Here is a 450,699-nt window from a genome sequence, read left to right as displayed (position 1 = left end):
CATCGACAAGCCCGCCACCGCCGACCCGACCAAGGAGGCCTACAACCCCTACCGCTTCAACGCCAAGCGCTGGGACGCCCAGTCCGGTACGTACGACATGGGCTTCCGTGACTACAACCCGGGTCTGAACCGCTTCACGAGCCGGGACATGTACACCGGCGCGCTGGCCGACATGGGCCTGGGGGTCGACCCGTACACCGGCAACCGGTACGCGTTCACCGGAGGCAACCCGACCACCTTCATCGAGTACGACGGGCACATGATTTGCGCAGAGCAGGGCGTGTGCGGAAGTGAGGCCTTCCTCGACAAGTACTACAGCCAGCAGGAACAGAGCGATACGCCGTCGACCCCTGCTCCCGACTCGACCCTGGTGACCATCGGCGCCGGTTGTCCGCCGGCCTGCATGACTCCCACCAAGGAGCTCACCATGGAGCACCTGCAGCTGATGGGGCTTTCCGACCACTACGGGTCGCAGAAGGACCTCGACGTGTGGAGCAACTGGGACGCGCTGGCGCAGAGCTGGAACTGGATCTTCGGCGGTGTCGAGGAGGACCGGGCCCAGTACAAGGATGACTTCGTCGCCGCGTATGCGGACACCATCAAGGCAGCCGCGGCCAAGTACGATATCCCGGCCACCTTGCTGGCCGGCGTGGCCCACAACGAGGTCTCCGGAGATCCGCCGATCTTCGACAACCTGGGTGAGGTCAAGAGCGGCGACAAGGCGTCCTACGGCAATGTCAGCATGCAGATCAGCCTCGCCGCGGAGTTGCTCGGTTACGATCCCAGCAATCTGAGCGGTTACCAGCGAAGCGAGATCAAGGGCTCGCTGGGGGACAACGTGCAGAACATCTTCCTGAGCGCTCGCTATCTGTCGAAGGGCAGAGACGCCATCGCACCCGGGAAGGGCGCGGCGGCCTTCACGACGGATGACCTCAGGAATGTCGGTGCCTGGTACAAGGGCGGTTCCGGCTACTGGGCCACTGACCCCGCCTCCCAGGCATACGGGGGGAGGATCGTGACCAACCAGTCAATGTTGTCGGGCCTGCTCGGATAGGTCCCGGCTGCATCGGGGTCTGCCGGGCGCCGGTTCCGGTGCCTGGCAGACCCGCACCAGGCAGTTCATCCAGAACGGAGTGAGAGTGATAGTCACAAACCAGAAGGCGGGCCTGTGGGTGCGGGGAATCCTCGCAGCCGGTCTGTACGTCGTTGCGGCCGCCATGCTGGCGTTGAGCCTTCCGGCGGTGGGCGTCGAGACGACGCCGACGAGTGACCCCGACACGGCGGCGGGGGCCTTCTTCTGCCTGGTTCTGTCCGCGTTGTTCCTCGCCGCCACTGCGGTGGTCTCCTTCAGGTGGAAGACGGCCCGCGCCCTGTGCCTGCTCCACCTGATTCTCATGGTGATCGTCTGGACTCAGGTGCCGACCCCGTTCTGACTGAGCCCTCTGGACACGTGATGGACGTGCGCATACTCGTGGACGTGACGGTGGTCGCGTCGGTCGTTCCGGCCCTCGCGATCACCCCGCGTGTCCTGGCCCGCCCGTCCGGCCTTCTGGCCAGGGCGGCGGGCCCCGCGGGCAACCCGACCAGCCGGGGCGACTGCGACGGCCACAGGATCTGTGCCGAGCAGGGTGTCTGCGGCAGCGACGCGTACCTCACCCAGTAGGAGGACTACGTTCCGAGGCCGCGGGCGGCCTCGCGGATCCGCTCGGCGGTGGTTTCAGAGACTCGACCGCGCCACTTGTCTCCGAGGACCGTCCGCTGCGGCTTTGACCGCAACGCCCTGGGCGGCGCCGCGTCCGCGTCGCGCTGCTCGAGCTGGTGGTCCGGCTCGGAGGCTCCTGCGCCGCTGCGCCCAGGCGGCCGGCGTCCTACCACTGGGAAGGCTGGAGCGACCAGCTGCTGTTCCAGATCAGCGCCGCCGTGACGCCCGGCGCCCGCGCCGTGCTGCGCCGCCTGGTCGACCCGGGCGGTACAGGAACCTACGACGAGTTCCGGGAGCACCTCATCGGCCGTCCCGAAAGGCCGATGCCGCAGGGGCAGATCGGTGGGAAGCTGACCAGCATCCGCGCGGTACGGCGCGGGATCGGCCCGAACAACAAGACCAACGTGCTCAGCTCGATGACCGCGTACGCGTCTACCGGATCGAGCTCGCCCTCCTGGACGGCCTGGAACGGGCCTTCGCCCTCGCCGACGCCCGCCCCGACCTCCGGCGGCAGCCAGCCCCTGAAGATGTCCGCGAGGCCGCCGACATCCCCCTGGATGCCCGTGCCCGGACCACGCCTAGCGCTGTGACCGCACAAGTTCAACGGCTTGGTGAGGTGTCAGCGGGGCGGGCTGGGTTCTCGGCATGAACGATGCTGAACTCGCCTCACCCTTGGCCGGATGCGCTCGCTTCCCCTATCCCGGGGTATGGCAGGACTCCCCGTTTGCGGAACGCGCGGTCGACGGTGCGCTGTATGCCTTGGTCGCCGTCGACCCAGGGCTGAGCGTGCTCGCCGTACGGCGTGACGACGGCTCGCTGTGGTGCCTGCCGGAAGACGGCGTTCCACGCTTGGTGAACTCCGGTGTCGAGGCGTTCGTCGCCTTCAAACCGCGCTTATGACGAGGCCGCCGCTGAGGCCGCTGCATACGAGGCGCCCGGGGACGGTCTGGGCGACGCCGAGGCCGTGGACCTGGCCGAGCAGGCCGCCGATGCGCTCACCGAAGCGTTGCTGGAACGATTCGGGACGCTTGATGCCGAGGCCGTTGCAGACGAGAACTCCTTCTGGCACATCGCAGCTGAGGAACTGGGCTATGGCATGAGCGTGTAACCACGCAGGACGATCGTCGTCGGCGAGATCCCTGACGACCTGCGGCAGCCGAGCACAGCCGGGCTGTATCCTCGCCCGCTCAAGCCGCAGCACAAGGTGGTCCAGGCGTCGCCCGAGCGGCCTCCCCAGGCGCTCATCCCGCCGACGAACACCGGGCTGCGGACCCGTGAGCGGGAGCACTGCGCGGACAACGTACAGCCGGTCTGGGTGAGAAAGGAGCACCATGCCCAAGATGACCAGCGGTCGGGGCCGGCCGTGGCGCCCGGGGATGACCACAACGCTCCCGCGTCGGCGGCGACCGGGCGGCGAAGTCGTCCTGCTCGTCTAGGGCCCTGTCGTTCGGATCATCCCGGCGGCGCGGGTGGCTGCACCGCGGAAGTCCCGCCGATGAGTTTCCGGCGGTTGCGCGGTCTACCCGTCGACGAAGGGAGCGCACCATGCGCAAGATCATTATTTGCACGTTCCTGACGCTGGACGGCGTCATGCAGGCGCCGGGCGGTCCGGACGAGGACGCTGAGAGCGGCTTCGAGCACGGCGGCTGGCAGAAACCGGTGGCCGACGACGAGGTCGGCACGGCCATCGCCGGTTGGTACGAGCACTCCGACGCGATGCTGCTCGGCCGCAAGACGTACGAGATCTTCGCGTCGTACTGGCCGACCGCCGATCCCGACAACCCGTTCACCAATCGGATGAACAGCATGCACAAGTACGTGGCGTCTCGGACCCTGACGTCCGTCGAGTGGCAGAACTCCACGCTGCTGGAGGGCGACATCGTCGATGCCGTAGGCAAGCTGAAGGCGTCCGACGGCGGCAACATCAACGTCGTCGGCAGCGGCGACCTCGCCCAGACCCTCATGCGGCACGGCCTCGTCGACGAATACCGGCTGACCATCCATCCGGTGATCATCGGCACCGGCAAGCGGCTGTTCGCCGACGGAGCGATCCCCACGGCGCTGGAGCCGGTCAGCGTCTCGACGACGAAGGGCGGCACCATCGTCGGCGTCTACCGGCCGAACGGCAAGCCCCGCTACGACAGCTACTAGGCGGTTTCGTTTGGGCCACCGAACAGACCAGAGACGGGATGCCCGCGACGTGGAGTCCGGCCAGGTAGATGGTCGCGGTCTTCTCGTAACGGGTGACGATGCCGCGCCATTGCTTCAGGCGGTTGATGCACCGCTCGACGGTGTTGCGCTGCTTGTAGGTCTCGCGGTCGAAAGCCGGTGGCCTGCCGCCCCGGCTTTCCCGCCGCAGTCGGTGACGTCGCTGGTCGGCCGGGACGGGGATCACCGTCCGGATACCGCGCTTGCGCAAGTGGCTGCGGATCGCGCGGGAGGAACCTGCCTTGTCGGCCACGACCATGTCCGGCCTGGTGCGGGGTCGTCCACGGCGGCGGGGAACGCGCAGGCGTGCCATCACTTCCATGAAGGCGGGCGCGTCGCTGCCCGTCCGGCAGTGAGATGGAAGACCAACGGCCGACAGCACTTGTCGGTGGCAAGGTGGATCTTCGTGGTCAGTCCGCCGCGGGACCGGCCGATGGCATGGTCGTCCGGCTCGCCGGCCGGGGCCCCCTTTTGCGGGCCCCAGTCCGTGCTGGTGAGCCCGCACGATCGTGGAATCCACCGAAACGGCCTAGCTGAGGTCCTCGTCCGAGTCGGCCTGGGCCACCAGGGCGGTGAACACCCGCTGCCAGGTGCCATCAACGGCCCACGTCCGCAGCCGGTTGTAGACACCTCGTCAGTTGCCGTACTTCTCCGGCACATGAACGCACCGGGTACCAGTCTGAAACCTGGAGGCGATGGCGTCGATCACCTCACGATGGTCCCTCCAGCGGCCACACCTCCACCACACACCGGGGGCCTTCCCACGATCAAGGCCGGCCCGCGTTGACAACGCTCGTGATCAATACACCTAGAGCCTGTCTCATGACACCCTGTCCGGGCGGGGTCCGGCGTTCTAGGACGCACCGTCGCCGGCGGTCTTGCCGCAGCGCGGCTCGATGCGGTCGACTACTTGCTCGCTCCATGCACGCATGACCGCCGCCTGCTCGGGAGTGAGTGAGCCGAGGAAGTGGCGGCGGATGTTGTCGGCATGCACGAGGATGGCCCTCTGGGCGGCGCGGTGGCCCTCGGCGGTCAGCCCGATCCCCGCGCGGCGGCCATCGGCCCCGTACTGGGTGCGCCTTACGAAGCCGCGATTTTCCATGCGCGTCAGCTGATGTGAGACGCGGCTCTTGTCCCAGTCGAGGGACTCGGAGAGTTCGCCGACGCGCATCTCGCGGCCGGAAGCCCGCCACAGCGTTACCAGCACGCTGAACTCGGCTTTCGAGATTCCGCTGTCACGCTGCAGACCACGCTCCAGCTCCCTGGTGAGCAGGCGCTGCGCGCGCATCCAGGTGTCCCAGAGTTCCCACTCCTCGGGTTCCAGCGTACGAGTCTCAGCCATGCCATGAAGGGTACCGGGCCAGGGGAGTTGTCACTTCAACTCGCCTCGATCTAGAGTTGACGTGACAACTCCTTCGAAAGGGGCAACCATGACACTGCGCGTCGGCATGATCCTCGGCAGCACACGACCCGGACGCAGGGGCGAGCAGATCGCCTCCTGGGCGCTCGAGGTGGCGCGCGCCCACGGCGGCGCCGAATACGAGCTGATCGACCTTGCCCAGCACCGTCTCGGCAACCTGGACGAGGGCGGCAATCCGAACCTCCAGCAGTACGAGCACCCGCACACCCGTGACTGGTCCGCGCTGATCGACGGCTTCGACGGCTTCGTGTTCCTCGTCCCGGAGTACAACCACTCCTTCCCCGGCGCACTCAAGAACGCACTGGACTACGTCTACCGGGAGTGGAACGACAAGGCCGCCGGCATCGTCAGCTACGGCGGCTGGGCCGCCGGGGTCCGCGCCGCCGAGGCACTCCGGCTGGTCCTCGCCGAACTCCAGGTGGCCACGGTCCGCGCCCAGCCCGCCGTCCCGCTGATCCCCACGTTCTCCACCGGCGCCTTCGTCCCCCAGGAGGGCCTCGACACCGCAGTCCGCGGCATGCTCGACCAAGTGATCGCCTGGTCCGCCGCGTTGCGCGGGGTGCGCGAGGCCAGGGCGCAGACGGCCGACGCTGCCTGAGGCCCTGCTGGTGGCCGATCCCGTGATGGGACGTGGCGAGCCGACGGACACCGCCTGGGAAACCTTAAGGCCCTTGCTGCCGACCGCAGACGGACCAGGCCGTCCGTGGCACGACCACCGGCAGGTGATCAACGGCGTGTTGTGCGGCTACGGATGGGTGCTCCCTGGCGCGACCTGCCGGAACGCTACTGGCTGTGGCAGACGGTTATGAGCGGTTCGCCCGCTGGGAGCGGGACCGGACCTGGCCTCGCCTCCTGGACCAGATTCAGGCGCTGGACGACTCCGTCGGAGCGGTGGAATGGACGGTGGCGGTGGGCTCCGCTGTCAACCGGTCCCACCAGCACGCGGCCGGGGCCCACAAGATGGTGCTCAAGGCGGTCGCCGAGTCTTCCGGGTAGCAGTTGCTGTGGGCCCTGAGTGGCCGCGACCTGCCGGTGAGGTGGCCGGCCGAGGTGCTGGATCCACATCCCTGGCCGCGACGTCGCAGCATCCTCCGCCTTGACTGTCACAGCTCCTTGGCGGGCCAGTCCAGCAGTCGGGCGCCGATGACCGCGGTCTGGAGCATGTAGCGGTGGGCCGGGTCGGCGGGGTTGGCGCCGGTGAGCTGGTGGATGCGTTCCAGGCGGTACGTCATGGCCCGCACGCTCAGGGTGAGGCGGCGGGCGGCCTCGGCGGCGACGCAGCCGGAGTCGAAATAGGCCGTAAGGGTGTCGAGGAGCGGCTGGGCTCCGCCCCGGGCGGTGGTGAGCGGGCCGAGGGTGTTCAGGACGAGGTCGGCCATGGCCTGGCGGTCGCGGGTGAGGACCGGGTAGACCAGCAGGTCGGCGGCGTACAGAACCGGGTCGTCAAGGGCCAGGCGCTCGGCCATCTCCAGGGCGTTCAAAGCTTCCTCGTACGACTGGACCACTCCGCCGGGTCCCGGGTGCGGGCGGCCGATGGCGACCCGGCCGCCGTCGGTGGCGGCATGGGCCTGCTTGGCGAAGTAGGGCAGGATCTCGTCCTCGTGGCCGGGGGCGACGCACAGCAGCCGGCCGTCCTTGGTGGTGAGCAGGACGCTGCGGTTGCCGAAGCGGGTGATGAGCGCGCGCTCCACCTGCCGGAGTACGGGGGCGCCCTCGTCGTAGGCGGCCGGGCCCTGGGCGACGGCAACCGCGTGGGCGTGGGACAGGCGCAGGCCGAAGCGTTCGGCTCGTTCGGCGAGGCGGCCGAGGTCGCTGCGGCCGTAGAGGAGGTCGTCGATGAACTCACGGCGGGCGGCCTCCTCCCGGCGTACGGCCAGGCGCTGGGCGCGTTCGTAGCCCTCGGCGAAGGCGTCGACTACCTGCTGTATGGCGGCCAGCGTGCTGTCGGCCGATCCGGGCGTGGCCGGCCAGGCGGTCCGGGCTGCGGCCAAGTGGGCGACGACCAGGGCACGCAGTCCGTGGCCGGCGTCCGCGGCCTGCTCCCCGAGTGCGCGGCGTGACTCGATCTCCTCGCGGGTCAGGCGCCGGCCGGTGGCCGAGACCTCGGCGAGGATTCCGGCGTAGCCGTCCAGGTACTGCTCTGGTATCTCCCGCTCCGTCACGCGTCCCCCGAATTTTGCCGTGCCGGTGGCGGCTTCTTAGCGGCTCACCGGCATGCAGACCCTAGTGAACACTGCCGGGAACCGGCAATGCGCGGCGCGGATGCGGCCGTGCACCATGGCCCGCGGGGAGCACTGCGGATGGTTCCGGTGCCGGGCACCGGCAGGTGCCCGGCACCGGAACCCGGACGGAGGCAGCGCGCCCTCAATATGCGCCGTACACGGGAGCGAGGGTCGGAAGTTGCGGATGTTCGTGGAGGCCGCCACCGGATTTCCCGTGCTCCTGTTCACCGCGGCTCTCGTCGTGGTCGTGTGCTTCTGGCTGCTGGTCGCCCTCGGCGTCACGGCCCTGGACAGCTTCGATGCGGACGTCGAGCTCGACGGCTGGGGGATGGGTGGGGTGCCGGTGGCGGTCGCGCTCTCCCTGCTGACGGTGCTCGCCTGGTTCCTCGGTGTCGGAGGGCGCGTGCTGCCGTTCGCGCTGGCGCCCTCCGGAGCCATGAGCTGGGTTCTGCGCCCGTTGGTGTCGGCCGCCGCGTTGCTCGCCGCCTGGCGGCTGACCTGTCTGTTCGTCCGGCCGCTGCACAAGGTCTGCCCCGACGAACCAGGTCCCGTCCACGCCACGGCGGACGACCGCACCGCTTGAGCTTCGGCTCGTCTCTGCCGGGGCCTGCCCCTGCCCTCCCCCAAGGGCCTGGCGACCCGCGGTGCCGGAGCTGCCGCACAGGGGACGGCAGCTCCGGCACCGCGCCGGAAGGAAGGAACGCCTTCGCCGAGCACCACCGGGACGTCGAACGGCTCGGCGACGCCGCCGAGTCGATCGGCAGCGACGCCGAGGCGGCACGCTGATGGAATACGTCGCCGACCGCCTCGGACCGATGCTCGTGAAGGTCAGCGGCCCGGCCCTCGGGCACACCGTCACCTGCCCCGACCCGGCCGAAGCCCCGAACGCCACGGCCCGCCAGGAGATCGTGCTGGCCACCTGCTCACCGCACGCGAGACGGTTCTCGCGGTCAACGCCGCCTACATCGCCTCCGCCGCGCAGTCCGACGCCACGCGCACCGAGCCGCCTTTCCGGCTCCAGGGCTCCTTCCGCACCATGAACAAGATCGCCCAGTGCATCCGGCCCGCTCATGAACGATGCCGAGCTCGCCGCCGTCATCGACGACCACTTCACCGCGGAGGCCCAAACCCTTACCAGCGGGGCGGAGGCCAACCTGCTGAAACCGGCCGAACTGCGCCGCACGCTGACCACTGAGCAAGCCACGCCCTGGGCTGAGTTGAAGGCCGCCTACGTCCGCACACAGGCTCTCGGAGGCCCTGCAGCCGCCTACGCGTGCCGTGCCCGCACTCGGCCTCCTCGCCGACCGGGTGGCCGCCGTCGGGTGCGCCATCGCTCGTGCCACCGACCCGCGCAACCCGCTCACGAACCCCCATGCCCCCCACGCGGCGCGGACGGAGGAGCAATAGGGGCTTGCGTCATGCACCTTGACTCGTTCCCGAAACGGCAGATAGTGGTTTCCGGCAGTGCGGCAGATGACGGCCATGCGCTCTCAGCCCGGCTGCCTCACACGAGGGGGTGACGGCTCGTGGCGAAGAGATATCGGAGACGTCGGCCAACGGCTGGGGCCCTGTGGCGGTGGCGGCGCAACCCGCTGCGCCGGACCAGTGACCTCGTCGAAGCCTGGGTACTGCTCGCCGCATGGGTGCTGACCGTCGTGGGCGGTGCCGCCGTGGGCGTGATGACAGCCGTGGTGGCGGAACGGAGCTTCGAGGGAGACCGATCCGAGCGCCGGGCGATCGCGGCGGAGCTGGTCACCGATGCCTCGAACGAGGTCTCCACGCATGCCGGCGACAGGAGGCGAGCGTGGGCGAAGGTCCAGTGGACGGCTCCGGACGGGAAGACCCGCCGCACCGGGCGGACCAAAGTTCCCACCGGTGCTCGTGCGGGAAGCCAGGTGCAGGTGTGGACGGATGCCAAGGGTGGCCTGACGTCGCGCCCTGCCGACCCTTCGGAGGCGCTGGTGGAGGCGACCGCGGTTGGTGTTCTCGCAACGGCGGCCACAGTCGGGGTCGTGTGGGTGAGCACGCGTGCCGTGCGGGCGGTGCTGGACCGCCGACGAATGGTGCAATGGGCCGTGGAGTGGGAGCTCATCCACACGCGGAGGGGTGGGAAGACCGGCTGATCGGTGGTCCCGGCACGGTTCCGTCGCCGAGGAGGGCGCTGGGTACCGCAGCCGACCGGATGTGGACGATCGAGGACGGTCGGCCTTGGCGGAGTGGCGGCCACTGCGCACCACGCCCGTCAAGGCAACCCGAGCCGACCTTCAAACGCCCCTTCATCATGGCCGTGGCCTTCCGGCCATGATGCTGGACCTTCTTCACAGCGGAAACTGCACTGTGCACCTCGTCCACGTGACGCTGCCTTGCCTCCGCCGGCGAGGCGCGACGACCGATTCGGTACGCGCCACGGCCGCCAACGTTGACGGATCCTTGACAACTCCTTGATGACTTACCGACGTAGCCTGGTCATCGGTGTGCCGGGAAGTCTGGTCGGCGAAGTCTCTTCCACTCCTCTCCGCAGGAAAGGTCTTCGCGTGACTCCTACCCGCCAGGCTGCCGTCACGTCGGCTGCTGCGTCCGCCCTGCGCGGCCGTACCCCGCGCCGGTCCGTCCTCTTCTTCGCCTTCGCCTTCGCGGTGATCGCCGACCCGGTGTCCTCCGTCGCCTACGCGATCGAGGCGGCGCTGCGCGCCCTGCACGGGGACCTGGCGCTGCTGCTGCCCACCATGAGCCTGGTGATCGGGCTCGTCGTCGTGGTCACCGCCAACTACTGGCAGCTCGTGCGCCGCTTCCCCCAAGGCGGGGGCGCGGCCGCGGCGGCGGCGCGGGCGTTCGGGCCACGCTGGACGTTCCTGCCGATCGGTGCCCTGGTCGTCGACTTCGTGCTCACCATCGGCATCTCGATCGCGGCCGCGTCCAGCGCGGTGATCGCGCTGTTCCCGGCGCTGGCGCCGGCCCGTGTCCCGCTGGCGCTGATCCTGCTGCTGGTGGTGGTCGGGCTGACCTGGTTCGGGCACGGCGGGCGGCTGCTGTTCGCCGTGATGACGGTCGCGTTCGTGGCCGTGTCCGTGACCGTGCTGGTGCTCGGTTTCGTAACGCCGCACACGACCGGACACGCAGCCGCCACGCACAACCCGGGTCACTCGGCCGTCCTGGCCGTCGTGCTGGCCTTCCCCGTGGCGATGGCGCTGGCCACCGGCGTCGAGGCGCCGTCGACCGCGATCGCCCAGCTCGGCCAGCTCGACGACACGCATCGCCGCCGCTTCGGCCGCGGCACCCTCGCCCTGCTCGTGGTGATCGTCGGCGGGCTGACCCTGGCCCTGACGGCGCTCGCCGTTCGCCTGCACATCGGCATCCCCGGGACCGACTCCACCCAGATCGCCGACATCGCGCACGCCGCAGCCGGGCCCGGCTGGCTGTACGGGGCGTTCCAGCTGACCAGCTCGCTGCTGCTGCTCGCCGCCGCGTCCTCCTCCTTCCAGGCGGGCCCGGGTCTGCTGAAGGCGCTGTCCGGCACGGCCGAGCGGCCGGGCGTGCTGCCGCCGGTGCTGGGGCGGACCAACCGTCACCACACCCCGTACTGGTCGGTCTTGGTGTACCTGGCGGCCGCCGCTCTCGTCATCGTCGCGGCGGCGGGTCAGGAGCAGGAGTTGGTGCTGTTCTATGCGGTCGCGGTGTTCGTCAGCTTCCTGGTGGGTCTGGTCGCCATGGCCCGCTTCGCCCGGCAGGAACGCAAGCCCGCGCTGGCCTGGGTCAACGGTCTTGCCGCGGCGGCCGTGGCGTTCACCCTCGTGGTGAACCTGTTGCGCGGTTGGCCGGTGCTGTCGATGGTGGCCACACTCCTCATCGCCGGCGGACTGTACGTCCGGTGGAACCGCGCCGGCCGGCCCACCGGCATCGAGGACATCGAGGCGCGTGCCGAAGCGGACTGAGACCGCTGGGGACTCGTTCAGCTGCGCTTGTTCCCGAGCCCACAGACGCGGCGCAGGGGGAATTGCGCCGATGCGACGATGGTCTTGCAGCTGCGGGGATGAGTCCGGTGCCGGGCTACGGCCATCCGGCGCCGAAACCCTCAACTCCCCGGGCTGTGGGCGAGGTCGCCGTACTCGCGGTGACGGGGCGGTGGTGTTGCAGTTGCGCTGGCTGGCTGCTGTGGCCGGTTGTGGTCGATGATCGCACGCCGCCAGGGATGGCCGGCCTTTCGGGAGTTTCGGCACGGCGACGAGCAGGTGGGGTACTTCCGCCGAGCGGCCGCCGCGAGTGGATGGCGTACGAAATCGCCGCCGACGGAGGAGCCGTGGTCCGCGCGGTGAGGCGGGAACCTGTGATCGGCCCTTCGCTCTGCTCGTGTTTGCGCCGCGGCTTGCCCGCTCTGCGCTGCGGGTCCGTGCTGAGTCCGGTATGGCCACCTACCAGCAGGCCGCGTCGACTCGCTGCGCGTCGTGGTCGTCGCGCCGCCGGGTGTTCCTGTCGCGTGACCGGCCGGGAATGCGACGCGGTAGAAAGGACGCATGCCGGAACGCAAGAACCCTCCAGGGGCCATGGACGACGTCGACGCGGTCACTCGGGCGGTACTGACCGCTTCTCGTCTGTTGGTGGCGATCTCTGCCCGCTCCCTCGCCGAGGTCGAGGAGCGGGTGACCGTCCCGCAGTTCCGGATGCTGGTGGTGCTGTCCACTCGAGGGGCCACCAAGCTGGTCGCGCTTGCCGACCTGCTCCAGGTGGCGCCGTCCACGGCGATGCGCATGGTCGACCGGCTCATCGCGGCGGGACTCGCCGACCGGCGGGCCAACCCCGACAACCGACGCGAGACGCTGCTGCAGCTCACAGAGGAGGGACGGCGCATCGTCGACGACGTCACCGCACGGCGCCGCGCCGAGATCGCGGCGATCGTCGAACGGCTCCGCCCGACCGAGCGGCTGGCGCTGGTCGAGGCCCTCAACGCCTTCAACGAGGCGGGCGGCGAGCCCCCGGCGCCCACGGCGGAAGACCCGGAGCCGCACCCGCTGGGCTGGGTGGTGGACGCCGCGATGGGGCGCGACGCGTGACTCCTTCTTAGTGACCGGTGTTGGTTTCGGGGCTGCTCTTCTCTGACCGCCGCTATTTTTTGCATAATGCAAGCGAAGCGGAACGTGGCTTCCCTGCCGGACTCCGGCGCGGCAGGCCACGCGTGACTCCGACCGGGATGGGGCGCCCCTCTCTCCGAGGCGGCAGTAAGCGAAGCCGCTGACGGATGGGCACAGCACTGGGGTGAGACGCGCGTGCGACGACGGCATGGACTCCCGTCCGCGGCGGAGCCGCACCTGATGGAGCATCTGCGCTCCGCGGTGTGGGGACCTGCGGAGTTCGTCGGCCTGCCGCCGTGGTGGCTGATCGGCGAGGGGCTTCTTGCCGGGTTCCTGGGGGCCGGGACGATCGTATGCACCACGCTGGTCGGCGCCTGGACCGGCCCGCCCTCGCTGGCCGACGGCGAGGCCGGCCTCGTCTGCGCGGCCGCGCTTGCCCTCTACCTGATCCTGATGCAAGCGGGACGCGCGCTGGTCGGGATCGTCGCCGTGCTGGGCGTATGCCTCGCCCTCCAGGCTCCGCAGGCCGCCGCGGACGTGGTGCTGGCCGAACGGGGCCGGGTGCAGTCCGCGGTGGTGACGTCGGTCGCTGACGGCGGCGTGACGGCGGACGGGCATGACCGCTACCTGTGTTCGGTGGAGGACCATGACGGCGTACCGCTCCAGGTCCGCATCTGGCGGGGCTGCCGGCAGACGACCCGGCCAGGAGACGCGCTGGCCGTCCTCTACGACCCGATGGGGCTGGTGCCCCCGCGCGGTGTGGAGGCGGGGGCGGGGGTCTCGGGGCCGCTGCGCGGCCTCGCCGCGTGGGCCACGGCTCTCGTGGCCGGGAGTGTGGTCGCGGTCGTGCGCTCCTATCGGATGTCCGAACCGTCCGATGTCTTGGCGTCTTCCGGGCGGGGTGGTGCCGACCGCCGCTGATCAGCCTGCCGGGGCGGAGGCGGCGGCGGTGTTCGTGGGTTCCCCCGTGGGTACCCCGTTCGTGGGCACCCCGGGAGGCGGGCTGAGCACGACGACGGGTTCCCCCGGCTGGGGCACGGGTGGAGTGACCTGGTTTGAGGGGAGCTTCGGCGGGACGGTCTCCTGGAAGTTGACCTGGTCCTGGTTTACCAGGCCGGTTTTCTCCATCTGGGTGATGTGATCCAGGACCACGTCGTTGGCCTGGTCGGCCAGTTGGCGCACGAGTGTGTTCTCGGTGGTGGCGCGGATCTTGGCGATGGTGGAGAAGATCGAGCCGTGGGTGACGCGCAGGATGTTGGCCAGGTCGGTGTCGAACTGCTTGCCGGTGTCCGATGTCAGCTTGTTCAGGAAGCCCTGTTGCTGTGGAGTGGGCTGGTTGGGCAGGGTGATGCCCAGCTCGGGGGCGATCTTGCGGCAGGCCGCGTCGAGCGCGGCGTGCCCGATGACCAGGTGCTGGCCGGCGGTGCGCACGGCCGGGGTCGTCCCCTTCTTGAGAGCCAGCTCTCCGGAGGGGTACTCCCACAGTCCGGCGGATCGCACAAAGACGACGAAGTTGCGGTCGGCCTCGGTCAGCGGGCCGTAGCGGGTGTTGGCGATCACGCGCGAGGCGTTGGTGGACACGTTCTGGACCCCGAGCATGCTCGGATACACGAGGGCGGCGAGGGTCAGGCTCAGCGCGCCGCCCACGACGACGGTTCCAATGGTGGTGCGCGAGATGGGCACGGTGCCTCCCGATGTGGACAGCATGGACGTCAGGAGGTACGCATCTACAGCAGGAGAGAACCTTTGCTCTAGGTAAAGATTGCATCCTGCTAAATGCCAAGCGGTCAATTCGTCACGAACTGCTCCTGTACGGGGTGGACTGATGGAGGCATGCCGTGTCCGCGGCTGCCGAAATTGCTTGCGAGGTGCGCGTCGTCGCGGAGGGAGGCCATACGTGCGACCGTCAAGGCGTGTTCGCCGTCAAAGCATGTTCGAGGCGATCAAGCCCAGCAGGCACGTCATGCCGCCCGCTACGGTGTTGCTCCATACGATCCCCGGGGATACTGCGTGGGCGGCCGTCACGAACGACGGCGACACGATGAGCCAGATCCCGATGGGCGCCAAAGTCCATGACAGTCGATGCCGCCGCTCCGGCGCGAGGGGCAGTCCAATGCCGATCGCGGCGGTGGTGAGCCCCACAGTCAGGTTGACAGGCGTGAGGTAGGGGTTGGTTCTGGAAAAGTGGACCACCCAGGGCGAAACCGCCGCGAAGATGCCCGTCAGCAGGATGAGTCCGTGGATGACGGCTGCCCGGCCGCGCGTCACAGCCCGCTTCGGATCAGTCCGCATCTGGGGCGGAGCAGAAGGATCGCCGAGTTCGGTCGAGCGCCAGGGATACGACATAACGGCCGCTTTCCTCTCGCAAGCGATTTTTCATTATGCAATAAATATCCCGTTTCATCCTCTTCTGCGCATGCCCCCAGCAGTCGAGGCATGCGAACGAGTGGGCGCGGGGTCGCCTTCGACGACCGTCAGGCGGCGGTGTGCACTGCACGGAGGGCGTTTTGGTGGCTCAGCCAACCAACCGGCTTGCCGTTGTCAGGGTCCAGGACGGGCACGCCGGTGCCTGCTGCTGAGAGAAGAGCGTGCAGGGCCAGTGCAAGGGGCTGGTCCGCTTGCACCGGCGTGGGCAGCTCGGCGAGCTGCCCGACGAGCGACGGCGCTGCGTCCGGCTGTTCGGCAAGGGCCTCAGCCACGGCCTGCGCCGTGACGACGCCCACGTACGCTCCGGAGCCGTCGATCACGGGCAGGGCACCGTGGCCGGACAGGCGTAGCAGATCGGCGGCGTCCGCAAGCGTGGTGGACGCGGGCAGGGGCGAGGGCAGGGGGTCCATGACGGCGCTGACGCGCTGGCCACCGATCCACGCACCGCGGGCCGGACCCTCGAGATCGATGCCGCGCCGGCGCAGCTTGAGCGTGTAGATGGTGTCGTGGGCCAGCAGACGGCTGGCGGCGGTGGCGAGCACGATCGCGAGCATCAGCGGCAGGATGATCGAGTATTCGCCGGTGAGCTCGAAGAGAATGACCACCGCGGTGATCGGGGCCCGGGCCGCGCCGGCGAACACGGCGCCCATGCCGATCAACGCGTAGGCGCCCACGGCGCCGGCAGACTGGGGCAGCAGATGGTGGACTCCCGTTCCGTAGGCGGACCCCAGCATCGCCCCGATGAACAGGCTGGGAGCGAACACCCCGCCCGATCCTCCGATGCCGATCGTCAGGCTGGTCGCCAGCATCTTGCCCACCAGCAACAGCAGCAGGAAGCCGACCGCGTACCCGCCCTGGGTCGCTTTCTGCAGGACCGGGTAGCCGACCCCGTACATCTCGGGCAGCGCGAGCAGCACCAGACCGAGCGCCAGGCCGCCAACCGCCGGGCGCAGCCACTCGGGGCCGCGCCAGACCCAGTCGCAGGCGTCCTCGATCAGGTACAGGAACCGCGAGAAGCCCACCCCGACCACGGCGGCGACGACGCCGAGCAGCGCGATCAGCCCGTACTGGGCGAGATGGTCGATGTGGAAGTCCGGCAGGTGCAGGAAGACCGCGTTGCCGAAGGCGGCACGGCCGATCACGCTCGCCGTCACACTGGCCAGCACCGTGGCTCCGAACGCTTCCGCGCTGAAGGTGCCCAAGATCAGTTCCATGGCGAAGAACACGCCGGCCAGCGGGGCGTTGAACGTCGCGGCGATGCCCCCTGCCGCACCGCAGGCGACCAGGAGCTTCAAGCGCCCCTCGGTCACCTTGGACATGCGGCCGAGGGTAGAGCCGAGCGCGGAGCCGATCTGCACGATCGGGCCTTCGCGGCCCACGGAGCCGCCCGAGCCGATGGTCAGAGCTGAGGCGAGCGTCTTGACGACGGCGACCTTCGGGCTGATGCGGCCGCCGCGCTGGGCCACGGCCAACATCACCTCAGGCACGCCGTGGCCGCGGGCTTCCTTGGCGAACCGATTCACCAGTGGCCCGTACATCAGGCCGCCGGCCACCGGGGCGAGGAGCACGAAGTACGGACCGAGCCACGGGACGTGCGGATTGCTCGTGCCCGGGGCGGCTGCGTAGTCGGCGTGTCCGGAGAAGAGGCGTGTGAAGGTCTGGATGCACCAGCGGAAGACGACCGAGCCGGCTCCGGATCCGGCGCCGACGACGACCGCGAGCACCATCAGGACCCAGGGTGTGGAGCGCAGCGCCGTGAGCTTCCGCGCCGACGGGAGCTCTCTCGTCGTGGCGCTTGTCGTCCGCTCCATGTCCCCGGCCGTCTCAATGGCACCCATCACTTCCCCTTCCTTACTTTTGCATTATGCAAAACGTATCAAGGATGCAGCAGCGCGGATCTGCCGAGGCGCCGGTGGCATTCGCGCGCGGCGTAGACGCTGTCCGGATCCGTCCAGCTACGGACAGCCGCCGTGGGGACGCGGCCACTGAGCTGAGCACCGCCCCGTTGCTGCAGGTCCTAAACGACTTCCGTGCACGGGTTCCGGCCCGCGCCCCGAGGAGGCCACCCGCCGCCTCCCTGGCCGATTCCGACGGGTGCCAACCACTTCGTCACCGACGCCGCCGCCGGAAGCCACCACCCTCGCGGTGGCCCTTCCCATGGCGCAGGTCGAGCTGCTGCAGGTGCTCGGTGAGCACTCTCCCGCACAGATCAGTGACCTTGCCGCCCTCCGCCGCCTGGCCCCGAGCACCGTCAGCGGACTGATCGGGCAGATGATCAGCGCCGGCCTCGTCGCGCGTGATGTCGACGCCGCCGACCGCCGCGAGCCTCCGCGTCACCCTCACCGACGGCGGCCGCGAGAAGCTCGCCGCCTGGACCACGGCCCACGAACGCCGGGTCGACGCCGCACTCGCCGCCTTGGACGACGGCGCCCGAGCGGCCATCACGAATGCGCTCCCGGCCCTGTTTCAGCCGGCCGAACACCTCGGCGAGTCGGCCGACGCGCGACGGAGCAGTGACCGGGAATCCGTCAGGTCATCCCGCCCCATGTCCACGTGAGCGACTCGGCGATGGAGTAGTCACATGAGAACGGATGAGGTGTTCCGCAAGCGCGAGGTCAGGACTTCCACCGCACCGGCAGCTGATGCGGGCCCCGGATGAGCATGCCGGGGCGCCAGGTCAGGGCGGCCGGGTGCGCGTCGAGTGCGAGGTCGGGGCAGCGCTCCAGCAGGGCACGGAGCGCTATCCGAGCCTCCATGCGGGCGAGCGGCGCGCCGAGGCAGTAGTGGATGCCGTGACCGAAGGCGACATGACCGCCTGCGGGCCGCCGGATGTCGAAGCGACCGGGGTCGGGGAAGCGTGCCGGGTCATGGTTCGCGTCGGCCAGGGCCACGAGGACCAGCTCACCACCGCCGGGGATCACCGTAGTGCCGATCTGGACCGGCTCGGTGGTGAACCTGAACGTCGGCGTCTCCACCGGTCCGTCGTAGCGCAGCATCTCCTCCACCGCGTTGTCGATGAGCGTCATGTCCTGGCGGAGTGCGGCGAGTTGGTCGGGATGGGTCAACAGAGCCAACACGCCGTTGGAGATCAGATTGACCGTGGTCTCATGCCCCGCGACCAGCAGCAGCCAGGCGGTCCCGCGCAGTTCGTCCGCGGACAGCCGGTCACCGTCCTCGTCAGTGGTGCGGATCAGGGCGCTCATGAGGTCCTGGCCTGGGGCCCGGCGCTTGCGCTCCAACAAGTCGGTGAGATATTTGGCGACCTCATTCGTCGCCGCGAGCCGCGCCTCCGGGTCGGGATCGGTGAGGATCGTGCCGGTCCAGGCACGGAACGCCGCCCGGTCGAGCATGGGCACACCGAGCAGCTCGCAGATGACCGAGATCGGAAGCGGGAACGAGAGTGCCTCGACGAGATCGGCCCGCCCTTCTGGCAGCACCACCATCGCGTCGAGCAACTTGTCGGTGATCTGCCGCACCCGCTGCGAGAGCTGCTCGATCCGGCGTGGAGTGAACTCACGGACGACCAGCTTGCGCAGCCGTTCATGGTCCGGTGGATCGGAGTTGAGCATGTGGGACCCGGCAGACGGACTGGGGATCGGAAAGGACGGCGAGGCGTTCTCCCACTGCTTGGACAACCGCGGATCCACCAGCGCGGCCCGCCCGGCCTCGTACCCGACGACAAGCCAGGCCTCCGCGCCCTCCGGAATCCGCACTTTGTGCACGGGGCCGCGCTCCCGCAGCGCTGCGTAAACCGGATACGGATCGCGGACGAAGTCCTCGCCCAGCGCCACCAGATCGATCACCTCGGCTGCCGCCACCGCCTGCCCCCGTCTCCCGGCTCGCTCCGACGCTAGCAATGGGCGGCGCTTCGGCGAAGTAGGCATTCAGCCGAACCGGACGGGGAAAGCGGCGCCCGTGGTCGGCGAAGGCGAGCGGAGCCGGTTGGTGGGGAGCGGGCGGTGTGGTCACCAGGTGGTGGCGACGGTCTGCACGACAGTCCAGGCGTCGTCATGTCGTGTGAAGTCCACGGCCAGACGCAGCCGCCACTTTGCGCGTGTGTCGTAGACCGTCGCGTCGGTCAGTGTGCGGCCGAGCAGTTGGGCCGTGCCGGCGCCGACGGTGTGCACATCGAGACCCTTCTCCTCGATGCTGTGGTACACGAACTGCCCCCGTGCATCTGCGACAGCCACTCTGTCTTGGGCTGCACGTAGCCGGTCATATGCGTCAGAGTGAGTGCGTCGTCGAGCAGGGCGTCGAGGGTTTGAGTGTCGCCCTCGGCATTGCCAGAAGGTGGGCGTGGTACGCCGAGACCGCCCCGGTGTGATCGGCGGCCGCAGCCGGTTCAATGTCCGGCTTGCGGGCGGTCACGGGCGTACCAGCACCTTCAGGGCTTCACGGTCGTTCATCGCCTGGTAGCCGTCGGCGATGTCGTCGAGGTCGACGGTTCGGTCGAAGACGCGGCCGGGTCGGATCGTGCCGTCGAGGATGTGGGGCATCAGTTCCTCGATGTAGGCGCGGGCGGGGGCGACGCCGCCGGTGAGGGTGATGTTGCGCATGAAGTCGGCGAACCCGAACGGTACGTCGGTGAACTGCGGTGCTCCGACCCGGCTGATGGTGCCGCCGTCGCGTACGACGCCGAGGCTTTGCACGAGTCCTCCAGCCCGACGCATTCGAGGACCTTGCGGGTGCCTTCGCCTCCGGTCAGTTCGCGGACCCTGGCGATGCCTTCGTCGCCGCGCTCGGCGATCACGTCGGTGGCGCCGAAGTCGCGGCCCAGGTCGGTGCGGGTGCGGTGGCGGCCCATGAGGATGATCTGCTCGACGCCCAGCAGCCGCGCGGAGATGACAGCGGACAGTCCGAAGGCGCCGTCGCCGATCACGGTGAGGGTGTCGCCGCGCTGGACGCCGGCGGTGCGGGCGGCGTGGTAGCCGGTGCACAGGACGTCGGAGAGGGTCAGCAGGTCCGGCAGCAGTTCGGAGTCCTCGCCGACGGGCAGCTTGACCAGGGTGCCGTCGGCCTGGGGACGCGGGCGGCCTGGCCCTGGCCGCCGTCGACCCCGTTGACGCCCCACTGCCCGCCGTGCGGGCAGGAGGTCTGCAGGCCCTCGCGGCAGTACGTGCAGGTGTTGTCCGCCCAGACGAAGGGGGCCACGACGACGTCGCCGGGCTTGACGCCGATCGCGCGGACCTTGCCGTCGGCCAGGAGCTTCTCCAGGGAGCGGTAGGCGGCGAGGGTCTTGTCGAACTCGGACGGCAGCGCCTGGTGCAGGATCAGCAGGTCGATCTGGTCGACGCCGAGCTTTGCGGCGCTCTTGGCGAAGCCGTGCAGGGTCGCGTCGTAGCCGTAGTCGCTGATCCAGATCTTGGTTTCGATGAAGATCTCGTCGCGGGGGACGCCGGAGTCGCGGATGGCCTGGCCGACCTCGCGTTCGTTGCCGTAGGCGGCGGCGGTGTCGATGTGCCGGTAGCCGAGGTCGAGCGCGGCCTTGACGGCGGCCCGGGTCTCGTCGGGCGGGGTCTGGAAGACTCCCAGTCCGAGGGCGGGCATCTCGACGCCGTTGTTGAGGGTCAGAGTCTGCATCGCAGGGACCTTTCGTTGCGGGTGGCCCGTGAGGGCACTATGAGGGTGAGGACAACGGCGACCGCCAGCGCGAGCAGGACGGCAGAGCCGGTCAAGGCCACGCCCGAGCGGGCCGCGATGTCTGCGGCCGCATGGCCGGTCGAGACCGAGGCGGCGACGGCGGTCAGGATGCTCAGGCTCAGCGCGCTGCCGATCTGGTGCACGGTGTTGACCATGCCCGAGCCGGCCCCCGCGTCCGCGGGGGCGACGCCGTCGACGCCGCTGGAGGTCAGCGGGGCCAGCGTCAGTCCCTGACCGGCACCGATGAGAACCATCGGCAGTGCCACGCCCGTCAGGTACGGGGTGTGCAGGTCGAGGCGGCTGAGCCATGCCATGCCCAGCGTGGTCAGGACGACCCCGGTCAGCAGCACCAGCGGCCTGGCGGCCCGTTCCAGCAGCCGCGGAACCTGGACGGCGAAGACGAAGTTGACGAGTGTCATCGGCAGGAACGCGAGGCCGGCCCGCAGCGGTGTCCAGCGGTAGACGCTCTGCACGAACTGCGAGGTGAAGAAGAAGAACCCCATCATCGCGCCCATGTACAGCATCCGGGCGAGGTAGGCGCCGGAGCGCTCCCGGCTGGTGAACAGCCGCAACGGCACGATCGGCTGTGCGGCTCGCCGCTCCATCCGGACGAACAGCCCGAGCATCACCCCGCCGGCCACCAGCGGCACCAGGGTCGAGGCGGCAGTCCAGCCGACGTCGGCGGCGTTCACGATGCCGAAGACCAGCGCGGTCGACCCCAGGGTCGCCAGCAGGTGCGGCGATCTGGTCGTTGACGCTGACGGGCGGTGCTCACTCGTTGCCGTCATGAGTGACGATGGGCCATGTCATTCTCACGCCGACCACCACGCCCGTGCCGCGCCCTATCGTGAACGCCTTCCGTCCGCGCACCAGCCGGCCGACCACGCCCCGACGGAGGACGCAGTGGTGGGCGCAATGGGACGACTGGCCAGTCGATGGTATGGGAGTATGGTTCCTTTACATGGCAGGTCCTCGGACCAATTCCCCGGCGGGTCCGCCCCCCGCGTTCGGTGCCGACCTGCATCTGGAGCTGCGCGGACCCGGGCTGCGCGCAGGGCTCATGGACGCCTTGAGGGAGGCCGTGCGCACGGGGCGTCTACCGCCCGGCAGTCGGCTGCCGGCCTCCCGCTCACTCGCCGCGGATCTCGGTGTTTCGCGTAACACCGTGGTCGAGGCCTACGCCGAGCTGGTCGCCGAGGGCTGGCTCACCGCCCAGCAGGGCTCCGGGACCCGGGTGGCCACCCGCGCTGAGCGGCACAGGGCAGCCCCCGACGCTCCCCGCACAAGGCCGGACGAACCCCGTCCCGGGTATGGCCTGTGGACCGGTGCACCGGACCTCGCGAACTTTCCGCGCTCGCAGTGGCTCACCGTGGCCCGCCGGGCTTTGACCGCCGCGCCGCACGACGCCTTCGGCTACGGCGGCGCCCGCGGCCGGATGGAACTGCGCACCGCACTCGCGGACTATCTGGCGCGGGCCCGCGGGGTGTACGCCGAGCCGGAGCGGATCGTCATCTGTTCCGGTTTCCACCACGGTCTGGCGCTGATGGCGCAAGCGCTCAGGGTGCGGCGGGTGCGAGGGGTGGCCGTCGAGGCCTACGGGCTCGACCTGTTTCGCGACCTGCTGGCGAACGCCGGTCTGCACACCCCGCCCCTCTACGTCGACGACCATGGCGCACGCATCGACGACCTCGCGGGACTGCGCGAAGTGGGGGCGGTGCTCATGACCCCGGCGCACCAGTACCCGACGGGCGTCGCGCTCCGCCCGGACCGGCGCACGGCGGCCGTCGAGTGGGCACGTGCCACTGGCGGCCTGATCCTGGAGGACGACTACGACGGGGAGTTCCGGTACGACCGTCAGCCGGTGGGGGCCCTGCAGGGCCTCGATCCGGAGCGGGTGGTGTACTTCGGTTCCGTGAGCAAGTCCCTGGCGCCGGGGGTGCGGCTCGGATGGATGGTGCTGCCGGAGGAACTCGTCCCGGAGATCGTGGCGGCCAAGGGGTACGGCGACTACATGACGAGTGCCCTGGAGCAGCTGACGCTGGCGGAATTCATCGCCTCGGGTGCGTACGACCGTCATGTGCGCTCGATGCGGCTGCGCTACCGGCGTCGCCGCGATCAGCTGGTCGAGGCTCTGCGCCAGAGGGCGCCCGGCATTCGTGTGACCGGGATGGCTGCAGGACTGCAGACGGTGCTCGAACTCCCGCGTGGAACCGAAAGCTCGGTGGTCCAGGCCGCGGCCCGGCAAGGTCTGGTGATCAGGGGGTTGACGCAGTTCCGCTATGAAGTGGCGGACTGCGGATGGCAGTTGCCTGAACGGGACGCACTGGTGGTCAACTACGCGGCGCCCTCGGACAGCGCGTGGGCAGGCTCACTGGACGCACTGTGCAGGGTGCTGCCCTAGAAGGGGTTCCGGGGGCGGAGCGGACGCTCCTCTGTCCGGTTCGGGAGCGCCCCTGCCGAGATTCGAGACGCTGGGGCTGTCGGCCTCAAGTGCCAGGCCGCCCGTGCCGGCGTCGGCGCGATCTCGCAGGCGGGAAGCCGTGCTGTCACTATCTACCCATCCGTTCCAACGTACTTCTCCACGGTGGCGAGTGCACCGGCGGCCGTGTCGGCGACGAAGACCAGCTCTCCAAGGGGCAATGGCAGCAACCCCAGCTCGTCCATTCGCCGGAGCTGGAGTATCAGCCCGTCGTGGAAGCCCGCCGTGTTCAGCAGCACCACGGGGTCGTCGTCTAGGCCGTACTTCCTCAACTCCAGGACCTCGATCTGCGTCGCACACGGCGAGCAACCGTGCCTCCCGTTCAGCGAGATCTCTGGCGAACGTCATTTTGTCGGTGTCCTTCCCGACCGACTTCCGGAGAAAATCGACCGAGATCCCCGTGAGCCGTTCTCCCGACGCCTGTAGTCCATCGGTGACGACCTTCATCAGCCCGGTATCGGATCCGCTCCACAGCAGTGTGTGGCCCACCGCGACGAACATCGGTGTCTTCCTTTCAGTCAGTGACCTCGACGAGCTCTACACCGCTGCCGCGGTCATGACCGGACCATGGACCATTTTCTGAGAAAAAGACCGGGTCACTTCGAGTCGAACGGCCAGGCAGGCCCCTGGTCCCCGCCTGTCGGACCGTTTACACCGCGAGCCGGAGCGCCACGTCGCATGCTCGGAGCGCCACGATCGGGAGCGGGTTACTGTCCCAGTTCCGTAAATCGCGATCTTGCTTTGTCCGCAGAATTGGTCTGGGAATTTCTCATAGAAATGGACCATACTCTGGTGCCACTGAGTGCGTAGCGTTGCACGCATGAGGAGGAACGAAGCACACGGAAGCCCGCAGCGCCTCCCCGAGCACACGCGCCGTCTGGAGGGGGCGAAGCTCGCCCAAGGTGATCGCTCTTTCTGGGGCCCTGTAGCGGGGGCTCGATCAGCCCACCCGCCAGTTCGGTCCTGCCGCATTCGTTGGGCAGACCACCGATCTGCGGATCTGACTGGTGGCTCCGATTCTGGGGGCGGCCGTCGGGGCCTGGCTGCACCACCTTCTCAGCACTCGCCGACTGACGCGTGAGGTGCGGGTGAGAGCAAGCGGGGAGTAGCCGGGCGGCCGTGTTGTTGCCGTCGGTGTCAGTCGACGGCCCTTTGGTTGCACCCAGGCCCCGACAGGGGTCCCGCCGGAGCACGTCTGACGGGCCGAGACCACCGCCGCAGCCACCGTCAGGGGGCAGTGTGAATGGGCTGTGGCCTGCCGTGCCTGGTAGCTCGATCACTCCTGCCCTGGACCTTTCCATCCACCAGGCAGCCGAGCAGTTGGGGGACCGTATCGCCGGGGGGACGTAGAAGGGAAGAGCAATGGGCAGTTCCGTAGAGACAACGCTCTCCGAGCCTCAGACGGCCATCGAGACAGTCTGCCCAGCGATAGCTCTCTTCGACGCGCAGGGGACGGTGGTCGGATGGTCGCAGGCCGCGCAGGGGCTGGTGGGCTACTCGGCCGAGGAGGTGGTGGGGCGGTCCGCCGATATCCTGTTGGTGGCCGCTGACGACCGAGCAAGGGCTTCACAAGCCGCACAAGAGAGCACCCTCCGGGGCTGCTGGTCCGACCTCGCGCAGGTGCGCCACCGCGACGGCCGCAGCATCGATGTGCGCCTGTGCGTGTCACCGCTGTCCGGGCATGACGGCGGGGACTGGTGGGTGGTCTGCGCGACCGACAAGGCCTTGCTTCTCGCCGGGCAGGCCGAGGCCACAGTGGCGGAGCCGCTCCTCGCTACGCTGCCGCGCTGCCTGCCGATCGGTGTCGTCGTACGGGACACGCACCTGCGCTGCATCCGGGTGAACGACACCCAGGGCTCCAAGGACGGAATCCCTCTCCCCAAGCGGCTGGGCCGCAGGCTGACGGAGGCAGCGCCCGGGACGGAGGCGGAAACGCTGGAAGCAGTGATGCATCAGGTGTTGGAGAGTGGCGACCCGGCGATCAACGTGGACTACCAGGCCTTCCTACCGGCGAATGTGCGAAGCAGCCGCCTATTGACAGCGTCCTACGTCCGCCTCGACGACGCGCAGGGGCGCGCGCTGGGCGTGTGCGTCGTGAGCGTGGACGTCACCGAGAGCCGTCGGGCGCGAGAGCGTCTGGCAATCCTCGGCGAGGCCAGCAGGCGCATCGGCACGACTTTGGACGTCATGCAGACCGCGCAGGAACTGGCCGCCCTCACCGTGCCGTTCCTAGCGGACTACGCCACCGTCGACCTGGCGGAGTCCGTCCAACACGGCGAGGAGCCCTTGGCCCATCTCGGCCCACAGGACGAGCACATCCCCGTCTTCCGCCGTGCAGGCCTGGCCTCGATCCACCCGGGAACGCCGGAGTCCCTGTTCGCTCGCGGAGAACCGGTCCTCATCCCGCCCACTTCGCCCTTCACCGGTGTCCTGCGCTCCGGGAAATCCCACTTCGAGCCGATGCTGGACACATCCCCGGGCACATGGCTCGACCACGACCCGGCGCGGGCGGAGACGATCCGTGAGCACGCCATGCACTCGTTGATGGTCGTCCCGATCCACGCACGGGGCGCGGTGCTGGGCATGGCGGTCTTCATACGGACGGAGGACCCCAGGCCGTTCGAGGAGGACGACCTGCTCTTGGCCGAGGAACTCGCCAGCTGGGCAGCGCTGGCCCTGGACAACGCCCGCCAATACGTGCGCGAACGCTCCGCGGTTCAGGCCCTGCAGCGCCTGCTGCACCCCCATCGCCCCACGGGCGGCTCCGCTGCGGATGTGGCCTGGCGCTACCTGCCGGCCGACAGCCACCACGGCATCGGGGGTGACTGGTTCGACGTGATCCCCCTCTCCGGCGCCCGCGTCGCCCTGGTCGTCGGCGACGTGGTGGGACACGGCATCAACGCGGCGGCGAAGATGGGCCAACTCCGCACCGCCATGAACACCCTCGCGGACATGGACATGCCTCCCGATGAAGTACTGTCCCGCCTCGACGAGCAGGTCATCCGCCTCACCGAGGCGGAAGACCCCCGGCACCCGGCCACCACCACGATGGCCGCCACGTGCCTGTATGCCGTCTACGACCCGGTCACCCGTACCTGCACCATGGCAAGGGCCGGCCACCCCCCGCCCGCGATCATCGACCCGTACGGCCACGTCACCTTCCCGGACCTGCCCGCCGGAGCACCGCTCGGCCTCGGACTGGTCCCCTTCGAGTCCGTAACGTTTGAACTCGCCGAAGGAAGTGTGCTCGCCCTCTACACCGACGGTCTGATCGAGGCCCGCGACCAGGACATCAGCGTCGGCATGAACCGTTTGCGCGCGGCCCTCGCACGGCCCGACCTCACATTGGACGATCTGTGCTCTTCGACGGTGGACACACTGCGGGCCGAGCCGCCGAGCGACGATGTCACTCTGCTTCTCGCACGGACTCGCTCGCTGAGCGCGGACCAGGTTGCCTCTTGGCAGTTCCCCAGGGACCCCGCCGTCGTCAGCCGTGCCCGAACTCTCGCTGCCCGGCAGCTGACCCAGTGGGGACTGGAAGACCTAGCCGAGTCCACAGAGCTGATCGCCAGCGAACTGGTCACCAACGCCATCATCAACGGCGACGGCGACGGCGACGGCAGCAGCGACCGCACGATCGGCCTACGCCTCATCCGGCACAAGATGCTGACCTGCGAAGTCTCCGACGCCAGCCACAGCCACCCGCTTGTGCGACACCCCCGCTCCACCGACGAACACGGCCGCGGCCTCTTCCTCGTCACTCAACTGTCCCGCCGATGGGGAATCCGCCACATCCCGGACGGCAAAATCATCTGGGCTGATCAGCGACTGCCGGCCAGTGTGTGAAATCACGTGCCCGGCAAGCCCAAGCGCTTGGAGGCAAGTTCCTGTGCCCGAGAGGACCGTCAACTCGTACGCATCATTTTTGTGTGGTTGGAGCGCGGACATACGCTGTCTCGCGCACCTTGCGCAGCGTGTCCGGGACGTGCGGGTCGGCGCGGTCCGCCCGTCGGCCCAGGCAGCCGCCGCCTTCGCTTCTGAGCGGCGCGTCATCGGCAGGACGATCATCCGGGTCGCCGATGGCCCCCTTGATCACAGAGCGGTGCAACTCCGTGATCACCAGGAAGGTGTTCGGGAGTGCGGACAGCCCTGGTGCACGCCATGTCCGACAGAGGGGACCGGGTCCGAGCTCCGACTCCGATCGGCCGCGCGGTGACGGCCGGGTCCGCCGAGTCAGGAAGCCCGGCAGGTCCCGTTGCCGAACGGGTACGGGCGAACCATGTCCGCGCCTCGTCGGCGGCAGGACGCAGGTCAGTTCGGCCGTACCCGGGAGCAGCGGGAAGAACCGGTCGGCGTTCCAACTGCGTTGATACATCGGCTCGTCCAGCACGAGCAGGCGGCATCCATCCACCACGGGGACATCGTCGGGCAGCGCCTCGTTCGTGCCGTATCGCGTCCTCCGTCAGCTCCTAGAACCGGGAAGGGGGTAGCGAGCTCGAGACCAGCGCCCGGCGACCAGTGAGGTGGGCTTCGCCCGGACCCCTTACTCGGCACCCGGCGCCTCCACCCGGTGCAGGTCCCGCAGAGCGCTGCCGTCCGCGAACGCCCTGTCCAGGGCGTCGGGATCGATGCCCGCCCCGGCGGCGTGACGCTCCACCGTGACTCGGTCGCACAGGTCCTCGCCCGGCGCCAAGTGGGCCGCGAAGAGCGCGTCGATGAACGCGTCCACGACGTCGGGGCGGTGCAGGCACGTCCATTCCACCGCCGCCAGGGCCATCCGCGTGTTCTGCGTGTCATGAATCCGCGCCTGCCTTCTTGACGGTGCAGTCCAGGCAGGCGTGAGGTGACGGCGTACCCGCAAAGAGATCAGTTCGGGTGCCCGGCTACTTGGGCGCGTCAGGAAAGGATCCGCACGAGTGCGGAGAGCGCTTGAGGCCACGCAGCGTCGGAGGGCACCCCGTATCCAACGACGAGGGCATCGGCCATGGCGTTCAGTGACCGTTCATGGCGGTATCGGGACAGGCCAGCCACTTTGAGGCCGTGCCGGGTTGCCGACTGAAGGACCTGCTGCTCGGTCCCGGGCGGCAAACCGAGCACGGTGTGCAGGCCAGCCGCTGTCCCGATGACGCGCACCTTTGGGGCGTGCTGGGCCAGGGCTGTGACGAGAGCGTCTCGTCGATCGCGGTAGCGCCGACGGGCAGCACGTATGTGACGGCTGTAGGCCCCGGAGGTGATGAATTCCGCCATCGTCAGCTGGCTGAATACCTCGCACGAGTCGATCTGCCCCTTGGCCGCCACGGCTTCCTCGGCGAGCGTGGGAGGCAGCGCCATCCAGGCCAGCCGCAGGCCAGGGGCAAGGGTCTGGCTGGCGGTACCCAGGTAGACCACGCAGTCCGGGTCGAGTCCTTGGAGCGCTCCGACAGACTGGCGATCGAACCGGAACTCACCGTCGTAGTCATCCTCCAGGACCAGCCCGCCGGTCCGTCTGGCCCAGTCCACGACGGCCGTCCGGCGATCGCGTTGCAGCGCCGTGCCCACAGGGAACTGGTGAGCCGGTGTGAGTAGCACCGCTTCGGTGCCGAGGGGCGGCACCGGGTCGGTCCCGTGGGTATCCAAGGGAAGCGGGAGGGTCTTCAGCCCAGCAGCCCCCAGCAGGCCGCAGTACCTGTCTGGGCCGTAGGACTCGACGGCTACGTTCCTCGCCCCTCGCCCGGCCAGGACGGCGCTCAGGATCTGCAGGCCGTGGGAGACGCCGGCACAGATCAGTATGTGCTCCGGACTCACGTACACGCCCCGGGCTCGAGCGAGATGGTCTGCGAGTGCGGCCCGTAGCTCCGGCCGACCGCGGGGGTCGCCGTAGCCGAACGCGTCGTCGGGGGCCGCGGCCAGGGCGCGGCGTGTGGCCTTCAGCCAAGCTGCACGAGGAAAGGCGGTGAGGTCGGGGTTACCTGGGATCAGGTCGTAGCAAGGGTTACCGGACAGCTGGGCGGCCGAGCGCGCCAAGATCGGCCGAGTGATCATCCTGTCTGCCACGAGTGTGCCCGAGCCTCTGCGGGCGGTAAGCCATCCCTCGGCGACGAGGTCGGCGTAGGCGTCAGCCACGGTGTTGCGGGCAAGTCCGAGGTCGGCGGCGAGCCGACGGGAGGAGGGCAGCCGGGTCCCCGGGGCCAGGCGGCCGGTGCGGACAGCATCGCGCACGGCTTCGGCCAGCGCACGGCGAACACCTCGTCCAGCTCGTATCAAATCATTCTCGAAGGCCTGCCATAGCTGCGCTGGACTGATCGTGGTGCGGGCGCCGAGGGGCTCGACAGTGGCCGCGTTGTTGATTGGAACATCGACCTGGCCGCCGGACAGAAGGTCGTCGATGGCCGTGGTGCGCTGGTTGTCCTTGGTCAGATCGGTGGTCACGATGCGAACCTCAACACTCGACGCACTTGCTCTGATGGTCTTGGCGGTTTCGTCGAGTTGGTCGGCGGAGCGGGCGAGAAGGACGACATCGAGTCCGGCCCGGGCAAGTCCCGTCGCGATCGCTGCGCCAATTCCGGGGCCAGAGCCGGTGATCAGTGCGGTCCTGCCAACAAGCCCGGCTGTCATGCATGAGGGTTCCTTTCAATGCGCTGTGTGGGATGGCCTCTCCCACGCCCCGTTGGACATCACGCGACTCCGACGAGCGAGAAGGTCTACCGGATTGCGTCTGCACCTATGGGATGAGCGTCGATCCTTCGCGTCGTCTTACCGAGATGTCGCTGTTGCACTTGTTCCTCGACGCCCTCGCGCCCCACCTCTATCGATCAGAGGCGCCGGATGAAGGCGATTGTGGTGACGGACCAGGCCGCGGAAACGGCCGGGACTACGCTGGTGGAGCGGCCCGAGCCGCAGGCAGCGCTGAACCCTCGAGGACGGACTTCGGGGCGGCACCCTGGCGGAGTATGTGGCGATCGAGGCGCGTAACCTCGCGCCGCTGCCGGCCGACGTCGACCATACGGTGGGCGCGGCCCTGCCGATGCCGGGCCTGACCGCGCGGCAGGAGCTGTTCGAGCACGGCCGCTTTCCGGCGGGGCAGAGCGTCCTCGTGCACGGCGCAGTCGAGTCGACGGTGACGCAGCTCGCACGAGAGGCCGGCGCCTACACCGAGCACGCCCACGCCGCTGCGAACAGCCTGCGCGAATCCATCTCGATCAACGAGCGACTTCAGTCGGTCTACGCCCGTACGTCATCCTGCCCCCATTCGCCTCGCCGACGCAGGTGTCGTGCTGAGCTGCGAGGTCCTCGCCGGCGCGGCGGGCCAGATACTGTTGTTGCAGGACGACGAGGTCATATCGCTCGACGATGGTCAGGGAGCGGCAAATGGACACCTCGGATGAACTTCTTCAGAAGGCTACACCGTCCGCTCTTTTGACCCTGGACGGTGTCATCCGCTCCCTCAACGACGCGATGGCCACCGCACTGGGCAGGCCGTGGGAACAGTGCGTAGGTCATAACTTTGTTGATCTACTCTCCGAGGAGCAGCGCATCTCGGCTGAGAGCCTGCTGACGCACGGGGCCACGCCGATGATGCTTGCGATGCGTGTGCTGGAATTCCCCGGCACGAGCACCGCATCTGTGGTCTGCCTCGTCGAGGCGCAACCGGTGACGGATCCCCTGAGCGGCGAGCGCCTTGTGTGGGTGCATTCGTTGGACGCGAAACATGACCTCGGCGGTCTGCTGATCCCATTCCAGCTCGCGGCTAAGGCCGCCGGCCTCGGCCTCTGGATGTGTTCCTCGGATGAGCACAAGATGGAGTGGCTGGGTGGCGCACCCGCCCTGGCCACGCTCTTCCCGCAGGGTTCGGTGCCCCTGTCCAAGATGATCAAGCGAGTGCACCCCGATGACCGGAAGGACGTGCAGCGGCTTGTGCGCTCGTCCGCCGCCCAGTCCCCGTGGATCAGGTCGCGGTTCCTCACCGAGGACGATGGCTGGCGTGTCCTCGCAGGCCAGACCCGCCGGATCCAGTTGGGATACGGCGGGCCCGAACGAATCTTCGCGGTGATCCGTGACGACACCCAGTCGGAGGCGCACCGCCAAGAGATGCTGGCCGAGGTGAGCGCGGAGCGAGAGCGTGCCGACGGGATCACCGCGTTCTCCTCCGCCCTGTTCACCGCCGCCACCGAGCAGGAACTGCAGCAGGTTGTGCTGGCCCGGCTCGCCGCGGCCGTCGGAGGTACCGGCGCCCTCTTCGCCGTCGTCGACGAGGGGCGCTTGCGGGTCTCCTCGGATGCCGGGATCCCCACGTGGGAGGCTGATGCTCTGCACGGCCTGTCGCTGGATGAGGACCGGCCGTTGCCCTGCGCGATCCGTACCGGTCAGGCGCAGTTCTTCCCCAACCACGAGGAGCTTGTTCGCCGTTGGCTGCATGATGACAGTCTGCCCTTGCCGCGCCCTGTCCCCGGCACCGCCTTGTCGATCACCCCCCTCAGCCCGGTGGGCGACCGGCCGCTCGGGGCCTGGGTGGTGACGTACGACAGTGACAAGCCCCCGTCCCCGGAGAAGCTCGCCTTCATGACGGCTCTGGCCGAATTGGCAGGCCAGGCACTGAGGCGCATCAGGTTGCAACAAGCCCACGTCGAGCTGTCCACGGCGCTCCAACAGAGCATGCTCCCGACGCTGCCGGAGCACCTCCCAGGCCTGGAGATCGCCGCCCGCTATCAGCCCAGCCGGGATGGGCTGGATATCGGCGGAGACTGGTATGACGCGTTCTTCCTACCCGACGGTGCGGTCGCACTCGAAATCGGCGACGCTCAAGGACACGACGTCGATGCCGCGGTTTTCATGGGCCAGGTGCGCTCGTCCATGCGCGCGATCGCCGCCCACGAGCCGGAGCCGGGAACGGTGCTGACGCGTACCAACGAGTTGCTTGTCGCGATGGACGCGCCACGCTTCGCAAGCTGCACCATGCTGCACCTCGATCCGAATGACGGACAGGTCATCGGCACCAGCGCAGGCCACGTGCCACTGCTCCACGCACGCGACGACGGCAGCCACACCATCCGCACACTTCCCGCCGGGCCGGTCCTCGGAATCGTGCCTGGCGCCGAGTACCCCGAGGAGACCTTCACTTTGGAAGAGGGCACCGCGCTGGTCATGGTCACCGATGGTGTGGTCGAAGGGCCGTGCCTGACCCTGGAAGCCGGACTGGAGCGAGCGGGAGCGCTGGCCGGTCGAGCCCTCCAGGATCGGCTCGGCGTCGAGGCGACTGCAGACCGGATACTCGACGCGGTGGCCGCGGTGGACCACCTCGACGACGTGGCCGTGCTGGTCATCCGACGCGCATGAGATTCGATGCGCGGCGAGACCCTGCCGGCGCTCGAGGCGACGCGCCGTCGAGGCTCCCGCGTCATCGGCCTTAAGGGACCTTGGGCAGCCGCCATTCCGGGCGGATGCGGTGGCAGGTGTACCCGTACGGATAGCGCTGCAGATAGTCCTGGTGCTCTGGCTCGGCCTCCCAGAAGGCGCCGGCGGGGGTCACCTCCGTGACGACCTTCCCCGGCCACAGGCCGGAGGCGTCGACCTCGGCGATCGTGGCGTCTGCGACGCGCCGCTGCTCATCATCGAGATGGAAGATGGCCGACCGGTAACTCAAGCCGTCGTCGTTGCCCTGCCGGTTCAGCGTGGTGGGGTCATGTACCTGGAAGAAGAACTCGAGGAGGGCCCGGTAGTCCGTCCGCGCCGGGTCGTAGGTGATCTCGATGGCCTCCGCATGGCTGCCGTGGTTGCGGTAGGTCGGGTTCGCCGTCTCGCCCCCCGTATAGCCGACACGCGTCGAGACCACGCCGTCCAGGGTCCGAAACAGCTCCTGCATGCCCCAGAAGCACCCGCCTGCCAGAATTGCCGTCTGGTGTGCCATGCCGTGTTGCCCTCCTGCTAATTCCGCCGTCCGGATGCAACGGGCCGGAACGCATGGACCCGCGCTCTATCGACCTGGCCGTGTCCCGCCGGCACCGTGCGCTGCGGCTCGGGGCGCCGCGACAGCGGCCGTGCAGCGCCCACAGTGGTTAGCTGCGCGGCCCGCGGACTCCTTACGCCCTTTGCGGCCCTGTCCGAAATCCGGCGGAGCAGGCTCGGACGGGAGGGCGTCGGAGGCGGGACGTCCTGTGCGCGGAGACGGCAGGCACCCTGCTGACATCCGTGTCGCGCCCATGGTCCCTCGGGAGCCCCGCCCGTGCTGCAGGCAGCGGCTTCTCCATCGCAGGGCACCTGGCCGCCTACGCCGGTCTAGGGCCTGTTGTGCAAGTGGATCTTGTTTGTGGATGATCACGCCTTGTGGGACCTGGTGATCTGACGAACGGCCCGTGGGACCGGCCGGAGCCGTTGCTGCCCCAGGGCATCAAGCCGTCCGCCGGTGTGTGAGAGGGCCCGTCCCGCACTGGCCCGACGCGGGGAGAGCACTCCCGCCGCAGCTCCTCGCTGCCGCCGATCCTGTGCCCCTGGCGGCGGAGGAGGGAGCGGGGACCATTCTGCCCTCATGGGTGGCGGCGCCGGAGGCATGGATTGTCTCTGATAGCAGCCGGCCCGGGGCCGAGCACACCGGTCGAGTGCGCGGCTCCAGCAGGCCGGCTCCGCTTCGGGAGGCCCGGGACGACGGCTCGGGATCGGGTGGGTCGAGCGCCGGAGGGCCGGGTATCAAAAAAGGACCTTGAGGTCCCTTCCGACTCCTGCTAGCGTACGCACTGGTAATTTGACCAATGTGGCGGAACATGCGCGCGACAAGAACAACTCCCGGCTGACTGAGCGCGGGCGGGCGACTCGAAAGCGCATTTTGAGGGCAGCCGCTGACATGATGTACGTCAAGGGCGTCTCCTCCACGACCCTCGACGAGATCAGGGCGGCCAGCGGAACGAGCAAATCCCAGCTCTACCGTCACTACCCCGACAAGGATGCGCTGGTGCAGGACGTTGTCGCGTTGCAGGCTGCGGAATTGCTCGAGCGTCAGCACCAGCAACTGGAGCGGCTCAACTCTCTCCGCGGGCTGGAGCGCTGGCGGGACGCACTGATCGAACGCAACGCGCTCCGAAACGGAGCGTACGGCTGCCCGCTCGGCTCCCTTGCAAGCGAACTGGCCGATCAGGACGAAGAGGCGCGTAAGGCGATCGCCCGGCACTTCGACACCTGGGAGGGTCTGCTCGAGGCCGGGCTCGAGCGGATGAAGGACTCCGGAGTCCTCCGTGCGGACGCGAACCCCGGAGAGCTCGCCACCAGCCTCATGGCCGCCCTTCAAGGCGGCTACCTCCTTGCCCAGACGGCCCAGGACGTCAAACCCATGAGGATCGCCCTGGACATGGCGATCGGCCACGTGAAGGCCTATGCCGTGCTCGCCGAGGACGGCGATCCGCCGGCCGGGGCACGGGAGGACGCTTAGAGGGCGTTTATGCAGGTCAAGCCGCTATCTGCGGCTCTCGCTCCTGCCCTGCTTTGAGTGCCTTCATTCCATAGGCGGCGGATGACGCTCTCCCGGGCGGATGGTCGGCCATCCGTCTCGTTCGCTTCCCTACGCGGAAGTCCGTCTGGTCTGAAGTTGCCGTGGAATCACCCGATGAACGGCAGAAATCGAGCCCTCCGCCTCATCCATGATCACGCTACGCCGTGAGCGAAGCGCAAGGCGTACCCCGGCGACCTGTCCGACACCGGATGGGCCCTGATCGAGCCGACCTCAAACGCCCTCTGAGTCGTCTGGGGCGAGGCGGCGCCAAGAAGCCCTGGTGTGGCGCCACAGGCGATTGCGTCCGCGGTCTCTGTACCGGACTGGACTTCACCGTCCTCCCGGCCGGCGGAGGCGGCCCGGCCGGGGATGTGACGGCCGGAAAATGCCTTCGCCCGAACGCTCTGTGTCCGCAAGTGGCCCCAGCCGCCGACCGAGAACGGCGGCGGCCCCCGGTACACGAGGCAGGTCTCCTCCATGCAAGACGGGACTATTTGGTCCTGAAAATTCGCTGATCTGCTGTACGTTTGGTGAGAGCGGTCCCTTGCGGACAGCCAAGCAGTCAAGTCTCACAAGGATCTCCAGGGCGGTAGGCACTATGCATGCAGGTGTCCAGTTCTCAGTGCTCGGCCCGGTCCGGCTCCACAGGCAGGGGAGCGAGGCCGGAGCTGGTCAGCCGAGGCAGTGCGCCGTGCTCGCTTCGCTGTTGCTCAGGGCCGGCAAGCCTGTAAGTCTCTCGAAACTGGTGGAGGACGTGTGGGGCGACGAGGCCCCACCGTCGGCCGTGGGCTCCGTGCGCACGTACGTTTACAGGCTCAGGCAGGCACTGGGGGAGCAGAGTGACAGCTCCGTGAGCCTGGTCGACGGGGGCTACCTGCTGCACATCCAACGGGACGCTCTGGACCTGAACAGATTCAAGGAGACGACGGCAAGGGCGAGGGAGGCGCGTACCGCCGGCGACCTGGAGTCTGCGGCGAGCCTGCTGACCGAGGGCCTCGAGATGTGGAAAGGAGTGGCCCTCGCTGGGGTCCCGGGGCCGTTCGCGGAACAGCAGCGCAGCGTCCTCGGCGAGATGCGCCTCGCCTGCGCGGAGGAGCAGCTCGCCTGCGAAGTGGAGAGAGGGCACTACGCCGAGGCCGCCGCGGAACTGTCCGCTCTGCTTGCCGAGCACCCGCTTCGAGAGCGCGTATGCGGCCTCCTCATGACTGCGCTCTACGGCGCTGGCCGGCAGTCCGAGGCGCTGACGATCTACCACACGACCAGTCACCTGCTGCGTCAGCGCCTCGGCGTCAGCCCGTCGCCGGAACTGCAGCAAGTGCACGAGCGCATCCTCTCCGGGCGATTCCAGCTCCCGCAAAGCGCCGACCGCCCGAAGGGTGGGCCAGCGACGCCCCCGCCGCACGTCCCGGCTCAGCTCCCGGCCGCCCTGCCGAGCCTCGTCGGCCGTGAGAGAGAGCAGGAGCAGGTCGAGCGCTTGGCCGCCGATGCAGCGGCGTCGTCCTCCGTGGCCATCTGCGCGGTCGGCGGACTGGCCGGCGTCGGCAAGACGGCTTTCGCCACCACCGTCGCGCACCGTCTGGCTGACCGCTTCCCGGACGGCCAGCTCTTTGCAGACCTGCAGGGAGCCGGACCGGAGGCCGAGCCGCGGGACCCCGCGCAGGTGCTCGAGGACTTCCTGCAGTCATTGGGGGTCCCCGTCGAGGACATGCCCGAGACCGCGCAGGCGCGCGGGCTCATGTTCCGCGGCTTGCTGGCCAACCGCCGAGTCCTCGTCCTGCTCGACAACGCATGGAACACGGACCAGATAAAGCATCTCCTCCCCGGAGGCCCCGGCTCCATGGTCCTTGTCACCAGCCGCATGCAACTGCATGCGCTCGTCGCTGCCTACCAGGCACTTCCCCTGACACTCATGCCCCTGAGCCAGACGGACGCACGCAGCCTCCTCGCGCGCCGACTCGGCGCAGCGAGGACAGCAGCTGAACCAGAGGCCGTCGACCGCATCATCCGGCTGGCCGGGCAGCTCCCCTTGGCCCTGGCCAACGTCGCCGCCCGCGCGGCGTATCGACCCCAGCTGCGTCTGGCGAGCCTGGCCGACGAGTACGAGGCACCGGAGCACAGCACTCTGGACGCCTTCGCGAGCGACGAGGACCAGACCCTCGACGTCCGCGAGTCCATCACCCGCTCGTACCGCCTGCTCGACACGGAAACAGCCGCGCTCTTCCGCGACCTGAGCGCCTGCCCAGACCCCATGTTCGCGGCATCGCAGGTTGCGGACCTGGCCGGACGGCCCGAGCGCCGGGTCCGCCAGGCCTTGTCGCGCCTCACCCGAGCGCACCTCGTCGCGGAGATCGGCCCGGGTCGGTACAGCTGGAACCGGCTTGTGGCCGCCTACGCAGTGGAGCAGGCGGGGGAGAGGTTCCTCGACCAGGGCAAGCCGACCCGTTCCTGGGGCGAGCAGGGGCCGGCATCCATGTCGTCGTCAAAGGCACCCTGCGGAGACGTTGCCACGGCCAGTAGCCGGGACCGAGCAGTTCCCGACGGGGGGCATGCCCTACCGGGCGGCACCGTTCTACGAGAAAGAACTGACCAGCGAGTATGAGCGCCGCGACCCCTTTGTGTGGTTCGACGGCGGGCGGACCGGGTCCAGCCTGTTCGCCGCGATGTACCGGGCACAGTCGGCCGGACAGTCTCCACTACGGCTGCCTTCACCGTCTACGACAGGATCGCGGAGGCCCTCCAGGGGTTCCGACGCCAGGAAGCATCTCGTCCGTGGGAGTGCAACCCTCCGCTCGGGCCTGTCGGCGGCCAAGGCAGAACGGTTGACGTCGGGCGCACGAGGGCCCTTACCCCCTGCACACTGCTGGGACGCCCTGTGCCCGGGGCCGTCCCACCTGCAGCCGGGAGTGTGCCGACGCTCAGGGGCCCGCTTTCGTGCCCCCACGCTGGCAGCAGCCCTCCTCGCGCTGGAGCTGACCGGAAGCTCGGCTCGCACATCTTCCAACCGGCCAACGTAGGTGCGCTCCTGTGGCAGCACCTGTTCTGGTTCCTCGGCCATCGCGAGGTGCACATCATCGCGCTGCCGTTCTTCGGTATCGTCTCCGAGATCCTGCCGGTCTTCAGCCGGAAGCCGCTCTTCGGCTACCTGGGCATCGTCGGGGCCACGATCAGCATCGCCGGGATCTCCGTGACCGTATGGGCGCATCACATGTTCCTCACAGGAGGCGTTCCACTGCCCTTCTTCGCCTTCATGTCGTTCCGAATCGCGGTGCCGACGGGTGTGAAGTTCTTGAACCGGATCGGCAGGATGTGGAAAGGGTCGCTCTCGTTCGAGACGCCCATGCTGTGGTCAATAGGGTTCCTCGTCACGTTCCTCTTCGAGGCCTCACCGGCGTGCTGCTGGCTTCGCCGCCGCTCGACTTCCCCGTGTCCGTCTCCTACTTCGTCGTAGGCCATTCCACACACCCTGTTCGGCACAATCGTCTTCGCCATGTTCGCGGGCTTCTACTTCTGGTGGCCGAGCGGCGGACAGAGTTGGCCGACCGTCCCGCGGGCAGCGTGCGGACAGCAGCGTCTCGCGCTCAGCGTGGCACGGCCTTGATGAAATTAGACCGTAGCGCGACTATCGCGCGGCTCCCGAACGGGCCGTTTTCTTCGCGCAGCAATGCGCAAAGGGCGGAAGCGGTAGGCAGGACAGATCCATTCAGTTTCCGCTAGTCGGATGACGGGGCCACTGCGATTGGCGCCGTAGAGGCTTTATAGAGCTGTTGTAGACACTGCTATGGCAGGGTCAGATGGAACACAGTCAAGAAGTGTTCACCGCTCAATAGAGAAGGATCGAGCCATGGACTTCGAAGGCAAGAAACTCGTCGTGATCGGCGGCGCCAGCGGCATGGGCTTCAAGGCCGCGGAAGACGTGATCGCGCGGGGAGGAAGCGCAGTGATCGTCGGCCGCCCGGGTCAGAAACTCGACGACGCCGTGGCAAGCCTGTCGCGCTCCGGCAACGCGTGGTCGATCGGCGCCGACCTGGCGAACCGGAACCAGGTCGTCGAGGCGCAGAAGCAGCTGGCGGAGGACCACCCCGACGCCACCCTCCTCGTCAACTCGGCGGGGTTCTTCATGCCGAAGCGCTTTCTCGACTACGAGGTCGCGGACTACGACGCCTATCACGACCTCAACAGGGCGACCTTCTTCCTGACTCAGACCATCGTCCGGGGCATGGTTGCCGGGGGCCAGGGCGGCGCCATCGTGAACGTGGGCAGCATGTGGGCGCACCAGGCCCTCGCCGTGACACCGTCGTCGGCCTACTCGATGGCCAAGGCGGGACTGCACGCCCTCACGCACAACCTCGCCATCGAGCTCGCTGGCGAGGGCATCCGTGTGAACGCCGTGGCTCCCGCCGTCACCAGGACGCCCCTCTTCGAGAAGGTCTTCCCCGCAGACCAGCTGGACGGCGCGATGGAGCAGCTGAGCGGGCTGCAGCCCCTCGGTCGGGTCGGCACCCCGCAGGACGTGGCCTCCGCGATCGTCTTCCTCCTTTCGCCGGCCTCGAGCTGGACGACGGGCGCCATCCTCAACGTCGACGGCGGGGTCATGGCAGGCCGCAACTAGACGCACCCCCACGCCCGCCCGGGACTACGACCTGTCACCTGCCCCGGGCGAGGCATCCAGAAGGCATCGATCAATATTGCCCGCGTAGAAGGAGCTCGAATGGCAGGCAATCTGAGAAGCGTGACGGACGAGACCTTCGCGGATGAGGTGCTCAAGAGCGGCAAGCCTGTACTTGTCGATTTCTGGGCCGAGTGGTGCGGGCCCTGCCGCCTTGTAGCACCGGTACTTGAGGCGCTCGCCGCCGAGCACAGTGACAAGATCACAATCGTCCAGCTGAACGTCGACGACAGCCCCCGCACCGCTGCAGAGTACGGTGTCAGATCCATCCCCACGCTCAACGTCTACCGGGACGGCAAGGTCGTCAAGACGGTCGTCGGGGCCAAACCCAGGCCGGCCCTGGAACAGGACCTGCACGAGTTCCTGAGGTGACCGGGCACTGAAGGGGCGTGCCCGCCCGCCGCCGTGCCTGCCGTGACGCGTTCCGGCAAGCGCGAGCGCGGGCGGGTCAGGTCGGCGGCGGGGCAGCTTCCAGCCTTCTCGGACGTACTGGCTGATGTGCGCGTCCGATAACGCTGGAGTAAGTCCTGGTGTTCAGGTTCCGCTGCCGAGAACGTGCCGGACGGAACAACCTCGATAACCAGAGTCCCTGGCCATAATCCAGACGCGTCGGAGTCCGCGATCAGCGCCCCCGCAATGCGGTTCCACCACCTCACCGCTGGTGTAGCCGACACGGGTGGCCACGACACCCGGAAACCTCCGGAACACTCCTGGATGACCCAGTGGCAACCACCCGCCAACACGGCATGCCCCTTTGCCGGTGCCATCTTGTGTTTCCCCTTCTGCGAGGCCGGAATCGACTGAGGCAGTCCGACACGAGACCGGCCTCGGCGGGCCAGGCCGGCGCCTTCGCCCAGTCGTGGCAGCCAGACAGGGGCCTCGACTCAGCGGCGTCGAACCGCCGGCTCGTCGACCGTCAGCTGTGTCGGTGGCGGACTCCTTACCCGGCGTCTGCAGATGCCAGACCGAGGACGCCCTGCAGGGGATTCCGAACCGGTCTTGGCTGCGGCGCAGTCCCGTGTCCCGGAGGGTGCCCCCGGGTAGCCGGACATAGTCCGAAGCCAGTTGCGCTCAGGCATACGCTGCTGCCTGGCGAGTCCCGAGTCAAAAGAATGCTTGTACCTGCTCAAAAGCGGCGTGGAGCCGTTCGACCGAGGAATGAGACAGCCATGACCAGTAGGCAACCGGGCCCAGCAGACGACAGTCACGTCGAGATCGGGGACAATCCCGACGGGCGTTTCTACGAATTGCGCTATGGCGACCAGGTGGTGGGCATGCTCGTCTACGAGACGGTCGGCTCGCGACGCGTACTGACTCATACGACTATCCGGGAGGAATACCGCGGCCGGGGCTGGTCCAAGCTCCTGATTCGTTTCGCCCTCGACGACCTCGCTGCCAAGGGAGCGACGATCACCAATTACTGCCCGGTGGTGGACCGGTTTATTGAGCAGAATCCCGGATACGACCAGCTGATCGATCTCGAACACCCCGGCAACTGGGGCCGGTCCGGGAGGTAGGAGCGCGGCGGGCAGCCCTGAGTCCCAGGGGGCTTTTTCACCACTTGGCTGGAGCGCGATAGCCGACCGCCCAGGTGACTATGCCGGATAGACGCCTCGTCGACATAGGGCCGCTTGAATTGTGTTCTCCCGCCGGGCCGTCACCGAGGCGCCGGCACCGACAGGCCGCGGCGATCCGATGGCATGGAGGCCGTAATGACTTCACCAGACAACGTCCCGCCCTACGAAGACCTGGCCGACTCCAACCCCCTGCGTTCGCAAGAGGAGTACGACGAAGACGAACTAGGAGAGGATGTCCTGGACCGGGGTTACTCACCCGCCGATACTCCCCTCGCCGTGAACGACTGGGGCGTCACTGCGAGGGAGGGCGCCTCCCACGAGGACCTCGCGCATCGGCTCAGGCGCGAGGTGCCGGAAGTAAGTGCATCGGACGAGGGCGACGGGCTGGGCGACACGATCGGCACGGACGGAGAGCTCATCGACGATCAGGTCGGCGACGAGCGCGCCGGACGCCTCCTCAGTTGGGACACGGACGTTCTCGCCGCAGGCTACGACGGCGACGACTACTGGGCGCGCGACGTGGGCATCGACAACGGTGCCGCTTCCGCCGAGGAGGCGGCTGTCCATGTGGTGCCTGACGCTCAAGAGGACTCCTGAGCGCGCCATCCTCCGGCCGGGCCAGGCGCACGGGCGAGTCCGAGCTGCCCGGACCGGAGGGGCGATGAGGCAGGGAAGACTTCCTGTCCCTCCGTAGCGGGTCCGGCAGGCTGTATGTCGGCCCGCCCAGGAACCAGGACAGGCGCATCCACGGAATACCCGCCGTCGCCGCGACGGTATCGCCCTTCCCCGCACTGTCGGCCAGGCAGCGGCTGCCAGGTCAGACGCGTCAAGCAGTCTCGGCAGGCGTTGAGGCCGGTCGGACCCACCCGCTGCACCCAGACCAGTCGCCAGGCCCGCTGCGGAGGAGCCGGGCCGGGTGCCAAGCCCTGGACTGTCCTAAGCGGGCTGACACCGCACGCCGGGCGCAGCCGGCGTGGTCTGGGCGCTGAGAGAGGAAGCGACCGTGAAAATGATGCATTTCCCACCGGAACCGGGCACCAGCAGCCAGCGGGAGAGCCCCGCCCAGCGCCGTGCGAGATTCGAAGAGGAAGCCCTCCCGCATCGTCGCGCCCTCTACGCCGCCGCCTGGCGTATGACCCGCCACGCAGCAGACGCTGAAGACCTGGTCCAGGAAGCGTACGCGCGCGCGTATGCATCGTTCGACCAGTTTCAACCAGGCACGAACTTCGCGGCCTGGATGAAGAAGATCATGATCAATCAGTACATATCTACCCGCCGTGGACAGCAGTGCAGACCGCAGTTGTGCCTCTCCTCCGAGGTCGAAGACGAGCAGCTGGCGCGTCTTGGCGCCCATGCTTCCGGAGCACCGAAGTCGGCCGAGGCAGAAGCGCTGGAGCGAATCGTGAATCCCGACCTCCAAGCAGCCTTCCGCCAGATCTCCCCGCCGCGCCGGCTCGCTGTGTACCTCGCAGACGTCGAGGGTCTCTCCTACCGCGAGATCGCGGAAACGATGGGGATCCCTGTGGGCACCGTAATGTCGCGCATCCACAGGGGGCGGCGACAGCTGCGTTGGCTGCTGCAGCAGCACACGCCCGGGCTGCACACAGCGTGACCGCCCGCCACCGGCGTGGAGGGTCGCGGGCCTGCGTGGACCGGCCTGCTCACCAGCCGACCGCGACAGTACGGGAATGCGCGCCCCACGACGCGCGCGAGTTACTCGTTGAAATACGCCGGAAACCCCCGTCCGTGAAATCTCGGGATGCGTGCACGGCGAAAGAAAAACAGCGACTTCGCGTAGACGGCCTATAGATGGGTCTTGTGTTTGGCTTGTCCGCACGAGATGACCTGAGGATTGAAGGCCATGCACTCTGTGGATGTCAGAAGAACGCGCCACTCAGCTCCGGACGGACGTGCCGGAAGCAGCGGCTGTGCCCCGGCAGCACGGCCCGCCGAGGGCCGAGGGCAACTCGACCCGGAATCCGCCGCCTGGGTGGACGCGCTCGAGGAGGGCCGTGGGCCGCAGTTCGAGCAGGCGTGCACGCGGCTGCATGAAATGCTGGTGCGGATTGCCATGGACGAAGTGTTTCGTCGGGGTCCTCGTTACCGGATTACCGGGCCCGAGCTGAACGATCTCGCCCACCAGGCGGCCGCCGACGCACTGATGAGGATCACACGCAAAATTCGGGAATTTCGAGGCGACGCCAGGTTCACCACATGGGCGTTCCGATTCGTCGTGCTTGAGGTGTCCAGCAAACTGGGCCGCCATTTCTGGCGTGTTTCAAATGCCCGGGTCGACTTGGACGAATGGGCGCAAGTGCCCGACCGTTCCGGTATCGACCCCGTCAGCCACTGGCAGGCGCGAGAGCTGGCCGAAGCTGTGCGTGACGCAATCCAGACACTGAGCGCCCGCCAGCGGCAGGTGTTCACCGCCGTCGTCAACGGAGTCCCCCTGGAAGCGCTGGCCAGTGAGCTGGAGACGAACCGCAACGCGCTCTACAAGACGATGTTCGACGCCCGTAAGAAACTGCGAGCTCAGCTGATAGCCGGCGGACATCTCAGCGCCGCGGGCTGATGCAGCGGCGACTACGTCGGCACGGGCAACGCTGACCAGGCGGTTCGCACCGCGGCCGCACACGCCCCGGGGGCCTGGCAGTCGTCCCCCGGGCGGCGCCCTCAGGTACTCATTTTCCCGAGGCGCCGGAGGTAAGGAATCGCTCCGCCCGGGCGCTCACCTTCGAAGGGGCCCACAGGGGCCACCCCGGACTAACAGGGACGGCGAGCATGGCGTTCATCTCGCGCGGCTTCCACGGTCGAAGGCCGTCGGCGGGCACGAAGCTGCCACCTGGACAGTACGAGACGACCGGGTTCCCGGTGCTGTCCGCCGGGCCTACCCCCCGCATCCGGCAGGACGACTGGAAGCTGTCCGTGACCACGGAAGCCGGGAGACGGCACGTGTGGGACTGGGCAGACCTGATGGCACTCCCGGCGGAGTCTCCGACGGTCGACCTGCACTGTGTGACGAAGTGGTCGAAGTTCGGCACCGAATGGCAAGGCGTGTCCCTGGACGTTCTACTGGCGGACGTGGAGACGGCCGCAGAGCACGTTCTCGTCACCTCGTACGGGGGCTACACCACGAACATCCCCCTCGCCGACCTGGTCGACGGCAAAGCGTGGATCGTCTATGGCTACGGGGGCAGCGACCTGGCACCCGAACACGGTGGCCCCGCTCGGCTGCTGGTCCCGCACCTGTACCTGTGGAAGTCCGCGAAGTGGGTGCGCGAGATCGAGCTGAGGCAGAGCGACGTGCCCGGCTTCTGGGAGAGCGCCGGCTACCACAACTACGGAGACCCATGGCGAGAACAGCGGTATCAGGGAGACTAGGCGACCGGCTCCGATGGCGGACCCGGACCGCCGACGTAACGAGTCGGCGCGTGGAGTCGGCGACGGCCGTCACCCTGATACTGGACCTGCCAGGCTGACCCGGGCACCTGGCCGGCCAGCATGTATACGTCAGGCTGACCGCAGAAGACGGTTACTGCACCCAGCGCAGCTACTCGATCGCCTCGGCCCCCAACGGCCGGGGCTTCGAGCTGACGGTCCAGCGCACGCCTGGCGGGAAAGTGTCGCCCCACCTCGTGGACGAGTTCGTGCCGGGGACCAGTTGGAGCTGAGCGGGCCTGTCGGCGGGTGGTTCGTCTGGAGCAGCAGACCGAGCCGGTTCTGCTGGCGGCGGGCGGATCGGGACTCGTGCCTCTGATGTGCATGGTCCGCGCACGGGAGGAGGCCGGCACCCGGGCACCGTTCCGGGTGCTGTACGCACTGCCGGTCCGGCTGGAGTACTAGTGCCCCAGCAGGCAACGTTCGCCCCGTCGCGACGCCCGGCACGCTCCCCCAAGCTCTTCGAGCAGGGGGTACCCCCGGAGAACGCACCGGACGCCGCTCCTTGACGGGCAAACGTTGCCTGCCGCGGCACTAGCGCCATTCGCGCGGCCCGACCAGGTGGAAACTCGCCCTGCCGACACGGAGCACGCCGTCTGACAGCGGCGTGCACCGTACGCCGCCCTTGCCGCGTAGCGCACGCTGCGCCCCGGGCCCGATGAGAGTGTCCATCCACGCACAGGGCCGTGCAGCGCGGTTGACGGCGAACGCAATGGGGCCGTCGCCGGTGTCGAGTTCTACGGTCCAACCGACGTAGGCGTCGATGTCGATGCCTCGGAGCAGGATGTTCCGTCGCGTCTGTCGGAGGTCGACAGCGGGATCAATGCTTGTGGGCAGGTTCTCCTCCGCCATGATGGTCACGGCCGCGTCCCGGTGAGCCGGCTGGGCGAAGTACCGGTCGCCGACGATTCCGAGATGACTGCGTACATGGATCTGCTGCACCAGCCCCCCGACAGGATCCGCTGACGGCCCCTGGGCGGGCCGTCCGGAGAACCGGTGCACCGGCGATACGAGGAGTTGCACGACCTGTACTTCGTGCTGAGGGACGTGTGGAAAATCCAAACCGGGTCAGATCCCTTCTTCCACGCGAATTGCACTGTCTCCGCGTGCTCAAGTCATTGACGCGGACGGCCTGCTCCGTCTCAGGCGTCAGGCCGGTAGCTGGACCGTTTCCGGGTGCTGAGGCGTTTTCTCCTGCGGGTCAGGACCAATTCTTCCTTGTCCACTCCACCCCAGATTCGGTACTGCTGTGCTTTGGTGACAGCCCAACTGGCGCACTGTCGGCGGACAGGGCACTGCTTGCGCACGGCGTTCGCTTCGTCGGCCTGACGCCGGCCGGGGCGCTCCGGGCTTACGGGGAGGAACAGTTCGGTGTCGAGATCCCGGGCAGGCTGCGCTTTCGAGCCATGTCGAGATGCTGCTGGCGACTCCGTGGACGCGGTTCACGCCGCTCTCCCGGGAGGAGGGAACACGGTGCGGGAGGTGCGGCAGCGCCCGGGAATCGGGGTGTTCCGGAGGGGCGTTTCTCATTGCCGCGTGTGCAGCCTGTGTGTGCCGGTTCGGAGCTGGGCCGCGGTTGCTGTGAGAAGGCCGTCCCAGGACTCCTGGAACTTTGCCACGCCCTCGTCCTCCAACTGCTGGACGACTTCCGTATAGGGGATACCCAGGCGCTCGATCGCTTCCAGGTCGGCCCGGGCCTCGTCGTATGTGCTGCGGACATCGCTGCCTGCGGCCAGCCCCTGTGCCTCGACGGCGAGCAGCGTTGCCTCGGGCATGGTGTTCACCGTGCCGGGGGCGATCAGACCGGCGACGTACTTGGTGGCCTCGTACGCGCTGTCCTTGACGCCCGTCGAAGCCCACAGCGGGCGCTGTTTGTTCGCCCTCGAACGGAGCAGGCGGTTCCAGCGCTCACCGGAGAAGACCTCCTCGAAGGCTTCGTAGGCCAGGCGGGCGTTGGCGACGGCGGCCCTGCCCCGGAGGGCTCTGGCCTCCGGCGTGCCGAGGGCGTCGAGGCGCCTGTCGACCTCCGTGTCCATGCGGGAGACGAAGAACGATGCGACCGAGGAAATCTGCGACAGGTCGCGCCCAGCGGCGTGGGCTTTCTCGAGGCCCGTCAAATAGGCGTCAGCAACCTGCCGGTAGCGTGCCAGCGAGAAGATCAGGGTCACGTTGACACTGATGCCCTGGGCGATGGTCTCGGCGATGGCGGGCAGGCCCGCCTTGGTCGCAGGGATCTTGATGTATGTGTTCGGGCGGTCTACGAGCCAGGCCAGGTGACGTGCCTCGGCGATCGTCGCCGTGGTGTCGTGAGCCATGTGGGGGTCGACCTCGATGGAGACGCGGCCGTCCTGGCCGGCGTAGGACGCGAGGAAAGCGGGGCGAAGGATGTCGGCGGCATCGCGTACATCCGACGCGGTGATGGTGCGGACTGCCTCCTCGGCTGACACTCCGCGAACCGCGAGGTCGGACATCCGGGCCCCGTATTCCGTTCCGTGCGATATTGCGTCCCTGAAGATCGTCGGGTTCGTGGTGACGCCCACCACGTGGCGGCTGCTGATCAGCTCCGCCAGGCTGCCCGAGATGATCCGCTCGCGCGACAGGGTGTCCAGCCACACGGACACACCAGCGTCCGAGAGGTCCTTCAACGCACTTGTCATGTTTCCCGCACCTTCCAGGGGGGTGAGGCGGGCCGTGAAGGCCGCCCGAGCGTGCCTACGCCTGCGCAGCGGCGGCCCTGGCGGCGTGCCCTGCGCCCACCAGACCATCCCTACGCCGACCTGGGCCGACCGGCGCAGGGGCCGGTTGACCGGGGAACGTGCCGTCGGCGGCTTGTGGTCCGGCCGCAGGCTGAAAGCACCTCGGCACAGCCCCGATCGTAGTGCGCCTTCCCTAGCAGGGGCAGGCGGTCGAGTTGCACGTCGACGAGCAGTAGAGGTGCGGTAGACGGCATGCTCGTCCGAAGAGGCGCCGGATACTGTCCGTGTGGCACCTCGCGTGAGACCGGTCCGGGCCTGGGCGCGCCGCTGTTCCGTTGCATCTCACGGCCGACGAGTCGCACTGGCGCAGCGACGGGGCGTGACGGTACGACTGCCCAGCACGTGCGCGGCGCCAGGAGCATCCGGTGTGTCTGTACGTGAGATCAGCCGTGGCTGTCTACGGTTACGAAGGGGCTGAAGGCAACGAACTTGGAGAAGTCTCGCCCGACGCGCTTCACTGCGCTGGCGAGAGGGGCGGGGTAGCTCCAACCCACATCGTCCACGACCTTCCCGTCGATGACAGCGTTGAAGTACTGGCTGCGTCCCTTCCAGGGACACGTGTAGGGAGTCTCACTCTCGCTCAGGAGTTCCTGCGCCACTGTGCCCGGAGGAAAGTAGACGTTCCCCTCGATCATGACGATCTCGTCGTCGGACGCCTCGGCCAGCACTCGGCCCTGGATGGTCGCTCTCATAACACTCTCTCTCCTCGTCGGGCACCGCCGCGGCGTCGGCGGCAGCGGGGCGCCGGGTTCTGTGAGGGAAGCCAGCCGTGCTGACACTGCTCCGAGACGGGTCAGCGACCGACTCGAGCGCGGGTCTTTAGCGCTGTGGGCGGTCGAGTTCTTACGCGGCTGGACCTTTTCTTCAGGGGACTACCGTCCCAGCGACGCGCTGCAGGGTTGTCCTGGTACGCCTGCGTACGCCTGATTGCAAACCGTGGGCATTCACGCCGGAGTGGGCACACCCAGCCGAGGTGCCGGCACCGCCCATGGCTGCGGACTGCCAGGGAGCAGCTGTGGCTGGCTGAGGGGGCCCTACGGTCTGTGCAAATGGAGGGCCCGCCTACGCCCAGGATGGACGCACGGGATGGGTTGGCACGGCCCGACGTGCTTCCGCCATCCAGGTCACCGGCAAGTGCCTGGTCGCTGACGGAGACCCTTGAGTTCAAAGGGTCCTTGGATGTCCGAGGCGTCACGGGCGGCAGGGGAGCAGTGACAGGCTATGGTCGTCGGTTTCTGCTCAGCGACTCCGCAGCGGTGATCAGGGAAGCACCCAGAAGCACCACGTCCTTGATCAGAAATTGGCCGGCCGGCGAGAGCTTCGGCTCTCGCCCCCGCTGGTGCCACGCCTCCGGAGTGCTGATCAGGAAACTGAGCGTGACGGTGAACATCCCGGCCGCGAGCAGGCTGCCGACTGCCGAGACTCTGGGCGCCCACCGCCCGGTGGAGATCATCCCGGCGATCGTGATCTCAGTGATCCCGATGGCTTTGGCCAGTCTCGTCTCTCCGAGCGCTCTCAGCGGCCGTCGCAGCAGTGGGCTCGAGACGACCACAGGACGGATGTTCTCCACCTCGTAATCCTCGAACTTGAGCCGTCCGATGCTGGCGAGGTTCAGCACGAGTCCGAATCGGCTCGCCGTTATCCCCCCGGAGTGCAACCTGGCGATAGCGGTGTGCGCGGCCATGGCATTCTCCTGTCTTCGCACAGGCGCTGCCCCGACGGCGGTCAGTGGTGGCGTCTGCGCTTCCCTGCGCAGCCGCAGGCCCGAGGCGGACCCTGCCCGAGTATCGTGTGTGCACCGGCCTCAACCCGTGCGCCTCAACTCGGCCGACGGGAGGGGCGTTTTCTTGGCACTTGTCCCATCATGTCAAGAGCCCGCGCCGCCGGCATCCCAGGGTCGGCCGACGCGGTTGCAGCGCATCACGGTTATTCGAGGGCAGGACGCCGGCCCCAGTGTCCCGGCGCCAGCTTCTCCCGGGCGCTGGTGGCGCCAACGTGCCTAAAACTGTGGTCTCCAAACACGACACACGGTGCGGCACCCGACTGCGTCAAAGGGCAGCTTCGTGACACGGTGGCCGGCCTCGGCTCCTGTCCGCGCGGCAATGGTGCGGTGACTGAGTGGAGTTGGCGGAAGCGCTCTAAGCGAGCGCTCGCCCACTCCCTCGCGCGAGGCAGGCAGGAGGCGCTGCGCCTGAGCGTCGACTTGTCGGTGTGCCGGCAGGGGTCTCAGAGGACCTGGAAGCGGGCTCCGCCGCTGGTTTCCGAGAGGCGGAGGCTGTGGACTCGCCGCTCCCGCGCCATGCAGGGGGTTGTTACGAGCCCCGCGGTCGGAGGGCCTGGAGGAGCAGAAGGGGTCGTGGTCGTCGGCGTCGACCGACCGGGTGTCCCTTGTCCCGAGCCCCTCCCGGTGTAGAGGGTGCTTCCGTCGGCGCTGCGCCCTCCGTGGCGCGGCTGCTGCGGACGAGGCTTCCTGCGCTGAGCGCGGCTGGTACCTGTTCGCCCTTCGCTGCCGCGGCGTTTGCAGCGGATAGGCCGCGACGACCCTCGGCCACATCGCCTCGCCCGCACTGGAAACCGGCCGCTCAACGCGGCCCTACACCGCATCGCGATCACTCAGGCCGACTACCATCCCGATGCCCGCGCCTACCTTCTGCGACGCAAGGAAGCGCGCAACACCAGCACCGAAGCCAGCCATACGCGCACCGCGACGGCGACTCTCCGACGTCGTCTACCGTGCCCTCCTCAACGACGCCCACATCGGCATTCACCACGACTCCCTTCGGCAAGCAGCCTGATTGACATAGGAGCAAGAGGACGCAACGCGGCCCCGACAGGACGCCGGGGCGAGAACGGTGGCCAAGATGCCCTGCAAGCCTGTGAACGCGACACTGAAAGGGTGAGTGCAGTAAGAACCCTCACACGCTAGGCGCAGTTCTCCGGCATACGTATTCGTCACTGGCCACCGCGGCGGAGTGTCGGCGGTGCGGGTGCCGGCCCGGCGGACGGAGGCTCTGGCATCCAGCATGCAGAAAGCCGGGCACGCTCAGCCTTCGCGGCTCCGGCCCCGCCGAGGTACCTGACGGCGCCCCGGCGGTACGCCGGACATAGCCAGCCCATGGCCCTTTGAGAGAGAAGCTGATGGAGGACGACACACTGGCTCAGAAGGCAGCCCGCCTGGGGTGCGCCACGCTCGTCGACGCCATGAACCGGGTCCACGGCCACCGAGCGCACATACCCGCCATGTCGAGCCCCGACCCTCTCCGGTATCTCTTCGGGCCGGCAGCCACCATCTCCTATCTCCCCTACCGCGAGGACCTGGCGGCAGAGGGCCCCCATGACTTCCGGTACTACTTCTACGGAGCACTCGGGAACCCGCCCAGGGCGGGCCAGGTGCTCGTGCTCTCCAGTGGAGGGCACGCCGACGTGTCCCATGGCGGGGGCACGAAGCTTGCCAGGGCAGACGGCACCGGGCTGGCCGGCGTCCTCGCCGACGGCCGGCTACGTGACTTCGGCCAGTTGCGTGGCTACAGCTTCGCTACCTGGTGCAGGGGGGAGGCGGTCCGATGGGGCGGCGACACGGTGATGCCGTACGCCTGCGCTGTGGCTGTTGAGATTTCCGGCGTGTGCGTGAGCCCCGGTGACTACATCTACATGGACAGCGCCGGTGGCGTCGTGATTCCCTCCGCCAGCCTGCGGCGGGTGCTTGCCATCGCCGAGGACATCTCAGCCGAGGAAGCGGAGGCCGCGAAGGGCATCAGAGGTGAACAGGCGCAGCCAGGCGAGTAGCGGCGCAGACCCGCGGGAAGTGGCGGGTGCTGGAGGCCCCCTTCCCGTCGTGCCCAACGCATACGAGATCAGCACCGTCCCGAGTTGGATGCCCCCTCCTGAACCCCTGCGTCCCGTTGGCGCTGCACGAGGTCCCACGCGGTGGCGACGACGGCGACGTCACTCGCGAAAGCCCAGACCGCCAGGTGGTCGGGACCCGGCGTCACGGTGCGCGCGACCGTCCAGTCGGCCGTCGCCGGACGCGACCGCCAGGACGATCCCTGCCGCCTGGAAGCACGCGTCCACATACGTGCCCGGCCTGTCGAGGGCGACCTGCAACGCAGCGTCGCCGCTACGGGTCGGGCACGAGCGATGGGGGCAGCTTGGGCAACCCGGTCCTCTTCCTCCCGTCCCGGTCGTGAGGGGAGGCAGCCGGGCTCGCGACGGGCGGCCGTTTCTGCCCACCACGTCAACGGTCCGCCCGTGCACCGCGCCCTGGGGAGGCCCTCACCCGCGGCCCTCGCACACCTGCGACACGGTAAGAGTCCGGGCATGCATGACGCGAATAGGTTAAAAGAGACACTCCAGCACCGTCTGGGAGGTAGGCATGCCGGAGTACAGCAAGAGCCCACAGCGCATCTCACAGCTCACCGACCAGCAGTACCGTGTGACCCAGCGAGACGAGACGGAGCCCCCGTTCTCCAACGCCTACTGGGACAACAAGGCACCCGGTATCTACGTGGACGTCGTGTCCGGGGAGCCCCTCTTCGCCTCGATCGACAAGTACGACAGCAGGACCGGCTGGCCCAGCTTTACGAGGCCTCTGGAGTCCGGCCACGTCGTCGAGAGGCCCGATACCAGCCACGGCATGGTCCGCGTCGAAGTACGGTCGGCTCAAGGGGACAGCCACCTCGGGCACCTGTTCCCGGACGGGCCCAGCGACCACGGAGGACTGCGGTACTGCATCAACTCCGCCTCGCTGCGCTTCGTCCCCCTGGAGGATCTGGAGCAGGAGGGCTACGGCCAGTACCGGAGCGTCTTCGAGACGACGGAAGAGGACGCCGCCGAGAGCCGATGACCGGCAACCAGGGCAGGGCCCCGGAGCTCGAAGGGCATGGCGGCTCGGCGCCCCGTCTTGCGGCTCGGGCCCAGCAGGGCCCCAGCCGATACCCGTGTACAGCAGTACGGAAAGCACTCATGTGCTGCGGCGCCCAAGGGGTCGAGTCCCCTCGACGGGCCGGAGGCGGCCAACTCCAATAGAGCAGACCCCCTCCAATGGGATCATCTTCGCCGCGCTGAGCCAGAAGACGCCCGCCGGACCTCACGAGCAACGGAACCGTCGGGCTCGGGAGAAGGAGCGCACTGTGACCAGGAACATCGACAACCTGCACCCGGAAGACGGCGCCATCGTGCCGCCTGAGCAGATCCCCACCGCTGTCACCGCAGGCCGCCTGGCCTACGGCGATGGCACGACCCAGACCTTCCAACCCGACGGGAGCACCTCCTACTTCGAGGCAGGGCACCAGACGGAGGGCACCTGGTCCGTCGACGAGAATGGGCGCTTCTGCTCCTTCTGGCCGCCCTCCTACCAAGCGTCCTACGATCTGCGCTGGGTGGTGGAAGGGGGAGCAGTCGTCGGCCTTCGGTTCTCCGACCTGAGGAGCGGTACCTCCTTCGACGGCCGTTTCCAGTAGCCCCGGGCTCCGCTTGAGGTGACAAACCCGAGCGGTGGCCCACCAGCTTCCGGCGGCCCCGCCTTCCGGTCATGGCGGGCACCACCGAACAGAAGAGATGGCCGTTCTTGCCGCCCCGACGGCGACGACGTGCCATCCGCAAGGGAGGCCATGGGTGGCTCAGTCGGCGCCGACGGGGATCGACAGTACTGTGATGCCGCTCGTGTCCAGCCAGACCGTCTCCGGTGCGCGCACCAGACGTAGCATTACTTGTCCACACTGCTGGCAGCGGGCTACCAGTCCCGGTGCCTGGCGGTATACGTGCAGGCGTGCGACGGGCCCTGTATTGCTGCAGTGCGCGCACTGGCTGGTCGCTGCTGTCAGGTCGACCGCGAAGAGTTCGGCCAGAGGGCCGGCCAGCGCGTTGCCGTCGATGTAGCCGCCCTCTGCGTCGGGTGGGATACCGGCGGTGTCTGCCGGTGTGCCTGCCGTCATCTCAGTCTTCTCCTCCGCCGAAGCGCTCTGTGCGGACTCGCTCGGGGTCGTGTCCGAGGAGCACCAGGTAGGCAGCTGCCTTCTCGACGAATGCCGTGGGTCCGCAGACGTAGCAGGTGGGCGCGAAGTCCGGTGGCCATCCGTGGCGTGCCAGGTCGTCGGGTGTGATGCGGCCCGGGGGTCGCGCGGACTGCTGCGGCGCTTCCCGGGTGTAGATGTGTGTGAGGTCGACCCCTGGTGTTCCTTGGCGGATTTCTGGCCCGTACAGCAGCTCGGCCGGCGATCGCAGGGAGTACAGCACCCGGAAGGGAACCCGGCTGCCGGCTGCACGCCGCGAGCGGATCATGCACATCAGCGGCACCAGCCCGGAGCCTCCGGCCACGAGCAGGACCGGTTCTTCCTGCTCCGGCTGCCAGACGAACCAGCCTCCGACCGGTCCCCGCAGTTCCAGCTGGTCGCCGGGCATGAGCTCGTCGACCAGGTAGGGAGAGACCTCGCCCTCAACGACGCGCTGCACTGTGAGTTCCAGGCGCGTTCCGTCCGGGGCCGAAGCGATGGAGTAACTGCGTTGTGTGCTGTAACCGTCTTCCGCGGTCAGCCGGATGTCCACATGCTGGCCTGCCAGATGGCCGGGCCATTCCGGCACCTCCAGCACCAGTGTGACGGCCGTCGCGGACTCAGCGCGACGTTCTGTCACCTCGGCGACCCTCCATCGGAGCCGGTCGCCTAGTCTCCTCGATACCGCTGTTCTTGCCACGGGTCTCCGTAATTGTGGTAGCCGGCGCTCTCCCAGAACCCCGGGATGTCCTTCTCCCGCAACTCCAGTCCGTGCACCCACTTCGCGGACTTCCAGAGGTAGAGGTGCGGGACGAGCAGTCGGGCCGGACCGCCATGCTCGGGGGCGAGCGGCCGGCCGTCGTAGCCGTACGCGATCCAGGCCTTGCCGTCCAGAAGATCCTCCAGCGGGAGGTTCGTGGTGTAGCCCCCGTAGGAGGAGACGAGGACGTACTCGGCAGCCGTCTCGACATCGGCGAGCAGGACGTCCAAAGACACCCCCTGCCACCGGGTGCCGAACTTCGACCACTTGGTCACGCAGTGGAGGTCTACTGTCGGGGTTTCCGACGGCAGCTTCGTGAGGGCGGCCCAGTCCCAGCTGTGCCGCCTCCCGGTCTCCGTGGTGACGGACAGCTCCCACTTGTCTGTGCTTATCCACGGCGTGGGCCCGGCCGAGAGGACCGGAAAGCCCGTGGTCTCGTACTGTCCGGGTGGCAGCTTCCTGCCCGCGGGCGGCCGTCGGCCGTGGAAACCGCGCGAGATGATCGCCATGCTGGCCGTCCAATCGGCTCGTCGTAGCAGGGCTGGCGCCCCTAAAAAATATCAGCGACGCGGAACACCCGCCTCTTGTCTCCCTTCTCTCCCACAGCCCTCAGCGGCACCTCCGGCCTTCGTCGCGACGTCGGTCCAGACATTGCGCAGTCAGTCGAAGTGCCCGGCGGCCGCCAATTGAGCGCGCAGCTTCCTGCGCGCGTCGAAGACGGTCTTGTACAGCGCGCTCGGACTGGTGTCGAGCTCACGGCCGGGGCGGCGGCGTTCACCCGGATACCCTCGCCCGCCAGCTCGATGGCGAGGTTGTGCGTCAGCGCGTGCCAGACGCTCCTTGGCCACGGAGCAGGCCGTGGACGGCGTGGCCCCGGTAGCCCGATGACCCTCCCCTTGAACCTCACCAGTTCTCAGGGGCGACGTACGGTGGCTTCCACGCGGTCACGTGGAGCATCACCGATCGGGTGAAGGCTGAGTGCATCCGGTCCAGCGCCTGGCCTGACACGCCGCGGCGAGCGAGGTAGTCGCGAGAGGTCGCGATCGCGTCGGCGGTGAAGCTGAGGTTGAAGCACTTCCAGCAGCTGCTTCCCCAAGCGCTCCCGTAGCAGCAACGTACCTTGCGCCACTTACTTTTTTCGGCACTTGAGAGTCCTTTTCCTTTATCAAGATACGGGCTGCGCCGGGCCGCGTGGCGGCCGCGGCCCTACGCGCCCGCCAAGACTGCACGTCAGACCGGCCGGATCGGCCGCGTTCGATGGGCAGCCGCCTGGCGCGACCGGCCGACCCGACGCCTCGCGGACACACGAGCGAACCCTTCACGTGGAGCGCCCCTGAGAGCGTCACTGCACCAGAGCCGCCCGTCACGGTCAGGGCGCTGTGGCCTTCGCCCGCCGCCGACGCGCCAGCTGTATTGATCACGAGCGTTGTCAACGCCGGTCAGGCTTGATCACGGCGAAGACCGGGTGGCGAGTCCACGACCCTGCCACCTGTCCCGACCGCCGCCGCACCACCGGCTAGGACTACACCACGCTCGGGTCAAGACACCTAGCGGGCCGACTCCCCATCTTCGAGGCTTCGGCCGCTGCGGTCCTCGGGAGCTGCCGCGAATGTCCTGACGTGGGCGATCGCCATGTCGAGTGCGACTCGCATCGGGTGTACGTCCCGAGCGGTCTGGGACAGGAGGTACCCGCCCTGAAGGGCGGCCATGATGCCCGTGGCGAGCGCCTGAGTGTCAGCCTCCGGCCGTAGCACCCCGGAGTCCCTCATCCTGACCAGCCCCGCCTCGATGAGGCCCTGCCAGACGGTGAAGTGCCGGTCGATCGCCTTGCGGGCCTCCTCGTCCCGGTCGGCCAGCTCGCTCGCCAGGGATCCAAGCGGGCAGCCGTAGGCCCCGTTGTGCAGGGCGTTCCGTTCGACGACTGCGTCCCTCCAGCGCTCCAGCCCACGGATGGAGTTGAGGCGCTGCAGGTGTCGTTGATGCCGTTCCAGCACTTCGGTGGCCTGCAGCGCGACGACGTCACGCATCAACGCTTCCTTGTCGGGGTAGTGGCGGTACAGCTGCGACTTACTCGTTCCGCTGGCCGCCCTGACGTCGTCGAGGGTGGTCATGGCGACTCCCCTGACGTGCATCATGTCGGCAGCGGCCCTCAGGATGCGCTCGCGGGTTGCCCGCCCTCGCTCAGTCAGCCGGGAGCCACTCTTCTCGCGCGCCTGTTCCGCCACGTCGGTCAGGTTACCTGTCCGGACGGTAGCAGGACCAAAGAAAGGACCTCAAGGTCCTTTTTTCTGGCTCCCTCGATCCGGCGCCCCGCCGCCGCGGGGCCGGGGCTGTCGAGGGTCAGATAGGCGACGTCCAGGATGCCCGCGTCGTCCGCGTCCCGGGCCAGTCGCGTGTGCAGCCCCTCCACGAGCGGGCTGCTGGGCACGGCTGTCCTGTCGCAGAGGTTGCGGATGCCGTCCGCCGCCGCTCTGCGCGCCACTGCCCAGGGCGGACAGGAACGTCTCGGACCAGGCCTCCTCTGCATCCCACCGGCTTGCCACAGCCAGGACCCCCCGGTACACGGTGGGCCCCTGGTCCGCCACAACGTGTTCGAATGTCGGCTCTCTCACGACGGGTAGACGCTCGGGACGCCTGGAATGCGGGGGTCACTGGGGCGCGCGGCCATGTCCCGCACCGCGAGCGGGCCCGCGCCGGTCAGCAGGCCTTGAAGGCGCCGGCGCCCTCTCGTCGTCGCCCCCCGGTCAAGTTCCCGGCGCGACATGAATGCACCGATAAAGTGGTGGTTGGGGCTGAGAAGATCCGGTCGCCTCGCCGGGGATGTTCCAGCGGCGGGCGGCGCGCGAACGGCTCGGACCGCCAGTACTTATCCTGCGACGCAGCGTCGCAGCAGTCATCTGGAGCCTCCATGCGCGTGTTCGTCACTGGCGCCAGCGGAAGCATCGGCTCAGTTGTCGTTCCTGAACTCATCGCCGCTGGTCACGAGGTCCTCGGTCTCGTCCGCTCCGATGCCGCGGCTACGGCCGTCGGCGCCGCTGGCGGGACGCCGCTCCGCGGCGACCTCACCGACCTTGACAGCCTCCGCGCCGGCGCCGCGCAGGCCGATGGTGTCATCAACCTGGCCTTCAGCAACGATTGGAGCAACTTGGCGCAGGGCATCTACGAGGAAGCGCGCGCCGTGCAGACCCTCGCGGCTGCACTCGCAGGCAGTGGCAAGCCGTTCGTGCATGCCGGCCTCACGCCGATGTTGTCAGGCCACGTCTCCACCGAGGAGGACCCCGAAACCACCAACGGTCCGGTCGGTGGCCGCGGCCGCAATTCCGAGGCGGTGCTGGCCCTGGCCGCCCAGGGCGTCCGGTCCTCTGTCGTGCGGCTGCCACGCTCCGTGCACCAGCGCGGGTCGGCATACGGCTTCGGCTCGGTGCTCATCGCCGCCGCGCAAAAAACGGGCGTGTCTGCGTACGTCGGCGACGGCACGCAGCGATGGCCAGCGGTCAACCGGCTTGACGTCGCCCCACTGTTCCGCATCGCGCTGGAGGATGCTGCGCCGGGCACAGTCCTGCACGCGGTAGCCGACGGGGGCGACACCATGAGGTCGCTGGCCGAGGCTATCGGCGGCGTTCTCGCGATGCCGGTCGAGTCGGCGCCGCCCGAGCGCTTCGGCCTCATCGGTCGCCTGTTCGCCCTTGACATGCCATCGTCGAGTGCGCTGACCCGGGAACGGTTCGGCTGGGAGCCCACCCACCCGAGCCTGATCGCCGACCTCGCTGCCGGCGGCTATCCCACCCTGGGCTGAAATCCTCGGGATGCCGGCGGGACCGGACGGGGTGAGTGACTACTGCCCTTCCACGTACACCGGGCTTACCTGGCCTCCGTCCGGACGGTGTGTTTCCGGGCAGAGATCCGTCGGCTTCACCGGGCCGAGCAGATGCCGGTGAGGGCGATCGCGAGGAAGCTGGGGATCTCGAGGAACACCGTCCGCAGGGCCATCGCGGACGACGCGCCGCCGAAGTACCAGCGGACGCCGAAAGGCTCGATCGGGGACGCGGTCGAACGGCAGATCCGCGAACTGCTCGAGCAGTGGCCCGAGATGCCGGCGACTCTGATGGCCGAGCGGATCGGCCGGGACCGGGGCCTGACCGTGCTCAAGGACCGCATTCGGGACTTGCGGCCGGCCTACCGGCCTGCGGATCCGGCCTTGCGGACGGTCTATGAGCCGGGCGAGATCGGCCAGTGCGACCTCTGGTTCCCGCCCGGCACATTCCGCTCGGCTTCGGCCAGGCAGGGCGGCCACCGGTGCTACCTGCGACGGCGTCGAGGTCGCCCGTGATGCCCGCAGCTGGGCCCGCCATCAGACCATCACCGACCCTGATCACTGCGGCAGCTGCCGCTGCGGCCCGCAAGGCGGCCGTGGGCAAGAAGGCGGCACCGACGGTGACCAGGGAAGTCGAAGAGCGGTCGCTGAATACCTATGACCGGGTCTTCGGTGTCATCGACGGCGGCCTCAGCACCGGCGAGGGAGTCGCGTGATGGCTGCCAAGCAGACGGCGAACAGCCGTGATGTCTCCTCCGAACTCGTCTACCTGGCCAAGGCGTTGAAGGCCCCGGCCTCGCGGGATGCGGCCACCCGACTCGCCGAGCAGGCCCGTGACGAGGTTGGAGCCGCGAGGAGTATCTGGTCGCCTGCCTGCAGCGGGAGGTCGCGGCTCGCGATTCGCATGGCGCCGAGGGACGCGCCCGGGCAGCCTGCTTCCCCTCCCGCAAGTCACTGCAGGACTTCGACTTCGAGCACCAGCGCATCCGGGCCCGCCAGGCCGGCCACCGGGTGGCCTTCGCCATCACCGCCCAGTGGGTGAACCGCCTGGCCGAAGCACATCAAGTGGGAGGGCTCAGCGATGAGTCGACCCGGTTGGGTCGCATCCTGCTGATCATCGTTGACGCGGTCGGCTACATCCCCTTTGAACCCGAGGTGGCGAACCTCTTCTTCCAGTACATCTCGGACCGCTATGAATGGGCCTCGGTGATCGTGAGCAGTAACAAACCCTTCGGCCGCTGGGGCGAGGTCTTCGGTGACGACATCGTCGCCGCCGCCATGATCGACCGCCTTGTCCACCACGCCGAAGCCATCTCGCTCAAGGGCGACAGCTACCGCATGCGCGGCCGCAACCTCGGACGGGTTCCCACGGCCGACACCGGGGAATGACCAACATCAACAGAGGTAGGGGGTCATTTTCGTCCGACCCCCGACCAAGATCCGCGCCCCCGTTGAGCAGGCCATGTTCACCCGGAAAGCTCGGCGGCTACTCCACAAACTCCGCTCATTCGCATTATTCGGAATCGCCAGGCTTCAGCCGCAGGGAGAGGCTGTTGATGCAGTATCGCTTGTCCGTCGGTGTCGCAAATCCCTCGCCCTCGAACAATTCTCCAAGATACGACCCGCAACGAGCGCACCGAACCACGGGATAAGGGGACTCGCTCTGCTGCACTTCGACCGAGTCCAGATCCTTGGGGTCGTAGAACGCAGGCCAGCCACAGCGAGAGTCAAATTTTTCCTCAGAGGTGAAAAGATCAGCGCCGCAGGCCCTGCAAGAGTAAACACCCTTCTCTTTTGCATCGGTGTACTCTCCCGTGAACGCCGCTTCGTCCTCAGCTCCGCGCAGCACCCTGTATTCCTCCGGGCTGAGTTCCGCGCGCCACTCGGCGTTTGACTTCTCGATATCGTAGGACATGACTTCATCCTTCAGGGATGGGAGCGCCGCTTCAGGAGGTGAGCAGCGCTGGGCGGATCGTTGCTTTTTGTTGTGCAGTTCGATAACTCAAGGGCAGAGAGACGTCAGCCGGGGTCCACCGACGATTCTCCGAGCCTGCGGACGAGTCGCAACCCGTTCGACTGCGAAAATGGCAGATGCGCCCTCGAGGTGAAGGCCCGGATGACCGACCTCCACGTAGTGGAAGGCATGCTCGCTTCCGTGTCTGGGAACCAAGAACTGTCTCGTGATCCGTGACCGCGCGGCGTCGGATGCCGGTGCATGACCAGGCGAAGGGGCGTCCGCACACTGGGTGCATGCGCATGTCGCGGCGACCCGGCGGTGGAGGCCCGCCTGCACGAGCGAAGCCGAGCAAGTGGAGGCATGGCCTGCGTCGCGCGCCCGCCGGAAAATACGGGACATATTTCGATGATATCGGATCCAAAGAATGCCTCCGAAGCGGACCGGAACACCTCTTCCTGAGCGTTCTTCGTGACACCAATTGACGGCAAAGCCGGGGCTGCGTCCAGGCGATCAGAGTGTGCAGGGTGCGGGGTGGCCGAACGGCAGATCGAGCAGATCGAGATGGGCAGGGAACGACAGTTCGGGCAGATCGGCCCGTCTGCGGTACGGGAGCTGACCGTGCACCATCTGGAGGCCGCCCGAGACTTCCCCGGACGACCGAACAAGCGGTCCAGCAAACGCCCGGACCAGGTGGGAGCCCGTACACCACTTCCCAGGACGCAACCCACTCGCGAGCTCGTCGTGAGCGTCAAGGCCTGTCTTGCGTGCTCGTAGCTGACGCAGAAATCCGCCCACTCCCGAAACCACTACAGGCTGTCGAAGCAGGTGATGCGCTCACTCCGATGGAACGCGAGGATGCGCTCGGCCTGCCACGCGATGACTGCCAGGACGAAGCTGCGTCGCCTGGCCCTTGTCTGTGAGCTTGCGAGGCATCCGAGCTCCCGTTGTGCGTTCCATGCTTCACACGATACCTCAAACTGGGCTTAACAGCCCAGAACCGAGTAGCGTTGACTGCAGAAGCAAGTGGGCTGGCAAGCCCAAAAGGTGGCGGTGTTCACGGCCGCGACGAGGACCGGGCCCTGAAGCAGTAAGAACCGACTTGGGCTCGACGCTGACCACTGACACACACACCGGAGGTTGATGCGCCATGTCACGACTGAACGTCCTCTCTCCTGACGACGTCCCCGACGGAACGAAGCGCATCCTCGACAACGTCGGCGCACAGCTCGGCTTCGTCCCGAACATGTTCGCGACTCTCGCGTCGAACCCGACCGTCCTCGAGGCCGTCACGACCCTGCAAAGCACCTTGGGCCGGGTTCTGGACGCGAAGACGCGGCACACCATCGCGCTCGCCGTGTCGCAGGCCAACGGTTGCGATTACTGCCTGGCGATACACACGTACGTATCGTCCGAACTCGGTGGCATGTCGAGCGATGACATCGACTTGGCCCGGGCCGGGAGCTCGATCGATCCCAAGCGCGCCGCGGTCGCTCGTTTCGCTCAGCAGGTGGTGGCGAGCCGCGGTCAGGTGAGCGACGCGGACCTCGCGGCTGTGCGAGGCGCCGGGTACACCGATCCGCAGATCCTGGCGATCGTCACGGTGGCGGTGCAGGTCCTGCTGACCAACTTCATCAACAACGTCAACCAGACCGACATCAACATACCCGCCGTCAACTCGGCCGGTACGCCCGGCTGATCGCCGGGACCCCGCCGAGGCCGCGCACACAGCCCGTACACCACTCACCGCCCCAAAACGATCACTCGGGAAAGGTTCGATATGCCGGCCACCGAACTCTATGAGGAGTTCATGGCACTGCACACCCGCGACGGTGGCTTCGTCATGCCGAACGCATGGGACGGCCTCTCGGCGCTGATGCTGGCCGATGCCGGCTTCGAGGCGATCGCGACATCATCGGCGGCACTCGCCGCCACACTCGGCCGGTCCGACGGGCGTCACGAAGTCACCTGTGGCGAGCACCTCGAGCATGCGCGGCTACTCGGCCGGCTCACCGGGCTGCCCGTCAACGGAGACTTCGAGGACGGCTACGGCGACACGCCTGAAGACGTCGCTGCGACCGTGGAAGCCGCCGTCGAGTCCGGACTGGCCGGTATCGGGATCGAAGACACCTCGGGTAATCCCGATCAACCGATCCGCGACTTCGACGAGGCGGTCAACCGCATACGCAGCGCCGTCGAGGCGGCCAAGGGGCGCATCGTCGTCACCGGCCGCACCGACAACTTCATCCAGGGGCGGCCCGATCTCGACGACACCGTCCGGCGTCTGACGGCCTTCGCCGAGGCCGGCGCGGATGTGCTCTACGCCCCTTACCCACCCGACCTCGACGCACTCGTCGCGATCGTCACCGCCGTCGCGCCGACACCGGTCAACGTCCTCATCTCGCCGGCGGACAAAGTGCTGACCGTCGCTGAACTGCAGAAGGCCGGGGTCAAGCGCATCAGTGTGGGTCCAGCGCTCTACACCCACGCAATGGAGGCAGTCGAACAGGCCACCAAGGCTCTCGTCGCGGGTGACCTCACCGCCGCGACGACAGGAATCAGCTTCGAGCGCATCAGCGACCTGCTTGCCCGCAGCACGAACTAGCTCAAACCCTGCGAAACACCGCTCCTCACCCACTCATCGCAAGAAGATGGCAGATTGACATGAACCTCGACAAGCTCATGAACAAGCACCTCACCAGGTACTTCGACCCCGGCAAGACCATTCCGCAGGAAACCCTTCAGCAGTTGCTGAGGTTCCTGCGCTCCACGCCGTCATCGGTGAACGTACAGCCCAACCACTTCTACGTCCTCGCCACACCCGAAGGCAAAGAGCGGCTCGCCAACAACCTGGGCGAACGATTCAAGGACAACGCCGAGAAGATCCTGAACGCGTCGCACACCATCATCCTCACCACCCGGGCAGATGTGCCTGACAGCCACCTCGAGGCGGTGTTCGCAAAGGAGAGGGCCGATGGCCGGTTCCCTGACCCGTCAAAGCAGGAGCTGTGGGAATCAATGACCCGAGACTTCCTCAGCCTGCGCAATTACAGCTACAAGGACCTGAACCACTGGATGGAGAAGCAAACCTACATGGCGGTGGGCCTGACCATGATGGCGGCCGCTGAGCTCGGCGTCGAGGCCACGCCGCTGGAGGGGTTCGACCCGACCAGTGTCGACAAGGCGTTCAAGATCCGCGAGACCGGACACAGCACGACGGTGCTGCTGGCCCTCGGCTACCCCGACCCGGAGAGGGTGTACACCACGCCGATCTCGCGATTCGACGCCGACCAGCTGTTCACCTTCATCTAAACACCCACCCGGGACCGGAACCGACAACACATGGAGCTCGTAACACGATCTCGTTGAGGTTGCCGGCGTGCGGGCACCACCGTTCGTGGCGGCCATGCGGGAGACGCCACCTTGGGCCTTGGCCGGGCGGTCAGGGCACTCGGATCGATGGAGGAGTTGATCACCTTGGACGGACAGGAACTGCAGAAGATCGCGGGCGACTGCACTGTGGGACTGCCCGGCGTCGACCTGGAGCATCGTTTCAGCCCCGACTGGAAGGTCTACAAGGTGCGCGGCAAGGTCTTCATGCTCATGACCGACATGCCGGGGCGCCCCGTCGTGATCCTGAAAGCTGATCCGGACGACGCCGCAGCGCTGCGTGAGCAGTACGCAGACATTACCCCCGGTTATCACATGAACAAGAAGCACTGGATCACGGCGGAAGGCGGGGGCACCATCGACGAGAAGCTGGTGAAGGAGCTCGTGACCGACTCCTACCGTCTCGTGGTCGGCGGGCTTCCCAAGTCCGAGCAGCCTCTGGATCCGCGCACCTACGGCCGCCGCGCCTGACCTTCGTCATACCCGTCAGCGGCGAGAAGCTCCAGGGCAGAAGCGCGCGGCACGGCACTGGCGATCGGCCCCCGACCGGCGCAAGTACCCGAACCGCCACGCACGCCAGACCGATGACCTGCTAATTCACGATGCACGCGGCCCATTGGCCTGCAGCCTCATCTCCTGGAGCCGGCTGGAGAAGTACCGCTCGTGATCGTGTTACGAGCTCATACGAGGAAGGGGACGATCTTAATGAAAGCCATTGTGGTAACCGACCAGGCAGCGGGAACGGCGGGGATGACGCTCACGGAGCGACCTGAGCCGTCCGCAGCGATCAATGACGTCATCGTTCAGGTTCATGCATCGGGCTTCGTCCCGACCGAGATGGAGTGGCCATCGACCTGGACCGATCGCGCCGGCCGTGACAAGACACCGTCGATCCCCGGCCACGAGCTGGCCGGAGTGGTCACGGCCCTCGGCTACGGCACGACGGGGCTGTCGGTCGGGCAGCGGGTGTTCGGCCTCGCCGACTGGCACCGCGACGGCACCCTTGCGGAGTACGTGGCGATCGAAGCACGCAACCTCGCACCGCTGCCCGGCGACGTCGACTTCACGGTAGGCGCGTCCCTGCCGATCTCAGGTCTGACCGCGTGGCAGGGGCTGTTCCAGCACGGCCGTCTTCAGGCTGGCCAGACCGTCCTCGCCCACGGCGCGGCCGGGGCAGTCGGGACGATGGTGACCCAGCTCGCACGTGAGGCCGGCGCTTACGTCATCGGCACCGGACGCGCCGCCGACCGTGAGAAGGCACTCGACTTCGGCGCGCATGAGTTCGTCGACCTTGAGAACGACGCGCTGAAGGACGTCGGGGGCGTCGATCTGGTCTTCGATGTCATCGGTGGCGACGTTCAGAGGCGGTCCGCTGCCCTGATCAAGGCCGGCGGAACGCTGGTGTCCGTCGTCGGCCCAGTCGAGGCGCGGCCCATGGACGGCTTGGCGGTGGACTTCGTTGTCGAGGCCGATCGCACCGAACTGGGTGAGATGGTGCAACGGGTGCGGGACGGACGGCTGCGGACAAACATCGGTGACGTCGCGAGCTTCGATGATGCCATCGGTGCCCTCAACCCGACCACGCGACGCCGCGGGAAGACAATCATCCGGGTACGCCCCTAGGGAGTGGATGGCCACAGTCCGACTGGCGGGTCATCCTCACGGTGCACGAGATGAAGCGGCTCGGCCGCGAAGCCCCCGAACTCACCGCGCCCGCCGCCAACTACTGTTCGCCCACGGCCTGGTGCTGGAGATGCTCGCCGGCCCCTCGCGGGAATGTACGACCCCAGCGGGCACGGCAAGCTGCTGTTCGCACGCTTCTCGATGCCGGCGGAGACCGAGCGGAATAACATCCGCGAGTCGGCCCTGACAGGGGCTCGACGCCGCCGCCCGCAAGGGCAAGCACGGCGGCTGGCCGTCATCACCGAGGACATGCTGTAGACGCTCCTGCCGCGCCGGGTGGGGCGAGTCCGTCGAGCAGATCCAGCCCGACCCGATCATCCCCACCGGCAAGCGCAGGGGACAGAACCCTCTGTCGCCAGTATCTACCGCGCGCTCGACGAACAGGCCAAACGCGAGGCGTTCGTTGCGACGGTCTGCGAGGACGGCTCTGCGAACCTCGACCTCTCACCGAAGGGGTCCGTGCGCGTCTACGACGACGATCACCTGGTATTCCCCCGAAGGGAACCGCCGCCCCAGTATGCGCCGCCGGACCTGCGGGCATTGTTCGCGTGAGTCAGCAGTTGCCAACTCAGGGATCTGGACGAGCAGTCGCGCGCGCACGGAGGAGAACTCCCGGTAGGCCGTGTCCTGTTCGGCCCCGGTGCGGAACGCGGCGCTGCGGTGGCAGTTCATGAAGGCGAGCGTGACGCCGAAGTGCCGCTGCAGGCTGCCAGGTCATCCACGGCACATTGTTGGGGATCGAAGTCGTCGTCAGGCGCAACCTTGAGGACGAGGGGAAAGGGTTCGCGCCGCGGCCGAAGCGCTGGGTGGTCGAACAGGTCAACGGCACGTTGAACCGGACCGGCATCTGGTCGGGCGAGTATCACCACCGACCCGAGAACGCAGTGTCCCGAGGCTACTGGGCGGCCACCGCGAACATGGCGCTCGGGCTCACCGCGCACCCTTCGGCCTGGCGCACTTTCTCGAGCCGGCCGTGTGAACGTCGCCGCCCGCCTTCGCCGCCCGCAGGCCGAACGCAGCGAAGCCGCTGAACACGTCGGCAAGGCCGTCGCCGCCGACGCGAGCAGCCGCGTGGTCGTCCTCGGCGACCTGAACGGCACCACGGACGACGGCGAGCTCGCCCCCTCACCTCGCGACTTCACTCGGCCCAGGCCGCCCCCGGCGCCTGCTTCGGTGACCTACCCGGCGTCTTTCCCGGTGGTCCGCATCGACCAGATCCTCCTCCGCGGCGTGGAGCCGCACCGCTCCTGGGTCCTCCCGGCAAACGGCAGCGACCACTTCCCGGCCGCGTCGGGTATCAGCTGGTGAGCTACCGGAGCCGGGATCTCTTCGGGCCTGACGGACGGTTCAGTGCAGGCGTCCTGCACGCGGTGCCCGGGGCGCGCGGCGGGGGGCCGAGCGGGGAGTGAGTTCGATCAGGCGGAGGACCCGGTAGCGGTGCGGGCGGAAGGGCTCGTAGAACGCCTCGATCTCGCTGTCGTCCAAGCGACGGCCGAGCAGGGCGGCACCCGTCATCCGGCCGAGGTGGTAGTCCCCGAGGGGGAGAGCGTCGGCGTCGCCGAGTGCGCGGTGGCCGACCTGGGCGGCGGTCCAAGGCCCGATACCCGTCAGCTTGGCCAGGAGCGCGTAGGCACGCCCGGGGTCGCCCGCGGACTGGTCGATGCGAGCGGCATGGTGGGCGGCCTGGATCACGGTGCGGGAGCGGTGCAGGTCGACGCCGGCCTGACGCCACCCCCAACTGGGGACCGACGACCACGCCTTTGGGGTCGGTGGCACGCGCATGCCCTGCGGGGCGGGGCCGGGCGGTTCGGTGCCGTGCGCCCGCACGAGGCGAGCGAAGGCGGCGTGGGCGTCCAGACCGACGACGCGCTGCTCGATGATCGCCGGGACCAGCGCTTCGAACAGCCGTCCGGTGCATGGCACACGCAGGCCGGGCATCCGGCGCAGCGCGCGCTGGAGAAAGGGGTGGTCAGGCCGGAACAGCTCGGGGTGATCCCCAGCGCCGAGTTCGGTCGGGATGGTGTCCACCAGCTCCCGGGCCCCGGGGCCCCAGGCGTCGATGGTCAGGTCATCGAGCCGCTGTTGCCGGATGCGATAGCTGACCGGCCCCGTGGAAGTGAGCGCGGTGCGCCAGAGGGCCCGGTCGGGCGTGACGCGGTGGGTGGGATCGTGGTGGCCGCGGCGCAGAGCGGCCAGCGTCCGTCGTGCGTCGACGGGGAAGCCGGGCTGCCAGTGGAGCGACTCGTCCGGTGGCTGGAGCATCTGGCTGCTTTCAGGAGGGACGAACTCTCTCGGGGGTCGTGCCCATCGGATCAAACGGGCACAGCCGCCATGCTGGGCTCACGCCGAAGGTCGCTTGCAGCATGCACGGTGGGAAGCAGGGCGCACCTGGGACGAGCCGGAGTTCTGGCGGCGTCGAGTCGTGTCGGCGCTGCCGGAGCGGACCCATGCAGACCGACATCACCCCAGTACGGACCTGGCCGGGCGACACCTCGAAGGTGCGCGTACGGGACGGCACGTCGGCAAATCCTCTGACGGTGAGGCTCGTCATGATCATTCGCCATGCCGGCTGTTCCCGGTCGGGTCTGTATGCGGGCTGCGTGCAGCGAGGACAGTGATCACGGTGGCAACGAGGGCGAGTGCCCCGTACCCGAGGGCGATCTGCGGTAGCGAGAAGGTGTTCGAGAGTTGCCCGGAGATGAAGCTGAGGAGGGCGGCGCCAACGTAGCAGAGGAGGTAGATTGCGCTGAAGATCGGTGCCCGGTCGGCGAGGGTGCTGCCGTACAGCAGGCCGCGGGTGGCGGCACTGATGGCGATGCCTTGACCGGCGCCTGCCACGATGGTTGCGGCGATGAACAACGCCAGTGTGCCTACGTCGATCGCTGTGATGATGCCGATCCATCCGACCAGGAAGATGATCATGCCGATGCGTTGGGCCGCCGCGGATGTGAATCGGCCGCCGAGGGGAGCGCCAAGAACGCTGGGGGCCATATAGGCGGCGAACACCAGCCCGAGCACGAGCGAGCTGCGGGTGTGGAGTTGATCTTCGACGAGCGCAGGCATGAAGGCCTGGTAGAAAGCCCCGGTCGTCCAGGTGGCCACGAACACCGCGGCCGCGACGGGAAGCAGATGACTGACCCGGGCCGGTACGCGGACCCGGGGTACCAGTGATCGCCAAGCGCCGGGCGTCGGCTTCGCGGTCTCCGGGCTGATGACGATGAGTGCGGCCGACAGGACGAGGAGACCGGCGGAAACCAGGTAGATGAGGTGGCGTGGCCAAGGGCCGAACTGGACCAGGGCGCCAGAGGCGATCGCGCCGAGGGAGAGGCCGAGCATTGGTCCTTGGCTGGACGCGACAGAGGCCAACCAGGTCGGCCTGCTGGGCGCGGCGTCGACGATGTAGGAGGTAAGGCTGCTGCTGGCCAACCCCGTACCGACGCCCATCAGTAGCCGAGCGGCCAGCAGAATGCCGATGTCGTGCACGTTCAGCAGCAGCAGACAGCCCAGCATGAGCAGGCCGAGGCTGCCGATCGCGGAGAGCCGTCGGCCCAGATGATTGGACAGTCGTCCCAGCACCAACAGTGCAGCGATAGTGCCCACGGAGTTGGCGACGACGGCCAGCGCGATATCGGCGTTGGTGAACCCATCCTCAGCCCGATAGGTATTGAACAGGGGAATCGGCGTGACCAACGCGGCGAACGAGGCCACCAGGGAGACCACCGCAGATGAGAAGGCCAGCCGGAGTGTTCTGCCCCCGCGAGCCGGGTTGATCACTGGTGCCACGTCTTGCATTGAGCCGTGCCTTTCCATGGTTGCGTCATCGTCCATCTCGTTTACGTCGATCGACGGCGCCGTCTTACGTCGATCCACGGCGCCGTCTTACCGGTTAATGTCGCGATCTCGCCCGCTCCTCCGCGGCCTCCCGGCGCAGCCGGCTGTGCCTGCTTGAGCCGCTGCTGCCTGAGGCCGCTCCCGCCTGCCCTACGGCGAAATCCACACCGACGAGGAGAAACAGACCGCCACCGGCTTCTGGTGCAGATCTGTTCCCAGTCGACCAACGCTCGATCTACGGGGGGTCTATGTCCGATGCAGACGCCGCGCCGTCGGCTGGTCGAGCGCCCCCCGACTCCCCCCGACGCGCCTGGAGGCGCTCACGGGCGAGAGGGCCGCTCTGCCTCGCCGGTCGGATGCGCGCACCGGTGCTGGTGGCGCTGACTCTCCTGCGGTCGGCCCGCCGTACCACGTACCTGTCGGGAGCAGGGCTCCCGTACCGGGCTCGGGCGGGCGTCCACCAGGGTGGGCGCATTTCGGGCACACAGTATGGGCCGTCTCCCGCGGGGCGCGACGTGGACCCGAGGCCTGACCAGGTCCTGCAACGACCGGGCTTCTGGGACCGGAGCGCCTATTCTGGGAATACAACGGATACAGCCTCTACGGAGATCTCTCGCAAGAAGAGCGCGAGGGTGGGCCGCATCCCGGGAATCAGGCGAACCCGGAGGTGTACCGTCCCTCGAACGCCCCCCGCAATTCACGGCTGGCGACATCGCCATCGGCACCTGTGATCCGCGAGACGTCGTAGGTGGCACGGTAGGTGGGCGGCCAGAAAGACCAAAACCGCCCTTGATCGTCTACTCCGCCCTCTCTGGACGATTGGCTCCCTTTCCGGACGTAGGTGGTGCGCCCGTCGTGAGTGAACACCTGTGTTGCCCCGTCGGTGTAGGTGAATGGTGCTCTCGTCGCCGCTTCCGCGATGCCGGCTGCATTGATGCGGTCGCCGTGGCTTACCGCAGGTCCCTCAGTCCTAGACATGACAGGCTCCAATCGGGGTGTGCGTCGCCCAGGCGCGGACAGGGGCAATGCCGACCACGTCAGACCCAGGGCGGGCTTCGTGCTGCTCGCACGGGCGAACCCTGCCGGCCGGCGCAGCAACACGGGATCATCCGCTGATGCTTGTCGAACGGTTCTCCGCCATCCTAAGGTGGACTCGATCGTCCAGTTCATTCGACCCCAGGCAGTGGCGCACCCATCGGGGCCACGGGGCGGAGCGCGCGGCAGCGAGCGGCGCTAGCGGGACGCGAGTGAGAAGCAAGAAACTCAAGCCTGCACAGGCCGTTCCCGTCGTGGACGGGGTGGGATCGGCGTCGCGCGTAGATGCATCGGGGCTGTGGCCGGGCAAGTCTCTAACGACGATCAAGCCCGCCGACCCGGCCTGCCGGGCCACATGGCTCCGTACTAGTGTGGACTTTAAGGTCCAGTTACGACCGGACCGTGCATGCCGCGCAGGCAAAGACTGGATGCAGGGAGGTGCCGAATGAAGGCGATTGTGGTGACGGACCAGGCCGCGGGAACGGCCGGGATGATGCTGGAAGAGCGCCCGGAGCCGGAGGCTGGCGGGAACGACGTTCTCGTTGAGGTGCACGCGTCGGGATTCACCCCCGGTGAGCTGACGTGGCCCGGGACATGGACCGATCGGCTCGGCCGTGACCGGACGCCGTCGATCCCTGGGCACGAGGTTGCAGGGGTGGTCAGCGCTCTTGGCTATGGCACGAGGGGCCTGTCGGTGGGACAGCGGGTGTTCGGGCTCGCGGAGTGGACTCGCGACGGCACCCTGGCGGAGTACGTGGCCGTCGAGGCGCGTAACCTCGCGCCGCTGCCGGGGGATGTCGACTTCACCGTGGGCGCGAGCCTGCCGATCTCGGGTCTGACCGCGTGGCAGGGGCTGTTCGTGCACGGCCGCTTCGAGGTGGGGCAGAGCGTCCTCGTACACGGCGCGGCCGGTGGCGTCGGCTCGATGGTGACGCAGCTCGCCCGTGAGGCCGGTGCCTACGTCATCGGCACCGGACGTGCTGCCGACCGGCAGACCGCACTCGACTTCGGCGCGAAGGAATTCGTCGATCTCGACAACGAGGCACTGGAAGACATCGGCGGAGTCGATCTGGTCTTCGACGTGATCGGCGGTGACATCGGCAAGCGGTCAGCAGGCCTGGTCCGAGCCGGAGGAATGCTGGTGACGATCGCCGGCCCGCCCGAGGCGCAGCCGAAGGAAGGCCTGGCGGTCGATTTCGTCGTCGAGGCCGATCGAACGCAGTTGGGTGAGGTCGTCCAGCGGGTCCGGGATGGTCGGTTGCGGACGAACATCGCCCAGGTCGCGGCCCTCGACGAGGCCGTTGCCGCCTTCAACCCCACCGAGCGGGTCAAGGGGAAGACGATCATCCGTGTTCGCCCGTAAGCACACGGCGTACCCCGGAACCGGCAAGCAACGAAGGAACACGCCCATGACCGAGCCAACCGAACGTACCCGCTATGCCATCGAGTACCCCGACGGGAAAGGCACCCTCGGTCAGGACCCGGGCGTCCTCCTCGGGGACGAGGTGATCGATCATCCCCACGTCCCCGGGTTCGACTTCTACGTCGTCAACGACGAGAAAACCGGCATCTACGAGGCCATCGTCGGCGACACCGCGATCGCCGGCCTGCCCTACAACGTCGCCGGCGACGACCGGCTCGTGCTCATGGCCACCTCAGTGCTCCCCGAGTACCGCAGACAGGGCGTCGCCACCGAGCTGATCCGACGGGTCCTCGACGACGTGCGCTCGCGAGGAATGACGGTCACCATCAGGTGTCCGACCGTGCGCACCTTCATCGAGCACAACCCCGAGTATGCGGACCTCATCGACCCTGAGCACCCGGGGCGACCACAGGGTCGCACCAGTCCTGAGCCAACCCGCTGGGCTCCGCCGACAGAAGGTGTTCGACAGTGACGACCAACATCGAGGCCGAGGCGGCCTTTCGTGAACAGAACAACGCGGCCCTCATCGCTGCTCTGGAGGAGACCGGTCTCCGTGAGGCCGAGTCCGCCTGGGAGCTCGATATCGCCAACGACTCGGAGCGCGGTCGCTGGACCGCGTCCCTCGGTCCCGAAGCGATCGCAGAACTCCAATATCGGTTCGTCGGCGGCCGCGTCGTACTGTTGACGACCTGGGTCGACCCCGCCTACCGCCACAAGCGAGTAGCCGCGGAGCTCATCGCTCGCGTGCTGAACGAGATCCGCGAGAGCGGAAAGAAGATCACCATCATCTGCCCGGTTGTGGGCGAGTTTATTGCCCGCCACCCGCAATACCTCGATCTCATCGACAAGGTTCATCCGGGCTCCGGCGCTCACCCACAGCACGAACCCGCGGACGGGCCGGACCACGAGCACGGTCCCGCGGGCGGGCCGGACGACGAGAGGCAGATCGCCGCGCTCGAGCACGACTGGATGTAACCGTCCGTCTTGCAAACGTGCTTCGAGTCCTCCAGCGAGTCCGGAGAAGGCCGGCGCGGACGAGCATCGTCAGCGCCCCGACCCCGCCGATGCCGTCGGCGCTTTCAACCCGACCGAACGGGATGAGGACAAAGACCGGCTGTTACGGAGGAAGGTATTCAGATGAAAGCGATCGTGGTGACCGACCGTGCCGCGGGAACGGCAGGGATGAAGCTAGTGGAGCGACCCGATCCGGACACGGCGGGGCTCGCTAGTCTTGAAGGCGCGAACTACGGCGATGTCGTTGTGGCAGTTCATGCGTCAGGATTCACCGGGGATGAGCTGGAGTGGCCCTCGACCTGGATCGATCGCCTCGGCCGTGACCGCACGCCGTCAATCCCGGGCCACGAGGTGGCCGGCGTAGTCACCGCCCTCAGCTATGGAACGGCGGGGCTGTCGGTCGGACAACGGGTGTTCGGCCTCACCGACTGGACCCGCGACGGCACCCTGGCAGAGTTTGTCGTCGTCGAGGCGCGCAACCTTGCACCGTTGCCTGGCGACGTCGACTTCACGGTAGGTGCGGGCGTCGCGATGACTGGCCTGACCGCGTGGCAGGGGCTGTTCGAGCACGGCCACCTCGGGGTGGGGCAGAGCGTCCTTGTGCACGGTGCGGCCGGCGCGGTCGGCTCGATGGCGACACAGCTCGCACGTGAGGCCGGCGCCTACGTCATCGGTACCGGACGCGCTGCCCATCGTCAGCTGGCGCTCGACTTCGGCGCACAGGAGTTCGTCGACCTTGAGAACGACGCGCTGGAAGATGTCGGCGGCGTCGATCTGGTATTCGATGTCTTCGGCGGTGCCATCGGGAAGCGGTCCGCGGGTCTGGTTCGAGCCGAAGGAATGCTGGTGACCGTCGCCGGGCCGCCCGAGGCGCGGCCGGCCAACGGTCGGGCGATCGACTTCGTTGTCGTGTCCGATCGCGCGCAACTGAGTGAGATCGCGCGGCGCGTGAAGGACGGACAGCTACGGACGAACATCGGCCAAGTCGCAACCCTCGACGATGCTGTGGCCGCCTTCAACCCTACCGAGCGGGTCAATGGGAAGACGATCATCCGCGTTCGTCGGTAAGGAGGGCCCAGAGGCAGCGACCGTCCTTCCTCAGGTATGGCGCTTCGGCGATCTCCCCTACGTGCCCGCTCGTAGGGGAGATCGCGCACGTACTCGCTTCGAGGCGTGGCGGAGGACTTGAGCGCGCGGCGGCGCCGCAGGGCCGATCACCTCGGCTACGAGGCCGACGATAGGTGTTGTCCCCGGCCCTGGTGTCGAAGATCACCGATGTGGTGGCCGATGAGATGGCTGGCTGGCAGAACCGGCCCGTTGGCGAGGTACTCCGACCGGAACCGACACGACGAGCGCTTCGTGTGCTCGGTACACAGCACCAAGGCCGGGATGAGCTTGGGCCCCTCGACGAGTTTCACGGCACCAGCCTAGGGGTGGGATCTCCGCGGCCGCATTGGTGTGCCGGCGTGGGGACCGAGAGGGAAGCCCTCATCGGTACCCGCTTTACACGTGGACGGGAGCTCTTGGTCGGCCCAGACGAGCTTGCCGCCCGTTGCGGAGCGGAAGCCCCACCTGCTGGACAACTGGGCGATCAGGAACAGCCCCCGGCCGTTTTCGTCGACGATGCGGGCATGGCGCAGGCGCGGGTAACACTTTCCGCTGTCAAAGACCTCGCAGGTCAGGACTTGGTGCTGGATGAGCCGCAGCCGGATCGGGTCGGCGCCGTGGTGGATAGCGTTGGTGACCAGTTCGCTGATGATCAGCTCCGTGGTGGGCACGAGCTGCTCCAGTCCCCATTCGCTGAGTTGATGGGCGGCCAGGTGCCGGGCGGCGCTGACGACGGCCGGCTCGGTTGGCAGGTCCCAGGAGGCGATGTGGGCGGGCTCGAGTGTGTGGATCCGGGCAAGGAGCAAGGCGACGTCGTCGGATGCTGCCTGTGTCGGCACGGTTTCCATCACTGAGGAGCACAAGTCTTCCAAGGACTGTTCGGGTTGTGCCAGGGCGGTGCCGAGGCGGCGCATGCCGACCTCGATGTCGTCGTCACGAGATTCGACCAGGCCGTCGGTGTAGAACGCGAGCAGGCTTCCTTCGGGCAGTTCCACTTCCACGGCGTCGAAGGGGACCAGCCCGAGGCCGAGGCCGAGTGGGGCTCCGGTGGGCAGGTCGGGGAAGGTGACCTGGCCCTGTGCGTCGACTATCGCGGGCGGGGGGTGCCCGGCCCGTGCCATCGTGCACTGCCGGGTGGCCGGGTCGTAGACGGCGTACACACAGGTCGCGCCCGTAATCGCGGGGATCTGATCGGGAGCGTCGTCATCTTCCCCGGTCAGCCGCCGGACGCTGTCATCGAGGTGGCTCAGCAGTTCGTCGGGGGGCAGGTCCAGGTCCGCGAGCGTGCGGACGGCGGTGCGGAGCCTGCCCATGGTCACCGCGGCGTTGATGCCGTGTCCGACCACATCACCGACGACGAGGGCCACCCGGGCACAAGGCAGCGGGATCACATCGAACCAGTCGCCTCCGACACCGGCGTCCGTGTCGGCCGGCAAGTAGCGCCCGGCCGCCTCGACGGCGACGCCGCCCCTCAAGCGGTGCGGGAGCAGGTTGCGCTGGAGGGCGAGGGCCGTGCTGCGTTCGCGCGTGTACTGGCGGGCGTTGTCCAAGGACAGCGCGGCCCGGGTGACCAGTTCCTCAGCCAGGAGTAGGTCATCCTGCTGGAATGGCATCGGGTCCTCGGTGCGTGCGAACAAGGCCACGCCCAACACGGAGTGCCGGGCACGGATGGGCACGATCATCAGGGAGTGCACCCCGTTCTCACGGATCTTTTGCGCCCGTGCCGGGTCGTGGTCGATCCATGTGCCAGGGGTGGTGTCCAGTACCGGTTCCAGGTGGGACTTTCCCGTGCGTAGTGCGCTGGCGAGCGGCGAGTTTGGGGGGACGGAAATTTCCTCCCCTCGCGCAAACGTCGACTCTGGTATCCCTGGGTGGATCGAGGCCAAACCGGCACGTCGGAACACGCGGGGGCGACCGCACGTTGTGTCGTTCTCGGCAGGAGGCTCTTTGCCGAATGGGACCGACTCTGCCAGGTCGACGGTGACGTAGTCGGCCAACAGGGGCACGGCCAGGCTGGCCAGTTCCTGTCCGGTCTGCATGACGTCCAGGGTGCTCCCGATGCGCGTGCTGGCCTGGCTGAGGACGGCAAGGCGCTCGCGCACCCGCTGGTTGCTGGTGACATCCACGGTCAAGGAGCAGACCCCCAGTGCCTGGCCGTCCGCGTCCTGGAGGCAGAAGAACGAGGCCGCGAATGCGTGCTCCCGGCGCGGATCTTCCGGCGGCCATGCCCGGTACTCGTGGACCGTGGAAGTGCCGCTCGCCAGCACCTGCCGCATCACGGCTTCAAGAGCCTCGGCCTCGAAGCCGGGCAGTGAATCCTTCAGGCGGCGTCCGAACCTCCGGTCACGGGAAATGCCGTCATGCTCCATCGTGTCGTTCATCCACGTACAACGTAGCTGTGGGTCACGAATGGCGATGCCGACCGGCGCGCGGGCAAGCAGCGACTCCCGTACCGATCCGTTGATCATCCCCGAGGAGAACGCGTCCATGTCGGTCAGGGATACCAGCCACCGGTGGCTTGCGTCCTGGCCCCACAGCAGCCAGAGGCGCAGGCACAGGTTGAGCGTGCGGCCGTCGCGGTGGCGGACCGCCACAGTGCCGGACCAGCCACCTCGGGCACGGCACTGCTCGGCGAATGCTGCTTCCCCCAGCGCCTCCCCGGATGACGGCAACACGAGTGTGGCGGACCGGTCCACCACTTCCTCAGCGCGGTACCCAACAAGGTGCTGAGCGGCTTGCGTCCACGCGACCACCGTCCCTTGCTCGTCGATCACCGCTATCGCTGCGTCGGATATCTCGCGGAGCCCCAGTGGCTGCAGGAGTGCGGTCTGGTCGGTGCTCATCATCATGGTTCCCATCAGGTGCGTCGCGACCCGACGGTATGCGCGCGTCTGCCCACACGTGCGGACCATTCTCCGAGCAAAAGACCGGACCATTTCGCACCGAACTGCCAGGCGGGCCGCTGGGCGCCGCCTGTCGGACCGGTTGCACCGCGAAGCGCCACGCCGCATGTTCGGGACGCCATGCTCGGGAGCGGGTCAGCCTCGATTCTCGGTGCGGAAAATTGGTTGAGGTCTGCTCTGCCCGGTTCAGCGTGGGGCGAAGTGGAAGAGCAGGGTTCGGTCGTTCCGCCAGGGGACGGGGATCTCCAGGTCGGGGAAGCCTGCTCGATCAGAGCGGGGTGGTGGCTGCGCAGGTTGAGAGCGCAGGTCACGGTGTGCTCGCTGAGGTGCAGGGTTCCGGTTGCGTCGAGGAAGTGTCGCCAGTTGTTGTCAGGCGTGGCGGTCTCGTAGCGGGGCAGTTTACGGGCGAGCATCCGGCAGAGGTTCCCGGCGACGACGGTCAGCGTGGTGTCCAGGTCGACGTTGAGTGGGACGCTAGGGCAGGTAGTTCGATCATGGTCGGCGTTCAGAAGGACCACTTGAACTTCGGCGGAGCGCAGCCGTGACATGCATGTTTATCGTCGAACCGCATCAAAGGCCCGGGAGACGCGCCGTACCCGCCTCCTGGGACGTCGCCACGGATGGGACCGCGACCTTGCTGAACGACAAGCCGCACAACCGCGGAGATCTGCACGTGCCACGACGGTCTCGCGCGCCCGCCTCATGAGTCGGAGGCTCGACTGCCGCACGGGCCCGCCGTCGCGGATACGACCCTTCTTTCTCACGTTCGATGGGCCGTCTCAGACCGTCGCCGGCTAGCGAACCTGCAGTGCGTCGACTTCGGGAGACCTTACGAAGGTCTGCACGTAGTCGATGGCTGCCTGCAACGCGTCCTTCAGCGGAGTGATGTCCCGAGCGACCTGAGCGAGGAGGCTGCCGCCTTGGAATGCGGAGAGAAGTAGATTGGCCAGCTGCGTCGGATCCGCGTCCGTGCTGATGCGGCCGAGTTGCTGCATGTGCTCGAGCCCGTCGCGGAAGATGTCCCGCCACCGATCGAACGCACTCGCGAGCTCATCGTGAACGTCAAGGTCAGTCTTGATGATCTCGCTGGCGAGGGAGCCGAGGCTGCAGCCTTCCTGGTAGGCGCGCTCGTAGCCGACGTAGAAATCCGCCCACTCCCGAAAAGCGTCGAGATCGTTGAAGGAGGCGAATCGCTCACTGCGATGGAATGCGAGGACGCGATCGGCCTGCCAGGCGATGACTGCCAGGACGAGACTCTCCTTGGTCGGGAAGTAGTGGTTGAGCTGTGACCCGCTGACGCCGGCTGCGCGACGGAGCTGCTCGTTGTTCGTCGCGTGGACACCCTTCGTGTAGATGAGCTCCGCGGCCTGCTCCAGGATCCGGGTACGCGTCGCCTGGCCCTTGTCCGTGAGCTTGCGAGGCACCCGAGCTCGTGTCGTGGCTTCCATGCGTCACATGATACCGCAAGGTGGGCTTGACAGCCCAGTCTTGGGCGGTGTTAGCTCTGAGAAGTGGGCCGCCAAGCCCAAAAATGCACAGGACTGACCTGGGCTCGGCGACTACTCGCACGCCTACCGGAGGTTGATTCGCTATGGCACGACTGAACGTTCCCTCTTCCACCGATGTCCCCGCGGGAGCGCAAGGCATCCTCGACAACATCGGCGCACAGCTCGGCTTCGTCCCGAACATGTTCAAGACCATCGCGTCGAACCCGACCGTTCTGGACGCCGTCGTGACGCTGCAGAGCACCATGAGTCGCGTTCTGGACGCGAAGACGCGGCACACCATCGCGCTGGCGGTCTCGGAGGCCAACGGTTGCGCCTACTGCCTGGCGATTCACACGTACCTGTCGTCCGAACTCAGCGGAATGTCGAGCGACGACATCGAACTGGCTCGCGCCGGGAGCTCGGTGGACCCCAAGCGCGCCGCAGCCGCTCGCTTCGCTCAACGGGTGGTCGAGAGCCGCGGGCGAGTCAGCGACGCAGACCTCGCGGCTGTGCGCGGCGCCGGTTACACCGACCCGCAGATCTTGGCGATCGTCACGGTCTCAGTGCAGGCCCTGCTGACCAATTTTCTCAACAACGTCAACCAGACCGACATCGAAATCCCCACCGCCGGCTCGGTCGGTACGCCCGGTTGAGCGTCGAAACCCCAGACTGAAGATATGGCGGCCGGCCTGTACCTACCGTCGGCCGGACCGAGGAAAGGGACAACCATGAAGGCAAGCGGAGTGTCCGGACCCGACGCGGACGTCGTCCTCCTGGAGGTGCCTGAGCCACCGGCTCCCGGTGCTGGTCAGCTTCTGCTGGAGGTGGAGGCGGCCGGTGTCGGTCCGTGGGATCGGTTGCTGAACGGTGCGGGCTGGGATGTGGGGCTGCGTCCGCCGGCGGCGCTGGGTGTGGAGGGCGTGGGCCGGGTTGTGGCTGTGGGTCCTGATGTCGAGGGGTTCGCTGTCGGTGACCGGGTGCTTGCGCATGAGGCCCCGTTGCCCGGTGGCAGCGGCTTCTGGGCTGAGCGGGTGCTGATCACTGCGGCGAGTGCCGCGATTTGTCCGGCGGGGCTGGATCCGGTGCAGGCGGGGGCGCTGCCGGTTGCCGGGCTCACGGCGTACCAGTCGCTGGAGGCACTGGGGCTGAGCCGGGGGGAGCGGCTTCTGATCACCAATGGTGGTGGGGCGACCGGTGTACTGGCGTTGCAGATTGCTGCTGCCCGGGGGATCGAGGTGACGGTGACGGCGTCCGCTTCGGCTGCTGAGCGCCTGCGTGGTCTGGGTGCGTTGGCGGTCGTCGACTACCACGACGCGGATTGGGCGGGTCGGGTCAGTGGTGGGTTCGATGGTGTGCTGATCGCTGCTGGTGGTACGGCGCGGGCCGCGCTGTCGCTGGTGCGGGACGGTGGGCGTCTGGTGTCGCTGACCTCGGACGCGCCGGCGGGGGAGCGTGGTATCACCAGTACGGACCTCTACGTCCGGCCTGATGCCGCTCAGCTTGCCCATCTGGCGGAGGCGGTCGCGGAGGGAAAGCTGAAGCAGAACGTGGAAGCGCTCCCTTTGAATGAGGGGCCGGCCGCTTTCGCCCGGGTGTCCGCCGGGCAGGCCGGTGGCAAGAAGATCGTGCTGACCTGAGCACGTCCACGGCGGGGTGTCGCCCGGTGCTGAGACCGACTCACGGCACCCGCCGGACACGGTACGGCCGCGTGCGCGGGCGTACCCACCAGGCGCGGCGCACATCAGGCGGTCGGGCCGGTGGCGTTCAACGCGATCAGGAAGCCCGCGCAACAGCGCGGAGCGAGCGCCGGGGCATCGGCGGACCAGGCCATCGGCCTGTTGTGGCACTCGAAAAAGGCTGCGTCGTGACGGCCCAGGTGGGCGGAGCACGCGGACGTGGCAGGAAAGGTTGACGAGCGATGGGAATAATCACCGAGGACATGCGGCAGATCGTCACCAGCGCCAAGCTGGCGTTCGTTGCGACGGTCTGCGAGGACGGCTCTCCGAACCTCTCCCCGAAGGGGTCCGTGCGCGTCTACGACGACGATCACCTCGTATTCATGAACATGGCCTCGCCCAATACGGTGGAGAACCTGCGGCACAATCCGCGGGTTGAGGTCAACGTGATCGACTTCCTGCTCCGGCGGGGGTACCGCTTCAAGGGAACAGCCGAGATCCGCGGGGAAGGTGACCCGGTGTACGACTGGTCCCGCCAGTGGGTGCTGAACACCCACGGCGATCCCATCTACCCGTGCCACGAGGCCGTACTGATCAGGGTCGACCGGGTGCTGCGGGTGGACTCTCCCGCGTATACGTTCGGGCACGCGAATGAGGATGACCTGAAGCGTGAGTGGGCCGCCAACTACGGTGTGGCATACCTTTGATGCGACATCGAACCACCTGTCCCGCAGGGCCGGCCGCCGAAGTACGGAGTTACGGGGGGCTGGTGCGGCGGCCTCCTTCAGACGGACGCGGCCTGCAGCCCCTGGTCGACCTCGTCGACAAGCACGGCACGATGCCGTCCCTCGAAGCGGTTTCCGGACTTGCCCCCGAGTCGCGGGCCGAGGTGACCGTGTCCACCGCGCACAAGGCCAAGGGACGCGAATGGCCGTGCGTGACGATCGCGGATGACTTCACCCCGCCGAAGAGCAGCGATCAAGAAGAGAACAACGGATGCGCCATGCCCGGACTCATCGATGACAGTGAGGCCCGCCTCGCCTACGTAGCCGTCACGCGTACCCGCCGGCGTCTGGACATGGGGGCTTGTCGTGGATTGACCATCACCCGGATGGAAACGCTGTCAGATGGCCGCCAATCCAGGAGGCCATCGCCACGTCGGCGCCGGACGTGGGCGCGGCCACGATTGAGACGCGCAGTCGTGTGCGAAGGTCACGCGGGGTGCTCGTGCTCCCATATGGCTCTGGTGACGGCGGCGGGGCGTGGCTGCAGGTGTCCGTCGAGATAGAGGTCTACGCGCTCGTTGTAGAAGGCGACCAGGCCGGCGATGGGTGTTACCTGCCGGGTCGGGAAGTCATATGCCCAGGCGAGGTCGGGGTAGGTGTCCGTGTCGGTGGTGACAGACCAGTAACCGCTGGTTTTGCCTTTGTAGGGGCAGCTGGTGACGGTGTCGGTGGGCTGCATGCGTGTCCAGTCGATGTGCACGCGGTCGAGGTAATAGCGCGTCGGGAGGCCTGTCTCCAGCACCATCATCGAGGACGGTGCGTCTGCGAGCACGGCTCCGTCGAGCATGACGCGGACACTGCGGCTCGACCGCAGTGCGTCGACGCGGGTGTAGGGGCTGCGGGGGTGGACGAAGACCTGCTCGTCCTCCTCGAACCATGCGTCGATGGCCTCCCAGCGGAAGCTGACAGTACCGGAGATACCGGCCGGGGTGTCGTCAGCCCATTCCCAGGCCGCGCCGGAGCGGGTGAGGTCGCCCAGTCGGAGGGTGTGGCGGTGTGCTGTGCCGATCCGCAGGGCCATGGTCCGGCCCTCATCGAGGAGAACTCCGTCGCGGATGTCTTCCCGGGGGATGCAGTACTGCGGGTAGCCCGGCCACAGCCACACGTATCGAGCCCGGACGGTGTCGAGGACAGGGAGGTTGGCCGCATAGCCGCGGATGCGGCGCGGTACGGGCTCGACATGGCCGACCGGGACAATCATTTCCGGGTAGTCCGGTGTGTAGGGCGTCATGACTCCTGTCCTTGTAGTGCTGCATGTCGATCCTGCGGTCCAGAGGCTGTGCCCAGCCCACCAGCACCAGGCAATCACGGGGGTGGCTGTCCAGCATCTTCTGCCTTGAGGTGGGCCGGAGATGGCTTGGGCGGGCACCGCTGCCCGGGCCCGACCGGGTTGCTTACGGAGCCCCACGCCGCGCCGAATTCCGTGATCCGGAGGCATGCTCATGCCCTTGTGTGCGAGCTGCCCTGACTGTGCAGGGCGTTGGCGGCTCCTCGTCAGGCGGGCGCCGGCAGCGGGTGTCCGCGGCGCGCTCGGCCGGCCAGAAGCGCAGGTTATGACGGCCATCGCCGGGTGGCCCAGCTGACGGGCAGGGCATGCGCTGGCGGAAGGTTGAGCGGTTACAAGCAGGCGTAGCCTGGTCACGGGGGCCAGGACGTCGTGACGAACAGACACGGGCCCAGGAGTTGTGCTGATGGTGACGATCCTGTTCTCCACAGTGTTCGCTCTGCTCGCGGCCGGCAGTAATGCACTCGGAACGGTGTTGCAGCGGCGCGCGGTGCTCACTGTTCCTGCGTCGCGGTCATTGAGAATCGGATTGATCCGCGACCTATTGCATACGCCGGTCTGGTTCGCAGGGATTCTTGGTGTCATCTTCTCTGCTGTTTTCCAGGCTCTCGCCTTGGCTACCGGATCACTGGCCGTAGTGCAGCCCATCTTCATTCTCGAACTCCCGCTGGCTCTTGTGATCGGAGGGGCGGTCTTCCATGTCGACGTGACGCGGAAAGCCTGGATCAGTGTGGCCTGTATCGTCGGTGGGCTGGCTTTGGCCCTGTTCTCCCTGGCACCCGCCGGAGGACGCGCACAGGTGCCGGGGATCTGGTGGATTCCGGCACTCGCGATCACGGGCGGGATCGGTGCTGCACTTGTTTTCGCCGGTCTGCGGCGCCCTGTCGGTCTGATGCGGGCCGCTGCCCTTGCGGCAGCTGCAGCCATCGGAAATGCCCTCACTGCCGCGCTGGTCAAGTCGGCCGTGAACATTCTTTCCAGTCAAGGTGCCGTTGCTTTTTTCCTCGCGTGGCAGACTTACAGTTTCGCAGCTGTCGGCGCTTTTTCTCTGGTTTTGCTCGGAGTTGCGATGCAAGGGGGTCCTCTCATCGGATCTCAACCTGCTTTGACACTCGGCGACGCCACGGTGAGTTTCTCCCTCGGTGTGACCATATACGAAGAGCACCCGCGTTCCGGATTCTGGCTCTTGCCCGCACTGCTGGGGCTGGGTGTGCTCCTCTACGGAATTCTTGCGCTATCCCGCACTCGGTGCCTCGCTCAGTGTCTTGACCCGGGTAGCGATGAACTGGAGGCCACAGGGCAGCCCGCTGTGACATCCCGGTGAAAGATGGCGAGAGGGAAAAGGCGTGGTACAGAAGCAGGGAAGGGCTGTTCAACCGCGCGAAGCCCGGCGTGTGGCCTGTGTCAGCCACTGCGTCTGCCGGTGGCTTCCGGGCTCGGTTGGCCATCCGCACTGTCAGATGACGAGGTGGGGAGGCCGGGACGGATGTGGCGACGGTGCCATCGGGTCTTCGCCAGGAGCGCCGAGCCGCAGATCACGATGGCGAGCCCGGTGAGCATGCCGTACAGAAGAGGCCCTGGACGGGTGATCCCGGAGGTGATGAGCAGGCCGGTGGCAGCGGCCGGGGGGTGGTGGGCGCACAGCAGGGTGAGGATGAACAATGTCGTGGCGACCGCAAGCGCTTGTGCCCCGATCTGCGGCAGGGTGTCGTGGTGCTGTTCCAGCCCCGAGGGCTGGTTCCACAGTCCGAAGGCGGCGAGACAAGCAAGTCCGCAGGCGGTCGCCGACGCGTGTCCCAGCACCGCGTCCCTCACCCGGGGGCCTGCTCTCTCGGGGTGCGCCAGTAGGAGGTATGCGGTCGGCCCCAGGGTTGTCGTCAGCAGGATCCAGCCGATCCCGTGACCGATGAAGCCGGTGGCTGCGAGCAGTGCCGTGGAAAGAAACAGCAGCCGCCCGCCCGCGGACAGCCGTGCGTTGAACGGTGGTGGGCGTCGGGAGGGCGGCCTGTTGTGCCGGGCGTTCGCGTAGGAGGGTCCACTTGCTTCCGGGTGGCGTCGGGAAGCATCACCGTTTTTGTCAGCCGGTGTGGTCATTGGGAGTCCTGGAGCAGGTGGCAGTCGCGGGGACACCCGGCGTCGTCGTTCCGGGGTCCTTGCGGCGCTATGGAGCCCGATCGCCATTTCTCCCCGTCAGCGGGAGTCGGCGGAGACCGGCACGGGTAGAAAACCAACGATGACAAAGTTGGGCCTTCCGGACAATCTGGAAGCATGTCTGTTCGATCTGGACGGTGTGCTGACCAAGACTGCGGTCGTTCATGCCGCCGCGTGGAAGGAAGTCTTCGACGACTTCTTGCGGCGGCGAGAGGGGGCCGCCTTCCGTCCCTTCGACGCGGTGGCTGACTACGCGCAGTACGTCGACGGACGCCCCCGCATCGACGGGATACGGCTTTTCCTCGCTTCACGCGGACTTGAGCTGCCGGAAGGAAGAGACGATGACCCACCGGAGCTGGACACCGTGCACGGGCTCGGCAACCGCCAGAACGCTCTCCTCCTGGAGAAGATCCACACGCAGGGGGTCGAGCCATATGCGGGCTGCGCCCGTTACATCGATGCCGCACGGGCGGCGGGGCTTGGCACGGCGGTCGTCTCCAGCGCCAATTGCCGCGAGATCCTGATCTCCGCAGGCTTGGACGACCGCTTCGACGTGCGGATCGACGGGGTGCTCGCCCCCGAGCGCGGGCTTCCCGGCAAGCCGCACCCGGACATCTTCCTCGAAGCCACGCACGACTTCGGGGCCGAACCCCAGGAAGCGGCCGTGTTCAAGGATGCCCTGGCCGGTATGGACGCAGGACGGGCCGGCGGCTTCGGGGCCGTCGTGGGCGTCGACCGCATCGGCCGGGCGGACGCGCTGCGCCGACACAGCGCCGACATCGTGGTGTCGGATCTCTCCGAGCTGTTGGAGGGCCCTACGTGATCAGCCACCCTGCGTATGCCGTCGAACCATGGTGTCTGCGCGAGACCGAGCTCAACCTGGACGTGCTGGCCCAGAGCGAATCCGTCTTCTCCCTGTCCAACGGGCATGTCGGCTGGCGCGGCAACCTCGACGAGGGAGAGCCGCACGCCCATCCCGGCAGCTACCTCAACGGTGTGCACGAGCAGCATCCGCTGCCGTACGCGGAGGCAGGCTACGGATACCCGGAATCCGGCCAGACGGTGATCAACGTGACCAACGGCAAACTCATCCGGTTGCTCGTCGACGACGAACCGTTCGACCTGCGCTACGGATGGGTGCGTTCCCATGAGCGCGTTCTCGACCTACGTGCCGGCCTGCTGCACCGCGTCTGCGAGTGGACGTCGCCGACCGGCACTACGGTACGGGTGCGCTCCACCAGACTGGTCTCCTTCCCCCAGCGGGCCATCGCCGCCATCGCCTACGAAGTCGAGCCGCTGGACGCCCGGACGAACCTCGTCATCCAGTCGGAACTCGTCGCCAACGAGCAGCTACCCATGCGGACCGGTGATCCCCGGGCCGCCGCTGCTCTCGAGTCCTGCCTTCAGCCCGAGGAGCACACCGCGATCGACACGCGGTTGCGCCTGGTGCACCGCACAACACGCAGTCATCAGCGTGTCGCAGCTGCAGCCGACCACGTGGTGCGCGGCCCTGAATCCACCAGGACCTCCAGTGAGAGTACGGATGATGTGGCCCGCGTCACGGTTACCGCTCTCCTCGAACCCGGCGAGACCCTACGTCTCGAAAAGCTGGTCTCCTACGGCTGGTCCGGCATGCGCTCGCTGCCTGCCGTGCGGGACCAGGTGGAAGCCGCGCTGGCCGCTGCGCGCAGCACCGGCTGGCAGGGACTGGTGGACCAGCAGCGGGAGTCCCTCGACGACTTCTGGCGGCATGCCGACATCGAGGTCGACGGCGATGCGGAAATCCAGCTAGCGATACGCTTCGCTCTCTTCCATGTCCTGCAGGCCGGCCGCCGGGCCGAGCAACGGGCGATCCCGGCCAAGGGTCTTACCGGCTCCGGATACGACGGGCACTCCTTCTGGGACACCGAGACGTTCGTTCTGCCGTTGCTGACGTACACCTCGCCGAACTGCGTCGCCGAGGCCTTGCGCTGGCGTCAGGACACCCTGCCGACAGCGCGTGCCCGTGCCCGCCAGCTGGGACTGCGGGGCGCAGCCTTCCCCTGGCGGACGATCACCGGAGCGGAATGCTCGGGGTACTGGCCGGCAGGGACTGCGGCCTTCCACATCAACGCCGACATCGCCGCCGCCGTCGTGCGCTACATCTGGGCTACAGGTGACGCCGACTTCGAACGCCGGACCGGTGTGGAGCTCCTGGTGGAGACGGCCCGGCTATGGCATTCCCTCGGTCATCATGACTCCAGTGGCCGCTTCCACATCAATGGCGTCACCGGCCCCGACGAGTACAGCGCACTGTCGAACGACAACGCATACACCAACCTCATGGCGCGGGTGAATCTGCAGGCCGCAGCCGACGCCGCCGAGCGCCACGCGGCACAGGCCGCGGCACTCGGCGTCGACGCGGAAGAGATCGCCGCATGGCGCGATGCGGCCAGGGCGATGGTCGTGCCCTGCAACCGCGCCCTGGGCGTCCACGAGCAGGCGGCGGGCTACACCGGCCTCGACGTGTGGGACTTCGCGGGCACGGAGCCCGAGCAGTACCCCCTGTTGCTGCATTTCCCGTATTTCGACCTGTACCGGAAGCAGGTCGTTAAACAAGCGGACCTGGTGCTGGCGATGTTCCTGTGCGGTGATGCCTTCGAAGAAGACCACAAGGCGCGGAACTTCGCCTACTACGAACCGCTGACCGTCCGGGACTCCTCGTTGTCGGCGTGCATCCAGTGCGTGATGGCCGCCGAAGTGGGCCACTTGGGCCTGGCCTACGACTACCTGGGGGAGGCCGCGTTGCTGGACCTGGCGGACCTGGAGAGGAATACCCGCGATGGCCTGCACATCGCCTCTCTCGCAGGCGCATGGATAGGACTGGTTGCCGGGTTCGGCGGCATGCGCGACTACGGAGACACCCTTTCCTTCGCTCCCAGACTGCCCGAAAGGCTCGGCCGGCTTGCTTTCTCGCTCTTGTTCCGGCGACGCTGCCTGCGGATCGACATCACCAGCTCACACGTCACCTACAGGTTGATGGAAGGCGAACCCCTCCAGATCAGCCACGGCGGCGAGCTCATAGCCCTGTCCAAAGAAGCGCCGCAGACCCGTCCCGTCGAGCCGCCCACCGCCCTACCCGAGCCTCCCCAACCACCAGGTCGACGACCCCAGCCACGCCGCTGACCCGCTAGTCCCACGTCGGCTCCTGCCGAACTGAGCGACGCGGGACTGCTGGCCGAGCGGATCGGATGCGCGGATGGCGGACAACTCGACACCGTCATGTGCGCCTTCCACCCCATCGGCCTTGATGGTGCAGCACGGCTCATGCAGCGCGTCGGGCTCAGCGAACCAAAGCTCGGGCAGCGTGGCGGTCCCCGCCCTTCGCTGGCAGGGGGCACAGAGTGGAGCCACACGAGTGCGGGAGGGCCCCCATGACGCGAGTCGTTGCTTTCGACGTGAACGAGACGTTGCTGGATCTGAGTGTGCTGGACAAGCCGTTCGAGAGTCTGTTCGGAGAGAGCGCCCTGCGTACCCAGTGGTTCGTCCTGATGCTGCAATTGTCCTTCGTGGGTGGTCTGACCGGCTCGTACGTGGATTTCGGCACAGCACAGCGTGCTGCCTTGCACATGCTCGGGCGACGGGAAGGCGTGAGGCTAACCGAGGAGCAGGTGCAGCAGACAGTGGATCTGATGACGTCGCTTCCGCCGTACCCAGAGGTGCCGGGAGCGTTGCGTCGATTGACCGAGACGGATCTGAAAGTGGTGGCGCTGACGAACTCCACCGAGTCGGTGGCCGAGGCGCAGTTGAGCCACGCCGGGATTCGTGACGCGTTCGACCGGGTCTTCTCCGCTGACAACGTCCGGCGGCTGAAGCCCGCGCCGGAGCCTTACCTCAGCGTTGCCCGATCGTTCGACGTCAGTCCAGGAGAGGTGCGGTTGGTTGCTGCTCATGCCTGGGATGTCTCCGGCGCGCTGCTCGCGGGATGCGAAGCAGCGTTCGTCAGTCGGCCAGGGATGGTCCCCAGTCCGTTGGGCCCCCAGCCCGACATTGTCGAGCGCGACGTGGCAGCTGTCGTGGAACGCATCATCAGGGCCACCGCCTGCTGATAGGGCCTTGCCGGCGCCGCACAGGGATGCCGCCCATCGCTGGATTGGCCGCCACCCCCGGGACGCCCGCGTCCAAACGAACTCCAGCCCGGTGCCTCCCAGCACCGCACCATCGGGCCTCAGCTGCACCCACAATGGTGCTGCCCGCCCTGCACGCATTGAGAGTCGGCCTGGCCCAGGACCTCGGCGACGCTCGGCCTGTGGCGGCACGACAGGGTGTTCGGCGTTGAGTGCTCGTGCGGAAGTGAGATCGGTGTCGAAGGGCTTCTCCACGATCACTTTCGCGTTCTCCGCCAGGCCGGTGTCGCCGAGCATTCCGATGACGGATCCGAACGCGGAGGGCGGAACGGCAAGTTGGAACAGTCGGCGTGGGTACCCGCCGAGGGAGTCCTCGGCTGTCCGCACGGCAGCGATCAGCGGGGCGGGATCCCGCAGGTCGGCTCCGCCGAAAGACAGCGAGTCCTCGAAGGCCTGCCACTCCAGCCCGGACGGCTCGGACCGCCCGAAGGCGGTCACCGCGTCGTGTGCGTGTACGCGGAACGCGGCGTCGCGGAGCGCCGATCGTGCCGGAGTCGAGCCGATGATGCGGTAGCTGTCGGGGAGAGGCTGCACGGGCGAGGTGGAACAGCCCAGGCAGGAGCTTGCGCTTGGCGAGGTCGCCGGTGGCGCCGAAGAGCACGATCACGTGGCCGTCCGGGCGTATCACGGTCGGCTCCTCTTCTCGGAGTGTCCGCCGAACTCACTGCGCATGGCGGACAGGACCCTGTCAGCGAACTCGCCAAGGCCCCGGGACTGGAAGCGGTCGGTGAGCGCCGTGGTGATCACGGCGGCGGGCACACCTTCGTCGACCGCCGCCAGTACCGTCCATCGGCCTTCCCCGGAGTCCGAGACACGCCCGGTGAATTCCTCCAGTTTCGGTGACCGGGCCAGTGCGTCAGCGGTGAGGTCGACGAGCCAGGAACCGACGACCGAGCCGCGGCGCCATACTTCGGCGACCTCGCCGACGTCGATCTCGTACTGATAGGCCTCCGGTTCGCGCAGCGGAGCTGTCTCGGCGTCGACGGTGCGCTTGCGAAGCCCGGCATCCGCGTGCTCGATGATGCTGAGTCCCTCGGCGATCGCGGCCATCATGCCGTACTCGACTCCGTTGTGGACCATCTTCACGAAGTGCCCGGCTCCGCTCGGACCGCAATGCAGATAACCCTCCGGTGCGGTTCCGTCGGTTCGTCTGCTCGGCGTCGGCTCGGCGGAGCCGGTGCCGGGCGCGATGGTCCGGAAGACGGGGCCGAGCCGTGCGACTGGCTCCGGGTCGCCGCCGATCATGAGGCAGTAACCGCGTTCAAGTCCCCACACACCGCCCGAGGTTCCGCAGTCCAGGTAATGAATGCGGCGAGGAGCAAGCTGCGCTGAACGCGCGATGTCATCGCGGTAGTAAGAGTTGCCGCCATCGATGACCGCGTCGTCCACGTCGAGGAGCTCGGCCAGCTGGTCGAGTGTGGGTTGTACGACGGCGGCAGGCAGCATGAGCCAGACGGCCCGTGGCCGCTCCAGCTTCGCCACCACTTCACGCAGCGAGCCGGCGGCCACGGCACCCTCGCCCTCCAACTCCCTTACGGCACTTTCGTTGAGGTCATAGACCACACAGTGGTGGCCGTCGCGCATGAGCCGGCGCACGAGGTTCGCGCCCATCCGGCCGAGCCCGATCATGCCGAGCTGCATGGGGGTGTCGGTAGTCATGGCTGCTCTCCTGGGGGACAGGGCCCTAGCGTTTCAGGGCGCGGTAACGACGGATGAGGGCCTTGGCCGACGAGTCGTGGGCGAGCTCCGGTTCGGCGCCGGAGGTGAGTTCCGGGGTGATCTGGGCCGCGAGTACCTTGCCGAGCTCCACCCCCACTGGTCGAAGGAGTCGATGTTTCAGATCACCCCCTGAGCGAACACGCTGTGCTCGTAGCGGTCGGGGTTCGTAGCGGATCGAATGACCGAGATTCCACCGCTTCCGGAAGACCGGCCTCATCCTGCCTTGTGCCCTGCCGTCTCCGGCATCTGCCATCCCAGCGATTTCCCGGGATCTCGGCCGGGCTTCACTGCGGCGCCTCGGACGCCCGTCTGCGGACAGCCTGTACGTCGGCGGCTTCGTTACGTATCGGCTCGGACGATGGTGGCGAGGACGTCGTTGAAGGCTTCGGTGGAAGTGGGGTGGTTGTAGACGGCGTCGCGGAGCTCGGCCGCCTTGATGCCGTGCCGCATGGCGAGCGCGACGGTGTTGATCAGTTCCTGCGCGTCGACGCTGAGCAGAGCGGCGCCCAGGATCTCGTCGGTCTCGGCGTCGATCACGAACTTCATCACCCCGCGGGTGTCCTCAACGATGTACGCACGCGGCATCGCAGTGATCTCGGCGACCGGCTGACTGGCGATCTTCACCCGGTGCCCGGCGGCCCGCGCCTGGGCCTCGGTGAGCCCGATCGTCGCCAGAGGCGGGGTGATGAAGACGGCGTGGGGGATGGCGACCCGGTCGGCGGTGGAGCGCTTTCCCTCGCCGAGGAGCTGGTCGAGGACGATACGGCTGTCATCGAGGGAGATGTAGGTGAACTGCGGTCCACCGTTGACATCCCCGAGGGCGAAGATATGAGGCTGGCTGGTGCGCAGTTGCTCATCCACCTCGACTGCTCCGCGCTCGGTGGTGCGCACGCCGGCAGTGTCCAGCGCAAGGCCGCCGGTGGCCGGGGCGCGGCCGGTGGCCGCCAGGATCGCGTCGGCTTCCAGGGTGTGCTGCCGGCCGTCTTTTTCGTAGACGACGATCGCGGAGCTCTCGCCGTCACGGACTTCGGTGACCTTCGCACCGACGACGATCTCGATTCCTTCGTCAACCAGGATGCCCTCGGCGACAGCCGCGACATCGTCGTCCACGAGGCCGAAAACCTTCGGAGCCGCCTCGAGCACGGTGACTTGGGATCCGAACTGCCCGTAGATCGAGGCGAATTCCAAGCCGAGATACCCGCCTCCGATGATCGTCAGCTGTCCCGGCAGGATGGTCGTGTCGATCAGTTCGGTGCTGGTCACGGTGTACTGGCTGGACCGCAGGCCGGGGATGTCCAGGACGATCGGCTCGGACCCGGTGTTGATCAGGATCGTCCCTGCGGTGACCGTCAGGCGGCCGTCGCCGGAGTCGATGCTCACGGTGTGCGGGTCGGTGAACGCGGCCGTACCGGTGATCACCGTAACGGTGTCCATATCGTTCAGCCCGTCGTAGTTCCCACCGCGGAACAGCTTGGTCAGCGCCTGCACCTCGCCTACGGAGCGCTCGTACCACTCCTGCGGCACATCCTCCGCCCGACGCTTGCGGGAATGGTGGACGAGGGCCTTGGTCGGTACACAGCCGACGTTCGGGCAGGTGCCGCCGTACATCCGCTCCGAGCGCTCGACCAACACCACGCGCTTACCGAGCCGACCCATCGTCCCGGCCACCGTCTTTCCGCCCTTGCCGAACCCGATCACGAGTACATCGGCATGAAGGCTTCGGTCAGTGGTATCCATGTTCGCTCCCGCGAAACAAATGAGGGACGAAATAGATGAAGGACAACAGGTAAGGATTTGTATCGAACGGGTGTGCGTCGAATCCGGGCTTGCCGCCTCCCTCAACAGCACCACCAACACCGTGCCTACGCAACTGGCGACCTTGTATGGGACAGCGGACGCGCCGGGCCGGCGCGGCGCTTCATGGGGACGAGGGACAACCCGGCGCGCACTCTGGAAGTGAGCAGGCGCAATCGTACGCACCCCGTTCAACGGTGCCCGGGCGATCGGTGTCGAACAGGAGGAGAACGAATCATGGCCGGACCGATAGCGGTTCTGTTCGATATCGACGAAACCCTGGTCCACACCGGAGACTCCGGAAGACGTAGTTGGTCCTGGGCCTTTGACCGGTTGCACGGGGTCGCAGCCGATATCGGAAAGCACACCTCGGCTGGGGAGACGGATCCACAGGTCGGGAGGGAAACGTTTAACGCCGTGCTCGGTCGTGAACCCAATTGCGACGAGATGGTCCGCCTGTACGCCGCGTACCTGCGGCACCTGTCGGAGGACATCTGGACATCGGAGGGATACCGCGTCCTGGACGGCGTCGAAGAAACCTTGCAACGGATCGCGGATGCCGGGGTCATCCTCGGGTTGCTGTCCGGCGCGATGGAAGGCGCGGCCAGGATCAAGTTGGAACCGGGCAAGCTCGGCCACTACTTCGTTTTCGGTGCCTATGGCTCGGACTCTCCGGATAGGGCGGAGATCACCCGCCTGGCGATGGCCAAGGCCGCTCGGCTGCACGGGCGCGATTTGACCCGCGCCGACGTCTACGTGGTCGGCGACACCCCCCGGGACATCGAGGCCGCGCACGCGGCCCATGCGACTGCGGTAGGGGTTGCCAGCGGCCGCTACACCGCCGAGGAGCTTCGCGCCGCCGAGGCGGACCATGTGCTCACGGCCCTGACCGAAGCCTTCCCGAACCTCTGACAACAAGCCGTGGCCGACGGACTTCGAGGTTCTGCGCCCGGGGCTCATCACGTCTCGCTTCGGCTGGTGTCCCGTCGGGTCTGTGACCAGGCGCGTGTCTGCTCAGGTGTACCGGGGCTGGTAGGGCATTGCCCGATGGTGACCACGTAGTGCTCCGCACGGTGCGGCCGGGCCTGGGCGGGGTCCAGGGTGGTGAACAGTTCGGTGGGGCGCAGGCTCTTGGCCATCGGGGCGACGAACAACATCCCGGCGGCTGTCATCGCGGCGACGTTGCCGTGAAAGATCAGATCAGTTTGCACTCGCCGACCAGCAGGAAGTGCCGCTCGGCGGCGATCTGCTTGCCTTTGTGCCGGCTGGTGCACGCGTGAGCACCGCTGGCGGGTGGCACCCTTTCAAGGGTGACGGCGGTCGTCACCGCGGGCGCGGGGAGATGCGGGACTGCATGGCCGGGATACGGCGTCCTCGGCTCGAGCGTGACGCCGGCGGTTGGGTGTGATGGCATGGGATCATGGAATTGCGGGAGCTGCGGGCGTTCGTCGCGGTGATGCAGGAAGGCGGGCTGTCCGCGGCGGCACGTCGGCTGCAGATCAGCCAGTCGGCGCTCTCCCAGACAGTCAGCGGACTCGAGCGGCAGCTCGGCGTGAAGCTGCTGGTGCGCAGCAGTACGGGCGTGCGCGCCACGGAAGCCGGTACGGCCCTGCTCGGCGAGGCCCGTGCCGTCCTGGCCCGGCATGACCAGGCGCTGCGGGCGATGGCCCCGTACACCGGTCCAGGAGGAGGGGCTCTGCGGATCGGGATCCCGCTGGAACTGCCCTCAGGGCTGCTCGATGCACCACTGGCGGAGCTGGCCGAGGCCCATCCGGACACCCGGGTGCAGGCCCGGCACCTTTCCACGGCCGAACAGCTGGCCGCCCTGCAGGCCGGTGAGCTCGACGTCGGCTTTCTGAGGGAGCGGCCGATGGGACCAGAGTTCGACGCACTGCTGGTCGTACGGGAACGGCTGGGCGTGCTGCTGGCCGCGGGCCTGGCCGCCGAACTCGTCGGACCGGAAGGCATCGCGCTCGACGCACTGGTCGGCCTGCAGTGGGTCGGGTTTCCCCGCTCCGGCAGCCCCGCCTGGTACGACGAACTGACCGCCATCCTGCGCGGCCACGGCCTCGATCTCGGCCCCGAGGCTCCGGAGGGACAGGCCTTGATCGCCGATGTGAAGCTGGCTGCCGTGGGTGCCGGACGCGCTTTCACCCTGGCCCCGCCCAACTGGCAGCAGCCGCTGCCAGGCCATGTGACGTGGTCGCCGTTGGTCGGGCATCCGCTCGTGCGGCGCACCTGGGCCGTGTGGCCGGCCGATTCGAGACGGCGCGACCTGGGTCGGTTCATCGCCGCACTCGACCGGTCGGTGGGCAGCTAGAGAGCCGGCCCGCCCCGCCTCACCGGCGGCGAGTGAGTGTTTGGCCGCCCTCGTCCCTGGTGGGTGGGTTCGAGGGCGGCTGACGGGACGACCGCCCGGCTGTTTCCGGATATCAGACGGCCGTACGGCCGCCGTCCACGGGCAGGACCGCTCCGTGGACGAAACTTGCCGTGTCACCGGCCAGGTAGGCGATCGCCTCGGCGATCTCCTTCGGTGCGGCCGGCCTGCCGGCGGGCGCCTGGGCGGCGAGGGCGTCGAGGCCGTCACCCATGCCGGCGGCGCCCTCCGTGCGGGTCGGACCGGGCTCGACGGCGTTGACCCGTACCCCGCGCGGGCCGAACTCGGCGGCCCAAGCCTTGGTCAGCAGGTTCAGCGCGGCCTTGCTCGACCCGTACAGGGCCATACCAGAGACGCCGTACTCGGCAACCATGGTGGTGACGTTGACGATCGCGCCGTGCCCGCGTTCGGCCATGGCCGGCGCGAGTTCCGCGACGAGGCGGAACGGGGCCTTAACGTTCAGGGCGTAGACGGCGTCCACGTCGCTGTCCCGAATCTGGTCCGTCGGGCCGAACGGGAAGATGCCCGCGTTGTTGACCAGGATGTCCACTCGGCCGCCTCCCAGGTCGGCGGCTTCCCGCGCCAGCTTCCGCACCGACTCCGCCTCGCCCAGATCGGCTGCGAGGAAGTCGGCCTTGCCGCCCCGGTCACGGATTGAGGCGACCACGGCCTCGCCGCGGGACCTGTCACGCCCGGCGACCAGCACGTGCGCGCCCCGCTCGGCGAGCAGCGCTGCAGTTGCGGCGCCGATACCGCTGGTCGCTCCGGTCACCAGGGCCACACGTCCAGCCAGATCAACAGAACTCATGAGGACGTCCTTCGTATGTATCGGATGAGAGGGCACCGGGTGCGGCCGTGCCGCTTCCGTTGTCCCGTCACCTCGTTCGTGAGGTGACGTGGGTCGAAATCGCATGTCCTTGCCGATGATTCCGTCCTGGTCATCGGCGATTTCGATAGCCGCCATAAGCGTGAGGGCGTCGTGCGAGTCTTGGCGGGGTGCGCCGCTCTACCAGAGCGCGGTTATGGTCTGCTGCGGCCCAATGCGGCACTTATGACGGCTCTTCGTGAGGCCTATGGGCCACGTGCGACGGCCGACGGGCACCGGACCGTTACATGATCCAGGCAGCGCACCGAGGCGCTCCCGGCTCCTGCGAGCGGCGGTAAATTCCGCCCGTCTCCCAGCGAGCTCTTGACACCGGAAATCCGCATCCGCGACCACAGCCACTGAAATCCGTCATGTCACAGTGTGCTCTGATCCGGCCTACCGAGGCGACCGGCGCCGCCGCCGAGGCGCTCAGCGAGGGTGCGCCGGGCACTGGGGTCCGTGCCCAACGTGGCCAAGGCCACGACCAACAGTCCGACCCTGGTAAAGGGCTGGCTTGCCCTGCCGGCGCTCTGAGCGGGGGCGTGATCCCGGTCCCGGTCCGGGAGCGGCTGGCGAGCGCCAACGCGGAGTACAACAATTGCACCTACTGCCCGTCCGCCACACTTACATAGGGGCGCGCGTCGCCAAGGTCGGCGCCGGGGACTGGAACGTGCCCGCCACGCGGAGTCCGCCGTCCCGCACGCCACCGCAGTGCTGGCCCTGTCCGAGACCATTGCCCGCGGCCGCGGGCACATCGGTGAGACGCAGCTCAGGGCTGCCGGGGCCGTGGGCGTCACCGACGCCGAGATCGCCGTGGTCGTGGGCAATCTGGCGTTGAACATCCTCACGTACTACTTCAACGTCCTCGCCGATACCGACATCGAATGGCCGGTCGTCACCCCGCACACCGACGCCTGACCGACGCGCTCCGGTTTGGTCGGGGAGCCCCCGCCCAGGCCTGACCGACCAGGTCCGACGGGCAGCATCACCACCGCCTCGACCGTCGTCAGGCACTCCCAGGAATGCGAGGAAGAACATGAGCGAATCGCACGAAACCCAGGAAGGAGTGCCTTACGACGTGGTCGTGCTGGGCGCAGGCCCGGCTGGTGCGAACGTCGCCGACCGCGCCCGTGTCGCTGGCCTCTCCGTAGCGGTCGTGGAACAGGAACTGGTCGGCGGTGACTGCGCGTACTGGGCCTGCGTGCCCAGTAAGGCGCTGCTGCGGCCGGTCATCGCGCTCGCCGACGCGCGGCGCGTGGACGGTGCCAGGCAGGCTGTAACCGGTCGGGTAGACGCCGATGGCGTCTTCACCCGTCGCAACCGCTCTGTCTCCGACTGGGACGACACCAGACAGGCTCTGTTCCTCAAGTCCATCGGAGCCGACCTCTTCCGTGGCCACGGCCGTCTCGACGGGCCCCGACGGGTCACCGTCACCCGTGACGACGGCGCCCGGCAGATCCTCACGGCCCGGCACGCAGTGGCCATCGCCACCGGCAGCCGACCGGCGTTGCCCGACATCCCGGGCATCGACGAGGCCCGTCCCTGGACGAGCCGGCAGGGCACCGAATCCAGCACCGTGCCCACTCGCCTCGCCATCATCGGCGGCGGCGGAGTCGGCATCGAGATGGCCACTCTCTGGCAGGGCCTCGGCTCCCAGGTCACGCTGCTCGCCCGGCGCCGTCTGATCCCCCGCATGGAACCCTTCGCCGGCGAACTGGTCGCTCAGGGATTGAGCGAGGCGGGCGTGGATGTGCGGATCGGCGTGCAGGTGACCGCCCTGCGCCGCCCGGACCCGGAGGGGCCGGTCACCCTCACCCTCGACGACGGCGGCGAGCTGGAGGCCGACGAGGTCTTGTGCGCCACCGGCCGCATCCCCGCCACCGACGACATCGGCCTGGACACGGTCGGCCTCGCCCCCGGCTCCTGGCTCGATGTGGACACCACCTGCCTGGTAAAGGGGGTCGACGGCGACTGGCTGTACGCCCTCGGCGACGTCAACCATCGAGCCTTGCTCACCCATCAGGGCAAATACCAAGCCCGGACCGCAGGCGACGCCATCGGCGCCCGTGCCGCCGGCCGCCCGCTGGACGACACGCCCTGGGGCGACCACGCCACCACCGCCGACCAGCATGCCGTACCCCAGGTCTTCTTCAGTGACCCCGAGGCGGCGGCGGTGGGCCTGAGCGCCGAGCAGGCGGAGCACGCCGGGTACCGCATCAAGACCGTCGACCTCGACTTCAATGCCGCCCAGGGCGCCAACCTCTACGCCGACGGCTACCAGGGCCACGCCCGGCTGGTCGTCGACCTCGACCGGGAAGTCCTCCTCGGAGTGACCTTCGTCGGCCCCGGCGTCAGCGAACTGCTGCACTCGGCAACCATCGCGGTCGCCGGCGAGATCCCGCTCAAACGGCTCAGGCACGCGATCGCCCCCTTCCCCACCGTCAGCGAGATCTGGCTCTTCCTCCTCGCTGCCTACCAGCACGATCAGGAGACGCCGTAGACCACCGCCATGTGACACCATTGCCTCCCCTGACCGGGCCATCGACGCGACCGCACACGCAGCACTGGCAGCCACCTGGACTGCAGAGATCCTGGCTCGCCGTCGGCGACGAACCGCGTCAGGGATTGCTCCAGCAGTTGTAGAAACTGCCGCAGGTCATCGGCTACGGCGTTGGCGGCGAGCTCCGCGATGACGTTTCGGCACGCTCCGTGACGTCCAGCGGAACGCCCCAGGGCCGCAGCTCTGCACGGTGCGAGACGTGTTGCGTCACGCTGAGCGGTTTCCGCGAGGGCCGTGAGGTGCGGTCGCGGCACGATATGGAGAGAGGGGGCGGATGGACATCGTCGAGGGGAGCGTGGCCGGTGCCGAGCACCGAGCCGGAAGCGTCGACGTGCGGTCGGCTCCGGCGGGGGACTGCTGCGGCTCTGTCCATGGCGTTCAGTGACTCGTCCAAGTCCGTGTGGCAAGATTCCCAGCCGCTCAACAGGCCAGCGCTCAGCTGGGCGTCGCAGATGTTGTAGCCGTCGGCCGCGTGGGCCCTGCTTGGCCTTGTCGTGGACGGTGACCGAGCAGCGGTTGTCGCCGACGTCAAGGTCGCGTCAGGTCTGCGGTTTCTGCCTCAGGCCACGGGCAGTCCCGTGATGGCGCTGATCATGTCTGCGGTGCGGGCGGCGGCGGCCCGGGGATCGCGGCGTCCAAGAAGGACCGATTCCAGCAAGGCATACAGTTGCGCGGAGACTCGCGCGTACGGTGGCGTGGAGGGGCGTACGACGGCCTGCTGCAGCATGGTGGCTGTGGTTCGCAGAAACGATGACTGCTGGGCGGCGCGTTGGAGTGCGGTGCGGCGTGGCGCCAACTGCCAGGTGTCCTTGGACATGCGTGTCAGTGCCTCGATGGAGGTGACGGCGCGCAATAGGCGCATGCTCAGCTTGGGGGAGGCCGCCTGCCGGAAGATGCCGTAAACCATGCCGCCGGCGAGCGTGGCGGAATGGCCGCGAGGGCCGGCAGGCATCGCGATGAACCCGAACTGGTCGAGCAGACTCTCGGTGGTGAGTGATGCCGCGGCTGCCAGGGCAGGGGCGTCGTAGCTGCCTCCTATGGCCATGCTGGCCTGGCCATGGGCGAGTTGGTGTATGGGCACATGGCGCTCGTAGCTCACCGACTCGGCAGAGATGACGCCTGCGTGGAGGAGTTCGCGAAGGAACGTCAGGGATTCCGTGACCGCGGCTGTGTCGAGGGTGACGGCGTCGTGGCCGAGGACTCCTGCGCCGTTGGAGGCGAGCAGCGAGAGCAGGCAGTAGGTGGCGGTTTCGCCAGCGAGGGAGCCGCCGGGCAGCGTCAGCGGTATGGCCGTGCCGCGCTGGGCCAGGGCGCGGCCGAGTGTGGCCAGTTCGGCCCAGGTTCTCGGTGGCTGGTGCCCGACGGCGGCGAGGTCGGAGCGCCGGTACCAGATGCCGGCGACGTCCGCCTCCGCCTGGACTGCGACCGGGTGGCCGTCGAATTTGTTCGCGGAGCGGAACGGCTCGACGAAGTCGCCCTCGTATTCATCGTGGACCCAGTCGGGGTCGAGTTCCTCCAGCGAGGCGAGGAAGCCGGAAGCCGCGAACTCGTGCACCCATACGGAGTCCATGATCGCCAGGTCGGGAGCCCGACCCTCCGCGACGGCGCGTACCAGCACCTGGCGCAGGTCGGACAACCCCACCTGAACAATGTCCAGGGACAACTCCGGCGGCGCTGCAGCGAGCACCGTGGCTTCCCAGGAGCCCTCGGGGACGACGACCTTCAAGGTGCTGGCGGCGGTGTTCGGGGGTATCCACCCAGGGTTGACGAAGGAACCGTGGCGGCGCTGGCGCACCACGATCCCTTCCTCGGCCATCTCCGTCAGGGCACGGTTCACCGGCGTCCGGCTGATCTGGTAGATGGTGCAGAGTTCCTGCTCCGTGGGCAGCCGGTCACCGGGGCCGTACCGGCCGTCCACGATCTCCTGGATCAGCAGATTCTTCAGCTGAACGTAGACCGGCAGCGGCTCTTTGGGGTCGATCACGGTCACCCGTTCCTCATTTTCATACACGCCACCCGTTGTGCCAGCCACCGGTTATACCAAAGTGGAGGATTCCGAACACAGCAGCGGGCCAGGCGAACCAATGGCGGGCCAACCACCGTCCGCTGTCGGCGTGGTAGGTCTCAGGAAGCAGCCCGTCGGCGCCCGCGACCAGGCCGATGCGTTCGAGCACCAGTCTGGCGCGGGTGGCGTCTGCCGTGGTCAGCGCGACGGCGAGTTCTTGTGCGTCGCCCAGTGTCCATGTCCCCGGCGTGTGCACCGATCCCAGCCCCCCGTACGGTCCGGCGACGTGTCCGGCGTTGTGCGGGGAGAACGCGAACCGCATGGTGGTGGCCCACTCTTTGTCATCGGACGAGCAGAAGCCCCAGGCGGGGGCGAAAGCCGTGGGGAGGTCGTTGGCGTCGTGGTAGAGCCGGTAGTGGCCGTTGCCGTCGGTCTCGTAAACCCACTGTGGGCCCAACGGTCCCTCGCAGGTGAAGGCCCGGACGATGGCGCCTGGCAGGTCCTGTGCGGTCCGTTCCAGTCGTAGCGCGTCGAGGTTCAACTCGGCGGAGAACGGGGCAAGTTGCGAGGCGGTGTGCCAGTACAGGATCTGCGTGGACAGGGTGAAGGGCAGTTCGCTGGGGTCGTCGGCGGGGTTCTCCGCACCGGCCAGCAGACCGTCGTGGCCCTCTCGGGGCAGGCCCTGCCAGACTTCGGTGATCAAGGCGCCCCACTGTTTCGACGCATCGGCGCCGCCGTCGCCGGGCGGGGCGGGCCACCGGCCCGTGACACGCCGGTAGTCGGCGAGCTCCAGGAGGGGGTAGAGCTGTTGATCGGCCTGGACTGCCAGGTCCTTGGGCCGGCCGTCGGACAAGTGGCTCCGCATCCAGGGTGCGCCGGGTGTGCGTCCCTTACCCCACAGCCACCGCAGATGGGCGGCCACCACATCAGTGATGCCCTGGTCGTCGGGCGCCGCGCACAGCAGGAGCAGCGCCTGGTAGTAGGCGTCGCGGGTCCAGCTCAGGGGGAGCAGTCGGTGGTCGGTGAGGATGGTGCGCTCTCCCTCACCGACGTCGAATGCGGTGCAGCCCAGTACGTAGCGCACGGCTCCGGCCGCGATGTGCTCCAGAGTCCCGGGCGGATCGGCCTGCGTGATGCGAGGTGCGGTGGCGGCGGCGCGGCGGCCGTCGCCCGGCCACGGGGGCGGTGCCAACGACACCGTGACGGTGATCTCGACAGGTTGGCCGTCGCCCGCGCTCATTGTCCACTGTATGGCGCCGCCGACCTCGGACGTCCAGCGACCGGCCGTTGCGTGCACCGTCACGCGCGCCGAGGTGGCCAGTACCGGTGCACTGACGGTGAGTTCGCTGGGCGACATCTCCACGTGGCTGTCCACCGAGAGAGCCGCAGGCGGGTTGACCTCGGTGATCTCTGCGAGCGCGCTGCGGTCCAGTCGGCCGCCGAACCGCAGCACCGCACGCAAACCGGGTATGGCCTCGATCACGTACCGCTGGACGAGCGCCGCTCGGTCCGGCAGGGCCCAAGCCGTCACCGAGCAGGTCCATCCACGTCCGGTGCGCCGCCAGACGGGCCGGCCTTCGCTGTCCACACCGGCCCGGCGCTCAGGCACCTGCTCGTCAGGCAGGTCGAGGCGCAGGAACGCGAACCGCTCCTGCGTCAGCTGCTCCCGATAGCGGCGCACGGCCGCCGGGTCGCCGCGCCGTTCCTCGTCGAAGGGCGGTGCGGCCAACAGCTCGACGAAGCCGTGAACCGGGTGCGGGGCGCCGAGGGACAGCCATGATCCGTCGCCGCCGAAGGATCCGGCGACAAGCCCGTTGCCGAGGTCGAGCGGCTTGGGCAGGCCGGCGCTCAACGCGCCCGCCGCCGCGGCCTGGATCTGCCCGCTCACCTCTCACCCGCCGTCATGACACCGAGCCGGTCCACGGCCTCCGGACGGTACAGATCGGCCTGCCGCATGCTCAGTGCCGGCTCCTGGTCGCGTTCCCGGGTAATCAGGTCGAGGTCGAGTCGGGCACGCAGAGCGGTCTCCTCCGCGCCCGCCGAGGCCAGCACCTTCCCCGCGGGGTCGACGATCAGGGAGTGGCCGGTGAAGCCGCTGCCGGTGAGGTTGCAGGCGACGGCGAACATCTGGTTGTCCTGGGCGCGCGCCCTGGTCCGCAGGGTCAGCAGGTATTCGTAGCCGATGGGCACGGCTGAGGGGATGACGAGCGTGTGCGTGCCGGCCAGCGCCAGGGTGGTGGCCAGTTCGGGGAAGGCGTGCTCGAAGCAGATGAGCGGTCCGATCCGGGCGGCCGGTGTGTCCACGGTGAGCAGGCCCTGCCCGGCGCTGAACCGGGTGAGCTCAGCGGGGTAGAGGTGGGTCTTGCGAAACGGGTACACCGACCCATCGGGCAGGATGATGGCAGCGGTGTCGTAGACAGCCTCGCCGTCGCGTTCCAGGATGCCCAGGACGATGGTTGTGCCGAGCTCTGCGGCCGCCTTCGCGACGGCGGACACGGTGGGACCGTCGAGGGGCTCGGCCAGTTCGGCGCCGCGCTCGTCGAACATGTCCAGGTCGTAACCGGTGGTGATCAGTTCGGGTGTCACCACCAGGTCGCTGCCTCGGCCGTGTGTGCGCACGGCGTCCAGGACGCGCTCCACGTTGCCCGCCACATTGCCTGGCTCGGCCGCCAGCTGCAGGGCGACGACATTCAGCACACTCATCCTTTGACTCCTCCGGCGAACAGCCCGCGTACGTAGAACCTGTTGAGGGCGATGAACAGCAGCAGCGGCGGCAGGACGACCATGATCGAACCGGCCGACACCAGGTTCTCCTGCGCCAGATGCGGCGACTGCAGATTGGCCAGGCCGACCGTGAGGGGCTGATGATCACGGTCGAGCAGTGTGAGGCCGAGCAGGAGGTCGTTCCACACGAAGACGAAATCGATGATCGCGAACGACACCAGTCCCGGCAGGGCCAACGGCAGTACCACATACCTGAGTTGGCCCAGGTGGGAGGCACCGTCGAGCCGGGCCGCCTCGAGCAGTTCCTCTGGCACGTCGGCGAAGAACGCGGACATCATGAAGACGGCCCAGCCTGCTCCGAAGGCGGTGTGGACCAGGATGATGCCGAGGTACTGCAGGTCGCCCTGCGCCAGTCCCAGCAGGCGCAGCCACGGAAGCAGCGGGATGAGGATTATCTGGACCGGCACGATCATGGTTGTCAGCAGCAGGAAGTACGCCAGTCGCTTGAAGCGGAACTCCAGGCGGGCGAAGGCATACGAGGCGAGCGCGCCGAGCAGGAGCGAGACCAGCACCGATCCGAGCGTGATGACGAAGCTCGGCGCGACGTACAGCGACAGCCCCTGACTCCACGCATCCCGGTAGTTGGCGAGCGTCAGTTGCGACAGACCGCCGTGCCACCAGCCGCTGCGGGTCTGGCCGATCGGTAGCACCGAGATCGCGAGCGCGGTGACCACTGGCACCATCCACACCAGGCTGGCGGCCGTCAGAGAGCCGTAGAGCGCGGTGACGGTGAGCCGTTTCCTCATCACCGTGACTCCTTCCTGGGGAGCATCGACTTCAGGTAGGGGAAGCCGAGCGCTATCAGCACGGCCGACATCAGCACCGCGACGGCGGCGCCCTGTCCCGCCTGCGGCGAGGTGAGGAAGGCGAACGCCTCTTGCCAGGGCAACAGCCCGAGAACCGTGGAGTCCGTGCCGGGTCCGCCCGAGGTCATCACGTAGACGATGTCGAACGTCCGCAGCGCGAAGATCACGCTGACCACGAAGACGATGCGCATGGGCTGCCGCAGGTGCGGCACGATGACATGGCGCACCACCTGCAGCGGCCTGCAGCCGTCGACCCGCGCGGAGTCGACGAGTTCCTGCGGCAGCGATGCCAGCCCCGCGCTGAAGGTGATGACGCCGTAACCGGCGAATGCCCAGGCTGCCGCGATGATCACGAAGACGTTGACCAGGCGGATGTCGTAGAAGCCCAGATTCAGTGTGCCGGGGTCGGCGAGCCATTGGCCCGTCGTCTTGAGGTGCAGCGGACCGACGTCGAGCGTCCCCTGGAGGTGCAGCGCCTTGAGGACCGCGTTGAGCACGCCGATGTGCGCGTCCGGGTTGTAGACGAAGGACCAGATGACGCCCGCCGCCGCCAGGGAGATCGTCATGGGCAGGACGAACACCGTGCGGAACACCACCGACCAGCGGCGGGCGTGCCAGATGGCCACCGCCACCACGAGGGAGATGCCCACCACCAGCAGCGGGAAGAGGACGAGCCAGAGCAGCGAGTTGGCGCCGGCGTGCCAGAAGTCCGGATCGCTCAGCGTGTGGCGGTAGTTGGCCAGGCCCGCGAACTGCCAGGTGGAGCGGTCGAACAGGTTCCACGGCCGCAGCAGGCCCCAGGTGAAGAAGCTGCTCATGACGCTCTGCAGAACAGGCCAGAGATAGAACAGGGCGAAGACCGCCATCAGCGGGGTCACAAACGCGTAGCCCGTGCGGCCGCCCGTCTTTCCTGCCGTACGCGTGCCGCCCGAGACAGTCCGTGCGCGGCCGCCGCCGCGGCGGTCACCGAAGGATCCGGGACCGCTCGCGCGCGGTGGCTTCTTGAGGGAAGTGGTCATCGCCGTCTCACTGGTGGGAGCGGGTGTCGATCTGCTTCATCTTCGAGATGAAGGCGTTGACGTCGGTGTCGCGGACGAACTGCGCGAGCGCCTGCTGGTACTTGACCTGGGTCTCCCCGCCGATCCAGTCGTCGAGGTCGTACCCTGCCTGCTGGGACGGGTTCTTGGGCCACAGAGCGGCCGCGTTGCGGTCGTTGACGTTCGGGTATGCCTTGGCGGGGACCTTGGCGTTCGGCGCGACGTACCCGCCGATCTTCGCCCAGATCTCCTGGGCCTGAGGCGAACCGAGGTAGTCCAGCAGTGCACGCGTGGCCGCCGGGTTCTTGGAAGCCTTCGCGCCCATGAACAGGTCACCGCTCACGAACTGCGGCGCGGGGGCGCTGCCGTAGGCGGGCATCTGGAAGAAGGACAGATCCTTGCCCGGCACCAGGTTCGTGCCGCACTCCTGGCGGTCGACCAAGTTGATGAAGGCGCCCTGGTTCTCGAAGAGGTACTTGCCCGCGACCCGCCCGCAGGTGGCGTCCGTGAAACTGCTCGACAACGATGTCGCCGGGAAATACGAGCGGATCATGCCCGCGAAGACCTGGAAGGACTTGACGATCCGCGGATCGTCCCAGCCGATCTTGCCGCGGGCCAGGTCATTGAACGTGCTCGCGCCCGCAACCCGCAGCAGGATCGAGTCCGTCCACTGTGTGAGCGGCCACTGATCCTTGCCACCCACCGCGAACGGCGTGACACCCTTGGCCTTGGCCGCATTCAGCACCGAGGTGAACTGCGCCCACGTGTGCGGCACCGACAGACCGAGCTTGGCCATCTGCTGGGGGTTGTACCAGATCAGAGCGTTGACGTTGCCCTTGAACAGGACGGCGTCGGTGTGCCCGTCGGAACCCTGGGCCATGTCCCGCACCGACGGGGTGTACTCGCCGGCGGCGACCCACTTGTCCCAGGACGAGTCGAGATTCACCAGCAACCCCTGCTGGGAGAATGCCCTGACCAGTCCGGGCAGGGCCACCGACACGTCCGGCGGCGATCCCTGGGCGAACTGCTGGGTCAGCAGGGCCTGGCCCTGCTCGAACGGAACCGTCTCGATCTGCACCTTGACCGACGGGTACTTGGCCTCGAATCCCTTGATGACCTGCTTGAAGGCATCACCTTCACTACCGGTCCAGTTGCTCAGGACCCGCAGATCGCCCCCGACCTGGCCGCCGCTGCTCGGCGCACTGCCACCCGATCCGGCGCATGCCGCGACCATGCTCAGGAGCAGCGCCGTCGCCGCCCCCGTCGCGACTCGTACTTGCCTGCGGGTCATGAGTCTCACGATCTTGCCTCCGAGTCCTGGTGATCAGCGGGTGCCACCGTGCAGTCATTTGTCATTGCGCAATGACTAATGTGCGCGGAGAGTCTGAGGTGGCGCCTTGACGCATGTCAAGGCCTGGATCCGGCCGATGGAATTGCGAAATGCGAGAATTAGTGCGATTTGACTGTTGTGCGGGGTCCCGTAGCGCGAGGGTCTGAGTCGGCAGGACGGTGGTCGGCATCACGATGGACCGAGCGATGCGGACCGCCAGGGCTCGCCGCAGGACGGCCCCGGCTCGAGGTCGAGGGGGACTGTCTTCGCCGCCTTATGTCCAGGCCACGGGCATGGTCGCCGCCACGCCGTCCGCATCACCCGACCACCTCGGAGAGATCACTCGTATCGACTCGGCAGCCGAAGCCAAGCTGCGCGGCCGCGCGGATGGCGTCTCGCCACTCCGGGAACGGTCGGACGGACCGAAGCGCCCTTACTCGTCTTTGTCGGCCATTCCGCTACTGAGCGCGGCCGCCTCGGCTGCCGCCGCCTCGGCCTCTTCATGGCGCCCGAGTGCGGCCAGATGGTGCGCCTGCTTGCGCAAGGCCTTGGAGAGGAGGGGAATGTAGACGGTGGGCTGGTCGGCGGCCAGGCGGCGCCGGATCATGACGGCCTCGGTGACGGCCGTCACAGCCTCCTCGTGGTTGCCCAAAGCGGAGAGCCGGGTCGAGAGGTTGCTCAGGCAGGTGGCGAGGTGGGGCTCGTGGACGGTGGGCCGGACGACGGTCAGGCGGCGCCGGATCGCCACCGCCTCGGTGATCGCTGCCAGGGCCTCTTCACGGCGGTCCACCTTCCCCCGGCGGACGGCCAGGTTGTTGAGGCTGAAGGCCAGGGCGGGGAGGGCGGCGTCCGGAACGCTGTCGGCGAGCCGGCGGCGGATCTCCACGGCCTCCTCCGAGGCGGCCAACGCTTCCTCGTGGCGGTCCGCGGCCACCAGGCGGGTCGACAGATTGGTCAGGTTGACGGAGAGGGCGAACCAGTGCCGCTCCGGCTGGATGGCGACCAACTCGCGGCGGATCGCGACCGCTTTGCGCACCGCGCTCAGCGCTTCCGCTGTCCGTTCAAGCTTCCCCAGCCGGAGCGAGAGGTTGTTGAGGCTCTTGGCGAGATCGTCGCGGTAGAGGTCGGGTCGTTCGAGGGCCAGTTTCGTGCGGATCTCCACGGCCTCCCGGATGGCGGTCAGCGCCTCCTCCTGCTTTCCCAGCGCGGCCAGGCGCACGCTCAGGCCGTTGACGCTCTCCGCGAGGTGCGCCCGGTCCTCGAGCGCGGGTGGCGACCGCCGTGCGCACAGCTCGCGCCAGATGGTCACAGCCTCCCGGCTGGCGTCCAGTCCCTCCTCGTACCGGCGTAGCGCCCCGAGCCGGTACGAGGCGCGGTCCAGGGCGCGCGCGTAGACGGCTGGACGGTCGGGGCCGTCGGCGTGGTCGCGGTGGTGTTTTACGAGCCGCAGCAGTAGCTGGGCGGCGACGTCGGCGAGGTTGTGGCTGTTCTGCGGCAGACGGTCGGCCAGGTCTTCCAGGAGGGCGCCGGGGGTGGCCGGGTCGTCGGTAACGCGGCGCAGGGCCTCGACCAGCGGCTGTGGGTTCTCGGTACGGGTGACGACTTCGACGGCCGGCGCGGCGAGCAGGCCGGGGTGCGCGGTGCACAACGCGGTCAGATCGGGGCCGAGCCGGTCGCGGAGGTCAGGCTGGGAAGCCGCCCGAGTGAGGACGGTAAGCAGCCGAGTAGCCTGGGCCGGGCCGGATCCGGGCAGCAGACTTTCTGGCAGGTGAGGGTGGCGGTGCAGGTGGCGGCCGAGGAAGCGCTCGGCGAGCCGGTCGGGTTGGAGGCCGTCCCACACGCGGTCGTCGTCCGGCGGGTACAGGGCGCGGATCCACGCGCGTACGGCGCCCCGGCGGTCGCGGGGCTGGTCGGCCAGGTTCGGCACCCTCGCCAGGAGCGCGTCCGCCTCGTCCCCGTCGTCGGCCCCGAACAGGAACGCGGCGGCCAGGGCGTCGACGAGGGTGTTCATGGTGAGTTGCGGGTGGAGATGGTGGGCGGTCGCGGCGGCCGTCCAGTAGCGTCGCTCGTGGCCCAGCAACCGGTCCTCGACGGTCTCGGTACCGACAGCGTGGGCGACCGGCGTGTCCCGGTAGTCGGCGGTGTACGTATCGTCGGGGCCCGTGCCGGTGGCCGCGTCGAGGAGGTCCGCCAGGACAGTCATGTGCAGGGTGAGGGCGCTTGCGAGGCCGGGCGCGCCGAGCGTCGGCACGGACAGGCTCGCGGCCAGCGCGGACCAGGGATGATCCTGCCAGCGCCGTACATGCCGTAACTCGGCGGCGAAGCCGTCTGCCGCCTCGCGGTAGGCCGCCTCCCGGTCGCCGGCTTCGGGTTCCAGCGGCTTCAGCGTGGTCACCGGGGCCTCGGCGAGCAGATCCTCGGCGTCGAAGGTGTCGCCGCGCAGGTCGTCCCACCAGTCCTCGGCGGTCCGGGCGAGCAGGACCAGCTTGATGCGGACCGCGCCGTCGTTCCTGGCCAACGCTCGTAACAGAGCGGATAATTGGCCGGGGCGTGTCTCGGCGTAGTCGACTACCACCAGTGTGGGGACCGCGGCCGACGCCAGTACGGCCAGGTCCCCGGCGGGCGCGTCGGCGCGCAGCCACAGCGTGGCCCACCGGGGCGCATTCCGTTCGAGTCCGGTGGCGAGTTGGTGGGCGAGGCGGGTCTTGCCCTGTCCGGCCGGACCGTGCACCAGCCAGACACCGAAGCCCGGCTCGTCGCACCAGGCACGCATCCGTCTCAGCAAGTCCTCCCGGCCCCGGAACGGCACCACTGCGCGCCGGGCCCGCAGCAGCACGGCGGGGGATGCCAGGAGGCCCGCCGTGGGGCGGGTGTCGTTGGTGTCGGCCAGATGCCGCCATTCCACCGGCTCCAGCGGTTCCCCGCCGTCCCGCGCCGCGCCGTGCTCGGCCAAGGTCGCCCGGAAGGCCGGGTCGTGGTGGAGGACGTAGGCGGGTACAACGCCGAGGGCGGTGTGTCCGAACCCGGCGAGGTCGGCGGCGATCACCCCAGTGAGCAGGCCGCCACTGAAGACCGCGGCCCCGGACAGGCCGCCCCAGGGCGACGTTCCGTCGGCCGTCGGTGCGGGGACCTCGCGCAGGGTGACGACGTGCCGGTTGTCAACCCGGCCGGTCAGGGGGTTGAGCGCGCCTGTCGCCTGCCATATCTCGCGGGGACGGTCAGGACGCTGGATGGCCTGCGGCATCCCTGCGAACTCGCAGGGCGTACCCGGCCGATCGGTCACCAGTCGTCCCCAGCCGGGCGCGGCGCCCTCCGGGGGCACCCAGGCCGGATCGGTGACGGACAGCAGGGCCGCGTCGTCCCGGCCGCCCGGGGTGCCGCGCCAGGCTACGGTGGCCCGGCACCTTGCCCCGTCGTCCGGCCTGAACACCTCGGTTTCCGCAGCGTCCGGGACGACGTGTGCCGAGGTCAGCACCAGTCCGGACGCGATCACGTACCCTGAGCCCCGCTCGCCCGAGCCCTCCACGGCCACCACTCGCTGACGGTGCATCGGTCCTCCTGGCGAACGCTTCGGGAAGTGGTGCGAGGCAGCCCGTAAGCCGGCCGGTGGGGCCCGGATCAGTCCGGGATGCGGTCTGCTGTATTCCCGGGCCCGGTGGGTCGGTCGGCGCCGCTGACGAGCAGGTCACCGCCGGTGGCCTTGCGCGGGGTGAGCGTGAACGACACGCGGTGGGTGCGGCTGCGGGAGACACCCGCCTCGGCTTCCGCGCCGACCGCCCAGAGTCGGAAGCCCGCCTTCGTCTTCGCGTCCGCCCGGATCTCCACCTCGAACTCCATCTCCACGGGCCCGACCGCGAAAACCAGGTCGGGGTGGTTGCTGCCCGCCCCCGCCGCCTCGATCAGTTCGTCGCGTACCGCAGCGACCGCCTTCACCAAGGGAATGTCCACTGAACCCCGCCCCTCTTGTTCCGCCCCGTACTTCGCCGACACCACCGTAGAGCGCTCGTGTCCCGCGCACGGACGGAACGGGCGGACGCGGTCGGTCACATTTCCCCACCCCGAACGTCACGTAATGGGTGGCGGCACGGCGGAGAGCCCAGCGGGCATCGGACACATCACTGCGGTACGGACGACGAGCACTCACACACCCTGCAACGATTGCCAACCCCGTCAGTCATAAAAACATCCCAGAACATCAGCTACCTAGATCAGATGCTCTCCAAGCGGCGAACGGATGCGGAGCGAGATCGGCACAGCGAAGCGCGGTCTGCGAGTGTTCGGTATGAGGATCATCAGCAGTGAGGCATGTACCGGACCGCCGATGTCAAGCGTTGCGAGGCGCTACCAGGCCGGATTCGTAGGCGAGGACCACGAGTTGGGCACGGTCACGGGCATGGAGCTTGGCCATGGCCCGGTTGATGTGGGTCTTCGCGGTCAGGGGGCTGATCACCAGACGGTCCGCGATCTCGTCGTTGGACAGGCCTTGCGCGACCAGCACGACGGCCTCGCGTTCGCGGCGGGTCAGCTCTTCCAGCCCCGTGCCGGTGCCGGTGGGGAGCGGCTGAGCGACGTACTGCTTGATGAGCTTGCGGGTGATCGACGGCGCGAGCAGGGCGTCGCCGCGCGCGGCGACGCGTACGGCGTGCAGAAAATCTTCCGGCACGACGTCCTTCACCAGGAATCCGGCGGCGCCGGCGCGCAGCGCGTCGAAGACGTATTCGTCCAAGCCGTAGTTGGTGAGGATGACGACGTGTACCCCGGCCAGGGCCGGGTCTGCGGCGATGCGCCGGGTCACGTCGATGCCGTCGATGACCGGCATCTGAATGTCGACGAGCGCGACGTCGGGCAGGTGCTCTTTGGCGAGCTCCAGGCCCTCGCTGCCGTCGGCAGCCTCGGCCACCACCTCGATGTCGTCTTCGAGATCGAGGAGCGCGCGGAATCCGCTGCGAATGAGGGGCTGGTCGTCGACCAGCAGGACACGGATCATGAGGTTCGGTCCAAGGGGAGTTCGGCCTGGATGGTGAAGCCGCCCTCGCCTCGCGGTTCCGCCCGCAGTCGGCCGCCGAGGGCGGTGACGCGTTCGCGCATGCCCAGCAGCCCGACGCCGGGCTTCGGCGCAGTGTCCGGCGTCGCCTTGCCGTCGTCATCGATGCGTATCGCGAGAACGTCCGTACGGCAGTCGATCCGGACCGACGCCGTACCGGCGTCCGCGTGCCGGGCGATGTTGGTCAGCGACTCCTGAACGATCCGGTAGACGGTCCGTCCCACCGCGGTCGGCACGTCCTGCCGCTGTCCCTCGATCGTCAGCGTCGCTTCCAGGCCGGTCCTACTTGCTCGTTCCACCAGCTCCGGGACGTGGTCAAGCCCGCGCGGCGGGGTTGTGTCGTCGTCGCGCAGCGCCTGAAGGGTGGCGCGCAGTTCCCGGGTCGCCTCACGTCCGGCCTCCTGGATCGCCAGCAGGGCCTCAGGCACTTGTTCGCCACGCTTGCGGGCCACGTGGACGGCGACTTCGGACTGCACCTTGATGACCGAGATCTGGTGGGTGAGGGAATCGTGCAGCTCCCGGGCGATGCGCAGGCGCTCCTCGTCGGCGCGGCGCCTCGCTGTCTCCTCCCTGGTGCGCTCGGCCTCGTCGGCCCGCCGCTCGGCCTGCCGCAGCGCTTCCCCCGCGGCGCCGGCCGCGATGAGCCAGGCGATCTCGAGGGCGCCTCGGGCTCGCGCGAACGCCTCGCCCGTGTCATGCAGGCCCGAGGCCAGGGCTGCGAGGGGGAGAGCGGCCAGCATGGTCACGCTCGCCGACACCGTGATGGTGCGGTGTCCCGCCCGTACGGCCGCGTACACCGCGAACAGGTAGGCGACAGCAGGCACATTGAAACCGGCCGCCTGGTAACCCACCGCGCACAGCCCGGCAACGGTCAGTACGGCAACCGGAGCCCGGCGGCGCGCGGCCAGCACCAGGCCGCCGGCCGTCAGCAGTGCGTAGCCGAGCAGGTCGAGGCTCGTGGCGGAGTGCTGCTCGGACAGCCCGGTGACCAACAGCGCCGTCGCCACGCCGACGGCGATGACCCAATCTCCGACACGGCCGCGGACACCGGCCTCATCCGCACTCATGCGCGCACCCTAACCGGCCGCCGTCGCGGGCGAGTCCCCCTCGTGGACGAGCGGCCGACTACCGCACACGCAGTACCATCGCGGCGCCTGCGGTGTCCGTGGTAGCGGGATGCGGCATCGGCGGCAGCGCGAAGTGCCTCCGTCCGCCGGACGACTGGGGGTGGGTCGGGCAGACATGCTCAGGCGACATCCAGTCGCAGGGAGAGAAGGAGTATCTTGATGTCTGTTCGTCGCCTGCTTGCCGCAGCCGCAGCCGCCCTGCTCGGAGGAATCGGGCTTGCCGCACCGGCGGCCGCTCACGTCTCGGCCCAGTCGTCCGAGGTCGGCGCATACACCCTGACCGCCGCCCGATTCTGGGCGACCGCGGCCGCGCTGCTGGCGCTGACCGGCGTGGTCATCGGCCGGCTGGCTCTGGCCCGCTCAGTCAGCCGTATCGGCAACGGTCGGACCAAGGGGGCGATCACGGCCCTGGTGGCGGGGCTGATCGCCGTGGTCGGTGGCGCGGTGAATCTGGCCGTCGCCGACGGTGGTCCCGGCACCGGGAACGGAGTGGTCGGAGGCGCCGCGGCCCTGTTCTTGGGGCTGATCGCCACGTTCCTCGGGTGGCTGGCTCTGGCCCGCTCCCGCCGCACCGGCTGACCGTAGCGCATACGGGCTCGCGTTCGGGTCTGCCTGAAGGCCAATCAGATACCCCCGCCCCACGGCGCTGCCGAAACCCGTGAGCTTTTCGCCTCGCCGACGGACGGACGCTGGTTGCCTTCCAAACCAGTGAAGACATCACTTGCTGGACGTACGAAGGTGCGGCTACTCGCAACCGTCCTGCCCTCGAGTGGGCCGCAGTAGGTTTACGGCTGCGGGGCTGGCAACCGACCAAGGGGCGGTCAGGTTTTTTTCGATATCGCTTGCCGATACGGCAGCTCCGGACGCACTGGAGCAGAACGGGGTAAGGCTCCGGGCCCGTTGCCCGTCCGGGGCTTGATGCTGCCGTGATGCGCGCCTGGGGAGAGCGCTGCCGACTCAGAACCCCGGTTCGGGGCTTGCCCTTTCGAAGACTCGTGCAAGCCCCCAACTCATCCATCCTTACCGCCACGCGCGGTAGATCTGCGCACGCCTGCGCAGATCAGCCCCCTGCTCAGGCCGCGGCACCCCCCTTCCGTCAGCAGGAGCCGCTCCGGGATCGAGGCAGGCCGGTTGCCTCGGTCATCGTGGTGGTCGGCCGACCAGGGCCGTCGTATGACGCAGGTCAGCTGCCGAAGCGTGCGATGTCGCCGGGGGAGAGGTCGGGGCGGGTGCGCTGCCAGCGTGCGGGATGGCGCCACCCGCCGACGCTGTCTCGGGCGGCGTCGACGTCGACCTCCACGACCAGGTCGGGCTGGACCAGGGTGACATTCAAGGTCTCTTTCGTTCCCCAGCTGGCTGAGAACGTCCAGCCCATCCACGGGTGTCCGGTGGTGGCCGGGCAGAGGAGACCGGCGAAGGCGGCGCTCGCTGTCTTGGAGAGGTTCTGAACCTCAACTGCCTGCAGCGTTGCTGAGAGCCGAGATCCAGTGGGGTCTGCGCGCCCACGCTCAGTCCGTACAGCACTCCGAGTGGACCGCTAACGCCATCAGAAATTACGTCAGTTACTGCTGGCGAGGCAGCAGTACTTCCCTGATGGATCCAAGCGACGCCGACTGCCCGAGGGCATCGGATGACTCGCGCCGGAGGGAGGCGGAAGCCGTGCAGCCAGGAGATGGCTCGCTTGACGACCCGGCGGAAGATGCTCAGGCCAGTTCCGTGAGGCTGTTCCCGCTCGGCGATCGCGGGACGGATCGTGTGCTGCCGTAGGAGGCGTTGGTACTTGTCGTGGTGGTAGCCACGGTCCACGAGCAGGGAGTCCGCACGCTTGGTCACTGTCTGTGATAGCTGCGCCGTTCCCGGACTGCGGGCCGCCTACTGATCGGGGATGGAGGCGGAGCCCCGTGCGCTTTTCGCCGTCGGACGCCTGACTTTCAGATGCTGGTTGTCGCAGAGTCGTTAGGGCTGAAGGTGCGGCGGTAGGCGGCGGGTGAGACACCGAAGGTCGCTCGCATGTGGGCGCGCAGAGAGTTCGCGGAGCCGAAGCCGGAGCGGTGGGCGACCAGGTCGATCGACAGGTCCGTGGTCTCCAGCAACTGCTTGGCCAGTTCCAGGCGTTGTGCGGTGAGCCATTGCACGGGGGTCATGCCGACCTCGTCGCGGAAGCGGCGGGTGAAGGAGCGCAGGCTCATCCGGGCGTGTTCGGCCAGGCGGTTCAGGGAGAGGGGTTCGCCGAGGTGTTCCAGGGCCCACGCGCGGGTGGCGGTGGTGGTGGCGACGGTGGGTTCGGGGACCGGGCGGTCGATGTACTGGGCTTGCCCGCCGTCCCGCCAGGGCGGTACGACGCACATGCGGGCGGCGCGGTTGGCGGCGGCGGCGCCGTGGTCACGGCGGATCATGTGCAGGCACAGGTCGACGCCGGCGGCAACGCCCGCGGAGGTCAGGACGTCGCCGTCGTCCACGAAGAGCACCTCCTCGTCGACCTTGACGTGGGGGTAGGCGCGGCGGAACTCGGGGGCCAGGTTCCAGTGGGTGGTGGCGGGCCGGCCGTCGAGGAGCCCGGCGGCGGCCAGCACGTAGGAGCCGGTGCAGATGGACACCAGGCGGGTGCCGGGCCGGATGCCGGCGATGGCCGTGGTGACCTCGGGCGGCAGCGGGCCGCCGCGGCCCAACTCGGGCATGGCGTGCGTGGGCGGGACGATCACGGTGTCCGCGGCGGCCAGGGCCTCGGGGCCGGCTGCGGGCTGCACGGTGAACCCGGCGTCGCTGAGGACCGGGGCGCCGTCGGCGGTGCAGACGGTGACCTCGTACAGCGGGCGTCCGTCGGTGTCCAGGACGCTGCCGAAGACGCGTGAGGGGATGCCAAGCTCGAAGGGTGGGACGCCGGGCAGGGCGAGGACGGCGATGCGGTGCGGTCCCGGTGCCGCGCCGGTCCGGACGGGGTCGGGGTTGGTGCACGGCCACTGCATGTCACTCATGGCCAGATCCTGTCACATAGTGGCCAAACGGCCAACACTCTGATGGGGGCGGGTGCCGCATCGTGGGTTGCGTCGCGCCGGGAACGGCCCGGGCGGCCACATCCGATCGAGGCGAAAGTGAGGCGGACAGCATGCGTGCGGTGGTCGTGGAGCAGTGGGGCGGACCGGAAATGCTCGTCGAGCGTGAGGTCGCCCGGCCCGAGCCCGGACTGAACGAGGTCCTGGTACGGGTCCACGCGGCCGGAGTCAACCCGGTGGACTTCAAGACCCGGGCCAGTGGGGCCCTGATCGAGTGGGGCGAGGTCCCGGCGGTCGGCTGGGACGTCTCCGGCACCGTCGAGGCCGTCGGACCGGGCGTGGGAATGTTCCGCCCCGGAGACGAGGTGTACGGCATGCCGATGTTCCCGCGGCAGGCCGGCGCCTACGCCGAGTACGTCGTCGCCCCGGCCCGCCACCTCGCGCCCAAGCCGGTGAACCTCACCCACGTGCAGGCGGCGGCGCTGCCGCTGGCAGCGCTGACCGCATGGCAGGCACTGGTGGACACCGCCGGCGTGCGCGCCGGTGAGCGGGTGCTGGTGCACGCGGCGGCCGGCGGGGTCGGTCACCTGGCCGTGCAGATCGCAAAGGCCCGTGGCGCGTACGTCATCGGCACGGCCAGCGCCGGCAAGCACGACCTGCTGCGGGAGCTGGGTGCGGACGAGGTGATCGACTATCGCACGGTCCGGTTCGAGGACGTCGTCGGGGACGTGGATGTGGTGCTGGACGGGCTCGGCGGCCAAAGCGCCGAGCGCTCTTTGAAGGTGCTGCGGGCGGGCGGCCGGTTGGTCACCCTGCCCGGCCCGGACGACGTCCCTGCAGACGTCCCCGACCACGTACGGGCGGTGTGGATGCTGGTCGAACCCGACCATCTGGGCCTGCGCGAGATCGCCGCCCTGGCGGAGCAGGGGGCACTCAAGCCCGTCGTGGAGACCGTCGTACCGCTGGCCCAGGCCGCGAAGGCGCACGAGATCGGTGAGCAGGGCCACACCACCGGCAAGATCGTTCTGAGCGTGGCCTGATCGCACCGCGGCCCGAAAGTGGACCCGCGGACAAACCCCGAGTTGGGGAGGTCGTGCTGGTGATAACGCCACGGTTGGTGCGAATCTGTCGTTGCGTCATGTCATCCGTCTGCGCCCTGAACTCCAGGAGCCGTTGCACGTACTTGTTGTCCGGGTCCACTTGTAGCGGCCGGCGGCCTGCTCGAACAAGCGGTATCAAGCCGCGGCAGCAGTTCCTCGGGCCCGTGCCGGTCGATCCGGCTCGGGCGGTCAGTGCTGGGGGTGCGGACAGGGTGGAAGGGGGGCGCCGCTGGGTGGCCGCTTGTCGGACTCTGCTCACCGCGCCCACCTGCTTCGCGGGAAATGAAGGTGCTTGGGGCCACGCCGGAGGCCTCCTTTGCACGCCGTCGGGAGCACGTCACGGCGCAGTCCGGCTGAGCGTGTCGATGGCCTCGCGCAGCCATTTCCGCTCCGCCGTCCCGGTGGCCCGGGCGACGCGCAACATGCCTTCCCGGAACAGGTCCCCGGCCTCCTCTGCGCGCACCGGCTCGCCCTCCCGGTAGAAGAAACTCGACGGAGTCTCCAGGAAGTCCAGGCGGCGGCGCAGCACCGCGGCCTGCTCGGCGGGGTCGCCCAGGTGCCGCAGGAAGGCCAGGACCGTGTTGAACCGGACATGGTCGGTGATCTCCGCCTGCTTGGGCTTGCGCAGGCGGGCCAGCAGCTCCGCGCGGCCTTCATCGGTCAGGGTCAGCACCCGGCGTGGGGCCGCGCTCGCGCCGTCTTCCGTGCGCTGGTCGAGCAGCCCGGCGGCGAGGAGCCGGTTGATGGCCGGGTACAGCGCGCCGTCACTGACCGGGCGGACGTGCCCGCTCAGCGCCTTGATGCGCTCCTTCAGCTCGTAACCGTGCAGCGGCGCCTCGGCGAGGAAGCCGAGGATCGACAACTCCAGCACGCCTTCTCCTCCTTGCGGTGACCTGGACACCATGATACCTCTTTTCGAGCTATCTCGATTCGAGGTAGCTCTTTGGGTGAGGTCGAGGAGGCCGGACGTGAACCCCCACCGCAGACAGCTCATATCGCTCGCCCACCCCGTCTACTTCTCGCTCCTCGCCTCGGTCGCATCCGGGATCGTCAACACCGTCTGGGTCTCCCGGCTCGGCGGTGCCGCCGTCGCCGCCGTGGCCGTCGCCACCAACACCGAGAACGTGCTGCTCGGTGTCGCCCTGGTCTTCGCCTCCGGTACGACCGTGCTCGTCGCGCACGCCAGGGGCGCCCGCGACCCGGCCGCCGTACGGGCCGCCTGTCGCTCTGGTGCTCTTCGGTGCCGGTTCCTTCCTCGGCGTAACCGTCGCCGGACGGCTGTCCGACCAGCGCCCTGCCCCAGTCCTCGCGGTCGGTGGTCCGCTGCTACTCATCGGCTGGCCGGCCCTGGCCATGCTGGCTGACGAGCCGGTCGCGCTGCTTGCCCTCGTGTTCGTTCAAGGAGCGTTGTCGTTCGCGCTGGGCAGCACGCTGATCACGCGGGTCCTCTACGAGGCGGCGGGAGCCCCCACCATGGCCGGGTCGTATGCGACCGCGGCACTCAACATGGGCGCCGCCATCGGACCAATCGTCGCCGCGACCACCCTCAGCGCGGCCGGGAACCTCGGGCCGCTGTGGGCAAGCGGGTTCCTGGTCGCTGTCGCGCTGCTCATCGCGTTCCCACTGCGCACCGTGATTGTGACTGGCCGACGCGCCGAGGTGCTCCAGTGACCATGCGAACGCCCCCTTGAACATCGAGGGACGCCGAAGGCTCGTGGAGCGCTGCCGCAGCCGCCCCGCCGCGCACGTGGCCGCCGAGGCCGGCGTCTCCCGCGCCTGCCTGTCCAAGTGGAAGAACCGGTACGACACCCACGGCGAGGCCGGACTGCGGGACCGCTCCAGCGTTCCGCACTCCTCACCGACCCAGACCCCGCCCGACGTCGTCGAACGGATCGAGCGACTGCGACGGGACAACAAGTGGTCCACTCGCCGGATCGCGCTCGACGTAGTGCCCTGACCGCATAGGTTCACCGGATTGCTGTTCGCTTGGGGGAGTGGGGCGGACCTTGGAGGTCCCGGAACATCCCAGTAGCGCCGCGAGGTTGTGATCGGATCTCGTTTGTCAGAAGGGAACCGGTTTTCGGTGATCTCACACCGGGGACAGGCCGATGAGGACCATGCTCAATCGAAGAAGTTGAGGTTCCGGCGCACGAAATCGGCAAAACCGAGAGCTGCACGGCCCGTGATGTCGGCGACCGTTGAAGTGACGGTTTCGGCACCGCCGTCCCGGTATGCGCGGGCAACTCCTATCAGGGCATCGACGTGGAACTCTGGCATCCCGCGACTCAGCATTGCAACGCGTGCTTCGTCGTCCGGCAGGCCCACATAGCGCACCGGCTTGCCGAGGACGTCGGAAAACTCCTCGGCGGCTTCGGCGTAGGTCAGCGCCTTCGGTCCGGTGAGGTCATAGACGCGGCTGTCGTGGCCATCAGTGGTGAGAACCCGCGCTGCAACACGGGCGATGTCGTCGACATCGACGAAGCTTATAGGGGCGGTGATCAAGGGGAGGCTGAACTCCCCAGCGTCACGGATGGACGGCTGGCGCAGGAAGTTCTGCAGGTAGAAGTTGGGTCGCAGAATCGTCCAAGGCAAACCGGACGTAACCAGCGACTGTTCGGCAGGCTGGTGCAGTCGGGCGATCGGTGTGAGTCCTTCGTCGGCCCGCCAGACCGACAGCTTGACCACCCGAACACCCAGCGCACGGGCGGCTGCCAGCATGTTGAGTTCGTGTGTCGTTTGGGCAGGGCTCGTCGCGCCGAGAAGGAATACGGCCTCGATGCCGTCGAGTGCAGGACCGATCGTGTCCGGCATGGTCAGATCGAGCGTCACCGCTTGGCCGCCCGACTCGATCACCTGAGCAGTGGTGTGCGGATCACGGTAGGCCGCCCGCGCGGCCACGCCGTCGGCATGAAGACGAGTGAGGAGAGCCGTTCCGACGTTGCCGCTCGCACCAGTTACCAGAATCATTGTCACATCATCCAGGCGAAAGCAGCGAGTATGCCAAGATTCGGAGCACATCATCCTGGGATGGACGCGAGGCAGGCCGGTAGTGATCTCCGGCGGCGGCGTTCGGCGGACGTCCGCCCCAGCGGGTGCCCTTCTCACTACCGGATACGGGCGCGCTCGCGCCGTTGGGCGGCCAGCACGTCGGGATGGCGGGCGTTCTTGTGCCGCCAGCGCAGGTAGGCGTGCAGGGGCGGGTCCGGACGGTGTGGTTGCGATGGTTGGGAGTTGGCGACGGTGAACTGCGGCAGCGGCCCGAAGTGGGCCTCGATCGGGTTGGCCCAGGACGCGAAGGTCGGTGTGAGGCACGGCTCGACCCGGTTCCTCTTCGCCCAGCGTCGGGTCTGTTCGCCCTTGTGGGCGGAGAGGTTGTCCAGGATGACGTAGGTCGGGGCGCCGTCCGGGCGGGCCGCGCGGATCGACCTGAGCGCGGCCAGGGTGTTCGCGGCATCCTTCTTGCGGCGGTTGATGCCCCAAAGGGTGTCGTCGCCGACGGAGTAGCAGCCGTGGAAGTAGGTGCGGCGTGCCTCCACTTCGGCATGGTCCAGCAGGAGGTGCTGGACGGTCGTGCCGAGGGTAAGGCGTTCGACCAGGTCGTGCCACTGTTCGGGGCAGGTGGCGAGGATGCGCCAGTCGGGGCCTTCGCCGCACTCAAGCGGCAGGCGATCTTGCTCCGGAATCGGTTGATCGATGAACGCCGGCACCCCCTGCCTGTCCCCTCCAGTAGGCGAGGTTGCGCCGGGTGGTGAGTGTGTAGGGGTGGTCCGGGCCCAGTACGCGCAGCACATGCTTCATCAGCTCGGCGTATGCCGCTACGGCTCCGGCCGCGTCGCCCGCCCGTCCCCGCCACTGGGCGAGATTGCCGTGTGTGGCGAGTGTGTGGGGGTCTGCCCGGGCAGCAGCGTGGACGCCTCATGTTGACGCATGGGGCTCTGCGCCCTGGTGAGAAGGACGCGCGCGACGTGGACGGGCCGCAGGGGCACGCCGGGGCGGCGGTGGGTGTCACATGAGTTGGCCGGGCGGTGTCTTCATGCCGAACAACCCCACAGGGACGCACACAAGGAGAGACAGCATGACACTGCGCCTTCCGAAGGCCGAGCTCCCCGCTGAGCTCAAGGAGAGCATGATCAAGCAGCTGGGCGCCGTGCCCGAGAACGTCGAGGTGCTGTGGCACAGCCCCCGGGTGACGCAGGACAACCTGGAGTTCGGTGCCAGGGTGGGGGCGTGGGACGCGGTCGACCCGGGCCTGAAGTCGTTCGCGCACATGGCCGTCGCGTCGCAGGTCGGCTGCAGTTGGTGCCTGGATGTCGGCTATTTCCAGGCGCAGAACGAGAACTTGGACCTGGCCAAGGCGAGCCAGGTGCCGCGCTGGCGGGAGACGACCGTGTTCACGCCGCTGGAGCGCGACGTCATGGGGTACGCCGAGGCGATGACTAACACGCCGCCGACCGTCACCGACGGGCAGTACGCCGCTCTTCTGCAGCGGCTCGGGACGCAGGCGATGGTGGAGCTCACCGCGTTCATTGCCTACGTCAACCTGGCGACCAGGGCTAATGTGGCGAACGGGGTCACCTCGCAGGGCTTCTCCGACGCCTGCGAGATCCCGCTGGCCAAGCGCCCGGCGACGTCCCGCGAAGGGTCTACGGCATGACGGAGGATCCGTTCGTCGCCCACCGCAGTCTGCTGTTCACCGTTGCCTACGAGATGCTCGGTTCCGCGGCCGACGCGGAGGACGTGCTGCAGGAGACCTGGCTGCGGTGGGCCGGCGTCGACCGGTCACAGGTCCACGATCCGCGGGCGTACCTCGTCCGGGCCGTCACCCGCCAGGCACTTAACCGCATGCGCACACTCTCACGCCGTCGCGAGGACTACGTGGGCGAGTGGCTGCCCGAACCTCTGTTGACCCATCCCGATGTGGCCGACGACGTCGAACTCGCGGAAAGCGTCTCCATCGCGATGCTGACCGTCCTGGAGACGCTCGGACCGGTGGAACGCGCTGTGTTCGTGCTCCGCGAGGTCTTCGACATGCCGTACGACGAGGTCGCCGAGGCCGTGGGCAAGACCCCTCCGCGGTTCGGCAGGTCGCCCGGCGGGCCAGGGGCCACGTCGCCGCTCGACGGCCACGCGTCAAGGTGAGCCGGTCGGAGCACAAGACCGTGGTGGACCGTTTCGTCGCCGCGCTGCACACCGGGCGCATCCAGGACCTCTTGGTGATCATGGCACCGGACGTGGTCCTCATCGCTGACGGCGGCGGGATTACGGCCGCCGCTTTGGCCCCCGTCCACGGTGCCGAACTCGTGGCGACGATGCTAGCCGGCACCGATCGGGCCGCCTTCGAGACCGCGGCGGTATGGCTCAACGGCGCCCGCGCGATCCGGATCGAATCCGACAGTGGAGGGGCCGCGGTCAGCTTCGTGATCGAGAACGGGCGTATCACCCGGATTTATGCGGTATCCAACCCGCAGAAGCTGACAGGACTCGATAAACCAGCCGATCTGGGCAAGTAGGCCGCGGCGCGGGTGTTCCGGGCATGCCATAGCCGGAACACCCGCGCCGCGGCGGCAGCTTCATCCCCCCCACCGGCCACCCCGTTCACTCCGTTGACGATGGACTGCACTGGGCTCCTCAAGTCCCTCCCGTGAAACGACACACGGGCCGACTTGGTGGCCACACGTGTCCTCAGCACCGACGTGAGGAGGTCGCGGCCGTCTGCATTTGGACGGAGACGCCGTCCGTCGCATCCGCGGCCCGCGCGGGCGGCTCACCCGCCGCCCAGTCCTGCGCGGAGGCCGACGTGGGATAGTCGACGGAGTCCTCCGCGTAGCGGTCCCCGTAACCGGCCCGTCCGGCATCGGCGGGCAAACGGTCGAAGGCCACCGTTTCGGCAACGTCCGGCTGCGAGGCCGGCTGTGAACGGCTGGGATCCGCCGACATGACGCCTGCTCCTGTTCGGGAGAGGGTTCAGCACAAGGGCAGGGCCGTCAGTCCTCCTTCTCCATGGTGCCCTCCTTCTTGGTGCCGGTGACGTTGTAGCTCTTGTCCAGGTGGACCTCGACCGACGTGCCGTCCGACTTCTTGACCTCCACCGCGAGCATGCCGGGCTTCTCCCTGTCCTCCTCGGACTTCACGACCGTGCCCGGGTACCTGGCCAGCGCCGCCGCCTCGGCCTTCTGCTTGACCTCACCGCTCAGCGGCGTCTCCTTCTCCTTGCCGACCTCGTCCTCGGCAGCGCCCGCCTGGGCGTCCCCGGCGTTCTGCGCCGATTGCTGAGTGCCCGCGGTGTTCGAGCTGCCAGAGTCGGAGTCGGATCCTCCACCGCAGGCGGTCAGAGCGAACATCAGCACGGCGGCGGGAGCGGCGAGCAGGGCACGGCGAGGCAAAGCACGCATCGGGAATCTCCAGAACGAAGTCGGGGTGCGGTGGTCCGTGTGGCCGGGCACCAGGGGATAGACATGACCCTAGAAACCCGACCTCCAGAGCAGGGCCAACACAGGACAGCAACAGACCAGCAAACCGCCAATGTTTCGCCCCGGCCGTAAAAACGGCAGGTCACAGCCGTCTACGGCATGGAGAGCGCATGGTGTTCTTCTTCGCGTCGCGTAGCACCAGAACACCATCAGGCCGCCAGGGAGTTACCTCGCGGTCGGGCGTAGAGGAACGACGCGGGGTGATGGCAGTTGTAGTTGCTGGCGTAGTTCTTCGTCCTCGCGGTGAGCTGGTTGAGCGCTTGCATGAGGGCTGGGACGTCCTCGCGCAGCCGGGCGAGTTCCTCGTGCTTGTTCGCGATGGTCTGCTTCAGCTTGACGATCTGCGCGCGCGGGAGTGCTTCCGTGTCGGTGATGCCGCTTCGTTCCCGGACGTGTGCCGAGAACTCGTTGCGCAGGTCGGGGTGACGCTGAGTGGGGGCGTTGCGGGGAACCTGGGCCTCGAGGCGAGGGCGACCACGGTCAGCGCGCCGTTGGAGTGTTCGGGACGTCCGATGAGGACGCGCTGCATGGCGGCGCGGACCCGGTCGCGTTCATCGGGTGCTGGGCTCACGTTCCAGGCTCCTGGCAGGTGATGCGGCTGCGGTCGTGGGTGTCGGCGAGGCCGCGCAGCCGGCCGTGGCAAGGAGGCAGTCGGCGATCGGCTGGGGCAGGTGGAGTGCCTGACGGGCGAGGCCGTCGGCCCGGTCGCGGAGCTGCTGGGTGTGGTGATCGATACGGACGGTGTTGGCGCAGCCAGTGACACAGCGGTCCGGAGTCGGCGTGGTACTGCTCAAAGGCCTGGCTTCGCCTCACATCAAGCGACAGCGTTTGTCGACGGGTTTCAACAGCAGTTGGTGATCAACCGACTCACGGATGTTCGTGGGAAATGACGTCAGTGTGGTGTCCCCAGGGCCTGCCTCCAGTGCTGTTGATCGCCGTGGAGGTCCTGCCTTAAGTTCGCGCTGCGGCTGCATCCGCGGTGCCTCAAGGCCCGGTTCCGGATGTTCCGACCCAGGTCCCGGGTCTGGTTCTGCGCGAGTTGACGCTCGAAGATGCAGACGCGTACTACGCAATGCTGGTGCGGCCGACGTACCGAAGGCGGCCGCGGTCGTCGAACCTGCCCAGCAGCAGGGTGCGCGGAGAGGCGAGGGAACCGGTGACGGCACCGATGACCGCCTCTGACGGTGCGCACCTTGCGCTTCCGCTTTCTCTGCACCGAGCAAGGCGACATGCTCGAGCGACTTCGAGTTTGTTTGTGGTGTGCAGCGACTACGTTTCCGGGGGAGCGCGACCGGCCAGGAGTCCGCATGGGAGACCGTGGCCGGTCGTGTGTGCTCAGCCGGTTACAGCTGCGGCTGCGGCATCCGTTGCCAGCTGAAGGGGCCATAGGTCGTGTCGGTGACGGCGTAGTTGGCGTTCGGGTCTGCGATCAGCTTCAGCCATTCAAACGGTGTGGTACTGCCGTGCACGACGATGCGGTGGAAGTTCGAGACGTTGTAGTAAGGGTGCTCGTTCCACGCGTTGTTACCCGGGTCGTGGGCGCACACGCTGGCGCCGGTGGCCGGGTCCGTCTCGCCGGTGCACGTCGCCGTCGGTGACAGCGGGTTGTCCGATCGGTACAGGTGCGAGTCACCGTTGAGCATCAGCACCGGGCGGCCGAACTCGGTCGTCTTCGCCGCGACTTCGCTGATGATCGGTTCGTAGTTCGTCAGGTGGTCCTTGGACTTGTCGTCGAGGTCCCACATGTCGGCCTGTGCCGTGATCACCACGGCCTTGGCGTGTTGGGCCCGCGACTCGGCGAAGGCGGCATCGAGCCAGCGGACGTCGGCCGCGGTCCGGTTGGTCCGCTCGTCGGTCTGCGCCTGAGTCGCGGTCGGCGCCTTGTACCAGGGGTCCGTGTCGTTGTTCGAGCCGCCCGGCACGTTGATGGTCACGAAGACGATGTCGTTCTGCGTCCACATCACGTTCTCGGCGTACTGTGCGTCGCCCGGGTGTCTCGGGTCGTAGGCGGTGGCCTGGGACACCACGTTCAACGTCCCGCTGCCGAGGGTGTGGCCCGGCTGCGCGAAGAAGTCCTGCCGGACTTCGGCGAGGTTGTCGAGCGGGTTACCACACTGGTAGCTGACGCAATCCGCAGTGTTGGTCGACAGGCCACTCGTGCCGATGTAGTTGATGCCACCGGAGGCCGAGTCGTAGAAGCCGCCGCCCTCACCAGGCGAGGTGAGACTCGATGCCTTGTGGCAATCGGCCCACTCGTTGTCGCCCGGCGTGTAGACGAGCGGCTTGGTGAAGGTCTGCCACACAGACGCGATCGAGGCGTCGTAGTCCTCGGTGCAGAACTCCTTGCCCGAGTGGATGTCGCCTACGTGGATGACGTCGCTGATCGTCGGGTCACTGTTGATGGTGCCGATGAAGGCCGGGGTCTTCAGGAACTGCGAGGTGTCGGCGGTCTGGCCCGCAGGTGCGTACGCCGACTTGCCGTATGGTGAGTCGCCGAACACGGCGAGCGTCAGTGGGCTGTCGGCCGCCGATGCCGTGGAGACCGACTGCACGGAAGAGGCAAGACCGACGGCGACGAGCGTGATAAGCCCGCGCTTCAGCGTGCGTCTCAACATGCGTCCCTCTTTCAGATCCGGTTGAGGGGGGCGCCCCAGTGAACTGGAACCTCAGGAAGCGCGACATGGCATCAATGGCAGCCTGGAGATGACGAGTAAGCGAACTTCCGGCCGTGCCCGCAGGCCGGGTCGCTCTTTGCGTGACTCAGTCGATGTGGCGTGTGCCGGCCGCCGCCAAGGAAATCTTGTCCTTGCGCAAGAAGTCAGAGAAGGTGTTGTTAACACGTCACGACCGCACCGGCCGGTAGGGCTCGTCCAGCCGCTTGAAGCACAGCCCCTCCAGCCCGGCCGCCGAGCACCCCAACCACTGTTCCGCCTGTTCCGGGGCAGTGGTCGACGGGCACAGCGTCAGCGGCGCCTTAAGACTGTGGTCCGCGAACAGCGCTTCCAGGGCGGCACGCCGCCGCTCGTACGGCCAGCCGGTCAGGTCCAGGCCCACGTGCACCGGATCGAAGGCCACGTAGTGCCCCGGCCACCGGCGGGCCGCCTCGGCTGCAGCTGCCCCACGCAGGGCGAGACGCTGCTGGAGCCGCTCGAACGCCAGCCGGTCGGACTCCCACACCACCAACTCGCCGTCCAGCCCGGTGTCCGCCGGCAACTGCGCGAGGACCGCGTCCCGGATCTCGGGGAACGAGTCGGTCATGCCAGTGCCCTGCCGGGAGCGCAGCAGCACGCGCCCGTCCGCCTACACGGCCCTCCAGTTCGCGTAATCGCCCATCTCTACGTCGTCGCACAGGGTCTCCCAGAACCCTTTGTAGGCGAGTGCGGTGTCATCAAGGGCGGTGACCAGCTCGCGCAGCTCGTCCGCCGCCGCCTGGAATCTCTCCTCCTCGCCTTCCTCGTAGAACGGGAAGTGGGCGATCGTGGCCGCGACGCACTCGTGGAAGATTCCAAGGTCCCTGTTCACGTGGTTGAAGGTTGCGGACTCGGGCATGGGGATGTGCACCACGCGACGCGATGCCACGTCGATGCCGAGCCGTCCGAACAGGCCGCTGGTCCCGAAGACGACCAACCCGCTCTCACCAATCCCGTCCAGGAGCGCCGCCTCGCTCAGCGGTTGGTACTCATAACCGATCAGCCCTGCCGGGATGCCCTTCTGCCGTAGATCGCCGGCGATCACGTCGGGCACGTCTGCTGAGCAGCCGATGCGCACGACGGCGTACTGGGGCAACGGCAATGGCGGCAGATCCCGAATCACGCGAACATCATCCTCGCGCTCCGGCCGCCCGGGAAGCCGTGAGCTGGGTCTGTCGCCGCCAACCGGCAAGCCCCGACTCACACATTCCAGTTCAGTAGCTGGCCTGTGAGCGTTTTGGTTGGGCACGCTGAGTCGCGTTGTTGGCCCCTGACAGCGCGGGGACCGGCGACTTTGGATGTCGGTGGTTCCACGTACGGTCTGAGCATGGTTGATCAGAGGCCCCCCGTGGCATCGATACTCGACTTCGCGACCTGGGAGCCCGTGCTGCGGCTCCTTCTGGCCGACCATCCGCAGAGTCATGCTGCCCGGTCTGTCCGTGTGGCGGGACGTATTGGCCGGCATGGCTGGAGTCTGGCCCTGAAGCGGCGGATGCCGCCGCCGGGCCGAGCCGCCCAGGTGGAGGACATGCAGGAGGAGTTCGACGCGGTGGAGCGGGTGCAGAGTGCGCTCGCGGACGCCGGAGTCGACGACATCTCGTTCACGGCGGAGATCCAACCGACCGGGAAGACCGCGCTCCGCCTGCTGGGCCCCAGCCCGGCCGTGGAACCCGGCATCGGCACCCCGCACCCGGGGGCGCTCATCCTGGTAGACGGCTCCCTTCCCGAGCCCTGGCGTCGTCTTCCTGATCCGGTGCCCGGGGCAGCTCCGGCCCCTTCGGCGGACCTGGAGTTGCTTGAGCGGACGCTACGCGAGCGGTTGCCGCACGCCATCGGCGCGACGGAGGAGGAGATCGCCGCCGCCGAAGCGCGCCTCGACGTCACGCTGCCCGACGAGCTCAAGGTGCTCTACCGGGTGACACGGGCACGGTGGGAGGACTTGGGCGACGACTACGAGGCAGCGGAACGTGAATGCACAGCGGTCGGCTGCGAGCTTTTCGACCTCGACGGCCTGTACGTCGCCGACGCGTCGTCCCGCCACTGTCGCTGGAAGTTCGCGGCGATGGAGGCGGTCGTCACCCCGCCGGACGCCATGGTGCAGGGTCTCGTCGGCTCACCCGGCTGGATCGCCTTCGGCGACAATGGCGGCGGAGACCGGCTGGCCGTCGATCTGACACCCGGCCCCCGCGGACACCTGGGACAGGTCATCATGCTCTCCCATGAGGAGTACGCCGGCGCCGCGCTCGTTGCCGACTCCCTCACCGATCTGGTGCTGGGCCGGCCCGGCGCAGAGCCCAGCAGTCCGCACGAGCAGCAGCCACCAGTCGTGGCCAGGGTCAACGTCGCAAGCCTGAAGAGCATCCAGGCCGCCGCGCACCCCGGCTTGGAAGTCCTGTCCATCGGCGTGTGGAACGGTGCGCCGTTCAGCCTTGCCCCCGTCACCGGGCTGCCCCGCCTGCGCACTCTTACCGCCTATCCCGGCACGCTGGCCGACCCCCTGGAGATCGCCAAGCTCACCGGGCTGGAGTTCCTGGAGCTCGGACCGGAAGAGTGGCGGGCCCTCCTTGACGCGGGAGCCGTACCGCGCAGCCTGTCGGCCGCCGCCATCGTGGTACACGGCAACCAGGACCCTCTGCCCATCGTGGATATCGCGAACGAAATCCTGGCCCTCTGGGACCGGCCCCAGATCATCCAGACCGTCCTGGAAGGAGACTTCGGCCCCCTGGCATAACCGGCGAGGCAAGCAACGGGTCGCACAGGACGTTGCCTGCCACGGCCGTTCGCCAGACAATCGCCGCCCGAGTTCAGCGCGTTCCAGCCCTGAACCAGGTCTGCTCGCTGAGCGCCGTAGTTGGCCAGACGGACCGGCCTACGGCGCTCAGTCACATATTCGCGGCCGCCGCACAGCGCTCTGGCGGCGGCCCGCTCCCGAATCCGCACAGGAATGGGAGGACTTGATGACTACGCCCTGGTCGCCCCGGCGCGAGGTCCGCCGCCCGCTCGCCTCACGCGTTGCCGCGCCCCGCGAGCCGGTCGACCACGCCCGCATCGGCCGGCGCGTCGTGCGCCGCCGCGCGGAGGGCATGGACGCCGTCGCCGTCGCACGTTGCCTTCGAGGAAGCCTGGTTCGATGCGCGCCTGGACTCCCGGCGCGAGCACCTGGCCGACGACACGCGCGGCCGCGCGGAGCTCGCGGAGTGGAGCGCATCGACCAGCTGCTCGCCGACGCGGCGCCGGGCACTGTCTACGACCCGGACACCGACGACGTCATCCGGGCCGAGCTCGCCGCCGAAGCCGCGGCCGCCGCCCAGGAGGCTGAGCTGCGCGAAGCCGCCCGGATCGCTGCCCGCGCCGATGAGCTCCAGGCGCTGCGCGAGCTCGGCACGCTGGAGCAGACCGGTCCCCGCGAGGGTGACGAAGCCGCCCGGGACGAACTCACCCGCCGCGCGGGCGGGTACGTTCAGGCCGACGTCGATGCCTGGCTCGCCTACGCCCTGGCCGCGCGCATTGGGCACTACGCGGATCCGGCAGCAGGACCGCCGCCGGTCTCCTGCCGCAGCCCGTCCTCGCCCTCGTCGCGCTGCTCGCCGAACTCGCCCGCCTGGTCCCGGCCGCTGCTGTCGACCAGATGGCGTTCGGGGCCCGGCTCGCCGCCGCCGACCCCGAGGCCACCGCCGGCCTCGCTGCGTTCCTCACCCGCGCCGCCGAGCCGGCCGACACCGCAGGGAGCCCGTCATGACCCACGCCCAGGAACCCGAGGTGGTCGCCGCCTGGCGCGAGTCCAGCCCCATCGGCCGCCGCTTCGAGGACCTGCTCGCCGACGGCACCCCTGCGCGTGGACCGAGCCGCCGCTCGGCGAGACGTACTACCCCGATGAGGACGACCCCGACTACAACTCGATCTGCCACTGCCCGCGCACGCCACGCGTCTTCTGCATGGAGTGCGCCGGCTACGCCGACTGCGAGCAGTGCCGCTGCCCCAGCCCGGCCTTCCTGTGATCTCACCCTCTGCAACCTGACCTCCCAGATCCCGGGCGAGACCTGTGAGGGATCTGGGAGCCTGAGGCAGGAAATGCCCGGTACGCCTGTGATGCCTGAGAGGTTGGGAGGCCGGTTTCCCAGGCAGACGCGTTTCTGGGAGATGACCTGTGACCCTGTGACATAGCTGGGAGGTGCAGCCCGTGACGATCACGGAAGGTGACTGTCACGCTGTCACGCCCAGGGGATGTCGAGCTACGGACGCAATGCGGCTCGTCAGGTGACGGAATGTCGCGGGTCAGCGGTCCGGGTGGCCAGGTCGTGTTGTGACGGTGCACGATAGTCGGCCCGTGGCACGGGTCCTCGCTCACCCACGGCAGAGATGCCGCAGGCGTCCGGATGGGTCAAAGTGTGGGCGAGGCTTCGGTGAGTGCCATCCACTCTCGGATCGTCTCCTGGTGCGATCCTTTCGCCGTACTCGCAGACACCGCCTCGGCGTCCTCAACGGAGCACGGCGTTCCTGCTCGGGTGAGCAGGACGAGCGGCCACGCAGGGCCCGCGCCAGCCGGCTCCCCGTCGAACGCGGCCCACTCCCAGGGCCCGTCGAACCGCCATGCCCGGCCGAAGGCATCGGCGACCTCGTCGCCCACCTGGAGGGATGCGTATGGGCGCATCAACAGTTCGAAGGTGAAGGGGATCTCGTCGCCAGGGTGGATGGTGTATCCCGAGCCATCAAGGTGGGTCTCGTCCGGGAACTCGCGATAGGACAGACCTCGGGGCAGCACCGTCACGGTCTGGGTGGGATGTGGCAGCCAGGCCGTCTGCAGCGGAGGGTCGTGGTGTTCGACGTCGGTCACGTGCACGACGGTGGGTGACACGCCGACCCGGCAGACGTCTCCCGCCTTCAATTGTTCGGGCGGGGGGTCCGTTCGAAAGAGCTCGGCCTCCACCTCAGGCGAGACGCTCCCGCTGCTGTTCACGCCGAGGGCGACGACCCCGTTCCAGTGCGCGAACTCATTCTCGGTGTCGATTTCCCACCACGGCCATCGCACCGACACGTGATCCCACGTGAGACCCTGCTCGACCCTGGTCACCGTGAAAGGGCAAGCAACCGACAGCACGTCACCGACCCGGAAGTCCCACTCGCCAATCATTCGGTCAGGGTAGACGGGTTCCTCTGGCGGCATACGCGGGCCTTCCAGCCAGGGCTCCCGCTCAGGCCTGCGGGCCCGCCATCGGACGGAGTTCACTCGGGAACCTTCACACCTCAGCACGGGAGATCCCCACCTCACGGACCACGTTTCCGCAGATCAACGAATTCCGTCGGTAGCCCATGTCACGCACCCCACCCGGCTGTCACGGCGGGGAGTCACGCGGCCGGTTCGGCCCGGAAACACGGGCCCGGGCCCCGATCTGGGTTTCTTGCCTGATCAGCGTGACACGGCTCGAGTCCGGTTACCGTCCCGTCCTGAACAATCCGGCCGACCTGTTGTCCCGTCGCAACGAAGTCTGACGGGTCTCATCGAACTTTGAGTGGCAAGCGCTCGTCTCATCGGAGTTTGACCACTCTGGGGCGCGGGCCGTTGTCGGAGGTGAGGGCTAGGGTGCCCTGTCGTGGACGCTGCTGATCTTGACTACCGGGTCCGGACGTTGTCCGGCTGCATTCCGCCGCTGCTGGTCTCGCGGCTTCTTGAGCTCGGCCATGCCGGGGAGGTGGAGTTCCAGGCCGGGCGGGGGGAGTGGTTCTGCGCACGGGAGTGGGCACGCCTGCTCGGCGAGAAGGGCCGACAGGCACAGGCGCTGGAGACGCTCGCTCCTTATGCCGCGACGGGCTGGTGGCCGGCCACCCGGGCCGAAGCGGAGCTGCTGGAGAGCTGGGGGCGGGTGGAGGAGGCGATCGAACGGGCCCGGCCGTACGCGCAGACGGGAAATCGACTGGCACTGGAGTTCTTCGCACGTCTGCTGGCCCGCCACGGCCGTGGCGACGAGGCGTTCACCCTGCTGAGAGCCGGGATCGACGACTGGTTCCTCGCCGACTGCCTAGTCGACATCGCCGAGAGCGCGGGCCTGGATGAGGAGGCGGCGGCGTTGCTGGAGGGCCGGGTCGAGGCGGTCCCCCCTTGTGGCGATCCCGACTGCGACAACCGGCGGACCGAGCCGTCCAACGCCATCGGACTGCTGGCCGCGATCCGGGAGCGCCAAGGCCGCATCGAAGACGCGATCGCCCTGCTGCACACCCGCAACACCACCTCCGTCAACGGCCGTGACCAGTTGGCCGACCTGCTGGCGAGACACGACCGGATCGAGGAACTGCGCGCGTACGCGGCGGTCGAGTACCACGGGCACGCCGCGCGGCGCCTTGCCGAGGTGCTGGAGGAGCGCGGTGACGTGGAAGGCGCGATCGACGTGTACCGGCAGCCGGGCGACTCTCCAGCCCGCCGGTATCACGGGGCCGTACTCCTGTCGGAGCTCTTGGCCCGGCACGGACGGGGCGACGAGGCGATCGAGGTGATGCGCACACTCGCGGAATCACCCGGCGGCGGGGAGGACTGGATAATCGGCACACTGTGCACTCTGTACGCCGACCACGGCCGCGCCCACGACGGCCTGGCCTACCTCGATGCCGTCAAGGCGCGCCGCGACGGTGAGGAGGAGTGGGACTTTTTCAGGATGAGGCTTCCGCTCATGGCCGATTGCGGCCTGCTCGACGAAGCAATCGAGCAGGCGCAGGCGCATCCCGAGGGCGCCACCTGGTACGCGGCCTGGAGCGTTTCCGACCTGCTGGCACAGGCCGGCCGCACGGAGGAAGCCGTCGCCATCCTCGAACAGCACCTGCCCTTCAACAGCTCCCTCCTCGCCCGGCGCCTCATCGACCTCGGCCGCATCAAGGACGCCGTACGAGTTCTTCAAGAGCCGAGGCCTGAACCGGCTGAACCCGTCTGGACTGGCACCTTCTCCACCGAACCCCCGTTCTGACACTGCTGACTCCGGCCACACCCGCCGGTGATAAACCACGGCAAACTGCGTTGAGACTGGTCAAACTTCGCCGCGACGGGTCATCGGTCGCCGCGCCGCCGGGCAGCCCCATAGCCCGGCGCGAAACCGGGTCCCTAATCCGTATCTAAGGGCGTCCCGATGGAGCAGAAGCTTCTCGGGATGTTCGAGCACTGGGCGGCGACGCCTCCGGCCGGCCGGGGCTCCTGAGACCTCCGCATAAAGCGGCGCGCGGTCCCAGTGCTCGGTGTGATGGCGGTTGCGTGGACGCCGGGCGGACGCCTACTGAGGTCCCCGGCCGTGATGCCTCGACCCAGAGCGAGCGCTGTTCGGCGTCTTCGTGGCCGCCACCACACCGCAGGGTCGTTGGCGCCCGCTGGTGCCGGACGGACATCTGAAGCCTGCACGGTTCGCGAGACCCAGGCTGAGACCTGGTGCCGCCCGGCGCCGCCGAGCGTCAACACCCGTCACTTGACCACTCGTTGGGGTTGGTGGTGCGAGCCCGCCGCACGGTGATCCCTTGATACGCCCGAGCCGTTCGAGCTCCCGCGCAGACCGGGGCCCGTGGGATGCGCTGGTGCCACGAACGGCTAGTGAGGTGTCGGCCCGACCCTGCTGCGGTCGAGGCCTGGGATTAGGTCGCTCGCGTGGCCCGCATGCGCTCGTGACCAGCGTAAACACCCAGTGCATAGGGGAGGGAACACTTTGATCTACTGCGGAATCGACTGGGCGGAACGTACCCACGACGTCGCCTTGGTCGACGACACCGGCACGTTGGTGGCCAAGCGGCACATCACCGACGACGCGGCCGGCTACAAGGTCCTGCTGGAGCTGCTTGCCGAGCACGGCGACACCGAGGAGAACCCGATACCGGTGGCGATCGAGACATCCCGCGGCCTGCTCGTTGCCGTCCTGCGGGCCGGGAAGCGGAAGGTGTTCGCGATCAACCCGATGGCAGCCGCCCGCTACCGCGACCGCCACTCGGTCTCGCGCAAGAAGTCCGACCCCGGCGACGCCCTCGTTCTGGCGAACATCCTGCGCACCGACATGCATGCCCATCGGCCCCTGCCGGGCGACTGCGACCTCGGTCGCGCCATCGCCGTCCTGGCCCGCGCCCAGCAGGACGCTCTGTGGAACCGGCAGCAGATCGCCAACCAGCTCCGCTCCCTGCTGCGCGAGTACTACCCGGCCGCCCTGGAAGCCTTCGCCGTCTGGGCCAACGGCCTGTGCCGCCCCGAGGCCCGTGAACTGCTCAAGGCCGCCCCGACCCCTTCACGAGCCGCACGGCTGAGCCGGACACAGCTCCAGGCCGCGCTCAAGCGGGCTGGCCGCAAGCGCGGTATCGAGGCGGAGGCCGACCGTCTCCGCGACGTCTTCCGCGCTGAGTGGGCCCACCAGCCCCCGCTGGTCGAGGACGCGCTCGGCAAGCAGATGCTCGCCCTCCTCCTCCAACTGGAAGCCGCTTGCACCGCCGCAGACCAGCTCGCGAAGGCGGTGGAAGAGGCGTTCCCTCAGCACCCGGACGCCGAGATCCTGCTGAGTTTCCCCGGACTCGGCATCCAGCTCGCCGCCCGGATCCTGGCCGAGATCGGGGACGACCGCACCCGCTTCGCCGACGCCCGCGGCCTGAAGGCATACGCCGGCGCCTCGCCCATCACCAGGGCCTCCGGCAAGAAATCGTCCATCACCCGGCGGTGGGTGAAAAACGACCGCCTCAACCACGCCGGCTACCTCTGAGCCTTCGCCTCCCTCCGCCACTCACCCGGAGCCGACGCCCACTACCGGCGCCGCCGCGAGATCGGCGACTGGCACGCCGCCGCTCAGCGCAACCTGTTCAACCGCATGATCGGCCAGCTCTACCATTGCCTCCAGCACGGCAAGCTGTTCGACGAACACACCGCGTTCCCCGCCGAACTGGCCGAAGCGGCCTGATGCGCTCAGAGATCCGCTTCACCCTGAATGTGTGGCGCCGGGGTTGTCATGCCGTGCCAGGAAGTCCAAGATGCGCGGCCCCACCACGTCCGCATGGGTGTGCTGAACCGTGTGCCAGGCGTTGTTGATGATCAACCACTCGGCGCTCGGCACATGACGCTTGAACGCGATCATCTGATCGGTGTTGGCGAAGGGATCCGCCTCGCCGGCCACGAACAGGGCGGGGACGGCGATGCGGGCCAGGTCGTCCTCGATGAAGGCTGGGGTGGTTGAGGCCATGGCGACGATCTGTCGCATCAGCTCCCGCCAGTATCCGGGCTCGTTGTGCGAGTCGTGCCGATCGGCCAGGCTGGATGCCCACTCGGGGAACTGCCGCTCGATCGCCTCGGGCTCGGCGTTGCGCAAAAATGTTCGAATCGCCTCGTCGACGCGGAAGCTGGTGCCGACACACACCATGCTGCGCAGGAGCTCGGGGTTTTCGAGGGCCAGGTGAAGGGCGGTGATGCCGCCGTCGCTCACGCCCGCGAAGTGGACGGGGCCGAGATCGAGCCGGGTAATGAAGGCCCGGAGATCCGCAGCGAGGAGGTCGTAACCGAGGCGCCCGGCCGGGTTCCGGGTCCGGCCGTGGCCGCGGTGTTCCAATGCCAGGACGCGGTACTGCTTCGCGAACTCCGGGATGAGGGCGGCCCAGCCGGCCTCGGCGTCGTCCAGGGAACCGGAACCGCCGTGCATGAGGACCAGCGGCTTCCCGTCCCAGGGGCCGGTCTCCTCGTAGTAGAGGTCGAGGTCGTCGATGCGTAGGAACGGCATGATCCATTGATGTCACGCCACGGCACGGAGCGCACCTTCTTTTTCACGCTCTCTGAGTGATGGGCGCTCTGCACTCGCCAGGCCGTGCCGATTTCAGCCAGCATCCGGCGGGCTGCCTCGCGGCCGTCAGGACACGGTGCCGACACCCTCGGGTCAGCCAGATAATCGAACGCGACGCCCGCCCCACTTGACGGCATACCAACGTGAGGTGTCTGGGTCCTGGGTCCAGCAGTGTCCCGGGGCCTGGTGCCGGGTTTCGTCCGTACCGTCCGGTCACTTCAGTCGCTTGGGCCGCTCTGGAGTCTCTTGCTCAGCGACTGAAGATCAGCGACTCAGTCGGTCTTCGGTCGCTAGGCAGTGGGGGTCAAAACCGCAGGCCAGCGGGCTGGTGCGGACGCATCAGCGGCTGAAGCGACTCAGACTTCGGTTATTTGAGACGTTCCTGTGTGCGCGTGTGCGTCATACATAGAGACCTTCAGTCGCTTCAGTCGCTGTTCCAGGATCCTGACCACCTGTGACCTGTTCTCTTCACTCTGAGGTGTGAGCAGCGACCGAGGCACTTTGAGTCGCTTCGGCGGTCGTTGGGTCGCTGGAGACGGTCGGCCAGTCGCATCATCGACACGGGTCGAGGTTCTTTCGCATGTGCACCATGACCTCATCGGCCGCGTTCGCTACCCTGTGTTCGTCGTTGAGTCGCTTCGGTCGCTGACAGGGGTGGAGATGCCTGCTGAGCTGCGCACTTCTCGCAGCGACTCACGGCAGCCTGGTCCCCAATCTTCAGTCGCTGAGCTGCCGCTGGCTACTGCACGCCGGGGCTGGCCTGTGCACCCTCTGGCTCCCGGCCGAAAGGCCCCAGCAGCGAACTGCCCCGACTGCCGGACGGCCTCTCACCCGCCTGCCGGGTGCCCCTGCCTGCCCGCAGGCCGCTGGTGCCAGGGCTTCCATGCTGCAACGTCGACCAGCGACGCATCGAAACATGGTGGAGCGCCACCCCAACTCAGGAGTCGGAATCGCCTGCGGCCCCGCAGGCCTCGTCGCCATCGACGCCAAGCCGGCCCAACCCCCGAGCCGGGACCGGATCCTGCCCGGCATCCCCATCGGCGACCACGTCGACCTCACAGGCATGGCCGCCGACTTCCACACTCTCGCCGTCCTGGCCGCACTCCGCGGCTAGCCCGCCCCGCCGAGGACGACACGACGTTGCGCGTGCGGACCGCGTTCGGCGGCCTGCACGTCTGGTACCGGGTGCCAGACGGCCGCCGCTGGCAGTGCTCGGCTGGCTCAAGCCAAGGACGAGACCTTGCTTGGCGGGTCGACGTACGCGCCCACGGCGGCTACATCGCCCCGGCACCCGCACCCGCCACGGCACCTACACCCCCCTCGACGAGGTCCGTGAGCCCACCGCACTCCCCGCCTGGCTCGCCCAAGAACTCGAACGCACCGGCCACTTCCCCGCATCCAGCGTTCCCACCCCCGGCCAGTACCGCCCCGCGCCCGGCAAGCCGTCCTAGCCGCTGGCGGCGGCCGTGACCGTACTAGGCGGTTTCCTCCAGATCAAGCCCGTTTGATATCTCTGGCCAACAAGATCTCGGATCTGTCGGGCGGGCGACATACGCTGAGCCCCGTCCGCACTATCTGGGAGAAGCATGACAAGCAGGTTCACCGAGTTGACCGTTGACTGCCATGATCCGGAGAGGCTCGCGGCCTTCTGGTGCGAGGTCCTGGACTTCAAGGTGATCGACCGGAGCGAGGGCAAGGTCGAGATCGGCTCTTGGGTGCCAACCGTCGAGGATGTCCGGGCCCACCAGATGCCGCCTACCCTGGTGTTCATCCGTGTGCCTGAGGGCAAGACCGTCAAGAACCGACTTCACCTCGACGTCAGCCCGATCGACGCCAGCACCGAGGACGAGGTGACCAGATTGCTCCGTCTCGGCGCCGTTAAGGCGGACGTGGGCCAGGGCCCAGACCGGAACTGGGTGGTCATGGCTGACCCCGAGGGCAACGAGTTCGACGTCCTGCGCACCTTGGCACCGCAGGACTAGCCTGCCTTCCTCCGAGCACCTTTCCGACCAGATGAAGATGGCGGCGATGTGGAGTCCGGCGAGGTAGATGGTGGCGGTCTAGTCGTATCGGGTGGCCAGACCGCGCCACTGCTTGATCTTGTTGATGCACCGTTCGACCGTGTTCCGCTGCTTGTAGGCGTCGCGGTCGAAGGCTGGCGGACGGCCGCCGCAACCGGCCGAGCCCTTGCGGTTCGCGGCCTGGTCGGCCGACTGTGGGATCACCGACCGGCTTCCGCGCCGTCGCAGGTGACTGCGGATCATCCGAGACGAATAGGCCTTGTCGACCAGGACCACGTCCGGTGTGGTCCTGGGCCGGCCGATCGGCCGGGGCACTCGTAACCGGGCCATGACCTCGGGAAATGCGGGTGCGTCACCTGCCTGCCCGGGCGTGACGACGAAAGCGAGCGGGCGGCAGCGGCTGTCGGCGGCGAGGGGAATCTTGGTGGTCGAGCCGCCGCGGGAACGTCCGAGGGCATGGCCGTCCGGCTCGCCGGCTGGGGCGGGCCCCTATTGACGAGCCCCGGCGGCGTGCTGGTGAGTGCGAACGACGGTGGAGTCGACCGCGACGACCCAGTCGAGGTCGCCTTCGGTGTGGGCCTGGGCGAGCAGAGCGGTGAAGACCTTCTCCCAGGTGCCGTCGGTGGCCCACTTCCGCAGCCGGTTGTGGGCACCCTTCCGCGACCCAAAGTGCTCGGGCAGGCCCATCCAGGCTGTCCCGGTGCGGTACTTGAAAGAGATCGCGTCGATCACCTGCCGGTGATCACGCCACCGTCCTCCGGCGCTTCGGTGTTCGGTCCGGCAGCAGCGGCTCGATCCGCGCCCACTGGGCATCAGTCAACGACACACATCAACCAACGGTCAGATGATCCAAAGGGAACGGCGTAGCCCGGCCCGGTAGACAAGCAAAACGAAGCTCCTGGTGGCGACGGTTGATCTCGGTCAGACAACCCACCTACCAGGAGCTTCGTCGCTCTGTCACCTCAACTCTAGTGCCTGGGGCTTGGCTGTAGGCCAGAGCGAGTAGCTCGATCCTGGTGCGGGGGGATGGGGAGCCCCCTGGGCCGGGTCGACCGAAAGCGTCCCTCTTCCGCGGAGGTGGTTGAGGGGCGCCAGGCCGGCAGCAGCCTCAGCCCTGGTGCATGAACGCCGGGGAGTTCTGGTAGGCCGCGAGCAGCCACTTGCCGTCCTGCCGGGTGAGCACCCAGCTCGCGACTACAAGGCGGCCTTCCAGCACCTCACTTTCGCCCGGGAAGAGGATGCCCGTCTCACTGACGACCACGGCGGCATCGTTGTTGAGGAAACGGATGCTCAGTACCTTATCGGTAGTGGTCGAGCCCTTCAGGAAGGTGCTGAAGCCGGCCTTCATGCTCTCGCGGATCTCTTCCCGGGACTTTCGGTAGGACCCGGGCAGGATCGCGCTGGCGTCGTCGGTGTACTCGGCCACGAACGCATCAGCATCGTTGGCAGTCCTGGCTTCGTATACGCCCTTGAGCACGTTGCGGATGGCGGTCTCGTCCGCTGCACGGGTCTGGTTCGCAGTCAAGGTCTTCCTCGCTTCATCGTACGGTACAGATCGCCGCGGCCTGCGGCTCACAGGGAGTCGTCTGCGCTCCGCAGATAGATACCGGCGGCCAGGCCTGAACTCATCGCGCCCGCGCAGATTCTTTGCGGGTGCCAGCCGATAGCGCCCTGAACAGTGGTGATGCGCCTGGATCTGGTCGGCTTGCCGCCCCGAGCCGACGAAGAGCGGGCCCGCCCGCGTCACGACATCGGCACGGGCCGGCGGCAAGCGGAGCAGCCTTCAGGATCCGCTTGTGGTGTCCAGGTCGAACGCTGCAAAGACCTCGACGTCCTGGAACACGGTGGTCCTGCTGATGCCGGCGTCGGTGATGGTGAACACCTGCAGGGTGTGCAACTCGAACGCGCCGCTGTCGCCGCGGCGATAAGCCGCGAAGCCCGGCTGGCCGTTCGCCGCAATCGGGTCGAGACTCCAGGTGCTGCCGGCCTTTGCGAAGACCCAGCCCATGAACCGGGCGTAATTGTCTCGGCCGACGAACCAGTTGAGCATCGGAGGCATCTCCATGAGGACATCGTCGGCGAGGAGCCGCTTGATTCCTTCGATGTCCGCCTTCTCGAATGCCTTCATGTAGCGCTCGACGCAAGCCCGTTGTTCCGCCTGTGAGGGCTCCGCGACGCTGTCCTCCCGGACGCCTGCTTCGTTCAGACGTGCACGCGCCCGCTGCAGCGAACTGTTGACCGAAGCGACCGACGTGCCGAGCACGTCCGCGGTCTCGGCCGCTGAGAAGGCGAGCACCTCACGCAGGATCAATGCGGCACGCTGGCGCGCCGAGAGATGCTGCAGCGCGGCGACGAACGCCAGGCGCAGGCTGCCCCTGTCGACGGCTGCGCCGGCCGGGTCCCCCAGGTGCAGCAACGCGTCGGGCATCGGCTGCAGCCAGGTGACCTCGCCGCCGTGGACGAACGGCTGGAGGGGATCGCTTTCCGCGACCATCCCTGACGGCAGCGGTCTGCGGCTGCGGCTCTCCAGGGCATTCAGGCAGGCGTTTGTCGCAATCTGGTACAGCCAGGTCCGCAGCGAGCCGCGGGTTCGGTCGTAACGTGCCCGCGCCCGCCAAGCCCGCAGATAGGTCTCCTGCACTAGGTCTTCGGCATCGTGAACCGAGCCGAGCATCCGGTAGCAGTGGGCGAGCAGCTCCGGTCGGTATGGCTCGAGTTGGCGGTCGAAGTCCGCCGTCGTGGTCGCCATCCCGACCCCTTCCGTTGCGTCCCTCGTCGGGGACACTATTGCATCTCCACCCCACCGGCCTGGGGGGCGGCTCCTCCAGGCCCTGTCCCACACCGGAGATCCCCTCCAGCACGGCGGCCGCTGCCTCGCGGATGATCACCAGCCGGACAGCTGCTGCCGCGGTCTCCAGCCGCACGTTCCGCTATGCGACCTCGGCCTGGGGCTCATAGACTCTCGACCGCGCCGCGGCCACCGGCGTCTCCGGCTCCTCGAGCAACGTCACCATGAGCGCCCCAACGCGGCTGAGTGTGAGGTTCCGCTACCTCGTCGCGAGGGGCAGCACTCAGAGGCGCGGGCACCCCGTGCGTTCCAACGCCTTGCGGGCGGCGAGATAGCCCGCGATCTTGAACGCCAGTTCATGAGAGCCGAACGTATCGGCGCGGGCGCGCCGCAGCACCACCCGAGTGGCGATCACGACTCCGTGCTCGGGCAAGCTCAGCTGCTCCTCGATCCCCACGGCGGCAGCCGCGAAGAAGCGTGACAGGGCCTCGGCGGGTTCGTAGTCCACCGTCAGCTCTTGAGCCACCTCGAAGGCGAAGCCCTCAGCTGCGGGCTCGAAATCCACCTCTTGCTCCCGAGCCTGGAAGAGGCGGCCGGCGTAGTGCGGGGCAGCGCGAGGGCGAGGTGGCGCAGCCGCGGGTCGTCGGTGCTGTCGGGGGCGGCGGTGTAGCTGAATCGGGCGCGGGTGTCGAGAACGATGCCGCAGGTGGTGGCTGCTGTCTGCTTGGCCTTGGCCCGGATCTGCGGCTGCCGGCGCTTCGTAACCTCACGTTCCAAGCGCGCCGCGAGGTCCTTGCGGGGTTTTCTGATCTGGTCCTTCACGTACCGCTCGACGGTTCGCTGGGAGATCTGCAGCAGTTGCGCGACTGCCCTGGTGCCCTTGAGCTGCTTGACCAGGTACCGCATCTGGGCCCGGCGGACTTGGGGATGGGGCGCGTGAACGCGCCCTGCACTGCTTTGTCGAGCCCGTCCCCGACGGTGACCATCGGCCTGCCTCTCTCCCTACTCTCCGGAGTCCTTGGCGCTGTCCTCGCCGATCTTGGTGTATCGGACAGGGCCGGCGACCTTGCCACACCCTCTCGCGCGAGGCCCAGACACCTGGCCTATCACCCGTCAGTCGACGTTGACCCTGTGACTTCGCCGATAGACGGCCAGCGGCGGACAGGGAAGCCCATGTCATCGCGTCGTGACGAGTCGTAGTTGGCCATTTCGCCGATCGATAGTCGGCCAGTCGGGATGTCGAAGGGCTGCTCCCGCCAGGCGTTTGCCTCCGGACCAGGCTCATGGGCTGACCGAAGCGGGATGGGCAGAGGAGGACGCGGAGGACCTGCGCAGGTCTGCTGTTGTGGCGCCCACTACGGCCACGGCACCGAGGCAGAGCAGGCCGCCGCTGACGAGGGCGGCTGCTCCTGAGGTGACATCTGCCACGAGGCCGCCGCGCATGTTGCCGATGTCGGGTCCGGCTTGTCCGACGATCTGTTCAGCGGCACTGACGCGGCCAAGGAACTCGTGAGGCGTGTGCATCTGGACGACAGTGCTCCGGGAGACGACGGTGACGGTGTCGGCGGCGCCGGCTATGACGAGGAAAGCCAAACCGATCCATGGGTTGGGCGACATGCCGAACAGCGTCAACGCTGCGCCCCAGGCGGCGGAACCGCCAAGCATGACCAGGCCGGGACGGGGGAAGCGGGTGAAGGTTCCCGAGAAGAAGGACGCTGTAACGCCGCCGACGGCGATGGCCGTGAGGAACAGTCCGAGGGTGCGTGGATTGCCGTTGAATCGTTCGGCGTTGATCAAGGGGAACAGGCTGATGGGCATCGACAGCACGGTGGTGGCCAGGTCTGTGAGCAGGGCTCCGCGAATGACGGGGGTGCGGCCCAAGAAGGCCAGGCCGTCCAGCACCCCCCGCAGGCCGGGCCGTGCGGGCTCGTCTCCGCGGTTCATATGGGGCAAGCCGAAGGCACCGTAGAGCGCGGCGACGAACGTCAAGGCGTCGATCAGGTAGCAGGTGCCGACTCCCGGCCCGCCTACGATCAATCCGGCGAGCGTGGGGCCGAGCAGCATGGCGCCCTGGAAGGCGATGCGTCTCAACGCCAGTCCCGCAGCCAGTTGGTGCTTGGGCAGAAGGTGCGGGACGAAGGTGCGCGAGGCCGGGCCGCCGCCTGCGCCGAAGCAGGACTGGAGCGCGACGATCCCCAGCACGCCGGCGGCAGGAACGTGCCCGAGGAACGCCTGGAGTGCGAGGAGGAGCGAACACACGGCTTGTCCGCTGGTGGTGAGCAGGTAGAACTTCCGGCGGTCCACTCGATCGACGAGCGATCCGGCGAACAGTCCGAGCGCGACGAGCGGAATCGCCTGGGCCAGCCCGACGGCACCCGTCCACGTGGGGCTCTTCGTCATCTGCCAGACCTGGAACATGACGGCGACGAGCGTCATCTGGCCGCCGAAACCGGACAGGGTCTGCCCGATCCACAACCGCCGGAACGGTGGTGACGACCGTAACGGAGTCACGTCGATCAGCGTGCGCTTCAGCCCCATGCGGGATCCTCCGCCAGCTTCTCGGCGATCCGGTCGTGGAAACTCTTGCGCTCAAGAGCCCGCTCGATATCGGCGACGACCTGGGAGAGCGGGTAGGGAATCTCCGCCTCCAGGTCAGCGACGGCGGCCTCGGTGGCCCGCCATTCCGCTGCCAGGCGATCCACGACACGACGGGCTTTGTCGGTGAGCGTCACCTTCCTGGTGCGCGCGTCGTCGCCCACGACCGTCTGAACCCAGCCGGCCGTGCGCATCGCGGCGACCTTCTGGCTGAGTGCCGAATGTGTGCGCTGAACCGACTCGGCCAGTTCCGCGATGGTCATGGGTCCGCAAGCGTGAAGCCGGAGCAACTCCATGACGAAGCTTGGTTTGAGCCCGTCGATCTGTTGCTCGGAGTAGATCCGGGCGATGTCGGCGTCCATGGACGCCTGCAGCAGACGCAGGGGCCGCCAGAGGCTTTGCTGCGTCGGGTCGAGCGCGTGGTTGTCAGCCATGCGCAACATCGTAACAGCACTTATATAAGCACTGTTGTTTTTGGACTCGGCTGTCGATGAGGACCTCAAACACGTGGCTTGTTGCTGTCGATCGCGCTGGCGAGTTGGTCGGCGTACTCCGTCAGGAGTGGCTTGAGCTGGGCGTAATGTGTGTTCGCTCCCGGCCTGGCGAGGCAGTTGGCGATCGATTCCCAGTGCCTGCGGTGTCGTAGCTGGGGTGGCAGAGCGGGTATGAGAGGGGCGAGTGCGCGTTCGCTGCCGGTGACGCGCGACCAGACGAATTCCGAAGCGGCCTGGTGCTTCCGTGGGCTGTCGTGGGGGAGGGGTGGTGCCGGGCCTTGGGGTGATCTGGCCTCAGATAGCGGCCGAGTCCCCTTGCGGGAGGGTCCGTCGGCGCAGAAGCTCCTCCTGCGAGACGTCTTCCACGTGGGTCAGAAATACCCATATGTGACCGGAAGGGTCCTTGACGATGACGGTGCGGTCACCGTGGAACATGTCCTTCGGCGGCTGGATGATCTCAGCGCCGGCGGCTTCCGCGCGCTCCGCCAGGCTGTCGACGTCCGGCACGAAGACGTGCAGCGTGACGGACGTACCTCCGCCGAGTGAGGTCGGCGCGGCGAAGGAGGCGGCCTCCGCCTCGCCCACGCTGGCGTCGCCCAACATCAGGGTCGACCGTCCTATGGTGATCTCGGCGTGCAGAATCCCGCCGCCCGGAGCGTCGATCCTGAAGTCCTCACGGGCGCCGAACGCCCGCTTGTAGAAATCGATCGCCGCGGCGGCGTCGTCGACCATGATGTGCGGGATCACGGCATAGCGGTAGCGGTTGGGGATCTCGATGTGGGGTGTGTGCTCGGTCACTACGAACCTCCCTGAAAAGGCACCGCTGGTCGGTTCCTGCGGCTGGAAGGAACCTAGAAGCTCAAGCTTGGTTGAGGTCAAGCGTGTGACCCTGCAAGTGCCTGTCTGACAGGCCACCTGGAGTCCCTGCCCTGCCATTCGGAAGGCACAGCTCGCCAGCTCGAGTGCTCATCCGCCAACAGACGTGAAAGCACATCAGGCATGAAGATCACGATCTACAGCTGGAGTACTAGGCTCACCTCCATGTCCGAGCCGGCCCCTGACCCTCGCATGCAGTCCTTGATCAACCACCTCCGGCCGGGAGTCGTGAGAACGGTGAAGGTCACCGGGTTCGACGGAGCGGACGTCCTAGTGCAGCTCCTGGATGCCGAAGGGGAGAAACCCGAAATCGGTCGGATCCCTCGACATGAGGCGTCGATGCGTCGGATGGAGCATCCGTCCGAGCTGTTTGAGGTCGGCCAGGAGATGCATGCCGAAGAGATCGGGCGTTGGCGCGAAGGTCAGCTTCACCTCTCCGCCAGGGCGTGCGAGATTCCGGCCTTGCGGTCCTTTCTCCTCGCGTTTGAGCGAGGGCAGGTCGTCGCTGGGACGGTCTCCGGGGTTCACAACTTCGGAGTCTTCGTTCATCTAGATGGCGAACCGGATGGCCTCTGCACCGGCTTCATCCGGGTGCCGGACCTGAGGTGGGGCTGGATCAACCACCCCTCCGAGGCAGTTGAAGTTGGCCAGCGGATCACCGCTGAGGTGATTATGGCCGAGACGCGCTCCGGACAGGTCACGCTCTCGATGAAGGCTCTGCAGGAAGATCCACTCATTCGGTTTGCGGATCAGGTCGGCCGGGTCCTCACTGGACCAGTCGCCAAGATCGTTCCTTTTGGTGTGTTCGTGGAGCTTGCTCCTGACGTTGTGGGGTTCATTCACCTGTCAGAGCTGACTGACGAGCTGGTCGCGACCCCGGATCAGCTTGTCGATGAAGGCGAGCTGATCACGGTGAAGGTCGCCGAGGTCGACCTCCAGCGTCACCGGGTGCGGCTGGGCGCCGCTGGCGGAGCGGACAGAACCTAGCGAGACGAGGAGTTAATTCCATCTGGCGAGGTGCGACCAGAACAATCCACCTGCCGTTCCGTCAGGAGCGCCTGCGGCCCTGCCCACGCTCACGCTTCTCATGGCGTGAAAGAAAGTGCCCACCACCACCGAGGACCTTGGATCTTCGGAAATGGTGCCAAGCAGACTGGCACATCACGGTTGTTGCAAGAAGCGTGACCGCTTGGTGCCAACCATGCGCCGGCGTCGCCGGTGGGCGCCGTCGCCGGCGCCGGGCGTTTGTGTGTCGAGCGGGTGCCGCCTGCGGTGTTGGTGCTTGCGTCGGGCACGTGGAGGTCGTGCCGTGTCCTTCCTGCTGGGCCGGGCGTCGGGGTAGCTGCGACGCAGGGAGCAGGCCGAGTGCGGCGAGTGCGGCCAGGACCAGCAGGGCAGGGCTCATCGTTGAAACTGCGGACCCGGTTGCGCCGGCCGCGACGGCGATGCCGAGGGTCGGACCGATGTTCATGGCGGTCTGCTTGAGCCCACCGACGACCCCGGCGTACCCGGGCGGCGCGTCGCCGACGACGGTCCCGGTGGCAGTGACCATCACTGTGGCGAACCCGGCACCGATGACGGCAAAGGCTGCGGTCATGGCCATCCACGGGCTGGTCGGACCGAGCCGGGACAGCCCCGCGATGCCGACCGCAACGAGGGCCGTACCGGCGATCGCGGTGTGGCGCGCACCGTACCGGCGCAGTGCGGCGCCCGCGGCCGGTGCGCCGAGGACCATGAGCGCGGTCAGCGGTAGGACGCGCAGACCGGTGGCGAGCGGGTCGAGGCGGAGTGTGTCCTGGAGGTAGAACGTGGCCCTGAACAGTGCGCCGAACAGGCCGGCGGTGGTGACCAACAGGATTGCCATCGACGCCGTCACCGGTGCGGACCGCGCCACGGCCGGCGGAACGATCGGGTGTGTGGTGCGGCGTTCGTGCCGGGCGAGGACCGCTGCGACGCCTGTGACGGTGAGGAGTTCGAGCAGCGTCGGCGAGGCGGTCCACCCCCGCGCGGGTACGTCGGCCAGGGCGTGAACCAGGACTGCGAGCGCGATCGCGAGCAGGCCCGCACCGGTGAGGTTGAGCCGCGAAGAGTTGGCACGTTCAGGTGTCGGCGTCCGCACGGCGAGGACGAGAGCGGCGATGACGAACGCGACAGGCACGTTGACCCAGAACACGGCGCGCCAGCCCAGCTGCGCCACGAGCACACCGCCGAGGATCGGACCGGACCCCGCCGCCACCGCGATCGCACTGGTGCGGATGGCGATGGGCGTGCCGAGCCGGTCCGCGGGATACGCCAGCCGCAGTAGCGCGAGCGTCGCAGGCTGCAGGAGCGCGCCGAAGCCGCCCTGCATCGCGCGCAGGACGATCACCCAGCCGACGGTTGGCGCGAGCGCGATCCCGGCGGAGGCGGCCCCTAAGCCCAGGACGCCGGCGAGCAGCAGGCGAGGATGCCCGTAACGATCCCCGAGGCGCCCGGCGATGACGAGCAACGCGGCCACCGCGACCAGGTAGCCGGTGCTCGTCCACTGGATCTGCACCATGCTCGCGCCGAGATCACGCTGCAGGCTGGGCTGTGCCACGAGCAGGATGGTGCCGTCCAGTGCGACGATCATTGCGCCGGCCACGCTGACCAGAAGTGCGAGCTGCCGCTGTACGGGTGCGGTCATGAGGTCATCGGGCCAAGATGGGCGTCCAGAACTGCCGTGATGAGCCGGTCGCGCTGGTCGTCGCCGGGGTCACCGCCCAGCGGTGGGGCCCCGAGGGCGAGTTGCAGGCTGCCCCAGGCCCACAGCTGGGCGATGCCGTGCAGGTTCGACCACAGGGCGGCGGCGGTCACGGCAGGCGGCGGTGCGGCCTCGTTCGGCCCGCCGGTGCGTTGCGTGGCAGCCCGTTCCGATCGGCATCGGGCGACGAGCTCGGTGATGTGTCCGAACAGCGGGAGGGTCGATTCGCGCAGCCTCGGTTGGTCCGATGGCTGCGGCGCGCTGTCGAGCAGGTCGTGCCGCCACATGAGCTCGAACATGCCGCGGCGTTCCAAAGCGTACCCGACGTACACCCGCGCGAGGGCATCCAGCTCGCCGCGTGATGTGGTCGTGCCGGAGACCGCGGCCTCGAACCGGGTTCCGAGGTCCTCGAAGCCGCGACGGGCGATAGCCGACAGTAGCGCGTGGTGCGTGGGGAAGTACCGACGCGGCGCCCCGTGCGACACCCCCGCTCGACGGGCTATCTCCCTCAGGCCCACGGACGCGGAGCCCTCGGTCAGCACGAGGTCGACCCCGACATCGATCAGCCGCTCCCGAAGGGAGCCCTCATCAGTCATAGACAGTGTCTACCAGGGGTCGTAGACACTGTCTACTATGTTTGGGGCGGCCGCGGGTGAAGCGGCGCAGGACCTGTTCGGCCTCCGTGGTGCCCAGGCGCAGGGCGGTGGCGTACTTGACCATCTGGTCGTACTGCTGCGCGACCAGGTCCCACTTGATGGCCCGGGTTGTCAGCGGGCCGCCGAGCGTGGGCCAGCCGGGCGGGGTGTCGTGCGGGCGGCGTAGGCGGATGTTGCCGATGTTCTTCAGCCTCGGCAGCAGTCGGAAGTTGAGCAGCTCGGTGAAGGCCCCTACTTGTCCCCTGGTGTCCGGGCTAGGACTCCGGGGCCAACGACTGGGCTTACATCGACCTCGCCAGCGGTGCTTCCGGCCACCGCCACCTGCTGATCCGCCGAAACCGAACCACCGGCGAACTCGCCTACGCTGGCGCAACGCCAACGCCCGGCACCGCTACGTCCTGGCCGCCGAGCGCCGAGAACGCGCCCGCATTCGCAGCGAGAAGGGCTTCCGCTGGGGCAGGCGCCCTTGTGTCTTTGCGGTCTGAGCGGTCACGTCGTACTGCTTGCCGATAAAGTTGGGCCCGGCCGCAACTGGCGAGGGTGGATCACCACCGGGGAGTGGCCATGTTCCGATGTGAGCGTCGACCGCCTGGGCGCCTCCATCAGCGATGTCCCGCTGAGGAGGCCAGAACGTGGAACTGCGCTACGGAACCAATCCGCACCAGGCAGCGGCGCCCGCCGCTCCGGTGATGCCCGACCGATGGCCAGTTCGGGTGCTGCACGGACAACCGTCCCTCATCAATTTGCTGGACGCGCTCAACGGGTGGCAGCTCGTGCGTGAGGCGAGCCAATCGCTTGGCAGGCCGGCAGCAGCTTCCTTCAAGCACGTCTCACCCGCCGGCGCGGCCGTGTCCGGCCCCGTCGACGAGGTCACCGCGGGGCTCTACGGCGTCGCAGGCGACAGCGTCGGCGCCCTGACCAGTGCTTACCTGCGCGCGCGTGATGCCGATCCGAAGTCCTCCTACGGCGACTTCGCCGCCGTCTCCCACCCGGTTGACGCCGAGCTCGCCGAGCTGCTGACCAGCGTGGTCTGCGACGGCATCATCGCCCCCGGCTACGCACCGGGCACAGTCGAGCGGCTCAGCAGGAAGAAGAACGGCCGCTTCCTGGTCTTGGAGGCAGACAAGACGTTCACACCTTCACAGTTCGAAGCGCGGGAAGTCTTCGGCCTGCGGCTGGCCCAGGAACGCGATCAGGTGCAGCTTTCCACCGCCCTGCTCGACGCCCCCGTGGTCGGTGCACTGCCCAAGACCGCAGTGGACGACCTGCTGCTGGGGCTGGCGGTCATGCGCTACACCCAGTCCAATTCGGTGTGCTACCTGCGGGACGGGATGACCTTGGGGATCGGTGCCGGCCAGCAGTCCCGTGTCGACTGCACCCGTCTGGCCGGGGGCAAAGTCGACACCTGGTGGCTGCGACGCCACCCGGCCGTGCGCGCCCTCGCCTTCCAACCGGGCGTCCGGCGCCAGGACCGGATCAACTGGCAGATCCGCTTCATCGAGGGCGACCTCACCCCGGACGAGAGCGGGCGCCTGGCACAGGTACTGTCCACACCGGCCGACGCGCTGACCCCGGATCAGCGTGAGCAGTGGCGGCAACGCCTCACCGGCGTCGCCTTCGTCTCCGATGGCGCACTGCCCTTCCGTGACAACGTCGACCACGCCCACCGCCACGGCGTTGAATACATCGCCGAGCCGGGCGGATCCATCAGGTCCGACGAGGTCGAGAACGCCTGCCGCGAGCACCAGATCACGCTCACACGCACGGGCCTCAGACTGTTCCACCACTGACGACACCGGGGTCGACTGCCGAGACCCCGAGTCTCTGTCCGCTGTTCCTGTCGCGATCAGCCGTTGTCAGCCGGAGCGGCGGAGCAAGCCGGTGAACCTACGCGGTCAGAGCACTAGATCGGATAGTCGATCTGAGCGATGTCCTCGGCAAGATCTTCAAGCCGCACTTCAGGTGCAAGGCCGAGACGACTTCCTGTGTGAGCGGTTTGAGATCACAGACGTGCTGGACGGCTTCCAGTGCCGGTGCCATCTCGTAGTACTCGTCGGAGAACTGCACGTAAGCCTCGGCAGTGCCTTCCAGCAAGAGAGGGAGGGGCCTTCCGATCGCGGTCGGTGTCGCGGTGCCAGCGGATGAAGGCGCGGGCGGCGGAGCGGGGTGCGTCGCAGGCCGGGAACCGACGCGGTCCGGCTGCGGGCGGCGCTGTATCCGTTTCCAAAGCCGCCGCCGGTCCGGCGCCGCTCACGGCAGTACCCAGGCGGCCGACCACACCCGTGGCGGTCCGCGCGCCCGCCCCGACGCCGCCGGGGATGAATCCGGGTGCGCGGTGCGCACCGCACTGGACGATGCGCCGCATCGTGCGAACCGAGGCGCACCACCATGCGCCGCATCCTGGGCACCGGTGCGCGCACGGGCCACCCACCGCATCAAGGAGTCTCGGGCCGGACTGGCTCATCGGTCTCCCCGCCACCCCGCAGGATGATCGTGCCTGAGTCCGGAATCTACGAATGCGACTGCGGTCAGTCGCACGAGTACAGCACGGACGTGAAAGGGCACCGGTTCCCCCCGCTCCAGGACGGCTGCACAGGCAGCGGATGGAAGCTGAAGACTGCCATGCACCCCAGCGCCTGACCTGGCCGACACGGACGGCTTCGTAGCCCTCCACCAGTGGGCGATCCCCGAACGGCACTTCCCGGAATGTGGTGCGGTGCCGGGTCGGCTGGGCTCCGGCTATGCCGCCGGTGTCAGGTGGCCCTTCGGTGTCCAGGTCTTCGGTTCTCTGGTCGGGCGGCGGTGGTGGGTCCGGCGCACACGAACTTCCTGTACCGCACCCAGCCCAGCCTGGCGAAGAGGACGTCGCGCGACTGCCTGGTCCGAGTTCAGTGCGGCCTATCCCGTGCGTGCCGAGTACGAGCAGGGCCGCCACTTCCGGACGGGGCCGACCGCCCAAGGACCGGTCAGCCTTTGATGAAGGGTGCCGGAGCAGAATCGACGGCGGTGGTTGCGGCAAGCTGTCCGAACTGCCGTACGGATACAGCTGTTCCGGAGTGGTACCACATCACCGCCCCGGTCCGCCCGGTCCGCCCGGTCCGCCGTGGGAGGCGCAGCGGTGGGGCTCAGGGGCTCAGCGGCTTCTCACGCTTCTCGGGCAGCAACGACCGCAGCGCCATGTCCGTCAACTCGGCCTCCACCCTGTCGCGGTCGGGAACGACCGCCGTGCGGAACGCGCGGCCCGCCAGGAGGGATACGAGCCACCAGGCTGCGGTGTGCGGCTCGACGTCGTCGCGGATGGTGCCGACGCTCTGGCCGCGCCGAAGCAGGTCGGCGAGCGTGTCGGCGAAGTGCCGGTGGACCTGGCGGAGGGCTTCGCCGAGCGCCGGGTCGTGAGCCAGGGCCGCAGCATCCGCGAAGAGGAATCCGTGTGAGCCGGGCTGGTGGAAGCGGTCCATGTGGGCCGGATCGAGGAAGGTCGCGAGCACCTCGGGGACCGGGCGACCGGAGTCGGCCGCCCGGTTCAGCAGTGCGGACACCGCCTCGGTGGCGTGGTCGAGAGCAGCCTGGTACAGCGCGGACTTGGAGCCGAAGTTCTGGAAGACCACCGGTTCGGTGACGCCGACGCGTCTGGCGATGTCGGAGACCTTGCCGCGCTGGTAGCCGGTCTCGGAGAAGACCTCCGTGGCCGCCGCGAGGATCGACGCGCGGCGTTCGGCGGCGGGCAGGCGCGTCCGCGTACGGGGGTGGGACTCGGTCACACCCGACATCGTATGCCGACCCTTGCCAGGCTTCTTAGTTCGGACTAAGTTAGCGGCCGTACTTAGTTGTGACTAAGTTATGGAGGAGGGCCATGTCCCTCGGACACCTGATGCACGGCAAACGCCACCCGGACACCCCCGGCGTGACGATCGGAACCCCTCACGCGTACGAAATCTTCGGCAGTCTGTGCTTCGTCGGCCTCCGCCGCCGAGCCTTCACCCGTCTCGCCGAACTCAGCGGTGCGCAAGCCGGGGACCGCGTCCTGGACGTGGGCTGCGGCACCGGCTACCTGACCCGGCACATGGCCGCCCAGGTGGGCCGCGACGGCGCGGTGACCGGCGTGGATCCCTCATCGCCGGTCCTCGCCTACGCCCGCCGCAGGAAGCTCCGGCCGGGAAGTGCGCCATGTACCTACAAGGAAGGCATCGCCGAGTCCCTCGACCTACCGGACGCCTCGTTCGACACCGTCGTCACCAGCCTGATGCTGCACCACCTGCCGGAGGAGCTCCGGGCTGCGGCGCTGGGAGAGATGTGCCGTGTGCTGCGCCCCGGCGGGCGGCTCCTCGTCGTCGAGTTCCGGCCGCCGAAGAGCGCCGTCGGCCGGCATCTGGTGCACGGCGGAGCGGGGCACGCCATGGCGCACAACCGCGTCGACCTGCTCGACGGCCTCATCCGCGACGCGGGCTTCGAGGTACGGGGTGGCGGCGACGTACGTCCCTGGCTCACGTACGTGCAAGCCGTACGTCCTGCGGTAGCCGGCGATTCCGTCTCGTAGGGGGACGCGCTTGTGCGGGCGGGCTCTTGGACATGGCCTCCGTGAACGCCCTCTGTCCTTCAGCTGGACTGCTGGTCAGGGACCTGGCTGCGACGAAGCCTTCGCACGGACTCCGTCAGTGTGACGATGCCGCGTGGACAGGTAAGTCGTCGCAGCGCAGCACGGCGAGTGCCGGGCCGGCGGTCGCGGGGCACCACGTGGTGTTCGACGTGTCGCCGTCCTGGGCCGCTCGAAGGCTCTTGGCCGGGCTCCTCTTGGGAGCTGCCCTAGCGGGTGCTGCTCAGCCAAGGCCCCCCGTACACCAGTTGGCCCTCGCGTTCGGGGTGCAGGCTGCTGGCTCTGCTGGCCGCTGGTCCGGTCATCTCATGCGGAGGTTCCAGCGTCCGGATCGGCCGGTGAGCTGAACGCAGGTCAGCGGAGGCACGTCGATGCGCCAGAAGGCTTGCGCCGGAGTCATGAGGGCGTGCACCACGGCGGCACGGGCCACCGACTGGTCCGCGACGGCGAGTAGCCTGCCGGTGTCGTCCGGAAGGCCGTCCAGCCAGTCGGCGACCCGCCGGCACAGATCGGTCACCGCTTCGCCGCCGTGTGGCGCGGCGGTGGGATCCGTGGTCCAGGCGGCGAGCGCTTCCGGCTCGGTCGCGGCCAGTTCGTCGAGGCTGCGGCCCTTCCAGCTGTCCAGCTCCAGATCGCGCAGCGCCGGCTCGGTCAGGGCCTCCAGCCCGAACGCTTCGGCGGTCTGCGTGCACCGTCGGGAGGGGGCGCACAGGTAGCGGTCGGCCGGCGGCAGAACCCCCCTGGCATCACGGGCCTGTTGCCGCGCACGTGCGTCCAGCGGAACGTCTCCGTCGATGGGCACCTGCGGGGCAACCGGTCCCAGGGCGGGGGTGACCAGGATCAGCCGGATCGTCATGGGCGTGAGGCTAGTCGAGGGACGTGGTGCGCGTGCCACGTGAGGCAGACCATCTTGGCCGCTGGGCCGCGGGTCGGTACCGTCTTGGACGTCAGGACGACGGTGTGTCTGGAAGCCCGGTGAAAATCCGGCACGGTCGCGCCACTGTGTGCCGACGCCCCTCTGCTCAGGAGGCGTGCTGTCGGCGAGTCAGACCCTCGCGCCGTCGTCGCTTGCTCCACCAACACGGGACGCGTGTTCCCGAAGGAGGCCCCGCCATGGCGCAGTCCGCCATCACCTCTGCTCCGCTCTCCCCGCCCACCGTTGCCAAGCTGCCGCTTCGCGCCATCCTGCCGTGGGCGGCGTTCTTCGGCCTGCTGATGCTGGTCCTGCTGTACTTCGTCGGTGCCGAGGAGGGCGCCACCTCGCTGCTGTCCGGCGCGGGCGTGCACGAGTGGGTGCACGACGGCCGGCACCTGCTCGGCTTCCCCTGCCACTGACCGGCACGAGGACAGCCGCATGAACTCCGCAATCGTGCGGACCCTGCTGGTCCGCGGCATGCTCGCGGGCCTGGCCGCCGGGATGCTCGCCTTCGGGCTCGCACGTGTGATCGGCGAGCCTGGCGTCAACGCGGGTATCGCATACGAGGACGCGCACAGTCACGAGCACGAGGTCGAGATCGTCAGCCGCGCCATGCAGTCGACGGCCGGCCTCGCCACGGCGGTGCTCGTCTTCGGCACCGCCGTGGGCGGTATCGCGGCGCTGGCGTTCTGCTTCGCCCTCGGGCGGATCGGCAGGTTCGGGGCACGGGCCACCGCCGCCCTGGTCGCCGGTGGCGCGTTCGTCACCGTCTACCTGGTGCCGTTCCTGAAGTACCCGGCCAACCCTCCGGGTGCCAACGACCCGGACACCATCGGCAAGCGCACCACGCTGTACTTCGGCATGATCGCCCTGGCCGTGCTCGTCGGCATCGCCGCCGTGATCCTCGGCCGGCGCCTCGCCGAGCGGTACGGCAACTGGAACGCGACCGTCGCCGCAGCGGCCGCCTTCATCACGGTCATCGCGGCGGCCATGGCGTTCCTGCCGACGGTCGACGAAGTGCCCAAGGACTTCCCGGCAAGCGTCCTGTGGCAGTTCCGCATGGCCTCCCTCGGCATCCAAGCCCTGCTGTGGGCGTCCTTCGGAGTGATCTTCGGGTTCCTGGCCGACCGGGCGCTGCGCCCGCAGGCCGCCGACGACTGCGAGGCCGCGGCTACGAGGGTGCCCACCGCCATCTGATCGGCGCGTCATGCAGGGGCCCGTGCCGGGGGCGCGACCGGCACGGGTCCCTGTCCATGTCTCGGCGCCCTTTCTTCTGCTTCTGTACGCCGTTCGGCCCGACGATCCTCGCCGCTGATGGAGCCGGCATGAAGTCACCCGGATGGGGGTACTCTTCATGTCGGCTTCCTCAGCGGCGGTTTGTCTGGCCACGCAGGCACCATCGACGACGACCTCGACGAGGAGTGGTCATGTCACGCCGTTCGCATGTGAAGCCGCTCGCCGGTACGGCGGCCGCGCTCCTTCTGGTGGCGGGCTCCGGCCTGCTCGTGGGCTGCGGCACCGAGGCGGGAGACGGCGCCGCCGGCAGCGATATGCAGGCAGCCGCGGCACGGACCGCCATGCAAGGTCAGGCCCAGCAGCCCCTCCAGACGACCGCTGCGGACTGGCAGTCGCTCGCCGCCGCCCTCGGCCGCACAGGCACCGTGATGAAGGGCACCGTCTACCGCGTCCCGCTGCCCCGCAAGGACCTCACCGTCACCACCCAGGGCATCACCATCAAGCCGGGCCTCGCGCTCGGCGGCTACGCGACCTTCGCCAAGTACCACGACGGAACCATGCTCATGGGCGACCTGGTCGTCACCGAGGACGAACTGCCCAAGGTCACCGACGCCCTGCAGGCCGCCGGGATCGGGCAGACCGCGCTGCACAAGCACCTGCTCCAGCAGTCCCCGGCCATCTGGTGGACCCACGTCCACGCCATGGGCAATCCGGTCGCCCTGGCCAAGGGCCTGAAGTCGGCGCTGGCCGCCACCGCCATCCCGCCGGCCTCGCCGCCCCCGGCCACACAGCCGTCCATCGACCTGGACACCGCAGGCATCGACAAGGCGATCGGCCGCAAGGGCACCGCCGACGGCGGGATCTACAAGTTCTCCATCCCCCGTAAGAACACCGTCACCGACGGCATGCACGTGCTGCCGTCCGCCCTCGGCATCACCACCGGCATCAACTTCCAGCCGCTGGGCGGCAACAGGGCCGCCATCAACGGCGACTTCGTCATGACCGCACCCGAGGTGCAGCAGGTCATCCGCGCGCTGCGCAAGGGAGGCACCGACATCGTCGAACTCCACAACCACTCCCTGAACGACCAACCGCGCCTCTTCTACATGCACTTCTGGGCCACCGGCGACGGCGTCACCCTGACCAAGGCACTGCGCCCGGCGCTGAACGCGACCGCGCTGGCTCCCGCGTCGTGATCGGTTGGGGTCAGATCGTCTATGGCGCCGTGCTGTCGGCCGTCGTCGCCGCCGTCCTCATCGCCGTCACCCGCGGCCGCAACCGTGCCGTCGTCGCGACCGGTGCCCTGTCTGCGGCCGTCGGGCCCCTGGCCTGGAACGCGATCCTGCGCGCCGCCCACGGGGACCAGTTCTTCACCGACGCACCCGTGATCGTCTTCCCCGTCAGCTGGCAGGACACCGGCTCCGGCGTCTTCACGTTCGCCGCAGCGGCCTCCGGGTACGGGCTCGGCACGCTTGCCACGCAGCCGGCCCGCACCAGCATCCGCTACGCGCTCCTGGCCGCTGTGGCGGCCCTGCTCGTCGATGTCTACCTGTACTGAAGGGCCTGGCTGTCCTGACGCCGTCGCCTGCTACCCAAGATCAGGGCGCCGGCCACTGCGGCGGCGAGGACAACCCATCTCGGCGCCAGCCAGCTGATCGAGGTCGACGTCCACGCCGGCCGTGTCGAAGGACCATCAACGGCCTGCCCGGCGTCCACGGCGTACTCGTCGTTCCGATAAGGACCGTATCGCGCGGATCGGCCCGGGGGCCGAAAAAGCTCTCCACCCGCGGGTGGAGAGCCCGTCTTTCAGGGGTGTCCGCCGTGGCTGTCCCCGGCGTGGTGGTCTTGAGGCATGTGGTCCTGGGCGGGCAGGGGTGCTTGTCGGCCGGGTGCGGGGCGCCACCACAGGGTGGCGCCCCGCCGGGAGTTAGCCGACGTGCAGGGTCAGGGCGGCGGTGTGGAGTGTGCCGCCGGTCTGGAACTGCAGGAACAGCCGCCAGTTGCCGCAGGTGGGCAGCTCGGCGTGGAAGGTCAGGTCCGGGCCGCCGTGGTCGCCGGTCACCTTGGTTGTCGGGTGGAGGTGGGCGAACGCGGCGTCGCCCTCGTGGAAGGCGGTCAGATGGGCGTAGGTGTCCAGGTAGGGCTGCAGATCGGTGACGGGCTTGCCGTCCTTGGCGATGGAGACGGTCAGCGGGTGCGCCATCCCCGCCATGGGCTCGCCCTTGACGGTGACGGTGTACCCGTCGACGTGCGTGCTGCCGACGGGGGCGGGCAGCGGGGTCTTCGTGGCGTTGCCGGGCACGGTGACGGTGCGCGAGAGCACGAAGTCCTTGTCCTTGCCGGCCCCGGCGGCGGGGGTGAAGGAGGCGAACATGCGCCAGGAGCCCGGGGCGAGGGAGGCCAGGCCGGCACTCCAGGTCCCATCAGCGGCCATGGTGGGGTGCAGGTGCTGGAAGCCGGTCAGGTCGGAGCGGACGGCGTAGAAGTGCATCCGCCTGGTCTGGTCGACGGCGAAGGCGGTGACCGCCTTGCCGTCCGGGCCCGTGACCGTGAACCGGTAGGCCGCCTGCCTGCCCGAGGGCAGGGTGGCGTCCTTGGAGGTGAGGCGGTAGCCGTCCTGGGTGTCGGACAGGCCGTTGCCGGTGGCCATGTGGTCCATCCCGGGCTTGTCACCCATTGCCTGTGATGCGCTGGGCGAGGAGGACGCGGAGGACTTGGCGCCGTGGTCCATGCCCGGCATGGACGACGAGGAGTCGCTGGAGGAGCCGCAGGCGGCCAGCGTCAGCGCGAGAGCGGCTGCGGTGCCGACTGCGGCGAGGCTGCGGCGGCGCGTGGTGAAGCGGGAAGAAGAAGACATCGACGTGGGTCTTTCCGGGTGGGCGCACCACACCGGTGGTGCGCGGAAACGAGCAGGACACGGTGCCGGTTCCGGCCTGGGCCTGGGTCCGGCGCGCGCCTGTCACGTCCGCGCGATGCACACCTGAAGCAGGAGATCTCGTCCGCCGCCCGGTGGACCGCGCCGCCCCGTCCTGCCGGCCGCCGCCCGCAGTCGGGCCGGCGTCCACAGGGCGAGCGCTGCCCCACCTGCCACGGCGAGCAGGCCGGGGGCGGGTAGCGGGGTGCGCTCGTGGGCGGGGGTGGAGACGCACAGCATCCCGGACATCCGGGATGTGTCGGCGGCCCGGACCGTGGGGCCGGGACCGTGCCCGGCCGGCGCGGCTGTATCCATCACGGCGGCGTCGTGGCCGGCGGCCACAGGCGAGGACGCAACCGCGGTCATGACACCGTGGCAGCCCTCCGCCGCGGTGGCCGGGGCGCCGTGCATCAGGAACAGGCCGAACAGCACCGCGCACACCGCCAGCAGCCGGGCAACGCCCCGCCTGCCTGCCTGTGCGCTCTCCACGGCCATGCCCCTCCTTCTCGCCCGGTCTCGCTCCGGAGACCATACCCCCTGAGGGTATCCCTGCTCGATCTGGTTGCGCCTCCCGCCCGTGTGCGCGCCCACGCGACTGACTGGCACCCACCGGACCAAGAGTGGGGCGGTAGTCGATGATCTCGTCCGAAGAGCCGAATCCCACAGGTTGAACCAGCCTGGCGGTGGTGGCGAAGCAAGTCGGGTGTTTCGCTGCTCAGGGCGTCAGCGAACGGCGTGGGCGCCGGCTGGAGGCGCGGTCAGTACGGGCTTCAGTGCGCCGGTGCTGAGCCGGGTGACGAGCGGGATGGCGATGCGGCCCAGGATGCGGGCGGCCAGGTAGGCGACCGGCATGGCCAGGAGTGCGGCGCCGAGAACGTCGTGGGGGTAGTGGTCACCGAGGTAGACGCGGGTGAAGCCCTCCAGGAGGGCGAAGACGGCGGCGATCGCCGCAAGGCGCCGGTCGAGGAGCCAGAGAGCGGCGACGGTCGCGGCGGCGACGGTGGTGTGTCCGCTGGGGAAGGCGTAGTCGGTTCGGGCGGGGCAGGCGCTGACGAAGTAATCGTGCGGCAGCGAGTGGCACGGGCGTACCTCCGCGACGATCTTCTTGACGACCTCGGCGACGGCGAAGGCGGCCATGACGGCGAAGGGCACGGCCAGGGCGAAGGTCATGGTGGTGGTGTCGCGGCGGCGGGCCTTCCACCAGCCAGCCAGCATCAGCACCGCGAACACGCCGAGCCCGGCATTGGTCCACAGGCTGAGCGGGGTGTTCAGCCACTTCGTGTCCCGGGCGAAATCCGTGACGGTGGTGAACAGTGAGCCGTCGATGCTGGAGCCGTCGAAGGCGAGCTGGACGACAGGGTGGGGCGTCATCAGGCGGTATCTCCCGGGGAGCAGAAGAAGGGACGGCAGACCAGGACCCGATGCCGGCGTCTATGCGTCTGTAGAAGTTGGCGTCGTACTGCAGGGTTCTGGCGGTGTGTCGAGTGGTTTGCCGCACCCGGATGGCATGGCAGACTCGACGGCGCGCTAACTTCTACGAAGCGGTAGAAGTTCTACGGAACTGTAGATGATGAACGGGAGGTAGCCAACTCATGAACAGCGGACCCGCTCCGGCGGACCGCAGACCGGGTGGCGCGCTGGAGGCCGAGGTCCTCGCCCTGCTGCAGTCCTCGCCTCAGCCGCTGACCCCCGGCGAGGTACTGGAGCGCCTGGACAACGGCCTGGCCTACAGCACGGTGGTGACGGTGCTCTCCCGGATGTTCGACAAGGGGCTGCTCACCCGGTCCAAGCAGGGCCGCGCCTACGCATATGCGCCGGTGACGGACACCCACGGTCTGACTGCCCGCCGGATGCGGCAGGTGCTGGAGTCCGACTCGGACCGCCAGGCGGTGCTGACCCGGTTCGTCGAGGAACTCCCAAGCAGCGACGAGCAGCTGTTGCGGCAGCTTCTCGGCGAGCTCGGCGAGGGGTGAGCGGCATGGTGTGGCACCTGCTGGTGTACCTGCCGCTGTTGTTTCCGGTTCCGGCTGCGTGGGCTGCCGGGCCGTTGGCCGAGCGGTTGGAGCCGCGGTTTGCGACGTGGCTGCTGACCGCGAGCGCGCTGGCCCTGGCGGCCTTGAGCTGTGCCGCGTTGGGTGTGTTGCTCGTGGCGGGTGTGGTGCGGCTGCCGTTGACCGCTCTGGCGGGTGACTGGTCGGTGAGCACCGTGCGCGCCGGCGATCCGGTTTCCACCGTGGAGGCGGTCGTGGCCGGCTTGGTGCTTGCCGTCGCACTGTCGGCGGGGATGCGGATGTTGTGGCGGCGGATGCGGGCGCTGGCGGGTGCCGTGTTCGAGGCCGCCTGCCTGCCGGGAGCAGACCGAGTCGTGGTCATGGCCGACGCCGCACCGGACGCCTACGCGATCCCCGGGCTTCCCGGCCGCATCGTGGTCTCCACCGGCATGCTCGAGGCTCTGGACGACGGGGACCGCGAGGCCATGCTCGCCCACGAGAGCGCCCATCTGGCGTGTCACCACTACGCGTTCGTCGCGGTCGCTCAGCTGGCCGCCACCTGCAACCCGCTGCTGAGGCCGGTGGCCTCCGCCGTCGCCTACACCATCGAGCGCTGGGCGGACGAGCGTGCGGCGACCGCGTGCGGGGACCGTCGTCAGGTCGCCCGCGCCATCGGCAAGGCCGCCCTGGCCACTACGCGCCGCCCAGCCCGCAAGGGCCTGTCCGGCGCGGTGCTCGGCCTGCTGGGCCGCCGCCGCAACCCACTCAAGGCCGCGGGGCCGGTTCCCCGCCGCGTTGCCGCACTGCTTGCCGAACCCCGGGTGTACTCGCTGCCGCTGAACCTTCCGCTCCTGCCGCTGGCCGGGGCGGCGGCCATAGTCGGCTCCAGTGCCGTGTGCGCCTTTGCCGCCGCCCACGACCTGCACCTGCTGCTCAAAGTCGCAGGAGCCGGCTGACCCGCCCGCCACGCCCTCGCCCAGGAGGCAACCGGTGCCGACCACTACCCCCGACTCCAGCCGCATTCCGGGCCGGGTCCGGCTGTGGCCCCTGTACGCCGCGGGGTTCACCACCGCATTCGGCGCCCACAGCGTCGCCGCCAACCTGGGCCGCTTCACCACCGGCCACCATGACTCCCTGCTCGTCCTCGGCGGCCTGCTCGCCCTCTACGACGGCGCGGAGGTCCTGCTGAAACCCGTCTTCGGCACCCTGGCCGACCGGGTCGGCGCCCGCCCCGTCCTCCTGGGCGGGCTGATCGCCTTCGCCGCGGCTTCCGCGTTGTTCGCCGTGGCCGATCACACCGCATGGCTGTGGGCGGCCCGCCTCGGCCAAGGAGCGGCCGCGTCCGCCTTCTCCCCGGCCGCCAGTGCGCTGGTCGCCCGCCTCAATCCGGCCGCCAAGCGCGGCCGGGCCTTTGGTTCCTACGGCTTCTTCAAGAGCATCGGCTACACCGCCGGCCCCCTCCTCGGCAGCCTCCTGGTCGCTGTCGGCGGCCTGCCGCTGCTGTTCACCGCCATGGCCGCCCTCGCCGCCGCAGTCGCCGTCTGGGCAGCCCTCGCCGTACCTTCCGCCCCGCCGCTGCCCAAGGAAAGGCAGACCGTCATCGACCTCGCCAGGCGGCTCGGCCAGGGCAGCTTCCTGTGGCCGACGGCTGCTCTGGCGGCGGCCACCGCGGCACTCGCTGCTGGTGTCGGCTTCCTGCCCGTCGCCGGCGCCGCTGCGCACCTTGGGCCCGTCGCCACGGGTGCGGTCGTGTCCCTGCTCGCGGCGAGCGCTGCCCTCATCCAGCCTCGCGCCGGGGCCGCCCTCGACCACGGGCGCATCACCACCACCGCGGGGATCCGCGCCGGACTCGCGATCACCGCGGCAGGCCTCGCCGTGGCGGCACTGCCCGGTCTGGTCGGCCTTCTGCTCGCCGCTGTACTGATCGGAGCGGGAACCGGATTGATCACCCCGCTCGGCTTCGCGGCTCTGGCGGAAGCCAGCCCGGCCGAGCGGCTCGGCCAGACGATGGGCGCCGCAGAACTCGGCCGTGAACTCGGCGACGCAGGCGGACCCGTCCTCGTCGCCGCGGTCGCCGCGGCCAGCACGCTCAGCGGCGGCCTCGCCGCCCTCGCCGTCCTGACCGCCGCTGCGCTCTTCACCCCCCGTCCTGCCGCGGGCAGCCCGACGATTGACCGAGAGCAGGGTGATCAGGCGCAATCCGCTGAACGATGACTCCGGCACCGCTGAAGGAATGGCAGGGCCCTCGGGCCCGGGTGGCGAAAGCCGACACGGGGCGCTCGCTGCGCTGTCTGGACCGGGCGGGTCAGCTCTCGACGGCTTGGCGGATGCGGCGGGAGGGAGTGAACGCGTACAGGTCGAGCACGCCTGGCGGGTCGGCGAGCCCGGGACCGCCGGAGCGCACCCAGGTGGCGATGTCGTCGGTGGCGTCGAGGTCGTTGACCAGGCCCAGCCATACCGGGCGTCCGCCGGCCACACGTCCGGCGGCGGAGGGCTGGACGACGATGACGTTGGCCTGCTCGCAGGCGTCCAGGCAGTCGGTCACCCGCACCTGAGCGGTGTCCTCCAGCGCGCGGCGTAGCCCGGCCAGTTGGGCAGCGTGGTCGACATTGGGGATCTTGGGGGTGCCGCAGCAGCAGCCGCGGCAGACGGTGACGGTGCATCGGTCTGCCCCTGCCGTGGTGGGGGCAGCCTTGCGGGCGCGGCGGCTCACCGGCCGGTCCCGGCGTGGGCGCGGCGCCAGGCGCTGTCGGCGAGCAGGCGCAGGCCGTTGAGGCCGACGATGACGGTGGACCCTTCGTGGCCTGCGACACCCATTGGCAGGGGCAGGGTGCCGGCCAGGTCCCAGATGGCCAGGCTGTTGATGAACGCCGCGGCGATGACCAGGTTTTGTACGACCAGGCGGCGCGCCTGGCGGGAGAGGCGGACGACGGCGGGGATGGTGGCCAGCTCGTCTCGCACCACGACCGCGTCGGCGGTCTCCAGGGCGAGGTCGGATCCGGCGCGGCCCATGGCGATGCCGGTGTGGGCGGAAGCCAGGGCGGGGGCGTCGTTGACGCCGTCACCGACCACCAGCACCTTCCGGCCCGCCTGCTCCATTTCCTGCACCACACTCACCTTGTCCTGCGGGAGGAGACCCGCTCGGACGTCGGTGATGCCCACCTCGCTGGCGAGCCGGGCCGCCGCACAAGGGTTGTCGCCCGTGACGAGCACCGGAGCGCTGCCCGCCAGCTCGCCCAGGGCCGCGACGGTCGTGGCGGCCTCCTCGCGGAGCCGGTCGGCGATGCCCAGCACCCCCACCGGCGTGCCGTCGAGGGTGACCAGCACGGCGGTGCGGCCTTCTTCTTCCAGGCCCGCGGCCATGGCGATGGAGGGGCGGCCGGTGGGGTTGTCCAGGAGGCGGGCGGGGCTGCCGACCGCGACGGTACGGCCCTCCACCCTCGCGCTGACCCCGGCGCCAGGGGTGGAGACGAAGTCTTCCACCAGCGGGATGCCGAGGCTGCGGAGGCGGGCGGCGTCCACGATGGCGCGGGCCAGTGGATGCTCGCTGGGATGCTCGGCCGCCGCGGCGAGCCGTAGCAGCTCGCCTTCGGACAGGCCGGAAGCGGCCAGCGGGCGGATGTCGGTCACGCGCGGGGTGCCCTCCGTCAGCGTGCCGGTCTTGTCCAGGGCGACCGCGTCCACCTGCCCGAGGCGTTCCATCACCACGGCGGACTTGACCAGCACGCCGTGGCGCCCGGCGTTGGCGATCGCCGACAGCAGCGGCGGCATCGTGGCCAGCACCACCGCACACGGCGAGGCAACGATCATGAAGGTCATGGCGCGCAGCAACGTGGACTGCAGATCGGCCCCGAAGACGAGCGGCAGGACGAACAAGGCGAGGGTGGCGGCGACCATGCCGAGGCTGTAGCGCTGCTCGACTTTCTCGATGAACAGCTGAGTGGGGGCCTTGGTCTCGGAGGCTTCCTCGACCATGGCCACGATCCGGGCGATCACCGAGTCCGACGGGTCGCGCTCGACCTTCACCCGCAAGGCGCCGGTGCCGTTCAGCGTGCCGGCGAAGACCTCGTCGCCCGCCTGCTTGGCCACGGGCAGCGGTTCGCCGGTGATGGTGGCCTGATCGACCTCACTGGCCCCGTCCAGCACACGGCCATCGGCGCCGATCCGCTCACCGGGCCGCACCAGGATGACGTCGCCCACGCCGAGCCGCTCGGTCGGCACCGTCTCCTCGGTGCCGTCATCCGCAAGCCGGGCCGCGGTCGCCGGGGCGAGGTCGAGCAGGCCGCGCACCGAGTCAGCGGTGCGGGCGGTGGCGACCGCCTCCAGAGCGCCGGAGGTGGCGAAGATGACGATCAGCAGCGCACCGTCCAGCACCTGCCCGATCGCCGCCGCCCCAAGCGCCGCGACCACCATCAGCAGGTCCACATCCAGGGTCTTCTCCCGCAGCGCCTGAAGCCCGGCCCAGCCCGGCTCCCACCCGCCGGTCGCATAGGTGAGAGCGAACAACGGACCCCACGCCCAGGCCGGCGCGCCGGCCAGATACAGCGGCAGCGCAACCAGGAACAGCACCAGCGCCGCGGCCGCCCAGCGGGCCTCGGGCAGCGCGAAGATCCGCGTTTTGCGCCTGGGCGCCACCGGCTCGCGAGCGGCCTCCGCCGGAGCCGGGCGGGTGAGAGTGGAAGACATCGAAACGGTCCCTTTAAACACAACGACGGCAGAAGGCGTCCAGCCCCACCACCGTAACAGGAACGAATGAACATCGATTCATGCGTTCATGGCGCGGCGTACCATGGGCCCATGGGTCACGGAGCCGCACCGACTTCCAGCAACGTCCCGCGCACACGCCTGGACGCGGCCAATGCCGCCAAGGTGGCCACCACCCTGCAGGCCCTGGCCACCCCTTCACGCCTGCTCATCCTCGCCCGCCTGCGTGAAGGCCCCCTGCCGGCGACCGAACTGGCCGCCGAGGTCGGCATGGAGCAGTCCGCCTGCTCCCACCAACTGCGGCTCCTGCGCAACCTCGGCCTGGTCACCGGCACCCGCAAGGGCCGCTCAGTCGTCTACGCCCTCTACGACAACCACGTCGCCGAACTCCTCGACCAGGCCCTCTACCACGTCGAGCACCTCCGCCTCGGCATGAGCGACACCGCGCTCCCCGCCCAGGAGCCCGAGCGTGAGACCGCCGCCGCCCCGAGCAACTAAGACCCCTACCGGCTCGCAGTGCACCTCGAAGCTTCGGCAGACCGCCGTGACGACCCCGAGTCCGTGCTCCCCCCGAATCGGGTCGGCGCCCCCGGACCACCGGCAGCTGTACTTGACACGCGTGCTGACGTAGCGCACGTCCGGGTCCCACCTCTCCAACAACGGGGCCGCGCACCACGGTTGTCGGGCTGAAAGCCGTAGTCGGCATCCTTCTGGACCCAACGCAACGCCGCCCTGCAGGACACCTCGATGGCGGGAGCTTCCCTCCGCTGAGGATCAGGACAGGCCGGAGGCCCTGAGGACCGCCTGGGCCGTCTCGCCGTCGATCTGCCGAACCAGGTGCTCCAGGACGTCCGTTCCTTGGCGGAGTGTCCCGCGCTCAAGAGAGCGGCGGACGCCGGTGTCGAGTTCGTGCCAGAGGAAGGGGTTGGCGGCCAGGACGCGGGGGTCGAGTTCCAGGCGGTGGCCGTAGGCGTCCCTCAGGACGAGGTGAGTGCTGACGTCGCCGTACTGCCGTACGGACGTCAGGGCGTCTGTCCGTACGGTCTGCCGACGCAGGGGGCCGCGTACGGCCAGCCAGCCGGAGCCCGCCGTGACGTGGTGCGGCAGCAGCATGACGAAGATCGCGGCGGACAGGGCGGTCCACAGCAGGGCGCGGGGGGCGGTCAGGGTGCCGGCGTCCCAGTCGATGAGCAGGGTCAGCGCGGCGAAGACGCAGGCACAGAGGGCCGCGAGCCGCGCGCTGCCGCTCCAGTGGCGGTCGCCGGCCGGTCCTGGCGGACTTCTCCTGCGCATAATGCCGACGGTAGGCGGGTGTGTGTGCGGGGGACGTGCCGCTGACGCTGTTCTAACGCCGCAGGCCCCGATCTTGACGGGATTCTGACGCCTGCGCCCGGCTAGCCCACATGGACCCTCGGGCGCAGCTTCCGGTCCGCTTCCGCGTCGCGCAGCACCTCGCGGGTGACCGGGGCCACCTCGCCCTGGCCGAAGAGGAAGAAACGGAGGAAGTTGGCGAACGGGCCGCCCTCGGTCCACTCGAAGTAGATGCGCGGGGTGCAGCCGGTCGTGTCGCGGACGCGGAGGTCCGCGGCCCCTCGGCGGCCGACCGCGAATCTCATCCCGGCAGTTGCCGGAACCAGCCTGTTCGTCAAGGAATCTGCGGCCCTCCTAAGGGCCTGGCGCGGGTGCCGTCAAGGTCCCGTCAAACCGACCTGAGAAGCCGTCAGGGAAACGTCAACGCCTCTCTCGCATGGCCGGATCCGGTCGCAGACTGATCGCCGACGGGGCGGGCGAGCGTCCATGGCGTGAGGTGGGGGAGGACCGTGACCATCACGGCCGGCACAGCGCAAGGGCCCCGTACGGAGGGCGGCGCACAGCCACGGCAGGCTGCGGTCGTCCCACCCGGAGCCAGCTCCGGACCACGGGGACGCGTGGGGCCGCGGGCGGGCGGGCCGCGGCAGCGCCTCCGTCGGCAGGCCGTGACCGCGCGTGCCGCTCTGCGCCGCCGCTTGTGGGCCACCGTGCCCAGGCGGCTGCGCCTTCTGCGCGCGGCCACCGTTCTGCTCACCGCCGCCTTGGCCGTGCTGCTGCTCGTCGCCGGGCTCACCTCGACGAGCACCTGGGACAGTGTGGCGGGACGTGACGCACCGCGCACGACCAGCGCGGCCGACCTCAACCTGGCCCTGAACGACATGGACGCGCAGGCCGCCAACATCCTGCTGTCCAGCGGCAACGCGGGGAAGGGGCGCCTGCGGACCCCGTACGACAAGGCGGTCGGCTTCTACGGCGACGCCCGCCGCGAGATCGGGCACGACCTGCGAACCCTCGCCGTCGCGGCGCAGGGCGACCCGGCCGACGAGAAGACCGTGGAGAACCTGACCGACGACTTCGCCCAGTACCAGGAACTCATCGGCCGCGCCCTGGAGAACGACGGGCGTGCCGACGGCAAGGCGTCCGCCCTGGTGGACTACCGCAGGGCGACCGACCTCCTGCAGCGCGGACTTCTGCCCGCGTCACGGGACCTGGTGTCCGCCAACGACCGGAACTTTGAGGCGGAGTACCGCTCGGCCGGCTCCACCCTGTCCGCGCAGCTCGCCGCCGTCATCGCCCTCGGCGTGCTGCTCCTCGCCGTGCTCACCGTCCTGCAGGTGTATCTGACCCGCCGGTTCCGGCGCGTCCTCAACCCGGGCGTGCTGGCCGCCACCGTCTGCACCCTGCTCGCCGTCGTCCTCGGCACACAGGTGCTGACCGCCGGCTCCGATCACCTGCGCGGCGCGCGCCGCGACGCCTTCGACTCCGTCGTCGCCCTCTCCCGGGCCCGCGCCATCGCCTACGACGCCAACGCCGACGAGAGCCGCTACCTGCTCGACCCCGAACGCCGCGACCAGTACGCGCAGTCGTTCCTCGCCAAGTCCCAGAAGCTGTACGGCCTGAAGGGCGCGACGCTCTCGACGTATGACGCCGAACTCGCCACCACCTGGCAGGCGTACGAGGCCGACCACGGCGACCTGCGTTTCACGGGGGAGTTCCGGCGCGAACTGGACAACATCACCTTTCCCGGGGAGCGGGCCGCCGCGGAGCGGACGGTGCATACGTACGCCGTCTATCAGCGCGACGACCGGAGGATCCGGGCGCTGCTGGCCGCGGGGAAGGAGCGTGAGGCGGTGGAGTTCTGCATGGACTGGAAGCCGGGAACTTCCAACGCGCACTTCGGGGCGTGGATGGCCGCCCTCGACCAGGTGACGGACATCAACCGCGAACACTTCGCGGCGTCCGTCCGGGCGGGCAGGTCGGCGGTGAGCGACCTGCTGCCCTGGGCGGGCGCTCTGCTGCTCGCGGCGATGCTGCTCACCGTGCTCGGACTGCGGCCGAGGCTGGCCGAGTTCCCCTGACCGTGGTCTCTTCAGGCGTCGGCCAGCCTGGCCTCCTCCAGGTCCAGGGACCGCTGGAGGCGGCGGCGTGTCGTGTCGCTGATGCGGTGGTCGTCGTACAGGCGCTGCAGTTCCGCCGTCTCCACCGCGATCAGGTCGCGGCGCAGCTGGCGGTAGACCAGGTCGTTGGATTCGGCTGGAACGCCGGTGCCGTTGCTCTCGGCGAGGCGGTCTCGGGCGTCGTCCAGCCGGGCCGTCAAGGCGCGGCGGAGCCGGTCGAGGACGATCTCCGGTACGGCATCCAGCTCCGCGAGTTCCTCCAGCCGGGCGAGTCCGGCATGGGCGAGGTGGGAGCGGGCCTCGACCTCTTCCCGTTCGGTGTGGGCGGGCTCCAGGGCGATGCCGGATCGGCGGACGACCGGGGCGAGGGTGAAGCCCTGCACGACGAGGGTGACGACCACGACCGAGGTCGTCAGGACGAGGACCAGCGGCCGGCCCGTGAGCGCGGTGCCGTTCTTCGCGACCTCCGGGATGGACAGGGCGGCGGCCAGCGGCATCACCCCTCGGGTGCCGGCCCAGGTCAGGACCATCGGCACCCGCCAGTTCATGCGGCTGACGCCGCCCTTGCGCTGGACGACCGCCGACAGGGGCGCGAGCCACAGCATGCGTACGGCGATGAGCGTGACGGCGACGGCGAGGGCGTACAGCGGCCAGGACCGGTCACCGTCGGACAACGCCCGCACCTGCGCGGGCAGGGCCAGCCCTATGAGGCTGAACACCACGCTCTCCAGCAGAAACACCACCGTGCCGTAGACGGCGTGCAGTTGGAGCCTGATGCGGGCGTTGGTGAGCCGGTCGCCCCGCCCGCCCAGGACCACCCCGGCCACCACGACCGACGTCACGCCCGAGGTGTGGGCGGCCTCCGCGAGCAGGTAGGCGGCGTACGGGGTGACCAGGGCGATCACCGTCTCCAGGACCGGGTCCTCGGTTCGCCGCCGGATCAGCGTCACCACTCCGGCCAGGGCCGCGCCGATCACCGTGCCGCCCCCCGCGAGCAGCAGGAACTCACCACCCGCCGCACCCCAATGGGCGGCCGCAGAGGCCACGGCGACGCCCGCCGCCACCCGGACCAGCACCAACGAGGTCGCGTCGTTGAACAGGCTCTCCGCCTGCACCAGGACCTGGACCTTCGGCGGCAGAGCCAGCCTGCGGCCGAGCGCGGTGACCGCCACCGGGTCGGTGCTGGCCAGGACCGCGCCCAGCACGAACGCCATCTGCCACGACAGCGGCGCCACCAGCGACGCCACTGCGGCCACCGCCGCGGCGGAGGCCAGGACCAGGCCGATCGCGAGGATCCCGACCGGCTGCCACACCGCGCGCAGCTCCCGCCAGGGCATGTCCTCGGCGCTCGCGTACAGCAGAGGGGGCAGCACGACCAGGCCGATGATGTCGGGACTGATTTCGATCTGCGGGGTGCCCGGCAGCAAAGCCGCGGCGAGACCGGCGACCACAAGCAGTGAGGGAGCGGGGATACGCCACCGGCGGGCGAAGGTGGCCACCACCGTGGCCAGCACCACGAGTCCGAGAACCGTCCCCACACTGCGCATGCCGCCCCCTGAAGCTCCGATCGGAGCCACTGCGGCTCCCCGCCGACCAGACTTCCCGGCACACCGCTGTCACCCTATCGGGCCTGTGGCACGTCAAGACAGTCCAACGGCCCGGTGACCAGCGGCCAAGAAAGCGCTGACAGCCGCCCTGACCGACCGCGGAAGTGCTTCCGTCAATAGAGTCCCCTTGTGCACAAGGGAGTTGATCCAGTGGGCGTGGTGCGTCGGCGGCGATGAACGGTGACGTACGGCGAGGACGGCTGAAGGTCTACCTCGGGGCGGCCCCGGAGGTCGGCAAGACCTGCCGGATGCTCAGCGATCCCGTGGCACGGGCCTGTCATTCCAGGCCGGAGGCTTCGAACACGGCGCGGGCGGTCTGACGGGCAACGCGTTGGGAGACGCGCTGCAGTGCGGTCGCCCCGCACAGCAGCAGGCCGTCTTCTGCCGCCTTCCGGGCGCCCTCGTCCAGCCGGTACCACAGCCAGGGGTTACGCACGAGGACGTCCGGGTCGATCTGCACTCGGCCGCCGAGCGCGTCCCGTAGCAGGAGCCGTGGGGACACGCCGTCCAGCCAGCGGACGGACACCAGCAACTCCGTACGGATCCCGCGCTCGCGCAGCAACCGGCGCGATGTCAGCCAGCCCTCGCCGGCAGAGACCTGAGCGGGGTACAGCACGAGGAGCAGGAGCAGCGCCAGGGCGAGCCACAGGGCGCCGCGCCAGAGCGCCAGTCGGCCAGAGCCCCAGTCGATGAGCAGGAGCAGGACGAGGAGCGCGGCGGCGCAGCGGACGGAGTTCTTCACGTCTCGGGCCCAGCGGAGGTCGTGCGCGGTGTCACCGGGTGTGTCTGGGCGAGCATCTTCCGGCGCCTTGCGCGCGTGGTCGCGACGTCCCATACCGGTGACCGTAGACGTACCGGCAGCCGGATCAACGCCTCTTGACGCCACTCTGACGAATCTGGGGCAGGGTTTGGCGCTGCCGTTGCGGAGCGTCCGCGAGCGATGGAAGCCCCATCTCTCGTCATGACCGCCCTGTGACGCCCCTCACGGAGACGCAGGACTACTCGCCGGTATGGATCAGCGCCCGTAAGAGTGCCGTCAAAGCTGTGGCGCCCGCCGTATGAGGGTCGTCAACGGACGACCGAATCCGGCTGGAGAAGCGGTTTCCTCTAACCGTTCTTGTTCCACCCGGACCTCAAACCAGGAGTTCACGATGGCCGATCTGGCCTTCGTCGTTGTCACACTGGCGGCCTTCGCGCTGGTGGCCCTCGCCGCAAAGGGGGTGACGAAGCTGTGACCGTCGAGAACATCGTCGGCCTGGTCGTGGCCGTCGCCCTGCTGGGTTATCTCGTCCTCGCCCTGATCTTCCCGGAGAGGTTCTGACGGTGACATCAGCTGCTACCGCAGCGGGCGACATGGGTCCCGTACTTGCCGGCGTGCTCCAGCTGCTCGCTCTGATCGGCGCGCTGGCGCTCGCCTACATCCCGCTCGGCGACTACATGGCCAAGGTCTTCTCCTCCGACAAGCACTGGCGCGTCGAGAAGTGGATCTACAAGGGCGTCGGCGCCAACCCGGACGCGGAAATGCGCTGGCCGGCATACCTGCGCGGTCTGCTCGCCTTCTCCGCGGTCAGTGTCCTGTTCCTGTACCTGCTGCAGCGGGTCCAGGGCGTGCTGCCCGGTTCGCTGGACTTCAAGTCGATCGACCCGGCGCAGGCGTTCAACACGGCCGCATCGTTCGTCACCAACACCAACTGGCAGTCGTACTCCGGCGAGCAGGCCATGGGCCACGTGGTGCAGACCGCCGGTCTGGCCGTGCAGAACTTCGTGTCGGCCGCGGTGGGTATCGCGGTGGCCGTGGCGCTGGTGCGCGGCTTCGCACGGTCGCGCACCGGTGAGCTGGGCAACTTCTGGACCGACCTGGTGCGCGGCACGATCCGCATCCTGGTGCCGGGCGCTGCCATCGCCGCGATCGTCCTCGTGGCGTGCGGCGTCATCCAGAACTTCTCCGGCATCCACGAGGTCGGTCAGTTCCTGGGCGGCTCGCAGCAGTGGAACGGCGGCGCGGTCGCCTCCCAGGAGGCCATCAAGGAGTTCGGCACGAACGGCGGCGGCTACTTCAACGCCAACTCCGCCCACCCGTTCGAGAACCCGACCCCGTTCACCAACCTCTTCGAGATCTTCCTGCTGCTGGTGATCCCGTTCTCGCTGACCCGCACGTTCGGGGTGATGGTCGGCTCGGTCAAGCAGGGCTACGCGATCCTCGCGACCATGGCCACCATCTGGATCGGCTTCGTCGCCCTCATGATGTGGGCGGAGTTCGCCCACCACGGCCCGGCCCCGCAGTTCGCGGGCGGTGCGATGGAGGGCAAGGAGGTCCGCTTCGGCGTCGGATCGTCGTCGATCTTCGCGGTGTCGACCACCCTGACCTCGACGGGAGCGGTGGACTCCTTCCACTCCTCCTTCACTGGTCTCGGCGGCGGAGTCGCCATGCTCGGCATGATGCTGGGCGAGATCGCGCCCGGTGGTACCGGCTCCGGCCTGTACGGCATGCTCGTCATGGCTGTGATCGCGGTGTTCATCGCCGGTCTGATGGTCGGCCGCACACCGGAGTACCTGGGCAAGAAGATCGGCTCCCGCGAGATCAAGCTGGCGGCCTGCTACATCCTCATCACGCCAGCCCTGGTCCTCGTCTTCACCGCGGCATCCATGGCCCTGCCCACACCTCCGCACTCGATGCTCAACTCCGGGGCCCACGGCTTCTCCGAGGTGCTGTACGCCTTCACGTCCGCGTCGAACAACAACGGTTCGGCCTTCGCCGGCCTGAACGCGAACACGGACTGGTACAACACCATGACCGGGCTCGCGATGATCCTCGGCCGCTTCCTGCCGATGGTGTTCGTCCTCGCCCTGGCCGGCTCGCTGTCCGAGCAGAAGCCGGTCCCGGTCACCGCGGGCACCTTGCGCACCGAGAAGCCGCTGTTCACCGGCCTGCTGGTGGGCGCGATCCTGATCATCACCGGCCTGACCTACTTCCCAGCCCTCGCGCTGGGTCCGCTGGCCGAGGGGCTGGCGTCATGACCACTGGCACACACGAGCAAGAGGACTCGATGTCCACAGCCACCCCGACCCAGGCGCCGCACAGCGACGTACCCACCGGGCACAAGCCTGCCGAGGGCCGTGTCGGCGCGGGCCTCTTCGACCCCAAGCAGCTCGTCAAGTCGCTGCCGGACGCCTTCCGCAAACTCGACCCGCGCGTGATGGTCAAGTCCCCCGTGATGTTCGTGGTGTGGATCGGCTCCGTGCTGACGACGCTGTTCTCATTCAAGGACCCGGGCGACTGGTTCGGCTGGGCGATCAGCGCCTGGCTGTGGCTGACCGTCGTCTTCGCCAACCTGGCGGAGGCGGTCGCCGAGGGCCGTGGCAAGGCACAGGCCGACACGTTGCGCAAGGCCAAGACCGACACCGTGGCCAGGCGGCTCGTGGGCGACACCGAGGAGCGGGTCCCTGGCACCGACCTGAAGATCGGTGACCTCGTCGTGTGCGAGGCAGGCGACATCATCCCCGGCGACGGTGACGTTGTCGAAGGCGTAGCCTCCGTCGACGAGTCGGCCATCACCGGCGAGTCGGCGCCGGTCATCCGCGAGTCCGGCGGCGACCGCAGCGCCGTCACCGGCGGTACGAAGGTCCTCTCCGACCGCATCGTCATCAAGATCACGACAAAGCCCGGTGAGACCTTCATCGACCGCATGATCAACCTGGTCGAAGGCGCGGCCCGGCAGAAGACGCCGAACGAGATCGCGTTGAACATCCTGCTGGCGTCGCTGACCATCGTCTTCCTGCTCGCGGTGGCGACGCTGCCGCCGTTCGCGACCTACGCGGGAACGCATCTGACGATGGTCGTCCTGGTGGCCCTGCTGGTCTGCCTCATCCCTACGACGATCGGCGCGCTGCTGTCCGCGATCGGCATCGCCGGCATGGACCGTCTCGTCCAGCGCAACGTCCTCGCCATGTCGGGCCGCGCGGTCGAGGCCGCCGGAGACGTCTCCACCCTGCTGCTCGACAAGACAGGCACCATCACCTTCGGCAACCGCCAGGCGTCCGAGTTCGTGCCGGTGCACGGCACCACGGAGGCCGAGGTCGCCGACGCCGCCCAGCTTTCGTCGCTGGCCGACGAGACCCCGGAGGGCCGCTCCATCGTCGTCCTGGCCAAGGAGAAGTACGGGCTGCGCCAGCGGCACCAGGGCGAACTGGTCGGCGCCGAGTGGATCGCATTCACCGCCCAGACCCGCATGTCGGGCGTGGACGTCGACGGCCGGAAGATCCGCAAGGGCGCGGCCGGTTCCGTCATCGCCTGGATCGAGGAGCACGACGGAACCGTCGCAGCGGACGCCGGCGAGATCACCAACCGGATATCCGAGGCGGGCGGCACCCCACTGCTCGTCGCCGTCCACGACGACAAGGGCGCCCGCGTACTGGGCGTGATCCATCTGAAGGACGTCGTCAAGGAGGGCATGCGCGAGCGGTTCGACGAGCTGCGCCGCATGGGCATCAGAACCGTCATGATCACCGGCGACAACCCGCTGACCGCCAAGGCGATCGCCGAGGAGGCGGGCGTGGACGACTTCCTCGCCGAGGCCACCCCCGAGGACAAGATGGCCCTCATCAAACGGGAGCAGGCCGGCGGCAAACTGGTCGCGATGACCGGCGACGGCACCAACGACGCCCCCGCCCTCGCACAGGCGGACGTCGGCGTGGCCATGAACACCGGGACGTCGGCCGCCAAGGAGGCCGGCAACATGGTCGACCTCGACTCCAACCCGACCAAGCTCATCGAGATCGTCGAGATCGGCAAGCAACTCCTCATCACCCGGGGCGCGCTCACGACGTTCTCCATCGCCAACGACGTCGCGAAGTACTTCGCGATCATCCCGGCGCTGTTCGCGGCGGTCTACCCGGGGCTGGACAAGCTGAACATCATGCACCTGGCCTCGCCGGACTCGGCGATCCTGTCCGCGGTCGTCTTCAACGCGCTGATCATCATCGCGTTGGTGCCGCTGTCCCTGAAGGGCGTGCAGTACCGGCCGATGAGCGCGGACAAGATGCTGCGCCGCAACCTCGCGATCTATGGCGTCGGCGGTCTCGTCGCGCCTTTCATCGGCATCAAGATCATCGACCTGCTCATCTCCCTCATCCCCGGAATCGGCTGATCGCCATGAACAACTCGGTAACCAACACCGCCAGGTTGCTCTGGGCCGGCCTGCGCGCCCTCCTCGTGCTGACCCTGGTGACGGGCGTCATCTATCCGCTGGTGATCACCGGCATCGCCCAGGGGCTGTTCAGCAGCAAGGCGAACGGCTCGGAGATCAAGGCGGACGGCAAGGTCGTCGGCTCCTCCCTGATCGGGCAGTCGTACAACCTGCCGCTCAAGCAGGGGCAGCAGACCCCGGACGCCGACCTGAAGTGGTTCCAGGGCCGTCCGGCGAACGGCCTCGGCGCGAACAGTGTGAACACGCGCTACAAGCTGCTCGTGTCCGGCGCCACCAACCTCTCCGCCGACAGCAAGGTGCTCATCAAGCAGGTCGAGGACGCCAAGGCCGCTGTCATCAAGGACAATTCGGTGCCCGGCTACACGGTCAGGTCGTCCGAGGTCCCCGCCGACGCGGTGACGTCCTCCGGCTCGGGTCTGGACCCGGACATCTCCCCGCAGTACGCGGAACTCCAGGTCCACCGGGTCGCGGAGAGGAACGGCCTGTCCGTCGCCGAGGTGGAGAAGCTGGTCGAGGATCACACGGAGGGCCGCACTCTCGGCTTCATGGGCGAGCCCCGCGTGAACGTCCTGGAACTCAACATCGCGCTCAAGGACCTCGTGGCGAAGCACTGATAGCCGTACGCGACACGTGCGGGAGCCGGCGGCCGACGAGCAGCCCGGATGCCGTCGACTCCGGCAAGCCGTGAAGTCGGATGCGTGGCTCCCGGCGCGCCTGGCCCGACGTACGACAGGAAGGGCACACACCCATGACCCGGGTGCTCGTGGTGGAGGACGACTCGCAGCTCGTTCGCGCCCTTGCGATCAACCTGCAGGCCCGCTGGTACGGCGTCCACGCGGCGCCCGACCGCGCCACCGCGCTCCGTCTGGCGGCCGCGCGCCAGCCGGACGTGGTGCTGCTCGACCTCGGGCTGCCCGACATGGACGGCACCGATGTGATCAGAGCGCTGCGTGACTGGACCCGAGTACCGATCCTCGTGCTGTCCGCCCGCCAGGCGTCCGACGAGAAGGTAGCCGCGCTCGACGCGGGGGCTGACGGCTACATCACCAAGCCGTTCAGCATGGACGAACTACTCGCCCGGCTGCGGGCCGCCGTCCGCCGCACGGAAGCAGCGCCGCTGGCCCCGGAGACGACGCTGGTGAAGACGGAAGGCTTCGCCATCGACCTGCTCGCCAAGAAGGTCCACCGGGACGGACGGGACGTCCGCCTGACACCCACCGAATGGCACCTGCTGCAGATCCTCGCCACCAACCCGGGCCGCCTGATCACACAGAAGGACCTGCTGCAGGAGGTCTGGGGAGTTTCCCAGAGCAACAAGACCAACTACCTGCGGGTCTACATGGCCCAGCTACGGCGCAAACTGGAAACCGACCCCGCCCACCCCTGCTATCTCATCACCGAACCCGGCATGGGTTACCGCTTCGAAGGATGACCATGGCACGCCGCAAGCTCCGGATCCACCTCGGCGCGGCTCCCGGCGTCGGCAAGACCTACGCGATGCTCTCCGAGGCGCACCGCCGGGTGGAGCGGGGCACCGACTGCGTGGTCGCCTTCGTCGAGCACCACCACCGCCTGCGCACCGAGGTGATGCTGCACGGCCTGGAGCAGACGCCGCGCAAGGAGCTCCAGTACCGGGGCAGCACGTTCACCGAGATGGACGACGACGCCGTCCTCGCGCGGCACCCCGAGGTGGCGCTCGTCGACCAACTCGCCCACACCAACGTCCCCGGCTCACGCAACGCCAAGCGCTGGCAGGACGTGGAAGAGCTGCTCGCAGCCGGCATCAACGTGATCTCCACCGTCAACATCCAGCACCTGGAGTCGCTGAGCGATGTCGGGGAGTCGATAACGGGGGTACGGCAGCGGGAGACGGTGCCGGACGAGGTCGTGCGCCGCGCCGACCAGATAGAACTGGTCGACATGTCTCGGTCAGCTGGTTGCTGTCCGTCAACGTCCACTGCTGGGTGGTCCCGGCCGAGCAGTCCCAGATCTGCAGCTAAGTGCCGTCGGTCTGGCTGGCATTGGGCACATCGAGACACCGGCCGCCACCACCGCCGCGCAAGGCGCCGCTTGGGGCGGCCTGAGCCGGGGTTGGCGACGAGCGTCGCCGCCAACGCGACCAGGGCCGCAACCGCAGCGGCGAGCACCGCGGTCAGATGTCTGCGGCTGCGCCTTCGCCTGTGCATGGGGACCTCGTAATCCTCCAGTGAGTGGTGCTGGTTGGCCGCGTCGGAGGCTGTGCAGACTGCCGATGCGGTGGCGGCGGCATGTTCGTTATGTCGAACGAAGGTCGAACTGTCGAGCAAGCTGGATCATAGAGAACCGGTGAGCGGCGTCAATACCTCTCGCATGATTCGCGGGCCGGAACGTTCGCGGGACTTGCGTCGTAGACGGGTCGACCTCCGGGTTCTCCGGTGAGCCGAGAGCCAGGACTGGCACAGACGGATGGTGACCGCCCCTGCGGCTGGGGTCCGTCGTATCCACCCTCCTGGAACGAACAGTTCGAGGTCTTGACGCCTCTCTGGAGTTCCCCGATAGTCATGCCTTGATCCGGACCGGCCGAGTGACAGCCGATTCGCCGATGAATTGTTAGCGCTAACAATTCATGGGCGGCCCGTCGGCAGATCCGCAGGCCCGGACGCGTCCGCCCGCCCTCAGGCCCCCCATCAGCCCACCCTTCGGCCCACCGCTGACCCCGTCGGGGCGCGGCTTGCCGTCCCGGTATCGATGCACAAGGGAGTTCATGGTGCCTGCGTTGCACATATTCCGACGACTGCGCCGGAGGCTCGTTGTCTCCTTGGCTGCGGCGGCGCTCGCCTTCGCCGGCCTTATCGCTTTCAGTGAAGCCTCGCACGCCGCTACACAAGGGCCCTGCGACATCTACGCCGCGGGCGGCACGCCGTGCGTCGCGGCGCACAGCACCACCCGCGCGCTGTTCGCCTCCTACAACGGCCCGCTTTACCAGGTGCAGCGCGCGTCGGACAGCTCGTTGCAGGACATCGGGGTACTGTCCGCCGGAGGTGTCGCCAACGCCGTGGCGCAGGACTCCTTCTGCGCGGGCACCACCTGCACCATCACCCGCGTCTACGACCAGACCGGCGGCGGCAACACCCTGGTGTATCAGGGACCCGGCGGGACCGGCGGCGCCGACACGGCGGCCACCGCGAACACCGAAGCGCTCAGCGTGGGCGGCCAGGAGGCTTACGCGCTCTACATCAACCCCGGCAACAGCTACTTTGCGTACAACTCCACCGGGGGCGTGCCGACCGGCAGCTCACCCGAGGGCGAGTACATGGTCACCAGCGGAACCCACGTCAACGGCGGCTGCTGCTTCGACTACGGCAACACGGAGACCGACCACAAGGCCGACGGCAACGGCGCCATGGACGCGATCAACTTCAGCACCGAATGCTGGTTCGGCGGCTGTAACGGAACTGGGCCGTGGGTGCAGGCGGACCTGGAGAACGGCTTGTTCTCCGGCGGCAGCAAGACGTGGAATCCCAACCAGGTGTCCGAGACCAGCCACTTCGTCACCGCGATGCTCAAGAACAACGGCACCACCCAAATGGCGCTCAAGGGCGCCAACGCGCAGTCCGGGAGTCTGACCCAGTTCTACAGCGGCGCACTGCCCACCGGGTACAACCCGATGCACAAGCAGGGCGCCATCATCCTCGGCAGCGGCGGTGACTGCTGCCAGACCAACCGCAACGCGAGCGCGGGCACCTTCTACGAGGGCGCGATGGTCAAGGGCTACCCCTCCGACGCCATCGACGCCGCGGTCCAGGCCAACATCGCCGCGGCCGGCTACAGCACCACCACCCCCTTCACCTCGGGCGCGAAGGTATCGCTGCAGGCCACCACCTCATGCTGCACCACCGACTACCTGCAGCACGACACCAGCGACGACAACGTCGTGATCGCGCCGGTGACCTCCAGCAGCTCCTCCACCGTCAAGGGCGACGCCACCTGGATCGTCCGCGCCGGCCTGGCCAACAGCAACTGCGTCTCCTTCGAGTCGGCGAACACACCCGGCAGTTACATCAGGCACTACGCGTTCCAGCTCCACCTGCAGCCCAATGACGGCACCAGCCAGTTCGCCGCCGACGCCACCTTCTGTTCCAAGCCAGGAAACAGTGGGACGGGCTATTCCCTGCAGTCCTTCAACTACCCGGCCAAGTACATCCGTCACTACAGCTTCACCGGCTACATCGCAAGCGACGGCGGTACCAACGCCTGGGACACCACCTCGCTGTGGGCCCAGGACACCAGCTGGCTCGTCGCCGCCCCCTGGAGCTGACGAGCAACCAGCGCCGGGTCCGGTGCCGAAGACCGCCGAAGCCGCACCGCACTCGGAGGCGTCTACGCAACCCGCGACGTCCGCACAGCCGGACACCGGGGTTCGTCGACGCACGCATCACACCCCACCCAGTGAAGGAGTCCTTCATGCTCAAGCCACCGTGGATACGCAGCGTCAGACGCGCGCTCCTCGCGGCGGGTGCCACCGCCGCGCTCGCCGCCGGCCTGCTCACCGCCACGGCCACCACCTCGCAGGCCGCCACCCAGGGGCCGTGCGACATCTACGCCGCAGGCGGCACCCCCTGCGTCGCGGCGCACAGCACCACCCGCGCCCTGTACGGGGCGTACAACGGCCCGCTGTACCAGATCAGGCGCGCCTCGGACAACAGCACCCTGAACATCGGCCTGCTGAGCACCGGCGGATACGCCAACGCCGCCGCGCAGGATTCGTTCTGCGCCAACACGAGCTGCGTCATCACCGTCATCTACGACCAGTCCGGCAAGGGCAACAATCTCACCCAGGCACCCGCGGGCGGAGCCGCCGGAGGGCCGGACAACCTCGCCAACGCCTTCGAGGCGCCGGTCACCGTCGGCGGGCACGAGGCCTACGGCGTCTACGTCGCCCCCGGCACCGGCTACCGCAACAACAACACCAACGGCATCGCCACCGGAGACCAACCCGAGGGCATGTACGCGATCTTCGACGGCACGCACTTCAACGGCGGCTGTTGCTTCGACTACGGCAACGCCGAGACCAGCAGCACCGACACCGGCAACGGCCACATGGAGGCCATCTACTTCGGCAACAGCAAGGCGTGGGGCTACGGCAGCGGCAACGGCCCCTGGGTCATGGCAGACCTGGAGAACGGCCTGTTCTCCGGGGTCAACCGCACATTCAACGCGGGCGACCCCACCGTCAACAACCGGTTCCTGACCGCCATGGTCAAGGGCGGCCCGAACCAGTGGGCCATCCGCGGCGGCGACGCCCAGTCGGGCAGCCTGTCCACCTACTACAGCGGCGTGCGCCCCAACGTCTCCGGCTACAACCCGATGCACAAGGAAGGCGCGATCATCCTCGGCATCGGCGGCGACAACAGCAAGGGCGCCCAAGGCACCTTCTACGAAGGCGTCATGACCTCGGGCTACCCCTCGGACGCCACCGAGAACGCCGTACAGGCCAACATCACCGCCGCCGGCTACAACAGCGGTTCAACCAGCACCGGCTCGCTGACGCCCGGCTCCCGGATCTCCCTGCAGGCCACTACTGCCCCCTGCTGCACCTCGGACTACCTCCGCCACGACGACGCCGACACCAAGGTCGTCATCTCCAACATCAACTCCTCCAGCTCGGCCACCGACAAGGCTGACGCGACGTGGATCGTCCGCGCCGGTCTGGCCAACAGCTCCTGCCTGTCCTTCGAGTCCGCCAACAACCCCGGCCAGTTCCTGCGCCACTACAACTACGAGCTCTACCTGAACACGGACAACGGCGCCAGCACGTTCGCGCAGGACGCCACCTTCTGCCCCACCACGGGCAACAGCGGAGTCGGCCACTCCTTCCAGTCCGTCAATTACCCGACGAAGTACATCCGCCACTACAACTTCACGGCCTACATAGCCAGCAATGGCGGCTCCAACGCCTGGGACTCCACGTCGTCATGGGCCCAGGACACCAGTTGGCTCACCGCATCTCCCTGGAGCTGACGAGCAACCGACCTCTCTGAGCGCCTCCAGCGCACGGTGACCCACCCGATGAGGGTGCCAGGCAGGTCGAGTGCGGCACGATAGGCAACCAACGAAGCTCCTGTGCCGGTGGGTTGAGATTTGGTACACGTCCCTCAACGGCACGGGAGCCTCGTGCGTTGCACACCCTGCCTACACCTACCTCAGGAGCGGACTCACCCTGAGCGAACTCAGCGTCATCCGAGGCTGGGGCTGGAGAACTGCGACGAACTCGTCCAGCAGTTCTTCCGCGGTCTTCACCCATCGGTGATCTCGGGTGGCCGCACTCGTCTTCGACCTACCCCGCATTTGCCTGTGGTTCCGGCATCGCCAACATTCTTCTGACCGTCCCGGTGGCGGAGCGGGGGCTTGTCGGTGTAGATGTCGCGGCCGCGGGTGACGCCACGGCCTCGGCCTTGTCGCGGTCACCCAACGCCCAGCGAGAGCGTTCCAAAACCGCCCCCGCCCGGGCGCATCACGGGCGTTCGTGGACGGCGACCTCTATCACGGTGGCAGGCCGGTGCTGTTCGCTTGTGGGCGCCCAGGACCCGAGATCATTCGCAAACCCGGTGTGGCTTCTAGAGGCGGAGGCCACCATTCTGGTGGAGACCTGCGAAGGAGAGTGCATCATGTCCTACCTGGAGTACCCGAAGCCCCGTTACCATGGCGCGAAGGGCGAAGTGAACTCTGTCTTCCGCCCGGCCGACACCCCGCCGGACATCTCCTCGCCCGGTGCCTCGACGCACTACCTCGCCACCAACGCGTCGACCGGCGGCGAATTCGGTCTGTACAAGGTGGAGTTGGGTGCACGGTCCCCTGGAGCCAAGACTCACTTCCACAAGGCGATGTCGGAGTCCTTCTACATCCTCTCCGGCGAACTGGAGCTCTACAACGGCGAGAAGTGGGTCACGGGCCGCGTGGGCGACTTCCTGTACGTGCCGGTCGGCGGCCTGCACGCCTTCAAGAACGTGACCGACGAGCCCACGTCCATGCTCATGCTCTTCTCTCCAGGCGCCCCACGCGAGGAATACTTCGAGCGGGTCGCGGAGATGGCGCAACGCAGCGCCGAGGAACTCAAACAGTTTCGCCTGCGGCACGATAGCTTCTTCGTGGAGGACTTCGATCCCAGGACGGAGTAGTCCGCGTCCGATGACCTCCAGCAGAGCTGGGGATCGGCGGACGGTATGTGAGTCAATATCTGTTTCGGATTGAGTGCGCTCAGGCTGAGCGACCGGCCGCGATGGCATGCTTGAGGGACGTGGCATTGGCAGCTGAGCTGGGGCTTCGGCCGTCCCGGGACTGTGTCGGAGCACTCACTCGGTCGAAGCTGCACCTTGCCTGATCGCGGCGATGGCGTCGCTGGCCCGGGATGGCCATGTCTACGCTGGCGGCGTGACATTGGTGTGGGTGACGGGCAATTCAGGGACTGGTAAGTCCACGGTCTGCGGAGCGTTGCGAGAACGTGGCTACTTCGCGCTCGACGCCGACGAGGACGGCTTCAGCCGCTGGATCGACCGAGCCAAGGGCGAGGTCGTGATGGATCCTCCGTATCCTGTTCCCGAGGGTTGGCTCGATCGATACGGATGGGCGATCGTCCGCGAGCGCGTTGAGAACCTCGTCGAGGAGTCTCGTTTCCGAATCGCGTTCTTGTGCGGGTCGGCGGAGAACGAGACAGACGTCCGCGATCTTTTCGACCTCATCGTGTGCCTGGTGATCAACGAGGACACCCTCCGCCACCGGCTCGCGACCCGCACTACGAACGCATTCGGTCAACACCCCGAAGAGCTCGCGGCGGCCCTGAAGTGGAATCCTCGGATGCGAGCGATCTACGAAAGCCGTGGTGCGACGATCATCGATGCTTCCAAGCCGGTGACCGAGGTGGTGGAGAGCGTGATCGATGCAGTCCAGCAGCTGAGAGGCGGTGCGTAAGATGATGTCCGCTTCGCGCGTTCGGGAGAGGAAAGCGGGCTGGTGTCGCCGGAAGGGTACGGCCTCTGCTGGGTGAACAAGCCCTGCTCGGTCTCGACCAGGATTCCGCGCTCGGAGCGGGACAAGCTGGAGCGGTCGCGGTTCCTCTCCCATGCGGTGAGCCACCACGGTGCCACGCTGGGTGGTCTCCCGGCTGGTGAACGGCAGCTGCCGGCGGCAGCGCCGACGCGGTCGCCGCGTGTCAAACGCAGTCTGCCGACTCCCGGTTGTCTCCGGCCGGACCGCCGGGGATCGCGCGCCGGCCCCGGGGAGGGCTCGGTCGTCGGTGGCTGGACGCGCGCGACGGCGTACGGTGGGGCGGCGCCCGGTCGCGTCGGTGTCCTCCGCGTCGGCGTGACGAAGACGGATGTCGTGTCACTGCCGGCCGCGGCGTGTCACGAGGTCGCGGAGGCGATCCCAAGGACCCCACACCTGCGCGGTGACCTTTGTCATCGGAGCCGACTCGGGTGCGCCCGGCCGGGGCCGAGTGGGTGTGGAAGCCTCCGTGTCGCGGGCCCTGGCGCCCAGCTCCTGCAGGACATCAGCGGGACACACTGCTTGGAGACGCGGGAAAATGAGCTGCTCCTCCTCGACCACGTGTTCCGTCACACGGGTGATCACGGACAGCAGGAGGTGCCCGAACTCCGCACTCTCCGCTTCCTGAGCTTCCAGGGAATTCAGAAGCCCCTCGATCTCGCGGTGCTCGGTTAGTTCGCGGTCCGCCCAGGTGTCGCCGTCCGTCACGTATCGGCGCATCGCGGGATAGAGGTACTCCTTCTCTGTCACGGAGTGGCGTACCAGGCTGCTGCTGACCTGCTCGACAAGAATCTTCCGTTCTTCGCTGCCGGGCGGCGAGGAACGGATGCGGCCGAAAAGACGCTGAATCTCTCGGTGGTCTGCCGTCAGTACCTCGATGATGCCGCTGCGACTGGGCACTTCGACTCCCTGGTGGCGTCCTGCTCCGTTCGGCGTCGTGTACCAGGCGGCAATCGGGGGTGGAGGCACCCGGTCGCCGTTGAAAAGCCGTGTGCTACGGCATGCCTGCGCACTGCGCCTCGGGATGACTACCAAGATTGAATCACGCGGCACTCGGTGCTCCCGGCGTGCCGCGCGGCCGACCGAGCTGCGCGGCACGCCGGTACGGGAGAGGACGTAAAGGAGCGTGGTGTTGCGTGCTGATGCGGCGGCACAAGGCGAGGCTGGAGGCGAAGGCCCGGCAGGCGGCGTTCCAGGCGTACGTGGTGATGGACCGGCGTGCGCCCGTCTCGGAGCTGGCCGGACAGCTGCTGCGCAAGGCTTTCCCCGACCACTGGTCGTTCCTGCTCGGTGAGATCGCACTCTACAGCTTCGTGCTTCTGGTTCTGACCGGCAGTTACCTGACGCTGTACTTCGATCCGAGCCTGGCCGAAGTGACTTACGCAGGTTCGTACAAGCCCTTGCAGGGCCTGCTGGTCACCAAGGCGTACGAGTCAACGCTACATATGAGCTTCGAGGTGCGCGGTGGTCTGCTGATTCGCCAGATGCACCATTGGGCCGCTCTCGTCTTCGTCGCGGCCATCGGTGTGCACATGCTGAGGATCTTCTTCACCGGCGCCTTCCGCCGCCCGCGAGAGCTCAACTGGTTCATCGGCGTGACCCTGTTTCTGTTGGCCCTCCTGGAAGGGTTCTGCGGTTACTCACTCCCGGACGACCTGCTGTCCGGCACCGGGCTGCGCACCGCCAACACCATCGTGATGTCGATTCCGGTCGTCGGGACGTATCTGGCCTTCTTCGCCTGGGGTGGTGCCTACCCCGGCACGATGCTCAGCCAGCGGCTCTATATCGTGCACGTCCTGTTCGCCCCCGGCCTGCTGATCGCCCTGATCACCGTGCATCTGATCATGGTGGTCTACCTGAAGCACACACAGTGGGCGGCACCCGGGAAGACCAACCGGAACGCGGTGGGGCAACCGATGTATCCCGCGTTCACCGCCAGATCGGCCGGCCTGTCCCTGATCGTCTTCGGCGTCACCGCGCTGCTGGCTGCGGTCGCACAGATCAACCCCGTGTGGAACTACGGCCCGTACGTCGCCGACCAGGTCTCCACCGACGCCCAGCCGGACTGGTACGTCGGATTCCTCGAAGGGGCGTTGAGGCTCATGCCGGGCGTGGAGACCAACGTCGCCGGCCACACCTTCATGTGGAACGTCCTGCTGCCTGCGGTCGTCCTGCCGGCGCTGCTGTTCCTGGTGCTGTACCTTTACCCCGTCTTCGAGCGATGGGTGACCGGGGACCTGGTGGAGCACCATCTGTGCGATCGGCCCCGTGACCGGCCGGTACGCACCGGGCTGGGAGTGGCGGCCGTCGTCTTCTACGCCGTGCTGCTCCTGGCCGGCGGCAACGACGTGATCGCCTATGAGTTCGGTGTTTCCGTCAACGCCCTCACCTGGGCCTTCCGTGTCGCTGTCATCGTCGGTCCGGTCCTCGCCCACCTCCTCACCCGGCGTATCTGCCTCGCGCTGCAACTGCACGAGCGCCGGCTGTACCAGGAGGGCGAGGAGACGGGCGTGGTGCTCCAGGACCTTGCGGGCGGCATGGGCGAGCGCCATACCGGTCTCGACCGGGAGCAGCGCTACCGCCTGCTGGTCAGGGAACTTCCCAGGCCGCTGGAGCATCCAGGACGTCAGGCACCGCTGCGCCGCCGGATCAAGGCGTCGCTCAGCTCGTGGTACTACCGCGACCGCGTCGAACTGCCCACCACGACGGAGGAACGTCTGCAGATCACGGGCCGCACAGCGGATCCGGTGTCGGGCGGGGTCGACGGGGAAGAGTGAAGGGTCCGGCTCTGGAGCAGCAGGGCACAGCAGGGACGGCGGACACGAGCCCTCGGCCGTTGAGAGCCGATGTCCCACCGACCACGCGAGTGTCGGCGCCCCGGGACCCCAGCCGATGGCAGGGCGGCCGAGGTGCGGCCGCATCTGTCTCAATGACCCTCGCGCGCTCCGAACTGGAAGACCATGCCGAAGACACCGGGCCAGAGGAGACCGAACCCGATGAGGATGATCCACACGCCGTAGACGATGCCGACGGCGACCACCGCAGCGCCTAGCGCAGTGATGACCGGGTAGACGCTGTGCGGCGGGAAGAAGTCGATCGTGCCGCTGCGCTCGCGGACGTCGGAGTCCGGGCGGTCCTCGGGGCGCGCGCCTTTGCGTCGGTAGTTGATCAGGCAGAAGAATGCGATCACCGACGACATGCCGAACGACACGCTCAGCGCGGCGATGCCGGCGGGCTCGCGCGCGAACCAGATGTACGCGGCGTCGGTGAAGAGGAAGAACAGTGCCACGCCCGCGAAGAGGTATCCCTCGGACTTCATTCGCTCTGCTCTCCCAGGGGGTCGGGGGTCGGCTCCACCGTGCCGCGTTCCGGTGGACCGAGCTCCTGGCGCACCTCGGGGTGGTGCAGATCGAACGCAGGGGAGTCGGACCGTACGCGAGGCAGCGCGGTGAAGTTGTGCCGGGGTGGGGGACACGAGGTCGCCCACTCGAGGGAGCGGCCCCAGCCCCAGGGATCGTCCGCGTCGACCATCGGGGCGTACCGCGCGGTCTTCCACACGTTGTACAGGAAGGGCAGGGTGGAGACACCGACCAGGAAGGCGCCGACCGTCGAGATGGTGTTCAGGGCGGTGAAGCCGTCGGTGGGCAGGTAGTCCGAGTAACGGCGGGGCATCCCGATCTCCCCGAGCCAGTGCTGGACGAGGAAGGTCGCCTGGAAACCGATGAACAGCGTCCAGAAATGGATCTTCCCCAGGCGTTCGTCGAGCAGCTTGCCGGTCATCTTCGGCCACCAGAAGTAGAAGCCGCCGAACATGGCGAAGACGATCGTCCCGAAGAGCACGTAGTGCAGGTGCGCGACGATGAAGTAGCTGTCGGTCAGGTGGAAGTCGAGGGCGGGAGAGGCGATGATCACGCCGCTGAGACCGCCGAGCAGGAAGGTCACCAGGAAGCCGGCCGACCAGAGCATCGGCGTTTCGAAGGACACGCTGCCCCGCCACATGGTGCCGATCCAGTTGAAGAACTTGACCCCCGTCGGCACGCCGATCAGGAACGACAGCAAGGAGAAGAACGGCAGCAACACTGCTCCGGTGGCGAACATATGGTGAGCCCACACGGTGGCTGACAGCACCGTGATGGCGATCGTCGCGCCCACCATGCCGACGTACCCGAACACCGGCTTTCGGCTGAACACCGGGATGATCTCCGTGACGACGCCGAAGAACGGCAGGGCCACGATGTAGACCTCCGGATGGCCGAAGAACCAGAACAGGTGCTGCCACAGCAGTGCCCCGCCGGTAGCGGAGTCGAAGATGTGGGCACCGTAGGCCCGATCGGCCACCAGGGCCAGCAGGATCGCGGTGAACACCGGGAAGGCCAGCAGCACGAGGATCGACGTGAACAGGATGTTCCATGTGAAGATCGGCATCCTGAACATGGTCATGCCCGGGACCCGCAGGGACAGGATGGTGGCGATGAAGTTGACGGCGCCGAGTGTGGTGCTCACGCCCGCGACCGCCAGGCCCATGGCCCACAGGTCGCCGCCGTGGCCGGGGGAGTGGACCGCGTCGTTCAGTGGTGAGTAGGCGAACCAGCCGAACGCCGCCGGACCCTGATCGACGAAGAAGCCGGAGACGACGATCAGCCCACCGAAGAGGAACAGCCAGTACGACAATGCGTTCAGGCGAGGGAAGGCGACGTCGGGGGCACCGATCTGCAGAGGCATGACAGCGTTCGCGAACCCGGCGAACGTGGGGGTCGCGAACAGCAGCATCATGATCGTGCCATGGATCGTGAACAGCTCGTTGTACTGCTGATTGGTGACGATCTGCAGTCCGGGGCGGGCCAGCTCGGCACGCATGATCATCGCCAGCACACCGGCGAACAGGAAGAACCCGAACGAGGTGAAGAAGTACAGGTGTGCGATCTTCTTGTGATCGGTGGTCGTCAGGTAGTCCCTGATGCGCTCCGCCGCAGGGACCCGAGGCTCACGGGTGGTGACTCGCGGTTCGCCCGGCTCTGGGTATGTCTGTGTCATGAGCGCCCTCCGTGCGCTGAACCGATCGAAGCCGCCTCCGCAGGACGCGAGCACAGCAGCAGTTCCTACTGGCAGGGGCTGAACCGCCCGAGGCGCTTCCGATGCCCTGACCGCCTGCCGGCCTTCGCCGGTCACGCGGGCCATCACGGCTTTGTGGCGTCCCCCTGTACATGCGGCCAGGCGCTCAACGCCTGAGGTGCCCGCCTGCAGCAGAAAGGTCGGACGGGCGCCGCAGGCGTCCGCGGGCACCAAGCCCCCGGGATTCGTAGCGGCGTGCGGGGCACCCGCAAGGGTTCTTGCCCGGAGGACACGGCGTCAGCATGCCAGAGATGATCACTCGTCGCGTGTGACGCGGCGGCGTCATGCGTGTTCAACCACCGTCCGGCGGAGGCATCCAAGCCGAGCATGCGGGCAAGGAGTGCTCACTCTGCCGCACCTTACGGATGGGCAACCGGCTGTTGACCTGATCGGGCCACGCCGAATCCGGCAAGCCTGCATTGTTATCCGTACTCGTTGCGTCCGCCGCGCCGACCCTGGGGCATCGAGGTGAGTGGCTCGATGAACTTCACGTCGATCTGCACCCGGTGGCCGGGCAACTGCTTCTCGTACCGCTTCCATCGTCGGTCGTGGCGCTTGCAGCGCCGGGAGGCGGGCAGGCGGCCCATTCCCAGGCGGTTGGGGATGCGCCAGACGCCCAACTTGCTGATCGTCACGTCGTGGTACCGCTTGAGGTACATGACGATCTTCTCGGGGCCGAAGTGGTAATTCTGCCGCAGGTGGATGATTTTCCCGACCACCTCCACGTGAGCCGCGTTCGGGGACGTCTTCGGGGCCTTGGAACGGGTGCGTAGGCCTTCGACGCCCTCCGCCTGGTAGCGGCGGTACCAGGTGTAGTACGCCTGCCCGCCGATCCCGAAGTAGCGGCAGGACATGGCTACGTTCGACGTGGCGTATGACGGCCAGGCGCCGCTTGGCCTCCCGGTCAAGCGGCCGGGTGGTGGGGGGTGGACTTCGGCATGTGGAGCTCCGAAGTGATCAGAGACCCAGGTGTCAACGGTGATCGTCAGTTTTAGGCGGCCGTAAGCCACGGCCGCAGGGAGTCTCTCTGTCTCCTTATTGCGGTCGCATGAGGTCCAGGTCCTCACCCCAGGCGTCCAGTACCTCGCCGTGTCCAGCTTCTCGGGCGGCCGTCTCGACGAGGGTGAACAGGTGCCGCTGCAGGGATACGTCGCCTGTTGCCGAGATGCGGTCCACGGCGCGGAGCAACACGTCGGTATCCCAGCCCGGAAGCGGGTGCCGGTCAAGCTCCCACTCCAGGTACTTGTTGTAGGGGCGGGGGCGACGGTCGAGAGCGAAGAGCAGCTCAAGCAGGAACCGGATGCTGTCGGCGGCGTCCAGGCGAGCGGCGAGAGCCTGCCCGTCCCGGTGGTTCTTGACGGATCGGTAGAGCGAGTTGGCGTAGGCGTCGAGCCAGCCACTGGCGTTTTGGAATGCCTCATCGGCACCCAGGCGAGCCTTGTCGGCGAGGATCCGGGCGATGCCTCCGTCGAGCCGGTCGAGCACGATCTGGGCGCGGGCGAGGGCGTAGCGTTCAAACCCGGGCATTCCGGCTGCACGGAACTCGGTGAGAGAGGCGATGACGAGGTCCAGCTCGGCGGTGCGGTGGCCCGTGAACCGGGTGAGATCGGTAGTGGCGTCATCGGCGAGAACCACGTACAGATCGTGGTCGGAGTGCCGGGTGATCATGCCATCGTGGGCTCGGGAACCTTTGAGGACGAGGCCGACGACGGCTGCATCAGCGGTGGCGAGTTCGACGAGTGCGTCGTAGGTGAGAGGCTGCTGAACAGTCATGGTGTGGATCTCCGCGAGGTGATGACGGGTACACCTGCTGGGGCGGCCCCCTTCTTCGAGAGGCGCCCTGCACCGTCTGCGGCTGCACAGGGCCGCCGCCCGGTAGATCAACGCACATCCGGACCCTACCGCCCGCCGGGCTGTGGGGCAGGGCATTCGGGGAGACGTGAGCATGCCGGCCCCCTTGGTCACAGCCACTCGCCGAGGGCTGAGACCGCCCCTGACGCACATCAACCAACTACACTCCGGACGATGCCTCTGACCAGGCCAGATAGCGAAACGCTGCTGGAGTACTAAGGCGCTGAGTCTTTCACGTGGGGGCTGCGGGCGTACGCCGTGGTGGGGGTGATGCCCCATTTGGTCACGGCCGTGGTGGGTATGCCTTCGGCGGTTACGCTTATGGTGCGGTCGGTGCTCACATGGACGCATCCCGAGTCGCCGCCGTTTCGCGCCAGCGCACCGGACAGCGCCTTGTGGGTGTCGGCCGGAGCCGCGGAGGGGTGGCTGCCCGGGTAGGTCGTGCCGGTCGTCCAGTCGCTGCCGATCAGGAGGACGATCTGATTGCCGCTGCCCTGCTTCACGTGGGAGGTCGGAAGACCCAGCGTCGAGGCTACGGCCTTGGCCTGAGCGGACTTGCCTTGCGGATAGGTCAGCGTGGTTGTCGTGACCGGAGTGCTTGCGTTGCCTGCGGTGGAGGCAGAGTTGAATCCGGCGCGGATCAGCTGCTGGAGGATCGTGCTTGCCCGGTTGGGGGTGCTTGTGCCGTTCTCGACGTCGACGGCGACGGAACCTTTGTCGACAGGCTGCGTCGTGGAGGTCGCCGAAGAGCCGGCGGATTTCTTGCCTGTGGCAGTGGTCAGCGACTGGTCGTTGGCGATGGTCTGGAACAGAGTTGCGGCACCCGGGCCTTGGACGACATGCGCCCGGTTGGCCGGGTCGGGGACGTTCTGCATGGTCACGAAGGTGATCCGTGTGCTCGGCACCTTGTTCACATCCGACGCGAGCGAGATCAGCTTCTTCACGCTGCCCAAGCCGTCGTCCACGGTCAGCGCCTTGGTGGCCGCGTCCGCCAGGCCATAGACCGCGGTGGGATCGGTGAGCGTGCCAGCGCTCTTCAGCTTCGCCATCGCCGCACCGAGGAAGGCATGCTGGCCGCTGGTGCGGCCGACGTTGTCACTGCCACCGGTGAAGCCGTGCCGGGTGCGGAGGAATTCCAGAGCGGCGACGCCCTTGAGGGTGTGCGGGCCTGCCGACAGCTTCAGGTGGGACGACGGGTCGTAGACGTTCTTGTCCACGCAGATGCCCACGCCGCCCACAGCGTCCGATATCGAGACGACTCCGGCGAAGTCCACCTTCATGAAGTGGTCGATCGGGATGTTGGTGAGCTGGTGCACGGCGGCCACCTGGCAGGCCGGACCGTAGGTCAGGGCGCTGTTGATCATATCGGTGCGGGCGCCGATGCTCTGGCCGGTCTCCTTGTCGGTGCAGGGCGGCAGGCTGGTGACCAGGTCGCGCGGAATGCTCATCACCGTGGCATTGGAGCGGTCGGCGGATATGTGCACCACCATCTCGACGTCAGCCCGCTCACCGCCGCCCGACTCGCAGGCGCCTCCCAGCTTGCAGTCCGCCGCGCTGCCACGGCTGTCCGAGCCCATCAGCAAGACGTTGATCGGGGTACGGCCGAAGGCGTCGGCCTTCTCAGTGCCGCCCTTGCCGTCGAGTGAGACGCTGTGGATGTTGCCGTTCAGGTGTTCGTAGAACCACCAGCCCGCGCCCGCAGTGATCAGGACGAGCACGGACAGGGTGATCGCGACCATCTTCAGCGCCCGACTGCCGCGTCCCGTCGGCCGCGCCCGCCGCCGCGACCGGGTATTGCCCCGCGACCGAGAGGCCGCCCGGGCTGCAGCGCGCCCGCCCGGCGGGCGCACGCCCTCCGCCTCGGCCGCACGTTGTCCGGGCACCCGGGCGGCACGGCCACGCGTGGCCTGACCGCCCCGGCCCTCCCAGGGCTCGCTCATCTCGCACTCCCATGAACGGTCGGGCCCGTCAGACCCGGCCGTCGGGGGTACGGCCGGGCATCGCGGCGATGTAGGAACAGGCGAAGCCGGGCTCCGCCACAGTTGAGTGATTGCGCAATCTAACAAAGCCGCGGCTCGACCAGTGCTGTGACCCCATAGGTTCCCGGCTTGGTGAAGCGTCGGCAGGGCGGGCTATGTTCTCGGCATGAACGACGCTGAAGTCGCCTCGCTCTTGGCCGGATGTGCTCGCTGCCCGTACCCCGGGGTGTGGCAGGAGTCCCCTTTTGTGGAACGCATGGTCGATGGTGCGGGGTATGCCCTGGTCTCGGTCGACCCAGGACTGAGCGCGCTCGCCCTACGGCGTGATGACGGCTCGCTGTGGTGTCTGCCGGAGGGCGGTGTTCCTCAACTGGTGAACTCCAGCGTTGAGGCGTTCGTTGCCTTCAACCGCGCTTATGAGGAGGCCGCTGCTGAGGCCGCTGCATACGAGGGGCCCGGTGACGGCCTGAGCGAAGACGAGACCGTGGACCTGGCCGAGCAGGCCGCCGACGCGCTCACTGAAGCGTTGCTGGAACGATTCGAGATGCTTGACGCCGAGGCCGTTGCCGACGAGAACTCGTTCTGGCACATCGGGGCCGAGGAGCTTGGTTACGGCATGAGTGTGTGACCACGTAGAACATCGGGGCAGGCTGCTCAAGCTGCGATTACAAGGGGGCGTCCGCCCCAGCGGATGCCCTTTTCGCTGCGGATGCGGGCGCGTTCCTTGCGCTGGGCGCCGAATACATCGGGGTGGCGGGCGTGGTCGTTGCGCCGACGCAGATAGCGGTGCAGGGCCCGGGTCTGCGCGGGATGACTGCGCTGGTGGGAGTCGGCCAGGGTGAACTGCCGCAGCGGGCCGATGTGCGCCTCGATCGGGTTGGCCCAGGAGGCGCAGGTCTGGGTGAAGCACAGCTCGACCTTGTTTTTCTTCGCCCAGCGGCGGATGTCCGCGCCGGTGTGGGCGGAGAGGTTGTCCAGGATGATGTAGATCGGGGCGCCGTCGGGCCGGGCGGCAGGGATCGACTTCAGCGCGGTCAGGGTGTTGACGGTGCCGTTGCGGCGCCGGTTGACGCCCCACAACCGGTCCTCGCCCACGGAGTAGCAGCCGCGGAAGTAGGTGACACCGTGGGTGCGGCGGTAGGTCGCCGGCAGGCGGTCGGGCTGCTTCGCCCAGCAGGAGCCCACGGTCGGGCGGATCCCCAGCGGCCCGAACTCGTCGTAGGCGAAGACCCGGTCCGGGAAGCGGTCCAGCACGTGCTCGATGCGGTCGAGCTTGGCGTCACGGTCGGGGTCGGGGGACTCCTTCCACGTCTTGGTGCGCTGGAAGGTGATACCTCGGCGCAGGAGCAGGCATCGCACGGGAGTACCGATTCGAACTTCCGCGCTAGAGAACCCCGAGCATCGCCACGCCGGCTTTCAGTTGGGGGATGAGGTTTTCGGCAAGAGCACTGTTGACCATGGCGGGCCTTCTGGGTACGTTCTCACATGGGAACGATTCCAGCGGGAGGCGCCCCTTGGACGCCGCGCGGACACGAGGGGCGGGGCGTGGTGGGGACACCGTCGGGCGAAGTGTGGCTGGGTCGGCACGAGGGGCGGATCCAGATACGGACCAAGGCGTACGGCCTGAGTGTGGCGGCTGATGGCCGCACCGCACAGGTCTTCGCCGCCGGTACGGACTCGGATGCCGACGGCTGGGGCCGTCAGGTCGCCACCCTCCAACTGTTCGGGGCGCTGGACACGCTGGAGGGGCCGGACGAGACTGCAGAAGCGGGCCCACCCGTGCTCCTGAGGCAGCATCCGCACCCCGTCATCGAGGCCGAGCGTTGCAGCACCCGCTGGGAGCGGGCCGCCGTGCGCCTCGAGTGCCGCCCGGAAACGGTGGAACTGTCCTGGTCGGTACGTGGCAGCGGGACCCTGGGGGAGGTGCACCTGCTGGCCGGGCGTTCGGTGCTGCCTGGCGGTGGCGGGTACCTGCCGAGTGGCAGTTCCTTCCGTACGCTCTTCTCGCCGAACCCCGGGGACCCACGCCGACTGGTGCGCGCTGCCGGTGAGAGCGCCGTCGTGGGCGTGGTGGGGGACGCCAGGCCGGGGCGCGGCCACTGGTTCTTCACCCCCGCTCCGCTGTGCCTGGCGTTGACCACCGCGCCTGCTGTGGCCGACCCTGCGCAGGCTGTGCCCGAGGGGTGGTGGACGCTCGCCGTCGACGCCCCTGTATCGGACCTGACGTTCACGCAGCTCGCCTACGTGCCGGTGGACGGCGGGTTCGGACTGCGGCTGGACTACGAGGGCCACACCCGGGTGGACGGTGAATTCCGTACGCCCACCGTGGTGCTGACGCCGGACAGCCCCGACCCGTACGAGGGCCTGCGTCGTTACCGGGCCCGGTTGACCTCGAGCGGCTCGGCGCCGGCCCTCCAGAGGCGTCGGCGCCCGAACTGGTGGTCTGCGCCCATGTTCTGCGGCTGGGGTGCGCAGAACCACGAGGGTCGCGTCACTGGACGTCCTGCCCAGGACCTGGCCGGCCAGGCCGAGTACGACCGCTACCTCGAGCGTCTCGCCGACCAGGGTCTTGAGCCGGGAACGATCGTTGTCGACGACAAGTGGCAGCTGCAGTACGGCACCTGCGAGCCGGACCCGGACAAGTGGCCGGATCTGCGGGGGTGGATCAGAGCCAGGCGTGAACGCGGGCAGCGGGTCCTGCTGTGGTGGCCCGCCTGGCTGTGGGAGGGCCTTGCCGACGAGTTGTGCGTCCGCAACCCGCAGGGCCGGCCCGTTGCGCTTGACCCGGACAACCCCGGGGCCCGCAGGGCGCTCGAGGACGTCGTGGCGCGCATGCTCGGCGACGGCCCGGGCGGTCTCGGTGCGGACGGGATGAAGATCGACTTCACCGCCCGTACGCCCAGCGGTGCGGCGCTGACCCACCACGGTCCGCGCTGGGGGATCGCCCTGCTCCACGAGTTGCTGTCCACGGTGTACGACACGGCCAAGCGAGTGAAGCCGGACGCGCTCGTCGTCACGCACACCCCCCACCCCGCCTTCGCCGACGTCACCGACATGGTGCGGCTCAACGACATGCTGCGCCTGGACGACCCCGAACCCGATGCCCCTATCGTGCCGCAGATGCGCCACCGGGCCGCCGTGGTCGCCGCCGCCTGCCCCGACCTGCTCATCGACACCGACGACTGGTGCGTGCCCGACCGGCAGCAGTGGCGGGAGTACCTGGCCGCCAAACCCGGCCTGGGCGTCCCCGCCCTGTACTACACCACCCATCTCGACCGGACCGGGGAGCCGCTCGGTCCTGAGGACTACGCCGCCCTGCGGTCCGCGTGGTGTGCCTGGGACGAGCGGCGGCGTACGGATGCCTGACATCCCTGACCTGACCGGGACCACAGGAGAACCATGCTGATCGGCACGGACGTTTTCCGCCTTCAGGACACCTGCCACGTGTATGTGCTGCGTCGTGGTCGAGAGGCGGTGCTCATCGACTTCGGTAGCGGCGAAGTCCTCGACCGCCTCGACGACTACGGAGTCGACCGCGTCACGGACGTCCTGATCACCCATCACCATCGCGACCAGGTACAAGGTTTGGCGCGTGCTGCGCACGAGGGCATCAGGGTGTGGGTCCCGCCGGTGGAGCGGGACCTCATCGAGAACGTCGACGAACACTGGCGTACCCGGCCGCTCGACAACGACTACGACGTGCGCCAGGACAGGTTCTCGCTGCTGGAGCAGGTTCCGGTCACCGGCAGCGTCGCCGAGTACCGCACCCGCTCCTACGGGCCGCTCGAGGTGCTCACCCTTCCCACTCCCGGCCACACCGTCGGCTCCGTCAGCTACCTGGTGGAGATCGGCGGCAAGCGCCTGGCCTTCGTCGGCGACCTGATCCACGGTGAGGGCCGGGTATGGTCGCTGGCGGCCGCCCAGTGGGCGTACACAGGAGGCGAGAGCGCCGGTATGGAGGGTGTCGCCGCCACCGCCCTGTCGTGCCGGCAGCTGCTCGACCACGCCCCCGCCGTGTTGCTGCCGTCGCACGGGGAGCCGGTGACGGATCCGCCTGCCGCTGTTGCCCGGCTGCGATCAAGACTTCAGGCACTGCTGGACTCACGCCGCAGACGCCCGTGGGATCTGGACGCCATGCTGGACGACCCCTGGGAGCGGGTGACGCCCCACCTGCTGCGCAACCGCACCAGCAACGCGCTGACGTACGCGTTGCTCTCCGAGCACGGCACGGCACTGCTGCTGGATTTCGGCTACGACCTGACCACCGGCCTGGCCGGCGGGCACGACCGTTCCAGCCGACGGCCTCTGCTGGCGTGCCTGGAGTCGCTGCGGCGCGTCCACGGCATCGACCGGGTCGAGGTCGCGCTGCCGACCCACTACCACGACGACCACGTCGCCGGATTCAATCTGCTGCGGGAGGTGGAGGGCACCGCCGTCTGGTCGCCCTCCAACGTCACCCCGGTGCTCCAGGACCCGAAGCGTTGGGACCTGCCCTGTCTGTGGTTCGACCCCATCCCGGTGGACCGCGATCTCCCGGTCGGCGAGCCGGTCACCTGGCGCGAGTACGAGATCGGCGTGCATGAACTGCCAGGCCACACTCTGTACGCGGCCGCGTACTCCTTCGAGGCCGACGGCCGCCGCGTGGTGGCGACCGGCGACCAGCAGAACACTGCCTGGCGGCCGGGGGAGCAGCCCGAACTGCTCAATTACCAGTACCGCAACCGTTTCCGGATCGACGACTTCCGACGAAGCGCCGAGCTGTACCGCGCCTTGAACCCCGAACTGATGATCAGCGGCCACTGGCCTCCTCGCAAGGTCACCCAGGACTACCTGGACATGCTGCTGGAGGAGGGGGAGCGGGTGGCGCGGCTGCACCGCGAACTGCTGCCTGCGGAAGTCGACTTCGACGCCGAAGGCTTCGGCGCCCGGATCACTCCTTACCGCTCGACCGTGACGCCGGGCCGGACCCTGGTGTTGGAGGTCCGTGTGCGCAATCCCTTCCCGACCGCGCGCACCGCCCGGGTGCGGATGGTGGTCCCGCAGGGCTGGGCGGTGGAGCCCGCCGAGCAGGAGGTGAAGCCGCAGGGGCGCGGGGAGGCCACCCTGGTCTTCACTGTGACCGTTCCCCCAGAGGGGCGCGGAGCTCGCAGGCGGGTGGCCGTGGACCTGACGGTCGGTGGGGTACGGTTCGGCCAGCAGGCCGAGGCCCTGGTCACGGTGGCGCGCAGGCAGCGGTGGGAGGACGGCGACGCGCCAGAAGGACCGGGGGTGTGAGCCGAGGCCACCGACGTAAGCGTTCGACCGGAGTACGGCCGGACGATCACGTTATTCTGCCAGCAGTGTCTCTCACTGCACGCGGACTCAGGTGCCGGACGGTGCTGGGGGAGAGCGGCAATCGGGGCGAGGGGACAGCGGCGGATGGCTGATCGAGGAAGAGGGGTACCAATCGTCGGGGGCGACGGTGACGGGCACAAGTCCGCGGGCGGGCGACGCCGCCCCACCCTGCACGATGTGGCGAGGGAGGCAGGGACCTCCCGCTCCACCGCGTCGCGCGCGCTCAGCGGGCAGGGCTATGTGGCGGCGCACATCCGTGAGGACGTGCTCGCGGCCGCCCAGCGCATCGGCTACGTCCCCGACGCTCTGGCACGCACCTTGAAGGCGCAGCGCAGCAACGTCGTCGGTCTGCTCGTCTCCGACCTGCGCAATCAGTTCTACGCGGAACTCGCCGCGGGCGTGGAGCAGGCACTGCGCGCGGCCGGTTACCAGATGGTGCTGGTGGATGACCACGGAGACCCCCAACAGGAACTCGACGGTGCCAAGGCCTTCGTGGCGATGCGGGCCACGGGCGTCGTGCTCACCCCGGCTGCCGCAGCGGCCACCGAACTGCTCGTCGAGCGGGGCGTGAGCGTGGTCGAGGCCGACCGGCGCTCCGGAGCCCGCGGGTGCGACTCCGTGATCATCGACAGCGAGTACGGTGCCCGGGAGGCCACCCGACACCTGCTGGAACTGGGTCACCGGCGCATCGCGCTGCTGATCGACGAGACGAAGTGGGCCACCGGCGCCGAACGGCTGCGTGGCTACCGCGCCGCGCACCGCGCCGCCGACGTGCCCCTCGACCGGCGGCTGGTTCTCGACCTGGAATTCCAAGCCGCGGACGCCAGGTCCCGGGTGGCGGAGCTGCTCGATCAGCACCCGGACGTCACCGCGATCTTCGCCGTCAACAACCTGATGGCCGAGACCGCTTGGCTGGAGCTGCGCCGACGCGGCCTTGCCGTGCCGCGTGACGTGTCGCTGGTGTCGTTCGACGACCTCGCATGGATGCGGATGGTGGAGCCGGGGCTCACGGCCGTCGCGCAGCCCACATACGACATGGGGCGCAGGGCGGCCGAGTTGCTGCTCGGACGGGTCGCCGAACGGGAAGCCGCCGCGGAATCGAAGAGGGGCCCAGGGCGTCGCCGCATCCAGGAGACACTCGAGCCGACGCTGGTGCTGCGTGGCTCGACCGCGGCGCCGGCGGCGAGCCCGACCGGAGCCTGATCCAGCGCCTGTCGCAGGACGTTCGGGACCGCGCGGGCGCCGCTCGAGCGCGCCCCAACAGGCGCTTCGACGTGCGCTGATGTACGAGCTGTGAATCAAGTGTTGCCGGAGTATTGACGGGCCTTCAACGATCTGAGTACGTTCCCATGTGGGAACGATGCCACATCGCATTCATGCGCGGACAGCGTCGGCTGTCGGCACCCCCGGTGACCCCCTCCTCACCTGACCGCAGCGTTGCTGAGGAGTGGCACGTTCCCCCCCGCAGGACCACGGCCTGCCGGCCTCTGCCGGCACTGCCACTGCCATGAACGGATCGAAGGGCTGACGTCACAGGTGACCACCGAATCAACCGGGGTGCTGAGCTTCCCGGACGGCTTTCTCTGGGGCACGTCGACTTCCGCGTACCAGGTGGAGGGTGCCACGGACAGCGACGGACGCGGCGAGTCCGTGTGGGACCGCTTCTGCCGCGTCCCCGGGGCCGTCGAGCGTGGGGAGAGCGGCGCGGTCGCGTGCGACCACTACCACCGGGTTGCCGAGGACGTGGCGTTGATGGCCGACCTCGGCGTCAACGCTTACCGGTTCTCGCTGGCCTGGCCCCGGCTGATCCCCGACGGGGACGGCGGTGCGAACAAGAGGGGCGTCGACCACTACGACCGCCTGATCGACCAGTTGCTCGCTCGTGACATCAGCCCGCTCGTCACCCTCTACCACTGGGACCTCCCGCAGGCCCTGCAGGAGCGCGGTGGCTGGCTGGCTCGCGAGACGGCGGACCGGTTCGCGGAGTACGCGGCCGTTTGCTTCGAGGCCTACGGCGACCGGGTGCACGACTGGGTCACGATCAACGAGCCCTGGATCGTCGGCCTCCTCGGACACCAACTCGGTCTGCACGCACCGGGGGAGCGGGACATCGCGGGTTCGGTGCGCGCGATGCACCATCTCCTGCTCGCCCACGGCAAGTCCGTCCAGGCGCTGCGAGAGAGCCGCCCAGAGGGCAGGGCCGGTGTGGCGTTCAGCCTCTTCCCGCACGTGCCGCACACCGCCAGTGAAGAGGACCGCCTCGCGGCGCACCACTCCGACGGCTATGTCAACCGCTGGTTCCTCGACGCCGTGCTGAGCGGCCGCTACCCCGAGGACATGCGTGAGCACTGGGAACAGGCCGCCGGTCCCCTGGACTTCATCCGCAGCGGCGACATGTCCGTGATCGGAGCCGGAAGCGACTTCATCGGGGTCAACTACTACACGCGCCGTATCGTCAGCGCGCGCCGGCAGCCCGCGGACGGTCCCTTCCCGTGGCGGGTGGAGCCCGGCCGGGCGGACGTGGCACGTACGGACTTCGACTGGGAGATCGTGCCGGAGGCCCTTACCGACCTGCTGGTCCAACTGCACGAGAGCTACGGGGAGGTGCCGGTACTCATCACGGAGAACGGCGCCGTCTTCAACGACGAGCCCGGCGAGGACGGCGCCGTCCACGACGCGCGGCGGACCGACTTCCTGCACCGCCACCTCGTCGCCGTGCACCGCGCGATCGAGCGCGGCTGCCCGGTCCGCGGATACTTCCACTGGTCCCTGATGGACAACTTCGAGTGGGCGATGGGCTACCGGCCCCGCATGGGGTTGGTGCACGTCGACTACGCGACGCAGCGCCGCACGGTCAAGAACAGCGGCCACTGGTACTCCCAGGTCGCACGCGCCAACGCCCTACCGGGTCCAGCGTGACCGCGTGAGCCGACTGATCCGCTGACGGCCTCCGCGACGAGCATCCGCCTTCCGCGGCTCCCCCGACATCCTGTCCCTTCCCGAAAAACCGCACTCAATGAGGAGTTCGACATGGTCTCTCGACGACGTTTCCTGGCCGGCTCGATAGGAGCGCTCGCCCTCGCTTCGACCAACGCCTGCGGCGGTGTCGGCGCCAAGAGCAACGGCGGGGGCAACAAGGTCGGCGGGGGAGTGCTGTCGACCCAGGGCTTCGGCAAGCCCGACGACGTCGGGCAGGCCCGCATCGACGCGTTCAAGAGCGCCTACCCCAAGGTGGAGCTGCGCCTGAACGAAGGTGACTTCGACCCGCAGCAGTTCCTGTCCGCGGTGTCCAGCGGCAACGCGCCAGACCTGGTCTACCTCGACCGCGACCTCGTGGGCAGCTATGCCGCCCAGGGCGTCATCCAGCCCCTGGACGACCGGATCGCCTCCGCGGGCATCGACACCGGCACGTATCGCAAGGCCGCACTCGACGAAGTGACGATCGGCGGGAAGATCTACGGCGTTCCCGAGTTCTACAGCACCCGCAACATCCTGGTGAACGGCAAGGCCCTCGACGAGGCAGGGCTTGCGTTGTCCGACCTGAGCACCACCGACTGGGACAAGCTGCACACCACCGCCGTGAAGCTGTACAAGGCCGGCGGTCGCAAGATCTCCCGCATCGGATTCGACCCGAAGCTCCCCGAGTTCCTGCCGTTGTGGGCGAAGGCCAACGGCGCGGACCTGGTGAACCCGGACGGCTCCCCGAACCTGGACGACGCTCGGATCGTCGAGGCCCTGACGTACGCACTGAGCCTGATAGACGAACAGGGCGGCTGGTCCCGCTTCAAGGCCTTCCGCGACACCTGGGACCTTTTCGGCTCCGGCAACCAGTTCGTGAAGGACCAGGCCGGAGCGTTCCCTTGGGAGGGCTGGTACATCAACGTCCTGGTGCAGGCCTCACCCAAGGTCGACCTGCGGTCGATTCTCTTCACCGACCGGCACGGCAAGCCCATCAGCTTCGAGAACGGAAGCGCTTGGTGTCTGCCGAAGGGTGCCGGCAATCCAGAGGCGGCCGTCAACTGGATGAAGGTCATGACGAGCACCGACACCTGGCTTCGCGCGGGTGCGGCCCGCCAGGCCACCGTTGAGAAGAACAAGACCATGTTCACCGGACTGTGGACCGCGAACACGGACGCCGACGTAAAAGTCAAGGCGAAGTACGTCAAGGGCGGCCAGACCGGTTTCCAACAGGCCGTCGAGCACTACTACGCGTCCACCGAGTACGCGTTCGCCGTCACGGGGTCCAAGGCCGGCAGCGAGATCAAATCGGCTTGGCAGGAGGCGGTCAACCGCGCCCTGTCGGGTCAGCAGAAGCCCGGCGCGGCCATGAAGCAGGCTCAGGCCGAGGCGAGCAAGGCGTTCGAGGCGGCGAAGTGATGGCCACGCAGGCCACCCTCCCGAAGGCGACTGCGGCCAAGTTCCGTGCCCGGGCCAGGGACTGGCCGCAGATCCGCGCCGCCTACGGCTTCATCTCCCTGTGGATCGTCGGGTTCCTCGTGTTCACGCTCGGCCCGATGATCGTCAGCCTGGTGCTGTCGTTCACCGACTACAACTCGATCGGCACCGCGAAGAACGTGGGCTTCGCGAACTACCGCGAGCTGTTCCAGGACCCCAAGGTGGCCCATGCACTGAGCAACACGCTCGTCTACGTCATCATCTACGTGCCGACCGCCATGGCCGTGGCCCTGGGCCTGGCGATGGTGCTCAACCGGGTGGGCCGGGCGTCGGGATTCTTCCGTACGGTCTTCTACCTTCCCGTCATGACGCCGACCGTCGCCGTGGGCGCATTGTTCCTGCTCCTGCTCAACGGCCAGCAGGGACTGCTCAACCGCACCCTCGACCTGGTCGGCATCAACGGTCCCAACTGGACGACCGACACCCACTGGGTCAAGCCCGGACTGGCCATCACCATGCTCTGGGGTGTCGGCGGGATGGTCGTGATCTACCTCGCAGCTCTCCGGCAGGTCCCGAAGGAGCTCTATGAGGCCGTCGAACTCGACGGCGCGGGTTCGTGGGCGAGGTTCCGGCACGTCACGATCCCGATGATCAGCGGCTCCCTGTTCTTCACCATGATCGTCCAGACCATCGCCGCGCTGCAGATGTTCGACCAGGCCTACACGATGTTCTTCGGCGCTCAGCAGAACAGTACGTACTCCAACGAGGCGGCTCTCTTCTACGTCATCTACCTGTTCCAGCAGGCGTTCCAGTTCCTGCACATGGGCTACGCGTCCGCGCTGGCCTGGCTGCTGTTCCTGATCACCATGGTCATCACCGCAGTGCAAGTACGTGTCTCGCGTCGGTACGTCTACTACGAAGGCGAGAAGCACTGATATGAGTATTCCACGCACCGCGGTGGCGCCCGCGCCCGGCACCGACGGCGGTCGGGCCGGCAACCGGACCGAAGACGCCCCCGCCGGCCACACCGGTGTCCTCGGGTGGGATCTGCGCCCTGCGACAAAGCGAGGTCCCTACCTCATCGTCCTGGCCCTCGCGGCCGTCGTGTTCACCTATCCGTTCATCTGGCTCATCAGCGCCTCGCTCAAGCCGCGCACCGAGGTGTTGGACAACCTCCTGATCCCTCGACACGTGCAGGCGTCGAACTTCACCGAGGTATGGAACTATGCACCGATGCTCACGTGGCTGGGCAACAGCGTGACGGTGGCGCTGGCGGCGGCCGTGACAGTGACGCTCAGCAGCGCCCTGGTGGCGTTCGGCTTCGCGTACTTCCGGTTTCCCGGGCGCAACGTGCTGTTCGGGCTGGTGCTCGGCACCATGATGCTGCCCCAGGCGGTCACCCTGATCCCCGTCTATCTGGTCTGGGACCACCTGGGCCTGACCGGAACCCAGGTGCCGCTGTGGGCGCAGAACATCTTCGGCTCGTCGTTCTACATTTTCCTGCTGCGCCAGTTCTTCCTGTCACTGCCCCGGGAGATGTTCGAAGCCGCACGTGTTGACGGCTGCAGCTTCTTCGGGCTGTTCTGGCGCATCGCCCTACCGCTGTCCCGGCCCGCTCTGGCGATCGTCTTCGTCTTCGAGATCCAGGCCAGTTGGAGCGATCTGCTCCGGCCACTGGTGTATCTGCAGGACACTTCGTTGTTCACGATTCCCCGCGGTCTGAAGTCGATCATCGACACCTTCGGCAACGGCGGGGAACAGCACTGGGAGATCATCGCGACGGCCAGCCTGATCGCCACGATCCCCATGATCATCATCTTTGCCTTCGCCCAACGGCACATCATCGACGGCATCGCCACCCAGGGTCGCAAGGGCTGAGCGCATGGGCCGGAAAAACGCCCCGGACGTGAAGCTGCGGCGTGACGAGAACCCGGCCGCCGTGCGCGGCCCGAAAGGGAGTTCGTGAAGCTGACCATCATCGGGGGCGGGTCGACGTACACCCCGGAAATCGTCGACGGCCTGATACGCCTGCGGGATCGCCTGGAGGTCACGGAACTGGCCCTGCAGGACGTCTCGGACGACCGGCTGGGCCTGCTCGCGGGGATGAGCCGTCGGATGCTGTCCGCCGGCGGTCATCCGGCCACCGTCACCACCCACACCGACCTCGGCGGGGCGGCGGAGGGTGCCGACATCGTGCTCGTGCAGCTGCGCGTCGGCGGGCAGGCCGCGCGCCTGCGGGACGAGACCCTGCCGCTGCGCTGCGACTGCCTGGGGCAGGAGACGACGGGCGCCGGCGGGCTGGCCAAGGCGCTGCGGACGGTGCCGGTGATGCTCGACATCGCCGAGCGGGTACGGGCCGTCAACCCGACCGCATGGCTGATCGACTTCACCAACCCGGTCGGCATCGTCACCCGCGCCCTGCTGGAGGCGGGACACCGGCGCGTGGTCGGGCTGTGCAGCGCGGCGGCGGTCTTCCAGCGGCACTTCGCCGAGGTGCTCGGTGTCGCCCCTGACCGCATCGCACTCGACCATGTGGGCCTCAACCACCTGACCTGGGAGCGGCGGGTGCTGCTCGACGGCACCGACGTGCTGCCGCGCCTGCTCGCCGAACACGGGCATCGGGTGGCCCCGGCCACGGGGCTTCCCGCCGACCTCGTCCGTCGCCTCGGCTCTGTGCCGTCGTACTACCTGCACTACTACTACAGCCATGACGAGGTCGTCGTCCGGCAGCAGAAGGACGGCGTCCGCGCCCAGGAAGTCATGGAGATCGAGGACGAGCTGCTGGACCGGTACGCCGACGAGCGGGTGAACACCAAGCCCGAGCTGCTGACCCGGCGGGGCGGTGCCTTCTACGCGGACGCCGCGCTGGATCTGATGGCCTCGCTGCGCCACGGCGACCATCGCACCCACGTCGTCAACGTCCGCAACGGCACGACGCTGCCGTTCCTGCCCGCCGACGCCGTCATCGAAGTGCCCGCGACCGTCACCGCCGACGGAGCGGTGGCCCAGCCGGTGGAGCCGCTCGAACCGTTGATCGCCGGGCTTGTCGCACACGTCACGGCCTACGAGCACCTGGCGCTGGACGCTGCCGTGCACGGTGGCCGCGACCGGGTGTTCCGCGCCCTGTTGGCGCACCCGTTGATCGGTCAGCATGCCGTCGCCGACCGGCTGACCGACCTGATCGTGGCCGCCAACCGCGACCACCTGCCGTGGGCGGCATGATGGCCCGTCTCGTCGTCGCGGTCGACGGTGGCAACTCCAAGACCGATGTGGCGCTGGTGAATGAGGACGGAGCCCTGCTGTCCTGGGTGCGCGGCCCCGGCAGCGCCCTCGGGCCGGGACGGACCGCCGCCGTCGTCACCCGGCTGGCCACTGTCGCCGCATACGACGCCGGACTGGGTCCGGCCCAACTCGCCGTCGCGCATGCCGCCTGCTGTCTGGCCGGCGCCGATCTGCCCGGACAGGTGGAAGCGCTGCACACGGCCCTGACGGCCGGCCGGGTCTGGGGCTCGGTGGAGGTCCGCAACGATGCCTGGGCCCTGCTGCGTACCGGTGCCACGCAGGACGCCCCCGCGGTGGCTGTCGTGTGCGGCGCGGGACTGAAGTGCGTCGCCCGCGCCGATGACGACCGCCGTTTCGAGTTTCCCGGGTTGGGCTGGCAGAGCGGCGACCTCAGCGGTGCGGGCGACCTCCTGGCCCGGGAGGCGGTCCGGGCTGCGGCGCGGGCCGAGGATGGTCGCGGCCCGGCCACCGCGCTGCGGCAGGCGATCTGCGCACGTTACGCGGTCGCGTCCGTCCGGGAGATCGCCGAGCGGCTTGTGGCCGGTGACCTGACGGAACGCCAGTTGGACGTGCTGGTCCCGGTGGTGCTCTCCCACGCCCACGACGGCGATCCGGTGGCCTTCACCCTCGTGGAGCGCCTGGCCGTGGAGGTCGCCACCCTGGCGCGCACCGCACGCCGCCAGTTCGCGCCGACCTCCTTCCCCTGGAGCCTGGTACTCGGAGGGGGACTGTTCGCGGACCCGGACGGCCGGATGCTCGCCGCGGTCCGCGCGGCCGCTCCCGGCCTGGAGGAGGAGTTCCGGATCGGCGTTCCCGACGCGCCCCCCGTGGCCGGTGCCGCGCTGCTCGGGTTGGACCAGGTGGCGGCGGTCGTCTCCGAGAAGACCGTATGCCGTGCCTTCCTGGACGCGAAACCCCGTATGACGGCGGCGGAGTGATGCCGTGCACGACCGAGGCGGAGGACATGACGTCATGAGCCTGCTCAAGGTGTACCCGGACGCGGAAGCGCTCGGCGCGGCTCTCGCCGCCGAGATCGTCACCGGCATGGCCGAAGCCGCGGCACGGGGCCGTCGCTACCTGCTCGGTTGCCCCGGCGGGCGCAGCCTGACGAGCACGTACGATGCCGTCGCCGGTCGGCTGCGGTCCGCGCCGATGGACCTGTCGCACGTGGTGATCGTGATGATGGACGACTACCTGGACGATGTGTCCGAACCGGTGCGCCGTGTGCCGGCCGAGGCGCTGCACAGTTGCGAGCGCTTTGCCCGCCTGCGGATCGCTGCGCCCTGGAGTCGGGCCGTGGGCCCGGGGCGCGGCATCCCGAACGACCACGTATGGGTTCCGGATCCCGGCGACCCGCCGCGATACGACGAGCGCATCGCGGCGGCCGGCGGAATCGACCTGTTCCTGTTGGCCACCGGCGCCTCCGACGGCCACGTCGCGTTCAACCCGCCGGGCTCCGGGATCGCCGAGGGCACGCGTGTGGTGCGTCTCGCCGAGTCCACCCGACGCGACAATCTGGCGACGTTCCCCCACTTCGGGGCACTGGACCAGGTGCCGCGTCGGGGGATCAGCGTGGGCCCGGCGACGATCGCCGGGTTGTCCAGGCGTGTGCGGCTCGTGGCGACCGGAGCGGACAAGGCGAAGAGCGTCGCGCGCGTGCTGGCCACCAGTCGGTGGGAGCCCGACTGGCCCGCGACGATCCTGCACGCGGCCCGTCAGGCGGAGTTGTGGACAGACCCGGCGGCCGCCGGTACGGCGGTCACCGGATCCGTGGGCACCACACGTCAGTTGGGCTCTTGATCACTTGCCGCCCTGCTTGTTGACGGGCCTGGACGACATGGGTACGTTCTCATGTGGGAACGATGCCACATTGGCCAGTGCTGCGTCACCACACGGGCACAACGACTACGGACGGAAGGTCTGTGGCAGCGATGCACAACTCCGAAGCTGCGGAAGCCACCTCGGCGGTCCTGGGCCTGGACATCGGCGGCACCAAGCTGGCGGCAGGGGTCGTCGGCGCCGACGGAACGGTCCGTTCCTTCTTCGTCACGCCCACGCTGGTTCAGGAGGGCGTCCAGGCGGTCCTGGCCCGCCTGTTCGATCTGGGACACAAGGCGATGGACGAGTCCGGGCTCGCCCCGGAGCGGGTCGCCGCCGTCGGCATAGGCTGCGGCGGCCCGCTCGACCCGGAGGCGGGCCTGCTGCTCTGCCCCCCGCACTTGCCCGGCTGGATCGACGTACCGATCGCCCAGTTGACCGAGGACCAGTACGGGCTCCCGGCCGTCCTCGACAACGACGCCACCGCGGCCGCGGCGGGGGAGCACCGTTTCGGTGCCGGCCGCGGTACCCGCCACATGATCTACCTGACCGTCTCCACCGGCGTCGGCGGCGGCATCGTGGTCGGCGGCTGCACCTACCGCGGGGCCGCGGGCAACGGCGGAGAACTGGGGCACGTGACGGTCGACCGGAACGGTCGGCACTGCCGCGGCTGCGGGCGCACGGGCTGCCTGGAGGCCTACGTCTCCGGCACGTCCATCGCCGAACGGGCCCGCGAGGCGGTCGCCGAGGCCGAGGCCGCCGGCCGCCGACCACGCTCTCCGCGTGCTCGCCCTCACCGCGGCCGACGTCTCCCGGGAGGCCGCCGCCGGAGATGCTGTCGCCACCCAGGTATGGGTCGCCACCACCCAAGCGCTGGCCGGCGGAGTCACCTCCCTCGTCAACGTCTTCGAACCCGAACTCGTCGTCCTCGGCGGCGGCGTCACGCGCGCGGGCGAGCAGCTCCTGGCCCCCGTGCGCCGCATCGTGCGCGAATGGGCCATGGGCCCGGCCGCGCGCGCGGTGCGCATCGAACCGGCCCGCAGCGGCGACCGGGTCGGCGTCGTCGGTGCGGCAGCCGTGGCCTTCGAACGAGTCGTCACCACCACCACAGGACCGGAAGGAAACCGCCTCCATGGCTAAGGATCCCGGGCAGCAACTGACCGACCACGTCGACCTGGCCCGCCGGGTCGAGCAACTCCTGCCGCAGCTGCTCGAGGTCTCCCGGCGCCTGGTGGCGATCTACGAGGCCGGCGGGCGGCTGTACACCTTCGGCAACGGCGGCAGCGCGGCCGACGCCCAGCACCTGGCCGCGGAGCTCGTGGGCCGCTACCTCCGCGAACGCCGCCCGCTGCCCGCGCTCGCCCTGTCCGTCGACCCGTCCGTGACCACCTGCATCAGCAACGACTACGACTTCGACGACCTCTTCTCGCGGCAGATCGAAGCGTTCGCGGGCCCCGGCGACATGGTTCTCGCCTTCACCACCTCGGGCCGTTCCCAGAACGTCGTGCGCGGGCTGAAGACCGCGCGGGACCGCGGTGCCCTCACCGTCCTGTTCGGCGGCGGCGACGGAGGGCCGGCCGCCGAACACGCCGACCTGGCGCTGCTGGTTCCCTCCACCACCACCGCCCGCACCCAGGAAATGCACCTTTTGCTTCTGCACCTGCTCAGCGAACAGATCGACGCCTGGGCCGCCGAGGGAACACCCGCCTGACCCTGGCACCCCGCAGCAGAGACCGCCCCTGATCACCGGCGCCCGCCCCAGTAGAGGAAACTCCATGCGACCCCGTCAGCGCACCATGCACATGGTCGGCAACGCACACATAGACCCTGTTTGGCTCTGGCAGTGGCCCGAGGGCTACCAGGAGGTACGGGCCACGTTCCAGTCCGCGATCGACCGCATGGACGAGTACCCGGACTTCGTCTTCACATGCGACTCCGTGCTCTACCTGAAGTGGGTCGAGGAGAGCGACCCCCAGCTGTTCGAGGCCATCCTCAAACGAGTGGCCGAAGGGCGCTGGAAGATCGTCGGCGGCTGGTGGATCGAACCCGACTGCAACATCCCCGGCGGTGAGTCCTTCGTGCGCCAGGCCCTGTACGCGCAGCGGTACCTGCAGGAGCGCTTCGGCATCGTGGCCACTGTGGGCTGCAACGTCGACCCGTTCGGACACAACGCCGCGCTGCCGCAGCTGCTGCGCAAGAGCCGCATCGACTCCTACACGTTCCTGCGCCCCGGACCCCACGAACTGCCGCTGCCCGGCCAGCACTTCTGGTGGGAGTCCGCCGACGGCTCGCGGGTCCTCGCCTACCGGATTCCTCACGAGTACTGCACGCCCGGCTCGGACATCGGCAACCATATCGACAAGTCCCTTGCCATGATGCCGCCGGACGAACGCGAGCTGATGATCTTCTACGGTGTCGGCAACCACGGCGGCGGCCCCACCAAGGCCAATCTCGACAGCATCCGCCGGCTCGACGAGCTCGGCGGGCTGCCCCGCCTGCCGCTCAGCCATCCCCGGGCCTTCTTCGACGCCGTCCGCGACCGCGCCGACATACCCGTCCACACCGGCGAGCTTCAGCACCACGGCGTGGGCTGCTACTCGGCGCACTCCGGCGTCAAGCGCTGGAACCGCCGCGCCGAGAACCTGCTGCAGCGGGCCGAGAAGTGGTCGGCCGTCGCCCGCGTCGTCGCCGGAATCCCCTACCCGCGAGCGGAGTTGACCGAGGCCTGGCAACTGGTGCTGTTCAACCAGTTCCACGACATCCTCGCCGGCACGTCCATCGCCCCGGCCTACGAGGACAGCCGCGACCAGTACGGCCACGCGTGCTCGATCGCCGCGACCGCCTTCAACCGCGCCGTCCAGTCGATCAGCCGACTCATCGACATCCCGGCCGAGGCGGACATGTACCCGCTGGTGGTCTTCAACCCGCACCCCTGGAAGCTCACCGAGGACGTCGAGTTCGAGTTCACCGGCTTCCCCGGCAACGCTCCCGCCCGCATGGTGGACGACGAGGGCGCCGAGGTGCCCGTACAGCGCACGCGCTCGTACGCCACCATGGCCGGCAGCCGCAGACGCCTCGCGTTCCGCGCCGAGGTGCCGCCGCTGGGCTACCGCGTCTACCGCGTGCTGCCCGGCGAGTCCGCACCCGGCTCCACGGCCGTACGGGCCACGGACACCGTCCTGGAGAACGAGCACCTCCTGGTCGAGGTCGATCCGTCGACGGGCTGGCTGTGCCGCCTGTACGACAAGGACAACGATGCCGAACTGCTGCCCGAGGCCCCCGGCCCGCACGCCGTCGTCGTCGACGACCCCTCCGACACCTGGGGACACCGCGTCGACGCCTACGACAAGGAGATCGGCTCCTTCCGCTGCACCCGGGTGCGCCTCGTCGAGCACGGCCCCGTGCGCGCGGTGCTCCGCGTGGAGAGCACGTACGGCGACTCCACCCTGTCCGAGGAACTGGTCCTGTCCGCCGGTGCCCGCGACCTGGAGGTGCGCACGGTCGTCGACTGGCACGAGCGACTGCGCCTGCTCAAGCTGCGCTTCCCGACCGCGATCGACACCGCGTCGGCGACCTTCGAGATTCCCTACGGCCACATCGAGCGCTCCGCCGACGGCGCCGAGGAGTCCGCCCAGGCGTGGGTGGACGTCAGCGGCACGCTGGCCGACGGGCGCAGGGCCGGACTCTCGGTGCTCAACGACAGCAAGTACGGCCACGACGCACGCGGCGGCACCATAGGCATGACCGCGTTGCGCAGCCCCGCCTACGCCTGGCACGAGCCGATGGGGCTCGCCGAGGACGGCGTCTACGAGTACCTCGACCAGGGCCGCCAGGAGTTCCGCTATCGTCTGGTGCCCCACGCCGGGGACTGGCGCGCCGCCGGCACGGTACGGCTGGCCGCCCAGCTCAACCAGCCCGCCTTTCCGCTGCTGGAGACCTACCACCCCGGCCCACTGCCCACGCGGAGCGGATTCGTGGAGGTGGCGGCGGACTCGGTCGTCGTCAGCGTGGTCAAGGGGGACGAGGACGACAGCGACGCCCTCGTGGTCAGGGCCGTGGAGACGGCAGGGCAGGCGGTGCGCACCACGATCGACCTGCCGCTGCTCTCCCGTTCGGTCGAGGCCGACTTCGGGCCCGCGGAGATCAAGACCTTCCGGGTGCCGTTCGACCCCGAACAGCCGTTCGTCGAGACCGACTTGCTGGAGTGGCCGCTAGACGAGCCCGTCGGGACGGCCCCCGGTCCTGCCGACCAGGGAGCCGGCGGCGCCGGCTCGACGGCGCGGAAGGCCGCCGGATGACCGAGACACTGTTGGACGACGCCGACGGCGCCTGGCAGCTGCGCGGCTTCGTCGGGGACGAATGGCAGTGGCACATCGGCCCGCACAAGCCGTTCACGACCGCGGGCTGGCTCCCGGCCCACGTCCCCGGGAGCGTTCTGGACGACCTGCACCGCGCCGGCGAGGTTCCCGACCCGTACGTCGGCCGCAACAGCCTGCTGAACGAGTGGGTGCCCAATCGCAGTTGGGCCTACCGGCGGACCCTCACTCTGCCCCCGCTGGAGCCGCACGAAAGCGCGGTGCTGTGCTTCGACGGTGTCGACCACGAGGCCACCGTCCTCGTCGACGACACCGTCGTCGTCCGGCACGAAGGCATGTTCCGTCCCTTCGAGGCCGACGTCACCCACCTGGTGCGCGGCGGGGGAGAGCACCTGCTGGCCGTCGTCGTGCACCCCGCGCCCGCGAACGAGCCGCAGGTCGGCCGCACCGACCGGGTCCGCGTGCATAAGGCGCGCATGGGCTACGGGTGGGACTTCTGCCCGCCCATGGTCCACCAGGGCATCTGGCGCGGTGTCCGGCTGGTGGTGAGCGGGCCGGCGCGGCTGCGCGGCGTCACCGCGAGCGCATGCCTCGGGCCCGGAGCCGAGGGCCTGCGCGAGGGCACCGTACGCGTCGAGGCCGACCTCACCCTCGCCGAGGGCCGACGCGCGGCCGACAACACCCGGCTGGCCGTACGTGTGCGAGACGGGGAACGGGTCGTCGCCGAGGAGGAACGCGATCTCGCGGGCATGACCGCGGACACCGGCGCACGTATCGAACTGAGCGTGCCGCGGCCGCGGCTGTGGTGGCCCAACGGCGCGGGCGAGCAACACCTCTACGAGGTGGAGGTGACCTTCGCCTCGGGGTCGCACACCACCGCACGCCGGTTCCAGGTCGGCTTCCGGCGCGTCGAGCTGGTCCTGAACGACGGTGCCTCCGAGGACGCGCTGCCCTACACCCTCACCGTCAACGGCCGCCGCCTGTACGCCAACGGCTGGAACTGGGTGCCCGTCGACGCCCAGTACGGCGTCCCGCGCCCGGCCAAGCTCGCGCACCTGCTGGACCTGGCCCGTGCCGCGCACGTCAACCTGCTGCGCGTGTGGGGCGGGGGACTGCTCGAGACCGAGGAGTTCTACAGCCTCTGCGACCGGCTGGGCCTGATGGTCTGGCAGGAGTTCAGCATGTCCAGCTCCGGCATGGGCTCCACCCCGGCGTCGGACCAGGAGTTCGTCGACCTGATGGTGCGCGAGGCCCACGCCGTCGTACCGCCGCGCCGCCACCATCCCTCACTCGTGCTGTGGTGCGGAGGCAACGAACTGCAGGACGAGAAGGGAAACCCCCTGGACGAGTCCGCCCCCGTGCTGCGGGCCCTCCGGGACGCGCTCGGGCGGCTCGACCCCGAGCGGGCCTGGCTGCCCAGCTCGCCATCCGGCGTGGAGTTCCTCAACCGGGCCGACAACATCGCCCGCAACCCGGACGGACTGCACGACGTGCACGGACCCTGGGAACACCAGGGTCTCGCGGAGCACAACGGCCTGTACGACGCCGGAACCTGCCTCCTGCACAGCGAGTTCGGCGTCGAGGGCATGGCCAACCGCCGCACCCTCGAACACCTCGTCCCCGACGAGGCGGACCGCTGGCCCGCCGGCCGCGAGAACCCGGTCTACGCCCACCTCGGCGCCTGGTGGAACAACGCCCCGCTGGTCCAGGACTCCTTCGGCGCACGGATCGAGGACGTCGACACGATGCGGCGCGCCAGCCAGCATCTGCAGTACGAGGGGCTCCGCTACGCCCTCGAAGCCAACCGGCGCCGGGCCTTCAGGAGCAGCGGCACCCTTCCCTGGCAGTTCAACGAGCCCTTCCCGAACGCCTGGTGCACGGCGGCCGTCGACCACCGCGGCGATCCCAAGCCCGCCTACCACGGCGTACGCCGCGCCTACCGCCCGCTGCACGTGTGCGCCGCCTTCCCCGGCCCCGCCTGGGCCGGACACAAGACGGTCACGGCCGAGGTGTGGGCGTGGGCGGCCGGTCCGCTGCCGGTCGGCACGGCCGTGGCCCGGATCGTGGACGCGTACGGCACCGAGGCCGCCCACCGCTCGTGGCAGCTCACCCCGACGGCAGCCGGGGAGCCCGGCCGACCGCTGCACCTGGGCACCCTCGCCGCCCCCCTCGAGGCCGTCGGCACCGACATCTTCTTCCTCGACCTGACCCTGTACGACGGCGCCGGGACGGCGCTGGCCCGCAACCGCTACCCGTGCAGCCGCACCGCCGATCTGGCCCCGCTGCTCGACCTGCCGCCCGCCCGCATCGAGGCCGTCGCCGAACACGACGAGGAGAGCACCGGCCGGGGCAGGATCCGGCTGCGGCACGTGGACGGCCCCGCCGCGCCCGGCCTGATACTCGAGGACGCACGGCCCTACGACCGCCCCGGCTGGGCGGTGTTCGGCGACAACGTGATCGACCTGCTGCCCGGAGAGGAGACCGCCGTGGACGTGGTGTGGCGCGAGGCGCCCCCCGACGACCGGGTCGTGCGCATATCGGGCTGGAACACGGGAGAACACCATGTCCGTTGACGTGACCTCCGGCCCGGTCGCCGCCCTGGAGCTGCGCACGGAGGCCGACGGCGGATGCGTCCGGCTTCCCTACCTCGTGGCCCTGCTGGACGCCCAGGGCAACGCCGTGCCCGTGCCCGTCGAGCAGAGCACCGACACCGCCGACGGCACCCTGGTGCTGACCGGTGAGGCCGCGGGCTTCCACGCCCGCGCCGTGCTCGCCCCACCCGCCGGACCGGCTGGACTTCGCGACACCACACTCACGGTCACGCGGACCGGGGAGGTGCCCCTCACCGCCGGTCTGCGCGTCGAGGTCCAGCTGGGAACCACCGACGACCCCGGCTGGCTGATACCGGGCCTGTTCTACGGCGAGAACCGGGTACCCGACTGCGACCGGGTCTTCCCCCGCTTCCAGGCCGGTGCCCACGACCCCGACGCCATGGTCAGCCACACCTGGGGCTTCCGAGCCGACCGCTGTGCGACCCCGGCGGTCTTCGCGCGCGACACCCGTGGCGGAGCGGTGCTGGTGACCGGCGAGCGCAGTGAACTCGGCCTGTCCGGCGTGGGCCTGTCCCTGGACCCGCACACCTCGCGTCCCGGCCTGCGCCTGCACTTCCCTTACCGCGAGGAGCCGGTCGTCTACTACGGCTCCGCGCAGCCGCTGCCCGCCGAGGCCCAGCTGCACACCTGGCAACCAGGGGAGAGCCGCGCCGTCACCTTCCGCATCGGTCTGCTCGGCGCGGATCCGCACGCCTACGCCCCGGTGCTGCGCGAGGTGCACGAGCGCGACCGCCCCGAGCGCGGCCCGGCGGCCTGGGTGGGCCTGGGGGAGGCGGCCGACCTGGCCGCCTGGGGCCTGTACCGGTGGCACTACCGCCCCGATCCGCCGGTGTTGCTGGAGACCGCCGCCTTCGACCGCGAGGCGCTGGGCGAACGCGGCGACCGGCAGGCCATGCACGTCGGCTGGGTCAGTGGAGTGCCGTACGCGTACGCTCTGCTGCGCCATGCCCGGCGCACCGGCCGCGCCGACTACCGCAAGGCGGCGGAGGCGGTGCTGGACCACGTCGCCGACAATCTCGCCCCCGGCGGCACCTTCTGGGGACAGTGGACGGCCTCGCGCGGCTGGACCACCGGCTGGCATCCCGACCGCGACCGGCTGCACGCCCGTACCCTCGCCGAGGCCACCCTCTTCATGCTCCGCGCCCTCACCGAGGAGCGGCGGCACGGCAGCGACCACCCCGTCTGGGAGCACGCGGTGCGCAGCAACCTCGCGGTTGCGCTGGCCGCGCAGGACGCCGACGGCCACCTCGGCTCCGCCTATCACCAGGCCACCGGCGCCGTCCTCTCCCGCGCCGGGGCCGCCGGGCTGACCTGGGTGCCGCCCTGGTCGAGGCCGCCGAGGCGTTCGATCTGCCCGGCCACCTCGAGGCGGCCCGCCGCGCCGGGCGGTGCTACGCCCGTGAGGTGCGCTCGGAGTTCTTGTGCGGGGCTCCCGAGGACGTCGACCTCGCCCCCACGTCCGAGGACGGCTACACCGCGGTCATGGCCTACACCGCGCTGCTGGTGGCCGACGACGCACCCGAATGGCTCGACCTGGCGCGCCGCAGCGCCGACTGGATGCTGACCTTCCGTTACACGTACGACGTGGAATTCTCCCCGCGCACACTGCTGGGCCGCTACGGTTTCCGCACCCGTGGCGGCGACCAGGCCTCCCCCTCCAACCAGCACCTGCACTCCTACGGCCTGGTGTGCCTGCCCGAGATGGCACGCCTGGCCCGACGTACCGGTGACAGCTACTACCTGGAGTCCACCCGGGAGAACCTCGACTGCTTCCGGCAGTTCGTCGCCCGCGAGGACGGCGACTTCGACGCCTACCGCGGCATGGTCAGCGAGCGGTTCTACCAGACCTCCTGCTTCCAGGCGAAAGGCATGTTGCTCACCCTCTCGCACGCCTGGTGCGCCGGACTGTTGTTGTACGCGGCCGAGGCGGCACTGGAGCTGCCCGAGCTCGCGGACCGGCCGGAAGGCGGGTCGACGCCATGAGCGGCAGGCGGCGCGGCCCGGTCCTTGCCGGAGTGGATGTCGGCACCACGCACTGCAAGGCCGTGCTGTGCACGCCGGACGGCACCGTCCTCGCCCAGGCCCAGCGGCGCACGCCCGTCGACGCATCGGGCCATGCCCACGACGTGGCCCGGCTGTGCCGCGCCGCCCTGGAGGCGCTCGCCGCCTGCATGGCCGCGGCTGGGTGCGGTCCCGACGCCGTCGGGATCACCGGCATGGCCGAGACCGGCGCACCGCTGGATGCCGACGGCGCCCCGCTGCTGCCCGCGCTGTCCTGGTCGGATCCGCGGCCGGCCGCGCACGCCGAGCGCCTGCGCCGCGAGCACGGCGCCGCCGAACTGCACGAGGCCACCGGCGTGCTGCCCAGCCCCAAAGTGCCGCTGGCCAAGTGGCTGTGGCTGAGTGAGGAAAACCCCGAAGTGGTGCGCCGCATGCGGACCTGGGCCGGTGCGGCGGACCTGGTGGCCCACGCCCTCACCGGGGTCGTCGGCACCCACGCCACGTTCGCCCAGCGCACCATGGCCTGGGACGTGCACACCGGCGCCTGGCGTGCCGACCTGCTCGCGCTCGCCGGCCTCGACGTCGACCGGATGCCGACGGTGCATCCCCCGGGGGCGCCGGTCGGCCGCATCGGCACCGTCACGGCCGTTGCCCTGGGCATGGCGCCGGGCGCGCCCGTCGTCGTGGCCGGGCACGACCACCTGGTCGGCGCCTGGGCGGCGGGCGTACGGGAGGCGGGGGAGGCGGCCGACTCGATGGGCACGGCCGAGGCCGTGGTGACCCTGGCCGACGCCGCGCCGGACGTACGAGCCACCAGTCGCCAGGGCATGTCCTACGGGCGGCACGTCGACGGCGTCCACTGGTGCACGGTCGCCGGCATGTCCAGCTCCGGCGCCCTGGTGGAATGGTTCTGCGACCGGCTGCTCGGCCTTGACCACGCCCCGCCCGAGGAGCGCTACCGCCGCTTTGCCGTGCTCATCGAACAGGCGGGGCAGGGGCCGACCGGGGTGTGCGTCGAGCCGTACCTCTACGGTCGCTCCGCGCCGCACCCGGACCCCGCTCGGCGACTGGCCGTGCACGGCCTCCAGCCCCGGCACGGGCTGCCCGAACTGGCCAAGGCGCTCCTCGAAGGCGCCTCTTACCAGGCCCGCTGGATGGCCGAGGTCCAAGGGGAACTGGCCGGCGGGCCACCGCACACCGTCACCCTGCTCGGTGGCTCAGTACGCCAGCGCACCTGGGTGGCGATCAAGGCCGCCGTCTCGCCCTGGCGCACCTTGGGGTGCGGCGCGCCCGACGCCGCCTGCCTGGGCGCCGCAGCCTGGGCCGGCGCCGCGCTCGGTCTCGATCCCGCCGCACCGGCCGCCGCTCGCCGCCCGGTGGACGCCCCACCCGCGGCAGCCGACGCCTACCGACGCACCTATCGAACCGTGTTCCTGCCCACCGTCACCGCCCCTGCCACCGCATCCCGGCCCGTCCCCGATCCGGCGTCCGGTGCGGGCTCCTGATCCGTCCTCGAACGGCGTCCGTCCCTCTGCCCCCTGGCCACCACCCCATGGAGTATTCACCGTGTCCATCGTCCAGCCCGTCCCACTGCTGGCCTCGGGATCGCTCGCGCCGGCCGCCCTCGCCCGGCCGTCCGGCACCTTCGCCATGGTCGCCATGGACCAGCGCGAGTCGCTGCGCGCCATGATGAGTCGTCACTCAGCCGGTGATCGCGTGACCAACGAGGCCATGGTCGCCTTCAAACTGTCCGTCGCCCGCGAACTCGCCCCGCTCGCCTCAGCGTTCCTCATCGACCGCCAGTACGGCTACGACCGGGTCGTGGCCGACCGACTGCTCCCCGCAGACTGCGCCCTCGTCCTCGCCGCGGACGTACTCGACCAGCCGGGCGGCGTCGTCGCCGACACCGACCTGGACGAGCAGGTCGATCCGCAGCAGGCCCGCGCCGACGGAGTCGCCGCCCTCAAGCTGCTCGTCGTGTGGCGGCGCGACGCGCGCCGAGAGCAGCGCATCGAACTGGCCGCCCGGTTCGTCGACCGCTGCCGCGAGGCGGGCCTGGCATCCGTACTCGAACCCGTGACCCGCCCCACGCCCGAGGAGGAGGCCGCAGGCACCTTCGACCTGAACGACTCCATCGTCGAGGCGGCCGCCGAACTGGCCCCTCTCGGACCGTCGTTGTACAAGTGCCAGGTGCCCGATCGCGGCATCGGCTCGATCTCCCACCTCGCACGGCAGGCCGAGCGTATCGACGCGGTGGTCGACTGCCCCTGGGTGGTGCTCTCCCAGGGCGTCGACCCGCAGGCGTTCCTACACGCCGTGGAGGCCGTCTGCCGGGCCGGGGCCTCCGGCTTCCTGGCGGGCAGGGCCCTGTGGACCGACGCCCTCGCCGACGCCGACCCGCTGCCCGTGCTGCGAGGCGCTTCCGCCCCCCGACTACGGGAACTCGGGGACGTCGTCGACCGCTACGGCCGCCCCTGGCAGCACGCGCGAGCCGCCGAGGCGCCGGGAGGTGCGGCATGACGGCCACCACCCACCAGCCCAAGGTGTGCGTGCTGCACACCGTCACCGCCCTGCCGGCCGTCTTCGCCGCCCTCCTCCGGCAGGAAGCCCCCGGCGTCGACGCCTACCACGTGGTGGACGAAAGCCTGCTCGCCGACACCGTCGCCCACGGCATGCTGCCCCGCACGGTTCGCCGCCTGGCCGCCTACGCCGCCCTCGCCGAGGAAGCGGGCGCCTGCGCCGTCCTGGTGACCTGCTCCTCCATCGGCGGCGCCGCCGAACTCGCCCGTCCGCACGTCGGCATCCCCGTCCTGCGCGTGGACGAGCCCATGGCACGGCAGGCCGTGCACGCCGGCCGCCGCATAGCCGTCCTCGCCACCCTGCCCTCCACACTCGGCCCCACCGAGGACCTGATCCGGCGCACGGCCGCGCAGGAGGGCGCCGACGTCGAACTGACCACCTCCGTGTGCCCCGGAGCGTACGAGGCGCGCAGCGCGGGCGACACGGCGGAGCACGACCGCCTGATCGCCGCCGAGGCCGAACGGCTCGCCGCCCGGGCCGACGTCCTGGTCCTCGCGCAGGCCTCCATGGCACAGGCGGTCGGCAGCCTGCCCTCGGACCGCCTCACCGTCCCCGTGCTCACCTCCCCGCGGTCGGGCGCCGCCCAACTCGCCACCCTGCCCGCCGCGCAGGCAGCCGCCCGATGAGCGGGCACCGTGACCACCCCGTCTGGGAGTGCATCGCCGACGACTTCACCGGCGGCACCGACATCGCCGCCGCCCTGGTCGCCGCCGGTTTCCGCACCACCCCACCGTCGGCGTGCCCGAGCGGCCCTTCCCGCACGAGCACGACGCCGACGCCGTCGTGCCGGCCCCGAAGTCCCGCACCGCGCCCCGGCAGGAGGCCATCACCGCCTCCCTCGCCGCCTTGCACCACCTGATCGCCCTCGGCTGCGAGCGCGTGTGGTTCAAGTACTGCTCCACCTTCGACTCCGTCCCTCAGGGCAACATCGGACCCGTCACCGAGGCACTGCTGGACGCGCTCGGAGAACGGTGCACCGTGCTGTGCGCGGCCTGCCCGGACAACGGCCGTACCGTCTACCGGGGCCACCTGTTCGTCGACGACACGCTGCCGTCGGACTCGGCCATGCGGCACCACCCGCTCACCCCGATGACCGACTCCGACGTGCGCCGCACCCTCGCCGCCCATAGCACCCAGCCGGTCGATGCGCGTCGGCCGCACTCCGCTGATCCCCTACGCGGCGCCCGGCGACCGGGCCCTGGCCGCCCATGTTCGCGCCGTCTCACGAACTACTGGATCTCGTCCACGACTTGACAAGGCAGGTCCCCAGCATGCCCACGCCCCCGGCTCCCGCGGCAGGCGCACCCGACACGTCCGCTGCACCCGACGCCGAACCCTGGTGGCGGCACGCCGTCATCTACCAGATCTACGTCCGTAGCTTCGCTGACTCCGACGGCGACGGCGTCGGCGACCTGCCCGGTGCCACGTCCAGGCTGGCGCACATCGCCGCCCTCGGGGCCGACGCCGTCTGGCTGACCCCCTTCTACCGCTCCCCGATGGCCGACGGCGGCTACGACATCGCCGATCACCGGGACGTGGACCCGGTCTTCGGCACCCTCACCGACGCCGACGACCTCGTCGCCGAGGCACACCGCCTCGGCCTGCGCGTCATCTTCGACGTCGTCCCCAATCACACGTCCGACCAGCACCCGTGGTTCCGCGAGGCGCTGGCCTCGGCCCCTGGCTCTCCGGAACGCGCCCGATACATCTTCCGTGACGGCAAGGGCCCTGGCGGCTCCTTGCCGCCCAGCGACTGGCAGTCCGTCTTCGGCGGCAGTGCCTGGCAGCGTGCCCCTGATGGCCAGTGGTACCTGCACCTGTTCGCCCCCGAGCAGCCCGACCTCGACTGGCGCCACCCCGAGGTCCGAGCCGACTTCTACTCGATCCTGCAGTTCTGGCTCGACCGCGGAGTCGACGGCTTTCGCATCGACGTCGCCCACGGCATGGCCAAGGACCTCGCCGATCCCTTGCGCGACCTCGGCCCCGTCCAGGTGCACCACGGCATCGTGGGCGCCGGCGCAAACGGCAGCCATCCTCTGTGGGACCGCGACGAGGTGCACGACATCCTGCGCAGCTGGCGTGCCCTGCTCGACACGTATGAGCCGCCGCGCGCAGCGGTGGCCGAGTCCTGGGCCGAGGGTCCCCGCCGACTCCTGTACACCCGGCCAGACGAACTTCACCAAGCATTCAACTTCGACTTTCTGCAGGCCCCATGGGAGGCGGCCGGACTACGCCGGGTCGTCGACGCTTCCCTCGCCGCTGCCCATGCCGTCGGGGCGGCGCCGACCTGGGTGCTCTCCAACCACGACGTGATCCGCCACGCCTCCCGGCTGGCCCTGCCGCCGGAGACGGACCCGAACGCCTGGCTGGGAAGCGGCGGCACGCAGCCGCCGGTGGACTCGGCGACTGCGCAGCGCAGGGCCCGGGCCGCGGCGCTGCTCCTGCTGGCTCTGCCCGGCGCCGCGTACCTCTACCAGGGCGAGGAGCTGGGCCTGCCCGAGGTCGGCGACCTGCCCGACGACGTACTGCAGGACCCGGTGTGGGTGCGCTCGAGGGGGGTCAGGAAGGGGAGGGACGGCTGCCGCGTCCCCATCCCGTGGCAGCGGTCCGGCCCCTCCCTGGGCTTCAGCTCGGCCGCGCCCTGGCTGCCGCAACCCGCGGACTGGTCGGAACGGTCGGTGGCCGCACAGAGCGACGACCCTGATTCGGTGCTCAGCCTGTACCGGACGGCCCTGAGTCTGCGCCGGCGCTACGGCGGCGACGGCGAACTGGCCTGGCTGCAGCCCGACTCGGCGGCCGAGGCCCTCGCCTTCCGGCGGGACACCGGCCTGGTGTGTACCGTGAACCTGGGCAGCAAGGCACTACCCCTGCCGAAGGGCGATGTCCTCCTCGCCAGCGGCCACCTGGACAAGGACCAGTCAGGCCGACAGATGATCCCGGCCGACACGGCTGTTTGGCTCCTGTCCCAGCCGGCAGACCGGACCCGCCAGCGGGAAGGATGTGCACGGTGAGGCGCGGTTCTGCGGCACCCGGGCAAGCGATTCATGTGGCACTGGTGGCCAACGCTGCTTGCCCACGCGTACGGGCCTTACGAGATCTGAGCAGCAAGAAGGGCCCGGCACTGGCCGGGATCCAGGAGGTTTCGAAAGCTAGACCCGGTGGTCCAGCGTACGCAGGCCAGGTCCGCACACCCAGTGCGCCACGGGCCCGCTTTTTTACATCTTGGCGCACGTCGACGCTCCGCTTATCGGACGAGGCCAGGGTGCAACCGGCGCGCCGGGGAGGACCTCACCCCGAACTCCCGGTGGAGGGGAAGGGGGGGAGTCGGAGCCGGGAAGGCCGCTGAGAGCGGCTGACGTCCGCGGAGCCAGGCCAGGGGGCGCAAGGAAACGCTCAGTGGCGTGGCTGCGTAGGTCAGAACGGACGTGCGGCAATTCCTGCCCCAGGAGTAGGTCCGCCCCCGTTCGGCCCATGCGAGGCGCTCTGCCCACTCGCTGTCCGTGAGATCTCCCCTGCTGAGCATGGCCAGAACAACGAATGGCCGGCCGAAGAGGCAACCCTGGTGGTGGCACAGTGGCGGCGCTCATGCCCTCAGGCGATTCAGCCAGGCGTCCTGGCCATCCGCCAAAGGGAAGGCCAGGGGCAGCGGCTCGAAACGGCAATGGAACGTCATGCCGTTGTCCCGCCCCACGCCCGTCACACAGTGGTCCCACGCATCGGGGACATCTGCGTCGCCGTCTACCTCCAGTTCGAAGAACGTGGTGTGACGTGGAAAGCGCCGGATCGGGTGCGGGGTGTGCTCCTCCGCGATCGGACGCAGCACCCGAACGCATGTCAGCCCGCTCTCCTCTGCGACTTCCCGCAACACTGCCTCTTCCAGTGGCTCCTCCGGAGCCACACCCCCCGCGGGGACGTGCGTGCCGGGCGGTAAGTCCGCGTCGTGATCGAACACGAGCAACTCCAACCGTCCCGCGCGCCGGCGCAGCACGTAGGCAGCAACCCGGATACGCAACGTCAACTCACGCATCTCCGCAGCGTAGATGTTGCATCCCCTCGTTCACGAGAGATCACCCAAGATCGAGGAGACAGCTCCTAGTGGGCATGCCTTCGGCTGAGCGACCCCCGCCGCAGGTTCGGGTGATCTTGCCTGACGGGTGGGAACTGCGGGGCCGGCTGCACGCCCGGGGCAGTTTGCCAAGGCCGGGTGGTTGTACTGGGTGGGGCTGCCCATGTGGGCCGACGATCCCGCCACCGAGACCGTCGAGCCGCGCGAGTACCGGGTCTGGCTCACCCCTCGCCAGGCGCGGCCCATCGACGGCGTCCGGTACGACGCCGTCCCCACCTGCCCGCTGCGCCGCGACGAGCCGACCCCGCACGCATCCGACCGGTGGGCCTGGAAGATCCAGCGGGTCCCGGGCGTGGGCGGCCACCGGGGGCGCTCGTCGTGCACGTGCGGGACTGCGAGGAGGCACCACAAGAGGAGGAGCTCGACGTGCACGCGGCCATGGAGGTGCTGCGCCGTCCCGGTGCCGTGGCCCACTGAGTGCGGGCGTCCAGCGACTCCTTCGAACTCTGCCTAGTGGATGAGCGTTGGCGACCTTACCGGCTGCAGTGACGAGCATGATCGGCCGGACAGGCCCTCACACCGAGGAGGGCACGATGCGGAGTTTCCAGGCGGGGGAGACGGTCGTGCGGCGCGACGTGCACCGCTCCGGCCGGTGATCCCGGCTGGGGATCAAGAGGCCAGGACCTCCCACGACTCGCGTACGACGCGCTCATGGTGGTGCTGGGCAGGAATCGCCTCGTAGAGGTCCTGGGCGCGGCGGACCAAGCCCGGTGCGGTAGTTGTCCGGTAGCGCGGCCAGGGCGCCGATCGAACTATGCGGGCCTCCGTTTCACCGTTTCGGGCGGTTTGGCGCCGAGGTCACGTACCTAGCCGCTTCCGTGCCATCGAATTGGCGGATGACATGGCGACAGTATTTACTGGTTGGGCTGGGGGCGGCGCGGTGAAGGTAAGGGGGGTGCATCACGCATACCGTCGGCGGGTGGTCCTGTGGGGTGTCGACTTGGACATCGGGCCCGGTGTGCTGGCAGGGATCGTCGGCGAGAACGGCGCGGGCAAGACGACCCTCTTGAAGATCCTTGCCGGCGAACTGCGAGCGGATCGCGGCGTGGTTCGTCATCGGGGGCGTTTCGGCTACTGCCCGCAGGAGGTGGTCCTCAACGACGCCCTCACCGTCCGGCAGCATCTGGAGTTCTTCAAGACGGCCTTCGGGCTGGCCGACCTGCGTCGTGCCGAGAAGGTCATGGAGGCTCTGCAGTTCTCCCAGTACGCCGAGGTGCGCGCCGGGGCGCTCAGCGGCGGGACCCAGCAGAAGCTGAACCTCACGCTGGCGCTGATGCATGATCCGCAGGTTCTGCTGCTGGACGAGCCCTACCAGGGTTTCGACTGGGACACCTACCAGCGGTTCTGGGAACTGGCCGCCCAGCTGCGCGACGCCGGCCGTTCCGTCCTGGTGGTCTCCCACCTGGCCTACGACAGCGAGTGCCTCGATGAACTGTGGCGCCTGGAGGCCGGCGCGCTGCGCCGGGAGACGGCGGCAGCGGCATGAGGAGAAGCCTGAGCCTGTTCACCACAGCCACCCGGTACGACCTGATCGAGCATGCCCGTAACCGGTTCGCCATGCTGCTGGTCGTCTTCTTCATTCCCACCTGGGTCGGCTTGGTCTACCTCACCATCCCCGACAGGGCGACCCCGTTCCAACTGGCCGCCACGGGAGAGAGGCTGGCGCCGGCCGGTAACGAGCTGACGCAGATCACAGGTGCCCTCAACGCCGTCACCCTGGTCGCCGGGTTCATGATGTTCGCCGCCACCTTCACCGGCGGGCGCTTCGACCGACGCCTGGCCATGGCCGGCTACCCCCGCACTCATCTCGTCCTGGCCAAGGCCGCCTCTTTGGTCCTGGCGTCCGCCGCCCTGGCCGCTTACGCCACTGCCGTCATGTGCATCGCCTGGGCGCCGAAGCAGCCCTACCTGCTCGCCGCCGCGCTGTTCTGCGCCGCGCTGACCTACGGAGCCATGGGCCTGGTCCTGGGGTCCCTGCTGCGCCGCGAGGTCGAGGGCATGTTCGCCCTGGTGATGACCAGCGTCATCGACGTCGCCCTGCAGAACCCCATGGTGAGCGCCGGCGCCGACAACCCGCTGACACGCTTGCTGCCCACCTACGGCTCCGTCCAAGCCGCCACCGCGGCCGGCTTCTCCACCACCTCCGTGCCCGCCTACCTCGCTCTGCAGCTGCTGTGGTTCGCCGCCACCGCACTCCTGGGCCTCTTTGCCTTCCACCACCGCACCCGCAACGCCCTGCCCCGACCAGGCCGCCCCGTGACTGCGGAACCAGCTGCGCCCCTTGAAGCTCAGCCGGCATCAGCTGCCGGCCAGAACTCCGCACCGGCCCCGCCGTAACCGCGGCGTCCGCCGCACTCACCCGGCGGGCGGAACCAGCACTCGCCGGCCGATCGCAGTAAGCACGCATTCCGTCCCTCACCCTCGGGACTCCGCACCGACGAAGGAGCACGCATGAGCAGCAGCACAACGGAAGTGGGCCGGTCCGTGATTCCGGCTCAGCAGGGTAGTACGCCGCGCTTTTACTACCCCTCGCCGATGCCGGAGGTCTCCCACGTCCCTACAGACGTCGCGGCCCAGGTCCAAGCGTGGAAGGAGGCATTCGACTTCTTTCCCGAGGAGTCGGGCCCCGCAGCCCAGCAATCCCGCGGAACCGTCCTGGCCTGGTGCCTCGGAAGGTTCTCCACCCAGGAGACCAGCAAGGCAGTCCTTCACGGCATCGGCTGCATGATTGAGTGGGCGCTCATCATCGACGACGAGGTGCTCGATCACGCGGACGCGCCCAGCCGGCGCAGCGAAATCATCCGCCTCGTAGGCCAGATCACGCATGTTCTGGAATCTCCGGGATACCGCGTGACAGAAAACGACAACCCTTATGTCGCCGCAGTACACGACGTGATGGAGCAGCTGCGCGCGGAGTGCACACCGACACAGGTGGCCCGCCTGAGCACCGGACTCCGGTGCTTGCTCACCAGCGGCGTGCACAAGCTTCACCTGGACGAACCCACCGAAGACGAGTACCTCGCCATGCGCATCCATGACATCGGCAGCTCCGTGTATGCCGCATGGATCGGGATGTGCGGACCTGCCCCCATCCCGGACGAGGAATGGAACGCACCGGCAGTCCAGGCCCTGATCATGTGCACAACTCTGCTCGTCGCAGTGGAAAACGATGTCGCCTCCTTCCACAAGGAGAAAGCGGAAGGCCAGACTTCCCCGAATTTCGTGGGCGTCCTGCAAGCGGCTTGTGGGCTTTCCTTCGACCAGGCCGTCGCCGCTGCGATCGAGACGCGAGACCGCCTGATGCTTCTCTTTCTCCGCCTGCGCGAGCGCCTGACGCCCTCGGCGGAACCGCCTCTGCAGTATCTCATCGAGCGACTCGGTCACTTCATCGTCTCCAACACCGAAGCCAACCTGTGCGCGCCGCGCTACAACCCGTCACCCGCACAACGCATGGCTCTGGAAGACGTCGTCAAGACCCCCGCCTGCTGGGCACCCTCGCTGTCGACCATGGACACCAGCCCTCTGCCCTACCCGAGCATCTCCTGGTGGTGGGACCACTGCTGAAGGCCCTTGCCCAGACGGCAGGACACCGCAACCCGTACGCGATTCCTCCTCCGGACCGGGCTCGCGGCCACGGCCGAGGTCGGGATCCGCAGCCGCGAGCGCAAGGCGCTGCTCAGGCTGTTGACGGCTCCGACGGTGCCGGACCGTGCGCCGCGGGTTCTGGGGGAGTGCCCCTATGGGTTTCGTCGAGGAAATCGGGGTGCGTTGTGTTGGCGGTGAGGTCAGCATGGCTTGGTGTCTGAGCTGCTGTGGGATGACGTGAAGGACTTCTTCGACCTTGAGTGGGAGGGGTCTCTTCCGGATGTGTGGATCGCTGGGACTGGGGTTGAGGACTGGCAGGCGGTCTTCGATCTGATCGGTGCGAGTGGCTGGCGGAGTGAGTACTCCGAGGGCGGTGTAGTCATGCCGCTGCCGCGTGCTGAAGAGGTGCTGTCGCGGCCTGCTGAAGCCGAGTGCGCGGATCTGCGGGTCTGGCCGGTGCAGGATGTGTTGGCGATCTTTCGCTTGGAGTCGGCTGACGAGATCGGTTTCGACGTGGATCTGCGTGAGTTGCAGGGGCAGGAGCGGCTGGACGTGCTGTGTGGGCTTCTTCGTGCGATCGGGCATCGATTGGGCAAGCCGGTGGTGATGACGCCCGAGGGCGACTGGGAGCGAAGCCACCCGGTGCTTGGGTTCGATGTCCAGTCCGACGAGGTGCTATTGCTGGCGAAGCCGCAGGTCAGCTGACTGTTGCGGCCAAGCGCACTTCGTAGAAGGTGCCGTCGCGGAGCGTGGCGAGGAGGACGTCGGCCCGGCGTCGCGCGAGGCGGAGCAATGCCTGGGTGTGGTGCTTTCCTTGGGCGATCTTCTTGTCGTGGTAGGCCCGGAATGCCGCGTCGCCAAGTGCTGTGGGGTTGCCTGCGAGGTTCGGTGTGCTGCGTTCAGGCTGGGCTGCCTCGTTCCGCGATGTCCACGGCGTGCTTGAGCACCTCGCAGGCTTGCAGATGATTTCCTGATTCCTGAAGCAAGTCGGCCAACCGCCTGCACACCAGGATGGCTTCCGGGCCGTACACCTTGTGCACCTGCTGGAACGCGAGCTCCAGGACCTCGATGGCCTCCTTGACCTGCCCCGTCTCGGCAAGCAGCTCGGACAGTTCCAGCTGTACAGCGAGTAGGTCACCGCGCGCCCCGCCGGTCTGCTCCTGCAGCGCGAGCCTGAGAACGGTCAGTGCGTCGCGGACGTTGCCGTCGGCGCGCAGCAGGCGGGCGAGCGCGAGGCCGGTGGCGACCACGGCGGCGCGCACGTCGGCGGCCAGCACGGGCCCGGCGGGCGTGTGCCGACTGGCGCGTGCCTTGTTGCGAGCCAGCGGGAGCCGTCCCACGCCGTTTTCCTGGGAGCGCTGGGGCAGCGGGCGGTTCTTCGCACGTAGGCGCTCTTCGAGGACGCGGTAGAGCGTGTCCAGGTCGATCAGCTCGGGGCCGTCCCGGACGCCTTGCCGAAGGACGTCCAGCAGTTCCCCAGTGAAGGCGGTGTAGCGCTCACCGTCGGGCGCGAGAGCGAGGCGGTCGCGGGGAGAGGCGGTGAGCACGTAGGCGCCGTCCACGGCGGCCTGGGCGGCGAGGACGTCCCCGTCGCCGGCCAGGGCGCGGGCTGCGCGGCCGCTGAAGCAGCAGTCGAGGACGACGATCTTGCGCCGTGCGCGGGCGGCCCGCAGCGCGGCCCGCAGATGCTGGTAGGCGACGGCGGTGTAGCCCAGGTGTTCGCGAGTGTCGCCCAGGGCGAGGTACAGGTCGGCGGACTCGGTGTCTCGCATGCCGTGGCCGGCGAAGTACACGATCAGGGTGTCGGTGGCCTCGTCGCCCGCCTGGTACACCGGGTCCAGGATCGCCTGGGGGCTCAGCGGGTCGGTGACGACCGTGCAGTGCTGCACGGGCAGCCCCCACACCGTGGCGTCGCACAACTCTGCGGCAAGGTCCACCACACCGGCCTCAACCGCGGGCAGTTGGGGCAGGTGACGGTAGGAGGCGGTACCGATGAGCACGGCCCGCGAGCGCGCCGGATCAGGGAGTGCCGTCATCGCCTCCGGACTCCTCACTCCGCGGCGCCGGCAACGCGGCGGGGTGCCCGTCGAGCAAATCGACGAGCGCGCGCAGGGTCTCCTCGTCGTGCGCCGCCTGTGGGGCGAGGATCACCTCCACCTCGCCGCGGCGCAGGGTGATCGCCGGTGCGCGGTGCCGCGAGGTCTGCCACTGCAGGACGGATACGACGAGCGAGGCGGTGGACAGTCCGCTGCCGATGGCGAGCTGAAGCAGGTCGAAGCCGGTGCCCATGGCGCCGGAGCAGGGCGGTTCGCCACCGACGCGGCCGCGCACGTCGAGAGTTTCGTCCTCGTGGAGCCAGCGCAGCAAAGAGCGCAAGTCGTCCTCGGCTCCGGCGGCCGCCTCAATCCCCGCGACCAGGTCAGTCATCGTGTCTGTCCATTTCTCTCGTCTCTGTCCGTGCGCCCGCCGACATGCCTGTTCACCCGGGAGAGCAGTTCCAGCGCCTCCGCCCCGGCGCCTAGCCTGGCCAGGCACAGGGCCTGCCAGTACTGGCTGGTGAGAGTGGTCGGATGGTTGGGCCCGAGCGATGACAGGCATACCGGGACGACCACCGACAACATTTCCGCCGCTTCCTGCACCTTTCCGCGCAGCACCAGGTTGGCGGCCTCGCGCTGGCGGGACAGGGCACTCCGCGGGGTCATGCTGGCGAGGACGATGCGGCGAGTGGCATCGCTGAGGGTGGCAGGATGGAAGGGATCCGGCTCGGCCTCCCGGGCCCGGGGGGTGGTGTCGGCCTGTTCCCAGTCGTACTCGGGTAGTTCCTCGACGCGGGCTGAAGCGTCGCGGACCGCTTGCACCGCGCCGTCACGGACACTGCGGTTGAGCAGGCCAACCAGTGCTTCGGTGCCGCCTTCCGCTCCGTCTTCGAGAAGGTTGCGCGTCGCCTTGAGGTCCTGCGGGCGCCGGGCGGGATCCTTCTCGCACAACTCGTCGACCAGGCCCGTCAGCCATGGCGGGCCGGCCTCGGGGCGCCCGCCGAGCTGGGGGACGCCGTCACCCAGTGCCCGTTCCACGATGGCGCCGACCTCCGCAGCCCCGCCGAATGGCATCTCCCCAGTGATCATCAGGTACATGCAGGCGCCGAGGCCGTACCAGTCTGCCGCCGGCCCCGGAAGCGCCCCGCTGATGGCCTCGGGCGCCATGAACTGCGGGGTACCCACGACGACTCCGGTCCTGGTGATAGCCGCTTCGCCGGCCAGCCGCGCCAATCCGAAATCCTGCAGGACGATGCGTCCGTCCCGTGTGATGCCGACGTTGGAGGGCTTGAGGTCGCGGTGGAGCACACCAGCTTTGTGTGCCGCCATCAGGGCGTCGGCGACGCCGAGGGCAACGGCGCACACGGCTGCCGTGGGCAGCCGTCCTGCCGCCGACGTCAAGTCCGCCAGGCTCATGCCGTCGAGAAGCTGCATCACGAGGCACGGGGTTCCGGTCTCCACCAGGCTGTCGTACAGCGTCACGACTCCGGGATGGTCGATCCTGGCCAGCGCACGTGCCTCCCGCACGAAGCGGTCCCAGGCCTCGTTGTCCTCGCCGAGCCCCTCGACCGCCGTCAGCATTTTCACCGCGACCCGGCGGTCGAGCCGCGTGTCCTCCGCCTCGTAGACAACACCCATACCGCCGCGCCCGAGCGGTCGGAGAGGTCGGTAGCGCCCGGCGATGAGGGAGCGGCCGCCCAATAACTCTGCGCCGCCTGCGTTGTCCCGCTCACGCCCGTCCATGCCCCTCCCCGTGCCCCCGCTCATGGCCCGTACGTTACGACGTGCTGCAAGCCGTTGTCACTCAGTACACCTCGCATACCCCGGCCGCGGCGGCTACCTGGACTTCTCCGACACGGGCCAGCGAATGAGAGTCGAACTCGACCGCGTGCAGCACTGCTGGTGGATCGACTTGTTCGCCGCCAAGGCGTACGCAGGGAATCCGACCCAACGACGAAAACTCATTGGCTGGGCCACCTGACGTTCCCGAGGCTGAATTCCCGGCATTCCTGTGATACTTCCCTACGTTAAACACGCACGTCAGCCGGGGGTTGCGGCGCTAACTCCCGGGTCCATGACCTGCGGTTACTGCACGGCAACGACGTCCGTGCAGATTGCACTTCACCGCACGCGGGCCGTCGGAGAACGGCGAACGCGTTGGTGACGGCCAGGTGGGCGAGATGAAGCAGCACGAGTGCTCGCCCTGTCGCAACACCGGACAAGCCCGTGAGCTGCATGGACGACATTTCTCGGCAGGCGCAGGCGCAGGCGCAGTCCGGCCGACGCTCATGCGCAGGCTGGCCCGCACCTGTATGAAGCCGTCCGCTCTCGCCCATGAGGCCGCTGGTCGTCGGCGGCGGGTGGTCGGCACTCCGGCGCAGCCGACTTGATCACAACGTGCCGGCTCCGGGAATCAAAAGCGGTCGCCGGAGGCTGTGACACATGTGAAGAAGATAGGTTTCCTCTCGTTCGGCCACTGGTCGCCGAGTGCACACTCCAAGACCCGGTCCGCCGCCGACTTCCTGCACCAGTCCATCGATCTGGCGGTCGCGGCCGAGGAGCTCGGCGTGGACGGTGCGTACTTCCGCGTGCACCACTTCGCGCAGCAGGCGGCCAGCCCGTTCCCGCTGCTGTCGGCCATCGGTGCCCGGACCTCGAAGATCGAGATCGGCACCGGCGTGATCGACATGCGTTATGAGAACCCGCTGTACATGGCCGAGGATGCCGGTGCTGCCGACCTCATTTCCGGCGGCCGACTGCAGCTCGGCATCAGCCGGGGATCACCGGAACAGGTGATCGACGGCTGGCGTTACTTCGGTTACACCCCCGCCGAGGGCGAGACCGGCACGGACATGGCCCGCCGGCACACCGAGGCCTTCCTTGAGGTGCTCGAGGGCAGGGGCTTCGCGCAGCCGAACCCACGCCCGATGTTCCCCAACCCGCCGGGGCTGCTGCGCATCGAGCCGCACTCGGAGGGGCTGCGCGAGCGGATCTGGTGGGGCTCCGGGTCGAACGCGACGGCCGTCTGGGCCGCGAAGCTCGGGATGAACCTGCAGAGTTCCACGCTGAAGGACGACGAGACCGGCGAACCGTTGCATGTCCAGCAGCGCAAGCAGATCGAGGCGTACCGCGAGGCCTACAAGGACGCAGGACACGCGCGAGAGCCACGGGTGTCGGTCAGCCGCAGCATCTTCGCCCTGACCAACGACCTGGACAGGGCCTACTTCGGCCGCGACCGCAACTCGCGAGACCAGGTCGGCATGATCGACGACACGACCAGGGCGATCTTCGGACGCTCGTACGCCGCCGAGCCGGACGTGCTGGTGAAGCAGCTCCGGGAGGACGAGGCCATCGAGGCTGCGGACACCCTGCTGCTGACCATCCCGAACCAGCTCGGGGTCGACTACAACGTCCACGTGATGGAGAGCATCCTCACTCACGTGGGACCGGAGCTCGGCTGGCGCTGAGTGTCGTCTTCCGGCCTGCGCCCGGTGCGGGCCGGGGCCGCCACTGTGGTCGTCACGCCCCGGCGCGGCAGGTGGAGGTCCTCGTCACCGTATCGGGCCTGTGGAGTTGAAGGCATGGCTCATGGGGTATGCCGAAGCGGCGGCGGCACAGCGCGCCTCGTGGCCGCCAGACGCGTACCGGGCCCTCCTGGGCATGGCCACCCGCGCCGCCCCTGGGTCCAATCGGAGACGAGCAGACCTACATTGGTCTGCTCGCCCTGGGCGTCCTGAAGTTCCTCGGCATTCTCGTGTTGTGCTCGTCGTTGGGCGCATTCCTGCTCGCCGCACAATTCGGCCCCCTATCTCCCTTCGGAGCCGGCCCCTCCGGGTGGCCGTCGTTTCCCGGCCAGGTGCGGCCCCGGCGACGACGGTGGGCAGGACTCGTGTGCCATGCCCATGCATAGCCGTCCCGCAGGTGCCTCCAGACCCCGGCAGGGCGACTTGCCGGCTGAGGACGCATGTCTGCTGCGTGTCGGCAGCACGCAACACCACGTCGGCAAGATCCGCAGAGATCGCGGCGTCGGATTCATGGTTGAGGCCGCATTCTTCATGGATTGAGGCCGCATTCTACCGAGGCGAAAAACTCAACAGACGTCCCTGAGCAGCGGCCTCACTGCGTCACAAGTCGGAGCCGCCCCTGCGCGACCACGACCGTATCGTCAGTGGTCGATTCGCCCGCGGACACAACCACTGGCCATACGGTGACGAGGGCCTCGACCTTACGGTCGCGGTCCTCGTTGCGTGTTCGTAGGTGATGGTGATGCCCAGGGCGTCGTGGAGCGGGCCCTTCTTCTCGACGGCGGCGGTCTGGATGCGCTGTGCAATATCTCCAAGACTCTCGGTGATCTGCCGGATCTAATGGGGATCGGAGAGTCGTCGCTGCAGGTCAGGCCGCGTATCGGTACTCATTGACGACACCGCCGAGGATGCGGGTGCGTAGGAGCCTGCGGCCTTCGAGTTCGTGCACGGTGATGGGCTGCTGGTGGCGTTCGGAGGTCGTCGGTTGCGGGCCCGGTGGGGGCGGTGGTCGTTGTAGTGCCGCTCGTAGGCGGTCAAGACATGCCGGGCGTGGGCCTCGTTCAGGATAGGGACGTGGTCGAGGGCTTCGCGCCGGATTCTGCCGATTACCCGCTCGCAGTGGCGTTCATCCGAGGTGCTCGCGGCTCACTCTTGAGGATCTCCGTCTCCTCGGCCTCGAAGGCGGCGTCGGAGGACTAGCCGTATTTGCCGTCGCGGTTATGCAGCAGGAAGTACTGGGACTCCATGCGCGAGTCGAGGTCGGCGGGCAAGGTTCCGCGCTTGCTGCACCGTCCACTCACGGGTTGGGTTTGCGGTGACGCCGGCGATGTGCAGGCGTCGGGCGCCGTGTTCGAGGAACCCCAGCGCGTAGAGCCTGCGTCCGAGGGCACTGTCGAGGTGGAAGAAGTCCACGGCGATGATGCTGCGATGGGGTGCCCGAGTCGGGCCAGTCCGCCCTGGATCCGCCTGTGTCCCCACCTCGCGTTCTCTCGAGCGAGCTGCAGGATCGGCTTTTTGAGCGCTGCCCTGGTGGACGGGCGTCCGGTGCGGCCGCGTCGGGCGCTGTAGCCCCACTTCGCGGCGATGAACCTGCGGTGCCAGGCCGGCAGGGTACCGGGAGTGACCGCGAAGACCTCGCGCCAGCGGTGCCGGGGGTATCAGGCTGGAGAGTGCGGCCAGCCAGAACCGGTCGGCGGGCTCGTAGCGGACCGGGCCGGCGATCGGACGCCGTAGCACCGCATTCTCGTGGCGGAGGACAAGTAACTCGGCGCCCTTCGAGGTGTCGCGGCGCAGCAGCATCGCGGGGACGGACGGCAGCTTGCGGGCTACCTTGCACAGCATCGAGAGGACCACGGCGGACATGGTCCCAGCCGGGACCGCTCTACCGTCCCACCTGCGGCGATGACTTTACGAGCCCTACACGATCCGGCTCACTCGATGGACCGCGCTTCGGAAGACTTCACGACATAGGACAATCATTGCATACTGCGTGAATCTTCAAAATGTGACAAAAGATGCTTACGCACTGAACCGTGCGATCCCCGGCATCCGTGGAACCCGATAAGGACTGATCCCCGGGATCCCCCTCCCGTCCCACAAGGAGTGAGCCGAGATGACCGAGAGGATTCCGCCACCGTTCGGGGCCTCCCGCACCGTGCGGCCCATGCGCACGCGGCACGACCTCGTACTGCGGCTCCACGACGCGCTCCGCGGGGACGGCGGATTCGCCGTCCGCGTACTGTCGGGCCCCCTTGTCATCACGTACAGCGGCTACGCCGTGGCAACCGACGCTCCGGCATCCAGCTACCGGCGCACGCCACGTCCGTCGTGCTCAGCCATGCCGTCGGCATGCCGCTCAGTCGGCACCCCCCCATCCAGGCAGTCCGCGTACGGGAGCGCTGTGGCCGCGTAGGTCTGGAACCCATGGAAGTCATCGCCCCCGGGTCACGGCGCGGAACACCGAACGGATGGCCGCCCCCTCGCCCGGCCTCCACACGGGCCGATCAGTAGATGGCGTCGCCCATGCATCCGAATCCCCTTCGAGCACCTCGACGGTCCCTCGCGGCAGCCGGCCTGATCTTCGCCACTGCGAGCACGCCGGGGCTGCTCAGCGCCCGCGGCGAATCACCGCCTTCTCCTCTGCCGGTTCCGGCAGTGCCTCGAGCGCCCCGGCGGTGCCCGGCATGAGCATGCAGGCAAGCTCTCCGGCCGCAAGGGCACCGGTGACCGGGACCGCGGTGACGACCCAGAACCTCGCGTTCGCGCCGGCCGGCCTGAAGACCAAGACGGGTGCGACGGTGACCTGGACCAACAAGGACACCGACACCCACACCGTAACCAGCTCCGGATCGGGCGGGTCCTTGCACCCAGCGCCACTGACGACCGGCGCCACCTACCGTTACGCGTTCACCGAAGTCAGCGCCTATGCTTGCTTTTGCACCATTCATCCCTTCATGGCCTGGACCGTGGAGGTGACCCCATGAACCAGCGCCACGGCAGGCAGGGCGAGTCGAAGGGCGCCGCCCTCGATCAGTCAGCGCAACGTGGCATGACACAGCGTCAATTCATCAGGCGCACCGGGCAACGTCACCTTCTACGCCACCACCGCGCTCCCTCGCCGGGAGCGGCTACATCCATGCCCAGCTCTACCGGAGCGGGTATCGCTGCATCCACGTCGTCGGCGCCCTGTTCCCGCTCCAGGCGAGCGCCCCCTCCGCGGTCGCCGCCCTGATGCTGTTCGCGGCGCCGGTGCTGCGCGGGGCCGCGGCTGCCGGTGTGGCGCTCGGTGCTCTCGCCGGGTTCGCCGTCTCCCGCACGATCGGTGTGTTCGGGTTCACCGAACACGGTCTGCAGCCCGCCCCCAGGCCTGCTCAGCGTCCTGCTGGAGACCGGCACTCTGCTGTTTGTCGCAGTTCGGCAGGCAGCCACGACGGCCTGTCGTCCCATAGCCCCCAACGTCCCGTAGATCCAGCGAAGGGCTCCTCGTCCGTCGAGGCTGAGAGCCTGTCAGGAGTACCGATGAAAGAGCTGTTCACCGCGAAGTGGAGCCACGTCACGCGCACAGTGCCTGATGCGGGGCAATGCCGACTCGGCGTACCGTCCGTGCCGCGACGCCTCGGCGACCTGGTGGTGACTCAGGTCACCAAGGTTGGAGCTCACGAGCATCTGGAGGACGCACACGGCCGCAGACTGAAGCTCCACAGGGGCGATCTACTGGTGGGCGCTTGCGGCAACCGGTATGCAACCGACGTCTACGAGGGCTACCACCGGCACGGCCCGAAGGCGCACTTGCTTACCGCGGGCGGGGTGATCGGCGTCGCCGTCTCCTGGCACACCGGCTGCCCGCCGCCGACCGAGCTCGATGTCCTCGGACCGCTGACGGATGGCCACGGGCGTCCCTTGTCACTGGAGCACTTCGCACGGCCGCGGCCGCCGTCCAAGCCGCAGTCGCAGCCGCCCGCGCAACCGCCGACGGTAGCGGTCGTCGGCTCGTCGATGAACTCGGGGAAGACCACCACAGCGGCCGGGTTGATCAGCGGCTGGACGCGCGCAGGCCTGGTCGCCGGAGCGGCGAAGGTCACCGGCTCCGGCAGCGGCAAGGACCGCTGGGCCTACATCGACGCCGGTGCCCGGCATGTCGTGGACTTCCTCGACTTCGGGATGTCCTCGACCTTCGGCTATCCGCCCGAACGGCTGCTGAGGACCATGGGGGCGATGCGCGACGCGCTCGGCCGCGACGGTGCCGAAGCGATCGTGCTGGAGATCGCCGACGGCCTGCTGCAGGAGGAGTCGCGCCGACTGGTCGGCCAACTGCCGGCCATCTGCCGTGGGGCGGTACTCGCGGTGGGTGATGCGCTCGCCGCACGCGCCGGGGTCGATCTGCTTGATGCGGTCGCGGTGCCGGTGCTGGCGGTCAGCGGGCTGATCACGGCAAGCCCGCTGGCGTCCCGGGAGGCGGAGGCGGCCACCGGTCTGCCGGTGCTCTCGCCCAGCCAGCTGGCCGGCGGCGCGGCTGTGGACCTGCTCGCCGAGAGGATACCCGCGACATGATGAGGGTCACCGCCTATCTGACGCGTCACCATATCGATTCGGACCGTCCTGCCGGACCGGGACAGCTGGCCGAAGTCGATCTCGACGCCACCGTGACCGGGCCCGCCGAGCTGAGGTTGGCCGGACTGACGGTACGGGACGAGCGCGGCGGCGACCTCTTCCGTGCAGCTGGTGAGCACGCGTACCTCTTCGACCCGGCGGAGGGCGGCGGTCCGCTTGCCGGAACGGAGGACCAGTACCAGGCCCGTGGCTTCGGGGTGACCAACACTGCGTACCACGCTGCTCGCGTCCTGAACCTTGCCGCGCGGCTGCTCGACCGGCCGCTGCCGCACCTGGTGATCCGGATCGGCCCGCACTCCGTACCGGGCCGGGGCTGGGGCGGAGGGCACTACCGGTTGCCCGGAGAGGCATCACCACCGGAGCCCGAGCCGCCGGCCCGGTCGGGCGAGATCCATCTGGGCACCGGTCGCAGCTTCATCGAGCGTCCTGATCCCGGGTGTTCCCGCTACTTCCACGCGCCCGCCCACAACCCGGCGATCATCTGCCACGAGGTCGGCCATCACATCTGCCACCACACCGCCGACTTCCGGGCGAACCGGCTGCGCCCGCCGCTCGACCAGCACAACGGCAAGGTCGCTCTCGATGAGGGCACGGCCGATTTCCTCACCGCCGTCCTCCTCGGCACCCCTGACATCTACGGCTGGCACCGCGGCCGCATCCCACCGTGGGACCCGCGTCGCCGACGGCTCGACGCTCGCTGGACCACCGCCTGCCTGTGCCCGGGCGGCGGCCGGGCACACACCAACGGCACCGTATGGGCGTCCGCCTTGTGGACCGCGCACGAGCGCGTACGACAGGCCGGCGGTACCGGCATCGTGAGCGCCCTGCTCACCGCGATGACCCGATTCGGCAGCCGCGGGGCCGATGTGGCCAAGGAACAGCAACGGCGGAAACACTTCTCCGAGTTGCTGCGCGATCTGCTCGTCGCCGATCCGGCCATCGCCCCGGTCGTTGCAGGCGCGATGGCCGACCACGGCATCCTCCCCTACGGCCGCAACCGGGAACTGCGGTGGCAGATGCAGGCCCGAGCCGGATCACCGGACGCGCAGACGCCGGCGCGTGGGACGTCGGAGGCCGGGCAGTGGCCGGGGACGGCGGCGGTCCGGCCATGACCCGCACCCGGGGTATACGGCGCGCGGACCAGCGACAGGTCCTGTGGCGGTTCCGCGGCTACGGCCTGCCGTACCTGGGCACGCTCTTCCTCGGCCTGGGCCTGCGGATCTGCGAGATGGCCGCCGACCTCGCCGCGCCGTGGCCGATCGCGGCCGTGGTCGACCGGGTCCTCGGCATGGCCTCTGCGCACAACCCGCTCGCCCACCTGATCGGCATCTTCGGCGCCGGAAAAGCGACGATGCTCGCCACCGCGGCCGGGGCGGTCATACTGATCGCGGCCGTCTCCGGCGTGTTCGACTACGTCGGCGACCGAGTGATGAACGGCGTCGGCGAACGAATGAGCGTGGCGATCCGCACCGACGCCTACGGCCATCTGCAGCGGCTACCGATGAGCTATCACGACCGGCAGGCTGTTGGCGAGTCGACCAGCCGGATCATCACCGACTGTGCCCGCATCAAGGACAGCCTGGTCGCCCTGTTCGCGACGCTCCTCCCCGCCATGCTCTCGGTCGTCAGCTTCGCCATCGCACTCCTATGGCTGGACTGGCGGTTCGGCCTGATCGGCATCGGCTGTATCCCGCTCGTCTACGTGATCGGGGCACACAACCGCAGGCTCGGCCACCAGACGGCACGCCGTGAACGCGAGGCCGAGGGCCGGCTTGCCGCACAGGTCACCCAAACCCTGCACGGCATCCGCACGGTGCACTCCTTCGGCCGCCAGGATCTGCACGACCACCACTTCGCGGTGGAGAGCGAGGGCGCGCTACAGGCCGGGCTGGCAACGACCCGGGTACAGGCGCTCCGGGTACCACTGCTGGAGCTGGCGACGGCCGGCGGCACCGCGCTGCTGGTGTGGATCGGCGGATCGGGGGTGCTGAACCACTGGTGGAGCGTCGGCCAGCTGGTGGTCGCGATCAGCTACCTCAACAGCATGGTCTCGCCGATCAAGTCGCTCTCCCGTCTGTCCGTCACCTTCGCCCAGGGTCAGGCCTCTGGTGAGCGCGTCCTGGCCATCCTGGACGAGCCGCGCAGCCCGGCGCGGAGCGAGGCCGGGCTGCCCGTTCGAACGGCCGGGCGGATCGACTTCCGGCGCGTGTCGATGGCCTACGGGCCCCGGCAGGCGCTGCGCGACCTGGACCTGACCGTCCTTCCCGGCGAACGGGTCGCGCTGACCGGCCCGAACGGCGCCGGCAAATCCACCTCACTCGCTCTGATCGCGGGCCTGTATCCGCCCACCCTGGGTTCGGTGGCGATCGACGGCCGTGCGACCACCGAACTCCCGGAGTCGTGGCTGCACCGGCAGGTCTCGGTCGTACTCCAGGACACCTACCTGTTCCCCGGCACCCTGGCCGAGAACATCCGCTACGGGCGACCGGACGCTGACGACGCCGATGTGGCCACGGTGGCCCGGGCCGCGCTCGTCACCGACTTCGCGCAGCACCTTCCGGACGGTCTGGCCACCCGGATCGGTGACCGCGGGACCGGCCTGTCGGGTGGCCAGCGCCAGCGGGTGGGGATCGCCCGCGCGCTGCTTGCCGACGCGCCCATCGTCCTGCTGGACGAACCGACGTCCGGCCTCGACGCGGACGCCGAGCGGCTGGTGATCGGTGCCCTGCGGCGGCTGGTCGTCGGCCGCACGGTGGTCATGACCACACACCGCCCTGCACTGCTGGACGTGGCGACCCGCACGGTCCGGCTCACTGCGACGCCGCCTACGTCAGGACGTCGGGACGAGCTCCCGCGCCGGACGGCCGTCCGCATTTTCGGCTAGTACTCCGGTGTGACTTCGCGATCATGTCAGTACTGCGGTCTACCCTCGTTGGCCATGGGCTACGACGTGCACATCACGCGGCGTGAGAACTGGTGGGATGAAAAAGGCCAAGACATCAGCATGACGGAGTGGGAAGAGGCGGTCGCGGCCGATCCCGACCTCGCAATGATCCCGATGCCAGAAGGCCGGCAAGGGGGCACTCAGTGGGTTGCTGAAACCGTCCAGCGGAGGGAAGCGGAGTCGTGCCGTGAGCCCCTGTGGTGGCGGTCCGGACGGATCGTGGCCAAGCACCCGACCGATGCGCTGATCGCGAAGATGTGCCAGGTGGCGAAGGCGCTGGGTGCGCGGGTGCAGGGCGACGACGGCGAGTACTACGACACCTGACGCGTGCGGCCGCGGCGAGATGATCAAGGGTTGTGTGGATTCTTGAAGATCGTGCGGTGGCCGCAGGCCGACCGGGTCGGGAGCGCAGTCGACGGGGCGCTCGACAACATCAGCGGCGGCCTGACGGCCGACGTGTGGAACCATCAGGACGGCGCGACGATCGCGTGGGACGCAGCGACGAACGCAGTGACCGAAGCGACCGGAAACGCCGCCAACGGCGCCCACTTCCATCACATGGAGGAACACGGAAGCCTCGACGGCGAAAACCTCAGCGACAGAGGCAGACTCACCGACTCCGCGTACAAGACTCCTTCAGCACCGGCCTCAACACGGTGGTCCACGCGGCGGGCTCCGGCATCGAGTCGGATGTCCAGAACCTGGCAACGGCGCCGAGAAAGCGGGCGAGTGATCTGTGTACGGTGAGCTTGGCAACGTGATCCTCGCGGGGGTCGCCCACAACAACCCGACTACGACCCCGGCTGGAGGGGCTTCTTCTCGGCGCTGGTCGTTATTGCTGGGAGTGCACTCATCCTCGCGGGTGTGACCGCGGGCTTCACCGCGTGGCGTCGCACCGAGCAGCCGCGTGAAAAGGGTCTTTGGCGGGTGCTCCTTGCCACGACGGGGTGCTTCGGGATCGTGGGCCTCGCGATCGTCGCCGTCGGTGTGTGGCTGTAATGAGCCGCACACCCCGTGGCCCCCCTGCCGGGGGCGGCACATCCGGATGCGGATCTGCCACCTGAAGTCGTTGATCCCGCAGAAGGCCGAAACCCGCCCGGCGAGCGGGACGACCCTGCAGCCGGCCTCGGCCAACTCCTCGACCTGCTCCTCGTAGGTGTCGTGGTAGTCCTGCGGGTTCCAGTCGATGGACAGCGCCGATCATCCTCCGACGTCAGCGCCGCGGCCGGCACAAGCGATGTGCTGGAGTCGGTCAACGAGTCCTTCGCCATCTACAGCCAGTCCGGCACCCAGCAGTACACCAGCACGCTGCAGAACTGGTTCAAGCGCACCGCGTCCACCAGCGTATTCGACCCCCACGTCATCATCGATCCGCGGGGCAGCCGCTACGCCATGGTCGCCGACGACGGCACCAACTGGCTGCTGTCGGTGGCCCAGCAGAGCTCCGGCACCGGCAACTGTGCAACTCACGCTGCCCGCCATCAGCGCCTCAGGGCAGTTCGCTGACTTCCCCGAGATCGGCGTCGACCAGCGGTACTTCTACCTGACGCGGATCGACTTCAAGAGCACCAGCGACAGCACGCCGGCCGACGCGCAGATCGTCGCGGTGCAGCGGTTGGGTCAGCGCTTGCCGACCCAACCGGTGGCCGCCACTCTGCGATGTACAGAAAACTTGACATCATGTCGCGATGGTTTGACACTGCCCGTGTCAAGCTTTCTTTACATCGGGAGCGGCAGTGGCATTCGAAGAGAAACGTGCCTGGATCATGGTTCTGGTCACGGTCGGGTCATACGCGGCGTACCTGGGCGTCGTCCTGCGGCGGCACGAAGGAGCGGCGCCGCTGGCGCAGACGTCCTATGCGTTCCCGCTGCTGTGGACCGTCGGTGCGGCGATCGTCACGCAGATCGCGCTGAACATCACGGTGGCGATCGTGTCTCCCGAGGGCGCGAACACCAAGGATCAGCGCGACCGGGAGATCCACCGCTTCGGCATGTACATCGGGCAGTCGTTCATCGTGATCGGCGGCGTGGCCGGACTCGTCCTCGCGATGGTCCGTGCCGATCAGTTCTGGATCGCCAACGCCATCTACCTGGCGTTCGTCCTGTCGGCGATCCTGTCGTCCTCGGCGAAGATCGTCGCCTACCGGCTGGGCTTCCACCCGTGGTGAGGCCGACCAGGGTCACCAATACGATCCGGGCGCTGCGCTTCGCCAACGGCGAGATGACCCAGGCCGAACTCGCCCGCCGCATCGGCGTGACACGCCAGACCGTCATCGCCATCGAGCAGGGCCGCTATTCGCCCACCCTGGAGATGGCCTTCCAGATCGCCCGAGTGTTCCGCGTCCCGCTCGAAGAGGTTTTCCAGTACCCCGGAACCGATGAATCCGGCGCAATTGAGGGAGAGGGCAAGTGAAGGCCATCGTCCAAGACGCCTACGGACCGCCCGAGGGCCTGCGTGTCGAAGAGATCGCACAGCCGGAGCCCGGTAGCGGCGAGGTGCTCATCCAGGTCCGGGCGGCATCCGTCGACCCGGGCGTCTGGCACCTCACCACGGGCCAGCCATATCTGCTGCGTGCCCTCGGGTTCGGGCTGCGGGCGCCCAAGGTACGCGTCCGGGGCATGGATGTCGCGGGACGTGTGCAGGCGGTCGGCCCGGGCGTCACCCGCTTCCAGCCGGGCGACGAGGTGTACGGCACCTGCGACGGGTCGTTCGCCGAGTATGCCTGCGCCAGGCAGGACAGGCTCGCCCGCAAGCCCGGCAACGCCGGCTTCGAGCAGGCGGCCGTCGTCCCGGTTTCCGGCTGCACAGCCCTCCAGGCGCTGCGCGATGTCGGGCGACTGCGGTCCGGGCAGAGCGTCCTCGTCATCGGCGCCGGTGGCGGCGTGGGCACCTTCGCGGTGCAACTGGCCAAGGCCCTCGGGGCCGGCCATGTCACCGGTGTCTGCAGCGACGCCACAGCGGAGTTGGTCCGCTCCCTCGGCGCCGACGAGGTGATCGACTACAGGCGTCAGGACCCCACCGACGGCACCCGCCGCTACGATCTCGTCCTCGACATCGCCGGCAACCGCCCCCTGGCCCGGCTGCGCCGCGTCCTCAGCCGCGGCGGGACGCTGGTCATGGTCGGCGGTGAGGACGGCGGGAAGTGGTTCGGCGGCATGGGCCGACTCCTGCGAGCACTGCTGCTGTCTCCGTTCACCGGCCAGCGCCTCCGCGGCTTCTTCTCCACGCAGAGCCACGAGGACCTGCGGCTCCTCGCGGAGCTCATCGAGGCGGGCGCGATGACACCCGTCGTCGACCGGACCTACCCGCTGGCCGACGTTCCGGAGGCAATCGGCTACCTGAGGAGTGGTCGCGCACGCGGGAAAATAGCCGTCAGCGTCTGACGGAGAGTTTCGCTCGAAGCGGGTGCCCGGCCAACGCCATGACTCCGAGAGGGAACGACATGCCAGTGTTGCGACAGGCCCGCGTCTCCGACCACGGCACGATCATCGCATGTGTGCAGCAGTGGTGGGCGGACTCACGTACCCCCGCGCAGGCCCGCGAGCTGTCGCTGCTGCTCCCCAAGCTGTTCTTGCAGTTTTTCTCCGGCACCAGCCTGGTCCTGGAGGACGAAGCCGCCGGCATCAGGGCGTTCCTCATTGGTTTTCACGCCGCCGACAACGACGAAGAGGCGTACATCCACTTCGTGGGAGTGGATCCCAAGCTTCGTGGGCAGGGGGCTGCTCGGCGTCTGTACACGGCCTTCTTCCAGCATGCCGCCGAAGCCGGCCGCACAGAGGTGCGTGCGATTACCTCGCCGGGAAACACCGGCTCCATCGCCTTTCACCGCGCTATGGGATTCAGCCTCGAAAGTGGGGACCGAGAGGTCGATGGTCTGCCCCTGCACAGTGACTACGACGGTCCTGGGCTCGACCGGGTGTGCTTCTACAGGAAGTTGGCGCTCTGATGCGCAATCACCACTCCGCCACACGGTGCAGCGACGTATAGATAGAGGCCAACTGATGAGACTCCCCACAACGGCGCACACGTCCCGCCCTTGGCGGATCCACGAGATCGCCGGTGACTTTCGCGTCGAGGATGTCTGGGTGCTGCCGACACCGGGCGGTCCCGACGACTTCCCGCACCTGGTCCGCCAGATCGCGAACGGGGCGAGAGACGGGGCCACCACCTCCTCCCCCTCCCCGGTGTACCGCCTGCTCTTCGCGGTTCGCTGGAAGCTCGGGAGGCTGCTCGGCTGGGACAAAGCCGGCTCCGGCATAGGCACCCGGGTGCCGACGCTGCGCGACCGGTTGCCGGCCGACCTCCGCGAGGGTCCGCGGGGGCCCGATGCCCGCTCGGGTCCGTTCACCTCCCTCTACCAACTGCACGACGAGTGGGCGGCCGAGACGGCCAACCGGACCGTGCACGCGGTGATGCACATCGGCTGGGTCCCGGACGAGGCCGGTGGCTACCGCGGCCAGATGGCCGTCCTGGTGAAGCCGAACGGGCTGCTCGGCACCGCATACATGGCCGCTATCAAGCCCTTCCGATACGTGGCGGTGTATCCGGCGCTGCTTCGAGCAATGGGACGCACGTGGCAGGCGAGTGCCGGCGAAAGGAGCGCGGGATGATGGATTTGGCTGACACACCCTTCGGAATCACTGACTGGTCGGACGTCACCCCTTCAGTGCATGCAGGCGACTCGGGGAGCGCGACCTGGCGCACACGTGAATTCGGTTCCGTGCGCGTTCGGATGGTGGAGTACAGCCCCGGCTACGTGGCCGATCACTGGTGCAGTCGGGGCCACATCCTGCTGGTCCTAGAAGGAACACTCACCACCGAACTGGCAAACGGTGAAATCGTCACCATCAAGGCCGGCGACAGCTATCAGGTCGGAAACGACACGCAGCCACACCGCTCAAGCACGCAAGAAGGCGCCCGTCTGTTCGTTGTCGACTGATGCGCCGCGCAGTATCCGGATCTTGTCCCGGATCCGGCCGATCAGGGTATCTCCGCTTCAGTTACGGGTCCTCCTACCGGATCTGGGCGTCCAGCGCCGAGGTGGACGCCTTCCTGTGCCGGGAGGTCAGGGGCCTGCGCGGCGTTGCGGCCCGCTTCGCGAACAGGCCGGCGGAACGTGGCACGGTAGTCCCGCGGCCGCTGGCCCGTGTGCCGGGCGAAGATGGCGCTGAAGGTGCTCGTGTCCGCGTACCCGAGGTCGGCGGCGATGCGCGCGATGGTCCTGTCGGTGGTCTCCAACAGATGACGAGCCCTGCGGACCCGAGCCGACTGCAGGTACGCGAGCGGGGTCTGACCGGCCTCCTGACCGAAGCGGCGGAGCATGGTGCGCGTGCTCACGTGAAACGCTTCGGCGAGGGCGGACAGGTCGTGGCGAGCCCCGAGATTCTGGTCGAGCCACCGCTTCACACCGAGTGAGAACTCACGGCCGACGGCGGGTATCAGCTCCAGGTCCACGTAGGGAGCCTGGGTGGAGCGCGCGTCGTCGACGAGCGCGATGCGCGCGGTGCTGCGGGCGACGCGGAGGCCGTCGTGCTCACGGATCAACTGGAGTGCGAAGTCGTACATGGCGCTGAAGGCGGCGGTCGTCGTCACACCGCGGTCGGTGACCACCAGATGCTCGGGGCGCACCTTGACGTTGGCGTATCGACGGGCGAACCGATCCGCGAACAGCCAGGCCGTCGTGGCCTCGCGCCCGTCGAGCAGGCCCGCCTCGGCGACGAGGAAGGCGCCGACACAGATCGACACGACAGCGATACCGGAGGCGGCCTGCGACCGAATCGACGCCACCTCGGGCTTCAGGTTCGCAAGCGTCGCGTCGAGATCGAGGCCGGGCGAAAGCTCAAAACCCGGCACGATCAGGATGTCGACGGGGCGCAGCGCCGAGACCTCGATGGCCGAGCCGCCGGCCGCGACCACCCGCCGCCGCGGCGAGACGACGGACACCTCGTACGGCGGTCGGTCCGACCCGTGCGCCGCCGCAATGTGATCGGCCATGGCCAGCAGGTCGGGGATGCCGAACACCTCCGAGGCGAAGCAGCCGGGATACGCGAGCACACCCAGGCGCAGCGGTTTCATGGTTCCTCCGGCTCCACGCGAGGGTGGCGATATCGCCGCACTCTGTGGCGATGTCGCCGCTTCTCGTGGGAGCAGTGTCGCACCACACTCTCGATCATGACAACGATGCGAGCACGGCGCGACGACCCCTTGGACGACTTCTCCCCGAGAGCCGTCGGCGTCGATGACGTCAACAAGACCGTGTACGTCGCCGGGACAGGACCCGGCGTCATCCTGATGCCCGAGATGCCGGGCATCAGTCCCGACGTCGCGCGCCTGGCACGCTGGATACGCGATGCCGGCTTCTGTGTGTATCTGCCCTCTCTCTTCGGCGTCGACGGCGCCTACCCCACCACCGAGGCCGGCGAGGCCGTCGTGCGGCGCGCATGCGTCAGCGCCGAGTTCCGCGCGTTCGCCGGGGGCGGCACCAGTCCCGTCGTGGCGTGGCTGCGCGGCCTCGCGCGTATCGCGCACGCGGAGTGCGGTGGGCCGGGCGTCGGCGCGGTCGGGCTCTGCTTCACCGGCAACTTCGCGCTGACCATGGCACTCGAACCAGCCGTCATCGCCCCGGTCGTCAACCATCCCTCGCTGCCGCTCGACGACCCTGGAGGGCTGGAGATCGCAGATGAAGACGCTGTTGCCCTCGCCGAACGCGTCGAACGAGACGGACTGAAGGTGCTCGCCTACCGCTTCGACAACGACAGGTGGTGCACTGGTCAGCGCTTCGCGGCCTACCAAGCACTACTCGGCGAAGCGTTCGACGGACGCGTCCTTCCCGCCGACGCGGCGAACACGAACCCTCCGCCCTTCTTCCGCGACGTCGTCGGGTGCGCCCACAGCGTCGTCACGGCACATTTCGTGGACGAGCAGGGTCATCCGACGGCGCGTGCCCGTGATGAGATCATCACCTTCCTCACGGAGCAGCTCAGAAGATGAGGCGCGAGCCTCGCCGGAACACCCTGCCTGGGCCGGCCTGACAAGCCCGCAGCCCATGCGTCGGCCGCCGTCACCCATGCACTGCACTGATGTCCCCGCCGACATGGCCGACCTGGACTTCTCCCACACCGACGCCGTACGGCTGACCATCAGCGGATGAGCGCGCCTGCTGGCCCGGTTCCCCCGGCGAGGGCGCTGCCGGGCGGTTTCGGCGATGACGGGGGAGTCACCTGCGTTCGGTCTTGTCCTCGCCGCGGCAGGCCCCGGACATGCGGCTGACCGTTCGGCCGGGCAGCGCGGAGGACGTGCGGGCCACGTCTACGGCCCAGTGGAACTCACGGCCAGGCCCAGGATGCGAGCGCCGTCAGGATTGCCGAGTCGTCGTTGCCGATCTTCTTCGACCAGAGGGTCACCCCTTCTCGTCGACCACCGCCGCCCAATCCGGCCCTCCCAGGCCGCGTGACAATTTACGGAGACACCATGACTGAGAGCACCAATGTGGTCGTGATCGGCGGCGGATACGCCGGCGTCATGGCGGCCAATCGCCTGACGCAGCGCGGCGACGTGAGCAGGCACTCGCGGTCGTCTGCGCTGATCAGTCCGTCCGGAAGGGTCTCGCCCTGTAACGACGCGCGCAGCGCAGAAGCGTGTGCGGCAAAGGCGGCCCTGCACCATTCGCGTTCCGGGTGATCGTAGTCGTTGCCGAGTAGCAGCACCTGGCTTTCGTTGTTCATGTCGACGAGTTGGGACAGCTCCGCGGCAACGACCAAAAGGTCGACGAAACCTGGGCGCACCGCGATGTCAGGGACGGCTGCCAAACTGATCAGGAAAGGCAGGGCAGCCGGCATCGCAGTGCTCACGTGAAAAAGCTGTTCAGCAACACGTTGCCCAGCACGCGCAGGGCCTGGGGCCGGCTTCCTGGCTTCGTTCACGTTCAGCAGCAGGGTTTGTCGATAAGTTTCAGCAGCAGTCGGCGATCAGCGCGTTCGACGTCATCGTGCGCAGATGTTCACGAGAAATGACGGCACTATCGGCGGTGAGGGCGTTCGCGTCGACCACGGGGGTGACCAGGGCTTCGGGGGAACCAGGGCCGGTAATCTCGGGTCATGCCCGAGACATCAGTGGCGCACTTCTACGACGAACTGGCCGACTACTACCATCTGATCTATTCAAACTGGGACGCGAGCATCCGCCGACAGGGGGACGCGCTGGACGCCCTGATCGGCCAGGATTGCGCGGCGGTGCTCGACTGCTCCTGTGGTATTGGCACGCAGGCCATCGGCCTGGCGCTGCGCGCGCACCGCGTCACCGGGACGGACCTCAGCCCCCGCGCCGCCGCCCGCGCTGCTCGTGAGGCCGCCCGCCAGAACCTGAGCCTGTGCACGGCCGCCGCCGACATGCGACGCCTCCCGTTTCCCGATGGCCAGTTCGACGTCGTCGTCTGCGCCGACAACTCGCTGCCTCACCTGCTGACGGAGCAGGATGTGCGCGCTGCCCTGGCCGAGATGCGCCGTGTGTTGCGTCCCGCCGGCCTGCTGCTGGTCAGCACACGCCCTTATGACGACCTGCTGCGCGACCGCCCTGCTTCGACGCCTCCACAAGTCCACCAGGCTGCCGACGGCGAAGAACGGACAGTCACCTTCCAGCTCTGGCACTGGCACGACGACGGCGAGCACTATGACTTGGAGCACTTCCAACTTCTTCCGGCAGGCGGAGAATGGCGCGTTCAGGTCCGCCGGACCACCTACTGGGCACTCGGCCAGGACCGGCTGGCCGGCCTCGCAGCCGAGGCCGGGTTTGCCGACCCCGGCTGGCGAATGCCGCAGGAGACAGGCTTCTTCCAGCCGCTGCTCGTGGCCCGCGCCAGCAAGTAGGTGTTTCCACCACCCGACTCGACCGCCGGCCGCACGGGCGGAGGTCGAGTCGAGGCGGCAGTGTCAGCCGGCCTTAGCGGGTCCCTCGGCTCGGGCGCGGGTGGAGGCGAGCCGGTAGGAGTCGGTGCCGGTCTCGATGATCGTGCCGTTGAAGGTCAGGCGGGCGACGATGGCCGCGCATAGGCGGGGGTCGGTGAAGGTCTTGGTCCAGCCGCGGAACGACTCGTTGGAGGCGATGGCGACGCTGTTCTTCTCCTCGCGTTCAGTCAGAACCTGGAACAGCAGTGCGGCGCCGTGCCGGTCGAGTTCCATGCAGCCCAGCTCATCGATGCACAAAAGATCGACACGGCCGTAGCGGGCGATGGTCTTGCTGAGCTGCTTCTCGTCGGCGGCCTCGACCAGTTCGTTGACCAGCTTCGTCGCCTGAAGGGAACGGTTGGGTAGGCCGCTGCGCGCGGGGCGGGCCAGGGTCACCAGCCCTTCATCACCGAGCTGCCCTCTCACGTTGCTCAAGCCACTCGAGGTACCAACTACGGAAGGTGTGACGGTTTCCGTTTGCATCGACGTACGGCTCGTAGGGCGGGTTGACCGCGCAGTCGCGGTCGCGGAGTTCCCCGCGGTGCGGGCCGACGACGATGAGCCAGCCGGTCATCCCGCATCCGTTGTCGCTGATGGGGATCGCACCCCGCCCGCGTTGCAGGAACCAGGCATCGTCGCCGGCATCTCCGAAGACCTTGCGGTAGTCGCCCAGATAGTCGTCCTCTTCGTCACGTGTGGTGGGTTCGTACCCGGCGGCGCGAAGGGTCGCTATCTGCTGGTCGGCCCAGTTTTCCGTCTCGACGAACGGCCCACTGGGGTCCAGCAGCCAGGGATGGTCCTCGTCGTTCGCCCAGACCCATCCCCACTTCCCGTCGATTCGGCGCAACGACGTGAGCTCGAATGCCGGCCCGGGGCCGCCGGCTCCGACCTCCGCCAGAAACGTGCGGTAGTCGTCGGGGAGCGCGACACCGAACTGTGCTTCGACCTCGGCGATCTCGGCGGGAGTCAGGACGGCTTCGAACGTCGGATATCGCGACGGCCCACGGCCACGGGATCGACGCTCGGCCTCCTCCACTGCGATGACGCGCTCTCGAACTCCCGACCAGTGCACGTGCGTGTTCATGGCTCTCCTATCGACGGCGAGCAGGGACATTAGTCCCTGCCTCCGACATCCGACCTCCGTCTGGGCTGTGTTCGCGGCCGCTCGTCTCAACCGCGGTGGTGGAGGAGGGGCGGCAGATGGGCTCGCTGTTCGAGACTTCGATGTGTCTCATGAGGCAGATCGTCGGTTGGTTTCGACGACGAGGCCTGGACCCGCTTGACCGTGAGGTTCGACCCTGATGGCGTTCTTTGGATCCGGGCACCGCCGCTCGGGGTACCCCGCAGACGTGCTCAATCGATTTCCCCACGTGGTCCGGGATGCAAAGAGGTGGAGCGAAGAGCGGCTCGGAGTCTTTCAGCCTTGAGCCGAGGCTGGCCGCCAGTGCGCGCGTAGTTCTTCGGCTGCCGCGCGGGCCTGGGTCCGGCCTGCCTGGTAGGCCGTCTTCCACGTTTCAGGGTCGCTCTGCTCGGCGTCGATGAGGCGCACGGCGGCGGGATCGGGGGCCAGGATGTGGGCGCCGTCGGGTGTGGGGTGTGGGTGGTGGTGGGCGAGCGGGTCGACCACCACCACCGTGCGGGGATCAGCCGCCAGGTCGGTGTTGGTGCCGGCTCGCAAGGCGCCGTCCAGGTAGCGGCGGCCGTCGACGGTGACAGGGGGCTCAATTCCGGGGAACGTGCTGGACGCGGCGACCGCGCGAACCAGTGGGACGCCGGCGGTGGCGTCCCACACGGTCGGCTCGCCGCTCTCGGCGTCGACGGCCGGGATCAGCAGAGGGCGTCGCGGCCAGCTGTCGGCGGCGATCAGTGCGGCGCGCTGGGCGATCAGCTGGTTCTCCGCCTCCGCGTCGACCGTTTCCAGGGCGATGCGGCCCACCCGGCGGCGGGCGTCGGCAGGGTCCAGGCCCGCCTCGCCGAGGACGGCGAACACCGCGCGCGTCACTGCCGGGTCGGGGCGGTGCGGCGCGGACGAAGCGTTGGCGGAGCGCCGGACGGTGACGGTGGCGAGGCGGGCGGGGTCCTGGCCGGTTCCATGACTGGTCCAGTGGCTCTGTACGGGAAGAGACCCACAGCCCTGGCTGTGCTGAAGGACCACCGTCCTCACCGTGAGCGGACGGGACATGCCCCCGTGTGTCTCAATGGGCATCTCCCCGCTACGGCCCGGCCGCGTCCCGGGGTACGGGCACGGCGGAGGCCGCCGCGGGGCATGTCGGGAGCGGGCGGTGTCGTGCGCATCGCGGTCCCGGACTCAGTTGGCGCGCAGCCGTGCCAGCGTCGCCTCGAGGTCGGCCTTGCGAGGCCGGTTGTACGGGAGCTTGGCGAGCATGGCGGCCATGCCGCAGGTGTTGGTCACGGCCGAGAAGACGAGCCCGCCGGCGATGCCGGCGGACAGCAGCAGGAAGGCAGGGTGAACGAACTCGCCCAGTGCCAGGCCGAGCAGGACGACCGAGCCGGCGGTGAGGCGGACCTGGCGTTCCATACCCCAGGTCGCGTTCGTGCTTCCCTCGGGCCGGTGCAGGTCATGGCCCTGGGCGGCCCAGGCGCCGGTGCCGCCTGCGAGTGTGGCGGTGTGGATGCCTGCATCCGCGAGTCTGCGGCACGCGTTCTCGGAGCGGGCGCCAGAGGCGCAGACGACGAGAACCTCGCCGCGCTGGGCGGCGGTGCGGATGTCCGGTAGTGCCCGGTCGAGCTGGTCCAGAGGGATGTTCAGGGCGCCGGGTATATGGCCGCCGGCATACTCGCCCGGGGTGCGGACGTCAATCACGGTGAGTTCCTGCAGGCGGCTGCGGGCCTGGCGGGCGTCGATGGTGGTGGGGGTGGTCATGGCGAGTGTCATCCTTGTGAGTCGAGGGTGCCCCGGGTACGGGAGCGCTGTTTTCCGTGGGGTGTCTGTGAGGAGCGGTCGTGGAACTTGATCTGGCGGGTGCGGAGCTGCGGTCGGTGCTGAACCGGCTGCGCCGGGCGCAAGGTCAGATATCCGGAGTGATCCGGATGATCGAAGAGGGCCGCGACTGCGAGGAGGTCATCACCCAACTCGCGGCCGCATCCCGCGCGCTTGACCGGGCCGGGTTCGCCGTCATCGCCACCGGTCTCCAGCGGTGCCTCGCGGACTCCGGCAGTGGTGACGGGTCCGGTGAGGACCGTGAACAGATGCGTGCCCGACTGGAGAAGCTCTTCCTCTCGCTGGCCTGACGCTTTCCCGTCCACCTGCCCTAGGTGCGGGCATGGTCATGCGATCGCGTCGACGAGCATGAAGGCCGCGACAGCGAGCAGCACGTAGGCGAAGAGGCGCTGAAGGGTATGTCCCTTGATCTTCTTCGACAGGCGTTTGCCGTCCCAGGCGCCCAGGATCGCCGCCGCGGTGAACGGTGCGATGACGGCCCAGTCCAGGTGCATGCCGGTGCCGGCTCGAGCGACGAGCGCAGCCAGGGAGTTAATCGTGATGACCAGCAGGCTGCTGCCGACGGCCCGGCGCATGGGCAGGCTCAGCACGCTCACCAGTGCTGGCACGGCGAGGAAGCCGCCGCCCACGCCCAGGAACCCGGTCACCGCGCCGAGGCCGGCTCCGGCGGCGCCCGCCTTGCCTGGGTCGACCGTGCCGGACGGCTCGCTGCGGGCGGGTCGGAGCATGCGCAGCGCGGCGAGTGCCGCGATGACGGCGAACGCGACCGTGAGCGTGCTCTGGGGCAGGTGGTCGGCGGCGGCCCCGGCGAGCATCGCGGGCACGATGCCGGCTGCGGCGAAGAGCAGCCCGGTGCGCCAGGCGACGTTGCCGTCCCGGGCGTGCCCGACGAGGGCCGTGACCGAGGTGAGGGTGACGATGACCAGGCTGGCTGTCGTCGCTTGCGCCGGGGTGAAGTGGAGCAGGTAGATCAGGGCGGGTACGGCGAGGACGCTGCCGCCTCCGCCGAGGCCGCCCAGGGCCAGTCCGATGACGGCACCGGCGACGAGGGCGAGGATCAGGGCGCTCACGTTATGGAGCCGTTGTTTCCGCGTTCTTCGACGACCGGGTGACCGGCGGTGGCCCATGCCTGCATGCCGCCCTTGACGTCCACGGCCTCGGCGCCGCGTGCGGCCAGCAGTTTGGCGGCCTGCTGCGAGCGGTTGCCGCTGCGGCAGATCACCACCAGCGGCCGCCCCTGGGCGGCGGCGGGCACTGCCCCGTCCGCCACCAGGCGGGACAGCGGTGCGTGGAGGGCGCCGGGAGCGTGACCGGCGTCCCACTCGTCCTGCTCGCGCACGTCCAGCAGCACGGCCGGGGCGTCGGTTCCATGGGTGCATCGGTGGGCCTCGTCTACGGTGACGCGGTCCCCGCCGCTTCGGAAGAGGAACATGACACAACCTCTCGGGGGAGCGGATAGAGGGGTACGGCAATGCCGTTCAGCCGGTGACGACGGTCAGTCCGGCGTTGGAGGCGGCGTCGAATCCGTCGTCGACGGCCACGACGTCATGGCCCGCGGCGTCCAGGAGTGAGGCGGCGATACCGGCCCGCATGCCGCCGGCGCAGTGCACCCAGACGGTCCCGGGGGGCACCTCGCCCAGCCGCTGGTGCAACTGGTGGATGGGGATGTGCACGGAGCCCTCGATGTACCTGGCGGCGCGCTCGGAGTCGCGGCGTACGTCCAGGACGACGATGCCGTCGGTGCCGTGCTCGGCCAGTTGGGCGAACGTGGACCGGGGGAAGGAGGACAGGGAGCCGCCCTCGGCCACCCACTCCTGGGGCAAGCCGGTCACGGCGGCGGCTGGCCGGTCGATGCCGACCCGGACGAGTTCGCGCTGGGCGGCTGCCAGCTGCTCGGGCGACTCGGCCAGCAGGGTCACCGGCTTGCCCCACGGGATCATCCAGGCCAGGTAGGTGGCGATCTTTCCGTCCGCCTCGAAGTTGAACGAACCGGCGACATGGCCCTCGGCGAACGCGATACGGCTGCGCAGGTCGACGACCCACTCGCCGGCCGCGAGGCGGGCGGCGATCTCCTGGGCGTCCGCGATGGCCGGGGGAGTCAGGTCCACCGGAGCCGGGCCGCCGGCGTTGGCCGGACCCATATGCGCGTAGTAGGCGGGCACGTCGTCCAGCTCGGCCAGCAGCCGGACGACGAAGGAGTCCACGTCCTGGGTCAGCGCCGCGTTGACGCTCTTCTCCTTGCCGATGGTGGTGGCGTCCCCCTCGGCCTGCGCCGAGGAGCAGAAGCTGCCGAAGCCGTGGGTGGGCAGCACGGACGTCTCGTCGGGCAGTTCGTCCGCCAGACGGTGCGCCGAGGCGTGCTGGGCACGGGCCAACTGCTCGGTCAGCCGCGGCTCGACCAGGTCCGGCCGGCCCACCGTGCCGATCAGCAGCGAACCACCGGTGAACGCGGCCACCGGCACGCCGTTCTCCTGCAGCACGTACGACGTGTGGTGCGGCGTGTGACCCGGTGTGGCCACGGCTCGCAGGTCCAGCCCGTCGTCGACGGTGACCGTGTCGCCGTCGACCACCGGCACCCGGGCGAACGACACACGGGCGGCGGCCGGCACCAGATAGGCGGCGCCCGTGACCCGCGCCAGCTCCAGGCCACCGGTGACGTAGTCGTTGTGGATGTGGGTCTCCACCACGTGCGAGATCCGCACCCCGCGCCGGGCGGCCGCCGCAAGGACCTGGTCGAAGTCGCGCGGCGGGTCCACCGCCACGGCCGTCTGCCGGCCGCCGGCCAAGTAGTGGCGGTTGCCGAGACCGTCGAGCTCGATGGTGTCGATGAAGAACACGGAGATGTCCCTTCGTACGTGGATTACCCCCGGGGGTATATGTACGACCGTAACATGAATACCCCCGGGGGTATTCATGACATCGCGAGATCCCTGCGGCTGTCGGTGTACCTGGTGTGAGCCGGGCCGCGTCGGGTGGAGGCGGCTGCTGCGGACGTCGGTGCGAACGGAGGCACTCAGGGTGCGGCGCAGTCGGATGAGGGCCCGGTAGGAGTGGGACATCCGGTGGCCCGTTGATGGGCCGCCCTGGGGTGGCGTTGCGGATTTGCTGGGGTGCACAGGCCCGTGCGTACGCCAGGCCCGTGCACCCGTACGGCGCACGTTCCTGGACGGCGTCATTCAGCACGCTGAGCATGCGTGCCACGCTGTGAGCTGCCGGTGTCCGAGAGGGGTGCATGCCCTCGACCGGCGTGGCACCGGCTGCAGAGCAGGCGGTGCCGTCCGGTTGCGCGCAGCTGTGTCCGATCTACGCGGTCCGGGTGGGGAGGGATGCGAGCGCCGCGTCGAGGCTGCGGGTCGCCTCGTCGGCGATGGGGCGCACGGCATCGAGCCCGGTGAGGGCGACCATCGTCTCCGGATCGAGCGCCTGGACAGCGGTGCGGCCGCCCTCGGCGCCGACGACGACATTGCAGGGAAGCAGCAGGCCGATGGAGCGGTCGGCGTCGAGGGCGCGGCGAGCGAGTGACGGGTTGCAGGCGCCGAGGATGACGTACTCCTCCATGTCCTGGTCCAGCTTGGCCTTGAGGGTGGCGGTGACGTCGATCTCAGTCAGGATTCGAAGCTCTGCACGGACAGGGCCTCGTGGACGCGTTCGACGGCGGTGGCGAAGTCGGTGTGGAGGTGCACGGTGCGGTCGTAGGGCATGGCCTTGCCTTTCGATGACTCGACGGTGCCTGAACGGGTGTCCCGGTGTCTGTGGCCTACGCGCGCCGGCGTTCGGAGAGGTCTCGAAAGCGCCCGTACGGAACGAGTGTTTCGTGCGGCTCTCACGCCAGTGACAGGAAGAGCCTCTCCAGCCGGTTGCGGATCTGCTCGGTGTCATCACCGTTCTTCCGACCGGTGTCGATGTCGGTCAGGCACTGCTGTAGACCGGTGGCGATGATCGCGAAACCGGCCCGGTCCAGGGCGCGGGACGCGGCGGCGAGCTGCGTGACGACGTCTTCGCAATCGCGGCCTTCTTCGATCATTCGAATCACGCCTGAGATCTGCCCCTGCGCGCGGCGCAGTCGGTTCAACACGGACTTCAGGTCCGCACCCTCAAGCTCCAGTTCCATGACCACTCCTCGAGTTCATACCGCAGGGGGTATTTTACCCGTCTCAGGCATACCCGGCGGGGTATATCGGCTGAAACCTGTCTGGTGGCGGATCTGTTCCGGGAGGTCACAGCCGCACGGCGCGGACCAGCGTGTCGAGGGCGGTGCGGGGCCCATCGGCGCCGGTCACCGGGCGCTCGACGGTCTCGGCTCGCACGATGTCGGCATACCCGAGCAGGTCGCCGCCGTGTGGCGACGGGCGGCCTCGGCGCGTGCGTGGTCGCGGGTCTCGCGGATGGCGAGGGCGGTGTAGGCGGCGCCGAGGAGGAAAGGGGCGGGGCGCAGCCCCCAGTGGGCGGCGATCGGGCCGGTGGCCAGGGCGGTGGCCGCCAGGGCGACGTAATTGGAGGCTTCGTTGAAGCCCATGGCCAGGCCGCGCCGGGCCGGGCCCACCAGGTCGATCTTCATGATGACGGTGGTGGACCAGTTCAGGCCCTGGTTGATGCCGAGCAGGACGTTGGCGAAGACGATCCAGCCCCAGGCCGGTCCCCAGATCAGCAGCGTCACCAACGCCGCCCGGTTCGGCGAATTTCTCCTCGGCTTGGGCGGTGTCGGCGGCGGACCGGCCACCACCTGTGTCTGCAGTTGGGTCGGGTCGCCCACGCCGTGCTCCACCACGCGGACTGCCCCGTCGCCGTCGTTCCGCACAGCTGGTGAAAGAGAAAGTCGGGCCGATCGGGCACTCAAAGGGGCTGCCGGGCCCTTACTCGCCCGGTCCTTGGCACGCCACGGTGGGCACGAGGCACAAATCATCACTGTCGCGAGGAGGTCGTGCCATGCGGACACCGCGTCTTCGGGGACACCGGCCTCCGTACCACTCGAGCGGGGTTGAAGTCGGTTTCGGCGAGCTGCGGTAGCTCGCTCGCCATGCGGGACACCCGCAGGAGCAGCTGTTCCAGGGCCTTGAGGCCGACAGGCCCGTCACCGTGCGCGCCGAACAGGAGCGGGGCGCAGCGCGGAGCCGTTATCAGGTCGTGGACGTCCTGATCGGTGAGCGGGGCGAGGCGAGCGGCGTGGTCGGCGAGCACCTCGGTCGCGGTGCCGCCCAGACCGAAGAGGACGAGAGGGCCGAAGACCTCGTCCTGGACCACACCGGCGAACACCGCTGCGCCGAGGCGAGTACGGCTGGCGTTCCGAGCAGCTCAGCGGATGGACTTGTACGTCACTAGGAGTACGCACACGGCCTTCCTGCGTGGGACGTCCCACAGCATCCGCTCTGTGATCGTGAAGACACCGGGGCCGGAACTCCCGCTCCGTCGCCACCAACTCTCCCTGGGAGGAATCGCCTCCATGACCACCGCCACGCTCACCCGAACCAGCGGCCGTCGTCGTGACGTCGGCGCTCTGACCGGCGTGTTGTACGCCCTGTTCTTCGTGGCCAGCCTCGTCATCATCGGGACGCTGAGCCCGTCCGGCACCGTAACGCCGTACTCCAGCGACGCCGAAGTGCAGGCGTATCGGCTGAAGGATCCAGCGAAGCTGGAGGACCTCTTCCGTGTGCTGGGCCTGCTCCAGGGGGTGTCCGCCCTCGCGCTGCTGGCCTTCGTCCCCTGGCTGACCGCGTTCGTCCGCAGGTACGGCAGCGGCACCCGGGCCGACGTCGTCCGCGCGCTGGCCACCGTCGCCGGCACTCTCCTCCTGCTCTCGGCCAGTACCAGCTGGGTTCTGGCCCAGATCGGCTCCAGGGCGCAGCTGTCCACGTATCGGGCCGTCTCGGATCTGTCCTTCATCACCGGGGCGGGCCCGGCCATGGCCGCCCTTGGCGTGGCGGTCTTCCTGGTCGCCGCGACGGGACGCGCCAGCCACGCCTTGCCCGCCTGGGTCGCCTGGAGCGGCATGGTGATCGGGGCGGCCGGCGTGCTGTCCATGAGCTCGCTCGTCGCCGAGGGCGGCTCGGTGTTCATACCGATCGGCCGCTTCCTCGGCTTCGCCTGGTTCGTCGCACTCAGCGTGGTGCTGTGGAGGCGCGGCGGGCGAACGGATGATCTCACCGGTTCCAGCACGCCGCGGCATCGGTGAGGCCGACGTCGAGCAGGAGGGGGAAACCAGATCCGCGATCACCGTCCATGGCCGACGTCCCCATGGGGGAACGCGACTGCGGCGGTGGGGAATTACGCGACACTGATATTGAATAGGGCCAACGGCTACTTCGACGACGGCGCCGCCCTCGTCCGCGTCCCGGCCCTGGTCCGCCGCGGCACCACGTATCCGGTCCGTATCCTCGCCCAGGGCGACCGCAGTCGGCGCGCACCGCGACGGACGTGGACTTCACCACCCTGGTAAGCCTCGGCGGCCCCGACCCAGGGGGACCTCCCTCCGCCCTCTCCGACCACGCAGCGAGACCAGTCCGGCTGTGAGGTCGCGTTCAGTTCGGCCAGCAAGACCTCGTGCAGCCGCTGCCACCGCCAGCCTCATTCCAGTCCCGCAGCAGCCGCCAACACGTCATGCCCGACCCGAAAACGAATAGTCGGTTGCCTATTGGCGATGGTGGTGGATTCAATGAGCGATCACCCGGGCGCGCCCGTCGCGGCGAGACGTGATGGACGTGAACCGCCGGCCTCGGCTGGCGAGCGATCCGGGCGGACGGACTGCGACCGCATCGCCCCAGGGGAGACGCCACCCGATGAACACGCCACCATCGCCGTCCGGAGCGGAGCACGCGGACGGGTCGTCCGTCCGTCTGGGCGCGCTCGTCCCGCTGACGCGGCCCGGCTGGGTCGAGGCGGGCCGGCACCTGCTCGCAGGACTCGAGCTGGCCGTTCGCGAGGTCAACGACGCCGGCGGGATCGATGGCAGACCAGTGGAGTTGGTGGTCCGGGACACCGCGGCCGATCCGGAGCGGGCCGCGGCGGCCGTGGACGATCTGGCCGCCCTGGGCGTGGCCGCCGTGGCGGGCGAGTACCACAGCGTGGTCGCCCGCGCTGCCGCCGCCCGGGCCGACGCCCTTGGCCTGCCGTTCCTGTGCTCGTCCGCGGTGCTCGATGCGCTCACCGAGGAGCCGACGGAGTGGGTCGCGCGCCTGGCCCCGGCCCAGTCCCACGGCTGGCGGATCTACGCGGACTTCCTCCTCGGCGCGGGCCGGCGTCGGATCGCCGTGGTGACCCAGCCGAGTGTCTACTGGGCGTCCGGGACCGGAGTCCTGCGGGACCACCTCGCTTCCCGGGGCGGCACCGTCGTCGAACTCGACACGAACGCGCTCACCGCCGAGGCCCTGTGCGACGCGCTCGTCGACCACGGCGCGACGGCGCTCCTCCTGCTGGTCGGCCATCCGGAGCCGGCGGTGCCGATTGTCAAGGCCGTCCGGAGCGACCGGCGGCTCGCGGAGATCCTGATCGGCGCTCCGGCCGGACAACCGGAGTTCGCCGAATGGGCCGCAGTGCTGGGCGAGGACGGCGCCGGGATCCCGTTCCTGCGCTACCTGCCCGAGCGCCTCGGTCCGCTCGGCGAAAGCGTCGGGAAGCAGCTCCGCGAGCGGCTGGGCGAAGCGCCCTCCTTCGTCGCTTTCGAGGGCTGGGACACCGTCGCCGTCCTCGCCTCGGTGCTGCGTTCCCACGGCACGGACCGGGCGGCCATCGCCGCCTCGTGGCCGCGCGTGGCGGTCGAGGGCACCCGCGGGCCGATCCGGTTCTCCCGCACGCCGGGCATCAGCGTTTGGCAATGGGCTTGGACACCGATCCAAGTCGTTGATCGGGACCCGGCGGAGCCCGATCGCTTTCGGATCCTCCACGCCGGCTGAGAGGGCACGGAGGACCTACTGCCCCGATGTGTCTGAGCTTGAGGTGGTCTACCTGTCTACGTGCCCATACGCACTCTCAGCTTCTTGGCGGGGGCCACTGACTATCGTGCGGTAGTCGGCGCTAGGGTGCCTTTCGAAAGTGCTGGTCACAGCCACTCGTTGATGGCTGCGACCAGCACGGTCGCCTCATAGCGGACGGCGAGCTTGTCGTAGTCGGCCGTGTTGAACTTCGGCGGCCGGCCGTGGGAGGCGCGTTTCTTGCGGTTGGCGATCTGGTCGCGCTTCTCCGGGATCGTGCAGCAGATACCGCGGTTGCGCAGGTAGGCGCGGTTCGCGCGGGAGCCGTACGCCTTGTCGGCACGAACCTTGTTCGGCCGGGTGCGCGGGCAGCCCGGCCGGAGCCTGGGCACCCGGATACGTCCCAGGACCACCTGGCATTGCGGGGAGTCACCGCGCTGCCCGGCCGTGATCACAAGTGACGTCGGCTTCTGGGTCTGCTCGACCGCCAGGTGGAGCTTGGTCGTCAGCCCGCCCTGGGGGCGTCCGAGCCCCGTGGTCCTCGGGCTCGGTGAAGTCGCCACCCGGCGGCTCGACCTGCAGAAAGGGCGCGTGCGTTCTCAGGTCGTGGGCTTGATCAAGTCGGCCGCGCCAGGGCTTGGCGGGCAGCGTCGCGTACGTCCGCGTCCTCATCTGTTGTGAGTCGCTTGAGCGCGGCGTGGGCCTGGGGGGCCGGCCTTCTGGCCAGTGACCAGGCGGCCCAGTACCGGACCCAGCGATCAGCGTCGCTGGCACGGGCCACCAGGATGTCGGTGATCTTCTCGTCACGTGACGAGTAGAGGGCTGCCACGGCTGCGCAGCGGACCTCGGGCGCAGCATCGCATGTGCCGGCGATCAGGATGGCCCGGGCCCGTGGGGGATCCCCCGTGCCGAAGATGGTGCCGAGGGTGCACATCACGTCAGCGCGTACCTTCGGGTCCGGGTCGGAGGCCGCATCAGCGACTAGCCCGAAGTACTTGGTCCCGCCGAAGTCAATGATGCTCAGGCCCCACAGGCCGACTCTCCGTGTCCCGGGGTCGTCGGAAGCGGCGCAGTCCAAAGACAGCGAGAGCGCGGTCTCGGGCCACTCCTCGAAGAGTTCGAGGACGTCGAGCTGCAGTCTGTCCCCGTCGTCGTTGCGATCAGTCGCCATTGCGCGTAGCAGGGCGGGCAGCGCCCCTCGGCCACAGGTTCCCGCCAGAGCGTGGGCTATTTGGTCCCGCGCGAAGGAGTCGTCGGCGGCGACGTGACGGGCGAGTCGTTGCTCCAGCTCCGGTCGCAGGAACGCGGCTGCCGGTGTTCGCAGTTGCTCCACGAGAGGCTTGAACAGAAGGTGAGCTCCAGGCACACGTTCGGCACCCGTGGCGAGCCGCTCGTCCAATTCGTTCAACGCACAGCGCAGCGTCGCGCGCTCGGCCTTGTCCTCTTCTCCACCAGTAGTCCCTGTCATGCCGGTCACCCTATGGGGGATGGTGTCGCCGTCGGCGGCCCAACTACGACCCGTGGAGTCCGTATTCGGCGAGCCGGTCCAGCTGTTCCCTGCCTTCGTTCGGAGGAGAACGCGGTTCCGGGATGACCAAGACGCTGAAGCCCGATCGAACCGAAACCGCGTCCGCATGCCGTCATCGCTGATCTCCACGCTCGCCCGCCAGCGCGCCCGCATGCCGGGCGGTCTGCTGGATGACACCGCCGCGCTGGTCTCCTTGACCGAGATCCTCGACGCGATCCCGGACCCGCGTCGGCGCCGGGGCTGCCGCTACGGTCTCGGCCTGCTCCTGCTCCTGTGCCTGGTGGCGGTTCTGGCCGGGGCCCCGGGCTGGGCCGGGATCGTGCGCGTCGCCGCCCGGGTCTGCTCGGCCACCAGGTGCCCGATCTGCCAGGTGCGGAACCCGCCGCGGTCCGCTTGCTCGACGCGCAGCTCCTCGACCGCATCGGCGAGGACATCCAGATCCGCAGCCTCCACCTCGTGCTGCCGGCGCCAGGCATCCGTCACGGCCCCGGCGGCCTCGGCGACCGTCTTGGTGGCACCGCGCAGCCCGGGGAATTCCTCGCCCGCGATACTCAGGACACTGTTCAGTGCGCCCCGCAGACACGACTGCGCCACCTCATAAGGAGCATGAAACGCGCCGGTGTTGTTCAGGACGTGGGCGGCGTCCCGCATCAGGCTCAGCGCTCGCCGGCCCGTGTCGCCTTGAGCCTGCAGAGCTGAGACGAGTCCCGGGCGTATCACGCACGCGGCCGGCGACGGCCCGGCCTGCTGTGCAGGGGCAAGAGGATCAGACACTGGCTCACCGTAGCCGCCCGGCCCGGGCATGGTGCCGCGTCTGCCGCCGTCGGGAAGGTGCGTGGCGAAGCGGTCTATGCGGTCGATGACGATTGGCCCGAGTGTTGAGGATACCCACGGCGGCTCGAAGCGACGGACAGAGAGCGAGGCGGTCAGCGCTCCGGCCGATAGTGGCCGCTACCGGGATCGCATCTGGGTGGCCATGGTTCTGAACGCGGTTGCGGTTGCTTTCCTGGCCTGCTGGAGCCGGTGAGGGTTGCCGTCGAGGAGGCCCTTGAGGATCAGGGGGTGGTTGTCGCCGCACCGGCTCAGCGGCTTGGGGTGAGGATGCGAGCCCAGACTGTTTTTCCGGCGGGGCTGGTCTTGGCGTAACCCCATTGACTGGTCAGGGAGTCGACGATGAGGAGACCTCGGCCTGCTTGCGCCAGGCCCGCCACCGCCTGGCCCGGCGGATCTTCTTCGGCCAGCGCGGCGAACTGCGCCGGCACTACCGCAAGGGCATGGAGGACCAGCGCTTTTTCTGCCCTGCGAAGGCCGGCCGCCGACCGCTGCACCAACCGTCGGCCGATGAGAACGCCGGCGAGGCGTAGCGGAGCGTTGCCCAGGGCAGAACAGTTCACGTTTCGTAGCGGCCATGGTGCGCGCGTGAGAGGGCGGCGGCGCCCTGGCAGGCGAGGGTGGCGGCATCGTCTGCGTACCGGGGGATGTCGTCGGGCCATTTCGAGGTCGGCTGGAGGATCAGCAGCGAGACGGCACCGTGCAGGCACGCGCAGATGGCCCGGGTCAGCGCCGTCACATCGCCGTGGAGCACGCCGGCGTCGGCGCATCGCTGCACTGTTTCCCGCAGGAATCGGAAGCAGGCGTCGGCGACCTGCTCGGTGGCGGCTGTCGCGGGCCCGGTCGCGACCAGGCGGTAGCGCAGGGGATGGTCGAGCCCGAACCTGATGTAGGCGACACTGCGCTGGTGGAGTTCGGCGAACGGGTCGGTGGTCTGGGCGCTGATGCTCAGCATCCGTCGGCCGAGTTCGTCCCAGACCCCGAGGCACACGGTGTGCAGCAATTCCAGTCGGTTGTCGAAGTGCAGATATACCGAAGGGGTGCTCACCCCGACAGCCTGTGCCACCGCACGGATGGTCACGCCGTCCTCGCCGGCGTCGTCGAGCAGCGTGCCGGCCGCTTCGATGAGCTCGTCCCTCAGTCGGCCGCCGTGGCCTCGCTTGGCGCGACTGCGCCGACGGCCTTCGGTTGTGCCGGCGCGGCCGTCGGCCGTGGTCTGGCCGGGTCCCTTAGTCATGGCGCCTGCGGAGGGCGACGAGTTGAGTGACGCGGACGCAGAGCCGGTCCTTGTCATCCCTGATGTCGATTTCCACGGCGACCGTTGACTTGCCGACGTGCAGCGGGCGGGAGGTCGCGAAGGCGCCGGTGCCGTGTACGGGCCGCAGGAAGTGGGTGGTGGATTCCATGGTCGCGGGGACGGTGTCGGCCGTCCCGTTCAGCGTGGCGCACACGGCGCCGACTACATCGGCCAGCCCCATCAGCGCCCCGCCGTGCATCGCGGCGCCGACGGTGGACTGCTCGGGCGTGTAGGCGAGTTGTGCGGTGACAGCGTCGGCCTTGAGGGCTCCGAAGCGTATCCCGAGCGTCTTGGCGAACGGCGCCAAGGTGTAGACGTCTTGCACGGTGATGGTCATCGCGGCCCTTCAGGTTGTCACCGTTAAGTTAACGGTGACATGTTATGTGGGCGTCATGGTTCGCGTCCACGCCTGTGGCGTCAGGCTGCAGGGCTGTGAAGTCTTCCGTGGGGATCGGAGGTCTGCTGAGAGACGCCGGGCTGTCGCTCGGATGAGACAACTTCAAGTGCCCGGAGAACCGGCCCACTTGGGCTCGCCTGCCCGGCCCGGCCGCAGATCAGGGCTGGAAACCGGGGAGGCGAGCATCGGCTCCGGCAGTGTCGAGGTCACGCGCGATGCCTTTCACGGCGGCTAGCGCTGTGAAAGGAAACGATCATCGGGTGGTGCTGACCGGTCTCAGCGTCGCTGGTGATGTGGGGTCAAGCCGGTGATTTGGCGCTGTCGGTCCACAGTTTCCGGGCTGGCTGGTCGCTGCGGGTCAGCCGCGCACTGCGGCCAGGCACTCGTCGTACAGGTCCATGATGTCGCCCTTGCCGTCGTTCGCGACCCACGCCATCGATGCGGCATCCAAGCACGCGAACGCCGTCGCGATCACCGCGCGGGCCCTCGCGTCCGCGCTGCCGCCAGCGGCGTCCATGCGCGCCTCAACGAGCGGCAGCACGTCCTCCTGGAACCGCAGCCGCTTTTCGAGCCAACCGGCACGCAGCGAGGCGGTGTTGTGCAGGAGACGGAACCGCTCCAGGGCCCGCTCGCGGCTGTCGTGCAGGGATAGCACGGCGGCGATCCCTGCGCGCAGTGCCTCCCAGACGCCGACTTCGGCGGGCTGTTCGCTGATCGTGTCCGTCAGGACCTGCCCGAACCGGGCCTGGTCACCGCTGAGAAGGTCTTCCTTGGTGCCGAAGTAGCGGAAGAGGGTGCGCTGGGAGACGCCGGCCTCTCGGGCGATCTGGGCGATGGTCGTCTCGTCGTAGCCCTGCTCGGTGAACAGGCGCAGAGCCGTCTCGAGGATCTCCTGGGAGGCCAGCTGCCGTGTCCGGTCCCACAGCGTGGTCGGTGCGCCCGTCGCTGTCTTGGCTTCCTGCTTCATCCCATCAGGTTAGCCCAGCACTGCCAGGTGTACACTCACATTAGTTCTGGCAGTCTCTGCCAGATAGGCGTACGCTGTCAAATATGGTCGTCGAGGCGCGGGCCGACGCTCCACAGGCCAGAGCGCTCGCCGATCGCCCCCTCCCTCCCCAGAGAGCAAAGGAACGCATCATGTCTGCACCTGCAGCCTTGATCACCGGCGGAACCAGCGGCATCGGCAAGGCGACCGCTGAACTGCTCCACTCCCGCGGCTACCGCGTCATGGTCACCGGCGTCGGCAAGGTCGCCACCGCCGAACTTCCCGAAGACGTCCTGGTCGTCCGGGCCGAGGCACGGTCCCTGCCGGACATCGACCATGCAGTGGACCAGGCACGCCGGCAATTCGGCTCCCTCGACCTGCTCTTCCTCAACGCGGGCGTCTCCCGCCCCGGCCCGATCGAGTCAACCGACGAAGACGCCTTCGATGCCTTGTTCGACATCAACGTCAAGGGCACCTTCTTCACCCTGCAAAAGGCGCTCCCGCTCCTCAACGAGGGCGCCTCGGTCGTGATCACCGTGGGCGCCGGCGAAGGGGTCGGAGCCGCCATGACAGCCGCCAAGGGAGCACTGTTGCCCCTCATGCGGTCCCTCGCGCTTGAACTCGCCTCCCGCCGCATCCGCGTCAACGCCGTCAGCCCAGGACTGATCAACACGCCTGCCTACAGCAAGATGGGTGTCTCCCAGGAAATGATCGACTCCTGGGCTCGGGACGTCCCGCTTGGCCGCGTCGGCGCTCCCGCCGACATCGCCGAAGCCGTGGCCTTCCTCGCCTCGGACGCCGCCGGCTACATCACCGGCGACAACCTCACCGTCTCCGGCGGCATCGGCGTTCACGCCCGCCCCTGACAAGCCGATCCGCACCCGTCTCTAACCGTGGAACGTTCACCGGCCCGGTGATCAGGCCGTGGCCTTTGCCGACGCAGCACGCGGGCGATCTTCCCGGCCCATAGTTCGGCGTCCACGAACGGGCGGTGTTTGTACTGCTCGATCAGCTCCTCGAGGTGCTCCTGGGAGCAAGCCACCAGCATGCGTCTGCCGTCGAAGTTCGACTCCACCGTGTGGATCGCGGAGGAGTCGGGCACCAGTGCGGACCAGTCGATACTGTCGGCCGGGATCACGGCTCCGCACAGATCGCAGATCTCCGGCTCTGTTGGTTCCTCGCCGTCTGCCTGCGGCCCGTCGTCCTTCCTCACTGGCTGCCTGCGTCGCCGGCCGCTGATGGAAGTCGTTGGCCGGCCGCTTGGAGCACCCTCGGTGCCACCGTCGCCGGGTTGCCGCCGGCCACCCACCGGAAGCGGGCCACCATCATCGGCTCGTCGACGAATTCTCCTGACCGCAAGGACCCGTACGAGACAGACCACTTCCTCGCCTGTCAGGCAACGACCGTCCCACTCGTACCGAAGCGGTGGTTTCAGACGCGCTGAATCGCTGCCCCGCAATTTACTGATCATTTCAGAATGACGTGCGGAGCCGTCGAAGGCAGATGATGCTGCAGGCGAGTTCGAGTAGTCCCTGGTGGAGGTCGGCTCGTTGCTCATAGCGGACACGGAGTCGTTTGAACTGATGGAGCCAGGCGAAGGTCCGCTCGACGACCCAGCGGGTGCGGCCGAGGCCGGAACCGTGGGCAATGCCGCGTCGGGCGATCAGGGGTCTGATGCCGCGTTTCCGTAGCAGTTGGCGGTACTTGTCACAGTCGTAGCCCCGGTCGGCGAAGAGCCGTTTGGGTCGGTTGCGGGGACGTCCGCGCACCCCTCGGATGCGGGGTATCGCGTCCAGCAGGGGGATCAACTGTGTGATGTCGTGCCGGTTCCCGCCGGTCAGGGAGACGGCCAGAGGCGTGGCGTGGCGGTCGACGATCACATGGTGCTTGGAGCCGGGGCGGCCGCGGTCGACGGGTGAAGGGCCGACGTGAGCCCCCCTTGAGGGCCCTGGTGTGGGAGCCGTCGATGGCCGCATCGTCCATGGCCAACAAGCCGGTTGCCCGCAGCTCGGCTAGGAGTGCCTCATGAAGGCGAGGCCAGACGCCGGCCTCGTTCCAGTCGCGAAGCCGACGCCAAGCGGTTACCCCGAGCAGCCGACGACCTGGACTGGGACGTCGCACCAGGCCACTCCCTTGCGCAGCACGTACACGATGCCCGCCAGCGCAACCCGGTCCAGCACAGGCAGCCGTCCGGGATGACGGTGACGTCGGGGCGGCCGCTCTGGCAGCAGTGGAGCTATTCGCTCCCACAGGTCGTCGGAGACAAGATCGATATACACCAGCCGGACCCTGCCCAGCAGGACCTTCAACCACCAGCCGACACGCCGATCTCACCTGAAGTGCTCATCGGCCCTCTTCTGGCGCCGACCGCCGGTCGGTGAGGCGCTCCTGGTCGGCGGCGTTACCGGCGCGAGCCTCGGTGCGGTGGCCCCGTGCCAGGTAGTCGCGGACGATCAACTCGACGGCGTCCTGCGGGCTCCTGGTGCCGGCCAGCAGCATGACCTCGATGGCCAGATCGCTGTCCAGGCTGATGGTGACCTTCGCCATGACACCTCCTGAAGGGTTCTCGCGGAGCCTATCCAAGCGGCTAACGGTCGGCGATGGGTAGGTTGCCGCACCCAGGAAAGAGGGACGGAGCCGGAAACCCGGCCGGTCACGAACGGCTCGTTCTGTAACGAGCTCTTAATGTTGACCTCATGCGGCGCCGCTTTCGCGTCACATCCCCCGGAGGCCGTGACGTAAGGGGCCCGCGAGCGGACATCGAGAGGAGCGCAACCATGCCCTTCGCCACCGCCGAGGACGGCACGCAGATCTTCTACAAGGACTGGGGCTCGGGCCAGCCCGTGCTCTTCTCCCACGGCTGGCCGCTCACCGCCGACGCCTGGGACCCCCAGATGAAGCTCATGGTGGACAACGGATTCCGCGCCATCGCTCACGACCGGCGCGGTGGCGGCCGCTCCGGTCAGCCCTGGGACGGCAACAACCTCGACACGTACGCCGACGACCTGGCCGCGGTCATCGAAACCGAAGACCTGCACGACGTCATTCTTGTCGGGCACTCCACCGGCGGCGGCGAAGTCACCCGCTACATCGGCCGGCACGGCACGGCACGGGTCGCCAAGCTGGTCCTGCTCGGCGCGATCCCGCCGCTGATGCTGAAGACGGAAGCCAACCCTGAGGGCCTGCCGATCGAGGTGTTCGACGAGATCCGCCAGGGTGTGCTCACGGACCGCTCGCAGTACTACAAGGACCTCAGTGCCCCGTTCTACGGTGCCAACCGTGAGGGCTCGACCGTCTCCCAGGGAACGCGTGACGAGTTCTGGCTCTGGAGCATGACAGTCGGCATCAAGGGCGCCTACGACTGCATCAAGGCGTTCTCCGAGACGGACACGACCGAGGACCTGAAGAAGGTCGATGTGCCGACACTGATCGTGCATGGCGACGACGACCAGATCGTGCCCATCGTCTCCGCGGGCGCCAAATCATCCAAGATCGTCAAGGGCGCGCAGTACAAGGTCTACGAGGGCGCGCCTCATGGCCTTGCGATGGTGCCCAAGTACGCCGAGATCTTCAACAAAGACCTGCTTGAGTTCGCGCGGAGTTAGCGACTGCTCGCACCCCGGTGAACGGCAGCACTGCCGCTGGAACTGCTGGGAATCGGCGCTGCGAATTGGCCGCCCGGGAGGGGCGGCTCATCGCCTGACAGACCGCGCGTTGGCCGCATGCGCAAAGGGCATTCGCCGGCCGGCCGCCGCAAACCTGCGTTAGGCAGCGGCGGCGGTCGGCGGCGCTCCCGAACCATGTCCCGGACAACTACGTCCGGAGCGGCTGAATCTGGCTCGGCGGCCAGGTTGATCGGTTCGCCGTGTCAGCCGACCGGGCTTGCGCCTTGCTGGAAGACGTTGATGAGGTTTCCGTCGTTGTCACGGATCGCGGTCGAGATACTGCCGTCGCCGAGGTCCATCTGCTCCCAGACGGTTGTCACCCCCAGATCACGGAAGGTGCGGGTCACGCTGTCGAGGTCCTCGACGCGGAAGACCAGGGCCTTGTTGCCGATCGGGCGGATGTGGGCGGGGGGCTCTGCCGTCAGTTCAGGGATCCGCACACCGTTTGCGGGCTGAAGGAGCTCCAGCCGAAAACCGGGCCCCTCCAAGAAGGCAACGTCCGCTCCGATGGCGCCGAAGCGGGACTTCGCCAGCAGGGTGAGGCCGAACACCCGATTCCACCACTGGATCGACGCGTCGAGGTCACTGACGGAAATCGTCACATTGTGAAGGCTGTAGGTGAAGAGCGGCTGGGGAGGGGTGGTCATGGTGATCACTTTTCGTTGGGCGTGTGCAGTCGTTTGCGAAGGGGGACGCGAGACCTTCACGCAGTCCCGCCCCGGCGTTTCGCTGCCGTGCAGCGGAACAGTCTGTACCTGTCTACCGCCGACCCGACGTCCCCTTGCAGTAGCGAATCCGCGGGTCGCAGTTCAAAGGTAGAGTTTATGGACCGTGCAGTCAAGAACGTATGTCTCCTTCAAATGCGTTGCGAAGTCGGTCGATCAATGCACTATTTGAGCGCTCGCCGCGCCGTCGGCATTCGAAAGAGAGTCGCGAACAAGGTCCTGTGCGGGAATCTGTAGAGCTCGCCCGCAGCGCTCGTGTGAAACGGTCCGGCGCCGTCGGCTGCCAGAGCGTCGTCCGGCCCGCGGTGAGGCGCAGTCGATGGCGCAGCCGCACGGCCGAAGAGGGTCCGCTCAAGGGCATGACGAAAGGGGCGGGTCGGCAACTGTGCTGGGGCGGGCGGCCGGGCCACTCGTGGGAACGTTCGAAGGGCAGGTGTGCTGGACGCTCGCGCGCCGATCCCAGGCAGGCCCACCCTGATCGCTGTTTGTCCTGCATGTCACCTGTGGACGATGCCGACTCGCAGGATGTTCAGTGCCGGGACAGCTGCTTGAGGGCGGCCTGGCCTATCTGCAGCAGAGCTGAGCCGTCCATGTCGGTCTTGGCGAGAAACTCGATGCCCTGCATGACGGCGAGGAGCAGTCGCCCGAGCTCCTGGGCGTCCGCGCTCGGTTCGACCGTCCCGTCGTCCTGGGCTTCCTTTACGCAGGCGATCAGAAGATCTTCGACCGCCTGATAGGTGGTCCGGGCCCGGGAGACCACGTCCGGATCGTTGCCGTGCAGCTCGGACGTGCTGTTGACCAGAAGACAGCCGCGGCGCTGCGGGTCCTCCGTGAATCCCTTGGCCACCCCCTCAACGAGCAGGGTCAGGCGTTCGAAGGGCGTCCCGGGCCCGGTGAGGACCGCCCGGACGCCGTTCAGCTGTTCCTCGCGGTAGCCGTCCAGTACGTGCAAGAACAGCTGCCGCTTGTCGCCGAAGGCGCCGTACAGACTTCCCTTGCCCAGCCCGGTGGCGTCCGTCAGGTTCTGCAGTGATGTAGCCGCGTACCCCTGATTCCAGAACTGCTCGCGCGCAGACTCCAGTACCTGGTTGTCATCGAAATTCCGCGGTCGTCCCATGACAAACAGCGTACGTTCTTCTTGACCTATCGGTCCAGATCGTCGGGCACGCAGCACAGGCCCGGCTGCTCGCGGTGACGCGCCCTGGGCGTTCCTTTCGTCGCCGCCGTGCACGGTCGCCGTGCAGGGTGAGGCCGGGCGATAGGGGGCGTGCAATGCATGGCTCCCCGTCAGGGGTTTTCCCGGCGCCCTCGCGGACAGGCCTGTGCCGGCCGCCCTGTCCAGCCTCGACAGCGTGCCCGCGGTCACGTTTTTGTCCGTGCGGTCCATAACAAGGTTCTTTACCGTATAGTCCATAACTGGGCTCGGAGCCGTCCGGTTCGGGCTGTAAAACCGCAGTGACTCTTGGTGCACGACTTCTGGCGTTCGCACCGGACAGGGGTAAACGATCATGGGACAGCTTGACGGGAAGACGGCAGTCATCACCGGAGGCAACAGCGGAATCGGACTGGCCACCGCCAAGCGATTCGCACGTGAAGGCGCCCACGTGTTCATCACCGGCCGCCGGCAGGAGGCCCTCGACGCCGCGCTGGCCGAGATCGGCGGCGAAGCCACCGCCGTCAGGGGCGACGTCGCGGATCTCGCGGACATCGACCGCCTCTACGCGGCTGTCGCCGAGCGAGGCCGGCCCATCGACGTACTGTTCGCCAACGCGGGCGGCGGTCAGTTCGCTGCTCTTGAGCAGGTCACCGAGGAGCACTTCGACGCCACCTTCAACATCAACGTACGAGGAATGCTCTTCACTGTCCAGAAGGCCATTCCGCTGCTCAACGACGGCGCCTCGGTGATCCTGACCGGATCGACTGCCGCAACCTCAGGCGGCGCCGCCTTTGGCGTGTACGCCGCGTCCAAGGCCGCGGTCCGTTCCTTCTCGCGCACCTGGGCCAACGAACTGAGCGGCCGCGCGATCCGGGTGAACACCCTGGTCCCCGGCCCGATCGTCACCCCGGGCATCACCGGCCTGGCTGCCGACGCCGAGCAGGCCGCACACATGAGGGACGCCTTCGCCAGCCAGATTCCGCTGGGTCGCATGGGGCACCCGGACGAGGCCGCTGCCGCCGCACTGTTCCTCGCCAGTAATGAGAGCAGCTTCGTCACCGGATCCGAGCTTTTGGTGGATGGCGGACTCAACCAGATCTGATCGCCGCAAGAGGATGCGCTGTGCCTGTCCCGGCGAAGACGACAGTCGCCCTGTCCGCGTCGCGATCACACCGGTAGTCACACCGAACCTAACGGGCGGGTGCAGCCCCGCCAGTGTGTACGCAAACGATGGCATCCGGAACCTGAGGTTGATCCCTGGGAGTGGACACCGGGTTTCATGCGACGAGTGACAGCGTATGTGATGTGATCAGTTGCTGTTGGAACTCGGCTGGTGTGAGGTAGCCGAGCGCGGAATGCCGACGGCGCCGGTTGTAGTACGACAGCCAGCGGAACAGCTCCAGCCGAGTCTGTGCCTTTGAGGTCCAGTGCCTTCCGTGAAGCAACTCGCGCTTGAGGCCCTGGAAGAACGACTCGGCGAGGGCATTGTCGTAGCTTGAGCCGACCCGGCCCACGCCGCGGCGGATGCCATGCCGGCGGCAGACATCGGCGAAGGCGGCCGCGCTGTATTGGGCGCCTCTGTACGTGTGGAAAACGACGCCGCGAACCCGGCCGCCGCAATCGGCCACGGCCATCTCGAACGCGTCGGTGACCAGCGAGGTGCGCATGCGGTCGGCGATCGACCAGCCCACCACCTCCTCCGGGAGCGGAGTGAGGAGGCGCTCTTGGAGCAGCTCGCCTCTGCCGCCAGCTATCGGCCTCGGGAGGAGAGACGCCAACTCAAGGAGGCTGGCATGCCCGTCGTTGGTCCCCTGACTGCCTCATTCCTGGGGCGACGACCGAACCCACGGTTGCTCCAGGATTGATAATCGATCGCTGCACGAGGCGCTCGACACGACCACGCCCGCCGGGCGCCTGGTCTTCCACGTGTTCGCAGCCCTGGCGGAGTTCATCCGCGAACTCATCGTGCGGGGCACCAACGAGGGCCTGGACGCCGCCGGCGCCCGCGGCGCGCCCGGCTCGGCCGCACCGAGCACCGGCTGCAGTTGGACCGAACCGGCGCCTCCCGCGCCCGCCGCGTGCTCAAGGCCAAGGTCAAGGAACTGGAGAAGACGAGCGAGGTCCGCGGCCGCGGACCCGCGCCCGCCCTGCTCGTCGGCCAGTTGCGCGCCGCCGTCCAGGCCGCCCCCGACAACCTGCTCGGCATCCGCAACCGTTCCATCGGACTGCTGCACTTCGCCCTGACCGCCCGCGAGCACGAGGTCGCCTACCTCCGGCTGCGGGACATCGTCGAGCACGAGAACGGCCTGGAGGTCGACGTCCGGGTGTCCAAGACGGCCCCGCGCAAGGTGAAGGTGCCGTTCGGCAGCAGGCCCTCGACTTGCCCGCTCAGGGCCTGGCGCGCGTGGAAGGAAACCGCTGGCCTCACCGACCCGACGACTTCGCCTACAAGCCGCTGCGGCTTCGAGGCTTCCGGCAAGGGCAGAGGCTCCGGGACCTGGACGGCTGGACACTGCATCGGCTACGCCACAGTGCCCTGACACACGACGCGGAGCACGGGACCTCTACCCCGATGCTGCTGGCCCGCTCACGCCACGCCTCTGTCCGTTCCCTGGAGCGGTACGCCTGTCCTGGGGTGGACGCGGATGCCCGGCATGTCGCCGCCCAGGACCCGGCCGCCCGCCGCCAGAGCTGACCTGGCTGCGGGTGAAGCTCGCGGCCTCGCTCCGGGGGCCGGTCGTGCGCCAGCGCCCGCTTCAACCTGGTAGCGGTCTCCGTCCAGGCAGACGATCCCGTCGCGCAGGACCTTGCGGTCGACCTCGACCGGTTCGCTCGCCGGCGGCGAGGATGGCTGTGCCGCTGCGGGCCCTCGGCAGGGCGGCGGGTGCGGGTTCGGGACCGGCCGGACGGGCGCCGTAGCGCATGGTCAGGTAGGCGATGTCCTCCGGCCGCAGCACGGAGGGGACACTGCCCTGCTGGATGTTCGCGCTCGGCCCTGCGATGACGAGGGATCCGCCGGACAATGGGGGTGGAGAGGCGGACAGGGACAGGAGGTTGGCGGTGAGCCTCTGAGCGCCCTCGCATCCTGCACGACGCCAAGTCGAAGCCGGATATCCCAGGAACACAGAGCGTGACGATGGGGGGCGACGATGATGGCCCCGGAGGATGCCGTGCCCGACGTCTCGGAGCGATTGTTTGACGTGGTGCAGGTCGCCACAGCGGTGCTGGACGACGAGGGAGTGGTCATCGGCTGGACCTCGGCGGCGGAACGGCTGGTCGGCTATCCGGATGAGGCGATCCTGAACCGGCCTGTCGCGAGCCTGCTGGAGGCGCCCGACCGGGCGACTGCGGCCGCCGTGGCGGAGCAGTGCCGCATGCAGGGCGGCTGGGACGGCGTGGTGGGCATACGGCACCGCGACGGGCGGCGTCTGAAGCTGGCTGTGCGGGTCTCCCCCCTGCACGATCCGGCCGGGAACCGGCTATGGTCCGTGCTGGCCCGGAACGATCAGCAGACTCCTGGCTCGGAGCTGAGCCAGATGATGTTCGAGCCGCTTCTTGCGCATTCCCCGATCGGCGTGGCCGTGCTGGATACGGACCTGCGCTTCCTCTGGGCCAATGACTGGCTGGAGTACGGCGGCGCGGTGCCACGCGAGCGACGGCTGGGACGGCCGCTGGCGGAGGTCTTTCCCAACCCCGACGAGAACGTCGAAAAGGTCGTCGGGGCAATGCGGCAAGTACTGGACACCGGGGTTCCGGTGCTGAATCTCGAGTTCCTGGGCCCCAGCCCGGCGGATCCGACCAGACGGCACGCGTGGTGGACGTGCGGCTTCCGGCTGGAGGACCCAACACGTCGAGTACTTGGCGTGTGGTACATGACCATGGACGTCACCGACCGCTGGCGCGCCCGGGAGCGCCTGGCCCTGCTCACCGAGGCCAGCGCGCGGATCGGCGGCACGCTCGACGTCGAACGCACCGCACAGGAACTCGCAGAGGTCGCGGTGCCGCGCTTCGCCGACGTCGTCACGGTCGACCTGCTGGAGGGGGTCCTGCGCGGCGAGGAACCCCCTCCTGGGCCGGTCGGCAGCACTCCCGCCCTGCGCCGCGCGGGGCAGCAGTCGGTCCACGAGGGGCGCCCGGAGGCGACCGCAAGGGTCGGGGACCTGCTCAACACCCGCCCCGCCACGCCCTCGGCGCACTGCCTGATCGGCGGCAAGCCCTGGGTGGAATCGCTCGCGGACCTCTCTGTCGGCTCCTGGGCCGCCGAGGACCCGGCTCGGGCAGCGGAAATCCGCGCCTTCGGCATCCACTCGGTCATGATCGCGCCGGTGCAGGCGCGCGGCGCCCGCCTGGGCATCGTGACCTTCCTGCGTTCACAGTGCCCGGATCCGTTCGACCAGGACGATGTGAGCCTGGCCGAGGAGCTCGTCGCCAGGGCCGCGGTGTGTAGACAACGCCCGCCGCTTCACCCGAGAGCGGCGGGCGGCTCTGGCGCTGCAGCACAGCCTGCTGCCGCGTGGCCTGGCCGCAGGGACAGTGCTGGACGTTGCTTGGCGCTACCTGCCAGCGGACGCTCCCAACACAGTGGGCGGCGACTGGTTCGACGTCATCACGCTGTCCGGAGCCCGCGTTGCCCTGGTAGTGGGGGATGTGGTCGGACGCGGGATGAATGCCGCCGCCTCCATGGGCCAACTACGCACAGCCGTCCGCACGCTCGCCGACCTGGACCTGCCTCCCGATGAACTGCTCGCCCATCTGGACGACCTGGTCATCAGCCTCACCGAGCAGGAGGGCACCGAGGAGACGGCCGAAGCAGAGCACCAGGACGCGGCCACGAACGCCCTGGGCGCCACCTGCCTGTACGCGGTCTACGACCCGGTGAGCAGACGGTGCACGCTGGCCCGGGCCGGCCACCCCCCACCCGCAATCGTCGGGGCCGACGGCACAGTCGCCTTCCCAGACCTACCGGCCGGACCGCCCCTGGGACTGGGCTTCCTGCCCTTCGAGTCCGCTGAACTGGAGCTCCCGGACGGGAGCCTGCTCGCCCTGTACACCGACGGCCTCATCGAGGCCGCCGAGCGGGACGTCGACGTCGGGCTGACCCGGCTCGCCGAAGCGCTGGCCCGCTCCGCCCCGACGCTGGAGGACAGTTGTCAGAACGTGATCAATGCCCTGCTGACCAGTCCGCCCTCCGACGACGCCGCCCTGCTCCTCGCCCGCCCCCACGGCCTGGCCGCGGACCAGGTCGCCTGCTGGGATCTACCCAGCGATCCAGCCATCGTCGCCAACGCCCGCGACCTCGCGACGCGCAAGCTTGCCGACTGGGACCTGGAAGAGCTGCAGTTCACGACCGAGCTCATCGTCAGCGAACTGGTCACCAACGCCATCCGCTACGGCTGTGAACCCATCCAACTGCGGCTGATCCGGCAGGACGGACTGATCTGCGAGACCTTTGACGGCAGCAGCACCTCGCCGCGCCTGCGGCACGCCCGTACCACCGACGAGGGGGGCCGCGGACTGTTCCTCGTCGCGCAGCTGGCCCGGCGGTGGGGCACCCGCTACACCACCAGCGGCAAGATCATCTGGACCGAGCAAAGCATTTCGGGCCTGGAACCGAGCCTGATCCCCGTTCCGGAGCTCGCGTAGTTCCCATGCTCGATTGAAGATCTGCCAACTTCGAACCTGCAGGTCACGCCCAGCACGTCCAGCCATTCCAGACGCTTGGTCAGGTTCTTGGAATGCGACCAGGTCGGGCCCTTGGCGGGCTTCTTCAGCCGGTTGAACAGCGTCGTCCCGTCACTGTCGCGCTCCTCCAGCAGCCGCATGAGCCCCGCCCGCTGAGCGGCGCTCATGCGGTCGTGGATGCCCATACCGATCGAGGCGTTCACCTCGGTACGGATCTCCGAGGCCATCTTGTCGAAGGTCGAGAACCCCGGCAGCTCCAGCCCGGCCTCCACCACCTTCTCCAGCGCGATGTTGATCAGATCCGCCGGGCGGTTCTTCGCCGCGGCCTCCTTGCGGATCGACTGCTCGACGATTCCCCGGGCCTTGGCCTGGTCGTACGTCACGCCGGCCTGCTTGCGGACCAGGCCCGGTGGTGCTTGGCGGTCCGCTCCGACCGGTACACCGGCAGCGTGCCCTCCGGCAACTCCACCGCCCGCCGAACGAAGTCCACCACCATCTCCGGGACATCCTCCAGCGCCGGGAAACACCGATACGTCGGTACGACTTCAGCATCAGCAGCAGGCCCAGCAGATGCTCATCGCAGTCCGTGGCATCGGCCGCCCACTCCAGCTCATCGCGGCTCGGGGAGAAGAACAGATGCAGCTCATGCGCGGTGGTCAGCTGCTTGAACCGCGGATACGCGGTCCGTTCAATCCCCAGACGACGCTCAACATCACTACCAACGACACTGAGTGCGTGTTTCTGATGTTGGCATGACAATTGGTGTCCGGCCTCAGCAAGGTTGGTCGCCCCTCTGCCGGGGACCTGGCCGTGCACTGTCACCTTCCGTTCGATAAGCCGAGGCTGTTCCTGCTTGTGTGGATTTTCCGCTGGCTGGTTGGGTGGGTGGGCTGAAGCCGCTGAGGCGAAGCAGCGCAGGTGTCAGGGTGAACAGGATGACGGCGAGAGCGGCCACGGCGATCATGGCGGCACGCAGTCCGGCAGCGTCGGCCCATTGGCCCACATAGACTGGACCGAGAAGGAACCCGAGGTAGGACACGGTCGTCACGATGGATGTTGCGCGGCCTCGGCGGGACTCCTCGACATGTCGCGACACCACGGCGAGAAGTGTCGGGAACAGGACGGCGGTACCCGCTCCGACGACTACGAGACCGAGCGCGGCGATGAGCAGCGAGGGCGCAGAGGCGATGAGGATCGCGCCCGCTGCATCGGCCAGCGCTCCAGCGAGGATGATCCTTCGGGCCGGAGCGGACGTGAGGGTCCCGATGGACAGTCGGGTGATGGCGACCGTTGCTGCGAAGACGGCAGGTGCGATGGCGGCCAGTCCAGGGCTGGTATGGAGTTCGTCCTGGGCGTAGACCGCGGCCCAGCTTTGGTGCGCATTCTCGCTCGCGAAGGCGAGTGCTCCCAGGACTCCCACGAGGATGAGTGGAGCGATCGGCGAGCGCCCAGATGCGCGAGGGGTGGCGAACCTGTCCTCAAGCTGTGTGGAAGGCAGTGTCCTGAGCATGTAGAGGCCGGCGGCAAGGCACAGTGCAGCGACCGCAAGGAATGGGGTGACAGGCGGAAGTGCGGTGGCAGAGGTTAGCCCGGTGGTGAGACTGGAGAGCACGACAGAGGCGGAGAAGACCCCGTGCACGCGGGTGATGACCGGTCGGCCGGTGAGGTTCTCGGCCCGTCCGATGGTCGCGTTCATGGCCACGTCGGCTGCTCCGCTGGCGGCGCCGACCAGGGTCAGTCCGCTGCACAGGCTCGGCAGATCCCGGCCGGCCAGCACCGCCCCGGCGCCGGTGGCTCCTAAGGCGGTGATGGCCGCAGCCGCGACCTTCAGTCCCCACCGGTCGATCGCCCTGCCGGTCAGGAGCATGGCGGGAAGGGCGCCGGCGCCCACGTAGAGCAACGCCAAGCCGAGTTGGCCTGCGGTGATGCCGGCCTGTTCTTGAACGCGCGGGATGGATGCGCCCCACACGCCCCAGAAGGCGCCGAAGGCGGCGAAAGCAGCGCTTGCCGAGGTGATCAGACGGCGCGCATCGGTGGTCGAGTTCGGACCCGTCATGTGTGTAACGATACACAGCTAGGATGGAGGCATGGCACTCCCCGACACATCGAAGCGAGTGACTCTGACGCAAGTGGCCCGTGCGGCCGGGGTGTCGGTGATGACCGCCTCGTACACCTACAACCAGCCCAGCCGGGTATCGGACGAGTCCCGGGCGAAAGTGCTCGCCGCCGCCGCCGAATTGGGATACGCCGGGCCTGACCCCAGGGGCCGGTCCCTGCGGCGCGGGGCATCACGCGCCCTCGGCGTCGTGCTCGGCGAACACCTCTCCTATGCGTTCGAAGATCCGCAGGCGGCGGCCTTCTTGGCGGGCATCGCAGACGTCTGCGCGGAGCACGCCTACGGCATGACAATCCTGCCGATCACCGGCGCAGCCGACGACGTGGCTCGGATCCGCAGCGCAGCCGTCGACGCGTTCATCCTGTGGACAACGACCGAGGACGACCCGGTTGTCGCGGCGGTACGCGCAATGAAGCGCCCCGCCGTGGTCCACGGCGGACCAGCGGTCCCCGACCTGGGGCTGGTCAGCATCGACAACCGGGCCGCAGCACGCGCGGTGGGCGAGGTTGTCTTCGCACATACAAACCGTCCGGCCATTGTGAGCTTTCCCCTGACGCGGGACCGGGAAGGGGGCATCATCAGCGGTCCGGACACAACCCGTGTTCTATTCCCAGTGACACGGCATCGACTCGAAGGCTACCGCCAGGCAGCCGAAGCCGCCGGCCTCGCTTGGAAAGACGTGATCGTGGCTGTGTGCCCCCGCAACGACCCGTCCGAGGGCGAGCGCGCTGCCGCCATGCTGCTGGCCAGCCCCGAACCACCTGACGCCATAGCCGCGATGAGTGACCAACTCGCCTCCGGCATCCTGCAAGCAGCCCACACCGCCCATCACGGCGTCCCTACCGACCTGGCGGTCACCGGATGGGACGACGCACCCATCGCTGCCGATCTCGGGCTCACCACCGTCGCGCAATCACTGCGTGCCCAGGGATCGGCCTGCGCGCAGGCCGCGCTCGGCCAGGAAGCTCCGCTGAACTCGCCCTGGTCGATCGTGCGCAGACGTACCACAAGGCCGTGACCCTTGCGCCGTCGGGCACAGTAGGCGATGGCGGCGAGGACGTCGTGGCACCCCGGCAACTGCGAGAGTTCCGCGTGAGCCTCAACGTGGGACTCTCTGCGAACGCCACGGAGCCGGCGCCCTCGCCGAGACCTGCCAGCTGCTCGCCAACTCCCTCGCCACCGTCTTCGGCCTGGGCCTGCTCATCCTCCTGCTCGGGCCGGTCTCCGGGGCGCACTTCAACCCCGCCGTGACCGTCGTGGCCTGGTTCACCGGCCGCCGCACCGCGGACGGGCCCACCCTTCGGGACGTCGCCGCGTACGTGCCCGCCCAGATCGCGGGGGCGATCGGCGGGCGATCCTGGCCGACGCGATGTTCGCGAGGCCGCTGGTGCAGTTCTCCACCCACGACCGGTCCGCCGGCCATCTGTGGCTGGGCGAGGTCGTCGCCACAGCGGGGCTGATCCTGCTGATCTTCGGTCTGCGCAGGATCGGCCGCGCCTCGCTCGCCCCCGCGGCGGTGGCCTCCTACATCGGAGCCGCCTACTGGTTCACCTCCTCCACCTCGTTCGCGAACCCGGCACTGACCATCGGACGCGCCTTGCGGTTGTGCAGCCTGCCGTGCCGCGGTGGCGTTGCGGCAGGCTGCACAACGGTGCGCTGTACTGCGCCTGCGGCCTGCGCTGTGGCGGACCGGCCCTGCGGTGCGAGTCGTGTGCGGGGGGGAAGAGACAGGCGTTCAGGCGTTCTTGGCCGTCTGCTTCCCCTGCGGTTCATTCAGGTCGGCCAGCAGCGCGTCGAGGACGTTCAGGGCGCGCCAGGTCCGGGTCATCCCGAATGGTGCGGTGGCGCGGACGGCAGCGCGGACCTCGTCGGGCGTCGCTCCCGCGCTCAGCGCGCGGCCGACGTGGGCACGGAAGCTCTCCTGGAGGGTCTGGTAGAGGACGTCGACCGTCATGGTGGCGAATGCCCGCTCACGGACGCTGATCCGGGACATGTCGGCGCGCATCCGTGACTGTAGGTCCATGTAGTCGGCGAAGCCCGGGTCGAGGGTACGCACCTCAGCACGCATCGCCGTGGGGATGGGGCTGCCGGTGCCGTCCGCGTTCACTTGGTGGCCCTGGCCTGTCGGCCCAGGCAGGCCGTGCTTGCGTTCGACCTCGGCCAGCCGCTCCAAGGCAGCCAGCGCCGCCGGGTAGCCGCTGTCGTAGGAGATGAAGCGGAGCAGCTCGCGTAGGTCATCGGCGTCGAGGCCGTTGTCCAGAGCGGCCCGCACATGCAGTTCGAACGGCATCCCGAGGACCTGTTCGCAGACGTCGGCAACGAGGCTGAGCAGAGTGAGCTCGCGCGGCGTCAGCTGCGTTCCCGACTCGGGGAGCTGGAAGCTTGCTGCGGCCATTTCCGCGAATACCGGGTCGAGTTCCTTCACTGTGGTCCGGGTCGGCAGCGTCATGGTGACTCACTCCTTAAGTGAACGCCTGTAGGGCTACAACTGTAGCCCTACAGGGTGTCCCATACAATGGGTGGCCATGGATGCGACCACTCCGGCCCGAACGACCGCCCGCACTGCGCCGCGAGGCCGCAACCCGCGCGGCCAGGGCGAGCGGCTGCGCGCCGAGATCATCGACGCGGCGCTGCGGCTGCTGGACGAGCTCGCCGACGACCAGGCGCTGTCGCTCCGGGCGGTCGCCCGCGAGGTCGGCATCGCCGCGACCTCGGTCTACATCCACTTCGCCGACCGTGACGCACTGGTGCTGGCCGCACTGGAGCACTGCCATGCCGACCTGTTGCGCGCGGTGGACAACGCGGAGTCGGGCGCCGCCGACCCGGTGGCCGCGCTGCGTGCCCGAACGGCGCTGCTCGGCGCGTGGTCCCGCGAACACCCGGGTCTGTACAAGGTGCTGCACGAAAGCACGCTCAACCGGCGCACGGACATGTCCTTCAAGGAGGAGATGGCCCAGCGAACGACCACGGCGATCCGCCGCTGTATGGACGCCGGGCTGGCCCCACAGGGCGACGCGGAGACCGCCTCCCTGGATCTGCGCACGGCCGTCCACGGCGCGGTCTCGCTGCGCGTCAACCAACCCGAGCTGCCCTGGCCCCCGCTGGAAGAACAGGTGGACCGGTTCCTGGTAAAACTGGTTGGCGTTCCGCCCGAGGAAGGGTGACGTGCGGCGAAACGGCTCGACGGCGCACCCCGATGGCCGATCCCGGAAGACCGGGCTCCGCACCCCACACACGGCCTGACCTCCCGTCAACCCCCGAAGGACTTCGAGCGCCGACCACTAAGGAGAAGCGGGCGGAGGTTGCTGCACTGGTTGCTGATCGGAGGTGATGAGTAGAAGTGCGGTCGCGCGTGAGCCCGGAGTGCCGCCACAGGGCCTCGCGTGGGCGGCCAGACGGTGGTGGCGTCACGCCCACCGCATTCCTGGTTTCCGTAGTGCTTCTAGCTGTTCCTGGGCGAGCTGGTCCCGCCTCGATTTGGTGTTCGATACCATACGCCCAGCCTGATGACCACTGGCTCGTCTACGCCGTCGACCGCGATCTCCTCACTGAGGCCACTGGGAACAGGCCGATGGCCTTCCCGTTCGACCCACTGTGCAAGTGCCGCCAGGCCGCGCTGAAACGCCTGCTGCGCCTTGTTCGGCCCTTCGTCGCACGCGTGGCCGCCGGGGCCGGAGACGCTGCCTCAGTGGGCTTGATGCCTAGCTTGGACAGCCGCTCCTGCTGTTCGGTCGACATGAGCTTCCGGTACTTGGCTGCTTCTGCCGTTGCAGCCATCGTCCGATGTCGTCGCCTTCGTATTGCACGTCGGGTGCGATGTGGGGGAGCCGGCCGTGTACGCCGGTACTGCTCCTCGATGCGGGCGCCGGGGAGCGCGCCGACCACGGCTTCGGCGACTGCGGCGCGGGCGCTGGCCTCCGTCTTCTGCCTGGCGGCGATCTGGGGGGCCAGTTCGGTGGCCTCGCTGTGCAGCGGGTAGAGCCGCCGGGTGATCTCGCGTGCCACATGGCGGGCGCTGATCGCTGTGACCCTGATCGACGGGGTCTGTACCTGGGCCTCATCCGGGAGGGCCGCGTAGACCTTGAGCTTGCTGGGCTGCTCGTCGTCGGGTTGGCAGAGGCGTACGGCGCGGCCGTCGCCGTCGATGAACGGAGCAGCGGAAGCCGCTCAATCCGCCGGGCCCGGCATCGCGCCCTCGGCAAGCTTGATGCGGGTCCAGACGTTCATATTGACGACGACGGCGACGATCTCGAGCATCTCCTCCGGGCTGAAGTGCGCAGCGAGGGCGTCGTGGAGGCGCTGGAACGCCGCGTCGCGGTCGGTGTCCGCGGCGCGGGTGAGCGCCTCGGTGTAGCGGAGTGCCGCCTGCTCGGCCTCGGAGTGAAGCTCGGTCTCCCACCACGCGGTCAGGGTGTCGATCTTGACCCGGGGGATGCCCGCCTCGCGCGCCGCCTCGTAGTGCAGGTTGAGGCAGTAGGTGCAGTTGTTGAGCTGCGAAACCCGCAGGCGCAGGAGCTGGGCGAGGCCGCGGTCGATCCGTAGCTCCGCTTTGTATCCGAATGCGTCCGCGCCCATCCGAGCCATGTTGATCAGCGCCTCGTTCCTGCTCGCGTCGAGCCGGCGGTTCGCGATCTGGATGTTGTCAGTCATCTCGGTCCTTTCAGTACTCATCATTTCCCTGCCCGCGTTTCCGGGGCCCGCATCGAGCCGCTCGGTCATCTATGACAAAACCGCTGTCCCGGCCGAGTGAGGGAACACGTTCGCAGCGTCGGGCGGCTCGGTGAACGCGATCAGGATCTGTGTGAGCGCATTGTCGCTCGAGTGTCGTCTCGCTATGTCGTTATCGACACGCGAAAGCGAAACGGCGGATTCTGCCTCATGATTCACACACCCTGACCTGACCTGGGGCTTAGAGGTTGAAAAACACCTACTGAGGCCCCGCCAACGAGAGGGGCACTTGTACCAGATCCGAGCAATGTGGCACGCCTGGCGCACCAAACACCGGCCCTGGTCCGAACAGATGATCTGGCGTGGCGGAAGTTGGGACGGTCTGGATCTGCGGCTGCGGTGAGCAGTTCTGGCCCATTGACGAGGGGGTCCCGACTGGCGCAACAGCACGGTCCCCAGAGAGCGGCCCGAATGACCTAGGGTCCGTCTTCAAACGGACCTTGCCCAGAGCAGGAATGAGGCGAGAGAGACCGATGCTTCGTAGGAGGTGGCGGTCTTGTCATATCGGGTAGCGATGTCGCGGAAGCTCTTGAGCCGGTTGAAGCAGCGTTCGACGCTGTTGCGCCGGCGGTAGATCTCCCGGTCGAACCGCGGCGGGCGACCGCCGTGACGGCCCCGGTTACGGCGGTGGCGTTGCTGGTCCCGCTTCTCTGGAATGGTGTGGCTGATGCCGCGCTTGCGGAGGTAGGCGCGGAAGCCGCGGGAGGCGTAGGCCTTGTCCGCGACCACGTGGTCCGGTCGGCAGCGCAGTCGACCCCGACCGATGCGGGGCACTCGGAACCGCTTCAGAAGCGGGCGTGCGCAGACGCCGTCGTGACGCTGGCCGGCCGTGAGCATGACGGCCAGCGGGCGCTCGCGCGGCGGCCTGACCACGAAGCTGCACCTGGCTGTCGAGCAGGGCCAGAAGCCCATGTCTATCGTGATCACGGCCAGGCAACGGGGCGACTCCCCACAGTTCGAGCCTGTCCTAACAAGGTCCGTGTCCCGCGTCTTGGCCGGGGCAGGCCGCGCACCCGGCCGGATCGCGTGCGCACCGACAAGGCGTACGCCCCCGGAAGAACCGCGCTTACCTGCGGCGGCGCGGGATCCGCTGCACCATCCCGGACAAGGCCGACCAGGCCTGCAACCGCAAGAAACGCGGCTCGCGCGGCGGTCGGCCGCCGCAGTTCGACCCGCAGGACTACAAGGCTTGGCACGCGGTCGAGTGCGGCATCAATCGCCTCAAAAGGCACCCGGCCGTGGCCACGCGGTGCGACAAGCTCGCGGTCCGCTACGAGGCGACCGTCCTCGTCGCGGCCATCAACGAGTGGCTGTGACAGGGTAGTTGATACAACGCTGGCGAGGAGTCCGCAAGTATGGATTTGCGGTCACGTCCCGGCTATGTCGAGGAGGACCTGCGCCAGTTCGCGTGGCTGGGAGAACATCGGCCAGTGGCCGGTGTCCATCTCGATCAGCCGCCAGTGTCCACTGGTCAAGGTCAAGGGCAGCCCCGGGGGGATCAAGGCCGGCACGAAGGTGCGCAACATCCGCTGGTCGACGGGGTTGACGGGCACGACATCGACTGCAAGGTCGACGGTTTCGGGGCGATGCAGTTGAAGTCCAGCGTGGTCAAGAAAGCCTGATCACGCCGCCCGTCCGTGTCCGGAACACCTGGGCAGCACCTTGATGAGGAATTGCAAAATTTCGCAATTGGTTAGATGCTTTGTTGGCTGTGCTCGCAGGTAGCCGCGGGCACAGCCTTTCGCGTCCGCCCCCGGATGGGGCTCGTAGGGGAAGCCGAGGGTCGTGTCCGTTCCGCTGTACCAGGCCAAGGCCGAGTTCTTCCGGATGCTGGGGCATCCGATGCGCATACGGGTGCTGGAGCTGCTCCAGGATGGGCCGATGCCGGTACGGGAACTGCTCGCCGCCGTCGAAGTTGAGCCCTCCAGCCTCTCCCAGCAGCTAGCGGTGTTGCGCCGCTCGGGGATCGTCACGGCGACCCGCGAGGGCTCCACCGTCGTCTACGAACTGGCCGGCGGAGACGTGGCCGACCTGATGAAGGCCGCGCGGCGGATCCTGACCGAGATGTTGTCCGGGCAGAACGAGCTGCTTGCCGAGTTGCGGGATGCCGAGGTCGCTGCGAGATGACCTCGCAGATCAGCCGGGTCTGGGCCCGGATCACCTCGCTGTTGCCCGCCCGTGGCGATCTGGCGGAGATGCGACGCGACCCTCGCAGGGATCTGCTTGCCGGGCTCACCGTGGCCGTCGTGGCGCTGCCACTCGCGCTCGGCTTCGGCGTCTCCTCCGGCCTGGGCGCGGAGGCTGGACTGGCGACCGCGGTGGTCGCGGGTGCGTTTGCCGCGCTCTTCGGCGGCTCGAATCTGCAGGTGTCGGGGCCGACCGGCGCCATGACAGTGGTCCTCGTCCCCATCGTGGGCGCGTACGGGTCGACGGGCGTCCTCACGGTCGGTCTGATGGCCGGCGTGATGCTGGTGGCGCTGGCCGCGCTGAAGGCCGGCCGTTACATGCAGTACATCCCCGCCCCCGTGGTCGAGGGCTTCACCCTCGGCATCGCCTGTGTGATCGGCCTGCAGCAGATTCCGAACGCGCTCGGTGTGCCCAAGCCGGAGGGCGACAGGGTGCTGGTGGTGACCTGGCGGGCGATCGAGGAGTTCGCCCAGTCCCCGAACTGGACCGCCGTCGGCTTCGCCGTCGCCGTCGCGGTGGTCATGCTGATCGGGGCGCGGTGGCGGCCAAGCGTGCCGTTCTCCATCCTGGCCGTGATCGCTGCGACGGTCGTCGCACAGGCCGCCGGGCTGGATGCGGCGAAGCCGATCGGTGAACTGCCGGCCGGGCTGCCCGTGCCGTCGCTGTCCTTCCTGGACCTCGGCTCCCTGGGCACCCTGCTCGCCCCGGCCGTGGCGGTCGCTGCCCTGGCCGCCCTGGAGTCCCTCCTGTCTGCGTCGGTCGCCGACGGCATGACGGTAGGGCAGCAGCACGACCCCGACCGGGAGCTGTTCGGTCAGGGCCTGGCCAACATCGCTGCCCCGCTGATCGGAGGCGTCCCCGCGACCGGCGCGATCGCCCGCACCGCGGTCAACGTCCGCACCGGCGCGAGCTCTCGGCTCGCCGCCCTCACTCACGCCGCGATCCTCGCCGTGATCGTCTTCGCGGCGGCCCCCCTGGTCTCGAAGATCCCGCTCGCCGCACTCGCCGGTGTCCTGCTGGCCACCGCGATCCGCATGGTCGAGGTCGGCTCGCTGAGGGCCATGGCGAAGGCCACCCGCTCGGATGCGCTGACCCTCGTCCTGACCGCCGTCGCGACCCTGGCCCTGGACCTCGTGTACGCCGTCATCATCGGCCTCGCCGTCGCGGGGGCCCTCGCGCTGCGCGCCGTCGCGAAGCAGGCCCGTTTCGACCAGATGCCGCTCGACCGAGGCGACCACAGCGCCGAGGAACACGCCTTGCTGGCCGAGCACATCGTCGCCTACCGCATCGACGGCCCGCTGTTCTTCGCCGCCGCCCACCGCTTCCTGCTGGAGCTGAGCGACGTGGCCGACGTTCGCGTCGTGATCCTGCGCATGTCCCGGGTGTCGACCATGGACGCCACCGGCGCCCTCGTCGTCAAGGACGCGGTGGAGAAGTTGAATCGTCGTGGCATCACCGTCCTCGCCTCCGGGATTCGGCCCGGCCAGCGCCAGGTCTTGGACTCCGTTGGCGCGCTGGACCTGCTGTGCCACGAGGGCCGGGAGTACGCCACCACTCCTGAGGCGATCCGGGCTGCCCGCGGCTACCTGGAGACGGCCGGTGTCCTGTCCGCCTTTCCCGGCCAGAAGCCCCGGACCGTCAGCGAGGAAGCTTTGCGATGAGTACTCCCCCCGCCCCACTTCGTATGGTGGAGGTCTCCGGTGCGGAGGCCCTGTGGCTGGTCGAGGGCAGCAGTATCGGCCGGCTGGTGTACGTGCAACGGGACCTGACCGCGGTCCGGCCTGCCCGGCACGTGTGGGACTACGGCCGACTGGTCGTCCGTACGCCAGCCCCGGCAGCGGCGGTGCCCGCAACGGCGATGTACCACGTGGACGAGATCCGCGCCGTGCACGGCACCGGCTGGACGGTCACCGTCTCCGGTCCCGCCGAGGTGATCACGGACCCCGACGAGGCCGCGCACTACCGGCGCACCCTCGCGGGCTGGACCCACGGCCCGCACGACACCCTGCTGCGCCTGCACCCCAAGACCGTTACCGGTTTCCGCCTCGCCCGCGCGGAGGCGTGAGTGACGTCCACGCAACTCGAAGCCCTGCCCTACCGGCACGTACTTACGCTGCCTAATGAGCCGTCTGCCGTACGCATAGCCCGCGAGACGGCCGAGCAGGCGTTGGTCGAGTGGGGGATCGGGTTGCGTCATGCCACGGTCGACCCGGCCTTGCTGATCCTCACCGAGTTGGTCACCAACAGCGTCCGGCACGCCGCCGTCCTCTCCCCGCAGGTGACCGTGATCTACGCGGCGGGCTCGGACTGCCTGGCCTTGGCCGTTCATGACCGCCACCCCTACCAGCCTTCGCTGTACGGGACGGTCACCGACACGGGCACCGGTGGCCTCGCCACCGTCATGGAGTTCGTCCTCGGCCTGGGCGGCACGGCGGTGGTCCGCGCGGATGCCGACGGCCGGGGCAAGAGCATCTGGATCACCCTCCCCCTCTGACCGATCGGCACGCCCTCGACCGACCACCCGCACAAGGAAGTACACCCTCATGACCATCGACTGGCGTTACACCGTCGAGGAGAACCTCGGCATCCTCTCCGTCCACGTGGATCCGTCGGCTCCGTTCCTCGACGCCGGTTCAGTGCTGCCGGTGCCGCAGGCGAGGATGGGCCGCATGTTCTTGACGAGTGGGCGGGTGCGATGCGCCGAGGTTCGGCCGGTGGGGCCGTGCTTCTGTACCGGGGAGGGGGCGGCACGGTGAGTACGCCGCTGTATCAACTGAAGGCCGAGTTCTTCAAAACCCTCGGCCACCCGGCGCGCATCCGGGTGCTGGAGCTGCTGAGCGAGCGCGAGCACGCGGTCGCCGAGATGCTGCCCGAGGTGGGCATCGAACCCGCGCACCTCTCCCAGCAGCTCGCCGTCCTGCGGCGAGCCAACCTGGTCGCGACCCGCAAGGAGGGCTCGACCGTGTACTACTCGCTGACCAGCCCGCACGTCGCCGAGCTCCTCCGGGTCGCTCGCACCATCCTCTCCGGTGTCCTGGCCGGACAGGCCGAGCTGCTCGCCGACCTGCAGGCCGCGCAGCGGGAGGCGAAGCCGCCGTCGTAGCGACGGCCCTTGATCGGCGGCCGTCTCCCGAGGAGTTGACAGCGCTCTGTGGTGCCGGGAGGCGGCCGTCTTCACCAAGATCATGGGCATCCTCATGGAACGCCACCAGATGAGCGAAGACGACGCCTTCAGCGTGCTGCGCCGCATCTCCCAGCACCACAACATCAAGCTGCGTGACGTCGCTCAACGGGTCCGCACGGAACACACGGCACCCAGCTGATCTCCACCTCTTCCGGTGCCCTCACCGTGCTCGCGCCATCTGGGGCGATCCGCGTCCTGAGGCACGTCAGAAACGGGTAGGTCACGGGGCGGGCAAGCGACGGGGGATGCGCCCGCCCGCCCCGCGGGCAATGACCCGCACGGGGGGAGCGGGTCTTGCGGGACCGAGTCACCGGCCCATGGGTTACAGCGCCCCAAGCGTCGCAGGTGTCACATCAACAGTGCAACAAGCGCAATCGCTCACGGCCCAAGATCGGAGACGAGGCCGGGGCGACGGTGCTGACGCAGACGACGGCTCGGCCCGTGCTGATCAGGCAGTCTCCTGCAGCAGGGGCCCGGTGCCCGTCAGCTGGAACAGTCGCTCGACCGCTGGAGCAACCGGTCCGAACACGGAGAATCGCACTCCTGCATCCCGGAAGTGGCTGCGTGCTGCCAGCAGGACGTTGAGCCCGGAGCAGTCGCAGAAGCCGACCCGGCTGAAGTCCGCCTCAACCCATCGAGCACCGCTGAGACCCGCGGCTCCCAGTTCGTCGCCCAGTCGGGCCGCGGTCAGGTGATCCACCTCGCCCGCCACCGACACCACCATCCGGCTGTCCAGTGTGGTGATGGTCAGGCGCAACTGCTCGCCCGGCCGCTTCCCAGGGTTGCTGTCCACGCCCCCAGCGTCTCGGCTGGGCGTACCCCACGTCAAAGGCCGGCCTCAGGAGCCGGGATCTGCGCTTAGCGCTTGCGGCCAGGGCCCAGGACTGCCATCCGAATGTGCCGCTGACGGCTCTGCGCCGTCCGGCGAGCACCGCCCCACCAACGGATACACCGCCCCAGGACGGCGGCAATGTGAGCAGGCCGACAGTGTGCGTGTTCGCCAGCCGGGTACACGCCGGGCAAAACGCCGCTCAAGAAGCGGCCGAAAAACAATCGAAAGAGCCCTGCATGGTCATCCCGCTTAGGAAGCAGGCGGCACAGGCGCAGGGCACGGGTGAGCAGGCCACGCTGCACTACATCGCGGCCTGGGCCGGCGGCGCCGCCCGTGCCGTGGACGCGCGCCAGGCCCTGCGCGCCTTTCTCGCCCACGCCCCGCATTCCGGCCATCCCCCCGTGCCCGAACACGTCGTCCTGGATGCCGAGCTCGCCGTCAGTGAACTGTTGACGAACGCCATCCGGCACGCCCCCGGACCCTGCGGGCTGATCCTGCAGCTCTCCGGCGAGGAGCTGGCGATCACCGTGTGGGACACCTCCACCGAACAACCGGTTCTCAGAAGGCCCGACCGGCACCGGGCCGGCGGTTATGGCCTTCACCTGGTGCGCGCGGCCAGCAACAGTCTGGCCGTCACACCCCGCGGCCAGGGAAAGCAGATCACCGCCCGTCTGCGCCTCGCAGCGAACCACAGCACCAGCGCCATCACCAGGACCGTTCTGTCTCCCCTCCCTCTCGCGCAGAACACCGCAGACACCACCGAACCACAAGCTCATCCCGCGCGGGACGGGCATGCTGCCAGCCCCCACGGACAACCAGCCGGCTGACAACACCGATCACCGCCACCACCAGCGCCGCCAGTGTGCCCCGCGGCACGCTGCGGACCGGCCTCCAGTCGATGATCGTGATCGCCAAACCGCGCCAAGTGGTGGCCCTGCCAGCCCGGACTTATACATCGGATGTGAGCAACCACAAGGTGTACCGCGTGTACCGCCCCGGCCCGGCAGTACCGCGAAACGGCCCACACCGGCCCGGCATCGGTGCCCCCTGGAAGGCGGGGCAACAGGGCGCACCTGGTGGGTGCCGGAGAAGGGAAACGCCCGGACGCTAGACGGGAGAGTGCAGGTGACCACGCCGCCGATCGACTACCAGGCGCTGTTCGCTGTCATGCCTAGCCCCTATCTGGTGCTGAGTCCCGATCTTGTGATCTTCGACGTCAACGAGCCCTACTGCCACTCGACCCACCGCTGTCGCCAGGATCTGATCGGGCGGTATTTCTTCGACGTGTTTCCTGACAACCCGGCGGACCCGACCGCCGACGGGGTGCGGAACCTCAGTGCCTCCCTGCACCGGGTGCTGCACTCCAGGCAGCCGGACACGATGGCGGTGCAGAAGTACGACATTCCCGTGCCCGGCCGCCCGGGGGCGTTCGAGGGACGGTGGTGGTCCCCGATCAACACCCCCGTGCTCGACGCGGACGGGCAGGTCGCGTGGATCATCCACCGGGTGGAGGACGTGACCGAGTTCGTGCTCTCCCACCGCTCCGGCCCACAGGAAGGGGAGACGCTCAGCGAGCGGGAGGCCGTGGAGGCCGAACTGTATGCGCGGGCGCGGGAACTGCAGAGCTTGAACGAGGAGTTGCGGCGGGCCCACGCCCGGGAGCGCAAGGTTGCCGTCACCCTCCAGGAGGCGATGCTGCAGTCGCCGGACCTGGTCCGGCACCCGGACATCGCGGTGCGCTACCTGCCCGCAGCCAAAGGGCTGAACGTGTGCGGCGACTGGTACGACGTGGTGGACCTGCCCGACGACCGTTTCTCCGTAGCGGTCGGCGACGTGGTCGGCCACGGCCTGCAGGCCGCCGCGGCCATGGGCATGCTCCGCAGCGCACTGTCCGCGGCCATGCGCGCCCTGCGCGAGCCCGGCCCGGCGATGGACGTGCTGGGCCTGTACGCCCGCTCGGTGGAAGGAGCGCTGGCCACCACCGCGGTCAAAGCCGTCATCGACACCCGCCGCCAGCACATCACCTACAGCAGTGCCGGCCACCTCCCCCCGGTCCTGGTCCACCCCGACGGCACCTTCGTGCTGCTCGACCAGGCCACCGACCCCCCGCTGGGAGCCCGCCCGCACCACGTCCCGCGCGCCCAGGCCGCCGTGCCCTACAACCACGGCGACACGCTCGTGCTCTACACCGACGGGCTCGTCGAACGCCGCGGCGAGGACATCGACACCAGCGTGCAGCGGCTCACCGGCATCCTCGCCGGCCATGCCCGCCTCAGCCCGGACCACCTGGCCGACACCCTGCTCTCCCACCTTCGCGTCACCAGCGGCGGAGACGACGACATCGCCTTGATCGTCGCCCGCCTGTAACCGCAATGCAGCTCACTGGCGCGCCGGGCGGCGCCTCTTCGCCGTCGACGGCGTGCGCGGCGGCCCGGCCGGGACCGTCGATGGCCTGGGTCAGCCGGGAGTCGGTCGCGTGCAGGCCCAGGTCTCGCGCTGGCGCCGATTCATGGTTGGCCACTTTGACGGGCGGTAGTTGGCCAAACAGAACCCGAGCGCCAGGGGCAGCGCTCGGGTCCCGCGGCCTGGTTCCACCGGAGTGATCACGGCGGCCACCCGTTCGCCCCAGGCTGGGTCGGGGACGCCGAACATGGCGGCCCTGCGGACACGGGGTGGGCGAGGAGTGCCGCATCGGTCTCGGAAAGCCGCCCTGCAGGCCGGCCGTCGTCCCTCATCTCTCAAGTCAACTGCGCAGGAAGTCGAAGGCACGGCCCTCAACCCCGCTTTCGGGTGACGGGGGTCGTGCTGCCCGAGATGCCCACAGGCAGATGTCCGTGTAATCAGTAACTCCTGGCCCCGGGAGCGAGGAGGCGGGCATGGAGCAGCGTGCGGTCGCGGATCTCGACGACCTCGCAGTGTTCTTGGCCCGGCTGACCGGCCTGCTCCTGCGCTCGTCGGGTGAGGGCGCTCATCGCATCGAGCGTGCGGTGGCTGGAAGCGCCCGCGCGTTCGGCGGTGTCGCGTCCCTGTTGCTGGTGCCGGAAGCGGCGGCGCTCACGGTCACTGCAGCGGACGGCAGCACCCGCATCGTTGTCGTGCACGGCTTTCCGGACGTCTTCCGTCTCGACCAAGTCGTCGCGCTCCAGCCGCTCCTCGCCGATGTGCGGGCAGGCCGGATCGGGATCGCGGAGGCCGACCGCAGGCTCATGGAGATCGAGGCGGCGCCGGCGCCGTACCCGTGGTGGCTGAAGTTCTTCGGCGTGGTGCTGTTCGCGTTGGGTTTCGCGCCGGCGATGCAGCCCACCTGGTACGAGGTCGCCACCACGGCCGTGCTGGCCGCGCTCGCCGCGGCTCTCGTGGTCACGGCAGACCGCGTGCCCCGGCTGCACCGGATCCTTCCGCTGATGGTGTCGACGGCGGTCTCCATCGCCACGATCGAGCTGTTCGCCGACAACCCTGCGCGCGGTGGTCCCGTGCTGCTGATGCTCCCTGCGTTGTTCTACTTCGTCCCCGGGGACTACTTGAGCGCGGCGACCGCCGAGTTGGCGGCCGGTCTGATCACCACTGGTGCGACCCGGCTCGTGTACTCCGCCTTTCTCCTGGTCCAGCTGTATGTCGGTGTGCTGTTCGGTGTCTTCTTCACCGGCGCCTCCCCTCACGCACTCTTCGATGTCGCCGCCCACTCCGACCTGCCCCGGTGGGCGCTGTTCGCGGCCTGGATCGTCTTCGTGGCGGGCACGCTGCTCGCTTTCGCGATCCCCCTGCGCTTTTTCTGGCTGCTTCTCCTCCTTGTCTACGTCACCGTTGGTGTGCAGTCGGCGTTCACGAAGCTCGTCGGGGAGACGGGTGGCACGTTCGTCGCCGCAGTGGTCCTCGCTGCCGCGGCTACGCTGATCGCGCGCGGGCCTCGTCGCCCGCCCCGGCTGGTCCTGATGCTGCCCGGCTTCTTCACGCTCACCGTCGGCTCGCTCGGCATGCGCGGCCTGACCACTCTGGCCGGCGGCTATGTCGAGGGTTTCCAGGACCTGCTGAAACTGGTCACGATCGTCACCGCCCTCGCCATTGGCCTGGTAGTCGGCGTAGCGCTCACCCATAGGGACGGCGACACGTAGGCGAGACGGCCCACGACCCGCGCACCAGCAGTCCTTCATCGAACCGGGCTACACGGCCGCTTCTGTCGGACGGGTCTGGCCTGCGGCGTCAGCCGGAAGAGGGCCGGTCGGTGGCAGTGTCCGTCGGGGGGTGTGAGGGTGGAAGGCATGTGACGTCCATCGAGGAGCCACGCATGATCGTCGCCATCGTCGGTGCCGGGAACATGGCCCGCGGTATCGGTACTCAGGCATTGGCAGGCGGGCACTCCGTCCGTCTGCACGATCGCAAGCCGGCCAAGGCAGAAGACCTGGCCACCGCGTTGGGCCAGGCGATCCCCGGAGCGGATGTCACCGCGGTGGAAGCCGATGCTACGGCTGATTCCGACATCCTGGTGCTCGCCGTGCCTTATCCGGCCGGACGCGACATTGCCGCAGCATGGCACAGCGCCCTGGCAGGAAGGATCGTCGTCGACATCTCCAACCCGGTGGATTTCACCACCTTCGACTCACTCGTCGTACCTCCCGGCACTTCAGCTGCCGAACAGATCGCCGCCGCCGCGCCGGAAAGCCGGGTGGTCAAAGCCTTCAACACCACCTTCGCCGGGCCCCTCACCGCAGGCCAGGTGGCCGGCCGGCCACTGGACGTCTTCATCGCCGCAGACGATGACACGGCAAAACAGGCCGTAACGGACCTGGTCTCCTCCGCAGGGCTGCGCCCCCTGGACGTGGGACCGCTGCGCCGGGCACGCGAGCTGGAAGCCTTCCAGTTCCTGCACATGGCCTCACAGGAACGGCTTGGCCTGAACTGGTCTAGCGCCATCGCGATCCTGCCGTGACAGCCGGCCGATCCCCGCAACCAGAAGTCTGCCAGGACCCCGAACGCATTCGCGCGTACTCGGCAGACGGGTCCCCACTGGGGCTCCTTCGACGGTGGGGAAGGAAGGTGCTGATGCGTGGCCGGCTCATTGTCCCCCCAGAACGTGGCCGAGGTGACCCGGGCGCTGGACCTGAGCGGGGTGTTCGTCAACGGCATGCTCGGCGGCGTGCTGGCACGGGACCGCCGTCTGGACCTGTTCGGCTTCCTGGCCATCGGCATCGTCTCGGGCTTGGGCGGCGGGATCGTCCGCGACACCCTGTTGCAGCACGGCACCCCTGTGGCTCTGACCGACTACACCTATATCGCCGTAGCCGCCGCCGGCACCATGCTGGCCTTCGTGGCCGATCTGAGCCGCCACACCACAGGCCTGCCCTTCAACCTGCTCGACGCCCTGGCGCTCAGTGTCTGGGCGGTCGCCGGGGCGCAGAAGACCCTCGCTGTTGGCCTGGGCTGGCTGTCGGCCGTGCTGCTGGGCACGATCACAGCAGTCGGCGGTGGTGCCATCCGGGACATCATGCTGAACCGCACCCCCGCCATCTTCGGCGGCAACCGCTTGTACGCAACCGTCGCCGTGCTGGTGAGCGGGGTCATGGTCCTCTGCCGCCGGCTCGGCGCGCCCACCGTCGGCATCCTGGCCGGCATCGTCATCGGCGTTTCACTACGGCTGGCCGCGCTCACCTGGAACTGGAGACTCCCACGCAGCCCCGACTGGAGACCGGGAACATCGCAGGATCAGGATTCCTGACTCAACAGTCAGTCCGACGCCGCGGAGGAAAAACGCAGGTGCTCGCTCACTGAGGAAGAGGAGCACGCATGGCTCTCAAGGAATCCGCACATACGGTGCTGGCAGGACTCGGAGGTAGCCGGCCCGAACTGAAAGAGCTCTACCAGGGCCTGCATGACGGGGTCACCATCGACACCGGGCCGCGACCCGGGTGGCGGTGCATCTGAGGAACTGCGGCTACCAGGTGCATGAGGGGATCGGCGGGGTCGGCGTAGGTGGCGTGCTGTCCAATGGCGCCAGTCCGATGGCCTGCCGGTCCGCAGGGTGACCAGTCGGCGGTGTTCCGTTCGGTCGCCCGGGCCCGACCATCCAGCGCCTGTGGACCTCGACGTACAGGCTGTGGTGATGGGCGAACACGGCACCTCCGAAGTGTTGCTGTGGTCGTCGGCGAGCGTCGGCGGCATCCCCGTCACCGACCTGCTGACCCAGGACAGCAGGTCGGTCGAGGACACGCGCGGGGAGATCGAGAACTACATCCGCTACGCCAACATCACCATCATCGAAGGCACCGGCGCGAGCCAGTACGGCATCGGTGCCGTCTCCGCTCGACTGGTCGAGGCGGTACTGCGTGACGAACGCGCGGTGCTGCCCGTCGCCGCCTACTTCTCCCGCTACGACGTCACACTCTCCCTGTCCAGCGTTCTCGGGGCGGGTGGAGTCCAGCAGATGCACGTACCCACCATGGCGTCTGAGGAGCACCAGGCGCTGCTCGAGAGCGCCCGGGTCCTGCGTGACGCCGCCGAACGGGCCGTTGCCGTCGCGACTACCTGAGCCGCAGCTCAATCGGCACGCTGTGCCATTCGGCGGGCCGAAAGACGGGGCACTGGTGAACATCCGTCACCTGTTTGCCTTGGCAGCCGCCCCCGGGCGCGGCTGCCGGAGCGGCTCCACTGCGGCCCACAATGCACGTGGCCGGCATGCCGGTCAGATACTCGGCGGACGCTACGGCTACCCGGACCGCAGCCCCTACGCGAGCACCAAGCGCGGACTGATCGGCTTCACCGAGACCCTCGCCATCAAATTCGGAGACGATGGGATCCGCGTCAACGCCATCGCCCCCGGCGCCGTCGCCGGCGAACGCATCCAGCGGGTCCTGCAGGGCCGGGCCGATACCGAGAGGCGAAGCCTGGCGGACGTCACCGCCGACGCCCTGAGCATCCAGTCCCCAAAACACTTCACCGACCCCGAGGACATCGCCACACTGGCGCGCCTTCTCGCCTCCGACAGCGCCAAGTCCGTCACCGGACAGACCATTGCCATCGACGGCGGCTCGAAGGCCGCGCAGTGATACACGACGAGGCTCGCCTGCCACGGCGGAGAAATGTGGCAGTCACCTCGAACGACCGCCGGGTCACGCGCGGGGCGCCGGCGCAACTGACCGCCTGAACGACGGACACCCACTGCTCGCGGACCGCGTACTTGCCGGCGAAATTGGAGGACGGCGGCCGCACTGGTCACCGTCTACGGCATCGGTGGCCTACCCGTGATGCGCGGGATCGCCGGTTTCGCTAACTGGCGATCCAGCGCTATGTCGCCCCGCCTTCGAGCCGGTCGCGCTCCTCTCGAGCTGCGGCGAAAAACCCGAGTGGGTCCAAGGCTGGGCGGCACGGCGAACCCTGCATCTGTGGCAGGTGTCCAACCGCGCGTCTAGCGTAGTTCCTAAGCGCTCGCTGCAACCCGTCACGGTGCATGTGAGCGGACGCCCGGTACAGGCACGGTACGGAGGCGGTGGTGGAAGATCTTCAGTACAAAATGATCATGGCGCTCAGTGCGGCTGACCTGGGAAGTCCCATGGTCGAGCAGGCCGCCAAGATCTGTGCCGAGATCGCCGAACAGCATTGCACCGAGTTGCACGTCACGCGGGGACGGCCGGCGGTGGACGTGATCGAGGTGACGGTGGGCGAGCCCTCCCATCGGTGGCCGGCCCCCTGACAGAAGGATCGGAGCAGATGCCCCAGACCGTGCAGCCCACCGTCGACGTCCGCCCGGCCGAACAGCGCTTCAAGACGCGATTGCAATGGCTGGACTCGAAGCATTCGTTCTCCTTCTCGCGGCACTACGACCCGCGAAACACCCATCACGGGCTTCTGCTGGTCAACAACGACGACACCGTCACTCCCGGAACCGGTTTCGAGACGCATCCCCACCAGGACATGGAGATCGTCACCTGGGTGATGCGGGGTTCACTCGTCCATCAGGACTCCACGGGACACTCGGGCCTCATCTATCCGGGACTCGCGCAGCGGATGAGCGCGGGGACCGGAATCCTGCATTCGGAGAAGAACGATTCCTGGCGTTTGCAGGGCGGAAACGCGCACAACGAGCCAGTGCACTTTGTGCAGATGTGGGTCGTGCCCGACGAGGCCGGTATCAAACCCGGTTACGAGCAACTGGAGGTGGGCGACGAGTTGCTGCGAGGCGGCCTCGTGCCCATCGCTTCCGGCCTGGATCGCCACGTGAACGCGTCGGCGATCCGGATCAAGAACAAGTACGCCGCGCTGTACGCGGCACGTCTGAAACCGGGCGAAGGAGTCGAGCTGCCCGAGGCGCCGTTCCTGCACCTCTTCGTGCCGAGGGGCAGTGTCGACCTGGAGGGCACTGGAATTCTGCACGAGGGTGACGCGGTGCGTTTCACGGCCACCGGCGGACAGCGCGTCACGGCGACCGAGCCGGCGGAGCTTCTCGTCTGGGAGATGCACGCAACCGTCAGCGGCTGGTGACGCTCACCTGTCCGACGGCTCGGCCACGCTGGCCGGACGACTCTCCTGGGGGGTGATCGAGAGGCGTCGACCGACGAGACCGTGAGGTGAACCAGGATGACCGCTCCGTCAGGCAATCAGCACGAGATACGTCATGGCGACCAGCTTGTGATTGTCACGGAGGTCGGCGCGGGTCTGAGGTCCCACACTGTGGCGAGATCCTGGTCCTCGACGGGTACGGCCCGGAGGAGATGTGCACGGGTGCCAGGGGACATTCCATGATTCCTTGGCCGAACCGGATTCGCGGCGGCGCATACACCTGGGCTGGAAGGCAGTACCAGCTCGACGTGACGGAGCCCGACATGCTGGGGGCCATCCACGGTCTGACCCGATGGGCGTCGTGGCGGTATCTGGGCGGAACCGAGGACTCCGCCTTGCGAGATCCCCAGCCGCTCGGCCACCGGCACATAGACGTGTCGTACACCGACCTTTGCCGAGACGCCGACGGCCGGGCCCGTGTCCGGCTCGCCGCTCCCCGCGGCCGTGCGGTGACGCTGTGGGTCCATGAGGGACGGCCCACAGGAGCGGCCTTTAAACAGCTGAGCCTAAGCTCCCGCAGGTGGAGACCATCCTGATCATCACGGCTGCTGCGCTGCGGAGGGCGGTGCCCGTTCCGGCCCCGTGACAGGCGTGGGGCACAGTGATGACAGGATTCTGAGGAACTGACGGTCTGCCAGGTTCCCTGACTAGACTGGCAGCGTGATCAGGGCGGGGGTCGGTTTCTACGCGTTCTTCGGCTTGGGCTGGCTGCTTGCCGGACTGGGGCACTTCGGAGGTGCTGCCATGGGGGCGGCGTGCCTGCTGGGACTGGTGGTCGCGCTCACCCTGGTATTGGTGGCGTGCAGACTGCCGCCGGAGTCGACAGGTGGGGTGAGCCGGCCGTTGCCGCTCCTGCAGCGACGCCGGTTTGGGCAGGTCAATGCCGTGCAGTGGCTCCTCATCGCCGCGACCGCCACGGGGTGCGGCGCGGGCGGGGTCCCCGAGCTGATCATGCCGCTCGTCGCGGTCGTGGTCGGGCTTCACTTCCTCCCGCTGGCACGTGTCTTCGCCGACCGCCGGCTTGTCGTTCTTGGCGCGGCTGTGACGGTCCTCGGCATCGCCGGTCTCGTGGCGTGGGCCGCGGATGCCTCACCGGGCGCTGTCTTCACCCTCGTGGGAGTCGGCTGTGCGCTGACCCTGTGGGCCACGGCCGCTTGGTCCATCGCCGGGGCGATGCGGGCCGTCCGGGCTTAGGGGGATTCGTTTGGATCTAGGCTTTGCAGCCGTCGCTAGCGGCGTTGACGGTGGCCGGCGACCTGGTTTACGGGAGGGAGGGTGGAGTTGCACAGCGTGCCGTGGCTGCACGTAATTCCGGAGCAAGGTGCTCTGTCTGTTGATCGCCTGCTTCCCGTGACGGGCAAGACGTAGGTAGCGCGTCTCGACGGGCGGGAGATGCGCGACACGGATGCTGTCTTCCAGCAGTTCTATGACGGGCTCAGGCTGCCTGATTACTTCGGGTGGAACTGGGATGCGCTCTCCGACTGTCTGCGCGATCTGAAGTGGCTGTCTGCTGACCACCACGTACTGATCTTCAAGGCCGCGGATGAAGCTCTATCAAGCAACACCTCTGGACGACGGCTGCCCTTCAAGACCTTGCTGCGAGCAGGACAACACTGGTCCTTCACACAACGGCCCGAGGGTATCGAGCTCAGCAAACTCGCGATTGTCATGGCTTGCGACGCCGGGTCCGTCCGTTCCTTCAGGAGCAGTTGCGATCATGCTTGGATGAGATGGCCTCGCCGTAGCGTCGACCTCATGTCGCGGACCAGAGGAAGATGCCTGCGATGTGAAGTCCGGCCAGGTAGACGGTTGCCGTCTTCTCGTAGCGGGTGTCGATGTCGCGCCACTGCTTCAAGCGGTTGATGCACCGCTCGACGGTGTTGCGCTGTTTGTACGCCTCGCGGTCGAAGGCTGGCGGCCTGCCGCAGCGACTGCCCCGCCGTAGCCGGTGACCGCGCTGGTCCGAAGGAACGGGAATCATCCCCCGGATGCCTCTCTTGCGCAGGTATCGGCGGATGGCGCGCGAGGGGTACGCCTTATCGGCCAGGACCACATCCGGCGTAGTGCGAGGCCGTCCACGACGACGAGGAACGCGCAGCCGCGCCATCACGTCGGTGAAGGCGGGTGCGTCACCGGCCTGTCCAGCGGTCAGGGCGAACGCCAGGGGGCGGCACCGGCCGTCCGCAGCAAGATGGATCTTCGTGGTCAGTCCGCCGCGGTACCGGCCGAGGGCGTGGTGGTCCGGTTCGCCGGCCGGGGCCCCTTTTTGCGGGCCCCGACCGCGTGCTGGTGGGCACGCACGATTGTGGAGTCCACCGAAACGGCCCAGTTCAGGTCCTCGTCGGCGTCGGCCTGGGCCATCAGCGCGGTGAACAGCCGCTCCCAGGTGCCGTCGATGGCCCACATCCGCAGCCGGTTGTAGACGCCTCGCCAGTTGCCGTACTTCTCCGGCAGGTGAACCCACTGCGTTCCGGTCTGGAACCTGAAGGCGATCGCATCGATCACCTCCCGGTGGTCCCGCCATCGGCCGCCCCGCTTCGGCGTCCGGTCCGGGAGTAACGGCTAGATCCGCGCCCACTGCGCATCAGTCAACGGCACACCGGGACCAACGATCGACTGATCCAAACGAAACCGCCTAGTTCACTCGGCCCGCTTGCGCCCCGGATCCGGCAGCACCTTCGTCATCCCCGGCAGGAAGTCCGTGAACAGCTCGTGGACCTCCAGGACCAGAGGGCGCAGCACGCGGAAGCGGGCCAGGGACACGCCCCGCGCGGTCAGCCGCGCCCCGCGCCGGGCCAGCCGGTAGCTGCGCTCGCGGCCCTCCGTGCGGTCGAAGATCCAGTACAGGACCAGGCCCATTTGGGAGAGCCACATCAACTCCGGCAGGACATCCCGGAGTTCCGGTGTCACCCTGGCCTTGGAGCCGCCCAGCACCTCGCGGTGCACGGTGATCGCTCGCTCGCGGGCGTGCTCGCTCTCCGGGGAGAAGGGGCTGAGCGGGCTGTCGGGGTCGGCGGCGTTCTTGAAGAACTGCACGGCGAACTCGTGGTACGGCCGCGCGATGTCCAGCCATGCGGTCAGCACGCCCGCGAGCCGCGCCTCGAAGTCTTTCTCCCGGTCCAGGACCTCCCGGACCGCCTGCTGGTGCTCGGCGGCGATCCGGTCGTAGAAGCCCTGGATCAGGTGTTCCTTGCCCTCGAAGTAGTAGTAGGCGTTGCCCACGGAGACCCCGGCCTCCTTGGCGATGGCCCGCATGGTGGTCTTGTCGTACCCGCGCTCCTGGAACAACCGCATCGCGGTCTCCAGGATCAGCGCGCGGGTCTGCTCGGACTTTTTACTGGGGAAGTCGGCCGCTTCGGGGCCGTCGTTCTTCGCGGGCACGGTAGAAGAGCCTAACGAGTACGGCAGCAGGGGCTAACCGGTGGCGCAGGCTCCGCCGGAGCAGGGGGGCGGCTCGTAGGCCCAGCCCCTCTGCGGGTGGTAAGTCCAGCCGTCCGCCCGGCGGTAGACGGCTCCGCCCCGGTTCCAGTGGCCGGCCCCGCGCTGCGCGCCCCGCCACATAGCCGCCGCAAGTACCGCGCCCCGGGCCAGCTTCGCGCCGGCCGGAGTGCTCAGCTTGTGGGCGAGCGGGCGGTGTTCCCGCAGCGCCCACAGCACGACGATCCAGGCTCGCGAGCCCTGGTAGATCTGCCCGGAGTCGCCGACCACGGTGACCTCGTCGAGGCTGGCGGAGTGGTCGAGTCCGGGAAACCGTGCCCGGGCCTCGGCCGAGCCCGCCGGTACCAGCTCCAGCGGCACCAGCTGCGACTGCCGAGCCAGCCAGTTCCGCAGATGGGTGCACAGGGCGCACTCGGCGTCGTACAGGACGGTCAAGCCGTGGACCGGAGCCTTCAGGACGCCCCGGTCCGCCGCCCCGGTGGTCACGGCCTTCACGCCCCGACCGTGGGCGGGACCCAGCCCTGCGGGGTGACCGGAGGCCGCTGCTCGCGCTCCATGACGCCGCGCCGCCGGATCTTGTTGAGCACGAACACATTGCCCAGGTGCATCACGCCGAGCACCAGCAGGACCACGCCCAGCTTGGTCGACAGCGCCTCGAAGATGCCCCGGGTGTTCTCGATCGTCTCGCCACCGCTCAGATACAGCGCCACGAAGCCGAGGTTGACCAGGTAGAAGCCGACGACCAGGAGGTGGTTGACGGCGCCCGCGAGCTGCTCGTTGCCGCGCAGCACGTCGGCGAGGAAGATCCGGCCGTTGCGGCTGAGCGTGCGGGCCACCCAGATGGTCAGCGCGATGCTGACGACCAGGTAGATGACGTAGGCGATGACGGTGCGGTCCATGCCCCACCCCTTCTTGAACGCGTTCAAAACGCTGACAGGACTGACTGTAGACATGTTTTTGAACGTGTTCAAGTCAAGGTTGCTCGGCTTCTCCGGCCCAGTTCCGGGCGCGTGTGGGCACTGGGCCGACGGCGGCACCGACGCCACGACCGGATCACCGCCCGGACCTGGCTGGCCCTGCACTGGCACCGCTGGCGCATACGCCACCAGGCCCGAGCCTGCGCCGGCCACTACTGCGCCCGAGCAGCCCGATCTCACTCACCGTGAAATCACCGGCTGTAGTACTAGTGGCGGATGGTGACGCCCAGCGGTATCCGTGGGGGTCCAGCATCCGGCACCCGGACCGTCCGGGGCTGCTGGGAGCCCGACATCGACGTCGCGCAGGCCGGGATCCGATTCGGCAAACCCCCTGCGCTCCCAGCGAGTTGATCGGCATCATGAGCATGTGACGCATTTTGCCGAGATACTGCTGGCCGACGACACCTCCGTGCGCCTGGAGCTGGCGCCCGTGGGGGCCGCCCGCAACGGTACGGACGGGGACCAGCCCGGGGGCATCGACGGGGTCACCCCGGTCGGGCGGAGCGACCGGGCCGCCACCCTCGCCACCAGTACGCTGCGCGCCGTGCTGCGCCCCCTTGGTCCGCTGCTGCAGGAGGTGCACGACGCGGTGGGCACCGCGCACGACCGGCCGCAGGAGATCACGGTGCAGTTCGGCGTGCAAGTCGGGCAGGATCTCAAACTGGGGATCGTCGGGGCAGGTGTCCAGGCCAGCCTCAGCGTTTCAGCGACCTGGCGAATGCCGAACGGTACCGGCTGACCGTGGGGTGGTTCCGACGCGTGGGCGCCGACTCGCGTCCCCCCGCTGTTTCGATTCTGAGCCGGCTGGACGGCGAGCCCGTCGGCTCGGGCGTGCTGCTGCCCGGTCAGCATGTACTGACCTGCGCCCATGTGGTCAACTGTGCCGTCGGCTGTGAAATGTTGGCCGTGCAGCACCCCGGACCGGTCTCGTTACAGATCCGGGTGTACGGGCCAGACATCACCCACATGTGCCAGGCCGAGCTGACGGCGTGGATAGCTCCCCGCCCGGGAGACGGGGGGCTCGGGGCGTATGAGTGGAACGGCGACCTCGCCGTCCTCCGCCTCGACTCCCCACTGCCCCATGGCATCCAGCCGCCCCGCTGGCGTCCCATGGCGGAAAAGCAGCTCGTGCGCGCCTGGCACGGCGGCGCGGAGCGCGGCTCCTTCGCCGATGTCGAAGTGACCGAGTGCAACGGCCGCTTCGGCTACGTGGACGCACTGCGCGACAAGCTCGCCGTCGACCGCGGCTACAGCGGCGGCCCCCTCTGGTCGGGCCACGAGCGGGCCGTCGTCGGTCTCGTGACGGCAAGGCTTAACACTGACGGTGCGCTGCGGCGTGCCTGGGGCATTCCCTGGCAGCGGATCCGCGACGAACTGGCAGGTGCGGGTCTGGCAGCTCTCACCGCGCAGCCCGACGACGACGTGCGCGGGGATCCCTTCTACGCCGAACTCGTCGCCCTCCTGGACCGGAGGCTGCCGCATCCCGAGGACTGGGCCCGCTGCGGGAGAGCCGTGGCCTGGGAGTGCGGGCTGGAGTACAGCGGAGACGGGGATCCGTCCGCCGAGGAGTTCGCCCACCTGATACTCACGCACGAACGCGCTCTGCCGACGCTGGTCGGAGCGTTGCGCAACGTCGCCCCGCGTCTGGCGGACGAACTCCTGCTTACCGGCCGTGGCATCCGCTTTCCGCGGCTGCTCACCCCCCGGGAGTTCGACCTGCTGGTGCGGTGCCTGGAGGTACTGGACGCGGCCTCCACCGCCCGTGTAGCGGCAGCCCTGCGGGCGTCGCTGCCGCTGGCCGTCGTGCCCGAGCCGCTGGTCTCACAGGCGTCCCGGGGTGAGGGCATCGGGGATCTCGTCGGATACCTCGAACGCCTTCCCGGCCCCCCCGCGTCCTCCTTCGGCCACCCTGGGGAGGCGGCCCCGGTCCCCGGGCTGGTGCGCGCCGTCGAGTTCCTGGCCGTGTGTTGCCCTTCGGAGCAGCGGGGCGCGCTGCGCCAATGGAGCGAACGGGTCGCCGCGCGGCTGGCCATACACCGGTCCGCCCTGGAGGACCGCCGCAGGGACGCGGAGGAATGGGCCGCCCGGCAGGAGCGGACGGCGGCCCCCCGGCTGCTGGTGGAACTCTCTTCGTGCGGCACCGCCGACGGCGCGGCCTGTTACCGGCTGCGGCTGTGGTGCGACGATGCAGACGGGCCGCGCCGAGTGTCCGCGGAGGACGACCGGCCGCGCACCGCGCAGGAGGCGGCCCGCGAGATCTTCGATGCTCTCGCACCGCTCCACCCGCGGGAACCGGACGGCCCCCTGCCCGTCATCGAACTCCTCGTCGACCGCGACGCGTTGGAACTCCCGGCCGACGAATGGCGGGATGCGGGTCTTGGCGGCCTGCTGACGCGCGTCCTGGGCGCCGAGTACCCCCTGGTGGTCGACTGCCCGGAACTGCGGGAACTCGGCGGCCGGCGCTCCGAGGCCGAGTGGCGGCAGCGCTGGAAGCGTCTGGACGAGGGCGGCGTACTGCGGGTGACGCGTCCGGGAGCCGACCAGAACGAGGTGTACGGAGTGCTCATGGAGCAGCGGCACATCGCACAGGTCGTGGTCGATGTTCCCGCAGCGACGCGGAGCGCGATCGTCCAGACGTGCCTCGCGGTGGGCGTGCCCGTGGTCCTGTGGGACCGCGGCGGCACTTGCGACTCCCCCGCCGTCCGGTACGCCGCGGGCGTCCCGGTGCGCGGCCTCCCGGAAGCCGTACGGATGTACCGAGCCAAGACGCTTCAACGGCCTGACGAGTTCGCCGGGCGGCCCGTGCTCACCTGGGCCGACGCCGACCGCCCGGATCCGCGGCCGCAGCTGGAACTGGCCGATCCAACGGAGTCCCCGTGACCCGCACGCACCTGCACAACCCAGTCGAGACGGAGGTTCTTCGATGAGCACGCACGCGGACTGGCGGTTGTTCCGCGGGGACGGGCGGCAACGGCAGACGCCCCTGCCGCCGGCGCCGCCCTGGCGCCGCTTCGGTGCGCCGACATCCGCGCCCGGCTCCGCAGGGGGCCCGCGGCACCTTCCGTACCTCATCTCGCCCGAGCACTCCGACGTGGTCAGCGCCGCTCTGCACCTGCGCCGTCCGCTACTGGTCACGGGCCATCCCGGCACGGGCAAGTCCTCGTTGGCGCGGGCCATCGCACACGAGCTGTCGCTTGGCGGCATCCTGCACTGGCCGGTCAACAGCCGCTCCACCGTCCAGGACGCGCTCTACCGCTACGACGCCATCGGCAGGCTGCGCGAGACCTCGCTGAGCCGCGACCGGGGCGAGGAGGAGCCGTCCATCGGCAGTTTCGTGCGGCTCGGGCCGCTCGGCACCTCGCTGGTGCCCCGCGGGCGGCCCCGGGTGCTGCTCGTCGATGAGCTGGACAAAGGCGACATCGACCTGCCGAACGACCTGCTGACTGTCTTCGAGGAGGGCGAGTTCGAGATTCCGGAGCTCGCCCGCCTGCCCGAGGCGCAGGCGGAGGTCGAGGTGCTCACGGCGCAGTCCGACGAGCAGGCGCTCCTCGTACGGGGACGGCTACGCTGTGAGGAGTTCCCCGTCGTCGTCATCACGAGCAATGGCGAGCGGGACTTTCCTCCTGCCTTTCTGCGGCGGTGCGTTCGCCTGGAACTGCCCACGCCCGACGAGGAGCGGCTCCGGGCGATCGTTACCGCCCACCTCGGCGAGGGGGCGATCGCCGAGGTCGACGACCTGCTGGACGCCTTCCTGCGGCTGCGCGCGACGAAGGAGCTGGCGACGGACCAACTGCTGAACGCGGTGTACCTGCGGGCGGGTGGTGTGGATCTGTCGGCCGAGGGGCTGCTCGATGCGGTACTGCACCGGCTGGGCGGGGCGGTGTGACGCCGTGACGGGGACGGCGGACGACCACGGCGAGCCCGGACCTCCCGGCGGGCGCCCGCGACTCGGGCGCCTGGACGAAGCGCTCTCGATCCTCGCGGGCAGCGGCGTCGACCTGTCCCCCGAGGAACTCCTGGACACGTTGTGGCTGGCGAGCCGGTTGCCCGCAGGGGCCGCGGACGCACCGCTGCTGCATGCCGCGTCCGATCGGGGCCTGCGACCCGGCGGCGGGCGGCCCCGGCCGCAGGAGACGGCTCACTGGCGGACACGGCAAAGGGCCGGTCTGGGGAGCCGTCCGCACCACCTGACCATCCCGAGCGGGACCGGGGGAGCGGCGGCACGAGCGGCCTGTACGCCGCATCCGGGCCGCACCGGTCGCGGAGCGAGCCCGAGGCGGACGGAGCCATGCCGCTGCGCGCCCCCGAAGCCAAGGCCGTGCGCGCAGAACTGACGATCGGCCGGGCCCTGCGGCCGCTCAAGCAGCACCGTCCGAGCCCGGTCCGGCAGGAGTTCGACGAGGGGGCGACGGCCGCCGCGTTCGCCGACTCGGGCCTGGCGGACGTCGTGACCCGGCCGGCGCGGGAGCGCTGGCTCGACCTCGCGTTCGTCGTGGACGACGGGATGTCGATGCTGCTGTGGCGGCGTCTCGCCGTCGAACTGCGCGCACTGCTGGAGCGCACGGGCGCCTTCCGGATCGTACGGGTCCTCGGCCTGCACACGCGTGGCGCGGACAGCCCGGTGCTGCGCTCCAGGCCGTACGACCTCGGCGCGCGCCCCCTCCCGACGGCCGCGCTGTCCGATCCCACTGGGCAGACGCTCGTGCTGGTGGTGAGCGACGGGATGGGGTCCGCCTGGCGCGACGGGCGCATGGCTGCCGTCCTGGAGCACTGGTCGGGCTGCGGGCCGACGGCCGTGGTGCACGCCCTGCCGCCGCGGCTATGGGACGGCTCGGGGATCCGCGCCGAGCGTCGGCGGGTGACGACCTGGAGGCGCGGCTCGCCCAACACGCTCTGGACAGTGACGGATCCGGTGCTGCCGGTAGAGCTGGTGCGCTTTGACGGCGTACCGGTGCCGGTGCTCGAACCGGATACGGTCCCTCTGGCCGCATGGGCGCGGCTGGTCGCCGCACCGGGCGGCTCGGCGGTGCTGCCGCTGCTGGCCCGGCCCCTGCCCCGGCGAGGTGCCTCGACCGCAGCGCCCGCCGACGGCCCGCGGGCCGTGCAACGCTTCCGCGACGCCGCGTCCCCCGAGGCGTACCGGCTGGCCGTGCATCTGGCGGCCGTCGCGCCCGTGTCGGTACCGGTGATGAGGCTGGTGCAGGACGCTGTGCCGTGGCAAGCGGACACGGGGCATCTCGCCGAGGTGTTCCTCGGCGGGCTCCTGCGGCTGGCGGACGAGGAGGGCCGGGAGGCCGTGCCGCCCCAACACCGCGCCTTCGCGTTCACGGAAGCGGCGCAGGACGCGCTGCTCGGCGCGGTTCCAGCGGCCGAACTACTGCGCACGGGCCGGGCCGTCGGCCGCAGACTGGAGCGACTCGCGGGCCGCTCACCCGACTTCCCCGCCTGGCTCGCCCACCAGGACGGCCCCCAACGTCTCCCGCCGGGCGCACGGCCCTTCACCGCGGTCGAACACCGGCTCGCGAGCAAACTCGGGGTACCGTGGCGTGCGGCGGTTCCTCCCGCCGCGGCATCCCGGGCGCCGTCCACTGCCCCGTCCACTGCCCCGTCCGCGGCCCCGACGACGGAGCAGCGAACGGCCGCCGCACCCGACTGTTGTCCTCACTGCCTCGAACCGTTGGCACCGGAGGACCGGTTCTGCGGCGAGTGCGGGAGGGACCTGCGTCACCTGGGCCGGGGGACGACGGAGTCGTGGTCCCAAGTTCTCCATGACGGGGAGGACCACCGGGACGCGGAAAGCCGCAGGACCGTCCCGACGCCCGGCTGGGAGCGGCTTGCGGACCAGTCGTCCGCCCTTGGCCCCTACACGCTGCACGCGGTCAACCGAACGGGCGCGCGAGCACTGGCCTATCTGGGCCGTGACCGGAACGGCGCCGAAGTCGTCGTACGCGCGCTTTATCCGGTAGCAGGTGAGGGGAACGTCCGACTGCTCGACGTGGCCGTGGAAGCACTGAGCCGGATGTCCGGCCGCTACGCTCCCGTGCTGCTCGGACACGACACCCGGGACGTGCGGCCTTGGATGGCAGAGTCGGTCATCCGCTCCTCCGACGGATCACCGGCCCGGAAGTTGACCGAAATCCTCGAAGAGTCCTCGTCGTTGACTTCGTACGAAGCGATCAACCTGGGATGGCAGCTTTCGGACGCGGTGAATCTGTGCCACTCGCTCGGTATGGCCCTGGGAGACTTCCACACCGGTACGGTGCTGGTCGCCTCGGGGCGAGTGACCCTCACCGGCTGGACCTCGGCGGTCATCGAGTCGTGGGGGCCTACCCAGAAGGTGACTCCCCGGATGGCTTATACCGAGTGCGTTCTGGACAACATCCGGGAGCTCGGGCGGATGCTGACCGGACTGGACGGCGGACTACAGCCATTTCAAGGAGGCCCGCGGGGGAAGTTGCAGGGGCCCCAGTACGCACCACTCCGGGCCGTCGTCCGGCGTTGTCTCGAGGCCGATATCGCGGAGACCGCGCCCACGGCCCAGGAAGTCGCGGATGTGTTCGCCCAGTACCTGACGACCTCCCTGCCGTCGCCGCCTGGCACGGCACGGCCGAGAACGGTGCAGCCGGGTACGGCGCGGGCGGGTACGGGGCCGCGGGCGAGCCGCCCGGAACCCAAGTCCGGCGCCGTGGGCGGCTCCCGAAGTGCTTCACCGGCACGCGGGCCGCTGTCCAGACTCTCGTCCCGCTTCAGGTTCGGCGGCGCCGCGCAGGAAGCTGAGCGGCAGCGGAAGCTGGAGCTGATATGCATGCCCGTGCTGTCCTGCTACCGCATCGCCGTGATCAGCCTCAAGGGCGGCGTCGGTAAAACGACTACGACCACCGCGCTGGGCTCCACGCTCGCCACCGAACGCCAGGACAAGATCCTCGCCATCGACGCCAACCCGGACGCCGGCACGCTCGGCCGCCGCGTGCGCCGAGAGACCGACGCGACGATCCGCGACCTCGTCCGGGCAATCCCGTACATCGACTCGTACATGGACATCCGCCGGTTCACGTCCCAGGCGTCCTCCGGGCTGGAGATCATCGCCAACGACGTCGACCCGGCCGTGTCTACGACCCTCAACGAGGAGGACTACCGGCGCGCGATCGACGTCCTCGGCAAGCAGTACTCGATCATCCTCACCGACTCCGGCACCGGTCTGCTCTACAGCGCCATGCGCGGCGTGCTCGACCTCGCGCACCAGCTGATCATCATCTCGACGCCGTCCGTGGACGGCGCGAGCAGCGCGAGTACCACCCTGGACTGGCTGTCGACACACGGATACGGGGACCTGGTACAGCGCAGCATCACTGTCGTCTCCGGAGTCCGCGAGACCGGAAAGATGATCAGGACCGAGGACGTCGTGGCGCACTTTGAGACGCGGTGCCGCGGCGTAGTCGTCATACCGTTCGACCACCACCTCGAAAGCGGCGACGAGGTGGACTTGGACATGCTGCGGCCGAAGACCCGCGAGGCGTACTTCGACCTCGCAGCCCTGGTCGCCGAGGACTTCGTACGCGCCCAGCAAGCCGAGGGAGACGGCGGGCGGTGAGTTCATGACCCCAGCGTGTAGGCGGGAAGCTGGCACTGCCGACGGGGAATTACGAGTTGCCCGATCTTGGTCCGGCGACATCCGTGAACGACGGACCATCGCTCAGCCGAAGCAGGTGGTCGATGGCCTCCAGGAACACAAGCGCCGGCAGAAGCAGGAGAGGGCATCCCGAGGGATGGAATGGAGTCCGACTGGTCGAGTCTTCACGACGCGGTCCGGTGAGCCACTGGACGCCGCCAACGTCCGGCGTGACTTCAAGGCCATCGTGAAGAAGGCAGGGTTGGCCCCTGAGTGGACGCCGCGCGAGTTGCGGCACAACTTCGTCTCACTGAGCTCTTTCCAACCTCCCATGCCAGCCGGCTAGTTGGGATGACATACGGATGAAGCCCCTGGTAGATGGGTTTTCGACCAAGAGGACCGTCTCCACCAGAGGCTTCGAATGCTTGTCTACCCGTCCGGCGTCGACGTGTCCAGCTCTACCCTGCGCTTCCTCGCTGCCCGCCTGAGGAAACACCGTCATGCTCTCGGAACTCGATGGCGGCGCCTGAGTGCGGGCCGACAGGCCCTGCTCACTCTCACCCACCTGCGCAACGGCCAGCCCTACGAGCTCGGTGCTGAGTCTTGTGGCCGTAGGCCATCTTCTTCAGGCGGTGGCGCTCGGCGGCGGTCAGGGTAAGGCACACGGCGCGGCCCAGGGGCAGGGGAGGCAACGGCCAATCTCGGGAGAATTGTTCGGGTGATCGACACTGATGAGGATCTTTGAAAGTCCCCGGGTTCGCTCCCATTCCCCACTTGGTTGCCCGCCTCATCAATGAGGCGCTGGCAGAGCGTTGCGGCCAGGGCGGTGAGCTGTCGCTTCGCGGAGCTGGTTGACGTTGCGAGGGGATAACCGTTAGACATAGCCGCTAACTGTGGAGAGGCGAGGGATGCAGGACGCGTTGCTGGCGATGCTGGTCAAGGAGCCAGCCCACGGGTATGCGTTGCGTGCCCAGCTGCAGGCGGCGCTGGGGCCGCTGGGTGCGGCGATGAACCCGGGCCAGGTGTACGTGACCCTGTCGCGGTTGGAGAAGGCCGGACTTGTGGCATGCACGGACGCCGAGGGGCCGGCTGACCGCAAGGTCTACGAGGCCACTGCCGCCGGCCGGGAACGCGTGGCGCTGTGGCTCGCGGAGGCGGGGTGGCCGAAGCCGGATCTGGCCGGGTTCCACCTGAAGCTCGTCGCCGCTGCCGCCAGTGGTCTGGCTGATCCGGTGGATCTCGTGGCCCTGCAGCGCCGGGAGTTGATGCGCCGGCTGCGCGACGCTCAGCGGGCGGCGCTGGAAGGGCCCGGCGATCAGGTGTCCGTGCTGCTGCTGGAGGGCGTTGTGCTGCGGCTGGAGGCGGACTTGCGCTGGCTGGAGGCGTGCGAGCGGACATGGCGTGGGAACAGGGAGGGTGCATGACCAGGGAATCGAGCGGCGCTTGCCTGTTGCAGGCGCGTGGGGTGTCCAGGGAGCATGGCGAGGGCGAAAGCCTGGTGCGGGCGGTCGACGACGTCGACCTGGAGGTCCGCGTGGGCCAGAGCGTGGCCGTGATGGGCCCGAGCGGTTGCGGTAAGTCCACGCTGCTGAACCTTCTCGGCGGCATGGACCGCCCGACCCGCGGGGAGATCTGGCTGGCCGGTCACCGCCTGGACGTGCTCGGCGAACGGGCCCTGGCCCGGCTGCGCCGTCGGCACGTCGGCTTCGTCTTCCAGTCCTTCCATCTCGTGGACGAGTTGTCCGCCGTGGAGAACGTGGAGTTCCCGGCGCTGCTCGCCGGATGCGGACGCCGCCGGGCCCGCCGCCGGGCCGTCGAACTGCTGGAGCAGGTCGGATTGGGCGACCGAGCGAGCCACCTGCCCTCAGAGCTGTCCGGGGGACAGCGCCAGCGGGTCGCGATCGCACGGGCGCTCGCCAACACACCCTCGCTCATCCTGGCCGACGAACCGACCGGCAACCTGGACAGCACGGCGACGCGCGAGGTGCTCTGCCTCTTCGAGGAGCTGCGCCTGGCCGGGCAGACGCTGGTGATGGTCACGCACGATCCGCGGATCGCCGCCACCACCGACCGGCTGATCACCATGCACGACGGCGCCTTCGTCGACGACACCGCCTTTCCGCAAGTCCGGACGCCGGCCGCTTCCCTGATCGACCTGGAGGGGTGAGCGATGGGCCGCCTCACCCTGATAACCCGCCTCGCCCTCCGCGGCCTGCGCCGCCACCTGCTTCAGTCCGTGATCCTGCTCTTTGCCGTGACCACCGCCTGCGGCGCCGTAACGCTCGGGATGACGCTGCGCGACGCGGCGGGACAGTCCTACGCACAGATCCGGGCCGCGACCGACGGGCCGGACGTGATGGCCATGCCAGCCGGCACCGGCGACACCGCCCTGCACGACCTGGCCCCGCTGTTGGACCTGCCCGGGATCGTCGCGCACAGCGGGCCCTACCCCGTCGCCTTCCCCATGGTCCAGGCGCACGGGCTGACCGTGCAGGCCGTCGTGGAGGGACGCGCCACGGCACCTGACCTCATCGACCACCCGCAGCTGACCCGGGGTAGCTGGGTGCGTCCCGGAGGAGCGGTGGTCGAACGCGCCTTCGCCCTCGCGCTCAAACTGCACACCGGAGACCACCTCACCGTCGCCGGGCGAACCTTCACGGTCACCGGCATCGCCCTCACCGCCGCAGCCGGGCCCTACCCCGACGCCGAGTGGTCCCCCCAAGGCGGCGGCCCCTCCCAGAGCGCCGGCTTGCTCTGGCTCACTCAGGCCGACCTGCGCAGCCTCGCCTCACCCCAGCTGCCCCTGTCCTACACCGCGAACCTGAAGCTGGCCAAGCCGCAAAACGCCCAGGCATTCGTGAACTCCCCGGCCGTGCAAGCCGTCCGGGCGAACGTGCGCGCCTGGCAGGACTTCGCCCGGGACAACGCCGACGGCCTGCGAACCGTGCACGACGCCGTCACGGTCGGCAGCTGGCTCCTGGTCAGCCTCGCCCTGGCCGGAGCGAGCGCTCTGGTCGCAGGCCGCATCGCCGAACAGACCCGCAGGGTCGGGCTGTTCAAAGCGGTCGGCGCCACACCCGGCCTGGTAGCCGCGGCACTGCTGACCGAGTACCTGGCCCTGGCCCTGGCCGCGGGCGCGATAGGTCTGGCCCTGGGATGCCTGCTCGCCCCCGCACTCAGCGACCCCGGCGGAGGGCTGCTCGACATGGCATCCGCCACCCCCTCGGCAGGCACCGTCGTGGCCGTGGCCGTCACCGCGATCGCCATCTCCGCCGGCGCGGCGATCGGTCCCGCCTGGCGGGCCGCCCGCACCACCACCGTCCACGCACTCACCGATCCAGCCCGCGCACCCGGTCAGTACTCCGCGCTCGCCCGTGACGCTGCTTGGCTGCCCATCCCGCTCATGCTCGGACTGCGCCTCGCCGCCCGCCGCCCGCGCCGCGCACTCCTCACCGCAGTCGGCACCTTCACCGTCACCACCGGGCTCTCCGCGGCACTGACCTTCCAGGCCCAGCCGCCGTTCCGGCTCGACCTGGGCGCATCCACCCTGCCCGACCCGAACGATGTGCTCACCAACCACATCGTTCAGGGCGTCATCGCCGCCGTGATCGTGCTGGCCGTGGTCAACGCCGCTGCCACCGCCTGGAACGCCGCCCTCGACGCACGACGCCCCCTGGCCCTCGCCCGCACGCTGGGCGCCACTCCGGGGCAGGTCACCACCGGACTGATCGCGGCCCAATTGCTGCCGGCCCTGCCCGCGGCCGCCATCGGCGCTCCGGCCGGCATGGGCCTGTACGCGCTGCTGCAGGTCGGCCCCGATGCCGTGCTCCTGCCCTCCTCCGCGCAAACCGCCTGCATGATCGCCGCGACGCTGCTCGGTTTCGCAGCGCTGACCGCCGCCCCGGCCCGCCTCGGCGCCCGCCAACCCGTCCACAAGGCACTGCACAGCGAACAGAACTGACACCTCACGCACCATCCATCCACCGACCAACTCACCCACGGGGTGGGGAACCGAAGTGAGCAGGTCTGGCCATCGTCAGAGCGAGCGGTGGGGAATTTCAAATAGCGCCATCAACCACCCTCTCCAATCTCCTTGGCTGTGTCTCACGCTGATCTGATGAGCCAGCTGGCCAGGACTCCAAGAGCGGCGACTGCCCCGGGGATCAGGATCCCGAGAAGAGCATCTGCGCATGCGCGGGCTGCCCGGTATGCAGTCGAGGGCTCGTTGAGGCCAAGTCCGACGGACGCATGCCGAGAGATCTTCACGGTTCCCAGTGAGCCTGAGATCCCCGAACTGTGAACCATCGCCTGCCCTATGGGACCCATGAGTACCTCCTTGTCTACAAGGAGGACGACGTCCCGGCAGTCCTTGATCCAGAACTCGTCCAACCAGCCGGCCTTGCTGGGGACACGAACTCGACGTATCTGCGTCAGCTTGCTCAGATCGACCGTGCGGTCGCCCGTGACAGTCCGAGCAGTCAGAAGCTGCCAACCAGGGCCGTGCCGTACCGAACGAAACGTCGTGTACAGGAGCGGAAATCCCAGCGCCAAAGCCAACCCCGCGAACATGGCGGGCACCCACGCACCGGACCGCATTACCCCGAATCGCTCCAAGAGCGCAGGCACAACGATGGCGCCCCCTACGGCCCCCCCGAGAACTACAGCACCCACGTGTAGGTGACGACGGGCTGTCTCGGCCGGAACCGCCGCCCGTGACGCCTTCTCGACAACGATGCCCGCGCCAGCGGCGCGGGCCGCGGAGCGGAACTTCTTCTCCTGCTTCTTCGACACCAGCGGAGCGTACCTACAACATTCTGAGGCGTGACCCCTGCGCAGAGTCCAACCTCACCGAGACGTCAGACCTTGGGATCAGTCGCTCGTTGAGACGATGCCGGTTGAGAACCCTGGCAGCTGCCCAGCACTGCTTGGACTCCGACGTCAACCCTCGAAGGACTTCTGGAGCCGACCACTAAGGATGGAGAAAAGGCTCACTGTGCCCTGCAGGGCACGCGGCCCCCGACTCGCGTCCGGTCTCCGTCCTGGAGACGAGACGGCCCGTACCGGTGCCGTGAACATCGGAACGGGCCTTGATCCGAAACACCTTCCGATCAAGGAGTCCAGATCATGAGCAGCACCGTACCCATCGCGGAGCAGTTGACGCCCGCGCAGGCGGACGACCGCGCCTGCCTCGTCTGCGGTAGCGAGGCAGCGGTCACGCGGCTGGTGGGCGACCGCGCCGACGTTCAGCTGTTCGCGTGCGTCCCATGCATCGACCGCGCCAGGACACCCCACGACTCACGGCAGCCGACGGCCGTCGGTACTGTCCATTCGGACTCGTGACCTGCTGCCGGTGGCATCGGTGTCCGACGGGGCCGAGCCGGGCGTGTGACGCGTCAGGACCCATCCGCCGGACGCGGGTGAGCCCTGTCATACGTGCAGGCCAGGGAGGGGAACGCGATGGGCACACGCGAGGACATTGCGCGGGCAGCGAGCATTTTTGCATCTCACGTTGGCGAGGTGCGCTGCCTGGCCGACCGGGTGCAGCTCAGGCGAGGGCATCGAGACGGTGTGACAGGAACCCCGCCATCGCGCGGACCCCGATCCCGATCGCGTGCTCGTCGGCAGCGAAGTCCGGGGAGTGGGGGAGCCCGTTGATGCCCGCTTCCGGGTTGGCGACGCCGAGGTAGAACATCGCTCCGGGCACCTGGTGCAGGAAGTACGCGAAGTCCTCGCCGTTGAACGGATACGCGGCATGCAGCACCGTGACCGCGTCCTCGCCCAGGGCGCCTCGCAGGTACGTGGCTGCCGCCGCGCTGAGGTCCGGCGAGGACACCATGGCGGGAAACGGCTGCTCGGTGAACTGCACCCGCGCACCGGGGATCGCATCCACCCAGCGCTGCACCTCGTCGCGGATCTCGGTGTACCGGTCATCGGGCCAGGCCCGCAGATAGGCGTGCACTCGCGCGCCATCATCGCCCGAGCTCGAATGGGACAGGGCGTAGACAAAGCGTGCCAGCGGGCCGTCCGGGGTCTGCATGTCGTCCATGAGCTGCTGGAGCTGTCCGGGCGTCTGCGGGCGCCCGACAGTCGACAATCCGTCGATCATGGCGACGAGCCGCTTGGCGTCGTCGGCGGCGCCCGGCCCCGCCAGCTCGATCCGGAAGCGGTCTTGCCCCGGCTGCCCCGGCCCGGCCGCGAACGTGCCGACAGGAAGAGGGCCGCAGTGCAGCGCGTAGATCTCCCGCGGCGCGGTCCGCTCCAGGACCCCGTCCTCGATCATCGCCCGGGCGCCCTCGCACGACTCCTCGGCCGGCTGGAAGACGAAGACGACCCGGCCGTTCAGCCGCTTCCGCAACCGTGCGAGAACCATGGCGATACCCACCCCGATCGCCGTGTGCAGGTCGTGGCCGCACAGGTGGGCCGCCCCCGGGACCTGCGAGGCGAAGGCACAGTCGAACAGCTCGTCGTCGTCGACCGCGTCCATGTCGGCCCGGTAGGCGACGGTCGGGCCCTCACCCGCACCGTCGAGCACCGCCACCACACCATGGCCGCCCACGCCGGTTACGACGGCCAGACCCGCGGCGCGAAGCCGCTCGGCGACCAGTGCTGATGTGCGCCGCTCCTCACCGGCAAGATCGGGATGCCGGTGGATGTCGCGGCGCATCCTGATCAGCTCATCGTCGATCTCGGCCGCAATCTTGTCGATCATCGCGTGGTCCAGCGCGGAAGACATGCCCCGGAGGCTACACGAGCCGATCTCCAACCCGGCCTTGAAGTTGAAAAGGCTCACGGACGTTGTCCGGACAACAACGGGGTGGCAGTACCAATCAGCTCCCCTGCTGGCAGTCGACCGGCGCCAGCGCGCCCACCGGATCGAGGCCGTGGGTTGCGAGAGGGGAGCAGCCCGGGGCTTCATGGCAGGTTGGGGTAGTTCAGCTGTTGGGTGGGTGGTCATCGCCGTTGTGTTCGCAGGGATCGAGGGATGGCCCCCAAACATTGCTGGCGCGCGCCAGCAATGCGGTGCGGTGAGGCCCGGGCTTGCGCGGCACCAGGCTCAGGAATTTCGACCTGTGGGAGCTTCAGCTCCGACTGCCGGGGGTCGCTCGACCTGCCGGCTGACCAGATTCTCGATAGCGTCGATCACTTCGCGGGAGTCGAGCCGGCCCAGCAGGTCCAAGTCGGCGAGGGGGCCGGTGCCGTCGATCGTCAGTGCTCCGGTGCTATCGACATGGATGCTGGCTCTGACCGTATCGCCGGAGAAGCCAGGGAGACGCACTGTGAAGGTCGCAGCAGCAAGGGGCGCTGGTGGTGTGCCGTAGTTCGGATCGCATTCGCAGGCACGCTCATGCTCGGCGTGCTCATGCGGCCGAACAGGTCGTCGAACTCGGCCAGCGGGTCCGTGGTCCAGCCCGGGAACCGCGGCGCGAGTCGTCCTGGGGTGCGTCGCACGGGCAGAGCTATTACCCCTCACCTCCACGGTGATTCCTCCCGATTTTTTCTGATTCGGGTACCCGGGTGGGCGGCTGCGATACCGCATGTGGGGCATCGATGGCTCAAGAGGACCTCGGCCGCGCGTACGGCGACACACATCACGTCGGTGTGAGCGAGGTGAGGCGTCGGAGCGGCGGCCCGCGGAGACGACACGACTCCTAATATGGCGCCCGCGAGTCCCCTGCCGAAGCCGGTGAGGGCGGGCATGGGGCGACTCAATCAGCGCTCTCCTCTTCGCCGGTCTTTGGTCTTGACTCGGCAGCCTCGCCATCGTGGGCGTCGTCAGTGGCCCCTGACCAATGCCAGGAGGTGGCGTCCGGGGCCGTGATGAGCCCGATGTGCCGCGCCCATCGGACGCGGCCGCGGGCACCTCCAGGCGCTTGGCGGCCTGGCTCGCTCGTACTCGGTTTGTCGCATGAGATCACCTCTCGCTCGTTCGCCTTGGGTCGGCGGACAGAACATGACAGATCAATACCCCCTGGAAACAGGCAAGTTGAGCGCGCACCGCTAGGGCTGCGCCCGCGTACGCGAGGGAAAAACACCCGCCCGGACGCCACTGCCGAACATCGGCCGAGCCATCACGGTCGGGGCGACCACGAACCCCGACCACGAGGCCGACCACGCCTCCAGCCGCACCGCGCGCAGCCCCGACCACGGCTGGTCGGTCCCGGACAGCCGCAGCAGATCGAAGGCGACGAAGTGAGTCGGCCACTCGGCAGCGGTCCGGGCGCCCCAGGCGGCCCAGCAGTGGGCGAAGGGCCGTCTGACCAAGCCGCTGGCCGCCCCGGCCGGCTTCCCCACTCTCTCCCGACAGTCCGCACCGCCCGCAGCTGCGCGCCGCACCGAACCCGTCGGCGAGGTGGCCGATCTGGATGCGGCGCGCGCACGTCGCCGTGAGCAGCAGGAGCGCCTGGAGCGGGCCCGTCAGCAGGCCGCGGACGCCGAGCAGGAGCTCCACGACCGGGAAGCGGAGCTGGCCACCGTGGAAGAGAAGCAGCACCGGGCGGAGGAAGAGCAGCAGCAGGCCGAGCAGCGCGTCACCGACCTGTCCCGGCAGCTTCAGGACGCCGAACGCGAGAGGCAACGGGCCCGGAAGGCCGCCCGGAAGGCCCGCGACCACACCCGGGTCGCTGACCGGGCCGTCCGCGGGGCCCGGCGCCGGTCCAAGGACACCGCCGCCCACGCCCGCAAGCTCGCCGAACAGACACAGCACAAAGCCTGAGGCAAACGAAATGAAAGGGCAGGGATGAGCGATGGCGCGAGCGATCTGGAGCGGGGTGCTCACCTTCGGGCTGGTCACGGTGCCGGTCCAGCTGTTCACCGCCACGGAGGACCACACGGTCCACTTCCACCAGCTGCAGCGCGGCACCTCCGACCCGCGTCCGCTACCAGCGGGTGAACGAGAGAACGGGCAAGGAGGTGGACTACGAGAACATCGTCAAGGGCTACGACCTGGGCGGCGGCGACTACGTGATCGTCGAACCCGACGAGCTGGACGACATTGCGCCGGGCAAGTCCCAGGTCATCGAGATCAGCGGCTTCGTCGACCTCGAGCAGGTCGAGCCGGTGTACTTCGACAAGATCTACTACCTCGCACCCAAGGGCGAGGAGTACACCAAGGTCTACGCGCTGCTGCGGGCCGCGCTGGAGAAGGAAAACAAGACTGGCGTCGCCACGTTCGTGATGCGCGGCAAGCAGTACCTGGTCGCCCTGCGCGCGCAGGAAGAGGTGCTGGTGCTCCACACGCTGCACTGGGCCGACGAGGTCCGCGACCCGCACCAGGAGCTGCCGGTGCTGCCCGGCCGCGGCGACGCCCAGGGCAGGGAGCTGGACACCGCCCGCCAGCTGATCGGCGCACTGTCCATCGACTGGAACCCCAAGGACTACCACGACACCTACGAAGAGAAGGTCAAGGAGCTGGTCGACGCCAAGACCAAGGGCAAGGAGATCGTCAGCGAGGAAGCCCCGCCGCAGGCCACCAACGTCACCGACCTGATGGAAGCCCTGCAGCGCAGCGTCGAACAGACCCGCACCTCGAGAGACAAGGCACCGGGCGAGCGGAGGGACAAGAAGAGTACGACCCGGAAGCCGGTGCAGAAGGCCGCGGGGAGACCGAAGAAGAAGACCACGGCCAGGACGGCCCAGCGCGAGCAGGCGAGCACGTCCGCCACGGCACGGGGGCGGGGCCCGGGGAAGCGTGAGTTGCGGCAGCTGAGCAAGACGGAGTTGTATCAGCGCGCCAGTGAGGAGGGCATCTCTGGCCGGTCGAAGATGAGCCATGATGACCTGGTCGATGCCCTTGCCCGGGCCGGGCGCCGCCGGAAGAAGACGGCCGCGTAGCGGGCCGGCGCGGAACCAGAGCGGGAGGACAGGCCACTCGCCGTCTCCTTCCACCGCGGCAGCGGCCCTTGGGTGGGCAAGCGGCAACGATGCCCAGTGGTGGGCTTGACGACCCGGGCTTATACGTCGGGTATGAACAACGACATGGTGTACCGTCCCGGCGAGGTGGTGCCCGAAACCGGCATGTACGAGTGCGACACCGCCTGCGGGCATAGCTGGTCCACGGATGTGCAGGGGGATCGGTTTCCGCCGGTGCCGCACGAGTGTTCCGGAACCGGGTGGAAGCTGGCCACGACGACTCCGGTGGGCCAATAGCCCGGGGACGCGGCGCCGGAGGAAGCCAGCCGGTTACCTCTGGGCCTTCTCCGCGAATCAGCGCCTGATCCGGCGCCAAGGCCCATTATCGGCGCCGTCGCGACGACCACGGGGACTGGCATGCGGCTGCCCGGCGCCAACCTCTTCAACCGCATGCTCGGCCAGCTCTACCACTGCCTTCAGCACGGCCGCCGCTTCGCTGAGGCGGTGGCCTTTCCACTCTCAGCCTCTGCGGTCGCGCAGGTGGCCTGAATGCGGAAACCTCACACGAGACCGGCGGCCTGCCGGAGCTTCGCCTGATCGGCAGCGTTGATCAGGCCCTCCGGCAGCATCGCCACCACACTCGCGTATTCCGCGAACACAGCCCTGCACTGCTCACGCTCAGGGTGATCGCTTTCGCTGCCGAACCACAGCATCATGGCCTCGTTGCCGACCTCAATCGGCTCGGAGAACTCGGCGACTAGGACCAGACGTTCCAGCAACCCCGACCGTTCGGGAGCCTGCGGGTCGCCTGCGAGGCGAAGCAGAAACGGCAGGACTTCCGGCATGCCCGCGTTCATCTCGGCGATGCTGAACAGGGCGTTGGTGAGCACGCGCTGAGCCTCGGCCGCGGCAGCCCGATCGAGAAGGGCATGCAGCAGTACCGGGATCGCGGCGGGACACCCCGGAAACTCGGACCAGCGGACCTCCTCACACCCGTGGAGGGCAGGATGCTCATGGCCGGCATCGGCTGCCCGCGGGTACTCGTGGAGAAAGCGGGCGATCGCCGACTCCTTGGCGGCCAGATCCATCCCACACACCTATCTGTCCCCCGTCCCGACGCCGTGAGCTCCAAGCTCCGCGTCAACCGCACTCTTGCGTGACTCGAGATGCGCACGCAAGCCAAGACGGCAAGCCGATCTGTTTCGATTCCCCGGCGCCCACAGCTGCTCGGATTGACGAGTTGGACGCCAGAGGTGTCTACGCGGTCACAGCACTAGCGCGTCAGGTGCGCCAGTTCGTTTTCGTACAGCTCGGCGGGGTCGAGACCCATGCCGGCGAAGTGGCCTGCCAGTTCCAGGGACAGGACGCCGTGCAGGCGGGTCCAGAAGAGCAGGGCGCGGCGCAGGGCGGCCGGGGGCGCGGGGTGGTCGGCCGCCCATTGCCGGTGCTGGGCGAGGTGGGCTTCCAAATGGGTGTCGGGGTGGCCGTCGTCCACGGTGACCACGGCGTTGCCGTTCGGCTGGGCGGTGTCGAGGAGAGCTTGCATGATCTCGGATGCGATCGCGGTGACGTCGTCGGGTGCGTGGTAGCCGGGGACCGGTGTGCCGTAGATGAGGAAGTAGCGCTGGGGGTCGTCCAGTGCCCAGGTACGCAGTGCGTGCCCGAGGCCGGCCAGATCGGCGCCTGACGCGGCGGTGGTGCGGATGGTGTCGGCGAGGCTGCGGTAGGCGTCGCGGATCAGTTCGGTGATCAGCTCGTCCCGGCTGGCGAAGTACCGGTAGAGCGCGGGGCCGCTCATGCCCATCTGCTTGGCGATGGCGTTCAGGGACAGCCCCGGTGCCCCGGCGGCGGCGATCTGCTCCCAGGCGCGCTCCTTGATCTCCGCCCTGACCTGGGCTCGGTAGCGCTCGCGGGGTGTCTCCTTGCCAGCGACTGTCATGTGCTCATCCCTTTCGCATGTGATCACCGGCTCCTGGGGATCCGGGCGAGCTCGACGCGTGCTCTCAGTTAGACCCTATTACGAACGCTCTTGACCGTCACTCCATCGGCGAGTTATAACTTCTAACGAAAGCGCCAGTCACTAACTGCGCTGGTTGGGTCGATGGAGGTCGTCATGAACGCTGGAGCAATGGTCGAGGTCGTGCTGCCGGGCAAGGTCGAGCCGGAGGGGCTGCAGCTGCGGCAAGGGGCCGTTCCTGCAGCCGGTCCGGGCCAGGTCGTGGTTCGCATGGAGGCGACCGGTGTGTCCTTCGCCGAGCAGCAGATGCGCCGCGGCCGTTACTACGACCAGCCGCACTTCCCGTTCGTCCCCGGCTACGACCTGGTCGGCACCGTCATGGCGACCGGCGACGGCGTCCCGTCGGGCCTCGCCGGCACCCGGGTGGCCGCACTGCTCAAGGTCGGGGGATGGGCCACTCACGTGGTCGTCGACGCCGCTGACCTGGTGCCGGTCCCGGACGGGATCGGTGCGGCGCAGGCGGAGACCGTGGTGATCAACGGCATCACGGCCTGGCAGATGCTGCACCGCAAGGCCCGCGTACGCGCCGGGCAGACGGTCCTGGTGCACGGCGCCAACGGGGGAGTCGGCTCGGTTCTGGTCCAGCTCGCCCACGCCGCGGGCGTCCAGGTGATCGGTACCGCCTCCGCGCGCCACCACGCCGCCCTGCGCGAAGCGGGAGTGACACCGATCGACTACCGCACCGAAAACATCCCCGCCCGCGTCCGTGAACTCGCCCCGGGCGGCGTGGACGCCGTCTTCGACCACATCGGCGGCCGCAGCATCATCGACTCCTGGCGCCTCCTCGCCCCCGGCGGCACGCTCGTCTCCTACGGCAGCGCCTCCACCCGCGACGATGAGGGCTCCAAGCAGTGGCCCGTCCTCAAACTCCTGGGCCGCGTGTGGCTGTGGAACGCCCTTCCCAGCCGCCGCCGCGCCTACTTCTTCAACGTCTGGGCGGGCAAGGCCCTGTTCAGGAACCGGTTCCGCGCCCGGCTGCGCGCCGACCTCACCGAGGTCTTCACCGCCCTGCACCGCGGTGACATCACCCCGGCCATCGCCGCCCAACTGCCCCTCAACCGCATCGCCGAGGCCCTGCGCCTGGCCGAATCCGGCACGGTCAGCGGCAAGGTCGTCCTCGTCCCGTAATCACGCTCACCCCCGCACCCAACGCCCCGGACCCACCACCGCGCACAGACGGAGAACCCCATGCTCGCCACCCTGCTCACAAAAGCTGCAGCCGTACCCACCGCCCTCCTGATCGCGCTATCAGGACAGGCCGCGGCTCCCCATCAGCCGCCGGGCATCGACCCGGACGCCCCCGTGATCACCCGCGACGACATCGTGATCCATGCACCGCTGATACGCGTCTGGAACATCCAGACCGACGTGGACGCCTGGCCCACCTGGCAGCCCGACGTCACCGAGGCCGCCAAGCAGACCCCCGGTCCACTGCGGAAGGGCTCCGTGTTCGTGTGGTCGGTCAACGGCCTGCAGAACATCACCTCAACCGTGAAGCAGGCCCGTCCCGGGCACCGCATCGTCTGGGGCGGCCCCGCCCAGGGCATCACCGCCGTACACGTATGGACCTTCCGCCAGGAACGCGACGGAGTACACGTCCACACCGAGGAGTCCTGGTCCGGCGCTCCCGTCGAGTCCGACACCGCAAACCTGCAGGCGGCACTCGATGCGTCCCTCGACGCCTGGCTCCACAACCTCAAGGCCACAGCTGAGAACTGAAAGCGCTCGCCGGGTGTACGACCTGTTCCGTCGGTGGCAGCGCAACGGCACCTGGCAGCGGATCTTCACAGCCCTGCAGGTCCGGGCCGATGCCAAGGACTTGATCACCTGGGAGATCAACGTTGACTCCACCATCGTCCGTGCCCACCAGCATGCCGCTGGGGCACGAAAAAGGGGGACCTGCAGAAGGAGCCGCCCGGCGGCGTCTCCACCGAGCCGGGCGACCACGGCCTTGGGCGCTCGCGCGGCGGCCTGACCACCAAGCTGCACCTGGGCGTCGAGCAGGGCCAGAAGCCCATGTCCATCGTGATCACCGCCGGGCAGCGCGGCGACTCTCCGTAGTTCGAGGTCGTCCTGGGGCGCATCAGGGTGCCCCGACTGGGGTCGGGCAGGCCACGCACCCGGCCCACGCGGGTGCGCGCCGACGAGGCCTACGCCTCCCGTAAGAACCGCGCCTACCTGCGCAGACGCGGATCCACTGCACCATCCCGGACAAGGCCGATCACATCCGCAACCGCAAAAAACTCGGCTCCTGCGGCGGCCGTCCGCCGAAGTTCGACCGGGAGGACTACAAAGCTCGGCACGCGGTTGAGTGCGGCATCAATCGACTCAAAAGGCACCGAGCTGTGGGAACAAGGTACGACTGTGAAGATGATCGGGTGCCGCCTCGGGCGGCGGTCTGGCCCGAGGTACGACTGGCTCTGATGCCCTGAGTTTGATCTGCCGACCGTCGTTCGGGGCGGTGCGGTCTGCCGCCGGACCGGTGGGCGTGTCCCGATAGGGGCCTTCGCGACAAGCACCGTCACAGTCCTGACTGCCACACCTGGCCCGGTGTTGGCCACCAGTGTTCCCGAAGCGATCAGGAGACAGGTAACCGTGCCCAGCATGACCGAGACCACCCGTCCCCGCCACCAAACGCCCGGACCTCTCGAGGACGTCGTGCTCGGCGTGGATACCCACAAGGACATCCACGTGGCCGCAGTGATCACTATGACCGGATCCCTGCTGGATACCCGCAGCTTTCCGACCACCGAGGACGGCTACCGACAACTGCTGGCCTGGGCATCCGCCTTCGGCCGCCTGCAGCGGGCCGGCGTGGAGTGCACCGGCTCCTACGGCGCGGCGCTGACGCGCTACCTGCACCGCGAGGGAATCACGGTTACCGAGGTCAACCAACCGGACAAGGACACCCGGCGGCGACGCGGCAAGACCGACGCGATCGACGCCGCAGCCGCTGCCCAGGCGGTGCTCTCCGGACGTGCCACCGCCACCGCCAAGACCGGCGACGGCCCGGTGGAGGCCATCCGCATGTTCAAAATGGCCAAAGTTTCCCCGACCAAGTCCCGTTCGCAGGCGGTCAACCAGCTCAAGGCCGTCCTGGTCGCCGCCGACCCCGCCCTACGCGAGGCACTGACCGGCCTGAGCAATTCCAAACTCATCCGGAAGTGCTCCGAGCTGGAAGCCGCAGATGACACCGCCCCGGCCGTGGCGGCCCGCCACACACTTAGAGCACGCGCAGATAGGCAGCGTGGGGAACCCCTGGCGACAAGGCGGGCACAGGTCCCGGTGATCACGTAGCTGCGACGCTCTGTGACCGCTGGGGAGAGCCGCGCCAGTCCTCTACTTCAGGCCGTCTGCCTGGCCAGCCTGTGCAGGGTTCGTGCGGTAGGCGATCCGGGGTCGGCCGTGATCAAGACGACTTCCTGGTCGTCCTCGGGTACGAGCAGAACGTCGCAATTCAACCGCAGTGTGCCGGTCTCGGGGTGGTGGAGGGTCTTGGTGCGGTGCCCGGGGGCGTGGATGGGACGTGTTGCCCAGATCTGCCGGAACTCCTCGCTGCTGGCGTGCAGTTCGGCCAGCAGGGCGGTCAGCTGCGGGTCGTGCGGGTAGCGGTCGGCGGCCCGGCGCAGCCGCGCCACCACGATGTGCCCGAACTCCTCGGTGCTGGAGCTCTCGCGCATCTGTCCTTGGCCCAGGAAGCGGCGCCGGGCCAGGTTCGTCGTCCCGTTTGCGAGGTCGCCGCCGAGCAGTGCCTGGGCCAGGGGGTTCCAGGCGATGACGCCGTAGGCCGCATCGGTGACAATGGCGCCGGTCTCCGGCAGCCGCCCCAGCATCCGTGCCACGTGCGGGCGTACCCGCCGCACGGCGCTGGTGCCGGGCGGCGCGCTCGATCCCGCGAGGCGGAACAGGTGGCTGCGCTCGGCCGGGGTGAGCCGCAGTGCCTGGGCCAGCGCGTCCAGGATGCGGGCCGATGGCCGCGGTCCCCGGGCCTGCTCCAGCCGTGTGTAGTAGTCGACCGACATATGGGCGAGTTCGGCCACCTCTTCGCGGCGCAGGCCCGGTGTACGGCGAGCGGTTCCCGTCGCCGTCAGGCCGACCTCGTACGGACGCAGGCCCGCCCGGCGGTCCCGCAGGTAGTGGGCCAGATCCTGCCGCGCCATGCCGCCTCCCCCCACTGCCTGGTACAGGCTGTCCCTGGCAGGGCACCCACGACCAGGGAACCGTAGTTGCCATGAACGATCGCACAGCTCTGGTCACCGGTGCCAACAAGGGCATCGGCAAACACATCGCCCGCCTGCTCGCCGCCGAGGGCCTCACCGTGTACGTCGGCGCCCGCGACGCCGGTCGCGGGCAGCGGGCCGTCGAGGAGATCGGCGCCGGCGCCCGCCCGCTGGTCCTCGACGTGACAGATCCCGACGGCATCGCAAAGGCCGCGGCCCAGGTGGACCGCCTGGACGTGCTGGTCAACAACGCCGGGATCTCACTCTCCCTGGCCCCGCCGACCGAAACCGGCGTCGAGGAGTTCCGGCGCACCTACGAGACCAACGTGTTCGGGGTGGTGGCGGTGACCAATGCCTTCCTGCCCGCCCTGCGCCGGTCGCCGCACCCGCGCATAGTCAACGTTTCCAGCGGCACGGCGTCGCTGGCCTGGAGCACGCACTCCAACCCCCAGTTCACCCCGGGAAGCGGTGGTGCCGCCGCCTACCGGTCCTCCAAGGCCGCCCTCAACGCCCTCACCGTCCTTTACGCGCAGACGCTGGCCGAGGAGGGCTTCAAGGTCAACGCACTCGCCCCTGGCCTGCGGGCCACCGATCTCACCCCCGGGGCCGCCGCTGCCGGCGGCGACCCGGCCGAGGCCGCCCAGGGCGCCCTGCGCCTGGCCTTGCTGCCGGACGACGGCCCCACCGGTGGCTTCTTCTCCTGGGACGCAACGCCCGTGCCCTGGTGATCAGTCATGGGCGTCGCATGGGGCGGTCGTCCCAGCGGTGGGTGGTCCAGGCTCGGCGGATCAGGCTGCGGACGGTGATGATCGTGTCCGCGAGGTCGAAGGAGGCGTTGACGACGGTCGCGCGGCGCTCGTAGCAGCGGGCAAGGCGGCGGAAGGCGTTCTGCCAGGCGTGCGTGCGCTCGACGTGCCATCGCTGGCTCGCCTGGATCGGCGCCTTCTCACCCTTGTGCGCGATGCGGCAGTGCAGGTCGCGGGCGGCGAGTTCGGCGCGGGTCCTGTCCGAGTCGTAGCCGGCGTCCAGGTGCACCGTGATGTCCTCGGGCAGCGGCCCGAGGCCGTCCAGCAGGTCCAGCGTCAGCGCGAGCAGAGGCGAGTCGTGGCGGTTCGCTCCGGCCAGGACCCTGCCGAGCGGGATTCCGTAACCATCCGCCATACCCGAGCGTTTCAGGCCATGCTTGCCGCGGTCGACCGGGGAGCGCCCGGCGACCTCCCCGCCGCCGGGGGCCTTGGTGATGGAGCCGTCGACGGCGATCTGGTCAAGCACGAGCCCGACGATCCGGTCGTAGGACTCCAGCGCGATCTGCTGGAGCCGGGCGAAGACGCCGAGCCGGATCCACTCGTCGCGGCGATTGCGCATGGTGGTCGCCGAGCAGGTCGTATCGGCGATCGCCTGGTAGGAGCAGCCGAACCGCAGGAGCTGCAGCAGCTTGTCGAACACGATCCGGTCGCTGATACGGCGGCGGTGGCACCCCAGCGGGTGGGACGGATGGACCGTCGGGCGCTCGGGCAGCAGCGCCGCGAATTGGTCCCAGAGCGGGTCAGTCCGCCATGATGGAAGCACGGGCACAGGTCCCCCAGTGATCAGCGAGCGTCGCAACTCCATGATCACCGAGACTTGTGCCCGCCTTGTCGCTAGGGGCTCCCCACGCCGCCTATCTGCGCGAGCTCTTAGGCTGCTGGCCAGGCGAATCCAGCATCTCACCGAGGAGATCAACGACCTCACCGCGCGGATTACCAGCGCAATCGCCGTCTGTGCACCGCGGCTGCTGGACCGCTACGGCGTCGGCCCGGATACCGCCGCCGCCTTGCTGATAGCGGCCGGCGACAACCCGGACCGGATGGGCAGCGAGGCATCCTTCGCCGCACTCTGAGGCGTCAGCCCGGTGGAGGCATCCTCGGGCAAGACCCAGCGACGCAGGCTCAACCGAGGCGGCGACCGCCAGGCCAACTCCGCGCTCTACATCATCGTCCTGGCCAAGTGAGCTGCGGCATCAGCACGTTGACATCCATAGGGGCATCAAGCGCGCGGTCCGCTACGAGGCGACCGTCCTCGTAGCGGCGATCAACGAGTGGCTGTGAACAGGGATAGAGGCGTCCCTGGCTCAGGCCCGCGCGCCGCCGTCGACCCGGAGGACCGTGCCGGTCACGTAGGAGGAGCGGTCGCTCAGCAGCCAGGCGGCGGCCTGCGCGATCTCCTGCGGGTCGGCCGCGCGGCCCAGCGGAGTGTGCGCCGTGAGCCGCTCTCGGAGACCGGGTGATCCCTTTTCCCAGGTGCTTATCATCTCGGTCGCCGTGTTGCCAGGGGCGATGGCGTTGACGCGGATGCCTTCCGGGCCGTAGGTGACGGCAGCCGACTCGGTGAGGCTGTTGACCGCTCGTTTCATCGCGCCGTAAACGGGCAGCTCGGGGTTGCCCATCAGGCTGCCGACAGATGAGTTGTTGACGATGGCGCCGGTCCCGGCGGTGGTTCGGATGGCGGCGATCTCGGCGACCATGGCCAGCCAGACGCCCTTGAGGTTCACGGCGTAGATGTGGTCGAAGTCGGCCTCCGGAAGCTGGTGCATCGGGCCGGGCTGCTGGATCGTCGCGCCGTTGTTGAAGGCGATGTCGAGCCGGCCGTAGACGTTCACGGCACGGTCCACGGCGGCGCGCACGCCGGCCGCGTCGGCCAGGTCGCACACCCACGTACTCCGCGGTGCCGCCGGCCGCCCGGATCTCCGCGGCGTCTTCAGATGGTCCTCCGTCCGGGCCGCGAGAAGCACTCGGGCGCCCTCGCGGGCGAAGAGCCGAGCCGCGGCGGCTCCGATGCCGCGTCCGGCACTGGTGATGAAGGCGACCTTGTTGGCCAGCAGGCCCAGGGCGGCCGGGGCGCTGGATGTTCCGGTGATAGGTGTGTTGTCCATGGCGCCAAGCCTGCGCCCGTCCGCGAAGCGCAACCAGGCACCGGCGGTACCTGGATCTGAGGCCCGGCGCCCCCGCACACCGGAGAGGTGGACCGACGACAACTGGCCGACTTCCTGCGCAGCCGACGCGAGCGGATCACCCCTGCCGAGGTGGGGCTGCCCGCCGGACCGCGCCGCCGCACCCCGGGCCTGCGCCGTGAGGAGGTGGCGCAGCTGGCGCACGTCTCGACCGAGTACTACACACGGCTGGAGCAGGCCCGGGCGCCGCACCCGTCGCACGAGGTGCTGGCCGGACTGGCTCGGGCCCTGCGCCTGACGGACGCCGAGCGCGACCATCTCCATCACCTGGCCGGCACACCGCCGCTCCCGTCGGCCGGGCCCTCGCGCCAGGTACGGCAGAGCATCCTCGACCTGCTGCACCGACTGCCGCAGGCCGCGGCGACCGTAACGTCCGCGACCTTCGAGGTACTGGCCTGGAACGAGTTGGCGGCAGCCCTGATGGAGGACTTCTCCGCCCTGCCGCGACGCGACCGCAACCTCGTGCGCCGTGTCTTTCTTGGCCCGCACACGCAGGGGCAGCGGCTGTACGGAGTGTCGGACGCGGACGCCTTCGCCCGCATCTCGACGCAGCGGCTGCGCGCCGCCGCCGCCCGCTACCCCGACGATCCAGAGGTCGCCGAGCTGGTAGCCGAACTCCTCGACGGAAGCGAAGAGTTCACCCGCCTGTGGCAATCCCACGACGTGTCCGCCGAGCTCACCCTGTGCAAGACCTTCCAGCACCCGCTGGTCGGCCCCGTCACCGTCAACTGTGACGTCCTCGACATCACCGACCGCGACCAGCAGGTCGTGATCTACACCGCGGTCCCAGGCTGGCCCTCCGAAGAGGCGCTACGGCTGCTGTCGGTCATCGGCACACAGCGCATGGACATCACGCGCTGAGCCACACCGGCCGCACTTCAACGTCCCCTGATGTGGACCGACGCCGGTCAGCATCGCCCGCGCACTTCTGAGCCCTGCCCTGCACGGCACGGCCCCTGAGCAACCACTTTCGACACACGCCCTAGTTCGAGGGCCTACCGGCGGGCGGCCGGGAGTCGGATGGACCCGTTCAAGGCGGTCACGAGGCGCCGCAGGGGGTGTCGTCGTTGCGCAGGCTGTGAGTGGTGTCGTTGAGCTGGTAGGAACGCAGGTCGCTGATGGTACCGCCCTCGCGTCCGACGCAGACGTGCCGGCCGAAGTAGTTGTCCTTTCTGGTAGACGCGTGCGGTGCGACTGCTGTTGTTGATGATGGAGCTGCCCTTGCTGCGGATGTAGTCGGGCAGGTGCCGCACCGACCCGTCGACGGCGCGTTTGACGTAGGGCTGGCCGTTGAAGTTGATGTCGGGGTAGATGCAGACGAACCCGCGCGGGCACGTGATCTGGTCCCGGGCCACGGCGGGGGCGCCCGCAGTGGTTGTGGCGTGGGCGGGCGCGAGGCCGGTCAGTGATGCGGCCAGGACGGCCGGGACGGCGGCGAGCAGCGCAGTCCTGCCGGTGCGGGGCCGTCGTGGAGGCAGCAGTCTCATGGCATGCGCCTGTCCTGGCGGAACGGTTCGCCATTCCGCTTCCCGCCGATGTTCATTCAGATGAGCAAGTCGGCGCCGGCCGGCTCTCGACGGCGCCGTCCGTCCGAGCACCTCATCGTCCAGCTCGGCCTCCAGCTGCGGCGTCGCGGCCAGGGCGCCTGGGCGTTGCGGCCCGGATGCGTGCGCGGAGTCCAGCCGGAGCGCGCGGGCGGTCTGCCGGGCAGCTGACTGGCTTCGTAACTGACGGGCGAGACCGCTTATCACCGAGTTTGGACAGCACTTGGTGACCGCAGGGCGAGAAAATCTCGATGAGAACTGACACCGGCCGTGGGGGCACTGCGGCGTGACGCTGCGAGGATCTCCGAAACCTCCACCGCAGCTCGGTTGATCCACCAGAGTTGTCCCAACGGAGAAGGGACGGCAAGTATGGCGAACAGCGCACTTCTGGTGATGGACGTCCAACGGGACGTCGTGGCCATCGCCGATGACGGTTCCGGATATCTGCCGCGCTTGCGCAGGGCGATCGACGGTGCCCGGGCTGCAGGTATCACCGTGATCTACGTGGTGCTCGGGTTACGGCCGGGCGATCCAGAAGTCAGCCCCCGCAACAGGGTGATGACAAACGCCGTGCGGGCCGGCCTGTTCACCGAGGGGGCCCCTGGCACCGAGATCCATGACGACGTCGCTCCCCAGCAGGGCGACGTCGTGGTCACCAAGAGGCGGGGGAGCGCGTTCTCGGGCAGCGACCTCGACTTGGTACTCAGGGCTCGCGATATCGACAGCCTTGTTCTCACCGGCATCGCCACCAGCGCTGTGGTGCTGTCCACCCTGTGGCACGCCATCGACCTGGACTTCGGCCTCACCGTGCTGGCGGATGCTTGCCTCGACACCGACCCCGAGGTGCACCGGATGCTCACCGAAAAGCTGTTCCCGCAGTGGGCAGACGTCCTCGCCGTCGAGGACTGGATCAAAGCCATCGCACCGCAATAGCGGGGAGGCCGTCTGGGTCCTCACCTGCGCGCGATCTCTCGGTTTGGGGACAGTGGGTCATGCTCCTCGTCGGTGAGGAGGAGGTGCCAGACCTTCTTCTGACCGCCGCCCGCACCAGCCTGCGCCGAATGATCCGCACCGGGAACACGGCCCGGTGAAAACGAGATCACCAGCACACGCCGGCCTCATGCCTCGGTCTGGCCTCCAAGCGGGTGAACCGCGACGGCATGAGCGGGCCAGTGAGCGCTGTGAGCGCGCCGGGCTGAAGGTGTACGCGACGCCGAAGATGCTGCGGCACAGCATGGCCTTGCGGGTCTTGGTCTCGCTGCACCACGCGCTGGACCGGCGGCTCGGTCTGACGGCGGCGCAGCGCCGGGATTACGAGGACGCCTACGGCACGGTGTGGACGATGGTCAAGGATCTGCTGGGACACCGGTCGGAGGTGACCACGCGGGAGATCTATCTGGAGCCGGTGCGCGGGCTGCAGATCGAGAGTCTGCTCAACGATGAGGACAATCCCTCCAACAGCGAGCTGTTCGCCGACCTGGCCCGCCGCACTGGTCTGATCTTGGATGTCGCATGAGTCCGACGGGGAGGCGGGCGCCGCTGCCGCCCTCTGACTACCGGCGGCGCGAGATCGTGGACGTGTCCGGGCTGGTGGTGCGCCCGGTGGGGCAGGGCGGCGAGGACTTGGGCACGTACGACTGCTCCATGCTGTCGGGGGCTCAGACGCTGCGGCGTGAGGTGGCGGCCGCGTTCGCTCGGCGAGCGAAGGCTCACTGGGACAGTGCGCAGAGCTGCACCAGCTATCACCGCAGCGTGCGGCACTTTCTGCGGTCCATGGCGGCCGTCGAGCCGCCGGTGGGCTCGCTGTCCGAGCTCACGCCCGAGGTGTGGAAGGGCTGGGCGGAGGCGCCGGGCGGGTTCATCCGGGCGAAGCACATGGGCGTGCTGCTGCGGCAGGCACCGGGGGTGCCGCAAACGGTGGTGGCCCAGATGTCCAAGCGCCGCCGCCAAGTGGTGGCCCGGCCGAAGAAGAGTCTGTCGAGCGCCGAGATGAAGCGGGTGCGCAGCGCGGCCGCGCACACAGTGCGCCGCGCCGAGCGGCGGATCAGCGGCAATCTCGCGCTGGTGGCACGCTGGCGGGCCGGGGAACTCGACGGACATCCGGATGCCCGGTGGGGCGAGTTGCTCGATCACCTCGCCCGGACCGGGGACCTGCCACGGGTCCCGAGCGGGTTCGTCCGCAACTGGGCGCAGGTGGAATGCCGCCGCCGACTGGGCGCCTGGAGTCTGCAGCCGGCCGTCACCCAGCTGTTCCCGTCGGTGAGTGAGAAGGCCGCGGCCGCCGTCCTGCTGATCTGCCACGAGGGCTGGAATCTGTCGGTCCTGGAAAAGCTGACGGTGCCGAGCCAGTGGCCGAACGCCGACGGCGACGACCCGCACCCGGCCATCCACCGGGTAGACACCGACAAACCGCGGCGCGGACGGCGGCGCCACTCCAGCAGCAACCTGGTCGACGTGGGCGAGGACTCCCCGGGTGAGACCATGCGTCAGATCATCGCCATGACCGAACAGGCCCGCCAGACCCTGGCCCTGCTCGGCCGACCTAGCGACCTGCTGTTGTGGTCCCGCGGTGCGCGGCACCCGATGTTCAGCAACGCCACGGTCGGGCTGCGCGACGCCATCGACGCCTGGGCGCGCGAGGCGCTCCCCGATCTGCCGACGGGACTGAATGGCCGGCTGCTGCGGCACACCGCCCAGGTTCTGCACGGCCGGCCGCGCCACAACACCAGGGCGGTCCAGGACCAGCACTACCTGCGCCGGGACGAGCAGGTCATCGCAGATTCCCGGGATGTGGTGGCCGCCGGGCTCGAGGACGCGGTACGGCACGCCCGCGCCACGGTGCAGATGCGCGTGATCGCCGCGCATGGATCGGACGGGCACGACGATGCGCGGGTTATCGCCGAGCGGGCCGATCTTCCGTTGGACGTTGCCCGCCAAGTGGCCTCCGGGACCCTGGGCGTGCGGCGTCGTCGCCGGCCCGGCCGGCTCCGACCGCCCCCAGGCGCGAGTGAACGACGACGAGTCGCTTGAGGTGGGCTGGTTGCCCCTGAATGCGCTCCCGCCGCTGGGAGATCGCTGTCGGCTGCGCATCAAGCATGCGCTGGACCGAAACGGAGCATGATTCGCCTGGCTCTGACGCCGGCCCGGCCCACGCTGTTGTGAGCCGCCGGGCGCGCCTCACTGCCCAGGGGCCTCTGGTCCGACCATATGATGCTGGGACGTCACACCCCAGGCATAAGGCTCAGGTGTCCTTGGCGGAAATGAGAGGTTCGTCTGGTGTCAGGCCGCTACTGAAAGCGGTCGGCCACCCCAGCGGATGCCTTTCTCGCTTCGGATGCGAGCGCGTTCCTTGCGCTCGGCGGCCAGGACATCGCGGTGACGGGTGTTGGCGTTACGCCAGTGCAAGTAGGCGTGCAGGGCCAGGGTCTGCACCGTGTGGTTGGGGTGGCTGGAGTTGGCGATGGTGAACTGCCGAAGCGGTCCGAAGTGCGCCTCGATCGGGTTCGCCCACGAGGTTGCTCTGACCGCATAGGTTCGCCGGGTTGGCGGTTGCAGCGGTTGAATGTGCGGTGACGTCCGTCCGACCGCTGGGGGTGTGGTGGCTGAGCCTGTCCGTGTGCGCAGGTTGACCGACCAGGAGGGGCAGAAGCTGCAGCAGATCGTGCGCCGGGGCAGCACCAGTTCGGTGCGCTACCGGCGCGCAATGATGCTGCTGGCCTCGGCCGGCGGGAACCGGGTCCCGGTGATCGCGAAGCTGGTGCAGGCCGACGAGGACACCGTCCGCGACGTGATCCACCGGTTCAACGAGATCGGTCTAGCCTGCTTGAACCCTCGGTGGGCGGGAGGCCGTCCCCGCCTTCTCAGTCCTGACGACGAGGACTTCGTCGTCCAGACGCCCACCACCCGTCCGACCAAGCTCGGCCAGCCCTTCACCCGCTGGTCCATTCGCAAACTCGCCGCCTACCTGCGGAAAGTACACGGCCGCGTGATCAGGATCGGCCGTGAGGCGTTACGGTGCCTGCTCGCCCGCCGCAAGATCACCTTCCAACGCACCAAGACCTGGAAGGAGTCCCCGGACCCCGACCGCGACGCCAAGCTCGACCGTATCGAGTACGGGCTGGAGCACCTCCCGGACCGGGTGTTCGCGTTCGACGAGTTCGGCCCGCTCGGCATCCGGCCCACGGGCGCGTCGTGCTGGTCCGAGCAGAGCCGGCCCGAGCGGCATCCCGCGACCTACCACCGCACCCACGGCGTCAGGTACTTCCACGGTTGCTACTCGGTCGGTGACGACACCCTGTGGGGCGTCAACCGGCGCAAGAAGGGCACCGGGAACACGCTGGCCGCGCTCAGGTCGATCCGCGCGGCACGCCCCGACGGCGCCCCGCTCTACGTGATCCTGGACAACCTGTCCGCGCACAAGGGCGACACCATCAGAAGCTGGGCGAAGAAGAACCGGGTCGAGTTGTGTTTCACTCCGACCTACGCCTCGTGGGCGAACCCGATCGAGTCGCACTTCGGACCGCTGAGGCAGTTCACCATCGTCAACTCCAACCACCCCAACCATCCCATTCAGACCTGAGCCCTGCACGCCTTCCTCCGCTGGCGCAACGCCAACGCTCGCCACCGCGACATCCTGGCCGCCGAACGCAAGGAACGCGCCCGTATCCGAAAGCGAGAAGGGCATTCGCTGGGGAGGACGCCCACTTCCCGCCGCAGCTTGATGGCTTCGTTCGAGCGGCCAAGCAGACTCAGCGTCGCCGCCGCCCTCGGACCAGGGCGCTGAGCGTAGCGCACACGATCGCCCCGAACAGCAACCCGCCCCAAGGCATCCCATCCGGACGATGGGTCGTCGCCACGTAGAGGAAGGAGCCGAGCCCACCGGCCACGAAGAAGACAGCGAAGCCTCGAAGCGCGTACCGCCATCTCGGGCGGGCTATGTCTGAAGTCACGGGAGGCATTATCCACACGCGGCAGCAGGCGACCAGGCCCTCAGGACTGACCACCCGGCATGCCGGTGAACCTATGCGGTCACGGCACTAGCGCGCGGGGTGGTGTAGCGGCCGGCGGGGGTCGGGCGGTTGCCGGTCAGCAGGTTCGGCGTCCAGGAGGGCGCTGAGGGCCGCGGGGTTGGTTCTCCAGGCCGGGGATGCAGATCGTCTCGCCCGGCCGCAGGCCGGCGAGGCCGGCCTGGGCCACGCTTTCCGCGGTCATGGCAAAGGGCACGCCGTGGCCGAAGCCGTCGTTGACCTCGGTTGAGTTGCGGACCACTGTCCGTGCTTGTTGCCCGGGCTGCCTTTCGCACGGCGAGCGGAGGCCGCCTGGGGGTGGCGCAACCGCCGGAGCAGGGGAGAAGGGCCCCACTGCCGCCACTCAGCCTGGCCCCACATCGGCAGCGACAGCCGCCGACACCGCCCATGGTGTTCCGCGTCCCGGAACAAGGAGTGGCCCATCACGGCGGTGATGTCTAAACCGGTGTACAACCGCCGCTTCCGCTTCCCTCTGGAGGTAACCCGTGTCGACCAGGCTCGACAACGCAAGCCCGGACACCGTGCCACCAGCGGTGGTAAAGGCAGCCGGCCTGCTGGCGGAGGCTGCCCGCACCGGGCTCTCCTGTCCGCCGGTGCGTACGCTGTTCGACGAAGGCGGCGATCTGGAGACCGCGTACGCCGTGCAGCAGCTGAACGTCCGGCGCGCCCAGGCCGTCGGCCGCCGGATCGTGGGCCGCAAGATCGGCCTCACTTCGGTGTCCGTGCAACGCCAACTGGGCGTGGACCAGCCCGATTTCGGGGCGCTGTTCGCCGATATGGCGGTGGCCGACGGCGGCCGGGTGCCGCCCGGACGGTTGCTGCAGCCCAAGGTGGAGGCCGAGGTCGCGCTGGTGCTGGGCCGCGATCTGCCGCACCGCGAGTGCACAGTGGTGGATGTGCTGCGCGCGGTCGACTTCGCACTGCCCGCTCTGGAGATCGTGGACAGCCGGGTACAGGGGTGGGACATCACCCTCGTCGACACGGTCGCCGACAACGCCTCCTGCGGCCTGTATGTCCTCGGCGGCACCCCGCTGTCGCTCACCGGCGTCGATCTGCGCGCCGTGACGATGACCATGACACGGAACGGCGAAACCGTCTCAGAGGGCAGCGGTGCCGACTGTCTCGGCAGCCCGCTCAACGCGGCCGTCTGGCTCGCCTCCGCCCTGGCCGAGCGGGGCGACCCGCTGCGCGCCGGAGACCTGGTGCTCACCGGAGCCCTGGGGCCGGTCGCTCCCGCCGTCCCCGGCGACCGGTTCGAGGCATCCATCAGCCACCTGGGCACCGTAGGTGTCGAGTTCACGAGTGAGAACGCAGCATGAGTACACGAACCAAGGTCGCCGTCATCGGCTCGGGCAACATCGGCACCGACCTGATGATCAAGGTGCTGCGGCTGTCGGAGACCCTGGACATCGCGGCGATGGCCGGCATCGACCGGGACTCCGACGGCCTGGCCCGCGCCCGTCGCCTGAAGGTGGCCACGACCCACGAGGGCGTCGAAGGACTCGTCCGGCTGGACGAGTTCGCAGATGTCGAGATCGTCTTCGACGCCACGTCGGCCGGCGCACACCGGCACCACGAGGACGTACTGCGCCCGCTCGGCCGTACCCTCGTCGACCTCACTCCGGCCGCGATCGGCCCGTACGTGGTGCCGCCCGTCAACGGCGACGTCCACATCGACGCACCGAACGTCAACATGGTCACCTGCGGCGGCCAGGCCACCATCCCGGTCGTCGCCGCGGTCGACTCCGTCACCCCCGTGCACTACGGCGAGATCGTCGCCTCCATCGCCTCCCGCTCCGCCGGCCCCGGCACCCGGGCGAACATCGACGAGTTCACCGAGACCACCGCTTCCGCCATCGAGCGGGTCGGCGGCGCCCGACGCGGCAAGGCGATCATCATCCTCAACCCGGCGGAACCCCCGCTGATCATGCGGGACACCGTGCACTGCCTGGTCTCCGACTGCGCCACCGAGTCCGTCGCGGCATCGGTCGAGGAGATGGTCGCGCGCGTGCAGGAGTACGTGCCCGGCTATCGGCTCAAGCAGAAGGTGCAGTTCGCGAAGGTGGCGGCCGACGACCCGCTGCGCACCCTCGCCCCCGGTGCGGGCGAGGTCCTCAAGGTCTCGGTCTTCCTGGAGGTCGAGGGCGCCGCCGACTACCTCCCGGCCTACGCAGGAAACCTCGACATCATGACCTCGGCCGCGCTGCGCACCGCGGAACGCATGGCCGCACACCGTGCCACGGAGGTGGCCTGAAGATGACCCGCCTGTACGTCCAAGACGTCACCCTGCGGGACGGCATGCACGCCGTCCGGCACCGCTACAGCGTCGACCAGGCCGGTACGATCGCCGCCGCCCTGGACGCCGCCGGGGTGACCGCCATCGAGATCGCCCACGGCGACGGTCTGGCCGGCTCCAGCATCAACTACGGCGTCGGCGCCCACACGGACTGGGAGTGGATCGAGGCGGTGGTGGGCGCCGTGCGCCGGGCCGTCCCCACGACTCTTCTCCTGCCCGGCATCGGAACGGTCAACGACCTCAAGCAGGCGCACTCCCTGGGCATCCGCTCGGTGCGCGTCGCCACGCACTGCACCGAGGCCGACATCTCCGCCCAGCACATCGCCGCCGCGCGGGAGCTGGGGATGGACGTCGCCGGCTTCCTGATGATGTCCCACATGGCCGAACCGGCCGAACTCGCCCGCCAGGCACGGCTCATGGAGTCGTACGGCGCTACTTGCGTCTACGTCACCGACTCCGGCGGCCGGCTCACCATGGACGGTGTACGCGACCGCTTCCGCGCCTACCGTGACGTCCTCGACCCGGCCACGGAGTTGGGCATCCACGCCCATCACAACCTCGCCCTGGGCGTGGCGAACACCGTCGTCGCCGTCGAGAGCGGCGCTGTCCGCGTCGACGCCTCGCTTGCCGGGCAGGGGGCAGGCGCGGGCAACTGCCCCCTGGAGGCTTTCGTCGCGGTGGCCGACCTGATGGGCTGGGAGCACGCCTGCGACCTGTTCCCGCTGATGGACGCCGCCGACGATCGCGTACGTCCGCTGCAGGACCGCGAGGTGCGGGTGGACCGCGAGACGCTCAGCCTCGGCTACGCGGGCGTGTACTCCAGCTTCCTGCGCCACGCCGAGACCGCCGCCGCGCGCTACGGCCTGGACACCCGCAGCATCCTCGTGGAGGCCGGTAGACGGCGCATGGTCGGCGGCCAGGAGGACATGATCACCGACATCGCGTTGGATCTGGCCGCGCGGGCGGAAACCGCTTCCTGACGCGCGGAGCCGAGGAGCGGCCGGTGCGCCGACGGTGCACCGGCCGCTCCTGCATGCACAGGGAGGGAGACCGGTCGGCGCGGGAGAAGGCCCGCCGGACGTCGACAGGAACTCCGGCACCGCTGACCGAGCTCGCGGCGCCTGACGCGGCTGCGGTCCTTCGCCACCTGGACGGGCATGATCGCCATTCGGAATCGCCGAACATCTGAGGTGGGACCCGGCGCGAGAAAGTGACCCAGGTCATAGGTGGCTACGCGGTCTGCTCGTCGAGTGCAGATCGGCACTACCTGAGATCTGATTTTGATTGGACCGCCTGTCGTCCGTGACGAATCGTAATTCGCAGCTGCCTGTTCAAAGTTGGGACGCGTGGTCGTTCTCGATGCAGGTCAAGCCGTCGTGCAGGCCCATCGCGCCCCAATGCCGCGCCGTCAGAGCAGGTTCCGGGGCTGAGCTCCACGCTGGCGCTGCGGTTCATCCGTTGCCCAGTCGCCGGAGCGCCGGCGGCTGATGCGGGAGTTCCTGCCGCTCCCTGCGCGCCGACCGCCGTCCGGGTCAACCATGCGTGGGCTCATTTCGTACCAGTCGCTCATCGATCTTCGCGTCGACAGGCTGTCGAACGCGCCACATACAAGATCGTTAGACGGAGGGGTGTTGGAGAGCGAGCCACCTCGGATTCGGACGCCGTTGACTGTCAGAGTCAGGGATCATCGTGGCCTTGTCGTGTGAGGGTCCTCGTCGGTTCCTGCTGTCGGCCGGGCGAGGATGCCGGTGGTGAGGTCGTCGAGGTTGTCGAGGACGAGCTGGGCGAGGTCCGCTCGGGCGTCCCTGGCCACCCACATGTCGAGTCCGACCCGGAATGCGGCGACCGCGGCCGCGGCGAGGAGCCTCGGGCGCCGGGCGCCGGGCGTCGTCGGCCTCGTGCAGGCGAGTCGCGGCGACGCGACGGAGGACCTGCTCGAAGCCGGAGAACACAGCCGCCGACCCGGCCTGCAGTGCTGGGGTGTCGGCGACGAGCCGGAGCCGAGCGAGTTCCCGCTCCGGCTCGGCGCGGTCAACATGCCCGCCAACGTCCGGGGCACCTACGTCGGCCACCCGTCGCTGTGGCCGGTGTGGGAGGCCATCGCCGAGCGCGGCCTGGTCGTCTTCCTGTATCCGCACGGGGTCACGGACCCCTGGTACCTCGACTACGGGCTGTGGAACTCCGTCGGCCAGACTGTCGAGGAGGCACGCGCCCTGTCTTCGATGATCTACGAGGGCCTGCTCGACCACCTGCCGACCCTGAAGATCGTCGTCTCCCACGGCGGCGGCTACCTGCCCCACTACTGCGGCCGCCTCGACCGCAACGTCCACAACATGCCCGACAGCGCCCGCAACATCACCCGCCGCCCGAGCGAGTATCTGCGCGACCTGTACTACGACACCTGCGTCTACGACCCCGAGGTGCTCCGCGCGCTCGTCGGCCGCGTCGGGGCCGACCGGCTCGTCCTGGGCAGCGACTACCCCATGGGCGACCCGGACCCGGTCGGCTTCATCGAACGCTGCCCAGGCCTGACCCCCGAACAGGTCACCACCATTAAGAGCTCGACCGGAGTCAGACTGCTGGGACTCGGTACAGAGGGGACTGAGCGCGTTTCCAGATGCTCTGGGCGGCAGGCGAGTTGAGACGTCCGTCCAGCGAGGTCGTGGTCGGCGTATGCCCGCTCACCGAGTTCGTCCGGACAATGGCGGTGGCCGCCTGGGTCGGAGCGGCGGCACGAACCCGTCCGGGGAGACCGTCACCGTAGGCGACGGGGATCGTGCGGGGGAGCGCATGCAGTCGTGGTGGGCCGGGGAGGTGGGGCCGACGACGGTGACGCCGCGCGCGACATGCGGGCTGACCGCCCAGGGATCCGGCCACTCCCGCCGCTCCGTGTGCCAGAAGCACCGGCGACCACCGCGAGGGCGTGTCATCGCCGGGGTGTGCTGTCCCGCAGGACGACGTTCGTGGAGATCGGTACGATCCGCGTGGCATCGTCGTCGGAGAGCGCGAGTTCCATCGCGCAGAGCCCGACCTGGTGCAGAGGTACGGTCACGGTGGTCAGCGCCGGGTGGACGTCCACCGCTGGGCCGATGTCGTCGAAGCCGGCGACGGCGACGTCCTGGCCGGGGACCAGCCCGGCGTCGCGGAAGGCGGTCATGACGCCGATCGCCATGACGTCGTTGACGGCGAAGACGAGTTCGGTGCCGGCCAGGCCCCTCCGGACGAGCTCGCGGCCCGCCGCACAACCGCCTCGGCGGCTGAACTCGGCTTCGACCACGAACCGCTCGTCCACGTCGATGTTCAACTCGCGAAGGCCCTCCACGAAGCCATCGCACCGGTCACGGGACGTCTTGAGTGCGACGCCTGCGCGGACCACCGCGAACCGCCGGTAGCCGAGGCCGACCAGCGCGCGGGCGAGCTGCCGCGCTCCACCGTAGTTGTCGATGCTGACGGTGTGGAACGGCAGGTCGTGCCGGCTGATCAGGACCACGCTGCCGCCCGCTTCCCGGTAGGCGTCGAGCTCCTCGACGAGGGGTGCGCGGGTGTCGGTGCCGTCGATGCGGCTGCCGGTCAGGATGATGGCGCGGGGCCGCATGCCGCGCAGGGTCTTGACGATCTGGAGTTCCCGTTCGGGGGAGCGGTCCGCGACCGCCATGGTGACGATGAGTCCGGCGGCCTCCGCCGCCTGCGTCACCCCTCCCGCGATGGAGGAGAAGTACGGGTCGTCGACACCGTTGACGACCAGCGCGGCGGTGTTGGTCGATCCCCGCGCGATCGCCTGGGCGGACAGGTGCGGCGTGTAGTCGAGCTCAGCGGCTGCGGCGAGCACACGTGCGGCGTTCTCCTGCCGGACGTTCCGGATGCTGCCGTTGAGCACGCGCGACGCGGTGGCCTGCGAGACACCCGCCGCCCGCGCCACATCACGCAGGGTCGCTTGACGCTCCCCGGATACGGCCTTCCCGCGGGGGGGCGGAGGCGCTGCCGACCCATCTTCCATGCCGCACATTGTGCACCGAGCCGCACAGCGCCTTGGAGTGTGGGGTGATCACGGAAGGTCACTCCGCAGCAGAACGCTCGCGCCTTCGGATACACCGCCGAGAGTCGCGCGCCGTTGCGGAACCGCGATCGACGAAACCGTCCGCGTCCCGTAGAGGGCCGGTCACGGATATCCTCGGAACCGTCCACGGCGGCTCGTCTCGTGATGCGGGGAGGGAACGGCACGATGCCTCATCCAGCCAGACCGACCGTCACTCTGCGTGATGTGGCGGCGGCCGCCGGTGTGTCGGTACCGACTGCGTCACGAGTCCTGGGCGGCAGCTCCCGGACGGTCGCGGCGGAATACCGGCAGCGGGTCCTTGCCGCCGCGGCTGCGCTGCGCTACACCGCCGACGCCTCGGCCCGGGCGATGCGGCGCGCGAACGACTCGATCGCTGTCGTCGGCGACGACCTCACGACCCCGTCGATGGGAATGGTCGCCGCGGCGATGGAACGGCAGGCGCGCGACGCCGGGGCGTTCGTGACCGTCTCGTCGACCCACGGCACCGCCGAGCGCCAGCTGGAAACCGTCCGGCTGCAGCGTGCCCTCCGGCCCCGTGCGCTCATCCTGACCTCCAGCCGCCTCGACGCGAACGCCCTGGGCGGGCGCCTGCTCGACGAGCTGCTCGGCTACGAACGCGACGGCGGCCGGGTCGTGATCGTCGGCGACACCGACATGCCGTTCGACTCCATCAGCTTCGACAACCACGGCTCGGCAAAGGAACTCGCCCATCACATCGCCGGGTGGGGGCATCGGCACGTGACGATCCTGGCTGGCGCCCGCGGGCGGGGGAACGTCTCCGCCCGCACCGCCGGCTTCATGGCCGGGCTCCACGACGGCGGCGTCGAGGAGCGGCACATCCGGATCTCGCATTGTGCGGTGAGCCGCCAAGGGGGATTCGACGCGGCGCAGAGGCTGGTCGCCGAAGGGCTGGAGCCACCCCATGCGGTGCTCGCCGCCAACGACACCATCGCCATCGGTGCGATGTCCGCCTTCCGGGCTGCCGGGGTGGCGGTGCCGGCGGACGTCTCACTGACCGGTTTCGACGACATCGAACTCGCGACCGATGTGACACCGCGGCTGACGACCGTGTCGTTGCCGCTGGCGCAGGCGGGTGCCGAGGCGGTCCGCCTCGCACTCACGGCTCGTGCGGAAGCAGAGCAGTTGATGATGCGCGGGCAGGTCGTGGTGCGCGACAGCACGGCGATCCGCGTGGCCTGAACCGCCCCTCAGCCGACCGCGCGGCCGGTGGAGGGCAGTCGACGCACCGAGGACCCCCAGGCACCGTCGCGCAAACGCTTGACGCTTTCGATCACAGAGGGCCAGACTGCGCGCGGAATACGATTTCCCGGCCGGTTCCGAGTGCAGACGTGAGGGCTTTCGGCAAACGCCAGCGGTTGCCCGACCTGCCCCCGGCACCCCCGTGGGGATCGATGTGCAGTCGACCGATCAAACCCAGTACGAGTACGACCACCCCAGCTTTCGTGGGCCCCTGCCGGACGTTCGGTCCCACGCAAGAGGGCCCGGGGCCGCGTTTCAGTGCAACTCACACCCGCACCTCCTCCAAGGAAGACGCCCGTGCACAATGCTTTGAGCCTGCCTGACAGGCACACCAGACGGTTGGCGGCCATGGCCGCCCTGCTCCTCGGACTGGCCCTGCTGACCGGCCGAGCAGTGTCGCCCGCGTACGCCGCGACCAACACGGCGATCACCGTGGACGGCACCAGCAGCGGCCGCACCTTCGACGGTGTCGGCGCGCTCAGCGGCGGCGGCGGCAACACCCGCCTGCTGGTCGACTACCCGGCCACCCAGCGAAGCCAGATCCTGGACTACCTGTTCAAGCCCGGTTACGGCGCGGCGCTGCAAATCCTCAAGGTCGAGATCGGCGGCGACACCAACTCGACCGATGGCTCCGAGGCCAGCTTCGAGCACTCAAAGGGCAACATCGACTGCAACGCCGGCTACGAGTGGTGGGTGATGGAGCAGGCCAAAGCCCGTAACCCCAACATCAAGCTGTTCGCCCTGGCCTGGGGCGCCCCCGGCTGGATCGGCAACGGCAACTTCTACTCGACGGACGGGATCAACTACCTGATCGACTGGCTGGGCTGTGCCAAGCAGCACGGCCTGAGCATCGACTACATCGGCGGCCTGAACGAGAAGACGTACAGCGCCTCCTTCTACGAGCAGCTCAAGTCGGCCCTGAGGGCGAACGGCTACACCTCGGCCAGGCTGGTCGGCAGCGATGAGACCAACTGGAACATCGCCACGGCCATGAAGACCGACAGCGCCCTGAACAACGCCGTGGACATCGTCGGCGCGCACTACCCCTGCACGTACGCGTCCGCGATGACCAGCTGCTCCTCCTCCGCAGACGCCCAGTCGCTGGGCAAGCAGCTCTGGGCCAGCGAGAACGGCTCGGAGAACGCCGAAACCGGGGCGGCCCCGGTCGCCCGCGCCATCAACCGCGGCTACCTCGACGCCAAGTTGAGCGCGTACATCAACTGGCCCATGCTGGCCTCCGACTACCAGAACCTCTACTTCCACGACCAGGGCCTGGTCACCGCGAACCAGCCGTGGTCCGGTGCCTACAGCGTCTCCCGCACCGCCTGGTCCATCGCCCAAACCACGCAGTTCACCTCGCCCGGCTGGAAGTACCTCGACAGCGCCTCCGGCTACCTCGGCGGCGACCGCGCCAACGGCAGCTACGTCAGCTACGCAGCGCCCGACAAGAGCGCCTGGAGCACCGTCTTCGAGACCATGGACGCCACCGCGTCCCAGACGGTCACCCTGAACGTGGCCGGCGGCCTGCCCGGCGGCACCCTGCACGTGTGGTCCACCGATCTCTCGCAGCCCGGCGGCGCCACCCCCCACATGGTGCAGAACAGTGACCTGACCGCCACCAACGGCACGTACAGCCTCACCCTGGACCCCGGTCACGTCTACACCGTGACCACCACCACCGGTCAGGGTGCCGGCACGGTCACCTCACCCGCCCGCAACCGGCTCGTCATGCCGTACTCGGACTCCTTCGCCGGCTACAGCACCGGGCAGGAGGCGAAGTACTTCGCCTCCATGAACGGCGCCTTCCAGGCCGCCCCCTGCACCGGGGGCCGCACCGGCCAGTGCCTGCGCCAGACCGCACCGCAGAAGCCGATCATCTGGTGGTACCCGGCCACGAACGCCACCCAGCCCTACACCATCATGGGTGACGTCGGCTGGAGCAACTACACGGTCAGCTCCGACGTCCTGCTGGAGAAGAGCGGCAGCTCCGCAGAGCTCCTCGGCCGTGTCGGCACCCAGACGAAGTTCAGCGCCGGGGGGATGAACGCCTACCACCTGCGCCTGTCCGACACCGGAGCCTGGTCGCTGCTGAAGACCGACACCAACGGCACCAACGCGTGGAACTGGACCACCCTGGCCAGCGGTACCGTCACCGCGCCCGGCACGGGCACCTGGCACAACCTCTCCCTGACCTTCCAGGACAGCACCATCATCGCCAAGATCGACGGGAACACCGTCGGCACAGTCACCGACACAAGCTACGGTGCGGGCCTGGTCGGCCTGGGCACGGCCGGCTACTACCCCGTCGAATACTCCGACTTCTCCGTCACCCACGAACCGGTCAGCGACCTGTCCGGCACCTACAAGATCGTCAGCGTCAGCAGTGGCAAGGTGCTCACCGCCTACAACGGTGGAACCAGCGACGGCACACCCGTCGTCCAGAAGACCGACGCGAACAGCGGCAGCCAGCAGTGGAAGCTGGCCTACACCAGCGCCGGCTACCTCACCGTCACAGGTGTCACCAGCGGCAAGGCCCTCGACATCAACGCCGCGTCCACCTGGCCCGGCGCCCAGTTGCAGCTGGGGACCCCCAGCGGGAGCGTCAGCCAGCAGTGGCTGATCGCCCCGGCCGGCAGCGGCACCTACACCATCGAGTCCCGTTCGAACGGGTACAAGGTCGACGTGTACCAAGCCGGGACCACCGACAACACCCCCATCGACCAGTGGTTCACGAACGGCAGCAGCAACCAGCGATGGAAGCTGGTGAAGGTGGCCTGACCGACTGAGCACCTCTCGGCAACGGCTCGATTCGCCCGTTGCCGAGAGCACCCGGCGAAGCCCACGGGCGAGGCAGGCCGGACCTCCCCGCCGCCTGCCCCGCCCGTGCACCGGGACGTGGAGCTCGCCCCCTTGACGACCAGGCCCTGCCTGGACTCGCCGCCGCAGGGTCCGCCTCGCGCACGAACGGGAGAGGCTGCCTCGGACGAGATCCCCTTGTACTACAGCCGCTTGGTTGCCGCGGCCGGCCGAGTCGCCGCCGAGGGCCCCGTTGACCTGCCGTTCGTCTTCCGGCGGAGTCCTGCACATCGCTGACGCGTTCATCAGCTCGAAACCTTGACTCACTCTCTCAACGCTGGGCACACTGCGCGGAATACGATTTCCCAAGCGGCCTGAGGGACAAGCATGAGGATGCTCGGCGAACTTCAGTGGTCGCGCGGCATTGCTCAGAACGGGCGCCACGCCCAGCTGGAGCCGCCGAGCCCGGTCCCCGATGTGGTCCGGCCAGGCGAATCCGCAGACATGCCGTCGCGCACCCCTTGGTGGACCCACCGCGCGGCCCCGAAAGACCGGCGTCCCGAGCCGTTACACGACGTCGCGGCAACAGGCGGCACGACAGGAGCCGGTACCTCACCACCAGCGACGACAAGAAGAGGACGATGACCGTCAACCGAAGACTCGTGTCACGAGCGACAGCGGCCGCACTGTGCGTGCTGGCCGTCGTGCTCGCGTCGATCGTGCTCATCCCCGCGCAGCGGGCCTACGCCGCGGGCACCACGTATTACGTGAGCACGAGCGGCAACGACAGCAACGCCGGAACCAGCAGCAGCGCTCCTTGGCGCTCACTGACCAAGGTGAACTCGACGACGTTCCAGCCCGGCGACGTCATTCGCTTCGAGGCCGGTGACAGCTGGACAGGGCAGCTGTGGCCGAAGGGATCCGGCACCGACGGGGCACCGATCTCCATCGACAGCTACGGAACGGGTGCCAAGCCGAAGATCGCCGGCCAGGGCACCGTCGGCGACGCGGTGCGGCTGAACAACCAGCAGTACTGGGAGATCCGCAACCTCGACGTGTCGAACGAGGTACCCACGGGCACGACGGACGGTTCGAAACTCGGCGACTTCCGCGGCATCGGCGTGCACGGCGACAACGGCCAGACCCTGCACCACTTCGTGATCGACTCGGTCGACGTGCACGATGTCACCGGCGAGGTCAAGTGGGTCGGCGGCAGCACGGCCAACAACAAGCCGGGCATCACCTTCCAACAGGGCTGGGACCGTTCGAAGGACACCGGCGGCATCGCCTTCCTCACCGGCGTCCAGGACATCACCGCGCCCGGCGCCCCCACGGTGCTCGACGACATCACCGTGGAGAACTCCACCATCAAGAACACCTCGTTCGCGGGGATCGTCACGAAGCAGTACGCCGGTGACGCGCCCGGTGCCGTCTACACCGGCTGGGGCAAGCGCGCCACGGCCACCGACCCCAACTACAACCCGTACACCAACGTCACGTTCCGCGGCAACTACATCACTCAGTCGAACACCCCCTACGGTTGCAACGGCATCTACCTCACCGGCGTCCGGGACGGACTCGTCGAGGGCAACGTGATCGACCGGGTCGGCGTCTCCGGTGTCGAGACCAACATGGCCGACAGCGTCACCGTCCAGCACAACGAGATCATGGGCACCCACCTCTCGTCGGGCGGTGCTGACCAGAATGGCCTGGACCCCGACATCGGCACCACGAACCAGCTGTTCCAGTACAACTACCTCCACGACAACGGCGACGGCATCCTGCTCTGCGCGTGCAACACCGCGGTCAAGTTCGGCAGCGTGGTGGTCCGCTACAACGTCGTGACCGGCACCTCCCGGTGGAACCTGAACATGAGTCAGGGCGCGACGGGCGCTGTCGCGAACCTCTACAACAACACCTTCTACAACGCCGCTTCGACGATCATGGTGACCGGCGGTGTTGCGGGCACGGCGACGCTGACCAACAACCTGTTCGACTCCGTACCGAACTCGCCCCAGTTCCTTCAGCAGTCGACCATCACCTACCGCAACAACGGGTACTCGTCCAACCTGACCACCGTGCCCACGTCCGACGCGACGCGCAAGGTCGGGAGCCCGATGCTCGTCAATCCGTCCGTCACAGGGCCCTACGGCGACGTGAACGGCCCGAGGTTCGACACGGCGGCGAACTTCGCGCTCCAGTCCGGTTCGCCGTTCGTCGACGCCGGTGCCACCGTCACCGGCAACGGCGGCCTCGACTTCGCCGGGGCTCCTGTGCCGATCGGGAACGGTCCGGAGATCGGTGCCTTCGAACGCGGGGCGCCCGACATCGCGTTCACGGACACGTTCGACAACCTGGCGACCGGCGTGCTCACCAACGGGACCAACGGTTGGCGAGTCATCTCGACCAACAACGACATCTCCGTGGTGGAGACGCCGTCCGCCACCGACAAGAGCGTCCGGCTGACCCGCACCGTCGATGGCGGCGGCACCGACGGGACCAACCTCGCCCGGCTATTCAGCACCCCGCTGCAGGGCCTGGTGACCATCGAGGCGCAGGTGATGCGCAACGACACGCAGGCGGGCTGGTTCGGGTTGCCCTACGTGTACAACTCCAGCGGCACCCAGGCGGTCAGCGTCGCGTTCGCCCGCGGCCAGATCCACGCGTATCAGGGAACCACGGACTCTGTGGTCGGTACGTACACGAATGGCAAGTGGTACCGGGTCACGCTGACGGTGGACACCGTGAACCAGAGCTTCGACCTGGACATAGACGGCCGGCGCGTGCTGACCGATGCCGCGTTCCGTACCTCGATGCCGGGGATCGCGAAGATCGCCTGGTACTCGAACGGGGGTGAGCGCGGGTCGGTTTACGTGGACGACGTGCGGATCGCGCGCGGCTCCGCATACGGCCAGTGACAGCCGGACAAAATCAGCAGTGGGGCCTCAGTGCGCTGACGTCCTGAAAAAGGCAATCAGCTCTGCCGGGCCGATATCGGCCCGGCAGAGCTGATTGCCGCACTGTTCAGCGTAGTGAAATCTGCTGCAGCCTGGCGCTTACCACCGGCACATAGAATGTGGTAATACCGGCCATGTTGGGGTGCGTTCCCGATCCGTCTGTACCAGGAAAACCGTTGACCAGATCGTCGAATGTGTATTTCACCCGCTGGCCATCATCGCGGGTGTCGAACGTGGTCTCCCCGAAAACGTCGGCAATGGCGACATCCGACTGGCGACAGGCCTGCAAGGTCACCTTGCGCAGAGCCATCTGAGTGTCCCAGTCCCTCGAGCCGAGTTTGTGGGCGGCGACGTACACGATGCGAGCGGTCGGCCATTTCCGCTTCATCGTGTTCAGTGTCCTCTCCAGTTCTTCCGCGTAGGTGCCCACGTCGTACGCCCGATCCCGGAAGATCGACTGTGCGTCGTTGGTGCCCCCGTCGAAGATGACGAAGTCCGGCGCGATGTCGGTCGCCTCCTCGACCTGGGCAAGTATCTGCCCACCGGAAGCATGTGGGTCGGCGCCAATGGTGGCGCCGTTCCGGGCGAACTTGGTGAGGGTCATGCTCTCTTGCTCGGCGACGAGGTCCGCAAAACTGCGCGGATACACGTGTCCGTACACAATGCTGTCGCCAAAGGCATAGACACTCCTGCCCGCCAACCCGTTGTCCACATCATCCTCCCTGCACTCCGCTATTTCAGGCCTGATTCTAGGCAGAACATTGACTTGGTGGGTGAGGAGCGCGTAAATTGAGAGAGATGGAAAGCGCTTACTGTCACGAAATGGAAATGCGCACACGCATGACTGCAACCAAGGCTGAACTGCCCGGGGGCGTCGCCATCTCGCATCTGTCGGTGTACGACTGGCCCGCCGCCGACGGGGCGTGCGGGGGTACCCCTCATATGCACCTGGCGTGTTCAGAGGCTTACGTCGTCACCGGCGGCCGCGGGGCTGTGCAGACGCTGACGGCGTCCGGGTACGAGGTCACTCCGCTCGAGGCCGGTACCCTCGCCTGGTTCACGCCCGGCACCATCCACCGTCTGGTCAACGAGGGCGATCTCCGGATCACTGTTCTGATGCAGAACAGTGGGCTGCCGGAGGCGGGTGACGCCGTCCTGACGCTGCCCCCGGAGTACTTGACCGATCCGGAGACGTACACGCGTGCCACCGTCATCCCGGCCGACGCACCCGAGGAGGAGCAGGAGCGCGTGGCCCGGGCCCGTCGGGACCTCGCGATGGAGGGCTTCCGGGCCTTGCGCGAGGCTGAGGGGCCGCAGGCCTTGGCCGCGTTCCACCGGGCCGCCGCGGCGCTCGTACGGCCGCGCATCGCCGAGTGGCGCGAGCGGTGGCGACGGGGTGCCGAGGCCGCCGCCGCGGCTACCGGGGTGCAGCTCGACGCGCTGGAACGGGGGGAGTACCCCCACCTCGCGGATGCCGTCGTACGGTCAGAACGGCCTGCTGCTCGCGGGAAGTTCGGGATGTGCGGACGGCTGGACGTCTACGAGAATTGATGCCGATGCGGGCCCGAGGCCTTGCGGTGCGCCCCGCCGTGCCGGCTCGCCCGGAAAGCCGGCCGGACGGCAGCGCGGGCAGAGGGGACGGACATGGTCCACCTCCTCCGCGCCGACTCTGGTGGCGGCACCAGCACTGGTCACCGCCTGTGAGCGGGGTGCCCTGTCGTAGGCGGCTCGGCCGTCGACTCCCGCCAGATGATCCTGAACAGCGTTTCCTCATTCGTCTCGGGTGCCGTGTCGCTCAAACTCGCGATCAGCTTGGCCATGGCCTTGCTACCGAGTCGTTCGAGGTCCACGTCGACGGTGGTCAGGGACGGGGTCATGAACTGCCCGACGGCGACGTTGTCCCAGCCGGTGACGCTGACGTCGCCCGGCACGTCCCAGCCGCGCTCCCGGGCGCCCCGGACGACACCGGCGGCGACCAGGTCGTTGGCCGCTATCACCGCGGTCGGCCGTGAACGGTTCGGGAGCGACCGGATCGCCTCGATGCCGGACTCGCCGGACCAGTCGCCGTCGAAGACTCCGACGGACTCGAGCCCGAGGCGTTCGATCGTGTCCAGATAGCTCTGCTTGCGCGCCCTCGCGGAGGCGAACTGCGCGTCGCCCGCCACATGCAGGAAACGGGAGTGGCCGAGCGCCGCCAGGTGCTCGATCATCCGCACCAGGGGCGTGGCGTCGGCCAACTCTCCGATGCTGCGCATCTCGTCGTCGAAGTCGGCCGAGATCACCACGGTCGTCCTCTGGTGCAGTTTGTTCTGCACCGAGGGGAGTACGGGGGCGAGGGAGAGGATGCCTTCGAACTGTCCTGAGTCGGCGAGTTCCAGCAGGCGTTCACTCCTGGCCCCTATGCCGCCCGCGGCGCTGACGACGTCCACGAAGTATCCCGCGGTGTGTGCCGTCGCGCTGGCTCCCGCCAGCATGCGGGAGGGGTTGAAGGCCATGGCGGGCATGAGGATTGCCAGTCGGCCGGTCTTCCTCGTGCGCATGGACCGCGCCACCAGGTTGGGGCGGTAGTCCAGTTCGCGGATCGCCTTCTCCACGCGTTCCAGGGTCGTGGGCTTCAGCCCGCCGTTGAACCGCAGGTACCGCGACACCGTCTGGGGTGACACGCCGGCGAGGCGCGCCACGTCGGTGATCGTCGGCCTTCGTTGCGCCGTGTCAGCGCCGTCCATCCGCATCTCCCAGCCTTACGCCAACGTAGGGAAGTCAGAGGGTACACACTATTGACGCAAAAAGTGATCGTTCACTAGTGTCCTCGCAACCCCAGAGTGAACGATCTCTTTTTTGGGGGAGCGTGGCCCGGGACGGGCCCGCACCACTGTGTTTCCGATGCCGCCGCTCAAGGGAGCAGTGCCGTGAGCTCCATCAACGAACTACGCCGGCTGCGCGGGTCTCAACGGGGCGCGCGACAGCAGAACAAGGCGGCGTTCTTCTTCCTTCTGCCATGGTTCGTCGGGCTGTTCGGGATCACTCTCGGCCCGATGCTGGCCTCGCTCTACCTGAGCTTCACCAAGTACAACCTGTTGCAGCCGCCGCAGTTCAGCGGGCTGGACAACTGGACGCGCATGCTCCACGACGAGCGTCTGCACCAGTCGCTGCAAGTGACCTTCACCTACGTCCTGGTCTCCGTCCCGTTGCAGCTGGCGCTGGCCCTGGGACTCGCGCTGCTGATGGACAAGGGAGTGCGGGGCCTTGCCTTCTACCGCTCCGTCTTCTATCTGCCCTCACTGATTGGCGGCAGCGTCGCGATCGCCGTGCTGTGGCGCACGGTCTTCGGGACAAGTGGTCTGGTGAACAAGGGCCTCGGCCTGTTCGGCATCCACGGACAGGGTTGGGTCTCGGAGCCAGGAACCGCGTTGTCGACCCTCATCGTCCTGAACGTCTGGACGTTCGGTGCCCCCATGGTCATCTTCCTGGCCGGCCTGCGGCAGATTCCGACCTCCCTTTACGAGGCGGCAGCCGTCGACGGCGCGAAGCGCTGGCGCCAGTTCCGCAGCATCACGATCCCGATGCTGACACCGATCATCTTCTTCAACCTGGTGCTGCAGATCATCCACGCCTTCCAGACGTTCACCCAGGCCTTCGTGGTCTCGGGCGGCACCGGAGGCCCCGCCGACTCCACCCTCTTCTACTCGCTGTACCTCTACCAGCGCGGGTTCGGCCACTTCGACATGGGGTACGCGTCCGCGCTCGCGTGGCTCCTGCTCCTCATCGTCGCGGTCTTCACCGCCATCAACTTCTGGGCCTCAAAGTACTGGGTGTTTTACGATGACTGACCGCGCCATAGCCGTACCCCGCACGCTGCCCGCAACCCGCTCGTTCGCGGCGGGCCGCGGAAAGCGCAGGATCCGCGCTCTCCTCAAACACGTCCTGCTCATCGCCTGTGGCCTGATGATGCTGTACCCCGTCCTGTGGATGGTGGTCAGCTCTCTGCGCCCGAACAGCGAGATCTTCCGCAACGCGGGGCTCGCCCTGACGCACCTGCGGGTGGAGAACTACAGCAACGGCTGGAACGCCTTCTCCCACCCGTTCAGCCATTACCTGATCAACTCGTTGATCGTCGTGACCGGCGCGATCCTCGGCAATCTCCTCGCTTGCTCCCTGGCCGCCTACGCGTTCGCCAGGCTCGAGTTCAAGGCGAAGCGCGTGTGGTTCGCCATCATGCTCGTCACGATCATGCTGCCGATCCACGTGATCATCGTGCCGCAGTACGTCCTGTACTCGCAGCTCGGCTGGGTCAACACCTTCCTGCCCCTGATCGTGCCGAAGTTCCTGGCGACCGACGCCTTCTTCATCTTCCTGATGGTGCAGTTCATCCGTGGCATCCCGCGGGAGATCGACGAGGCAGCACGGATCGACGGCGCCGGGCACGCGCGGATCTTCTTCCACGTCATCCTGCCGCTGATGGTCCCGGCGCTGGCGACGACCGCGATCTTCACCTTCATCTGGACCTGGAACGACTTCTACACCCAGCTCATTTACCTCACCGACCCGGACAAGTACACGACGCCTCTCGCTCTGCGGGCCTTCGTCGACCAGCAGAGCGCGACGGACTGGGGTTCGGTGTTCGCCATGAGCGTGGTGTCGCTCGTTCCAGTCTTCCTCGTCTTCCTCGCCGGACAGCGCTTCCTGCTGCGAGGCATCGCGACCACCGGCGGCAAGTAACTGCGGGGGCTACTGCCGGACATGCGGAGGCGAGCGGGTCATGGCCGCCCGGTCGCGCCGCAGCCATCAATCTCACCCACCTCACGCACAGGAGAAACACATGCACGCCAGCCCCTTCAGACGCGTCGCGATCGGAACGACCGCCTCACTCTCGCTCGTACTGACCGCCTGCTCCGGCAGCAGCACTGACACCCCTGCCAAGCTCAGCGACAAGCCGGTCACCCTCCGCCTCACCTATTGGGGAGCGGACGTCCGCGCCAAGCTCACCGACGAGGCCATCGCGGCGTTCGAGAAGAAGCACCCCAACATCAAGATCAAGGGACAGTACAAGGACTGGAACGGCTACTGGGACGCGCTCGCCACGACGACCGCGGCCAAGGACTCGCCCGACGTCGTCCAGATGGACGAGCTCTACCTCGCGTCCTACGCGGACCGCGGAGCGCTGTACGACCTCGGCAACGCCAAAAAGTTCCTTGACACCTCGCAGTTCGACGCCAAGGCCCTCGCCACAGGACAGGTCGGCGGTACGCAGTACGCGCTTCCCGTCGGCATCGGCGTCATGTCCGTCATCGTGAACACCGACCTGTTCAAGAAGTACGGTGTGGCCCTCCCCGACGACAAGACGTGGACGTGGGACGACTACGCCAAGGTCGCCAAGGAGCTGACGGACAAGAGCGGCGGCAAGATCCACGGCACGTCCGGCGCGTTCGGGTTCTCCGCCGGAGATATCAAGTACTGGGCTCGTCAGCACGGCGAGAACCTTTTCGACAAGGATGGCAATGTCTCGCTGCAGCCCGAGACGCTCGCTGGCATGTGGAAGTACGGTCTGGGCCTCATCTCGTCCGGGGCCAGCGTCAAGACCTCGACGATGGTCGAAGACCTTACCGCCGGCATCACCGCCGGCAGCTTCGCCACCGGGAAGACAGCCATGATGGGGGGCTACAACACCCAGGTCACTGCGCTGCAGCAGGCGACGGGCGCGCATCTGAAGCTGCTCCAGATGCCCCACGTCGGCACAACCAAGGCTAACTTCTTCAAGCCCTCCATGTACTGGGCGGTCTCGAGCCAGAGCAAGCACCCGGCCGAAGCTGCCGAGTTCGTCAACTTCCTGCTCAATGACTCGACGGCTGCGGACATCCTCAAGACCGAGCGTGGAATCCCCGCGAACAAGAAGATGCTCCAGCACCTCCAGTCGGGTCTGGCGGGGACCGACAAGGCGGCCGTCGACTACATGAACGAGGTGACGCCGGGTGAGTCGCCGGTCGTGACGCCCAACGGCGGAAGCGGGATCGAGCCGGAGCTGCAGCGCTACAGCCAGGACGTCTACTTCGGGAAGACCTCGCCCGACGCCGCTGCGAAGGCCTTCATCAAGGAGCTGCAGGGCGAGATCGACGCGGCCAAGTGACCTCTCTCCCGGGGGCCGCCGCCCCTCCGCCTCCCGCGGCCCCGGGGAGATCCCCGCGCAAAGCGAGTCGGAAAACCAAGAGAGAGAAACCACCCATGCCCAGCTCCCGGCCGCCGTACCGCGTGGCCATCATCGGCACCGGCGGTATCGCCCACGCCCATGCCGAAGCCCTCACCGAACTCTCCGAACGCGCACGGCTGGTCGCCGTGGCCGATGTCGACCGGACACGTGCCGCCGAGTTCGCCGACCGTTTCTCCGCGCCGCGGGTCTTCAGTGACCCGAAGGACCTGCTGGAGAGCGACGAGTTCGATCTCGTGCACATCTGTACGCCACCGCAGACCCACGCACCCCTGGCATCCCTGGCGATGCGGGCAGGCGTCACCGCACTGGTGGAGAAGCCGACGGCGCTGAGCCTGCGCGAGATGGACCACCTGGCGGCGGTGCAGGAGCAGACCGGCTCCAGGGTCCTGACGGTCTTTCAGCACCGCTATGGCGCGGCGGCCGTACGCCTGCGCCGACTGGCCGCGTCCGGCGCACTGGGCCGGCCGCTGGTCGCCACCTGCGAAACCCTCTGGTACCGGCCCGACGCATACTTCGACGTGCCGTGGCGGGGACGCTGGGACGTCGAGGGAGGCGGCCCCACCATGGGACACGGCATCCATCAGTTCGACCTGATGCTGTCGGTCCTCGGCCCCTGGTCCCGGATCACGGCACTCGCCGACCGCCAGGCCCGGCCCACGGACACCGAGGACGTCTCGGTCGCCGCCGTCCGGTTCGAGGGCGGAGCCCTCGCCACGGTGGTCAACTCCCTACTGTCCCCGCGGGAGACGTCACGCCTGCGCTTCGACTTCGAGCACGCCACGGTAGAACTCGAGCACCTCTACGGCTACCGCGAGGAGCACTGGCGATTCACCCCGGCACCGGGCCACGAGGAGCTCGCCGCCCTCTGGGCCGACGCTCACGGGCCGGACGTCACGAGCGGTCACAGGGTCCAGATCGAGGCGATCTTCGACGCCTGGGATGGCGGTCAGGAACCCGGCGTCTCCCTGCCGGAGGCGCGCCGCACCCTGGAGTTCGCCGCGGCGACCTACGCCTCGGCCTTCCGCAGAGTCCCCGTAGCCGCAGGGGAACTGAGCGGCGACGACCCGTTCACGTTCAGCATGGACGGCGGCGCCGTGCCCTGGGAACCCATCAAGGAAGCCCTCGTATGAACGCTCTGCAGATCAGCCACGACGTGGGTGCCTCGGTCACCGTCCGCGACGGCGACACCGAACTCTTCCGCTACGTGTACCAGCCGGACACCGTCCAACTGGAGTCACCCAAGCCCTACATCCACCCCCTGCGCACCCGTGGCGGCAAGACGGTCAGCCTGTTCCGCCCCCACGACCATGTGTGGCACAAGGGCATCGCCTGGTCCCTGCCCCACGTCGGCGAGGAGAACTTCTGGGGCGGCCCCACCTACATCCACGGCCGTTTCTACGTCCAGCTGGAGAACAACGGCACCCAGGCGCACCGCCGGCTCACCACCCTCGACCGGGACGGCGCTACGGCGACCTTCGCGCACGAACTGGAGTGGATCACCCAGTCCAGCGCGCTGTTCTTCACCGAACGCAGGAGGCTGCACGCGGAGCTGATCTCCCCCGAGGCATGGGCGCTGACGTTCGAGACGGAGATGACCAACGTCTCCGGAAAGGACGTCTCCATGGGATCGCCCACCACCAAGGGGCGGGAGAACGCCGGCTACGGCGGGCTGTTCTGGCGCGGCCCACGGTCGTTCACCGGCGGCCGGTTCGTCACCGAGGAGGGTCTGGGCGGCGATGAGGTGCGCGGCCGGCGCATGCAGTGGATGGGCTTCGAGGGCCGCCACGACGAGTCCGACGAGCAGTCGCTCGTCCTCATGGTCGACGACGCGGCCAACCCCTGCCACCCGCCGCAGTGGTTCGCCCGCTCAGAGGAGTTCGCCTGCCTCAACCCGGCCCCGTTCTTCAGCGAGGAACTGACCATCGAGGACGGCTCCACCGTGCGGTTCCGCTACGGCGTGGGCATCGCCGATGCCGACGCCGCCGCGGCCCCTGCACTCGTGGACGCGGTGCGCGAGGTACTGACACGGTCCGAGGCCTCCGTGGTCGCCGCCGGCCCGGCGGCCGGTGCAACCCCCTACGTCGACCCCGTGGCTGGATGAAACAGCGCTGGCCGGCGTATGGCGATGATGACGAGCTGAGCGCAGTCCGTGGCGCTCAGCTCGGCCATGGCCCAGTCGGTGTGGGGTGTCCATGTTCACGCAGGCCGAACGTCGCGAGCCGTGACGCCTGCCCGGCCAGCCCGGCAAGCTCGGCTCAGAAGGCCGTGTATCCGCCATCCACGGGGAGGACGGCGCCGGTGATGTACGACGACTCCGGGCAGGCCAGGAAGAGAATCGCGTCGGCGACCCCGTCCGGTGTGGCGAGTCGGCCGAGCGGGATCGTGTCCTCCCTGGTGCGCCGATAGCCGGCGGGATCGGGCCACCGCGGGTAGGACGCCTCGATGAACGGCGTCACGGTCAGACCGGGTGGCACCACATTGACGCGGATGTTGTGTGCCGCCCACTCGACGGCGGTGCCACGCGCCAGTGCGATGAGGCAGCCCTTAGCGGCGGAGTGCATGGTCTGGTTCGTCAGCTCGGGTCGTCGTCCGGTGAGCAGGAGCTTGGCTCCTCGCGGCGGAAACGGTAGACAACCGCCTGACCGATCCCAGTACCGCAAGGCGGCGGGGCGCGGTCAGGATCGGCGATGCGCCAACGGCTGCGTCCCGCACTTCGGGAGTTGTCTCCGAAGCGGAACAGCGCGCACCTCAACCCTTGCCGGTGCCTCGCTGGGCGGTGAGCGCGACCCGGGTCAGGAGGTCTCGAAACTGGGCCCGCTGTTCTTCGCTCAACTCGGCAAGCAGCCGTGCTTCAGCGGCCGCGACATCAGTTCGCATGCGCAGCAGTTGCGATCGGCCCTCGTCCGACAGGATCACGTGGCGAGCCCGCCGGTCCTGCGGATTCGGGCGTCTCGACAGCAGACCCAGCCCCTCCAGGTCGTCGAGAAGGTAGGTCATCACCGTTCGGTCGAGACCGACCTGGCCGGCCAGTTCGAGTTGCGTGGGGGGTTTGTCCCCGGCCTCGGCCAATGCCACGAGCACCAAGTAGGCGCGTGCTCCCCCGGGCAGCGTCTCCGAGGCGTCGGCTGCGGCGCGCCGGAGCGCCCCCGAGATCATGCGAATGGCCCAAACCAGGTCGTCGTCCAAGGCAAGACACTTGGCGCTTTCGCTCGCTCGGTTGCGGGGTTCAGAGGACATCAGATCACCGTAGCACCTTTCGACATGGCTACAGATAGTCTAATACACAGAACGTCTTGCTGACATAGTGTTGTGTTGTGGGAGGCGGGGCACTCTGGCTCCGCGATGACGCAGCGGGTGGCGGGGCGAGGCCCGACTGTCGCAAGGAGACGTGCCATGGCCGTCAGTAACGAGTTGGCAGGGTGAAACGCCCTGGTCGCGGCGACAACGTCGGGGATCGGGCGGGCGATCGCCGAGGGTCTGGTTGTACCAGCGCCGGCATCTATGAGTTCGTCCCGACGGTGCACACTGGCGCCGCGAGTTTCGACCGGCAGATCGGGAGTCAACGTGCGGGCCCCGTTCCTGCTGGTAGCGGCCTTGGTGCAGGGAGTGGTGCGGCGACAGAACGGATCGATCGTCCTGATCGGGTCGGGCCCGGCGCGAATCCCGGCTGCGGTCCGTGCGGCTTACGGCGCCTCGAAGGCCGGCGCCGAGATGCTCGCTCGCTATCGGGCGTTTGAGTTCGGTCCGTCGGGTGTGCGGGTCAACGCGGTCCCCCCTTCCTGCTCTCACCTTCGAGCGGCTACGTCAACGGTGCGGTCCTCGCTGCCGATGGCGCCGAGCGCAGCAGTGGATGACGGTCCCGTTCATCGGGCTTCGCCCCTGACCGCGCCGTTTCGGGAGACGGCGACGAGGACCCTTGGAAGCTGCGGGGCCGCCGGGGACGCCTGTGGTGACGCGCGCGGCCCCCAGTCGAGATCCGACTGGAGCTCGTCGCGAGCCACCGGCACCCGCGTCATGCCGGGCTGTTAGCCAGCTCACTTTTCTTGCGAGCAGATGTTCTGTTGTGCATACTATCTGCATCGCAGCCGAACTAATGGAGGTACCGGCACCATGAACCTGTTCCGTCTCGATGCGAGCATCCGGACCGAAGGATCGGTGAGCCGCGCTCTCGCCGACACCGCCGAGCAGGCGTGGCTCGGCGAGCACCCCGGCGGCGTCGTGACCCGGCGCGACCTCGGGGTCCAGCCGCTGCCTGGGGACGCATGGACGGCGCTCGCCCACGAAGTCGTCAACCCGGCGGCACCGGCCCCGGCCGAGGCGCACGAGCTCCTCGACCGTCTCGGCGCGGAACTGCTCGCCGCCGACGCGTTCCTGTTCGCGGTGCCGATGTACAACTGGAATGTCCCGGAGCAGGTCAAGACCTGGATCGACCTGATCCTGAAGCACCCCCAGGTGGGGATCCACGGTGACCAGCCGCTCAAGGGCAAGCCGGCGCTCCTGACGTTGAGCCGGGGCGGCGGCTACGGGCCCGGCACCCCGAAGGAGGGCTGGGACTACGCCACGCCCTACATGCGCAGGATCCTCGCCGACGTCTTGGGCCTCGACCTGCAGATCGCCGAGGCGGAGCTGACCCACGCGTTCTGGAACCCGGAGATGGCGCACCTCAAGGGACTGGCCGAAGAGTCGATGAAGACGGGGTACGAGCAGGCCGCCGAGCACGGGCTGCGGATCGCCAAGCTGAGCACGGTCTGACCGCCCGAGGGTCTGACCGCCCCAGGGTCTGTCTCGTAGATCACCGAGCGCTGCGCGCACCCCCACGCGGCACCACGCGGACGGCCGCTCGCCACCGCACCGCTCTACGAGACAGGCCCTGGCACGATCATTCCCAAGGCGTTCTCAGGGTGTTCTCGAGGCGTTCTCGAAAGGACTGCACATGGGCAATGCAGCCGCAGTGCGGGAGACGGCCGTTCCGTCGTCGGTCATGCAGAAGGCGTTCGATCTGCTGGAAGTGTTCCGATACGGCCGCGTCTTGACGTTGAGTGAGGTGGCGCGCCGCGCCGGTCTGCCGAAGTCGACCGCCTACCGCGTCCTCGGGATGCTCGTCCGGGTGGGGGCGGTCGAACACGAGGGCACCGGCTACCGGATGGCGTTCCGGATGATGACCCTCGGTGCGGCGTCGCCCGAAGGAGCCGTCCGCCACGTCGCGCTTCCGTACCTGCTGGATCTGCACCGGGCTGTCGGGCACACCATCCATCTGGGCGTCCTGCGCGGCCCGGAGGTCGTCTACGTGGAGAAGCTGTACACGCCGCGGGCGCGGTTGTTCGCCACGGAGGTCGGGATGGCCCTGCCCGCTCACTGCACGAGTGTGGGCAAGGCTCTGCTGGCCCACACGGACCCGGACATGGTGGAGGGGACCACCACGGGCCGTCTGCGCGCGCTCACCGCGCACTCGGTGCGGGACCCGGAACTGCTCCGGCGTGAGCTGCGACGGGTCCGGCAGCGTGGGGTCGCCACCGACGTCGAGGAGGCGGCGCCCGGACGGTCGTGTGTGGCCATGCCGATCGTCTTCGGCGGCCAGGCGGTGGCGGCGGTGTCGATCGGGTTCCCCACCGAACAAGGGTCGGCTGATGTGTTCCTGCCACCCCTGCGACGGACGGTGTCGTCGATCGTCAGGGCACTGCCCGGCGTCCTGACCTGACGAAGCCGATGGGCAGCCACGGCTTCCACACGTTACGGAATTCCCCGTGCCCGCAGGCAAGTCGGGTGTCCTGCTACGAGGCCGCCTTCTCGGCCGGAACCAGCCGGGCGGCGGCGCGCGGGAAGACCGTGTGCGCGTGGCGTCCCACGCCGGCCGCGACCTCGGGGGCGAGCACGCCACCAGTCAGCAACGAGGTCATCGTCTCCCGCAGCACCGGTTCGCTCGCGCAAGGGGCGCCGAAGTCCGAGCCGTACACGATGTGGTCGGGAGAGGTGACGGCCAGCGCGGGGCCGAGCGCGTTCGGCGTGCCCGCCATCGCGGTGTCGTAGTAGATGGCGGCGAGGGCTTCGCGCACCGTCTCAGGGGTGACTCCTTCGTGGGGTACCCAGTCGGCGTCGGACAGCAGTGCGATCCGCCCGGCGAGCGCGGGCAGGGCGCCGCCCGCGTGCGCGAGGACGACGCGGACGCGGGGAGCGGACCGTGTGACGCCGCGCCACACCATGTCCACCACGGTCCGCGCGGTGTCGAAGGTGACCTCGAAGAAGGGGCGCGGCAGGTCAAGAGCCGCTGCCCCGAACGGCGAGGGATGGATGAAGACTCCGGCCCCGATCGCGTCGAGCGCCCGCCATACCGGGCGGAACCGTTCGGCGCCGAGGAAGTCGCCGCCGTAGGTGGCGCACAGCGCGAACCCGTCGGCGTCCAGGTGCTCGTGCGCTTACTCGATCTCCGCCAGTGCCGCGTCCACATCGGACAGCGGAAGAGCCGCGAGAAGACCGAAGCGGTGCGGATACCGCCGGACGACCGACGCGCCGTACTCGTTGGAGGCGCGGACGTCGGCGGGAGCGGTGACCGTGACGTCGGACAGCAACTGCATGTCGATGCCCAGCCGGACCATGTGGTCCAGCGCGGTCAGGGGGTCCCAGGCTGTGGTGCCGCCGGGGAGTGCGAAGTGGGCGTGGACGTCGATCCAGCCGGTCCGGTGCATGGAAGGGCCCTCTCCGTGGTCGTTGAGGTGGCGGGGAGAGAGTAGGCCGGGGCCCGGCTCGCGGCGGAACGGTTGTGCCGGTTCCCGGAACACGCGCAGCGCCAGCGGAACGATGTGCCGGTTCCCGGAACACGCGCTTCGTCGGCGCGGTCTCCCGCCCTAGCGTCAACGTCACCAGCTCAGTCGGCGCCCCGACCCGGACGCCCTTCTCGACGCCGTCGCCCGCACACTCGCCATTCCCGCCCCCCAGGACGGCCGGGCCGTCGGAAAAGACCTTCGCCACCGCAGCTCACTGACCATCTCGGACAACCTGAGGAGAAAGCACATGAGCTTCTTCACATCGCTGGGCTATGTCGTGGTCCGCGGTCCACTCGACGAGTGGACCCGCTTCGCCACCCAGACCATCGGCGCGGAACCCTCGCCGTCCGCCGCGGGCGAACTGCGCCTGCGACTCGACGAGTACGCGTACCGCATCCTCGTCGAGGACGGCGAGCCCGCGGGCCCCCGGTCCCTGATGGCACTGGGCCTCACCGTCCCGGACGCGGCCACGCTCGCCGCGCTGGAGACCCACCTCGCATCCCGGGGCATCACCGTCCGCGAGGACGAGGAACTGCGAGCCCGCCGGGGCGTCGAGGGACTGCGGGTCTTCTCCGACCCCGCAGGCCAGACGATCGAGGCCGTCCACGGCCAGCCGTTCGCCGACACCCCGTTCGCGTCCCCGCTGGGCGTCCGTTTCGTCACCGGTGATCTGGGGGTCGGGCACGCCCTCCTGACCAATCCGGGTGGCGCGCGCGAGCTGGCCGAGTTCTACCAGCGTGAGCTGGGATTCAGGCTGACCGACACGATCTCGATGGCTCAGTTCGGATCGGACGAGAACGCCTACTTCCTGCACTGCAACCCCCGGCATCACTCCATCGGCGTCGGCGAGGGCGTCGGCCCCATCCCGGGCCTCGATCACCTCATGCTCGAAGTCTCCGACTTCTCCACCGTCGGCCGCATCATGAGCCAGATCAACGGCGATCCCGACCGCGTCATCATCACGCTGGGCGAGCACACGAACGACCACATGACCTCGTTCTACGTGACCACGCCGTCCGGGTTCCAGATCGAGTACGGCAGCGGCGGCGTGGTGATCGACGACGACACATGGCAGGTCGCCCACTACGACGCCATCAGCGCCTGGGGCCACAAGTACATCGCGGCCGACGCCTGAACCGCCGCCCGGGACGAAAGGAAAGCCATGCCCACCACCGAGGTCCTGACTGAATCGGCGACCAGCAAGTACGTGCAGACCAGCAAGTGGAAGCTGCACTACAACGAGGCCGGTGACGGTCACCCCCTGATCCTGCTGCACGGCGGGGGAGCCGGCGCCAGTGGCTGGAGCAACTACTCCCGCAACATCGCCGCCTTGGCCCGCCACTACCGTGTGTTCGCCATCGACATGCCCGGCTGGGGCAAGAGCGACACCGCCGTGCCGGGCGACCGCGACCACGTGGAGGCGCTGGAATTGGCACTGGACGCGCTCGAACTGGACAGGGTCGCCATCGTCGGCAATTCGCTGGGCGGAAGGACGGCGCTCCGGTTCACGGCGCACCATCCCGAGCGCGTCAGCCACCTGATCCCGATGGGCGCCCCCGCCCCGGGGGTCAACGTGCTCGGCCCGCCCAACGACAAGACGGAGGGAATCCTCCCCTTGGTGCGCGCCTATTTCGACCCGTCGCCGGCGAACTTCCAGGCGATGGTCGGGGCGCTCGCGCACGACCCGGCGCTCGCCGAGGACGCCGACCTCGCCCGCGCGCGGTCGGAGGCCGCGCTCGCCCGCCCCGACCACCTGGAGAACATGAGGCTCTCGCTGTCCAGCGGGGATCTCAATGGCCCGCCGCAGCTGTTCCAGGCCCTGCCGCCGCTGCTGGCCGAGCTCACCGTGCCCACGCTGATCGTGCAGGGGCGGAACGACCGCGCCGTCCACTTCGAGAACGCGCTGCGATTGATGGCGATGATTCCGTCCTCCCGGCTGTACCTCATCAACAACTGCGGCCACTGGGCGCAGATGGAACACGCCGAGGAGTTCAACCGCGTCGTGCACGAGTTCATCTCCGCACACTGACCCCCTTGGAACGCCCCCGGCTCCACAACCTGGCCCTCACTGGACAACTCACATCCCATACGGGACTTCCCAATGCTGATGTCAAGCAGCTGCCGCGACGGGTTGCGAAGCGTGATAGCACGCTCTGTCACGGATCATCGCCCACAGGACGTTGACGCGTCGGCGGGCGAGGGCAAGGAGAGCTTGTTTGTGCCCCTTCCCTTCGCTCCGCTTTCGTTGGTAGTACGCCTTGGAGGCGGGGCAGGACTTGAGACTGGCCAGCGCCGACAAGTACATGGTCCGCAGCAGACCGCGGTGATAGCGGCGTGGCCTGCGCAGATTGCCGCTGACGCGGCCGGAGTCACGGGGCTGCGGGGCTAGGCCGGCGAAGCCGGCCAGGCGGTCGGCGCTTCCGAAGGCGTCCAGGTCGCCCCCCGTTGCGGCGATGAACTCGGCGCCGAGTCTGGCACCCATGCCGGGCAGGCTGCGGATCACCTCGGCGTGCGGATGCTCGCGAAACCTCGCCTCGATGAGATCGTCAAGCTCGGCGATCTCCTCCTCGAGGGCCATCACCCCCTTCGCGAGGCGGACAACCATCGCTGCGGCCAATCGCTCACCGGGCAGCGCAGTCTGCTGGGCCTGCGCGGCTTCCACGCAGGTGCGCGCGAGCGCGGCGGCGCTCTTGACCTTGCGGTTTCTCAGCCAGGCCTCGATCCGCTTCACGCCTGTGCGGCGGATCGCGGCCGGAGTCTGGTAGCCGGTCAGAAGCACCACCGGACCCTTGTTGGTCAGGTCCAACGAGCGCTCCAACGCAGGGAAGATGTCCAGCAGTTGGGCCCGGAGACGGTTGATCTGCCGGGTGCGGTCGAAGACAAGATCCAGTCGTCGGGTGGTAAGGGTGCGCAGGTCGGTGGCAATCTCGTCGCCGGGCCGCAGCAGCCCCAGGTCCCGGCGGATGCGGGCCTGGTCCGCGATGACGAATGCGTCCTTCGCGTCCGTCTTTCCCTCACCGCGGTAGGTGGCGGAGGCCCGGTGCACTGCCAGGCCGGTGAGATAGGCGACGGGCTGACCGTGGACGGTGAGCAGCCCGATCAGCAATGCAGCACCGCCGTGATTGAGATCGACTGCCCACAAGACGTCGTTGGATATCGCCAGCACATCGCCGATCAGCGCCAGCAGCTCAGTCTCGTCGTTCTGGATCCGGCGAGACAGCAGCCGCTCGCCCTCCGCGTCGATCACCACGGCGTGGTGATGCGTCTTGCCGATGTCCACCCCGGCCCAGATCTCTGGCACGGCCACCTCCGCCAGCTCGTCGTACATCGATCCCGCAGACGACCTCGCCGGCGTTGTCCTACAGCAGCGATCGAGTCGCGTCTCCCAATTGGCGGTCGAGTCGTCGCGGGGCTCCGGGCGGCCAAGTCCCGTAAGCCATCCAGCGGCTCAGCCTTTACAGCCATACCCGGAGCCCCCGGGCCCTCCGATCGTACGAGTGACCAGATCAGACCCACGTCGTGAAGGTAGGACAGCCTCTAGGGAGCCGAGCTTCTGGCGGTTGCGTGCCTGGTCGGCCTTGTCGGGGATGGTGCATCGGATCCCGCGGCGGCGCAGGTAGGCGCGGTTCCTGCGGGAGGCGTACGCCTAATAGGCATTGTGGATTGGCAGTTGTCAGTCCTGGCAGGGGCCGGGCGAGACGTCTGGGCTGTATGCAGCGCCTGGGAGTGCTTCGACAAGAGGGACGCGCGCGCGGCCTCTGCCGATTCGAGCTCGGTCGCCATACCGTGCCGTGGTTCGAGCCGTTCCCAGGAACACCTCCCGATCAGCCGGAGCCGTGGAGCTCTTCACGAGAGCGAGGACCCTGGAATCTGCTGGGGCCACGGACGGCTGATGGGGTGGTGCGCCCATGAGCGCTTCTATTAGGTCGCCGGGTGGTCCTGCCACGGCCCGACACGGACGGACAGCGAAAGCCCGAAAGGAGCGCGCCTTGCACGTGACCTGCGGAATCGACTGGGCTGAGGATCACCACGACGTTGCCGTGGTCGACCAGGACGCTCGACTGCTCGGCAAGCTCAGGATCGGCGACGACGCAGCGGGCTTCCAGGACCTGCTTCGGTTGCTCGCCGAGCACGGTGACAGCCCGGACGATCCGATCCCGATCGCGATCGAGACATCTCGCGGACTTCTCGTGGCCTGTCTGCGGGCCTGTGGCCGCCGGGTGTATGCGATCAACCCGATGGCTGTCGCACGCTACCGCGACCGGCACGTCGTCTCCGGCAAGAAGTCCGACCATCAGGACGCCGTTGTCCTGGCGAACATCCTGCGGACCGACGCCGAACTGCATTGGCCATTGCCCAACGACTCCGATCTGGCCAGGGCTATTGCCGTCCTCGCCAGGGCCCAGCAGGACGCGGTCTGGGACCGCACCCGGGCCCACAACCGGCTCCGGTCGCACCTGCGTGAGTACTACCCGGCGATCCTTGAGGCGTTCGCCGACAAGCGCGAACGGCTGCTGGCGCGTGAAGACCGCGCGATCCTGGCGATCGCGCCCACTCCGGCCGAGGCCGCCCGGCTCACCCGCAGCAGACTCAGAGCCGCCGTCACGCGGGCCGGCCGTCAACGTCGGATCGAGGCCGAGACCGACCGGCTCCTCGAAGTGCTCCATCGGACCCGGCTTCGCCAGCCGGCCTTGGTCGAGAAGGCGATGGGGCATCAGACACGCGCACTGCTCGCCCAGCTCGAGACGGCCTGCCGGGCATGTGACGAGCTGGCGCACGACACCGAAGAACTCTTTCAGCAGCATCCCGACGCGGAGATCATCACGAGCTTCCCCGGATTTGCCGTGCTCACCGGTGCTCGGATACTCGCGGAGATCGGTGACGATCGCACCCGGTTTGCCACGGCCCGAGACCTGAAGGCCTACGCCGGAAGCGCCCCCGTAACGAGGGAATCCGGCAAGAGCCGTCGCGTCAGCCACCGCCGGATCAAGAACAGCCGACTGGCCGCGGCCGGCCGGCACTGGGCGTTCGCCGCACTCACCGCTTCACTCGGAGCCCATTCTCACTACAACCGCCGACGAGAAGCTGGCGACCGCTACCACGCGGCCCTCCGCAACCTGTTCAACCGCATGATCGGCCAGCTCCATCACTGCCTGACCACCCACCAGAAGTTCAACGAAGCGGTCGCTTTCGCTCCGCCGACACTGACTTCGTTCACGTTCGAGTGTCCGAAGAGTACAGTTGATCTGGCAGTCATCGACGAGCTGACCAGGGCTGCGGGGACGGCGGTCCGAGGCGCTTACAGGGGGCAACGGTGTTCGTGGCAGTGGCAATTGCGGTCGTGGCGTTCGTTCTGGCCGTTGCGATCGTCGTTCTCGTGCCCCGTGGACGGCGGCAGACGCGTTTCGCTCCCGACGCACGTTGGATCGAAGCGGCGGCGGCCCGGAGGGCTACACGACGCGTGACGACGGGCCCCTACCTTCGTCGATAGCCAAGGCGTCAGTGCCATAGGACATCGGCCGACACCCACGAGACGGTCATACACCACCCGCACGGCCCTCCCCGTACGCCGGGCCGTGCACAGGCGGCAGCCGAACGCCACCGGCCCGGCGACCGCGCCGCCGATCCGCCACGCCGCCGCCGGCGCCCGCTCTCTTCGGCAGGCAGCTTGGCGTCCTCCTGTTCCCAGGACGGCAACGCCCGCGCCAGCACGCCTTCCTCGACGCCGCACAGGCCTGCCAGTATCCGCCGCCCGCCCCCGTTGAGCAGGAGCTCCGCGTCGGCTCGCACGGCGCGGCCTCATGCCGGGGACGGGAGCCGGTGACCGTGAAATGCCCGAGCACCTGCTGGGGGTGCATGCCGTACGTGGCAGCCACCCGGCACATGAGCGACCAGGTCGTCTCGCTGCTCACGGGCGCAGTCCGCAGCAGGACCGGAAGAGGTGTCACCTCGTCACGGTCTCGTACCTACGGTGCCCAGCAGGCACTGACGGCAAAGATTCATGCCCGGAAGCGCACAGACATGCGTGCTGTCACTGGTGCGCGTCATGGCACGTCACCGCAGAAGACGCAGTGCCACAGGAGGAGTTGATGTAGGCGGCTAGGCGCCGCTGCCAGGGGGTGTCCTGTTCGGGCAGGACAGCGCGGCAGACCAGCTCCAGGGTGCCGTCCTCCCGCCAGCGAAGAAAGCGGCGGCAGGCGAGAAAGGGTCTCAGAGCCGGGGGAAGACGCGTCCAGGCCTGCCCGGTGCAGGCGACGTGGACGATGCCCTCCAGGAGCTGCCGCTCGCAGCGGTGGTTCTGTCGGTAGTTGGTGACGTCAGTTGTTCGTGAAAGCTGACGTCGCCAGGTGATGGCCCAGAAAGATGTTCGCGAATTCTGACGTCACCATCGGGGTTGCGGTGTCAAGCTGGATGTGCTCAGTAAAGGAGCACCCCCGATGCCGCCTGGCCAGTCGAAGGTCGAGTTGTACGCCGCGCTGCGGCGCGACTCCCGCGATGGCATGTCGAACCGGGCGTTGCAGTGCAAGTACGGCGTCACCTGGAGCACGGTCAACAAGGCCCTGACCTCGGCTTGGCCGCAGCCACGCACGACAACCGCTTCGGCGCGGCCGTCGAAGCTGGATCCGTTCACGCTGCTGATCGACGAGATCCTGCTCATTGATCTGGACGCGACCAGGAAACAGCGCCACACCGTCACCCCGGATCTACCGCCGTCTGATCGACGAGCACTCCTCGTCCGAGGCGTCGCGTTGACCACTTGAACCCGCACCGATGAGAGGGCGCAAGCGTCCTGCGAGCAACCGCGCGGTCCGGCCAGGGACTGAGAGTCCGGTGTTTATACCTTGCTCGCGACCACCATGTAGTTCTCGGCCTCAAGATCGAACGTGCTCAGTTGCGTCTGGAGTCCGACCCGGTGCAGCTCGACTTCGAGTTCCTCGTACCGGTAGGGCCAGCAGGACAGCAGTTCCGAGCGGACAAGAACCAACCCGGTCGCATCAACTTGCGCGATCGCAATCTCGATGTGGTGCTCCTCCTCCCAATGCGGCGCAATCTCCCAGCGGTAGACCACGACGGCATCGCGACCGTTCCGGCGGACGAGTCGATCACTGATCTCCAGCCGGGAACCTCTGGCCCTCACGAGTTCCCAAGTGCGGGATGTGAGTACCAAGCGCCCGCCGGGGCGCAGAAGCCGTGACATCGACTCCAGAGCAGCACCCCTGCCTGTCGTGCCCGTGGCATGGTGAAGCGAGTTGCCAACGCAGAACACCATGTCGAACGTGTTGTCCTGGAAATGGTCGGGCAACTCTTCCCAGTTCGCCCGTACGGCCCGGACGGATGCCCCGAACTCCTCAGACAACTCTGCAGTCCGACGAACCATCGCCTCGCTGGCGTCAGTTGCGACAACCTGCATGCCACGACCGGCGAGGCCAACCGCCAGCTGTCCGGTTCCGCACGAACAGTCGAGGACGTGAGCGTTCGACGGCAGGAGATTGAGGACGTCGTCGAACGACGCAGCTAACTCGGCTGGAGGCAACTTTGCATCCGAGATGAGCCATTCGTACACCTCGGCAAGCACGTCATAACTTGTCACAACCACTACCTCCGTCACGCGGCAGACTCCAATTTTGGATGCGGGCTGGGACAGCTACCCGTGGAAGCGGCACGCCGATCTTGAGAGCCAGACCACGGATGGGTGAGTGCACGCCCGCTTGCATCGCGGTCTATGGGGAAGCGACGAGATGCGGCGCGTGGGGTGACGGAATGCACGGGTCGGGTGTGACTGGGCGAGACAGTTGTCATCAAGCGCCTCCAGTGGCCTGCACGCCATCGCTCCGTTGGGCGCGGTGGTTGTCACCATCTGGGCGCTGAAGTTGTCACCTTCTCAGGTCAGGGCCGCCATCCGCGCTCACGCCAGACGGCGCAAGCCCGGATGGCGATGCTGGCCACCGTAGGAGTTCGGATGCCGGAACGGCCCGCCTGAAATAGTCGAGGGGAATCGCCTCCGGCACGAGGGGCTCGCCGTTCGCTTCCCCGCGACCCGGACTCGCTCCCGTGCGGCAGAGTCCTTGACCCGTAGGCAACGTGTTGAGTGCTGCCAAGTGGGTGTCCATCTCCAGGCGGATGGCGTCTTGGTCGCTGGCGAGCAGGTTGGCGCCGGTGGAGATGCCGGCATTGTTGATCAGGACAGTGACGTCGCCGGTGGCCTGGACAGCGGCGGCAGCGGAGGCTGGGTCGGTGATGTCGGGCGCGATCGGCTTGGCACCGGGCAGCTCGACCTGGTCGGGGTTGCGTGCTGCGGCGTAGACGGTAGCGCCGCGGCTGAGCAGTTCGGCGGCGAGGGCGCGGCCAAGGCCCCGGTTGGCTCCGGTGACGAGGGCGGTGCTTGTGCACAGGTCCGCGGAAGGCTCCTGGTGCAGGTGGTGGCGTTGGGGGATGGGGGGTGTCGGTCAGGTAGGCAGCTGGTTGAGCTTGCGGATCTGCCGGTCGAAGGCCCGGGAGGGGACGAGGCGGCGCAGGGTGCTGACGCGTCCAGCGGTGGGTCCGGCGGGGTATCGCAGCTTCGGCTTCGGGTCGGTCGCCGCGGCGACGATCGCCTTGGCGACGGTGGCGGGATCGTCGCCGTCCTTCATCGCCGCGGCCATCACGCGCTCGAAGACCTGCCGCTGCTGCTCGTAGACCGGCAGAGGCATGGCGGGTTTCGGGGAGTTGGCCTCGAACGCGGTCCTGGTCACGGCGGGCTCGACGAGCACTACGCGGACGCCGTGCTGGCGGACCTCGTGGTCCATGGACTCGGAGTAGCCCTCGACGGCGTGCTTGGACGCGGCATAGGCGGCCATGTAGGGCGCGGGGACGAACCCGAGGACGGACGAGATGTTGATGATCCGGCCGCTGCCCTGGGCGCGCATGTGCGGCAGGACGGCCCTGGTCATGCGGATCAGTCCGAAGACATTGATGTCGAACAGCTGTTGGTCCTGGCTGAGGGAGCGTTCCTCCCCGGCGCCTGCAGAGCCGATGCCGGCGTTGTTGACCAGGACGTCGATCCGCCCGAACTGCTCGATCACGCGGTCGACCAGGCTGGCGACCGAGGTGTCGCTGGCCACGTCGAGGTCGAGGAACGTCACGCCCTCGCGGCGATCCCCTGAGGCTCGGCGGCTCGTGCCGACGACCTCGAATCCCGCATCGACGAGTGCGAAGGCGGCTGCCTTGCCGATGCCTGACGATGCTCCGGTCACGAGTGCTACCGGCCGGTTCGTGGTCATGATGGGCCTCCCCATTGATTGGATTATGACCGTAATGCAATTACTCTAGGACGGGAGACGGAGAGCGGCAAGCGGCCTCTCCGCCGAAGCGTGAGGAGGAGCGCGTGGCGCGCTACGCGAAAGACCACAAGCAGGCGACGCGGCAGCGGATCATCGAGGCCGCCGGCCGCCGGTTCAAGAAGGACGGCATCGACGGCTCCGGAGTCTCCACGCTGATGTCGGACGCGGGGCTGACCAACGGCGCCTTCTACGCCCACTTCGCCTCCAAGGAGGACCTCGTCGCGAACGCCGTCGCCGACCAGCTGGGCGCGCAGAACGCGAGCCTCGAAGCACTCGCGCCCGGCCGCGCCGGGCTCGAACAGTTCGTCCGCGCCTACCTGTCCGCCGAGCACCGTGACGACCCCGAGAACGGCTGCCCCACGGCCGCTCTCCTCGACGAGATCGGGCGATGCACGGACGCAACCAAGCAGGCGTTCACCAACGGGCTGCTGACCGTCATCGACGACATCGCCGCCCGCCTGGCACCTGAGAGTCCGCCCTCGGCACGCGCACAGGCGCTCGGCGTCTTCGCCATGATGGTCGGGACGCTCCAACTCGCCCGCGCCCTGGCCGATCCCAAGCTCGCCGACGACGTCCTCGACCAGGGTGTCCACAACGCCCTCGCGCTGCTGGACGCCGGACCTGTCCGGCAGCGCCGCGTCCGACGGCCTTCGTGAGGGCGCGCCGTCCGGCGATCGTGAATGCCTTCAACCAGCACCCCGACCAGGCGTTCCGGGCACGCGAGCTACACGAACTCCTCGGCATGCCCACTGACGAGGCATCCGTCAACATCACCCGCAGCCGCCTCGGACACCTCACCCGTCAAGGTTTCCTCACCCAACCCGGACGAGGCCCTACCAGAAACGGACTTAACGTCCACTCAGGTGAGTGAGCAGTAGACCTTGCATCTGGCGATCTTGGTCGGCAGGGTGTCCGGATGCGTGTTGATCTCGTACCGGATGACCCGTGGGAGCGGGTGGCTGCGGTGTTGCCGCCCGCTCCTGAGCGACGCCACCGCCACCCCGGGCGACTGCGAGTCCCGCACCGGGCGGCCCTGGCCGGCGTCATCTACGTGCTGCGGACCGGTGTCGCATGGCGCGATGTCCCCGCGCAGGCCGTGGGCTGCTCCGGAGTCACGGCCTGGCGCCGGCTGCGAGACTGGACGGAAGCCGGCGTCTGGCCTCGCCTGCACGCCGCGCTGCTGACCGAACTGCGCCGCGCGGACCTTCTGGACCTGGACGACTGCGCCGTGGACGGCTCGCACGTCCGGGCCCTCAAAGGGGGGATCACGTCGGCCCCTCGCCTGTCGACCGCGCGCGCCCCGGCTCCAAGCACCATGTGATCGTCGACCGGCACGGAACGCCGCTGGCTGTCACGCTCACCGGCGGGAACCGACATGACGTCACCCAGCTCATACCGCTCTTGGACGCAGTCCCACCGATCCGCGGTCTGCGAGGACGCCCGCGCCGCCGGCCCCGGAGGCTGTTCGCCGACCGGGGCTACGACTACGACAAGTACCGCCGCCTGGTGTGGAAGCGCGGCATCAAGCCGATGATCGCCCGACGCGGCGTCGCCTACGGTTCCGGACTCGGCAAGGTGCGCTGCGTCGTAGAGCGCGCCTTCGCCTGGCTCCACCAGTTCAAGCGGCTCCGCACCCGCTACGAGCGACGCGCCGATCTCCACCAGGGACTACTCGACCTCGCCTGCAGCATCATCTGCCTCCGCCGCCTTCGAAAGTCATTCTGAAACGATCAGTTAGCGCTCAGGCCGTGCCGAGCGGATTGAGCACGGCGAACCGCCAGCAGCCGTCAACGCCTCGGCACGCGACGTTGGCGGTGGTGCCGGTCGGGGCGACACGCTCGCCGTCGGGAGCGGTGACTTCGAGAGTCCAGTCTGTGACCAGCAGCGCGGCCTCGGCGCCGACCAGGGCGAGCCGGGGGACGTTGGTGAGCCGTCCACGGGCGGCGACGGTCCCGCTGATCTCCCGGCGCAACGCCTCGTGACCGGCGATGACCTCGCCGGCCGGCGTGCGCATGGTGGCGCCAGGGGCGAACAGGGCCAGTACGCCCTCGACGTCACCGCCGTTCAGGGCATCCTCGAACGCGCCGGGCAGCAGTGCGGGATCGGTGATCGCAGTGTTCACGTGGTGGGTCCTTACCTGGTGTGTGCCCATCGGGGCAGGGATGTACGAGCGCGCCGCGGGTCTCAGGGACGCAGACCGGCAGCACGCGGCGACGCCTCCACGATCCCCGCCAAGGCGCTCCCGCGACGAGGTAGAGTCGGGACCCACCATGGTCAAAGTTGGACAACCGGACGTCATCGACATCGCCTACCGCAATCCCGACCGCCCGCGGCTGGGCATCGAGGTCCTGACATACGACGTCCTGCGCCGCCGCATGAAAAGGGCGGTCGCCCACACCGCGAGCCGACCGGACTTCCACCAACTGCTCCTCGTACGAGGCGGTGAGGCAAGCATGATGGTTGATTTCGTTCCCCAGCCCTGCGTACCGGGCAGACTGCTGCATCTGCGGCCCGGTCAGGTCCAGCGGTTCCCGGCCGATGCGGAGGGCCGCCTGGCCGAACTGGATGCCGTGCTGGTGCTGTTCACCGCCGCCTTCCCACCGCGCCTGCCTCAGCTCGCGTCCCTCCTCGACGGCTTCGGCCCGGCCGGCTGGACGCTGTCCCCGGGCGACCACCAGGTCATCGACCGGGCCCTGGCCGAGATCGCGGCCGACTACCACACCCTGGAGGACCACCGGGACAACACGGACGCCGACCTCACCGTCCCACTGCTGCGCCAGCTCCTCGGCGCGGTGCTGCTGCGCCTGGCCCGGCTGCCCCATCCGGACCATGCCGCCTCGGCGATGGCCGGCGGCGAGGTCTTCCTTGCCTTCCGGTACGAGCTGGAGCGCTCCTTCGCCGCCACCCGCTCCGTGCAGAGGTACGCCGCCCGACTCGGCTACTCACCACGCACCCTGACCCGGGCCTGCCAGGCCGCTACCGGCCGCAGCGCCAAAGAACTCATCGACGCCCGCGCCGCCCTGGAGGCGCAGCGCCTGCTCGTGCACACCGACCTGCCCATCGCTGCGATCGGCCGGATGCTCGGATTCTCAGAACCCGCCAACTTCGGGAAGTTCTTCACCCGCGAGACTGGCGATACCCCCGGCGGCTTCCGCACCCGCCGGCGCTAGCCAGGAGAACCGGGCAGCACGGCATCAGGCCGTCAACCGGCTGGCCGACTGCCGTTTCGGCACGCCATGGCCAGGCAGACGCCAGCGGAACGAGGCGTACCACCCACTGGCCTGCGGCTTCACAGAAACGCGGTCAGAACCCTGAACTTCCCCGGTCCGTTGAGAACCGGACCGAGTGAGACGAGGAGTATCCCTGGTCGTTTTCAAGGCTCTGGCCGCAGTTTCGTGAACGGCGGGTGAGGTTGCCGGTCAGCCCAGCGAGGTGCTCGCTGCACGCAGTTCGTCGAGGGCCGCCAGGGTGTACCCGGCGAGCTCGTCCTTGCCGTCACGGTCGCCCTCGGACCATTGGGCGTATCCCCGTTTGAAGGCGAGGACGCCCAGCTCGCCCGCCAGAGCCGCGGTTGGATCGGGTATGCCGCGGGCGACCAGAGCGGTCGTCATCGCGGCCGCGAGGCTGACGCTCTTGAGGGCGTCACGCTCTTGAAGTTCGGCGCTGGCGGCGACGGCCGCCTTCAGGCGAGGCGCGAGCTCGCGGCTCACGGGGCCCATCGCGCTCGACGCGCGCTCCAGACCGGCAGCGACCGCCTCGAGCGGGCTGGCGCCAGCGGGCGCGTCGGCGATCCCCTCGGCCAGCAGTCGGCTCAGCGTCTCCTGTCCGGCGACCAGCAGCTCGCGCTTGTCGGGGAAGTGCCGGAAGAAGGTGCTCTTGGTGACTCCTGCGCGCTCGGCGATCTGCGCGACCGTCGTGGCGTCGTACCCCTGCTCGGTGAACAGGTCGACGGCAGCCACGACGAGGCGTTCGCGTGCGCCTGGTTCCCATCTACCCATGGTCACCATCCTAAGTGATGGGACTCTTGTCCCATCACTGCGGTAGAGTGATGGGACAAGAGTCCCATCACTCCTGGGGGAGTTTCCTATGCGCGTTTTCGTCACCGGCGGCACCGGTCTGATCGGTTCCGCTGTCGTCGCCGAACTGCTCGACAACGGCCACACCGTCCTCGCACTCGCTCGCTCCGACGCATCCGCGCAGGCCATAGAGGCGGCCGGCGCCGATCCCCTCCGGGGAGCCCTCGCCGACCTGAACACCCTTCGCACCGGCGCCGCCCGGGCCGACGGGGTGATCCACCTCGCGTTCGACCACGACTTCAGCAGCCCCGACACCCTCGCGAAGTCGGTCGCGGAGGAAGGTGCCGCCCTCGCGGCCCTCGGCGAGGAACTCGTCGGCAGCGACCGTCCCTTCGTCGCTGTCTCGGGTACGCCCGCCGTGCCGGGCCGCGCATCCGTCGAAAGCGACCCGGTGCCCACCGACGGGCCGGTCGGCGGTCGCGGCCGTGCGGTCACGTCGGTCCTGGGCCTGTCCTCGCGCGGGGTTCGCAGCAGCGCCGTACGCCTGCCGCGCACGGTTCACAACCAGGGTTCCGGCGGATTCGCCGGCCTGTTGACCAACATCGCACGCCGGACCGGAGTGTCCGGTTACCCGGGCGACGGCGCACAGCGCTGGCCGGCCGTGCACGCGCTCGACGCGGCAGTCCTTTTCCGGCTCGCCCTGGAACAGGGGGAAGCGGGTACCTCCTGGCACGCCGTGGCCGACGAGGGGGACAAGGTTCGCGATATCGCCACGGTCATCGGCCGACGGCTGGGCCTGCCGGTCGAGTCGGTACCGGCGGAGACCTTCGGTCCCCTCGGTCAGATCTTCGCGAGCGACCAGCCCTCGTCCAGCGCGTACACCCGGCAGGCGCTCAGTTGGGAGCCCAAACACCCCAGCCTTCTGGAGGACCTGGAGAACATCCAGCCCTGACCGGCGACCGGGACGTTCGGGCAGGTCCCCTGCCGAAGCGATCCCTGTTCCCGCCCCTGATCCGTGAAGCTCAAGGCTGGGTGAGGATGCGGGTCCGGGGGAGTTCGAAAGAAGCTCGGCCGTACATCGCCCTCTTGAGCGTCTTACGGAGTTCGGTGAGGATCCGCCAGTTCTTGATGTTGGCGAAGCCGTGCTCGACTGGTGCCCGTCCGACGGCGACGACGCGGTTGGCTTCTTTCTGGCCCGGGGTGAGCTTGTGGGTTCGGCTGGCGGTGTAGCCGGTGATGATCACGGGGTCGAGGATGTCGTTGTCCAGGCCGCGAAAAACCGAGGTCGGCCAACGCCCCGAGGCGGGTGGAGCGCAGGTGGGCCAGGATGTGGTCATGGCGGGCGGCGGACAAGCACCTGTTGCACGTTTCATCCGGCAGACACTTGTAATGTGGGCCTGTCCAGGGCGGCTCAGCATCCGTGGAGCAGATCATCACTACCGACAATGCCTCGCAATCCCAGCCCGACACAGCAACGCGTGCGGTTGATGAGCGCGCACTGGCTCAGGGCCCTCTGACCGCTCTGCTGACGGCGGCCGCTCTCACCTATGCCTTGGATCTCGGCAGCAAGCTTGTGGCTGTCTCGCGGTTGGAAGGTCAGGAGCCCATTGCCATAGCGGGCCGTGTGCTCACGCTTCAGGTGTTCCGTAACTCGGGTGCGGCTTTCAGTTCGGGCCAGGCTTTCACTGCTGTGTTCGCGGCGATCTCGGTCGCGGTTGTCGTGGTCATCGCGCGTGTCGCGCGTAGGCTTCAGAGCCTTCCGTGGGCTGTCGCTCTGGGCCTGCTGCTTGGGGGCGCGCTCGGCAATCTGACTGACCGGATCTTCCGGGCGCCTGGGGTCTTCCGCGGGCACGTCGTCGACTTCATCTCCGTTGAGCACTTCGCGGTGTTCAACCTTGCTGATTCGGGCATCGTCTGCGGCGGTGCCCTGGCAGTCCTCCTGTCGTTCCTGGGCACTTCCCTGGACAGCTCGGCCTCGCAAGATCGGTAGGGCCGGAGCCTTCTCGCTCCGCGAAGAGATGCTCCAGACCCGAGAGCTTGACTGCCGCGTAGCGGAGGCTCGGTAAACAGCACATCCTCATCCGTCTTAATCGAGGCCCAGGAGCAGGGGCGCCACCGAGCAGCGCCTCAAGGAGATCGCCGCGGAGGCGCTCAAGGAGGTGTACTTCCAGGTTGGCGGCCGTCGCGCCGGACCGATGGAGGAGGTCCGCTTCACGGACATCGAGCACCTTGAGTTCGACCTGTAGCAGCCGGTGCCCCGAACGGTCAGCGTGCCCGCACCAACTGGTGCGGGCACGCTGACCGTTCGGGGCACGGAGAAGGCGGCGGCGGTTGTCGGTGGTGCGGTCTACTTGGCCGTATGGGCCAGCCATCCTGCCCAGTCACACCTGCTCCCCGGAGCCGAGGGGAACTCTGCGGACCGGATTCGCCAACGGTGTCTTCCATCTGCCAGGGACGGGGAGCGGTCGATCGTAGGGCTCCTTCATGAACGGCCACAGGGCGGCGCCGGTACCGATCACGGTCGCCCGGCCTACGACGACGGCACCGACGCGGCGGCCGGTGGTGGCGAACAGTCTTCCTCAGCAACGCAAGCAGCGCCTCGAGCTCCCCGAAGGAGCAGAGATTGTGAGCCTCACGGCGGATCTGTCCAGGTAGAAGCGTCGCGGTGCAAGGCTGTCAGGCGTGAGGAGAGCCACCGGCGAAGGCCTGCGGCTGCTGCATGATGCTGCTCCTGGTCCTGCTGCTGCCCCGGTGTCGAGGGTGGCTTGCGTGGTGTCGTGGGTGCAGCATGCAGCGCAGCATTCGCACGGTCAGGCGGAGGACGGCTCGGCGCAGCAAGCAGGCCAGCAGAAGACCGGCATCGCCACCTTCGTGATGCGCGGCAAGCAGTACCTGGTCGCCCTGCGCGCGCAGGAAGAGGTGCTGGTGCTCCACACCCTGCACTGGGCCGACGAGGTCCGCGACCCGCACCAGAAGCTGCCGGTGCTGCCCGGCCGCGCCGACGCCCAGGGCAGGGAGCTTGACACCGCCCGCCAGTTGATCGGCTCCCTCTCCATCGACTGGAACCCGAAGGACTACCACGACACCTGCGAAGAGAAGGCCAAGGAGCTGGTCGACGCCAAAGCCAAGGGCAAGGAGATCGTCAGCGAGGAAACCCCACCGCAGGCCGCCAACGTCATCGACCTGATGGAGGCCCTGCAGCGCAGCGTCGAACAGACCCGCAGCTCCAGAGACAAGGCGCCCGAAGATCAAAAAGAGAAGAAGACTGGGACTCGGAAGCCGGTGCGGAAGGCCACAGGGAAGTCGGCTAAGAAGACGACGGCCAAGACGGCCCCGAGCAAGCGGGTAAGAACGTCCACCAGGGCACGCGATCGCGGCCTCGGAAAGCGCGAGTTGAGGCAGCTGAGCAAGACGGAGCTGTATCAGCGCGCCAGTGACGAAGGCATCCCCGGCCGGTCGAAGATGAGCCATGAGGAACTGGTCGGCGCCCTGGCCCGGGCCGGGCGCCGCCGGAAGAAGATGGCCGCGTAGTAGGCCGGCGCCGAACCAGAGCAGGAGCAAGGCCACTTGCGTGCTACCGCTCCGATGTCACGATTCGCTGGCGGCTCGAGCGGCGTAGGACTTGGCGACAAGGTCCTCCACCAGCCTGCTCTTCGCTGCCGAGTACGCCGCCCTGCCCTCGTGGTCGGCAGGGAACTGCTTCGCCAGGGCCACCTTCAACGCGCTGTAGCGCCGTACTTCGTCGCGTCGCTGACGCAGGTAGTCACGGAGCAGGACGTGATCAAGGTGGGGCTTTGAGTCTGCGACCACGCCGTACAGATGATGTACGGGGGCCGTGGGCGGGGCTTGGAAAGCCTGCCGTCCCGGAATTCCCAGGTCGCCTTCGTGCCGATAGCCCTGCCCGGCGAGTCGGGAAATCAACGCGGGCATGAGGGCCTCGTCGGACACCACGATGTCCAGGTCGATGATCGGTTTTGCGGCGCACCCTGGCACAGCCGTACTGCCGACATGCTCGATGGACACAGCAAGATCCGCGACGTGAGGTGCCAGTCGCCGCCGCAGGTCCTGGAACCGCTCGGGCCAGTTGGGGTCGTAGTCACTGACCACGATCAGGTGCGTCATATCGGCAGTCTTGCAAAGGCACAACGAGCCTGCGCAGTCGTGGCGCGGGAACGAGCATGTGCGTTCAGACGTGAGACAGGAGCCGTTCTACGCTGGCCTGCAGCGCCGCTTCGTCCGCGCAGGGCGGGTTTGCGCCGGGGACGGAGCAGGTCTGGGCGGCGACGCAGGCGGCGAAGGCGCAGGCTTCTGTGACGTCTTGGAGGCTCAGCCCGTCGAGCCGGCCGCCGAGGTGTCCGAGGGCGGTGAGGCGATGCAGCAGACCCGCGGCGAAGGAGTCCCCGGCGCCGACGGTGTCGACGACGTCGACGGCCGGGGCCGGGACGGTGACGCGGAGGCCGTCGAGGGAGGCGAGGGCGCCGCGTGAGCCGATGGTGATGACGACGAGGCGCGCGCCGGCGGCGTGCCAGGTGTCGCAAGCCTCTTCGGGGCTGGCGTCGGGAAGGAGCAGGCCGAGGTCGTCCTCGCTGAGGCGGAGGATGTCGGCGAGGGCGCACCAGCGTGGGAGCCGTTCTCGGTAGGCGGAGGGCGGCACGAGCAGGGGGCGGACGTTGGGGTCGATGGACACGGTGACGTGTTCTCGTGCCTTGGCAAGGTGGTCCTCGATGCGGCTGCCGCCGGGTTGGCGTATCAGCGCCAGGGAGCCGGTGTGCAGGCAGACCGTGTCGTCGTGCGGGGTGCGGGCGAGTTCGTCGGCGGTTTACTGCCAGTCGGCGGCGCTGTCGGCGTGGAAGGTGTAGGTGGCCTGGCCGGTCTCGTTGAGGGCGGCGACGGCGACGGCGAGGGTGCTGGGCTCGGGGGCGGTCACGCTGCCGCTCAGGTCGACGCCGGAGTCGCTGAGGCGGGTGCGGAAGAGCGTGCCGAAGACGTCATGGGAGAGCCGCGCGAGGAAGCGGGTGGGGGTGCCGAGCCGGGCGAGGGCGACGGCGGTGTTGGCGGGGCCGCCTCCCGGCAGGACGCGCAGGGCGAGTTCCCCCGGGCCGGATAGGGCGGGGGCGGTGAAGGCGTCCGCGACGCACTCACCGAGAACGGTGACACGGCTGGGGGTCTCGAGTCGAGCCATGGTGACGGTCTGCCTCTCTGGAAGCGCGCGGAGATGCCGCGGTTCCGCGCGTGGGTTTCGGCCGGTGCCCGGCGGGCCGGGCGTACGTACGGGGGAAGGACATCGGGCGGCGGCCTGATGCAGCCCATGCCTAGGTATTGACATGCGGCGCGAAACGCCCGTAACTTCCTCGCAACCTAGCACTAACGCGCGTTATTAAAGCGCGAAACTGGAGGCGATGTCGTGCCTCCGGCGGTCGAAGGGGACGGGAAGTGGCCACAGACAGCGAAGGTGGCCTTGCTGACCACGGTCCCCTTCGTCCTAAGAAAGGACATCGAACATGGACTATCGCCATCTGGGCGGCAGCGGGATGCTGGTCAGCGCCGTCGCCTACGGGAACTGGGTCACCCACGGGTCACAGGTGGACCAGGAGGCGGCCACGGCCTGTGTACGCGCCGCACTCGACGCCGGCATCACCACCTTCGACACCGCCGACGTCTACGCGGAGACCCGGGCGGAGGAGGCACTGGGCGCCGCCCTCAAGGGCGTGCGCCGCGAAGGCGTCGAGATCTGCACCAAGGTCTACTTCCCGACCGGGCCGGGGAAGAACGACCGTGGCCTGTCACGCAAGCACATCATGGAGTCGATCAACGGCTCGCTGCGCCGCCTGGGCACGGACTACGTGGACCTGTACCAGGCGCACCGCTACGACTACGCCACTCCGCTGGAAGAGACGATGGAGGCCCTCGCCGATGTCGTCCACGCGGGCAAGGCGCACTACATCGGCGTCTCGGAGTGGAAGCCGCAGGAGATCAGGGCCGCGGCGCAGCTGGCGCGGGAGCTGAAGATCCGCCTGGTGTCCAACCAGCCGCAGTACTCCCTGCTGTGGCGCGTGATCGAGCCGGAGATCGTCCCGGTCTGCCAGGAGCTCGGCATCGGCCAGATCGTGTGGTCCCCGCTCGCCCAGGGGGTGCTGACGGGCAAGTACAAGCCGGGGCGGCAACCGCCGTCCGGTTCCCGCGCCACCGACACCAACGGTGGCAGCGACGCGGTGGCCGGATGGATGCGCGACGAGGTTCTGGCCCGGGTCCAGGAGCTGGTTCCTCTTGCCGCCGAAGCAGGCATGTCCCTGGCGACGCTGAGCCTGGCGTGGGTGCTGCGCAACACGAATGTCTCTTCGGCCATCGTCGGAGCGTCCCGGCCCGAGCAGATCGTCGAGAACGCCAAGGCGGCGGACGTCACGCTGGACGACGAGTTGGTCAGGCGCGTGGATAAGATCCTCGATCCGGTCGTCGAGCGGGATCCCGAGCGCATCGACGTGTTCGCCGAGCGGCCGTGAGCCGCAGCCACCGGGGCCCGGCGGCGAGGCCACAGCCATGCCGTTGCCCTGGCGGGCCGCCCTCGCGAGGTGTCGCCCCGCCTCCAGAGGCGGCACCGAGGAGGCGTCTGATTTCCGTCCCTCTTCGTTACCCGGCGATGTATTGACATGCCGCATAAGGCGGCCGTAACTTCCCAGAAATACAGAAGTAACGCGCGTTACTAAAGCGCGAAACCGGAGGGGTCACGACGCACCTCCACCGACCGAAGGGGACTGAAAGTGGCCACCAACAAGACGCAGCGCGTGACCATGAGCGATGTGGCTCGCCGCGCGGGAGTCTCGAGGACCACGGTCTCCTTCGTCCTCAACGACAAGCCCGGCGCAACCATCCCCGACGAGACCCGTCGGCGGATCCTGGAGGCCATCGACGAGCTGGGCTACCGGCCCAACGCCGGGGCGCGGGCACTGGCCGCCAACCGCAGCGGGTGGTTCGGTCTGATCACCGAGATCGTGACCGGCCCCTTCGCCGCTGAGGTGATCACGGGCGCGCAGAGCCGCGCCTGGAGCGACCGGAGGTTCCTGCTGATCGCCGCGAGCGAGGGCGATCCCGCCCAGGAGGCTGCCGCGCTCGACCAGATGCTGGAGCACCGCGTGGAAGGGCTGCTGTACGCCACGACCTGGCACCGGGCCGTCAGCCTGCCGAAGGCCGCCCGCGAGGTTCCGACGGTGCTCGTCAACTGCTACGACGCGGAAGGGGAGCTGCCCTGCATCCTGCCCGACGAGGTGTCGGGCGGATACAAGGCGACCCGTCGGCTCCTGGACGCCGGGCACACGCGCATCGGGTTCATCAACCTCGACCCGGCGATCCCGGCCGCCGTCGGCAGGCGCGAGGGGTACGAGCGGGCCCTGCGCGAGGCCGGGATCACCCCCGACCCGTCCCTGGTCATCGCCGGCTGGGCCACCGCCGACGGCGCCTACACCGCCGCCTGCGAGCTGCTGGACCGCCCGGCCGCCGACCGGCCGACCGCGCTGTTCTGCGGCAACGATCGGATGGCGATGGGCGCGTACGACGCGATCAAGGAACGTGGGCTGTGCATCCCGCACGACGTGGCCGTGGTGGGGTTCGACAACCAGGAACTCATCGCTGCCTATCTGCGGCCGAAGCTGACGACGCTCGCTCTGCCCTTCGAAGCGATGGGCACCAAGGGCGTCGACATGCTCGCCGCTCTCGCAGCGGGGCAGCCGCTCGACACCCGCCGGGTGACGATCGACTGCCCGCTGCTCGAACGCTCGTCGGTCTGACCGCGAATCAGTCCGCCGAGTAATCCCATCCCGTCTTCGTCCTGTGTGTTGAAGAGAGGAAAAGAGTCTTCATTATGGCACCCTCCATAGCCTCACGGCGGCTGCGGACCGCCCTGAGAGCGGTCACCGCGACCGCCGCCGCAGCCCTGGTCCTGTCCGCTTGTACGGGTGGCTCGGGCGCCGCCGGCGCCGGTGACACCTCCGGCAACCAGCTGCTCACCATCCCGCGTGAGGACCTGGCGACGTTCACGCGCAACTTCAACCCGCTCTCCCCGCAGGCCGCCCCGATGACCCTGCAGGCGATCTACGAGCCGCTGGTCGTCCACAGCATGTCCAACGCCAAGGACACGCCGTGGCTGGCCACCAAGTGGGAGCAGGCCAAGGACGCCAAGTCCCTCACCTTCACGCTGCGCGAGGGTGTCAAGTGGTCGGACGGCCAGCCGCTCACCGCCGACGACGTCGTCTACACCTTCCAGCTTCAGAAGAAGGTGCTGGGCGGCTTCGACTACCTCGACCAGGTCACCGCGGTCGACGCCCACACGGTGAAGTTCTCCTTCAACAAGCCTTTCTCGCCCGCCTTCTACGAGATCGGCGGCCACTACATCCTGCCGAAGCACATCTGGTCCAAGGTGAAGGACCCGGCGACGTTCACCAACCCCAACCCGGTCGCCACCGGCCCGTACACCCAGGTGGAGAAGTTCCAGAGCCAGTCGTACGACCTGCGCAAGAACCCCGACTACTGGCAGCCCGCCAAGCAGCAGATCGCCGGCATCCAGATGCAAGCCTTCTCCGGCAACGACAGCGCCAACCTCGCCTTCACAGGCGGTGAGGTGGACTGGACACAGACGTTCATCCCGAACATCGAGAAGTCCTTCGTCGCCAAGGACAAGAAGCACAACCACTACTGGTTCCCGGCCACCGGCGCCATGATCAACTGGCAGCTGAACACCACCAAGGCCCCCTTCAATGATGTGGCGGTGCGCAAGGCCCTCAGCATGGCGATCGACCGCGACCAGATCACCAAGGTCGCGATGAACGGCTACGCCGAACCTGCCGACTGCACGGGCCTGGGCCGCACCTACGACACGTGGCGCGACACCTCTCTCGCCTCCTCCTGCACCTGGACGAAGTACAACACCGACGCGGCGGCGAAGGCCCTGGACGCGGCCGGCTACAAGGAGAGCGGCGGCAAGCGGCTGCTGAAGAACGGCAAGCCCTTCACCCTCGACATCTCCGTCGGCTCGGCCTCCTCCGACTGGATCTCGGTCGCCAACATCATCAAGCAGGACCTTGCGAAGGTCGGCATCATCGCCACAGTGAAGACGCCCGACTGGTCGGCCGTCTCGGCGTCGTACAACACCGGAACCTTCGACACCGGCATCGTGTGGAGCAACAACGGCGCCACGCCGTACGAGTACTTCCGCGGCGTGATGTCGACCAAGATGCTCGTGCCGGTCGGCAAGCAGGCCACCGAGAACTACCACCGCTTCGGCGACAAGAAGGCCGACAAGCTCATCGACGCCTTCGCCGCCGCCACCGACGAGAAGACGCAGCGCGAGCAGATGAACGGCCTGCAGGAGCTGTACAACGAGGACGCGCCCGTCGTCCCGCTGTTCACCGGCCCGGAGTGGGGCGCGTACACGGACGCCCGCTTCACCGGCTGGCCCTCCGAACAGAACCCGTACGCCACCCTCGGCAACCGCAACGGCAGCACGATCCTCGTGCTCACCTCGCTGAAGCCCGTCAAGGGCTGACGCCCGCGCGGACCGGCGGCCGCCCTCCTCACCGGGACGGCCGCCCCCGCTCACCGCGTCACCGTTCATCCCCCCACCGACAGGGAGCACGACCCGTGCGTCTGATCCTGCGCAACCTGGGGTTCTATCTGCTCGCCTTCTGGGCCTCCATCACCCTGAACTTCGTTCTCCCGCGCTTCATGCCGGGCGACCCGGTCTCCCGGATGTTCGCGCAGGCCCAGGGCACGATGCAGCCCGACCAGATAGCCCAGCTGCGGAAACTCTTCGGCCTCGACCACCGCCCCCTCTGGGAGCAGTACCTCAACTACATCAAGAGCGTCTTCACCGGCGACCTCGGCATCTCCATCACCCGCTTCCCGACCCCGGTCTCCGACGTGATCGGCCAGCAGATCGGCTGGACCCTGCTCCTCGGCGGCGTCGCACTCCTCATCGCCGCGGTCCTGGGCAACCTGCTCGGCATCGTCGCCGCCTGGCGGCGCGGCGGGGTCCTCGACTCCGCCTTCCCGCCCCTGCTGATCTTCGTCGGCTCCTTCCCGTACTTCTGGCTGGCGATGGGCGCCCTGTACCTGTTCGGAGTGAGCCTGGGCTGGTTCCCGCTGCGCCACGCCTACGACGTCGGTCTGACTCCCGGCTTCAACGGCGCCTTCATCTCCAACGTCGCCACCCACCTGGTGCTGCCGGCGCTGACCATCGTGCTGGTCTCCATCGGCGGCTGGATGCTCGGCATGCGCAACACCATGATCGCCACGGCGGCCGAGGACTACATCACCATGGCCGAAGCCAAGGGGCTCAGCCCCTCACGGATCATGTTCCGCTACGCCGCCCGCAACGCGCTGCTCCCCTCCGTCACCAACTTCGGCATGGCGCTCGGCTTCGTCGTCGGCGGCGCCCTGCTCACCGAGGTCGTGTTCGCCTACCCCGGCATCGGCTACCAGCTGCTGATGGCCGTCCAGGGCCTGGACTACCCGCTGATGCAGGGCATCTTCCTGACGATCACGGCGGCGGTGCTGCTCGCGAACTTCCTCGTCGACCTCGTCTACGTCCGCCTCGACCCGCGCGTCCGCGTCCGCTGAAGGGGGCTGCCGACATGACCGCCATCGAGATCGCGACGGCCACCACGCCGACAACCCCGGTGCGCGCTTCGCGCCGGCGCGGACTGCTGCGCCAGCTCATCGACAGCAAGAAGGCGCTGACCGGGCTGATCCTGCTCGCCGTCTTCGCGCTGCTCGCCCTGCTCGCTCCCGTACTCGCCCCGGGTGACCCGTCCCTCATCAACTCCACCGGCAGCCAGGCCCCGTCGGCCGCACACTGGCTCGGTACCACCGCCAAGGGACAGGACGTGCTCGCCCTCACCCTGTGGGGCGCACGCAGCTCCCTCTTCGTCGGGTTCACCGTCGGGCTGGCGGCGACCGCGGTCGCCATCCTCGTCGGCCTCGCGTCCGCTTACTTCGGCCGGATCGTGGACGACGCCCTGACCCTGATCACCAACATCTTCCTGCTGCTGCCCGGGCTGCCCCTGCTCATCATCCTGGCCGCGTTCCTGCCGCCCGGGACCTCCACCGTGATCCTGGTGCTCGTCGTCACCGGCTGGGCGGGCTCGGCCCGAGTCCTGCGGGCTCAGGCCAAGTCGATCCGGGGCAAGGACTTCGTGGCCGCCGCCGTCGTCACCGGGGAGCGCCCGCTGCGGATCATGTTCCGCGAGATCCTGCCCAACATGGCGTCGGTGGTGATGACCACGCTGCTCGGCTGCGTGATCTTCGGCATCGGCGCCCAGGCCGGCCTGGAGTTCCTCGGCCTCGGCGACAGCAGCGTCGTCAGCTGGGGCACCAACCTGTACTGGGCGAGCAACGACGGAGCGTTGATGACCGGCACCTGGTGGGCCTTCGTCCCCTCCGGGCTGTGCATCGCGCTCGTCGCCTTCGCGCTCGCGCTGGTCAACTACGCGGTGGACGAGATCACCAACCCGAGGCTGCGCAGCCGCCGCGCCCGGCGTGAGAGGAGGGGCTGAGCCATGGAACCCGTACTCGAGGTGAGCGGCCTGCGCGTCGAATACCGGGGCGACGGACGCACCGTCGTGGGCGCCGACGACGTCTCCTTCTCCATCGGCGCCGGAGAGGTCTTCGGCCTCGCCGGGGAGTCCGGCTGCGGCAAGTCGACCATCGCCAACGCGGTGATGCGGCTGCTGAAGCCCCCGGCGGAGATCACCGCGGGCAGTGTCCGCTTCCAGGGCCGCGACGTCCTCGCCCTGGACGCACGGGAGCTGCGCGCCTTCCGGTGGCGGGAGATCGCCATGGTGTTCCAGTCGGCGATGAACTCCCTCAACCCCGTCCTGACCATCGGCGAGCAGATCGTCGACATCTTCACCACGCACGAGCGGATGAAGAAGCGGGCCGCGCGGGAGCGGGCGGGCGCGCTGCTTCAGCTGGTGGGCATCGATCCGGGGAGGCTGAAGGCGTACCCGCACCAGCTCTCCGGCGGCATGCGCCAGCGCGTGGTCATCGCCATGGCCGTCGCACTGCGCCCCCGATTGCTGATCATGGATGAGCCGACCACCGCGCTCGACGTGGTCGTGCAGCAGGAGATCATGGCGCAGATCCGCGACCTGCAGCGGGAACTGGGCTTCTCCATCCTCTTCATCACCCACGACATGTCCCTGATGGTCGAGCTGTCGGACCGCATGGGCGTGATGTACGGGGGACGGATCGTCGAGCTCGCCGACGCCAAGGAGCTGTTCGCCGATCCTCTCCACCCGTACACCGAGGCGCTGATGAACGCCTTCCCGCCGCTGACCGGCCCGCGCAGGGAGCTCACCGGCCTCTTCGACGCCCCGCGCACCGCTGACAGCTGCGGTTTCCACGTCCGCTGCCCCGAGGACCGGTCGAACTGCTCCATGAACATCCCCGACCTGCGTGAGGTCGCGCCCGGCCGCTGGGTGGCCCGCAGTTCCGAAGGAGGCGCCCGATGACCGAACCACTGCTGTCCGTCCGCGGTCTTACGAAGGACTTCCAGGTCGGCACTGTCTTCTCCCGGCGCCGTGTCCGTGCGGTCAACGACGTGTCCTTCGACCTGCCGGCCGGCCGGATCACCGCCCTGGTCGGCGAGTCCGGCAGCGGCAAGTCCACCATCGCCCGCTGCCTCGCCCGCCTCGAACAACCCTCGGCAGGTCAGGTGCTGCTGGACGGCAAGGACGTCCTGCGCACCGAGCGGCGCCGGGCCTCACGGGCGTACCGCCGCAAGGTCCAGATGGTGTTCCAGGACCCCTTCGGCTCGCTCAACCCCGTGCACCGCATCGAGCACTTCCTCACCCGGGCGCTCGTCCTGCACGGCCGTCCCGCCACCCCCGAGGCGCTGCGCGAGCTGATGACGACGGTCGGCCTGACCGAGGACATGCTGCAGTCCTACCCGCACGAGCTCTCCGGCGGCCAGCGTCAGCGCGTCGCGATCGCCCGCGCCCTCGCCGTGGAGCCCCGGCTGGTCCTCGCCGACGAACCAACCTCCATGCTGGACGTCTCCGTGCGCGTCGGCGTACTCAACCTGATGCGGCGCCTGCGCGACGAGCGGAACATCGCCATGCTCTACATCACGCACGACCTGGGCTCCGCCCGCTACCTCGCGGACACCACGATGGTCATGTTCGCCGGCGAACTCGTCGAGGGCGGCGACGCACTGGCCGTCATGGACGCCCCCGCCCACCCCTACACCCGGCTGCTGCTGTCCGCCGTGCCCGACCCCGAACGGGCCGGTAGCTACGACCCGGCCGAGCGCGCCCGGCTGCGCGAGGAGATCCTCAACCCCACGTCCTGCCCGTACGACGACGGCACGTGCAGCCGCACCGAGCCCGTCCGCCACATCGTCGGCGAAGACGAGGGCCGGCCCCACTGGGTGCGCTGCCACCTGCGCGCACCCGCCTCCGACATCGCCCGCCGCGTGCTCAAGGCCACCGACAGGCCCACCGGCGAGGCCACCGACGACACCGAGAAAGCGGAGACCACCGCCGCATGACCCACGACCTCACCCTCCCCTCCGGCACTCCCGTCGCCGAGGGGCTGGCCGAGCGCGCCCTGCGCGACCCCCACCGCCCCCGCTTCCACTTCACCTCGCCCGGCGGCTGGCTCAACGACCCCAACGGGCTAACCCACTGGAAGGGCATCTACCACCTCTTCTACCAGTACAACCCGCTCGCCCCCGCCCACCACCGCATCCACTGGGGCCACGCCACCAGCACCGACCTCGTCCACTGGACCGACGAACCGGTCGCCCTCGTCCCCGGCACCTCCGGCCCCGACCGCGACGGCTGCTGGTCCGGCGTCCTCGTCGACGACGCAGGAGTGCCCACAATCATCTACTCCGGCCGGCACGGTGAGCACGAACTTCCCTGTGTAGCGAGGGGATCGGCAGACCTGAGGTACTGGTCCAAGGACCGGGCCAACCCGGTCATCACCGCCCCGCCCGCGGGCGTCGACATCACAGCCTTCCGCGACCACTGCGTATGGCGAGAGGGCCAGGTGTGGCGGCAGCTGATCGGCTCAGGCGTGCGAGGAGTCGGGGGCACGGCCTTCCTGTACGAGTCGGACGACCTGCGCAGCTGGCGTTACGTCGGCCCCCTGCTGACCGGCGACGCCTCGCAGAACCAGGGCGAACTCGACTGGACCGGCACGATGTGGGAGTGCGTCGACCTCTTCCGGATCGGCGAGAGCGAGGAGGCCGACGGCACCGACGTCCTCGTCTTCTCCGCCTGGGACGAAGGCACCACCCACCACCCCCTGTACTGGACCGGCCACTACCAGGACGACACCTTCACCCCCACCGCCCTCCACCGCCTCGACTACGGCGGACGCTACTTCTACGCCCCCCAGTCCACCCGCGACGAGCACGGCCGCCGCATCATGTTCGGCTGGCTCCAGGAGGGACGGACGGACGAGGCGAACGCACAGGTCGGCTGGTGCGGCGTGATGTCCCTGCCGAGGGTCGTCACACTCGGCGAGGACGGCCGCCTGAACCAGGCCCCGGTCCCGGAACTGACCCAGCTGCGGCGGGAACGCGTAGAAGTGGCGGCGGGCCCGCTCACCGACCCCTACACCCGGCTGCACCCCGTGCGCGGAGATCAACTCGACATCGAGACGACTCTGCGCCTCGCCCCCGGAGCGAGGGCCCGGCTCGTGGTCCGCGAGACACCTGATGGCGCCGAGCGCACAGTCGTGGAGGTCAGCAGAGCGCACGACGGAACGGGCGGCATCCTCCGCCTGCACCGAGAGAACAGCAGCCTCGACCCGACCGTCGACACTGAACCCCGGTACGGCGAGCTGCCGCTGGATGCCGACGGCCGTGTGGACCTGCGCGTCCTCGTCGACCATTCCGCACTGGAGATCTTCGCGGGCGGGCGGCCACTTGCCGCCCGCATCTACCCCACCCGTCCGGACGAGGCCGTCGGCGTCGGCATCGGTGCCGACGGCGACGTGACCCTGGAGCGGTTCGACGCCTGGCAGATGGCGTCGGCCTTCACCGAAGGACCCCGGCCCCTGTGGCCGTGACGGTCTTACAGCCGGCTGCGGCCCGGGGGGTGGACGTCCCCCCGGGCCGTGGCCCACCCTTCCCTGCCTTTCCCTCAGGAGCCGCCATGAGCGTGTCCCGCCGTACCCTCCTGCTCGCAGGAGGCACCGCCGCCACCCTCCTGCCTCTCGCAGGCATCCTCCCCGCGGCACAGGCCGCCACCCCGAGCGCCGCCGGAGCACCCACCGTGCCCATCCCCGACCCCGTCCCCGTCACGGGCACGTGGACCCGCACCTCCGACAGCGGTCAGAAGGTGACCGCCGGCACGCGCGAGAGCGCGCTCGCCCTGTCCGAGCAGCAACTCGCGTCCAAGGGCACCTACACGGCCCGCATAACGCCCCAGTCCGCATCCGCCGTAGGCGCGCTGGTGTTCCGGGCCGCCTTGGACGGCTCTGCCGGATACGTGGCCGCCCTCGACCCGGGCCGGGCCCGCATACGGCTCTACGACCTGGCGAGCGGCGACACACTCGCCACCGCACCTCTGCCGGGCGCGACGACCGCAAGACCCTACGACCTCGAAGTGGCCGTGGACGGGGCGGAGCTGACGGTGTCCGTCGACGGCAAACGGCTCCTCCACGCCGAGGACCACCGCCACGACACCGGCTCGGTAGGCCTGCTCGCCCAGGGCGGCACCGTCACCTTCGGTCTGCCCTCCCTCACCGCCGTCACCACCAACCTCACCGGCTGGACCACGAGCGGCGGCACCTGGACGGCGACCCCGCTCGGCTGGCGCGCGGACCCGTCCCAGGCATCCACCGCCCGCGCCGTCACCACGACCCGGGCCTACGACACCGCGCTCCAGGCCGACCTGCTCCTGCACGGCACCTCAGCGGTCGCCGAACTGCTGGTGCGTACTGACGAGGCGGCCACCGGCGGCTACGGCGTCCAAGTGGACCCGGGTCACGGCAGGCTGAGGCTCTACCGCATCGACGGGAACGTCACCCTCGGCATGTACACCACCACCATCAAGGCCGACACGGTTTACCGCCTACGCGTCGAAGCCGAGGGCACCGAACTGCGCGTGCACTGGCAGACCAACTTCCTCTCACCCGACGGCTACAGCCCCGTCATCACCGCCCAGGACTCGACCCACACGACGGGCCGACTCGCCGTCACGGCAGCGGCCGGCGCGGTATCCTTCGAGAACATCGCCGCCGCCGACCTCGTCACCAGCGTCCAAGGCTGGACGGCCCGCTCCGGCACCTGGACCCCCGACCGGCGCGGCATCCGCGGCGAGAACGGCCTGCGGACGGCTCCCTTCACCGACGGCGACCTGGTCGCGAGAGCCGACATCACCCCCGTCGGCACCTCGTCCTCAGCTGGTCTCATCCTGCGCGCGGCCGCAGACGGCTCCGGCGGCTACGAGGCACGCCTGGAAGCCGGCCGGAACGCCGTCGTCCTGCTGGACCGCTCCTCCGGCGCCCGCCTTGCCTCCACTCCCGGCCCGGTCCGGCCCATCGCGTCCGGCGGCACCTACCGCGTGGAGGCCCGGGCGACGGGCAGGACGATCGAGGTGTACGTGGACGGCGTCCAGGCGCTGAAAACCCGCGTCTTGCGCACCACGGGCGCCACCGTCGGCACCACGGCCGCGCACGGGACGTCGTACTTCCAGAACGTCGAGGTCCGCAGCACCGCCGACTACCTCACCGAGCCGTACCGCCCCACGTACCACTACTCCCAGCTCACCGGCTCCACCAGCGATCCCAACGGCCTGGTGTACTACGACGGCGAGTACCACCTCTTCCACCAGGACCAGGGCCGCTGGGCGCACGCGGTCAGCACCGACCTCGTCCACTGGCAGGCCTTGCCCATCGCCCTGCCCTGGAACGAGTACGGCAACTGCTGGTCGGGCTCGGCGGTCGTGGACGCGGACGACACCTCCGGCCTCTTCGACGGCGGCTCGGGCCTGATCGCGTACTACACCAGCTACCACCCGGACAAGCCGGGCGGAAACGCCAGCGTACGTATCGCCTACAGCAAGGACAAGGGCCGCTCCTGGCAGTGGCACGGCGGATCTGCCTCGGCCGTCCAGAACCCGGGCGGCCCCGACGCCGGCTGGACCTTCCGCGACCCGAAGGTGATCCACGACCAGAAGCACGACCAGTGGCTGATGGTCGTCTCCGGCGGCGACCACGTCCGCTTCTTCACCTCCACCGACCTCCTCACCTGGACCCACGTCAGCTCCTTCGGCTACGGCGACTGGGTCACGCCGGGCGTCTGGGAGTGCCCCGACTTCTTCCCCCTCCCGGTAGACGGCGACGAGAACCGCATCAAGTGGGTCCTCACCCTGAGCACGGGCGCCGTACGCGCCACGAACGGCTCGGCCGCCCAGTACTTCACCGGCGACTGGAACGGCACCAACTTCACTCCAGACCAGAGCGCCGGCACGACCTTGCGCGCCGACTCCGGCCGCGACTACTACGCCGCCATGTCCTACTACGGCCTGCCCGACGGCCGCCGCGTCTGGCTCGGCTGGATGAGCAACTGGGACTACCCCTTCAGCGCCCCGACCGGCGCCTGGAACGGCCAGCTCAGCATCCCCCGCGAACTGACCCTCACGGACACCGCCGACGGGGTACGCCTGGCGCAGCGCCCGATCCCTGAGCTGACCGCTCTGCGCACGTCCACCACAACCCGCAAGGACCTCTCCGTCGGCCCGAACTCCGCGAACCCGCTCGCGGGCGTGACGGGCATCGCCTACGAAATCGAGGCCGAGATCACCCTCGGCACCGCCACGGAGATCGGCTTCAAGCTCCGCGCCGACGACGACCAGCACACGACGGTCGGATACGACGCCGAGGCGAACCAGCTCTTCGTGGACCGGTCGGAAGCGGGCCTGAGCGACTTCACCCAGTACTTCGCCGGCCGCACGACCGCACCGATGAAGCCGGCCAGCGGCCGGGTGACCCTGCGCCTGTACGTCGACTCGTCATCGGTAGAGGCATTCGGCGCCGACGGCCGGGCTGCTGTCACAAGCCTGATCTTCCCCACCCCGGTCGCCGACGGTATGGCCTTCTACGCCAAGGGCGGCACCGCGCACATCGAGTCGCTCAAGGTGCATCAACTGACAGGCATCTACCGCCTCGTGGACCAGGTGAAACCGCTAGTGGCCGCCCCTGCCGGCGGTGCGTTCCGCTCCGACCTCGGCGAGTTGACGATCACCCCCGCAGGCCACTGGTCCACGGACAGCGCGGGCCGCGCCGGAACCTTCGACAAGGACTCCACCGCCATGTCGGCGCGCACGGCGACGGACCTCGACTTCACCACCCTGGTCCGGCTCGGCGACCCCGACCCTGACACCGGTGGCGCCCTCTCCCTCCTCTGGCGCGCTTCCTCCGACGGCACCAACGCCTACTGCCTCAACATCGACCCCGACCTACGGGTGATCCGCCTGGTCGCCAAGGCCAACGGCTACTTCGACGACGGCGCCGCCCTCGCCCGCGTCCCGGCCCTGGTCCGCCGCGGCACCACCTACCCGGTTCGCATCCTCGCCCAAGGCGACCGCATCCAGGTGTTCCTCAACGGCGAGCAGATCATCAACGTGACGGACACGACGTACACCAACGGACACATCGGTCTCAACATGTTCGGAGGGAGGGCGGCGTACCAGGACACGTACGCCAAGGAGCTCTGATCTCGGATCAAGCCGTCCCAGTAAACGATGGGCGGGATGGGCGGCGGGGTGCTGCCGGGGATCGAGGGGCATTCGCCGGTGTTGCGCGTCGCCGCCGCGCCCGTTGCCGACTGTGCGGCGGCTGGCAACGGGCGGAAGCAACTCCCCGGCCGCGACCGCGACGTCGGCTGCCGTCGTCGGACCGACCATGAACGCAGGCCTACGCGTCGGGGGCCTGGTGCAAGTCGAGGAAGAACCGCAGCCGAACACCGGGTTCGCCGGGCTCCCGAATCGCACGGTTCGCCGGCGCCCCAGCGCGTGGCGAGCAGCTCCTGGACCGCGAAGGCGGTCTCGTCATCGGCGGCCACGACCTCCGCCGCCGCTGGCTGCGGCTCGCAGCTGCCACGGCGGTGGTACTTCGCGACCTCGCGGCTGTCATGGGTCGGTACATCCCCAACTGGCTCACTGCACCCCGGCCCTGATCAGCCGCCTCGCCAGGTCTTCGCCCTACACACGCGGCATTGAGGGCCACTCCTGCGCGCTACTGGGCGTGCGCTGGGCAGCGTGTCCTCGTACGGTTTTCAGTGCCCGGCTCGGACAGGACCGGCAGGGCTTGGCGGTCCCGTGCCCGGTCGCACGTTGCATGGGACCGCCCCGAGGAGTAACTGGCCGCGGCAGGGTGGGGTGCCCCTGTCGTCCCTATCCGGTGGCCCCGCTGCGGTCAGGCGAGCTGCTGGCGGTCAGTGCCTCCCGGGCTGCGCCCTGCTGCCCTTCGTCGTGAACATCCCGACGCACGGCGGCCACCATCACGCCTCCCAAGCGCTGCGCGCTGTCGCGTGCAGAGGTCAGACGGTGCGAGCGGCCCGGTAAATACCTGCAGGTGTCGCGCGTGTGGCGTAGGGTGGTGTCACCGACGCGGGGTGGAGCAGCTCGGTAGCTCGCTGGGCTCATAACCCAGAGGTCGCGTGGTTCAAATCCCGCCCCCGCTACGAGCAAAGGGTCCGGCAACAGCCGGGCCCTTCCCCGTTTGCTCGGCTGTTAAGAGGTCATCTCATTTGGTGCGCTTACCAGGGCGGTGAGGGCCCTGGTGGCGGAGGCGGCGAAACCGTCTCGGAGCGCCTCAAGATCAGATAGCGTGCGCGACTATGGGTGAACTGATAGTGATCAGGCACGGCCAAACCGAGTGGAGCCTGTCGGGCCAGCACGCTGGACGGACCGACGTCGCGCTGACCGCTGCGGGCGAGGCCGCGGCCAGTGCTCTCGCTCCGAGACTGGCCCACCGCCGTCTGGTCGCCGTGTTCACTAGTCCACTGAGCCGCGCCATGCGGACAGCTGAGCTCGCTGGCCTGACCAGTGCCAAGCCCGATCCCGACCTGCTCGAGTGGGACTACGGCGGCTATGAAGGCCTAACCGCCGAGCAGATCCGCGAGTCAAGGCCGGGCTGGGACCTTTGGCGCGACGGCGTGATTCCAGGCGACGCCGACCACCCTGGCGAGGAGCTCTCGCAGGTGGCCGCGCGCACGGACGCGGTGCTGGACCGCGTCCGTCCGCTGCTGAGCGACGGCGACGTCGCCGTGGTCGCGCACGGGCACCTGGCGCGTATCCTCAGTGTCCGCTGGCTCGGCCTCGATGCGGCCTCGAGCCGACTGCTCGGCCACCCGCATCCGGGCACACTCAGCTTCCTCGCCACGGAGGACGGGCAACCCATCATCTCCGCCTGGAACGTCCCGTAGCCCGAGCCCGCCACGTCACATCTGACGCGCGAGGCGCCGGAAGCAGATCAGCGCCCCAGCAATGCCGGCGAAGGCAAGGAAGTGCTCGGCCTTGCGTTCGTAGCGGCGGTGCAGTCGGCGGCACCCAGCGAGCTAGGAGACGGTGCGCTCGACGGTCCAGCCGTTGGGAGGACTCGACGCCCTTGCGGGCGATGCGCGGGGTTATGTGGCGGGCGCGGAGCCATTGTCGCAGGTGGTCGTAGTCGTAGCCCTTGTCGGCATGAAGCTTGGCAGGACGCCGTCGGCGTGGTCCGCGTCTGGAACGGATCGGCGGGATCCCGCGCACGAGCGGCACCACACCAACGACGGCAACCGCAAGACTCAAATCCAGCACGCCGTCAGCGGCGCAGCCGGCGACACCACCACCTACACCTACGGGCAATCCGCCGACCCCACCAAGCGACCCGACACGCTGACCAGCACCATAGCACTGGGTGTCGACGGTGGTTCCGTTGTCCTGGCTGTCTACGGACCTGGTGATGTTGCCGGCCGGGTCGTAGGTGTATTTGGTGTCGTCGACGGTGGCCGGTGCGGTGTAGCGCTGGGTGTTGTTGACCTCGGTGACGTTGCCGGTGTGGTCGTCGTAGCTGTAGCCGAGGGCAACCTGCTCATCCAAACCGACCCCACCGGCAAGAAGACCCTCTACCTGCCGCACCTAGCAGCGTCACCGGCCTCGCCGGAACCTACACCTACGCCTACGCCTACTCCTCCAACACCGAACTTCCGAAGAGCATCAGCTACCCGGCAGCCGGCAGCCTGCCCGCGGAAACCGTCAACGCCGGCTACAACGTCTACGACCTGCCCAACTCCGTCGGCGGACTGAACACCTACACCGCCTCCACCAGCTACGACGCATACTCCCGGGTGCTCAGCACGACCCTCGGCCTGCGAGCCAGTGGATCCTCAGCCGACCCGAGACGCTGACCGAGATCGAGCAGCTCCGGCTCAAGGCCGTCCTGGCCAACTGCCCTGAACTCGACGCCCTGACCGGTCATGTCCGGTCCTTCGCCCAGATGCTCACCGAGCGCCAGGGCGAACGACTCCCGCAGTGACTCGACGCCGTCCGCCAGGACGACCTGCCCAGCCTCCACACTCTCGCGGCTGGCATCGACCGAGATCGCGACGCGGTCATCGCGGGCCTGACCCTGCCCTGGAACTCCGGCGTCGTCGAAGGACACGTCAACCGGATCAAGATGCTCAAGCGCCAGATGTTCGGTCGCGCTGGCTTCGCACTGCTCCGCAAGCGGGTCCTCCTCGCCCCGTGACCGATGTCAGTGGCTCCTGGAACCATGCCTTCGTCCGAGACAGCCGTATCAGGAGCCATGCATGGGAACGTGGGGAACCGGACCATTCGACAGCGACCTCGCCGCAGACTTCGTCGATGAACTCGAGGGACTCACCCACCAGCAGGTCATCGACGTGCTGGAGCGGGCATTCCAGCGAGTCACCGACTCGGGAGAACGCGTCGATGGCGGAGACGGGGTCGAAGCCGTTGCCGCCGGCGCTCTCGTCGCCAGCACTCTCCCGGACAGCCCCATCGTGCTTGACCCCGATGACGGCCCCAGGGAACCGCTGCCCGAACTGCCAGCCTCACTTGGCGCGTCGGCGAGACTCGCACTGGACCCGGGTTCTCCAGGACGGATCAGAAATGGCAACCGGCTGGGTGGACAGCGCCGACGCCGACCAGTGGCGCCAGGAAGTGCGACAGATACTCGAAGCACTCGAAACACCCACTGATCACTAACCGTGACCGCTTCACGGAAGTCGTGCCAGAGCCTGGGGAAGAGCAGCACTTCGACAGCGGTTCGGGAGGCAGGCAACAGCCGGCGGAAGGACCCAGATGTTCACGAGTTTCGACGGCACCGGGGGCTTCTTGGTAGTGCCGTTGCTCAGGGCGAACCCCTTGGGGACGACCTCTTAGCGCCGGTGCCAGACCAGTGTTTAGCGCCAGAACAGTCGACGGCGTAGCCGCGCGCCGGGCAGTACGTGGCGGGCATCGCGAACGATGTCGGGGAAGCTCATGGTCGCTGGCTGGGTTCGGGCGGTCATTGAGGCTGGCTGTGGGGGCCTTGCGGTCCTGGCGCTGGGTGGTGGAGCGGAGTATCGGTTGGATCATGATGCACCGCCGCCTCGCCCGCGACTACGAGACCCTCACCGCCAGTTCCGAGGCCATGATCCACATCGCCTCGATCGACAACCTCGCCAGGCGCATACCGGACGAGACGACACCCACCTGGCGAGGAACGTACTAGGATGTAAAAGGCAATCTGCCCACTTCAAACGCCCTGTTAGCGAAAACCTCATCCGTGGTGGGAGGCAGTGTGAGCGTGCAAGGGATCTTGGTGTTGTCGCTGGGAGTGGTGCTCTGCCGTGAATGCCGAGAACCGCGGGAGCATGATGGATCGTGCTGCTGCGACTGACTCATGGGCAGAGTCGCGGTGCGGGAGCCGCGGTCGGGTGCTGGACGGCCGCGCCGGGGACACTCCGGGGCGGCCGCGTGCGAGTCCGACAGCGCCGGTCAGCTGCGACGGTGCGCCGACTCCTCCAGCCGCTCGACGAGTTCGGCAGCCATGGCCTTGATGGTTTCCAGCCCCTTGCGCCCCCACGGCTGTGGGTCCTGGTCGACCACGCAGATCGTGCCGAGCACCACGCCGGTGCTGTCTATCAGCGGTGCCCCCAGGTAGGACTGGACGCCGATCGCGTCGACCACCGGGTTACCGGCGAACCGCGGGAAGTCCCGGATGTCCTCCAGCACCAGCGCCCGGCGGCGCTTGACCACGTGCGGGCAGATGCCCATGTCGATGTCGCGGGGCATGACGCGGCCGGGCACCGGATCCTCCAGCAACGGCGGTCCCGCGTGGACCGTGGTGTCCTGCGCGGCGCTGTACAAGCCTGCGAAGTACTGGCGGTCGGCGTCGAGGAAGAAGTTGACCCCGGCGTAGCAGCCGCCGGTACGGTGTGCCAGTTCCCGTGCGAAGGCGTCGAGTTCGGCATCCGGACGGGCATCGATGCCCAGCTCGCGCAGCCGCTCGGATCGGGCACGCACCTGTGGGTCCTCCGGGGGGAGGAGCAGGTGGCGCAGGGCGATCCCGGACTCAGGCCCGGAGGAGGGGTTGGTCGGTGTCGGTACCATGGGAACTCCTTGTCGTGAGCAGATGCTGAATCAGTTCGAGCAGCACGCGGATGCCCGAGCTCTGGACGCGGGCGTCGCACAGCACCACAGGCACCTCCTGACTGAGGTCGAGCGCGCTCCGCACCTCCTCCCCGCGGTAACGGTGGGCCCCGTCGAACTCGTTGACGGCAACGACGAACGGCATGCCGCGCCGCTCGAAGAAGTCCACCGCCGGGAAGGAGTGCTCCAGCCTGCGGGTGTCGGCGAGAACCACCGCCCCGAGCGCTCCCTCGGAGAGTTCGTCCCACATGAACAAGAAGCGCTCCTGTCCGGGCGTGCCGAACAAGTACAGGACATAGGACGGACTGAGCGTGATACGGCCGAAGTCCAGGGCCACCGTGGTGGTGGCCTTGTTCTCCACTCCGTCCAGCCGGTCCGTGGCCGCGCTGACGGCGGTCAGCATCTCCTCGGTGCTCAGCGGCTCGATCTCGCTGAGCGCGTTGACGAAGGTGGTCTTTCCCACGCCGAACCCGCCGGCGATCAGCACCTTGATGCCCACTGGCAGGACTTCGGCCGGCAGCGGGTCACAGTCGTTTGAGGAGGCCATCGCGTACCGCTTCCAGGAGGTCTCGATCAGGTCGTGCGTAGTGGCCCGGGGACGCCGGGTGCGCGTCGCCTGCGACCACCGCGCCTCCCTCGGCCAGATCGGAAAGCAACACCTTGACCACGGCGGCGGGCACCTGCATCCGGGCCGCGACCTCGGCGACGCTCACCGGCCGCTCGCACAGCGCCAGCACCTGCGCATGCTCCAGGCCGAAGGCGCCATGTGTCTGGGCGCCAGTGGCCCGCACCATGGTCACCAGCGTGAAGTGGGACGTGGCCCTGGTCCGGCCGTCGCTCACCGTGTAGGGACGGACCAGCCGCCCGGCCGCTTCGTCGACCAGCGGTCCGTCCGGGAGGACCGGCGTCATCGGTCACCCCACCGGGTGCCGGGGCGGAGTGGCCAGGTGAGGGCGCACGCTCTTCACCATCATCCCCATCTCGTAGCCCAGCACCGCCGCGTCGGCCTCGCGTCCAGCCAGCACTGCCAGCACCGCGCCGTGCCCGGCGGACGAGACGAACAGTAGCGAGGTGCTGAGCTCCGTCACGATCTGTCGTACGTCCCCGCCGTCGTCGAAGTGCCGGCCCGCGCTGCGCGCCAACGAGTACAGCCCACTGGCGAGGGCGGCCAACTGGTCCGCGGCGTCCTCGTCAAGCCCCTCCGCTGCCTTCACCAGCCCGTCCGAGGACAGCAACAAGGCGCTTCGGGTGTGCGGCACCCGGTTCACCAGACCCGTCAACAGCCAGGAAAGGTCTTCGCTCGCCACGATCGTGTACTCCTCTTCGACGGAAGGAAACAGCTTGCTGGACGGGGCCCCGGGCCTTCAGGTCGGCTCGGCTGTCAGGGCGTCTCCGCTTCCTCGGCCCTGCGCATTCCGGTCTGGAACGCGGCCATCAGGCCCGGGTCGTGTGCGATGTCCTCGGAGACACCGGTGCTGGGGGCCGCGTGCGGCCGTTCGGCGGCGTGGCTCTGGCGGCGGCGCTGAGGCAGCTGCGGACGGTCGTCCGCGCCGTCGGAGGGCACCGGGGCGGGCTGGGGTTCGGAATCGGACACGCGCGGATCCGCAACGACCTCCACTGTTGCCCGGAGGTCCGCCGCCTCGGGTTCCACCGGGTCGTGCGGCCCCGCGTCAGGGGGCGGGACGGTGTGGTGCGCGGGCGCGGGAACTGCCGGCTGCGAGCCGAGCAGTGCGCTGGGCAGCACCATGACGGCCTGAGTGCCCCCGTAGACGTTGCTCAGCAATTGCACGGCGATGTCGTGCCGCTGAGCCAGGACGGAGACCACGTACAGGCCGATCCGGCCGTCTTGCAGCAGCTCGCCGAGGGCGACCTTGTCGGGTGCACTCAAAACGGTGTTCATCTGATTGCGCTCGGCGGGGGACATGCCCAGACCTCGGTCCTCGACCTCGATCGCCACCCCCGCGGCGACGGGCTCCACCCGCACGTGCACAGTGGTTTGGGGCGGTGAGAAGACCGTCGCGTTCTCCAGCAGCTCGGCCAGCAGATGGACGACGTCGACCACGGCGTGGCCGCTGACGGTTCCATCGATGGGCGGGACCAGCTTGACCCGGGCGTACTGGTCGATCTCGGCGACGGCGGAACGCAGCACGTCGGTCAGGCCGACGGGGCGGGTCCACTGGCGGTGGGTGTTCGCGCCGCCGAGCACGGCCAGGTTCTCGGCGTAGCGGCGGATCCGGGTGGACAGGTGGTCCACCCTAAACAGCCCTTTGAGCAGGTCGGGGTCCTCGACCTCGTTCTCCAGGTCGTCCAGCAGGCCGATCTCTCGGTGCACCAGGGACTCCAGGCGGCGTGCCAGGTTGGCGAACACCTCGAACTGCTCCAGCCGGGAGATGTGTTCCGCACCGACCGCATCGGCGGCGGTCTCCAACAGGGCTGCCTCCGCCTCCTGCCGGGCCGCGGCGATCTCGAACCCGAGGCGGGAGAGTTCGTCCGGGCCGGTCTGCGGCGGCAGTTCTGGTCGGCGCCGCGCGGGCCGCTCCCCGTCCCGCAACCGGCGGCACAACAACTCCAGTTCGGCCCTGCCCTCGGCCGTGGTACGGGTCAGCTCGGCCAGCTCGGCACGGTTCCGGTCGGCCTCGCGGGACAGCTCCGCCCAGTGTTTGGTGACTGCTCGTGCCTCCGCCGAAGCCCGTATGCCGGCGATCCCGGCCGTCATGGTGCCGATGAGCACCACGCCGCCGAACACCACGCCCTGGTCCGCCCTGTCCAGGTGGCCATCGCGGGCCAGGGCGGTGGCCACCGCACCGGCCACGGCGACCACGCCCGGCGGCAGCACGGACGACAGCACCAGACGCCGCCTCAAGGCCCCGGCTCGCGACTCGGCCGTCACACGGGAGATCACGGGCGACGTCGGCCGGTCGTCCGGCGACATGGAAGGATCAGGCATAACAGTCCCCGGACAGTGCGATGATCGGGCCGAACGCGCACGTTATCGCGCACCAGGACCCCGGTGTCAGCCCCTGGCGCGTACAGAAATCGAACCGTTGTCCTCGAGTTCGCTTCGAAGCGCCCATCCCAGGTGTGCGAGTGTGGAAGGGGCCACCAGCACTGGGGGACAACCTTCGTGCTCGCGGCCGTCACCAGCAGGCTGGTGCGCAATCGCCACGCCTCCACGAGGAATCCGTCGAGCAGCGAGCCGAGCATCAGCGCCGCCCTGAAGGGCTGATCCGTCTGCGGGCGCTCGAAAAGGCGAGCACGGCATGCGCGTCAGCGGCGGCTCAGACACTCTGCCCATGCGACCTGAATCCCCGGCGGCGCATTGCCATTCCTGGCTATGGCCTCACCTGTCGGTGATCGCGGAGAGCCATGCCGTGTCCTCCGGGTCAGGCGCTTCGAGGCCGGGTGTGGTCAGTCGGCGGACCTCGCCCGTGCGCAGGGCGACGGTGGCCCGTGGCCGCATCGGCCCATGACCCCTTCGCGAGAGCAGGACGAGTTGGACCGCGGCGGAAATCGTCCTGCGAAAGGTCGTCGAAGGAGGAGAAGCGGCCCGTCAGGAAGCCCTTGCCGAGCGGGCGCGCAACCCCCAGAAGATCGAGCAGGGGTGGCAGGCGATGCGGGAGGACCGGGCCGCGTTCGTCCAGTTCTGCGGCGGCGACGAACTGGCGCTTCCGCCTGCCGAAGCCGAGGATCTCCTCAACGCCTACTACCGCCATCGCCAAGAGGCCGCCGTCGCCCGACAGCCTGACCGCGCCCGAGGCAGGCGCCTGCCCGGCCTGGAGCCGCCCTTCTTCGAGTTGCCGAGGGAACTGGCGGGCTCGGACACCATCGGTGTCATCTACGACCAGGTCGACGGGCTCAACTTCTATGCGGACTACGGAATGCTCCAGGACCTCTTCGGGGACCCGGCACTCGGGGGCCGCAGGCAGTACCAGGACTTGCTGCGCACATACCTGCGCGAGGAGTCGATCGGGCCGCTGCCGATCCGCCGGCTGGCTGCCGCCCACCCGGAGACCGTCGACGCGGTGTTCCGGAAGGTGCTGCGCAAGCCCGGATTCACCTGGAGCGAGCACGGCGAGGCGCTGCTGCGCCGACGCAAGCCCTGGTACTACGCGAACGAGCCCCGGCCTGCTGTCTCCGTCATCGGCGACCGCCTCAGTGCGCTGGCTGCCGGCCGTCGACAGTCACCGTTCACACGGCCGTGACTGCGGCGCAACACCGGTCGGTGCAGAGGATGAGGCAAGAGGCGCTGCCGGTCTTCCGGGGGCGGGCCGGTCCATGAGACTGCTGCCGGTGCGGGGCTCCCGAGCCGGCCCGGGATCCTGGCTGTGGTTCGCGTCACCAGATGATCGTGCGGGCGTCGCGTCGGCGATCGCCGGGCCTTGGGACGGCATGTGCACGCTGTTGACCGTGCCGAGGGCGGAGACCTTCACCTGCGTCTGCTTGTCACGCACAGGCGTATCGCCCCCTGATGGTGCGATGCGCCGGGCGGGGCCGGGGCGTGAGCATGCCGCTCTCGACGGGTGCTCCGTTCGCGGTCCACAGCACGGACTCCGGTGCGACCGTCACGGTCTCGTGGTTGCCGACGCCCTCCGCGACGAGGCGGCGGTGCAGTCGCGGGGAAGACCTTCACGCCACCGTCGGCCGACGCCGCACCCGGCGCGGGTTTGACGAGGAGCTGGTCCGGGTTGCCGTCGCCCTTCTAGACGAACACCCCGACGCCGTTGGGGTCGTTGCGCTCGTGGTCGGACGGGACGTTGCGGACGGCCGCGGCGTCCTACCCGCTCCCGCATGCCGGCCTTGCCTCCGATCCCCCGCCGGACTGGTGAAAGGCAGCCAGCCCTGCAACTTCCCCGGATGGCTTTCTCCACGAGAACGAACGGAGAGCACTTCGGCCGCTGCTCGGGAGCCACTCGCGCCCCTCAGCCGGGACGCGATGTTCTTGAGTTTCGACGGCCTCGAGCTGTCCTCATAGGCCGAAGCCGCCCAGCGCCTCGCTGATGGCCGTCTCGGTACGACCATGGAACGCAGATCGGTGGCGGTCAGCTTGACCTAGGCACGGGCCTGGTCTCGACCGGCTCGGCTCCGACTTCCTTCACTGCCTGCTTGTATGCGACTGCAGAGCCTTGACGATCGACTGCAGGTTGCCGGGCAGTGGTTTGCCGTAGCGAAGGGACTCGTACGCCGCTTTGGCGTCGCCGCAGCGCTGATGCCCGAGGACCGCGATGAGCGGAGTGCCGCTGGTCATGGGCCCGTACTCGACAGAACCAGCGACCACCGGGCCGACCGCCTCCCCACCTGGGCGCATCACGTGAAGATCCCCCAGCCCGGTGTCGATGAGGAGTTCAGGCGGCACTCGGGAGTCGATGCATGAAAGGATCGCCCCGAAAGGCTCTTGCTCCTGGGCCAGGAGCTGACGCCGGTCCGGGTCGTCCGCGTAGCGGACGATGCGCCAGTTCGGACGTCCGGCAGCTGCCTTGGTTGTGGTTGCTCGTGCTCACGCTACGGAGCCGCACATCGAGACAGCCCCGCGTCTCACCGGGGCGCGAGCTTGTAGAAACGTGTGGGTTACATCAATAACCCATGGGCCGTAACCGGTCATTGGGAGGCTTCCCCGGTCTTCATTCAAGATCGAAAGGGGAGCCCAGTCATGGCACAGCCTCAGGTCGGGCCGGGAACGAGTCGCCGAGCGTTCCTGCGCCGCGTCGGTGTCGCCGGTGGCGCCGGAGCCATGTTCGCTACCATGGGGGCCCTCGGCCTCGCGCCCACGGCCGCCTACGCGGCGGAGAAGGAGGCGCCCTTCCAGGCGCCGCGCCGCAGCGACTTCACTCTTCAGGGGCGCGGCGGCAAGCCCGCCAGAGTGGTTGTCATCGGAGGCGGCATCGCGGGTCTCACCTCCGCTTACGAGCTGGGGAAGGCCGGCTACGACTGTACGATCCTCGAGGCTCGGGACCGCGTCGGCGGCCGAAACCTCACCATCCGCGGCGGCGACAGCGTCACGGACATCAACGGCGTCAGCCAGACGGCCCGCTTCAGCAAGGGCCAGTACATGAACGCGGGGCCGGCGCGCCTCGCCCAGTGGATGGTCACCCTCGACTACTGCCGCGAACTCGGCGTACCGGTCGAGGTCTTCACCAACACCAATGCCAGCGCGTTCATCTACAACCCGGGCAAGGGCATGACGAAGCCGGTCCGGTACCGGACCGCGAAGGCCGACGTGTACGGCTATGTCTCCGAGCTGCTCTCCAAGGCGACCAACGCCGGTGCTCTCGACGGCGAGTTGACGGCCGACGACAAGGAGCGGCTGCTGACCTTCCTCAAGAGCTACGGCTCCCTCGGCGCCGACTACACGTACACCGGCACCGAACACCGCGGGTTCACCGTCGACCCCGGCGCCGCCGGCACGCCCGGCGAGGAACTCGGCGATGTTCCGTCGCTGTCGGACGTCTTCGCGTCCAACGTGGGCCGCTACTTCTCCTTCGAATTCGGTTACGACCAGGCGATGCTGATGTTCCAGCCGGTCGGCGGCATGGACCAGATACCCAAGGCCTTCGCGCGCGCCATCGGACACGAGAAGATCCGCACCGGCGCAGCCGTGACCGACATCAAGAACACCACGGACGGTGTGGTCGTCACCTACACCCAGGACGGCCGTACCCGGGTGGTCGAGGCCGACTACTGCATCGCCACCCTGGCACCGCACATCCTTGCGAAGACCCCGCACAACCTCGGCACCGAGGTGCAGACCGCGCTCCTCGCCGTGAAGCCCTCCAACGCCTCCAAGATCGGCCTCGAGTACAAGAGCCGCTGGTGGGAGAAGGACTTCAAGATCTTCGGTGGTATCACCGAGACCGACATGGACCTGGACCACATCTGGTACCCGTCCTATGGCCACCTCGGCGACCGTGGCCTGATCATCGGCTACTACAACACCGGTGCCCACTCGGACGTGTACTCGGCGCTCACCCCGGCCGAACGGCTGGAGCGTGCCGTCACGCAGGGCGTCATGATCCACGGCGACAAGTACCGTACCGAGCTGGCTGCTTCCTTCTCCCATCAGTGGAAGCTCGCCCCATACCTCGAGGGGGCCTGGCACTCGATGCCCGGAGGCCCCGACGCGCCGGCGTACGCGCCGCTCAACACGGCGCAGGGCAATGTGTACTTCGCCGGTGACTACCTGAGCTACTTGGACGCCTGGCAGCACGGGGCGATCTCCTCGGCACGCAAGATCGTGACGGAGCTCCACGCGCGCGTGCTCGCCTCCTGACACCGCGTGTGACCCCACCGGTTCAGTCCCGCCCGAGTCACACTCGGGCGGCCCCGTGGACGGCCCCCGGGGGAGTGGGAATGCCCGCTCCCCCTCCCGGGGTGTTGATCGAGGAGAACACGCGGACGAGCGGTCACAGTGTTTGATCCGCAGCGCAGATTGCGAACCGGGAGGCGCTCTACTGGCGGACCGCCGAGATCAGTCCGCCGGGCCGCTCCTCGTGCTGCGGCGGGGTGCTGATCGGGCGGGCGTAGGCGGCAGCGCGCTCGCGCAGGGTGTGGCTGTCGGTCTCCCCGCCGTGCCCGGCCAGCCAGCCCACCGGGTCGTCGGGCATCTCCGAGACCCACACGGACGCCGCCGATCCCGGCACGGCGTCCGCGCCGAAGCGCTCGATCACGCCGCGCGAGCCCAACGTCAGCCCCATCCGACCGCCTGCCGCCGGCTGATCCTGGCCAGCAGCAACTCCACCGCATCCTCGGGCAGATAGATCAGCAGTCCTTCGGCGATCCACACGGTCGGCACCGTCGGGTCGTGCCCTGCGGCGGCCAGCGCGCCTGGCGAGTCCTCACGCAGATCTACCGCAACAGTGATCCGCTCACAGCGCGCGACGGCCCGCTCCTGGCGCAGCACCGAAGCCTTGAACGCCCCGCGCGTCCTGGAACAAGGCGGCTACTCCCGCGCCTTCGAGGGCCAGCCTGAACTCATCGACCACATACTGATCAGCCACTCCCTTATGGGGAAGTTCGAGAAGACCTCCACCCGGACCAACAAGCTGCCGAGCGTGGCGGCCACGCAGCCGGCCGCACCGCACGACAAGCCTTCCGACCACTCACCCGTCGTGGGCACGTTCAATCTCTAGACAGCACGGGCAGGCAGCCCCGCCAGTGCAACGCGGTCCAGCACCCGAAGCCGGTCTGGGTGCCGGCGCCTTCGCTCCGGCTGCGGTGGCAGCAGGGGGGCTATGCGCTTCCACAGGCCATCAGGGACAAGAACATCGGACACCCCGCAGACCCTGCCGACGAAGATCATCAACCGCCAGTTGACACGCCGGTCTCATGCTGAAGTCTCAGCCACGCTGAACCACCCTGGCCGCACCTCGACCAGCAGGGGCTTCAGCGACTCCACTGCGGACCGCAAGTCCTGTTCCGTGGGGTCATGAGGCTCAGGCAAACTCTGCCCATAGCAGCGCAGCCGCCAGAAATCGAAGATCTCCCTGCCGTCGGCCGCGAAGTCCACGTCGATCTCGGTGCGGTTGTCGCTGATGAAGAGGCAGCCTGCTCCGTGGACCTGGTAGGAGTAGGTACCGATTTCGCCGCTGCGGCTGATGATCCGGTGCGAACGGACCAGGCTGAGCATGTCCCCAAGCCGTTCAAGCGGGGTGATCGCGGCTCTCATGGCCACACCAACCGCGTTGAGGGCATCGATGTAACCGATCACAAGATCACGCGCGGTCACCACGTGCGGTTCTTCCGCAGCCGAGCTCCGTTCCATGGGGCCTCCCCCGCCCCGTCCACGCTCGAAGCGATTGTCACACAGGGGCTTCCGGCATCTCCGTCGAGCGGCATTCTGAAACGATCAGTTGGTACGGGCTCAACCAGGGGGCGTGTCCATCTGACAGCCAGCTGATCTGCGGTGTCGGTGCCATGTCGGAGCACGGTGGGGTGCTGTCGGTCGGATGTCGGTGGCTCGTAGGCGGGGGCTGGCACCTTTCCAGAGAAGGCCGGCCGGAGCTCACTGGGCGGCCCGATCTCGAAGGAGCCACCATGCACACCCCAGTCACGATCATCGGCGGCGGACTCGGCGGACTCACGCTGGCCCGCGTCCTGCACGTCCACGGAATCCCGGTCACGGTCTACGAGGCGGAGTCGTCCGCCTCGGCGCGCGCAGGGCGGATTGCTCGACATCCACGACTACAACGGGCAGCTCGCACTCAAGGCGGCCGACCTGATGGACGAGTTCCACGCAATCGTCCTGAAGGGCCGCCAGGCGCTGCGGATCCTGGACCGGGACGGGACTGTGCTACTCGACCAAGCCGACGACGGTACGGGCGGACGTCCCGAGGTGCAGCGCGGCGACCTGCGGCAGATCCTGCTCGACTCACTCCCGGTGGGCACCGTGCGGTGGGGGCACAAGGTCAGCGGCACCCGTGCCCTCGGCGAGGGCCGCCACGAGGTGGCGTTCGCCGACGGCGGCACCGTCGTCACCAGCCTGCTGGTCGGCGCGGACGGCGCGTGGTCAAGGGTCCGGCCGCTGCTGTCCACCGCCACACCCGAGTACATCGGTAAATCGGTCGTCGAGACCTACCTGTTCGACGCCGACACCCGGCACCCGGCCGCCGCGAAAGCGGTCGGCGGCGGGATGCTGATCGCTCCTTCACCGGGCAGGGAGATCTTCGCTCACCGGGAAAAGGACGACACTCTGCACGCCTACGTGGGGCTGTCCGAGCCGCAGGACTGGTTCGCCGCCATCGATCTCACCGATGCCGCCACGGCCACCGCGCGGATCGCGCAGGAATTCGACGGCTGGGCACCGGAGCTCACCGCGCTGATCACCGACAACGACGTCGCGCCGGTCCTGCGCCCCCTCTACGCCCTGCCGACCGGGCACCGGTGGGACCGCGTACCGGGAGTGACCCTCCTCGGCGACGCCGCCCACCTCGCAGCTCCCAACGGCGAGGGCGCCAACCTAGCCATGCTCGACGGCGCCGAACTCGGTGAAGTCCTCGCCGCGCACCCCGACGACATCGAGACGGCGCTCACTGAGTACGAGCAGGCCATGTTCCCCCGCAGCGCCGAGGCCGTCACCGACGAGATGCCCGGCATCGACTCCCCCCACAACACGGCCCAGGGCCTGATCGACTGGTTCACCGAGAAGGGCCAATGAACCTCTCGAACCCCGAACCGATGTACTCCTTACCGTTCTCGGCCACCTGAGCGTCTGCACGATCTTCAAGAAGCCGTCGCTTTCCGAGGATTGCCCTGCGAGGCTGTCCGGGCCCCGCAGGGCAATCCTCGAACCCCTTCAAGAACATGGGCCATTCAGCAGCTCGGGGTCACCGTTTCCTGATGTGCCCCCGGGGGCATTGACCGCCTTCGAACCGGACTGCGCGGCGCCGGGCTGCCGACGGTGGTGCTCCTGCGCCCTCGAAGACCGGGCGGATCCCGCCTCACCGACATCAGCCACGTCCCTGGGCGGGGAACAGGGTCTGTCAAACGAGCGGTGTAACCAGGGTGGTTTGGTTACTGGCGGGCTGTTGAGAGTCGGCCGTCGAAGGTGATGTCGAAGGCGTTCAGCGCGGTCTTCCAGCGCATGGTCCAGCGGGCTTGGCCCTTGCCGGTGGGGTCGAGGGACATGATGGCCATGTAGACGCATTTCAGGGCGGCCTGCTCGTTCGGGAAGTGTCCGCGGGCCTTGACCGCTCGCCGGATCCGCGCGTTGACCGACTCGATCGCGTTGGTGGTGCAGATGATCCGGCGGACCTCGGTGTCGAACCGCAGGAACGGGGTGAACTCCTCCCATGCGTTCTCCCACAGTTTCACGATCGCCGGATACTTCCTGCCCCAGGCGTCGGCGAACTCGGCGAACCGGTCCAGGGCGGCCTCTTCGGTGGGAGCGGTGTAGACGGGCTTGAGGAGCTTGGCGATCTTGTCCCAGTCCTGGCGGGCGGCATAGCGGAAGGAGTTCCGCAACAGGTGGACCACGCAGGTCTGCACGATGGTGCGAGGCCAGACCGTCTCCACTGCCTCGGGCAGGCCTTTGAGGCCGTCGCAGACCAGCATCAGCACGTCGCTCACGCCGCGGTTCTTGATCTCGGTGAGGATGTGTAGCCAGTGCTTGGCGCCTTCACCACCGTCGCCGGCCCACAGGCCCAGAATCTCCCGCCGGCCCTCGACGGTGACGGCCAGGGCCACATAGACGGGCCGGTTGGCGACCGCGCCGTCGCGGATCTTGGTTCTGTCGACGATCTTGTGATCCGGACGGTCTGGCTCATCGTGCGAGCAGGACGCGTTTGCGAAGGAGATCGAGGCCGGCCCGGCCGAACATCTGTCGTTTCAGCATCTTCAGCCGGTTGATGTTGCCCTCCACGGCGCCGGAACTGTAGGGCAGGGACAGGCCGTTGCGGACGGCATCGAGATCACGGCGGAGGTTGCGGGCGAAGGAAGCCAGCGGGGCCAGGGTGTCCTTTTCGGCTTCGGTGATCCACTCCTCGAGTCGGTCGCCGTGGCGTGTAGTCATCAGGGCGGCGAACTTCCTGACGTGGCCGGTGAGCCGGTCCAGCTCGGGGTCGCGCTCACGCAGGCGACGCAGCTTGTCGGCATCGCCGTCGCGGAGGTGTTCGGGATGAGTCATGATCCATGAGGTGACCTCGCGGACCGAGGGAGGCTTGGGACCGACGGCGGGCGTGTGTCCACGCCCGGTGCGATAGCGCCGCAGATGACGCTGGACGGCCAACTCGCCTGCAGGCGCCGGCGATCTTCCCCTCGCACGTCGGCGGGGTCGCGCGGTGGCCGTTGGAGCGTCCGAGTGGAGGTGAACAGGTCGTGCGGGGCGGCGTGCTGGCCTTGTTCACGAGAATGGCTTCTGGCTCAACTTCTGTGACCCGGCAACTCTGAGTGACGACACGGCGTCCCTGGGAGGCACCCGAAGTCGTCCGAAAATGAGCCGTGGTGAAGGCGGCTGGGCCGACAGTTCGGGGGGGGGGGAAAAGGAGGTCGTGCTCCGGCTGAAGGAGCTGTTGTTTCCGTCGATCGCGGACGTCGCGGTGCTGTCGGTGGACGTGAACACCGAGACAGTACGTGTCGAGCGCAGTGCACTTCGGTGGGCGCCGTTTGCCCGGAGTGCGGGACATGCTCCAGCCGTGTTCACGGGTCCTACCTGCGGTTTCCCGCTGATGTCCCGAGCGCCGGACGAAGCGTCGTACTGCAGCTACGGGTCCGTCGGTTCGCCAGCAGGAACACGGCGTGCGCGCGACGCACCTTTGTCGAGCAGATACCCGGCCTGACTTGCAGGCACGGCCAGCGGACCGAGCGGCTCCGTGCCGCCCTGGCAGCGGTCGGGCTCGCCCTGGCCGGCCGGGCCGGCGCCCGGCTGGCCCGCGTCTTCGGAGTGACCGTCAGCCGCAGCACGTTTTTGCGCCTGGTCGACGCCCTTCCTGAGCCGGTGGTGCCCGCGCCGCGGGTGGTCGGGGTCGATGAATACGCCACTCGCAAGGGCCGCCACTACGGCACCGTCCTCGTCGACATCGAAACCCGGCGGCCCGTCGACCTGCTGCCCGATCGGGAGGCATCAACGCTGGCCGCGTGGCTGGCCCAGCGGCCCGGTGTCGAAGTCATCTGCCGCGACCGCGCCCCGTTCTACGCAGAAGGCGCCGCCGGGGCGCCGCAGGCCGTTCAGGTCGCGGACCGGTGGCACTTGTGGCACAACCTGAGCGAGGCCGCCGAGCGAACCGTCGCACAACACCGCCGCTGCCTGCACGTCCTAATGCCCAAGGCGCCAGAGCCCGAGCCACAACGAGCCCCCGAGGAAGAGGAGTCCGGCTCGCCATGGCCGGCCGGCCACCGGTTGGGCCTTGACCCCTGATCTTGGACACACGAGACACTGGATCCTGAGGATCTGAGAACGGACATCTCGTGGTCATGAAGAACTATCCGCCGCAGTTCAAGGCGGACGCGGTCGCGCTGTACCAGTCGCGGCCCGAGGCGACGATCCGGCAGGTTGCCGCCGATCTGGGGATCAATCCCGAGACCCTGCGTAACTGGGTCCGGGCGGCTGGCGCGAGCCGGCCGCGGGGACGCCGGGCGGAGGTATCCACCGAGCCGCCCACGCCGTTGGAGGCGGAGAACGCCGCTCTGCGCAAGAAGGTCCGTGAGCTGGAGGAGGAACGCGAGATCCTGCGCAAGGCGGCCAAGTATTTCGCCGGGGAGACACGCTGGTGAACCGCTTCCAGTTCGTCGCCGACCACCAGCGCCGGTACGGCGTGAAGCGGCTGTGCACCATCCTGGGCACCGCCCGTTCCAGCTTCTACTACTGGCGCCGCACCGCTGAGGCTCGGGCCGCCCGCCAGGCCGCCGACGTCCGCCTTGCCACCCGGATACGGGCCGTGCACCACGAATCGGGCGGCACCTACGGCGTCCCCAGGATCACCGCCGAACTCCGCGAGACGGGCGCATCAACCACAAGCGGATCGCCCGGGTGATGCGGAGCATCGGCCTGGCGGGAGTGCGGCTGCGGCGCAGGCACCGCACCACGACCGCGGACCCGGCCGCGGCGAAGGCCCCGGACCTGATCGGCCGCGACTTCACCGCAAGTGAGCCGAACACGAAGTACGTCGGCGACATCACCTATCTCCCGCTGGAGGGCGGGAAGTTCCTCTACCTGGCCACCGTGATCGACCTCGCCTCACGCCGTCTGGTTGGCTGGGCGATCGCGGATCACATGCGCACCGATCTCGTCACCGACGCCCTGGCCGCCGCCGAACGCACCCGCGGCAGTCTCGCCGGGGCGGTCATGCACACCGACCACGGGGCCCAGGGTGGATTCAACTGGTCGTCGCAACACCCTGATCTCGGAGGTGTGCGACGTGGCCACGGCGGACTGGAGTTTGAAGACCAGCGATGTTCCGGAGGGGCGGCGTCGGCAGTGGCGCGCTGACCGTGCGTTGCGGCCGGCGATGCGCTCGCCGGGGCGGCCTGATCCGTCTCGGGTCGTGCAGCGCCAGTTCTGGCGACTGATCGCCACGGGCGTCACGACGGCCGAGGCGTCGCTGGCGGTCGGCGTGTCGTGGCCGGTGGGTGCGAGGTGGTTTCGTCACGCTGGCGGCATGCCTCCGATCTCGTTGGCCGAGCCCTCGGGCCGGTACCTCACGTTCGAGGAACGCGAGGAGATCGCGATCCTCAGAGCGATGAGCAAGGGTGTGCGCGAGATCGCCCGCGCCCTGGGGCGTGACCCCGGGACAATCTCTCGAGAACTGCGCCGCAACGCCGCCACGCGCAGCGGCAAGCAGGAGTACCGCGCGACGGTCGCCCAGTGGAAGGCTCAGCAGGCGGCCAAACGCCCGAAGAGCGCGAAGCTCCTGGGCAACGACCGGTTGCGTGAGTACGTTCAGAAGAGGTTGTCGGGGAACGTTCACCGGCCTGACGGGACCGTCGCCGCAGGACCGCAGACGCCTCCGTGGAAAGGGCTGAACAAGCCGCACCGGCAAGACAGGCGGTGGGCGACAGCATGGAGCCCGGAACAGATCTCGCACCGGTTGAAGGCCGACTTCCCCGAGGATGAGTCCATGCGCATCAGCCACGAGGCGATCTACCAGTCGCTGTTCATCGAGGGCCGTGGTGCGCTCAAGCGTGAGCTGGTCGCCTGCCTGCGCACCGGGCGGGCGCTTCGAGAGCCCCGGTCAAGGTCACGGAACAAGCCGCAAGGGCATGTCACCGCGGATGTCGTCCTCAGTGAACGTCCTGCAGAGGCCGCAGACCGCGCGGTCCCGGGGCATTGGGAAGGCGATCTGATCATCGGGACGGGCCGGTCCGCGATCGGCACGCTCGTCGAGCGTAGCAGCCGATCCACCCTCCTGGTGCATCTGCCGAGGATGGAGGGCTGGGGCGAGGTGCCGCCCGTGAAGAACGGCCCGGCGTTGGGCGGTTACGGCGCCGTCACGATGAACATTGCCCTCGCTGTGTCGATGACGAAGCTCCCCGAGCAGCTCCGCAAGACACTGACCTGGGACCGCGGGAAGGAACTCTCCGGGCATGCCCAGTTCGCGCTCGAGACCGGGACGAAGGTGTTCTTCGCCGATCCGCACTCGCCCTGGCAGCGACCCACGAACGAGAACACGAACGGGCTGCTGCGGCAGTACTTCCCGAAGGGCACCGACCTGTCCCGGTGGTCCGCCGAGGACCTCGAAGCCGTCGCCCTGGCGATCAATAACCGACCCCGCAAGATCCTCGGCTGGAAGACCCCGGCCGAGGTCTTCGAGGAGCAGCTACGCTCACTACTGCAGCCTGGTGTTGCAACGACCGGTTGAACTCGCCCAGTACACCAGCCGGGCCTTCTCCGACGCCTGCCGGCAGGCCGTATCCGCCAGTCGATGAGCGCGATCGGCTCCAGCGCGGACAACGCACTTGCCGAGTCCTTCAACGCGACCTGCAAACGCGAGACGCTCCAGGGCCGCAAGCACTGGTCGAGCGAGCGCGAGGCCCGCCTCGACGCGTTCGGCTGGCTGCACCGCTACAACACCCGACGCCGTCACTCCCGCCTCGGACAACGCAGTCCCATCGCCTACGAAACAGCGTCCCGGACAACACCAACTACGCTGACCCCAGCCGCATAACCCGTGTCCAAGACTCGGGGGCAAGGCCCATCGTTCTGGTTGATGCGGCGAATGCCTTGTTCGGTGGCGTCGGCGACGTCTGCGAGGTGGTCGCCGGCGAGGTTGGCGAGTTCGCGTTTCTTGAGCGACGACCACAGCAGTTCTACCGGGTTGAGCTCAGGCGCGTAAGCCGGTAATCGTTCAGGGGTCAGCCAGTCTTGTTCGGCGGCCCAAGCCCGCATGGTCCGGCTCCAGTGGGCGGACAGTCCGTCCCAGACCAGCACCACCCGCTCTCCGCGGTAGAACGCCTTGAGCTGTTGAAGGACCTCGATCAGAGCGGCGGTGTCATAACTGCCGGGCTTGAGGTGGAAGCACAGGCGAGGCCCGCGGTCGGGGTCTGAGGCGTGGTAGCCGAGAGCCGCGGCCATTGAGGCGCGCTTCCAGTTCAGTCGATGCCGCAAGAGCGAAGTGCGGCCGCGGGGTGCATAGGTGCGTCGGACCTGGGGTAGCAGCGAGACGCCCGATTCGTCGAGGAAGACGATCCAGGCACGTTTGTTCATCGCCCCTTTTTGATGCGTGGCCACTCATGAGCGATCCAGCGGGCGATCTCGGACTCGTCCCGCTCCACCGCCCGACGCTCCGGCCGCTGCAGGCTCCAGCCCAACCGACTGGTCAGCAGACGCCAGACCGACGCCCGCGACAATGACACCCCTGCCACCCGCTCGACCACCAGACCAACCCGCTCCAGCGTCCACAGATCAGCCTCGAAGCCATGCGCCTGGGCGCCCTGTTCCAGCGCGGTCCGCACCTGTTCGACCTGGGCATCGTCCAGTTTCGGCGGACGACCGGTGGCCGGGCGTCGCCGCAAGGCATCAGCGCCGCCTTCCTCCCACACCCGTTTCCACCGCCGTACGCTTTCGTCGCTGACCCCCAGCATCCGTGCGATCTCAGCACTCGAGCGTCCTTGCTCGAACAACTCAGCCGCCCGCACACGCCGAGCCTCGGCCAACTGCGGCCGCGTCAAAGGAGGAACGACAGGCTCGGAGGCAACAGGCGAAGGCTTAAAAGACACGACACCAGGATCCCGCCAACAAGCCCATCACGCCCACAGAACTAACGAAAAGATCAGATAAGGATGTCCTCGTCACGCACGGCACGCCGGTCGACGGTCTGAACGGTGCGCTGGGTGGCGAGGTTCATCGGGGCGGGTGCGGATGAGGCTGCTCAGCATCGGCACTGATGGCCTACGGTTCCTCGTTCGTGTCAGCCGGTCTTGCCAGCAGCGGCCACCGCAACAGCGGCCAACAACACGAACGCCCCGAACGCCACGCCGCTCCAGCCCACGACAAGATAGGCAGTGCGGGCTGCCGCGAGGCGCGGTCCGGCGAACAGGCGGCCGATGCGAGGCTCGTCCTCCATCTTCTTCCACCGCCGGGCCATGACGAGGAAGCAGCAGCCCGCGAGAACGATGAACGCACCCAATGCGGCGAGACCACCCGCAGGTGGAGAGTCCTGTGCTTGGGCCGCGAGGTCGGCCGCCAGAGAGCCGTGCATGGATTTTCACTCCTGGTTCGATGTGATGAGCTGAGGACCGCGCCGCTGTCGATGCGGCAATCAAACATGAAGGCCCGGCCGCCTGCAGGCGGATGGTGCGGGCCACGTCCTCGGGCGGACGGCTACGTGTGGCAGTACCCGCCCGCCTGCCGGTGGTGGGTGGCAGGGTCGTCGAATAACGCCTGGGGTGATGATCAGCGAGGCGGCCGGGAGTCGAACGTAGCCGATCGCGGTTGTTCCGCCCGCCGTGCGGTTGGTGGTTGGCCGCGTCCCCGCCTCGGCCTGTGCGCCAGGGCAAGGCGGGGACGCGGAGCGGGACTAGGAGAGGGAGTTGTATTCGTTCCAGCCGGAGCCGGTGCGGGTGCGCGGCTCGAAGAGGGGGTTGGATCCTCCGGTTCCGGTGTAGAGCCAGAGCACGCCGTTGTGGTCGCGGGCGAGGAGGTCGGGGTGGCCGTCGTCGGTGACGTCGCGGACCCCGACGAGCGCGCTGTAGGTGTTCCAGCCGGAGCCGAGCCGGATACGGGGGTTGTACAGCGGGCTGGTGTTCCCGGTGCCGGTGTAGAGCCACAGGACGCCGGAGGTGTCGCGCGCCAGCAGGTCGGGGTGGCCGTCTCCGGTGAGGTCGCCGGCGCCGACGAGCATGGTGTAGGTGTTCCAGCCGGAGCCGATGCGGACGCGCGGCTTGAACGCGGGAGCGGCCTGGCCGGTCCCCTGGTAGAGCCACAGGACGCCGGAGGAGTCGCGGGCGAGCAGGTCGGGGTGACCGTCTCCGGTGACGTCGTCGGCGCCGACGAGCATGGTGTACACGTTCCAGCCGGAGCCGAGCCGCACGCGCGTCTTCAACGGGGCAGCCTCGTTGCCCGAGCCCGGGTAGAGCCAGAGCACCCCAGAGGTGTCGCGGGCCACGAGGTCGCCGGTGCCGTCGCCGCGTTGCCCGGCGAGGCTGGTGATGGCGTTGTACTGGCCCCAGCCCGTGCCGATCTTGTCCCGTCCGCCGAAGAGCGAGGAGGGCTGGCCGGTGCCGTGGTAGCGCCACAGGGTGCCGCTGCTGTCCCGGCCGAGCAGGTCCCACACCAGGCTGTCCGGCGGCCAGCCGCCGCTGATCTGGAAGGACTGGGGTGCGGTGGCGAGCACGGCTCCCCCCGCGTTGCGCATCGTCAGTGTTCCGGCGAGGGTGCCGGCGTGCAGCCAGTAGTACGGGTTGAGGGTGAGGTCGAGCGGGACGTGGGCGGTGCCGCTGGTGGGGAAGAGGGTGGCTGCCTCGGGGTAGGACAGTGTCAGCGAGCCGTCGGCGTTCTGCGTCCACGTGCACGCGGTGGCGGGGTTGCCGTCGGCGGAGCAGGTGGCGTGGAGGTTGGCGGCGACCTGGGCGGCGGTGTAACCGCCGGAGGCGAGTTGGGCGGCTGAGAAGGTCAGCGTGGTGCGGGTCTCGGCGGGCGGCGCGAGCATGGGGAGCTTGACGTCGAGTGGGTAGTCGGCCGGTGCGCCTTGCATGAGCGGGTAGGGGTTGGAGTCCAGTTCGGTGGCGTGGCGAAGTCCGGGTTCATTGACCGTGATCGTCGGGACGGGACGTGTCGCCACGTAGAGGGTGTGGCCGGTTGCCCCGTCGATGAGCTCGGCTTGTATCTCAGCGCCGTTGGCGGGATAGGCGGCGGAGATGTGCAGGGTGATGTCGCCGGCTTGAAGTGGGGCGCCGGGGACACCGTTGTTGTTGCTGTCGGCCCGGTCCACGTCCACGTAGGTGGCGGTGGTGTCCCCGGTCACCGGGGTGGCAGGCAGCACGGTGCCGTTCGAGTCGGTGATAGTCAGGCCGGTGGTGCCGCCGGGGAAGTAGAGCCGGATGAAGGCGTCGGTGGCGGGCGGATTGGTGACCGTCACGGTCATGTCGCCTGGAGCGTCGGCGATGTCGATGCTCTGCGGGAGGCTGGCGGTCACTGAGGGGCTGGTATCGGCGACAGCGGGTCCGGTGGTGAGACCGGCGGCGATCGCTATGGCACTGACGAGGGCGGCGCGCATGCGTCGCTGGCTGGACACGAAGCTTCTCCTGAATCCTCTGGGAACAGCGGGTGATGCTGGCGTAGCGAAGGTGCCCAGTGTGGGGCGGGGGCGGTGACATGCCGGGCCGGGCCCACACCGGGCGCGGCCGTTACAGGCCTGTGGAGCGGAGTACGGGGGAGGCGACGCCGCCGTCGCCGCTGGCGTCGGCCGTCAGCGTGAACAGAGCCGGGGCTTGAGCGACGTAATCGTAGTAGAAGCCCAGGTCTGCTTTGCCGTCTCCGTTGAAGTCGCCCGCGACCAGGTACTGGCTGTTGGGTCCCCAGTCGGTGTTGGACCAGACGTGGGACTGTCCTGGATCGACGATCTGCCGCCCAGGCGGCTACACGAAGGGGATCCGGCCACCCGTCTCGCTCACCAGCAAGGAGAAGAAGCTGAACGCGGCCTCCTACGGCTACACAGGCCGACTCGGGGACGCCGAATATGACCATCTCTTATCCGGCGTCGTTGCGGTGCAGTGACAAGAAGCAGGTGTTCTGAACGTCAGCGGTATGCCGCTGACGTTCACGAGTGGCACTAGCCAGTAGCAGTCTGCCTACCAGGAAGGTAAATGTGTTGGTTCCTCGGGGAATCAGCTGGCGATGCCGTGGTCTCGGAGAATGTCGTTGAGCGCGAGCTTGTCGTGACCGCTGCCTTCGGGCAGGCGCTTGAGGACGAGCAGGCAGGGCATGCCGAATTCGCCGCCGGGGAACTTCTTCATCCGGGTTGAGCTGACGCACACCGACCAGGCCGGGGCCTCACCGCGCGGCAGTTCATCGCCGGTCTCGGCGTCAAAGACACGGGTTGACTTGGTGAGGATCACGCCGGCGCCGAGTTTGGCTCCCCTGCGGACCCGTGCGCTTTCGACGATCATCGACCTTGAACCGATGAACGCGTCGTCCTCGATGACCACGGGTGCGGCGTTGGGCGGTTCCAGGACGCCGCCGATGCCTGCGCCGCCCGCCAGGTGGACGTTGCGCCCGATCTGGGCGGCGGATCCGACCGTGGCCCAGGTGTCCACCATCGATCCGGTGTCCACGTAGCCGCCGATGTTGACGAAGGATGGCATGAGTATCACGCCGGGGGCCAGGTAGCTTCCCCATCGGGCGATCGCGCCAGGGACGACGCGTACGCCGTCGAAACGTTCTTTGAGCGGCATCCGGTCGTGATGGTGGAACCCACCGACGGTGCTCTCGGTCATCTCCAGCACTCTGAAAGACAACAGGATGGCGCGCTTGGCCCGCTGGTCGACCACTACCTCGTCGGTGTCCGGATCGACAGATGCCACCCGTGCTGTTCCGTTGTCCAGCAGGTTTACGGCGTCGACAACGGTGGCGCGTGCGTCCTGGTCGTCAGGAGTAAGTGTCGCTCGGTGCTCCCACAGTTCGTCGATATCAGGGGAGATGGGGCTGTCAAGGCTCATGGGCTGAGCCTACTGATCAGTGCCGGCCGAGCCGGGTTGCCGCTGACAGTGCGCATCTACACCCTTCTCCGTACAGCTTCTGGCGACGCTGTCGGCGAAGATCCGGGCGAGCGGGGTGAGGGCGTCCCAGCGGCGTACAGCCCAACCGACCGGCAGCGGTGGCAGGTCGGGGAGGGGGACAAGACGGAGAGGGCCGTCGTTGCCGGGTACCGGCCAGCCGGGCAGAGCGGGAACGACGGCGTGGCCGAGGCCGAGTTCGGCCAGCAGGAGGGCGGTGTCCCAGTCGGCCACGCTGGTGTCGGAACTGCTTCGGATGCCCCGTTCGGCGAAGGCGGCATCGAGGCGGGCGCCTGAGGTGGAGTTCTGCGGCAGCCGGATCAGGCTGATGCCGGCGAGATCGGCCACGCCGATGCGAGTGCGGCCGGCAAGCGGATCGTCGGCGCGGACGGCCAGCACCCAGGGCAGTTCGACGACTGTGCGCTGCTCGATGCCCCGCACCGGGCTGCCGATGGTGACCCAGGCGAGGTCCAGGCTGTCGGCAACGAGGGCGTCGAAGCAACTGCGGCTGGAGGTCTCCGTCTGGAACTCCAGGTTCACCTTCGGGTAGTGCTGCCGGAAGGCGACGATGGCCTCGGACATGAAGTGTCGTACGGTCGTTCCGCCCGTGGTCACGCGCACAGAGCCGCTGTCGCCGCTGACCAGATCTCCGAGGCGCCGTAGGGCCAGGTCCAGACCGGCGATGCCATCGGCGGCAGCGTCGCACAAGACATGCCCTGCATGGGTGGGCACGACACCTCGCGCTTGGCGCTCCAGAAGAGTCATGCCGGTCTCCCGTTCCAGCCGTTTCACATGCTGGCTGACCGCGGACTGTGTGCAGGCCAGCTCCCGGGCGACGGCGCTGAGGCTGCCTGCCCGGCACACGGCCACGAAAACGCGTAGGTCGTCCAAAGTCATAAGACCCAAGCTACAGCTTGGGCATAGATAGAAATCCATAGGATTGACTGGGGTTACTACTCCTCGCGATGATCAGCGCAGGGCCCTGGGCGGCAACCCGTCCGGCGTCTTCGCGAGGTCCGGACCCCAGGCGAAGGCACGGACGGGTGCCGACCCGAGCAACGGAAGGATCCCGTCTCGTGTCCGCTTCCCCTCCTGCCGCCGGCCGCGCCGTCGCGCTCCTGAGCGAACTCGGTGCCGCGGACGTCGCTCATCCCGGCGGTACTCTTCTCGCGCATCTCCAGCGCGTCCAAGAACAACTCGCTGAATGGGGTGCCCGCCCCACCCTCCAGCTCGCGGGCCTGTGCCACGCGTCCTATGGCACCGACGGCTTCCCCACTGCTCTGCTGGCCCTGGATCGCCGCACTGAACTCGCGGCGGTGATCGGCGGGGAGGCCGAAGCGATCGTGTATCTCTACGCGTCATGCGACCGGAAGGCCACCTATCCGAAGCTCGCGGATGCCGGCGCCACTTTCCGTGACCGATTCACCGGACGTGCCTATGTTCCTGAGTCTCAACTGCGCCAGGACTTGGCCGCATTGACTGCCGCCAACGAACTCGATCTCGCCCGCATCGACCCGTCCTTCCGCGAGAAGTGGGGAGCTGAACTCCTCGCTCTGTTCACCCGCTTCCGCCCGCTGCTGAATGACGCAGCCTGGTCCACCTGCCGCGCCGTTCTTGTCCCAGAATCCCGTCCGCAGGACTGAAGCAGGCACAGGAGAGGCGCCCCTTCGTGGGAGCCGTACCGGTGGCTTGGGGGCACTGAAGACCAGCTGCTCCTTGTGCGAGTGAAGCGGGAAACGGCGTTTTGCACCGGCTCACTGCCGGTCTGCGAGTTGGCGGCGCAGGGCGAGTAGGTCGCCGTGGGCGGTCTCCAGCGCGGTTCGCAGCTGTGTCACCTCTTCTCGGTGTTTGCGGCGCTCGGTGGCCAGTTGCTGGGTGAGGCGGCGGACCAGTGTGCTGGCAGCGGCCTCGGCGTCGGGGTGGCCGGTGGCTCCGGTGGGGTCGTTATCGCGGCGTGCTCGGCGCAGGGCCTCGACCTGCGGGCGCAGGACGGGGTGCCGGTAGATGAAGTCGGTGGACACGCCGGCGGCCTTGGCGATCGAGGTCACGCTCACCGGCGTGCGGGCTTTGCGGGCTTCTCTCAGCGCCTTCTCGACGGCGCTCTCGGCTCGTTCCCGCCGTTCGCGAGCGGCAGTTGCCAGGGCCTCGGTGCTTGGGTTCATGCACTGTCCGTGGTGTTCTCGGCGGGGTCGGGGAAGAGACGTCGTTGTGGGGCGCCGGCGCCGCGGACCGCTGTGATGGTGCCGTCCAAGCGGCGGATGCGTTCGATGGCGAGCAGGATGCCGTCGAGGGCGGCGACTTCCTCGGTGCGTCCACGGAGCCAGATGTTGTCGTCGGTCATGGGCTCACCGAACCGTTGCGCGTGGGCCCGCTGTCGGCAGTCGATCAGGTTCGTCGTCTCGTCGCGCTGCTGTTTGAGTACATCGGCGAAGGTGGCGTCGGTGACGAACTTGGTGCAGGACAGACAGGCGTTGCCCTTGTCGCAGGCTTGTCGGGGCGGCAGGGTGCAGTAGCCGTTGGGCAGGATCCGGTCGGTGCGCTGGTCCAGGGCGAGGGCTTCGAACATCTCCCGGGGGTCACGGTCGTAGGCCCGGCCGTCGGCGGTGATCTTCTGATAGCGCAGGAACTCCTGCTCGGCGGTGGCGGACAGGGTGCGGGCGTAGTGCAGGAACATCGCCGGCGTCCTGTGCCCTATGTAGCGCATGGTTATGTGCAGCGGGACTCCGGCGTTGAGCAGGCTGGTGGCCTTGGTGTGCCGGAAGGTGTGGGTCTTGGAGATCTTGATAAGACGGTCCTGGTCGTCGCGCAGGTCGATGGCGGCGGCGAAGTCTGTCAGCCGCGGGCGGGCCGTCGTCGACGGGTAGGGGCGGTCGCCGTTGCGATTGTTGCGCTCGGCCAGGAACAGGTACTTGGGGTCAACACCGGGCCGGTTCTGCCCGGTCATGAAGGTGCGGGCGTATGCCTGTTGCCGACGGATCAGATCGAGAGTCTCCTGATCGATGGGGATGTTGCTGTCCTCGGTGATGATCTTCGTCTGCTGGTAGTGCAGCCGTGCGACGTGGCCGTCCGGGTCGGGGAAGGGGACCGCGAGGATCGGGTCGAAGTCCAGCAGGGTGATTTCGCTGATCCGTCTGCCGGTCTTGATGAGCAGGCCGACGATGCGGACCAGTTGCTCGTCGGCGAATCCGCCCTCGGTCTTGGGCTGGGCGAGCAGACCGCTCTGCTTGGCGATGCGGCTGATCGCTGCGTCGCTGAGGAGTGCATCGGGCGGCGGCGCCTTCGGCCCGGTGGGCTTGTCGCCGTAGCGGAACAACACGGCATGCTGCGGCCCCAAGCGCCGCCAGCGGACCTCGGCCAGGGCCTCGGCGGCCTCGTCGCGCTCCTCGAACACGAACCGGTACAGCTGCTCCAGCCCGGTCATGGCGGCGCGGCGATGAATTTGCCCGAGCGGCCGCCCCTTGTTCGCCCCAGCGGTGCACCGCTGCCGGTTCAGCCACTGCCGAAAGCCCTGAACCCACTGGCCGAGCCGCCTCGGGTCGTCGACGAGGTGCGGGCCGTCACAGCTCACCACGTCGAGATAACGCTGGAACCAGCACAGGTTCACCTGCCGGGTGAAGACTGTGCTCCAGGTGTAGACGCCGCGTTCCAGCTGGCGCGACAGCCACCACTTGGCCGCCTCGCGTAGCCAGGGCGTGGTCAGGTGGCTGAAGTAGATCAGGTTATGACGCTTAGGTTCGTGTTCACGCAGCGGGATGCGGGTGTCCAGCAGGGGGTTCCACACGTTCAACTTCCACCATGGACCGCGGTGGTAGACGTGCACCAGCAAGTCCATGGCACGCGCCAGGATGCGTCCGACGATCGCCATCTGGTTGGCCGCAAGCGGCTGGCCGACCCGGATGCGGGCCTTGCGGATGGCGCGCAGCCATTCCTCGTACGGCAGATCGGTCAGGCTCGACAGCCGTGCGTACGCGGGGTCGGTGAGCGCCAGAGCGATCTGGCGGGACAGCTTCGTGGTGTTCTGCGCCTGGATGCGCATGCCGAGCTGGACCTGCCGTTCGATGGACCAGGCGAACTCCGTGAGCATGCTCGCAGGCAGGCCCCGCAGGTCGATCGCCACGCTCTTCTCGCGTGCCCGATAGGACGGCTGGTTCTCCAGCACCGCCTCCAGCCAGCGGTCTGGCATCGTCGCCCGGGTGAAGTACGCCTGCCGGACGTCCAGCGGGAGAGCAGCGGCCAACTGAGCGTTGATCTCGGCGTCGAACAAGCGGCAGTGTCCGAGGCGCGGGTCGGACTGGGCGGTGCGGCGGGGACGATGGCCCGCAGAGTCACTCATGCCACTGCTCCCCAGCGGACGGCCACAGCTTTCCAGTCGGCCGCCGCTCGCATCGCCGCGTCCTCGGTGACGTGGGCGTACGTCGTCATCAGGGTGTGGATGTCGCGGTGCCCGAGCCGCCGCTGCACCACATGCTCGGGCACCCCGGCCAGCAGCAGCGCCGTCGCGTGCGAGTGCCGGAACCAGTGCGGCGTCCACGCGACCGGCAGCAGAGGGTGCCGACGTTTGAAGGCGTCGATCCAGTCGTAGACGGTCTCCGGGCGCAGCGGCCGGCCTGTGTGCGTGGCTGTCGTGCGGACCGCGTAGCCGCAGCCGAGCTGGCAGTCGAACTGGTTGGGGGCCGTGGCCTCCGCTTCCGGCTCGCAGAGGGCGGTGTCGCGTTTGAACGCACAGATCAGGAAGGCGTCCGGGTTGTCGAAGAGGACGAGGCCGTCGCGCGCGAGGAACTTGGTGGCGGCCTTCGGGGTGGTCAGGGCGCCTTCGAAGCGGGGTGCGGAGGCTGCTCCGACGATGGCTCGTCTGGCGGCGGGGCCAGAGATCTTCTCGCCGGCGGCGGTGGCGTCGCGCAAGCGGGCCGCCGTCTCGGCGGCGGCGAGGGCGGTCTCGACGTCGAGTTCCCGGTGGAATCCTCGGCGTTCGCGGCTGCCTACGGCTGGTCCCTGACGGCTGAACTCAGAACCGTGTGTGCCTGCTTTCCAGGCACACGGCTCAAGCAACCCGTGGGCTCACGGGCAGGCAGAGCTGCTGGTCCCGGTGTGCGCGCGCCGATGCGTCGTCGCGCGCAGTGGGCGTGCATGAGGCAGCGTGCGGTGTCCTCCGGTGGGCTGCCATCCTCGGTGGCGAGCGCGGTGCCGCGGATCGCCTTGCGGACGGCGGTGGGACAGCTACGCCCGGAACACCTCGGCCTGGCTGGTGAACCTGGTCGGGAACCACGACGGGCCGTTGCCGGTCATCGAGGGCACCGTGATCCGGTTGACCGTGGCGAGGCTGCCCAGCGGCGGGGTCAACAGGCCGGTCTGGCTGTGGTGGTCGGGCACTGGAGTCACCACCGAGGACGTCGATCGGTGTTGGCAGGCATTTCTGCGACGGTTTGACGTCGAGCACACCTTCCTGCCTGCTCAAGCAGACCCTCGGCTGGACCCGGCCCAGGCTCCGGGACTCTGCCGCGGCCGATCGCTGGACCTGGCTCGTCCTGGCCGCCCACGCACAACTCCGCCTCGCCGATCCCCTCACCGCAGATCTCCGCCGGCCGTGGGAACGGCTGGCGGAACCGAACAGGCTCACCCCGGCCCGGTCCGCCGGGGGTTCAGGAACCTGCACGCGAAGACGGGCACGCCAGCCCGTGCACCAAAACCCACCCGACCCGGCCCTGGCCGCCCCTATGGCTCGAGGAACCAGCGGCCCGCCACCCGCTATGACATTGGACGCGTGCTCGCCACCGGGGAGTCCTACACCCGACCCGCTCACCACAAGAAGGGAACGAAGCCCCGGCGAACGACCAACGACGGCCGTGATCACGGCACGGAATAAGCTGATGTCAGCCGATGTCCCAAGAAGCCAGGCTTGTGTTGCAGTGCAAGCAGCGGAACAGGTAGGCGGTCGGCTCGCCAGTGCGGTCCATCCTCCGCAAGAACCGCTCGGTATCTGCAGGCGACCAGCCGTAACGACGGTGATCTTCACGGAGCATGGCGAGGGCCTCTGGGTGGGCCTCAAGCTCGCGATACCCGGCTCGGCCGAGAAAGGCCGCGCCATCGCCACAGTGGTACAGCCAGGCCTCCTGCTGCCAACTGGCAAAGCCGGGAGTGCGTCGGGTGATTTCTTCGACGACCGACAGAGGCACGTCGTCTGGGACGTTAACGGCATCGCTGAACATCGCAGCCATGTCGGAGTCTCTTTCGCCTCCGCCTGAGATGCTTAGGGCCCGTGACGCTGCCCCGGAGTGGATGCAGTGAAGGCAGAGGGAATCAGGTTGCCGACCGTAGACAGGGCCTTGATAGCGGATCTGTCGATCCATGCCACAGACACTGCAGACATGGTCGGTGCGCAACGCGGACCCGGAGGCCAGCGGATCAGGGTGGTATCGAAAGGTCGGCTCTGCCACGGGACCACTATCCCAACCAGAAACGGGCACCGCGAAGCTGGTATCCGTTTGCCGCAAGCCGCAATGCAGCACCCGCTCACGCGAAGATCAGAGGTTAAACGGCAAGCTCAGAAGTGCTTCATGGAGCGCCGAGATCATACAGAACTTGTGAAGCACCATGTGATGGATCAGTAACGGATTGGCGTGGGGGAGTGGGCGGCTGCGCTCGGCGGCATGAAGTTCAGCAAGGTCGATGGCGCTGCCGTCTGACTCGACCAGGACAGGACGACGCCGTACGCGTGCAGCGGGTGAGCAGCTCGGGGCTGGAGAAGCAGACCGAGCAGCATTTGGATCGCGACCCTGCTCTAGCTCTCCGAGGGCTACGCCGACTGGATCGGGTATCTGTGGGCTCTGCGCACCTACGGGAAGCGGGCGGGTGCGGCAAGGAGGCGCTGAAGAAGGTGCTTGGGGCCACGCCGGAGGCCTCCTTTGCACGCCGGCGCGAGCACGTCACGGCGCAGTCCGGCTGAGCGTGTCGATGGCCTCGCGCAGCCATTTCCGCTCCGCCGTCCCGGTGGCCCGGGCGACGCGCAACATGCCTTCCCGGAAGAGGTCCCCGGCCTCCTCCGCGCGCACCGGCTCGCCCTCCCGGTAGAAGAAACTCGACGGAGCCTCCAGGAAGTCCAGGCGGCGGCGCAGCACCGCGGCCTGCTCGGCGGGGTCGCCCAGGTGCCGCAGGAAGGCCAGGACCGTGTTGAACCGGACATGGTCGGTGATCTCCGCCTGCTTGGGCTTGCGCAGGCGGGCCAGCAGCTCCGCGCGGCCTTCATCGGTCAGGGTCAGCACCCGGCGTGGGGCCGCGCTCGCGCCGTCTTCCGTGCGCTGGTCGAGCAGCCCGGCGGCGAGGAGCCGGTTGATGGCCGGGTACAGCGCGCCGTCACTGACCGGGCGGACGTGCCCGCTCAGCGCCTTGATGCGCTCCTTCAGCTCGTAACCGTGCAGCGGCGCCTCGGCGAGGAAGCCGAGGATCGACAACTCCAGCACGCCTTCTCCTCCTTGCGGTGACCTGGACACCATGATACCTCTTTCGAGTTATCTCGATTCGAGGTAGCTCTTTGGGTGAGGTCGAGGAGGCCGGACGTGAACCCCCACCGCAGACAGCTCATATCGCTCGCCCACCCCGTCTACTTCTCGCTCCTCGCCTCGGTCGCATCCGGGATCGTCAACACCGTCTGGGTCTCCCGGCTCGGCGGTGCCGCCGTCGCCGCCGTGGCCGTCGCCACCAACACCGAGAACGTGCTGCTCGGTGTCGCCCTGGTCTTCGCCTCCGGTACGACCGTGCTCGTCGCGCACGCCAGGGGCGCCCGCGACCCGGCCGCCGTACGGGCCGCCGTACGCGGCGGTTGGGCGCTGTGCGGGCTGGTCAGCCCGGTCGTCGCGGTGGGCGGGTTCCTGTTGCGCGGGCCCCTGGCCCGGCTTGTCCTCGGCAGCGCCGACCCCGAGTCCCTGCGGTTGGCCACCGCCTACTTCGTGATCTCCCTGCCCGGCACGGCCGTCTTTTTCGCCCAGCAGCTCGTCGACGGCATCCTCAAGGGCACCGGCGACACTCGCACGCCCTTGCGGCTCGCCCTCCTGACCAACGGGCTGATCCTGCTGTGCGACCCGCTCCTCATCCACCTCTACGGCGTCCGGGGCGCTGCCGCCTCCACCGTGCTGTGCCGCTGCGCGGCCCTCGCGGTGGGCCTGCGCACCCTGCGCCGCAACGCGCTGTTGCGGACGGCCGCCCAGGCCCGTCCCGCCGACCCGCTCCCCGCCGCCCTGCACCGCACGCTCACCACCGGGCTGCCCATGTCCGCCGATTTCACCGTGCGGCAAGGAGGGGCGCTGGTACTGGTCGCGATCGTCGCCCGGCTTGGCGTCACGGCGGTGGCCGCCTACGCCATCGCCTACAAGGTGATGTATGTCGCCACCATGGCCTTCTACGCGGTACGGCAGGCAGCCGCGATCCACACCGCGCACACCCAGGGCGCGGGCGAGGACGCACGTCGGGACATCGGCCGGCAGGCAGTACGCCTCTCCGGGACACTGGGGCTCGCGGCCACCGCTCTGTTCGCCGTCACCGCGCCCTGGATCATGGCCGCCTTCGGCGCCGGGCCTGACGTCGCCCACCAGGGCGTGCTGTTCCTGCGCTGCATCGGCCCCTACCTGCTGCTGATGGCCTGCTTCATCGCGCTCGGCGGAGTCTTCGAGGGTGGCGGGGGAGCCCCCGCACTGCTTCGGATCACCCTGCTCGGCACCGCCGTCCAACTGCCCCTGGCCTACGCCCTGTCCGGCCTCGGCCTGCCCGGCGTCTGCCTGGCGCTGGGGCTCGCCATGGCAGTGCAGTGCGCGGCCGTCGCAGCGCTGCTGCGGCGGGCTCGGCGCCAGATGCAGACCGGGGTCTCATTGGCGCGGGTCGGCTGAGGTCTGAAGAGCTCGCGTCCGACGACGTTCGCGTTGTGGCCGGCTCTCCGTTTGGTCACGTGCGACGGAAGCTCACTGGGAACCTGGATAGGGAGGCAGTCGATGCCCGTCATTGCTGGGGGCACCGTCCGCTCCGGTGACCCGTCTGCTCAAGCGGACCACCCTGAGATGGCAGCGGCCGTTCGAAAGCGGAAGGACCCTGGCCGAGGTCAAGGTCACGGATCCTGACACACCTGCTACCACCCTGCTACCATCAAGGCATGGCCTCCAAGAAGCAGACACAGGTCCGGCTCGAACCCGACGTGCTCGCCGCCGGCAAGGACGCCGCAGCCGCGCGCGGCCTGGACTTCAACCGCTACGTCGAGCGCCTCATCATCGAGGACACCACCGGCGCACGCGCCGCCGGCATGGCCGCCGCACAGCGTCTCATCGACGAACACGGTGCCTTCCTCGACGACCTGGAGCAGCAGCTCGACGCCCCGTACGCCCAGCCGGGCGCGGCCGCGTGATCCTGCACATCGACGAGTCCTGGATCCTGGAGGTGGCCGAGCGATCCGGCCACCGCGACCCCGCCGCCGACGACTACGGTGTACCTATCGCCGCAGTCGCCCGCCACCGCGGCGAGCTCCTCGATCACCCCGTCTACGACGGCCCCTACGCGCGGGCCGCCGCGCTTGTGCACACCTTGGGCCGCTGCCGATGGCTGGAGCGCTCGAACCTCACCGTCGCCTGCGCCGTCGCCGTCATGTACCTGGAAGCCAGCAACATCCCCGTCAACCCCACCCGCGAACAGCTCACCGCACTCGCGCACGAGCTGAACAATCCGCGCTGCACCGTTGCCCGGATCGCCTCTTTCCTGCGTACCTGGAAACCATGAACTGACAGCATGCGGTCGCCCTGGGGCTCGATGGCTACCGACGGACTGCGGCTCGTCAGGTAACGGAATGCCATTCGCGGAGTCAACGGGCCTGGCGGCCGCCTAGCGTCACATCGCTCGCCCACACCATCCACGCGCGTGTACGGGACGGCGAGCTCGACGCCGCACAGCAACTGCTACCCCGCGAACGTCCCTACCCCGCGAACGAAGGGGCCCTGACCCACCTGCACCAATGAGCCAGACCGCCAATTGAGATGGTCTCTCAGTTGGCCAGTGAGCGATTGAGTTGGCAGGGCCGGCGCTCACGTCTGCGCCGCGCGAGAACGCATGCCCGTGAAGGCCTCGCCGCGCAGGCCGGCGAGAACTACGGTGCTGGGGTGACTGATCTTGAAGTAGTGGCACGTGGGCTGGTTGGCGCCGGGCGCTTTTTTGAACAGCTGAGATGCCATCCGCGGCTTCCACTGGTGGCCTGCTCGGACTCCGAGCGTCCGGCAGTTCACATCTGGGACTGCGGCGCGGGACAGCTACACGCACTCGGCTCCGTGGGCCTCACGTCGAACGCCTATGGAGACGCCTTTGGGTGGGAGCGGGCCGAGCGGACGCCCGCTGTGGCGTGGCATCCGGACCAGCCACTCCTTGTCGTGGCAGGGGAAGACGGACTGCGGCAATGGACTCCTGCTGGGGTCTCCCAACCGGAAGGTGCTCTGGCCAGGGCCTCCTACCGCAATCTGGCTTTCAACCCGGACGGGCAGACGCTGTGGGGTTCACCGTCGTTTCGCGACGAAGGCGGCGGGTGGGAGAGCTCGGACGTCCTTGACCTTGCCTCCGGAACCATCAGTGCCGGACCCCCGTGGGACACAGGAGTCGCGGAGCATCCCGGGGGCGGACTTGTTGCCACGCTCGCCAGCGACCAGGGGGCCACGCACTGCCTTTTCGCGCGCGTCGATCAGGGGTCCGTGCCTGGCGTGATGCGGCCGCTCCGCCGGGCGCTGATCCTGGACTGCGACGGCTACGAGACTCCGCTCTTCAGCGCAGACGGACGTCATATCGCGATCCGTGGCAACGCGTACGACAACTCAGTGGAGGTTTTCGAGTTTCCTTCGTTGCACCGGGTTCTGGCCACAACCCTCGGCGACCCCAGCCCTGGTTATCCGTACCCGCAGGAGTGGCTTGACCAGGTGCAAGCCTGGTCGCGTCACAACATCGCCTTCGGATCGCAACCGGGCGTGCTGTGGATCGCAACGCCCGCGGGGGCGCTGGTCGAGGTGAACCTCGAAACCCGGCAAGCGGTCGAGCACGATGTGCTGACCGGGTCCGGCCTGTCCGCGCTGGCCGCCACGGCGACCGGCGAGCTTCTCGTTGCCGGCAGTGGGGGAGAACTGGTGCTCTTGTCCGTGCTCTCCGGCTCCACCCAGACCTGCACCACAAGCAAGGACATCTCCAGGGCTGCAGTCATAGCATTCTTGGAGGCCACCGCCGAGATTCCGGACGACGGCGACGACCTGGAGACGCACCTTGTCCTGACCGACGGAACCCGCACATGGGAAGCAGACGATCTGGCAACGGTGACCACGGCCAGCGCAACAGATCCAACCTGGCTTCAACTTCAAGCCGCTATCAACAGGGCACAGGTCGAGAGCGAATAAGCCGTGGAACGCGATGTACCGCCTGCGACGGCGGTACATCGGCCACATCCCAGAGACGCTGGCCGAAATCCCAGCAACGGTTCGCCGCTGAGCGCTTTCGCTGGTGTGCTCCCCGCCAAACGAAGCGCTCTGAGGGAAAGAGCCACAAGCAGGCGATTCTCGCCCGCCGACGCCTCGACGTCCTGTGGGCCTCATACGCGATCGCTGGCCATGTGAGCGGTCAGGGCGTAGTTCGCCCTGAGAAGATCCCGCTGTGGCTGGAGTGATCACGGCAGCGGAACCGTCCTGGATACCCCCGTTCACTGGGCTGCGCTCGCGGGACTTTCGAAAGCTGCTGAACTTGATTGGGTGATGTCGGGTCGGTTCGCCTGACGCGGGGTGGTCGGTGCCGGTAGCCCTCTGGTCGCGAGGTATGCGCAGGCCGGCGGCTTGACGGACGCCGAAAGGGCCGCGCGGGAGCGGATCAGGCTGCAGGTCGTGGAACGCTTCGAGCGCGGGGAGAAGAACCGCGAGGTCGCGGCCGCGTTACGGGTGAGCGAGCGGTCGGTTGAACGGTGGCGCCGGGCCTGGCGCGAGCGCGGCGAGACCGGCTTGTTGTCGCTGGGCTCACCGGGCCGACCCAAGCTCAGTGAGATGGAGTTTGCGGGGCTGGAGCGGGGGTTGGAGCGCGGGCCGCTGGCGCACGGGTGGTCAGATCAGCGGTGGACGCTGGCGCGGGTGAAGACGCTGATCGGTCGGCTGTTCCACGTCTCCTACACCCTGGAGGGCACCTGGCGGCTGCTGAAGCGGCAGGGCTGGTCCTGGCAGCAGCCCTGCCGACGGGCGATCGAGCGCGACGATGCGGCGCTGGAGCTGCGGAAGAAGGAGGTCTGGCCGCGGGTAAGAGCACGGCGGCGGCACTCGGCGCCTGGATCGTCTTCCAGGACGAGGCCGGGCAGTCGATGACGCCGCCGCGCGCCAGGACCTGGGGCCGGGTCGGCCGGACGCCCGTGGTGCGGGTGCGCGGCCGGGGCTCGGGCCGGGTGTCGATGGCCGGGATGGTCTGCTACAAACCCGGCCAGTGTTCCAGGCTGATCTACGCGGTACGCGAGTACCACGGCCGCAAAAACGAGCCGAAGGGCTTCGGCTGGAAAGATCTGCGCAACCTGCTGGTGCGCGCCCGCCTCCAGCTCGGCGGCCCGATCGTGCTGGTATGGGACAACGCACGCCTGCACCTGACTGCCGGCATGCGGGAGTTCATCGCCGCGAACGCACATTGGCTCACCGTCTTCCAGCTGCCCGCCTACGCGCCGGACATCAACCCACAGGAGGGCATCTGGTCACTGGTCAAACGCGAGATCGGCAACCTCGCCGCCGCTGACCTCGCCCAGATCACCGGGGCCGTCAAGCGCCGGCTCAAGCAGATCCAGTACCGCCCCGATCTGGTAGACGCCTGCCTGGCCGCCACCGAGCTGATCGCGGACGGCTGACGCACTGGGTCACCCGGACGCTCCCAGGCGGGAGTATTCGATGGCAGGCCACAGCTCCCGGCTGACAGGCTGTGGCCATGAGTCCCGAGTCCAACGGCATGCCCGGCACTTCTTGGCTGGGTAACCCGATCGACGCGCGTGCACTGTTCGGTCCGGAACTCAGGTCGCTGCTCGACACGCTGCGTGGCCTGACTGCCTCCGACTGGAGCAGGACGGCAACCGGGCGCTGGACGGTGCACGACGTTGCCGCCCACCTCCTCGGCGACTACTACGGCCGCCTCGGCCACGACTACCGGAACGGCTTCGCCGATGGCGAGACGGTCGAGGCGTTCATCCACCGCACGAACCAGGAATGGGTCGACCTGCACGCGGACGACAGCCCTGCTTCGCTCATCGACGCCCTGGCAGCGGCAGGCACCCAACTCGCCCAGCGATTCGCCACAGCCAATCTTGACGCGGCCGCCCTAGGCGTGTCGTGGGCAGGCGTCGACCCCGCGCCAGCCTGGCTGGACATCGCCCGGGAGTTCACCGAGCACTGGACCCACCGCCAGCAGATCCGCCACGCCATCGGCCGCAACACCGACCCGGAGCCGCGTGCCCTGACCGTGGTCCTCGATACCTTCATGCGGGCCCTGCCCCACACGCTCCGGCGCACGTCAGCACCAATCGGGGCGCAGGTCCAGGTGATCGCCAAGGGCACCGCCGGCGGCACTTGGACGGCGACTGCCACTGCGGACCGATGGTCGCTGGCCGAAGCGCCGAGCGGCCGACCAACCGCAGCCGTGGTGCTGGACACAGAAACCGTCTGGCGATTGGCTACGCGGAACATCGATCCCGCGGATGCCCTGTCTCACGCCCATGTGCAAGGAGATCGTCGGCTCGCCGAAGCCGCGTGCCAGATCGTGTCCATCATCTACTGACGACGCCGGCCTCGCCGGCTTCCACCGAGCCTGACATCAACAGCGCCAGCGATGGACACCGACATCACGCATTCAACTTCAGTTGCTGCGCGCGGGTCCTCCTTGGCCGACACTCGACACAGTGACCAGGCGACTTGACAGCCTGTAGAAATCGCCGAAGGTCACGTGAAGGCGGCAAGGAATCAAGCGACGAGACTGTCGCCGCTACAACCCCGTGCGGTGGCTCCTTCGCTTCGGGCCGCCCTTCGGTGGGCGGTGATCGAGGGAGCAGCCGGTTCCCGCGGGCAGGCCCGGTGACGTGCCGCACCCACCTGTCCTGCTGGTGTTCAACCACATCGGCGCCCGCGACCCGAACAGGACCGTTTCGCGCCTGATCGAGCTCACCCGGTACCTGTGGGAGGAGCAGCGGCAGCGCGGCGGCTACTACCTCTACGACGGGAAGACCCCGATCGTCGCGACCGGACTGCGGAACCTGCGCCAGCACGGCCCGGCCGGCCCGGTGTTCCTCCGATTCGGCCGCGACCACCCCGCGACCGAGCACCAGGGCGTGCCCGCCGAGCCACCTGGAGGCGAAGCGCAGGGGCGTCAGCCCTGCTGAGCGGCAACCTGCTTCATGCCGTCGACCACGGCACGCCGCAGGACGGCGCTGGTGTACAGCACGGTTCCGAGCTTGATCAGTTTCTCCTGACCGCTCGCGTTGCCCACTTGGACGGAGCGCTGGCAGGAAGGGGACTGTAAGACGTTCGGTGTAACTCCCGATCATGGAAGATGCATCGATGACCAGTGAGAACGTGACCGATCCCGAGTCTGTCGAGTCGGCAGAGGCGGTGTCGGCGAAGGCCGTGGACGACCAGTTGATCGACGAGCTGGTGCACCGGGCCCAGGCCGAGGGCCTGCAGCTGACCGGCGAGGGCGGGCTGCTGCAGCAACTGACCAAGCGGCTGCTGGAGTCTGCCCTCGAGGGCGAGACAACCGACCACCTCGGCTATGACAAGCACGATGCGGCCGGCAAGGCGGCAACTCCCGCAACGGCAAACGCTCCAAGACGGTGCTGACCGACGTGGGCCCGGTTGAGATAACCGTGCCCCGTGACCGCGACGGCTCCTTCGAACCGAAGATCGTCAAGAAGCGGCAGAAGCGCCTGACCAGCGTCGACGAGGTGGTCATCTCACTCGCCGCGAAGGGTTTGACCACCGGCGAGGTTCAGGCCCACCTGGCCGAGGTCTACGGAGCCGAGGTCTCCCGCCAGACCATCTCCACCATCACCGACAAGGTGCTCGAGGGCATGGCCGAATGGCAGGGCCGCCCGCTCGACGCCGTCTATCCGGTCGTCTTCATCGACGCCATCCACGTGAAAATCCGCGACGGCGCGGTCGCCAACCGGCCCGTCTATGTGGCCCTGGCCGTCACCGCTGAGGGCCGGCGGGAGATTCTCGGGTTGTGGGCCGGCGACGGCGGCGAGGGCGCCAAGCACTGGCTGCACATCCTTACGGAGATCAAGAACCGCGGCGTCAGCGACGTGCTCATGCTGGTCTGCGACGGGCTCAAGGGCTGCCCGAAGCGGTGGAGACCGTCTGGCCACGGACGATCGTGCAGACCTGTGTTGTGCATCTGCTGCGGAACTCCTTCCGCTATGCCGCCCGCCAGGACTGGGACAAGATCGCCAAGCTACTCAAGCCCGTCTACACCGCTCGCACCGAAGAGGCCGCCCTGGAGCGGTTCGCCGAGTTCGCCGATTCCTGGGGCAGAAAGTATCCGGCGATCGTGAAACTGTGGGAGAACGCCTGGGAGGAGTTCACTCCGTTCCTGCGGTTCGACACCGAGATCCGCCGCATCGTCTGCACGACGAACGCAATCGAGTCCGTCAACGCCCGCATCCGCCGGGCGGTCAAGGCCCGTGGACACTTCCCCAACGAGCAGGCCGCCCTGAAGTGTGTCTACATGGCGATCATGTCGCTCGATCCCACCGGCAAGGGGCAGGCCCGCTGGACCATGCGCTGGAAGACCGCCCTGAACGCTTTCGATATCACCTTCGACGGCCGCCTGTCGGCGGCCCGTCAGTAACCTCAACTACCGCAGTTACACCACTCGTTTGACAGTCCCGAAGGGAGGGCCTCCGACGACGGAGGGCCCAGTGGCGCACCGTTGAACCAGGTCAAGGGGCGGCTCGACGGGCGGAGACCCGGAGCTGTCGTCCTGGCCGGTCAGGCTGTGTGGCTCGGCTCAACGCCCACGCGGGCGCGCAGCTGAACGGGAGCAGCAGCCCGCCTGCAGGGCCGCCGTACGTGAGCGTGCTGCCGGGTCGCGGGTTCGACGGACTCCGTCCCCGCATCGGCTGCGGAAAGCGGTGGAGCGGGGGCGAGCGGATCAGGGGGGCTTGGCGACGGTCAGCAGTACGGCCGCGTCTTCGAGGGCCTCCAGGCTGTGCCGGGAGGGCGGCACGAGGAGCAGGTCCCCGGCCATGCCCTCCCACACGTCGTCCCCACTGCTCAGCCGTACTCGGCCACGCAGGACCAGCACTGTTGCCTCGCCGGGGTTTCCGTGCTCGGCCAAAGTGGTGCCGGAGCGCAGTGCCATCAGGGTCTGACGGAGGACGTGTTCGTGGCCGCCGTAGACGGTCTCGGCGCTGCGGCCGGCGGAGGACGCGGCAGCCCGTTCCAGGTGTTCGCGGACCCGGGCGTCGAGAGAGAGTTTCTGCATGGTGGTGTGTCCTTTCCCTGTCAGAAGAGGACGCTGCTGCGGCGTCGGTGGCGTCCGCTGGTGCCGTCTCCGGGACTGCGCTGGGCGGGGTGGGTCGGCCGAGGAGGCCGAAGGAGCACCGTACCGGCCGACAGGCTGACCGCCGTGTCTCACACCGTGTCGCGGAGGCCTGCCCCTGGTTGGGTGAGCGCGTAGGGTGACAGGGAAAGCGCGGTGACGACGGCGTCGGGCGGCGCCGGGAGGAATCTCACCATGGTGCACGATCCGTCCAACGACAGTCCGCAGTCCGGAGCCTTTTCGGTCGGCGAGGCGCGGCAAGCGGCCCGGGACGGAGCGACCGCTCATGCATCGCCGCTCGTCCTCGATCCACAACGGCTGCGTCAGCTGCTCGGCACGGTCGTGGCGATGAGCGGCGACATGGACACCCGCACCGTGCTGCACCGCATCGTCGAAGCGGCCGCTCATCTCGTCGGAGCTCGCTACGCCGCCCTGGGCGTGCTCTCGGAGAGCGGCAAGGTAACTGACCTGATCACGGTTGGTATCGATGATCCGCACCTGTGCGCTGCGATGGGCCTGCCCCAGGGCCATGGCCTGCTGCACACCATGGTGGACGACCGGCAGCCGTTGCGGGTGGCGGACGCGGCCGCGCACCCTCGTTCTGCAGGTTTCCCCGCCGGGCACCCGGTCATGCGGACCCTGCTGGGCGTTCCCCTCATGGTGCGCGGGACCGTCTACGGCGACCTCTACCTCGCCGACAAGACGGACGGCACACCCTTCAACGACGATGACGAGCACCTGCTGACCGCGCTTGCCAGCGCCGCGGGCGTCAGCATCGAGAACGCCCGTCTGTATGAGCACCTTAAACGCGCCGCCGAGCACTTCCAGCGCCGTATGCTGCCCGTCCTTCCGAACCTGGAGCCGCTGGAGGCAGCGGCCCGGTACGAGCCCGCATCCGAGCTGCCCAGGCTGGGCGGGGACTGGTACGACGCCATGGTCCTGCCCGACGGTGCGACGTGTGTGGTGGTGGGCGACGTGACCGGCCACGACGTCGAGGCCGCCCCGCTGATGGGCCAGATCCGCAACATGCTGCGGGCCCTCGCCTTCGACCGGTGCGGGCCGCCCGGTCTGGTTGTGTCGCGCCTGGACCACACCCTGACGATGTTCGAGGACCCGCCGACCGCCACCCTGGTGTTCGGCCGCCTCGAACGGACCCCTGAGGGATACACCTTCGGCTGGAGCAACGCCGGGCACCCGCCTCCACTGCAGATCGGGCCGGACGGCAGCACCTGCTACCTGGCGCCCGCCCGGCACGGGATCCCGGTGGGCATCGACGCGTCCGTCCCACGGTTCAACCACGCGCACCCACTTCCGCCGGGCGCCACCCTGTTGCTGTTCACCGACGGGCTGGTCGAGCGCCGCGGCCAGGACATCGACACGGGGCTGGACGACCTGGCCGAGCACGCCGCCCGCCTAGCCAGGGCCCCGCTGGAAGAGCTGTGCGACGCCCTGATCGCCCAAAGCCGGCAGGTATTCGACGACGACGTCGCCGTCCTCGCCCTGCGCACCCCGGACGGTTCAGCCCGATGAGTCGGCCGGCCTCTGCGCCCCCCTCGCGTTCGGGTGGCTCATCCAGAGCTCTGGGACGCGCAGGGAATCCATGGCCGTCGGAATCGGAGAAGCGGTTTCTCAGCTGGACGACGGATGTGGCCAGTGCACGAGACTGCCGCGTGAAGGAGCAGATCGCGTCGCCTCCTCCGACGAGTGGCAGATCTCGTAGCTCTCACGCATGCCGCTGAGGTCGAAGAGCTTGAGAATTCGGCCAGAGACGGACGCGATACGCAGCGAGCCTTCATGTTCACGGATGCGTTTTGTGACCGCCACGATCACGCCCAGCCCCATCGAATCCATGAAGGGGACGAAGCCCAGGTCGAGGATGAAATGGCGATGTCCGTCCTCGAGGAGCTTGATCACCGCTTCACGGATCAAGGGAGAGGTGTGGGCGTCCAGATCACCGTCGACCTCGACAACGGTCCAGCCGTTCACAAGGTCGTAGCTGGCCATCATGCTCTCGTTCCGGATGATGTTCGTTCGCATGGCCACCCTTCTTCACGTCTCCGGACGGCGTCAGCCGCATAGTCGGCGTCCCGCGTGTTCGTCAGCGTTTCTTGGTGAGCCATTCGGCGAGGACGGCGGCCTGGCTGTGGTCCACGTCCTTGGTGGCTGTCAGCAGCACGAGCTTGTCGTGCCCAGCAAGGTCACGCAGTTGCCCGGCTGCCTCGCGGTGCCCAGCATCGCGCAGTTCCGCCAAGTAGCGGCGACGGAACTCGGCGAAGCGGCTGGGCTCATGGCCGTACCACTTGCGCAGTTCGCTCGACGGCGCGATGTCACGCAGCCACTCGTCCAGATGCGCACTCTCCTTGCGCATGCCCCGGGGCCAGACCCGGTCCACGAGTACGCGCTTGCCATCCTGCGGCGAGGTCTCCTCGTAGACCCTGCGGTAGGCGATCTGTCTGACCATGACGGTGCCCTTCCAGATCGGTCGGCCGACCCGCCTGCGAGTGCGGATGTGGGCCCGTTCCCCTGCTGCGCAGGCGTACGTCTATGGCTCATTCATTTTATCGAGAGCCGAATCCGCAACAGGCCTGCATTGTGACGCACGCGGTGATCTTGATACGGGACCGGAGATTGTGGGCAGGCGCACGTGGTGTGCCCAGTCCGGCTCAGACGACCCCGCTGGCCGCCGCCCTCGCCGCGATCTTGCCTGACAGGAGAGAGCACTAAAGCGGCCGACTCACCCGCTCCTCCAACCACCGAGTGAGCCACTGCGACCACGCCGATCCCCGCCTCCCGCTGGGTCGGCAGTGCCACTGGTCACGTTCGAACAGCACCCTCGAGTGGCCTCAGCTGAATCAATGGTTTCGGGCCGGGCCGGGTGGTGGGACGGCAGCGGGTGAGCCGGCGCACCATGAGGCCGATCATCGCCCAGCGGATCATGGTCTCCGATCGTGCCGGGCTGGCCTCGTAGTCCCTGGCCAGGCGCCGGTGGGCGGTCAGCCATGAGAAGGTGCGCTCGACAGCCCACCGCTTCGGCTGGACCCGGAAGCCGCGCTGATCGGGATCCTTGCGGACGATCTCCAGTTCACGGCCAAGAGTCTGGGCCGCTCAATCGACCAGGCGGCCGGAGAAGCCCTGGTCGGCCCAGATCTTCGGCACGCCTGGGTGGGCGAGGCGAGTCCACAAGAGTGGGTGCCTCGCTCCGTCGCGGTCCTGGACGTTCGCCGCCACTACGTGGACTCCGAGAAGCCCAGGGCGTCGGTGAAATGCACGGTCAGTTCCGCGGTAGGCACCGGGCGCGGCGCACGCAGGGCCATCATCGCCGCGGCCCGCCGCCTGTTTTTCGAGAAGGGCTACTTCGCGACCCGGGCATGCCGATGGCGGATAGTTGGTCGATGTCCAGGAGCGGTGTTTCTGATCAGTGTCTGGTGGTTCTATCTGGGCTTATCAGTTTGCTGTGTTGGGTGTGGTCGGGTGGCGCGGGTGTTTCAGCTGGTGCTGGCGTGTGGGTGGTGGTCTTGCTGTGTGGGGTCTGGTCTGTGGTTTTGTCAGTTGGCGGGCTGGGTGATCAGGTCGTGTCACGTGCGGTGGCCGGTGTTCAGGTTGAGTGGTTGTTGGTATGGGGCGTGGTCCTACGTGTGCTGGGTGGTGACGCGGCAGGCGGGGCATGCTTTGGGGCTTCGGGGGCCGTAGCGGTGGTTGGGCGTGGCAGGCAGCGTGCAGGGGCCGATTTCCCAGGGTGGGCACTTCGGTTCTGCTGTGATGACGAGGCGTTCGCGGGGGGACAGGCGGAGGGCGATGGGTCTGGTGGGTTGGAGCAGGGTGTCGTGGGGGGGGGGTGTGGTCGAAGGTGTGCAGGCCGGTGGCGGAGGACGTCTCGCGTCGCGGGCGTGGGCTGCTGGTGTGGGGGCCTTCTTCGCCGTAGCGGCAGGAGCTGTCGAGTTCTTGTTTGGTGTAGGTGACCGGTTCGTCGTCGGGTGGGCCACCTCCCGGACGGGGTGTTGGTTTCGCTGGTGATCTCGTGCCAGCGCTTGACGTCGCGGGCCAGGGCCCACAGGTAGGAGGTGCGGTGGGGGTCGTGCCGGTTGCGGGGGCGTACGGGCAGGTGTTCGCCGTCGGCGCTGGTGACGTTGAGTTCGTCGAGCGGGGTGGCGTGTTCCTGTGGGATGCGCGGGGCGGGCAGGGACCAGCCGCTGTGCCACTTTCCGCATGCTCTGCCGTTTTCGGGACATGAGCGTTGGCTGGTGGGGGTGCATTTTCAGATCTGCAGGTGGCGGACGCCGCCGCGGATGATCTGGGCGAGGGGAGATGATGCGCTGCCAGGGCACGTCGTCGACGCGGGTCCTGGGGGCGCGGTCTATGAGGGCAGAGGTGGCGTCTGGGGTCACCCGCAGAGGTGCGATGTTGCGCTCGCGGGCTTTGGCGGATCGCCGGCGCACGGTACTGGCGGTGATGGGGGAGTGCTGGGCTTCCCATCCCACGCGTGCGCCGGCGCTGGTCACCAGCACGTCGGTGATCACCCGTCCGTCCTCGGATCGCGTTTCGGTCTGCACGTCCAGTCCGCGCCGCTGAAGCCGGTTGTGCAGCTGCTCGAAGGCCAGTCGTCCCGCGGTGTGCCATACGAAGCGTCCCATCGACCGACCGAGTCCGCGACGAGGGCTGAAGGCTCTGGCCAATGCCAGGGGGCCCGGGCTGGCCGCCCGGCCGCCGCCGCGACCGGTCCGTACGGGCTCGCCCGCGCCCGGCGGCCCCGCACCGGACGGTAACCACGCCGGGACTGACGAATAGTCAGTTCGCCTGGGGGCGGAGGACTCAGAGCCAGCCGCGGCGAGCGGCTTGCCAGGCGAGCTGCATCCGCGTGTCGGCGCCGGCGAGGGTCATCATGTGCTGGATGTGGCGTTGCACGGTGCGCCTGCTCAGCCCCATCTGACTCGCGATGGCCTTGTCGGCGACACCCGCCACGAGCAGCGAGAGCAGCCGGCGGTCGGTCTCGGTCAGCGGGTCGGCGTCGACGACCCCGTCGCTGCCCTCCACCCTCCGGACGCGCTGACGTTCAGCGGGACCGCGGTCTCCCAGTAGCGCTCGAAGAGTGAGATGAGCGCCTCCAGCAGGCTGCTGCCTCGCACCAGCGCGGCCGTCGCCACATGGGGACTGCCCTGGGGCCCACCGGGGACCAGCGGGCAGATGGCGATGGCGCGGTCGGCCACGGCCAGGCGCAGCGGCAGGTGCGGGACCGAGCGGGCCACCTCACCGGCGCGCACACCTTCCACGACGTTGTCGACGGCGCCCTCGTCGTCGAAGAAGGCCTGCTCGTACAGGACGCGGTAGCGCACCCCGCGGGCGAGGGCGTCGTACTCGGCGCGGTTGCTGCCCGAGGGCATCGCCACGTACTGCGCCTTGCAGAACCAGAGCATCTCGTGGCGCGCGTTGTCCTGCATCTGCCGCAGGTGCTGGCGCAGCGCCTCCGCTCCGGTGATGACCTCGATGAGCTGGCCGGGGTCGTGCCTGCGGCGCGTACTGCGGTAGCTGTCGAGGAGGTCGGTGACGGCGGTACGGGCCTTGTCGAGCGCGTCGGCGTTGCGCTGCAACCGCGGCAGCAGCGCCACGTCGGGCGGTACGGCCGCGTAGTGCAGCGGATCGCGGTCGGTGGTGCTGGCGAGGCCCTTGCCGCGCAGGGCTGCGAGGACGGCCTCGACGGAGTCGCGCGGGAGCCCGGTTTGGTCGGCGACCTCCTGGGCCGACGCGGTCGCGGTCCCGACCAGGAGCCGGTAGACCGTCTCCTCGATCGCCGTGAGACCTGCCGGCTCCAGCATGCCGTGCCCTCCTCGCCGCGGCCGCCCCGAGAAGCGGAACGGCCCGTTGAAGTTTGCACTGCGGGCCACGACCGGGCAAGCAAACGGCGGGTGCCAGGATTTCCGCCCGGGCCCCGCCGTCGTTCAGCCGTTCCGCGGGGCCGCCGTCACTGCCCCGAGGAGGGGCCGCGGTGCAGGTAGGCGCGGTCGACCGTCTGCCGCACGGTGTTGCCCGCGGCGTCCACCGCGGTTACCCGCAGGCTGACGTACGCGTCCCCGCGCACCCCCGACGGCCGTTCGACCGCGGCGGTGAACCGCGTGCCGCCGTGCCGCGCGGTGCGGGCGGTGTGCGCGGTGTGCCAGGTACGGCCGTCGTCGTACGACGCCTCGACCTTGAGCGTGACCCGCGCGGGGCGGCCAGGCCGTCCGGCATCCGTACGTTCAGACCCAGCGTGTGCGACCGGCGCGGACCCACCGCGTTGCGGAGGTCCACCGGCGCGCTGTAGTCGACCTGGAGCAGCGGCAGCAGCGTGGCCGTCGCCGCGGTGTCCGAGGTGAACGTCCAGGACGTCCTGGTGCCGGTGCCGAACTGCCAGTCGGCGGAGGTGCGGGCGGTGGTGAGGTCCAGCCGGTAGCCGGCCTTGCCCGCGGGCACCTCGAATCCGCCCCAGGCCCCGGTGTCGGACTGCGCCACGAGCCGGCCGTCGCGGTACACCTCGGCGTGGGCCACGTCGCTCGGGTCGCCCACCGCGGACACCGCGGCACCGGTGCCTACACCGCCACCCAGCGAGCTGGCCTCCGCGAACGACCAGTGGCCGGACTGGGAGTCGGTGAATTCCGGGATGTGCAGGGACAAGGTGTCGCCGTTGCGCACCGAGCCGGGCCAGCCCGTCACACCGTGCGGGATCGACGGGCGTACCGGCCCCGCGAACCACTTCTCCGCGGCGTGCTGTCCGGGCCGGTAGGTGCGGGCGGCGTCCTGCATGCCGACGCCCAGCGCGAGGTCGCGGTCCATGACGGTGTCGTGGTGCACGGTGTGGCTCCACAACGTGTCACCGGCCGTCACGTACTCGGTGCGCTGCTGTCCCACCGGCACGTCACGGGTGTACTGGTTCCAGGCGAACTCCTGGTAGGGGCGCCAGCCGAAACGCTGCTCGCTCCCCAGGCCGAGGCACCGGTGCGGGTGTAGGCGGCCTTCACCACCGCGCTGTTGCGTTCGCTGACCGTGTACACCAGCTTCTCGGGAACGCGCTGCTGGGACACCTGCATCACGTCGTACAGGTAGGGGCTCTTCACCGTGCCGGAGAACTCCACCGTGGTGGTGCGCTTACCGGCGCGCTTGAGCAGGTCGGTGCCCTCGGTCGAGCCGGCGCGCATGATCGGCAGCGCGAGGCGGTCGCCCTCCGGCTGCCAGCGCGTCCAGGGGAAGAAGCCCTCGGGCACGACGAGCATCAGCGCCTTGGCCCCGGCGTCCGCGGCGGCCTTCGCCAGCTCGGCGTCGTTACCGAAGTCGTAGCGGACGACAGCGAGCTTCCCGCGCACATGGGCGGCCCTGAAGTCCGCGGCGGTGCCCGCTCCGGCGTCCACCGCGGTCAGCCGGACGCCCTTGTCGTCGAAGACCGGTGAGGTCGGCAGGTAGTACGGGGCGAAGGGCGCCGAAGTGCCGGACACCTTCGCTCGCAACTGCGGGGCCGTCATCTGCCAGCGCGAGGCGAACTCGAAGGTGCCGTCGGTGACCTGCGCGGTCGGGCTGACGTAGATGCGCTTGGCGATGTCGAAGAACATCACGCCCTGGATCAGGCCGTGGCCCTCGATGCGCCGGTACGTCTGGTAGCTGAGGATCCCCCGTTGCTCAGCGGGCTCGGGCGTGCGGATCTGCACCTGGGTGACCTTGGAGGCGTCCAGCGTCACCGTGGTGTCCTTGGAGACCTTCACCTGCGGGTTGATCACCTCGACCAGTTCCTGGCCGTCCGAGGCGTTGTCCAAAGTGCTGAAGTCGACCTGGTAGGTGCCCTCCTCGACGACGGCGACCGCGGGGTCGGCGCTGGTGTACGAGACGAAGCCGTCCTGGCCCCAGATCGTCGGCAGCCAGCCCGGCAGCACCTTGCCCGCGCGGTCGCGGGCGATCACGGTGAGCCGGTGCAGCGGCGCGTGCACGACCAGGGAGAGCGTGGTGTGGGCGAGGACGGTGCCGTCCGCGCCGGTCGCGGTGGCGTAGCCGTAGTAGGCGCCGCGCCTGGCGTCCTTCGCGTCGGTGCTCAGCGGCACGTCGGCGGAGGCACCGGGGGCGAGGTGGACGGTGCTCGCGCCGGGCGCGACGACACCGGCCGTCAGGGCCACGCCGTCGGAGTTGGCCAGGGCCACGCTCAGCTTCAGGTCCACTGCCTTGTCACCGGCGTTGGTGTAGTGCAGGGTCGCCGACTGCTGCTTGCCGCCGCCCACCTGGACGGCGGGCAGCAGCACGCTGCCGGTGGCCGTGACCGCGCCCATGGCCGCGGCGACGTCGATCCGGCCGCCGCCCTGCTCGGTCGCCTTCGTGCCCGGCACGGTGTGCGCGGTGCTGATCAGCGCGTCCTTCAACTGCTGACCGGTCCAGCCGGGGTGCTGCTGCGCGATCAGCGCGACGGCACCCGCCACGTGCGGGGTCGCCATCGAGGTGCCGGACGCCGCCGTGTAGTTCGCGTCGACCGGGTCGCCCATGGTGGTGCCGGACGCGCGCGCGGCGACGATGCCGACGCCGGGGGCTGTCACGTCGGGCTTGACGGCCTTGTCGCCGAGGCGCGGACCGCGGCTGGAGAAGGAGGCCAGGGAGTCGTCGCGGTCCACGGCGCCCACCGTCAGCGCGGCGTCGGCCGCACCGGGCGAACCGATCGTGGAGTCCCCGCTCTGGCCCGCGTTGCCCGCCGCGACGACGAAGAGGGTGTCGCCGGAGGCGGACAGCGTGTTGAGGGCCTGGCTCATCGGGTCGGTGCCGTCGGTCGGCTCGTCGGAGCCGAGGCTCATGTTGACGACCTTGGCGTGCTCGGCGGCCGCCCACTCCATGCCGTCGATGACCTGCGACTCCGAGCCGTAGCCGTCATCGCCGAGCACCTTGCCGATCAGCAGCTCCGCCTTCGGCGCCACACCCTTGCGGGAACCGGAGGACGCCGCGCCCGTACCGCCGACGATCGACGCCACGTGCGTGCCGTGCCCGAAGTGGTCCACGGTGTTCCCGCTGCCCGAGAAGTCCTTCGACTCCGCGATCCGGCCCGCCAGATCGGGGTGGGCGGCGTCCACGCCGGTGTCCAGCACGGCCACCTTCACGCCCTGGCCCTCGTACCCGGCCTTCCACGCCGCAGGCGCGTTGATCTGCGCCGTGCTGCGGTCCAGCACCGGCGCGACCCGGCCGTCCAGCCACACCCGCGGCGTCGCGGCGGCGCGGGCGGTGCCCTCGGTGCCGCCCGGGTTCAAGGCCTTCCAGAAGGCGCCGAGGTCGTCGTCCGCGACGCGCAGCGACCGCGCGCCGATACTGGCGAGGGTCCGCGCCGGGGCCGATGCCTCGTTGAACGCGGCGACCCGGTCCGCGACGGCCGCCGCGGCCTTCTCGCTCTTCGCGGTCGTCCGGGCCACGCCGCCGCGCGGGGAGGCGGAGACGATCAGCGGCAGCGCGGAGGTGCCGCCCTCGTCGTAGCCCTGGGCGATCAGGGCGGACACGTCGAACAGACGCCGGTCCAGCGTCCCGGCGGAGACCAGGTCCACGGCGTCCGACGGCAGCACCGTCAGGTCGCCGCCGTCCTCCTGGTACGTGCGGAAGACGATGCCCTCACGGCCGGGTCCCGGCTCGACCGAGGCGGCGCGGCGGCCGTCGGCCCCCGGCGTCACCGTCACGCGGTCGCCGGTCACCAGGCGTACGGTCACGGGCGGCGCGCCCTGGCCGCCGGCGGGTCGCGCCGCGGTGTCCTGGGGCGTCCGGGCGGAGGCGGCCGGCACGCCTCCGGCGGCCAGCAGCAATCCTGTCGATATCGCCGCCGTCAGGCGGATCCATGCCATCAGCCAAGCACCTCTCGTACAGCTGGGAGTGACGCGCTGTCCGACAGAATCTGCTGTGGCGGTGAGCATGTCACCGGCCTTTGGTGTCACACCTGCGACATGTCTCAACGGCGCCACGGGGTGCGGCCGTGGCCCCCGTAAGGTGTCAGCGCGGCATTCTGCCGTGGGAGCGGGCGCCCAGGCCGCCGCGCCGCGGATGCCCAGGCGCGCCAACTCCGCCCGCAGCGCACGGACGCCGTGCTGGGTACGGGACTTGACCGTCCCGCGCGGAACGCCCAGCTGTGCGGCGACGTCCTCGCCCGCCTGGCCCATGACGTGGACGCGGACCACCGCTTCGCGGTGCGCGGGGCGAGCGCGCGCGGGGCGCCGACCAGGACGGAGCGGTCTTCCACGGCGCCGGCATGGTCGCGCACGGGCGCGAGCGCGGTGCCCGCGAAGTCGGCGGCGGTGCCCCCCACCGGTACGGAGCGTGCGATCTCTCGGTTTTGGGACAGTGGGGTGAGAGACAGTGGGGGCTGGGTGTGTTGTTGCTGGTCGGTGGCGGTTTCGAGGCGTGGGGCCACTGTCTTGGGCGTGAGAGAGCTGCGGGGCATTGCTGTTCTGGGGCGTTATTGCATGAGGGGTGACGCTGTCTCAGTTTCGTGAGTTCTGATCCCCTGGCCGGTGGGTGTTGGTGTGCTCGGGGGGTGGATCAGGGAGAGCAGGTTCTGGCCCCGGAAGGGGCGGGTGGTGATTCGAGTGGGGCTTTGCCGGCTGTGTCGGTTCGGGCGTTGCGGGGGCCGGCGGTGCGCCGTCTGCTGGCCCTGCGGCGGGAGGGGAACCTCACCACTGGGCAGGTGAGGTCGGCGGCGGACGTGCTGGGGGTGCGGGAGCGTGCGGTGTGGCGGTGGCTGGCGGCCGCCGAGCGGGACGAGGCTGCGGCCCGGGCACCGGGGGAGCGGGCTGCGTATCCGGGGCGGTTCACGGTTACTGATGAGGTCCGGGCTCTGCTGGGGCTGTGGAAGGGCAACGTCGCGGCGGTGCATCGTGAGCTGACCGCTCGCGCGGCCAGGGGCGAGGGCGAGTCTCCTCCGTCGATCCCGACGCTGCACCGGGCGATCCGCCGTGATCTGACGCCGGGGGAGCGGGCCGGGCTTGCAGGTGGGGAGCGGGCGGCGCGCAAGCATGATGTGTTCCTGGCCCGGCTGCGGGGCTGGCGGAACCAGGTGTGGGAGACCGACCACGTCCAGGCGGCGGTGCTGGTCGACGTCGACGGCCATGCCCGCAGGCCGTGGATCACCTGGTTCACCGACTGCGCCACCAACGCGATCACCGGCGTTGCCGTCACGCCCGGGCATCCGTCGCGGGAGTCGGTACTCGCTGCGCTGCGCTCCGCCGTGCTGCGCGAGGACCCCTACGGCCCGTTCGGCGGCGTGCCCGAGAAGGTACGGGTGGACCGTGGCAAGGACTTCCTGTCCCGGACGGTGACCGCAGCGTTCGATCTCCTGGACGTGACGGTGGAGGACCTGCCCGCCTACACCCCCCACCTCAAGGGCACCGTGGAGGGCCTGAACCGTGCGGTGGAGAGCATGTTCCTGGCCGCGCTGCCCGGCTACGCCCGCCAGCCGTGCCCCGGCAAACGCTCCTTCCGTCCGAAGGACGAAGTGCTGCTGGGCTTCGAGGACTTCACCACCCAGCTTCTGGCCTGGACGCTCTGGTGGAACACCGAGCACCGCCCGGCGCCGTTGCGGGGCAAGACTCCGCTTCAGGCGTGGCAGGACGATCCCACCCCGCTGCGGGACGTGCCGCCGCGGATCTGTGGACGTTCACCCTGGAGGACGCCGGTACTCGCATGCTGACCACCCGCGGCATCCGTTTCAGGAGACGCGCGACTACGTGGGGCCGTGGATGACCGGCCAGGCCGGTATCCAGGTCCGGATCCGCTTCATGCCCCACCACGACCACCGCATCGAGGTCTACCACGCCGCCACTGGCCGCTACCTCGGTCCCGCGGACCTGGCCGATCAGGCCACCGAGGAACAGGTCAGTGCCGTACGGAAAACGCGGGCCGCCCGTGCGCGCCGCCTGAAGAAGGACCTGGAGGCCTCGCAGCGCGAGCGCTATGCCGCCGCTACCCAGGCCGAGCCCCCTCGGCGGCTCGGCGCGCTGACCACCGCGCAGGTCGAGGCCGAACTCGCCCAGCCTGCTGAATCCGACCTCGCGCAGCTCGCGATGCCGGACGTCATCCCGCACGCCGCACCCCCGGCCGACTGGCGCACCCGCCCTCTCTGGCCGCGCCGGCCCGCCCCGCCCGCTCCCGCCAGGCCGTGACTCCGCCCCTGCAGTCCCCGACGGCCCGGCCGGACGGGCCGTACCCTCCACCACCGCTGAAGACGGAGACGCCTCGTGACCGCGGCCACCTACCAGTACGTCGACCTGCCCGACGCCTCCGTGGTCACCACCCGCGCCCTGCTCACTGCCCGGGAGAACATCACCGACACGGTCGCTGCCCGCGCGATGATGTGCATCCATGGCGGCGCCGGCTTCGGCAAGACCCTCGCCGTCAATACCTGCTTGCGCGGACTCGAACCCGGTGAGGACGTCCGAAAGATCACCTTCCGTGCCCGTCCCACGGCCCGCGCGGTGCGCTACGAACTGTTCACCGCGCTCGACCTGGCCGGGGAGCCACCGCGTCACCCCAGCGAGTTCGACCGTCTGCTGAAGACGGCCCTGGCCGAACGCTCCCGTACCTTCCTCGTCGACGAGGCCCAGTGGCCAGGCGGGGAGGCGTTCGAATACTTCCGCTACCTCTGGGACGAACCCTCAACCCAGCTCGCCATCATTTTCGTCGGTGGCGCGGGCTGCCACACCGTGCTGCGCCGCGAACCGATGCTCTCCTCCCGCATCTTCATCTGGCAGCAGTTCACGCGCCTCACACCCGACGAGGTCCTGGAGGTGATCCCGCTGTTCCACCCGGTCTGGGCTGACGCCGACCCCGAGGACATCGCCTTCGCCGATCAGCACGCCGCGCACGGCAACTTCCGCGCCCGGCCCAGCTGACCGCCCACACCCGTACCGCACTGGCCCGTACGGGACGTGCCCGCGTCGACCAGGAGCTGCTGCGCTGGGCCTTCAGCCGCCTCGCCTGACCACACCGTCCATGCCTCCTGCTCCGCCGCTGCCGTCCGTCACCGTGGTTCTCGACCGTCATGACGACGTGCTGCACACGCACACCGCTCTGGCCGCCCACCATCCGCCGTCCGGCCGGATCACCCTGCACCCCGGCCCGGGCACCACCAGCGAAACCGGCCTCGCCCACGACCTTCTCGTCGCCCTGGGTAAACCGCCCTGCTCCCGGGCCGCTTTCCCGGCGGTCGTCAGCCCGCCTGGGAAGCCGCCACTGCCTGGCTGACCGCCCTGCCCGTCACCAGGCTGACCGTCCTGCGCGCTCACCGCCTCACTGCCCGCCGCACGATGCGCCTCCTGCAGCTACATGCCTTCGCTGGTATCCACCTGACCCTGGTCTGCCACCGCCCTCACCTTCCCGCCGCTCTGCATCAGGCCCTGCGGACGGTCGACTACTCCGTCACCGCCGACTTCGCGGCCGCCCGCCGCCACTACTACGGCACGCCTATCGCCGAACCCCCGCCCCCAGACGAGCCCGCCGCGCCGCCAGCCGGTGGCTCACCCTGCCGGCACTGGAACGCCTCGTCTCCTACGACAGCCCCCGCCCCTGCGCCGACCCGTGCACGCCACCGCCGATCGCCTGGCGGCACCGCCCACCACCCGTGCCTCTCACCGCGCCCACCGCCCAGCGAGTCGCCCACCGGCTTCACACAGCGACCGCACATCCCAGCCTGGCCGCGACCCTCACCGCTGCTCTGTTCACCGGCGCCTCTCTGCAACAACTTGCCACCGCCCGCCCCCGCGACTACGACGACGCCGCAGCCACGCCCGCCCTGCACGACCGCGCCCGTTACACCGACGGCTGCGCCGCCTACCCCGTACCGCCGTGGGCGGGCATCTTCCCGCGGGCCGCGGCCTGCTTCGCCCGGCTCCTATCCGGCGAGGACGAGGAACTGCTCGCCACGCCAGGAGACCGCGCACACCTGCTGCGCGTGGCCGAGACGGCCAGGCTGCGCCCGCCTCAGCCGCCCGCGGCCCGCCGCAAAGGCCCGGCGGCCGTATGGAATGGGACTGGCGCGAGCGGCAGGAAGCCGAGAGGTACGAAGCGATGCCAGCCAGGCGCGTCAGGCCCTCGCGACGCTGAACACCCTGACGCGGTTACGCGACGGGGCAGGCTCAGCCGATCGAGAAGTCAGCGAACTCGACGTCGCTGAAAGAGACATGCAGACCGTGGGCCCGGCGGCCCCGATCGCGAAAGTGAGCGTGTCCCAGCGCCCGGGCCAGGATCACCGTCTGCTGCTGCTCGCCTGCGCCGGCGTCCCGGGCGGCGAACAGCTCCGGGCGACCTCTCCTGACAGGTCCTGGGTGATCCACCGCACCCGCGGATCGTCCGACGACCCTGCTGGCGCGGCGAACCCGAATCGCGCCCTGGTGTGGAAGACGAACCCGTTAGCTTCGGCTTGTGCACGCCGACGGGCCGTACACGGGGCTGCCACCGCGCCAGGACCGCTTCCTCGATCGCCCGGACATGCAGCGAACCCGGCGGACGTCGCGCTCCGGGCCTCTTCGTCACCCACCGCTGCACGGTGCGCTGCGACACCCCCAGCACGACGGCCACCTTCCGGGTGGAACCCTTGTGCGTCGCCAGCAGAAACCGCAGACGGGCCTCGGTGCTCGAGGGAACGGGCCGGGTGCGCAACGCCTGCTCCAGCCCCTGCTCGATCTGCCCCATGTCCGCCTCCCCCAGCGGCCAGCCGACAGGGCCAGCCCCGCAGCCCGTGGCGTCAGTTCTCCCACACCGTCCGCCCCTGACTACCGGTTCCGGCGTAGCCGATGACAGCACCAGCTGTCATCGGCTACGCACGCCCCACCGCCGTCAATTACGCCCAGCGCATCCCGATCGCGGACAACTGCTCCACGCGTTCCGGTGACAGCGTGGCGGCCCTACTGCGCTGGTTCCCGATCCATGCACCAAGCCGGAGCTGCCGTTCCTTCTGGTCCTCGCCCCTACCGCCGTCTCCATCGCCACCGCTGAGGACGATCGTCTCGACGTGCTTCCTCGGCACCCGAAGGTGTCCTCGCGCTCGTAGAACTGCTTGGCGGCCGCGTAGTTCATCGCCCATTTGTCGGCCTGCGTACGGCGCGGCTGTGGTTTCTCGTCCTCGGTGGCGGGCTCGATGCCGAGGATGTGCTCACACATCCACTGCTGCACGGCTGTGAGCTCGTCCCAGCCCAGCCGGACCGAGCGCACCCACCGGCCCAGATCCTCGCCCTGGTGCACGATCCCACCCGGCGACATGGGCAGCTCGCCGCCGGCCTCCAGGTGCAGCCGGACCAGATGGAAGGCGCGCTGCCACCCACCGGCCAGGCCGGGCACCACGACGGGTCGATCTCCTCCAACTGCTCGCGCCGCTCCTCCGACAGCGCGCCGGCTACCGACTCCACCGGCAGTCCCTCGGCACGCCGCTGCTCGATCTCGGCAGCCTTCCGGGCCGCGGCCCTGGCGTTCTTCAGCCAGATGCCTACCCGGTAGCCCTGGTAGGTGGCGTCCAGCGGTGCCAGGAGATGCCCGTTTTCCGCAGCCCACCCGCGCGCGGCGGCCAGGCCCTCTTCCCATGCGACGTCGAAGTGCGACCACACCATGCCCAGCTTCTCAACTGCTGGACGCGGTCCTCGTCCATATCGCCGCGGGCATAGAACCTTCTTGCGTCGGCGATCCATTGCCCGAGGGGGAACCCGGCGAGCGCGGCCGGCCACCCCTCGACCTTGGCCTCCTGGTCGTCGCCGCCGGGCACGCGGTACGTGAACGGGACCTTCAGGCCGCCGTGGAGCCGGTTGTAGATGACGGCGGCCTCGATGCCGCGCCGCCAGTGCTCATGCTCAGGGTTGAGGACCCGCAGTTTGATGAACGCCGCCAGCTGCGCGGGGTCACGCGGCGTGGAGAACTCAGCAGATGCCGGGCCGGAGCCGACGGCCCAGACCCCTTCCTCTCCCCCTCGCCTCGGCCCTCCTGACCCCCGCTGCGGCTTTGAACGCCCCTGACACGGCTCTGAGCCTGCTGCTGCGCCAGAGCCTCCACCACTCGGGCGTCATGCGCCCTGAGCGCTTCCAGCAGCTTCGCCAACCCCCCGAACGCCCGCGAGGTCAGCATGTTGTCCACCGTCTCGCCGGGCCCGAGCAGGACCGGCACCACGAGGGATGCGACCTTGCCCTCGCCGGGCTGCATCCGCAGCGCCCGGCCCACGGCCTGGACGAGGTCAGGCATGGAACCGCGCACGTCGGCCCAGTAGACGGAGTCACAGTTCTTGGTGTCGACGCCCTCGCCCAGCACCTTCACCGACCCCAGGAACCCCTTCTCCACGACCGTGCCATCCGTGGCGATCCCGGCCGCGAACTCCGCAAGAACCCGCCGCCGGTGGTTCGGCTTGTGATCGCCGCACAACCAGTTGGCCCAGATCGTCTTCGGGTACAGCTCAGGGTCGGCGGCATGCAGCTGCGCGGCCACATCGGGAAGGCGGCTGCGAACGCCTCGGCCTCCTTGACGACGTGGTGGAAGACCAGCGTCCTGCGGAACCCTTCCTCGGCCGACGCCTTCACCAGCGCCGTCTGCAGCGCCGCGAGCCGCGCCCCACGCACCTCATCCGAGCGGCCCGCAGCCCCCAGCAACTGGGCGGCCTGGAGCTGGGTGTCGGTGATGTCCACGCACACCACCTGATAGGCGCGCAGATTCCCCCGGTCGATCGCCTCCGACAGCGTCAGGGTGAAACACCTGGCGCCGAACGGCCCCTCCGGGTCGTCCTCCATGCTCGCCACCAGCTCGCCCGGCGCGCCCTGCTCGGAGTCCCCGTCCAACTGCCACAGCCGGGGCGTGGCCGTCATGTACAGGCGGCGCAGGGACGGGATGCGGGTGTTGTCGTGGACGACCGCCCACGGCTTCCCGATCCGGCCCGAACACCGGTGCGCCTCATCGACCACGATCAGGTCCCAGCCCGGCAGGCCGGCCTTGTGGGCCCGCTCCAGCGTGCCCAGCCCCAGCGAGGCGTACGTGGCGAACACCGTGACCTTGTCGAACGGCCTCACCCAGTCGACCAGCTCGCCCACGTCCGTGGTGTTGGGGAAGGACACCTCCTCACCCCGCAGCGAGGACACCCCGACCATCGGGCCCGTGCGGCCTCCTCGCGCCACGCGGCCTCGGTCTGGGCAAGCAGATCCAGGAGGGAACGAGCACCAGCACGCGCCCTGCACGGGCTCCTCAAGCGCTGTGGGTGGCCACGAGTGTCTTGCCCGTTCCGGTTGCCATGATCACCTGAGTGCGGAGCCCCGCTCAGGCACAGTGGATCTTGCAGGGAATTCGAGCGCCCGGAGCACTGCGCCCACGGCTTCTCGCTGATGAGGACGAAGTACCTTCATAGCCATTCGCTCTACTCTCCTGCGAGCCGGACGACAGCTCTCACACACCAAGGCGCGAGCAACTAGCCTGTCGCCAACGGATATTCGCCCAAATTGCCCACCGAGACACCGGATCCACACCTCCGATGCGGGACAAGATGACCCCCCGTGCAGCGGGTCACAGATTCCCAGAACCTCTGGAGCCGTCTGATTCCCAGAGAGTCTATCGCAGACTAAAAAATGAAGCAGATGTCCTGGAGAATCGACACGGAAGCCGCGGGTACTCCGCATTCATCACTGTCCAATCACAGCCCAGCCTGCCGGGGAGAGCCATGGCGCAGAAGACTGATGACAACAAAGGCAACCGGTTCTGCAAGGCCTGCGGCACGCCGCCGAAGATGGGAAACTCTGCAAGCACTGCGTGCGCCGTCCTGGACCTCCCTGACAGTGCAGGGCTGACCAAGACCAAGGTGCAGCAGTACGCCGCGACTTCGAAGGCCCACTCAGCAGCAAAAACAAGGGTGAGCAGTACGGCAGAAGCGAAAAACCCCGACTGCTGAACAGCGCGCCCTGGGTACACGGCTCCGCATGGCACCGAAGATTGAACGTATCCAGTTCCTGCGGGCCGTGCGGCAGCTGCATCGCGTCCGCTCCTTCTACGCCGTGGGTGTCCTGCTGTGGGCGGGCTCTGC

405 protein-coding genes, 1 tRNA gene, 71 pseudogenes and 1 riboswitch (1 of these 478 only partly in view) are annotated in these 450,699 nt (G+C 68.7%); of the genes and pseudogenes, 272 read left to right on the top strand and 205 right to left on the bottom strand.

The features are described from left to right. From N8I84_RS02360 to N8I84_RS02330, 7 genes are all read left to right on the top strand, one after another. Window positions 1-1,054 carry the final stretch of a golvesin C-terminal-like domain-containing protein gene (locus N8I84_RS02360; RefSeq protein ID WP_263234629.1) on the top strand. 6,686 nt of this gene lie to the left of the window's left edge, so only the last 1,054 of its 7,740 coding nucleotides appear in the window; the start codon falls outside the window, past its left edge; the stop codon is at window positions 1,052-1,054. 85 nt (window positions 1,055-1,139) lie between these two features. Continuing rightward, window positions 1,140-1,433 (top strand): hypothetical protein, encoded by a 294-nt coding sequence (locus N8I84_RS02355; protein WP_263227752.1) that lies wholly within the window; start codon window positions 1,140-1,142, stop codon window positions 1,431-1,433. A 20-nt stretch (window positions 1,434-1,453) separates the two neighbouring features. Then, entirely contained in the window at window positions 1,454-1,663 is a 210-nt protein-coding gene (locus tag N8I84_RS02350; RefSeq protein ID WP_263227750.1) for a hypothetical protein, read from the top strand. A gap of 155 nt (window positions 1,664-1,818) precedes the next feature. Continuing rightward, window positions 1,819-2,292 (top strand): hypothetical protein, encoded by a 474-nt coding sequence (locus N8I84_RS02345; RefSeq protein ID WP_263227749.1) that lies wholly within the window; start codon window positions 1,819-1,821, stop codon window positions 2,290-2,292. 55 nt (window positions 2,293-2,347) lie between these two features. Continuing rightward, a complete protein-coding gene (locus N8I84_RS02340) occupies window positions 2,348-2,602 on the top strand; it encodes a hypothetical protein (RefSeq protein ID WP_263227748.1) in 255 nt (84 codons plus the stop codon). 64 nt (window positions 2,603-2,666) lie between these two features. Further along, window positions 2,667-2,810: a hypothetical protein gene (locus N8I84_RS02335; protein WP_263227747.1), complete on the top strand. Its 144-nt coding sequence runs from the start codon at window positions 2,667-2,669 to the stop codon at window positions 2,808-2,810. A 437-nt stretch (window positions 2,811-3,247) separates the two neighbouring features. Then, a complete protein-coding gene (locus N8I84_RS02330; RefSeq protein ID WP_263227745.1) occupies window positions 3,248-3,853 on the top strand; it encodes a dihydrofolate reductase family protein in 606 nt (201 codons plus the stop codon). On the opposite strand, the gene N8I84_RS43020 is transcribed toward N8I84_RS02330, so the two are convergent. Then, window positions 3,774-4,415 carry a transposase gene (locus N8I84_RS43020; RefSeq protein ID WP_390899009.1) on the bottom strand — a complete coding sequence of 214 codons (642 nt, stop codon included), beginning with the start codon at window positions 4,413-4,415 and terminating at the stop codon, window positions 3,774-3,776. The genes N8I84_RS02330 and N8I84_RS43020 overlap by 80 nt on opposite strands. Before the next feature lie 348 nt (window positions 4,416-4,763). Then, a complete protein-coding gene (locus N8I84_RS02325; RefSeq protein WP_263227743.1) occupies window positions 4,764-5,252 on the bottom strand; it encodes a MarR family winged helix-turn-helix transcriptional regulator in 489 nt (162 codons plus the stop codon). Between the two features lie 88 nt (window positions 5,253-5,340). Between N8I84_RS02325 and N8I84_RS02320 the strand changes: the two genes are divergently transcribed. Together N8I84_RS02320 and N8I84_RS02315 are read left to right on the top strand one after the other, a co-directional pair. Continuing rightward, window positions 5,341-5,928 (top strand): NADPH-dependent FMN reductase, encoded by a 588-nt coding sequence (locus N8I84_RS02320; RefSeq protein ID WP_263227742.1) that lies wholly within the window; start codon window positions 5,341-5,343, stop codon window positions 5,926-5,928. Window positions 5,929-5,950: 22 nt separating this feature from the next. Next, a pseudogene (locus N8I84_RS02315) lies at window positions 5,951-6,290 on the top strand (transposase); the annotation flags it as partial. A 143-nt stretch (window positions 6,291-6,433) separates the two neighbouring features. On the opposite strand, the gene N8I84_RS02310 reads toward N8I84_RS02315, so the two are convergent. Then, window positions 6,434-7,492: a PucR family transcriptional regulator gene (locus N8I84_RS02310; protein WP_263227740.1), complete on the bottom strand. Its 1,059-nt coding sequence runs from the start codon at window positions 7,490-7,492 to the stop codon at window positions 6,434-6,436. A gap of 244 nt (window positions 7,493-7,736) precedes the next feature. On the opposite strand from N8I84_RS02310, the gene N8I84_RS02305 reads away from it, so the two are divergent. The 6 genes and pseudogenes from N8I84_RS02305 to N8I84_RS02280 all read left to right on the top strand — a co-directional run bounded on the left by N8I84_RS02305 (window position 7,737) and on the right by N8I84_RS02280 (window position 13,539). Beyond that, window positions 7,737-8,135: a hypothetical protein gene (locus tag N8I84_RS02305; protein WP_263234628.1), complete on the top strand. Its 399-nt coding sequence runs from the start codon at window positions 7,737-7,739 to the stop codon at window positions 8,133-8,135. 333 nt (window positions 8,136-8,468) lie between these two features. Further along, a pseudogene (locus N8I84_RS02300) lies at window positions 8,469-8,959 on the top strand (AAA family ATPase); the annotation flags it as partial. Between the two features lie 119 nt (window positions 8,960-9,078). Beyond that, window positions 9,079-9,675: an Rv1733c family protein gene (locus N8I84_RS02295; RefSeq protein WP_263227739.1), complete on the top strand. Its 597-nt coding sequence runs from the start codon at window positions 9,079-9,081 to the stop codon at window positions 9,673-9,675. Window positions 9,676-10,086: 411 nt separating this feature from the next. Then, a complete protein-coding gene (locus tag N8I84_RS02290; RefSeq protein ID WP_263227738.1) occupies window positions 10,087-11,484 on the top strand; it encodes an APC family permease in 1,398 nt (465 codons plus the stop codon). Between the two features lie 579 nt (window positions 11,485-12,063). Then, window positions 12,064-12,600 carry a MarR family winged helix-turn-helix transcriptional regulator gene (locus N8I84_RS02285; protein ID WP_263227736.1) on the top strand — a complete coding sequence of 179 codons (537 nt, stop codon included), beginning with the start codon at window positions 12,064-12,066 and terminating at the stop codon, window positions 12,598-12,600. A gap of 213 nt (window positions 12,601-12,813) precedes the next feature. Continuing rightward, window positions 12,814-13,539 carry a hypothetical protein gene (locus tag N8I84_RS02280; protein ID WP_263227735.1) on the top strand — a complete coding sequence of 242 codons (726 nt, stop codon included), beginning with the start codon at window positions 12,814-12,816 and terminating at the stop codon, window positions 13,537-13,539. Here N8I84_RS02280 and N8I84_RS02275 read toward each other — a convergent pair whose 3' ends face one another. From N8I84_RS02275 to N8I84_RS02265, 3 genes are all read right to left on the bottom strand, one after another. Continuing rightward, the gene (locus N8I84_RS02275) at window positions 13,540-14,301 is read right to left on the bottom strand and encodes a DUF4142 domain-containing protein (RefSeq protein WP_263227734.1); all 762 of its coding nucleotides are present in this window, start codon (window positions 14,299-14,301) and stop codon (window positions 13,540-13,542) included. Window positions 14,302-14,541: 240 nt separating this feature from the next. Beyond that, window positions 14,542-14,964, bottom strand: coding sequence for an SPW repeat protein (locus tag N8I84_RS02270; RefSeq protein ID WP_263227732.1), 423 nt, complete (start codon window positions 14,962-14,964; stop codon window positions 14,542-14,544). 128 nt (window positions 14,965-15,092) lie between these two features. Beyond that, entirely contained in the window at window positions 15,093-16,772 is a 1,680-nt protein-coding gene (locus tag N8I84_RS02265; protein ID WP_263234627.1) for a chloride channel protein, read from the bottom strand. Between the two features lie 430 nt (window positions 16,773-17,202). On the opposite strand from N8I84_RS02265, the pseudogene N8I84_RS02260 reads away from it, so the two are divergent. Beyond that, window positions 17,203-17,310: pseudogene (locus N8I84_RS02260) on the top strand (MarR family transcriptional regulator); the annotation flags it as partial. A gap of 34 nt (window positions 17,311-17,344) precedes the next feature. Next, window positions 17,345-17,602 (top strand): hypothetical protein, encoded by a 258-nt coding sequence (locus N8I84_RS02255; RefSeq protein ID WP_263235052.1) that lies wholly within the window; start codon window positions 17,345-17,347, stop codon window positions 17,600-17,602. 58 nt (window positions 17,603-17,660) lie between these two features. Here the strand turns inward: N8I84_RS02255 and N8I84_RS02250 are convergent, their stop codons facing one another. The 5 genes and pseudogenes from N8I84_RS02250 to N8I84_RS02230 all read right to left on the bottom strand — a co-directional run bounded on the left by N8I84_RS02250 (window position 17,661) and on the right by N8I84_RS02230 (window position 21,473). After that, the gene (locus N8I84_RS02250; protein WP_313884226.1) at window positions 17,661-18,863 is read right to left on the bottom strand and encodes a cytochrome P450 family protein; all 1,203 of its coding nucleotides are present in this window, start codon (window positions 18,861-18,863) and stop codon (window positions 17,661-17,663) included. A 147-nt stretch (window positions 18,864-19,010) separates the two neighbouring features. Further along, window positions 19,011-19,205 (bottom strand): hypothetical protein, encoded by a 195-nt coding sequence (locus N8I84_RS02245; RefSeq protein WP_263227730.1) that lies wholly within the window; start codon window positions 19,203-19,205, stop codon window positions 19,011-19,013. Window positions 19,206-19,409: 204 nt separating this feature from the next. Further along, window positions 19,410-20,217: pseudogene (locus N8I84_RS02240) on the bottom strand (zinc-binding dehydrogenase); the annotation flags it as partial. Next, window positions 20,215-20,625 (bottom strand): annotated as a pseudogene (locus N8I84_RS02235) (aldo/keto reductase); the annotation flags it as partial. The pseudogenes N8I84_RS02240 and N8I84_RS02235, both read right to left, overlap by 3 nt. Continuing rightward, on the bottom strand, window positions 20,613-21,473 hold the full coding sequence (locus N8I84_RS02230) for an MFS transporter (protein ID WP_263227729.1): 861 nt from the start codon (window positions 21,471-21,473) through the stop codon (window positions 20,613-20,615). The pseudogene N8I84_RS02235 and the gene N8I84_RS02230, both read right to left, overlap by 13 nt. Before the next feature lie 173 nt (window positions 21,474-21,646). Here N8I84_RS02230 and pdxR (N8I84_RS02225) point away from each other — a divergent pair, with 173 nt between their 5' ends. Beyond that, a complete protein-coding gene (pdxR, locus tag N8I84_RS02225; protein ID WP_263227728.1) occupies window positions 21,647-23,086 on the top strand; it encodes a MocR-like pyridoxine biosynthesis transcription factor PdxR in 1,440 nt (479 codons plus the stop codon). Between the two features lie 152 nt (window positions 23,087-23,238). Here the strand turns inward: pdxR (N8I84_RS02225) and N8I84_RS02220 are convergent, their stop codons facing one another. Beyond that, on the bottom strand, window positions 23,239-23,436 hold the full coding sequence (locus N8I84_RS02220) for a hypothetical protein (protein ID WP_263227727.1): 198 nt from the start codon (window positions 23,434-23,436) through the stop codon (window positions 23,239-23,241). A gap of 161 nt (window positions 23,437-23,597) precedes the next feature. On the opposite strand from N8I84_RS02220, the gene N8I84_RS02215 reads away from it, so the two are divergent. Continuing rightward, window positions 23,598-23,747, top strand: a complete 150-nt coding sequence (locus N8I84_RS02215) for a hypothetical protein (protein WP_263227726.1) — start codon at window positions 23,598-23,600, stop codon at window positions 23,745-23,747. Between the two features lie 779 nt (window positions 23,748-24,526). Then, window positions 24,527-27,010: a SpoIIE family protein phosphatase gene (locus N8I84_RS02210; RefSeq protein ID WP_263227724.1), complete on the top strand. Its 2,484-nt coding sequence runs from the start codon at window positions 24,527-24,529 to the stop codon at window positions 27,008-27,010. Between the two features lie 73 nt (window positions 27,011-27,083). Here the strand turns inward: N8I84_RS02210 and N8I84_RS43015 are convergent, their stop codons facing one another. The 3 genes from N8I84_RS43015 to pdxR (N8I84_RS02195) all read right to left on the bottom strand — a co-directional run bounded on the left by N8I84_RS43015 (window position 27,084) and on the right by pdxR (N8I84_RS02195) (window position 29,758). Further along, window positions 27,084-27,284: a hypothetical protein gene (locus N8I84_RS43015; protein ID WP_390898832.1), complete on the bottom strand. Its 201-nt coding sequence runs from the start codon at window positions 27,282-27,284 to the stop codon at window positions 27,084-27,086. 423 nt (window positions 27,285-27,707) lie between these two features. After that, on the bottom strand, window positions 27,708-27,941 hold the full coding sequence (locus tag N8I84_RS02200; RefSeq protein ID WP_263227722.1) for a thioredoxin domain-containing protein: 234 nt from the start codon (window positions 27,939-27,941) through the stop codon (window positions 27,708-27,710). 119 nt (window positions 27,942-28,060) lie between these two features. Then, window positions 28,061-29,758 (bottom strand): MocR-like pyridoxine biosynthesis transcription factor PdxR, encoded by a 1,698-nt coding sequence (gene pdxR / locus N8I84_RS02195; protein ID WP_263227720.1) that lies wholly within the window; start codon window positions 29,756-29,758, stop codon window positions 28,061-28,063. 210 nt (window positions 29,759-29,968) lie between these two features. Between pdxR (N8I84_RS02195) and N8I84_RS02190 the strand changes: the two are divergent. Both N8I84_RS02190 and N8I84_RS02185 read left to right on the top strand, forming a co-directional pair. Next, window positions 29,969-30,290: pseudogene (locus tag N8I84_RS02190) on the top strand (NADP-dependent oxidoreductase); the annotation flags it as partial. Between the two features lie 221 nt (window positions 30,291-30,511). Further along, window positions 30,512-32,476, top strand: coding sequence for a SpoIIE family protein phosphatase (locus N8I84_RS02185; protein ID WP_263227718.1), 1,965 nt, complete (start codon window positions 30,512-30,514; stop codon window positions 32,474-32,476). A gap of 70 nt (window positions 32,477-32,546) precedes the next feature. On the opposite strand, the gene msrA is transcribed toward N8I84_RS02185, so the two are convergent. Further along, on the bottom strand, window positions 32,547-33,047 hold the full coding sequence (gene msrA / locus N8I84_RS02180; protein WP_263227717.1) for a peptide-methionine (S)-S-oxide reductase MsrA: 501 nt from the start codon (window positions 33,045-33,047) through the stop codon (window positions 32,547-32,549). A gap of 840 nt (window positions 33,048-33,887) precedes the next feature. Between msrA and N8I84_RS02175 the strand changes: the two genes are divergently transcribed. The 5 genes and pseudogenes from N8I84_RS02175 (at window position 33,888) to trxA (ending at window position 39,657) form a co-directional block, all read left to right on the top strand. Continuing rightward, complete coding sequence (locus tag N8I84_RS02175) at window positions 33,888-34,559, top strand: TetR/AcrR family transcriptional regulator (RefSeq protein ID WP_263234625.1); 672 nt, start codon at window positions 33,888-33,890, stop codon at window positions 34,557-34,559. 751 nt (window positions 34,560-35,310) lie between these two features. After that, window positions 35,311-37,218: an AfsR/SARP family transcriptional regulator gene (locus tag N8I84_RS02170; RefSeq protein ID WP_263227716.1), complete on the top strand. Its 1,908-nt coding sequence runs from the start codon at window positions 35,311-35,313 to the stop codon at window positions 37,216-37,218. 337 nt (window positions 37,219-37,555) lie between these two features. Further along, window positions 37,556-38,136, top strand: a pseudogene (locus tag N8I84_RS02165) (cbb3-type cytochrome c oxidase subunit I); the annotation flags it as partial. 324 nt (window positions 38,137-38,460) lie between these two features. Further along, a complete protein-coding gene (locus N8I84_RS02160; protein WP_263227714.1) occupies window positions 38,461-39,228 on the top strand; it encodes an SDR family NAD(P)-dependent oxidoreductase in 768 nt (255 codons plus the stop codon). Between the two features lie 99 nt (window positions 39,229-39,327). Continuing rightward, window positions 39,328-39,657 (top strand): thioredoxin, encoded by a 330-nt coding sequence (trxA, locus tag N8I84_RS02155; protein WP_263227712.1) that lies wholly within the window; start codon window positions 39,328-39,330, stop codon window positions 39,655-39,657. A gap of 84 nt (window positions 39,658-39,741) precedes the next feature. Here trxA and N8I84_RS02150 read toward each other — a convergent pair. Next, window positions 39,742-40,052 (bottom strand): annotated as a pseudogene (locus tag N8I84_RS02150) (peptide-methionine (S)-S-oxide reductase); the annotation flags it as partial. Between the two features lie 402 nt (window positions 40,053-40,454). Between N8I84_RS02150 and N8I84_RS02145 the strand changes: the two are divergent. The 7 genes from N8I84_RS02145 to N8I84_RS02115 all read left to right on the top strand — a co-directional run bounded on the left by N8I84_RS02145 (window position 40,455) and on the right by N8I84_RS02115 (window position 44,705). Then, entirely contained in the window at window positions 40,455-40,802 is a 348-nt protein-coding gene (locus N8I84_RS02145) for a GNAT family N-acetyltransferase (protein ID WP_263227711.1), read from the top strand. Between the two features lie 195 nt (window positions 40,803-40,997). Further along, on the top strand, window positions 40,998-41,459 hold the full coding sequence (locus N8I84_RS02140) for a DUF5709 domain-containing protein (protein WP_263227710.1): 462 nt from the start codon (window positions 40,998-41,000) through the stop codon (window positions 41,457-41,459). A 412-nt stretch (window positions 41,460-41,871) separates the two neighbouring features. After that, the gene (locus N8I84_RS02135) at window positions 41,872-42,474 is read left to right on the top strand and encodes a sigma-70 family RNA polymerase sigma factor (protein ID WP_263234624.1); all 603 of its coding nucleotides are present in this window, start codon (window positions 41,872-41,874) and stop codon (window positions 42,472-42,474) included. A gap of 378 nt (window positions 42,475-42,852) precedes the next feature. Then, window positions 42,853-43,434, top strand: coding sequence for an RNA polymerase sigma factor (locus tag N8I84_RS02130; RefSeq protein WP_263227709.1), 582 nt, complete (start codon window positions 42,853-42,855; stop codon window positions 43,432-43,434). A gap of 209 nt (window positions 43,435-43,643) precedes the next feature. Continuing rightward, window positions 43,644-44,243 (top strand): molybdopterin-dependent oxidoreductase, encoded by a 600-nt coding sequence (locus N8I84_RS02125; RefSeq protein WP_263227707.1) that lies wholly within the window; start codon window positions 43,644-43,646, stop codon window positions 44,241-44,243. A 107-nt stretch (window positions 44,244-44,350) separates the two neighbouring features. After that, the gene (locus N8I84_RS02120) at window positions 44,351-44,533 is read left to right on the top strand and encodes an FAD-binding oxidoreductase (protein WP_313884340.1); all 183 of its coding nucleotides are present in this window, start codon (window positions 44,351-44,353) and stop codon (window positions 44,531-44,533) included. A gap of 16 nt (window positions 44,534-44,549) precedes the next feature. Beyond that, entirely contained in the window at window positions 44,550-44,705 is a 156-nt protein-coding gene (locus N8I84_RS02115; RefSeq protein WP_263227706.1) for a hypothetical protein, read from the top strand. Window positions 44,706-44,834: 129 nt separating this feature from the next. On the opposite strand, the gene N8I84_RS02110 is transcribed toward N8I84_RS02115, so the two are convergent. From N8I84_RS02110 to N8I84_RS02095, 5 genes and pseudogenes are all read right to left on the bottom strand, one after another. Further along, window positions 44,835-45,242: a molybdenum cofactor biosysynthesis protein gene (locus N8I84_RS02110; protein ID WP_263227704.1), complete on the bottom strand. Its 408-nt coding sequence runs from the start codon at window positions 45,240-45,242 to the stop codon at window positions 44,835-44,837. Between the two features lie 200 nt (window positions 45,243-45,442). Next, a pseudogene (locus N8I84_RS43010) lies at window positions 45,443-45,676 on the bottom strand (WhiB family transcriptional regulator); the annotation flags it as partial. 150 nt (window positions 45,677-45,826) lie between these two features. Next, complete coding sequence (gene tal, locus N8I84_RS02105) at window positions 45,827-46,957, bottom strand: transaldolase (protein ID WP_263227702.1); 1,131 nt, start codon at window positions 46,955-46,957, stop codon at window positions 45,827-45,829. 482 nt (window positions 46,958-47,439) lie between these two features. Next, the gene (locus N8I84_RS02100; protein ID WP_263227701.1) at window positions 47,440-47,748 is read right to left on the bottom strand and encodes a DUF427 domain-containing protein; all 309 of its coding nucleotides are present in this window, start codon (window positions 47,746-47,748) and stop codon (window positions 47,440-47,442) included. 527 nt (window positions 47,749-48,275) lie between these two features. Next, complete coding sequence (locus N8I84_RS02095; protein ID WP_263227700.1) at window positions 48,276-48,740, bottom strand: YkgB family protein; 465 nt, start codon at window positions 48,738-48,740, stop codon at window positions 48,276-48,278. A gap of 1,439 nt (window positions 48,741-50,179) precedes the next feature. Between N8I84_RS02095 and N8I84_RS02090 the strand changes: the two genes are divergently transcribed. The 3 genes from N8I84_RS02090 to N8I84_RS02080 all read left to right on the top strand — a co-directional run bounded on the left by N8I84_RS02090 (window position 50,180) and on the right by N8I84_RS02080 (window position 52,515). Beyond that, window positions 50,180-50,842, top strand: a complete 663-nt coding sequence (locus tag N8I84_RS02090) for an RraA family protein (protein WP_263227698.1) — start codon at window positions 50,180-50,182, stop codon at window positions 50,840-50,842. Between the two features lie 586 nt (window positions 50,843-51,428). Next, window positions 51,429-51,899 (top strand): peptide-methionine (R)-S-oxide reductase MsrB, encoded by a 471-nt coding sequence (gene msrB / locus N8I84_RS02085; protein ID WP_263227696.1) that lies wholly within the window; start codon window positions 51,429-51,431, stop codon window positions 51,897-51,899. Window positions 51,900-52,185: 286 nt separating this feature from the next. Further along, entirely contained in the window at window positions 52,186-52,515 is a 330-nt protein-coding gene (locus N8I84_RS02080; RefSeq protein ID WP_263227694.1) for a hypothetical protein, read from the top strand. Window positions 52,516-52,674: 159 nt separating this feature from the next. On the opposite strand, the gene N8I84_RS02075 is transcribed toward N8I84_RS02080, so the two are convergent. The 5 genes from N8I84_RS02075 to N8I84_RS02055 form a co-directional block, all read right to left on the bottom strand. Next, window positions 52,675-52,989 carry a DUF6510 family protein gene (locus N8I84_RS02075; RefSeq protein WP_263227693.1) on the bottom strand — a complete coding sequence of 105 codons (315 nt, stop codon included), beginning with the start codon at window positions 52,987-52,989 and terminating at the stop codon, window positions 52,675-52,677. Window position 52,990: 1 nt separating this feature from the next. After that, complete coding sequence (locus tag N8I84_RS02070) at window positions 52,991-53,746, bottom strand: ferredoxin reductase (RefSeq protein WP_263227690.1); 756 nt, start codon at window positions 53,744-53,746, stop codon at window positions 52,991-52,993. Beyond that, a complete protein-coding gene (locus N8I84_RS02065) occupies window positions 53,716-54,315 on the bottom strand; it encodes a sulfite oxidase-like oxidoreductase (protein WP_263227688.1) in 600 nt (199 codons plus the stop codon). The genes N8I84_RS02070 and N8I84_RS02065 overlap by 31 nt, the downstream gene beginning before the upstream one ends. Before the next feature lie 1,038 nt (window positions 54,316-55,353). Then, window positions 55,354-56,031 carry a TetR/AcrR family transcriptional regulator gene (locus N8I84_RS02060; RefSeq protein ID WP_263227686.1) on the bottom strand — a complete coding sequence of 226 codons (678 nt, stop codon included), beginning with the start codon at window positions 56,029-56,031 and terminating at the stop codon, window positions 55,354-55,356. Window positions 56,032-56,036: 5 nt separating this feature from the next. Continuing rightward, on the bottom strand, window positions 56,037-56,288 hold the full coding sequence (locus N8I84_RS02055) for a hypothetical protein (protein WP_263227685.1): 252 nt from the start codon (window positions 56,286-56,288) through the stop codon (window positions 56,037-56,039). A gap of 426 nt (window positions 56,289-56,714) precedes the next feature. Between N8I84_RS02055 and N8I84_RS02050 the strand changes: the two genes are divergently transcribed. The 4 genes and pseudogenes from N8I84_RS02050 to N8I84_RS42640 all read left to right on the top strand — a co-directional run bounded on the left by N8I84_RS02050 (window position 56,715) and on the right by N8I84_RS42640 (window position 59,009). Continuing rightward, window positions 56,715-57,602, top strand: a complete 888-nt coding sequence (locus N8I84_RS02050; RefSeq protein WP_263227683.1) for an SDR family oxidoreductase — start codon at window positions 56,715-56,717, stop codon at window positions 57,600-57,602. Between the two features lie 132 nt (window positions 57,603-57,734). Next, window positions 57,735-58,111 (top strand): annotated as a pseudogene (locus N8I84_RS02045) (IS21 family transposase); the annotation flags it as partial. Between the two features lie 24 nt (window positions 58,112-58,135). After that, a complete protein-coding gene (locus tag N8I84_RS02040) occupies window positions 58,136-58,336 on the top strand; it encodes a hypothetical protein (protein ID WP_263235051.1) in 201 nt (66 codons plus the stop codon). Window positions 58,337-58,631: 295 nt separating this feature from the next. Beyond that, the gene (locus tag N8I84_RS42640; protein ID WP_313884224.1) at window positions 58,632-59,009 is read left to right on the top strand and encodes an ATP-binding protein; all 378 of its coding nucleotides are present in this window, start codon (window positions 58,632-58,634) and stop codon (window positions 59,007-59,009) included. A 124-nt stretch (window positions 59,010-59,133) separates the two neighbouring features. Here the strand turns inward: N8I84_RS42640 and msrB (N8I84_RS02030) are convergent, their stop codons facing one another. Continuing rightward, window positions 59,134-59,535, bottom strand: coding sequence for a peptide-methionine (R)-S-oxide reductase MsrB (gene msrB, locus N8I84_RS02030; RefSeq protein ID WP_263227682.1), 402 nt, complete (start codon window positions 59,533-59,535; stop codon window positions 59,134-59,136). A gap of 1,189 nt (window positions 59,536-60,724) precedes the next feature. On the opposite strand from msrB (N8I84_RS02030), the gene N8I84_RS02025 reads away from it, so the two are divergent. The 6 genes from N8I84_RS02025 (at window position 60,725) to N8I84_RS02000 (ending at window position 64,905) form a co-directional block, all read left to right on the top strand. Then, entirely contained in the window at window positions 60,725-61,273 is a 549-nt protein-coding gene (locus tag N8I84_RS02025) for a carboxymuconolactone decarboxylase family protein (RefSeq protein WP_263227680.1), read from the top strand. Between the two features lie 111 nt (window positions 61,274-61,384). Next, on the top strand, window positions 61,385-62,179 hold the full coding sequence (locus N8I84_RS02020) for an isocitrate lyase/PEP mutase family protein (RefSeq protein WP_263227678.1): 795 nt from the start codon (window positions 61,385-61,387) through the stop codon (window positions 62,177-62,179). A 59-nt stretch (window positions 62,180-62,238) separates the two neighbouring features. Continuing rightward, window positions 62,239-62,886, top strand: a complete 648-nt coding sequence (locus tag N8I84_RS02015) for a nitroreductase family protein (protein WP_263227676.1) — start codon at window positions 62,239-62,241, stop codon at window positions 62,884-62,886. A gap of 147 nt (window positions 62,887-63,033) precedes the next feature. Beyond that, a complete protein-coding gene (locus N8I84_RS02010; protein ID WP_390898831.1) occupies window positions 63,034-63,435 on the top strand; it encodes an MmcQ/YjbR family DNA-binding protein in 402 nt (133 codons plus the stop codon). Window positions 63,436-63,669: 234 nt separating this feature from the next. After that, window positions 63,670-64,587 (top strand): NADP-dependent oxidoreductase, encoded by a 918-nt coding sequence (locus tag N8I84_RS02005; RefSeq protein ID WP_263227674.1) that lies wholly within the window; start codon window positions 63,670-63,672, stop codon window positions 64,585-64,587. Between the two features lie 153 nt (window positions 64,588-64,740). Continuing rightward, complete coding sequence (locus tag N8I84_RS02000; protein ID WP_263227672.1) at window positions 64,741-64,905, top strand: hypothetical protein; 165 nt, start codon at window positions 64,741-64,743, stop codon at window positions 64,903-64,905. 186 nt (window positions 64,906-65,091) lie between these two features. Here the strand turns inward: N8I84_RS02000 and N8I84_RS43005 are convergent, their stop codons facing one another. After that, window positions 65,092-65,352, bottom strand: a complete 261-nt coding sequence (locus N8I84_RS43005; RefSeq protein WP_390899008.1) for a hypothetical protein — start codon at window positions 65,350-65,352, stop codon at window positions 65,092-65,094. A gap of 156 nt (window positions 65,353-65,508) precedes the next feature. Between N8I84_RS43005 and N8I84_RS01995 the strand changes: the two genes are divergently transcribed. Beyond that, window positions 65,509-65,955, top strand: a complete 447-nt coding sequence (locus N8I84_RS01995) for an endonuclease/exonuclease/phosphatase family protein (RefSeq protein WP_449334053.1) — start codon at window positions 65,509-65,511, stop codon at window positions 65,953-65,955. 39 nt (window positions 65,956-65,994) lie between these two features. On the opposite strand, the gene N8I84_RS01990 is transcribed toward N8I84_RS01995, so the two are convergent. Both N8I84_RS01990 and N8I84_RS01985 read right to left on the bottom strand, forming a co-directional pair. Next, window positions 65,995-66,909, bottom strand: coding sequence for a DNA-3-methyladenine glycosylase family protein (locus N8I84_RS01990; protein WP_263227670.1), 915 nt, complete (start codon window positions 66,907-66,909; stop codon window positions 65,995-65,997). Between the two features lie 291 nt (window positions 66,910-67,200). After that, on the bottom strand, window positions 67,201-68,517 hold the full coding sequence (locus N8I84_RS01985; protein WP_263227669.1) for an MFS transporter: 1,317 nt from the start codon (window positions 68,515-68,517) through the stop codon (window positions 67,201-67,203). Between the two features lie 1,441 nt (window positions 68,518-69,958). On the opposite strand from N8I84_RS01985, the gene N8I84_RS01980 reads away from it, so the two are divergent. The 4 genes from N8I84_RS01980 to N8I84_RS01965 all read left to right on the top strand — a co-directional run bounded on the left by N8I84_RS01980 (window position 69,959) and on the right by N8I84_RS01965 (window position 73,018). After that, entirely contained in the window at window positions 69,959-70,876 is a 918-nt protein-coding gene (locus N8I84_RS01980; RefSeq protein WP_263234621.1) for an NADP-dependent oxidoreductase, read from the top strand. A 46-nt stretch (window positions 70,877-70,922) separates the two neighbouring features. After that, complete coding sequence (locus tag N8I84_RS01975) at window positions 70,923-71,408, top strand: GNAT family N-acetyltransferase (protein WP_263227667.1); 486 nt, start codon at window positions 70,923-70,925, stop codon at window positions 71,406-71,408. After that, window positions 71,405-71,911 carry a GNAT family N-acetyltransferase gene (locus N8I84_RS01970; RefSeq protein WP_263227666.1) on the top strand — a complete coding sequence of 169 codons (507 nt, stop codon included), beginning with the start codon at window positions 71,405-71,407 and terminating at the stop codon, window positions 71,909-71,911. The genes N8I84_RS01975 and N8I84_RS01970 overlap by 4 nt, the downstream gene beginning before the upstream one ends. A 162-nt stretch (window positions 71,912-72,073) precedes the next feature. Continuing rightward, a complete protein-coding gene (locus N8I84_RS01965; protein WP_263227664.1) occupies window positions 72,074-73,018 on the top strand; it encodes an NADP-dependent oxidoreductase in 945 nt (314 codons plus the stop codon). Between the two features lie 359 nt (window positions 73,019-73,377). On the opposite strand, the gene N8I84_RS01960 is transcribed toward N8I84_RS01965, so the two are convergent. Together N8I84_RS01960 and N8I84_RS01955 are read right to left on the bottom strand one after the other, a co-directional pair. Then, window positions 73,378-75,903: a SpoIIE family protein phosphatase gene (locus N8I84_RS01960; protein ID WP_263234620.1), complete on the bottom strand. Its 2,526-nt coding sequence runs from the start codon at window positions 75,901-75,903 to the stop codon at window positions 73,378-73,380. An 851-nt stretch (window positions 75,904-76,754) separates the two neighbouring features. Continuing rightward, window positions 76,755-77,408: a TetR/AcrR family transcriptional regulator gene (locus N8I84_RS01955; RefSeq protein ID WP_263227663.1), complete on the bottom strand. Its 654-nt coding sequence runs from the start codon at window positions 77,406-77,408 to the stop codon at window positions 76,755-76,757. A 143-nt stretch (window positions 77,409-77,551) separates the two neighbouring features. Here N8I84_RS01955 and N8I84_RS01950 point away from each other — a divergent pair, with 143 nt between their 5' ends. The 4 genes and pseudogenes from N8I84_RS01950 to N8I84_RS01935 form a co-directional block, all read left to right on the top strand. Beyond that, entirely contained in the window at window positions 77,552-78,100 is a 549-nt protein-coding gene (locus N8I84_RS01950) for a carboxymuconolactone decarboxylase family protein (protein WP_263227662.1), read from the top strand. Between the two features lie 75 nt (window positions 78,101-78,175). Beyond that, window positions 78,176-79,084 carry an NADP-dependent oxidoreductase gene (locus N8I84_RS01945; protein ID WP_263227660.1) on the top strand — a complete coding sequence of 303 codons (909 nt, stop codon included), beginning with the start codon at window positions 78,176-78,178 and terminating at the stop codon, window positions 79,082-79,084. Window positions 79,085-79,386: 302 nt separating this feature from the next. Continuing rightward, the gene (locus N8I84_RS01940) at window positions 79,387-79,830 is read left to right on the top strand and encodes a pyridoxamine 5'-phosphate oxidase family protein (protein WP_263227659.1); all 444 of its coding nucleotides are present in this window, start codon (window positions 79,387-79,389) and stop codon (window positions 79,828-79,830) included. Window positions 79,831-79,913: 83 nt separating this feature from the next. Further along, window positions 79,914-80,242: pseudogene (locus N8I84_RS01935) on the top strand (3'-5' exonuclease); the annotation flags it as partial. A 93-nt stretch (window positions 80,243-80,335) separates the two neighbouring features. Here N8I84_RS01935 and N8I84_RS01930 read toward each other — a convergent pair. Beyond that, window positions 80,336-81,139: a DUF427 domain-containing protein gene (locus N8I84_RS01930; RefSeq protein ID WP_263227658.1), complete on the bottom strand. Its 804-nt coding sequence runs from the start codon at window positions 81,137-81,139 to the stop codon at window positions 80,336-80,338. 460 nt (window positions 81,140-81,599) lie between these two features. Here N8I84_RS01930 and N8I84_RS01925 point away from each other — a divergent pair, with 460 nt between their 5' ends. Further along, window positions 81,600-82,517 (top strand): DMT family transporter, encoded by a 918-nt coding sequence (locus tag N8I84_RS01925; RefSeq protein WP_263227656.1) that lies wholly within the window; start codon window positions 81,600-81,602, stop codon window positions 82,515-82,517. 80 nt (window positions 82,518-82,597) lie between these two features. On the opposite strand, the gene N8I84_RS01920 is transcribed toward N8I84_RS01925, so the two are convergent. Beyond that, window positions 82,598-83,287, bottom strand: a complete 690-nt coding sequence (locus N8I84_RS01920) for an HPP family protein (RefSeq protein WP_263227655.1) — start codon at window positions 83,285-83,287, stop codon at window positions 82,598-82,600. Window positions 83,288-83,426: 139 nt separating this feature from the next. Here N8I84_RS01920 and N8I84_RS01915 point away from each other — a divergent pair, with 139 nt between their 5' ends. The 3 genes from N8I84_RS01915 (at window position 83,427) to N8I84_RS01905 (ending at window position 87,432) form a co-directional block, all read left to right on the top strand. Beyond that, window positions 83,427-84,167: an HAD family hydrolase gene (locus tag N8I84_RS01915; protein WP_263227653.1), complete on the top strand. Its 741-nt coding sequence runs from the start codon at window positions 83,427-83,429 to the stop codon at window positions 84,165-84,167. Beyond that, a complete protein-coding gene (locus N8I84_RS01910; RefSeq protein ID WP_263227652.1) occupies window positions 84,164-86,509 on the top strand; it encodes a glycoside hydrolase family 65 protein in 2,346 nt (781 codons plus the stop codon). Before N8I84_RS01915 ends, N8I84_RS01910 begins: the two co-directional genes overlap by 4 nt. Before the next feature lie 248 nt (window positions 86,510-86,757). Then, entirely contained in the window at window positions 86,758-87,432 is a 675-nt protein-coding gene (locus N8I84_RS01905) for a haloacid dehalogenase type II (RefSeq protein ID WP_263227650.1), read from the top strand. Window positions 87,433-87,711: 279 nt separating this feature from the next. On the opposite strand, the pseudogene N8I84_RS01900 reads toward N8I84_RS01905, so the two are convergent. The 4 genes and pseudogenes from N8I84_RS01900 to N8I84_RS01885 form a co-directional block, all read right to left on the bottom strand. After that, window positions 87,712-88,111 (bottom strand): annotated as a pseudogene (locus N8I84_RS01900) (glucose-6-phosphate dehydrogenase); the annotation flags it as partial. 23 nt (window positions 88,112-88,134) lie between these two features. Then, a complete protein-coding gene (gene gnd, locus N8I84_RS01895) occupies window positions 88,135-89,169 on the bottom strand; it encodes a phosphogluconate dehydrogenase (NAD(+)-dependent, decarboxylating) (protein ID WP_263227648.1) in 1,035 nt (344 codons plus the stop codon). A gap of 25 nt (window positions 89,170-89,194) precedes the next feature. After that, a complete protein-coding gene (locus N8I84_RS01890) occupies window positions 89,195-89,320 on the bottom strand; it encodes a hypothetical protein (RefSeq protein WP_390898830.1) in 126 nt (41 codons plus the stop codon). Window positions 89,321-89,568: 248 nt separating this feature from the next. Then, complete coding sequence (locus tag N8I84_RS01885; protein WP_263227646.1) at window positions 89,569-91,311, bottom strand: FAD-dependent oxidoreductase; 1,743 nt, start codon at window positions 91,309-91,311, stop codon at window positions 89,569-89,571. On the opposite strand from N8I84_RS01885, the gene N8I84_RS01880 reads away from it, so the two are divergent. Further along, the gene (locus N8I84_RS01880) at window positions 91,261-91,935 is read left to right on the top strand and encodes an HAD family hydrolase (protein WP_263227645.1); all 675 of its coding nucleotides are present in this window, start codon (window positions 91,261-91,263) and stop codon (window positions 91,933-91,935) included. The genes N8I84_RS01885 and N8I84_RS01880 overlap by 51 nt on opposite strands. A 47-nt stretch (window positions 91,936-91,982) precedes the next feature. Here N8I84_RS01880 and N8I84_RS01875 read toward each other — a convergent pair whose 3' ends face one another. Both N8I84_RS01875 and N8I84_RS01870 read right to left on the bottom strand, forming a co-directional pair. After that, window positions 91,983-92,195: a hypothetical protein gene (locus N8I84_RS01875; protein ID WP_263227643.1), complete on the bottom strand. Its 213-nt coding sequence runs from the start codon at window positions 92,193-92,195 to the stop codon at window positions 91,983-91,985. Between the two features lie 23 nt (window positions 92,196-92,218). Further along, entirely contained in the window at window positions 92,219-92,437 is a 219-nt protein-coding gene (locus tag N8I84_RS01870) for a hypothetical protein (protein WP_263227642.1), read from the bottom strand. A 6-nt stretch (window positions 92,438-92,443) separates the two neighbouring features. Here N8I84_RS01870 and N8I84_RS01865 point away from each other — a divergent pair, with 6 nt between their 5' ends. After that, the gene (locus tag N8I84_RS01865; protein ID WP_263227640.1) at window positions 92,444-93,343 is read left to right on the top strand and encodes a LysR family transcriptional regulator; all 900 of its coding nucleotides are present in this window, start codon (window positions 92,444-92,446) and stop codon (window positions 93,341-93,343) included. Window positions 93,344-93,455: 112 nt separating this feature from the next. On the opposite strand, the gene N8I84_RS01860 is transcribed toward N8I84_RS01865, so the two are convergent. Next, window positions 93,456-94,208: an SDR family NAD(P)-dependent oxidoreductase gene (locus tag N8I84_RS01860; protein ID WP_263227639.1), complete on the bottom strand. Its 753-nt coding sequence runs from the start codon at window positions 94,206-94,208 to the stop codon at window positions 93,456-93,458. A 768-nt stretch (window positions 94,209-94,976) separates the two neighbouring features. Here N8I84_RS01860 and N8I84_RS01855 point away from each other — a divergent pair. Next, window positions 94,977-95,183 carry a carboxymuconolactone decarboxylase family protein gene (locus tag N8I84_RS01855; protein WP_263227637.1) on the top strand — a complete coding sequence of 69 codons (207 nt, stop codon included), beginning with the start codon at window positions 94,977-94,979 and terminating at the stop codon, window positions 95,181-95,183. 118 nt (window positions 95,184-95,301) lie between these two features. Next, the gene (locus N8I84_RS01850; protein ID WP_263227636.1) at window positions 95,302-96,765 is read left to right on the top strand and encodes a dihydrolipoyl dehydrogenase family protein; all 1,464 of its coding nucleotides are present in this window, start codon (window positions 95,302-95,304) and stop codon (window positions 96,763-96,765) included. A 619-nt stretch (window positions 96,766-97,384) separates the two neighbouring features. Here N8I84_RS01850 and N8I84_RS01845 read toward each other — a convergent pair. From N8I84_RS01845 to N8I84_RS01800, 10 genes are all read right to left on the bottom strand, one after another. Beyond that, window positions 97,385-98,809 (bottom strand): extracellular solute-binding protein, encoded by a 1,425-nt coding sequence (locus tag N8I84_RS01845; RefSeq protein WP_263227634.1) that lies wholly within the window; start codon window positions 98,807-98,809, stop codon window positions 97,385-97,387. A gap of 19 nt (window positions 98,810-98,828) precedes the next feature. After that, a complete protein-coding gene (locus N8I84_RS01840; protein WP_263227633.1) occupies window positions 98,829-100,718 on the bottom strand; it encodes a glycoside hydrolase family 125 protein in 1,890 nt (629 codons plus the stop codon). Further along, entirely contained in the window at window positions 100,715-101,533 is an 819-nt protein-coding gene (locus N8I84_RS01835) for a carbon-nitrogen hydrolase family protein (protein ID WP_263227631.1), read from the bottom strand. Before N8I84_RS01835 ends, N8I84_RS01840 begins: the two co-directional genes overlap by 4 nt. Continuing rightward, complete coding sequence (locus tag N8I84_RS01830; protein WP_263227629.1) at window positions 101,530-102,360, bottom strand: carbohydrate ABC transporter permease; 831 nt, start codon at window positions 102,358-102,360, stop codon at window positions 101,530-101,532. The genes N8I84_RS01835 and N8I84_RS01830 overlap by 4 nt, the downstream gene beginning before the upstream one ends. After that, window positions 102,360-103,439: a carbohydrate ABC transporter permease gene (locus tag N8I84_RS01825; protein WP_263227627.1), complete on the bottom strand. Its 1,080-nt coding sequence runs from the start codon at window positions 103,437-103,439 to the stop codon at window positions 102,360-102,362. The genes N8I84_RS01830 and N8I84_RS01825 overlap by 1 nt, the downstream gene beginning before the upstream one ends. Before the next feature lie 7 nt (window positions 103,440-103,446). Continuing rightward, window positions 103,447-104,748, bottom strand: a complete 1,302-nt coding sequence (locus N8I84_RS01820) for an ABC transporter substrate-binding protein (protein WP_263227626.1) — start codon at window positions 104,746-104,748, stop codon at window positions 103,447-103,449. 472 nt (window positions 104,749-105,220) lie between these two features. After that, a complete protein-coding gene (locus N8I84_RS01815; RefSeq protein ID WP_263227624.1) occupies window positions 105,221-108,337 on the bottom strand; it encodes a tetratricopeptide repeat protein in 3,117 nt (1,038 codons plus the stop codon). A gap of 68 nt (window positions 108,338-108,405) precedes the next feature. Further along, window positions 108,406-108,735, bottom strand: coding sequence for a trypco2 family protein (locus N8I84_RS01810; RefSeq protein WP_263227622.1), 330 nt, complete (start codon window positions 108,733-108,735; stop codon window positions 108,406-108,408). 376 nt (window positions 108,736-109,111) lie between these two features. Beyond that, a complete protein-coding gene (locus N8I84_RS01805; protein WP_263227620.1) occupies window positions 109,112-109,774 on the bottom strand; it encodes a response regulator in 663 nt (220 codons plus the stop codon). Beyond that, window positions 109,771-110,898, bottom strand: coding sequence for a sensor histidine kinase (locus tag N8I84_RS01800; RefSeq protein WP_263227619.1), 1,128 nt, complete (start codon window positions 110,896-110,898; stop codon window positions 109,771-109,773). The genes N8I84_RS01805 and N8I84_RS01800 overlap by 4 nt, the downstream gene beginning before the upstream one ends. Before the next feature lie 219 nt (window positions 110,899-111,117). Between N8I84_RS01800 and N8I84_RS01795 the strand changes: the two genes are divergently transcribed. Continuing rightward, a complete protein-coding gene (locus tag N8I84_RS01795) occupies window positions 111,118-111,537 on the top strand; it encodes a DUF6223 family protein (protein ID WP_263227617.1) in 420 nt (139 codons plus the stop codon). Window positions 111,538-112,141: 604 nt separating this feature from the next. Here N8I84_RS01795 and N8I84_RS01790 read toward each other — a convergent pair. Further along, on the bottom strand, window positions 112,142-112,291 hold the full coding sequence (locus N8I84_RS01790) for an ATP-dependent DNA ligase (protein WP_263227616.1): 150 nt from the start codon (window positions 112,289-112,291) through the stop codon (window positions 112,142-112,144). Between the two features lie 598 nt (window positions 112,292-112,889). Then, complete coding sequence (locus N8I84_RS01785) at window positions 112,890-113,933, bottom strand: GlxA family transcriptional regulator (RefSeq protein WP_390898829.1); 1,044 nt, start codon at window positions 113,931-113,933, stop codon at window positions 112,890-112,892. 131 nt (window positions 113,934-114,064) lie between these two features. On the opposite strand from N8I84_RS01785, the gene N8I84_RS01780 reads away from it, so the two are divergent. Next, a complete protein-coding gene (locus tag N8I84_RS01780) occupies window positions 114,065-114,991 on the top strand; it encodes an NADP-dependent oxidoreductase (RefSeq protein ID WP_263227614.1) in 927 nt (308 codons plus the stop codon). Window positions 114,992-115,388: 397 nt separating this feature from the next. Here N8I84_RS01780 and N8I84_RS01775 read toward each other — a convergent pair whose 3' ends face one another. After that, on the bottom strand, window positions 115,389-115,922 hold the full coding sequence (locus N8I84_RS01775; RefSeq protein ID WP_263227612.1) for a helix-turn-helix transcriptional regulator: 534 nt from the start codon (window positions 115,920-115,922) through the stop codon (window positions 115,389-115,391). 97 nt (window positions 115,923-116,019) lie between these two features. Here N8I84_RS01775 and N8I84_RS01770 point away from each other — a divergent pair. The 3 pseudogenes from N8I84_RS01770 to N8I84_RS01760 all read left to right on the top strand — a co-directional run. Next, a pseudogene (locus tag N8I84_RS01770) lies at window positions 116,020-116,284 on the top strand (MATE family efflux transporter); the annotation flags it as partial. Beyond that, window positions 116,273-116,722, top strand: a pseudogene (locus N8I84_RS01765) (Cmx/CmrA family chloramphenicol efflux MFS transporter); the annotation flags it as partial. The pseudogenes N8I84_RS01770 and N8I84_RS01765, both read left to right, overlap by 12 nt. Further along, window positions 116,694-116,990: pseudogene (locus N8I84_RS01760) on the top strand (helix-turn-helix domain-containing protein); the annotation flags it as partial. The pseudogenes N8I84_RS01765 and N8I84_RS01760, both read left to right, overlap by 29 nt. A gap of 182 nt (window positions 116,991-117,172) precedes the next feature. Here N8I84_RS01760 and N8I84_RS01755 read toward each other — a convergent pair. The 3 genes and pseudogenes from N8I84_RS01755 to N8I84_RS01745 form a co-directional block, all read right to left on the bottom strand. After that, window positions 117,173-118,018 (bottom strand): SDR family oxidoreductase, encoded by an 846-nt coding sequence (locus tag N8I84_RS01755; RefSeq protein WP_263227611.1) that lies wholly within the window; start codon window positions 118,016-118,018, stop codon window positions 117,173-117,175. Between the two features lie 91 nt (window positions 118,019-118,109). Next, window positions 118,110-118,569 (bottom strand): annotated as a pseudogene (locus tag N8I84_RS01750) (transposase); the annotation flags it as partial. Window positions 118,570-118,705: 136 nt separating this feature from the next. After that, window positions 118,706-118,921: pseudogene (locus N8I84_RS01745) on the bottom strand (tetratricopeptide repeat protein); the annotation flags it as partial. Between the two features lie 205 nt (window positions 118,922-119,126). Between N8I84_RS01745 and N8I84_RS01740 the strand changes: the two are divergent. Together N8I84_RS01740 and N8I84_RS01735 are read left to right on the top strand one after the other, a co-directional pair. Further along, window positions 119,127-119,705 carry a carboxymuconolactone decarboxylase family protein gene (locus N8I84_RS01740; protein ID WP_263227609.1) on the top strand — a complete coding sequence of 193 codons (579 nt, stop codon included), beginning with the start codon at window positions 119,127-119,129 and terminating at the stop codon, window positions 119,703-119,705. Further along, window positions 119,702-120,561, top strand: a pseudogene (locus N8I84_RS01735) (RNA polymerase sigma-70 factor). The gene N8I84_RS01740 and the pseudogene N8I84_RS01735 overlap by 4 nt, the downstream one beginning before the upstream one ends. Before the next feature lie 172 nt (window positions 120,562-120,733). Here the strand turns inward: N8I84_RS01735 and N8I84_RS01730 are convergent. The 5 genes from N8I84_RS01730 to N8I84_RS01705 form a co-directional block, all read right to left on the bottom strand. Further along, window positions 120,734-120,988 carry a hypothetical protein gene (locus N8I84_RS01730; RefSeq protein ID WP_263227607.1) on the bottom strand — a complete coding sequence of 85 codons (255 nt, stop codon included), beginning with the start codon at window positions 120,986-120,988 and terminating at the stop codon, window positions 120,734-120,736. Window positions 120,989-121,035: 47 nt separating this feature from the next. Then, on the bottom strand, window positions 121,036-121,443 hold the full coding sequence (locus tag N8I84_RS01725) for a PepSY domain-containing protein (protein WP_263227605.1): 408 nt from the start codon (window positions 121,441-121,443) through the stop codon (window positions 121,036-121,038). A 1,421-nt stretch (window positions 121,444-122,864) separates the two neighbouring features. Then, entirely contained in the window at window positions 122,865-124,136 is a 1,272-nt protein-coding gene (locus tag N8I84_RS01715) for a hypothetical protein (RefSeq protein ID WP_263227603.1), read from the bottom strand. Between the two features lie 226 nt (window positions 124,137-124,362). Then, complete coding sequence (locus N8I84_RS01710; RefSeq protein WP_263227602.1) at window positions 124,363-124,809, bottom strand: ATP-dependent DNA ligase; 447 nt, start codon at window positions 124,807-124,809, stop codon at window positions 124,363-124,365. A 12-nt stretch (window positions 124,810-124,821) separates the two neighbouring features. Beyond that, window positions 124,822-125,334 (bottom strand): SUKH-4 family immunity protein, encoded by a 513-nt coding sequence (locus tag N8I84_RS01705; RefSeq protein ID WP_263227601.1) that lies wholly within the window; start codon window positions 125,332-125,334, stop codon window positions 124,822-124,824. Window positions 125,335-125,538: 204 nt separating this feature from the next. Between N8I84_RS01705 and N8I84_RS01700 the strand changes: the two genes are divergently transcribed. Continuing rightward, window positions 125,539-126,942 (top strand): SMI1/KNR4 family protein, encoded by a 1,404-nt coding sequence (locus N8I84_RS01700; RefSeq protein ID WP_390898828.1) that lies wholly within the window; start codon window positions 125,539-125,541, stop codon window positions 126,940-126,942. Between the two features lie 466 nt (window positions 126,943-127,408). Beyond that, window positions 127,409-128,209 carry a hypothetical protein gene (locus N8I84_RS01695; RefSeq protein WP_263227597.1) on the top strand — a complete coding sequence of 267 codons (801 nt, stop codon included), beginning with the start codon at window positions 127,409-127,411 and terminating at the stop codon, window positions 128,207-128,209. 383 nt (window positions 128,210-128,592) lie between these two features. On the opposite strand, the gene N8I84_RS01690 is transcribed toward N8I84_RS01695, so the two are convergent. After that, a complete protein-coding gene (locus N8I84_RS01690; protein ID WP_263227596.1) occupies window positions 128,593-129,375 on the bottom strand; it encodes a hypothetical protein in 783 nt (260 codons plus the stop codon). 427 nt (window positions 129,376-129,802) lie between these two features. On the opposite strand from N8I84_RS01690, the gene N8I84_RS01685 reads away from it, so the two are divergent. After that, window positions 129,803-131,164: a tetratricopeptide repeat protein gene (locus tag N8I84_RS01685; protein ID WP_263227594.1), complete on the top strand. Its 1,362-nt coding sequence runs from the start codon at window positions 129,803-129,805 to the stop codon at window positions 131,162-131,164. A gap of 723 nt (window positions 131,165-131,887) precedes the next feature. Continuing rightward, window positions 131,888-133,114, top strand: a pseudogene (locus tag N8I84_RS01680) (IS110 family transposase). 18 nt (window positions 133,115-133,132) lie between these two features. On the opposite strand, the gene N8I84_RS01675 reads toward N8I84_RS01680, so the two are convergent. Next, window positions 133,133-133,924, bottom strand: a complete 792-nt coding sequence (locus N8I84_RS01675; RefSeq protein ID WP_263227592.1) for an alpha/beta fold hydrolase — start codon at window positions 133,922-133,924, stop codon at window positions 133,133-133,135. A gap of 976 nt (window positions 133,925-134,900) precedes the next feature. Here N8I84_RS01675 and N8I84_RS43000 point away from each other — a divergent pair. From N8I84_RS43000 to N8I84_RS01665, 4 genes and pseudogenes are all read left to right on the top strand, one after another. Beyond that, the gene (locus tag N8I84_RS43000) at window positions 134,901-135,098 is read left to right on the top strand and encodes a hypothetical protein (protein WP_390898827.1); all 198 of its coding nucleotides are present in this window, start codon (window positions 134,901-134,903) and stop codon (window positions 135,096-135,098) included. Window positions 135,099-135,130: 32 nt separating this feature from the next. After that, window positions 135,131-135,226 (top strand): annotated as a pseudogene (locus N8I84_RS42995) (bifunctional DNA primase/polymerase); the annotation flags it as partial. Window positions 135,227-135,228: 2 nt separating this feature from the next. Next, complete coding sequence (locus N8I84_RS42990; protein ID WP_390899083.1) at window positions 135,229-135,435, top strand: hypothetical protein; 207 nt, start codon at window positions 135,229-135,231, stop codon at window positions 135,433-135,435. Between the two features lie 135 nt (window positions 135,436-135,570). Further along, window positions 135,571-135,966 (top strand): VOC family protein, encoded by a 396-nt coding sequence (locus tag N8I84_RS01665; protein ID WP_263227590.1) that lies wholly within the window; start codon window positions 135,571-135,573, stop codon window positions 135,964-135,966. 81 nt (window positions 135,967-136,047) lie between these two features. On the opposite strand, the pseudogene N8I84_RS01660 reads toward N8I84_RS01665, so the two are convergent. The 8 genes and pseudogenes from N8I84_RS01660 to N8I84_RS01625 form a co-directional block, all read right to left on the bottom strand. Then, a pseudogene (locus N8I84_RS01660) lies at window positions 136,048-136,831 on the bottom strand (IS5 family transposase); the annotation flags it as partial. A gap of 282 nt (window positions 136,832-137,113) precedes the next feature. Further along, entirely contained in the window at window positions 137,114-137,530 is a 417-nt protein-coding gene (locus N8I84_RS01655; protein WP_263227589.1) for an SgcJ/EcaC family oxidoreductase, read from the bottom strand. A gap of 258 nt (window positions 137,531-137,788) precedes the next feature. Further along, complete coding sequence (locus N8I84_RS01650) at window positions 137,789-138,754, bottom strand: sigma-70 family RNA polymerase sigma factor (protein WP_263227587.1); 966 nt, start codon at window positions 138,752-138,754, stop codon at window positions 137,789-137,791. Window positions 138,755-139,076: 322 nt separating this feature from the next. Beyond that, window positions 139,077-139,301 carry a hypothetical protein gene (locus N8I84_RS01645; protein WP_263235050.1) on the bottom strand — a complete coding sequence of 75 codons (225 nt, stop codon included), beginning with the start codon at window positions 139,299-139,301 and terminating at the stop codon, window positions 139,077-139,079. A 60-nt stretch (window positions 139,302-139,361) separates the two neighbouring features. Continuing rightward, a pseudogene (gene tpg / locus N8I84_RS01640) lies at window positions 139,362-139,779 on the bottom strand (telomere-protecting terminal protein Tpg); the annotation flags it as partial. A 295-nt stretch (window positions 139,780-140,074) separates the two neighbouring features. Then, window positions 140,075-141,331 carry an MFS transporter gene (locus N8I84_RS01635; RefSeq protein WP_263227586.1) on the bottom strand — a complete coding sequence of 419 codons (1,257 nt, stop codon included), beginning with the start codon at window positions 141,329-141,331 and terminating at the stop codon, window positions 140,075-140,077. Next, window positions 141,322-141,822: a MarR family winged helix-turn-helix transcriptional regulator gene (locus tag N8I84_RS01630; RefSeq protein WP_263227584.1), complete on the bottom strand. Its 501-nt coding sequence runs from the start codon at window positions 141,820-141,822 to the stop codon at window positions 141,322-141,324. Before N8I84_RS01630 ends, N8I84_RS01635 begins: the two co-directional genes overlap by 10 nt. 354 nt (window positions 141,823-142,176) lie before the next feature. Continuing rightward, window positions 142,177-142,680: a VOC family protein gene (locus N8I84_RS01625; protein ID WP_263234618.1), complete on the bottom strand. Its 504-nt coding sequence runs from the start codon at window positions 142,678-142,680 to the stop codon at window positions 142,177-142,179. A gap of 201 nt (window positions 142,681-142,881) precedes the next feature. Here N8I84_RS01625 and N8I84_RS01620 point away from each other — a divergent pair, with 201 nt between their 5' ends. After that, on the top strand, window positions 142,882-143,745 hold the full coding sequence (locus N8I84_RS01620; RefSeq protein WP_263227582.1) for a S1 RNA-binding domain-containing protein: 864 nt from the start codon (window positions 142,882-142,884) through the stop codon (window positions 143,743-143,745). Between the two features lie 346 nt (window positions 143,746-144,091). Here the strand turns inward: N8I84_RS01620 and N8I84_RS01615 are convergent. The 3 genes and pseudogenes from N8I84_RS01615 to N8I84_RS01605 all read right to left on the bottom strand — a co-directional run. Further along, window positions 144,092-145,423 (bottom strand): annotated as a pseudogene (locus tag N8I84_RS01615) (MFS transporter); the annotation flags it as partial. Next, window positions 145,420-146,076, bottom strand: coding sequence for a TetR/AcrR family transcriptional regulator (locus tag N8I84_RS01610; protein ID WP_263227580.1), 657 nt, complete (start codon window positions 146,074-146,076; stop codon window positions 145,420-145,422). The gene N8I84_RS01610 and the pseudogene N8I84_RS01615, both read right to left, overlap by 4 nt. Next, window positions 146,069-146,359, bottom strand: a pseudogene (locus N8I84_RS01605) (Tn3 family transposase); the annotation flags it as partial. The gene N8I84_RS01610 and the pseudogene N8I84_RS01605, both read right to left, overlap by 8 nt. Window positions 146,360-146,495: 136 nt before the next feature. On the opposite strand from N8I84_RS01605, the pseudogene N8I84_RS01600 reads away from it, so the two are divergent. After that, window positions 146,496-146,621, top strand: a pseudogene (locus N8I84_RS01600) (IS630 family transposase); the annotation flags it as partial. Window positions 146,622-146,653: 32 nt separating this feature from the next. Then, window positions 146,654-146,738, top strand: a riboswitch (ZMP/ZTP riboswitch). Between the two features lie 30 nt (window positions 146,739-146,768). Then, a complete protein-coding gene (locus N8I84_RS01595) occupies window positions 146,769-147,926 on the top strand; it encodes a phosphoribosylaminoimidazolecarboxamide formyltransferase (RefSeq protein ID WP_263227579.1) in 1,158 nt (385 codons plus the stop codon). 1,335 nt (window positions 147,927-149,261) lie between these two features. Here N8I84_RS01595 and N8I84_RS01590 read toward each other — a convergent pair. Continuing rightward, entirely contained in the window at window positions 149,262-149,897 is a 636-nt protein-coding gene (locus tag N8I84_RS01590) for a TetR/AcrR family transcriptional regulator (RefSeq protein WP_263227578.1), read from the bottom strand. A 92-nt stretch (window positions 149,898-149,989) separates the two neighbouring features. Here N8I84_RS01590 and N8I84_RS01585 point away from each other — a divergent pair, with 92 nt between their 5' ends. Further along, the gene (locus N8I84_RS01585; protein WP_263227576.1) at window positions 149,990-150,673 is read left to right on the top strand and encodes a class I SAM-dependent methyltransferase; all 684 of its coding nucleotides are present in this window, start codon (window positions 149,990-149,992) and stop codon (window positions 150,671-150,673) included. A gap of 358 nt (window positions 150,674-151,031) precedes the next feature. Here N8I84_RS01585 and N8I84_RS01580 read toward each other — a convergent pair whose 3' ends face one another. Then, window positions 151,032-151,586, bottom strand: coding sequence for a histidine phosphatase family protein (locus N8I84_RS01580; RefSeq protein WP_263227574.1), 555 nt, complete (start codon window positions 151,584-151,586; stop codon window positions 151,032-151,034). Window positions 151,587-151,843: 257 nt separating this feature from the next. Here N8I84_RS01580 and N8I84_RS01575 point away from each other — a divergent pair, with 257 nt between their 5' ends. From N8I84_RS01575 to N8I84_RS01560, 4 genes are all read left to right on the top strand, one after another. After that, window positions 151,844-152,065, top strand: a complete 222-nt coding sequence (locus tag N8I84_RS01575; protein ID WP_263227572.1) for a CbtB-domain containing protein — start codon at window positions 151,844-151,846, stop codon at window positions 152,063-152,065. A 19-nt stretch (window positions 152,066-152,084) separates the two neighbouring features. Then, on the top strand, window positions 152,085-152,843 hold the full coding sequence (locus N8I84_RS01570) for a CbtA family protein (protein WP_263227571.1): 759 nt from the start codon (window positions 152,085-152,087) through the stop codon (window positions 152,841-152,843). 230 nt (window positions 152,844-153,073) lie between these two features. After that, the gene (locus N8I84_RS01565; RefSeq protein ID WP_263227569.1) at window positions 153,074-154,078 is read left to right on the top strand and encodes a DUF1259 domain-containing protein; all 1,005 of its coding nucleotides are present in this window, start codon (window positions 153,074-153,076) and stop codon (window positions 154,076-154,078) included. Beyond that, window positions 154,075-154,440, top strand: coding sequence for a hypothetical protein (locus tag N8I84_RS01560; protein WP_263227567.1), 366 nt, complete (start codon window positions 154,075-154,077; stop codon window positions 154,438-154,440). Before N8I84_RS01565 ends, N8I84_RS01560 begins: the two co-directional genes overlap by 4 nt. Window positions 154,441-154,809: 369 nt before the next feature. On the opposite strand, the gene N8I84_RS01555 is transcribed toward N8I84_RS01560, so the two are convergent. The 3 genes from N8I84_RS01555 to N8I84_RS01545 all read right to left on the bottom strand — a co-directional run bounded on the left by N8I84_RS01555 (window position 154,810) and on the right by N8I84_RS01545 (window position 157,167). Then, entirely contained in the window at window positions 154,810-155,739 is a 930-nt protein-coding gene (locus N8I84_RS01555; protein ID WP_263227566.1) for a hypothetical protein, read from the bottom strand. Between the two features lie 102 nt (window positions 155,740-155,841). Then, window positions 155,842-156,291, bottom strand: coding sequence for a hypothetical protein (locus N8I84_RS01550; protein ID WP_263227565.1), 450 nt, complete (start codon window positions 156,289-156,291; stop codon window positions 155,842-155,844). A gap of 228 nt (window positions 156,292-156,519) precedes the next feature. Beyond that, the gene (locus N8I84_RS01545; RefSeq protein ID WP_263227563.1) at window positions 156,520-157,167 is read right to left on the bottom strand and encodes a phosphatase PAP2 family protein; all 648 of its coding nucleotides are present in this window, start codon (window positions 157,165-157,167) and stop codon (window positions 156,520-156,522) included. Between the two features lie 221 nt (window positions 157,168-157,388). On the opposite strand from N8I84_RS01545, the gene N8I84_RS01540 reads away from it, so the two are divergent. The 3 genes from N8I84_RS01540 to N8I84_RS01530 are packed head-to-tail and all read left to right on the top strand — an operon-like array spanning window position 157,389 to window position 160,001. Beyond that, window positions 157,389-157,769 (top strand): BlaI/MecI/CopY family transcriptional regulator, encoded by a 381-nt coding sequence (locus N8I84_RS01540; RefSeq protein WP_263227562.1) that lies wholly within the window; start codon window positions 157,389-157,391, stop codon window positions 157,767-157,769. 5 nt (window positions 157,770-157,774) lie between these two features. Further along, window positions 157,775-158,743: a M56 family metallopeptidase gene (locus tag N8I84_RS01535; protein WP_263227561.1), complete on the top strand. Its 969-nt coding sequence runs from the start codon at window positions 157,775-157,777 to the stop codon at window positions 158,741-158,743. Between the two features lie 34 nt (window positions 158,744-158,777). Then, entirely contained in the window at window positions 158,778-160,001 is a 1,224-nt protein-coding gene (locus N8I84_RS01530) for an MFS transporter (protein ID WP_390898825.1), read from the top strand. 91 nt (window positions 160,002-160,092) lie between these two features. On the opposite strand, the gene N8I84_RS01525 is transcribed toward N8I84_RS01530, so the two are convergent. Together N8I84_RS01525 and N8I84_RS01520 are read right to left on the bottom strand one after the other, a co-directional pair. Then, window positions 160,093-160,500 carry a (2Fe-2S) ferredoxin domain-containing protein gene (locus N8I84_RS01525; protein ID WP_263227559.1) on the bottom strand — a complete coding sequence of 136 codons (408 nt, stop codon included), beginning with the start codon at window positions 160,498-160,500 and terminating at the stop codon, window positions 160,093-160,095. Further along, window positions 160,497-162,473 (bottom strand): heavy metal translocating P-type ATPase, encoded by a 1,977-nt coding sequence (locus N8I84_RS01520; RefSeq protein WP_263227557.1) that lies wholly within the window; start codon window positions 162,471-162,473, stop codon window positions 160,497-160,499. The genes N8I84_RS01525 and N8I84_RS01520 overlap by 4 nt, the downstream gene beginning before the upstream one ends. Before the next feature lie 111 nt (window positions 162,474-162,584). Between N8I84_RS01520 and N8I84_RS01515 the strand changes: the two genes are divergently transcribed. After that, window positions 162,585-162,989 (top strand): ArsR/SmtB family transcription factor, encoded by a 405-nt coding sequence (locus tag N8I84_RS01515; RefSeq protein WP_263227556.1) that lies wholly within the window; start codon window positions 162,585-162,587, stop codon window positions 162,987-162,989. A gap of 276 nt (window positions 162,990-163,265) precedes the next feature. On the opposite strand, the gene N8I84_RS01505 is transcribed toward N8I84_RS01515, so the two are convergent. Both N8I84_RS01505 and N8I84_RS01500 read right to left on the bottom strand, forming a co-directional pair. Next, entirely contained in the window at window positions 163,266-163,784 is a 519-nt protein-coding gene (locus N8I84_RS01505; RefSeq protein WP_263227554.1) for a hypothetical protein, read from the bottom strand. Window positions 163,785-163,885: 101 nt separating this feature from the next. Continuing rightward, window positions 163,886-164,071, bottom strand: a pseudogene (locus tag N8I84_RS01500) (hypothetical protein); the annotation flags it as partial. Window positions 164,072-164,467: 396 nt separating this feature from the next. Between N8I84_RS01500 and N8I84_RS01495 the strand changes: the two are divergent. Continuing rightward, window positions 164,468-165,880, top strand: coding sequence for a hypothetical protein (locus tag N8I84_RS01495; protein WP_263227550.1), 1,413 nt, complete (start codon window positions 164,468-164,470; stop codon window positions 165,878-165,880). An 11-nt stretch (window positions 165,881-165,891) separates the two neighbouring features. On the opposite strand, the gene N8I84_RS01490 is transcribed toward N8I84_RS01495, so the two are convergent. After that, a complete protein-coding gene (locus tag N8I84_RS01490) occupies window positions 165,892-167,466 on the bottom strand; it encodes a Na+/H+ antiporter (RefSeq protein WP_263227548.1) in 1,575 nt (524 codons plus the stop codon). A gap of 233 nt (window positions 167,467-167,699) precedes the next feature. On the opposite strand from N8I84_RS01490, the pseudogene N8I84_RS42985 reads away from it, so the two are divergent. Next, a pseudogene (locus N8I84_RS42985) lies at window positions 167,700-167,816 on the top strand (hypothetical protein); the annotation flags it as partial. Here the strand turns inward: N8I84_RS42985 and N8I84_RS01485 are convergent. After that, complete coding sequence (locus N8I84_RS01485) at window positions 167,804-168,361, bottom strand: hypothetical protein (RefSeq protein WP_263227547.1); 558 nt, start codon at window positions 168,359-168,361, stop codon at window positions 167,804-167,806. The pseudogene N8I84_RS42985 and the gene N8I84_RS01485 sit on opposite strands and share 13 nt — an antisense overlap. Window positions 168,362-168,757: 396 nt before the next feature. Between N8I84_RS01485 and kdpF the strand changes: the two genes are divergently transcribed. The 6 genes and pseudogenes from kdpF to N8I84_RS01455 form a co-directional block, all read left to right on the top strand. After that, the gene (gene kdpF, locus N8I84_RS01480; RefSeq protein ID WP_067057375.1) at window positions 168,758-168,847 is read left to right on the top strand and encodes a K(+)-transporting ATPase subunit F; all 90 of its coding nucleotides are present in this window, start codon (window positions 168,758-168,760) and stop codon (window positions 168,845-168,847) included. Between the two features lie 32 nt (window positions 168,848-168,879). Continuing rightward, the gene (gene kdpA, locus N8I84_RS01475; protein WP_263227542.1) at window positions 168,880-170,544 is read left to right on the top strand and encodes a potassium-transporting ATPase subunit KdpA; all 1,665 of its coding nucleotides are present in this window, start codon (window positions 168,880-168,882) and stop codon (window positions 170,542-170,544) included. Next, the gene (gene kdpB / locus N8I84_RS01470) at window positions 170,541-172,673 is read left to right on the top strand and encodes a potassium-transporting ATPase subunit KdpB (protein ID WP_263227539.1); all 2,133 of its coding nucleotides are present in this window, start codon (window positions 170,541-170,543) and stop codon (window positions 172,671-172,673) included. Before kdpA ends, kdpB begins: the two co-directional genes overlap by 4 nt. A 5-nt stretch (window positions 172,674-172,678) precedes the next feature. Beyond that, the gene (locus N8I84_RS01465; RefSeq protein ID WP_263227537.1) at window positions 172,679-173,347 is read left to right on the top strand and encodes a potassium-transporting ATPase subunit C; all 669 of its coding nucleotides are present in this window, start codon (window positions 172,679-172,681) and stop codon (window positions 173,345-173,347) included. A gap of 134 nt (window positions 173,348-173,481) precedes the next feature. Further along, on the top strand, window positions 173,482-174,165 hold the full coding sequence (locus N8I84_RS01460) for a response regulator (protein WP_263227535.1): 684 nt from the start codon (window positions 173,482-173,484) through the stop codon (window positions 174,163-174,165). A 2-nt stretch (window positions 174,166-174,167) separates the two neighbouring features. Then, window positions 174,168-174,668: pseudogene (locus N8I84_RS01455) on the top strand (histidine kinase); the annotation flags it as partial. On the opposite strand, the pseudogene N8I84_RS01450 reads toward N8I84_RS01455, so the two are convergent. After that, window positions 174,661-174,919: pseudogene (locus N8I84_RS01450) on the bottom strand (ricin-type beta-trefoil lectin domain protein); the annotation flags it as partial. The pseudogenes N8I84_RS01455 and N8I84_RS01450 overlap by 8 nt on opposite strands. A 557-nt stretch (window positions 174,920-175,476) precedes the next feature. Here N8I84_RS01450 and N8I84_RS01445 point away from each other — a divergent pair. The 4 genes from N8I84_RS01445 to N8I84_RS01430 all read left to right on the top strand — a co-directional run bounded on the left by N8I84_RS01445 (window position 175,477) and on the right by N8I84_RS01430 (window position 180,680). Continuing rightward, entirely contained in the window at window positions 175,477-177,030 is a 1,554-nt protein-coding gene (locus N8I84_RS01445) for an alpha-L-arabinofuranosidase B (RefSeq protein ID WP_263227533.1), read from the top strand. A gap of 146 nt (window positions 177,031-177,176) precedes the next feature. Then, window positions 177,177-178,733: an alpha-L-arabinofuranosidase B gene (locus tag N8I84_RS01440; protein WP_263227531.1), complete on the top strand. Its 1,557-nt coding sequence runs from the start codon at window positions 177,177-177,179 to the stop codon at window positions 178,731-178,733. Between the two features lie 647 nt (window positions 178,734-179,380). After that, window positions 179,381-179,890, top strand: a complete 510-nt coding sequence (locus N8I84_RS01435) for a cupin domain-containing protein (RefSeq protein ID WP_263227529.1) — start codon at window positions 179,381-179,383, stop codon at window positions 179,888-179,890. 211 nt (window positions 179,891-180,101) lie between these two features. After that, entirely contained in the window at window positions 180,102-180,680 is a 579-nt protein-coding gene (locus N8I84_RS01430) for an AAA family ATPase (RefSeq protein WP_263227527.1), read from the top strand. Between the two features lie 414 nt (window positions 180,681-181,094). Here N8I84_RS01430 and N8I84_RS01425 read toward each other — a convergent pair whose 3' ends face one another. Next, window positions 181,095-181,655 (bottom strand): hemerythrin domain-containing protein, encoded by a 561-nt coding sequence (locus N8I84_RS01425; RefSeq protein WP_263227525.1) that lies wholly within the window; start codon window positions 181,653-181,655, stop codon window positions 181,095-181,097. Between the two features lie 236 nt (window positions 181,656-181,891). Here N8I84_RS01425 and qcrB point away from each other — a divergent pair, with 236 nt between their 5' ends. After that, window positions 181,892-183,532, top strand: a complete 1,641-nt coding sequence (gene qcrB, locus N8I84_RS01420) for a cytochrome bc1 complex cytochrome b subunit (protein WP_263227524.1) — start codon at window positions 181,892-181,894, stop codon at window positions 183,530-183,532. A 149-nt stretch (window positions 183,533-183,681) separates the two neighbouring features. Here qcrB and ctaF read toward each other — a convergent pair whose 3' ends face one another. The 5 genes and pseudogenes from ctaF to N8I84_RS01395 form a co-directional block, all read right to left on the bottom strand. After that, window positions 183,682-184,074 carry a cytochrome c oxidase subunit 4 gene (ctaF, locus tag N8I84_RS01415; protein WP_263227522.1) on the bottom strand — a complete coding sequence of 131 codons (393 nt, stop codon included), beginning with the start codon at window positions 184,072-184,074 and terminating at the stop codon, window positions 183,682-183,684. After that, window positions 184,071-185,789, bottom strand: coding sequence for an aa3-type cytochrome oxidase subunit I (gene ctaD, locus N8I84_RS01410; RefSeq protein WP_263227520.1), 1,719 nt, complete (start codon window positions 185,787-185,789; stop codon window positions 184,071-184,073). Before ctaD ends, ctaF begins: the two co-directional genes overlap by 4 nt. Window positions 185,790-186,295: 506 nt before the next feature. Continuing rightward, window positions 186,296-186,752 (bottom strand): annotated as a pseudogene (locus tag N8I84_RS01405) (helix-turn-helix domain-containing protein); the annotation flags it as partial. 150 nt (window positions 186,753-186,902) lie between these two features. Beyond that, window positions 186,903-187,640 carry a hypothetical protein gene (locus tag N8I84_RS01400; protein ID WP_263227517.1) on the bottom strand — a complete coding sequence of 246 codons (738 nt, stop codon included), beginning with the start codon at window positions 187,638-187,640 and terminating at the stop codon, window positions 186,903-186,905. A gap of 293 nt (window positions 187,641-187,933) precedes the next feature. Beyond that, the gene (locus N8I84_RS01395) at window positions 187,934-189,457 is read right to left on the bottom strand and encodes an LCP family protein (protein WP_263227516.1); all 1,524 of its coding nucleotides are present in this window, start codon (window positions 189,455-189,457) and stop codon (window positions 187,934-187,936) included. Window positions 189,458-189,953: 496 nt separating this feature from the next. On the opposite strand from N8I84_RS01395, the gene N8I84_RS01390 reads away from it, so the two are divergent. Then, window positions 189,954-190,325: an SUKH-4 family immunity protein gene (locus N8I84_RS01390; protein WP_263234616.1), complete on the top strand. Its 372-nt coding sequence runs from the start codon at window positions 189,954-189,956 to the stop codon at window positions 190,323-190,325. 26 nt (window positions 190,326-190,351) lie between these two features. Here N8I84_RS01390 and N8I84_RS01385 read toward each other — a convergent pair. Continuing rightward, a pseudogene (locus tag N8I84_RS01385) lies at window positions 190,352-191,074 on the bottom strand (transposase); the annotation flags it as partial. Window positions 191,075-191,242: 168 nt separating this feature from the next. Here N8I84_RS01385 and N8I84_RS01380 point away from each other — a divergent pair. The 22 genes and pseudogenes from N8I84_RS01380 to N8I84_RS01280 all read left to right on the top strand — a co-directional run bounded on the left by N8I84_RS01380 (window position 191,243) and on the right by N8I84_RS01280 (window position 219,046). Next, a complete protein-coding gene (locus N8I84_RS01380) occupies window positions 191,243-193,063 on the top strand; it encodes an alpha-amylase family protein (RefSeq protein WP_263227515.1) in 1,821 nt (606 codons plus the stop codon). 33 nt (window positions 193,064-193,096) lie between these two features. Then, entirely contained in the window at window positions 193,097-194,971 is a 1,875-nt protein-coding gene (locus N8I84_RS01375) for an MBL fold metallo-hydrolase (protein ID WP_263227513.1), read from the top strand. A gap of 237 nt (window positions 194,972-195,208) precedes the next feature. After that, on the top strand, window positions 195,209-196,234 hold the full coding sequence (locus tag N8I84_RS01370; RefSeq protein WP_263227511.1) for a LacI family DNA-binding transcriptional regulator: 1,026 nt from the start codon (window positions 195,209-195,211) through the stop codon (window positions 196,232-196,234). Between the two features lie 333 nt (window positions 196,235-196,567). After that, window positions 196,568-197,950 carry a GH1 family beta-glucosidase gene (locus N8I84_RS01365; RefSeq protein ID WP_263227510.1) on the top strand — a complete coding sequence of 461 codons (1,383 nt, stop codon included), beginning with the start codon at window positions 196,568-196,570 and terminating at the stop codon, window positions 197,948-197,950. Between the two features lie 111 nt (window positions 197,951-198,061). Beyond that, window positions 198,062-199,408 (top strand): type 2 periplasmic-binding domain-containing protein, encoded by a 1,347-nt coding sequence (locus N8I84_RS01360; RefSeq protein ID WP_263227508.1) that lies wholly within the window; start codon window positions 198,062-198,064, stop codon window positions 199,406-199,408. Then, window positions 199,408-200,361 (top strand): carbohydrate ABC transporter permease, encoded by a 954-nt coding sequence (locus N8I84_RS01355; protein WP_263227506.1) that lies wholly within the window; start codon window positions 199,408-199,410, stop codon window positions 200,359-200,361. The genes N8I84_RS01360 and N8I84_RS01355 overlap by 1 nt, the downstream gene beginning before the upstream one ends. A 22-nt stretch (window positions 200,362-200,383) precedes the next feature. Continuing rightward, on the top strand, window positions 200,384-201,304 hold the full coding sequence (locus N8I84_RS01350) for a carbohydrate ABC transporter permease (RefSeq protein WP_263227504.1): 921 nt from the start codon (window positions 200,384-200,386) through the stop codon (window positions 201,302-201,304). A gap of 84 nt (window positions 201,305-201,388) precedes the next feature. Then, window positions 201,389-202,648 carry a family 4 glycosyl hydrolase gene (locus tag N8I84_RS01345; RefSeq protein ID WP_263227503.1) on the top strand — a complete coding sequence of 420 codons (1,260 nt, stop codon included), beginning with the start codon at window positions 201,389-201,391 and terminating at the stop codon, window positions 202,646-202,648. Next, window positions 202,645-203,646 (top strand): N-acetylglucosamine kinase, encoded by a 1,002-nt coding sequence (locus tag N8I84_RS01340; protein WP_263227501.1) that lies wholly within the window; start codon window positions 202,645-202,647, stop codon window positions 203,644-203,646. Before N8I84_RS01345 ends, N8I84_RS01340 begins: the two co-directional genes overlap by 4 nt. Before the next feature lie 34 nt (window positions 203,647-203,680). Next, complete coding sequence (locus N8I84_RS01335) at window positions 203,681-204,508, top strand: 6-phosphogluconolactonase (protein ID WP_263227499.1); 828 nt, start codon at window positions 203,681-203,683, stop codon at window positions 204,506-204,508. A 62-nt stretch (window positions 204,509-204,570) separates the two neighbouring features. Next, window positions 204,571-205,221 (top strand): annotated as a pseudogene (locus N8I84_RS42980) (ROK family protein); the annotation flags it as partial. Window positions 205,222-205,309: 88 nt separating this feature from the next. Continuing rightward, complete coding sequence (locus tag N8I84_RS01330; protein WP_263227497.1) at window positions 205,310-205,666, top strand: ROK family protein; 357 nt, start codon at window positions 205,310-205,312, stop codon at window positions 205,664-205,666. Further along, window positions 205,659-206,237, top strand: coding sequence for a D-sedoheptulose-7-phosphate isomerase (locus N8I84_RS01325; protein WP_263227495.1), 579 nt, complete (start codon window positions 205,659-205,661; stop codon window positions 206,235-206,237). The genes N8I84_RS01330 and N8I84_RS01325 overlap by 8 nt, the downstream gene beginning before the upstream one ends. 64 nt (window positions 206,238-206,301) lie before the next feature. Then, complete coding sequence (locus N8I84_RS01320) at window positions 206,302-208,824, top strand: alpha-mannosidase (protein ID WP_263227494.1); 2,523 nt, start codon at window positions 206,302-206,304, stop codon at window positions 208,822-208,824. Next, window positions 208,821-211,415 carry a glycoside hydrolase family 2 protein gene (locus N8I84_RS01315; RefSeq protein ID WP_263227493.1) on the top strand — a complete coding sequence of 865 codons (2,595 nt, stop codon included), beginning with the start codon at window positions 208,821-208,823 and terminating at the stop codon, window positions 211,413-211,415. Before N8I84_RS01320 ends, N8I84_RS01315 begins: the two co-directional genes overlap by 4 nt. Continuing rightward, window positions 211,405-213,018 carry a hypothetical protein gene (locus tag N8I84_RS01310; RefSeq protein WP_263227491.1) on the top strand — a complete coding sequence of 538 codons (1,614 nt, stop codon included), beginning with the start codon at window positions 211,405-211,407 and terminating at the stop codon, window positions 213,016-213,018. The genes N8I84_RS01315 and N8I84_RS01310 overlap by 11 nt, the downstream gene beginning before the upstream one ends. Continuing rightward, window positions 212,937-213,437 (top strand): hypothetical protein, encoded by a 501-nt coding sequence (locus N8I84_RS01305; protein ID WP_263227490.1) that lies wholly within the window; start codon window positions 212,937-212,939, stop codon window positions 213,435-213,437. Before N8I84_RS01310 ends, N8I84_RS01305 begins: the two co-directional genes overlap by 82 nt. Then, the gene (locus tag N8I84_RS01300) at window positions 213,434-214,960 is read left to right on the top strand and encodes an FGGY-family carbohydrate kinase (protein WP_263227488.1); all 1,527 of its coding nucleotides are present in this window, start codon (window positions 213,434-213,436) and stop codon (window positions 214,958-214,960) included. Before N8I84_RS01305 ends, N8I84_RS01300 begins: the two co-directional genes overlap by 4 nt. A 61-nt stretch (window positions 214,961-215,021) precedes the next feature. After that, a complete protein-coding gene (locus N8I84_RS01295) occupies window positions 215,022-215,975 on the top strand; it encodes a hypothetical protein (RefSeq protein WP_263227487.1) in 954 nt (317 codons plus the stop codon). Beyond that, complete coding sequence (locus tag N8I84_RS01290) at window positions 215,972-216,661, top strand: aspartate/glutamate racemase family protein (protein ID WP_263227485.1); 690 nt, start codon at window positions 215,972-215,974, stop codon at window positions 216,659-216,661. Before N8I84_RS01295 ends, N8I84_RS01290 begins: the two co-directional genes overlap by 4 nt. Before the next feature lie 112 nt (window positions 216,662-216,773). Continuing rightward, a complete protein-coding gene (locus tag N8I84_RS01285; RefSeq protein ID WP_263227483.1) occupies window positions 216,774-217,289 on the top strand; it encodes a four-carbon acid sugar kinase family protein in 516 nt (171 codons plus the stop codon). 17 nt (window positions 217,290-217,306) lie between these two features. Next, complete coding sequence (locus tag N8I84_RS01280; RefSeq protein WP_263227482.1) at window positions 217,307-219,046, top strand: glycoside hydrolase family 13 protein; 1,740 nt, start codon at window positions 217,307-217,309, stop codon at window positions 219,044-219,046. Between the two features lie 572 nt (window positions 219,047-219,618). On the opposite strand, the gene N8I84_RS01275 is transcribed toward N8I84_RS01280, so the two are convergent. Continuing rightward, window positions 219,619-220,062: an NUDIX domain-containing protein gene (locus tag N8I84_RS01275; protein ID WP_263227480.1), complete on the bottom strand. Its 444-nt coding sequence runs from the start codon at window positions 220,060-220,062 to the stop codon at window positions 219,619-219,621. Window positions 220,063-221,041: 979 nt separating this feature from the next. On the opposite strand from N8I84_RS01275, the gene N8I84_RS01270 reads away from it, so the two are divergent. The 4 genes from N8I84_RS01270 (at window position 221,042) to N8I84_RS01255 (ending at window position 224,451) form a co-directional block, all read left to right on the top strand. Further along, a complete protein-coding gene (locus N8I84_RS01270) occupies window positions 221,042-221,647 on the top strand; it encodes an ATP-binding cassette domain-containing protein (protein WP_263227479.1) in 606 nt (201 codons plus the stop codon). Next, the gene (locus N8I84_RS01265) at window positions 221,644-222,498 is read left to right on the top strand and encodes an ABC transporter permease (protein WP_263227478.1); all 855 of its coding nucleotides are present in this window, start codon (window positions 221,644-221,646) and stop codon (window positions 222,496-222,498) included. Before N8I84_RS01270 ends, N8I84_RS01265 begins: the two co-directional genes overlap by 4 nt. A gap of 114 nt (window positions 222,499-222,612) precedes the next feature. Beyond that, window positions 222,613-223,725: a terpene synthase family protein gene (locus N8I84_RS01260; protein ID WP_263227477.1), complete on the top strand. Its 1,113-nt coding sequence runs from the start codon at window positions 222,613-222,615 to the stop codon at window positions 223,723-223,725. A 234-nt stretch (window positions 223,726-223,959) separates the two neighbouring features. Beyond that, on the top strand, window positions 223,960-224,451 hold the full coding sequence (locus tag N8I84_RS01255) for a hypothetical protein (protein WP_263227476.1): 492 nt from the start codon (window positions 223,960-223,962) through the stop codon (window positions 224,449-224,451). Here N8I84_RS01255 and N8I84_RS01250 read toward each other — a convergent pair. The 4 genes and pseudogenes from N8I84_RS01250 to N8I84_RS01235 form a co-directional block, all read right to left on the bottom strand. Next, window positions 224,444-224,611: pseudogene (locus N8I84_RS01250) on the bottom strand (IS110 family transposase); the annotation flags it as partial. The gene N8I84_RS01255 and the pseudogene N8I84_RS01250 sit on opposite strands and share 8 nt — an antisense overlap. Before the next feature lie 34 nt (window positions 224,612-224,645). After that, entirely contained in the window at window positions 224,646-225,782 is a 1,137-nt protein-coding gene (locus tag N8I84_RS01245; RefSeq protein WP_263227475.1) for a caspase family protein, read from the bottom strand. Then, the gene (locus N8I84_RS01240; RefSeq protein WP_263227473.1) at window positions 225,766-226,173 is read right to left on the bottom strand and encodes an effector-associated constant component EACC1; all 408 of its coding nucleotides are present in this window, start codon (window positions 226,171-226,173) and stop codon (window positions 225,766-225,768) included. Before N8I84_RS01240 ends, N8I84_RS01245 begins: the two co-directional genes overlap by 17 nt. Next, complete coding sequence (locus N8I84_RS01235) at window positions 226,170-227,525, bottom strand: serine/threonine-protein kinase (RefSeq protein ID WP_263227471.1); 1,356 nt, start codon at window positions 227,523-227,525, stop codon at window positions 226,170-226,172. The genes N8I84_RS01240 and N8I84_RS01235 overlap by 4 nt, the downstream gene beginning before the upstream one ends. 701 nt (window positions 227,526-228,226) lie before the next feature. Here N8I84_RS01235 and N8I84_RS01230 point away from each other — a divergent pair. Then, window positions 228,227-229,249, top strand: a complete 1,023-nt coding sequence (locus N8I84_RS01230) for an LLM class flavin-dependent oxidoreductase (protein ID WP_263227470.1) — start codon at window positions 228,227-228,229, stop codon at window positions 229,247-229,249. A gap of 894 nt (window positions 229,250-230,143) precedes the next feature. Here the strand turns inward: N8I84_RS01230 and N8I84_RS42635 are convergent. After that, window positions 230,144-230,371: an integrase core domain-containing protein gene (locus N8I84_RS42635; protein WP_313884339.1), complete on the bottom strand. Its 228-nt coding sequence runs from the start codon at window positions 230,369-230,371 to the stop codon at window positions 230,144-230,146. Between the two features lie 1,619 nt (window positions 230,372-231,990). Here N8I84_RS42635 and N8I84_RS01220 point away from each other — a divergent pair. The 12 genes from N8I84_RS01220 (at window position 231,991) to N8I84_RS01165 (ending at window position 241,801) form a co-directional block, all read left to right on the top strand. Next, a complete protein-coding gene (locus N8I84_RS01220; protein WP_263227468.1) occupies window positions 231,991-232,290 on the top strand; it encodes a plastocyanin/azurin family copper-binding protein in 300 nt (99 codons plus the stop codon). Between the two features lie 535 nt (window positions 232,291-232,825). Then, complete coding sequence (locus N8I84_RS01215) at window positions 232,826-233,857, top strand: DUF1611 domain-containing protein (protein WP_263227466.1); 1,032 nt, start codon at window positions 232,826-232,828, stop codon at window positions 233,855-233,857. Further along, window positions 233,854-235,029 (top strand): hypothetical protein, encoded by a 1,176-nt coding sequence (locus N8I84_RS01210; protein WP_263227464.1) that lies wholly within the window; start codon window positions 233,854-233,856, stop codon window positions 235,027-235,029. Before N8I84_RS01215 ends, N8I84_RS01210 begins: the two co-directional genes overlap by 4 nt. Then, complete coding sequence (locus tag N8I84_RS01205; RefSeq protein WP_263227462.1) at window positions 235,026-236,801, top strand: ABC transporter ATP-binding protein; 1,776 nt, start codon at window positions 235,026-235,028, stop codon at window positions 236,799-236,801. Before N8I84_RS01210 ends, N8I84_RS01205 begins: the two co-directional genes overlap by 4 nt. Window positions 236,802-236,855: 54 nt before the next feature. Next, window positions 236,856-237,185, top strand: a complete 330-nt coding sequence (locus N8I84_RS01200) for a hypothetical protein (RefSeq protein WP_263227459.1) — start codon at window positions 236,856-236,858, stop codon at window positions 237,183-237,185. Between the two features lie 690 nt (window positions 237,186-237,875). Then, entirely contained in the window at window positions 237,876-238,367 is a 492-nt protein-coding gene (locus tag N8I84_RS01195) for a hypothetical protein (protein ID WP_263227458.1), read from the top strand. Between the two features lie 230 nt (window positions 238,368-238,597). After that, window positions 238,598-239,029, top strand: coding sequence for a hypothetical protein (locus N8I84_RS01190; RefSeq protein WP_263227456.1), 432 nt, complete (start codon window positions 238,598-238,600; stop codon window positions 239,027-239,029). Beyond that, window positions 239,023-239,274 (top strand): helix-turn-helix transcriptional regulator, encoded by a 252-nt coding sequence (locus N8I84_RS01185; RefSeq protein ID WP_263227455.1) that lies wholly within the window; start codon window positions 239,023-239,025, stop codon window positions 239,272-239,274. Before N8I84_RS01190 ends, N8I84_RS01185 begins: the two co-directional genes overlap by 7 nt. After that, on the top strand, window positions 239,271-240,245 hold the full coding sequence (locus N8I84_RS01180) for an NAD(P)-dependent alcohol dehydrogenase (RefSeq protein ID WP_263227453.1): 975 nt from the start codon (window positions 239,271-239,273) through the stop codon (window positions 240,243-240,245). Before N8I84_RS01185 ends, N8I84_RS01180 begins: the two co-directional genes overlap by 4 nt. Before the next feature lie 59 nt (window positions 240,246-240,304). Beyond that, entirely contained in the window at window positions 240,305-240,808 is a 504-nt protein-coding gene (locus tag N8I84_RS01175; RefSeq protein WP_263227451.1) for a GNAT family N-acetyltransferase, read from the top strand. Window positions 240,809-240,863: 55 nt separating this feature from the next. Beyond that, the gene (locus N8I84_RS01170; protein WP_263227450.1) at window positions 240,864-241,472 is read left to right on the top strand and encodes a DUF2867 domain-containing protein; all 609 of its coding nucleotides are present in this window, start codon (window positions 240,864-240,866) and stop codon (window positions 241,470-241,472) included. After that, window positions 241,469-241,801, top strand: a complete 333-nt coding sequence (locus tag N8I84_RS01165; RefSeq protein ID WP_263227447.1) for a DHCW motif cupin fold protein — start codon at window positions 241,469-241,471, stop codon at window positions 241,799-241,801. The genes N8I84_RS01170 and N8I84_RS01165 overlap by 4 nt, the downstream gene beginning before the upstream one ends. Window positions 241,802-241,842: 41 nt before the next feature. Here N8I84_RS01165 and N8I84_RS01160 read toward each other — a convergent pair whose 3' ends face one another. Beyond that, window positions 241,843-242,937 carry a GlxA family transcriptional regulator gene (locus tag N8I84_RS01160; protein WP_263227445.1) on the bottom strand — a complete coding sequence of 365 codons (1,095 nt, stop codon included), beginning with the start codon at window positions 242,935-242,937 and terminating at the stop codon, window positions 241,843-241,845. A 96-nt stretch (window positions 242,938-243,033) separates the two neighbouring features. Between N8I84_RS01160 and N8I84_RS01155 the strand changes: the two genes are divergently transcribed. Beyond that, window positions 243,034-243,852, top strand: coding sequence for a dienelactone hydrolase family protein (locus N8I84_RS01155; protein ID WP_263227443.1), 819 nt, complete (start codon window positions 243,034-243,036; stop codon window positions 243,850-243,852). A 192-nt stretch (window positions 243,853-244,044) separates the two neighbouring features. On the opposite strand, the pseudogene N8I84_RS01150 reads toward N8I84_RS01155, so the two are convergent. Both N8I84_RS01150 and N8I84_RS01145 read right to left on the bottom strand, forming a co-directional pair. After that, window positions 244,045-244,318 (bottom strand): annotated as a pseudogene (locus N8I84_RS01150) (IS110 family transposase); the annotation flags it as partial. Window position 244,319: 1 nt separating this feature from the next. After that, on the bottom strand, window positions 244,320-244,712 hold the full coding sequence (locus N8I84_RS01145) for a hypothetical protein (RefSeq protein ID WP_263235049.1): 393 nt from the start codon (window positions 244,710-244,712) through the stop codon (window positions 244,320-244,322). A 246-nt stretch (window positions 244,713-244,958) separates the two neighbouring features. On the opposite strand from N8I84_RS01145, the gene N8I84_RS01140 reads away from it, so the two are divergent. After that, window positions 244,959-245,726 carry a class I SAM-dependent methyltransferase gene (locus N8I84_RS01140; protein WP_263227441.1) on the top strand — a complete coding sequence of 256 codons (768 nt, stop codon included), beginning with the start codon at window positions 244,959-244,961 and terminating at the stop codon, window positions 245,724-245,726. Between the two features lie 63 nt (window positions 245,727-245,789). Here the strand turns inward: N8I84_RS01140 and N8I84_RS01135 are convergent. The 4 genes and pseudogenes from N8I84_RS01135 to N8I84_RS01120 all read right to left on the bottom strand — a co-directional run. Continuing rightward, window positions 245,790-246,218: pseudogene (locus tag N8I84_RS01135) on the bottom strand (ATP-binding protein); the annotation flags it as partial. Then, on the bottom strand, window positions 246,211-246,888 hold the full coding sequence (locus tag N8I84_RS01130) for an SMI1/KNR4 family protein (protein WP_390899005.1): 678 nt from the start codon (window positions 246,886-246,888) through the stop codon (window positions 246,211-246,213). The pseudogene N8I84_RS01135 and the gene N8I84_RS01130, both read right to left, overlap by 8 nt. A 333-nt stretch (window positions 246,889-247,221) precedes the next feature. Further along, window positions 247,222-247,986 carry a patatin-like phospholipase family protein gene (locus N8I84_RS01125; protein WP_263227436.1) on the bottom strand — a complete coding sequence of 255 codons (765 nt, stop codon included), beginning with the start codon at window positions 247,984-247,986 and terminating at the stop codon, window positions 247,222-247,224. 126 nt (window positions 247,987-248,112) lie between these two features. Next, the gene (locus tag N8I84_RS01120) at window positions 248,113-248,688 is read right to left on the bottom strand and encodes a rhodanese-like domain-containing protein (RefSeq protein WP_263227434.1); all 576 of its coding nucleotides are present in this window, start codon (window positions 248,686-248,688) and stop codon (window positions 248,113-248,115) included. Between the two features lie 80 nt (window positions 248,689-248,768). Between N8I84_RS01120 and N8I84_RS01115 the strand changes: the two genes are divergently transcribed. Further along, the gene (locus tag N8I84_RS01115; protein ID WP_263227431.1) at window positions 248,769-249,056 is read left to right on the top strand and encodes a metal-sensitive transcriptional regulator; all 288 of its coding nucleotides are present in this window, start codon (window positions 248,769-248,771) and stop codon (window positions 249,054-249,056) included. 36 nt (window positions 249,057-249,092) lie between these two features. Here the strand turns inward: N8I84_RS01115 and N8I84_RS01110 are convergent, their stop codons facing one another. The 7 genes and pseudogenes from N8I84_RS01110 to N8I84_RS01080 form a co-directional block, all read right to left on the bottom strand. Then, the gene (locus N8I84_RS01110) at window positions 249,093-249,836 is read right to left on the bottom strand and encodes a sulfite exporter TauE/SafE family protein (RefSeq protein WP_263227429.1); all 744 of its coding nucleotides are present in this window, start codon (window positions 249,834-249,836) and stop codon (window positions 249,093-249,095) included. Further along, on the bottom strand, window positions 249,833-250,198 hold the full coding sequence (locus N8I84_RS01105; RefSeq protein ID WP_263227428.1) for a rhodanese-like domain-containing protein: 366 nt from the start codon (window positions 250,196-250,198) through the stop codon (window positions 249,833-249,835). The genes N8I84_RS01110 and N8I84_RS01105 overlap by 4 nt, the downstream gene beginning before the upstream one ends. A gap of 46 nt (window positions 250,199-250,244) precedes the next feature. Continuing rightward, window positions 250,245-251,603, bottom strand: coding sequence for an MBL fold metallo-hydrolase (locus tag N8I84_RS01100; RefSeq protein WP_263227426.1), 1,359 nt, complete (start codon window positions 251,601-251,603; stop codon window positions 250,245-250,247). A gap of 466 nt (window positions 251,604-252,069) precedes the next feature. After that, a pseudogene (locus N8I84_RS01095) lies at window positions 252,070-252,467 on the bottom strand (DUF302 domain-containing protein). A 122-nt stretch (window positions 252,468-252,589) separates the two neighbouring features. Further along, window positions 252,590-252,877 (bottom strand): metal-sensitive transcriptional regulator, encoded by a 288-nt coding sequence (locus tag N8I84_RS01090; protein WP_263227424.1) that lies wholly within the window; start codon window positions 252,875-252,877, stop codon window positions 252,590-252,592. Window positions 252,878-253,042: 165 nt separating this feature from the next. Continuing rightward, complete coding sequence (locus N8I84_RS01085; protein WP_263227422.1) at window positions 253,043-253,519, bottom strand: MFS transporter; 477 nt, start codon at window positions 253,517-253,519, stop codon at window positions 253,043-253,045. Window positions 253,520-253,740: 221 nt separating this feature from the next. Next, window positions 253,741-254,028: pseudogene (locus N8I84_RS01080) on the bottom strand (acetate--CoA ligase family protein); the annotation flags it as partial. Between the two features lie 178 nt (window positions 254,029-254,206). On the opposite strand from N8I84_RS01080, the gene N8I84_RS01075 reads away from it, so the two are divergent. Further along, window positions 254,207-254,935, top strand: a complete 729-nt coding sequence (locus N8I84_RS01075; RefSeq protein ID WP_263227420.1) for a hypothetical protein — start codon at window positions 254,207-254,209, stop codon at window positions 254,933-254,935. A gap of 230 nt (window positions 254,936-255,165) precedes the next feature. Here the strand turns inward: N8I84_RS01075 and N8I84_RS42975 are convergent. Continuing rightward, window positions 255,166-255,374 (bottom strand): annotated as a pseudogene (locus tag N8I84_RS42975) (IS5/IS1182 family transposase); the annotation flags it as partial. 165 nt (window positions 255,375-255,539) lie between these two features. Between N8I84_RS42975 and N8I84_RS01065 the strand changes: the two are divergent. Continuing rightward, entirely contained in the window at window positions 255,540-256,652 is a 1,113-nt protein-coding gene (locus N8I84_RS01065; RefSeq protein WP_263227418.1) for an ABC transporter substrate-binding protein, read from the top strand. Between the two features lie 146 nt (window positions 256,653-256,798). Here the strand turns inward: N8I84_RS01065 and N8I84_RS01060 are convergent, their stop codons facing one another. Both N8I84_RS01060 and N8I84_RS01055 read right to left on the bottom strand, forming a co-directional pair. Then, a complete protein-coding gene (locus tag N8I84_RS01060; protein ID WP_390898824.1) occupies window positions 256,799-257,233 on the bottom strand; it encodes a transposase in 435 nt (144 codons plus the stop codon). Window positions 257,234-257,286: 53 nt separating this feature from the next. Continuing rightward, the gene (locus N8I84_RS01055; RefSeq protein ID WP_263227416.1) at window positions 257,287-258,138 is read right to left on the bottom strand and encodes a HEAT repeat domain-containing protein; all 852 of its coding nucleotides are present in this window, start codon (window positions 258,136-258,138) and stop codon (window positions 257,287-257,289) included. On the opposite strand from N8I84_RS01055, the gene N8I84_RS42970 reads away from it, so the two are divergent. Beyond that, the gene (locus N8I84_RS42970) at window positions 258,137-258,799 is read left to right on the top strand and encodes a transposase family protein (protein ID WP_390898823.1); all 663 of its coding nucleotides are present in this window, start codon (window positions 258,137-258,139) and stop codon (window positions 258,797-258,799) included. The two genes, N8I84_RS01055 and N8I84_RS42970, sit on opposite strands and share 2 nt — an antisense overlap. Before the next feature lie 550 nt (window positions 258,800-259,349). Further along, a complete protein-coding gene (locus N8I84_RS01045; RefSeq protein WP_263227414.1) occupies window positions 259,350-259,562 on the top strand; it encodes a transposase in 213 nt (70 codons plus the stop codon). 26 nt (window positions 259,563-259,588) lie between these two features. On the opposite strand, the gene N8I84_RS01040 is transcribed toward N8I84_RS01045, so the two are convergent. The 3 genes from N8I84_RS01040 to N8I84_RS01030 form a co-directional block, all read right to left on the bottom strand. Further along, window positions 259,589-260,266 (bottom strand): TetR/AcrR family transcriptional regulator, encoded by a 678-nt coding sequence (locus N8I84_RS01040; RefSeq protein WP_263227413.1) that lies wholly within the window; start codon window positions 260,264-260,266, stop codon window positions 259,589-259,591. Continuing rightward, window positions 260,259-260,663, bottom strand: coding sequence for a PaaI family thioesterase (locus N8I84_RS01035; RefSeq protein WP_263227412.1), 405 nt, complete (start codon window positions 260,661-260,663; stop codon window positions 260,259-260,261). Before N8I84_RS01035 ends, N8I84_RS01040 begins: the two co-directional genes overlap by 8 nt. Before the next feature lie 418 nt (window positions 260,664-261,081). Beyond that, entirely contained in the window at window positions 261,082-261,690 is a 609-nt protein-coding gene (locus tag N8I84_RS01030) for a TetR/AcrR family transcriptional regulator (RefSeq protein WP_263227410.1), read from the bottom strand. A 170-nt stretch (window positions 261,691-261,860) separates the two neighbouring features. Here N8I84_RS01030 and N8I84_RS01025 point away from each other — a divergent pair, with 170 nt between their 5' ends. Continuing rightward, window positions 261,861-262,574, top strand: a complete 714-nt coding sequence (locus tag N8I84_RS01025) for an SDR family oxidoreductase (protein WP_263227408.1) — start codon at window positions 261,861-261,863, stop codon at window positions 262,572-262,574. Here N8I84_RS01025 and N8I84_RS01020 read toward each other — a convergent pair. From N8I84_RS01020 to N8I84_RS01010, 3 genes and pseudogenes are all read right to left on the bottom strand, one after another. Beyond that, window positions 262,559-262,921 (bottom strand): hypothetical protein, encoded by a 363-nt coding sequence (locus tag N8I84_RS01020; protein WP_263227407.1) that lies wholly within the window; start codon window positions 262,919-262,921, stop codon window positions 262,559-262,561. The two genes, N8I84_RS01025 and N8I84_RS01020, sit on opposite strands and share 16 nt — an antisense overlap. Before the next feature lie 259 nt (window positions 262,922-263,180). Beyond that, window positions 263,181-263,981: pseudogene (locus N8I84_RS01015) on the bottom strand (IS5 family transposase). A 70-nt stretch (window positions 263,982-264,051) separates the two neighbouring features. Then, entirely contained in the window at window positions 264,052-264,255 is a 204-nt protein-coding gene (locus tag N8I84_RS01010; RefSeq protein WP_200698015.1) for a hypothetical protein, read from the bottom strand. 230 nt (window positions 264,256-264,485) lie between these two features. Here N8I84_RS01010 and N8I84_RS01005 point away from each other — a divergent pair, with 230 nt between their 5' ends. Then, a complete protein-coding gene (locus N8I84_RS01005) occupies window positions 264,486-265,313 on the top strand; it encodes an alpha/beta fold hydrolase (RefSeq protein WP_030172753.1) in 828 nt (275 codons plus the stop codon). Window positions 265,314-265,576: 263 nt separating this feature from the next. On the opposite strand, the gene N8I84_RS01000 is transcribed toward N8I84_RS01005, so the two are convergent. Together N8I84_RS01000 and N8I84_RS00995 are read right to left on the bottom strand one after the other, a co-directional pair. After that, the gene (locus N8I84_RS01000) at window positions 265,577-266,020 is read right to left on the bottom strand and encodes a VOC family protein (RefSeq protein ID WP_263234615.1); all 444 of its coding nucleotides are present in this window, start codon (window positions 266,018-266,020) and stop codon (window positions 265,577-265,579) included. A gap of 607 nt (window positions 266,021-266,627) precedes the next feature. Beyond that, a complete protein-coding gene (locus N8I84_RS00995) occupies window positions 266,628-267,215 on the bottom strand; it encodes a TetR/AcrR family transcriptional regulator (protein WP_263227404.1) in 588 nt (195 codons plus the stop codon). Between the two features lie 391 nt (window positions 267,216-267,606). Between N8I84_RS00995 and N8I84_RS00990 the strand changes: the two genes are divergently transcribed. Then, window positions 267,607-268,356, top strand: a complete 750-nt coding sequence (locus N8I84_RS00990) for a glucose 1-dehydrogenase (protein WP_263227403.1) — start codon at window positions 267,607-267,609, stop codon at window positions 268,354-268,356. A 175-nt stretch (window positions 268,357-268,531) separates the two neighbouring features. On the opposite strand, the pseudogene N8I84_RS00985 reads toward N8I84_RS00990, so the two are convergent. Beyond that, window positions 268,532-268,948: pseudogene (locus N8I84_RS00985) on the bottom strand (integrase core domain-containing protein); the annotation flags it as partial. Between the two features lie 351 nt (window positions 268,949-269,299). On the opposite strand from N8I84_RS00985, the gene N8I84_RS00975 reads away from it, so the two are divergent. Further along, window positions 269,300-269,794, top strand: a complete 495-nt coding sequence (locus tag N8I84_RS00975; protein ID WP_263227401.1) for a site-specific integrase — start codon at window positions 269,300-269,302, stop codon at window positions 269,792-269,794. Window positions 269,795-270,012: 218 nt separating this feature from the next. Here N8I84_RS00975 and N8I84_RS43390 read toward each other — a convergent pair. Further along, a pseudogene (locus tag N8I84_RS43390) lies at window positions 270,013-270,223 on the bottom strand (IS481 family transposase); the annotation flags it as partial. A 180-nt stretch (window positions 270,224-270,403) separates the two neighbouring features. Here N8I84_RS43390 and N8I84_RS42630 point away from each other — a divergent pair. Both N8I84_RS42630 and N8I84_RS42625 read left to right on the top strand, forming a co-directional pair. After that, window positions 270,404-271,993, top strand: a complete 1,590-nt coding sequence (locus N8I84_RS42630; protein WP_313884222.1) for a PAS domain-containing protein — start codon at window positions 270,404-270,406, stop codon at window positions 271,991-271,993. Then, window positions 271,917-272,897 carry a serine/threonine-protein phosphatase gene (locus tag N8I84_RS42625; RefSeq protein ID WP_313884221.1) on the top strand — a complete coding sequence of 327 codons (981 nt, stop codon included), beginning with the start codon at window positions 271,917-271,919 and terminating at the stop codon, window positions 272,895-272,897. The genes N8I84_RS42630 and N8I84_RS42625 overlap by 77 nt, the downstream gene beginning before the upstream one ends. On the opposite strand, the gene N8I84_RS00965 is transcribed toward N8I84_RS42625, so the two are convergent. Both N8I84_RS00965 and N8I84_RS00960 read right to left on the bottom strand, forming a co-directional pair. Then, window positions 272,810-273,319 (bottom strand): DUF4158 domain-containing protein, encoded by a 510-nt coding sequence (locus N8I84_RS00965; protein ID WP_263227400.1) that lies wholly within the window; start codon window positions 273,317-273,319, stop codon window positions 272,810-272,812. The two genes, N8I84_RS42625 and N8I84_RS00965, sit on opposite strands and share 88 nt — an antisense overlap. Window positions 273,320-273,708: 389 nt before the next feature. Beyond that, entirely contained in the window at window positions 273,709-274,992 is a 1,284-nt protein-coding gene (locus N8I84_RS00960; protein ID WP_263227399.1) for an MFS transporter, read from the bottom strand. A 31-nt stretch (window positions 274,993-275,023) separates the two neighbouring features. On the opposite strand from N8I84_RS00960, the gene N8I84_RS00955 reads away from it, so the two are divergent. Then, window positions 275,024-276,070, top strand: a complete 1,047-nt coding sequence (locus N8I84_RS00955) for a LacI family DNA-binding transcriptional regulator (protein WP_263227398.1) — start codon at window positions 275,024-275,026, stop codon at window positions 276,068-276,070. A gap of 136 nt (window positions 276,071-276,206) precedes the next feature. Further along, window positions 276,207-276,649 (top strand): annotated as a pseudogene (locus N8I84_RS00950) (aquaporin); the annotation flags it as partial. 138 nt (window positions 276,650-276,787) lie between these two features. On the opposite strand, the gene N8I84_RS00945 reads toward N8I84_RS00950, so the two are convergent. Next, the gene (locus N8I84_RS00945; protein ID WP_263227397.1) at window positions 276,788-277,501 is read right to left on the bottom strand and encodes a carboxymuconolactone decarboxylase family protein; all 714 of its coding nucleotides are present in this window, start codon (window positions 277,499-277,501) and stop codon (window positions 276,788-276,790) included. Between the two features lie 76 nt (window positions 277,502-277,577). On the opposite strand from N8I84_RS00945, the gene N8I84_RS00940 reads away from it, so the two are divergent. Beyond that, window positions 277,578-278,216, top strand: coding sequence for a TetR/AcrR family transcriptional regulator (locus N8I84_RS00940; RefSeq protein WP_263227395.1), 639 nt, complete (start codon window positions 277,578-277,580; stop codon window positions 278,214-278,216). 1,003 nt (window positions 278,217-279,219) lie between these two features. Here the strand turns inward: N8I84_RS00940 and N8I84_RS00930 are convergent. Beyond that, window positions 279,220-279,702, bottom strand: coding sequence for a carboxymuconolactone decarboxylase family protein (locus tag N8I84_RS00930; protein WP_263227394.1), 483 nt, complete (start codon window positions 279,700-279,702; stop codon window positions 279,220-279,222). Window positions 279,703-280,209: 507 nt separating this feature from the next. Next, window positions 280,210-280,617 carry an IS5 family transposase gene (locus tag N8I84_RS00925; protein WP_263227392.1) on the bottom strand — a complete coding sequence of 136 codons (408 nt, stop codon included), beginning with the start codon at window positions 280,615-280,617 and terminating at the stop codon, window positions 280,210-280,212. Window positions 280,618-280,627: 10 nt separating this feature from the next. Here N8I84_RS00925 and N8I84_RS43385 point away from each other — a divergent pair. Further along, window positions 280,628-281,096 (top strand): annotated as a pseudogene (locus N8I84_RS43385) (transposase); the annotation flags it as partial. Window positions 281,097-281,147: 51 nt separating this feature from the next. Here the strand turns inward: N8I84_RS43385 and N8I84_RS00915 are convergent. After that, window positions 281,148-281,249: pseudogene (locus N8I84_RS00915) on the bottom strand (alpha/beta hydrolase); the annotation flags it as partial. A gap of 1 nt (window position 281,250) precedes the next feature. On the opposite strand from N8I84_RS00915, the pseudogene N8I84_RS00910 reads away from it, so the two are divergent. From N8I84_RS00910 to N8I84_RS00875, 8 genes and pseudogenes are all read left to right on the top strand, one after another. After that, a pseudogene (locus N8I84_RS00910) lies at window positions 281,251-281,402 on the top strand (PhnA domain-containing protein); the annotation flags it as partial. Window positions 281,403-281,565: 163 nt separating this feature from the next. Continuing rightward, a complete protein-coding gene (locus N8I84_RS00905; protein ID WP_263227391.1) occupies window positions 281,566-281,907 on the top strand; it encodes an ArsR/SmtB family transcription factor in 342 nt (113 codons plus the stop codon). Beyond that, window positions 281,904-283,628 carry a SulP family inorganic anion transporter gene (locus N8I84_RS00900; RefSeq protein WP_263227390.1) on the top strand — a complete coding sequence of 575 codons (1,725 nt, stop codon included), beginning with the start codon at window positions 281,904-281,906 and terminating at the stop codon, window positions 283,626-283,628. Before N8I84_RS00905 ends, N8I84_RS00900 begins: the two co-directional genes overlap by 4 nt. Continuing rightward, complete coding sequence (locus N8I84_RS00895; RefSeq protein WP_263227389.1) at window positions 283,625-284,032, top strand: pyridoxamine 5'-phosphate oxidase family protein; 408 nt, start codon at window positions 283,625-283,627, stop codon at window positions 284,030-284,032. The genes N8I84_RS00900 and N8I84_RS00895 overlap by 4 nt, the downstream gene beginning before the upstream one ends. Next, window positions 284,033-284,461, top strand: coding sequence for an ATP-binding protein (locus N8I84_RS00890; protein ID WP_263227388.1), 429 nt, complete (start codon window positions 284,033-284,035; stop codon window positions 284,459-284,461). Window positions 284,462-284,510: 49 nt separating this feature from the next. Next, window positions 284,511-284,723: a hypothetical protein gene (locus N8I84_RS00885; protein WP_263227387.1), complete on the top strand. Its 213-nt coding sequence runs from the start codon at window positions 284,511-284,513 to the stop codon at window positions 284,721-284,723. Further along, window positions 284,720-285,070 (top strand): ArsR/SmtB family transcription factor, encoded by a 351-nt coding sequence (locus N8I84_RS00880; protein WP_263227386.1) that lies wholly within the window; start codon window positions 284,720-284,722, stop codon window positions 285,068-285,070. The genes N8I84_RS00885 and N8I84_RS00880 overlap by 4 nt, the downstream gene beginning before the upstream one ends. Before the next feature lie 82 nt (window positions 285,071-285,152). Continuing rightward, window positions 285,153-285,290 (top strand): annotated as a pseudogene (locus tag N8I84_RS00875) (ANTAR domain-containing protein); the annotation flags it as partial. Between the two features lie 309 nt (window positions 285,291-285,599). Here the strand turns inward: N8I84_RS00875 and N8I84_RS00870 are convergent. Beyond that, window positions 285,600-285,944, bottom strand: coding sequence for an STAS domain-containing protein (locus N8I84_RS00870; RefSeq protein ID WP_263227385.1), 345 nt, complete (start codon window positions 285,942-285,944; stop codon window positions 285,600-285,602). Between the two features lie 200 nt (window positions 285,945-286,144). On the opposite strand from N8I84_RS00870, the gene N8I84_RS00865 reads away from it, so the two are divergent. From N8I84_RS00865 to N8I84_RS00810, 13 genes are all read left to right on the top strand, one after another. Continuing rightward, on the top strand, window positions 286,145-286,810 hold the full coding sequence (locus N8I84_RS00865; protein ID WP_263227384.1) for an ATP-binding protein: 666 nt from the start codon (window positions 286,145-286,147) through the stop codon (window positions 286,808-286,810). 298 nt (window positions 286,811-287,108) lie between these two features. Continuing rightward, on the top strand, window positions 287,109-288,350 hold the full coding sequence (locus tag N8I84_RS00860; RefSeq protein WP_390898820.1) for a SpoIIE family protein phosphatase: 1,242 nt from the start codon (window positions 287,109-287,111) through the stop codon (window positions 288,348-288,350). A gap of 509 nt (window positions 288,351-288,859) precedes the next feature. Further along, the gene (locus N8I84_RS00855; protein ID WP_263227383.1) at window positions 288,860-290,095 is read left to right on the top strand and encodes a threonine/serine exporter family protein; all 1,236 of its coding nucleotides are present in this window, start codon (window positions 288,860-288,862) and stop codon (window positions 290,093-290,095) included. Between the two features lie 173 nt (window positions 290,096-290,268). Next, on the top strand, window positions 290,269-290,910 hold the full coding sequence (locus N8I84_RS00850; protein ID WP_263227382.1) for an NADPH-dependent F420 reductase: 642 nt from the start codon (window positions 290,269-290,271) through the stop codon (window positions 290,908-290,910). A 117-nt stretch (window positions 290,911-291,027) separates the two neighbouring features. Continuing rightward, a complete protein-coding gene (locus N8I84_RS00845) occupies window positions 291,028-291,696 on the top strand; it encodes a trimeric intracellular cation channel family protein (protein WP_263227381.1) in 669 nt (222 codons plus the stop codon). A 68-nt stretch (window positions 291,697-291,764) separates the two neighbouring features. Next, a complete protein-coding gene (locus tag N8I84_RS00840) occupies window positions 291,765-291,902 on the top strand; it encodes a hypothetical protein (protein WP_263227380.1) in 138 nt (45 codons plus the stop codon). A gap of 151 nt (window positions 291,903-292,053) precedes the next feature. Then, on the top strand, window positions 292,054-292,506 hold the full coding sequence (locus N8I84_RS00835; RefSeq protein WP_263227379.1) for a Rossmann-fold NAD(P)-binding domain-containing protein: 453 nt from the start codon (window positions 292,054-292,056) through the stop codon (window positions 292,504-292,506). A 55-nt stretch (window positions 292,507-292,561) separates the two neighbouring features. Continuing rightward, window positions 292,562-293,023 carry an SDR family oxidoreductase gene (locus N8I84_RS00830; protein WP_263227378.1) on the top strand — a complete coding sequence of 154 codons (462 nt, stop codon included), beginning with the start codon at window positions 292,562-292,564 and terminating at the stop codon, window positions 293,021-293,023. Between the two features lie 443 nt (window positions 293,024-293,466). Next, complete coding sequence (locus N8I84_RS00825) at window positions 293,467-293,667, top strand: hypothetical protein (protein ID WP_263227377.1); 201 nt, start codon at window positions 293,467-293,469, stop codon at window positions 293,665-293,667. Window positions 293,668-293,696: 29 nt separating this feature from the next. Then, window positions 293,697-294,455 carry a pirin family protein gene (locus tag N8I84_RS00820; RefSeq protein ID WP_263227376.1) on the top strand — a complete coding sequence of 253 codons (759 nt, stop codon included), beginning with the start codon at window positions 293,697-293,699 and terminating at the stop codon, window positions 294,453-294,455. Window positions 294,456-294,685: 230 nt separating this feature from the next. Further along, on the top strand, window positions 294,686-295,069 hold the full coding sequence (locus tag N8I84_RS42965; RefSeq protein ID WP_390898819.1) for an aldose epimerase family protein: 384 nt from the start codon (window positions 294,686-294,688) through the stop codon (window positions 295,067-295,069). 124 nt (window positions 295,070-295,193) lie between these two features. Further along, complete coding sequence (locus N8I84_RS00815; protein ID WP_263227375.1) at window positions 295,194-295,727, top strand: hypothetical protein; 534 nt, start codon at window positions 295,194-295,196, stop codon at window positions 295,725-295,727. Window positions 295,728-295,925: 198 nt separating this feature from the next. Further along, the gene (locus tag N8I84_RS00810) at window positions 295,926-296,396 is read left to right on the top strand and encodes a barstar family protein (RefSeq protein WP_390898818.1); all 471 of its coding nucleotides are present in this window, start codon (window positions 295,926-295,928) and stop codon (window positions 296,394-296,396) included. On the opposite strand, the pseudogene N8I84_RS00805 reads toward N8I84_RS00810, so the two are convergent. The 4 genes and pseudogenes from N8I84_RS00805 to N8I84_RS00790 all read right to left on the bottom strand — a co-directional run bounded on the left by N8I84_RS00805 (window position 296,287) and on the right by N8I84_RS00790 (window position 298,870). Further along, a pseudogene (locus tag N8I84_RS00805) lies at window positions 296,287-297,146 on the bottom strand (IS5 family transposase). The gene N8I84_RS00810 and the pseudogene N8I84_RS00805 sit on opposite strands and share 110 nt — an antisense overlap. Before the next feature lie 27 nt (window positions 297,147-297,173). Continuing rightward, a complete protein-coding gene (locus tag N8I84_RS00800; protein WP_263227374.1) occupies window positions 297,174-297,914 on the bottom strand; it encodes a TetR/AcrR family transcriptional regulator in 741 nt (246 codons plus the stop codon). 33 nt (window positions 297,915-297,947) lie between these two features. Then, a complete protein-coding gene (locus tag N8I84_RS00795) occupies window positions 297,948-298,466 on the bottom strand; it encodes a thiol-disulfide oxidoreductase DCC family protein (protein WP_390898817.1) in 519 nt (172 codons plus the stop codon). Further along, window positions 298,463-298,870 carry a hypothetical protein gene (locus N8I84_RS00790; protein WP_263227373.1) on the bottom strand — a complete coding sequence of 136 codons (408 nt, stop codon included), beginning with the start codon at window positions 298,868-298,870 and terminating at the stop codon, window positions 298,463-298,465. Before N8I84_RS00790 ends, N8I84_RS00795 begins: the two co-directional genes overlap by 4 nt. Window positions 298,871-299,315: 445 nt before the next feature. Here N8I84_RS00790 and N8I84_RS00785 point away from each other — a divergent pair, with 445 nt between their 5' ends. The 8 genes and pseudogenes from N8I84_RS00785 to N8I84_RS00745 all read left to right on the top strand — a co-directional run bounded on the left by N8I84_RS00785 (window position 299,316) and on the right by N8I84_RS00745 (window position 310,518). Then, the gene (locus tag N8I84_RS00785; protein ID WP_263227372.1) at window positions 299,316-299,687 is read left to right on the top strand and encodes a CU044_2847 family protein; all 372 of its coding nucleotides are present in this window, start codon (window positions 299,316-299,318) and stop codon (window positions 299,685-299,687) included. Between the two features lie 20 nt (window positions 299,688-299,707). Beyond that, entirely contained in the window at window positions 299,708-301,828 is a 2,121-nt protein-coding gene (locus N8I84_RS00780) for a VMAP-C domain-containing protein (RefSeq protein ID WP_263227371.1), read from the top strand. Between the two features lie 43 nt (window positions 301,829-301,871). Further along, window positions 301,872-302,834 carry an AAA family ATPase gene (locus tag N8I84_RS00775; protein ID WP_263227370.1) on the top strand — a complete coding sequence of 321 codons (963 nt, stop codon included), beginning with the start codon at window positions 301,872-301,874 and terminating at the stop codon, window positions 302,832-302,834. 141 nt (window positions 302,835-302,975) lie between these two features. Beyond that, window positions 302,976-306,539, top strand: coding sequence for an SAV_2336 N-terminal domain-related protein (locus tag N8I84_RS00770; RefSeq protein ID WP_263227369.1), 3,564 nt, complete (start codon window positions 302,976-302,978; stop codon window positions 306,537-306,539). Window positions 306,540-306,978: 439 nt separating this feature from the next. Further along, window positions 306,979-307,143, top strand: a pseudogene (locus tag N8I84_RS00760) (IS5/IS1182 family transposase); the annotation flags it as partial. A gap of 322 nt (window positions 307,144-307,465) precedes the next feature. Continuing rightward, window positions 307,466-307,981, top strand: coding sequence for a PadR family transcriptional regulator (locus N8I84_RS00755; protein WP_263227367.1), 516 nt, complete (start codon window positions 307,466-307,468; stop codon window positions 307,979-307,981). 41 nt (window positions 307,982-308,022) lie between these two features. Continuing rightward, a complete protein-coding gene (locus N8I84_RS00750; protein WP_263227366.1) occupies window positions 308,023-308,724 on the top strand; it encodes an ABC transporter ATP-binding protein in 702 nt (233 codons plus the stop codon). A 3-nt stretch (window positions 308,725-308,727) separates the two neighbouring features. Further along, window positions 308,728-310,518 (top strand): FtsX-like permease family protein, encoded by a 1,791-nt coding sequence (locus tag N8I84_RS00745; protein ID WP_263227365.1) that lies wholly within the window; start codon window positions 308,728-308,730, stop codon window positions 310,516-310,518. A 143-nt stretch (window positions 310,519-310,661) separates the two neighbouring features. Here N8I84_RS00745 and N8I84_RS00740 read toward each other — a convergent pair whose 3' ends face one another. Beyond that, window positions 310,662-311,348 carry a hypothetical protein gene (locus tag N8I84_RS00740; RefSeq protein WP_263227364.1) on the bottom strand — a complete coding sequence of 229 codons (687 nt, stop codon included), beginning with the start codon at window positions 311,346-311,348 and terminating at the stop codon, window positions 310,662-310,664. Between the two features lie 333 nt (window positions 311,349-311,681). On the opposite strand from N8I84_RS00740, the gene N8I84_RS00735 reads away from it, so the two are divergent. Further along, on the top strand, window positions 311,682-311,897 hold the full coding sequence (locus N8I84_RS00735) for a hypothetical protein (protein ID WP_263227363.1): 216 nt from the start codon (window positions 311,682-311,684) through the stop codon (window positions 311,895-311,897). Between the two features lie 205 nt (window positions 311,898-312,102). Here N8I84_RS00735 and N8I84_RS00730 read toward each other — a convergent pair whose 3' ends face one another. Both N8I84_RS00730 and N8I84_RS00725 read right to left on the bottom strand, forming a co-directional pair. Then, window positions 312,103-313,290 (bottom strand): M20 metallopeptidase family protein, encoded by a 1,188-nt coding sequence (locus N8I84_RS00730; RefSeq protein ID WP_263227362.1) that lies wholly within the window; start codon window positions 313,288-313,290, stop codon window positions 312,103-312,105. Between the two features lie 1,265 nt (window positions 313,291-314,555). Next, entirely contained in the window at window positions 314,556-314,819 is a 264-nt protein-coding gene (locus N8I84_RS00725; protein ID WP_263227361.1) for a DNA ligase-like domain-containing protein, read from the bottom strand. Between the two features lie 88 nt (window positions 314,820-314,907). On the opposite strand from N8I84_RS00725, the gene N8I84_RS00720 reads away from it, so the two are divergent. The 3 genes and pseudogenes from N8I84_RS00720 to N8I84_RS00710 form a co-directional block, all read left to right on the top strand. Further along, window positions 314,908-315,270 carry a hypothetical protein gene (locus N8I84_RS00720; protein WP_263227360.1) on the top strand — a complete coding sequence of 121 codons (363 nt, stop codon included), beginning with the start codon at window positions 314,908-314,910 and terminating at the stop codon, window positions 315,268-315,270. Between the two features lie 173 nt (window positions 315,271-315,443). Next, on the top strand, window positions 315,444-316,388 hold the full coding sequence (gene ku / locus N8I84_RS00715) for a non-homologous end joining protein Ku (RefSeq protein ID WP_313884219.1): 945 nt from the start codon (window positions 315,444-315,446) through the stop codon (window positions 316,386-316,388). Window positions 316,389-316,731: 343 nt separating this feature from the next. Continuing rightward, window positions 316,732-316,955 (top strand): annotated as a pseudogene (locus tag N8I84_RS00710) (IS110 family transposase); the annotation flags it as partial. Between the two features lie 11 nt (window positions 316,956-316,966). On the opposite strand, the gene N8I84_RS00705 reads toward N8I84_RS00710, so the two are convergent. Together N8I84_RS00705 and N8I84_RS00700 are read right to left on the bottom strand one after the other, a co-directional pair. After that, complete coding sequence (locus N8I84_RS00705) at window positions 316,967-317,494, bottom strand: hypothetical protein (RefSeq protein ID WP_263227358.1); 528 nt, start codon at window positions 317,492-317,494, stop codon at window positions 316,967-316,969. 185 nt (window positions 317,495-317,679) lie between these two features. Next, the gene (locus tag N8I84_RS00700; RefSeq protein WP_263227356.1) at window positions 317,680-318,345 is read right to left on the bottom strand and encodes a TetR/AcrR family transcriptional regulator; all 666 of its coding nucleotides are present in this window, start codon (window positions 318,343-318,345) and stop codon (window positions 317,680-317,682) included. Between the two features lie 174 nt (window positions 318,346-318,519). Between N8I84_RS00700 and N8I84_RS00695 the strand changes: the two genes are divergently transcribed. The 3 genes from N8I84_RS00695 to N8I84_RS00680 all read left to right on the top strand — a co-directional run bounded on the left by N8I84_RS00695 (window position 318,520) and on the right by N8I84_RS00680 (window position 321,720). Next, a complete protein-coding gene (locus N8I84_RS00695; protein WP_263227355.1) occupies window positions 318,520-319,551 on the top strand; it encodes a medium chain dehydrogenase/reductase family protein in 1,032 nt (343 codons plus the stop codon). Between the two features lie 60 nt (window positions 319,552-319,611). Continuing rightward, window positions 319,612-320,142, top strand: coding sequence for an SRPBCC family protein (locus tag N8I84_RS00690; RefSeq protein ID WP_263227353.1), 531 nt, complete (start codon window positions 319,612-319,614; stop codon window positions 320,140-320,142). Window positions 320,143-321,027: 885 nt separating this feature from the next. Then, window positions 321,028-321,720, top strand: coding sequence for an IS110 family transposase (locus N8I84_RS00680; protein WP_263227352.1), 693 nt, complete (start codon window positions 321,028-321,030; stop codon window positions 321,718-321,720). 47 nt (window positions 321,721-321,767) lie between these two features. On the opposite strand, the gene N8I84_RS00675 is transcribed toward N8I84_RS00680, so the two are convergent. Beyond that, on the bottom strand, window positions 321,768-322,583 hold the full coding sequence (locus N8I84_RS00675) for a helix-turn-helix transcriptional regulator (RefSeq protein ID WP_263227351.1): 816 nt from the start codon (window positions 322,581-322,583) through the stop codon (window positions 321,768-321,770). 71 nt (window positions 322,584-322,654) lie between these two features. On the opposite strand from N8I84_RS00675, the gene N8I84_RS00670 reads away from it, so the two are divergent. After that, entirely contained in the window at window positions 322,655-323,371 is a 717-nt protein-coding gene (locus N8I84_RS00670; protein ID WP_263227349.1) for an SDR family oxidoreductase, read from the top strand. A gap of 4 nt (window positions 323,372-323,375) precedes the next feature. Here the strand turns inward: N8I84_RS00670 and N8I84_RS00665 are convergent, their stop codons facing one another. Continuing rightward, window positions 323,376-324,218, bottom strand: a complete 843-nt coding sequence (locus tag N8I84_RS00665) for an IS5 family transposase (RefSeq protein WP_263227348.1) — start codon at window positions 324,216-324,218, stop codon at window positions 323,376-323,378. Between the two features lie 100 nt (window positions 324,219-324,318). Between N8I84_RS00665 and N8I84_RS42960 the strand changes: the two are divergent. Continuing rightward, window positions 324,319-324,630, top strand: a pseudogene (locus N8I84_RS42960) (transposase); the annotation flags it as partial. 123 nt (window positions 324,631-324,753) lie between these two features. Here the strand turns inward: N8I84_RS42960 and N8I84_RS00655 are convergent. Continuing rightward, a complete protein-coding gene (locus tag N8I84_RS00655; RefSeq protein WP_263227346.1) occupies window positions 324,754-325,554 on the bottom strand; it encodes an SDR family NAD(P)-dependent oxidoreductase in 801 nt (266 codons plus the stop codon). An 87-nt stretch (window positions 325,555-325,641) separates the two neighbouring features. On the opposite strand from N8I84_RS00655, the gene N8I84_RS00650 reads away from it, so the two are divergent. Next, window positions 325,642-326,493, top strand: a complete 852-nt coding sequence (locus tag N8I84_RS00650) for a helix-turn-helix transcriptional regulator (RefSeq protein WP_263227344.1) — start codon at window positions 325,642-325,644, stop codon at window positions 326,491-326,493. A gap of 134 nt (window positions 326,494-326,627) precedes the next feature. Here the strand turns inward: N8I84_RS00650 and N8I84_RS00645 are convergent, their stop codons facing one another. Further along, on the bottom strand, window positions 326,628-327,119 hold the full coding sequence (locus N8I84_RS00645; RefSeq protein WP_263227342.1) for a peptidase inhibitor family I36 protein: 492 nt from the start codon (window positions 327,117-327,119) through the stop codon (window positions 326,628-326,630). A 60-nt stretch (window positions 327,120-327,179) separates the two neighbouring features. Between N8I84_RS00645 and N8I84_RS00640 the strand changes: the two genes are divergently transcribed. The 5 genes and pseudogenes from N8I84_RS00640 to N8I84_RS00620 all read left to right on the top strand — a co-directional run. Next, the gene (locus tag N8I84_RS00640; RefSeq protein WP_263227341.1) at window positions 327,180-327,347 is read left to right on the top strand and encodes a hypothetical protein; all 168 of its coding nucleotides are present in this window, start codon (window positions 327,180-327,182) and stop codon (window positions 327,345-327,347) included. Window positions 327,348-327,545: 198 nt separating this feature from the next. Beyond that, the gene (locus N8I84_RS00635; protein WP_263227340.1) at window positions 327,546-328,109 is read left to right on the top strand and encodes a cysteine hydrolase family protein; all 564 of its coding nucleotides are present in this window, start codon (window positions 327,546-327,548) and stop codon (window positions 328,107-328,109) included. A 301-nt stretch (window positions 328,110-328,410) separates the two neighbouring features. Beyond that, the gene (locus tag N8I84_RS00630; RefSeq protein WP_263227338.1) at window positions 328,411-328,692 is read left to right on the top strand and encodes a hypothetical protein; all 282 of its coding nucleotides are present in this window, start codon (window positions 328,411-328,413) and stop codon (window positions 328,690-328,692) included. Next, complete coding sequence (locus N8I84_RS00625) at window positions 328,689-330,206, top strand: hypothetical protein (RefSeq protein ID WP_263227336.1); 1,518 nt, start codon at window positions 328,689-328,691, stop codon at window positions 330,204-330,206. Before N8I84_RS00630 ends, N8I84_RS00625 begins: the two co-directional genes overlap by 4 nt. Then, window positions 330,175-330,297, top strand: a pseudogene (locus N8I84_RS00620) (NUDIX hydrolase); the annotation flags it as partial. The gene N8I84_RS00625 and the pseudogene N8I84_RS00620, both read left to right, overlap by 32 nt. Before the next feature lie 158 nt (window positions 330,298-330,455). Here N8I84_RS00620 and N8I84_RS00615 read toward each other — a convergent pair. Then, window positions 330,456-330,710: pseudogene (locus N8I84_RS00615) on the bottom strand (IS630 family transposase); the annotation flags it as partial. 64 nt (window positions 330,711-330,774) lie between these two features. Between N8I84_RS00615 and N8I84_RS00610 the strand changes: the two are divergent. The 4 genes and pseudogenes from N8I84_RS00610 to dmpG all read left to right on the top strand — a co-directional run bounded on the left by N8I84_RS00610 (window position 330,775) and on the right by dmpG (window position 335,479). After that, window positions 330,775-331,897: pseudogene (locus N8I84_RS00610) on the top strand (IS630 family transposase). 791 nt (window positions 331,898-332,688) lie between these two features. Next, window positions 332,689-333,522: a 2-keto-4-pentenoate hydratase gene (locus N8I84_RS00605; protein WP_263227334.1), complete on the top strand. Its 834-nt coding sequence runs from the start codon at window positions 332,689-332,691 to the stop codon at window positions 333,520-333,522. Next, entirely contained in the window at window positions 333,519-334,457 is a 939-nt protein-coding gene (locus N8I84_RS00600; RefSeq protein WP_263227332.1) for an acetaldehyde dehydrogenase (acetylating), read from the top strand. The genes N8I84_RS00605 and N8I84_RS00600 overlap by 4 nt, the downstream gene beginning before the upstream one ends. A 2-nt stretch (window positions 334,458-334,459) precedes the next feature. Beyond that, window positions 334,460-335,479, top strand: coding sequence for a 4-hydroxy-2-oxovalerate aldolase (dmpG, locus tag N8I84_RS00595; protein ID WP_263227331.1), 1,020 nt, complete (start codon window positions 334,460-334,462; stop codon window positions 335,477-335,479). Between the two features lie 704 nt (window positions 335,480-336,183). Here dmpG and N8I84_RS00590 read toward each other — a convergent pair. Beyond that, a complete protein-coding gene (locus N8I84_RS00590; RefSeq protein ID WP_263227329.1) occupies window positions 336,184-336,318 on the bottom strand; it encodes a hypothetical protein in 135 nt (44 codons plus the stop codon). On the opposite strand from N8I84_RS00590, the gene N8I84_RS00585 reads away from it, so the two are divergent. Continuing rightward, window positions 336,317-337,141 (top strand): amidohydrolase family protein, encoded by an 825-nt coding sequence (locus N8I84_RS00585; RefSeq protein ID WP_263227327.1) that lies wholly within the window; start codon window positions 336,317-336,319, stop codon window positions 337,139-337,141. The genes N8I84_RS00590 and N8I84_RS00585 overlap by 2 nt on opposite strands. 284 nt (window positions 337,142-337,425) lie before the next feature. Here the strand turns inward: N8I84_RS00585 and N8I84_RS00580 are convergent, their stop codons facing one another. Continuing rightward, complete coding sequence (locus tag N8I84_RS00580) at window positions 337,426-338,418, bottom strand: LacI family DNA-binding transcriptional regulator (RefSeq protein WP_263227326.1); 993 nt, start codon at window positions 338,416-338,418, stop codon at window positions 337,426-337,428. A 303-nt stretch (window positions 338,419-338,721) separates the two neighbouring features. On the opposite strand from N8I84_RS00580, the gene N8I84_RS00575 reads away from it, so the two are divergent. From N8I84_RS00575 to N8I84_RS00565, 3 genes are all read left to right on the top strand, one after another. Then, a complete protein-coding gene (locus N8I84_RS00575; RefSeq protein WP_263227324.1) occupies window positions 338,722-339,756 on the top strand; it encodes a LacI family DNA-binding transcriptional regulator in 1,035 nt (344 codons plus the stop codon). A 408-nt stretch (window positions 339,757-340,164) separates the two neighbouring features. Continuing rightward, window positions 340,165-342,594: an RICIN domain-containing protein gene (locus tag N8I84_RS00570; RefSeq protein WP_263227323.1), complete on the top strand. Its 2,430-nt coding sequence runs from the start codon at window positions 340,165-340,167 to the stop codon at window positions 342,592-342,594. A 659-nt stretch (window positions 342,595-343,253) separates the two neighbouring features. Continuing rightward, window positions 343,254-345,530 carry a right-handed parallel beta-helix repeat-containing protein gene (locus tag N8I84_RS00565; RefSeq protein WP_263227321.1) on the top strand — a complete coding sequence of 759 codons (2,277 nt, stop codon included), beginning with the start codon at window positions 343,254-343,256 and terminating at the stop codon, window positions 345,528-345,530. Between the two features lie 106 nt (window positions 345,531-345,636). Here N8I84_RS00565 and N8I84_RS00560 read toward each other — a convergent pair whose 3' ends face one another. Then, complete coding sequence (locus tag N8I84_RS00560) at window positions 345,637-346,281, bottom strand: SGNH/GDSL hydrolase family protein (protein WP_263227319.1); 645 nt, start codon at window positions 346,279-346,281, stop codon at window positions 345,637-345,639. Between the two features lie 128 nt (window positions 346,282-346,409). Between N8I84_RS00560 and N8I84_RS00555 the strand changes: the two genes are divergently transcribed. Next, complete coding sequence (locus N8I84_RS00555) at window positions 346,410-347,120, top strand: cupin domain-containing protein (protein ID WP_263227318.1); 711 nt, start codon at window positions 346,410-346,412, stop codon at window positions 347,118-347,120. Between the two features lie 140 nt (window positions 347,121-347,260). On the opposite strand, the gene N8I84_RS00550 is transcribed toward N8I84_RS00555, so the two are convergent. Next, window positions 347,261-348,295 (bottom strand): LacI family DNA-binding transcriptional regulator, encoded by a 1,035-nt coding sequence (locus N8I84_RS00550; protein WP_263227317.1) that lies wholly within the window; start codon window positions 348,293-348,295, stop codon window positions 347,261-347,263. 183 nt (window positions 348,296-348,478) lie between these two features. Here N8I84_RS00550 and N8I84_RS00545 point away from each other — a divergent pair, with 183 nt between their 5' ends. The 5 genes from N8I84_RS00545 to N8I84_RS00525 all read left to right on the top strand — a co-directional run bounded on the left by N8I84_RS00545 (window position 348,479) and on the right by N8I84_RS00525 (window position 353,875). Continuing rightward, window positions 348,479-349,399: a carbohydrate ABC transporter permease gene (locus N8I84_RS00545; RefSeq protein ID WP_263227314.1), complete on the top strand. Its 921-nt coding sequence runs from the start codon at window positions 348,479-348,481 to the stop codon at window positions 349,397-349,399. Next, window positions 349,392-350,288: a carbohydrate ABC transporter permease gene (locus N8I84_RS00540; protein WP_263227312.1), complete on the top strand. Its 897-nt coding sequence runs from the start codon at window positions 349,392-349,394 to the stop codon at window positions 350,286-350,288. Before N8I84_RS00545 ends, N8I84_RS00540 begins: the two co-directional genes overlap by 8 nt. A 100-nt stretch (window positions 350,289-350,388) precedes the next feature. Beyond that, window positions 350,389-351,693 (top strand): ABC transporter substrate-binding protein, encoded by a 1,305-nt coding sequence (locus N8I84_RS00535; RefSeq protein ID WP_263227310.1) that lies wholly within the window; start codon window positions 350,389-350,391, stop codon window positions 351,691-351,693. Between the two features lie 95 nt (window positions 351,694-351,788). Then, complete coding sequence (locus tag N8I84_RS00530; RefSeq protein WP_263227309.1) at window positions 351,789-352,904, top strand: Gfo/Idh/MocA family protein; 1,116 nt, start codon at window positions 351,789-351,791, stop codon at window positions 352,902-352,904. After that, a complete protein-coding gene (locus tag N8I84_RS00525) occupies window positions 352,901-353,875 on the top strand; it encodes a DUF6807 domain-containing protein (protein ID WP_263227308.1) in 975 nt (324 codons plus the stop codon). The genes N8I84_RS00530 and N8I84_RS00525 overlap by 4 nt, the downstream gene beginning before the upstream one ends. A gap of 154 nt (window positions 353,876-354,029) precedes the next feature. Here the strand turns inward: N8I84_RS00525 and N8I84_RS00520 are convergent, their stop codons facing one another. Both N8I84_RS00520 and N8I84_RS00515 read right to left on the bottom strand, forming a co-directional pair. Continuing rightward, window positions 354,030-354,335, bottom strand: coding sequence for an SDR family NAD(P)-dependent oxidoreductase (locus N8I84_RS00520; RefSeq protein ID WP_263227307.1), 306 nt, complete (start codon window positions 354,333-354,335; stop codon window positions 354,030-354,032). 187 nt (window positions 354,336-354,522) lie between these two features. Beyond that, window positions 354,523-354,960: a MarR family winged helix-turn-helix transcriptional regulator gene (locus N8I84_RS00515; protein ID WP_263227305.1), complete on the bottom strand. Its 438-nt coding sequence runs from the start codon at window positions 354,958-354,960 to the stop codon at window positions 354,523-354,525. 315 nt (window positions 354,961-355,275) lie between these two features. Between N8I84_RS00515 and N8I84_RS00510 the strand changes: the two genes are divergently transcribed. The 3 genes from N8I84_RS00510 (at window position 355,276) to N8I84_RS00500 (ending at window position 357,472) form a co-directional block, all read left to right on the top strand. Then, window positions 355,276-355,803: an SDR family NAD(P)-dependent oxidoreductase gene (locus tag N8I84_RS00510; protein WP_263227303.1), complete on the top strand. Its 528-nt coding sequence runs from the start codon at window positions 355,276-355,278 to the stop codon at window positions 355,801-355,803. Between the two features lie 81 nt (window positions 355,804-355,884). Then, a complete protein-coding gene (locus tag N8I84_RS00505) occupies window positions 355,885-356,526 on the top strand; it encodes an FMN-dependent NADH-azoreductase (RefSeq protein ID WP_263227301.1) in 642 nt (213 codons plus the stop codon). Between the two features lie 181 nt (window positions 356,527-356,707). Then, complete coding sequence (locus N8I84_RS00500; RefSeq protein ID WP_263227299.1) at window positions 356,708-357,472, top strand: IclR family transcriptional regulator; 765 nt, start codon at window positions 356,708-356,710, stop codon at window positions 357,470-357,472. Window positions 357,473-357,545: 73 nt separating this feature from the next. Here N8I84_RS00500 and N8I84_RS00495 read toward each other — a convergent pair whose 3' ends face one another. After that, window positions 357,546-358,154: an amidohydrolase family protein gene (locus N8I84_RS00495; RefSeq protein WP_263234612.1), complete on the bottom strand. Its 609-nt coding sequence runs from the start codon at window positions 358,152-358,154 to the stop codon at window positions 357,546-357,548. Between the two features lie 33 nt (window positions 358,155-358,187). After that, on the bottom strand, window positions 358,188-358,457 hold the full coding sequence (locus N8I84_RS00490; protein ID WP_263227297.1) for an amidohydrolase: 270 nt from the start codon (window positions 358,455-358,457) through the stop codon (window positions 358,188-358,190). Between the two features lie 325 nt (window positions 358,458-358,782). On the opposite strand from N8I84_RS00490, the gene N8I84_RS00485 reads away from it, so the two are divergent. Both N8I84_RS00485 and N8I84_RS00480 read left to right on the top strand, forming a co-directional pair. Further along, window positions 358,783-359,670, top strand: a complete 888-nt coding sequence (locus N8I84_RS00485) for a VOC family protein (protein WP_263227295.1) — start codon at window positions 358,783-358,785, stop codon at window positions 359,668-359,670. 27 nt (window positions 359,671-359,697) lie between these two features. Further along, on the top strand, window positions 359,698-360,564 hold the full coding sequence (locus N8I84_RS00480) for an alpha/beta fold hydrolase (RefSeq protein WP_263227293.1): 867 nt from the start codon (window positions 359,698-359,700) through the stop codon (window positions 360,562-360,564). 81 nt (window positions 360,565-360,645) lie between these two features. On the opposite strand, the gene N8I84_RS00475 is transcribed toward N8I84_RS00480, so the two are convergent. Further along, the gene (locus N8I84_RS00475) at window positions 360,646-361,863 is read right to left on the bottom strand and encodes an IS110 family transposase (protein ID WP_449334037.1); all 1,218 of its coding nucleotides are present in this window, start codon (window positions 361,861-361,863) and stop codon (window positions 360,646-360,648) included. A gap of 213 nt (window positions 361,864-362,076) precedes the next feature. After that, window positions 362,077-362,181: pseudogene (locus N8I84_RS43380) on the bottom strand (IS5 family transposase); the annotation flags it as partial. Window positions 362,182-362,524: 343 nt separating this feature from the next. On the opposite strand from N8I84_RS43380, the pseudogene N8I84_RS00465 reads away from it, so the two are divergent. Beyond that, window positions 362,525-363,733 (top strand): annotated as a pseudogene (locus tag N8I84_RS00465) (IS110 family transposase); the annotation flags it as partial. A gap of 1,239 nt (window positions 363,734-364,972) precedes the next feature. Further along, a complete protein-coding gene (locus tag N8I84_RS00460; RefSeq protein ID WP_095749789.1) occupies window positions 364,973-365,296 on the top strand; it encodes a hypothetical protein in 324 nt (107 codons plus the stop codon). A gap of 74 nt (window positions 365,297-365,370) precedes the next feature. Here N8I84_RS00460 and N8I84_RS00455 read toward each other — a convergent pair whose 3' ends face one another. From N8I84_RS00455 to N8I84_RS00445, 3 genes are all read right to left on the bottom strand, one after another. Next, the gene (locus N8I84_RS00455) at window positions 365,371-366,126 is read right to left on the bottom strand and encodes a class I SAM-dependent methyltransferase (RefSeq protein ID WP_263234610.1); all 756 of its coding nucleotides are present in this window, start codon (window positions 366,124-366,126) and stop codon (window positions 365,371-365,373) included. A gap of 283 nt (window positions 366,127-366,409) precedes the next feature. After that, a complete protein-coding gene (locus tag N8I84_RS00450; RefSeq protein WP_263234609.1) occupies window positions 366,410-366,928 on the bottom strand; it encodes an SDR family NAD(P)-dependent oxidoreductase in 519 nt (172 codons plus the stop codon). A 54-nt stretch (window positions 366,929-366,982) separates the two neighbouring features. Then, a complete protein-coding gene (locus tag N8I84_RS00445) occupies window positions 366,983-367,795 on the bottom strand; it encodes an oxidoreductase (RefSeq protein ID WP_263227290.1) in 813 nt (270 codons plus the stop codon). Between the two features lie 104 nt (window positions 367,796-367,899). Here N8I84_RS00445 and N8I84_RS00440 point away from each other — a divergent pair, with 104 nt between their 5' ends. Then, window positions 367,900-368,511: a TetR/AcrR family transcriptional regulator gene (locus N8I84_RS00440; RefSeq protein ID WP_263227288.1), complete on the top strand. Its 612-nt coding sequence runs from the start codon at window positions 367,900-367,902 to the stop codon at window positions 368,509-368,511. A gap of 260 nt (window positions 368,512-368,771) precedes the next feature. After that, a protein-coding gene (locus N8I84_RS00435) for an IS5 family transposase (RefSeq protein ID WP_263227287.1) occupies window positions 368,772-369,580 on the top strand; the annotation gives its coding sequence in 2 pieces (ribosomal slippage) (window positions 368,772-369,111 and window positions 369,111-369,580; 810 coding nt in all). 16 nt (window positions 369,581-369,596) lie between these two features. Here N8I84_RS00435 and N8I84_RS00430 read toward each other — a convergent pair. Next, a complete protein-coding gene (locus N8I84_RS00430; RefSeq protein WP_263227285.1) occupies window positions 369,597-369,977 on the bottom strand; it encodes a YybH family protein in 381 nt (126 codons plus the stop codon). Between the two features lie 148 nt (window positions 369,978-370,125). Between N8I84_RS00430 and N8I84_RS00425 the strand changes: the two genes are divergently transcribed. Next, window positions 370,126-371,025, top strand: coding sequence for a helix-turn-helix domain-containing protein (locus N8I84_RS00425; protein WP_263227284.1), 900 nt, complete (start codon window positions 370,126-370,128; stop codon window positions 371,023-371,025). A gap of 249 nt (window positions 371,026-371,274) precedes the next feature. On the opposite strand, the gene N8I84_RS00420 is transcribed toward N8I84_RS00425, so the two are convergent. Continuing rightward, window positions 371,275-371,853: a TetR/AcrR family transcriptional regulator gene (locus tag N8I84_RS00420; protein ID WP_263227283.1), complete on the bottom strand. Its 579-nt coding sequence runs from the start codon at window positions 371,851-371,853 to the stop codon at window positions 371,275-371,277. 88 nt (window positions 371,854-371,941) lie between these two features. On the opposite strand from N8I84_RS00420, the gene N8I84_RS00415 reads away from it, so the two are divergent. Further along, entirely contained in the window at window positions 371,942-372,823 is an 882-nt protein-coding gene (locus N8I84_RS00415; RefSeq protein ID WP_263227282.1) for an SDR family oxidoreductase, read from the top strand. A gap of 70 nt (window positions 372,824-372,893) precedes the next feature. Here the strand turns inward: N8I84_RS00415 and N8I84_RS00410 are convergent, their stop codons facing one another. Beyond that, window positions 372,894-373,208 carry a transposase family protein gene (locus tag N8I84_RS00410; protein WP_263227280.1) on the bottom strand — a complete coding sequence of 105 codons (315 nt, stop codon included), beginning with the start codon at window positions 373,206-373,208 and terminating at the stop codon, window positions 372,894-372,896. 83 nt (window positions 373,209-373,291) lie between these two features. Here N8I84_RS00410 and lspA point away from each other — a divergent pair, with 83 nt between their 5' ends. The 3 genes and pseudogenes from lspA to N8I84_RS00395 all read left to right on the top strand — a co-directional run bounded on the left by lspA (window position 373,292) and on the right by N8I84_RS00395 (window position 375,402). Beyond that, window positions 373,292-373,861, top strand: a complete 570-nt coding sequence (gene lspA, locus N8I84_RS00405) for a signal peptidase II (RefSeq protein WP_390898814.1) — start codon at window positions 373,292-373,294, stop codon at window positions 373,859-373,861. Window positions 373,862-373,997: 136 nt separating this feature from the next. Beyond that, a pseudogene (locus N8I84_RS00400) lies at window positions 373,998-374,117 on the top strand (telomere-protecting terminal protein Tpg); the annotation flags it as partial. Window positions 374,118-374,652: 535 nt separating this feature from the next. Further along, entirely contained in the window at window positions 374,653-375,402 is a 750-nt protein-coding gene (locus N8I84_RS00395) for a Ku protein (protein WP_263227278.1), read from the top strand. Window positions 375,403-375,459: 57 nt separating this feature from the next. On the opposite strand, the gene N8I84_RS00390 is transcribed toward N8I84_RS00395, so the two are convergent. Then, window positions 375,460-375,993 (bottom strand): GrpB family protein, encoded by a 534-nt coding sequence (locus N8I84_RS00390; protein ID WP_263227277.1) that lies wholly within the window; start codon window positions 375,991-375,993, stop codon window positions 375,460-375,462. A gap of 64 nt (window positions 375,994-376,057) precedes the next feature. Continuing rightward, window positions 376,058-377,053 (bottom strand): annotated as a pseudogene (locus tag N8I84_RS00385) (carbohydrate kinase family protein). Window positions 377,054-377,372: 319 nt separating this feature from the next. Here N8I84_RS00385 and N8I84_RS00380 point away from each other — a divergent pair. The 9 genes from N8I84_RS00380 to N8I84_RS00340 all read left to right on the top strand — a co-directional run bounded on the left by N8I84_RS00380 (window position 377,373) and on the right by N8I84_RS00340 (window position 390,590). After that, window positions 377,373-378,371 carry an aldo/keto reductase family protein gene (locus tag N8I84_RS00380; RefSeq protein WP_263227275.1) on the top strand — a complete coding sequence of 333 codons (999 nt, stop codon included), beginning with the start codon at window positions 377,373-377,375 and terminating at the stop codon, window positions 378,369-378,371. 258 nt (window positions 378,372-378,629) lie between these two features. Continuing rightward, a complete protein-coding gene (locus N8I84_RS00375; RefSeq protein WP_263227273.1) occupies window positions 378,630-379,652 on the top strand; it encodes a LacI family DNA-binding transcriptional regulator in 1,023 nt (340 codons plus the stop codon). Between the two features lie 74 nt (window positions 379,653-379,726). After that, window positions 379,727-381,406 (top strand): ABC transporter substrate-binding protein, encoded by a 1,680-nt coding sequence (locus tag N8I84_RS00370; RefSeq protein WP_263227271.1) that lies wholly within the window; start codon window positions 379,727-379,729, stop codon window positions 381,404-381,406. Between the two features lie 95 nt (window positions 381,407-381,501). Further along, the gene (locus tag N8I84_RS00365; protein WP_263227270.1) at window positions 381,502-382,479 is read left to right on the top strand and encodes an ABC transporter permease; all 978 of its coding nucleotides are present in this window, start codon (window positions 381,502-381,504) and stop codon (window positions 382,477-382,479) included. A 14-nt stretch (window positions 382,480-382,493) separates the two neighbouring features. After that, window positions 382,494-383,414: an ABC transporter permease gene (locus tag N8I84_RS00360; RefSeq protein WP_263227269.1), complete on the top strand. Its 921-nt coding sequence runs from the start codon at window positions 382,494-382,496 to the stop codon at window positions 383,412-383,414. A 3-nt stretch (window positions 383,415-383,417) separates the two neighbouring features. Further along, complete coding sequence (locus N8I84_RS00355; protein WP_263227268.1) at window positions 383,418-384,371, top strand: ABC transporter ATP-binding protein; 954 nt, start codon at window positions 383,418-383,420, stop codon at window positions 384,369-384,371. Further along, entirely contained in the window at window positions 384,368-385,408 is a 1,041-nt protein-coding gene (locus tag N8I84_RS00350; protein WP_263227267.1) for an ATP-binding cassette domain-containing protein, read from the top strand. The genes N8I84_RS00355 and N8I84_RS00350 overlap by 4 nt, the downstream gene beginning before the upstream one ends. Further along, window positions 385,405-386,937: a glycoside hydrolase family 32 protein gene (locus tag N8I84_RS00345; protein WP_263227265.1), complete on the top strand. Its 1,533-nt coding sequence runs from the start codon at window positions 385,405-385,407 to the stop codon at window positions 386,935-386,937. The genes N8I84_RS00350 and N8I84_RS00345 overlap by 4 nt, the downstream gene beginning before the upstream one ends. Before the next feature lie 86 nt (window positions 386,938-387,023). After that, window positions 387,024-390,590, top strand: a complete 3,567-nt coding sequence (locus tag N8I84_RS00340) for a GH32 C-terminal domain-containing protein (RefSeq protein WP_263227263.1) — start codon at window positions 387,024-387,026, stop codon at window positions 390,588-390,590. Window positions 390,591-390,789: 199 nt separating this feature from the next. On the opposite strand, the pseudogene N8I84_RS00335 reads toward N8I84_RS00340, so the two are convergent. After that, window positions 390,790-390,940 (bottom strand): annotated as a pseudogene (locus N8I84_RS00335) (DUF6207 family protein); the annotation flags it as partial. A gap of 543 nt (window positions 390,941-391,483) precedes the next feature. Between N8I84_RS00335 and N8I84_RS00330 the strand changes: the two are divergent. Beyond that, window positions 391,484-391,558, top strand: a tRNA-Met gene (locus N8I84_RS00330). Between the two features lie 156 nt (window positions 391,559-391,714). Then, window positions 391,715-392,302 (top strand): histidine phosphatase family protein, encoded by a 588-nt coding sequence (locus tag N8I84_RS00325; protein ID WP_263227262.1) that lies wholly within the window; start codon window positions 391,715-391,717, stop codon window positions 392,300-392,302. Between the two features lie 15 nt (window positions 392,303-392,317). Here N8I84_RS00325 and N8I84_RS00320 read toward each other — a convergent pair. Further along, window positions 392,318-392,636, bottom strand: a pseudogene (locus N8I84_RS00320) (IS5/IS1182 family transposase); the annotation flags it as partial. A 781-nt stretch (window positions 392,637-393,417) separates the two neighbouring features. Between N8I84_RS00320 and N8I84_RS00310 the strand changes: the two are divergent. Together N8I84_RS00310 and N8I84_RS42950 are read left to right on the top strand one after the other, a co-directional pair. Continuing rightward, on the top strand, window positions 393,418-393,606 hold the full coding sequence (locus tag N8I84_RS00310) for a hypothetical protein (RefSeq protein WP_449334052.1): 189 nt from the start codon (window positions 393,418-393,420) through the stop codon (window positions 393,604-393,606). A 61-nt stretch (window positions 393,607-393,667) separates the two neighbouring features. Then, entirely contained in the window at window positions 393,668-394,078 is a 411-nt protein-coding gene (locus tag N8I84_RS42950) for a DUF4259 domain-containing protein (protein WP_390898813.1), read from the top strand. A 204-nt stretch (window positions 394,079-394,282) separates the two neighbouring features. Here the strand turns inward: N8I84_RS42950 and N8I84_RS00305 are convergent. Beyond that, window positions 394,283-394,411 (bottom strand): annotated as a pseudogene (locus N8I84_RS00305) (SAM-dependent methyltransferase); the annotation flags it as partial. Window positions 394,412-394,422: 11 nt separating this feature from the next. Between N8I84_RS00305 and N8I84_RS00300 the strand changes: the two are divergent. After that, a pseudogene (locus tag N8I84_RS00300) lies at window positions 394,423-394,593 on the top strand (IS5/IS1182 family transposase); the annotation flags it as partial. A 266-nt stretch (window positions 394,594-394,859) separates the two neighbouring features. Here the strand turns inward: N8I84_RS00300 and N8I84_RS00295 are convergent. The 5 genes from N8I84_RS00295 to N8I84_RS00275 all read right to left on the bottom strand — a co-directional run bounded on the left by N8I84_RS00295 (window position 394,860) and on the right by N8I84_RS00275 (window position 398,445). Further along, window positions 394,860-395,474 (bottom strand): GAF domain-containing protein, encoded by a 615-nt coding sequence (locus tag N8I84_RS00295; protein WP_263227259.1) that lies wholly within the window; start codon window positions 395,472-395,474, stop codon window positions 394,860-394,862. Then, window positions 395,437-396,060 carry a GTP-binding protein gene (locus tag N8I84_RS00290; RefSeq protein WP_263227258.1) on the bottom strand — a complete coding sequence of 208 codons (624 nt, stop codon included), beginning with the start codon at window positions 396,058-396,060 and terminating at the stop codon, window positions 395,437-395,439. Before N8I84_RS00290 ends, N8I84_RS00295 begins: the two co-directional genes overlap by 38 nt. Then, window positions 396,038-396,424: a DUF742 domain-containing protein gene (locus N8I84_RS00285; protein ID WP_263227257.1), complete on the bottom strand. Its 387-nt coding sequence runs from the start codon at window positions 396,422-396,424 to the stop codon at window positions 396,038-396,040. The genes N8I84_RS00290 and N8I84_RS00285 overlap by 23 nt, the downstream gene beginning before the upstream one ends. A gap of 3 nt (window positions 396,425-396,427) precedes the next feature. Beyond that, window positions 396,428-396,820, bottom strand: coding sequence for a roadblock/LC7 domain-containing protein (locus N8I84_RS00280; RefSeq protein WP_263227256.1), 393 nt, complete (start codon window positions 396,818-396,820; stop codon window positions 396,428-396,430). Window positions 396,821-396,894: 74 nt separating this feature from the next. Beyond that, on the bottom strand, window positions 396,895-398,445 hold the full coding sequence (locus N8I84_RS00275; protein WP_263227255.1) for a sensor histidine kinase: 1,551 nt from the start codon (window positions 398,443-398,445) through the stop codon (window positions 396,895-396,897). Window positions 398,446-399,124: 679 nt separating this feature from the next. Between N8I84_RS00275 and N8I84_RS00270 the strand changes: the two genes are divergently transcribed. Beyond that, the gene (locus N8I84_RS00270; RefSeq protein WP_263227253.1) at window positions 399,125-399,715 is read left to right on the top strand and encodes a hypothetical protein; all 591 of its coding nucleotides are present in this window, start codon (window positions 399,125-399,127) and stop codon (window positions 399,713-399,715) included. An 890-nt stretch (window positions 399,716-400,605) separates the two neighbouring features. Here N8I84_RS00270 and N8I84_RS00265 read toward each other — a convergent pair. Beyond that, the gene (locus tag N8I84_RS00265; RefSeq protein WP_263227251.1) at window positions 400,606-400,866 is read right to left on the bottom strand and encodes a carbonic anhydrase; all 261 of its coding nucleotides are present in this window, start codon (window positions 400,864-400,866) and stop codon (window positions 400,606-400,608) included. Window positions 400,867-401,160: 294 nt separating this feature from the next. Here N8I84_RS00265 and N8I84_RS00260 point away from each other — a divergent pair, with 294 nt between their 5' ends. After that, a complete protein-coding gene (locus N8I84_RS00260; RefSeq protein WP_263227249.1) occupies window positions 401,161-402,777 on the top strand; it encodes a flavin monoamine oxidase family protein in 1,617 nt (538 codons plus the stop codon). Window positions 402,778-402,955: 178 nt separating this feature from the next. Here N8I84_RS00260 and N8I84_RS00255 read toward each other — a convergent pair. Next, window positions 402,956-403,419: pseudogene (locus N8I84_RS00255) on the bottom strand (class I SAM-dependent methyltransferase); the annotation flags it as partial. On the opposite strand from N8I84_RS00255, the gene N8I84_RS00250 reads away from it, so the two are divergent. Then, window positions 403,415-403,636 (top strand): hypothetical protein, encoded by a 222-nt coding sequence (locus N8I84_RS00250; protein WP_263227246.1) that lies wholly within the window; start codon window positions 403,415-403,417, stop codon window positions 403,634-403,636. The pseudogene N8I84_RS00255 and the gene N8I84_RS00250 overlap by 5 nt on opposite strands. 194 nt (window positions 403,637-403,830) lie before the next feature. Here N8I84_RS00250 and N8I84_RS00240 read toward each other — a convergent pair whose 3' ends face one another. Next, complete coding sequence (locus N8I84_RS00240; RefSeq protein WP_263227244.1) at window positions 403,831-404,268, bottom strand: DUF6896 domain-containing protein; 438 nt, start codon at window positions 404,266-404,268, stop codon at window positions 403,831-403,833. Window positions 404,269-404,540: 272 nt separating this feature from the next. Between N8I84_RS00240 and N8I84_RS00235 the strand changes: the two are divergent. Further along, window positions 404,541-405,660, top strand: a pseudogene (locus N8I84_RS00235) (FAD-dependent oxidoreductase). Window positions 405,661-406,016: 356 nt separating this feature from the next. Here the strand turns inward: N8I84_RS00235 and N8I84_RS00230 are convergent. Next, window positions 406,017-406,727 (bottom strand): annotated as a pseudogene (locus N8I84_RS00230) (IS256 family transposase); the annotation flags it as partial. Window positions 406,728-406,764: 37 nt separating this feature from the next. Then, window positions 406,765-407,127, bottom strand: coding sequence for a transposase (locus N8I84_RS00225; RefSeq protein ID WP_390898812.1), 363 nt, complete (start codon window positions 407,125-407,127; stop codon window positions 406,765-406,767). Between the two features lie 307 nt (window positions 407,128-407,434). Here N8I84_RS00225 and N8I84_RS00220 point away from each other — a divergent pair. The 4 genes and pseudogenes from N8I84_RS00220 to N8I84_RS00205 form a co-directional block, all read left to right on the top strand. Continuing rightward, window positions 407,435-408,339, top strand: a pseudogene (locus N8I84_RS00220) (ISL3 family transposase); the annotation flags it as partial. Window positions 408,340-408,407: 68 nt separating this feature from the next. Continuing rightward, window positions 408,408-409,374: pseudogene (locus N8I84_RS00215) on the top strand (IS3 family transposase); the annotation flags it as partial. 4 nt (window positions 409,375-409,378) lie between these two features. After that, window positions 409,379-410,797, top strand: coding sequence for an IS30 family transposase (locus tag N8I84_RS00210; RefSeq protein WP_449334051.1), 1,419 nt, complete (start codon window positions 409,379-409,381; stop codon window positions 410,795-410,797). A gap of 63 nt (window positions 410,798-410,860) precedes the next feature. Beyond that, window positions 410,861-411,103 (top strand): integrase core domain-containing protein, encoded by a 243-nt coding sequence (locus tag N8I84_RS00205; RefSeq protein ID WP_390898811.1) that lies wholly within the window; start codon window positions 410,861-410,863, stop codon window positions 411,101-411,103. Here the strand turns inward: N8I84_RS00205 and N8I84_RS00200 are convergent. The 4 genes from N8I84_RS00200 to N8I84_RS00185 all read right to left on the bottom strand — a co-directional run bounded on the left by N8I84_RS00200 (window position 411,052) and on the right by N8I84_RS00185 (window position 414,670). Continuing rightward, window positions 411,052-411,642, bottom strand: a complete 591-nt coding sequence (locus tag N8I84_RS00200) for a transposase (RefSeq protein WP_263227239.1) — start codon at window positions 411,640-411,642, stop codon at window positions 411,052-411,054. The genes N8I84_RS00205 and N8I84_RS00200 overlap by 52 nt on opposite strands. Further along, the gene (locus N8I84_RS00195) at window positions 411,639-412,073 is read right to left on the bottom strand and encodes an IS630 family transposase (protein ID WP_263227237.1); all 435 of its coding nucleotides are present in this window, start codon (window positions 412,071-412,073) and stop codon (window positions 411,639-411,641) included. The genes N8I84_RS00200 and N8I84_RS00195 overlap by 4 nt, the downstream gene beginning before the upstream one ends. A 272-nt stretch (window positions 412,074-412,345) precedes the next feature. After that, window positions 412,346-412,636, bottom strand: a complete 291-nt coding sequence (locus N8I84_RS00190) for a hypothetical protein (protein WP_263227236.1) — start codon at window positions 412,634-412,636, stop codon at window positions 412,346-412,348. Window positions 412,637-412,954: 318 nt separating this feature from the next. Further along, window positions 412,955-414,670 carry an FG-GAP repeat domain-containing protein gene (locus tag N8I84_RS00185; protein WP_263227234.1) on the bottom strand — a complete coding sequence of 572 codons (1,716 nt, stop codon included), beginning with the start codon at window positions 414,668-414,670 and terminating at the stop codon, window positions 412,955-412,957. A gap of 290 nt (window positions 414,671-414,960) precedes the next feature. On the opposite strand from N8I84_RS00185, the gene N8I84_RS00180 reads away from it, so the two are divergent. Next, a complete protein-coding gene (locus N8I84_RS00180) occupies window positions 414,961-415,152 on the top strand; it encodes a hypothetical protein (RefSeq protein ID WP_263235048.1) in 192 nt (63 codons plus the stop codon). Between the two features lie 110 nt (window positions 415,153-415,262). Here the strand turns inward: N8I84_RS00180 and N8I84_RS00175 are convergent, their stop codons facing one another. Continuing rightward, entirely contained in the window at window positions 415,263-416,093 is an 831-nt protein-coding gene (locus tag N8I84_RS00175; RefSeq protein ID WP_263227232.1) for a 2,3,4,5-tetrahydropyridine-2,6-dicarboxylate N-succinyltransferase, read from the bottom strand. Window positions 416,094-416,102: 9 nt separating this feature from the next. Then, window positions 416,103-417,047 (bottom strand): LysR family transcriptional regulator, encoded by a 945-nt coding sequence (locus N8I84_RS00170; RefSeq protein ID WP_263227231.1) that lies wholly within the window; start codon window positions 417,045-417,047, stop codon window positions 416,103-416,105. Between the two features lie 179 nt (window positions 417,048-417,226). Between N8I84_RS00170 and N8I84_RS00165 the strand changes: the two genes are divergently transcribed. Further along, window positions 417,227-417,793, top strand: a complete 567-nt coding sequence (locus N8I84_RS00165) for a DUF6817 domain-containing protein (protein WP_263227229.1) — start codon at window positions 417,227-417,229, stop codon at window positions 417,791-417,793. Between the two features lie 111 nt (window positions 417,794-417,904). Here N8I84_RS00165 and N8I84_RS00160 read toward each other — a convergent pair whose 3' ends face one another. The 3 genes from N8I84_RS00160 to N8I84_RS42620 are packed head-to-tail and all read right to left on the bottom strand — an operon-like array spanning window position 417,905 to window position 421,052. Beyond that, window positions 417,905-418,312 carry a DUF6262 family protein gene (locus N8I84_RS00160; protein WP_263227227.1) on the bottom strand — a complete coding sequence of 136 codons (408 nt, stop codon included), beginning with the start codon at window positions 418,310-418,312 and terminating at the stop codon, window positions 417,905-417,907. Beyond that, window positions 418,309-420,483, bottom strand: a complete 2,175-nt coding sequence (locus N8I84_RS00155; RefSeq protein ID WP_263227225.1) for a tyrosine-type recombinase/integrase — start codon at window positions 420,481-420,483, stop codon at window positions 418,309-418,311. The genes N8I84_RS00160 and N8I84_RS00155 overlap by 4 nt, the downstream gene beginning before the upstream one ends. Then, window positions 420,480-421,052 (bottom strand): tyrosine-type recombinase/integrase, encoded by a 573-nt coding sequence (locus N8I84_RS42620; RefSeq protein WP_313884218.1) that lies wholly within the window; start codon window positions 421,050-421,052, stop codon window positions 420,480-420,482. Before N8I84_RS42620 ends, N8I84_RS00155 begins: the two co-directional genes overlap by 4 nt. 322 nt (window positions 421,053-421,374) lie before the next feature. Between N8I84_RS42620 and N8I84_RS00140 the strand changes: the two are divergent. After that, window positions 421,375-422,013, top strand: a pseudogene (locus tag N8I84_RS00140) (NF041680 family putative transposase); the annotation flags it as partial. Window positions 422,014-422,020: 7 nt separating this feature from the next. Here the strand turns inward: N8I84_RS00140 and N8I84_RS00135 are convergent. After that, the gene (locus tag N8I84_RS00135) at window positions 422,021-422,584 is read right to left on the bottom strand and encodes a CbrC family protein (RefSeq protein WP_263227223.1); all 564 of its coding nucleotides are present in this window, start codon (window positions 422,582-422,584) and stop codon (window positions 422,021-422,023) included. 489 nt (window positions 422,585-423,073) lie between these two features. Then, the gene (locus N8I84_RS00130) at window positions 423,074-423,607 is read right to left on the bottom strand and encodes a PadR family transcriptional regulator (protein ID WP_263227221.1); all 534 of its coding nucleotides are present in this window, start codon (window positions 423,605-423,607) and stop codon (window positions 423,074-423,076) included. 96 nt (window positions 423,608-423,703) lie between these two features. On the opposite strand from N8I84_RS00130, the gene N8I84_RS00125 reads away from it, so the two are divergent. The 3 genes from N8I84_RS00125 to N8I84_RS00115 all read left to right on the top strand — a co-directional run bounded on the left by N8I84_RS00125 (window position 423,704) and on the right by N8I84_RS00115 (window position 425,903). Next, on the top strand, window positions 423,704-425,026 hold the full coding sequence (locus N8I84_RS00125; RefSeq protein WP_263227219.1) for an MATE family efflux transporter: 1,323 nt from the start codon (window positions 423,704-423,706) through the stop codon (window positions 425,024-425,026). Window positions 425,027-425,286: 260 nt separating this feature from the next. Then, window positions 425,287-425,535 carry a hypothetical protein gene (locus N8I84_RS00120; RefSeq protein ID WP_263227218.1) on the top strand — a complete coding sequence of 83 codons (249 nt, stop codon included), beginning with the start codon at window positions 425,287-425,289 and terminating at the stop codon, window positions 425,533-425,535. After that, complete coding sequence (locus N8I84_RS00115) at window positions 425,532-425,903, top strand: fic family toxin-antitoxin system, toxin component (protein ID WP_263227216.1); 372 nt, start codon at window positions 425,532-425,534, stop codon at window positions 425,901-425,903. Before N8I84_RS00120 ends, N8I84_RS00115 begins: the two co-directional genes overlap by 4 nt. Window positions 425,904-426,205: 302 nt before the next feature. Here the strand turns inward: N8I84_RS00115 and N8I84_RS00105 are convergent, their stop codons facing one another. Continuing rightward, on the bottom strand, window positions 426,206-426,352 hold the full coding sequence (locus N8I84_RS00105) for a hypothetical protein (protein ID WP_263227215.1): 147 nt from the start codon (window positions 426,350-426,352) through the stop codon (window positions 426,206-426,208). A 192-nt stretch (window positions 426,353-426,544) separates the two neighbouring features. Here N8I84_RS00105 and N8I84_RS00100 point away from each other — a divergent pair, with 192 nt between their 5' ends. The 6 genes and pseudogenes from N8I84_RS00100 (at window position 426,545) to N8I84_RS00070 (ending at window position 432,002) form a co-directional block, all read left to right on the top strand. Continuing rightward, window positions 426,545-427,549: a hypothetical protein gene (locus N8I84_RS00100; RefSeq protein ID WP_263227213.1), complete on the top strand. Its 1,005-nt coding sequence runs from the start codon at window positions 426,545-426,547 to the stop codon at window positions 427,547-427,549. A 253-nt stretch (window positions 427,550-427,802) separates the two neighbouring features. After that, window positions 427,803-427,895: pseudogene (locus N8I84_RS00095) on the top strand (IS5/IS1182 family transposase); the annotation flags it as partial. A 53-nt stretch (window positions 427,896-427,948) separates the two neighbouring features. Then, window positions 427,949-429,018, top strand: a protein-coding gene (locus tag N8I84_RS43375; RefSeq protein ID WP_449334050.1) for an IS630 family transposase whose coding sequence is annotated in 2 segments (ribosomal slippage) — window positions 427,949-428,402 and window positions 428,402-429,018 — 1,071 coding nt in all. Because the reading frame shifts where the segments join, the coding sequence is not laid out codon by codon here. Between the two features lie 77 nt (window positions 429,019-429,095). Next, window positions 429,096-429,938 (top strand): maleylpyruvate isomerase family mycothiol-dependent enzyme, encoded by an 843-nt coding sequence (locus N8I84_RS00080; protein ID WP_263227207.1) that lies wholly within the window; start codon window positions 429,096-429,098, stop codon window positions 429,936-429,938. A 298-nt stretch (window positions 429,939-430,236) separates the two neighbouring features. Beyond that, the gene (locus tag N8I84_RS00075; RefSeq protein WP_263227205.1) at window positions 430,237-430,536 is read left to right on the top strand and encodes a hypothetical protein; all 300 of its coding nucleotides are present in this window, start codon (window positions 430,237-430,239) and stop codon (window positions 430,534-430,536) included. A 178-nt stretch (window positions 430,537-430,714) separates the two neighbouring features. Then, window positions 430,715-432,002, top strand: a pseudogene (locus tag N8I84_RS00070) (IS256 family transposase). Between the two features lie 303 nt (window positions 432,003-432,305). Here N8I84_RS00070 and N8I84_RS00065 read toward each other — a convergent pair. Further along, on the bottom strand, window positions 432,306-432,638 hold the full coding sequence (locus N8I84_RS00065; protein ID WP_263227203.1) for a cupin domain-containing protein: 333 nt from the start codon (window positions 432,636-432,638) through the stop codon (window positions 432,306-432,308). Window positions 432,639-432,890: 252 nt separating this feature from the next. Between N8I84_RS00065 and N8I84_RS00060 the strand changes: the two genes are divergently transcribed. After that, window positions 432,891-434,225 carry a PP2C family protein-serine/threonine phosphatase gene (locus N8I84_RS00060; protein WP_263227200.1) on the top strand — a complete coding sequence of 445 codons (1,335 nt, stop codon included), beginning with the start codon at window positions 432,891-432,893 and terminating at the stop codon, window positions 434,223-434,225. A gap of 99 nt (window positions 434,226-434,324) precedes the next feature. On the opposite strand, the gene N8I84_RS00055 is transcribed toward N8I84_RS00060, so the two are convergent. The 6 genes and pseudogenes from N8I84_RS00055 to N8I84_RS00040 form a co-directional block, all read right to left on the bottom strand. Continuing rightward, window positions 434,325-434,732: an STAS domain-containing protein gene (locus N8I84_RS00055; protein ID WP_263227199.1), complete on the bottom strand. Its 408-nt coding sequence runs from the start codon at window positions 434,730-434,732 to the stop codon at window positions 434,325-434,327. A 61-nt stretch (window positions 434,733-434,793) separates the two neighbouring features. Continuing rightward, complete coding sequence (locus N8I84_RS00050) at window positions 434,794-435,156, bottom strand: DUF488 domain-containing protein (protein WP_263227197.1); 363 nt, start codon at window positions 435,154-435,156, stop codon at window positions 434,794-434,796. A gap of 353 nt (window positions 435,157-435,509) precedes the next feature. Beyond that, a complete protein-coding gene (locus N8I84_RS42615; protein ID WP_313884337.1) occupies window positions 435,510-435,776 on the bottom strand; it encodes a transposase in 267 nt (88 codons plus the stop codon). 1,728 nt (window positions 435,777-437,504) lie between these two features. Next, window positions 437,505-438,505: pseudogene (locus tag N8I84_RS00045) on the bottom strand (helix-turn-helix domain-containing protein). Between the two features lie 229 nt (window positions 438,506-438,734). Continuing rightward, a complete protein-coding gene (locus N8I84_RS42605) occupies window positions 438,735-439,580 on the bottom strand; it encodes a hypothetical protein (RefSeq protein WP_313884215.1) in 846 nt (281 codons plus the stop codon). Continuing rightward, window positions 439,547-442,513 (bottom strand): S8 family peptidase, encoded by a 2,967-nt coding sequence (locus tag N8I84_RS00040; RefSeq protein ID WP_313884214.1) that lies wholly within the window; start codon window positions 442,511-442,513, stop codon window positions 439,547-439,549. Before N8I84_RS00040 ends, N8I84_RS42605 begins: the two co-directional genes overlap by 34 nt. A 785-nt stretch (window positions 442,514-443,298) precedes the next feature. Between N8I84_RS00040 and N8I84_RS00035 the strand changes: the two are divergent. The 3 genes and pseudogenes from N8I84_RS00035 (at window position 443,299) to N8I84_RS00020 (ending at window position 445,904) form a co-directional block, all read left to right on the top strand. Next, window positions 443,299-444,823 (top strand): annotated as a pseudogene (locus tag N8I84_RS00035) (transposase). 75 nt (window positions 444,824-444,898) lie between these two features. Continuing rightward, a complete protein-coding gene (locus N8I84_RS00025) occupies window positions 444,899-445,552 on the top strand; it encodes an ATP-binding protein (protein ID WP_263227191.1) in 654 nt (217 codons plus the stop codon). 100 nt (window positions 445,553-445,652) lie between these two features. Continuing rightward, a complete protein-coding gene (locus tag N8I84_RS00020) occupies window positions 445,653-445,904 on the top strand; it encodes a hypothetical protein (RefSeq protein WP_263227189.1) in 252 nt (83 codons plus the stop codon). 906 nt (window positions 445,905-446,810) lie between these two features. Here the strand turns inward: N8I84_RS00020 and N8I84_RS00015 are convergent. The 6 genes from N8I84_RS00015 to N8I84_RS42580 all read right to left on the bottom strand — a co-directional run bounded on the left by N8I84_RS00015 (window position 446,811) and on the right by N8I84_RS42580 (window position 449,776). Further along, on the bottom strand, window positions 446,811-447,350 hold the full coding sequence (locus N8I84_RS00015) for a helix-turn-helix domain-containing protein (RefSeq protein ID WP_263227187.1): 540 nt from the start codon (window positions 447,348-447,350) through the stop codon (window positions 446,811-446,813). Between the two features lie 148 nt (window positions 447,351-447,498). Then, entirely contained in the window at window positions 447,499-447,684 is a 186-nt protein-coding gene (locus N8I84_RS42600) for a helicase associated domain-containing protein (protein WP_313884213.1), read from the bottom strand. 46 nt (window positions 447,685-447,730) lie between these two features. Continuing rightward, on the bottom strand, window positions 447,731-448,258 hold the full coding sequence (locus tag N8I84_RS42595) for a helicase associated domain-containing protein (protein ID WP_313884336.1): 528 nt from the start codon (window positions 448,256-448,258) through the stop codon (window positions 447,731-447,733). Next, window positions 448,141-448,437 (bottom strand): helicase associated domain-containing protein, encoded by a 297-nt coding sequence (locus tag N8I84_RS42590; protein ID WP_313884335.1) that lies wholly within the window; start codon window positions 448,435-448,437, stop codon window positions 448,141-448,143. The genes N8I84_RS42595 and N8I84_RS42590 overlap by 118 nt, the downstream gene beginning before the upstream one ends. Beyond that, a complete protein-coding gene (locus N8I84_RS42585) occupies window positions 448,434-449,060 on the bottom strand; it encodes a helicase-related protein (RefSeq protein ID WP_313884212.1) in 627 nt (208 codons plus the stop codon). Before N8I84_RS42585 ends, N8I84_RS42590 begins: the two co-directional genes overlap by 4 nt. After that, window positions 448,952-449,776, bottom strand: coding sequence for a DEAD/DEAH box helicase family protein (locus N8I84_RS42580; protein ID WP_313884211.1), 825 nt, complete (start codon window positions 449,774-449,776; stop codon window positions 448,952-448,954). Before N8I84_RS42580 ends, N8I84_RS42585 begins: the two co-directional genes overlap by 109 nt. A 563-nt stretch (window positions 449,777-450,339) precedes the next feature. On the opposite strand from N8I84_RS42580, the gene N8I84_RS00005 reads away from it, so the two are divergent. Then, window positions 450,340-450,567, top strand: a complete 228-nt coding sequence (locus N8I84_RS00005; RefSeq protein WP_263227186.1) for a hypothetical protein — start codon at window positions 450,340-450,342, stop codon at window positions 450,565-450,567. Window positions 450,568-450,699: the final 132 nt, after the last annotated feature.

Origin of the sequence: Streptomyces cynarae (assembly GCF_025642135.1) — a bacterium.
In the GTDB taxonomy this organism is placed as follows: Bacteria; Actinomycetota; Actinomycetes; order Streptomycetales; family Streptomycetaceae; genus Streptomyces; species Streptomyces cynarae.
Note: the sequence above shows the minus strand (reverse complement) of the source record. Positions and strands in the feature narration are given on the sequence as shown.

Excerpts from the sequence above, each read along its gene's own strand:
- N8I84_RS02350 (WP_263227750.1), top strand. The coding sequence starts at position 1,454 with ATGGACGTGCGCATACTCGTGGACGTGACGGTGGTCGCGTCGGTCGTT.
- N8I84_RS02340 (WP_263227748.1), top strand. The coding sequence starts at position 2,348 with ATGAACGATGCTGAACTCGCCTCACCCTTGGCCGGATGCGCTCGCTTC.
- N8I84_RS02330 (WP_263227745.1), top strand. The coding sequence starts at position 3,248 with ATGCGCAAGATCATTATTTGCACGTTCCTGACGCTGGACGGCGTCATG.
- N8I84_RS02325 (WP_263227743.1), bottom strand. The coding sequence starts at position 5,252 with ATGGCTGAGACTCGTACGCTGGAACCCGAGGAGTGGGAACTCTGGGAC.
- N8I84_RS02320 (WP_263227742.1), top strand. The coding sequence starts at position 5,341 with ATGACACTGCGCGTCGGCATGATCCTCGGCAGCACACGACCCGGACGC.
- N8I84_RS02305 (WP_263234628.1), top strand. The coding sequence starts at position 7,737 with ATGTTCGTGGAGGCCGCCACCGGATTTCCCGTGCTCCTGTTCACCGCG.
- N8I84_RS02285 (WP_263227736.1), top strand. The coding sequence starts at position 12,064 with ATGCCGGAACGCAAGAACCCTCCAGGGGCCATGGACGACGTCGACGCG.
- N8I84_RS02270 (WP_263227732.1), bottom strand. The coding sequence starts at position 14,964 with ATGTCGTATCCCTGGCGCTCGACCGAACTCGGCGATCCTTCTGCTCCG.
- N8I84_RS02265 (WP_263234627.1), bottom strand. The coding sequence starts at position 16,772 with ATGGTGCTCGCGGTCGTCGTCGGCGCCGGATCCGGAGCCGGCTCGGTC.
- N8I84_RS02255 (WP_263235052.1), top strand. The coding sequence starts at position 17,345 with ATGTCGACGCCGCCGACCGCCGCGAGCCTCCGCGTCACCCTCACCGAC.
- N8I84_RS02230 (WP_263227729.1), bottom strand. The coding sequence starts at position 21,473 with ATGACGGCAACGAGTGAGCACCGCCCGTCAGCGTCAACGACCAGATCG.
- pdxR (WP_263227728.1), top strand. The coding sequence starts at position 21,647 with ATGGCAGGTCCTCGGACCAATTCCCCGGCGGGTCCGCCCCCCGCGTTC.
- N8I84_RS02210 (WP_263227724.1), top strand. The coding sequence starts at position 24,527 with ATGGGCAGTTCCGTAGAGACAACGCTCTCCGAGCCTCAGACGGCCATC.
- N8I84_RS02200 (WP_263227722.1), bottom strand. The coding sequence starts at position 27,941 with ATGGCCCTGGCGGCGGTGGAATGGACGTGCCTGCACCGCCCCGACGTC.
- pdxR (WP_263227720.1), bottom strand. The coding sequence starts at position 29,758 with ATGACAGCCGGGCTTGTTGGCAGGACCGCACTGATCACCGGCTCTGGC.
- N8I84_RS02185 (WP_263227718.1), top strand. The coding sequence starts at position 30,512 with ATGGACACCTCGGATGAACTTCTTCAGAAGGCTACACCGTCCGCTCTT.
- msrA (WP_263227717.1), bottom strand. The coding sequence starts at position 33,047 with ATGGCACACCAGACGGCAATTCTGGCAGGCGGGTGCTTCTGGGGCATG.
- N8I84_RS02160 (WP_263227714.1), top strand. The coding sequence starts at position 38,461 with ATGGACTTCGAAGGCAAGAAACTCGTCGTGATCGGCGGCGCCAGCGGC.
- trxA (WP_263227712.1), top strand. The coding sequence starts at position 39,328 with ATGGCAGGCAATCTGAGAAGCGTGACGGACGAGACCTTCGCGGATGAG.
- N8I84_RS02145 (WP_263227711.1), top strand. The coding sequence starts at position 40,455 with ATGACCAGTAGGCAACCGGGCCCAGCAGACGACAGTCACGTCGAGATC.
- N8I84_RS02140 (WP_263227710.1), top strand. The coding sequence starts at position 40,998 with ATGACTTCACCAGACAACGTCCCGCCCTACGAAGACCTGGCCGACTCC.
- N8I84_RS02135 (WP_263234624.1), top strand. The coding sequence starts at position 41,872 with ATGATGCATTTCCCACCGGAACCGGGCACCAGCAGCCAGCGGGAGAGC.
- N8I84_RS02125 (WP_263227707.1), top strand. The coding sequence starts at position 43,644 with ATGGCGTTCATCTCGCGCGGCTTCCACGGTCGAAGGCCGTCGGCGGGC.
- tal (WP_263227702.1), bottom strand. The coding sequence starts at position 46,957 with ATGACAAGTGCGTTGAAGGACCTCTCGGACGCTGGTGTGTCCGTGTGG.
- N8I84_RS02100 (WP_263227701.1), bottom strand. The coding sequence starts at position 47,748 with ATGAGAGCGACCATCCAGGGCCGAGTGCTGGCCGAGGCGTCCGACGAC.
- N8I84_RS02095 (WP_263227700.1), bottom strand. The coding sequence starts at position 48,740 with ATGGCCGCGCACACCGCTATCGCCAGGTTGCACTCCGGGGGGATAACG.
- msrB (WP_263227696.1), top strand. The coding sequence starts at position 51,429 with ATGCCGGAGTACAGCAAGAGCCCACAGCGCATCTCACAGCTCACCGAC.
- N8I84_RS02075 (WP_263227693.1), bottom strand. The coding sequence starts at position 52,989 with ATGACGGCAGGCACACCGGCAGACACCGCCGGTATCCCACCCGACGCA.
- N8I84_RS02065 (WP_263227688.1), bottom strand. The coding sequence starts at position 54,315 with ATGGCGATCATCTCGCGCGGTTTCCACGGCCGACGGCCGCCCGCGGGC.
- N8I84_RS02050 (WP_263227683.1), top strand. The coding sequence starts at position 56,715 with ATGCGCGTGTTCGTCACTGGCGCCAGCGGAAGCATCGGCTCAGTTGTC.
- N8I84_RS02040 (WP_263235051.1), top strand. The coding sequence starts at position 58,136 with ATGCCCGCAGCTGGGCCCGCCATCAGACCATCACCGACCCTGATCACT.
- msrB (WP_263227682.1), bottom strand. The coding sequence starts at position 59,535 with ATGTCCTACGATATCGAGAAGTCAAACGCCGAGTGGCGCGCGGAACTC.
- N8I84_RS02025 (WP_263227680.1), top strand. The coding sequence starts at position 60,725 with ATGTCACGACTGAACGTCCTCTCTCCTGACGACGTCCCCGACGGAACG.
- N8I84_RS02020 (WP_263227678.1), top strand. The coding sequence starts at position 61,385 with ATGGCACTGCACACCCGCGACGGTGGCTTCGTCATGCCGAACGCATGG.
- N8I84_RS02015 (WP_263227676.1), top strand. The coding sequence starts at position 62,239 with ATGAACCTCGACAAGCTCATGAACAAGCACCTCACCAGGTACTTCGAC.
- N8I84_RS02010 (WP_390898831.1), top strand. The coding sequence starts at position 63,034 with ATGGAGGAGTTGATCACCTTGGACGGACAGGAACTGCAGAAGATCGCG.
- N8I84_RS02005 (WP_263227674.1), top strand. The coding sequence starts at position 63,670 with ATGAAAGCCATTGTGGTAACCGACCAGGCAGCGGGAACGGCGGGGATG.
- N8I84_RS02000 (WP_263227672.1), top strand. The coding sequence starts at position 64,741 with ATGTACGACCCCAGCGGGCACGGCAAGCTGCTGTTCGCACGCTTCTCG.
- N8I84_RS01990 (WP_263227670.1), bottom strand. The coding sequence starts at position 66,909 with ATGCTCCAGCCACCGGACGAGTCGCTCCACTGGCAGCCCGGCTTCCCC.
- N8I84_RS01980 (WP_263234621.1), top strand. The coding sequence starts at position 69,959 with ATGAAGGCGATTGTGGTGACGGACCAGGCCGCGGGAACGGCCGGGATG.
- N8I84_RS01975 (WP_263227667.1), top strand. The coding sequence starts at position 70,923 with ATGACCGAGCCAACCGAACGTACCCGCTATGCCATCGAGTACCCCGAC.
- N8I84_RS01965 (WP_263227664.1), top strand. The coding sequence starts at position 72,074 with ATGAAAGCGATCGTGGTGACCGACCGTGCCGCGGGAACGGCAGGGATG.
- N8I84_RS01960 (WP_263234620.1), bottom strand. The coding sequence starts at position 75,903 with ATGATGAGCACCGACCAGACCGCACTCCTGCAGCCACTGGGGCTCCGC.
- N8I84_RS01955 (WP_263227663.1), bottom strand. The coding sequence starts at position 77,408 with ATGGAAGCCACGACACGAGCTCGGGTGCCTCGCAAGCTCACGGACAAG.
- N8I84_RS01950 (WP_263227662.1), top strand. The coding sequence starts at position 77,552 with ATGGCACGACTGAACGTTCCCTCTTCCACCGATGTCCCCGCGGGAGCG.
- N8I84_RS01945 (WP_263227660.1), top strand. The coding sequence starts at position 78,176 with ATGAAGGCAAGCGGAGTGTCCGGACCCGACGCGGACGTCGTCCTCCTG.
- N8I84_RS01940 (WP_263227659.1), top strand. The coding sequence starts at position 79,387 with ATGCGGCAGATCGTCACCAGCGCCAAGCTGGCGTTCGTTGCGACGGTC.
- N8I84_RS01930 (WP_263227658.1), bottom strand. The coding sequence starts at position 81,139 with ATGACGCCCTACACACCGGACTACCCGGAAATGATTGTCCCGGTCGGC.
- N8I84_RS01925 (WP_263227656.1), top strand. The coding sequence starts at position 81,600 with ATGGTGACGATCCTGTTCTCCACAGTGTTCGCTCTGCTCGCGGCCGGC.
- N8I84_RS01920 (WP_263227655.1), bottom strand. The coding sequence starts at position 83,287 with ATGACCACACCGGCTGACAAAAACGGTGATGCTTCCCGACGCCACCCG.
- N8I84_RS01915 (WP_263227653.1), top strand. The coding sequence starts at position 83,427 with ATGACAAAGTTGGGCCTTCCGGACAATCTGGAAGCATGTCTGTTCGAT.
- N8I84_RS01905 (WP_263227650.1), top strand. The coding sequence starts at position 86,758 with ATGACGCGAGTCGTTGCTTTCGACGTGAACGAGACGTTGCTGGATCTG.
- gnd (WP_263227648.1), bottom strand. The coding sequence starts at position 89,169 with ATGACTACCGACACCCCCATGCAGCTCGGCATGATCGGGCTCGGCCGG.
- N8I84_RS01880 (WP_263227645.1), top strand. The coding sequence starts at position 91,261 with ATGGCCGGACCGATAGCGGTTCTGTTCGATATCGACGAAACCCTGGTC.
- N8I84_RS01875 (WP_263227643.1), bottom strand. The coding sequence starts at position 92,195 with ATGACAGCCGCCGGGATGTTGTTCGTCGCCCCGATGGCCAAGAGCCTG.
- N8I84_RS01870 (WP_263227642.1), bottom strand. The coding sequence starts at position 92,437 with ATGCCATCACACCCAACCGCCGGCGTCACGCTCGAGCCGAGGACGCCG.
- N8I84_RS01865 (WP_263227640.1), top strand. The coding sequence starts at position 92,444 with ATGGAATTGCGGGAGCTGCGGGCGTTCGTCGCGGTGATGCAGGAAGGC.
- N8I84_RS01860 (WP_263227639.1), bottom strand. The coding sequence starts at position 94,208 with ATGAGTTCTGTTGATCTGGCTGGACGTGTGGCCCTGGTGACCGGAGCG.
- N8I84_RS01850 (WP_263227636.1), top strand. The coding sequence starts at position 95,302 with ATGAGCGAATCGCACGAAACCCAGGAAGGAGTGCCTTACGACGTGGTC.
- N8I84_RS01835 (WP_263227631.1), bottom strand. The coding sequence starts at position 101,533 with ATGAGTGTGCTGAATGTCGTCGCCCTGCAGCTGGCGGCCGAGCCAGGC.
- N8I84_RS01830 (WP_263227629.1), bottom strand. The coding sequence starts at position 102,360 with ATGAGGAAACGGCTCACCGTCACCGCGCTCTACGGCTCTCTGACGGCC.
- N8I84_RS01825 (WP_263227627.1), bottom strand. The coding sequence starts at position 103,439 with ATGACCACTTCCCTCAAGAAGCCACCGCGCGCGAGCGGTCCCGGATCC.
- N8I84_RS01820 (WP_263227626.1), bottom strand. The coding sequence starts at position 104,748 with ATGACCCGCAGGCAAGTACGAGTCGCGACGGGGGCGGCGACGGCGCTG.
- N8I84_RS01815 (WP_263227624.1), bottom strand. The coding sequence starts at position 108,337 with ATGCACCGTCAGCGAGTGGTGGCCGTGGAGGGCTCGGGCGAGCGGGGC.
- N8I84_RS01805 (WP_263227620.1), bottom strand. The coding sequence starts at position 109,774 with ATGATCCGTGTCCTGCTGGTCGACGACCAGCCCCTCATTCGCAGCGGA.
- N8I84_RS01800 (WP_263227619.1), bottom strand. The coding sequence starts at position 110,898 with ATGAGTGCGGATGAGGCCGGTGTCCGCGGCCGTGTCGGAGATTGGGTC.
- N8I84_RS01795 (WP_263227617.1), top strand. The coding sequence starts at position 111,118 with ATGTCTGTTCGTCGCCTGCTTGCCGCAGCCGCAGCCGCCCTGCTCGGA.
- N8I84_RS01785 (WP_390898829.1), bottom strand. The coding sequence starts at position 113,933 with ATGAGTGACATGCAGTGGCCGTGCACCAACCCCGACCCCGTCCGGACC.
- N8I84_RS01780 (WP_263227614.1), top strand. The coding sequence starts at position 114,065 with ATGCGTGCGGTGGTCGTGGAGCAGTGGGGCGGACCGGAAATGCTCGTC.
- N8I84_RS01755 (WP_263227611.1), bottom strand. The coding sequence starts at position 118,018 with ATGATTCTGGTAACTGGTGCGAGCGGCAACGTCGGAACGGCTCTCCTC.
- N8I84_RS01740 (WP_263227609.1), top strand. The coding sequence starts at position 119,127 with ATGACACTGCGCCTTCCGAAGGCCGAGCTCCCCGCTGAGCTCAAGGAG.
- N8I84_RS01730 (WP_263227607.1), bottom strand. The coding sequence starts at position 120,988 with ATGTCGGCGGATCCCAGCCGTTCACAGCCGGCCTCGCAGCCGGACGTT.
- N8I84_RS01725 (WP_263227605.1), bottom strand. The coding sequence starts at position 121,443 with ATGCGTGCTTTGCCTCGCCGTGCCCTGCTCGCCGCTCCCGCCGCCGTG.
- N8I84_RS01715 (WP_263227603.1), bottom strand. The coding sequence starts at position 124,136 with ATGTTGAGACGCACGCTGAAGCGCGGGCTTATCACGCTCGTCGCCGTC.
- N8I84_RS01700 (WP_390898828.1), top strand. The coding sequence starts at position 125,539 with ATGGTTGATCAGAGGCCCCCCGTGGCATCGATACTCGACTTCGCGACC.
- N8I84_RS01690 (WP_263227596.1), bottom strand. The coding sequence starts at position 129,375 with ATGCCGCCAGAGGAACCCGTCTACCCTGACCGAATGATTGGCGAGTGG.
- N8I84_RS01675 (WP_263227592.1), bottom strand. The coding sequence starts at position 133,924 with ATGCCGTTCCTACGCATCGACGACCTCGACCTCTACTACGAGGAGACC.
- N8I84_RS43000 (WP_390898827.1), top strand. The coding sequence starts at position 134,901 with ATGGTGGAGCGCCACCCCAACTCAGGAGTCGGAATCGCCTGCGGCCCC.
- N8I84_RS01665 (WP_263227590.1), top strand. The coding sequence starts at position 135,571 with ATGACAAGCAGGTTCACCGAGTTGACCGTTGACTGCCATGATCCGGAG.
- N8I84_RS01650 (WP_263227587.1), bottom strand. The coding sequence starts at position 138,754 with ATGGCGACCACGACGGCGGACTTCGACCGCCAACTCGAGCCATACCGA.
- N8I84_RS01635 (WP_263227586.1), bottom strand. The coding sequence starts at position 141,331 with ATGGGGCTGAAGCGCACGCTGATCGACGTGACTCCGTTACGGTCGTCA.
- N8I84_RS01630 (WP_263227584.1), bottom strand. The coding sequence starts at position 141,822 with ATGGCTGACAACCACGCGCTCGACCCGACGCAGCAAAGCCTCTGGCGG.
- N8I84_RS01620 (WP_263227582.1), top strand. The coding sequence starts at position 142,882 with ATGAAGATCACGATCTACAGCTGGAGTACTAGGCTCACCTCCATGTCC.
- N8I84_RS01610 (WP_263227580.1), bottom strand. The coding sequence starts at position 146,076 with ATGACTGATGAGGGCTCCCTTCGGGAGCGGCTGATCGATGTCGGGGTC.
- N8I84_RS01585 (WP_263227576.1), top strand. The coding sequence starts at position 149,990 with ATGTCCCTCGGACACCTGATGCACGGCAAACGCCACCCGGACACCCCC.
- N8I84_RS01580 (WP_263227574.1), bottom strand. The coding sequence starts at position 151,586 with ATGACGATCCGGCTGATCCTGGTCACCCCCGCCCTGGGACCGGTTGCC.
- N8I84_RS01575 (WP_263227572.1), top strand. The coding sequence starts at position 151,844 with ATGGCGCAGTCCGCCATCACCTCTGCTCCGCTCTCCCCGCCCACCGTT.
- N8I84_RS01570 (WP_263227571.1), top strand. The coding sequence starts at position 152,085 with ATGAACTCCGCAATCGTGCGGACCCTGCTGGTCCGCGGCATGCTCGCG.
- N8I84_RS01565 (WP_263227569.1), top strand. The coding sequence starts at position 153,074 with ATGTCACGCCGTTCGCATGTGAAGCCGCTCGCCGGTACGGCGGCCGCG.
- N8I84_RS01555 (WP_263227566.1), bottom strand. The coding sequence starts at position 155,739 with ATGTCTTCTTCTTCCCGCTTCACCACGCGCCGCCGCAGCCTCGCCGCA.
- N8I84_RS01550 (WP_263227565.1), bottom strand. The coding sequence starts at position 156,291 with ATGGCCGTGGAGAGCGCACAGGCAGGCAGGCGGGGCGTTGCCCGGCTG.
- N8I84_RS01545 (WP_263227563.1), bottom strand. The coding sequence starts at position 157,167 with ATGACGCCCCACCCTGTCGTCCAGCTCGCCTTCGACGGCTCCAGCATC.
- N8I84_RS01540 (WP_263227562.1), top strand. The coding sequence starts at position 157,389 with ATGAACAGCGGACCCGCTCCGGCGGACCGCAGACCGGGTGGCGCGCTG.
- N8I84_RS01535 (WP_263227561.1), top strand. The coding sequence starts at position 157,775 with ATGGTGTGGCACCTGCTGGTGTACCTGCCGCTGTTGTTTCCGGTTCCG.
- N8I84_RS01520 (WP_263227557.1), bottom strand. The coding sequence starts at position 162,473 with ATGTCTTCCACTCTCACCCGCCCGGCTCCGGCGGAGGCCGCTCGCGAG.
- N8I84_RS01515 (WP_263227556.1), top strand. The coding sequence starts at position 162,585 with ATGGGTCACGGAGCCGCACCGACTTCCAGCAACGTCCCGCGCACACGC.
- N8I84_RS01505 (WP_263227554.1), bottom strand. The coding sequence starts at position 163,784 with ATGCGCAGGAGAAGTCCGCCAGGACCGGCCGGCGACCGCCACTGGAGC.
- N8I84_RS01490 (WP_263227548.1), bottom strand. The coding sequence starts at position 167,466 with ATGCGCAGTGTGGGGACGGTTCTCGGACTCGTGGTGCTGGCCACGGTG.
- N8I84_RS01485 (WP_263227547.1), bottom strand. The coding sequence starts at position 168,361 with ATGGGACGTCGCGACCACGCGCGCAAGGCGCCGGAAGATGCTCGCCCA.
- kdpA (WP_263227542.1), top strand. The coding sequence starts at position 168,880 with ATGGGTCCCGTACTTGCCGGCGTGCTCCAGCTGCTCGCTCTGATCGGC.
- kdpB (WP_263227539.1), top strand. The coding sequence starts at position 170,541 with ATGACCACTGGCACACACGAGCAAGAGGACTCGATGTCCACAGCCACC.
- N8I84_RS01465 (WP_263227537.1), top strand. The coding sequence starts at position 172,679 with ATGAACAACTCGGTAACCAACACCGCCAGGTTGCTCTGGGCCGGCCTG.
- N8I84_RS01460 (WP_263227535.1), top strand. The coding sequence starts at position 173,482 with ATGACCCGGGTGCTCGTGGTGGAGGACGACTCGCAGCTCGTTCGCGCC.
- N8I84_RS01445 (WP_263227533.1), top strand. The coding sequence starts at position 175,477 with ATGGTGCCTGCGTTGCACATATTCCGACGACTGCGCCGGAGGCTCGTT.
- N8I84_RS01440 (WP_263227531.1), top strand. The coding sequence starts at position 177,177 with ATGCTCAAGCCACCGTGGATACGCAGCGTCAGACGCGCGCTCCTCGCG.
- N8I84_RS01435 (WP_263227529.1), top strand. The coding sequence starts at position 179,381 with ATGTCCTACCTGGAGTACCCGAAGCCCCGTTACCATGGCGCGAAGGGC.
- N8I84_RS01430 (WP_263227527.1), top strand. The coding sequence starts at position 180,102 with ATGGCGTCGCTGGCCCGGGATGGCCATGTCTACGCTGGCGGCGTGACA.
- ctaF (WP_263227522.1), bottom strand. The coding sequence starts at position 184,074 with ATGAAGTCCGAGGGATACCTCTTCGCGGGCGTGGCACTGTTCTTCCTC.
- ctaD (WP_263227520.1), bottom strand. The coding sequence starts at position 185,789 with ATGACACAGACATACCCAGAGCCGGGCGAACCGCGAGTCACCACCCGT.
- N8I84_RS01400 (WP_263227517.1), bottom strand. The coding sequence starts at position 187,640 with ATGACTGTTCAGCAGCCTCTCACCTACGACGCACTCGTCGAACTCGCC.
- N8I84_RS01395 (WP_263227516.1), bottom strand. The coding sequence starts at position 189,457 with ATGGTCGCGATCACCCTGTCCGTGCTCGTCCTGATCACTGCGGGCGCG.
- N8I84_RS01390 (WP_263234616.1), top strand. The coding sequence starts at position 189,954 with ATGGTCGATGGTGCGGGGTATGCCCTGGTCTCGGTCGACCCAGGACTG.
- N8I84_RS01375 (WP_263227513.1), top strand. The coding sequence starts at position 193,097 with ATGCTGATCGGCACGGACGTTTTCCGCCTTCAGGACACCTGCCACGTG.
- N8I84_RS01360 (WP_263227508.1), top strand. The coding sequence starts at position 198,062 with ATGGTCTCTCGACGACGTTTCCTGGCCGGCTCGATAGGAGCGCTCGCC.
- N8I84_RS01355 (WP_263227506.1), top strand. The coding sequence starts at position 199,408 with ATGGCCACGCAGGCCACCCTCCCGAAGGCGACTGCGGCCAAGTTCCGT.
- N8I84_RS01340 (WP_263227501.1), top strand. The coding sequence starts at position 202,645 with ATGATGGCCCGTCTCGTCGTCGCGGTCGACGGTGGCAACTCCAAGACC.
- N8I84_RS01335 (WP_263227499.1), top strand. The coding sequence starts at position 203,681 with ATGAGCCTGCTCAAGGTGTACCCGGACGCGGAAGCGCTCGGCGCGGCT.
- N8I84_RS01325 (WP_263227495.1), top strand. The coding sequence starts at position 205,659 with ATGGCTAAGGATCCCGGGCAGCAACTGACCGACCACGTCGACCTGGCC.
- N8I84_RS01320 (WP_263227494.1), top strand. The coding sequence starts at position 206,302 with ATGCGACCCCGTCAGCGCACCATGCACATGGTCGGCAACGCACACATA.
- N8I84_RS01315 (WP_263227493.1), top strand. The coding sequence starts at position 208,821 with ATGACCGAGACACTGTTGGACGACGCCGACGGCGCCTGGCAGCTGCGC.
- N8I84_RS01310 (WP_263227491.1), top strand. The coding sequence starts at position 211,405 with ATGTCCGTTGACGTGACCTCCGGCCCGGTCGCCGCCCTGGAGCTGCGC.
- N8I84_RS01305 (WP_263227490.1), top strand. The coding sequence starts at position 212,937 with ATGGCCTACACCGCGCTGCTGGTGGCCGACGACGCACCCGAATGGCTC.
- N8I84_RS01300 (WP_263227488.1), top strand. The coding sequence starts at position 213,434 with ATGAGCGGCAGGCGGCGCGGCCCGGTCCTTGCCGGAGTGGATGTCGGC.
- N8I84_RS01290 (WP_263227485.1), top strand. The coding sequence starts at position 215,972 with ATGACGGCCACCACCCACCAGCCCAAGGTGTGCGTGCTGCACACCGTC.
- N8I84_RS01280 (WP_263227482.1), top strand. The coding sequence starts at position 217,307 with ATGCCCACGCCCCCGGCTCCCGCGGCAGGCGCACCCGACACGTCCGCT.
- N8I84_RS01275 (WP_263227480.1), bottom strand. The coding sequence starts at position 220,062 with ATGCGTGAGTTGACGTTGCGTATCCGGGTTGCTGCCTACGTGCTGCGC.
- N8I84_RS01265 (WP_263227478.1), top strand. The coding sequence starts at position 221,644 with ATGAGGAGAAGCCTGAGCCTGTTCACCACAGCCACCCGGTACGACCTG.
- N8I84_RS01260 (WP_263227477.1), top strand. The coding sequence starts at position 222,613 with ATGAGCAGCAGCACAACGGAAGTGGGCCGGTCCGTGATTCCGGCTCAG.
- N8I84_RS01245 (WP_263227475.1), bottom strand. The coding sequence starts at position 225,782 with ATGACGGCACTCCCTGATCCGGCGCGCTCGCGGGCCGTGCTCATCGGT.
- N8I84_RS01240 (WP_263227473.1), bottom strand. The coding sequence starts at position 226,173 with ATGACTGACCTGGTCGCGGGGATTGAGGCGGCCGCCGGAGCCGAGGAC.
- N8I84_RS01235 (WP_263227471.1), bottom strand. The coding sequence starts at position 227,525 with ATGGACGGGCGTGAGCGGGACAACGCAGGCGGCGCAGAGTTATTGGGC.
- N8I84_RS01220 (WP_263227468.1), top strand. The coding sequence starts at position 231,991 with ATGAGCATGCAGGCAAGCTCTCCGGCCGCAAGGGCACCGGTGACCGGG.
- N8I84_RS01215 (WP_263227466.1), top strand. The coding sequence starts at position 232,826 with ATGAAAGAGCTGTTCACCGCGAAGTGGAGCCACGTCACGCGCACAGTG.
- N8I84_RS01210 (WP_263227464.1), top strand. The coding sequence starts at position 233,854 with ATGATGAGGGTCACCGCCTATCTGACGCGTCACCATATCGATTCGGAC.
- N8I84_RS01205 (WP_263227462.1), top strand. The coding sequence starts at position 235,026 with ATGACCCGCACCCGGGGTATACGGCGCGCGGACCAGCGACAGGTCCTG.
- N8I84_RS01200 (WP_263227459.1), top strand. The coding sequence starts at position 236,856 with ATGGGCTACGACGTGCACATCACGCGGCGTGAGAACTGGTGGGATGAA.
- N8I84_RS01175 (WP_263227451.1), top strand. The coding sequence starts at position 240,305 with ATGCCAGTGTTGCGACAGGCCCGCGTCTCCGACCACGGCACGATCATC.
- N8I84_RS01170 (WP_263227450.1), top strand. The coding sequence starts at position 240,864 with ATGAGACTCCCCACAACGGCGCACACGTCCCGCCCTTGGCGGATCCAC.
- N8I84_RS01165 (WP_263227447.1), top strand. The coding sequence starts at position 241,469 with ATGATGGATTTGGCTGACACACCCTTCGGAATCACTGACTGGTCGGAC.
- N8I84_RS01160 (WP_263227445.1), bottom strand. The coding sequence starts at position 242,937 with ATGAAACCGCTGCGCCTGGGTGTGCTCGCGTATCCCGGCTGCTTCGCC.
- N8I84_RS01155 (WP_263227443.1), top strand. The coding sequence starts at position 243,034 with ATGACAACGATGCGAGCACGGCGCGACGACCCCTTGGACGACTTCTCC.
- N8I84_RS01140 (WP_263227441.1), top strand. The coding sequence starts at position 244,959 with ATGCCCGAGACATCAGTGGCGCACTTCTACGACGAACTGGCCGACTAC.
- N8I84_RS01130 (WP_390899005.1), bottom strand. The coding sequence starts at position 246,888 with ATGAACACGCACGTGCACTGGTCGGGAGTTCGAGAGCGCGTCATCGCA.
- N8I84_RS01125 (WP_263227436.1), bottom strand. The coding sequence starts at position 247,986 with ATGTCCCGTCCGCTCACGGTGAGGACGGTGGTCCTTCAGCACAGCCAG.
- N8I84_RS01120 (WP_263227434.1), bottom strand. The coding sequence starts at position 248,688 with ATGACCACCCCCACCACCATCGACGCCCGCCAGGCCCGCAGCCGCCTG.
- N8I84_RS01105 (WP_263227428.1), bottom strand. The coding sequence starts at position 250,198 with ATGTTCCTCTTCCGAAGCGGCGGGGACCGCGTCACCGTAGACGAGGCC.
- N8I84_RS01090 (WP_263227424.1), bottom strand. The coding sequence starts at position 252,877 with ATGGAACTGGAGCTTGAGGGTGCGGACCTGAAGTCCGTGTTGAACCGA.
- N8I84_RS01075 (WP_263227420.1), top strand. The coding sequence starts at position 254,207 with ATGACCACCGCCACGCTCACCCGAACCAGCGGCCGTCGTCGTGACGTC.
- N8I84_RS01065 (WP_263227418.1), top strand. The coding sequence starts at position 255,540 with ATGAACACGCCACCATCGCCGTCCGGAGCGGAGCACGCGGACGGGTCG.
- N8I84_RS42970 (WP_390898823.1), top strand. The coding sequence starts at position 258,137 with ATGCCGGTCACCCTATGGGGGATGGTGTCGCCGTCGGCGGCCCAACTA.
- N8I84_RS01055 (WP_263227416.1), bottom strand. The coding sequence starts at position 258,138 with ATGACAGGGACTACTGGTGGAGAAGAGGACAAGGCCGAGCGCGCGACG.
- N8I84_RS01040 (WP_263227413.1), bottom strand. The coding sequence starts at position 260,266 with ATGACTAAGGGACCCGGCCAGACCACGGCCGACGGCCGCGCCGGCACA.
- N8I84_RS01035 (WP_263227412.1), bottom strand. The coding sequence starts at position 260,663 with ATGACCATCACCGTGCAAGACGTCTACACCTTGGCGCCGTTCGCCAAG.
- N8I84_RS01030 (WP_263227410.1), bottom strand. The coding sequence starts at position 261,690 with ATGAAGCAGGAAGCCAAGACAGCGACGGGCGCACCGACCACGCTGTGG.
- N8I84_RS01025 (WP_263227408.1), top strand. The coding sequence starts at position 261,861 with ATGTCTGCACCTGCAGCCTTGATCACCGGCGGAACCAGCGGCATCGGC.
- N8I84_RS01010 (WP_200698015.1), bottom strand. The coding sequence starts at position 264,255 with ATGGCGAAGGTCACCATCAGCCTGGACAGCGATCTGGCCATCGAGGTC.
- N8I84_RS01005 (WP_030172753.1), top strand. The coding sequence starts at position 264,486 with ATGCCCTTCGCCACCGCCGAGGACGGCACGCAGATCTTCTACAAGGAC.
- N8I84_RS01000 (WP_263234615.1), bottom strand. The coding sequence starts at position 266,020 with ATGACCACCCCTCCCCAGCCGCTCTTCACCTACAGCCTTCACAATGTG.
- N8I84_RS00995 (WP_263227404.1), bottom strand. The coding sequence starts at position 267,215 with ATGGGACGACCGCGGAATTTCGATGACAACCAGGTACTGGAGTCTGCG.
- N8I84_RS00990 (WP_263227403.1), top strand. The coding sequence starts at position 267,607 with ATGGGACAGCTTGACGGGAAGACGGCAGTCATCACCGGAGGCAACAGC.
- N8I84_RS42630 (WP_313884222.1), top strand. The coding sequence starts at position 270,404 with ATGATGGCCCCGGAGGATGCCGTGCCCGACGTCTCGGAGCGATTGTTT.
- N8I84_RS42625 (WP_313884221.1), top strand. The coding sequence starts at position 271,917 with ATGAATGCCGCCGCCTCCATGGGCCAACTACGCACAGCCGTCCGCACG.
- N8I84_RS00960 (WP_263227399.1), bottom strand. The coding sequence starts at position 274,992 with ATGACGGGTCCGAACTCGACCACCGATGCGCGCCGTCTGATCACCTCG.
- N8I84_RS00955 (WP_263227398.1), top strand. The coding sequence starts at position 275,024 with ATGGCACTCCCCGACACATCGAAGCGAGTGACTCTGACGCAAGTGGCC.
- N8I84_RS00945 (WP_263227397.1), bottom strand. The coding sequence starts at position 277,501 with ATGACGCTGCCGACCCGGACCACAGTGAAGGAACTCGACCCGGTATTC.
- N8I84_RS00940 (WP_263227395.1), top strand. The coding sequence starts at position 277,578 with ATGGATGCGACCACTCCGGCCCGAACGACCGCCCGCACTGCGCCGCGA.
- N8I84_RS00930 (WP_263227394.1), bottom strand. The coding sequence starts at position 279,702 with ATGACTGACAACATCCAGATCGCGAACCGCCGGCTCGACGCGAGCAGG.
- N8I84_RS00925 (WP_263227392.1), bottom strand. The coding sequence starts at position 280,617 with ATGCTCACGGCCGGCCAGCGTCACGACGGCGTCTGCGCACGCCCGCTT.
- N8I84_RS00900 (WP_263227390.1), top strand. The coding sequence starts at position 281,904 with ATGACCTCGCAGATCAGCCGGGTCTGGGCCCGGATCACCTCGCTGTTG.
- N8I84_RS00895 (WP_263227389.1), top strand. The coding sequence starts at position 283,625 with ATGAGTACTCCCCCCGCCCCACTTCGTATGGTGGAGGTCTCCGGTGCG.
- N8I84_RS00885 (WP_263227387.1), top strand. The coding sequence starts at position 284,511 with ATGACCATCGACTGGCGTTACACCGTCGAGGAGAACCTCGGCATCCTC.
- N8I84_RS00855 (WP_263227383.1), top strand. The coding sequence starts at position 288,860 with ATGGAGCAGCGTGCGGTCGCGGATCTCGACGACCTCGCAGTGTTCTTG.
- N8I84_RS00850 (WP_263227382.1), top strand. The coding sequence starts at position 290,269 with ATGATCGTCGCCATCGTCGGTGCCGGGAACATGGCCCGCGGTATCGGT.
- N8I84_RS00840 (WP_263227380.1), top strand. The coding sequence starts at position 291,765 with ATGGCTCTCAAGGAATCCGCACATACGGTGCTGGCAGGACTCGGAGGT.
- N8I84_RS42965 (WP_390898819.1), top strand. The coding sequence starts at position 294,686 with ATGTGCACGGGTGCCAGGGGACATTCCATGATTCCTTGGCCGAACCGG.
- N8I84_RS00810 (WP_390898818.1), top strand. The coding sequence starts at position 295,926 with ATGCGCGACACGGATGCTGTCTTCCAGCAGTTCTATGACGGGCTCAGG.
- N8I84_RS00790 (WP_263227373.1), bottom strand. The coding sequence starts at position 298,870 with ATGGACCGCACCGTCATCGCCTACGTCATCTACCTGGTCGTCAGCATC.
- N8I84_RS00775 (WP_263227370.1), top strand. The coding sequence starts at position 301,872 with ATGAGCACGCACGCGGACTGGCGGTTGTTCCGCGGGGACGGGCGGCAA.
- N8I84_RS00755 (WP_263227367.1), top strand. The coding sequence starts at position 307,466 with ATGCAGGACGCGTTGCTGGCGATGCTGGTCAAGGAGCCAGCCCACGGG.
- N8I84_RS00745 (WP_263227365.1), top strand. The coding sequence starts at position 308,728 with ATGGGCCGCCTCACCCTGATAACCCGCCTCGCCCTCCGCGGCCTGCGC.
- N8I84_RS00735 (WP_263227363.1), top strand. The coding sequence starts at position 311,682 with ATGAGCAGCACCGTACCCATCGCGGAGCAGTTGACGCCCGCGCAGGCG.
- N8I84_RS00730 (WP_263227362.1), bottom strand. The coding sequence starts at position 313,290 with ATGTCTTCCGCGCTGGACCACGCGATGATCGACAAGATTGCGGCCGAG.
- N8I84_RS00705 (WP_263227358.1), bottom strand. The coding sequence starts at position 317,494 with ATGGATCTGGCCGCCAAGGAGTCGGCGATCGCCCGCTTTCTCCACGAG.
- N8I84_RS00700 (WP_263227356.1), bottom strand. The coding sequence starts at position 318,345 with ATGACAGTCGCTGGCAAGGAGACACCCCGCGAGCGCTACCGAGCCCAG.
- N8I84_RS00695 (WP_263227355.1), top strand. The coding sequence starts at position 318,520 with ATGAACGCTGGAGCAATGGTCGAGGTCGTGCTGCCGGGCAAGGTCGAG.
- N8I84_RS00690 (WP_263227353.1), top strand. The coding sequence starts at position 319,612 with ATGCTCGCCACCCTGCTCACAAAAGCTGCAGCCGTACCCACCGCCCTC.
- N8I84_RS00680 (WP_263227352.1), top strand. The coding sequence starts at position 321,028 with ATGACCGAGACCACCCGTCCCCGCCACCAAACGCCCGGACCTCTCGAG.
- N8I84_RS00675 (WP_263227351.1), bottom strand. The coding sequence starts at position 322,583 with ATGGCGCGGCAGGATCTGGCCCACTACCTGCGGGACCGCCGGGCGGGC.
- N8I84_RS00670 (WP_263227349.1), top strand. The coding sequence starts at position 322,655 with ATGAACGATCGCACAGCTCTGGTCACCGGTGCCAACAAGGGCATCGGC.
- N8I84_RS00655 (WP_263227346.1), bottom strand. The coding sequence starts at position 325,554 with ATGGACAACACACCTATCACCGGAACATCCAGCGCCCCGGCCGCCCTG.
- N8I84_RS00645 (WP_263227342.1), bottom strand. The coding sequence starts at position 327,119 with ATGAGACTGCTGCCTCCACGACGGCCCCGCACCGGCAGGACTGCGCTG.
- N8I84_RS00640 (WP_263227341.1), top strand. The coding sequence starts at position 327,180 with ATGAGCAAGTCGGCGCCGGCCGGCTCTCGACGGCGCCGTCCGTCCGAG.
- N8I84_RS00635 (WP_263227340.1), top strand. The coding sequence starts at position 327,546 with ATGGCGAACAGCGCACTTCTGGTGATGGACGTCCAACGGGACGTCGTG.
- N8I84_RS00630 (WP_263227338.1), top strand. The coding sequence starts at position 328,411 with ATGGCCTTGCGGGTCTTGGTCTCGCTGCACCACGCGCTGGACCGGCGG.
- N8I84_RS00625 (WP_263227336.1), top strand. The coding sequence starts at position 328,689 with ATGAGTCCGACGGGGAGGCGGGCGCCGCTGCCGCCCTCTGACTACCGG.
- N8I84_RS00600 (WP_263227332.1), top strand. The coding sequence starts at position 333,519 with ATGAGTACACGAACCAAGGTCGCCGTCATCGGCTCGGGCAACATCGGC.
- dmpG (WP_263227331.1), top strand. The coding sequence starts at position 334,460 with ATGACCCGCCTGTACGTCCAAGACGTCACCCTGCGGGACGGCATGCAC.
- N8I84_RS00585 (WP_263227327.1), top strand. The coding sequence starts at position 336,317 with ATGTCGAGTCCGACCCGGAATGCGGCGACCGCGGCCGCGGCGAGGAGC.
- N8I84_RS00590 (WP_263227329.1), bottom strand. The coding sequence starts at position 336,318 with ATGTGGGTGGCCAGGGACGCCCGAGCGGACCTCGCCCAGCTCGTCCTC.
- N8I84_RS00575 (WP_263227324.1), top strand. The coding sequence starts at position 338,722 with ATGCCTCATCCAGCCAGACCGACCGTCACTCTGCGTGATGTGGCGGCG.
- N8I84_RS00570 (WP_263227323.1), top strand. The coding sequence starts at position 340,165 with ATGGCCGCCCTGCTCCTCGGACTGGCCCTGCTGACCGGCCGAGCAGTG.
- N8I84_RS00565 (WP_263227321.1), top strand. The coding sequence starts at position 343,254 with ATGACCGTCAACCGAAGACTCGTGTCACGAGCGACAGCGGCCGCACTG.
- N8I84_RS00555 (WP_263227318.1), top strand. The coding sequence starts at position 346,410 with ATGACTGCAACCAAGGCTGAACTGCCCGGGGGCGTCGCCATCTCGCAT.
- N8I84_RS00550 (WP_263227317.1), bottom strand. The coding sequence starts at position 348,295 with ATGGACGGCGCTGACACGGCGCAACGAAGGCCGACGATCACCGACGTG.
- N8I84_RS00540 (WP_263227312.1), top strand. The coding sequence starts at position 349,392 with ATGACTGACCGCGCCATAGCCGTACCCCGCACGCTGCCCGCAACCCGC.
- N8I84_RS00535 (WP_263227310.1), top strand. The coding sequence starts at position 350,389 with ATGCACGCCAGCCCCTTCAGACGCGTCGCGATCGGAACGACCGCCTCA.
- N8I84_RS00530 (WP_263227309.1), top strand. The coding sequence starts at position 351,789 with ATGCCCAGCTCCCGGCCGCCGTACCGCGTGGCCATCATCGGCACCGGC.
- N8I84_RS00525 (WP_263227308.1), top strand. The coding sequence starts at position 352,901 with ATGAACGCTCTGCAGATCAGCCACGACGTGGGTGCCTCGGTCACCGTC.
- N8I84_RS00520 (WP_263227307.1), bottom strand. The coding sequence starts at position 354,335 with ATGCACTCCGCCGCTAAGGGCTGCCTCATCGCACTGGCGCGTGGCACC.
- N8I84_RS00510 (WP_263227303.1), top strand. The coding sequence starts at position 355,276 with ATGAGTTCGTCCCGACGGTGCACACTGGCGCCGCGAGTTTCGACCGGC.
- N8I84_RS00505 (WP_263227301.1), top strand. The coding sequence starts at position 355,885 with ATGAACCTGTTCCGTCTCGATGCGAGCATCCGGACCGAAGGATCGGTG.
- N8I84_RS00500 (WP_263227299.1), top strand. The coding sequence starts at position 356,708 with ATGGGCAATGCAGCCGCAGTGCGGGAGACGGCCGTTCCGTCGTCGGTC.
- N8I84_RS00490 (WP_263227297.1), bottom strand. The coding sequence starts at position 358,457 with ATGCACCGGACCGGCTGGATCGACGTCCACGCCCACTTCGCACTCCCC.
- N8I84_RS00485 (WP_263227295.1), top strand. The coding sequence starts at position 358,783 with ATGAGCTTCTTCACATCGCTGGGCTATGTCGTGGTCCGCGGTCCACTC.
- N8I84_RS00480 (WP_263227293.1), top strand. The coding sequence starts at position 359,698 with ATGCCCACCACCGAGGTCCTGACTGAATCGGCGACCAGCAAGTACGTG.
- N8I84_RS00475 (WP_449334037.1), bottom strand. The coding sequence starts at position 361,863 with ATGTACGACGAGCTGGCGGAGGTGGCCGTGCCAGAGATCTGGGCCGGG.
- N8I84_RS00460 (WP_095749789.1), top strand. The coding sequence starts at position 364,973 with ATGCCGCCTGGCCAGTCGAAGGTCGAGTTGTACGCCGCGCTGCGGCGC.
- N8I84_RS00445 (WP_263227290.1), bottom strand. The coding sequence starts at position 367,795 with ATGACCACGAACCGGCCGGTAGCACTCGTGACCGGAGCATCGTCAGGC.
- N8I84_RS00425 (WP_263227284.1), top strand. The coding sequence starts at position 370,126 with ATGGTCAAAGTTGGACAACCGGACGTCATCGACATCGCCTACCGCAAT.
- N8I84_RS00420 (WP_263227283.1), bottom strand. The coding sequence starts at position 371,853 with ATGGGTAGATGGGAACCAGGCGCACGCGAACGCCTCGTCGTGGCTGCC.
- N8I84_RS00415 (WP_263227282.1), top strand. The coding sequence starts at position 371,942 with ATGCGCGTTTTCGTCACCGGCGGCACCGGTCTGATCGGTTCCGCTGTC.
- N8I84_RS00410 (WP_263227280.1), bottom strand. The coding sequence starts at position 373,208 with ATGACCACATCCTGGCCCACCTGCGCTCCACCCGCCTCGGGGCGTTGG.
- N8I84_RS00390 (WP_263227277.1), bottom strand. The coding sequence starts at position 375,993 with ATGACGCACCTGATCGTGGTCAGTGACTACGACCCCAACTGGCCCGAG.
- N8I84_RS00380 (WP_263227275.1), top strand. The coding sequence starts at position 377,373 with ATGGACTATCGCCATCTGGGCGGCAGCGGGATGCTGGTCAGCGCCGTC.
- N8I84_RS00370 (WP_263227271.1), top strand. The coding sequence starts at position 379,727 with ATGGCACCCTCCATAGCCTCACGGCGGCTGCGGACCGCCCTGAGAGCG.
- N8I84_RS00360 (WP_263227269.1), top strand. The coding sequence starts at position 382,494 with ATGACCGCCATCGAGATCGCGACGGCCACCACGCCGACAACCCCGGTG.
- N8I84_RS00355 (WP_263227268.1), top strand. The coding sequence starts at position 383,418 with ATGGAACCCGTACTCGAGGTGAGCGGCCTGCGCGTCGAATACCGGGGC.
- N8I84_RS00350 (WP_263227267.1), top strand. The coding sequence starts at position 384,368 with ATGACCGAACCACTGCTGTCCGTCCGCGGTCTTACGAAGGACTTCCAG.
- N8I84_RS00345 (WP_263227265.1), top strand. The coding sequence starts at position 385,405 with ATGACCCACGACCTCACCCTCCCCTCCGGCACTCCCGTCGCCGAGGGG.
- N8I84_RS00340 (WP_263227263.1), top strand. The coding sequence starts at position 387,024 with ATGAGCGTGTCCCGCCGTACCCTCCTGCTCGCAGGAGGCACCGCCGCC.
- N8I84_RS00325 (WP_263227262.1), top strand. The coding sequence starts at position 391,715 with ATGGGTGAACTGATAGTGATCAGGCACGGCCAAACCGAGTGGAGCCTG.
- N8I84_RS42950 (WP_390898813.1), top strand. The coding sequence starts at position 393,668 with ATGGGAACGTGGGGAACCGGACCATTCGACAGCGACCTCGCCGCAGAC.
- N8I84_RS00295 (WP_263227259.1), bottom strand. The coding sequence starts at position 395,474 with ATGGTACCGACACCGACCAACCCCTCCTCCGGGCCTGAGTCCGGGATC.
- N8I84_RS00290 (WP_263227258.1), bottom strand. The coding sequence starts at position 396,060 with ATGGCCTCCTCAAACGACTGTGACCCGCTGCCGGCCGAAGTCCTGCCA.
- N8I84_RS00285 (WP_263227257.1), bottom strand. The coding sequence starts at position 396,424 with ATGACGCCGGTCCTCCCGGACGGACCGCTGGTCGACGAAGCGGCCGGG.
- N8I84_RS00275 (WP_263227255.1), bottom strand. The coding sequence starts at position 398,445 with ATGTCGCCGGACGACCGGCCGACGTCGCCCGTGATCTCCCGTGTGACG.
- N8I84_RS00270 (WP_263227253.1), top strand. The coding sequence starts at position 399,125 with ATGCGGGAGGACCGGGCCGCGTTCGTCCAGTTCTGCGGCGGCGACGAA.
- N8I84_RS00260 (WP_263227249.1), top strand. The coding sequence starts at position 401,161 with ATGGCACAGCCTCAGGTCGGGCCGGGAACGAGTCGCCGAGCGTTCCTG.
- N8I84_RS00240 (WP_263227244.1), bottom strand. The coding sequence starts at position 404,268 with ATGGAACGGAGCTCGGCTGCGGAAGAACCGCACGTGGTGACCGCGCGT.
- N8I84_RS00225 (WP_390898812.1), bottom strand. The coding sequence starts at position 407,127 with ATGACTCATCCCGAACACCTCCGCGACGGCGATGCCGACAAGCTGCGT.
- N8I84_RS00205 (WP_390898811.1), top strand. The coding sequence starts at position 410,861 with ATGAGCGCGATCGGCTCCAGCGCGGACAACGCACTTGCCGAGTCCTTC.
- N8I84_RS00200 (WP_263227239.1), bottom strand. The coding sequence starts at position 411,642 with ATGAACAAACGTGCCTGGATCGTCTTCCTCGACGAATCGGGCGTCTCG.
- N8I84_RS00190 (WP_263227236.1), bottom strand. The coding sequence starts at position 412,636 with ATGCACGGCTCTCTGGCGGCCGACCTCGCGGCCCAAGCACAGGACTCT.
- N8I84_RS00175 (WP_263227232.1), bottom strand. The coding sequence starts at position 416,093 with ATGAGCCTTGACAGCCCCATCTCCCCTGATATCGACGAACTGTGGGAG.
- N8I84_RS00170 (WP_263227231.1), bottom strand. The coding sequence starts at position 417,047 with ATGACTTTGGACGACCTACGCGTTTTCGTGGCCGTGTGCCGGGCAGGC.
- N8I84_RS00160 (WP_263227227.1), bottom strand. The coding sequence starts at position 418,312 with ATGAACCCAAGCACCGAGGCCCTGGCAACTGCCGCTCGCGAACGGCGG.
- N8I84_RS00155 (WP_263227225.1), bottom strand. The coding sequence starts at position 420,483 with ATGAGTGACTCTGCGGGCCATCGTCCCCGCCGCACCGCCCAGTCCGAC.
- N8I84_RS00120 (WP_263227218.1), top strand. The coding sequence starts at position 425,287 with ATGGCCTCCAAGAAGCAGACACAGGTCCGGCTCGAACCCGACGTGCTC.
- N8I84_RS00105 (WP_263227215.1), bottom strand. The coding sequence starts at position 426,352 with ATGGCATCTCAGCTGTTCAAAAAAGCGCCCGGCGCCAACCAGCCCACG.
- N8I84_RS00080 (WP_263227207.1), top strand. The coding sequence starts at position 429,096 with ATGAGTCCCGAGTCCAACGGCATGCCCGGCACTTCTTGGCTGGGTAAC.
- N8I84_RS00065 (WP_263227203.1), bottom strand. The coding sequence starts at position 432,638 with ATGCAGAAACTCTCTCTCGACGCCCGGGTCCGCGAACACCTGGAACGG.
- N8I84_RS00060 (WP_263227200.1), top strand. The coding sequence starts at position 432,891 with ATGGTGCACGATCCGTCCAACGACAGTCCGCAGTCCGGAGCCTTTTCG.
- N8I84_RS00055 (WP_263227199.1), bottom strand. The coding sequence starts at position 434,732 with ATGCGAACGAACATCATCCGGAACGAGAGCATGATGGCCAGCTACGAC.
- N8I84_RS00050 (WP_263227197.1), bottom strand. The coding sequence starts at position 435,156 with ATGGTCAGACAGATCGCCTACCGCAGGGTCTACGAGGAGACCTCGCCG.
- N8I84_RS00040 (WP_313884214.1), bottom strand. The coding sequence starts at position 442,513 with ATGGCATGGATCCGCCTGACGGCGGCGATATCGACAGGATTGCTGCTG.
- N8I84_RS00020 (WP_263227189.1), top strand. The coding sequence starts at position 445,653 with ATGCCTCCTGCTCCGCCGCTGCCGTCCGTCACCGTGGTTCTCGACCGT.
- N8I84_RS00015 (WP_263227187.1), bottom strand. The coding sequence starts at position 447,350 with ATGGGGCAGATCGAGCAGGGGCTGGAGCAGGCGTTGCGCACCCGGCCC.
- N8I84_RS42580 (WP_313884211.1), bottom strand. The coding sequence starts at position 449,776 with ATGGTCGGGGTGTCCTCGCTGCGGGGTGAGGAGGTGTCCTTCCCCAAC.
- N8I84_RS00005 (WP_263227186.1), top strand. The coding sequence starts at position 450,340 with ATGGCGCAGAAGACTGATGACAACAAAGGCAACCGGTTCTGCAAGGCC.